We start from the raw sequence: 455262 nt of genomic DNA on the forward strand, positions 1-455262 counted from the left end.
TGGAGCCGACGGTCCGATCCGGTAGTAGGTGAGTGATGGGGTGACGCAGGAAGGTAGTCCAGCCCGGGCGGTGGTTGTCCCGGGGTAAGGGTGTAGCCCGGGGGGTAGGTAAATCCGCCCCTCGTTACATGGGTGAGACCTGATGCCGAGCCGTTGTGGTGAAGTGGATGATCCTATGCTGTCGAGAAAAGCCTCTAGCGAGTTGCATGGCGGCCCGTACCCTAAACCGACTCAGGTGGTCTGGTAGAGAATACCGAGGCGTTCGGGTGAACTGTGGTTAAGGAACTCGGCAAAATGCCCCCGTAACTTCGGGAGAAGGGGGGCCATGTCCGGTGATCGCCCGTGCGGTGTGAGCTGGGTGTGGCCGCAGAGACCAGCGAGAAGCGACTGTTTACTAAAAACACAGGTCCGTGCGAAGCCGTAAGGCGAGGTATACGGACTGACGCCTGCCCGGTGCTGGAACGTTAAGGGGACCGGTTAGCTCACTTTCGGGTGGGCGAGGCTGAGAACTTAAGCGCCAGTAAACGGCGGTGGTAACTATAACCATCCTAAGGTAGCGAAATTCCTTGTCGGGTAAGTTCCGACCTGCACGAATGGCGTAACGACTTCTCGACTGTCTCAACCACAGGCCCGGTGAAATTGCACTACGAGTAAAGATGCTCGTTTCGCGCAGCAGGACGGAAAGACCCCGGGACCTTTACTACAGCTTGATATTGGTGTTCGGTTCGGCTTGTGTAGGATAGGTGGGAGCCGGTGAAGCATGCACGCCAGTGTGTGTGGAGGCGTTGTTGAAATACCACTCTGGTCGTGCTGGATGTCTAACCTGGGTCCGTGATCCGGATCGGGGACAGTGTCTGGTGGGTAGTTTAACTGGGGCGGTTGCCTCCTAAAGGGTAACGGAGGCGCCCAAAGGTTCCCTCAGCCTGGTTGGTCATCAGGTGGTGAGTGTAAGTGCACAAGGGAGCTTGACTGTGAGACTGACGGGTCGAGCAGGTGCGAAAGCAGGGACTAGTGATCCGGCGGTTACGTGTGGAAGTGCCGTCGCTCAACGGATAAAAGGTACCCCGGGGATAACAGGCTGATCTTCCCCAAGAGTCCATATCGACGGGATGGTTTGGCACCTCGATGTCGGCTCGTCGCATCCTGGGGCTGGAGTCGGTCCCAAGGGTTGGGCTGTTCGCCCATTAAAGCGGTACGCGAGCTGGGTTTAGAACGTCGTGAGACAGTTCGGTCCCTATCCGCTGCGCGCGCAGGAGTCTTGAGAAGGGCTGTCCCTAGTACGAGAGGACCGGGACGGACGGACCTCTGGTGTGCCAGTTGTTCTGCCAAGGGCATGGCTGGTTGGCTACGTTCGGGAGGGATAACCGCTGAAGGCATCTAAGCGGGAAGCCTGCTTCGAGATGAGGACTCCCACCCCGTGAAGGGGGTAAGGCTCCCGGGAGACGACCGGGTTGATAGGCCAGATATGGAAGCCCTGTGAGGGGTGGAGTTGACTGGTACTAATAGGCCGAGGACTTGTCCATGGCTGCTTGCGTCCACTGTGCGGTTCCCGGATAACGAACAGTTTCCGGTGGGTTTCGAGTTTCCAAGTGAACAGTGTGCTTGTCGGCTTAGGAACACTCGATTGGTGTTTCGGTGGTCATGGCGAAGGGGAAACGCCCGGTTACATTTCGAACCCGGAAGCTAAGCTCTTCAGCGCCGATGGTACTGCATGGGGGACCGTGTGGGAGAGTAGGACGCCGCCGAACAATTCGTGGAGGGCCCTTGGCCCCAGCGCGCACGCTGGGACCAGGGGCCCTTTTCTTTTGTCTGCCGCAGAGCGCGTTGATTGCTCGATGCGCGCAAGAATGAACGTGTAATACCCCAAGACAGGAGCCACGGCGATGTCCAACTCACCCGAGGAACGGCCCGGTAGGTCCGAGCGATCAGACAGGCCGCAGCGCCAGAGCGGTGGTGACAGGCGCGGTGGTGACAGGCAAGGTGGCGGTCCTCGTCGGGGTGACAGCCGCGACGGCGGACGGGGTGACGGGCGGGGCGGTTTCAACCGTGGTCAGGACCGAGGCCGTCAGGACCGGGATCGTGGTGAGCGGCGAGACTTCCAGCGTGACGACAGGCGTCGTGACGAGCGCCGTGGTGATGAGCGAGGCGGCTTCGGACGCGGTCAGGACCGTGATCGGCAGGGTGCACGGGGACACGACCGTGGGGATCAGCGGGGCTCCAGGCCTGAGGGCGATCGTCGGGGGTTCCGTCGTGATGACGACCGCCGCGGTGACTGGCGGGGGGAGCGTCCCGCGCATGAGCGTTCTTCGTACCGTCGTGATGATCGTCCCTCGTACCGCGGTGGTGAGCGCCGTGATGACCGCGGTGGTGAGCGTTCCTCGTACCGTCGTGATGACCGTGGTGGTGAGCGGCGGGACGATCGCCGTGGTGATGAGCGGGGTGGCTTCGGGCGGGGTCAGGACCGGGACCGTGGTGAGCGGCGGGACTTCCGGCGTGACGACTCGGGTGCCCGGGGTGCGCAGAGTGACCGTCCCCGTGGCCGCTACGGCGATGACTCGGGCGGGCGGCGACCCTACGGCGGACGGGGACGCGACGACCGGCGGGATGAGCGTTCTTCGTACCGTCGTGATGATCGTGGTGGTGAGCGGCGTGATGATCGTCCCTCGTACCGCGGTGGTGAGCGCCGTGATGACCGCGGTGGTGAGCGTTCCTCGTACCGTCGTGATGACCGTGGTGGTGAGCGGCGGGACGATCGCCGTGGTGATGAGCGGGGTGGCTTCGGGCGGGGTCAGGACCGGGACCGTGGTGAGCGGCGGGACTTCCGGCGTGACGACTCGGGTGCCCGGGGTGCGCAGAGTGACCGTCCCCGTGGCCGCTACGGCGATGACTCGGGCGGGCGGCGACCCTACGGCGGACGGGGACGTGACGACCGCGGAGGTTACCGGGAGCGGCGGGACGAGGGACGTGGGGGCTACCGGCGCGACGACCGTCCACGTGACCGCGGTCAGGACCGCGACGCTCCCAGGCGGCTGCCGATTCCCGAGGACGTCACCGGCTACGAGCTGGACAAGGAAGTGCGGCAGGAGCTCATGAGCCTGCCCAAGACGCTCGCCGAGGATGTCGCCAAGAATCTCGTGATGGTGGCGAAGCTCCTGGACGAGGAGCCGGAGAGGGCGTACGGCTACGCGCGGATCGCGCTGCGGCTGGCCTCCCGTGTCGCCGCGGTGCGCGAGGCGGCCGGCTTCGCCGCCTACGGGGTGGGGAAGTATGCCGAGGCGCTGGCCGAGTTCAGGGCGGCCCGGCGGATGACCGGTTCCTCCCACCTGTGGCCCGTGATGGCCGACTGCGAGCGCGGTCTGGGCCGGCCGGAGAAGGCCCTCGCCATGGCGGGTGAGTCCGAGGTGCAGAGGCTCGACAAGGCCGGACAGGTGGAGATGCGGCTGGTGGCAGCGGGTGCGCGGCGTGACATGGGTCAGGCCGAGGCCGCCGTGGTCACGCTCCAGAGCCCCGAGCTGGCGTCGCACTCCGTACAGCCGTGGACGGCACGGCTGCGCTACGCGTACGCCGACGCGCTGCTGGCCGTGGGGCGTGAGGAAGAGGCCCGTGAGTGGTTCGCCAGGGCCATCGAGGCCGACCAGGGCGGGACGACCGATGCGTCGGACCGGCTGGCCGAGCTGGACGGGGTGGAGTTCGTGGACGCGCTCGATCCGGATGCCGACCAGGAGGACGAGCCCCAGGAAGACGAGTCCCGGGAGGGCAAGCCGGAGCGGGACAGCGGGCCGGAGCCGGAGGGCCTCCGGTCGGAAGGGCCGCGGGATGACCGGGACGACGAGGACGGCGTGAGCGAACACTGACCGCGCGGAGGGGCAATGCGCCGAGGGCGGGGCACCGGGACCACAGGGACCGGTGCCCCGCCCTCGTTCGTTATCGGTGTCCGGCGTTCTCGAGGGTGCGCAGCACCAGACCGGTGGCGGGCTTCGGCCCGAAGGAGGTGGACTTGCGGGGCATGGTGACGCCCTGCCGGGCCAGTTCGCGGACCGTGTCCTCGTCGACCGGGCGCATCAGGATCGCGGAGCCCTCCAGGCGCTCCGCCTGCGCCACGGCATCCGCCGCGTCGTGGAGGTAGCCGATCTCACCGGAGTGGTCCGGGATCCGCCAGACGCTGTCCAGCAGGGCCGAGTGCAGCACGGTGGCGTCCAGTCGTCGCCACCGCTCCGGGCGGTCACTGCGGATCGTGCGGGCGAGCAGTGCGGGGTCCGGGTCGTGGAGCAGGTGGAAGGCGCCGCTCCCGGCGAGCAGGAAGGCGTTGCCGGGGGTGTCCGCCAGGACGCGCAGGGCGTGCGGGAGAGGCCCGCCGACGGGGCGGGTGCGGAAGGTGCCGTCCAGCCGTGCGAGGGCCTCGGCGGCCGGCAGCCGGGGGAGAACCCGGTGGATGGCCTGTACCCGCAGCGGATGACGGGCGGTGTCGACCAGCAGCACCAGGCCGCGGTCCCAGAATCCGGCGGATGCGGATCCGGTGCGACCGGCGCACCCGGTGTGCTGCTCGGCCCGGAGGCGCAGGTAGGTGGCCCAGCGGTGGTGGCCGTCAGCGATGAGGGCCTGGTGCCGGGCGAGGTCGCGGTCGATCCCGGCGAGCTCGCCGGGATCGGTGACCGACCACAGCCGGTGCGCGAAGCCGTCCTCGGTGACCGTGGCGAGCAGCGGGGTGCCGGTGACGGCGCGTTCGACGACGGCGGTGGCGCCTCCCCCGGCGCCCTCCTCGGTGTCGCCGCCGTCGCCGCGGTACGACAGCAGCAGCGGCTCCAGGTTGGCGCCGGTGGCGCGCATCAGGGCCGCGCGCTCCTCGACGATCTCCGGCATCACGTCCTCGTGGGGCAGCACGACGCCGTCCTCGGGCGGGGACAGGCGCAGGGCGCCGATCAGGCCGCGCTGGAGGAGGTCTCCCCGGCGCTGCTCGTAGACGTAGACGGCCGGGCGGGGGTCGCGGACCAGGACGCCGTCGGCCGTCCAGCGGCGCAGGGTGTCCGCGGCCTGCCGGTGGCGGACGGCGGGGTCGGCGGCCTCCGGCAGGATCAGCCGGACGATGTTGTGGGGATCGGCGGTCTGGAGGTGGTGCAGTCCGTCGGGACGGACCACGACGTCGTACGGCGGGGAGGTCACGGCGGCCAGGCTGCCGACCCGGTCGGGGGCGTAGCGCAGGCCGCGGAAGGGGGCGAGGCGGAGGCCGCCCGAGGGGTGTTCGGGGCCCGTGGATCGCAGCATTGGTGCATGTTATGCCGCACCGCGGGGTGCGGGATGATCGGGGGAGTACGGCCCGTGAGCACGAGGAGCGAGAAGACGATGACCGGTTCCGACCGTCCGACACGTACCCGGCCCGAGAGCTGCGCGGAGCCGCTTGCCGCGGTGTACGACACGGCGCTGCTCGACCTGGACGGCGTGGTCTACGCGGGCGGTGAGGCGGTCCGGCACGCGGTCGAGGCACTCGCCGCGGCCCGGGAGGCCGGGATGCGGCTGGCGTATGTGACGAACAACGCGGCACGCACCCCCGCGACCGTCGCCGGGCATCTGACCGAACTCGGGGTGCCCGCGGAGCCGGCGGAGGTGGTCACCTCGGCGCAGGCGGTGGCGCGGATGATCGCCGAGGAACTGCCCGCCGGTTCGCGGGTGCTGTGCGTGGGTGGTGAGGGGCTGGTGGTGGCGCTGCGCGAGCGCGGGCTGGAGCCGGTGGAGTCGGCGGACGACGCGCCGGTGGCGGTCGTCCAGGGCTACGGCGGCCCGGGAATGCCGTGGGGGCGGCTGGCGGAGGCGGCGATCGCGGTGGGGCGCGGGCTGCCGTGGTTCGCGTCCAACACCGACCTGACGATCCCCAGCGGGCGGGGCATCGCCCCGGGCAACGGCGCGGCCGTGGAGGCGGTGCGGATCGCGACGCGGTGGATGCGCCCGGCGCCGGAGCCGAGAGTGGCGGGCAAGCCGCTGCCGCCGATGCACCGCGAGACGGTCCTGCGCACGGGCGCGAAGCGGCCGCTGGTGGTCGGGGACCGGCTGGACACCGACATCGAGGGCGCCCACGCGGGCGGGGTGGACTCGCTGCTGGTGCTGACCGGGGTGACGGACGCGGCACAGCTGCTGGCCGCGCCGCCCGCGCACCGGCCGACCTACGTGGCGGCCGATCTGCGGGATCTGCACCGGGCGCAGCCGGCGGTGGCGGAGTCGGGCGACGGTGGCCGGGACGGTTTCGAGTGCGGCGGCTGGACCGCCTCGGTGGAGGACGGCGAGCTGCGGCTGGCGGGCGGGGGCGGTGACTCGGCGGATCCGCTGGACGGGCTGCGGGCGCTGTGCGCCGCCGCCTGGACGGACGCGGGAGAGGGCACCTTCGACCGGCCGGGGGCCGAGAAGGAGCTGGCCGTCCTCGGCCTGCTGTGAACCGGGGACTGCCGCGGACCGGCCCGGCGGGAAGCCGTCGGGCCGGTGGTGGTGCCGGTGCCGGGCCGGCCGCGACGGGGCTCCGCCGCGCGGCCGGCCGCGGATTGGCTCAGACGGTCTTCTCCGCGCCTTCCAGGGCCTCGGCCAGGGCGTCGATGAGGGGCGCGCACCCGGCGTGGGAGAAGCGGGGCTCGCTGGCCCAGGGCACGACCTGGTCGGCCTTGACGGCGGGCAGCCGGGTCCAGGTGGGCTTGCCGGTGAGGGCCTCGGGCTGGAGCGCGGAAGTGCGGTTGTCCAGCAGGATGACGTCGGCCCGGTACTTGTCGGCGTTCTCCCAGCTGAGGTTCTCGAAGAAGCCGCCCTCGGTCTTGCCGGGGGTGATCAGCTCGACACCGAGCTCCTTGAAGTACGTCAGGTCGGCGTAGGCGGCCGGGTCGGAGACGTAGAGCAGGTCCGCGGAGGCGGAGGCGGCCAGGACCTTCAGACCGCGCTTGCCCTTGGCGGCCCGGCGCAGCCGCTCGGAGGCGTCCTCGAAGCTCTTCTTCGCGTCGGTGACCTTCCGCGCCTTCAGGTCGGCGCCCAGGGAGGACGCCAGGGCGGTGTAGCGGCCGAGGACGTCGCTGAGGGAGGTGCGGGCCACCATGATGCCCACGCTGGGGGCGAGGGAGAGGATCTTGTCCTTGCTCTCGTCGGGGACGTACCACAGGGCGTCCTGCTCGTACATGTTCGTGACCAGCAGTTCCGGGCCGAGGGCGGCGTACTTCTCGACGTTGAACTCCCCCCAGACGTTGCCGAGGACGGTCACCTTGTCGACGTCGAGTTCACCGGCCTGCGGGTCGGGCTCGCCGTTCGCCAACCTGGTGGGGCCGAAGACACCGGTGCACTCGACGCCGTAGTCGTGCAGGGCGGCGGCGGTGCCGGTGAAGGCGACGATCTTCTTCGGGGTGCTGTCCGCCTTGACGGTCTCACCCCGGTCGTCCTCGAACGACCAGGAGCCGGAGCCCTGCTTCGAGGCTCCGCCTTCCGAGGAGCCGGACGAGCCGCCCTCGTCGCCGCAGGCGGTGAGGAAGGCGCCCAGGCCGAGGGCACCGCCCGCGGCGAGGAGGCCGCGGCGGGACAGCCGGCGGGACGGACGGGAGGCCGGGACGGCGGGAGACAGGGGGCCGGGGTCGTTCATGGTGATCTCCGTGCTGGCTGGAATTGAGGGTAGGCTAACCTAACGTTCGTGTTGAAAGACAGCGCCCCCCGACAGCGGCGGAACGCGGTCCGCACGGCAGGGCTGCTGGCCGCCTGCGGCGCGCTGCTGCTGGTGACGGCCGCGAGCATCGCGGTCGGGGCCAAACAGATCCCCCCGGAACAGGTCTGGCACGGGCTGTTCCACTACACCGGCAGCGACACCGATGTGGTCGTCCGGGACCTGCGGCTGCCGCGCACCGTCCTCGGCCTGCTCGTCGGCGCCGGGCTCGGGCTGGCGGGCGCCGTGATGCAGGCGCTCACCCGCAATCCGCTCGCGGACCCCGGGCTGCTCGGCGTCAACGCCGGGGCCTCCGCCGCCGTCGTCACCGCCATCGGCTTCCTGGGGATCACCTCGCTCACCGGCTACGTGTGGTTCGCCTTCGCGGGGGCCGCCGCCGTCTCGGCGCTGGTGTACGCGCTCGGCGGCAGCCGCAGCGCCACCCCGGTGCGGCTGGTGCTCGCCGGTACGGCCGTGTCCGCCGCGCTGTACGGCTATGTGCAGGCGATCGAACTGCTGGACACCGCGGCGCTGGACCGGATGCGCTTCTGGACGGTCGGTTCGCTGGCGACCGCCGACGCCTCGGTGGTCCGGCAGGTGCTGCCGTTCATCGGCACCGGGATCCTGCTGGCGCTGCTGCTGGCCCGGCCGCTCAACGCGGTGGCCCTCGGCGACGACACCGCCCGTGCGCTCGGCGCCGACCTCGGCCGCACCCGGGTGGGCGCGATGGTCGCCATCACCCTGCTGTGCGGCGCCGCGACCGCTGCCTGCGGGCCGATCGTGTTCGTCGGGCTGCTGGTGCCGCACCTGGTGCGTGCCCTCACCGGCCCCGATCTGCGCTGGCTGCTGCCGTACGCCACGGTGCTCTCGCCCGTGCTGCTGCTGGGGTCCGACATCCTCGGCCGGGTCGTGGCCCGGCCGTCCGAACTGCAGGTGGGGATCGTGACCGTGCTCGTGGGCGGGCCGGTCTTCCTCCACCTGGTACGCCGCAGAAGGGTGGCCCAGCCGTGACGCCCGTGACGAGTCCCGAGCGGTCGGCGCGCACGGGAGACCCCGGGGGCCCGCAGTGCCCGCCACGCCCAGCGGGGGCCGTGCTGCGCACCCGCGGCGGTCTGTCGGTGCGAATCCTCCCGCGCGCGGTGCTGGTCGGCCTGCTGCTGGCGCTGGCCGCCCTGGCGATGGGCGTGGTGCTCATCGGCACCGGCGACTTCGCGATCCCGCCCGGCGAGGTGCTGCGCGTCCTGGCCGGACGGGGCGGCACCGCCCACACCTTCATCGTCAACGAGCTGCGGCTGCCGCGGGTACTGGTCGCGCTGTGCGTCGGGGTGGGGCTGGGCCTGGCGGGCGCGGTCTTCCAGTCCGTCTCCCGCAACCCGCTGGGCAGTCCGGACATCCTCGGCTTCGGCCAGGGCTCGGCGGCCGGAGCGCTCACCGTCATCGTGCTGTTCGACGGCGGCACCCACGCGGTGGCGGGCGGCGCGATCGCCGGCGGACTGGCCACCGGGGTCGCCGTCTACCTGCTGGCCTGGCGGCGCGGCAGCCACGGCTACCGCCTGGTCCTGGTCGGCATCGGCGCCGCCGCGATGCTCAGCGCCGCCAACGGCTACCTGCTCACCCGGGCCGACATCGTCGACGCCACCCGCGCCACCCTGTGGATCACCGGCTCCCTGGAGGGGCGCGGCTGGGCGCAGGCCTGGCCGCTGCTGGGGGTCTGCGCGGTACTGGTACCGGCCGTGCTCGTCATGGGACGCCCGCTGCGGACGCTGGAGATGGGCGACGACAGCGCGTGCGCGCTCGGGGTGCGGGTGGAGCGGACCCGGCTGCTGGCGGTTCTCACCGCCGTCCTGCTGACCGCCGCCGCCACCGCCGCGGCCGGGCCGATCGCCTTCGTCGCCCTCACCGCGCCCCAGCTCGCCCGCCGCCTGACCCGGGCGCCCGGCCCGAACCTGCTGCCCTCGGCGTGCATGGGCGCCCTGCTGCTGGTCACCGCCGACTGGGCGGCGCAGAACGCCTTCGGCGCCGACCGGCTGCCGGTCGGTGTGCTCACGGCGGTGCTCGGCGGCGGCTACCTGCTGTGGCTGCTGGTCGCCGAGCGCCGGGCGGGCCGGATATGACGCGCCCGGACGGTCGGTGGAGGACCGCCCAGGAGGGACCCGGAGGAGAGAACGTGTTCACGAAGCAGGCCGACCGGACAGCCCACCGGGCACCCGCCCGGCACCCCGCCGGGGCCGCCGGCGGACCACGCGGCGAGGACGCCGGACCGCCCGCGTCCCGGCTGGCCGCCGAGGACGTCATCCTCGCCTACGACCAGCGGGTCATCGCCGAGCGGCTGTCGGTGCGGATCCCCGACCGGTCCTTCACCGTGGTCGTCGGGCCGAACGCCTGCGGCAAGTCCACCCTGCTGCGGGCGCTGGCCCGGATGCTGAAACCGGCCGCCGGGTCGGTGCTGCTGGACGGCCGGAGCATCGGGACGCTGCCCGCCAAGCAGGCGGCCCGCACCCTCGGGCTGCTGCCGCAGTCCTCCATCGCCCCCGACGGCATCACCGTCGCCGAACTGGTGGCCCGCGGCCGCTACCCGCACCAGGGCCTGCTGCGGCAGTGGTCTCAGGAGGACGAGCGGATCGTGGCCGAGTCGATGGCCGCCACCGGTGTCGACACTCTGGCCGGGCGGTACGTGGACGAGCTGTCGGGCGGACAGCGGCAGCGGGTGTGGATCGCCATGGCCATCGCCCAGCAGACCCCGCTGCTGCTGCTGGACGAGCCGACGACGTACCTCGACATCCAGCACCAGATCGACGTCCTCGACCTGTGCGCCCGGCTGCACGAGGAGGAGGGCCGCACTCTGGTGGCCGTCCTGCACGACCTCAACCACGCGGCCCGCTACGCCACCCATCTGATCGCGATGCGCGACGGCGAGGTGGTCGCCGAGGGTCCGCCGGGGGAGATCGTCACGGCCGAACTGGTGGAGCGGGTCTTCGGGCTGCGCTGCCAGGTCATCGACGACCCCGAGACGGGGACGCCGCTGGTGGTGCCCGCGGCGCGGCGCCCGCGCCCGGCCCGGTAGACGGTGAGGCGGGCCGCTGCCGGGATCACCCCGGTATGGCCGAACCGGCCGAACCGGCCGCATCCCTCAGCGCACGGCGACGCTCGCGGAGGCGAGGTAGACCTCCTCGACCGTCCCGTCGGGGAAGAGCGCGCCCAGCCGCTCGCGCTCCCGGGCGAGGAAGGCTCCGGTGCGCTCCGGGCCGAGGACGAGGAAGTCGGAGAAACTGGCCAGGTGGGCCAGGTGCGTCTCCAGCGACACCTGCCGGGACCAGCGCACCCGCCGGGTGGTGAAGCCCGGCCGTCCGGTGGGCAGGGAGCGGGCGACGGCCGCCTCCGCGTCCTTCTCCCCGGCGCCGAAGTAGCGGCGCAGCCGGGCGGTCTGCTCGGCGATCCATGGGACGGATTCGTCGGAGTCGTTGCGCACGACGGCCAGGGCGCCGCCGGGACGCAGGACGCGGAAGGCCTCGGGGAGCGACCGGTCCGGATCGGTCCAGTGCCAGGACTGGGCGTAGGTGACCAGGTCGAGGGAGCCGGCGGCCAGCGGAAGGCGGTTGCCGTCGCCGCGTACGACCGGGACGCCGGGCAGGAAACGGCGGAACTCGGCGGCCATGCCGTCGCCGGGCTCCACGGCGATCACCCGGGCGCCCCGGTCGTGAAGCAGGGCGGTGAGGATCCCGGTGCCGGCGCCGACGTCCGCGGTCCGGGCACCGGCCAGGGGGCGGCCCGTGAGCCGCTCCACGGTGTCGAGCAGGGCGGGTGGGTACGAGGGGCGGTTCGCGGCGTACAGGGCGGCGGCCGCGTCGAAGGACCGGGCGTGCGGGGTGGTCGTCATACGGCCATCGTCGTCCTCCGGCCCGCCGCCCACAGCGCCTTTTCCGGCCCGGCGCTCACAGTCACAGCAGCGAGCGCAGCCGCAGCAGGTCCCGCAGGCCCGCCTCCAGCTTGACCCGGCCCCGGGCCCAGGCCCGGGCGAAGTTCAGCCTGCCCTCCACCAGGGAGACCAGGTCGTCGCTGGTCATGGCCAGCCTGATCTGGGCGCGCCCGGCGGGCGGCCCGGCCGAGGTGGTCACGTCCTCGATGCGGCCGTGGACGAGCCGGCCGGTGAGGGTGGTGTCCAGATCGGTGAGATGGCAGCTGACCGAACGCTCCAGGGCGGTGGCGCCGCGGACGTCGTCGTCGGCCTCCGCCAGGTTCTCCGCCAGCCGGTCCAACGCCGCGCGGCACTGCTCCAGGGTCGCCATTCCCCCGACCGTACCGCAGGGGGAGTCCCCGTCGAGGAGGGCGCCGGGCGCGATAGCGTCGGGGCCATGGAAGAACCGATGTCCGGCACGGAGCCGGAGGCGGGCACGGAACCGGGCGCGGGGCCGGAGCCCGACGGCGGGCCCCGGCCCCTGGGGGTCGGGGTGACCCCCACCGGGCACGCGGCGGTGGACGCCGGGCTGCGCCGCCTGGCGGACGCCGACCGCCTCGCCGTCTCCGACCACCTGGGGGTGTACGAGGACGTGCACCGCGGGCTGCGCGACACGCTGAACGCGCTCGACCAGCGCCCCGGGCCGCCCGCGCCCGGCGCACCGCACACCCCGCCGCACGACCCCGGGAGCTGAACCGCAGGTGGCAGCGTCACGAAACCAGCGCGGCCGGCGCGGCCGGCTCGACGCCGAACTGGTGCGCCGCAAGCTGGCCCGCTCGCGCGAGCAGGCCAGTACGCTCATCGCCGCCGGCCGGGTCACCGTCGGCGGCACCGTCGCGACCAAGCCCGCCACCCAGGTGGAGACCGGCGCGGCCATCGTGGTGGCCGAGGACGCCGGCGACCCGGGCTACGTCTCGCGCGGCGGGCACAAGCTGGCCGGCGCCCTGGCGGCGTTCATGCCGGAGGGGCTGGCGGTGGCCGGACGGCGGGCCCTGGACGCCGGGGCCTCCACCGGCGGCTTCACCGACGTCCTGCTGCGCGCCGGAGCCGCCCGGGTGACCGCCGTGGACGTCGGTTACGGGCAGCTCGCCTGGTCGCTGCGCAACGACGAGCGGGTCGTGGTGCGGGACCGCACCAACGTCCGCGAGCTGACCTTGGAGCTGATCGGCGGCGAGCCGGTGGACCTGGTCGTCGGGGATCTGTCCTTCATCCCGCTCGGCCTGGTGCTGCCCGCCCTGGCGCGCTGCGCCGCCCCGGACGCCGATCTGGTGCTGATGGTCAAGCCGCAGTTCGAGGTCGGCCGGGAGCGGCTGGGCAGCGGGGGAGTGGTCCGTAGCCCGGCCCTGCGCGCCGAGGCGGTCCGTACCGTGGCGGGGCAGGCCGCCGGACTGGGTTTTGGCGTACTCGGAGTGATCGCGAGCCCGCTCCCGGGACCCTCCGGTAACGTCGAGTACTTCCTGTGGCTGCGTGCCGGGGCACCCGAACTGGACCCGGCCGACGTCGACCGAGCCGTGGCGGAGGGCCCCCAGTGACCACGCGGAACGCCGAGCACCCCGAACACCCCGAGCACCCCGAACGCCTCGAATACGCCGAACACGTCCCGGACGCCTCCGGCGACGGACGGACCGTCTTCCTGCTCACCCACACCGGCCGCCCGGCCGCGCTCCGCAGCGCCGAGCTCGTCGTCCAGGGGCTGCTGCGCAACGGCATCGGGGTGCGCGTCCTGGCCGAGGAGGCCGCCGACCTGACCCTGCCGCCGTCGGTGCGCACCGTCGAGGCCGGGGAGTGCGCCGTCGACGGCTGCGAGCTGCTGGTCGTCCTGGGCGGGGACGGGACGCTGCTGCGCGGCGCGGAGTTCGCCCGGGCGTCGGGGGTGCCGCTGCTGGGCGTCAACCTCGGCCGGGTCGGTTTCCTCGCCGAGGCCGAGCGCGACGACCTGGACAAGGTCGTGCGCCGGGTCGTCGACCGCTCCTACGAGGTCGAGGAGCGGATGACCATCGACGTGCTCGTCCGCACCGACGGCCGGATCGTGCACCGCGACTGGGCGCTGAACGAGGCGGCGGTGGAGAAGGCGGCCCGGGAGCGCATGCTGGAGGTCGTCATGGAGATCGACGGCCGCCCGGTCTCCCGGTTCGGCTGCGACGGAGTGGTGTGCGCCACGCCCACCGGTTCCACCGCCTATGCCTTCTCGGCCGGCGGCCCCGTGGTCTGGCCCGAGGTCGAGGCGCTGCTGATGGTGCCCATCAGCGCCCACGCGCTGTTCACCAAGCCCCTGGTCACCACGCCGGAGGCGGTGCTCGCCGTGGAGGTGCAGCCGCAGACCCCGAACGGGGTGCTGTGGTGCGACGGACGGCGCTCCGTGGAGCTTCCGGCGGGCGCCCGGGTGGAGGTACGGCGCGGCGCGGTACCGGTGCGGCTGGCGCGGCTGCACCACGCCTCCTTCGCCGACCGGCTGGTGGCCAAGTTCGCGCTCCCGGTGGCCGGATGGCGCGGGGCGCCGCACTGAGCCGCACCCCCACCCGGGTGCCCGCCGGACCGCCCGGCCGCCCGCCGGGAAGCACACCGGTGTCGACCGCGGGTGGGGATCCGGCCGGAGAACCTCGTATGGTCGTATCCGTGTTGGAGGAAATGCGGATTCGGGCCCTGGGCGTGATCGATGACGCCGTCGTCGAGCTGTCCCCCGGCTTCACCGCGGTGACCGGCGAGACCGGCGCGGGCAAGACCATGGTCGTCACCAGTCTGGGACTGCTGCTCGGCGGCCGCGCCGACGCGGCGCTGGTGCGCGCGGGCGCGCGGGCCGCCGTGGTGGAGGGCCGGATCGCGCTGCCGCCGGACGCCTTCGCCGCGCACCGGGCACAGGAGGCGGGCGCGGAACTGGACGACGGCGAGCTGCTGGTCAGCCGGACGATCTCGGCGGAGGGCCGGTCACGCGCCCACGTCGGCGGCCGTACGGTGCCCGTCGGGCTGCTGGCGGAGCTCGGCGAGGACCTGATAGCGGTGCACGGGCAGAGCGACCAGCAGGGGCTGCTGCGCCCGGCCCGGCAGCGCGGGGCGCTGGACAGGTACGCGGGTGAGGCGGTCTCGGAGCCGCTGGCCGGGTACACCGAGGCGTACCGGCGGCTGCGGGCGGTCTCGGCCGAGCTGGCCGAACTGACCGAGCAGGCCCGGGAGCGCGCCCAGGAGGCCGATCTGCTGCGCTTCGGTCTGGAGGAGATCGCCGCCGCCGGACCGCGGCCCGGTGAGGACGCCGAACTGGCCGCCGAGGCCGAACGGCTGGGCCACGCCGAGGCCCTGGCCTCGGCCGCCGCCACCGCCCACGGGGCGCTGATCGGGGACCCGGCCGACCCCGAGGCGGTGGACGCCACCGCCCTGGTCGCCGGTGCCCAGCGGGCGCTGGAGGCCGTACGGGCGCACGACCCGGCGCTGGCGGTGCTGGCCGACCGGCTGGGTGAGGTGGGCATCCTGCTGGGGGACGTGGCCGGCGAGCTGGCGGGCTACGCCGACGACCTGGACGCCGACCCGCTGCGGCTGGCCGCGGTGGAGGAGCGGCGGTCCGTGCTCGCCCACCTCACCCGCAAGTACGGCGAGGACACCGCCGCCGTACTGGCCTGGGCACAGGAGAGCGCCGCCCGGCTCGCCGAACTCGAGGGCGACGACGACCGGATCGGCGGGCTGACCGCCGAACGCGACGCTCTCCGTGCCGAACTGGCCGCCCTCGCCCAGCGGTTGACGGACGCCCGGCGGGAGGCGGCCAAGCGGTTCGCCGACGCGGTCACCGCGGAGCTGGCCGAACTGGCCATGCCGCACGCCCGTATCACCGTCGAGGTGCGGCAGCAGGAGAGCGCCGACGCGGAGTCGGGCATCGAGGTGGACGGACGGCCCGTCACCTTCGGCCCGCACGGCGCGGACGAGGTCGAGCTGCTGCTCGCCCCGCATCCCGGGGCGCCGCCGCGCCCGATCGCCAAGGGCGCCTCCGGCGGTGAGCTGTCCCGGGTGATGCTCGCCATCGAGGTCGTCTTCGCGGGCGCCGCCCCGGTGCCGACCTACCTCTTCGACGAGGTGGACGCCGGCATCGGCGGGAAGGCGGCGGTGGAGGTGGGCCGGCGGCTGGCCCGGCTGGCGAGGTCCGCGCAGGTCGTGGTGGTCACCCATCTGCCGCAGGTGGCGGCGTTCGCCGACCGGCACCTGCTGGTGGAGAAGACCTCCGACGGCTCGGTGACGCGCAGCGGGGTGAAGACCCTCGAAGGCGAGGAGCGGGTGCGCGAGCTGTCCCGGATGCTCGCCGGGCAGGAGGACTCCAGGCTCGCCCGCGCCCATGCCGAGGAGTTGCTGGAGGCGGCCCGCACCAGCATCTGACCCGGTGCCCGTACCGGCCGTACCGCCCGCGGCGGTACGGCCGGTTTCTTTTGTCATCACCCGATCGGTCTGCGTGCGGCGGAGGGGAAAGCCGGCATCCTGGACGCGGCACACCGCCCGGGTGCCGTACGCCGGGGTGCGCGCCCGCCGGCGGCCGCCGGCGGGCGTCAGCTGGAGTCGCGGACCACCAGCTTGGCGGGAGTGACGACCGGGGCCAGGGGCCCGGCGGGCGGGACGCCGTCCGCGGCCAGTCCCAGCCGCCGCAGCAGCAGACCGGCCATCATCCGCCCCATCCCCTGGACGTCCTGGCGGACGGTGGTCAGTGCCGGATCGGCCCAGGCGGCCTCCAGGTCGTCGTAGCCGACCACCGCGACGTCCTCGGGCACCCGCCGGCCCCGGGCGCGCAGTGTCCGCAGCGCTCCGGAGGCCATCAGGTCGTTGCAGGCGAACACCGCGTCCAGATCGGGGCGGCGGTCCAGCAGTTCGGCCATGGCCCGCTCGCCGCCCTCGGCCGTGAAGTGGCCGTGGGCGACCAGTGCCGGATCGGCCCCGGCCGCCCCGAGGGCGTCGTGGTAGCCGTCGAGCCGGTCCTGGGCGGAGGTCTGGTCCAGCGGACCGGTGATCACGGCGATCCGCCGCCGTCCCCGTTCCAGCAGGTGTGTCACCGCCTGACGGGCGCCGCCGCGATTGTCGGTGTCCACATAGAGCAGGTCCGGGTCGTCCTCGGCGCCGGGCCAGCCCGGCCGTCCGCCGAAGACGGTGGGCAGGCCGGTGGCGCCGGCCATCGACGGCAGGGGATCGTCGCGGTGCAGCGAGAACATCAGCGCGCCGTCCACGTGTCCGCCCGCCAGATAGCGTCCGATGCGGTCGTGGTTGGTGCGTCCCTCCAGCAGGAGCAGGACGAGCTGCAGGTCGCACGCGGACAGCTCCCGGCTGATGCCGCGCAGCTGCTGGGCGAAGAAGGGATCGGAGAACACCCTGGTCTCCGGCTCGGCGATCACCACGGCCACGGCGCCCGTACGGCGGGTGACCAGGCTGCGGGCCGCGCGGTTGGGGACGTAGCCGAGCGCGGCCACCGACGCCTGGACCCGGTCGCGGAGCGCCTTGCGTACCCCCTCGCCCCCGTTGACCACCCGCGACACGGTGGCGCGGGAGACACCGGCGTGGGCGGCGACCGCTTCGAGGGTGGGCCGGGAACCGTGCACGGGGACACTCCTTAACTCTTCTCCGGGAGCCACGACGCTACCGCCAACGGCCGACAGTGTGCAGGACATCCGCTGAGAGCGCTCTCACCCAGGTGTGGCAGGGTGCGGCCCCGCCCGGAGCGGGGCCGCACCCTGCCACACCCTGTAGCGGTCAGACGCAGTCAGCCGCCGTACGCGCCCGAGGCCGTCAGTCGCAGGGCCGTGTCGATCAGGGGCACATGGCTGAACGCCTGCGGGAAGTTGCCCACCTGGCGCTGGAGCCGGGAGTCCCACTCCTCGGCGAGCAGCCCCAGGTCGTTCCGGAGGGAGAGCAGCTTCTCGAACAGCTTGCGCGCCTCCTCGACCCGGCCGATCATCGCCAGGTCGTCGGCCAGCCAGAACGAGCAGGCCAGGAACGCGCCCTCGTCGCCCTCCAGCCCGTCCAGGCCCTCCTGCTCGCCCGCCGTCGGGTAGCGCATCACGAAGCCGTCCGGAGTGGACAGCTCGCGCTGGATGGCCTCGATGGTGCCGATGACCCGCTTGTCGTCCGGGGGCAGGAAGCCCACCTGCGGGATGAGCAGCAGCGCGGCGTCCAGCTCCGTCGATCCGTAGGACTGGGTGAAAGTGTTGCGCTCGGGGTCGTAGCCCTTCTCGCAGACGTCCCGGTGGATCGTGTCGCGCAGCTCGCGCCACCGCTCCAGCGGACCGTGGGCCTCGCCGGACTCGATCAGGCGGATCGTGCGGTCCACCGCGACCCACGCCATGACCTTGGAGTGCACGAAGTGCCGGCGCGGCCCGCGCACCTCCCATATGCCCTCGTCCGGGTCCGTCCAGTGGTCCTCCAGATAGCTGATCAGCTTGATCTGGAGCAGACTGGCGTAGTCGTTGCGGGCCAGCCCGGTCATGTGGGCCAGGTGCAGCGCCTCGATGGTCTCGCCGTAGACGTCGAGCTGGAGCTGGCCGGCCGCGCCGTTGCCGACCCGCACCGGCTGGGAGTTCTCGTAGCCGGGCAGCCAGGACAGCTCCGTCTCGCCCAGTTCGCGCTCGCCCGCGATGCCGTACATGATCTGGAGGTTCTCCGGGTCCCCGGCGACCGCGCGCAGCAGCCACTCCCGCCAGGCCAGCGCCTCCTCGCGGTAGCCGGTGCGCAGCAGCGAGGAGAGGGTGATCGCCGCGTCGCGCAGCCAGGTGAAGCGGTAGTCCCAGTTGCGGACCCCGCCGATGTGCTCGGGCAGCGAGGTGGTGGGGGCGGCGACGATGCCGCCGGTGGGGCCGTAGGTGAGCGCCTTCAGCGTGATCAGGGAGCGGACGACCGCCTCCCGGTACGGGCCGTGGTACGTGCAGTGCGCCACCCAGCCGCGCCAGAACTCCTCGGTCGCGGCCAGCGCCGCCTCCGGGTCCGCGAGGGGCGGGGGACCGTTGTGGGAGGGCTGCCAGCTGATCGTCATGGCGACCCGGTCGCCCGGGGCGACGGTGAAGTCGGCGTAGGTGGTCAGGTTCTCGCCGTAGGTGTCGACCTCGCTGTCCACCCAGACGGAGTCGGGTCCGGCGACGGCGACGGTGCGGCCGTCCACCTTGTGCACCCACGGGACGATCTGGCCGTAGGAGAACCGCATCCGCAGCGCCGAGCGCATCGGCACCCGGCCGCTGACACCTTCCACGACGCGCACCAGCTGCGGGGCGTGGTGCTCACGCGGCGGCATGAAGTCGATCACCCGCACCGTGCCGCGGGGGGTGTCCCACTCCGACTCCAGGACCAGGGAGTCGCCCCGGTAACGGCGCCGGGTGGCGGGCGGCGGCTGCTGGCCGGCGGCATGTGCGGGGCCCAGCCGCCAGAAGCCGTGCTCCTCGGTGCCCAGGAGCCCGGCGAAGACGGCGTGGGAGTCGAACCGGGGCAGGCAGAGCCAGTCCACCGCCCCGTCCCGGCAGACCAGGGCGGCGGTCTGCATGTCCCCGATGAGTGCGTAATCCTCGATGCGCCCGGCCACGAGCATCTCCAGTCGAACAGTGGCTACGCCCCGTGGGACGCGCGGTTTTCCGTCCTGCCGCACGGGGGAGACCTGTGCGGACAGTCTGAGCAGGATACGACGCCGCCGAAGGGCCGCGCCGAGGTCACCTTAGGGCCGACGGACCCTTCCGGGTGACCACTATCGCGTATCGGCGGGGGAGGCGCCGGGGCACGGCCGCACCCTGTACGAACGCCCTGCCCGGACACGGCGTTCGTACACGGTGCCCGTGTCCGGGGTCCCCGGCCGGGGACGCGGCGGTCCGCCGCCCCGCCCCGCGCGCGTCCGCCCACTGTGTCATGTTCCGGTCCGCGGGGCGCCGCATCGGCGTCCCCGGTCCGCCGCTGATACCCTGGTAGCCCGTGGAGCGGAGGGCACAACAACCCCCGAACCGCAGCGACGGCACCCCCCACCGGCCGGGGCGCCGGAGCGCATGTCACCACGCGACCACGGGAGCCCCCTCTTGGCCATGCCGCCCAAATCCATGACGACCAAGCACCTCTTCGTCACGGGGGGTGTCGCCTCCTCGCTCGGCAAGGGGCTCACCGCCTCCAGCCTCGGCGCGCTGCTCAAGGCGCGGGGGCTGCGGGTCACGATGCAGAAGCTGGATCCGTACCTCAACGTCGACCCCGGCACGATGAACCCCTTCCAGCACGGTGAGGTGTTCGTCACCAACGACGGCGCCGAGACGGACCTGGACATCGGCCACTACGAGCGCTTCCTCGACGTCGACCTCGACGGCTCGGCGAACGTCACCACCGGCCAGGTGTACTCCACGGTGATCGCCAAGGAGCGGCGCGGCGAGTACCTGGGCGACACGGTGCAGGTGATCCCGCACATCACCAACGAGATCAAGCACCGCATCCGCCGGATGGCCACCGAGGACGTGGACGTGGTGATCACCGAGGTCGGCGGCACGGTCGGCGACATCGAGTCGCTGCCGTTCCTGGAGGCGGTGCGCCAGGTGCGGCACGAGGTGGGCCGCGACAACGTCTTCGTCGTCCACATCTCGCTGCTGCCCTACATCGGCCCCTCCGGGGAGCTGAAGACCAAGCCCACCCAGCACTCGGTGGCCGCCCTGCGCAACATCGGCATCCAGCCCGACGCGATCGTGCTGCGCGCCGACCGCGACGTGCCCGTCTCCATCAAGCGCAAGGTCTCGCTGATGTGCGACGTGGACGAGGAGGCGGTGGTGGCCTGCAAGGACGCCCCCTCCATCTACGACATCCCCCGGGTGCTGCACGGCGAGGGCCTGGACGCCTACGTGGTGCGCCGGATGGGCCTGCCCTTCCGGGACGTGGACTGGACCCGCTGGGACGACCTGCTGCGCCGCGTCCACCAGCCCGAGCACGAGGTCACCGTCGCGCTGGTCGGCAAGTACATCGACCTGCCCGACGCCTACCTGTCGGTCACCGAGGCGCTGCGCGCGGGCGGCTTCGCCAACAACGCCCGGGTGCGGATCAAGTGGGTCACCTCCGACGACTGCCGGGTCCCCGGCGGGGCGAAGCGACAGCTCGGCGACGTGGACGCGGTCTGCATCCCCGGCGGCTTCGGCGAGCGCGGGGTGGAGGGCAAGGTGGCGGCGATCACCTACGCCCGCGAGAACGGCGTTCCGCTGCTGGGCCTGTGCCTGGGACTGCAGTGCATCGTGATCGAGGCGGCCCGGAACCTGGCGGGCGTCGAGGGCGCCAACTCCACCGAGTTCGACCGGGCCGCGCCCCATCCGGTGATCTCCACGATGGAGGAGCAGCTGGAGATCGTCGCCGGTGAGGGCGACATGGGCGGCACCATGCGGCTGGGCATGTATCCGGCCAGGCTCGCCGAGGGGTCGATCGTGCGCGAGGTGTACGGCGGCGAGCCGTACGTCGAGGAGCGCCACCGCCACCGGTACGAGGTCAACAACCGCTACCGCGCCGAGCTGGAGAAGACCGGGCTGGTCTTCTCCGGCACCTCCCCGGACAACAAGCTGGTGGAGTACGTGGAGTACCCGCGCGAGGTCCACCCCTACCTGGTGGCCACCCAGGCCCATCCCGAGCTGCGTTCCCGGCCCACCCGTCCGCATCCGCTCTTCGCCGGCCTGGTGAAGGCGGCGGTCGAGCGGCGGCAGGGTGCCGGCGCCGGCGCGGACACCACGGCGGGCACCGCCGTGACCGAGGGGGTCTGAGCCGTGGCGGAGAACGACGGGCGCCTGCGGGACACCCCGGTCCAGTGGAAGGTGGTCTCCAGTGAGACGCCCTTCACCGGCAACAAGACCAGTGTGCGCACCGACCGTGTGGTGATGCCGGACGGCTCCGCGGCGACCCGCGACTACCAGGTGCATCCCGGCTCGGTGGCCGTCCTCGCGCTGGACGAGCGGGACCGGGTGCTGGTCCTCAACCAGTACCGGCACCCGGTGCGCCACAAGCTGTGGGAGATCCCCGCCGGGCTGCTCGACGTCCCCGGCGAGAACCCGCTGGCCGCCGCCCGCCGCGAGCTGTACGAGGAGGCGCACGTCAAGGCCGGGGACTGGCGGGTGCTGGTCGACCTGTACTCCTCGCCGGGCGGCACCGACGAGGCGATCCGGATCTTCCTGGCCCGCGGGCTGTCCGAGGCCGACGGCGAGCGCTTCGCCGCCGAGGAGGAGGAGGCCGACATGGAGGTGGCCCGTGTGCCGCTGGCGGACCTGGTCCGCGGTGTGCTGGCCGGTGACCTGCACAACAACTGCCTGGCCTCCGGCGTGCTGGCCCTGAGCGCCGCCCGGGCCGGCGGCCCGGCGGGCCTGGACGCCCTCCGTCCGGCCGAGGCCCCCTGGCCCGCCCGGCCGTTCCGGGCCTGAGGCCGTCCCGCCCCGTCCCGTCCCGTCCCGGTGCCGGGGCGGGGCGGGTGAACTACCCTCGTTCCGTGGTGGATCAGGCGGTGCACACCGGTGGGCCGGTCCCGGCCGCCGGCTCCGGTCCGGAGGGTTTCACCGGACGACGGCGCGAACTGGACCGGCTGCGCGCCGACGCCGGCCGCGGGCCGGACACCCTCTCCGGCCGCCCCGTGCCCCGCGGCCGTGTGCTGCTCGTCGCGGGCCGTCCCGGCTCGGGCCGTACCGCGCTGGCGGAGGAGTTCGTGCGGCGGGTGGCCGCCGACTATCCCGGCGGGGTGCTGCGCGCCCGGCTCACCGGCCCGGACGGCACCCCCGTGCCCACTGAGGACACCGTCCGGGACCTGCTCGGCGCGCTCCGCCGCCCGGTGTCCGCCGGAGCGGGGGAGGAGGAGCTCACCGGAGAGCTGCGCGCCGTACTCGGCGACGGCCGCCGCATCCTGTTGCTGGACGGGGTGAGCGGACCAGGGCAGCTGGCGGGTCTGCTCCCGGACAACCCGGACTGCCTCGTCCTGGCGGTCTCCGGGGGACCGCTGACCGGTGTCCGGGACGTGCGGCCCTGCACGCTCGGCGGGCTCGACACGGGCTCGGCCGTCGCCCTGCTGGCCCGGTGCGCCGGGGACGACCTCCGCTTCACCGTCGATCCGCGGGCCGCCGAGGAACTGGCCGAGGCGTGCGGCGGGCTGCCCGCCGCGCTCGTTCTGGCGGGCGGCTGGCTGGCGGCCCATCCCATGGCGTCCGTCGCCGAGGCGCTCCGGCGGCTGGCGGAACTCCCCGACGAGCCCTTCCCGGGCGCCCTCCCCGGTGGGGAGGACGACGGGGAGGGTGGCACGGGTGTTCCCGGCGGGAGCGGCGGAAGCCCGGCGCGGAACGCGGACGGACCGGCCCCCGCCCGCGTTCCGCGCCCCAGGAGGCGCCGTGCCGTGCCCGCCCACCCGCTGGCCCGTGCCTTCCGGCTGGCGTACGACTCGCTGCCGCCGTCCGCGGCCCGCCTCCTGCGGCTGCTGGCCCTCGCCCCGGCCGGGCTGGTCGACGCCCATGTCGCGGCCGCCCTGGCGGGCTGCCCGCCGCGGACGGCCGGGGCGGCGCTGGAGCACCTCGCCCGGCTCGGTCTGCTGCGTCCCGCCGACGCATTCCGGCAGGCCGCCGTGTTCAGGCAGGCCGCCGTGTTCAGGCAGGCCGCCGTGTTCAGGCAGGCCGCCGTGTTCAGGCAGGCCGCCGTGTTCAGGCAGTACACAGTCCCGGACTGCCTGCACCCTCTGCTGGCCGCCCTGCTGGCGGCGGGGGAGGGTGCCGCCGAGGTACGGCTGGCGCGGGCGAGGCTGCTGGAACGGACGGTGCGGCTGCTGGGGTCCTGTCGGGCCGCCGCCGAACCGCCCGGCTCGCCGGCCCGCGCCAGGGCGGCCGGGCTGCCGCACGCGCTGCGTTTCGACACCCGCGCCGAGGCCGCCGCCTGGCTCGGCTCCCGGCTGCCCGCCCTGCGCGCCGCCGCCCGGCTCGCCGCGGCCGACGGAGAACTGGACACCCTCGCCCGGCGGCCGGCCGTCGCCCTGACCGCGGCGCTGCGGGCGCACCGCGGGGCCGGGGGGTCCGCAGCCGAGCGGTACCGCCTGCAGGAGCTGCTGCTGCCGGTCACCGCACGGCGGGGCCTGCACGGCGAGCACGCCGCCGCCCTGCTGGACCTCGGCGACCTCGACGCGGGGGCCGGCCGCCCCCGGCGGGCAATGGAGCGCTACCGCGCCGCGCTGGACGCCGCCCGTGCTCTCGGCGGGCAGGCCGGCGGCGTGGCCGTACGGGCCATGGAGTCCCTCGGGGACGTCCACGCGGAACTGGGGGACCGGCAGCGGGCGGCGGACTGGTACGGCCGGGCGCTGGCCCTGTGCCAGACCGGCGGCGACCTGGCGGCGGAGGCCCGGCTGTACGCCCGGATCGGGGACGGGTGCCGCCGCGCGGAGCGCTGGGAGGAGGCGCTGCGCGCCTGGCGGGCCGCGGCCGCGGTGTGCCGGAGGCTGGGCGACGAGGAGGGGTGCGCCCGCGCGCTGGCGGAGACGGAGCGGGTGCGGAAGTGCGCGGACGGCGGTGGAGGGTAGCGGTGACTGGTGGCGGGCGGCTGCCCCGCCACGACGGCTCCCCCTGGGAAACGTTGGTGTTCTGCAAAAAAACTGAAACATCCTAAGGGTGGACAGGGGTAAATCCTTCAATAAACTGCCCTGGCTGCGGGCGCTCCGCCGTGGCCGGATGTCCACCCGACGTCCGGGCGCCGCGGAGTGTGTCCCGGTCCATCCCACCACCCCTGATACGAGGACCGTGATCGACATGAAGGTCGGCATCCCCCGTGAAGTCAAGAACAACGAGTTCCGCGTGGCCATCACCCCGGCCGGTGTGCACGAACTCGTACGCGGCGGCCACCGGGTCTACGTGGAGCGGGACGCCGGGGCGGGCTCCGCCATCGGCGACCGGGAGTACGTCGAGGCCGGCGCCACCGTCCTGGACGACGCCGACGAGGTGTGGGCCACCGCCGAACTGGTGCTGAAGGTCAAGGAGCCGGTCGCCGAGGAGTACCACCGGCTGCGCAAGGACCAGATTCTGTTCACCTATCTCCACCTGGCCGCGTCCCGCGAGTGCACCGAGGCGCTGCTGCGGTCCGGCACCACCGCGATCGCCTACGAGACGGTGCGGACCGCCGACGGCGCGCTTCCGCTGCTGGCTCCGATGTCCGAGGTCGCCGGCCGGATCGCCCCCCAGGTCGGTGCGTACCACCTGATGCGGTCGGCCGGCGGGCGCGGCGTGCTGCCCGGTGGTGTGCCGGGTGTCCCGGCGGGCCGCGCCGCCGTCATCGGCGGCGGGGTGGCGGGCTGGAACGCCACCCAGATCGCCGTCGGGATGGGCTTCCAGGTCACCCTGCTCGACAAGGACGTGCGCAAGCTGCGCGAGGCCGACCGGATCTTCGGGAACCGGGTGCGGACGGTCACCTCCAACGCCTACGAGCTGGAGCGGGCCGTGCTGGACGCCGATCTGGTCATCGGCGCCGTACTGATCCCGGGCGCCAGGGCACCGAAGCTGGTCACCAACGAGCTGGTGGCGCGGATGAGGCCGGGAAGCGTCCTCGTCGACATCGCCATCGACCAGGGGGGCTGCTTCGAGGACTCGCGTCCCACCACCCACGCGGAGCCGACCTTCACCGTCCACGGCTCGGTCTTCTACTGCGTCGCCAACATGCCCGGCGCGGTGCCCAGCACCTCCACGTACGCGCTCACCAACGCCACGCTGCCGTATGCGGTGGAGCTGGCCGGCCGTGGCTGGCGCGAGGCGCTGCGCCGCGATCCGGCGCTCGCCGGGGGGCTCACCGTCCACGACGGTGAGATCACCCACGGGCCGGTCGCCGAGGCGCACGGCCTGACGGCGCGCGAGCCGGAGACGCTGCTCGGCTGACGGCCGGAACGGCGGGCCCACCGGTCGTCGGCGGGCCCGCCGACGGGGTGTCAGGTGAAAAGTCGGTAAAGCGTCAACGTCATGCGTCAACAAAGTGATTACCGCATCACCCACCCGGCTTGGAAGCGGCCGGTTCGGGCCACCGCCTCGGTGTGCATGTCGACATCCCTGGTCATCGCATGGTCAACTGGCCGGGATCGTCGCTCTTCTGCCGTTTCGCGCTCCTCCGGGCCCCGCGTGCGCGGTTGTTACGCCCTTGACAGATGGGTACGCGGTTGCCGACACATCGCGCCGTCTACGGCGGATTGTGTTGCTGCGGACCACCGACACGCCATAGAGTCGCCAATCATCGGCATGGTGCCACGCTGACCTGTCTAGAAGTTTCCTGGTCACCAAGGAGGTAGGACGACTTGTGAATGAGTCGACATTTACTCCCGGGGGTGCTCAGCCAGGAACGCCCTCACGGGGCCAGGGCCCCGCGGGACTCGGCGCCGTCGGCTCCGTCGCTGTCCAGACTTTCGCAGCCCACCAGAACCAGGCGAGCATGACAGCCCACCAGAGCACGGACGGTCACCGCGCGAGCGCCATGGCCGCCGACCACTCGGGCGGCGAGTCCGCCGGCCGACTGCCCGACCAGCAGGGCCCCCACCACGGGGAGCTCCCCGAGGGGCACTTCTACGACCCCGACGCGGAGTACGAGCCCGATCCCGAGTACGCCGCCACTCTCGCGCCCGACGCCGCCCGGCAGCGCCGTGAGCGCATCGGTCCGACCGGCCGCCCGCTGCCGTACTTCCCGATTCCCGGCCCGGTCAGCGAACACGGCCCGGCGAAGATCATCGCGATGTGCAACCAGAAGGGCGGGGTCGGCAAGACCACCTCCACGATCAACCTGGGCGCCGCGCTCGCCGAGTACGGCCGCCGGGTGCTGCTCGTGGACTTCGACCCGCAGGGCGCGCTCTCGGTCGGCCTCGGCGTCAACCCGATGGAGCTGGACCTGACCGTCTACAACCTCCTCATGGAGCGCGGCATGTCGCCCGACGAGGTGCTGCTGAAGACGGCGGTGGCGGGCATGGACCTGCTGCCCAGCAACATCGACCTGTCCGCCGCCGAGGTGCAGCTCGTCAGCGAGGTCGCCCGGGAGTCGACACTGCAGCGGGCACTGACGCCGCTCCTGCCCGACTACGACTTCATCGTGATCGACTGCCAGCCGTCCCTCGGTCTGCTGACCGTCAACGCGCTGACCGCCGCGCACAAGGTGATCGTGCCGTTGGAGTGCGAGTTCTTCGCGCTGCGCGGTGTGGCGCTGCTGACCGAGACCATCGAGAAGGTCCAGGAGCGGCTCAACCCCGAGCTCCAGCTCGACGGCATCCTGGCGACGATGTACGACTCGCGCACCGTGCACAGCCGCGAGGTGCTCGCGCGTGTCGTCGAGGCGTTCGACGACAACGTGTACCACACCGTCATCGGGCGCACCGTGCGCTTCCCGGAGACCACGGTCGCCGGGGAGCCGATCACCACCTATGCCTCCAACTCCGTCGGTGCCGCCGCCTACCGCCAGCTCGCCAGGGAGGTGCTCGCCCGGTGCCACGCCGAGTGAGTCTCCCGGCAGCCGACGAACTGTTCCGTTCCACCGGGGGGTCCCCGGTCCAGCCGTCGACCCCCCAGCAGCACTCCGGCGGTGACGTTACCGCCGTCCGGCTCCCCGCTCCCTCGGGGGAGCCGGTCCCGGCCGACGGGCACGCCCCGGCCGCGGACGACGCTCCGGACCGCGGGGCGGAGGCGGCAGGCTCCCCGGGCTCCCCGGGGAACGATGCCGACGGCCACAGCGGCCGCGGCTCCCGGCAGAGTCCGCAGGGCCAGTTGCCCGGCCAGGCGGGTCAGGCGGCACCGGCCCGGAACGGCCAGGCCACCGCGGAGGGGCGCCGGGCGGCGTCCCAGCCGGTCGGCGGCACCCGGGGCCAGTCCAGAAGCCGGGCCGGCGCGGCGGCCCCGGCCCGGCGCGGCCGTGTCACCGCCCGGCGCCCCAGCGGGCGCGAGCGCCACGACGAGAAGATCACGGTCTATGTCTCCGCCGAGGAGCTGATGGACCTCGAGCACGCCCGGCTGGTGCTCCGCGGCGAGCACGGCCTGGCGGTGGACCGCGGCCGGATCGTCCGCGAGGCGGTCGCCGTGGTCCTGGCGGACCTGGAGTCGCGCGGCGACGCGAGCATCCTGGTGCGCCGCCTGCGCGGCAGCTGACCTGCGGGGCGGTAACCTGCCCCGCGATGCCGACCGCCGACGAACCCGCGCCGGACCCCCGGCCGTCCCGCCGCCCGCTGGGCCGGGGGCCGGGGGCGGCACCGGCCGTCCCCGCGACGCCGCCCGGACCGGTGCCGGCCGCGGAGCGGGGCCCGGACGGCGCCCCGGACGGCGCGGACGCGGAGCCCGCCGTCCGGACCGCTGCGGAGCCCGTACCGGAGGAGCAACCCGGGGCGGCCGGAGCCTCCGTGCCGCGACCGGAACCGGCCGCCCCCGACTCCCCGCCCGGACCTGCCGCCGTACCGGGGGACGACCCCGGCCCCGTGCCGCGCTCCGGGGCGGAGGGCGAGCCGGACGACGGCCGCTTCAAGGTCGTCCTGGACAACTTCGAAGGCCCCTTCGATCTTCTCCTCCAGCTGATCGCCAGGCACAAGCTGGACGTCACGGAGGTGGCGCTGTCCCGGGTCACCGACGAGTTCATGGCCCACATCCGCGCCATGGGGCCGGACTGGGACCTCGACCAGGCCACCGAGTTCCTGGTCGTCGCCGCCACCCTCCTCGACCTCAAGGCCGCCCGGCTGCTGCCCTCCGCCGAGGTGGAGGACGAGGCCGACCTCGCCCTGCTGGAGGCGCGCGACCTGCTCTTCGCCCGGCTGCTGCAGTACCGCGCCTACAAGCAGGTCGCCGAGATCCTCGGCGGACGACTGGCCGCGGAGGCCCGCCGCTACCCCCGTACGGTGGGCCTGGAGCCGCACCACGCCGAGCTGCTGCCCGAGGTCGTCATCCGGATCGGCCCCGAGGGCTTCGCCAGGCTGGCCGTCAAGGCGATGCAGCCCCGGCCGGAGCCGCAGGTGTACGTCGACCACATCCACGCCCCGCTGGTCAGCGTGCGCGAACAGGCCGGGATCATGGTGGCCCGGCTCCGGGAGAAGGGGGAGGCGAGCTTCGCGGAACTCGTCGAGGACGCGCCGGACACCCTCACCGTCGTCGCCCGCTTCCTGGCGCTGCTGGAGCTGTACCGTGAGCGCGCGGTCCTCCTCGACCAGCCCGAGGCACTGGGCGGCCTCACCGTGCGCTGGAGCGGCGGAGCGGGCGGGCCGGAGGCGCTGTCGCTGGTCACCGACGAGTTCGACGCCCAGGACGGCACCGGCGGCACCGGCGGCGGTACCGGTGGTGGAGACGGCAAGGGGAAGGACGCCCAGAGGTGAGCACACGACCGGACACGAACGCGGCCACCGGCCCGGGCCCGGAGCCGGGCCCCCGCCTGCCGGCCGGCGCCTCCGCCGTCGCCGAACTGGAGCTCAGACCCGCCCTGGAGGCGGTCCTGATGGTCGTCGACGAGCCCGCCACCGAGGAGCGGCTGGCGAAGATCCTCGGGCGTCCCCGCCGCGCGGTCGCCGTGGCGCTGCGCGAGCTGTCCGAGGAGTACACCCGGCAGGGCCGCGGCTTCGACCTGCGCCCGGTCGCGGGCGGCTGGCGGTTCTACACCCGTCCCGAGTACGCCGACGCGGTCGAGGGCTTCGTCCTGGACGGTCAGCAGGCCCGGCTCACCCAGGCCGCCCTGGAGACCCTGGCGGTGGTCGCGTACCGCCAGCCGGTCAGCCGCTCCCGGGTCTCGGCGGTGCGCGGCGTCAACTGCGACGGCGTCATGCGCACCCTCCTCCAGCGCGGACTGGTCGAGGAGGCGGGCACGGAACCCGAGACAGGTGCGATCCTGTACAGGACGACGAACTACTTCCTGGAGCGGATGGGCCTGCGGAGCCTGGCGGAGCTTCCGGAGCTCGCGCCCTTCCTCCCCGAGGCGGACGCGGTCGAGGCGGAGAGCCAGGAGGGGGTGCCGTCGTTCGACGTGGACGACAGCGGCGATTCCCACGCCGGGACCGGACCTAGAGACAGTTAGACGGAAACCTTGATGCGAAGCAGCGGCAGGAACAGCAACCGGAACTACCGGGGCGCGGGCAACAGCCGCGACGACAGGCAGAAGCGCACGGGGCGGCCCCGTCCCGAGGAGCGCCGTTACGACACGGGCAGCCCGGACCGGTCCGGTGGACCCGGTGGACCCGCCGGGTCCGGAAGCGCCAAGGGGGCGCCCAGGGGCAAGGGCGGCGGCACCGGGGCGGGCGGCGGCAGGACCGCCGGGCGGACGGGCGGCAGGACCGGCGGGCGGTCCGCCCCGGCCCGTCCCCGCGAGTACGAGGCCCAGCTGGAGGAGCGCAACCGTGCCCGGCACACCAAGCCGGCGCTGAAGCTCCCCAAGACCTTCGGCGAGCCGGAGGGCGAGCGGCTGCAGAAGGTCCTGGCCCGGGCCGGCATGGGCTCGCGCCGCGCCTGCGAGGAGCTGATCGACCAGCGCCGGGTGGAGGTCAACGGCAGGGTCGTCACCGAGCAGGGCCTGCGGGTGGACCCGGAGCAGGACGAGATCAAGGTCGACGGCCTGACGATCGCCACCCAGTCGTTCCTGTTCTTCGCGCTCAACAAGCCGGCCGGGGTGGTCTCCTCCATGGAGGACCCGGAGGGCCGCCAGTGCCTGGGCGACTACGTGACCAACCGCGAGACCAGGCTGTTCCACGTGGGCCGGCTGGACACCGAGACCGAGGGGCTGATCCTGCTCACCAACCACGGCGAGCTCGCCCACCGGCTCACCCACCCCCGCTACGGCGTCCGCAAGACCTACCTCGCCGCGATACAGGGTCCGATCCCGCGCGACCTGGGCAAGCGGCTCAAGGAGGGCGTGAAGCTGGAGGACGGCTACGCGCGCGCGGACCACTTCAAGGTGGTGGAGAACACCGGGAAGAACTACCTGGTCGAGGTCTCCCTCCACGAGGGCCGCAAGCACATCGTCCGCCGGATGCTCGCCGAGTCCGGCTTCCCGGTCGACAAGCTGGTCCGCACCCGGTTCGGCCCCATCGCGCTGGGTGACCAGAAGTCCGGCTGGCTGCGGCGGCTGACCAACACCGAGGTCGGCATGCTGATGAACGAGGTCGGCCTCTAGCACGGGGACGGCGGGGGCCGCGGCCGGTGCGCCGCGCCCCCGTCCGCCCGGCACACCGGGCCCCACCCGGGAAACCCCCTGGCCGCCGCTGCCGTCCGGCCGCCAGGATGGGCGGCATGACCGCTCCGAGCACCACCGGCCTGCCCGACCTGCGTCCTGTCCTGGCCGGACAGCGCCGTCCGCTGGTCTTCGCGACCGTCTCCGGCGCGCACCTGTACGGCTTCCCCTCCCGCGACTCGGACATCGACGTGCGCGGGGCCCATCTGCTGCCGGTGGAGGATCTGATCGGGCTGCGGGAGGGCGAGGAGACCTTCTCCCGCATGTGGGACCGCGGTGCTTTCGGGCTGGCCGCGGAAATGGACCTGGTCACCCACGACCTGCGCAAGTTCGCCCGGCTGATGCTCCGCCGCAACGGCTACGTCCTGGAGCAGCTGCTCTCCCCGCTGGTGGTGCACACCACCGCCGCGCACGCCGAGCTGACCGCCCTCGCGCCCCTGGTGCTCACTCGCCACCACGCCCACCACTACCGGGGCTTCGCCGCCACCCAGTGGCGGCTGTACGAACGGACGGGGGAGCTCAAGCCGCTGCTGTACACCTTCCGCGCGCTGCTCACCGGCATCCACCTGATGCGCACCGGTGAGATCTGCGCCCATCTGCCCACCCTGCTCGGCCGGGTGGCCGAGGCACCCGGCTACCTTGCCGAACTGATCGAGGCCAAGGCCGCGGCCGAGCACGCTCCGGTCCCCGCATCGGAGGCACCGGACGCCGACCGCCTGCGCGCCGACACCGAGGCCCTGCACACCGTCCTGGCCGGCGCCCGGGACGCCTCCGCCCTCCCGGACCGGCCGGGTGGCCACGACGCCCTGCACGACCTGGTCGTACGGGTGCGGAAGGCGGCCGGCCGGCCGACGGCTCAGACGTAGGCGCGGCGGACGCGGACCAGGAAGTCCTCCACCCGTGCCCGGTCCGGTTCGGCGGGCAGCGGGGTGCGGGCGGCGGCCGCCTCCGTCTCCTCGTGCAGCCGGGCGATCCAGCCGGTCACCTCGTCCCAGGGCACCTCGCCGCGCCGGACGGCCAGCAGCCGCTCCCGGTGGGCGCCGGCGTCGACGGACAACTCACCGGTGCGCAGCAGGCCGCGGCAGGACAGCAGCAGCCGCACCAGGTGCATCGCCTGCTTCCAGCGCACCTCGCCCCGCTCCCGCCGGTGCGCCTCCAGCCTGCGCCGCTGGTCCCCGGCGTACCCGGCGAAGGTGCGGTACGCGTGCCGGGACAGGAAGGCCCCGCGCAGTGCCAGCAGCTCCCGGCCGACCTCGTCGGCATGCTCGACGAGCGGGGAGTGCAGGCACTCCAGCACGGTGGGGTTGGCCCGCAGCGCCAGTTCGCACAGCCGCTCCAGCTCCCAGGAGAACTGCTCCGGTGCCGGGCCGTCCACCTGGGCCGGGGGCTTGTCGAGCCGCCAGAACAGCGGTGTCGGGGCCACGTACACACCGCGCCGGTCGGTGTCGCTGCCCGGGGTGGCCAGTCCGAAGGCCCGCGAGCCCATCACGCACGAGTAGACGGTGTGGTCGCGCACCAGGGCGCGCGGACCGGGCACGGCGGGGGCCGGGGGTATCGGCGCGGGTGAGGACACGGCCGTGATTGTGGCACGCGCCCCGGTCCGTACGTCTCGCGGGACGGGCGGCGCGCACGGACCGGCGGACGGGCGCCTACGCTGGTCCGGACACGAGGACGGCGGCAGCACGGCAGCGGCGGGCCGCGGAGGCAGGGGAGCGAACAGGTGAGGTCGGCACTCGTCATCGGAACCGGACTCATCGGCACCTCCGTCGCGCTGGCCCTGGCCGGCCGCGGCGTGCGGGTGCACCTGACGGACCGCGACACCGACCGGGTCCGCACCGCGGCTTCGCTGGGCGCCGGGACGGACCGCCCGCCCGAGGGGCCGGTGGACCTCGCCGTGGTGGCCGTGCCGCCCGCGCACATCCCCGCCGCCGTCGCCGAGGTGCAGCGGCGGGGCGCGGCCCGCGGCTGCATCGACGTCGGCAGCGTCAAGGGCGGCCCGCGCCGGGAGGCCGAGGCGCTGGGCTGCGACCTGACCACCTACCTGGGCACACACCCGATGGCCGGCAAGGAGACCACCGGCCCGCTGGCCGCCGGCGCAGACCTCTTCGAGGGACGGCCCTGGGTGCTCACCCCGACCGCCGGGACCGATACCGAGGTGCTCAACCTCGCCCTGGAACTGGTCGCGCTCTGCCGGGCCGTCCCCGTGGTGATGGACGCCGACGCCCACGACCGGGCCGTCGCCCTGGTCTCGCACACCCCGCAGCTGGTGTCCAGCCTGGTGGCGGCCCGGCTGGAGACCGCCGACGAGACGGCGGTGCGGCTGTGCGGACAGGGCATCCGCGACGTGACGCGGATCGCCGCCTCCGACCCGGCCATGTGGATCGACATCCTCTCCGCCAACCCCGGCCCGGTGGCCGACGTCCTCGCCGCCGTGGCCGACGACCTGGCGGAGACGGTACGGGCGCTGCGCGCGCTGCAGTCCGCCGACGACGTCAAGCGCACCGGAGGCGCGGCCGGCATCGAGGACGTGCTGCGCCGCGGCAACAGCGGTCGGGCCCGGGTGCCGGGCAAGCACGGCCAGGCCCCCGCCGCCTACGAGACCGTGGCCGTGCTCATCGGCGACCGCCCCGGCGAGCTGGCCCGGATCTTCGCCGACGCCGGGCGGGCCGGGGTCAACATCGAGGACGTGCGGATCGAGCACGCCACCGGCCAGCAGGCGGGCCATGTCCAGCTCATGGTCGAGCCGGACGCGGCTCCCGTCCTGGCCGCGGCGCTGCGCGAGCGGGGCTGGGCCATCCGGCAGCAGTAGGAGGACCGCGCCCCCGGTAGCCTGGTGCCGGGCGGAATGCCCGGCGGAAGGCCGTACCCGGCGGATCCGCCCGTCTCCCGCGCCCCGGCGGACCTGTGCTCCGCGCAGCCCGAGAAACCCGCGTAGTCCGAGAAATCCGAGAAAGGTGCCCGACACCGTGGCAGCAACATCCCGGCAGGCGGCCTCCGAGTCCCAGGACGCCCCGGTCCCCGTCATCGTCGCCGTCGACGGCCCCTCCGGCACGGGCAAGTCCAGCACCTCCAGGGCCGTCGCGGTGAAGCTCGGCCTGAGCTACCTGGACACCGGCGCCCAGTACCGTGCGATCACCTGGTGGATGCTGAAGCACGGTGTCGACGTCCGGGACGCCTCGGCAGTGGCGGCCGCCGCGGACCGGCCCGAGATCGTCTCCGGCACCGACCCGGTCGACCCGACCATCACCGTGGACGGCGCGGACGCCGCCGGGCCGATCCGTACGCAGGAGGTCACCGACGCGGTCAGCGCGGTCAGCGCGGTGCCCGGTGTCCGCGCCCGGATCACCGAGCTGCAGCGCGCCATCGCCGCCGGTGCCCCGACCGGCATCGTCGTCGAGGGCCGGGACATCGGCACCACCGTCCTGCCCGACGCCGATGTGAAGATCTTCCTCACCGCCTCGCCCGAGGCCCGCGCGGCCCGCCGGGGCGGTGAGCTGAAGGCGGCGGGCGGCGGGCAGGGCGTCGACCTGGACGCCACCCGGGAGGCGCTGCTGAAGCGGGACGCCGCCGACTCCGGCCGCAAGACCTCCCCGCTGCGCAAGGCGGACGACGCCGTCGAGGTGGACACCACCGAGCTGGCCCTGGACCAGGTCGTCGAGTGCGTCGTCACCCTGATCGAAGAGAAGCGGCAGGCCGGATGAGCGGCGCGCGGACCGTACCCGGCCCGGGGAGCGGCACCCGGGCCGGGTACGTGCCCAGCGCGCGCGGCGCCGCGGCGGGGCGGCGCATCGGCATCGCCCTGATACACGGCCTGTGGCGTCCCCGGGTGCTCGGTGCCTGGCGGGTCCCGGCCGCCGGGCCGGTCATCCTCGCCGGCAACCACAGGCACAACGTGGACGGGCCGGTGCTGATGGGCACCGCGCCGCGGCCGGTGCACTTCCTGGTCAAACAGGAGGCGTTCACCGGCCCGCTCGACCCCTTCCTGCGCGGCGTGGGCCAGATAGGGGTGGACCGGACGACGGCCGACCGCGGCGCGATCCTCCGGGGGCTGGGCGTGCTGGACAACGGCGGGGTGCTGGGAATCTTCCCGGAGGGCACCCGGAGCGAGGGCGACTTCGCCGAGCTGCGCTCGGGCCTCGCCTACTTCGCCGTGCGCTCCGGTGCCCCCGTGGTACCCGTGGCGGTGCTGGGCACCGCCGAGGCGCGGGGACGGGCGATACCCGCGCTGCCCCCGCTGCGCGGCCGTGTCGACGTCGTGTTCGGCGAACCCTTCCAGGCGGGCGACGGCAGCGGCAGGCGGACCAGGGCGGCGCTGGACGAGGCGACACTGCGCATCCGGGAGCGGCTGACCGCCCACCTGGCCGTGGCCCGGCGCGACACCGGGCGCGACTAGTGCCGCGTCGGCCGAGGTCTGCCCGGTGACGAGTCCCCGGGGCCGAGGAGCGGGGTCTCCCCGGGCCCCCCGGGGCGGAGGGGAAGCGATCGCAAGGCGGCAGGGAGCCGCATGCGGTCGGCCCTGCCCGGCCAACGCGGTGTGGGGGCACCTTCCGGCGGTAGCCGGGGAGGCGGTGAGCGGGGCGGATCCCGGCCGGCGCGGCACTGGGCGACACTGGACCTTCCGCACCGGTCCCGTCCGGCCCCGGGGACGCCGCGGCCGGGGCGGGCGGCCGCACATCACGACAGCACACGGACACGAGGACAGGACTTCATGAACGAGCAGGACCACATCGGCGACGAGCACGGGCACGGTGAGCTCGGCGCCGCCGAGTACGCGGAGTTCATGGAGCTCGCCGCGCAGGAGGGATTCGAGGCCGAGGAGGTCGAGGGAGTGCTCGGCGCGGCCGGGCACGGTCCGCTGCCCGTGCTGGCCGTCGTCGGCCGTCCGAACGTCGGCAAGTCGACTCTGGTCAACCGCATCATCGGCCGCCGCGAGGCTGTCGTGGAGGACCGCCCGGGCGTCACCCGGGACCGGGTCACCTACGAGGCGGAGTGGGCCGGGCGCCGCTTCAAGGTGGTGGACACCGGCGGCTGGGAGCAGGACGTCCTCGGCATCGACGCCTCCGTGGCGGCCCAGGCCGAGTTCGCGATCGAGGCCGCCGACGCGGTGGTCCTCGTCGTGGACGCCACGGTCGGTGCGACCGACACCGACGAGGCCGTGGTCAAACTGCTGCGCAGGACGGGCAAGCCCGTGGTGCTGTGTGCCAACAAGGTGGACGGCCCCTCCGGGGAGGCCGACTCCGCGATGCTGTGGTCACTCGGCCTCGGCGAGCCCCACCCGGTCTCCGCACTGCACGGCCGGGGCACCGGCGACCTGCTGGACGAGGTGCTGAAGGCGCTGCCCGAGGCCCCGCCGCAGACCTTCGGCGGCACGGTCGGCGGCCCCCGCCGGGTGGCGCTCATCGGCCGGCCCAACGTCGGCAAGTCGTCCCTGCTGAACAAGATCGCGGGAGAGGAGCGGGTGGTCGTCGACGCACTGGCGGGCACCACCCGCGACCCGGTGGACGAGCTGGTCGAACTCGGCGGGAAGACGTGGAAATTCGTCGACACCGCCGGTATCCGGCGCCGGGTCCACCTGGCGGAGGGCGCCGACTACTACGCCTCGCTGCGCACCGCCGCCGCCCTGGAGAAGGCCGAGGTCGCGGTCGTCCTCATCGACGTCAGTGAGCCGATCAGCGTGCAGGACACCCGCATCATCACGATGGCGGTCGACGCCGGGCGCGCGCTGGTCATCGCCTACAACAAGTGGGACACCATGGACGAGGAGCGCCGCTACTACCTGGAGCGCGAGATCGAGACGGACCTGGTCCAGGTGCAGTGGGCGCCGCGGGTCAACGTCTCGGCGCGCACCGGGCGCCACATGGAGAAGCTGGTGCCGGCGATCGAGACCGCCCTGGCCGGCTGGGAGACCCGGGTGCCCACCGGCCGGCTGAACGCCTTCCTCGGCGAACTGGTGGCCGCCCACCCCCACCCCATCCGGGGCGGCAAGCAGCCGAGGATCCTCTTCGGCACCCAGGCGGGCACCCGCCCGCCGCGCTTCGTGCTGTTCGCCTCCGGCTTCCTGGAGGCGGGCTACCGCCGCTTCATCGAGCGGCGGCTGCGCGAGGAGTTCGGTTTCGAGGGCACACCGATCCACCTCTCGGTGCGGGTGCGCGAGAAGCGCGGCCGGAAGAAGAAGTAGCCGGGGAGCGGGCCGGCCCGGCCCGGCGGCGGACGACCGGCCCGGCCCGGCCTGCCCGCGGGAGGCGGGTCACCGGCCGGGTCACCGCTCGTAGCGGCGGCCGTCCCGCGGTGCGGGCGGCAGGGCGGGGAGGCGGCCACCGCCGTGCCGCCCGCCGTCCCAGCGGGCCGTACCGGTGCCGAAACCCGTGAACCGCAGCTCCTCCTCGCCGGTCCGGTCCCCGGGCAGGGCCCGGAACAGCCGCCGGTACTCGGCGCACAGCGAGTCGTAGATCGGGGTGGCCGACCAGTGGCCCGACATGGGCTCGTGCGGGGGGCGCATCCCCGGAATCCGCCCGCGGTCGAGATGCGGGCGGTGGGCGCGGGAGGGTTCGTAAGGCTGCACACCACTGCCAACGACCGCGCGGCCCGGCGGATGCGGGGCCGCGCGGGGGAAACAGCCGGCGGTCAGGAGCCCGTCACCGGCATGGCGGCGGCCACCAGCACGCCCTGTGCCGCCGCCTTCTCCAGCGCCTCGCGCAGCAGGTCCTCGCGCGGCTGCTGGCCGATGGCGCCCACCGGGGCGGCGTAGACGAGGACGGTACGGGTCCGGTGGGCCGCCGTCCGCCACTCGTCGGTGACCGGCAGCGGCTGGTGCGCCTGCCACCAGGAGGTGGGCCGCCCGCCCGCGACACCGGGCTGGAGGATGGCGTGCAGCCGTCCCATGGCGAGCAGGACGGACCAGCCGGTGACCGGGAGCGGCGCCCGGGCGACGTCCTCGACGGGCAGGAAGCCCTGTTCGGCCAGCAGCGGCAGGAAATCGTCCCCGGAACCCCCGGAACCGGGCCGGGCGATCGGCGCGGTGGGCTCGATGACGAGCGCCGGGTGGAGCTGGTCGTCGATGAGCACCTGACCGCAGGTGACACCCAGGACGGCCGGCCGGGGCGCGGACTCGCCGCGGCCCGCCGCGGGGTCGGCCGTCCGGCCGGACGCGGAGTCGGGAGCGGCGGCCTGGGAGGGGATGCCCGGAGCGTCCGGGACACCGGCCTTCCGCCGTCCCCCGGCGAAGGTGCGTACCGCGTCCTGGAGTTGTTCCTCGGAGACGGCGATGACCTGGGAAGGGACGCAGCTCGCGTGGGCGAAGGCGAGTACGGCCGTCTCCTCGCCCACGAAGAGCACGGTGCTGGTGCGTTCCTGCTCGATGTCGCCCGGGGCGCGGCAGGAGGTGCAGTCGTAGGTGTCGGGGGCGCTGTCACCGGCGAGCAGCCGGGCGGCCTCCTCGTCGCCGATCTCGGCGCGGACGTCGTCGCTGACATCGAGCATGGGGGACACGGGCGGACTCCTGGCGGTCGGTTCTGGTTCCCGTGAACAACGGTTGACCGGGGGCGGTGGTCACGTACCGGGGGGAGCGGGAGCGGCCCGGTGGATGCGCGCGGCGAGATGTGCGCCGGTCCGTATGACGCCCCGCCAGGGCCCGGGCGGGGGAGGGGAGTCGGCGGGGTGCACGGTCGCGGCGAGGGAGACCGGCCGGGCACCGGGGGCGATTTCCGGACAAGAGCCGCTCCCCGGTGGCGGCCGGCGGACTCCGGGCCGTTCCGCCGCCCGCGCCGGTCGCCGCGCGACCGGTTCCCGCTGCCGCCGCCCGCCGGGGCCCGGGCGGCGGCAGCGGCCCGGGGCGGTACGCGTCCCGGTGCGGAAAGTCGGGGGACACGCCCGGGCCATCGGCTGCGGAACCGGGTGTTCCGGGGCATTCTGGGGTGGCCGGATCGGCCGCCGAGTTCCCTGGCTCTGCCCACAATGGCCGGGGGACCCGGGGACGGAGCGACCGCTGAGTCAACCTTCGGCGAACACCAGGTGTCTTTCCGGGAGGGACACGACCACCATCAGCAGGGGCGGCCTGCTGCCGCGACTTCCGTGGGACACGGAGACGAATGCATATCTCTTTTCTACTGCACCACGGGTACGGCATCGGCGGAACGATCCGTACCACGTTCAATCTCGCGAGTGCGCTCGCCGAGCAACACGACGTGGAGATCGTCTCGGTGTTCCGGCACCGGGACCGGCCCGTCTTCGACCTCGGGCCCGGGGTGCGTCTGCGACATCTGGTCGACATGCGCAGACACAGCCCCGACTACGTCGGTGCCGACCCCGAGCACGCCCGGCCGAGCCGGCTGTTCCCGGACACCGACGGCAACCACCGCAAGTACAGCGCGCTCACCGACCGCCGGATCACCCGGCATCTGGCCACCACCGGCGCGGACGTGGTCGTCGGCACCCGGCCGGGCCTCAACACGATGATCGCGCTGCGCACCCCCCGGGGTCCGGTGCGGGTCGGCCAGGAGCACCTGACGCTGGCCACCCACTCGCGCGGTCTGCGGGCCACCCTGCGCGGTGCCTATCCGCGGCTGGACGCCCTCACCACCGTCACCGAGGCCGACGCCCGCGACTACCGGCGCATGATGCGACTGCCCGGCGTACGGGTGCAGTCGGTGCCGAACGGGGTGCCGGCTCCGCACGTGAAGCCCGCCGACGGTGTCGGCAAGTGGGTGATCGCCGCCGGGCGGCTGGCCCCGGCCAAGCGTTACGACGTGCTGCTGAGGGCCTTCGCCAAGGTCGTCGCCCAGCGGCCCGACTGGCGGCTGCGGCTCTACGGCGGCGGCCGCGAGGAGGCGAAGCTGCGCGCCCTGGTGGAGAAGCTGGGCCTGTACAACCACGTGTTCCTGATGGGACCGGTCCACCCGATCGAATCCGAGTGGATCAAGGGCTCGGTCGCCGCCGTCACCTCCAGCCTGGAGTCCTTCGGCATGACGATCGTCGAGGCCATGGGCTGCGGGCTGCCGGTCGTGGCCACGGCCTGCCCGCACGGGCCGGGCGAGATCATCACCGACGGGGTGGACGGCCGCCTGGTGCCCACCGGGGACGTGACCGCCATCGCCGGAGCACTGCTGGAACTGATCGGCGACGAGGAACTGCGGCGGCGGATGGCGGGCGCCGCGATCGAGTCCTCCGCACGCTACGACCCGGCGCGGATCGGCGAGATCTACTCCTCGCTCTTCGCCGACCTGGTCGCGCGCGGCGGACGGAGCCGCCGGGGCAGGCTGCGCGTCTCCCTGCACCGCACCCGGGGAGCCCTGCTCGGCGGGGCGTACGCCACCACGTACACCGCCGCCCGTACCTGCCAGGCCGCCCTGAGGAGAGGAGGGACCGCATGACCGCGACCACCCGCAGCCCCGCCGGCACGCCCGGCGCCCCCGGCAGCCCCGGAGTGACGGCGCCGCGAGCCGACTGCACGGCGGACGGCGAGGGCCGCATCGGCTTCGACGTCACCCTGCCCGGTACCGCGGAGGGCTGGGACGCAGCCCTGCTGCTGCGGCTGCGCGAGTCCGACCCGGAGGAGACGGTACGGCTGCCGCTCGTACCGCTTCCCGGCGGCTCCGACGGCTCCGGTGACCCGGCCGGTTCCGCGTGTTCCGGCGCCCCCGGCGCCACGGTGCTGCGTGCCACCCTGTCCGGCACGACGCGGCTGGCCGAGGGGCGCTGGGACGTCTTCCTGGTGCTCGACGGGGGCACGCCGCAGCGGCTGCCGGCCGGCTGCTACGACCTGCGCGCGCTGGTCGACCAGGTCCCGCCCGCCGACCGGACCCGGCTGGAGGTGCGCGTCCCGTACACCACCAAGTACGGCAACATCTCGGTCCGTACCTGGCTGCGCGGACCGCACGCCGAGGTGGGCGAAGTCTGGCCCGCGGACGGCGGCATGACCCTGCACGGACGGCTGTACGGTGCCGAACTCACCTCCGGAGCACGGCTGGAGGCCCGTCCCCGGGGTGCCGTCGGACGGCTCGTCACCGCACCGGTGGACCGGCAGGGCACGGCGGACTTCACGGCGCGGCTGGCCTACGGCGAGCTGCTCCGGGAGCCCGGCGCGGGGGACGAGTGGGAGCTGTGGCTGCGGCCCGGCGCGGACGCCGGGCCGGTGCGCGTCGCCCGGATCCTCGACGACATCATCGACAAGCACGAGGTCATCCGCTATCCGGCCCGGCCCGTACCCGTCCCGGAGTCCGGCGAGGGCGGGGAGACCGCCGGCGGCGGGACGGTACGGGCCCGCCCGTACTACACCGGCACCAACGACCTGTCGGTGCGGCTGGAGCGGACGGCCCCGAAAGCTCCCTGACGGGGCCTCGGGTCCCGGGCGGGAAGACGCCCGTGTGGGGCCGCCGTTCCCGGGCACCAGTACGGACGGAGGTGTGAGGCATGGCTCCTTGGCTGCTCGTACTGCTGCTGGTCCTGCTGCTCTTCGGTGCGGGGTTCGCACTCGACGTGCTGTGGTGGATCGCCGTCGTGGTGCTCGTGGTGTGGCTGCTCGGATTCCTGTTCCGCTCCACGGGAACAGGCGGGGCGAGGTCCCGCTGGTACCGCTGGTAGGGGAGAAACCGCCGGAGACGTCCGCGGGGCGCCCTCCGGGGCGCCTCGCGGACCACTGCTGTCCGCAAGCGGTGGCAGACTCACCGCCATGATGGAGACCTCGGCGCGTCTGCTGCGTCTGCTGTCCCTGCTCCAGGCCCACCGCGAGTGGTCCGGCACCGAGCTGGCCGACCGGCTCGCGGTGACCCCGCGGACCGTGCGCCGCGACATCGGCCGGCTGCGGGAGCTGGGCTACCCCGTGCACTCCACCACCGGCACGGCCGGCGGTTACCGGCTCGGGGCCGGCGCCCAGCTGCCGCCCCTGCTGCTGGACGACGACGAGGCCGTGGCCGTCGCCGTCGGTCTGCGCACGGCCGCGGGCAACGCGGTGGAGGGCATCGAGGAGTCCTCGGTGCGCGCGCTGGCCAAACTGGAGCAGGTGCTCCCGCACCGGCTGCGCCGCCGGGTGGCCGCGCTCACCGCCTTCACCGACCCGCTCGGCGGCCGCCGGGGGCCGACCGTCGACGTGGACACCATCACCGAGCTGGCGCACGCCTGCCGCGACCACCAGGAGGTGCGTTTCGCCTACCGGGGGCACGACGGCGCGGAGTCCCGGCGCGGCGTCGAGCCGTACCGCCTGGTGTGCAGCAGCCACCGCTGGTACCTGGTGGCCTGGGACACCGGCCGTGCCGACTGGCGTACCTTCCGCGCCGACCGCATCACCCTGACGCCTCCGCACGGCCCGCGCTTCACCCCGCGCGAGCCGCCCGCCGAGGACTGGGCGGCGTATGTCTCCCGGGGCATCTCCACCGGGGCGTACGCACACCGGGCCACCGTGCTGCTGTACGCCCCGGCCGACCGGGTGGCCGAGCGGATCCCGCCCACGGTGGGAGTGCTGGAGCCGGCCGGCGCGGACCGTTGTCTGCTGCGCACCGGCGCGCACGGCCTGGAGGAACTGGCCTTCCACATCGTGACGCTGGGCTTCGACTTCGAGGTGCGTGCCCCCGCCGAACTGAACGACCACATCAGCTCGCTCGGGAACCGCCTCGTCCGGGCCGCGGCGGCGGCCCGGGAGGGCGGGGGAACGGGCTGAGGGACGGGTGGGGGACCCGGGGGTACCGGAAGGCACGAGGAGGCGCCGGCCACCCTCCACCGCTTCCTTGCTGTCGTTGCCACTCTTCTCCGCCATGGGCTCCGCCCGGACCCGGACACCCGTGGGACCGGGGCCGGACATGCGGCTGCCGGAGGAGAACTGAGACGTTGTGGAGAATCTCGTGGCCACGGCCGACGTACGGGGACCGACTGGTTTCCCGGTTCTCCCCCCGGGAGAAACGAGAAGCATTTTCCGTTGATTTACCTGTGCCCCAAAGGGCGTTCCCGGGGAGCCGCCGGCAACGGCGGCAGGACTCCGGAGCGTTGTGACACGAGTGTGACGGCGCCACGACCCGGCCGGAACTTCCGGCTGCCGGGGCTTCACCGTACGGTGGCTGCCATGGCACCGGTACCCACACCTCCGCGCACCCCGGACGACGACCCCGAGACCTATGTCGGACTCGACGTCCGGGCCGCCGAACAGCAGGCCCACGACCGCGGCTGGACCACCGTGCGGACTCTTCCGCCGGACGCGGTCATCACCATGGAGTACGTGGCCGGACGGCTGAACTTCACCGTCCGGGACGGCAGCGTCGTCCGCAGCTGGAAGGGCTGAGGCCGGCCGGCACCGGCTCGTCCGGGGGCGAAGGGGACCGCCGCGGCCGGTCCGTCCACCTCCCGTGCCCGGGAGGTGGCCTGAGCCGGTGTCAGTTGCGCGGCCCCGTCGGTGCCGGGTGGGGCACCTGCCGCTCGCCGTGCGGCCGCCGGCCGGCACCCGGCCCGGACGGAGCGCCCGACGGCCGGGCCGGGTGCCGGCCCGGATGGGCGGGGTGGTGCGCACACGATTCCGCGGCATGGCCCGGCCGGCCCGCGGCGAGGGACGAGGAGAGGGCCGGCTCCGGACCGTGCGGCGCGACCGGCCGGTGCCCCGGCGCGCCGGCCGGGGAGCCGGGAGCGCGGTGTCCCGCGGGCCGCAGCCGCCCGGGCAGCGGCACGGAGGTGTCCCGCAGCCGGTACCAGTGGCTCAGCAGATAGGCCTCGACGCGTACGACGAGCGGCTCGAACCAGGGCAGCGCCAGCAGGATGAGCAGCCCCGCGGCCCAGCCGAGGAGTACGTCGCTGACCCAGTGCGTGCCGATGTAGACGGTGGTGGCGCCGACCCCGAGCGCGAAGACGGCGGCGACGACGGACAGCCGGCGCCGCGCCCGCGGCGTGGTGGCCAGGTAGGCCAGGATCCCCCAGGTGACCACGGCGTTCGCGGTGTGGCCGGAGGGAAATATGTCGCCGTTCAGGAACATCTCGTTGGCGCCGACCTGGTTGGCGTAGTGCGGGCCCTCCCGCGCCATGCCGAGCTTCGCCGCGCCCACGGTCACGTTCAGCAGCAGCAGGGAGGTGCCCAGGGCCAGCAGCGGGCGCAGGGTCCGCTGCCGCCAGGAGCGCCAGCCGAGCCAGGCAGCGACCAGCACCGCGGTGGGACCGCGCTGGCCGAGCACCACGAAGTAGTCGAGGAAGGCGTGCAGCTCCGGCCACTGCTTGTAGGGGCGGAAGAGCATGACCTGCCAGTCCAGCCGGACGAGCCGGGAGGTGGTCAGCACCGCCACCACGATGACCGCGTAGAAGCCCAGCGTGACGAGGAAGAGCACCCTGCGGGTGCCGCTCATCTCCGGTGGGGGAGCGGACGGCCGCGCTGGCTCCTGTTCCAGGCGGGCGAAGATCCGGTCGGTACGCACTCCAACAAGATTACAGGCAGTGACGGGTGCCGCAGGGCCGGCCACCTGCTTCGTGATGCCTATGTGATGTGAAGGACCGCTCCCCGGAGATTTCCGTGAGCCGGTATTGCCTGGTCGGAGGCGTCGGACGCACTTTGTCCGCGATGGTTTCGGACTGGTGGCCGGAAAGGGGCCGGGAGGGTGCCGCGTGTCCTTTCCGTGTTCGTTTCCCGGTGGACATGTGGGAGCCACCGGAATTCAACCGGACGCCGCCCGGAAAACCGCCGGGGTGGTCAGGGCGGCCCGGAACCGTGCAGCCAGAAGGCGCCGTAGACCGCCGAGCCGAGGGCCGTCACGGCCAGGGCCGAGGCCGCGACGGCGGGCCGGGACCGCGCCAGGGCGGCCGCGAGCGGCAGGAGCAAGGGGAAGGCGGGGAGCAGCAGTCGCGGTTTCGAGCCGAAGTAGCCCCGGGCGCACAGCGCGAGCACCACCACGGTCCCGGCGTACGCCAGCAGGGGCGGCGGCTGGCGCTGCCGTACGCACTCCACGCCCAGCCGGACCACCAGGCCCAGCCCGGCGAGCAGTGCCATCCCGACGGCCGGCGCGCCGGTGAGCCGGTCCCACACGAACGCGGCGAAGGCCGCACCGCCGTCGAAGCCGTTGCCCCACTGGGCCTGTACGTCCAGATAGCCGGCCGGGCTGCCGGTGCGCGCCCCCACCCAGCCGACGTAGCCCAGCCAGCCGAGCGGGGCGAGGAGCACCCCGGCCGCCGCGGGGGCGGGCAGCCGCCGCTCGCGCCGCAGCAGGTCCGCCGCGGCGATCCACACCGCCGCCACCACCGCCGCGCCCACCGGCCGGGTCAGCCCGGCGAGCGCGGCCAGCGTCCCCGCCCACATCCACCGGCCGGTGAGCAGCGCGTACAGGGCCCAGGCGGCCAGTGCCGTGAACAGCGACTCGCTGTAGGCCATCGACTGGACGATCCCCACCGGCACCGCGGCCCACAGCGCGGCCAGGGTGATGCCCGCGCCCCTGCCGTACAACCGGTCGCCGATCGCGAACAGCGCCGCGGCGGCACACAGCGAGGCCAGGGCGCTGACGGCCACCCCGGCGCCGGCCGCGTCCAGCGGGGTGACGGCCGACAGTCCCCGCTCCAGGGCGGGCAGCAGGGGGAAGAAGGCGAGGTCGGGGTGGAGGTCGCCGTTGGCCGCCCGGGCGGTGTGGCCGTAGCCGTCCTCCGCGATGCGGGCGTACCACAGGGAGTCCCAGCGGGCGGACAGCAGCCGGTACGCGTCACGGTCCGCCGCGGCCGCCCAGCCGGCCAGCACCAGCAGGCCCAGTGCCCGCACCCCGGAGTAGGCCAGCAGCGCGGGTGCCGCGTGCCGCAGCACGGCGCGGACGGACCGCCGGCCGGCCTCCCCGGGACCCGGGGAGGCGGACGGTCCGACGGCGGCGCGGGAGGTGGTCTCCCGGACCGGCGGCGGGGGAGGACGGAGTTCACTGGCGGGCATGGCCCGGGAGCGTACGTGCCCGGCGGAAGCGGCGCGAAGCGCCTCAGGGTGATGTCGAGGTGAGGTGGGCCACGTGATCGCGCGGCGGACTCGCGTACGCTGGCGCATCGACTCGTCCCTCCGCACCGGGCCGGACGCCGCCCGAGCGTCCCGGTGTTCCCCACGGCGCCGGCCGGGTGCGAGCGCGACAGGAGGTGTGTACATGTCCGGGACGACCACGGCCGGAGCCACCGGGGCGGCGGACGTCCCCCGGCAGGGACCCCGGCGGCCGGTCCGGGCGGGCGGCCCGCGGGGCGCGGCCGGCGGCGCGAACCGCTGGACCGTGCTCGTGGTCCTGTGCGCCAGCCTGCTGCTCGTGGCGGTCGACGCCACCGTGCTGCACGTCGCCGTTCCCGCCGTCTCCGGGGCGCTGCGGCCCGGCGCCGTCGAGCTGCTGTGGATCGTCGACGCCTATCCGCTGGTCTGCGCCTCCCTGCTGATCCTCTTCGGCTCCCTCGGGGACCGGGTGGGACGGCGCCGGGTGCTGCTGGCGGGGTACGCCGTCTTCGGCGCCGCCTCGGGACTGGCCGCGTACGCGGACAGTCCCGGGGTGCTGATCGCGGCCCGGGCACTGCTCGGGGTCGGCGGCGCGATGATCATGCCCGCCACCCTGTCGATACTGCGGCAGGTCTTTCCCGACCGCCGTGAGCGGGCGCTGGCCATCGGGGTGTGGAGCGCGGTCGCCGCGGTCGGCGCCGCCGTCGGGCCGCTGATCGGCGGCCTGCTGCTGGAGCACTTCTGGTGGGGCTCGGTCTTCCTGGTCAACATCCCGCTGATGCTGGTGTCCATTCCGGTGGGCCGGTGGCTGCTGCCGGAGTCCACCGGAGACCGCGACGGCCCCTGGGACGTGGTGGGCGCCCTGGTCGCGGCGGCCGGGCTGGGCGCGCTGATCCTCGGCGTCAAGCAGTCCGGCGGCGGAGTGCTCGGCCCGGGGACGGTGGGCCCGGTCCTGCTGGGTGTGGCTCTGCTGGCGCTGTTCGTGCGCCGTCAGCGCCGCCGCCGGCACCCCCTGGTGGACTGCGCCACCCTGGCCCGGCCCGCTTTCGGCATGGCCGTGGCGTGCATCGTGCTGACCGTGCTGGCACTCGTCGGGCTGGCGCTGATCGCCGCCCAGTACCTGCAACTGGTCCTCGGCCTCACTCCCCTGGAGACCGGGCTGCGGCTGCTGCCGCTCAGCCTCGCCGCGATCGCCGCCGGACTGGCCGGCTCCCGGCTGCTGCGCCGGCTGGGACCGCGCACCATGGTCACCTCTGGTTTCCTGGTGACCGCGGCGGCCGTGCTGCTGCTGACCGGGGCCGGCGGCCAGGACCGGCCCGTCCTGCTGCTCGGCGGGTTCGTCCTGCTCGGCCTCGGTCTGGAGACCACGCTGTTCGGCTCCTACGAGTCGATGCTCAGTGAGGCCCCGGCCCGGCACGCGGGCGGTGCCGCGGCGATCGGCGAGACCGCCTATCAGCTCGGCGCCGGCCTGGGCATCGCGGTTCTCGGCACCGTGATGAACGCCGTCTACGCCCCCGGCGTGCGGGGCGCGGCGGGTGTTCCGCAGGAGGCCGCCGCCGGTGCCGCGGGGTCGTTGGGGGAGGCGTACCGGATCGCCGGGCAGCTCGGTGGACCGGCCGGGGAGGCACTGCGGACGGCGGCCCGGGAGTCGTTCGTCCACGGCCTGCACGTCTCGCTGCTGGTCAGTGCCGGACTGCTGGTGCTCGGTGCGCTGGCGGCCCTGCGGCTGCCCCGTACGGCGGAGTCCCCGGTAACCGGTGGGGAACAGGAGCACGGTGGTGAGCGCGCGGCCGGGCGGGGCGAACGGGCACCGGCCGGGAACGCCGGGACTGCCGGAAGCGTCCGGCACGGCGGGGCGCCCGCCGGAGGCCCGCGTGTCCGGCCGGCCGGGACGGCGCGGGCCGGCCGGGCGGACGGCTCCGTACTGGCCGGTGGTGCCCGCCACCGGTGACGCCGTCGGCACGGCCCGTCCGGGACCGGGCCGTGCCCGTCAGCTCTGGTTGAAGAAACCGCCCTCGGTGGTGCGGCGGTGCTCGCCGCTGATCACCTTGTAGTCGGCGGGGGTCAGCAGGAACACGCGGTTGGCCACCCGCTCGATCGAGCCGCGCAGCCCGAACGTCAGGCCCGCGGCGAAGTCGACCACCCGCTTGGCGTCGGCGGACTCCATGCCGGTGAGGTTCACGATGACCGGGACACCTTCCCGGAAGAGCTCGCCGATGCCCCGGGCGTCCCGGAAGCCGTCCGGGGTGATCGTGGCGATCCGGGTGCCCTGGTCCTGGGCGGTCTCCGCGGTCACCCGCACCCGCGGGTCGGTGACCCAGGCCTCACGGACGTCCTCGGAATCGGGTCCCTCGGCGTACTCGTCGTCGTAGTAGCGCATCTCGCTGTCGTCGACGAGGCCCAGCCAGGCACTCGCCCTGCGCACCGATCCCATGGACGCCTCCTCTCACATGCACGGTCCACCGTGTCTGGCAGTGCCTCCGCCGCGGGGTCCGCACCCCTATGGTCGTCCATGATGCTGACAACGCGCCAAGTGGTTACCGGTTCCGCGCGGTTTTCGTGACGGTTCTGGTGCACAAGGGGCGCGAAGCGGACCGCCGGAGTGAAGTTCCGGGCCGCGCAAGGCTGGTGATGCGGCGTGAGACCGGGCGGTCCCGCCGGGCGGGTGGTCACCGAGGGCATACGGGTGAAGTGCCCGGTATCGTGACCGCCACTCATCGGTTCGGGGTAGCGGGGGAAATTTTGTTCGGCATCATCAGGCCCTGCCGGCACGGGCTGGACGAGGGGCAGCAGGCGGCCTGGCTGGCCCATCTGTGCGGGCTCTGCCTGGCGCTGCGCGGCGACCACGGCCAGTTCGCGAGGGCCGCCACCAACTACGACGGGATCGTCGTCTCGGTGCTGACCGAGGCGCAGTCCCCGCGCCGGGACGGGCTGCGGCGCACCGCCGGGCCGTGTCCGCTGCGCGGCATGCGCACCGCGAGGGTGGCCCGGGGCGAGGGAGCCCGGCTGGCGGCGGCGGTGTCCCTGGTGCTGGCCTCGGCCAAGGTGCGCGACCATGTCGCCGACGGGGACGGGGTGCTGGCGCGCCGCCCGGTGGCGGCCGCGGCGCGCAGGGTGGCGGCGGGCTGGGACCGGGCGGGTACGCGCACCGGTGCCGAGCTGGGCTTCGACGCCGGGGCGCTGACCGCGGCCGTGGACCGGCAGCCGCTGGTGGAGGCCGCCACGGGGCCGGGCGGTTCGCTGCTCGCGGTCACCGAGCCCACCGAGACCGCCACCGCCGCGGCCCTCGCCCACACCGCCGTACTGGCCGGGCGGCCCGGCAACGCCGGACCGCTCGCCGAGGCGGGCCGGCTCTTCGGCCGACTGGCGCATCTGCTGGACGCGGTCGAGGACCTGGCCGCCGACCGGAGGACGGGCGCCTGGAACCCGGTCGCCGTCACCGGTACCCCCCTGCCGGAGGTGCGACGGCTGTGCGACGACGCGGTGCACGGCGTACGGCTGGCGCTGCGGGAGGTGGAGTTCGCGGACGCCGAGGGCGCCGCGCTGGTGCACCGGCTGCTCGTCCACGAGCTGCGGCACGCGGTGGACCGGGCCTTCGCCGCCGGGGCCGCCGGCCAGTTCGGTCCGCCCTCGTATCCGCCGTCCGGTTCGGATCGGCGGCGGGGGACGGTGGCGGGCTGCGCGGTGTGGACGGGGCTGTTCTGCACCGGGCAGGTCTGCTGCCGGGAGAACTACCGGGATCCCTGGCGGGGCCGGCGGCGCAAGGGCTGGTGCCGGGGCAGGAGCGACAACTGCGGCGATTGCTGTGACTGCTGTGAGTGCTGTGAGTGCTGCAGTTGCTGCGACTGATGGCGGCTGCGACCGGTTGGCGCGGTTGTTGACCGACGGGTGGTCATGTCCGTTATGTGGGGCGGCTGTTGCGCTCAGCGAGACATTTTGGGGGACGCCCTCTTGCGTGCGCCGAACCGGCGCGTGAATACTCCAGACCAACGCTTGTCAGGGACGCGTCGAACAGCGGGTCCCCGGCCGCGTTGCGCGTGCCCGCCCCCCGGCGGGTTCCCCCCATTTCCTTCACAGGAGGAACAACCAGTGAGGACGAAGCGCACCTCCCCCCACGGTGGTTCGGCCAGACGGGGCCGTACCCGCCTCGTGGCCGCGGCCACCGGTGTCCTGGCCGTCGCCGCCCTGACCGTGCCGGCCTCGGCGAGTGCCGAGCCCGCGCCCTCCCCCGCCACCCAGGTGGCCATGGCGGGCAAGGCGATGAAGACCGCGGACGTCGCGGGAACCGCCTGGTACACCGACAAGGCGACCAACACCCTGGTCGTCACGGTGGACAGCACCGTCAGCCAGGCCGAGATAGCCAAGATCAAGAAGACCGCCGGAGCCGGTGCGGACGCCATCCGGATCGAGCGCACCTCCGGCAAGTTCACCAAGATGATCACGGGTGGCGACGCCATCTACGCCGGCGGCGGACGCTGCTCGCTGGGCTTCAACGTCCGCAGCAGCAGCGGCACGGAGTACTTCCTGACCGCCGGCCACTGCACCGCCTCCGGCGCGAGCTGGAGCAACGGCTCCACCACCCTCGGTACGCGGGCCGGGTCCAGCTTCCCCAACAACGACTACGGCATCGTCCGCTACACCAGTTCGGTCAGCCGCCCCGGCCAGGTCGGCAGCCAGGACATCACCCGTGCCGCCAACCCGTCCGTGGGGCAGACCGTCACCCGCCGCGGCAGCACCACCGGCACCCACAGCGGCCGGGTCACCGGTCTGAACGCCACTGTCAACTACGGCAGCGGTGACATCGTCTACGGCATGATCCAGACCAACGTCTGCGCCGAGCCCGGCGACAGCGGCGGCCCGCTCTACTACGGGACCACCGCCTACGGTCTGACCTCGGGCGGCAGCGGCAACTGCCGCACCGGCGGGACGACCTTCTTCCAGCCGGTCGTCGAGGCGCTGAACGCCTACGGCGTGAGCGTCTACTGATCCTCACCGTTCCTCCGCGCGGGCCCGTCCGGCCCGCGGCAGACGAGCCCCCGCCCGGCGCAGACCGGGCGGGGGCTCCGCCGTGTCCGGAGGTGTCAGGCCTCGCTCATCACACAATGCACCCATACAGGTGCATATTGTGTGCCCTCCCGTCGGACGAGGAAGCATCACTCAACCGGGCATTCCTCCGGGGTCGCACCGGTCCGGGCGATCCCGTCTCCATGGGAGGCACAAGAGTTGAAACCAAGACGGACACTCACACGGCGCATGGCCGTCGCGGGCGCGTGCGCGGCGGCGCTCCTCTGCGGCCCCTCCGTTCCGGTGAGCGCGGACACCGCGGCTGGGACCGCGCACCTCACGCCCGCCGACGCCACCGACCTGGCCGCCGACCTCGCCGGCGCGCTGAAGGACGACATGGCGGGCGCCTACTACGACGCCGGGGAACGGAAACTGGTGGTCAACGTCCTCACCCCGCAGGCCGCGGAGAGGGCCCGGCAGGCCGGGGCCGAACCCCGGACGGTCCGGTACTCCAGCGCCCGGCTCGACGCCGTGCGGGACGGCCTCACGGCCGGGGCCGTGCCCGGTACCGCACGTGCCGTCGACCCCCGGCTCAACCGGGTCGTCGTCACCGCGGACGACACGGTCCGCGGCGACGACCTGAGGACGCTGCGGGAGCGGGTCGGGGCGCAGGGCGGCGCGGCCGTCCTGCGGCAGGTCCCGGACAGGTTCAGCCCCTACCTCATGGGCGGCGACGAGATCCGGCGGGGCGACGGCGTGGGCTGCTCGCTGGGCTACAACGTCACCCGGAACGGTCTGCCGTACTTCCTGACCGCCGGCCACTGCGCCCGGGTCATGGACCGCTGGTACCCGGCCCGGAGCGGCCGGATGGCGGGCATCACGGTGGCGAGCACCTTCCCGGGCGACGACCACGCCCTGGTGCGCTACGTCGCCCGGGTGGACCGCCCGAGCCGGGTCAACCTCTACAACGGCTCCAGCCAGGCCATCAACCGGGCGGCCGACCCCATCGTCGGCCAGCCGGTACGGCGCAGCGGCTTCGCCACCGGGGTCCGGGAGGGCCGGGTCACGGCGCTGGATGTCTCGGTGACCTATCGGCAGGGCACGGTCCACGGCCTGATCCAGACCACCGCCTGCGCGGAGCCCGGCGACAGCGGCGGACCGCTGTTCTGGGGCGACACCGGCCATGGAATGACCTCCGGCGGGCGCGGTGACTGCACCCGGGGCGGTGAGACCTTCCACCAGCCGCTGACCGAGGCGCTGCGGGACAACGGCGCCCGGCTCGGCTGAGGCACGGAGGGGGAGGGACCGGGGGAGAACACGACGCGCGACCGGCCCGGCACCGCCGACGGCGGTGCCGGGCCGGTCGTACGGCCGTTGCGGGTGCGGAAGGGTCAGCGTGCCTCGGCCGCGACCAGTTCCGCGATCTGCACGGCGTTGAGGGCCGCGCCCTTGCGGAGGTTGTCACCGGCGCAGAACAGGGCCAGCCCGTGCTCGGCCGTCTCGTCCGCGCGGATCCGGCCCACGTACGTCGCGTCCCGGCCGGCGGCCTGCTGCGGGGTGGGGATCTCGGAGAGGGCCACCCCCGGGGCGCCGTCCAGCAGCTCCAGCGCGCGCCGCGGGGTGAGGGGACGCTCGAAGCGGGCGTTGATCTGGAGGGAGTGGCCGGTGAAGACCGGCACCCGCACACAGGTGCCCGAGACCTTCAGCGCGGGGATGCCGAGGATCTTGCGGCTCTCGTTGCGGAGCTTCTGCTCCTCGTCGGTCTCGCCCAGGCCGTCGTCCACGACGGACCCCGCCATCGGCAGCACGTTGAAGGCGATGGGGCGCACGTACTTGTCCGGCGCGGGGAAGTCCACCGCCGAGCCGTCGTGGGCGAGCCGGGTGGCGTCGCCCTCGACCGCCTTGCGGACCTGCTCGTCCAGCTCGGCGACACCGGCCAGGCCGCTGCCGGACACCGCCTGGTAGGTGGACACGACCACGCCGGCCAGTCCCGCCTCGGCGTGCAGCGGCTTCAGCACCGGCATCGCGGCCATGGTGGTGCAGTTCGGGTTGGCGATGATGCCCTTGGGGCGCTCGGCGGCGGCCTCCGGGTTCACCTCGGAGACCACCAGCGGGACCTCCGGGTCCAGCCGCCAGGCGGAGGAGTTGTCGATGACGACCGCCCCGGCCGCGGCCACCTTCGGCGCCAGCGCCTTCGAGGTCGAGCCGCCCGCGGAGAACAGCACGATGTCCAGACCCGCGTAGTCGGCCGTGGTGGCGTCCTCGACGGTGACCTCGCCGTCCCGCCAGGGCAGTGTCCGCCCGGCGGAGCGCGCCGAGGCGAACAGCCGCAGCTCGTCCACCGGGAAATCGCGCTCGGCCAGGATCTCCCGCATCACACCGCCGACCTGACCGGTGGCTCCGACGATCCCGATTCTCATGGGGCTCCTTCTGTCGTCCGTGTCCCGCAGCCTCAGCCCTCTACCCTGCCCTGCCGGACGGGCGGGCGCCAAATCTCTTTGGCGTACGTCACACCCGGACGAGCAGGGCGTACGGCCTGCCGGCCGGTTCTCACCGGGGCCCGGCGGCGCCGGACCGTGCCCCGCTCACCGGTGCCGGAGCACAGGCCCCTGAACGGCTCGGGGCCACCGGCCGGGAGCCGCGGCGGCCGTTCCCCGTCGTCGGGGATCCGGCGGGACGGGCAGCCGGGGAGTGTATCCGGACACACCGGCGGCGCGGGGCGTACGGCGACGTCGGCACGGCCCGCGGACGTCCGGCGGGTCCCTACCCCGGGCGTGCCGGGGCCGGCCGGCTCGCCCCGGCGCCCCGGCACGCCGTCACACCGCCGGGCCGGTCCGTACCCGCTCCGGCTCGGAACGGGCACGGACCGGCCCGGCGCTCGCCCGCGCCGCCGCCGTCTCGGGCGGAGTCCCCGGCGCGGGGCGAGCCCCGGCCTCCCCTCCCCGCGGTACGTACGGGGAGGCCGGGGCGCCACCGTCGCCCCGGAGGGGCAGACGGGCGACGGCGGCGCGATCGTGGGTGCCGGACCGCCGGGTCAGGCGCGGTGGCGGGGCCGGGCCGAGCGACGGCGCGCGGTGACCAGCAGCACGGCTCCGCCCAGCATGACGGCCGCGGCGCCGCCGAGGGCGACGGCGGTGGTGCTGTCGTCGCCACCGGTCTCGGCGAGGTGCACCTGCTGCCCGCCGTCCCCACTGTCCCCGCCGTCCCCGGCCGGGGAAGCGGCGGCGCCGTTCGGAACCTTCCCGGACCCCTCGGTCCTCCCGGTCCCGGTCTCGGTCTTCCCGGTCTCCGTCTTATCGGCCCCGGTCTTCCCGGCAGGCTCGGCCGGCCTGCCGGTGCCGTCGGCGGGGAGGGGGGCGGTCTGCCGCTTCTCACCGTGCTCGTCGCCGCCGTGCCCGTCATGGCTCACGGTGGACTTCTCCGCGCTCTCCCGGATCTGCTCGTCGGTCGGCGCGGCCGGTGCGGTACCGGCACCGCCGCCACCGTTGCCGCCGCCGTTGCCGCCACCGAAGACGACGTCGGAGCAGGTGTAGAACGCCTCCGGGCTGTCCGAGCGCTGCCAGACGCTGTAGACCAGATGACGGCCGGACCGCTCGGGCACGGTGCCGGAGAAGACGTAGGAGCCGTTCTCCAGCCGGGGGCCGGTGACCTTCGCGAAGGGCTCCGGCTCCAGGTCCGACCATGCCAGCGGCTTGGCCGGGTCGTAGCCGGCCCTGGTGATGTAGAGCTCGAACGTGCCCTTGTGCGGTGCGGTGGCCCGGTAGCGGAACGTGTGGTCGCCGGCGGTCATGGGGGTGGCGGGCCAGTCGGAGCGGGGCAGGTCCAGGCCCTTGTACTTGTCGCGGCCCGCGCTGCACAGCTCCCCGTCCGGGATGATCCGGCGGTGGTGTCCCGCGGCGTCGGCGATGTTGACCTCGTTCCAGTCGTACAGCGGCTGGGTCCCGCCGGCGGCGACGAGCGCCTTGCACGCCGCGGACCGCGGCGCCTCCGGCCCTTCGGCGTGGCAGGCGGCCACCCGGCTGACCGGGTCGGTCAGGGAGCCGTGGGCGGCGGCGGGCGCGGCGGTCGGCAGGCACAGGGCGAACGGCGCCGTGCCGGCGGCTACGAGGGCGGCGGCCCTGCGGCTAACGGTCATCTGCGGTACTCCTCCAGCCACGGGGGCGGGTGGTACGGGTGGGGGAGCCGGCCCCGTCCCCCCGCGAACGGGGCCCGGCAGCACGCACGTTAGCCGCGTTCGAAGCCCCTTCCAGGGCCTTCCGGCCTGGTCCGGCGATCCTTATGCCGCCGTTAAGGCGCCGTTGAGCGGGGCCACAGAGAACCCCCGCGGAGCGGCCCGCCCGGTTCGGGGGACGGACCTCCCGGGGCCGGGGCGCAGGGGGTGGGTCAGGAGCGGACCAGCAGGGTCAGGCCCGCCGCCGCGGCGCCGAGCGCGACGGCGGCGACGCCGTGGGAGAGCCGGTGCGAGCGCAGGACGGGCAGGGCGCGGTCCACCGCCCAGCGGCCGGGGCCGGCGAGGGCGAGCGCGGCGGCGGCCGCGACGAGGAGGAGCTCGTACTCCACGCCCTGGGGCGAGAAGAAGCCGCCGTCCCACTTGACGGCCACCGCGTTGAGCATGGTGCCCAGCACCGCGGCCCCGGCGAGCGGGGTGAGCAGGCCGAGGACGAGGGCGAGCCCGCCCAGGGTCTCGGTGAGGGCGGCGACCAGGGCCATCGTCCCCGCGGCCGGGTAGCCGACCGAGGCGAAGAACTGCTCGGTGCCCTCCAGCCCTCCGCCGTCGAACCAGCCGAAGAGCTTCTGCGTGCCGTGCACGGCCATGATCAGGCCGAGGGCGAGACGCAGCAGCAGGAGTCCGGCGTCCTGGGCCGGGGTCGGGGTCGCCGGGCCCGGGGCGGTGGCGGGCGCGCCGGTGTACCGGGTGGTGCCGTCGTACATGCCGGTGGGGGCGGTCATACGGGCTCCTCGAAGTTGTGGTTCGAATTCGAATCACTGACTCGGCGAGTGTAGTTTTAGATTCAAATTTGAACAACCGCGTAGAATGGCACCATGAACGAGCCCCGTTGGCTGGACGAGCTGGAGATGGCGGCCTGGAAGGGCTTCCTGCAGGCGTGGCACCGCGTCAACCGGTGCCTGGACCAGCAGCTCAAGCAGGACGCGGGCCTGTCCCACCCGCAGTACGAGATCCTGGTCCACCTCGCGGCGGCCCCCGGAGGCGAACTCCGCATGACCGAGCTGGCCGAACGGCTGATCGCCTCCAAGAGCGGCCTGACCTACCAGGTCGGCCAGCTGGAGAAGCGGGGCCTGGTACGGCGCCGCGCCTGCCCCAGCGACGTCCGCGGCGTCTTCGCGGTGCTCACCGACACCGGGCGCGAGACACTGCGCGAGGCCGCGCCCGGCCATGTGGAGGCGGTGCGCGAGGTACTCGTCGACGTCCTCGACCGCGAGCAGCTCGCCGTGCTCGCCGAGGCGTTCGGCAAGGTCGGCCACCGGCCGCGGCCGAGCTGAACCCGGACCTCCCCGGTTCCGGCCGCCGTGGACCGGCGGAAACCGGCGGGGGATTGGTGCAGAATCGTCGGCGCGCCACGGCACCCCGCCCGGCGCCCCGAGTACCTCCCGCAGCAGGAGATGTGCCGTGCCCCTGAGGATCACCGTGGACCCGGACGCCCCCACCGCCCCGTACGAGCAGCTCCGCGCCCAGATCGCCGAACAGGCCCGCGGCGGTGCGCTGCCGGTCGGCCACCGGCTGCCCACCGTGCGCGCGCTGGCCGGGGAGCTGGGCCTGGCGGCCAACACCGTGGCCAAGGCGTACCGGGCCCTGGAGGCGGACGGGGTGATCGAGACCCGGGGACGCCACGGCACCTTCGTGGCCGCGGCCGGGGACGCCGCCGCCCGCGAGGCCGCCGCGGCCGCCGCGGAGTACGTCCGGCGGGCCCGGCGGCTGGGCCTGGACCGGGCCGCCGCGCTGGCCGCCGTCGAGGCCGCCCTGCGCGCCGGGTACGGTCCGGAGAGCTGACCGCGCCGGACCCCGGACCGGTTCCGCCGCCCCGCGCGGGTCAGCCCGCGGCGAGCCGCTCCCGCGCCGCCATCAGGGCGAAGCCCAGCAGGTTGAGCCCGCGCCATTGCGCCGGGTCGGCCGCGCGTTCGTCGTCGGCGGCCAGACCGATGCCCCAGATCCGGTCCAGCGGACTGGCCTCCACCAGCACCCGGCCTCCCCGGCGCCCCCCGGCCCGGGAGGCGTCCCCGGTGGCGAGCAGGAAGGCGCGCAGGTCCGGGTGCTGCCCGAACTTGTGGACGTTCCCCTCGACCACGATGCCGAAGCGGTGCCCGGCCCAGACCCCCTCGTCGAAGCCGCGCACGGTACGGCCCGCGGCCTTGGCCGCACCGGGCTCCGCCGCGGCGAGCACCCGCTCCTCGGCCGCCCCGTCCCCGAACAGCCGCGCCTTGGCGGCCATCATCCAGTGCTCTGCGGTGGCGTAGGCGACACCCGCCACGGTGAACGGGGCGGGCCACCACTGGCTGAGGCACTCCGGGCCCACCGGAGCGCCCCGCCGGGGGGAGTGCCCCCAGAAGTACAGGTACTTCAGCGGCTCGCCGCGTGCCCGACGCGCCGTCAGCTCCGCCACCCGCCGCTCGGGCGCCGGGTCCGTCACAGGTACAGCCCCTGTTCGGCCGTACCGGGCCCGGACACCGCGGCCGGGACGGTGCCCCGGCGCAGCGCGTACAGCTCGGCCAGCGTCGCGCCGTCCCGGCCGACGCCCTCCTCCCGGCCCAGCCACCGCACCGCCTCGGCACGGGTCAGCGGGCCGGCCTCGATCCGGGCCAGGCAGCGGCCGGGCCGAACCACCGCCGGATGCAGCCGTTCCAGGTCCTCGTTGGTGGTCAGGCCGACCAGGATGTTGCGGCCCTGGCCCAGCAGCCCGTCGGTGAGGTTCAGCAGCCTCGACAGTGCCTGGCCGGTCGCGTGCTTGGCCTCGCCGCGGATCAGCTCGTCGCAGTCCTCCAGGAGAAGCAGCCGCCAGCGCTTGCCGTCCGGACCGTCGTCCTCCTGGCCGACGGCGATGTCCATGAGGTAGCCGACCTCGTTGAACAGCCGCTCCGGGTCGAGTACGCAGTCCACCTGGCACCAGTCCCGCCAGGAACGGGCCAGGGTGCGCAGGGCCGAGGTCTTGCCGGTGCCCGGTGGGCCGTGGAGCAGCAGCAGCCGGCCCGTGATGTCGTCCGGGGAGGTCTTCATCAGGCCGTCCATGGCCTCGGCGACCGGGGCCGGGTAGTTGCCGCGGATCTCCTCCCAGCTCCCGGCCGTGATCCGGCGCGTGGTGCGGTGCGGGCCGCGGCGCGGCGAGTTGTACCAGAAACCCATGGTGACGTCCTCGGGCGCGGGCTCCGGCTCCTCGTCGGCGCCGTCCAGGGCCGCCCGCAGCGTCCGTTCGGCCAGTTCCTCGCTGACGGCCGTCACCGTCACGTCGACGCCCTGGTTCCAGCGGGAGACCAGCACCGTCCAGCCCTCGCCCTCGGCGAGGACCGTCTCCCGTCCGCCGTCGCGCGCCGAGCGCAGCACCAGCGCGTCCGGCGGCAGCAGGGACAGCCCCTTGCCGGCCCGGTTCAGGGAGCGGCCGTGGGCGTGCGGCTGTTCGCCAGTGGTGAAGCGACCCAGGAACAGGGCGTCGATCACGTCGGAGGGGGAGTCGCTGTCGTCGATGCCCAGCCGGACGGGCAGCCGGGAGGAGAGCTGCGCGGACAGCCGGGAGGGGAGGTGGGCGGAGGGGCGGGTGGGCGGACGGACGGGCAGGGTTTCCTCGGTCGGCCGGGCGGGATGGTCGGCACACATGGGCCTCATGATCCGGCACCACCGCGCCGCGCGCACGCGGGTTTTCCGGGACGTCCCCGTTCCGTGCCCCGCCGGCCGGCCCGCCGCTACCGGGCCGCGACGGCCGCCGCGAGGGCCGCCAGCAGCGCCACCAGCACCACCAGGATGGTCACCGGCAGCACCCACGGCCCCCGGTCGCCCCCCGGGGCGGACGGCGCGGACCCGGAACCGGCCGGCGGCCCGGGCGCGTCGGCCGGTGCCCGACGCCGGCCGGCGTCGGGCCCGGCGCCCCCGTCGTCCGCCGGATCCCCGGAGGGCGCGGACCGGGGGGACTCCCCGGTGCGGTCGGCGCGGTCCGCGGACGGCCCCGGGGCGGGGCGCGGAGTGCCCCCGGCCGCGGCCACCCACAGCAGCCGCTCGACGGCGGCGGCCGTCGGGCGCTCTTCGGGATCCGCCCGCAGCAGCCCCTCCAGCACCGCCGCCAGCGGGCCCGCCTCCCGTACCGGCGGCAGGTCGGCGTCGGTGTACGAGGCCAGGGCCCGCAGGGTCTTCGCCGCGGTGTCGCGGCGGAACGGGGAGACGCCCGTCGCGGCCAGGTACAGCAGGACGCCCAGCGACCACATGTCCGAGGCCGGTCCGGGCGCGGCGCCCCGGGCGCACTCGGGCGCGGTGAACTCCGGAGCACCGACCGGCTCCCCGGTCCGGGCGTGCACGGTGTCGGCCTTCACCAGCGAGATGCCGAAGTCGGTGAGCACCACCCGGTTTCCCCCTCGGCCTTCGGCACGGGAGGTGCCCCCATTGCCCAGCAGGATGTTGGCGGGCTTGATGTCGCGGTGCCAGATCCCCGCCTCGTGCGCGTTGCGCAGTGCCGAGGCCGCCTCCGCCCCGATCCGCGCGGCGCGGGCCGGGGACACCGATCCCTCCGCGGCCAGCACGTCCTTCAGGGACAGCCCCCGTACCAGTTCCATCACGATCCACAGGCGGCCGTCCTCGACCACCACGTTGTGCACGGTGGTGGCGTTGCGGTGCGAGATGCGGCCGGCGGTCATGGCCTCCTGTTCCAGGCGGGTGTACAGCCGCCGGACCTCGTCCGGGGCGAGCTCCTCGGCCGCCCGGATCTCCTTGACCGCGACCTGCCTGCCCAGCGCCTCGTCGTGCGCCTGCCACACCACGCCCACCTCGCCGCGGCCCAACTCGGCGGTGAGGCGGTACCGGTCGGCCAGCAGCCGTTCCGTGTCCATCGCGTGTCCCCCGTCCCCTGGCGTGATCGGATGCTGATGTCTCGTACTGTGTTCGTCAATCCCCTTGCGGGGAAGCTGAATCCGATGACCGGAATACCCGTGGGTCACGGTCGGGAGATAGGGTTACCCTGCCCGGGCCGGGAGCCCTCGTATGGGTGGGGAGAGTCATGGAACAGATAACGGTGCGCAGCAGGGCACGAGTCCCTGCGATCCAGTGCGGGAGCGGTGCGACCAGTTCGCGCCTGGACCGGCACCTGAGCGTGCTGGCCGGTCCCGCCGTCCCCCAGGATGACACGGCGGAGGCCACCACGCTCATGCGCGAGCTGACCACGCGCGACACCGCACGCACCCGGTCGGGGAACCGGAGTGCCAGGGTGTCGCTGTTCGCACCGCTGCGGCGGCTGCGGCGCTCCATCTTCGGCGGGCGCGCCTGACCGCGCGCCGATCCTGACTTCCCACCGAGGGCCGGGCGGCGACGCCCGGCCCTGAGTGCTGCCCGTGTACCGCCGTCCCCGGTGGCACGGGTGCCGACCGGCCGGAGCAGAGCCCGGAGCAGAGCTCAGAGCAGGGCGAGCTGTCCCTCCGGGCCCTCCTCGGGGTGGTCCAGGACGGACGCCGGCCGCCGGGCGCCCGGCGGCACCGGGAGCACCCCGGCCGCGCGCAGCTCCGCGGTGCCGATCGCGGGAGCGCCGGCCAGCCGCCGGGCGAGTTCCTCCCGCGGACCGCTCAGCCGGTCGAGGAGGGTGAGCACGGTGATCAGCTCCAGCAGCTCGGAGGTCCACTCCGCCGGCCAGCGGGCGGGCCGCACCGCCTCCAGCGTGCCGGGCCCGGCCGGTGCCGTACGGCGGGCGAACCACTCCCGGAGCACCGGCGCGCCGCCCGCCTCGAACTCCCAGGCGGCCCGTGCCACCGGGGCTATCCGGCCGTCCCCCAGCCACAGGGCCTCCTCGTCCGCGTCGTGGCGCAGCCCGTCCGGGGCCGGCCGGCCGGGCAGGGCGGCCCGTACGTAGGGGCGCCGGCCGCCCGGCAGCCGCGGCCGGGTGCCGTCGCCGCAGCGGGTGCCCCGGGTGTGGATCCACAGCAGCCGGCGGCCCAGCGCGACGCCCTCCTCCCACACCGCGCGGTCCGCGGTGAGCGGTACGGCCGGGCCCGCGGGGCCCGGGCGCAGCGCGGCGGCGGTCCAGGCGAGGACGTCCTCGGCCGTCACCGCGGTGCCCAGCCGGGCGGAGAGCAGAGCGGGCAGCCCGGGGGCGAGGTTGGGCTCCCGGCCGCCGGGGCGCCGGTACAGGGGCCGGACGCGGTCGGGGCGGGCCGCCCGGGTCTCGGGGGGTGCCGGAGCGCTGACGGCGGGCAGCGTGGTGAAGACCGCCTCCAGGACGGGTGCGCGGGGCGCGGGGGCGGTCTCGACCAGGTGGATCTGCCGTTCGTCGGCGACCCGCCACAGCTCCGGCCGGGCGGCGTCGAGGAGCCGCTGGTCCGGTATCAGCCACTGCCGGTCGTGGAGCCCGGCCAGCACCCGCACCGGCTCCGGGCAGGGCCCGTCCTCCCGGTCGAGCCGCCCGGTGGACGCGGCCGCCGCTCCGGCCGGACCGGGCAGCCGGGGCACGGCGGAGCGTGTCGTACGGGCGCGGGTCGGAACGAACAGCCTCTCGCGCTCGGCGCCCCGGGCCCGGAGCAGCGCGGCCCAGCGGGCCCGCAGGGACGCCGGGTCGGAGGCCAGCACCCAGCCCCGGCCCGGCCGGAGCGGCCGGACGGACCAGGGCATCAGCTCGTCGAGCGGGAGCGCCCCGCCGTCCGCCGCCCCGTCACACACCCCGTCGCTCACCCCTGTCGGTCCGCCGCCGTACACCGCTGTCGCCCGTCTCCCGCGTCCCCGCCCGCATGGTACGGGCGGCGGTCAGTCCGCCTCCACGGTGACGGAGAACGAGAAGCGGTCGCCGCGGTAGCGGATGCGGGCCACGTCCACCACCCGGCCGGTGTCGTCGTAGGTGACGCCGGTGTAGTGCAGGATGGGGCTGAGCAGCGGGACGTCGAGCAGCCCGGCCGTCTCGGGGTCGGCGAGCCGGGCCTGGACGGTGTCGGTGATGCGGCTGATCCGTACGCCCACCGTGTCGCGCAGCACCTTCGTCATCGGCCAGCGGACCAGGTCGTCCGGGTCGATGCGGGCGGCGAGTTCGGGACGGACCAGGTTGTCGGCCCAGTTGGTCGGATCGCCGCTGTCCCGGTCGCGGCGCAGCCGCCGGTAGGACACCGCCTCGGAGAGATCCGGGAAGTGCTCGGCCAGGTCCCCGGGGACCGGTGCCGGGCCGTGGCCCAGCAGGGCGGTCTCCTCGCCCGACTGCTGGGCCACGATGGCGTCCACCGAGCCCAGCAGCCGTACCGGCGCCCCGCTGCGGGCGCCGGGCTCGATGAACGTGCCGCGCCGCCGGTGCCGGCTGATCAGCCCCTCGTTCTCCAGCTCCTTGAGCGCCTGGCGCATGGTCAGCACGCTGACGCCGTAGTGCTCGGCGAGCCGCTCCTCGGTCGGCAGGCGCAGCGGCGCGCCGGGGGAGCGGCCGAGTATCGAGGCCCGCAGCGACTGCGAGACCTGGTACCACAGCGGCAGTTTGCGGTTCAGCGCGAGCGAGTCGGGGGCGAAGACGGTCACGGCGGCCTCCGGACGGCCTGACGGGGTGCGGCGGTACGGCTTCTGGGCGGTGCGGTGGTGCACACGGCGGCGCCGTGCCACGACGCGGATCACCGTACGCGGTGCCGGGGCGCCGCGTCAGGCCCTGAAGTGGCGCCCCAGCCCCTGCCACACCTCGTCGTAGCCGTCCTGGAGGTGCTCCGCGTCGCGGGCCTGCGCGGTGAGCACCACCGGCCAGCGGGTCTCGACCATGAAGGCGAGGCCGTCGTCCACCTTCCGCGGTACGAGCTCGGCGGCGCTCGCCTGCTCGAAGGTCTCCCGGTCCGGTCCGTGCGCCGACATCATGTTGTGCAGTGAGCCCCCGCCGGGGACGAAGCCGCCCGGGCCGGTCCGCTTGGCGTCGTAGGCGCCCTCGATCAGGCCCATGTACTCGCTCATCACGTTGCGGTGGAAGTAGGGGGGCCGGAAGGTGTCCTCGCCGACCAGCCAGCGCGGGGCGAACACCACGAAGTCCGCGTTCGCCAGGCCCGGGGTGTCGGACGGCGAGGTGAGGACGGTGAAGACCGACGGGTCGGGGTGGTCGTAGCTGATGCTGCCGATCACGTTGAAGCGGCGCAGGTCGTAGACGTACGGCACATGGCTGCCGTGCCAGGCGACGACGTCCAGGGGCGAGTGGTCCCAGGTGGCCGTCCACAGGTCGCCGCAGAACTTGGTCACCACCTCCACCGGGCCCTCGACGTCCTCGAAGGCCGCGGTGGGGGCGAGGAAGTCCCGGGGGTTGGCCAGGCCGTTGGCGCCGATGGGGCCGAGGTCGGGGAGGGTGAAGGGGCGGCCCATGTTCTCGCAGACGTAGCCGCGCACGAGCGGGTCCAGCGGCTCGACGCGGAAGCGCACCCCGCGCGGGATCAGCGCCACCTGGCCCGGTGCGGCGGCCAGCAGGCCGAACTCGGTGCGCAGCAGCAGTCCGCCGCGCTCGGGCACGATCAGCAGTTCGCCGTCGGCGTCGCCGAACACCCGCTCCATGGGCGCGTCGGCGGCGTAGAGGTGGACGGCGACGCCCTCGCGCCGGGCGGCGTCGCCGTTGCCGCCCAGGGTCCACAGCCCGGCCAGGAAGTCGGTGCCGGGCGCGGGGTCGGGCAGCGGGTCCCAGCGCAGCCGGTTGGGGTCCGGGGCGGTCTCGGCGAAGGGGGCGCCGCGCAGGCTCCCGTTCCCGGTGCGGACCAGGCGCGGATGGGCGGCCGAGGGGCGGATGCGGTACAGCCAGGAGCGGCGGTTGTGGGCGCGGGGCTCGGTGAAGGCGGTACCGCTGAGCTGCTCGGCGTAGAGCCCCAGGGGAGCGCGCTGCGGGGAGTTGCGGCCCACCGGAAGCGCTCCGGGGACGGCCTCCCCGCTGTGCTCGTTCCCGAACCCGGGGGAGTACGCCAGCCCCGCCGCGGTCTTGCGCGCCTGCTCGAAACCGCTCGTCGTGCCGCTCATAGCAACGCTCCCGGTGCCCATGGTTTCCTGTCGAACACCATAGGAATGGGTGGGGGCGGGCGTCAATCGGGAACGCGGGCGCCGCCGTGGAGCGCGTCGGGCGCACGGAGACCGTCGGCGCCGCCCGGTCCGCCGACCGCACCACCGTCGTCGGCATCGGCGGCAAGGAGCCGAGGGCCTCCTTCTCCCCGCCGGGGATCCTCCGCTTCGCACACCCGTCCCGTCCGGCCGTGTCCACGGCGTCTGCGGCCCCGCCCGCGACCTGCCGGCGCTCGCCGGGCACGTCCGCTCCGGGAGGGCTGGGTCCGGGCGCGCTGGTCACCGGCCGGACGCGGCGGGTGGGCGCCGGCGGTCTTCCCGTAGCGACCCGGTGCACCGCCCGCCGCGGGCGGTGCACCGGGTCGCTACACGTGGACGACCCTCGGTGTCTCGAACGCCTCGGCGAGCGGGACCGCCACCTGCGAGCCCCGGTACGCGGCGAGCGCTCTGACACCCCCCTCGCTCCGGGGCAGCGGCCACGGTTCGACCTCCTGGCCGTAGGCGCGCAGCGCGGCCAGTTTGCGCTCCAGGTGCTCCTCGGAGACGGCCTGCCAGCAGTTCGGGGAGAAGGACGGCCGGATGCCGGACGCCTCCCCCCAGTCGGTTGCCGACCTGACCTCGAAGCAGCGGATCTCGCCGACATCGCTGCGCCCGGGCCGGGCCGCCACCCGGACCGCCGAGCTCACCAGCCGGTGGTCCCGGTTGAGGTCGGCCAGGCTGGAGGTGAGGACGGTGTCCGGGTCGAAGGCCCGGATCTCGTCCTCGACGAGCCTGTTGAGCTCCAGCTGGCCGACCCGGTCGAGCCGGTTGTCGCCGTGGCCGTGTACGGCGACTTCGGCGATGCCCAGGATCCGGGCGGCCTCCTTGACCGCCAGTGACCGGTTGGCGGCCCGGTGCGGACTGCGGTGCCGGGAACCGTCGTCGTCGGTCAGTACGCACAGCCGGACGCGGACGCCGGCGTCGCTCAGCCGTGCCAGGGTGGCGCCCGCCCCGAGGGTCTCGTCGTCCCCGTGCGCGACAACCACAAGTAGCCTTCGCAATGCGCTCTCCCGTTCCGCTGGGCGGTGTCCGTGGGGCCTTACAGCCGACTGACCCGAGGGTCTGCCGGCATGACTCCTCTGGTGTCCAGGACCGGGCAGCCACCCGCCGTGATGTCGCGCAGGTCCAGCGTCCGGTGCGGCTGGAGGAGCACGGCGATGTCGCACGAGGCGGCCGCCGCCGCCAGATCCTCCTCCCTGTCGACCGGCTCGCCGTCCACCACCCATTCCCCGATCAGGGGATCGGTGAAGACGACGTGCGCGCCGGCCCGGCGCAGAGCGCGGGCGAGCGGGACCGCGGGGGTCTCCCGCACATCCGACACGTCGGGCTTGTACGTCACGCCGACGAGGAGGACGCGCGCACCGTTGGTGCACCTGCCCACGGTGTTCAGCGTGTGCTGGATCCGGCTGAACACGTGCCCGGGCATCCGCTCGTTGACCTCCACGGCCAGCTCGACGAGCCGGAAGGGACGGCCCAGGCCGCGGGCCGTGTGCGCGAGGTAGACCGGATCGACGGGTATGCAGTGACCGCCGACCCCGGGGCCGGGCAGGAAGCGCTCGAACCCGAACGGCTTGGTGGCCGCCGCCTCGATCGACTCCCACAGGTCGATGTCCAGCTCGTCGCAGAACATCGCCATCTCGTTCACGAGCGCGATGTTGACGCTCCGGTAGGTGTTCTCCAGCAGCTTGGACAGCTCCGCCTCGCGGATCCCGGAGACCGGGACGACCTCGGCGACGAACTTTCCGTAGAACGCCGCCGCCCGGTCCCCGCAGGCCCGGGTGTACCCCGCGACCAGCTTCGGGGTGTTCTGCACCCCGTAGTGCGGATTCCCCGGGTCGATCCGCTCCGGGGAGTAGGCCAGGCCGAAGTCCCTGCCCGCCCTGAGACCGGACCGCTCCAGGATGGGCAGCACCACGCCCTCGGTGGCTCCCGGCCAGATCGTGGACTCCAGGACGACCAGGGTGCCCGCGCGCAGGTGCGCTCCGACGGTCTCCGCGGCGGCGCACACCTGGCCGAGATTGGGCCGGTGGTCGCCGTCCAGCGGGGTGGGTACGCAGATGACGATCGTGTCGCTGGCGGCCAGCACCGCCGGGTCGGTCGTCGCCGTGAACCCCTGTTCCAGCATCACGGCCAGCTCGGCGTCGGACACCGTGTCGACGGGTGACCGCCCGGTGTTGAGCATCTCCACCCGGTGCGCCGCCACGTCGAACCCGACGACGCGGCCGCCGACCGCGGCCGCAGCCCTGGCCAGGGGCATGCCCACATAACCGAGCCCCACTACCGCGTAATCGTATGTCACGAATTCCTCCTAGGGACTAGCCGGCGACGACGGAGCCGACGCGGACCTCCGAGATCACGTCCCGCAGCACGTCGTCCAGCGATCGCCTCGGCCGCCAGCCCGTCAGCTTCCTCACCCGGGTCGTGTCCGGCACGCGGCGCAGCGGTTCTTCCGAATGTTTTCCGTAGGCTTCCTCATGAGGTACGAAGGTGATCTCCGAGTTCGACCCGGTGAGTTCGATGACGCGCCTCCCGAGGCCGAGGACGCTGATCTCCTCGGAGGATCCGAGATTGAACGTCCCGCCGATCGAGCGCTCGTCCTCCAACAGCCGGAGGACTCCTTCCACCGCGTCGTCGACATGCATGAAGCAACGCGTCTGCAGGCCGTTCCCGTAGACGGTGAGGGGACGGTCCTCCACCGCCTGGCGGACGAGCCGGGGAATCACCATCCCGTACGCGGGACTCTGCCCGGGGCCGACGGTGTTGAAGAAGCGCACGACGACCGACTCCAGGCCGTGCTCCCGGTGGTAGGCGTTGACCAGGGACTCGTCGACTGCCTTCGCCTCGCTGTAGGACCACCGCGCCACTTCGGGGCTGCCGAGGATCCGGTCGGAGTCCTCCCGCAGCGGCACGTCCGCGTTCTTGCCGTAGATCTCGCTCGTACTGGCCAGCAGCAGCCTCCTGCCGAACCGGTGGGCGGCCCGGGCCACCGCCTCCGTGCCCAGCACGTTGGTGGCCAACGACCGCAGCGTCCGTTCGACGACCAGCCGGACGCCGACTGCCGCTGCCAGGTGCACCACGGCGTCGCACTGCTCGACCAGCTCGTCCACCAGGCCCCGGTCCAGCACGCTCCCCCGGACGAAGGTGTACCGCTCGCCGTACGCGGCGGCCGGGGCGCCGGGCGGGCTTCCCGTCGACAGGTCGTCGAGCACCAGCAGCGAATGCCCGCCGGCGAGGAGGGCCTCGCCGAGACGGGAGCCGATGAACCCGGCTCCCCCGGTGATCAGGTATCTCATGGTCGCTCCTTGCTCGGGGTTTCCTCGGGGGACTCTCCGGGGCTTCTCGGAGCCGTCAGGCGTGGCGGACGTCCCGGTCCATGAGGACCAGCGCACCGTCCGCCGCGTGCAGACGGTCGTTGCTGTAGTTCAGCGGGGCCGAGCGCAGATCCCGCAGGGTGCGTTCGAGGGCCAGGGGGGAGTCGCGCAGATAGCCGTGGAACATGCCGGTGAGCTCGATCAGTTCGTCCACGGCGGCGGGGCACTTCTCGGAGGCGGTCAGCTTCACCGCGTTCAGGAGGAGCTGCACCGGCGGGGACGTCACGTCGGTCGCCGGGTCCCCCAGCACCCCGGTCGCGTGCCGCAGCACGGCGTGCACCGTGTCCAGGTGCTGGCGGGCCCGGGACAGCCGCCGCAGCAGCAGCTCCGACCCCAGGTCGCGGCGGTCCCGCTCCGCGCGCAGCAACCGCACCACCCGGGCCAGGGCGCCATCGGCGGCACCCAGCCAGCAGGCGGCCCAGCCCACGTGGGCCAGGGGTGCGAAGGTGCGCAGCACGATGTCGCGGAACCCGCCGGGCCCGCCCACCACCTGGTGCGCCGGGACGTCGCCGGCCAGCCGCATCGGGACGCTGTGCGTGGCGCGCATGCCCAGCGGGTTCCAGCCGCCGGTGACGGTGATCTCCAGTTGGTCCCGGTCGGCGTACACCAGCGACACCCGGTTCGGTGAGGTCGCGTCGGGAGCGGCCATCGAGACGAGGAAGCCGTCGGCGTGGGCACCGCCGGTGACGACCGGTGCCATCCGCTCCAGACGCAGCACCGACGCGTCGCTGCCCAGCGGCGAGGCCGAGGTCAGCAGGTGGCCGCCCTTGCCCGGCTCGGTGGTGACCGAGCCCACGTAGAGCTCGCCCCGGGCCACCCGGGGCAGCAGCGCCGCCCGCAGTTCCTCCGACGCGTGCCCGGTCAGCGCCGCGACCTGCTGGCAGTGCATCGCGTAGATCATCCCGACCGACACGCACTCGCGGGACAGTCCGCCCGCGACTGCGAGCATGTCGGACGTCGTGCCGCCCAGACCGCCGTACCGCACCGGGACGAGCAGGCCGAGCAGACCGCTGCGGCGCAGTGCCTCCAGTGCCTCCACCGGGAAGGAGGCGTCCCGGTCGGTCCGTGCCGTGTGTTCGCGGACCACGGGCCGGATCTGCTCCAGCAGTGCCGCCGGGTCGGCGGGCGGGCCTGCCGCCCGCTCGAAGAGCCGGCAGAAGCCGTCCACCGTGCGCAGGGTCTCGGGGGTGAGGCCGGAGGGGTCGGCCTCGACGCCGAGCAGTTCCTCGATCCGCTCCACCAGCTCGACCATGCGGAAGGAGTTGAACGTCGGCAGCCGGTGCAGCTCGCCGTCGCGGGCGAGTACGCCGCTGTCGACCGCCAGCACCTCGGCCGCCGTGCTGATCACCGTCGCGCGGACGTCCCTGATCGTGTCGCCGCTCATGCCGCCTCCCCGGCGTTCCGTGAGGACAGCCCCCGGAAGGCCTCCTCGATCCTGGTGAGGACGGTGCCGACGTGCGGCAGCCGCAGCGGGTCGGCGGCGTCCAGGGCCGCCTCCTGCTGCTTCCGGGTGTCCCCGTACAACATGCTGGTCGCGGCCTTGAAGCGCAGCGCGCCGTGGCTGTCGCCGAGATGGTGGCCGGCCAGCACCGCGACGCCGTACCTGTCCAGCAGGTGGAGCTGGAGGGAGCCGGAGTCGGTGACGCCCCGTGCGGCCAGTTCCCCGCGGACCGGTTCGAAGTCGGGGTAGACGTAGAAGCCGGCGGTCGGCGGCCGGCAGCGGGCCGACGCGCCCACGGCGGCCCGGTGGACCGCGCGCGCCACCGCGCCGTGCAGCCGGGCGCAGGCGGCCAGATGCCGACGGATCTCGGGGGGCTCCCCGAACGCGTACTCCGCGACCTCCTGCATCGGACCCGCCAGGGCGGACCACATGTCGCTGGCCACGGAGAGGACCTCCGCACGGATCCGTTCACCCAGGGAGCCGGCGGGGAACCGGACGGCCCCGATGCGCCAGCCGCCGATCGCCAGGCTCTTCGACAGGCCGGTGGTGACCACGGTGCGCCCGGGCGCCACCTCGGCCGGGCCGAGCAGCGTGGTGGCCGGGTCGTGCACGGTGTCCCGGTAGATCTCGTCGGAGACCACCAGGAGGTCCTCCTCCTCGGCCACCGCGCAGACTTCCCGCACCAGACGCGGAGGAGCCAGGGTGCCGGTCGGGTTGTCCGGCAGGGTCAGCACCACGACGCGCGGATCATGACCGGCCGCCCGGGCCGCGTGCAGGGTCCTGCGCAGGGCGTCCGGCTCGGGCACGCCGCCGCACTCGGCGGGGATCGGCACGCCGAACGCCTTCTTGCCCGCCAGCCGCACCTGTGGGGCGTAGGAGTTCCAGCAGGGACGGGGGACCAGCACGTCGCCGGGGACGGCGAACTGCAGCGCCGTCAGCAGGGGCTTGCTGCCGGGGCCGACGACCACCTGATCGGAATCGGTGGGCATCCGGCGCCGGGCGAAGTAGCCCGCCACGGCCTCCCGCACCGGCGCGGCGCCGGCGACCGGGCCGTAGGCGTTGCGGTGCGCGCCGGCGGTGAGCCGTGCCGTCAGGGGGGCGAAGGCGGGCAGCCGGGCCTCGCCGAACCCGAGGTGGACCAGGGAGTCGCCGGCCGCCCTGCGCCGCTCGACGAGTTCGTTGAGGGCCAGGTTGGGCGACAGCTGACGGGGGGCGGCGGGAACTGCCGCGCCGGGGCCGGTCACCGGTGCTCCTCTCGCCACTGTCCCGCGGACCCGGCGCGGGACGGCGCGGCGCCGGCGGCGCCGTGCACCGCCGCGGCGATGTCGGCCGGGGTGGAGGGGTCCGCGCCGAGTTCCGTCAGCCACGAGGCGGTGGGGGAGTAGGGGGCCCGGAACGGCCTCCCGACGAGCGAGGGGTCGCGTGCCTGGAGCATCCGCAGCCTGAAGAACTTCCCGTCCGGGGCGCTCTCGACACCGTCCACGACCACCTTGCCCGGGGTCGCGGACATCACCGGCCCGCGTACGGTGCGGGCCAGTCCCGGCAGGAGCCGGTAGGCGTCCTGGAAGACCGACACGGCCCGGGCCAGCGGGACCCGGAAGTAACCGTGCGGTCCGGTGTCGCGCTCGACGAACATGTAGTACGGGACCGCTCCCGCCGCCAGTTCGGTGCGCCACAGCTCGTTCCACGTCGCCGCCCGGTCGTTGACGTGGGCGATGAGCGGCGCCTGGCAGTACACCACGGCCCCGGTGGACAGGATCCGTGCCAGGGCCCGGCGGGCCGTGCCGGTGCCGAGCTCGCGGGGGTGGCTGAAGTGGGCCATCACGGCGACCTGGCGTCCGGTGGCCGTCATCCGTTCCATGAACCGGAGCAGGTCGTCGGCGTCGCGGTCGGTGACGAACCGTTGGGGCCAGTAGGCGACGGCCTTGGTCCCGATGCGGATCGTCCGCACGGTCTCCACGTCCAGCAGCGGCTCCAGGTGGGAGCGCAGCCGCTCGGTCGACATCACCATCGGGTCGCCTCCGGTGACCAGGACGTCGGACACCTCCGGATGCCGGTGCAGATAGGCGATCAGCCCCGTCGGTCCGCGAGCGGCGAACCGCAGACCGGGCTCGCCGACGAACTGCGCCCAGCGGAAGCAGTAGGTGCAGTAGGCGTGGCAGGTCTGGCCGTGTCCGGGGAAGTACAGCACCGTCTCGCGGTACTTGTGCTGGAGGCCGGACAGCCGCTCGCCGTCGAGGCTGGGCACGTTGTACTCCCGCTGCCCCGAGGGGTGCGGATTGAGCCGCTCCCGGATCCGCCGCACCGCGGCCCGGGCGTCGGACCGCCGGGTGTCGGTGCCGGTCAGCCGGACCAGGCTCCGCCGGTCCTGTTCCCGCAACATCTCCAGCTGCGGGAAGACCAGCTGGAACATCGGGTCGTCCGGCACGTCCGACCAGTCGATCAGATGGGACAGGACGTATTCGTTGACTCGGAAGGGAAGGACCCGTGAAACGAGGCGTATGGATTCCTGGAGGTCCGGAGGTATTCCATACCGAGCCGCGATCTCGTCCAGTTGATGCGGTCCCCATGCGCGAAAACGTTCTGTTTCCACGGGGCTGCGGACCATTAGGGACATGAGACCTTCCTCCGGTTTCGTGGCAGGTGTTCTCACATTAGGACCTGTCCGCGGTCCCGCGCCACAGCTTGCGCGCACCCGCCCAACGACCGGCTTTATGCCCCCATAAAAATCCGCTATGGCCCCGCTTGCCGCGCCGCTTGACCCCGGATTACCCGGCGGCAATAGCATGAGGGAAAGCCGGGCCCCGTCGCGTTCCCCCGCGATGGATTCCCGGTCCATTCTGTTTCGCCGGCGCCGTTTTCCCGCAGCGCCCGGAGAAGACGTCAGCCGGAGGAGGCGGAGGCGCCAGATGCCGACAACCACCCCGTCCACCATCCCGTCCACGGTGCGGACGGAGCTGCTGGACTGCATTCAGGTCAACCTCGCCGTACTGGCCGACCGGTACCACGGACCGGACAGCCACCTCGTGCTGGGCGCGGTGCTCCGCTTCCGGCCTGGACGGCTCCCGGAGACGGCGCTGCCCACGGTCGAACCGCCCGTGGCGCAGCAGGTCGAGGAGTGCGTCGCCCGGCTCGGTCTGACGGTGCGGGAGGCGGCGACCGACTTGTCCGGCGCCGGGACCGCCGAGCTGGCCGGGGACGGTGGCACGGTGTACGCGGTGGGGGACGCCTACGGGATGCCCTGGCTGCCGTACGCCGGCAAGCGCCACATGGCGCACAGCTTCCTGGTCCGGCGCTCCGGCGACCGGGCCCTGGTCACCGACGCCTACCACAACGAGACGCGCTGGGGGCCGGCCGTTCCGGGCCGGTGGACGGTCGGCTGGGACGAACTGCCTCGCGTGCAGAGCGCGGTGCGCTTCGCCCCGGCGGCCGGCGGCGTGCCGCGGGCCGCCCCCGCCGTCGACGTCGATCCGCCGTCGGCCTACCTGGCCGCCTACGAGCAGTGCCCCGATCCCGGGAGGGCGGTGGAGCAGCTGACCGTGGAGACCTGGCTGCTGGCCCGGTCGCGTGGACTGCACGCCGCGTACCGCGACCGGTCGGGCGGACCGGCCGGGCCGGAGGTGGAGGCGCACGTGCGCCAGTGGAACGAGCTCGCGGTGCAGGCGTTCATCACGCTGCGGCGGCTGCACCGGGGCGGGGCCGGCACCGATGCGCTGCTGACCCGGCTGGCCGCCGCGCTGGCTGCCGACAGCGAGGTCTTCGGCGGGGCGCGGGCCGCCGCGAACCCGTAGGACCCGGAACCCGCGAAGACCGCAGAAGCCGTCTCTGGGAGGGACTCATCCCCGTGGACCCGAAATTCGTCGAACTGGTCGGATCACACCTGCAATTCCTCAACGACCGGCCGCTCACCGCCGATTCACCGCTGCGCGACCTCGGCCTGGACTCCATGAGGTCGATCGACCTGCTGTTCGCCATCGAGGACGTCCTCGGGGTCTCCCTGCCCGACGAGGACCTCAACGACGCCACGTTCGCCACCGCGGGAAGCCTGTGGCGGGCCGTGAGCGCCGCCCGCGCCGCGACCGGTACCGCCCCGGAGACCGCGTGAGCACGGCGGCCGGAAACGGCGTGCGGCCGGCACCTCCGGCGGCGGACCCGGGCCGGGAGGAGTTCGCGGGGGCCCTGGCGGACGTGCTCGGCGCCCTCCCGCGGGACGCGGACGGTCGGCGGGTGTGGGCCGCGCTGGGGTCGGCCGGGCTGCTCCGCGGGGTCTACCGGGCCGGTGATCCGGCGGCGGGAGTGGTACCGGCCCGGCTCGGCGCGCTGCTCGCCGCAGCGGACGCGCACGTCGGCATCGGCTCGACCCTGGCGTCCTGCGTCCAGCTGGCCACCGCCGTACCCCTGCTGGCCGCGGCGCGCGGACCGGGCCCGGCGGGGAGGACGGCCGGGGCCGCTCTCGACGGCGCCCGCACCGTGGCACTCGCCGCGACGGACGAGTCGCCCGGGTGCGACCTCGCCGCGCTGGGCACGCGGGTGAGCCTGGGGGACACCGAGGTGGAGGTCGACGGGGTCAAGCGGTGGATCACCAACGCGACCTGGTGCGAGTACGCCCTGGTGCTCGCCAGGCACCGGCCGGGCCGCCACTTCACCAGCTTCACCTGGGTGCTCGTCCCGGCGGACGCGCCGGGCGTCACCGTCGAGCGGGCCGACACCGACCTGTTCGACGGCTCCGGCACCGGCCACCTCCGGCTGGAGCGGGTCCGGCTGCCGCGCGCCCACCTCGTTGGACGCCCCGGGATGGGCCTGGCCGGCTTCGCCGCGCACATCGCGGTCGAACGGCTGGCGGGCGCGCTGTGGGGAACCGCGCTGTGCGGACGGGTGCTGGCGGACACCAAACGGCGTCTGATGGCCCGGCCGGTGGGCGACGGCTCGCTGTGGCACCTGGAGAGCGTCCGGCAGCGCTTCGCCGCCTGCCTGGTGCAGGTGCGGCAGCTGCACGCGCTCACCGGGGAGCTGGCCGACCGCGTCGCCACGCGGCACGACACCACGGCGGCGGCCCTCCTGAAGAGCAGCGCCGCCGCCACGGTGGAACGGGTGCTCACCGAGTGCGCCCACCTCCAGGGCGCCGAGGGCTTCGCCGTCACGGGGGCGCAGCGGCTGCGGGCGCAGGCGGCGCTGTTCGGCATCGGCGGCGGCACCACGGAGGTCGTGCTGTCGGTGGTGGGTGACGCGGCCGACTCCGTCCTGGCGGAACTGGCGATCTGATTCCCGACAGGGACCACCCCGAAAGGAGTCCCCCATGGCCGCGACACGGCACGGCGGCGTCCCGGAACTGAGCTGCTACACCACCAGCCTCGTCGCCTACCTGGACCGGGAGGCGCCGGGCGCCGCCCGGCGCCTGGCCCACGCGGTACGGCTTGCGGTGCGGACCGACCTGCCCGGCGGCCGCCTCGCCTTCACCCACCACCGGCGGATCGACCGGACCGGGGACGGCCGGGAGCTCGGCTACCGCGGCGCTGCCCGGTGGCGGACGGCGCGTGCGGAGCTGGCCCGCGAGCTGGCCGCCCGAGGAGCCGTCCTGGCCGTCGGAAACACCCGTTTCCTGCCCTGGTCGCCACAGTACGGCCGGGCCGACGTGTCCCACTGGGTGCTGCTGGAGGACCACCGGGAGGACCGCTGGCTGCTGACGGACCACTTCGACGCCCTGCTCCCGCAGGGCCGGCACCGGCCGTACCGCGGCCGGCTGACCGACGCGGAGCTGCGCGCCGCGCTCAACCCGCCGGCCGGGATCCGGCCCGAGGGGGAGCTGCGCGACGCGTACGCGCTCGGTGTGCCCGTCCCGGTGCCGCCCGCCACCCGCTACCGGTGGCTGGTGCGGCAGGACCGCGCCCCCGCGGCGCCGCTGCCGGGCAGCTGGCTGGACGAGCCGTGCGAGGTCCTGGCGTTCCTGGCGGACCGGCTGACGGACACGTCCGCGCTGGCCGCGCACACCGACGACCTGTGGGCCGCCGCCCGGCACCAGCGGCACCGCATCGCCGTCCTGACCGGAGTCGGCCTGCTGCCGGCGGCGGCCGGGCGGGCGGCGTCGGCGAGCTGGGCGGAGCTGCCGCGGGCGTTGCGGTTCGCCGCCATGTCGGCGGAGCGCGGTCGGGCCAGGCCGGAGGTGGTGGACCGGGCACTCCACGAGGTGGGCGAGGCGATGTCCCGGCTGCCCTCGCGCCCCGGTGCGAGGACAGCCGCGACCACGCACGACGGGAGGGGCCCCGGTGAACACTGACGAGCGCGGCGCGGCCCCGCCGCACCCCGCCGGCGAGCGCATGCACGAGTTCCTGCTGGCCGCGGCGGCCCTCGCGCCCGGCAACCCGGCGGTCGTCGAGTACGCCGGGCGCGGCGACGTCCGCACGGTCACCTACCGGCAGCTGGCGGAACGCGCCGACGAGTACGCCGGGGCCTTGGCGGAGGCGGGCGTCGGGGTCGGCGACTGCGTGCTCCTGGAGTCGGACACCTCCTCGTCGGCCATCGCGATGCTGGCGGCCTGCTCCTCGCTGGGCGCCGTCTTCGTGCCCGTCAGCCCCGAGACGCCCGCACCGCGGCTGCGGTGGATCGCGCGGACCACGGAGCCGGTGCTGTTCCTGCGGACGCACGACACGGGGCCGGAGCGGATCCCGCCGGAGGCGTCCGGCACCGGACGGTTCGGCCCGTACGGCGTGGAGCTGGACCGGGCGCCGGCACCGCGCGAGGACCGCGGTTGGCGCCGGGGGGTCGAGACCGATCCCGCCTACGTCATCTTCACCTCCGGCACCACCGGCCGGCCCAAGGGCGTGGTGATGAGCCACCGCGCGGTCGTGTCGTTCTACCGCGGCATGGCGGCGTGCGGCATCGTCGGCGGCTCCGACCGGGTCGCCACGACCTCCCCGCTGCAGTTCGACTTCTCCCTGCTGGACATCGGCCTCGCGCTGGGCAGCGGAGCGGCCGTCGTACCGGTGCCGCGCACCCTGCTGCGCTGGCCCCGGCGCTTCGCGGCCGTGCTGCGGGAGACCGGCGCGACCCAGGTCAACGGCGTGCCCTCGATCTGGCGCCAGACACTCCGGAGGGAGCCGGAGCTGCTGAGCGGCCTGGACCGGGTGCGCGGCGTGCTGTTCTGCGGGGAGGAGTTCCCGTCGCACGAGCTGCGGAGGCTGCAGGAGCTCCTCCCCGGCGCCCGGATGATCAACTGCTACGGGAGCACGGAATCGATGGCGGCCTCGTTCGCAGAGGTCCCCCGCCCGCTGCCGGAGGACCTGGAGAGGCTGTCGATCGGTACGGCGCACGCCGGGGCGGAACTGATGATCGTCGACGGGGACGGACGCCCCGTCGACGAGCCCGGGGTGCCCGGCGAGCTCCTCCTGCGCGGCCCCACCCTGTTCACCGGCTACTGGAACGATCCGCGGGCCACCGAGGCGGCCCTGGTGCCCGACCCCGTGAACCCGCGTACCGGGCAGCGGGTGCTGCGCACCGGAGACCTCGCCCACCGGGACGAGCACGGGCGGTTCTACTTCCGCGGACGCGCCGACTCCCAGGTCCAGATCCGCGGCAACCGGGTGGAGCTCGGTGAGATCGAGCACCGGCTCAGGGACTTCCCCGGTGTGGCCGGCGCCGCCGCGGTCGTGGTGGAGGAGCCGGACACCGACCCCCTACTGGCCGCCTTCGTCCTTCCGGAACCGGGAGAGCGGGGTCCCGACAGCACGGAGGTGATCGCCTTCTGCCGGACGGTGCTGCCGGAGTACATGGTTCCTCAGCGGCTCCGAGTGGTCAGCGAGCTGCCCATCACCGAGAACGGGAAGGTCGACCGCGGAGAACTGGCGGCGCGGTGCCGCGGCGGACGGCCGACGACGGAAAGGTAGACAACGAATGATGCTCGAACGACACATACCGCTGGACGGCCACGAGACCCCCTATCTGTACGGCGTGGACTGCGGCATCGCCCTGGCCGAGGCGCTGGCGGCGAGGACCGGTTCCGCGGACTCCGTCCTCCTGGTCGCCGACCGCAAGGTGGCCGCGCACACGGCACCGCTCGCCCGGCAGCTGTCGCACCATGTCAAGGTCGAGACGTTCGGGATCGACGCGTCCGAGACGAACAAGACGATGTCCCTGGTCCAGGGCATCGCCGAGAGCGCGATCAGCCGGGGCGTCAACCGCAGTTCCCTCGTCATCGGCATGGGCGGGGGAATGGTGGGCAACGTCGCCGGGCTCACCGCGGCGCTGCTGTTCCGCGGGACCGGACTGATCCACCTGCCGACCACACCGGTGGCGGCCTTCGACTCGGTGGTGTCGGTCAAACAGGCCGTCAACCTGCGCGGTGGCAAGAACCTGTGCGGCACCTACTACGCCCCCTCGCTCATCGCCTGCGATCTGCGCTGGCTGTCGACGGTCCCTCACGAGGAACTGTTCACCGGGCTGTCGGAGATGGCCAAGAACGTGCTGGCGGTCCTGCCCGGAGAGGAGGAGACGCTGCGCGGCGCGCTGTCCGCGCTCCCCGGGGAGCGGATCGGTCCGCTGCTCCAGCTCTTCGACATAGGCGTCACCGCCAAGGAGCCCTTTCTGCGCCAGGACCCCAGGGAGCGCCGGGAGGCCCTGATATTCGAGTACGGCCACACCGTCGGCCACGCGCTGGAGTTCATCTCCGGCGGGTCCATGAAGCACGGCGAGGCGGTCGCGTGGGGAATGCTGGTGGCCGCCGAGGTCAGCCACAGCCTGGGGATACTCGGCGGCGAGGATCTGCGCAGCCATTACCGGATCGTCGACTGGCTGCGGCTGCCCGACCCGCGCACCAGGCTCGGCCGCTTCGACCGGGCGGAGCTGCGCGCGAAGCTGGCCACCGACAACAAGCGGGGCTACATACCCTGCGGTCGCGACGAGGTGGCGATGGTGCTCCTGGAGTCGCTCGGTGGCCCGCTGACCGGGGAGAGCGGATATCCGCTGGTTCCCGTCCCGCAGGAGACGGTGATGGCGGCCCTGGAGACCGTGACCGGACACAGCTGGACGGAACGCGGCGGAACGATCGGTGAGAAGGAGGACGCGCGGTGGAAGACGTCGAACTTGTTGTGAGGACCGTGCTCGCGGATGTGCTCGGCAACGGGGTCGATGCCGCCGACATCCACCGGGACAGGGACATGGAGGACTACGGCCTCGACTCGCTCAAGGGGGTTTCCCTGCTGCTCGGCATCGAGGACGCCCTGGGCGTGGAGCTGCGGCCCGAACTGCTGGAGACGCGGCCGTGCACCGTGCGGACGGTCTGCGAGCACCTGCAGTCCCTGCCCAGCCGCGGTACCTGACCCCGCCGGGCCGACCCGGCGGGCGGCTGTGCCCCGCGTATGACACGGGTGTATGCCCCGCGTATGAGAGCTGTATGGCGGCCTGTGAGGTTTGTCCGTGGACGCGGGACGCGGCAGGTGCCCCGCACGTGATGTCGCGTGCCATCCGTGGCACGGGGGAGGTGCACCGTGGACACGCCCCAGCTCGAAGCGTTCCTCGCCGTCGTCGACATCGGAAGCTTCACCAGGGCCGCGGCCAGACTGGGGCTGTCCCAGCCCACGGTGACCAACCGCATCAAGGCGCTGGAGCAGGCGCTGGGCACCGTGCTGCTGAAGCGGCTGCCCGGTGGGGTCACCCCCACACCCGCCGGCGGGGAACTGCTTCCCTACGCCCGCGAGATCGTCTCGCTCACCAACCGGGCCCGCTGCCTGGTCGAGTCGGGAGGGCAACTGCGCGGACGGGTCGACGTGGGCACCCCCGAGAGCCTGGCCAACCACCGGCTGCTGCCCCTGATCGAGTACGTGTACCTGCGCTACCCCGGGATCGAGATCTCGATGCGCTCCCCGGCGGACGGGGACGTGGTCGCCCAGGTGCGCGCCGGCCGGTTCGACTGCGCGTTCTTCGTGGACCGCCTCCGCGGTCCCGAGGACGCGGAGGCCGACGTGGAGATGGGGGTCCTGTGTCCCGAGCCGCTCGTCCTCGTCGCCGGCCGCGACCACCCGCTCGCGGACCGCACCATGGTCACCGACGAGGACCTGCGCGGTGCGACGCTCGTCCGCTCGGACAACGGCGCCGGGTGCCACCTCGGCCTTGAGAGGCTCCTGGCCTCTTCCCGGGGCAGGGAGCCGGAGAGGCTGAGGGTCTTCGAACTGGACTCGGCCGACGCCGCCAGGCGGAGCGTCGCCAACGGCATCGGCGTGGCCCTGGTGCCACGGGTCGCCGTCGAGGCCGAACTCGCCAGCGGTGAGCTGCGCCAGGTCGACTGGTCGCCGCCGTTCGAGACGTTCACCCAGGTCGCCCGGCGCCGGAACACCCTGCCCAACCCGGCGCTCGACGCCTTGGTGGAGGCGGCGGCCCAGGTGGTGGAGGAGCAGCTGGCGGACTGTCTCCCCGCCCTGCCCGGGACCGGCGCGGACGCGTCTGGCACGGTCGGAACCCACTCTTCCCGGCCGTGTCGGCCGACCGCCGGCCACCACGGCTCCCGGCCGTGCGCCGGGGGCCGTACGCCCCCGGCGCACGCAGCCGCCCCGTAGCACGCGCGGTGGGCGGGCCGGTGAAGCACCGGGGGAGCCCCGCGCCACATGTACGGAGTACGTACGGCCCCTGTATCGGGGCGGGAGAGCCTCGGGGGAACACGCGGAGGGGCCGGCCACCGGCTCGTACCGCACATCAGGAGGACCCGACGGGAGGAGGACTCATGGTCATGACACGGCTCCGGACGGCTCGCCTCGCCATCGACGGCGGAGCACCGGTGCGCGATCCGCACACGCCGTGGCCGACCTGGCCGCAGCCGGCCGACGGCGCGGTGGAGGAACTGACAGCCGTACTGCACAGCGGCAGGTGGGCCATCAGCAGCCCCCGTCGCGGAGAGCTGGCCGAGCGCCGGTTCGCGGCGATGTTCGCCGAGTACACCGGCACACGGCACTGCGTACCCACCGACCACGGATCCAGCGCCCTGGTGATCGCGCTGGAGTCGCTCGGCCTTCCCCACGGGGAGCACGTGATCGTGCCCGCCCTTACCTGGACCGCGACCGCCACGGCGGTGTTCCGGGCCGGACTGGTGCCGGTGCTCGCCGACGTCGACCCGTGGACCGGCTGCCTGCATCCGGACACCCTGGACCCCGATGTGGACGCACGCGCGCTCATCGCCGTCCACTGGGCCTGCGTGATGGCCGACGTACCGGCGCTCTCGGCGGCCGTCGCGCCCCGGGGGGTCACCGTCGTCGAGGACGCCGCACAGGCGCACGGCGCGCGGTGGCAGGGCCGGCCCGCGGGCTCCCTGGGGAGGCTGGGCTGCTTCAGCATGCAGCACAGCAAGGTCCTCACCTCGGGGGAGGGCGGCGCCGTGGTCACCGACGACGACACCCTGGCGCCCGTACTGGAGGAACTGCGCGCGGACTCCCGGCGCTACGGCCCGCACCGGCGCGAGAGGGTTCTCGAACTGGTGGAGACGGCCTCGATGATGGGGTCGAACTTCTGCCTGGGGGAGTTCGCCGCAGCCCTGCTGTGCGCCCAGCTCGGCCTGCTGGACCGCCAGCACGCCGTCCGGAACCGCAACTACGAGCGGTTGTCCGGACTGCTGGCCGGGATACCGGGCGTACGGCTCCTGCGCCGCCCGCCGGCCCAGGACCGGCTCTCCATGTACGAGGTGCCGATCGTCTTCGACCCGCTGCCGCCGACCGCGGACAACACCTGGGTGGCCCACGCGCTCAGCGCGGAGCTCGGCACCCGCGTCTACACTCCGCGCACGCCGCTGCCGCGCAGCCCGCTGCTGCGCCCGTGGACCAAACCGGCCATAGCGCCGTTGTCGGAGCGGTTCACCGAGGTCCACCGCGGCCGCACCTACCCCGGGGCCGAGTACCTGGCCGGCCACGCCGTCCTGCTGCACCACAGCGCCTTCCTGGGGGAGGGGCAGGACATGGAGGACATCGCGAACGCCGTGGCCAAGGTCGCGGCGGGACCCCGGCCGTGCGGCGCGCGCACACACCGCACGGCGAACACGGACGGTACGGACCGCGAGGCCTTCGTGGCCCCCGAGGCGGAGACGGACGGACATGACTGACACGACGACGGACACCGCGGACGCCGCGGGCACCCCCCGCGGACAGACCCGCAGGGGCATATCCGTGGTGGTTCCGGTGAAGGGCAGGGTCGAGCTCATGGGCAGGCTGCTGGAGAGTCTCGCCACAGCGGTCTCCCGCTGCACCGAACCGGCCGAGGTCATCGTGGTGGACGACTCGCCGCGGCCCGAGGCGGACCGCCACCGGGAGAACTGCCGCCGCCACGGGGCCAGGTATGTCGAGGGACCGGCGCACGTCGGTACCAAGCGCAACTTCGGCACCCGGCTCGCCCAGTACGACCTCGTGTGCTTCGTCGACTCCGACTGCCGGGCGGACCCCGAACTCCTCGACCGGCACGTCAAGGCGCTGCGCGACGCCCCGCCGCAGGTGGCCGCCATCGCGGGACCGGGCATCCTGGCAGAGGGGGACACCGCGGTGTTCCGCGTCATGCGGCGGTCGTGGCTGCTCAACGGCCACCACGAGGACCCCGTCCGGTACGAACGGCTCACCAGCGGCGCGACCTGCAACCTCGCCGTGCGGCGCGAGGTGTTCGAGAAGGTCGGCGGCTTCCCGGAGGACTCCCCCCACCCGACCGGCGGCGAGGACATCGAGCTGGGCCTCCGGCTGACCGCCGGCGGCTACGTCACCGCCTGCGAGGCCGGGGCCGTGGTGCTGCACGACAGCGTCGGCACCGACGCCCTGGGGGCTGTCTGCAGGCGGCTGCTGAGCTACGGGCTCTCCGAGCAGTGGCTGAGCGTGACCCATCCGGAGCGGCGGCGCTTCATGCTCAACAAGATCAGTGTGGTTGCCGCCGCCTCCCTGGCCGCCCTCGCCGCACGGCGTCGCTCCCGCGGGCGCAGCCTGCTCGCCGTGCCCGCGGTGGCGGGCCTCCTGGTCGCCCGCCAGGTCGGGCCGCTGCTGGGAGAAGACCGGACGCCGCGCGCGCTGGCCGACTCCGTCGCCTGCGCCCTCCTGGAGTGGCTCTTCGACGCCGGAGCGGTGGCCGGGGCCGTCAGGTACCGCAGTCCCGCCCTGCTCTTCGGTGGTTTCGAGTGGCCCGACGACAGCGCCTACCTGCGGAGCGAGGAGAAGTGACACACCACGCAGCGACACACCACGCAGCGACACACCGGACGGCGTACACGCGGCCGGGCCGCGCCGAGGAGCGGCTGCCGCTGGCACCCGGCCAGGAGACGTTGTGGGAGCTGATGAGGGGACTGGCCCCGCACGACCCCGGCGCCGCGCTGATGCCGGTGGTGGACTTCCGCCGGCTGGACGGCGAGGTGGATCCGGCGGTCCTGGAACAGGCTCTGCGGGACGTGACGCTCCGCCACCATGTCCTCCGTACGGTGTTCGAGACCACCGGTGACGAGCCGCTGCTGAGCGTCCGCCCGGACACGGAGCCCTCCTTCGCCCTCGTGGACCTCTCCGGGCTGCCCGCCCGGGAACGGGACCGGCGGCTCGCCGGCCTGGTGCACGGCGAGCAGTTCGCCGCCTTCGACCTGCGCTCCGGCCCGCTGTGGCGGGTGCGCCTGGTGCGCACGGCGCCGCGCGAGCACCTTCTGACGGTCGGCTTCTTCCATGTCGTCTCCGACGGCTGGGCCTGCCGGGTGTTCGTGGAGGACCTGCTGCGCGCCTACCGGGTGCGGCTCGGGCGGGCCACCCCGCAGGAGCCGCTGGACGTCTCGTTCCGGGATGTCGCCTCCTGGCAGCGTGCCGCCCTCCCCGAGGACGGCACGCGCGACGACTACTGGCGGCGGCACCTCCTGCCGCTCCCGCCCGAACCGGTCTTCCCCGCGCTCGGCACCCCGCGCGGTCCGGACCTGACCGCCGAGGTCGCCCATCGGTTCACCTTCGACGACGGGAGTGTCCGGGCGATGCGGACGGTGGCCTGGCGCGCCAGGAGCACGGCGTTCCTGTCCCTGATGGCCGCCTACCACGTGCTGATGTGCCGCCTCACCGGGCAGAGCCGGCTGATCGGCGGCACCACCACGCTGGGCCGTGCCACTCCCGCCTCCCGGCAGGTGATCGGCCAGTTCACCAACAACGTCTACCTGGAACTGCGGGCCGACCCCGGCGACTGCTTCCTGGACGTGATCCGGGCGGTGCACACGACGATGGCGGAGGCCGTCGCCCACAACAGTTCGTTCAACCGCGTCGCGCGTGCGGTGCGCCCGGACTTCGACGCGCACCGGCCGTGGCCGTTCGTCTGGCTGTTCCACTACTGGTTCCAGTCGGCCGCGCCCGCCGCGCCCGTCCTGGAGTACCCGGAGCTGAGCGTCCGGCAGGTGTCGCCCCGGGGGGAGGAAGCCCTGGGGGACGGCCCGCCGCTGCTGGCGCTGGGGGACGTCGCGGAGGAGCTGCTGCCGGTGTGGGCCCAGCGCGGTGTGCCGGGGATCATCCTCGACGACGACCGCCGGGGCGGGGTGATGGTCTACAACCGCGACCTGTACGACGGCGCGCTGGTCGCGGATGTCGTGGCGGAGTACCGGTCGGTGGTCTCGGCGCTCCTCGCCGCCCCGGACCGACCGGTCCGGGAGGTGCTCCCCGCCCGGCGTCCCGTCCTTCCGGCCCCGGCCGGGGAGTGAGGACCGGTGCTCCCGGCCGCCGCGGACCTCAGCCTGACGGTCCGGCCCGGCGGGAACCTGCGGGCCGTGGACCACGCCGGCGGAGTGCACCTGGCCGTGGCCCGCGCCGCCGCGCTCGTCCGGGTGCCCCCCCTCCCGGCCGACCGCCGCGCCGCCGGGCACCTGCCCGCCTGGCGCGCCGAGCGGTACCTGGCCGCCCGCGCCCTGCTGCGGAGCCTGCTGGCGGATGCGGTGGGCGCGGACACGGCGAGGGAGCCGCTGGCCGCCCGCCCGGGCGGGCGGCCGTACCTGCCCGGCAGCCCCGGCACGGCCGTCAGCCTGTCGGGATCCGAGGGGTGGGTCGCCGCGGCGGTGCTCCACGCTCCCGGGGATGCGCGCGCCGTCGTCGGCGTCGACGTCCAGTCGCCCTACCGGCCCAGCGCCGGGCTGGTGCGGCGGTGCTGCCGGGGGGAGGCACCCGGACTGCTGGCGGCACTGCCGGAATCCGTCCGGGCCCGTGAGTTCGCCTGGATCTGGACGGTTCAGGAGGCGTGCGTCAAAGCGGAGGGCACCGGGCTGGCCGGCCGTCCATGGACGGTGCCGGTCGCCCCGGGCGCACGCCACGGACAGTGGCGGGGGCTGTGCTGGCGGTCGTTGCGGGCCGTCTCACCCGTGCCGCTCTCCTACGCCCGTGGCCCTGCCGATCTCGTGTCCGCCGCCGACCGCACGGCGCCTCACCGTTCCACCTCAGACGCGAAGGGAGACCTCCCATGACCCGGGTCCTCGCCCCGGACGGCACGCTGTACACCTGGTTCCGCCGTACCGCACGGCACCTCCCCGGCGCACCGGCCCTGGAGACCGCCGGCCACACGATGACCTACGAGGAGCTGCACCGGCTCGCGGAACGGACGGCCACCGCCCTGGTCCGGGCCGTGGGCGGCTGTCCGGCGTCCGTCGGGCTGCTCGCCTCCCGGAGCCCGGTCGCGTACGCCGGCTATCTGGCCGCCCTGCGGCTGGGGGCGGCGGTCGTGCCGCTCAACCCCGCTTTCCCCGCCGCGCGGAACACCGTCGTCGCGCGGGCCGCGGCGGTGGAGGCGGTGGTGTCGGACGACGCGGGCGCGCCGTACGCGCAGGACGTGGCCGACGCCGCCGGGGCCGCCGCCGTCCGGCCGGCGGACACCGGTCCCGGCGGCCCGCTCGCCGGACTGCCGGCGGATCCCTGGAGCGAGCCCTACCGCGGGCGGCCGGAGGACATCGCCTACATCCTGTTCACCTCGGGCTCGACCGGTGAGCCCAAGGGCGTCCCCATCCGGCACCGCAACCTCGGCGGCTATCTGGCCTCCCGGGCCGAACGCTACCGGGTCGGCCCCGGAAGCCGGCTCTCCCAGACCTTCGACCTGACCTTTGATCCCTCGGTCTTCGACATGTTCACCGCCTGGACCGCGGGGGCCGCACTGGTGGTGCCCCGGCGGGAGGAGATCCTGCGTCCGGCGGAGTTCGTCACCTCCCGCCGTATCACCCACTGGTTCTCCGTCCCCTCGGTGATCTCCCTCGCCCGCCGGCTGCGCGCCCTCCCTCCGGCAGGCATGCCCGGCCTGCGCCACAGCCTGTTCGCCGGGGAACAGCTCACCCTCGACCAGGCAGCCGCCTGGGCACAGGCGGCCCCCGGCAGCACCGTGGAGAACCTGTACGGGCCCACGGAACTGACCGTCACCTGCACCGGATACCGGCTGCCGGCCGTCCCCCGGGACTGGCCGTGCACCTCCAACGGCACCGTGCCGATCGGCCGCCCGCACCCCGGTCTGGAGGCCGTCCTGCTCACTGCGGAGGGGACCGGGGGCACCGAGGGCGAGCTGTGCGTTCGCGGCCCGCAGCGCTTCGACGGCTACCTCGACCCCCGGCACAACAGCGGAGCCTTCGTGCGGCTGGCCGCGGGCCGCGCCACCGCTGTGACGGACGCGCCCGGCCCGGAGTGTCACTACCGCACCGGGGACCGGGTGCGGTACGAGGACGGTGAGCTGACGCACCTCGGACGGCTCGACGACCAGGTGAAGATCCGCGGGCACCGGGTCGAGCCGGGCGAGATCGAGGCGGTGCTCCGCCGGCATCCGCGGGTGAGGGAGGCGGTCGTGCTGGCGGTCCCCGGCCGCGGCGGGACCGGGCTGCACGCGTTCTGCGTGGCCGACGGGGCGGAGGAGCCCGACCTGTCCGACTGGGTGGCCGCCGCGCTGCCGCCCTACATGGTCCCCGAGCGGTTCTCCTCCGTCACCGGCTTCCCGGTGAACGCGAACGGCAAGACGGACCGCCGCCTGCTGGCGCGGATGGCGTCCGGGACCTCCTGACCGGAGGACCGGGCGAGCGGGACACCCGTACCGCCCGCACCCCGCGAGAGAGGGCGCGGGCGGTACGGCGTGCCCGGGCCGCGGCCGGGCACGGTCTCACGGAGTGGAGACGCGGCCGGACAGCGCCACGGCGCCCAGTGCCGCGACCACGAGGGTGACCAGCGCGATCCGCAGGCTCAGCAGGCCCGCGACGGCACCGATGACGGGAGGTGCCAGCAGGAAGCCGGGCCACTGCCCGATGACGGTCACCGAAACGCCCTCCCCGGAGGAGAGGCCGGGCTGCTTGCCGGCGAGTCCGAAGACCGTGGGGGTCATGCAGGCGATGCCGGCACCGACGACGGCGAAGCCGGCCATCGCCGCGGCGGGGTGCGGCCAAGCCACGGTGATGCCCGCGCCGAGCGCGGCGGTCAGCGCGGACAGCCGCAGCAGGCGCCGGTGGCCCAGACGCAGGGCCAGCCGGTCGCCCAGGAGGCGGGCCGTGGCGACGGTGACGGTGAAACCGGTGTAGGTGGCCGCGGCCAGGGCGGCGCCGGCGCCGAGGGAGTCGGCGGCGTAGATGGCGCTCCACTGGCCTGCGGCGCCCTCGATGAAGGAGGAGAGGAAGGCGATGGAACCCAGCAGGACGAGCTGCGGGGTGAACCTGTTGCGCAGCCGCTTGCGCAGGGGGGTCCGGTCGCGGGTGCGGGTGACCTCGTCGGGCAGCGACCTGCCGGCCACCGCCAGCAGGGTGCCCAGGAGCACGCTGGTGGCGGCCAGCTGGAGATTGGGCGGGACGCCGAGGGCGGCGGCCAGCGTGCCCAGCAGACCGCCGCCGAGCAGGCCGAAACTGAAGCAGGCGTGGAAGGTGGACAGCAGCGGCCGGTCGTACCGGCGTTCGACCTCGATGGCCTGGGCGTTCATGGGGGTGGAGAGCAGACTCGCGGCGAAACCCCAGGTCAGCAGGCCGACAACGAGCGCGACGGTGGTCGATGAGCCGGCCAGCAGAGGCGCGTTGAGCAGGATCAGGGCGGCGCCCACCAGGCTGAGCAGGCGGATGCTGACCCGTCCGATGAGGAGGGTCACCACCACGAGGGCCACCAGGTCGCCGGCGGTGGACGCGGTGTTGGCCACGCCCCAGGCGGCGTCACCCAGGCCGACCGTGCGCTTGATCTCGGGGATGCGCGCGGACCAGCCGCCCATGGTCGACCCCATGATGACGAAGACCAGGGAGACGGCCAGCCGGGCCCGCACCGCCCCCCGGGAGGGGGATGACGCGGTGGCGCCGTCCCCCTCCCGCGTGCCGGGCGGGCTCACCAAGACTGCCTCCCGGAGTCGGCACCGGCCCGGTCGGCCGGGCGGCTGCGGCTCACGGGGCGGTTCATGACAGCGCCGTGGTGGGAAGGGCGCTGGTCTCCCGGCCCTCCGGAGACGCGCGCATAGGCGCGGCACAACCTCGGCATCCGGTGGCCTCCCCGGGGGGACGCCTCCGCCAGGGGAACGAGGAAGTGGTGCCGGACCAGCTCCTCCAGAACGCGGTCGGCGACCGGCTCCGACAGGGCGAGCCGGTCACGGAGCGTGCGGAGGGTGACCGTCGGAGGGCCGTCGGCGGCCAGCCGCCGGAAGACCGAGCGCGTCACCGGGTCGAGCGTGCGGTAGCTCTGCGCGATCCGTGGGGAGACGGACAGGTCGCCCAGCGTCAGTTCGTCCAGTCGGCCCGGCTCGTTCTCCAGTCGCCGTGCCATGGCCGCCAGCGGGGAGGTGGGCTGGGCCGCCAGCCTGCCTCCGGCAATCCGCAGCGCCAGGGGCAGCCGCTCGCACGCCTCGGCGATCCTGGCGGCCGCGCCGGGCTCGGCCTCCACCCTGGCCCGGCCGACCAGGGCGGCCAGCAACTGCAAGGACTGGCCGTTGCTCAAGGGGGACAGGCACAGCCGCCGGTCGACATCGAGGTCGACCAGCGGGGGGCGGCTGGTGACCAGAACGGCGCAGCGTCCGGCGCCGGGGATGAGCGGACGTACCTGCGCGGCGTCGGCCACGTCGTCCAGCACGACGAGTATGCGCCGTCCGGCGATCATCGCCCGGTACAGCGCCTCCCGTTGGTAGTCACCGGACGGGATGGCCTGCTGCGGCACGCCCAGGGCGCCGAGCAGTTCCACCATCACCTCGCCGGTCCGGCGCGGTGTGCCGGTCATCGCGCCGAAGGTGGCGAAGAGCTGGGCGTCGGGAAACAGCTGGCGCATCCCGTAGGCCGCGGCCACCGCGGTGGCCGTCTTGCCCACGCCGACCGGGCCGGAGACGGCGACGACGGCCACGCTGGCCTGGTCGTCGACGGAGGCGCTCTGCCGCTCGCCCAGGCGGCGCAGTTCGTCCAGCACGTCCTCGCGTCCGACCAGCGTCGGCAGCCGGGGCGGCAGGTCGCAGGAGGCCCGGACGGGCTGTGCCGGGGGGAGAGGCGTGTCCGGGACGGCGCCGGGGGCGGCGCGGTGCGGCGGAGCCGGAGGCGCGGAGTCCAGGGACCGGCCCTCGAGGACGGCGGAGTGGAGCCGCCTCAGCTCCGCTCCGGGCTCGACGGCGATCTCGTCCACCAGGACCCGGCGGGCCTGCTGGTAGGCCGCCAGCGCCTCGGCGGTCCGCCCGGCACTGCCCAGCGCCGTCATGAGCTGGGCCCAGGTGTGTTCGCACAGGGGGCGCCGGGCGGCCGTCTCGCGGAGCATGGGGATCACCTGCTCGTGCCGTCCGAGGGCCAGCTGGGCATCGATCCAGGCCGAGGTGGCGGACCAGTGCTCCTCCTCCAGGCAGGCCAGCATCGCCGCGACCGACTGGCCGAACTCCAGCCCCTCCGCCGGCCGTCCCCGCCAGATCCGCACGGCGCGGCCGAAGCACTCGGCGGCGCCGTGGTGGTCGCCGTGCCGCATGACGCGGTGCCCGGCTGTGATGAGGGCGCGGAAGTTGAACAGGTCCAGCTCCCCGGCTCCCACGGTCAGCCGGTAGCCACCCGGATGACTGGTCAGCCGGTCCTCGGTGTCGTCGAAGAGCTGGAGCTGGCGCCGTAACTCATAGACATAGGTACGGATGTTCGCCAGTGCCGAGTTGGGCTGTCCGTCGGGCCACACCGCCTGGGTGAGGCTTTCCACGGGAACCACCCGACCGGCATGGAGAAGCAGAGTCGTGAGGAGCGCCCGGCGGCGGCTGCCCCGAATGGGCAGTAACTGGCCGGCCCCCCGTACTTCCAACGAACCTAGCACCCGGAATTCCATGGTTCTCCCTTGAAGAATCACCCATCTGGGGTCGAGGCGGCTGTGAGGGACGGAGACGGCGGGTGGGCCCTGTGGGCCTGTGGCGCGCCGCGTCCGCTGCGGACGGCGGATGGGAGCGGATGAGGGTCACGGAGCGAGTTCTCCGTATATCCGGGCAGAATCCGTTCAAACGGCCTTCTTCCCGCCCGGTGGGCGGGCCGGCGGGAATCCGGGAGTCGGACCCTCGGCGCCGGGCGCGGACGTGTATGGGCCGCGTAGCCCGCGTGTATCTCCCCGGGCCAGGCTTGGTGACCGGACCCGGAAGAACCGGCGGTCCGGGGTCCGCCTCCGGAGGGGCGGACCGATCTGTCCAGATAGGCGGTGGACCGAGGTCCCGCACCCGGAAGGGTTCCAGATGGCTGTCTCCATCAGTTCCTTCACCGAGGCCATGAGCAGGGTGCCCGCTCCGGTGACGGTCGCCACGACCGTCACACCGGACGGCCGCGCGTGGGGGTTCACCGCGAGCTCCTTCTGCTCACTGTCCCTGCGGCCGCCGCTGATCCTGCTCTGTCTGGCGAAGGAGGCGGAGTCACACCTCGCCTTCACCCGGGCCGGCTCCTTCCTGATCAACGTGCTGGCCGCGGAACACGCCCCGGTGGCCCTCCACTTCGCCCGGCGCAGCCACCGCAAAGTGGCCACCAGCGGTTTCGTCCCCTGCGAGAAGGGGCTTCCGGGGCTGCCGGAGGCGACCGCACGGGTCGCCTGCTCCACCCACAGCGTGGTGGCGGGCGGCGATCACAGCATCATCGTCGGCCTGGTCGAGAGCACGTACGTCAGCGACCGGATCCCCCTGTCCTACTGCGACCGGGCATTCGCCCGGCCGACCCCCCTCGGACCCGACGACGCCGGGCCCCGGAAGGAGCACGATGACCCTCACAGTCAAGGGACCGCGGACCTGGCTCGGCGAGACCGACTGCGATCTCGCTGACTTCCGCGCGCACGCCGGGCGGACCACCGTTCCGGCGGACTGCCCCACCGCAGCCGACATCGTGCGGAACGTCCCCCTGTACGACGCCGAGCACCTCTGCCGGCTGGCGGCCGATCCCCGGGGCAGGCGCGCGATCCAGGCGGAACTCGCCCGGGTCCTGCTGGACGGTCCGGGCATCGTGGTGTTCAAACGGGCCTACCCCGACCCCTCGGTCCTGGACCGGGCCGGCGCGGTGTTCGACGCGCTGATCGAGGAGGAGCGGGCGGCGGGTACGGCACGCGGCGACCACTACGCGAAGCCCGGCACCAACGACCGGGTGTGGAACGCGGTGGAGAAGCTGGCCGTACGCGCCCCGGAGGTCTTCACCGAGTACCACGCCGACGAGATGACCGCGCTCGTCTGCGAGGCCTGGCTCGGGCCCGGCTACCAGCTCACCTCCCAGGTCAACGTCGTCAACCCGGGGGCCCTGGCGCAGTGTGTCCACCGCGACTACCACTTCGGCTTCCTGACCGACGAGCACGCCGCGGCCTTCCCCGCCCACATGCACAGGGCGGCGCCCGTCCTGACCCTCCAGGGCGCGGTGGCGCACTGCGACATGCCCGTCGAGACCGGTCCGACGATGTACCTGCCGCACTCCCAGACCTACGAACCCGGTTATCTGGCCTGGCGGCGGCCCGAATTCCGTGCCTACTTCGAGGAGCACCACGTACAACTGCCGCTGGACAAGGGCGACGCCGTCTTCTTCAGCCCGGCTCTCTTCCACGCGGCCGGGCACAACAGCACCGCGGACGTGCGGCGCATGGCGAACCTGCTGCAGATCTCCTCGCCGTTCGGCCGCTCGATGGAGACCGTGGACCGCGAGCGGATGGTGAACGCCGTGTTCCCGGTGCTGCTACGGCGCAGGGCCGAGGGCGCTCCCGAGCGGTGGCTGCGGAACGTGGTGGCCGCCTGCGCCGAGGGGTACTCCTTCCCCACCAACCTGGATCTGGACGCCCCGGTCGGCGGGCTGGCCCCGCCCGCCCCGGCCGAACTGGTCTGGCGGGCCCTGGAGCGCGGGGCCTCTCCCGGGGAACTGCGCCGGGAACTGCGGGCCGCGGCCGAACGGCGGCTCAGCCGGGGGCAGGCGACGGACGCCGGGGGTGCCACGCCCTGAGACGGCCGCCCGGGCTCCGGGGCTCCGGGGACAGCCCTGCGCGCACTGTTCCCCGTCCCGGCCGGGCGGCCCGTCGACGAGTGCGCGCAGGTCCGTCTCGAAGGCGCCCCCGTCGATCCGCTCCCGGCTGGGCGGGGGTACGGGGGAGTGCCACGGGGCACGCCCTCAAGGGCTCGTCCGGTGTCCGCCACTCGGTAACCGGCGATGCCGGTTTGACGGGTGTGAATCTGGCTCTGTCCGGGGAACAGGCCGCCGTACGGCGGGTGGCCGAGGAGTTCGCCGACCGGGGTCTCCGCCTTCCCGGCTGCCCCGGAACCTCCCGGGGCACCGCCTCCGCCGCTAAGCGGCTGCTCAGCAATCGATGTATGGTGTTCGACCGGTCGACTGAGCGCGGGGAGGTGCGGATGACAGGGGACGCGGAGCCCGGGGCCGTGGACGAGTCCCCGGGCGGGGCGGCGGACGGCGGCCCGGACGACTCCTGGGCCGAGGTGGTTCCCGAGGCGGCCCGCCGGCTGCTGCTGGCGGCGGTGGAGGCGTTCGCCGAACGCGGCTTCCACGCCACCACGACCCGGGACATCGCCTCCCGCGCGGGGATGAGCCCGGCCGCGCTCTACATCCACTACCGCACCAAGGAGGAACTGCTCCACCAGATCAGCCGGATCGGCCACGAGCGCTCGGTCCGCGTCCTCACCGAGGCCGACGACAGCGCCACGGGAGCCCCGGAACGGCTCGCGGCGGCGGTGCGCGCCTTCGTGCGCTGGCACGCCGAGCGGCACACCACGGCCCGGGTGGTGCAGTACGAGCTGGGCGCGCTCGCCGGGGACCACTACACGGAGATCGTCGCCCTGCGGCGGCGCAGCGAGGAGATCCTGCGCGGCATCCTGGCCGACGGGGTGGCCACCGGGGAGTTCACGGTCGAGGACATCCGGGGTACGGCAGTGGCGGTGCTCTCGCTCTGTGTCGACGTGGCCCGCTGGTTCCGCACCGGCGGCCCCCGCACCCCCGAGGAGATCGGCGACCTCTACGCCGGCCTCGTGCTGCGTATGGTCGGCTCCCCGGCCGCCCCGGGGGGCGGGCCGGGGGTGGCCGGCCGCGGATAGTCACAAGTAGTAGCGGACGATGCTCTCCGCGGCGCACACCGGCTTTCCGCCGCCCTCGCGCTCGACCGTCACGCCCGCCGTGAGCTGGACGCAGTCCTCGGCCACCGCGGTGACCTCCGTGATCCGGGCGGTGGCGCGCACCCGTGAGCCGACCGGCACGGGGGCGGGGAAGCGGACCTTGTTGAGGCCGTAGTTGACGCCCATGCGCACCCCCTCCACCCGGAGCAGTTGCGGCACCAGCACCGGCAGCAGCGAGAGGGTCAGATAGCCGTGCGCGATGGTGGTGCCGAACGGTCCGGCGGCGGCCTTCTCCGGATCGACATGGATCCACTGGTGGTCGCCCGTCGCGTCCGCGAACAGGTCGATCCGCCGCTGGTCGATCTCCAGCCAGTCGCTGGTGCCCAGCTGCTCGCCGACCGCCGCCCGCAGTTCGCCGACCGACGTGAAAACCCGGGGCTTCGCCATCAGGGCTCGCCTCCCCAACCTCGTGACCGTGGCACCGTTCGCGACCAAGCGCTTGCTCAGCATGCTGGGGAGGGGACGGCACTGTCAACGGAAGGCACCTTCGGCCGGGGTCCGGGGACATCCGTACGGGGCGCGGCATGCGACGGCGGGTCCCCGGTGTCGCGCGGGAACCCGCCGTGCCGCCCCGTGACCGCTCCGTTCCGCCGGACCCCGCGCCCGTCCGCCGTCAGTGGCTGACGGCGATCCTCCCGACCGGGCGCCGCCCGGCCGCCTCGTGTGCGGCCCGCGCCGCCGCACAGCGCGCCTCGCGCGCCTCCGCCTCGCGGACCAGGCGGCGCAGCACCTCCGCCAGTGGCGCGGGCGGAGCGGCCTCGGGGTTCTTGACGGGCAGCAGCTGACGGCCTCCCCAGCTGCGGCGGTGCCAGTCGCCCGCTCCCGGCGGCTGCCGGATGCCGTCGTACTTCTGCCGCCTCCGCCGCAGGGCGAAGGCACGTTCGTATGCCAGCCACACCTCCCTGGCCTCCTCCAGCTCCTCCAGGGCGGCCACCAGCCGTTCCGGATCGGGACGGCGGTCGTCCGGAGAGATGCCCGCGCGGGCGCACAGGTGGTGCCAGGTGGCACGGTGCCCGTACGGCGCGAATCGCTCCAGACACTTGCGCAGTGCCTGACGGCGCTGGGAAGGATCTCTGTCAGGATCACGTACCTGTTCGGCAAGGGCATTGAAACCGGCCAACGCGTACCACCTCCGACGGAGTCACCGAGTCGTCATCGTTGGGACGTACCGGACCCTCTGTGGGATCCGTGTGCCCCGAAATCTTCCGATGCCACATACCGGCTGGTTAGTGTCTGTGGAGATCCGGTGGATCCCGGGCCGGCGTGGGCGGGGCGGGGTCCGGGAGGAGGCGCCATGACGAGTCCGGCGGACCGGCCGCGGGACACCGCCGGCCGGCCGGTCCCGGAGCGGCTGCTGGCCGCCGCCACCCGGCTGTTCGCCGACCGCGGCTACGACCGCACCTCCGTCCAGGAGATCGTCGAGGCGGCGGGCGTGACCAAGGGCGCCCTCTACCACTACTTCGGCTCCAAGGACGAGCTGCTCCACGAGATCTACGGCCGGGTGCTGCGCCTCCGGCAGGAGCGCCTGGATGCCTTCGCGGACGCCGACGCCCCCGTGGAGCGGCGGCTGCGCGACGCCGCCGCGGACGTCGCCCTCACCACCATCGAGAACCTCGACGACGCGGCGGTCTTCTTCTGCTCCATGCATCAGCTCGGGGAGGAGAAGCGGAAGTGGGTGCGGACCGAACGCCGCCGCTACCACGAGCGGTTCCGCGCCCTGGTCGAGGAGGGGCAGCGGGCGGGGGTGTTCAGCACGGCCGTCCCGGCGGACCTGGTGGTGGACCACCACTTCGGCTCCGTCCACCACCTCAGCGCCTGGTACCGGCCCGGTGGCCGCCTCGGTCCCCGGCAGGTCGCCGACCACCTGGCCGATCTGCTGCTGCGGGCCCTGCGGCCCTGAGCGCCCCGGGCCGGCCGGTACGGCGGAGGGAGGGGCCGGGCCCGCCGACGGCGGAACGCCGGTCAGCGGGGCACGGCGGCGACGGCCAGCTCCACGGTCTCCTCGGGTGTGCCGTCGATGGGGACGACGGCACCCTGCTCGTCCAGCTTCAGCGGCTCCAGCGTCTCGATCTGGGACCGCAGCAGGTCGGGCGGCATGAAATGGCCCTTGCGCCCGGTCAGCCGGGCGGAGATCAGCTCCGCGGAACCGTCGAGGTGGAGGAAGAACAGCTCCGGCGCGGCCCTGCGGAGCCGGTCGCGGTAGCTCCGCTTGAGGGCGGAGCAGGTCACCACGCCGCCCTCCCCGTCCTGGCCCTTGAGCCAGGCGGCGATCGAGTCCAGCCAGGGGCGGCGGTCCTCGTCGTCCAGCGGGACGCCCGACGCCATCTTCGCCACGTTCTCCGGCGGATGGAAGTCGTCGGCCTCCGCGTACGGCACTCCCAGCCGCTCGGCCAGGGCCGTGCCCACCGTCGTCTTACCGGAACCGGACACCCCCATCACCACGACAAGCGGATTCGTCACAGCAACACCACCACCCCAGAGATCGGCAACGCCAGCGTACAGGCGACCGCGGTCACCGCCACCGCGGTGCCCAGCGAACCGGGCCGGGCCGTGCGCAGGGCCCGGGAGCGCCGGTGGGCCGCGGCCAGGAACCCCAGCCAGGCCAGTGCCCCGAACGCCGCGGCACACGCCGCGGCCGCCCCACCGCCCTGGACCGCCCGGCGGAGCGCCAGCACCACCACGACCGCGAAGGCCAGCGCGGTGCGCCGCCACGCCAGTCGGGTGCGCTCCGGCTGCGCCGCGGGATCCCGTACGGCCGCCTCGCCCGCGTCCGTGTCCCCGCCCTCCGCCCCGCCCTCCGTCCTGCCGCCCGGCGGGGTCCTCGGACGTCCCCCCTCCCGGCTCACCGCCCGGACCAGCCCAGCACCACGGCGCCCACCACCAGCAGCGCGGCCAGCGCCGTGCCCAGGGCCAGCAGCACGGGGAAGCGCGACATCGGCAGGTCCTCGCCGCGCCGCATCGCCCGCTCGGTGCGCAGCCAGTGGCTGACCGCCCGTACCGCGCACAGCGCGCCGCCCGCCAGCAGCGCGACGGCGATCACCGTGCGCGCCCCCGGCCGCAGGCCGGTCAGGAGCTGGTCCACCACGATCCCGCCCGCGACCAGCGCCAGCGCGGTGCGGATCCAGGCCAGGAAGGTCCGTTCGTTTGCCAGCGAGAAGCGGTAGTCGGGCGTCTGCCCCTCGTCGTGCAGCCGCTCCGGCGCCCACCACAGCCGTACCGTCGTCCGGAACCTGTCGTTCACGGTTCCGACCCTACGCGTGACCGGTGCCCCGCGATTCCGGGGCACCGGCCACGTGAATCTGCCCTTTGGGCTGTCCGCAGGGGGTACCGGCCGTCCGGAGGCCGGGGTTACTCTCCAGTCACCAGCAGGACCGAACCGGGACGGGTGGACGAATGGCGTACGACGCCGATGCGATCGTGATCGGAGCGGGACTGGCAGGTCTCGCGGCCACCGCCGAGCTGGCCGAGGCCGGGCGGAAGGTGATCCTGCTGGACCAGGAGCCCCCGGGCTCGCTCGGCGGCCAGGCGCACTGGTCCTTCGGCGGGCTGTTCCTCGTCGGCTCCCCCGAGCAGCGCCGGCTGCGCATCCGCGACAGCCGCGAACTGGCCTGGCAGGACTGGCTCGGCACGGCCGGCTTCGACCGGGAGGAGGACGCCTGGCCGCGCCGCTGGGCCGAGGCGTACGTCGACTTCGCCGCGGGTGAGAAGCGGTCCTGGCTGCGCGCCCAGGGACTGCGGCTGTTCCCCGTCGTCGGCTGGGCCGAGCGCGGCGGCTACGACGCGACGGGCCACGGCAACTCCGTGCCGCGCTTCCACATCACCTGGGGCACCGGGCCGGGCCTCGTCGAACCCTTCGAACGGCGGGTGCGCGAAGGCGTGGCACGCGGACGCGTGGAGCTGCGCTTCCGGCACCGCGTCACCGCCCTGGCCCGCAGCGCGGGCGCGGTGGACACCGTCACCGGCGAGGTGCTGGCCCCCAGCGACACCGAACGCGGCACGGCCAGCAACCGGGAGGTGACCGGTGCCTTCGAGCTGCGTGCCCAGGCCGTGATCGTCGCCTCCGGCGGCATCGGCGGCAACCACGACCTGGTGCGCGCCAACTGGCCGGAGCGGCTGGGAAGCCCGCCCCGGCGCATGCTCTCCGGTGTGCCCGCGCATGCCGACGGGGCGATGCTGGGCATCGCGGAGAAGGCCGGCGGCCGGATCGTCAACCGCGACCGGATGTGGCACTACACCGAGGGCATCGAGAACTGGAACCCGATCTGGGACAACCACGGCATCCGCATCCTGCCCGGCCCGTCCTCGCTCTGGCTGGACGCGACGGGCAAGCGGCTGCCGGTGCCGCTCTTCCCCGGCTTCGACACCCTGGGCACTCTCGAACACATCATGCGGACCGGGCACGAGTACACCTGGTTCGTCCTGACGCAGAAGATCATCGAGAAGGAGTTCACGCTCTCCGGCTCCGAGCAGAACCCCGACCTCACCGGCCGCAGTGTCCGCGAGGTCCTCGGCCGTGCCCGCTCCGGCGTTTCCGGACCGGTACGGGCCTTCATGGAGCGGGGGGCCGACTTCGTCGTCGAGCGCGAACTGTCCGCCCTGGTGCGGGGCATGAACAAGCTCACCGGTGACGACCTGATCGACGAGAGCGCCCTGCGGCGCGAGATCGCCGCCCGTGACCGCGAGGTCGGCAACCCCTTCACCAAGGACCTCCAGCTCACCGCGGTCCGCGGGGCGCGCTCCTACCTGGGCGACAGGCTGACCCGGGTGGTCCCGCCGCACCGTCTGCTGGACCCGGCGGCGGGTCCGCTGATCGCCGTCCGGCTGAACATCCTCACCCGCAAGACCCTCGGCGGCCTGGAGACCGACCTGTCCTCGCGGGTGCTCACCGCCGACGGCGAGCCGCTCCCCGGGCTCTACGCGGCCGGCGAGGCCGCCGGATTCGGCGGCGGGGGCATGCACGGCTACCGCTCCCTGGAGGGCACCTTCCTGGGCGGCTGCCTGTTCTCGGGCCGCACCGCGGGCCGGGCGGCGGCGCGGGCGGTGGACTGAGCGCGGCGGCCCGGGGCGGGCGTCCGGTCACGGTGCCCGCTCCCTCCCGCCGGCCCGGGGCGGGCCGTCGCGGGGCGCGCCCGCCGGGTACGGGAGGACGCGGCGGGCCGGTGCCCCCCCGGAGGGTCCCTCCCGCCGGGGGGGCACCGGTGTCCGCGCGGTCATCCGGGACGGGTGAACAGGTGCCGTCTGTTGGGGACCCCCACCTTGCCCAGCACACTGCTCACGTAGTTCTTGACGGTCTGCCGGGCCAGTCGCAGTTCCCGCGCTATCTCGTCGTTCGTGTAGCGCTGGACCAGGAGGGACAGTATCTCCTTCTCCCGGTCGGTCATCCTCGCGCCGAGCTCCTCGGGGGCGGCGGCCGAGGCGTCGTCGTCCCCGTAGTCGTCTCCGAGCCACCAGGTACGGCGTCCCTCGGTGCACCTCTCCAGGGCCTCGAGGAGTTTGCCCGGCGGGACGGACTTGTGCACGAAGGAGTCCACGCCGACCGCCACCGAGTCGGCGACCGTCCGCGGGGTGTTGTCCGTGGTGAAGACCACCACGCGCGGGGAGCAGGGAAGGTCCTTCATGGCCCGGCACAGGGCCAGGCCCTGCGGCGGTGTCGGCAGGCACAGTTCCTGCAGGACCACGTCGGGCCGGTACTGCCGGGCCAGTTCCACGGACGAGTCGAAGTCGCTGGCCACGCCCACGACCGACACGGACTCGCTCGTGCTGAGAACCTGCTCCACGGCAAAGGAGAGGATTGGGAAGTTCTCGACGATCAATACTTTCTCTCGCATTTCCCCCGACCCCCTGGCTACCGGGACGGTGCGTGGGGCGCGGTCGTGGAGCGAGTGGTGGAAGTGGTCGTCATGGTCTGTTCCCCCGTTTTCTGAATCATGGTCATTGCTGTTGCCCTGCGTCTGCCCGGGATTTCCCGGTGGATGCGACCGGAGAGCCGCTCGATCGGATTGGACGGGCATATCGGATCGGATGGGCAGTGTTGCCGGGTGTATGACCCGACCCCGGCGGAAGTGCCGGTGATCTCCATAAGGGACGTCTCCCTCATGTCCTGACTTGCGGCGTGTCGGCGCCGGATTGTGGAAAACGATCCCTGGCCGCCGCTTCCCCGATGTCTCCGCGCCGCCGACGGAGGCACTCTATCCCGGGTCAGGGCCGACGGGTGGAATCCGCCTGCATGGCCAGGAATTCTTCACCTCTGCGAAACTTCGCCCGGGCGGCGGAAGAAGACGCCGGTGGGAGGGCCTTCCGCGCCCCGTGTGACGGCGCGCAGACCGCTTCCCGGTAAACGGGGAAGAGCGGGGCCTTTCCCGCGCGGCCGTGTCGTGGAGCGGGACCGCGGCCCGGCCGGGCGGCTGCCCGCGCCGCGGCGTCGCCGTGTACGGCCGGAGGGCGCCTTCGGCCGGGCTCCGCGGTGTCCGCCGCCGTGCGGTGACCCGTATACCGCCGGACCCGTATACCGCCGGACCCGGTACCGCCGGTCCCGGTGCGCCGGGCCCGGGCGGTACCGCCGGTGGGATCCGCCGGTTCCGGTCCGGCCGTAGTGTCGGGGGACCGGCGCCGCCGCGCGGTCCGGACGCCCAGCCCACGGCACCCCGACCCGGACGGAGTTGAGCAGCCGATGGCCGAGAGCCCGACGGTCCAGCGGGTCGGCCGCGTGCTGCTGGTGACCATCGACCGCCCGCACCGGCGCAACGCCGTCGACCAGCCGACCGCCGAGGGCATCGCCGCGGCGATGGAACTGCTGGACGGCGATCCGCGGCTGTGCGCCGGTGTGCTGACCGGGGCGGGTGGCTGGTTCTCCGCGGGGATGGATCTGGCCGAGTTCGCCGCCGGGAGGCCCTGCCGGGTCCCCGGACGCGGCTTCGCCGGTCTGGCCGAGAGCCCGCCGGCCAAGCCCCTGCTGGCCGCGGTCGAGGGCGGGGCCTGGGGCGGTGGGCTGGAACTGCTGCTCTGCTGCGACCTGGTGGTGGCCGCCCGGGACGCGCGCTTCGCGCTGCCCGAGGTCAGACGGGGCCTGCTGCCGGCCGCCGGCGGCCTGCTCAGGCTGTCCTCCCGCGTTCCGCACCAGATCGCCATGGAGATGCTGCTGACCGGCGATCCCCTGGACGCGGCGCGCGCCGAGCGGTACGGACTGGTGAACGCGGTGTGTGAGCCCGGGGAGTCCCGGGCACTCGCCCTGCGGATGGCGCACCGCATCGCCGAGGCGGCGCCACTTGCCGTCCGGGCCGCGAAGCGGATCGGCACTCTGGCGCGCGACTGGCCGGCGGCCGAGGGATTCGAGCGGCAGCGGGCCCTGGTGGACGAGGTGCGCCGCTCCCGGGACGCCATGGAGGGGGCCCGCGCCTTCCTGGAGCGACGTGCCCCCGAGTGGAGCGGTACCTGAGGTACCCCGGACGGGCGGATGCCGGGATGGGCAACGCGACAGCCGGACAGCCGGACAGCCGGACAGTTGGAAGAGGAAGCGGCAGATGGTCGAGATGACGCCGCACACGATGGCGGCCCCCGGAACATCGATCCACTACTGGACGGCCGGGCCGAGGGACGGCCCGCTGGTGATGTGCACGCACGGGCTCTCCATGGATCACCGGATGTTCGACGCGCAGGTGGGGCCCCTCACCGAGGCCGGTTACCGGGTGCTGACCTGGGACGTCCAGGGGCACGGCCGGTCGAAGCCGTTGCCGGGGAAGTTCTCGGTGACGGCGGCCGCCGAGCATCTGCACGCCCTCATGGGGGAACTGGGCCGGGATCGTGCCGTCCTGCTGGGCCACTCGCTGGGCGGCTTCGTCTCCCAGGAGCTGCTGTACCGCCGTCCGGAAGCGGTGCGCGCGCTCGTCGTGGTGGGGAACAACAGCCTCACCATGCCTCTTTCGGCCTCGCGGAGGATTCTCTTCCGGTTATCCCCTCTCCTGTTTCTGCTGACCAGCGACAAATGGCGCAGGAAGGTGGTCAGCGAGGGAACGGCGACGGACCCCGAGAGCCGCCGGTACGCCTATGACGCCACCAGCCGGCTCTGCAAGAAGGAGTTCTTCCGGGTATGGGCCGGGCTGTCCCGGTGCATGCGGCCCGATCCCGACTACCGAATACCGTGTCCGGCGCTTCTCACCCGTGGTGAGAACGACTCGGCCGGCTCCGTCAAAGGAGACTTCCGGGCCTGGGTGGAAAGGGAGCCCAACGGCGAGTCGGCGGTCGTTCCGGACGCGGGTCACAACGCCAACCAGGACAACCCGGAGTTCTTCAACCGCCGACTGCTGGAGTTTCTTTCCTCCTGGGTCGGCGAAGGAGCGGAAAGGCCCTCCTCCGACCGCTTCGGCTGAACGGGGGAGAACCGCCGCGCCGGAATTCACCGGTGAGTTGCCGGAGGATTTGGCGTCATGGCCGGATGGCCGGCCGCCCGGGTGACGCGGGACGGGAAGGCCCGGAACCCGGGCGGCCGGCGGGGTCACTCCGCCACGTAGGTACGGGTGACCCACTCGAATATCCTGAGTGTCCCCGCCTGGTGCTCCAGCGTCTCGTCGGTCGGCCGGAAGTGCTCGTAGGCGTGGCCGACCGGCAGTTTGTAGGTGTCCCGGACGTCGCGCACATACCGGACCCGCTTGTGGTCGCAGTGGTCGGGCCCACCGCGCAGGAAGGCGTTCGGTGCCGAAGCGGACATGCGATCTCCTTTTCGGTGAATCACTGCGGTGCCGTCAGGCGAGCAGCCTGGCGGAGTTGTCGTGCAGCCAGTCCTCGGCCACTCCGGGCGGCAGCCGGAGTGCCCGCACCTCCTCGGCGAGGTGCGGCACGTCCACGGGATGGACCCACGGACCGCCGGTACCGAACAGCACCTTGTGCCGCACCGTCGTGGCGCCGTAGGCCAGCAGCGGCTCGAAGCCCGAACCGGGGCGGGACATCCGCCGCGGCCGGTGAGTGGACAGATCGACATAGACACCCGGCTGCCGCTGCGCGACGGCCATGGTCTCCAGCATCCAGGGCCAGCCCGCGTGACCGGCGACGAGCACCAGGCCCGGGTGGCGTCCCGCTATGCGGTCCAGGTCCCGCCAGGTGCACAGGTCCATGGGCTGGTCCGCGCGGAAGTTGTTCCCGCAGTGCACCCATACCGGCAGCCCGCGCTCGGCCGCGGCGGCGAACACCGGGGCGGCACGGTCGTCGAGGGGCGGGACCCCCTCGTAGAACGGGGCCACGTTGATGCCGGTGAACCCGGCGCGGACGCACCGGTCGATCTCGGCGACCGCCTCGCCGGGGTCGCGCAGGGTGATGCCCGCCCACGGCCGCACCCGCCCGGCGGCCGCGCCCAGCCGCGCGACCATGGCGGCCAGCCGTTCGTTGACGGTCTCGCCGCCGGGCAGCCGGCCCGGCATCCCGTGCACGACCTCGGTGACCACCCCGGCCGCGTCGAGTCCCGCCAGATGGCCGGCCGGGTCGCCGTCCACGGGATGACGGCGGACCAGCACCTCGATGGCCGCGTCGGCACCGTGCTCCGCGAGCACCCCGCGGTACTCACCGGGGTCGGCGCCGAAGCCCCCGGCCATGAGCAGGCCGAAGCGTTCGAGGTAGGCGGGCGCGACACCGGCGAGCCTTCGCAGGAAGAAGCGCCAGCAGTCCCGGTCGAACCAGAGTGAGCAGATGTCGATGACGGGCTGTGCCACGGAGGTTCCTCACGATCGTGCCGGGCGGGCGTCCGGACGGGCCCGCGGTCGTCACCGGCCGGGGTGCCGGCCGATCCGCGTCCGCCCGACGCGGACGCCCGCGGCCTCCCGGTCCCAGGTGTCCCCGGTGACACCCGCCTCCCGCAGGAGGTGCTTGCGGACCTTGTTGCTGGGGGTGTAGGGCAGTCGCTCCACGGTGCGGACATAGCGGGGCACCATGAAGTGGGCCATGCGCGGCCGCAGGAAATCGAGCAGGCCGGCGGGGTCCAGCTCGGCGCCGGGCGCGGGGACGACGGCCACGAGCACGTCCTCCTCTCCGTGCCGGCTGGGGACGCCCACCGCCGCCGCCTCGGCGATGTCCGGGTGCTCCAGCACGGCGTTCTCCACCTCGAAGGAGGAGATGTTCTCGCCGCGGCGGCGGATGGCGTCCTTGGCCCGGTCGACGAAGAAGTAGTCGCCGTCCCCGGTGGCGCGGAAGCAGTCGCCGGTGTGGAACCACCCGTTGCGCCAGGCCCGTGCGGTGGCCTCGGGCATTCCCGCGTACCCGTGGCTGAGCGCCCACGGGCGGGCGGCACGCACCACGAGTTCCCCGGTCTCGCCCGTGGGCACCTCCCGGTCGTGCTCGTCCACCAGCCGGAGCTCCACTCCGGGACGTGCCCGGCCGCAGAAGCCCGGCAGACCGGAGTGCGGGCCGGAGATCAGGGGAGCGCAGATCTCGGTCATGTTGTAGGTGGTGTAGACGGTGTCCACCCGGTAGCGCTTCTGCAGGAGCGCGCCCTCGGGCACGGACGGGACGAGGCAGATCGTGCGCAGCGGGTTGTCCGCCTCGTCCGGTTCCTCGGGCCGTCCGGCCAGGAAACCGGCCATGGCCCCCAGGAGGGTGCAGACGGTCACCCCCATCCGGCGCACCAGGGGGAGGAACGTCCCTGTCTCGAAGCCGTGCACCACCGCGACGGAACCGCCGTGCAGCATCATGCAGTAGGAGGCGATCATGCCCGCGCCGTGGAACAGCGGAAGGTTGACCAGGTAGCGGTCGTCCGGGCCGTGGTAGCCGTGCACATCGGCGCCGGCGGTGGAGTACAGGTGCACGTACGAGCTGAGCACGCCCTTGGACGGCCCCGTGGTGCCCGAGGTGAAGACCATGGACTGGGTGTCCCAGGGCGCGACCGCCACCTCGTCGAGATCACCGGCCCGGGAGCGGACGAGCAGCTCCGCGGTGTGCTGCCGGGGCCCCGCCGGGTCCGGGGAGCCGCCGCCGTCCCCGGCCGGTTCCCCGACGACCACCAGATGCTCCAGCCGCCCGAGGTCGAGGCCGGCCAGCCGGGGCAGCAGCTCGGCGTGGACCACCAGCACCCGGGCCCCGGACAGGCCGACGACGTGTTCCAGCAGCGCGCCCCGGTAGGCCGTGTTCACCGGCGTGTACACGGCGCCGAGCAGGTTGGCCCCGAACCAGCAGCGCAGGATGTCCGGCCCGTTCGGCAGCCAGACCAGCAGCGGGTCGCCGTGCCCCAGGCCCAGCTCGCGCAGCCCCGTGGCGGCGCGCTCGGCGGCCTCCAGCGTGGCGGCGTACGTCCACCGGCCGCCGTCGTCGAAGAGGGCGTAGAGCCGCTCGGGGTGCTGCCGGGCCCGGGCGCGCAGCACGGGACCCAGTACGCACTGCTCGGCGGTGGGCACGGCCGGGTCGGCGGCGTCCAGTAACGTGTGCATCCGTCCTCGCTCCTCGTGGTGTCCCGGTCTCAGCCGGCCGGGCTCGGCGCGTTCCGGTCGGTGGTGCCGTTCTCCCGGGGTTCCGGGGAGTCCGGGGGACCCTCCCACGGCTGCCGCGCCCCGCCGAGCAGCCGCTGCCATACGGTGTCCAGCGCGGCGCGGTCGCTCGTCGGGTAGACGGGGATGACCGGGCCGACGCTGACCCTGGCCGGCAGGGTCACCGCCCAGCGCACCACCTGGGCGAACTCGTCCGCGCTGACGAGCAGTTCCTCGTCCACCCCCACCTGCTCCGGCTCCAGGGCCATCTCGGTGCGCACCCAGCCGGGGCACAGGCACAGGGCGCGTACGCCGGCCGGGCGGTTCTCCAGGTCCAGCAGTTCCGTCAGATAGTGCAGCGCGTGCTTGCTGACCGAGTAGGGCCCGGCGCCGGGCAGGGGCCGCAGCCCGCCGACGGAGCCGATGTTGACCACCCAGCCGTGCCCGCGCTCCCGCATGGCGGGCAGCAGGGCGTTCGCGAGCTGGAACGGCACGGTCAGGTTCATCCGCAGCGCCAGGTCCCAGTGGCGGGGCGCGACCTGGTGCAGCGGGCCGGAGCGCGCCACCGCGGCGTTGTTCACCAGGATGTCCACGTCCCGCCCGGCGGTCTCGCGCACCCGCTCCACCAGACGGGAGGGCGCGTCGGGAACGGAGAGGTCCATGGGCACGGCGTGTCCGGCGACCTGTTCGTCGAGCACCCGCCGCCGGACCTGTGCCAGCAGGTTCTCGCGGCGTCCCACGAGGGCGACATCGGCGCCGGCCCGGGCCAGCTCGACGGCGGTGCTCGCGCCGATGCCCGAGGAGGCCCCGGTGATCAGGGCCAGCCGGCCGGTGAGGGGACGGTCGCCGCCGGTCTTTCCCGGCGCCGAGGCCACCGCTTCCGCCCGGTTGTCCGTCCTGCCGTCCGTCCGGTCGGCCGCCCTGTACTCCGCCATGCTCACTCGTCCGCCTTCCGTCCGTCTCCGCCGGGGTGGTCGTGCAGGGAGACCAGCTCCGGCAGCGGGCGCAGGGTGCCCACGCCGCCGCAGATGCGAAGCTGTGTCCCCGTCAGGTAGTCCGAGACCGGCGCGGCCAGGTAGGACACCAGCGCCGCCACCTCCTCGACGGTGCTGAACCGGCCGCTGGGCACCCGCCGCATCGACGCCTCGACGAAGGCGGGGTCCGCGGCCTCCTTCATCGGAGTGGTGACCCCGGCCGGCAGCACGGTGTTGACCCGGATCCCGTGCCTGGCCGCCGTCATCGCCAGATGTGAGGAGAACCAGGAGACCGCGGCCTTGCCGGCACCGTAGTTCTGCACGTGCGGCACGGGAGTGATCTGCGCCGAGATGGAGCCGATGGGCACGATCACGCCCCGCACACCGCTGCGGGCCCACCCGGCGGTGAGCTCCTCCGCCAGCTCGACGAGGGAGAAGAGGTTGAGCCGGTAGAGCCGCTCCCGTGCGGCCCGGCCGGTGCCGGGGCCGTCCAGCCCCAGCGCGCCGGCGGCGTGGACGAGGCCGTCGACCGGGCCGGCGACCCGCTCGGCCTCGCGGAGCAGTGCCTCCCCGGCGCCGGGCTCGGCCAGATCCGCGGGGACCGCGTGCGCGGACCGCCCGGTGGTGTCCTCAAGCCGTGCGGCGAGCTCCGCCAGCCGGTCGGCCCGGCGGGCGGCCAGCACCGTGTCGGCGCCCAGCCGGGCCAGTTCCCGGGCGCAGGCGGCGCCGATGCCGCTGCTCGCCCCCGTGATCAGGAAGCGGCGGCCGCGCAGCGACCAGGGGTCGGATCCGGCCGGGGGCCCGTGGCGGGATCCGCCGGTGCCGCCGAAGGGCACCACCACCCGCTCCAGGCCGCCGTCCAGCGGGACCGTCTCGCCGACGATGTTGCCGGCGGCACGGGACAGCAGCATGCTCAGCGCCCCGGCCAGGTCCTCCGGCGCCACGGGGCGGCGCACGGCCTGGCAGCGCAGGAGGTCGGCCTCCCGTCCGGCGGGCAGCCGGTGGCCGAGGAACGGCGCGTAGCCGATCCGCACCGTGTTGGCGGCGACGCCCCGGCCGGCCACCCGGGCCGCCAGTTCGTTCCACCAGTGCAGGTCGGCGGCCTGGTCGGCGGCGGTCTCCGGATCGACGCCCAGGGCCGGCCAGCGTCCGGCGTCGGTCACCAGGACCAGGCGCCCGCCGCCCGCGGCGCACATCCGCTCGGCCGCGGCCAGCACCGCCGCCCGGTCCAGCGGCCCGTCCGCCCCGCCGCCGGGCGGGGCACCGAACCACGGGCTGGCGATCCGCACCGCGCAGTGGGCACCCGGCGGTTCCTCCCGTGCCTGCGGACCGGTGCCGCCGGTGCCGCCGGTGACGACCCGCAGGCCCAGGGAGCGCAGCGCCTCGCGGACGCCGCGGTGCCCCGGGGTGTCCCCGGGCGGGACCGCGACGGTGCGGGAGTACGGCTCCGGCGCCCCGGGGGACGCGGCGGACGGGCCGGGAAGGGTGCGGTGGAGTGTGTTCATCGCAGGCGCTCCAGGAGGATCGCGCTGGAGACCATGCCGCTTCCGTAGTTCAGCGAGACGGCGTGGTCGACGGTCGCCTCGCGCGGCTTGCCGTCGGCGACCGGATCGAACTCGCAGGCGGGATCGGGCTCCTCGCACCCGGCGGTGTGGCAGATCACCCCGTGCTCCATCATCAGCGTGACGGCCGCGACGCCCATCGAGCCCAGCGGGGACCCGCTGTGCCCGAAGCACGCCTCCTGCACACTGACCGGCAGCTCGCGCACCCGGTCGCCGAACACGGCGCGCAGCGCGGTGGACTCCATCGAGTGGAAGACCGGTGACCCCTCGGCGCCGCCGCTGACGTAGTCGACCTCCGCCGGGTCGAGGTGACCGGCCAGGCACCGCTCGATGGCGAGCGCCACGCCCACGCCCTCCTGGTCGATGGCCATGGTGCTGCGCACCGGGCTGCGCCGGGTGCTCTGGCTGACCAGTACGGCGCCGGCCCGGTCCAGACGTCCGGTGGCCTCGACGCGCTCCCGGCTCTCCAGGACGATCGTGGCGGCGCCGTCACCGACGTTCAGACCGCCGGTGCGGCGGTCGTAGGGACGCATCATCCGGTGGGTGACCCCCACGCTGTCGGAGAGGTCCAGGCCCTCGACCGCCCTGGCCGCGACCGCGTCGAAGTCGGCGCGGCGGCCGGAGTCGTACTGGTCGGCGCCGGTGACGAGCACCAGATCGGCCTCCCCGGCGGCGATCATCCGCTGGGCGATGCCGAACAGGACGCCGCCGGAGGCGCAGGACGTGGAGACGGTGTAGCTGGGGCCGGTGTTGCGCAGCGCGGAGACCTGGGCGAGCGTGGTGTCGTTGAGCTGCCCGCCGATCATGCTGCGGGCCACCAGACCGCGCGCCTCGGGCGGGGTGGTCGTCTCCAGGTCGGCGGTCAGGGCCCGCTGCTGCACCAGGAAGTTCGCGTCCAGGCAGTGCCGGGCGTTGAGCAGCCCGGCCTCCGCCAGGTCGCCGTCCTCGACGCTCAGCCCGCTGTCCCGGCACGCCTCCGCGACGGAGATCAGGCTGTAGAGCTGGACCGGCGAGTAGTTGGCCAGGTACCTCGGTGACACCCCGGGCAGCCGGGCGGCGGCCTCGGCGAGCAGGTCGGCCTCGATGACGCCGGCGTACCGGTCGCCGCGGTCGATCAGGAGGCTGCCGGTGGAGACGACGTCCCAGAAGTCCTCCCGGGCGGCGCAGAGACCGCCGGTTCCGGGGAGGCAGAATCCCATCCCCGTCACCAGGGTGTCGCGCGGCCTGCCCATGTGCGGCTCCTTCGTGGTCTGTTCCCGCCGGCCCGCGCGGGCACGGTGCGGGTGCGGTTGGGGCGAGTGGGTGCGGGGCGAGTGGGGGCGGAACGGCGGCGGTGTGCGGTCACAGGCGGTACAGCAGCCCGCCGTGGCACCACACGCCGCCGCCGAGCGACACCGACAGGACGAGGTCGCCGCGCTTGACGACGCCCTTCTCCAGGTTCTCGGAGAGGGTGGTGGGGATGGAGGCGCTGGAGGTGTTGCCCCGCTCGGCCAGGTTGTTGAGGATCCTGGCGCGGTCGATGCCGAGGTCCGCCTCGAAGCCCCGGTTGAACGGCTCGGTCGCGGCGTGCGGCACCACCCAGTCGACATCCCCGGCACGGAGCCCGTTGCGCTCCAGCAGCTCCTGCGCCGCGCCGACGACGTACTTGACGGCGACCTCGTTGAGTTCGGGCTGGCTGCGCACCCAGCCGTTGCCGGGGTGCACCGTGGTCATGTGGGACAGCGTGCCGTCGCTGCGCATGATGGAGTCGATCAGCCCGGGCCCGTCACCTCCCTCGTCCCCGTCGCCCCCGTCGCCGGTGCGGCGGAGCACCACGGCGCCGGCGCCGTCCCCGACCACCATCTCGCCCTTGGAACCGGGCCGCACCCGGCGGGAGAAGCGCTCCGAGCACACCACGACCGCCGTGCGGTAGTGGGCGGGACCGGCCAGGTACATCGCCGCGGTGTGCACACCGTGGACGAATCCGGCGCAGCCGGTGCAGATGTCGAAGCCCATGGCGTGCCGGGCGCCGATCCCGGTGGCGACCTGGGCGCCCCACTCCGGGGCGCACCACCGGTCGGTCCAGTTGCTGAGGATCAGCACGTCCACCTCGGAGCCGTCGAGGCCGGCGTCCGCGAGCGCCGCGCCGGCCGCAGCGGTGGCCATGTAGCCGATGTCCTCGTCCTCCGCGGCCCGGTGGTGGGTGCGTACCCCGCCGGAACCGAGCACCTTCCGCTCGGTCTCCGTGGTGTGCCGGGCCTCGACCCCCTCGTTGGACAGCAGTTCCCGGGGGAAGTACCGGCCGAAGCCGGAGAACTGGATGCCGCTGGTCTTCCAGATCTCTCCGTCGAGCATTGCCTGTGCCTCCTGGGGTGAGTGGTTCGGAGCCTATGGACGGGTGCCGCGGGTGTCCGCGGCCCGCGGGTACCGACTGCGGACGCCGGATGTGACCCGGGGTACCGGTACCGGCCCCCGGGGCCGGTCAGCCGGCCGCACCGGCCACGTCCCACTCGGCGAGCACCTCCGCGCCGTGCTCGCCCGGTACGGGCGGCCGGCCCGGTACCGCGGCGGGGGTCCCGGAGAACCGGGGCGCGGGCGCGGGCTGGGGCACGCCGCCGACGGTGGTGAAGGTCCCCCGGGCGGTCAGATGCGGGTCCGCCAGGGCCTCCTGGAAGGACAGCACCGGGGCCACGCACGCGTCGGTCCCCGCGAACACCTCCGTCCACTCCCGCCGGGTCCGGGTGCGGAACGCCTCGGCGAAGACCTTCCGCAGCTGCGGCCAGACCGACGGCTCGCGGTGCGGCGGCACCTGGTCCCGGACGCCCAGCAGGCGCACGAACTCGGCGTAGAACCGGGGTTCCAGGGCGCCGACGCCCATGTGCCCGCCGTCGGCGGTCTCGTAGACGTCGTAGTAGGGCACCCCGGAGTCCAGCAGGTTCACCCCCCGCTCGTCCCGCCACTGCCCGGCGGCGAGCATGCCGTACAGGATGGTGGTGAGGTGGCTGGCGCCGTCGACGATCGCGGCGTCCACGACCTGGCCGGTGCCGTCCTGCCGGGCGCGGAGCAGCGCGCCGAGCACCCCGACGGCCAGGTACATGCCGCCGCCGCCGAAGTCGCCCACCAGGTTCAGCGGGACGCGGGGGGCCTCCCCGGCCCGTCCGACCGCGTGCAGCGCGCCGGTCAGCGCGATGTAGCCGATGTCGTGCCCGGCCGAGTGGGCCAGCGGTCCGTCCTGGCCCCAGCCGGTCATCCGGCCGTAGACCAGGGCCGGGTTGCGGTCGTGGCACTGGCGCGGGCCCACTCCGAGGCGTTCGGCCACACCGGGGCGGAACCCCTCGATCAGCACGTCGGCCCGGGCCGCGAGACCGAGCACCGTACGCCGGCCCGCGGGGTCCTTCAGGTCCGCGACGACGGAGCGCTTGCCCCGGTTCAGCAGGTTGTGGCGGGCCGTTTCCTCGTCGGCGGGGCCGGGGCGGTCGACGACGACCACGTCGGCGCCGAGGTCGGCCAGCAGCATGCCGCAGAACGGGGCCGGGCCGAGGCCGGCCAGTTCCACGACCCGCACACCGGCCAGCGGGCCTGCCGCGGCCGGTGCGCCGGCCGGTGTGCGGCGGCTCTCCTGATGGGTCACGCGTCGCCCTCCTGCTCGTGTCCTGCGGTTCGTGTCCTGCCGCTCGTGTCCTGCCGGTCCCGGGAGGGGGCCGCGCTCACCGGACACGGCCCGGGAAGCCCCCGCCGTCGACGTCGAGCACCGTCCCGGTCAGATAGGTGTTGCGCACCGCGTGGAGGGCGGTCTCGGCGACCTCCGACTCGTCCGCGAACCTGCCCAGCGGCACCTGCGCGCGCAGCCGGTCCATGAACGCCGCGTGTGCCGGTACGGCCGCGCACTTCTCCCGCAGCGCCGCGCCGTCGACCACGCCCGGCGCGATCGCCACGACACGGATGCCGTACTCGCCCAGTTCCAGCGCCCAGCTGCGGGTCAGCGACACCACCCCCGCCTTCGCCGCGGCGTACGCGGACTGCCCCCACGAGCCCCGCCAGGTGCAGCTGACGACCGGCACGATGACGCCGCCGCGCCCGGCGGCGGCCATCGCCGCCGCCGCGGCCCTGCCCACCAGGAAGGTCCCGGTCAGGCACAGGTCGACGACGTCCCGCCAGTCCTGCTCGCCGTGCGTGCGCCAGGTCCGCGAGCCGTCGCGGGGCGGTGAGATCAGTCTCCGGGACAGGTTGCGTCCGGCGGCGTTGACGCAGACGTCGACGCCGCCGCCCTCGGTGAGCGCGGCGAACAGGCCGTCCACGCTCTCCGCCGAGCGCACGTCCACCTGGTGGACCGTCAGTCCGAGTCCCAGCTCGCGCGCGTGGTCGCGCAGTCCGTTCAGCTGCTCCGGGTCGCGCGCGGCCACCGCGGTGTCCAGGCCCTCCGCGGCGAACCGGAGGGCGACGGCGGCCCCGATGCCCCGGCTCCCGCCGACCACGACGGCCCTGCGCGGCTCCCGCTCCGGTCTCCGCTCCGGTGGCCGGGCCCCGGGTGCCGGTGTCGTCATGTGGTGCCTCCCCGCCTCTCGTCGTGCCGTTCCGGCGCGGTCGCCGTCACAGCCGGAACAGCAGCGCGCCGTGGTACCAGCCGGAGCCGATGGCCGGGGCCAGCACCAGATGGCCCGGCCGGAACAGCCCGGCCTCGACGAACTCGGACAGGACGGTGGGAATCGACGCGCTGGCGGTGTTGGCCCGGTCGTGGAAGTTGAACGCGAACCGTTCGTGCGGCACCCCCAGGGACGCCCGCAGCCGCTCGTGCACGAGGTCGGTGCCGGGGTGCGGCACCCACCAGTCGATGTCCCCGGGAGTGAGCCCGTTGCGGTCCAGCAACTCCTCGCAGGCCCGCAGCAGACCGGCGGCGGCGTGCTCGGGCAGATCGGGCTTGCTGGTGATCCACGCCTCCGGCATCCGTACGGTCACCAGCTCACTGCGGCTGCCGTCGCTGGCGAGCACGGAGTCCAGCAGCCCGGTCCCCGTCCGGCCCGAGCGCTCCAGGACGACGGCGCCGGCCGCGTCCCCGCAGACCAGCTCGCCCTTGCTGCCCGGGCGGGCGCGCCTGCTGAACTGCTCGGCCGCGACCACCACGGCGGTACGGATCTCCGGCATGGCCACGAAGTGGCCGGCCGCCAGCTGGACACCGTGCACGAAGCCCGCGCAGGCGGCGGACACGTCGAAGGCCAGACAGGCGCCGGCCCCGATCCGGTCGGCCACCTGGGGCGCGTACTCGGGCATGTACGGCGGGGTCGTCCAGTTGCTCAGGATCAGCAGATCGACGTCGGCGGGCCGGAGCCCGGCGTGTCGCAGCGCCCCGGTGACCGCGGCGGAGGCCATGAAGGGAACGCTCTCCTGCTCGTCGCTGACGTGCCGGGACCGCACCGCCACCCGCCCGAGCACCGCGGCGCTGGCGGCGCTGCCCTGCCTGGTCAGCTCCGCGCCGTCGTTGTGCACCAGGCGGCGCGGGTAGTAGTGGCCGGTGCCGGTGATCGCCAGGCCGTGCCGTGCCCAGCGGGGACCGGCGCTGCGTACGGCGGGGCCGCAGGCGCGGTGGTCGTCCTGGAAGGTGTCGCTCACGGGTGTTCGCCTCCTGAGGGCTGCGGGGCGGGAGCGGCGGTGCCGCGGGTCCGGTGCCGCGGCGACCCGTAGCTGAAGACCATCGCGCCCGTGCTGAACCCGCGCCCGATGGCCATGCTCAGCAACCGGTCGCCGCGGCGGACCGTGCCGTCGTGGACGTACTCGGACAGGCAGCCCGGCACGCTGACGCTGGAGGTGTTGCCCCGGCGGCCGATGTTGAGGAGCGTTCGGTCCTCCGGGAGGCCGAGCAGGCCGGCCACGTCCCGGATCAGGTTGATGTTCCCCTGGTGCGGAATGACCCAGTCGATGTCGTCGAGGCCCAGTCCGGCCCGGGTCAGCGCCTCGTCGGTGACCTTGCGCAGCAGGGGCGGGGCGGTGTCGCCGACGACCTTGCCCTTCATCACCATCTTGTCCTGGTCGTCGATGTCGAAGGCGTCGTAGTACGAGGCGTCCGAGTGCAGGGCCAGGGCCTGGATGCCGTCGGTGCCGTCCTCACTGACCCGCCAGACGCCGGCGGCGGCACCGCCGCCGAAGAGAACGCAGTTGCGGTAGGAGAAGTTGAGGATCGGTCTGGGGTTCTCCGTGCACACCACCAGGGCGGTGCGGGTGGAGGTGGTGGCGAGCAGCCCCTTGGCGACCGCGCTGGCGTTGAGGAAGCCGGCGCACGCCACTCCGGTCACGTCCAGGCAGAACGCGTTGACCGCGTGCAGCCTGCGCTGTACGGGCAGCGCCACGTCCATGTAGCGGTTGCCCGGCGAGGTGGGGTTGACCCGGGGCCGGGCGGTGGCGCTGGTGCCGATGATCACGTCGACGTCCCCGGGCTCCAGCCCGGCGTCCCGGAGCGCCTGCCGTGCCGCCCGCTCGGCCGGGTCGACCGGCCGCTGGTCCTCGGGCACCCAGTGCCGGGTGGCGACGCCCGTGTGCCGGCGTATCCACGCGTCGTCCACGTCCAGGCCCGGCAGGTTCTCGAAGTAGTCGTTCCCGACCGGCTCGCCGGGGAAGTCGTGGCCGACCCCGGCCAGGACCACGGGCGCGCCCGGCACCGCCGGGCCGGACGCGGGCCGCTCGGTGCGCGGCCTCGTCGGTGTCTTCATCGGTACACCCCTTCGGGGTCCAGGGCCCGCAGCCTGTCGAGTTCCCCGGCCGTGACGGCGTCCTCGGTCGGGAGTTCCCGGGCGACGAGCGGTTTCCAGCTGGTGAGGTCCTCGATCACGGACCGCGGTGTGCCGCCGGAGCCGGGCGGCGGGCTCCACGACGTCAGGGTGAACGGCTCGGCGGCGTGCTCCCTGGTGAAGGCGCCGAACTCGGCCACCACACAGCGGACGTTGTGCCCGGGGCTGGTGACGAAGTCCACCGCCGGCACGTAGCGGCGCGGCGAGGCCGGGGCCACGACGATCGTGTCCACGTGCGAGGCGATGTCGTTGGCGCCCCCGGAGCCGACGAGGAACCGCCCGTCACCGCGCCGGCTGGTGTTCAGCGCCCCGGCGGCGTCGATCTGGGCGGTGGACAGCACGCCCAGGGTGCGGCCCGCGCCGCCGCCGGCCAGGCCGCCCAGGACGTCGAGGATCCCGCCGGTCCGCCGGCAGCGGGCGACATGCCGCTGGGAGAACAGGAAGGTGTCGCCGGGCTCGGGGGAGAAGTCGATCATCCCGAGCTCCGCGCAGACCTGGAGGCGCACCCCGCGCTCCGCGAGCAGCCCGGCGGCGAGCCAGGTCGCGACGTGCGCGGTGCCGATGCCCGCCAGGGCGGTCCGGTAGCCCCGGTCCAGCACCCGCCGCGCGATCGCGCGCGCGGCGAGGACGATGTGCCGCTCCCGCGGTGTCGGCGGCCCCGTACGCTCCGGGGCGGCGGCGGGTACGGCCCGGGGCGCGGGGGCCGTCCGCCCGGCCGCCGGATCCGGCCCGGCCGTCGGGGCGGCTCCGTCCAGGCGGAGGCCGGCCAGCCGCCGCGGTCCGAGCCGTGCGAGGTGGTCGTCGTGGCCGGTCACCTCGCCCACCCAGTGCCGGAACCACCGCTCGGTGTCCCGCGGGGTCCGGCAGGCCGCCGCGAGGTCGGCGAGGAAGGCGTAGTCGTCCAGATAGCCGGCCACCCCGGCGGACCGCAGCGGTGCCAGCCCCTGCGGGTGGGCGCCCCAGGGACACACGGCCAGCGCGAGCACGCGGTCGGCCGGTATCGAGCAGTCCGCTCCGGCGGGCGGTTCGTCCACCACCCGCTCCACCGTGGCGAGCACCCCTCTGCGGGCGGCCAGCGCGCCCCACGGCCCCTCACCCAGCGGACCGGCGAGGTACAGGTTTCCCCGCCGGTCGGCGCACTGGGCGTGCAGCAGGGTGACGTCCGGCCGCAGCGGGGGGATCAGCAGTCCGGGCCGGGTGTCCCCGTCCGGCGGGCCGGCCTGCGTCGCGGCAGCCGCCGGGGGAGTCGCCGGGGTCCCCGCCGGGGCCGGTGTCCGGACGGCTCCCGGGGACGCGCCGCGGGGCAGGTCCGAACCGGCCAGTGAGGAGGTGACCGCGGCCGGCAGACCGGTGGCCCCGGCGACGAGCCGCTGGACCAGCGACAGCAGGCTCCACTCCTCCACGGTGAAGGGGCGGCCCTCGGCGAGGTCCCGGTAGAGCCGGTTGGGCGCGGAGTACGGCACGGTGTCGCCGGCGAAGCCGGTGACGGCATGCCGTACGGCGCCGGCCATCGTCAGCGCGTGCACACCGGCGTGCAGCGCGTTGCTGCTCACCGTGAACCGGCCGCGGGCGCCGAACACCCGGGCCACGGCCAGCACCAGGACGTTCGGCCGGGACATGGTCGAGGCGATGTGGAGGTGGTCGCCCGGTCCGAGGAACTTTGCGCACAGCTCGTCGGGTCCGGACGCCCGGTGCACCCCGGTCTCGCACCCGCCGTTCACGGAGCCCCGCCCTTCCCCGGGCCCCCGGCGCGGTCGCACGGGGTCACTCGGCGGCCTCCAGCAGGACCGAGGAGCTCTGGCTGCCGATGGCGAAGGCCAGCGACACGGCCGAGCGCAGCCGGGCGGGGCGGGCGCCTTCCGCCACGTGGTCGTGGGCGCACTCCGGGTCCGGCTCCTCGCTGTTGATCGTGGGAGCCAGGCACTGCCGCCACAGCATCAGGGCGACGGCGGCGCAGTTGAGGAGGCCCGCGCCGCCGAGCAGATGTCCGAAGATCGGTTTGTTCGATCCGATCGGCGGCCAGAGCGACCGCCTCTCGCCGTAGAGGTGGGACAGCGCCCTGCTCTCGCAGACGTCGTTGTAGCGGGTCGCGGTGCCGTGGCCGCAGATGTAGTCGACGGCCCCGGGGCGCCGGCCGGCCGTGTCGAGCAGTTCCGCCATCATCCGGGCGGTGCTGCGCCCGGAGAGGTCCATCCGTGTCGCGTGCGCGGCCTCGTTGATGCTGTGCGCCGCCCGCAGCGCGGCGTATCCGGCCGTGCCGCGGGCCCGCGCGTGGGTCTCGCTCTCCAGGACCACCACGACCGCCCCCTCGCCGAGGGCGAAGCCGTCCCGGTCCTTGTGGTACGGCTTGACCGCGCGCCGCGCGTCCCGCTCCTGGCTCAGCACCGTGCTGCCCGGGGCCGAGTACACCTGGAGCACCGAGGGGACCAGCGGCAGGTCGTAGCCGATGACGTACATCACGTCGGCCGCGCCGCGCTCGATCTGGTCGGCGGCCAGCGCCAGGGCCTGGTGGCCGCCCACGCAGGCGTTGCTCACGGTGGTCACCAGGCCCTGTGCGCCGATCCGGATGGCGCTCAGCGTGGCGGGGGTGCCCGGCAGCGAGGCGAAGATCGCCCGGTCCGGGGTGACGGTCGGCCAGGTGGTGCCCAGGTCGTGGCCCGACGCCGCCTGGTACCACCACTCGGCCGGCCCCCGCGCGCTGGAGGCGATCACTCCCATGCGGTCCGGGGCGACGGCGTCGGCGGTGTCGAGCCCGGCGTCGGACCGGGCGTTCTCGACCGCGGACATCGCCAGGAGGATGTCCCGGCTGTAGCGCTTGGTGAAGTTGTCCGGAAGGTCGGTGAGGTAGTCGCGGTGGTCGAACCCGGTGACCCGCCCGGCGGAGAACACCCCGGTCGTGCCGCCGAGTTCGGCCGGGATGGGGCCGAGCTGCGAGTTCCCCTCCGACAGATGGCGCCAGACCGCCGTCACGGTGTCCGCCCCCGGGAGCAGGAATCCCAGCCCGGTTATCCGGACGGCTTCATACTTGGTGGCGGCGTTTCTCGCGGTGTTTTCCATGCACCCTGCCCCTATTGCTCGGAATTCTGATCCGCTCGGGTGGACGACTTCGCTCTCGCGGCACATTCTTTCTGTTCTCATCCGCATCTTCCGCTCCTCCAAGGAAATCGCCGGAACGCGGTGCGGAACAGGGTTTCCGGGTACTCGGGCCGTCGGCCGGCATGGGACGCCGGGTACCGGTACACCAGATACCCGCTGGTCAGATGGTCAAGGAAGACGCAGCGGCGGAAGTCCGGCCAGGCCGAAACCCCCGTCGGCGCGTACGGCGGTTCCGGTGACATATCCGGCGGCGTCGCTCACCAGATAACTGATCCAGGACGCGACCTCCTCGACCGTGCCGACCCGGCCCAGTGGAATTCTGGACAGCCAGCACCGCTCGAACCCGCTGCTCACGATCGACGACATCGGCGTGCGGATCAGGCCGGGTGCCACATGATTGACGCGAATTCCGTACCGTCCCGCGGTGGCCGCCAGGCAGCGTGTGTAGTGCGCCATGGCCGCCTTGCTCGCCCCGTAGCTCTCCATGTGGCGCACCAGCGCCGCCGACGCGCCGACGGAGCTCACTCCCACGACCGAACCGGGTATGCCCCGTTCGATCCAGTACCGCACGAGTTCCTCGGCGAACGCCGCGTATCCGTGGAGGTTGAGCGCGAGGGAGCGGTCCCGCACGTCCGGCCCCGACTCCGGCCGGTCGAGCGCGAAGAGCCCCGTCGCGTACACCAGGGCGTCGACACGTCCCGCGGCGGCGACCGCGTCCCGCACCGTGCGGGGCACCGACTCCGTCCGTGAGACGTCGAGGGGCAGCACCCGGTGCCGCGGCGCCGCCCCGGCCGGTACCGGCCCGGAGTCCAGTTCGTCCGCCAGCTCCGCCAGTTCCGTGCGGCGGCGCGCCACCAGGACCGTGCTCGCGCCGCGCCGGGCCGCGCTCACCGCCGCCGCCCGGCCGATGCCGCTGGACGCGCCGACGACGAGCACGACCCGGCCGCGCAGGTCGAAACCCCGCGCCGCGGGCTCCCCGGCCGCCGCGGGCTCACCGGCCTTCCCGGCCTTCCCGGCCTTCCGGGGAGGGCCGCCCGGGACGGCCGGCGGGATCATGCCCAGTCCCATCCCGCCGTCGACATGGAGCGTGTCGCCTACGGTGTAGGAGCACTCCGCGGCGATCAGCTGCCGGACCGCCGCGGAGAGGTCCTCGGGCCGGGCGGTGCGCCGGAGCGCGAGATGCCGCAGCACGTCCGCCCGCCGTGCCGGGCCGTCCGGTCCACCCGGGCCGTCCGGGCCGTCCAGGAACGGGGCGACACCGAGGCGGAGCTGGTTGAGCAGGACACCCCTGGGAGCCATGCGGGCCGCGAGATGGCGCCAGAACGCGAGATCACCGGCGCGGTCGGCCGCGTGGCCGGGGTCGGTGGCGGCGTGCACCTCCGGGCCGAAGTCGGTGACCAGCAGCATGCGCCCACCGCCCCGCTCGGCCATGGCCCGGGCCGTCTCCGCCACCGCCCGCCGGTCCAGCGGGCGGCCGCCCCCCTGCCCGCCGTGCCCGAGGACCCGTTCCCCGGTCAGCATCGCGCAGCAGACGCCCGGGGCGTCGGGGCCGCTCCCGCCGGGGCCGGTCACCCGGAGTCCGGCCGAGCGCAGGGCGTCCTCGACGACGTCCGCGCCGGGCGCCTCGCGGTTCAGCAGGAGGGCCGGGCCCTCGTGGGGCGCCGGGGCGCCGGGCCCGGGCGCGGTGCGGGGACCGGCCGCGGTGCCGGCCGGGTGCGCCGTCACATCGCCCCCGCGTCGACGTCGACCGCGCTGCCCGTCACTCCGGAGGAGAGGTCGGACAGCAGGCAGAGGATCTGCTGCGTCACCTCGGGAACACCGAGGAGACGCCCCAGCGCGGTGCTCCGGACCGAACGGCGCACATAGCGGTCCCAGGTCAGGTCGGCGGGGCCGTGATGGCGGCGCAGGCTGGCCATGAAGTCGCGGCCGTACCGGTCCTCGTCGTGGACGGCGGGGGTGTCGGTCAGTCCCGGGCACACGGAGTTGACCCGCACGCCGAACGGGCCGAGTTCCTGGGCCAGCGCCCGCATGAAGCCGTTGATGCCGGACTTCGCGGCGCAGTACGCGGTGTTGGACGCCAGGCCGCGCTTGCCGGCGGTGGAGGACAGCAGCACGATCGAGCCCCGGCGGCGTTCCATCATGCCGGGGACCACGAGTCGGCACAGCCGGAACGTACCGGTCAGATTGACGTCCAGGGTGCGCTGCCAGTCCGCCTCGTCCTGTTCGCACAGGAAGACCTGCCGCGTCGCGTGCACGACACTGTTGACGAGGAAGTCGACCGGGCCCAGCCCGGTCTCGCAGTGGCGTACGGCCGCCGCCAGCGCCGGGCCGTCGGCCAGGTCCGCCGGTGCCACGACCGCCTGTCCGCCGGCCTCCGCGATCGACGCCGCCACCTTCTCCATGGCCGCTCCGTCGCGGCTCAGCAGCCCCACCCGGGCGCCGTACCGGCCGAGTTCGAGGGCGACCGCCGCGCCGATGCCGCTGCTGGCCCCGGCGACCAGGGCGGTACGGCCGGCGAACAGCGCGGGGTCGAAACCGGGGCGCGGGCGGATGTTCCGGTGGTTCTCCGGGGCGGGCGGGGCCGCCGGCTCCCGGGCGGGTGTGGTCTCGTCGTGCACGGGTCTCCTCGTCTGGGGGTGCCGGGCGGCCGGGGAGTGCCCGGGGGCGCCGGACGGCCGGCGGCCGGGTGGCCGTGAGCGCGGGGGCGGCTCACCTTCCGGTGAACCTGGGCGGACGGCGCTCCAGGTAGGCGCGCGGACCCTCCTGGCCGTCGTGGTGTCCGTCCAGGCACTTGGCGTGGTAGGCATCCTGCAGGCGGAGCCCGAACTCCGCGGGCGCCTGCCAGGCACGGTCCCGGAGCTCCTTGAACATGCCGAAGGCCCTGGTGGGGCCGGTGCCGAAGGCGGCGGCGAGGTTCTCCAGCTCGCTCGTGAAGTCCTCCGCCGGCACCACGCGGTCCACCAGGCCGATCCGCTCCGCCTCCGCCGCCCCGACCAGCCGGCCCGTCAGGAAGATCTCGGTCGCCCGCGCGGGGCCCACCACCCGGGGCAGCAGCACGGCGTTGCCGACGTGCCCGAGGCGGCTCAGGCCGCTGCCGATCCTCGCCTCGGCCGAGGCGAGCCGGTAGTCCGCCGCACAGGCGATCTCCGTACCGGCGCCGACCGCCGCGCCGTTGACGCCGGCGATCACCGGCTTGGGGGCCCGCAGGATCTCCTCGCAGACGCGCAGGTAGTAGGAGTCCCGGCTGCCCGGGAAGGAGGCCGCCCGCGCGTGGTTGCCCGCCATCAGCTCCCGGAGGGAATCGATGTCGTCCCCGGCGCAGAACGCCGGGCCGCTGCCGGTCAGGACGATGACGCGGACGGTGTCGTCACGTGCCGCGTCGACGACCGCGCGCAGCAGTTCCGCTCCCAGCTCCTGGTTGATCCCGTTGCGCCGCTCCGGGCGGTTGAGCGTCAGTGTCGCGACGCCCTCGCGCGTCTCGACGGTCAGTGGGCCACTGCGCACCGACGGCTCCGCGGCGGTCTGCGTCACGCCTTCACACCCCTCACGGCTCTCACCCGGGACATCCGGCGGTGTCCGGATATCGGAGCCCAGGCTAGGAGCGGTGCGCCGCGGTCACATGTGCCCCGGAGTACTGGTTTCCGTACCGCCCCCGTACCGGGGGGACCTGCCGTACCGGGGGAGCGGGGTTCCGCACGGGCACGGTGCGAAGGGGAGTCGCGCGGACAGCAGGGGCGGGACCGGCCGCCCGCGGCCGGGGAAAACCGAAACGGCGCCGACCGGGAACCGGCCGACACCGTCGGTGGATACAGCATGTGTGTCCGGAGGGGGACTTGAACCCCCACGCCCGATAAAGGGCACTAGCACCTCAAGCTAGCGCGTCTGCCATTCCGCCACCCGGACAGGATGTGAGCCGTCGGCCGCAGCCGTGGCGACGGGTAAACCATAGCACTGGCCGGGGGCCGGCCGATCACCCCTGCCGCTGTGCCGCGGCCGGTGGAAGCGGGAGGATGGGACGGACCCCGCTACAGGAGGAGGCAGTGTGAGCGGCAGTGTGAACGAGCCGAGCGCGACCGCGACGGAGGCCGTCCGGGGCGGGACCGTCCGCGGCGAGGAGGAGGTCGTCGGTCTGTGCCGCGACCTCATCAGGATCGACACCAGCAACCACGGCGACCACTCCGGGCCCGGGGAGCGGGCCGCGGCCGAGTACGTGGCGGAGAAGCTCGCGGAGGTGGGGCTGGAGCCGAGGATCCTGGAGTCCCACCGGGGGCGCGCCTCGACCGTGGCCCGGATCGAGGGCGAGGACTCCTCGCGGCCCGCCCTCCTGATCCACGGGCACCTCGACGTCGTCCCGGCGAACGCGGACGACTGGACCCACCACCCGTTCTCCGGCGAGATCGCCGACGGCTGCGTGTGGGGCCGCGGGGCCGTCGACATGAAGGACATGGACGCGATGACCCTGGCGGTCGTGCGCGACATGCTCCGCTCCGGCCGCCGGCCGCCGCGCGACATCGTGCTGGCCTTCCTCGCCGACGAGGAGGCGGGCGGCACCTACGGGGCGCGCTTCCTGGTGGACCGGCACCCGGAGCTTTTCGAGGGGGTGACCGAGGCGATCGGCGAGGTCGGCGGCTTCTCCTTCACCGTCGACGAGAACCTGCGGCTGTACCTGGTGGAGACCGCCCAGAAGGGCATGCACTGGATGCGGCTCACCGTCGAGGGCACCGCCGGGCACGGTTCGATGACCAACACGGACAACGCCATCACCGAGCTGTGCGAGGCGGTCGGACGGCTGGGGCGGCACCGTTTCCCGGTACGGATGACCAAGACGGTCCGCTCCTTCCTCGACGAGCTCTCCGACGCCCTGGGCGTCGAGCTGGATCCGGAGGACATGGACGCGACGCTGGCGAGGCTGGGCGGTATCGCCAAGATCATCGGAGCGACCCTGCGGAACACCGCCAATCCGACGATGCTCGGTTCGGGGTACAAGGTCAACGTCGTCCCCGGCCAGGCCACCGCCCATGTCGACGGGCGCTTCCTGCCCGGGTACGAGGAGGAGTTCCTGGCCGACCTCGACAGGATCCTGGGGCCGCGGGTGCGGCGTGAGGACGTGCACGCCGACAAGGCGGTGGAGACGACCTTCGACGGGGCGCTGGTGGACGCCATCCAGTCCGCGCTGCGTGCCGAGGACCCGATCGCGCGGGCCGTGCCCTACATGCTCTCCGGGGGCACCGACGCCAAGTCCTTCGACGACCTGGGCATCCGGTGCTTCGGTTTCGCCCCGCTGAAGCTGCCGCCGGAACTGGACTTCGCCGGCATGTTCCACGGGGTGGACGAGCGGGTGCCGGTGGACGGCCTGCGCTTCGGCGTACGGGTGCTGGACCGCTTCATCGCCCAGTGCTGACCAGTGCTGACCGGCGCTGACCGGCACTGACCGGCACTGACCGGTGCCGGCCTCCGCCGACCGGTGCGGGCGGGGCCGTCCGGGCTCCGCCCGTGCCCCGGTCCGGTTCCGGCCTCCCACGCCCGGTGCCGGTCGTCCTGGCGACCGGCACCGGGCGCGATCCCGTTCGCCACTGTGTACGACCGTCCCCGGGTCGGGTGAAAGCCCTCACGGACCGTAGCCCCTTTCCTCCGGTGTCGTTACAGGGGGTGCGGTCCGCGGCTGGGACCGCGTTGCCAACGAGGAGGAACCAATGATCAAGAAGGTTGCCGCTGTCGCGGCCGCCGCCGGCGGTCTGGCGTTCGCGGGCGCCGGTGCGGCCGTGGCCGACGCCGGTGCCGAGGGTGCCGCCATCGGCTCCGGGGGGATCGGCTCCGGCAATGTCGTCCAGGTGCCCGTCGACGGCCCGGTGAACGCCTGTGGCAACACGGTCAACGTGATCGGGCTGATGAACTCCGCCTTCGGCAACTCCTGCGTCAACCACTGACGTCGCGACCGGGCCCGAACGGGCCCGGCGCACGGCGGCCCCGGAGTGCGCGCCATGCGCCCCGGGGCCGCCGTTTCGGGCGGAGCGGCCGCATGGCACGCACTCCGCCCGCCATCCCACACCACCCACGCACCGTAGAAGGCAAGGGGAAGTACACATGCGACAGGTCACCAGGAAGGGCCTGATCACCATCGCGGCGGCCGGCGGAGTGCTGGCGCTCTCGGGCGGACACGCCCACGCCGACGCCAGTGCCGAGGGTGCCGCCATCGGCTCCTCGGGCGTGCTGTCCGGCAACACCGTCCAGATGCCGGTGCACGGCCCGGCGAACATCTGCGGCAACACCGTGTCCGCGGTCGGCGCGCTCAACTCCGCGTACGGCAACGAGTGCGCCAACCTGGGCCACGGGCAGCGCACCGAGAGCCACCGGTACGACGGGGGCCACCGGCACGCCGAGGGCACCGGGCACACCGGGGACGCGACGGCCCGGGGGGTGGCCAGGGGCTCCGACGGACTGCTGGACATCGGCTCCGGCAATGTCGTCCAGGCTCCCGTGAAGGGCCCGGCGAACATCTGCGGCAACTCCGTCACCGCCGGTGGTGGGCTCAACTCGGCCTTCGGCAACGACTGCGTCAACGAGGGCTCCGTGCCCGAGCCGGTCACCGGGACCCCGGAGGCTCCGGAGAAGCCGGAGGCCCCGGAGGAGCCGCGGGAGCAGGACTGCGAGGAGGAGCCCGAGCCCAAGCCGGAGCACGAGCACAAGAAGGACAAGCCGGCGGACAAGGAGCGGGAGCGGGAGCAGGACGAGAAGCAGGAGCCCGCCGCCGAGGCCCCCGGCCGGGACGACGACTCCCGGGACGTCCAGGTGCCCGTCAAGGGCAGTCTGGCGGAGACCGGCGCACCCGCGCTGGGCATGGTCCTGCCGGCCAGCGCCGGTGCGCTGCTCGGCGGCGCCGTGCTCTACCGGCGTGCCCGCGCGGCGCGGAACTGACCCCGCACCCCGCGCCGCACCCCGCGCACGACGAGGAGCGGGCCCCGCCCCCTGCCGGGGCCGGGGTCCGCTCCCGTGTGAGCCGCGTCACCAGGTGGCGCGCAGCTGGCGGATGACCCGCCGCCGCAGCCGCACCTGACGGCTGCCGTCGGAGTTGAGCCTCAGGCGGTCCAGTTCCCAGTGCCCGTACTCGGCATGGTCGGTCAGCAGACGTGTGGCGGCCTTGCGGGAGACCCCGCGCGGGACGTACACATCACGAAATTCGTATTCCGGCATCACATCTATTGTGCGTGCGGGGCCCGAGTACGGATAGCGTCTGCACTATGTCTGATGCTGCGCAGCCCAGTGCTGCCGAGGTACGAGCCGCCGCCGAAGCGTTGAAGACCGCGCTGGACCGTCACCTCGAAGCCGTCGAACGACGGTCTGCCGAGGGAGTCACGGCCGCCGAGGCCGCCCGGGCCGATGCCGCCGTCCACGCCGCCTTCGACGAACTCGCCGCGGCGGGTGAGGCGTACGACGAGCTGTTGTACGACGTCTACGACGAGGTCACTCCCTTCGAGGTCCCCGGGGGCGACACCATGCCCACCTACACCGGACCGGAGGAGCCCGCCGCCCTCACCGTCCTGATCCGCCGCGACTACACCGTGGTCGAACCGCAGCGACTGATGGCCCAGGCACAGCGTGTCACCGAACTCGACCCCGACTCGGCGGACACCGACACGGAGGCGCTGGAGGGACCCTTCGCCGGAAGCGGGGCGCATGCCGCGCTCGGAGTGCTGTTCGGCGAGTACGAACCGGACGAGATCGCCACCCGGCACAAGGAGTTCGGCCTGGAGGAGGGCGACTCCACGATGTGGGTGATCGCGAGTGAGGAGCCCGCCGAACCGGGGGAGTGGCTGAGCGCGCCCTTCGAGTCCGCCGACGCCGAGCGGGTCGTCTGCCGCTTCGACGTCAGCGCCGTCTTCGACGAGGAGGACTTCTACGGCGGGCGCGCCGATGCCGACCCCGACGACGCCGAGGACGTGGCGGACGCCGGGGAGGAGGCCGGCGACGGGGACGACGAGGCCCTCGAGGAACTGGAGGACCCCGAAGAGTTCGACGCCGAGACCGGCGCCGACGACGCCGGCCTCGGGGACACCACCCGCCGCGGGCGGGCCTAGCCGGCCGCGTCCGGTGCCCGGTCCGCCCCCGGCTGCGCGCGCAGCAGCGTGCGCAGCCGGGTCGTGCGCTCCGGAGCCGGAATCCGGGCCACCGCCTCGGGCAGTGCCCGCTCCACGCCGTGCACCACGGACAGATGCCGCTCACCGCGGCTGAACGCCGTGTAGACCCAGGCCCGGTTCAGCGCCGGGACCGCGTCGCCCGGCAGCACCACCACGGCCGCCGGCCAGCGGGTGCCGACGGCCTGGTGGGCGGTGAGCGCCCAGCCGTGCCGTACGGTGTCCGCCACCCGCTCGCGTGGGACGGCGACCGTACGGCCGTCGCACTCCAGACGCAGCCCTTCGGCGTCTCCGGAGACCACCGTGCCCGGTACGGCGCGGCCCGGGGCGGGGGAGTGGACCACCCGGTCGCCCGGGTCGAAGCCGCCGAACCGTCCGGGGCCGGGGTTGAGCCGCTCCTTGAGGGCGGCGTTGAGCACCCGGGTGCCCGCGGCGCCGCCGTGGCCGGGCGTGATCACCTGAGTCCGCGCGGCGGGCACCCCGAGCGCGCGCGGCACCGAGTCGGCCACCAGTTGCACGGTGCGGTGCACCGCCTCCCCGGCGTCGCGCACCGGGACGATCACCACCTCCCGGCCGGGCGCGGCCACCTCGTTCAGCTCCCCGGCGCCGATGCCCGAGACCAGCTCGCCGACCGGGCCGGGATCCGGGGTCCGGGAGACGACGTGCGGGCAGGCCCGCGCCGCCAGCAGGTCGGCCAGCACCTGACCGGGGCCGGCCGCCCCGAGCAGGTGCGGATCCCCGCTGAGGACCAGCCGCGCCCCGTCCGGCAGGGACTCCACCAGCGCCGCCGCCCGTTCGGCGTCGAGCTGGGGGGCGTCCAGGACGACGAGCAGGTCCAGCGCGTACGCGCCCTCCTCGTCCCGTCCGGGGCCCTCCCGCCCGGTCAGCAGGCCGTCCACGGTCACCGCCGCCGGAGCCGCCGGAGCCGCCGGCGCGTCCGCGTCCGCGTTCTCGGAGCCACTGTTCGCGGTGCCGTCCGCGGTGCCGTCCGCGGTGCCGTCCGCGAGCAGCTCCGCCAGCCGCCGCCGGCCGTCCTCGCCGTGCGCCGCCGCGTACGCCCGCAGCCCCAGGGAGCGGGCCGCGGCGACCAGGGCCGCGGGCTCGGCGCGCGCGGCCTCGCCGCCGGTGTGGGCGACCAGGCCGCTGCGCGCGGCCGTACGGACCAGTTCCGCGGCCGACGGGGTGGGCGCCTGCGCCGCGGCCTCGGCCCAGCGCCGCGCGTCCTTCTCGTCGGGTGGCGTGAACGTGCTGGCCAGCCGGGCCAGGCCGTCGGCCAGGCTCTCCTCCGCGAGGGCGTACCGGTCCAGGCCGAGCAGCAGCCGTACGGGCCGCCCGGTATCCGACCCGTCCGCCTCGTCCTCTCCGTCCGCCCCGTCCTCTCCGGTCTTCCCCTCCGTCCGGCGGGCCGGGCCGCCGGACGGGCCCTCCGGAGCCGCCCCGGCGTCCTCGAAGACCAGCACCGTGCCCGAGTCGACCGCCTCGCCCACCGCGCCGTCCGGATCCGGCACGGTGTACCGGGCCAGCTCCGCGGCGAGGGCGCGCGGGGACAGCACCGTGTGCCCGGCCAGCGCCGCCCGCTCCAGCAGCCACACCACGAGCGCGGCGGTGCGCCGTTCGTCTCCCGGGCCGGCCCGGTCGCCCAGCAGCGCCCGGGCGAAGCCGTCCGCCTGCTCCGGCCGTACGCCGGGGACGGCCAGCAACTGCCACGGATCGGCGCGCAGCACCTCCCCGGCTCCTTCGCCGAGCGCCGCGGCGGCCCGGGGAGCCAGTTCTCCGGGCATCCCGCCGCCGGTGAGCAGTGCGGTCAGTTCCCCGGGGACCACCACCGGAGTGTCCTCGGCCGAAGACGTGCCGGGAGCGGGGGAGGGGCGGGGAGTCGGCGCCGCGCGCCGGGGCGCGGGCTTCGGTTCGGCGAAGAACTCGGCGGCGGACCGCTCTCCGCTCTCCACGGCGCGGACGGCCGCCAGGAGCTCGGCGGCCCGGCCCGCGGCGGTTCCGGCCCCGGCGGCCCCGGTCTCCCGGTCGTCACCGCCGCCGCGCTCGTCGCCGCGGGCGTCCGGGGTGCTTCGGGAGGCGCCGGCGTCCCTGGTGTCGGCGTCCCTGGTGTCGTCCCCGGTGTCACCCGGGATGTCGGCGCTGTCGGCACCGGAGGCGGTCACAGCGTGCTCCAGTCGTGATCGGGATAGCGGTGCACCGGGGCCGACACGTCGTCCAGCGCCCGGCAGATCTCGTCCGGAAGCGTAAGGCCCTCCACTGACAGCGCCTCACCGAGCTGCCGCGCCGTCCGCGCGCCGACGACCGGCGCGGCCACTCCGGGCCGGTCCCGCACCCAGGCCAGTGCCACCTGGAGCGGGGTGACGGCCAGCCCGTCGGCCGCGGTGGCGACCGCGTCCACGATCCGGGCCGCCGACTCGTCGAGGTAGGGCGCGACGAAGGGGGCCAGCCGCTCCGAGGCGCCCCGCGAGTCCGGCGGGGCGCCCCCGCGGTACTTGCCGGTGAGCACCCCCCGCCCCAGCGGCGAGGACGGCAGCAGTCCGACCCCCAGGTCCAGCGCGGCGGGCAGCACCTCCCGCTCCACCCCGCGCTGCAGCAGCGAGTACTCCAGCTGGGTGGCGGCCAGCGGGGCACGCGTGCCGGGCGCGGCGAGCTGCCAGGCGGCGGCCTTGGCCAGTTGCCAGCCGCAGAAGCCCGCCACCCCGGCGTAGCGGGCCCGGCCGCTGCGCACCGCGGTGTCGACGGCCTGGAGGGTCTCCTCCAAGGGGGTGACGGGGTCGTAGGAGTGGATCTGCCACAGGTCCACGTAGTCGGTGCCCAGCCGCTCCAGCGAGGCGTCCAGGGCGGCCAGCAGATGGCCGCGCGAGCAGTCGACCCGGCGGTCGGGGTCCGGCACGCTGCCCGCCTTGGTGGCGATCACCACGTCCCGGCGCGGCACCAGGTCCCCCAGCAGTCGTCCCAGCAGGTGCTCGGCGGCCCCGTCGGCGTACACGTCGGCGGTGTCCACCAGCGTCCCGCCCGCCTCCCAGAAGGCCTTCAGCAGGTCGGCCGCCTCCCGCTCCCCGATGTCCCTCGCCCAGGTGAGCGTGCCGAGGCCGATCCGGGATACGCGGAGGCCGGTGCGGCCCACGTGCCTGTGCTCCATGGGCGTTGAGCGTACTTGCGGGGCCGCGCTAGAGTCGCCGGGGCAAGGACATTACTGACGAGTAAGGGGAGCGCGATGCGGCTCGGGATCAACCTCGGCTACTGGGGCGCCGGGATGGACGCGGACAACCTCGCGGTCGCCCAGGAGGCCGACCGCCTCGGCTACTCCGTCTGCTGGGCCGCGGAGGCCTACGGCTCGGACGCCGCCACCGTGCTGGCCTGGGTCGCCGCCCGGACCGAACGGATCGACGTCGGCTCGGCGATCTTCCAGATCCCCGCCCGCGCCCCCGCCATGACGGCGATGACCGCCGCCACCCTCGACACCCTGAGCGGCGGCCGCTTCCGGCTGGGCCTGGGCGTCTCCGGACCGCAGGTCTCCGAGGGCTGGTACGGGGTGCGGTTCGACAAGCCGCTCGCCCGCACCCGCGAGTACGTGGAGATCGTCCGCAGGGCGACGTCCCGGGAGCGCCTGACCCACTCCGGGGAGCACTGGACGCTGCCGCTGCCGGACGGCCCGGGCAAGCCGCTCAAGCTCACCGTGCACCCCGTCCGCGAGCGCATCCCGGTCTACATCGCCGCCATCGGCCCGAAGAACCTGGAGCAGACCGGTGAGATCGCCGACGGCGCCCTGCTGATCTTCTACTCGCCCGAGCACGCCGAGGAGACCACCCTCGGCGCGCTGCGCGCCGGACGGGAGAAGGCCGGGAAGACGATGGAGGGCTTCGACGTGGTGCCCACCGTGCCGCTGGCCGTCGGCGACGACCCCGAAGCCCTGGCCGACACCTTCCGCCCGTACACCGCGCTGTACGTCGGCGGCATGGGCAGCCGCAAGCAGAACTTCTACAACCGGCTGGCCCGGCGCATGGGCTACGAGAAGGAGGCCGCCGAGATCCAGGACAGGTACCTGGCCGGCGACAGGGACGGCGCCGCGGCGGCCGTGCCCCGGCGGCTCATCGACTCCACCACCCTGCTCGGCCCCGTCGAGCGGATCGCCGACCGGATGCGGGCCTACGCCGAGGCCGGGGTGACCACCCTGACGCTCGCGCCCGCCGGGTTCACGCTGGAGGAGCGCCTCGCCTCGCTGCGCGCCGGGGTGGCGGCGCTGGAGCGGTCCGGGCTCGCCTGACGGCGGACGGCGCGCCCGGACCGGCCCGGCGCCGGAGAGGTCCGCGGCCGCGGTGGGGGCTCGGGGTCATCCCCGCCACGGCCGTCCCGGAGCACAACGGCCCGCGGCCCGGAGGGTTACGCGCGGGGCGGCGGACCCTCCGTTCGGCCCATGCGGCGGCCCCAGCTGTTGCCGCCGCGGCGGCGCGCCGTTTGACTCGGTTCCGGTGGAGACGTCCCGGTGGACACGTCCGTGGAGGTACCGGTCATGCGCTGGACGGCGGGTCTGTTCGACGGCCTGTGCGAGGAGGCCTTCCGGAACGACGCGGCCTTCGCGCTGCTGTGCTCACTGGCCGCCGCCGCCGAGGCCCGCAACGGCCGGGAGAACCGGCGGATCGCCGTGCTCGTCCCCCGCGGGCAGCGCGATCTGGCGCCCGGTCTGGCCCGGCACGGCGAGCAGCAGGGCCGGCACGCCCGGCTGCTCGCCGGACTGCCCGCGACGCGCGGACTGACCCCGGTCGAGGTGCCACCCGAGACGGACCACGCGCGGTCGCTGGACCTGCTGCTGGAGCGGCGGGGCGGTTGCCCGGCGCACGGCCGGCTGCGCCGCGGGGAGCCGCTGAAGGAGCGGGACGTCATCGCCCATCTCGCCCACGGGTATGTCGCCGAGACCCGGGCCGCGACCTGGCTGGCCCGGTTCGCCGGTCACTGCGCGGGCCGTCTCGAGCTCGCCCGCCCGCTGGCGGAGGTCCTGCGGGCCAAGGGGGCGCACCTCGACCACTGCCGGCAGGGCCTGCTGCGCTTCACCCGTGCCGGGCACGGCGCCGCCGTCCGGTGGCTGCTGCGGGAGAACGCGCTGGCGGAGAGCCGCGCGCACCGGGACACCGGCCTCGCCGTGCTGGCCCGGCTGGGAAGGCTGCTGGACTGGAGCACGACGAGGTCGGTGGCGCTGGAGACCTGGACGAAGGGCCGGTACGCGTACGAGCGGCTCGCCGGCGGGCACGGTCCATGGCTCCGCCTCCCGTCGGGCGGCTTCCCCGTCACCGTCGTCCCGTCTCCGCCGCCGTCCCGGCGGCCTGCCGCCGCCGTGCCCGGGACCCCGCCCGCCGTCCCGCCCGCCGACCGGGCGCCTACAGCCAGCCCCGGCGCCTGAACGTCCGGTACAGCCCGGTGCACACGCCGGCGATCAGCACCAGCACCACCGGATAGCCCCACGGCCGGCTCAGTTCGGGGAGGTGGGTGAAGTTCATGCCGTAGACCCCGGTGATCATGGTGGGGGCGGCGGCCATGGCCGCCCAGGCCGAGATCCTGCGCATGTCGTCGTTCTGGCGGACGCTCACCTGCGTCAGGTAGGCCGAGAGGATGTCGGACAGCAACCGGTCCATCGCCTCGGTCTGGTCGTTCACCCGGATCAGGTGGTCGCCGACGTCGCGGAAGAACGGACGCGAGCGGTCGGGGACGAACGGCACCCCGGCCCCCGCCAGCCGCTCCATCGGCTCCACCGCCGGGCCGGCCGCCCGGCGGAACTCCAGCACCTGGCGCTTGAAGGCGTAGATCTCGCGGGCGACGGCGCTCCCGCGTCCGCCGGCCGCGGCGGGCGCGGGGGCGAGGACCCGCTCCTCCAGCTCGTCGAGGTCCGTGCGCAGCAGCGCGGCCACGTCCAGGTACCGGTCCACCACCGCGTCGCTCACCGCGTACAGCACGGCGGCCGGGCCGTGCCGGAGCACCTCCGGCTCCCGCTCCAGCCGCTCGCGCACCTCGCCCAGCGGATCGATGACGCCGTGCCGCACGGTGACGACGAAGGAGTCGCCGACGAACAGCATCAGCTCCCCGGTGCGCACGGTGCCCGCCGCCTCGTCGTACGCCACGGGCCGGAGCACCAGGAACAGCGAGCCGTCGTAGGTCTCCAGCTTCGGGCGCTGCCGCGCCGACAGCGCGTCCTCCACCGCCAGCGGGTGCAGTCCGAACGCCTCGGCGACCGCGGCGAGTTCCTCCTCACCGGGGTCGGCCAGCCCGACCCACACGAAGGCCCCGGCGGTGCTCCGGGCGGCCTCGGCCGCCCCGGGGAGGTCTCCGGAGTCCTCGGTGCGGTGCCCGTCCCGGTAGACGGCGCGGTCCACGATCACATCCGCCATTCTTCCCCGGGTCGTCCCGGGACGACCCCCACCCCGTGGCACCCGGGGCGGCGCCGTCCGGACCCTCGCCTACGCTGGCTGCCATGCCCACGCTGCTCCTCGTCCGGCACGGCCGGTCCACCGCCAACACCTCCGGGGTGCTCGCCGGCCGCACCCCCGGCGTCCTCCTGGACGAGCACGGCGCCGCCCAGGCCGCCGCGCTCCCGGACCGGCTCGCCCCGATCCCGCTGGCCGCCGCCGTCCACAGCCCGCTGGAACGCTGCCGGCAGACCCTGGAACCGCTGGCCCGGGCCAGACCGGAGCTGCCGCTGCACACCGAGGAGCGGATCAGCGAGTGCGACTACGGCGACTGGACCGGCCGCAAGCTCGCCGAGCTGGGCGAGGAACCGCTGATGGCCACCGTCCAGCAGCATCCCTCCGCGGTGGCCTTCCCCGGCGGGGAGACGATGCGCGGCATGCAGGCCAGGGCGGTGGACGCGGTACGGGAGTGGAACGAGCGCATCGAACGGGAACACGGCGCCGACGCCACCTATCTGATGTGCTCGCACGGCGACATCATCAAGGCGCTGGTCGCCGACGCCCTCGGGCTGCACCTCGACCTCTTCCAGCGCCTGCACGCCGAGCCCTGCTCGGTCACCGCCGTCCGCTACACCCCGCGGCGGCCCTTCCTGCTGCGGCTGGGCGAGACCGGGGACCTCTCCTCGCTGGCCCCGCGCGAGGAGGACGCCGCGCAGGGGGCGCCCGGGGCCGGGGGCGACGGACGGGCCGCCGTCGGCGGCGGTGCCTGAGCCGGGAGCCGGTACGGCGCCCGGGGCCCGGCGGCCGGTACGGTGATCAGCGCGCGGTGGTCGGCACGGTGATCGCCGCGCGCAGTAGGGTGCCAGTGACCCAGCAGTCGACCCGTTGGAGCAGGACGTGTCCCGTCAGGTGTTCCTCTACGACCACCCGGAACGCTTCGTGGCCGGTACGGTCGGGCTGCCTGGCCGCCGCACCTTCTACCTCCAGGCGTCCACGGCCGGCCGCACCACCAGCGTCGCCCTGGAGAAGGCGCAGGTCGAGGCGCTCGCCGAACGCATCGACGAACTTCTGGACGAGGTCGTGCGGCGCACCGGCGGCAGCGCCCCGGTGCCGGCCGTCGCACCCGCCGAGGCGACCGACACCGCGCCGCTGGAGGCTCCGGTGGACGAGGAGTTCCGGGTCGGCACGATGGCGCTCGCCTGGGACGGTGAGGACGAGTGCGTGGTGGTGGAGGCGCAGGCCCTGGTCGAGCTGGACGTCGAGTCCGAGGAGGAACTGGCCGACGCCGAGGAGCGGCTGCTGCGGGACGACGAGAACGGCCCGCCGGTCCTGCGGGTGCGGATCAGCGGCGCCACGGCCCGGTCCTTCGCCAAACGTGCCATGGAGGTCGTCAGAGCGGGCCGCCCGCCGTGCCCGCTGTGCAGCCTGCCGCTCGATCCGGAGGGACACGTATGTCCGCGCCAGAACGGATACCGCCGCCAGCCGTGACGCCCGGCCCGGCAGCCGGCGCGTCCTCCGGCCCGCCGCCCGGCGCGCCGGTGACCGAACTGCTGGCCCGCGGTGAGCTGACGGTGCGCGGGCGGCTGGCCGGGGCGTCCAACGCGGTGCTGTACTGCACGGTCGCCCACGCCGGGCACGAGGTGCCCTGCGTCTACAAGCCGGTGCGCGGGGAGCGCCCGCTGTGGGACTTCCCCGACGGCGACCTGGCCCGGCGAGAGGTGGCGGCGTACGAGGTCTCCGAGGCGCTGGGCTGGGGGCTGGTGCCGCCGACCGTGCTGCGCGACGGCCCGTACGGCGAGGGCATGTGCCAGCTGTGGATCGGACCGGCTCCCGACGGCTCCGGCGAGGACGGCGCCTCCGGCGGGCCGGACGACCCCGACGCCGCCGCTGACGACCCCGCCGCCGCTGACGACCCCGACGACCCCGCCGCCGACGACCCCGACGGGCCGGACGGCTCCCTCGCCGGGGGACTGCTCGCGCTGGTACCGGGCGAGGAGGCGGGCGAGGGCTGGAGGCCCATCGGACTGGTCGAGGTGGAGGAGGACCGTACCGCGCTGCTGGTGCACGCCGACGACGCGCGGCTGCGGCGGCTCGCCGTCCTCGACGCGGTGATCAACAACGCCGACCGCAAGGGCGGGCATCTGCTGACCACCCCCGACGGGCGGCTGTACGGCATCGACCACGGGGTCACCTTCCACACCGACGACAAGCTGCGCACCCTGCTGTGGGGCTGGGCGGGCGAACGGCTGCCCGCCGAGGCGGTGGCGGGGCTGCGGCGGCTGTCCGCGGCGCTGGCCGGCGACGGCCCTCTCGCCGCCCGGCTGGCCGCCCTGATCACCCCCGCCGAACTGGACGCCCTGCGCAAGCGGATCGGTGACCTGATCGGCACCGGCCGCCACCCGGTGCCCGGCGGGGACTGGCCCGCCATCCCCTGGCCCCCCGTGTGACCGCCGGGCCGGGCGGACGGCGGGTTCCCGGCCAAGGCGCGGATCCCCACTCGTGGGCACCACCAATCGCCGGTTACGCTCATGACCATGCATGCCTGGCCCGCTTCCGAGGTGCCCGCCCTGCCAGGTCAGGGCCGCGACCTCAGCCTCCACGACACCGCGACCGGGGGACGGGTGACCCTCACCCCCGGGCCCGTCGCCCGACTCTACGTATGCGGCATCACGCCGTACGACGCCACCCACATCGGGCACGCGGCGACCTACAACGCGTTCGACCTCGTACAGCGCGTATGGCTCGACACCAAGCGGCAGGTCCACTACGTACAGAACGTCACCGACATCGACGATCCGCTGCTGGAGCGGGCCGTCGCCAACGGTGACGACTGGACCGCGCTCGCCGAGCGTGAGACGGCCCTCTTCCGCGAGGACATGACCGCCCTGCGGATGCTTCCACCGCGCCACTACATCGGCGCGGTGGAGTCCATACCCCGGATCGTCCCGGTCGTCGAGCGGCTGCGCGAGGCCGGCGCCACCTACGAGCTCGACGGCGACGTCTACTTCTCCGTATCCAGCGACCCCCACTTCGGCGAGGTGTCCCGGCTGGACGCCGAAACGATGCGGCACCTGTCGGCGGAGCGCGGCGGCGATCCCGGCCGTGCGGGCAAGAAGAACCCGCTCGACCCGGTGCTGTGGCTGGCCGCCCGCGACGGCGAGCCCTCCTGGGACGGCGGCTCGCTCGGCCCGGGCCGCCCCGGCTGGCACATCGAGTGCGTCGCCATCGCCCTCGAACACCTGGGCATGGGCTTCGACGTCCAGGGCGGCGGCTCCGACCTGGCCTTCCCCCATCACGAGATGGGTGCCTCGCACGCCCAGGCACTCACCGGACAGCACCCCTTCGCCAGGACGTACGTGCACGCCGGGATGGTCGCCCTCGACGGCGAGAAGATGTCGAAGTCCAGGGGCAACCTGGTCTTCGTCAGCCGGCTGCGCCGGGCCGGGGTCGACCCGGCCGCCATCCGCCTCACCCTGCTGGCCCACCACTACCGTTCGGACTGGGAGTGGACGGACGCCGTCCTCGACGAGGCGGTCGAACGGCTCGACCGCTGGCGCGCGGCGGTCTCCCGCCCCGACGGGCCGCCCGCCGGGGAACTGGTCGCGGAGATCCGCGCGGCCCTCGCCGACGACCTCGACGCGCCCGCCGCGCTGGCCGCCGTCGACCGCTGGGCCGGGCGCCAGGAGACGGACGGCGGCACGGACACCGGCGCGCCCGGGCTGGTGTCCCGGGCCGTGGACGCCCTGCTGGGCGTCGCTCTCTGACCGCTCCCTGACGGCGGTCCCGTCCGCGCCCGGCCGGAGCACCGGCGACCGGCGCGGACGGGACCGGTCAGCCGTCGTCCCGTCCGCCGGAGGTGTCCGGCCCCTCCTGGTCCTCGGGACCGTCCCGTTTCCCGGGGCCGTCCCGGTGCTCCGGAGCGCTTTCGTCCTCCTGGGGTTCCTCCACCGGCTCCCGCGGCTCCTGCGGCCGCGCGGGGCGGCCCGGAACGCCGGAGGTCCCGCGCAGGTACGAACCGCCCTCGGTGGCCGTCGTACCGCCGGAGGCATGGCCGCCGGGCTGGCCGGGCTGGCCGTCGCGCCTGCGCAGATAGCGCTCGAACTCCTTGGCGATGGCCTCGCCCGACGCCTCCGGCAGCTCCGCGGTGTCCCGGGCCTCCTCCAGGGACTGCACGTACTCGGCCACTTCGCTGTCCTCGGCGGCGAGCTGGTCCACGCCCAGCTGCCATGCCCGGGCGTCATCGGGCAGCTCGCCCAGCGGGATCCGCATGTCCAGCAGGTCCTCCAGCCGGTTGAGCAGGGCGAGCGTGGCCTTGGGGTTGGGAGGCTGCGAGACGTAGTGCGGCACCGCCGCCCACAGGCTCACCGCCGGCACCCCCGCGTGGCCGCACGCCTCCTGGAGGACGCCGACGATGCCGGTGGGACCCTCGTAGCGGGACTCCTCCAGATCCATGGTGCGGGCCAGGTCGGCGTCGGAGGTGGTGCCGGTCACCGGGACCGGCCGGGTGTGCGGGGTGTCGCCGAGCAGCGCGCCGAGCACCACGACCATCTCCACCCCGAGTTCGTGGGCGAAGCCCAGCAGTTCGTTGCAGAAGGACCGCCAGCGCATGCTCGGCTCGATGCCGCGCACCAGCACCAGGTCGCGGGCCCGGCCCCGGCCGCCGGTCTCACCGACGCGCACCACCGACAGCCGGGTCGTGGGCCAGGTGATCCTGCGCACGCCGCCCTCCAGCCACACCTGGGGGCGGTTGACCTGGAAGTCGTAGTAGTCCTCGGCGTCCAGCGCCGCGAACACCTCGCCCTTCCACTCCCGCTCCAGATGGGCGACCGCGGCGGAGGCGGCGTCACCGGCGTCGTTCCAGCCTTCGAACGCGGCCACCATGACCGGGTCGACCAGCTCGGGCACCCCCTCGAGCTCGATCACCCAGTGCCTCCTTCCGGCCGACCGGAGCGCCACGCTCCGTACCGGCTGACGTTCCATTACCGTGCGGCCCCAGCCTACGGCGTCACCGTGCCCGGCCCGCAGCCCCCGCAAGCGTTTCCGGCGCGAGTCGGAGCGGAGCGGAGGAGAAGAGTCCGAATACCGCCGCGGGTGTCCGGACGTCCCTCGCGGGGCATCGTCGGTCCCGGAGCGGCCTGTCGTGCGAGTTCTTCCGGCTCCCGGGGGAACGGTCGTCATGCGTGCAGGTCGACGACCGGGGACGGGACGGCCGGAACCGGCGGGCGCGGGAGACGGGAGAGGGCCATGACACGACCGGACGGCACACGGGAACTGGGCGGCAGCGGGGTGCGGGTGCCCCCGCTCGGCCTCGGCTGCGCTCCCCTCGGCAACTTCCACCGCACCGTCGGCGAGGAGCAGGCCCGTGCGGTCGTCGACGCCGCGCTGGCGGAGGGCCTGACCTACCTGGACACCGCGCCGCACTACGGCGTCGGCCTCTCCGAGGAACGCCTCGGCCGCGCGCTGGCCGGCCGGGACCGCGGCTCGTACGTGATCTCCACCAAGGCCGGCCGGCGGCTGCGCCCGCTCGAGCCCGGCGAGGAACCGCCCGACGGCGAGGGCTTCCTGGACACCCCGCCGCGCGCCCGGGTGTGGGACCTGAGCCGGGACGGCATCCGGGCCACCGTCGAGGCCTCCCTGGAGCGGCTGGGCACCGACCGGGTGGAGATCGTGCTGCTGCACGACGTGGAGAACCACGTCCGGGAGGTGTACGAGACCGGTTTCCCGGCCCTGGCCGAGCTGCGCGCGGAGGGAGCGGTGGGCGCGATCGGCTTCGGCATGAACCACAGCGACCACCTGGCCCGCTTCGTCGCCGACCTCGACGTCGACGTGGTGCTGTGCGCCGGCCGCTGGACCCTGCTGGACCACCGGGCGGCCTTCGACCTGCTGCCGGTCTGCGCCCGGCGCGGCACCTCCGTGATCGTGGGCGGGGTCTACAACTCCGGGCTGCTGGCCGACCCGCGCCCCGGCGCCGAGTACGACTACCGTCCGGTGCCGCCGGACGTGCTGGCGCGGGCCCGGCGGATCCAGGTGGTGTGCGAGGAGTTCGGGGTGCCGCTGCGGGCGGCCGCGCTGCGTTTCCCGTTCGGGCACCCGGCGGTGGCCTCGGTGGTCGTCGGCGCGGCCACCGAGGCGGAGGTGCGGGACAACGCCCGGATGTTCGCGCGGCCCGTACCGGACGCTCTGTGGCGCGCGCTGGTCGAGTCCGGGCTGCTGGGGGAGGACCTCCCGCTGCCGGCGGGCTGACCGGCGTCCCGTCCCGGTTCCCGGCGGTCCCGGCCGGTCACGACCGGTCACGACCGGTCGCGCATGCCGCGGGGGCGGCACACGGAAGGAGCGGAGCGGCTCCGCCCGGCGCCGCGGAGCCGCTCCGCCGGGTCCGGGACCGTCCACGTCTCGGAACGCTCCGGGCCCCGGCCGCCCCGCCCGATACCCTGACCGGGTGCGCTTCCGTACGGAAGGCGCATAGCCGACAGCCGTCGCACTCCAGGGAGCCCTTCATGGCAGCCTCGACCACTCCGTCCGACTCCGTGTCCACTCCGGTGTCCGCCTCCGCCCCGCCCGCGGGACCGTCGCGGGACGCCAGGGCCGCCGCACTGCGGGAGGCGCTGGCCTCGCGGGTGGTGGTCGCCGACGGGGCGATGGGGACGATGCTGCAGGCGGCCGATCCGTCGCTGGAGGACTTCCAGCAGCTGGAGGGCTGCAACGAGGTGCTGAACGTCACCCGGCCGGACATCGTGCGCGCGGTGCACGAGGAGTACTTCGCGGTGGGTGTGGACTGTGTGGAGACCAACACCTTCGGCGCGAACTTCTCGGCCCTGAACGAGTACGGGATCGCCGGCCGGATCGGAGAGCTGTCCGAGGCCGGCGCGCGGATCGCGCGGGAGGCGGCGGACTCCTTCACCGCGCGGGACGGCCGGCCGCGGTGGGTGCTGGGGTCGGTGGGGCCGGGCACCAAGCTGCCCACGCTGGGCCACACCGACTACGCCACCCTGCGGGACGGTTTCCGGGCGAACGCCGAGGGGCTGATCGCCGGCGGCGCGGACGCGCTGCTGGTGGAGACCACCCAGGACCTGCTGCAGACCAAGGCGGCGGTCGTCGGCGCGCGCCGGGCGCTCGACGAGGCCGGGCTGGACCTGCCGGTGTGGGTGTCCATGGCCTTCGAGACGACCGGCACGATGCTGCTGGGCTCCGAGATCGGCGCCGCGCTCACCGCGCTGGAGCCGCTCGGCATCGACATGATCGGCCTGAACTGCTCCACCGGCCCCGCCGAGATGAGCGAGCACCTGCGCCATCTGGCCCGGCACTCGCGCATTCCGCTGCTGTGCCTGCCCAACGCCGGACTGCCGGTGCTGACCCGGGACGGCGCCCACTTCCCGCTCACCCCGGCCGAGCTGGCCGACGCCCAGGAGACGTTCGTCACCGACTACGGGCTGTCCCTGGTGGGCGGCTGCTGCGGCACCACCCCCGAGCACCTGCGGCAGGTGGTGGAGCGGGTACGGGGTCTGGCCCCGGCCGAGCGGGAGCCGCGCCCGGAGCCGGGTGCGGCCTCCCTCTACCAGAGTGTGCCGTTCCGGCAGGACACGGCGTATCTGGCGATCGGGGAGCGGACCAACGCCAACGGGTCGAAGAAGTTCCGCCAGGCCATGCTGGAGGGCCGCTGGGACGACTGTGTGGAGGTGGCCCGGGACCAGATCCGCGAGGGCGCGCACATGCTGGACCTGTGCGTGGACTACGTGGGCCGCGACGGGGTGGCCGACATGACGGAGCTGGCCGGGCGGCTGGCCACCGCCTCCACGCTGCCGATCGTGCTGGACTCCACCGAGCCGGCCGTGATCCGCGCCGGGCTGGAGAAGCTCGGCGGCCGGGCGGTGATCAACTCGGTGAACTACGAGGACGGCGACGGCCCCGACTCCCGGTTCGCGCGGATCACCGCGCTGGCGCGGGAGCACGGGGCGGCGCTGATCGCGCTGACCATCGACGAGGAGGGCCAGGCCCGTACCGCCGGGAAGAAGGTGGAGATCGCCGAACGGCTGATCACCGATCTGACCGGCGACTGGGGCATCGCCGAGTCGGACATCATCGTCGACTGCCTGACGTTCACCATCTGCACCGGCACCGAGGAGTCGCGGCGCGACGGGCTGGAGACGATCGAGGCCATCCGCGAGCTGAAGCGGCGGCACCCGGACGTGCAGACCACGCTGGGGCTGTCGAACATCTCCTTCGGGCTGAACCCGGCTGCCCGGATGGTGCTCAACTCCGTCTTCCTGGACGAGTGTGTGAAGGCGGGCCTGGACTCGGCCATCGTGCACGCCGCCAAGATCCTGCCCATCGCCCGGATCCCCGAGGAGCAGGTGCGCGTCGCCCTGGACCTGATCCACGACCGCCGCGGCGAGGGCTACGACCCCCTGCAGCGGTTCCTGGAGCTGTTCGAGGGCGTGGACACCAAGTCGGTACGGGCCTCCCGGGCGGAGGAACTGGCCGCGCTGCCGCTTTCGGAGCGGCTGGAGCGGCGGATCATCGACGGCGAGCGCAACGGTCTGGAGGCCGATCTGGACGAGGCCCTGGCGACCCGTCCGGCACTGCAGATCGTCAACGACACCCTGCTGGCCGGGATGAAGGTCGTCGGGGAGCTGTTCGGCTCCGGCCAGATGCAGCTGCCGTTCGTGCTGCAGTCCGCCGAGGTGATGAAGGCCGCGGTGGCCCACCTCGAGCCCCACATGGAGAAGGTGGAGGGCGCCGAGGGCAAGGGCACCATCGTGCTGGCCACGGTGCGCGGCGATGTGCACGACATCGGCAAGAACCTGGTGGACATCATCCTGTCCAACAACGGCTACACCGTGGTCAACCTCGGTATCAAGCAGTCCCTGTCCGCCATCGTGGAGGCCGCCGAGCAGCACCGGGCGGATGTGATCGGGATGTCCGGGCTCCTGGTCAAGTCCACCGTGATCATGAAGGAGAACCTGGAGGAGCTCAACACCCGGGGCCTGGCCGCCAAGTACCCGGTGATCCTGGGCGGGGCGGCGCTGACCCGGGCCTATGTCGAGCAGGACCTGCACGAGATCTACGCCGGTGAGGTCCGCTACGCCCGGGACGCCTTCGAGGGCCTGCGGCTGATGGACGCGATGATGGGCGTCAAGCGAGGCGTGCCCGGGGCGAAGCTGCCCGAGCTGCGGCAGCGCCGGGTGGCCCGGCGGGACGCGCCGGTGGAGGTCGCCGAGCCGGCCGGCCCGGCCCGCTCGGACGTGGCCACCGACAACCCCGTGCCCGCGCCGCCCTTCTGGGGCACCCGGGTGGTCAAGGGCATTCCGCTCAAGGAGTACGCGTCCTGGCTGGACGAGGGCGCCCTGTTCAAGGGCCAGTGGGGGCTCAAGGCGTCCCGCACCGGTGACGGCCCCTCCTACGAGGAGCTGGCCGAGGCAGAGGGACGCCCCCGGCTGCGCGGCTGGCTGGAGCGGCTGCACACCGACAACCTGCTGGAGGCGGCCGTCGTCCACGGCTACTTCCCCTGCCACTCCGAGGGTGACGACCTGGTCGTCCTCGACGAGTCCGGCCACGAGCGCACCCGCTTCACCTTCCCCCGCCAGCGCCGCGGACGCCGGCTGTGCCTGGCGGACTTCTTCCGTCCGAAGGAGTCCGGCGAGAGGGACGTGGTCGGCCTGCAGGTCGTCACCGTCGGCAGCCGGATCTCCGAGGCCACCGCCGAGCTGTTCGCGAGCGACTCCTACCGCGACTACCTGGAGCTGCACGGCCTGTCCGTCCAGCTCGCCGAGGCACTGGCCGAGTACTGGCACGCGCGGGTGCGCGCCGAGCTCGGCTTCGCCGGGCAGGACCCCGACGCGATCGAGGACATGTTCGCCCTCAAGTACCGGGGGGCCCGCTTCTCGCTGGGCTACGGGGCCTGTCCCGACCTGGAGGACCGCGCCAAGATCGCCGACCTGCTCCAGCCGGAGCGGATCGGGGTGAAACTCTCGGAGGAGTACCAGCTCCACCCCGAGCAGTCCACCGACGCCATCGTCGTCCACCACCCCGAGGCCAAGTACTTCAACGCGCGGTAACCGGCGGCCCGCCGTACACTGATCTGTCCGGTACAGGCCGGTCGCCGCTCCCCAGCCGGAGCGGCGGCCGGCCTTCGCGTCCCTTCAGGAGGTATGCGGATGACTCGTCCCCTCTCCCGCGCCGACGCCCTCGGCGGAGGGGCCCCGGCCCCCGCCGTCTCTTCCGTCACCGCTCCCGCCGCGGTCCCCGCCCCGGCCGCCGGTGCCTTCGCCCCCACCGGTCTCCAGGCGGTCCTGCTCGACATGGACGGCACCCTGGTGGACACCGAGGGCTTCTGGTGGGACACCGAGGTCGAGGTGTTCGCCGAGCTCGGGTACGAGCTGGCCGACGAGCACCGCGAGATCGTGGTGGGCGGGCCGATGAGCCGCAGTGGCGCCCATCTCATCCGGGCCACCGGTGCGGACATCTCCCTCGCGGAGCTGACGGTGCTGCTCAACGCCAGGTTCGTCGAGCGCGTCGAGCGAGGTGTGGCGCTGATGCCCGGGGCCCGGCGGCTGCTCACGGAGCTGGCCGCGCACGAGGTGCCCGCGGCGCTGGTCTCGGCGTCGCACCGCCGGGTGATCGACCGGATGCTGGTCTGGCTGGGGCCGGAGCACTTCGCGCTCACCGTGGCGGGGGACGAGGTGGAGCGGACCAAGCCGCACCCGGATCCGTATCTGCTGGCCGCCGGCCGGCTCGGCGCGGACCCCGCCCGGTGCGTCGTGGTGGAGGACACCCCGACGGGGGTGGCGTCCGCGGAGGCGGCCGGCTGCCCTGTGGTGGCGGTGCCGTCGGTGACCCGGATCGAACCCGCCGGCGGGCGAACGGTCGTGCCGTCCCTGGAGGAGGTCGACCTGTCGGTGCTGCGCTCCCTGGTCCCGTCCGCCGGCCGGGTGTGAGCGAGGTGCCGCACGGCGGGGAGACGGAACTCTGAGGAGTGGAGTGCTCATTTTCTGTAGCGAATATGGCGGTTGAATTCAAGCCATCGGGCAGAGGATGGAGGGCGTGATATTTGTCACGCCCGCACGGCTCGACAGGCGGGGGTGGATCCGTCTTCGGTGGAGTCCCGCCCCTCCCCGGCGCTCCCAAGTGTCCCGGTTGGTGCGTGCTCGCGCCGATCGCTCCCGTCTCCGGTCGACGGCGGGCATGCCGCTGCCGTACGGATATGACAGCCGCACATGGGCGGCCCGGTCGGGCGGCGCGCGCCCCGGCCACTAATGTCTGTACCTCCCGGCCAGAGCGAACCGCAACAACCGGCCGGATGAGGAGACCGTCACCGATGAACCGCAAGATACTGGTGCTACCCGCCGTGGTGGGCCTGCTCGCACCCGCGCTCGTTGCATGTGGTAACGACGGTGCCGGGGGCGGAGAGGGTGCGACGGTGGTCGTCGGCACCACCGACCGCATCGAGGCGACAGAGGACGCGCCCGCCCCGCTGGACCCCGCGGCCGCCTACGACGTCAGCACGTGGAACATCTTCCGCAACACCTTCCAGACCCTGCTGAGGCTGCCCCGTTCGGGTACCGAGCCGGAGGCGGAGGCCGCCAAGGAGTGTGAGTTCACCGACCGGAGGAGCGCGCAGTACCGCTGCACCCTGCGGGAGGGCCTGACCTTCTCCAACGGTCACAGCCTGACAGCCGAGGATGTCGTGTTCTCCGTCAACCGTGTCCTGGAACTCGAGGATCCCTCCGGTCCGTCGTCGCTGCTGAGCAACCTCGACCGGGTGGAGGCGCCCTCCGAGCACGAGGTGGTCTTCCACCTCAAGACACCCGACGCCACCTTCCCCCAGAAGCTCGCCACCCCGGCGGCGGCGATCGTGGACAGCGAGGTCTATCCGGCCGACGGAGCCCGCGAGGGGTACGAGATCACCGGTTCCGGCCCCTACACCGTGGAGTCCTTCGACCCCGGCAAGGGCACGGCGGTCCTGGTCCGCAACGAGAGGTACACCGGCGGCCTGGAGGTGAAGAACGGCAGGGTCGAACTGCGCTTCTTCGAGGACTCCGAGGCCATGGAGAAGGCGCTGCGCGACGGCGACATCGACGTGATGAACCGGAGCATGTCGCCCGAGCAGATCGCGCGGCTGGACACCGAGAAGGACAGCGACATCGACATCGTCGAGATGTCCGGCCAGGAGATCCGCTACCTCGTCTTCAACACCGACGACCCGGTCGCCGGCCGCGAGGCCGTGCGCAAGGCCATCGCCCGTGTCGTGAACCGCGGCGAACTGGTGCGTGACGTGTACCAGCGGACCGCGGAGCCGCTGTACTCCATGGTGCCCATCGGGCTCACCGGTCACAGCAACTCCTTCTTCAACACCTACGGCGAACCGGACGTGAAGGCCGCGCGCGCCCTCCTGGAGGAGGCCGACATCTCCACTCCGGTCAGGGTGCGGTTCACCTACACCAATGATCACTACGGCGAGGTCACGGCCGAGGAGTTCAAGGTGCTGGTCAAGCAGCTCAACGCCTCGGGGCTGTTCGACGCGACCGCCGAGGGCGTGCCGTGGAAGACCTACCGCCCCGCGGCCGCGGAGCAGAAGTACCAGATCTACGGCATGGGCTGGTTCCCCGACTTCCCGGACCCGGACAACTTCATCGCCCCCTTCTTCGCCGAGGACAACTTCCTCGGCGCCACCTACAAGAACGAGGAACTCCTCAAGATCATCCCGCGGACCCGGACGGAGGCCGACCGCGAGGCCGCGATCGAGGACCTCATCCGCGCCCAGGACATCGTCGCCGAGGACGTCCCCGTGCTGCCGCTGTGGCAGGGCAAGCAGTACATTGCCGCCCGGGACGACGTCACCGGAGTCGAGTGGGCGCTCAACTCCTCCGCGGTGCTCCAGCTCTGGGAGCTGGGCCGGGCCACGGAGGGCTGACAGGGAACCGGCGGAGAACCGACTGGGCAAGATCCCCGCACCCCCGGCTCCGGGGGTGCGGGGCCGTACGACACGGGGGCGGCAAGGACAGGAAATCGGGCAAGAAGAGCGAATAAGGACAAAAACGTGAGGAAAAGGGCCGCGAAGGCGCTTTTAGCCGGTATGGGGATGATCGCCGCGTTACTCGCCGGATGCGGGGAGGGGGACGCGGCGGACGCCGGCCGGGGAGAGCGGATCGTGATGGGCATGACCGACGAGGTCCTGGCCACCGATCCCGCGTCCGGTTACGACCCCGGCTCCTGGCTGGTCTTCAACAACGTCTTCCAGTCCCTGCTCAGCTTCCCCAGGGGAGGCACGGAACCGCAGCCCGAAGCCGCCGAGGAGTGCGGGTTCACCGACGAGGCGAGCCGGGTCTTCCGCTGCACCCTCAAGGAGGGGCTGAAGTTCACCAGCGGCAACTCCCTCACCTCCGAGGACGTGAAGTTCTCCTTCGAGCGCACCCTGCGCATCGACGACCCCGACGGCCCGGCCGTCATGCTGACGAGCATCGACACGATCGACACCCCGGACGAGCGGACGGTCGTCTTCCGCCTCGACCGGCCGGACGCCACGTTCCCGCAGAAGATCGCCTCCGGCGCCGGGTCGATCGTCGACCACCGCGAGTACCCGCCCGACAGGCTCCGCACCGACGGCGAGGCGGTGGGCTCGGGCGTCTACGAGCTGGACTCCTACGGCGAGGACGAGGCCGTCTTCTCCGTCAATCCGGACTACACCGGGCCCGCCGAGGTCCGGAACTCCGGAATGACCATGAAACTCTTCCACGGCGACCAGGAAGCGCTGAAGAAGGCCGTGGAGAGCGGTGAGGTGGATCTCGCCTACCGCGGACTGGCCACGGCCGACATCGCCGACCTGGAGGCGTCCGCCGGGAGGGACCGCGGGACCGAGGTCGTCGAGGGCACCAGCGCCGAGGTGCACCACCTGGTCTTCAACACGGAGCACCCGGTCGCCGGCCGGCTCGGGGTCCGCCGGGCCGTCGCGTACCTGCTGGACCGCCCGGCACTGATCCGGGACATCCACCGGCGCACCGCCGAGCCGCTCTACTCGATCATCCCCGCCGGGATCACCGGCCACAACACGGCCTTCTTCGACCTCTACGGCGACCGCCCGCAGCCCGGTAAGGCCGAGAGGGCCCTGCGGGAGGAGGGCATCACCGGCAAGGTCGAGCTGACCCTGTGGGCCACCCCCGTGCGCTACGGGCCCGCCACCGTCGGCGAGTTCGAGGAGATCGCCCGGCAGCTCAACGCCAGCGGCCTGTTCGAGGCCACGGTCCGGAGCGTCGAGCTGGAGCAGTACGAGAAGGACATCGACGCGGGGAAGTACGGCGTGTACGTCAAGGGCTGGGTGCCCGACTACCCGGACCCCGACAACTTCACCGCGCCCTTCTTCGGCGAGGACAACGTGCTGCGCAACGGCTATGACGCCGGCCGGATCACCGGGGAACTGCTGCCGCGCACCGCGGCGATGAGCGACCGCGCCGAGACCGTCGGGGACTTCGGCGAGATTCAGGACATCGTCGCCCGGGACCTGCCGGTCCTGCCGCTGTGGCAGGGCAAGCAGTACGCCGTCGCGCACCAGGACGTCTCCGGTCTGGAATGGACCCTGGACCCCTCCACGGTCTTCCGCTTCTGGGAGATCGGCAAGCGCGGGGACTGAGCCCCGGGCCGCGCCCGGTTCCGCGCCGCAGGGGGCGGGACCGGGCGCGGCCCGGGCCGCTACTGGGCGCCGGGGCGGACCAGCCCGCTCTCGTAGGCGTACACCGCGGCCTGCACCCGGTCGCGCAGGCCCAGCTTGGTCAGCACATGCCCGACATGGGTCTTCACCGTCGTCTCGCTGACGAACAGGTCCGCGGCGATCTCGGCGTTCGACAGCCCGCGCGCCACCAGCTTGAGCACCTCCACCTCGCGCTCGGTGAGCCGGTGGAGGGCGTCCGGTACCTGTTCCTCGCCCGAGGGCAGTTTCCCGGCGTACTTGTCCAGCAGCCGGCGCGTGACGCTGGGGGCGAGCATCGCCTCGCCCGATGCCACCACCCGGATCGCCTGCACCAGCTCGGCCGCCGGGGCGTCCTTGAGCAGGAAGCCGGACGCACCCGCGCGCAGCGCCTCCACCACGTACTCGTCCAGGTCGAACGTGGTCAGGACCAGCACCTTGGCGGGGCCGTCCTTGGCGGGGCCGGTGATCTGGCGGGTGGCCTCCACCCCGTCCATACGCGGCATGCGGATGTCCATGAGCACCACATCCGGCTGGAGCGCCCGGGTCTGGTCCAGGGCCTGCACACCGTCCCCGGCTTCGCCCACCACGACGATGTCGCCCTCGGCCTCCAGGATCATCCGGAAACCGGTGCGCAGCAGCGGCTGGTCGTCCACCAACAGGACGCGGATCGCCACGAGAACTCCTAAACGGGGGGTGGGAGGCATGGGACGGACCCATTCTTGCCTAGTGCCGCGGCGGCCCGTTCTCCGGCGGCTCCGCCCGGACCGTCAGCGGATACGGCGGGGGAGTGCCGCCGAACTCCGGGCACAGCGCCTGGTGGGCGCACCAGCCGCACAGCGGGCCCGGCCGGGGCCGCCAGTCACCGGTCTCGGTCGCCCGCCGGATCGCGTCCCACAGGGCCAGCAGCTTGCGCTCCACCCCCCGCAGATCGCCCTCGTCCGGGTCGTAGCTCAGCACGTCGCCGCTGCCCAGGTAGACCAGCTGCAGCCGGCGCGGGACCGTGCCGCGCAGCCGCCACAGCACCAGGGCGTAGAACTTCATCTGGAACAGCGCGTCCGCCGCGTACTGGGGCCGGGGCGCCTTGCCCGTCTTGTAGTCGACGACGCGCACCTCGCCGGTCGGCGCCACGTCCACCCGGTCGATGATCCCGCGCAGCCGCAGCCCCGACTCCAGCCGGGCCTCCACGAAGAGCTCCCGTTCGGCGGGCTCCAGCCGCGTCGGGTCCTCCAGCGAGAACCACCGCTCCACCAGCTCCTCCGCCGTCGCCAGCCAGCGTGCCAGCTCGGCGCCGTCCGCCGCGTCCCCGGCCGTCTCGCCGGTGAACAGCTCCGCCAGCTCCGGCCGCCGTTCCAGCAGCCGCTCCCACTCCCCGACCACCAGCGACCTCGCCCGCCGTACGCTGCGCTCGCCCGCCGGTGAGTCGAAGAGCCGCTCCAGCACCGCGTGCACCACCGTTCCCCGGGTGGCCGCGGGCGTCGGCTTCTCGGGCAGTTTGTCGATCACCCGGAAGCGGTACAGAAGCGGGCACTGCATGAAGTCGGCGGCCCGCGACGGCGACAGCGAGTCGGGCGGCGCCGTCCGGGAGCGGACCGGCGGAGGAACAGGCGGCGGAGCGGACGGGGAGGCGGCCGGGACGGCCGGGACGGACGCCTTGCCGGAAGCCTGATGGGAGACCATGGGGAAGACCCTACGACCCGGGAACGACACGCCGCCGCTTACCATCGACGACGTACCCCTTCGCACCCCGCACCGCATGACCGCGGGGACACCTGCGGGTGCGAGGGCATTTTCTACGAGGGGAACCCGTGGCGGACACGGACAACGGCGGTCGGCCGCAGCCGGGCTCCGGCGAACCGGCGAAGAGCGGACCGAGCCGTCCGCGGGAGAGCGGCGGCGGCATCCTGATGGGCCGCCCCTTCGGCGTACCCGTCTACGTGGCGCCGAGCTGGTTCGTGGTGGCCGCCCTGATCACCTGGGTCTTCGGCGGCCAGCTCGACCGCGTGCTGCCGGAGCTCGGTGGTGTCCGCTACCTGGTCTCGCTCTTCTTCGCGGTCGCCTTCTACGCCTCCGTGCTCGTCCACGAGCTGGCGCACACCGTCGCGGCACTGCGCTTCAGGCTCCCCGTGCGCCGTATCCAGCTCCAGTTCTTCGGCGGTGTCTCGGAGATCGAGAAGGAGAGCGAGACGCCGGGCCGGGAGTTCGTCCTGGCCTTCGTCGGCCCACTGCTCTCCCTCGTCCTGGCGGGCCTGTTCTACCTGGGGCTGTACGCCGTCGAGCCCGGTACGGTGCCCGCGGTACTGCTCGCCGGGCTGATGATCTCCAACCTCATCGTCGCGGTGTTCAACCTGCTGCCGGGGCTTCCGCTGGACGGCGGCCGGATGCTGCGCGCGGTGATCTGGAAGATCAGCGGCAGGCCCATGACCGGCACCGTCGCCGCGGCCTGGACCGGCCGCGCACTGGCCGTCGCCGTCCTGATCGGGATGCCGCTGCTCAGTTACGCCGGGGGCTTCACCGACGAGCAGCGGGACTTCGGCGGAATGGACTCGATCACCGACGCCCTGCTCGCCGCGATCCTCGCCGCGATCATCTGGACCGGCGCCGGGAACAGCCTGCGGATGGCCCGGCTGCGCGAGCGGCTGCCCGAGCTGAGCGCCCGGGCCCTCACCCGCCGTGCCGTGCCCGTCACCGCCGACACCCCGCTGTCCGAGGGGCTGCGCCGGGCCAACGAGTCCGGGGCCCGTGCCCTGGTGGTGGTGGACGGCCAGGGCGATCCGCTCGCCATCGTCCGTGAGTCGGCCATCGCCGGGGTGCCCGGGCACCGCCGCCCCTGGGTCGCCGTGAGCGCGCTCGCCCAGGACCTCACCGAGGGCATGCGGGTGTCGGCCGAGCTGGCCGGCGAGGAACTGCTGGAGCAACTGCGGACCACCCCCGCCACGGAGTACCTGGTGGTGGAGGAGAGCGGTGAGATCTACGGGGTGCTCTCCGCCGCCGACGTCGAACGGGCCTTCGTGGCCGCCATGGCCAAACCGGCCGGCTGAGCCCGCCGCGGCGGGCCCGGGCCGCGGGCCCGGGCCGCGGGCCCGGGTCCCGGATCCGGGCCGGAGCGAACCGGACGGCCGGGGCGGACAGCACCTCGATTACGGCCCGGAGGGCGGACTCGACTACGCTGGCGTCCATGTCCGAACCGACCGGTGCCGCCCGCCGTCGCGGGCCCTTCCAGGTCGGGGACCAGGTCCAGCTCACCGACCCCAAGGGACGCCACTACACCTTCACGCTCGAGGCGGGGAAGAGCTTCCACACCCACAAGGGAGCCTTCCCCCACGACGAGCTGATCGGCGCGCCCGAGGGCACGGTCGTCCGTACCACGGGGAATGTCGCCTACCTGGCGCTGCGTCCCCTGCTCCCCGACTACGTCCTGTCCATGCCGCGCGGCGCGGCCGTCGTCTACCCCAAGGACGCGGGGCAGATCCTGGCGATGGCCGACATCTTCCCCGGCGCGCGCGTCGTCGAGGCGGGTGTCGGCTCCGGCTCGCTGAGCAGCTTCCTGCTGCGCGCCGTCGGCGACCAGGGGATGCTGCACTCCTACGAGCGCCGCGCCGACTTCGCCGACATCGCCCGGCAGAACGTGGAGCGCTACTTCGGCGGTCCGCACCCCGCCTGGCGGCTGACCGTCGGCGATCTCCAGGACAACCTGTCGGACACCGGCGTCGACCGGGTCATCCTGGACATGCTGGCCCCCTGGGAGTGCCTGGACGCGGTGTCCAAGGCGCTGGTGCCCGGCGGCATCCTGTGCGCCTACGTCGCCACCACCACCCAGCTCGCCCGCACCGTGGAGTCGATCCGCGAGTACGGCACGTTCAACGAGCCGGCGGCCTGGGAGACCATGGTCCGCAACTGGCACGTCGAGGGGCTGGCCGTCCGGCCCGACCACCGCATGGTCGGGCACACCGGCTTCCTGCTGACCACCCGCCGTCTCGCCGACGGCGTCGAGCCCCCGCTGCGCCGCCGCCGCCCCTCCAAGGGCGCCTACGGGGAGGACTACACCGGTCCGGGCGGTGCGGCGGGAGCGGCGTCCGGCACCGGCTCGGGCCGGGGCTGACCGGCCCGCCGGCCCGGCACGAGCGCAACGGCACCGCACCGCCGCCGAGTTCCCCCGGGGAATCCGGCGGCGGTGGCGCGTCCGGGGCCGTTCCGGGGACAGCGGGGCGGGGAGCGGGCCCCGCCCGTTCCGCGCCGGTGTGACGTGTGGCACGATGCTGGGCACCCCGGCCGCCCGCACTCACAGGAGTCGACCCGCGTGCAGCTCCCGGCAGGCTCTGCGCCCTCCCCCTCCGCTTCCTCCCCCGGTCCGGCCCCCGGCGTCCCCGGGGACCCGGCCCCCGCGGACCACCCCGCCTCGTACGTACCGCCGCAGCCCGGTCCCGCGGTGTCCCCGGTGTCCCCGGTGTCCCCGGTGTCCCCGGCGCCGGCCTCCCGCCCGGCGCCGCCCCACACCCGCGCCCGTGCGGCGCACTGGCTCGTCACGGCGGCGGTGCTGGGCGCCGTCCTGGGCGGCTCGGCGCTGCTGGGGCCCGGCGGGGCCACGGCGGTCCAGCAGGCGGGCACGGTGTCCGTCGCCCCCGGTCCGGACGCGGAGACGGCGCGTTACCCGCTGGACTGCGGCCCGGTGGAGCCCGAGGTGACGGCCCGGGCCGCCGTGGACTTCGACGGCGACGGACGCGCCGAGACGGTCGCGGTGGTCCGCTGCGCCGCGGGGATCGGCACCCCGCCCAGCGGGGTGTACGTCCTGGCCCGTCCGGCCCGCGAGGGGGCCGCGCCACGGGTCGCCGAGACGCTGGTGGACCCGGAGGAGGGGATGAGCGTCCAGAGCCTCACCGTCCGGGGGCGCACGGCCTTCGCCAGGCTGCTCGGCTACTCCTCGGACGAGGTGCCCCGGTGCTGCCCCGACCGGGCCCGGGACGTCGAATGGAACTGGCGGGACGGGAAGTTCGTGCTGCGGGCCGCGCCGACGGCACGGAGTGTGTGACGCCTCACGGAGTGTTCCCGGTGCCGGGCGCCTCCGCCGCGTCCGGACCGTGGACCTCGGTCCCGTCCGAGACCCGGCGCACGTGGATGCACTCGCCGGGGCACTCCCGGGCCGAGTCCACCACGTCGTTCAGCAGCGGCAGCGGTACGGGGGCACTCGCCCCCGGCGCGGTCAGCAGCTCCGCCTCCTCGCCCGCGGGGGCGGGCGCCTTGACGTAGGCGAGTCCGTCGATGTCCAGCTCGAAGACGTCCGGCGCGTACTGCGCGCAGATGCCGTCCCCGGTGCACAGCTCCTGGTCGATCCACACTTCCAGGCCGGTGACCTGCTCGTTCTGCGCGCCCATGCTGCTGCCTGCCGTTCCTGTGCTCGTGACCGGACCGTGTGAACCGGGTGAGGGGTTCCCGACGCGATCTCCCACCCGGCCCCGACGCGGTCTTGATGTGATCTTGGCGGAATAGGGGCACCCGTGACGGGGGTTGACCGTTCAGACCATACAACCGGCGGCTTTCCAGTCGTGTTGGGTGGGTATTCACCCGGGGTAAGGGAGTGCGCAAGGGTGAAGATCGGACACACCCCGACCGTCTTTGTGATCTAGGGGTTTCAACCCCCACCTGTGCAGGTAAGGTCAGGAAGCGTCCAGCTCCCCTTGGAGGAGGTGAGGACCGTGGCAGCCCACGACGACGACATCAACCGCGGCATCCGGCCCGAACGGGGTTCCGAAGACCCGGTCGGCCAGGTTGCCCATCTCGAGCAGGAAATCGCCGTCCTGCGCCGCAAGCTCGCCGACTCTCCGCGGCACACTCGGATTCTCGAGGAGCGGATCGTCGAGCTGCAGACGAGCCTGGCCGGCGTGTCCGCGCAGAACGAGCGGCTCGCCAACACCCTCCGTGAGGCCCGCGACCAGATCGTGGCCCTCAAGGAGGAGGTCGACCGGCTGGCCCAGCCGCCGGCCGGCTTCGGGGTCTTTCTGCAGGCGAACGAGGACGGCACGGCCGACATCTTCACCGGCGGGCGCAAGCTCCGGGTGAACGTCAGCCCCAGCATCGACCTCGAGGAGCTCAGCCGTGGCCAGGAGGTCATGCTGAACGAGGCGCTCAACGTGGTCGAGGCCATGGAGTTCGAGCGCGCCGGCGACATCGTCACCCTCAAGGAGGTCCTGGAGGACGGCGAGCGCGCCCTGGTGATAGGGCACACCGACGAGGAGCGGGTGGTCAAGCTCGCCGAGCCGCTGATGGACAGCACGCTGCGCGCCGGTGACGCCCTGCTGCTGGAGCCGCGCTCGGGGTACGTCTACGAGGTGGTGCCCAAGAGCGAGGTCGAGGAACTCGTCCTCGAAGAGGTCCCGGACATCGACTACACCAAGATCGGTGGCCTGGGCGGGCAGATCGAGCTGATCCGCGACGCGGTGGAGCTCCCGTACCTCTACCCGGACCTCTTCAAGGAGCACGAGCTCCGTCCCCCCAAGGGCGTGCTCCTGTACGGCCCGCCCGGCTGCGGCAAGACGCTCATCGCCAAGGCCGTCGCCAACTCCCTCGCCAAGAAGGTCGCCGAGGTGACCGGGCGGCCCCAGGGGAAGAGCTACTTCCTCAACATCAAGGGTCCCGAGCTGCTCAACAAGTACGTCGGCGAGACCGAGCGGCACATCCGGCTGGTCTTCCAGCGGGCCCGCGAGAAGGCGAGCGAGGGCACGCCGGTCATCGTCTTCTTCGACGAGATGGACTCCCTCTTCCGCACCCGCGGCTCCGGTGTCAGCTCGGACGTGGAGAACACCATCGTCCCGCAGCTGCTGTCGGAGATCGACGGTGTGGAGGGCCTGGAGAACGTCATCGTCATCGGCGCCTCCAACCGCGAGGACATGATCGACCCGGCGATCCTGCGTCCCGGCCGTCTCGATGTGAAGATCAAGATCGAGCGTCCGGACGCCGAGGCCGCCAGGGACATCTTCTCGAAGTACCTCACCCCCAGCCTCCCGCTGCACGCCGACGACCTCGCGGAGCACAACGGAGACCCCGAGGCCACCGTCGCCGGGATGATCCAGACGGTCGTCGAGCACATGTACGCGGAGTCCGAGGAGAACCGCTTCCTGGAGGTCACCTACGCCAACGGTGACAAGGAGGTCCTGTACTTCAAGGACTTCAACTCGGGCGCGATGATCCAGAACATCGTCGACCGGGCCAAGAAGATGGCGATCAAGGCCTTCCTCGACCACGACCAGAAGGGTCTGCGGGTCTCCCACCTGCACGCCGCCTGCGTGGACGAGTTCAAGGAGAACGAGGACCTGCCGAACACCACCAACCCCGACGACTGGGCCCGCATCTCCGGCAAGAAGGGCGAGCGGATCGTCTTCATCCGTACGCTCGTCACCGGGAAGCAGGGCGCGGACACCGGGCGCTCCATCGACACGGTGGCCAACACCGGCCAGTACCTGTAAAGACACCGTCCGGCTGCGGACGCCCGGCCCCCGCCGACGTGCCGGGGGGCGGGCCTCCGCAGCCGGACCTTTATCGACGAAACACGGGAAGTCCGCAGTGATGTCCCAACGCAGGCTCTTCCGTCCTAGGCTCGTCCGTACTGCCGCGCCGCGCAGTGCGGAACCAGAGGCCGCACACGGGCCGGATGCGCAGCGGGACTTGAGCGGTGGCCCGATGGCGGGCCACCGCCGGGCAAGGAGGGCCGCATGACCGTACGGCGAGTAATGGGCATCGAGACGGAGTACGGGATCTCCGTCCCCGGCCACCCGAACGCCAATGCCATGCTCACCTCGTCCCAGGTCGTCAACGCCTACGCGGCGGCGATGCACCGGGCGCGCCGCGCCCGCTGGGACTTCGAGGAGGAGAACCCGCTGCGGGACGCCCGCGGATTCGACCTCGCACGCGAGGTCGCCGACGCCAGCCAGCTCACGGACGAGGACATCGGCCTGGCGAACGTGATCCTCACCAACGGCGCACGGCTGTACGTGGACCACGCCCACCCCGAGTACAGCGCTCCCGAGGTCACCAACCCGCGCGACGCCGTCCTGTGGGACAAGGCCGGGGAGCGGATCATGGCCGAGGCCGCCCGGCGCGCCGCCGAGGTGCCCGGCGCCCAGCCGATCCACCTCTACAAGAACAACACCGACAACAAGGGCGCCTCCTACGGGACGCACGAGAACTACCTGATGAAGCGGGAGACCGCGTTCTCGGACATCGTGCGCCATCTGACGCCCTTCTTCGTCTCCCGCCAGGTCGTCACCGGCGCCGGACGGGTCGGGCTCGGCCAGGACGGCTCCGAGCACGGCTTCCAGATCAGCCAGCGGGCGGACTACTTCGAGGTCGAGGTGGGCCTGGAGACCACCCTCAAACGGCCGATCATCAACACCCGCGACGAACCGCACGCCGACGCCGAGAAGTACCGCCGGCTGCATGTGATCGTGGGCGACGCCAACCTCTCGGAGGTCTCCACCTACCTCAAGCTGGGCACCACCTCCCTGGTCCTGGCCATGATCGAGGACGGCTTCGTCGCCGTCGACCTCGCCGTCGACCAGCCCGTCCGCACTCTGCACCAGGTCAGCCACGACCCGTCGCTGCGCCGGCTGGTCACCCTGCGCAACGGCCGGAAGCTCACCGCGGTACAGCTCCAGATGGAGTACTACGAGCTGGCCCGCAAGTACGTGGAGGAGCGCTGGGGCGCGGACGCCGACGAGCAGACCAGGGACGTGCTGGCCCGCTGGGAGGACGTCCTGGGACGGCTGGAGACCGATCCGATGAGCCTGGCGGGCGAGCTGGACTGGGTGGCCAAGCTGGAGCTGATGGAGGGCTACCGGCGCCGGGACGGCCTCGGCTGGGACGCCGCCCGGCTGCATCTGGTGGACCTGCAGTACGCCGACGTCCGCCCCGACAAGGGCCTGTACAACCGGCTGGCGGCCCGCGGCCGGATGAAGCGGCTGCTGGACGAGACCGAGGTCGAGCGGGCCCGCAGCGCCCCTCCGGAGGACACCAGGGCCTACTTCCGCGGCCGCTGTCTGGAACAGTACGCCGACGCCGTGGCCGCCGCCTCCTGGGACTCGGTGATCTTCGACCTGCCGGGCCGCGACTCCCTCCAGCGGGTGCCCACCCTGGAGCCGCTGCGCGGTACCCGCGCCCACGTCGGGAACCTGCTGGACCGCTGCCGTACGGCGGAGGAGCTGGTCCGGGCGCTGTCCGGGGGCTGACCCGGCCGCGGCATCCGGTCCCGGCCGGACTGGCTGAACGTCCCCGGGAGGGGGAACCATGGAGGTGGCTTCCGGACGTTGTGGTGACGAACCCGTCAGTGACAGGAAACAGCAGCAGACACCAGGAGACACAGGCCCATGTCGGACCCGGCTTGTAGGGTCCGATCTTGTACGGTCCAACCGAGCGGGGTGAGGTAGATGGCGACCAAGGACACCGGCGGCGGTCAGCAGAGGGCGACGCGGTCCACGGAGGAGACCGACGAGCAGGCGCAGGACGCGCAGGTCTCGGAGGACCTCAAGGAACGGCAGGAGGCGCTGTCGGACGAAGTGGACTCCGTCCTGGACGAGATCGACGACGTCCTCGAGGAGAACGCCGAGGACTTCGTGCGGTCCTTCGTCCAGAAGGGCGGAGAGTAAGGCTTGTCCCCCCGTCCCGCACCCCCGCCTCGGCGGGGGTGCGGGACGGGTGACATCTGCCGCCATGGGTAAGGTCCGTGCAGTGTTTCTTGATCCGCTCCCATGATCTCGTGGAAGGAAACGTGTGGAAGCCAACACTCGTAGCTCAGGGCGTCTGCCGGCGGCCTTCCTGACGCCGGGCTCGTCCTCTTTCCTGGACTTCCTGTCGGAGCACGCGCCCGAGCAGCTCCCCGGCAACCGTCCGCTGCCGCCGGTGAAGGGCGCCGTCGAGGCGCCGCACGGCACGACGATCGTCGCGGTCACCTTCGCGGGCGGTGTGGTGCTCGCGGGTGACCGGCGGGCGACGATGGGCAACATGATCGCGCAGCGGGACATCGAGAAGGTCTTCCCGGCCGACGAGTACAGCGCGGTCGGCATCGCCGGGACCGCCGGACTCGCCGTGGAGATGGTCAAGCTCTTCCAGTTGGAGCTGGAGCACTTCGAGAAGGTCGAGGGCACCGTCCTGTCGCTGGAGGGCAAGGCCAACCGCCTGTCCACGATGATCCGCGGCAATCTCGGCATGGCGCTGCAGGGCCTGGCGGTGATCCCGCTGTTCGCCGGGTACGACCTCGACGAGGACAGGGGCCGCATCTTCTCCTACGACGTCACCGGCGGACGCTCGGAGGAGCTGGGCTTCGCGGCCGTCGGCTCCGGCTCGGTCTTCGCCCGAGGCTCGCTCAAGAAGCTCCACCGCGGTGACCTCGGCGAGCGCGAGGCGGCCACGGTGGTCGTCCAGGCGCTGTACGACGCCGCCGAGGACGACTCCGCGACCGGCGGCCCCGATCTCGTCCGCCGGATCTACCCCGTCGTCACGGTGATCACGGACGAGGGGTTCCGCAGGCTCACCGAGGAGGAAGTGGCCGAGGTCTCCCGCGCGGTGCACGACGGCCGGCTCCAGTCGCCCAACGGGCCCCAGGCCCCGGTGCTCTAACCAAAAAAGGAAGGGACGGATAGCCGGTGTCGACGCCGTTCTATGTCTCACCCCAGCAGGCCATGGCGGACCGCGCCGAGTACGCCCGCAAGGGCATCGCGCGCGGTCGCAGCGTGGTCGTGTTGCAGTACACCGACGGCATCCTGTTCGTCGCCGAGAACCCCTCACGGGCACTGCACAAGGTCAGTGAGATCTACGACCGGATCGCCTTCGCGGCGGTGGGCAAGTACAACGAGTTCGAGAACCTGCGCATCGGCGGCGTCCGCTACGCCGACCTGCGCGGTTACACCTACGCCCGGACCGATGTCACCGCACGGGGCCTGGCCAACGTCTACGCCCAGACCCTGGGCACCATCTTCTCCAGTGTGGCGGAGAAGCCGTACGAGGTGGAACTGATCGTCGCCGAGGTCGGGGAGGGCCCCGAGGACGACCAGGTCTACCGGCTGCCGCACGACGGCTCGATCGTCGACGAGCACGGCTCGGTGGCGGTCGGCGGCAACGCCGACCAGATCAGCAGCTACCTCGACCAGCGGCACCGGGACGGGATGACCCTCGGCGAGGCGCTGAAGCTGGCGATGGAGTCCCTCAGCCGGGACACCAACGGCGGCGAGCGCACCCTCACCGCGGACCAGCTGGAGGTGGCCGTCCTCGACCGTACCCGGCCCCGGCAGCGCAAGTTCCGGCGTCTCCTGGGCCGGCAGCTCTCCCGGTTGCTGGAGGAGGGCGCGGCTCCCGGGACCGGAGAGGCCGACGGGGAGGCCGATGCCTCCGGCGCCACCCCGGACACCCCGGGATCTCCGGAGGACGACTCCGGAAAGTGAACCGCGGACGCCTCCGCGTCCCGCCCGTGCGGCCCGGCGGCGCTCAGCGCTCCCCGGGCCGCACGGGCGCTTCCGGCGGCGGGCCGGTGGAGCCCCGTACGGTCAGCTCCACCGGCAGGGTGACGGTCCTCCCCGGTCCGCCGGCACCCTCCGGCCCGCCACCTCCTGTCCGGCTGTCCAGGACAGCACCTCCTGTCCGGCTGTCCAGAACAGCACCTCCTGTCCGGCTGTCCAGAACAGCCAGCAGAGCCCGCATCCCGGCCGCGCCCGCCTCCTCGGCCGGCAGCCGCACGGTCGTCAGCTCCGGCTCGACCGCGCGGGCCAGCGTCAGGTCGTCGAAACCGGTGACGGACACGTCCTCCGGCACCCGCAGCCCCAGCCGCCGCGCCGCCTTGCAGGCGCCCGCGGCGAGCAGGTCGTCGTCGCACACCAGCGCGGTCGGGCGGGGACGGGCCGCCAGCGCCGCCATGGCGGCCCGCATGCCCCCGGCCACGCTCAGCTCCGCCGGAAGGACGGCCGGCGCCGGGCAGCCGGCCGCGCGCAGCGCCCCGGCCAGGGTCCTCGCCCGCACCCCGAAGGTCCAGGAGTCCACCGCGGCGGCGATGTGCGCCAGTCCGCGGTGGCCGAGTCCGAGCAGATGCGCCGTGGTCTGCCGCATGCCGTCGGCGATGTCGAGGTTGACGGTCGCCGACGCCCGGGTGTGCTCCGGATCGCTGTCGAGCATGACCAGCGGCAGCCCGCCGCCGGGCCGCAGGGCGGCCAGCGCCCCGGAGGCCATGGAGGAGGCGATCACCCCGTCCAGCGCGTCGCTCGCGGAGCCGAAGGGGTCCCGGGCGGGCCCGGTCCCCTCCGGCGAGGGATAGAGCACGACTCCGAAGCCGTGCTCGGCGGCCACCCGGGCGGCTCCCGAGTGGAGCCGGGCGAAGAACTCGTTGGTGAGCGCCGGGACGACCAGCAGGGCGGTGCGGGTGCGTCCCAGCCGCAGGCTGCGGGCCGCCGGATTGGGCCGGTAGTCCAGTTCCCGCGCGGCCGCGCGTACGGCCTCGGCCTTCCCGGGTGAGACCCGGCCGTGCCACTTGCCGCCCAGCACCAGGGAGACGGCCGCCTGCGAGACCCCGGCGGCACGCGCCACATCCCGGCTCGTCGGCCGGGGACGCTCGGTGGGCACGGGGGGACTCCTGACGGGGACGGACGGAACGGCATGGACCCGGAGGCTGACTCATGATACGTATGGCGGAGTTCGTTATACGTATCACCTCGGGGCTGCCGGGCCACCGGGCGCCGGACCGGGGGAGAGGGGCCGGGCCATGACGACGGGCTACACCGAACTGCTGCGCGCCAGGCATGTGGTGCGACTGCTGGCGGGCACCCTGGCCGGACGGCTGCCGAACGCCACCGCCGCCCTGGCCATCGTGCTGTTCACCCGCGCCGAGGGCGGTTCCTACTCGCTGGCCGGCGCCCTGTCGGCCGGTTACGGCCTGGCCACCGCCGTCGGACAGCCGCTGCTGGGCCGCGCGGTGGACCTGTGGGGCCAGCCGCGGGTGATGCTGCCCGCCGCGCTGCTCTCCGGGCTGGCCATGGCCGTCTTCGCCCTCACCGGTATCGACCCGCTGCCCGTCGCCTGGGCCGCGACGACGGCCGCCGGGCTGTTCACCCCACCCCTGGAGGGCGGGCTGCGGGCCCTGTGGCCGTCGGTGCTGGGGCGGGGCGAGAGGGTGCACGCCGCCTACGCGCTCGACGCGGTCGCCCAGGAGGTGATGTTCACCCTGGGCCCGCTGGCGGTCACCGTACTGGTGGCCCTGGCGGACGAGGCCGCCGCACTGCTGGTGATCAACGTGCTGGGGGTGCTGGGCGCCGTGTCCGTGGTCCTCTCCCCGCCCTCCCGCCGGTGGCGCTCCGCACCGCGCGAGGCGCACTGGCTGGGCGCTCTGCGCTCGCCGGGGCTGCTGGCCCTGCTCGGGGCGTTCTTCTTCGTCGGGACGGCCCTGGGGACGATCGCGGTGGCCGCGGTCGCCTACGCGGACGGTCACGGCGACAACCTGATCGCCACCTACCTGCTCGCGGCGTTCGGCGCGGGCGCCCTGGCCGGCGGTCTGGTCTACGGGAGCCGGACGTGGACCGGGGCGCCGGAGCCGCGGCTGCGGATCCTGGTGGCGGCCCTGGCGGCCGGCTGCCTGCCGCTGGCCCTGGTGCCCGGGCCGGCGGCGATGACCCTCCTGTCGTGGGTCGCCGGAATCTTCCTGGCCCCCGCGCTCGCCTGCGCCTTCGTCGTCGTGGACCGGCACGCCCCGCCGGGCACGGTCACCGAGGCCTTCTCCTGGCTGGTGACCACCTTCGGGGTCGGCGCCGCCGCCGGGACGGCCGCGGCGGGGCCGCTCGTCGAGTGGTCGGGCGCGGCGGCGGGCTTCCGCGCGGCGGGTGCGGGCGGTCTGGCCGCGCTGCTCGTCCTCCTCGCGACACGCCGTGTCCTGGCGGGGGGTCCGCTCCCGGAGGAAAGTGATCAGAATGGTGCACCGGGCCCGGTTTCAAAACCGCGTGCCGGGCGTAATGTTCCCTCGTGACTCCGCTCCCCGTCCGAGGAAGGGGGCCCGTGGCCCAGGGGTTGCGGTCCGGCCCGAACCGATCCCCCGTGGGACTGACGTAAACCACCGCGAACCAGGGAATGAACCTCCCCACCGGCCGAAACCGGTAGTTCCCTCGTGAGGAGTCTGATGGACCGCCGAATCTTCGGACTGGAGAACGAGTACGGCGTCACGTGTACGTTCCGGGGACAGCGGCGCCTGTCTCCCGACGAGGTGGCGCGGTACCTCTTCCGCCGTGTCGTGTCATGGGGCCGCAGCAGCAACGTCTTCCTCCGCAACGGGGCCCGCCTCTACCTGGACGTGGGCTCCCACCCGGAGTACGCCACTCCGGAATGCGACGACGTGACCGAACTGGTCACCCACGACAAGGCCGGTGAGCGCATCCTGGAGGGGCTCCTCGTCGACGCCGAGCGCCGCCTGCACGAGGAGGGGATCGCGGGCGACGTCTACCTGTTCAAGAACAACACCGACTCGGCGGGCAACTCCTACGGCTGTCACGAGAACTACCTGGTGGCCCGGCACGGGGAGTTCTCGCGCCTGGCGGACGTCCTCATCCCCTTCCTCGTCACCCGGCAGCTCATCTGCGGGGCCGGGAAGGTCCTCCAGACCCCGCGCGGCGCGGTCTACTGCGTCAGCCAGCGCGCCGAGCACATCTGGGAGGGCGTCAGCTCCGCGACCACCCGGTCCCGGCCGATCATCAACACCCGCGACGAACCGCACGCGGACGCCGAGCGCTACCGCCGGCTGCACGTCATCGTCGGTGACTCCAACATGTCCGAGACGACCACGCTGCTCAAGGTCGGCGCCACCGACCTGGTGCTGCGCATGATCGAGGCGGGCACGGTCATGCGCGACCTCACCCTGGAGAACCCGATCCGGGCGATCCGGGAGGTCAGCCACGACATCACCGGCCAGCGGAAGGTCCGGCTGGCCAACGGGCGGGAGGCCTCCGCGCTGGAGGTGCAGCAGGAGTACTACGAGAAGGCCGCCGACTTCTGCGAGCGCCGCGGCATCCGCACGGGCGTGGTGGACCAGGTGCTGGAGCTGTGGGGCCGCACCCTGGAGGCGATCCGCACCCAGGAGCTCGACAAGGTCAACACCGAGATCGACTGGGTGATGAAGTACCAGCTCATCGAGCGGTACCGGGCCAAGAACAACATCACCATGTCGCATCCGAGAGTCGCCCAGATAGACCTCGCGTACCACGACATCCACCGCCGCCGCGGGCTGTACTACCTGCTGGAGCGCAAGGGGCAGGCCGCCCGGATCTGCAACGACGTCAAGATCTTCGAGGGCAAGTCCGTGCCGCCGCAGACCACCCGGGCCCGGTTGCGCGGCGACTTCATCCGCCGGGCCCAGGAGCAGCGCCGCGACTTCACCGTGGACTGGGTGCACCTGAAGCTGAACGACCAGGCCCAGCGCACGGTGCTGTGCAAGGACCCGTTCCGCTCGGTGGACGAGCGGGTGGAGAAGCTCATCGCCGGCATGTGAACCGCGCCCGCGGGTTCGCACACGTTTCCGGGAGCCGGGAACGAAATCAGCTCTTCCGCTAGTTGTGGGAGGTGGGCCGGGCGGCCCGTAAAGTGGCCGACACGCCCGGAACGCCCGGACACCTCCTACACACCAAGAGTTGGACTGATGCAGCGAACTCCCGGGGCACGCCCCCCACACACCCGCCCCTTCGGGCCGGTCGGCCGCCGCCTCGCCGCGGCCCTGGCCGTTCCCGTCCTGCTCTTCACCGCGGCGTGCGGCTCCGACGGTTCCGACGACTCCGCGGGCTCCTCCGAAACCGCCACCGAGGTCACCGGCAAGCTCGGTGAGAAGCCGAAGGTCAGCGTTCCCGAGGACGCCGAGGCTCCCGACAAGGCGGCGGTGCGGACCGTCACCGAGGGCAAGGGCGACAAGATGGCCAAGGGCGACTTCGTCCGGATGGACGTCTTCGCCCAGATGACCGCCGACGACCAGGAGCTGATCAACACCTGGAAGACGGAGGAGGGCGCCTCCGCCAAGGAGGGTGCCCACACCCAGCTGGTCATCCAGCTCGGTGAGGAGCAGCAGATGGTCCCCGCCTCGGTGCTGAACGCCCTGGTCGGCGAGCGGACCGGCGGGCGCTTCCTGGTCGAGGGGACCGCCAAGGCGATCATCGGCGAGCGGCTCAACCCGCAGGCCGGGATCGAGGAGACGGCCGGCATGGTCTGGGTGGTCGACCCGGTCTCCGCCGCCAAGACCGACGCCAAGGCCGAGGTCAGCGGCGAGCAGGCGGACACCCGCGAGGGCCTGCCCGAGGTGAAGCCGGTGAAGCAGAAGGCCGCCGCCATCACCATCCCCAAGGGCGAGAAGGCCCCCAAGGAGCTCAAGCAGCAGGTGCTGATCGAGGGCGACGGCCCCGAGGTCAAGGCCGGCGAGGGCCTGATCGCGCAGTACACCGGGGTCAAGTGGGAGGACGGGGAGAAGTTCGACTCCTCCTGGGACCACGGAGGCGCCATCGCCTTCCAGATCGGTACCGGCTCGGTCGTCCAGGGCTGGGACCAGGGACTGGTCGGCAAGAAGGTCGGCGACCGGGTGCTGCTGGTGATCCCGCCGGATCTGGCCTACGGCGACAACCCGCAGTCCGAGCTGGCGAAGAACACCCTGGTGTTCGTGGTGGACATCGTCGGCAAGGTCTGACGGCGTCCGGCGGCGACCGCGGTCCGGTTCTGCCAGACTGACACGGTTGACCGAAGGAAACGTTCGTAGGAGCAATTTCGTGAGCATCGAGAAGCCCGAGATCGACTTCCCGGGCGGCGAGCCCCCGGCGGACCTGGAGATCAAGGACATCTGGGAGGGCGACGGGCCGGTCGCCAAGGCCGGGGACCAGGTCTCCGTGCACTACGTGGGTGTCGCCTTCTCCACCGGCGAGGAGTTCGACGCCAGCTGGAACCGCGGCACCCCGCTGCGCTTCCAGCTCGGGGTGGGCCAGGTCATTTCCGGCTGGGACCAGGGCGTCCAGGGCATGAAGGTCGGCGGTCGCCGGCAGCTGACCATCCCGCCGCACCTGGCGTACGGCGACCGGGGCGCCGGCGGCCGGATCAAGCCGGGCGAGACGCTCATCTTCGTCTGCGACCTGGTCTCCGTCTGAGTCCGCGCCCGCGGGGGCGGTGAGCCCCGGGGAGCGGGTGCGACAGGCACCGGACAGCACTGCCGGGGCCCGTGCCGTACGGCACGGGCCCCGGCTTTGTACCGGGCGTCCCGCGAGCGGTACGGTCGACGCCGGGACAAGTACGAGAGAGGGCGTCGATGGCCATTGCCAAGGCCGAGCGGCTGATGAACCTGGCGCTGTGCCTGCTGGGAGCCCGGCGCCCGCTGACCAAGCGCGAGCTGCGGGCGTCGATCGAGGCGTACCTGGAGGTCGGCGGGGGACCGGGCAGGGCCGGCAGCGAGGACGCCTTCAACCGGATGTTCGAACGCGACAAGGACGACCTGCGCGAGCTCGGCATGGTCATCGAGACGGTGGAGAACCTGGACGGCGAGATCGCCTACCAGGCCCGCCGTGACAGCAACCGCCTCCCGCCCATCACCCTGGACGCCGAGGAGGCCGCCGCCCTCACCCTGGCCGCCAAGGTCTGGCAGCAGGCCCGGCTCGCCGGGGCCGCCAGCGGCGCCCTGCAGAAACTGCGCGCCGCCGGGATGCCGCTGGCCGACGACAGCGGCTCCGGCACCGGTGACACGGGCGACCCGTACGGTGGCCACAGCGCCCTGGAACCACGCATCCCCGTCCACGAAGCGGCCTTCGAGCCCCTGATGGTCGCCTGCCGCGACCGGCGGCCGGTCACCTTCGCCTACCGCAGGTCCAACGCCGCCCGTCCCGAGACCCGGCATGTCGAGCCGTGGACCCTGGAGTGCTGGCGCGGCCACTGGTACCTGGCGGGCTTCGACCGCGACCGGGGTGCCGAACGGGTCTTCCGGCTGTCCCGCATCACCGGCCCGGTCCGCTCCCGCGCCGGCGCCTACACCGCCGAGGTGCCCGACCACGTCACCGTGCGCGAGACCGTCGAGCGCTGGGCCGGGGAGATCGCCACCGCCACCGCCCGCATCCGGCTGCGGCAGGGCGCCGGCTACCCGCTGCGGGCCCGGGCCACCGAGGTGCGGGACGCGGGGGACGGCTGGGACGAACTGGAGATCCCCCACGGCCACGGGCTGGACGCCTGGCTGGTGGAGTTCGGACCGGACGTGGTCGTACTGGAGCCCGCCGAGCTGCGGGCCGACGTGGTGGACCGGCTGCGCGCCGTCGCCAAGGGCTGAGGGGGAGAGGACCGCCGACATGGCAGCCAACGCCATCGACCAGACCCGCAGGATGCTGTCCCTGGTGACCTATCTGCGCGAGCGCCCCGGCGCCCGGGTGGCGGACGTCGCCCGGGCCTTCGGCATCACCACCGACGAGCTGATCTCCGACCTGCACGTCCTGCCGATGTGCGGCACCAGCTTCCGCGGCGGGGACCTGCTCGACATCGACACCGACGGCGAGCGCATCTGGTGGCACAACGCCGAGGCGGTCGGCTCCGGCACCGGTGAGCCGCTGCGGCTCGCCGCCGACGAGGCCACCGCCCTGCTGGTCGCCGCCCGGGCCGTCGCCACCCTGCCGGGCCTGCGGGAGAGCGACCGCGAGGCCCTCCAGCGCGCCACCGCCAAGATCGAGACGGCGGCGGGGGAGAGCGCCGGCGCCAGCTCCCGGCTGTCGGTCACCTTCGAGTCCGAGGGCGGGGTCTTCGCGGACGTGGACCGGGCCGTCTCCGAGCGGCGCCGGCTGTGGATCCGCTACTACTCCCCGGCGCGCGACGAGCTGACCGAGCGCGAGATCGACCCGATCCGGCTGTTCGCCGTCGGCCACACCTACGTCGAGGCCTGGTGCCGGCTGAGCGAGGCGCGCCGTACCTTCCGGCTGGACCGGGTGGCCGAGATCAGGCTGCTCGACGAGCCCTCCGACCCCCCGCCCGTCGAACTGCGCGACCTGTCCGAAGGGCTGGTGCAGCCCGCCGCCGAGGACCCGGAGGTGGTCGTCGAGGTCGGACCGGGCGGGCGCTGGGTCGCCGAGTACTACCCGCACGACAGCGCCGAGGAACTGCCCGAGGGCGGCCTGCGCGTCACCCTGCGCACCCCCGACCCGGCCTCCCTGCGCAGGCTGGCCCTGCGGCTGGGCCGCGACGGCCGGATCGTCTCCCCGCCGGAACTGGCCGACAGCGCCCGGGAGGCGGCACGGGCGGCCCTGGCGGCGTACGGGGACTGAGGCCCGTACGGCCCGGGTGCGGCCCGGCGCCGGGCGGGCCGGGAGTCTCCACTACGCTCGCCCCATGGTCTGGCCGATGTTCTTCCTCACGCTCGCCTTCTGCGGCCTCGCCGTGCTCGGTGTGCTCGCCGTACGGGTGGGGCTGGAGGTACGGCGACTGTCCCGCGCGGTCGGCGACGGCTGCGAGCGGCTGGCCCGCGCGGCCGACGACCTGGAGCGCGCCGCCACCCCGGTGGCGGCGGCCCGGGCCCGGACCGGGCGCCCCTGAGGCCGGACGAGGCCGCTGTGCGGGTCTCCACACACCCGGACGCCGGACGGTACCCTTCGAAGGACATGTCGTGAGCGGCGATCGCGGCCGGCGCCGGGAAGACGCGGAGGCATTGCCCCGCGTTCACCCCCGGGGGTTACGATCGCTGACAGCGCACCAGTACGAGGAGCCCGTCCCATCAGTAGGGCAGGCACGGACACCGCCGCCCCGGCGAGAAGGTAGTGGACATGATCGGGAACCTGAGGCCCATGGAGATCGTACTGATCCTCCTTGTCATCCTGCTGCTGTTCGGCGCCAAGAAGCTTCCGGACATGGCCCGTTCGCTCGGCAAGTCGGCCCGCATCCTCAAGAGCGAGGCCAAGGCCATGAAGAAGGACGGCGAGAACGACGCGGAGACGCAGCCGGCCTCCCAGACCCAGCCGTCCGCTCCCCGGACGATCCAGGCCGCGCCGGGCGACGTCACCAGCGCCCGTCCGGTGAACGAGCCGGACCAGCAGTCCGCCACCAAGAACTGACCCGGGCCCGGTGACCGGCGGCGGTGCCGGAGCCGGTGTCGTCCAGACATCCGAAGACCACTGACACCGAGGACGTGGGTTGCTCAAGTCCGCCCGCAAAAAGGGGAGAGCGCAGCCGGATCCCGAGGGGCGCATGCCGCTCGCGGAGCACCTGCGGGAGCTGCGCAACCGCCTGATGAAGTCGGTGCTGGCCATCCTGGCCGTCACCGTCGTCGGGCTGGTCTACTACAAGCAGATCGCCGACTTCCTCACCGATCCCCTCCGCGACTCCGTCGGCTGCACCCAGGGCTTCGGCGAGGCGTCCGACGAGGGCGAGGCCTGCGCCGAGATCGTTCTCAGCGGCATGATCTCCCCCTTCACCGTCATGCTCAAGGTCGGCCTCACCACCGGTATGGTGCTCGCCTCCCCGGTCTGGCTCTACCAGTTGTGGGCCTTCCTCGCCCCCGGCCTGCACAGCCACGAGAAGAAGTACGCGCGCGGCTTCGTCGCGGCCGGTGTGCCGCTCTTCCTGGGCGGCGCCTACCTGGCGTACCTGATCCTGCCGACGATGGCCAAGACCCTGATCGAGTTCACCCCCCAGGGCGCCGGCAACTTCATCCCGCTCGACGACTTCCTCGACGTCATCACGCGGATGGTGATCGTCTTCGGGCTGGCCTTCGAGCTGCCGCTGGTACTGGTGATGCTGAACTTCGGCGGGATCGTCACCGGCCGCAAGCTGCTCGGCTGGTGGCGGATCATGGTGGTGTCCATTGCGGTCTTCTCCGCCCTCGCCACCCCGACCGGCGACCCGCTGACCATGGGCGCCCTGGCCGCGCCGATCGTGCTGCTGTACTTCGCCGCCGTCGGGGTCTGCCTGTTCAACGACCGCCGTCGCCGTCGCCGGGACCCGTACGCCGGTCTGAGTGACGACGAGGCGTCACCGCTCGACCACACCCCGGAGACGGTCGGCGCGGTGGACCCGGTCGAGGCCCCCGCCGCCCCCGGCGCCCGCACCGACGGAGGCGGCGATTCCGGACCGGTCCGGCGGAACGGCTACGACGACGCCACCTGAGCGACTGTCGTCCGCGCGTGACCGGCGAGATCACCCTGTTCGTCAACCCCGCCGCGGGCCGCGGCCGGGGCGCGGGCGCCGCCCGGCCCGCCGCCCGCGCGCTGCGGGAGGCGGGCTTCGCCGTCCGCACGGTCGTCGGCACCGACGCCGCCGACGCGCTGGACCGGGCCCGAGCGGCGGTCCGCGACGGCACCGGCGCCCTGATCGCCGTCGGCGGGGACGGCATGGCCTCCCTGGCCCTCCAGGCGGTGGCGGGCACGGGCACCCCGCTGGGCGTCGTCGCGGTGGGCACCGGCAACGACATCGCCCGCGCCCTGGACCTGCCGGTCCGTGACCCGGCCGGGGCGGGACGGGTGATCGCCGAGGCGCTCAAGGCGGGGGAGAGCCGGGCCGTCGACCTCGGACGCGTCGGCGGACGCTGGTTCGGCAGCGTGCTGGCCTCGGGCTTCGACTCCCGCGTCAACGACCGGGGCAACCGCATGCGGTGGCCCGCCGGGCGGCTCCGCTACGACCTGGCGGTGCTGGCCGAGCTGGCCGCGCTGCGCACCGTCCCGTACCGCATCACCTTCGGGGACGGGCCCGGGAGCGAGACCCGCGAGCTGGAGGCCGTCCTGGTCGCGGTCGGCAACGGGCCCTCCTACGGCGGCGGCATGCGGATCTGCCCCGGCGCCCGGCTGGACGACGGGCTGCTGGACGTCACCGTGGTGGGCCCGTGCAGCCGCACCACGCTGCTGCGGGTCTTTCCCCGCGTCTACGCGGGAACCCATCTCGACCACCCCGCGGTGACCGTGCGCCGCGTGGCGAAGGTCACCCTGAGGGCCGCCGGGGTGACCGGCTACGCCGACGGGGAGCCGTTGGGGCCCCTGCCGCTGACGGTGCGGGCGGTGCCGGGGGCGGTGCGGGTGCTCATCCCGCCGCTCATCCCGCGATGAAAAGGCCGATCTTCTGTCGGCGGCGGCCGGTAGGCTCGTAGGCACGATGACCGAGGACATGTCCCCTGCCGAGCGTTACGCCGCCGCCCGGAGGCGGTCCGCCGAGCAGGCCACCGCACTGGCCCCCTTCCGCGAGCTGTACGACTTCGAGCTGGACCCGTTCCAGCTGGAGGCATGCCGGGCCCTGGAGGCCGGCAAGGGCGTGCTGGTGGCGGCGCCCACCGGCTCCGGCAAGACGATCGTGGGCGAGTTCGCCGTCCATCTGGCTCTGAGCCGGGGCCGCAAGTGCTTCTACACCACCCCCATCAAGGCGCTGTCCAATCAGAAGTACAACGACCTGGTCAGGCGCTACGGCGCCGACCGGGTCGGCCTGCTGACGGGGGACAACAGCATCAACTCCGACGCCCCGGTGATCGTGATGACCACCGAGGTCCTGCGGAACATGCTCTACGCCGGCTCCCAGGCGCTGGCCGGTCTGGGATACGTGGTGATGGACGAGGTCCACTACCTCTCCGACCGCTTCCGCGGCGCGGTCTGGGAGGAGGTCATCATCCACCTCCCCGACTCGGTGACACTGGTGTCGCTGTCGGCCACCGTCTCCAACGCCGAGGAGTTCGGCGACTGGCTGGACACCGTCCGCGGCGACACCGAGGTGATCGTCTCCGAGCACCGGCCGGTGCCGCTGTGGCAGCACGTGCTGGCCGGGCGGCGGATGTACGACCTGTTCGAGGAGAAGGGCGGCCGCCGCGAGGTCAATCCGGACCTGGTGCGCATGGCCCAGCTGGAGAACAGCCGGCTGCCGGCCTTCCGCGACCGGCGGCGCGGGAAACCGGTGCGTGAGGCCGACCGGGAGCGGGAGCGGCGTCAGCGCAACCGGATCTTCACACCGAGCCGCCCGGAGGTGATCGAGCGGCTGGACGCCGCGGGGCTGCTGCCCGCCATCACCTTCATCTTCAGCCGCGCGGGCTGCGAGGCGGCCGTGCAGCAGTGCCTGGTCGCCGGGCTGCGGCTGAACGACGCGGGGCAGCGGGCGCGGGTGCGGGAGATCGTCGAGGAGCGCACCGCCGCCATCCCCGACGAGGACCTGCACGTGCTGGGCTACTTCGAGTGGCTGGAGGGCCTGGAGCGGGGCATCGCCGCGCATCACGCGGGCATGCTGCCCACCTTCAAGGAGGTCGTCGAGGAGCTGTTCGTCCGCGGTCTGGTCAAGGCCGTCTTCGCCACCGAGACCCTGGCGCTGGGCATCAACATGCCGGCCCGGTCGGTGGTGCTGGAGAAGCTGGTCAAGTGGAACGGCGAGCAGCACGCCGACATCACCCCCGGGGAGTACACCCAGCTCACCGGGCGCGCCGGACGGCGCGGCATCGACGTCGAGGGCCACGCGGTGGTGCTCTGGCAGCGCGGCATGGACCCGGGCGCGCTGGCCGGCCTCGCCGGCGCCCGCACCTACCCGCTGCGCTCCTCCTTCCGCCCCTCGTACAACATGGCGGTCAACTTGGTCTCGCAGTTCGGGCGGCACCGCTCGCGCGAGTTGCTGGAGACCTCCTTCGCGCAGTTCCAGGCCGACCGCGCGGTCGTCGGGATCTCCCGGAAGGTGCAGCGCAACGAGGAGGGCCTGGCGGGCTACCGCGAGGCGATGACCTGCCACCTGGGCGACTTCGAGGAGTACGCGCGGCTGCGGCGGGAGCTGAAGGACCGCGAGACCGAGCTGGCCCGGCAGGGTGCCCTCCAGCGGCGCGCGGCGGCGGCCGACTCGCTGGAGAGGCTCCGGCCGGGCGATGTGATCCAGGTGCCCACCGGCAAGTTCGCCGGGCTGGCGCTCGTGCTGGATCCGGGCGTCCCGGCCGGGCGGAGCACCGGCGGCCACCGCGGCTGGGACCACCAGGAGGGCCCGCGCCCGCTGGTGCTCACCGCCGAGCGGCAGGTGAAGCGGCTGGCCCCGGTCGACTTCCCGGTCCCCGTGGAACCGCTGGAGCGGATGCGGATCCCCCGGTCCTTCAACCCGCGCAGCCCGCAGTCCCGCCGCGATCTGGCCTCCGCGCTGCGGACGAAGGCCGGGAACGCCCGGGGAGCGGACCCGGCACCGGGGCGCGGTCGCCGTCGGCAGCGCTCGGAGGCGGCCGACGACACCGAGCTCGCCCGGCTGCGCAAGGCCATCCGGGCCCACCCCTGCCACGGCTGCGACCAGCGGGAGGACCACGCCCGCTGGGCCGAGCGCTATCTGCGCCTCAAGCGCGACACCCGGCAGCTGGAGCGCCGCATCGAGGGCCGGACGAACACCATCGCCCGCACCTTCGACCGGGTCTACGCCCTCCTGAGCGACCTGGGCTATCTGCGCGGCGACGAGGTGACCGAGGACGGCAGGCGGCTGGCCCGGCTCTACGGCGAGCTGGACCTGCTGGCGAGCGAGTGCCTGCGGGAGGGGGTCTGGGAGGGGCTGTCCCCGGCCGAGCTGGCGGCCTGCGCCTCCGCCCTGGTCTACGAGGCCCGCTCCGCCGACGACGCCCTGCCGCCCACCCTGCCCGGCGGGAAGGCCAGGCACGCGCTCGGCGAGATGGTCCGCATCTGGGGCCGGCTGGACGCCCTGGAGGAGCAGCACCGGATCAACCAGTCCGAGGGCGTCGGCCAGCGCGAACCCGACCTGGGCTTCGCCTGGGCCGCCTACCGCTGGGCGGAGGGCGACGGTCTGGACGCGGTGCTGCGGCAGGCCGAGATGCCCGCCGGTGACTTCGTCCGCTGGTGCAAGCAGCTCGTCGACGTCCTCGGGCAGATCGCCGCGGCGGCCCCGGAGGGCGGCACGGTCGCCCGCGGCGCCCGCCGGGCCGCCGAGAAGCTGCTGCGCGGGGTGGTGGCGTACAGCTCGGTCGGCTGACCTCGCCGGACGGCCACGGCGGGCCGCGGCCCGGGTCAACGCGGTGGCCCGTCGTGGCCTGCCGGGACCACCCCCACCGCTCGGACGAATCGCGCGGCAGAGCCGTGGAGAGCCGCGAAGCGGCAGAGGTCCCGGCTTCGGCGGCCGGCTGCGCGGCACACTCGGTGCCGCGCCGGTCCGCTCCTCCCGGACCGCGGCCCGTCCTGCTGCCGGAATCCCTCCTAAGGCGGGGTGGGTTCTTCCCCGTCGGGGCGCGGGGGTGGGGGTCTCCCCGCTGAAGTGCGGGGGTGGAGTACCCCCGCCGGAGGCAGGGGAAGTGACCGCGTCGTCCGGAAGCCCGTACGCGGTGGCCCCGGCCGGGGCCGCGCCTGCCATGCGGACTCACCCCGCCAGGGCGTCCAGCAGCCGCCGCAGTGAGCCGCCCAGCCCCCACCGTTCGGCCAGCTCCTGGAGCTCCTGGGCGTGCAGCGGCTCGGCCGGGAGCGTCGGGTCGAACCGGGGCAGCGGTACGTCCTCCGCCACCCGTACCACCTTCGGCGCCACGGTCAGGTACTCCCGTGCCGCGTCCAGCTTCCGGCGCTGGGCGGGGGTCAGCCCGGAGGCGGGGTCGCCGACGGCGGCCAGGATGCCGTCCAGGTCCCCGTACGCCTCCAGCAGCCGGGCCGCGGTCTTCTCGCCGACCCCGGGGACGCCCGGCAGGCCGTCGCTGGGGTCGCCGCGGAGCAGCGCCAGGTCCGCGTACGCCGCCCCGCTCGCGACGCCGTACTTCTCGCGCAGGCCCGCCTCGTCGACGACCAGAGGATCGCCCATGCCCTTGACGGGGTAGAGGACCCGCACCCCGCGCGCGTCGTCCACCAGCTGGAACAGGTCGCGGTCACCGGTGACGACGTCCGCCGGCCCGCCGGCCCGGCGCACCAGGGTGCCGATGACGTCGTCGGCCTCGTAGCCGTCCGCGCCGACCCGGGCGATGCCGACCGCGTCCAGCACCGCCTCGATCACCGGGATCTGCGGTGCCAGGGTGTCCGGTGTCTCCTCCGCCGGGGAGGCCCCCGCCGTGTCCGGGCCGCCGGCGGACTCCTCCGCCACCCGGTGCGCCTTGTAGGAGGGCACCAGTGCCACCCGCCACGCGGGCCGCCAGTCGTTGTCCGTACAGGCGACCAACTCGTCCGGGCGGTGGTCGCGCACCAGGCGGGCGATGAAGTCCAGCAGCCCGCGCACCGCGTTGACCGGGGTGCCGTCGGGGGCCTTCACCGATTCCGGGACCCCGAAGTAGGCGCGGTAGTACAGGGATGCGGTGTCGAGCAGCAGACACTTTCGCGGCGTGGTCATGGGAGCCATCATGGCCGACACCACCGACACCACCGACACCACCGACACCACCGACACCGCCGACACGGCCCGCCCGGGGCGAACGCTCACTCCCCGGGGCAGCGGGACCAGGAGAGGTCGTAGAGGGAGCCCACCGGCCAGGACGTCGCGTCGAGGCCGATGAAGCTGGAGGTCGTCTCCGGATCCGAGGTTCCGGCGAGTACGCGCAGCCTCGAGTCGACGACCAGCCGGACCGTGCCGTCCTCGGGGCAGAGGGCCCGGTAAGGCGGGGTCTCCCGGGCGTCACCCTCCCTGACGAACAACAGTTCGTCGTAGGGGCCGCTGAACTCATGGGTGAAGGCGGGCCCGGGCTCCTGCCCCTCGTAGCGGAGGGCCGTCTTCAGCGTGGCGGACGCGCCCTCCTCCAGATACGCGTAGCCGTGGTGCTCGGCGGGCCACTGCACGGCGATGGTCCAGCCGTCGGGGACGCGGAAGTCCAGAGCGACTTGGCAGTTCTTCCGGAAGTCCACCGGGGCCGACCCCAGGCCCACGCGGGCTGTGTGGCTGCTGTAGAAGAGGTTGAAGCCCGAGTTGTCGGGGGCCACCGCGACCGCGACCGTCCCCTGCGGGCAGCCCGAGCCGTTGACCCGGGCGAGGTCGGCCCGCACCCGCTCGGTGGGAGGGCCGTCCGGGGGGTCGGACGCCGCCGCCTGGGGGACGAGGGCTGAGGTCAGCAGGGCCAGGACTGTGGCTCCCGCGGCGAGAACACCGGACATGGGGCCCCTCCGTCGGTATGGCTCCCCGGGTGTCCGCCGCATGAATGGGAGCGCTCCCATGCTAGAAGTGAGACGAAGACCCGGCAAGGCGCCGCACTGCGGCGGTATATGCCGGAACCAGCCGGCCCGCCGTCCACCGGTCGGGGCGGGCGGCGGAGCCCCGGTACGGTGGCGCGATGGGAACCGTCCGCCGGGTCGTCTCGCTCGTCCCCTCGCTGACCGAGGCCGTCGCCGCCACCGCGCCGGAGCTGCTGGCCGGGGCCACCGACTGGTGCGTCCACCCGGCCGGCCTGGACGTGCCACGGGTGCGGGGCACCAAGAACCCCGACGTGGCGCGGATCGCCGCCCTCGCCCCCGATCTCGTCCTGGCCAACGAGGAGGAGAACCGCCCGGCCGACCTCGCCGCCCTGCGGGCGGCCGGACTGGCGGTGCTGGTCACCGAGGTCCGCACGCTCCCACAGGCGTTCACCGAGCTGGACCGGGTGCTGACCGCCGGCTGCGGACTGCCCCGGCCCGCCTGGCTGGACGAGGCCGAGGAGGTCTGGCGGTCCCTCCGGCCGGCCTTCGACACCACCGCCGTCGTGCCCGTCTGGCGGCGGCCGTGGATGGTGCTCGGCCGGGACACCTTCGCCGGTGACGTACTGGCCCGCCTCGGGGTGCGCAACGCGTACGCCGGTCACCCCGAGCGGTACCCCCGGGTGGGGATCGCGGAGCTGAACGAGCCGGGCCGGGCCGGGCTGGCCGTCCTCCCCGACGAGCCGTACCGCTTCACCGCCGCCGACGGCCCCGAGGCGTTCCCCCGGCTGCCCGCCGCGCTCGTCAGCGGACGGCATCTGACCTGGTACGGGCCCACGTTGGCCGAGGCGCCCGCGGTGCTCAGCGCGGCGCTGGCCGCCGCCGTGCCCGCCGCTCCGCCGCGCTGACCAGCGCGCGCATCACCCGCACGTCCGCACCGGTGTCCGCCTCCGGGTGCCACTGCACCCCCAGGGTCCAGCCGGCCGCCCCCGGCAGTTCGACCGCCTCGACGGTGCCGTCCGCGGCGCGGGCGCCGACCACCAGCCCGTCCCCGAGCCGGTCCACGGCCTGGTGGTGGTAGGTGGGCACCGCCATACTCCGGGCGCCCTCCCCGCCGCCGTCCCCGCCGCCGTCCCCCCAGCCCTCCCCGGAGGACTCCCCGCCCAGCACCCGGGCCAGCTCCGTGCCCGGCACCGGGGTGACGGTGTGGGTGCCGAAGACACCGTCCGGTCCTTGGTGGCCCGTCAGATGCTGGACCAGGGTGCCGCCCAGGGCGACGTTGAGCAGCTGCGTCCCGCGGCAGATCCCCAACAGCGGCAGTCCGGCCGCCAGCGCGGCCCCGATCAGGGCGAGCTCCCAGGCGTCCCGTTCCCGCGCGGGCGGCCCGGTCTCCGGGCGCGGCGCGGCCCCGTAGCGGGCGGGCTCCACGTCCGGGCCGCCCGCGATCACCAGGCCGTCCAGCCGCGCCACCGCGTCGGCGGCGGCGCCGGGCGCGGCGTCCGGCGGCAGCAGCGCGGCCAGGCCGCCCGCCCGCTGGACCAGCCGGTGGTACCCGGCGGGCAGCAGCGCGGCGGGCTGGTCCCACACCCCCCACCGCACCGAGGACTCCAGATAGGTGCTGACACCGATGAGCGGGGCGGGCACGCGAACCTCCGGTCGGCCGTCCGTGTCCCGGTACGGCGGGCCGCCGTACCGGGCAGTCCCGATCCTGTTCCGGCGCGGGAGCCGGGGCAAGCCGGGCTGTCGGGGCGGTGCCGCCGGTCCCTCCTCGCGGACGCGTCCCCGCCGGGAGGCGTGAGAAGGGCGCCCAGGGGGCAGAGGTGGGCTTGTCCGGCGGTGCCGCCGAGGCATCCCCGCCCACCCCGACAGGAGACTCCGTTGGCAGACCCCAGATCCCCGCTCACCGCCGAGGAGCTGAGGCGGCGGGTGGCGGCCGGGGACATCGACACCGTCGTCCTGGCCTTCACCGACATGCAGGGCAGACTCCAGGGCAAGCGGTTCGCCGCCCCGTTCTTCCTCGACGAGGTGCTCGAACACGGCACCGAGGGCTGCAACTACCTGCTCGCCGTGGACGCCGACATGAACACCGTCGACGGTTACGCCATGTCCTCCTGGGAGAAGGGCTACGGGGACTTCGCCCTGCACGGCGACCCGGCCACCCTGCGCCTGACCCCCTGGAACCCGGGCACGGCCCTGATCACCGCCGACCTCGCCTGGCACGACGGGACGCCCGTGGCCGCCTCGCCGCGCCAGGTGCTGCGCCGCCAGCTCGACCGGCTGGCCGGGCACGGCCGGCGCGCGTACGCGGGCACCGAGCTGGAGTTCCTCGTCTTCCGCGACACCTACGAGTCGGCCTGGGAGCGCGGCTACCGCGGCCTGACCCCGGCCAACCAGTACAACGTGGACTACTCCGTGCTGGGCACCGGCCGGATCGAGCCGCTGCTGCGCCGCATCCGCAACGAGATGGCCGCCGCCGGGATGGCGGTGGAGTCCGCCAAGGGCGAGTGCAACCTCGGCCAGCACGAGATCGTCTTCCGCTACGCCGACGCGCTGACCACCTGCGACCAGCACTCCGTCTACAAGACCGGCGCCAAGGAGATCGCCGCCCAGGAGGGCGTGGCGCTCACCTTCATGGCCAAGTACGACGAGCGCGAGGGCAATTCCTGCCACATCCACCTCTCGCTGCGCGACGCCGACGGCCGGCCCGTCCTCGCCGACGACGACGCCCCGCACGGCATGTCGGGCCTGATGAGGCACTTCCTGGCCGGGCAGCTCGCCACGCTGCGCGAGTTCACCCTGCTGTACGCACCCAACGTCAACTCCTACAAGCGCTTCCGGCCCGGCTCCTTCGCCCCCACCGCCGTCGCCTGGGGACCGGACAACCGCACCTGCGCCCTGCGGATCGTCGGCCACGGCGCCTCGCTGCGGCTGGAGAACCGCCTCCCCGGCGGCGACGTCAACCCGTACCTGGCCGTCGCGGGCATGATCGCGGCCGGGCTGCACGGCGTCGAGCACGGACTGGAACTCCCCGGGCCGTGCACCGGCAACGCCTACGCCGGCGGCGCCGAGCGGGTCCCGGCCACCCTGCGCGAGGCCGCCGCACTGTGGCGGGACAGCCGGCTCGCCCGGGAGGCCTTCGGCGAGGAGGTGGTCGAGCACTACGCCAACATGGCCCGCGTCGAGCAGGAGGCGTACGACACGGCCGTCACGGACTGGGAGCGCTACCGCTCCTTCGAGCGGATGTGAGAGGAGGACGGCCGTGCCCCGGACGCTTCCCGGAACCGGTGCCGGACACGAACACGAGCACCGGGTGCGCAACCCGGCCACCGGGGAGGTGATCGCGACCGTCCCCGCCACCCCGCCCGCCGGGGTCGGCGCGGCCGTCCGGCGGGCCGCCGCCGCGCAGGAGCGCTGGGCGGCCCTCGCCCCCGGCGACCGGGCCCGGCTGCTGCGCCGCTTCGCCGCCGCCGTCGACGACCACCTGGACGAGCTGGCCGCCCTGGAGGTGCGCGAGGCCGGGCACCCGGTCGGCAACGCGCGCTGGGAGGCGGGCAACGTCCGCGATCTGCTGGAGTACGCGGCCGGGGGAGTGGAGCGGCTGACCGGCCGCCAGATCCCCGTCGCGGGCGGGGTCGACCTCACCTTCGCCGAGCCGCTCGGCGTCGTCGCCGTCATCGCCCCCTGGAACTTCCCCATGCCCGTCGCCGCCTGGGGCACCGCCCCGGCGCTGGCCGCGGGCAACGCCGTCCTCCTCAAACCCGCCGAGACCACCCCGCTCACCGCGCTGCGGCTGGCCGAACTCGCCCTGGCGGCGGGCCTTCCCGAGCACCTGTTCCAGGTACTGCCCGGCGCCGGGCCGGTCACGGGCACCGCGCTGGTGGAGCACCCGGGGGTCGCCAAGGTCGTCTTCACCGGCTCCACGGCCGTCGGGAAGGAGATCATGGCCCGCTGCGCGGCCCGGGTGAAACGCGTGACACTGGAGCTGGGCGGCAAGAGCCCCAACATCGTCTTCGCCGACGCCGACCTCGAACGCGCCGCAGCCGCCGCACCCGCCTCCTTCCTGGACAACTCCGGACAGGACTGCTGCGCCCGCAGCCGCGTCCTGGTCCAGCGGTCCGTGTACGACCGCTTCCTGGAGCTGCTGGAACCGGCCGTCCACGCGTTCACCGCCGGCGACCCGGCCGATCCCGCCACCATGATGGGCCCGCTGATCTCCGCCGCCCACCGCGAGCGGGTCCGCTCCCACGTCCCCGAGGACGCCCCCGCCGCCATCCGCGGGAAGGTGCCCTCCGGACCCGGCTACTGGTATCCGGCGACCGTCCTCACCGACGCCCGGCCGGACGACCCCGTCGCGGTGGAGGAGGTGTTCGGCCCCGTCGCCGTCGTCCTCCCCTTCGACGACGAGGCCGAGGCCGTCCGGCTGGCCAACGCCGGCGACTACGGCCTGTCCGGCTCGGTGTGGACCCGTGACCTCTCCCGCGCCCTGCGCACGGCGCGCGCCGTCGCCGCGGGCAACCTCTCCGTCAACTCCCACAGCAGCGTGCGCTACTGGACCCCCTTCGGCGGCTACAAGCAGTCCGGCCTCGGCCGTGAACTCGGCCCGGACGCGCTGGCCGCCTTCACCGAGACCAAGAACGTCTTCATCGGCACGGAGGAGTGAGCATTGACCGCAGCGGCAGGGGAACCGGCGGACGGGGCGGCCCGCGGTACGGCGGGCGGGACGGCGGGTGCGCCGGTGGGGGAGGCGGTGGGCGCCGAGACGGCCGTGGCCGGCCCGGCGGCCACCGTCTGCCGCCGGCTGGTGGGCCGTACCGCCGTCGTCACCGGGGCGGGCAGCGGCATCGGACTGGCCGGCGCCCGCCGGCTGGCCGCCGAGGGCGCCCAGGTGGTCTGCGCCGACATCGACCCCGAGCGCGGCCGGGCCGCCGCCGAGGAGACCGGCGGGCTGTACGTCGCCGCCGACGTCACCGACCCCGGTCAGGTCGAGGCGCTCTTCGAGACCGCGTACGGGACCTACGGCTCGGTCGACGTCGCCTTCAACAACGCGGGCATCTCCCCGCCCGACGACGACTCCATCCTCACCACCGGCCTGGACGCCTGGCGGCGGGTGCAGGAGACCAACCTCACCTCGGTGTACCTGTGCTGCAGGCACGTCCTGCCGTACATGCGGCGCCAGGGCCGCGGCTCGATCATCAACACAGCCTCCTTCGTCGCCGTCCTGGGTGCCGCCACCTCGCAGATCTCCTACACCGCCTCCAAGGGCGGGGTGCTGGCGATGTCCCGGGAGCTGGGCGTGCAGTTCGCCCGGGAGGGCATCCGGGTCAACGCCCTGTGCCCCGGACCGGTCGACACCCCGCTGCTGCGGGAGCTGTTCGCGAAGGACCCCGAGCGGGCGCGGCGGCGGCTGGTCCACGTCCCCATGGGCCGCTTCGCCCGGCCCGAGGAGATCGCGGCCGCCGTCGCCTTCCTGGCCAGCGACGACTCCTCGTTCGTCAACGCCGCCGAGTTCCTGGTGGACGGCGGGATCTCGGGCGCCTACGTGACCCCGCTGTAGCACGGCCCGTACTGCGGAGCGCGCACAGCCACTACTGTTCACCCGTGAGCATGACGACGCCGCCCGGCTGGCATCCGGACCCCGGGCACACCGGCCCCGGACCGGCACCGGAACGCTGGTGGGACGGCTCCGCCTGGACCGCCCACACCCGCTTCCCGGCCGGCCTCCCTCCGCAGGTCCCCCCGCCACCGGAGCGGCCGTCGCGCGGCCCGCTGGTGGCCGCCGTCATCGCCGCCGCGGTCGTGGTGACCGCGCTCGTCGCCGGGACGCTGCTCCTGCTGGGCGGCTCGGGGGAAGCCGGCGACCGGGCGCGTCCCGGCGGCGGCACCGGCGCCGACAAGAACCCCGGCGGCGATCCGACGGAAGACGGCACTCCGGGCGAGGGCCCGGAGGACTCCGAGGACGTGCCGCCGGACGGCGACGGTCCCGGCACCGCGGTCGACCGGACCAACGGTGTCAGCGTGCCCGTGCCCGAGGGCTGGAGCCAGGCGCGGACCGACACGGGGATCTGGCTGTCGAGCGGCTCCTACCCGTGCCCGGGGGACACGTCCCTGGGCTGTGTCCGCGGCGGGGTCTCCGTACGGCCCGCCGACCCCGGGGCGGGGACCGACCCCGAGGCGGTGGCCGAGGCGGACATCGCCCGCAACGCCGAGGAGTCCTACGACGCCAAGGCGTACGGCGGGGTCGCCGGCCACCAGGTCGTCTCCTCCGGCGAGGTCACCGTCGCCGGACAGCGCGGCCACCGGATCCGCTGGCGGATCGACAACCGGCTCGAACCCGACGCGTACGTGGAGTCGGTCGTCTTCCCCGCACCGGACGGCGGCCGGCTGCTGGTGATGCGGCTGGGCTTCGACGTCCACGCCGACGCCCCCTCCCCCGCCGAGATGGACCGCATCGTGTCGGGTGTCCGGGCCGCCGACGGCCCCGGCATGGAGGTCTGAGCACCGGTCGGCGGCTCGGGGCCCGGTGGCCCGGCGGGCTCGGTGAACCGCGTTTTGCTCATTCCCGTGCGTGTTTTCGGACGGCGGTGAACGCCCCGTCCGCCTCTCGCGTACCGCCGGGGAACGAGGCAGTGCAACGAGGAGGATCCATGCGCCCGAACCGTTCCAGCCGCAGAGTCAGCAGGCGGGGGCTGCCGCCACGCGCGGTGGCCACCGCCGTGGCGGCGCTGCTCGTACTCGCGGCGATCCCCGTGCTGATCTCCCTGCAGTCCGGCAGCAGCCAGGCCGAGGAGGGGCACAACTCCGCCGCGGTCAACTCACAGGACAGCGGGAGCGGAACCGGGAATGTGGGCCCGGTCACCGATGTGGACGAGGACTTCCTCGTCAAGGTCCGGCAGGCCGGACTGTGGGAGATACCGGCCGGCAGGCTCGCCCAGACCAACGCGTCCAGCGAGGCCGTCAAGCGCGCGGGGCTGCATCTGATCGACGGTCACTCCAAGCTCGACCAGCTCGTGCGCGAGGACGCCAAGATCCTCGGGGTCAAGATCCCCAATGAGGCCACCGAGGAGCAGCAGGGGTGGGTCAAGCAGCTGGAGCAGGCCCACGGCGAGGAGTTCGACCGGCTCTTCGCCAACCTGCTGCGCTCCTCGCACGGCAAGATCTTCGCCACCATCGGCGAGGTGCGTGCCGCCACCCAGAACGACCTGATCCGCAGGCACTCCCGGCAGGCCAACCAGACGGTCCTGGACCACTTGGAGGTGCTGGAGGACACCGGGCTGGTGGAGCCCGAGACCTTCGAGGAGGTGGAGGAGGCCGTCACCCCGTCCGAGTGAGACGGGCCCCGGTGAGGTGCCCGGCCCGTCCCCGCGGCAGACGGAGCGGGCCGGGCCCCGGCTCACAGGAAGGTACGGCCCTCACCGCGGTACGTCGGCACCGTCGCCACCACCTTGTCGCCCTCGATCAGGTGGAGCGCGGCGAAGCGCTCGCACAGCTCCCCGGCCTTGGCGTGCCGGAACCACACCCTGTCCCCGAGCAGCAGGTCGTCCGCGGCCGGCCCGAGCAGCGGGGTCTGCACCTCGCCCGGCCCCTCCGCCGGGTCGTAGCGCAGCCCGGCGGGCAGGTACGGCACCGGCAGCCGGTCCCGGCCCGCGGGACCGGAGGCCGGGTAGCCGCCGCCGAGCACCGTCACCACGCCCACCCCGGGACGCCGCACCACCGGCTGCGCGAACAGCGCCGCCGGACGGCCGGAGAACGCGGTGTAGTGGTCGAACAGCCGCGGCAGCAGCAGCCCCGAGCCCGCGGCGACCTCGGTGACCGCCTCCTCGGCGGCGGTGTGCTGCACGCTCCCGGTGCCGCCGCCGTTGACGAACTCCAGGTCCGGCGCGACCGCCCGTACCGCCCGCACCGCGGCCGCCCGCCGCCCGGCCAGCTCGCGCCGCGCGGCGGACTGCATCAGCCGCACCGCCCGCGACCGCAGCGGACGGCCGGGCACCGCGTCGCCCACCCCTGCGATGTGCCCCTCGTAGGCCATCAGCCCCACCAGCCGGAAGCCGGGGCGGCGCACCACCGAACGGGCCAGCGCGGCCAGTTCGGCGGGGGAGCGCAGCGGCGAGCGCCGGGCGCCGAACCGCAGCCGGCCGCCCAGCAGCCGCAGGGAGGTGTCCAGTTCCAGGCAGACCCGGATCTCCTCCCGCCCGCCGTCGCGCGCGGCGTCGATCAGCGCGAGCTGGGCCGGGTCGTCGACCAGCACCGTCACGGCCGCGGCCAGTTCGGGGTCGCCGGCCAGCTCGGCGTATCCGGCCCGGTCCGCCGACGGGTAGGCGAGCAGTACGTCGCGGCACCCGGAGCGGGCCAGCCACAGCGACTCGGCGAGGGTGAAGCTCATGACACCGGCGAACCCGTCCCGTGCCAGCGCCCGCTCCAGCAGGGCCCGGCAGCGCACGGACTTGCTCGCCACCCGGACCGGCTTGCCGCCTGCCCGGCGCACCAGATCGGTGGCGTTGGCGTCGAACGCGGCCAGGTCGACGACCGCGAGCGGCGCGTCCAGATGGACGGTGGCCCGGTCGTAGCGGGCCCGGTCGACGGCGGGATCAGCGGTCAACTCGAACATCCCGGCAGCCTGCCAGAGGCGGCAGGGCCCGGGACAGCCCCGGGCAACCCGCTCCCCGCCCCGGGGCCCCGGGGCGGGGAGCGGGTTGCCCGGACCGCGTCCGTTCCCCGTAGAGTGACGCGAACACCACGCCCGAACTCTGGCCAGAGGTGTGATGTCCGAATACCAACCGGCCTGCCCCGAAAGGGAGTCGACGGGGCGGCACAGAGCGCGAGGGGGTGCCGGTGAGCACTGAGGCCGACCCGGTCCGGACCCCGGAACCGATGAGGTCCCGGCCCGTCGTGCCACCGCGACCCGCCGCCGAGCCGCGCCCGCCGCGGGCCGCGGGCGCCGTGCCGCCCATACCCACCGGGCCGCCGCCGGCCTTCCCGGGCCCGCGGGCCTTCCCGGACGGACCGCCGCCCGCGCACCCGGTCGTCCCGCCGCCCGCGCCGCCGTCCGTCCCGGTGCCGGAGCGCGCCGGGCGGCGGCCGGTCCGCACGGCGGCCGCGGCCCTGTGCCTCGTCCTCGGTTTCGGACTGCTCGGCGGGGCCGCCGCCGGGACCTGGCTCACCGGGGACTCCGGCGGGGGCACCGCGGTCGGCTACGACGAGGCGCGCTCGCTGTGGCGGGAGACCCCCGTCGACACCCTCTTCCCCCCCACCCTGGACGGCTCCGGCGCCGGGCCCGGACAGGCCGACCGGCGCTGGGTCAGGATCGGGGTCGCCCCGGACGGCGGCTGCGCCGGGGCCTTCGACCCGCTGCTGGCCCGGGTGCTCTCCCCGGCCGGCTGCGAGCGGCTGCTGCGCGCCACCTACGTCGACGAGACCGGCAGCGGTGTCACCACCGTCGGGCTGCTGTTCACCGAGGCGGACCGCGCGGAGACGCGCGCCCTGCGGGAGCGGTTCGACCGGGAGGGACTCGCCCGCCGCGGCGACCTGATGCCCCGCCCCCACGCCGTGCCCGGCACCGCCGCCGCCGGCTTCGGCGACGCCCAGCGCGCGAGCTGGACGGTCCGGCCGCTGGCCGACGTGCCGGTCGTGGTCTACGCCGTCTCCGGCTTCGCCGACGGCCGGGCCGTCGAGGACCCGCGGCCCGCCGACGGGACCGGCGGGGCCGACCGGACCAGCGCCCCCGCCGAGTCGGGCCTGGGACACGACGCGCGGGGCATCGCCGACCGGATCGAGCGCGGGGTGCGCCGTGCCGCCGCACCCGGGACCACCGAGGGGGCCGGGAAGGACCGATGAACGCCACGGACACCCCCGCCGTCCCCGCCGCGCCGGCCCCCCGGCCCGTAGGCACCCGCCGCGCCGCCGCGTTCGGCGCCGCGCTGCTGGCGGTGCTCACGGTGCTCACGGGGGTGTGCGCGCTCGGCGTGGCCGCCGCGCCCGCCGCCCGCGCCGACGTCGTACGCGACCGGCAGTGGGGCCTGGACGCGGTGCGCGCCCGGGATGCCTGGCGGACCACCCGGGGGGAGGGCGTCACCGTCGCCGTGCTCGACACCGGGGTGGACGCCGGGCACCCCGATCTGCGGGACCGGGTGCTGCCGGGCCGGGACCTCGTCGGCTTCGGGGCCCGCGAAGGGGACGAGCACTGGGCCCGGCACGGCACCGCGATGGCCGGCATCATCGCCGGACGCGGGCACGGCCCCGGCGACACCGAGGGCGTCCTCGGTGTCGCGCCCGGGGCGCGGATCCTGCCGGTGCGGGTGCTGCTGGAGGACGGCGACCCGGAGCGGAAGAGGGCCCGCGAGGAACGGGGCGAGGCCCTGGCCGAGGGCATCCGCTGGGCCGTCGACCACGGCGCCGACGTCATCAACCTCTCACTCGGCGACGACAGCGCCGCCGCCAACCCCGACCCGGCCGAGGACGCCGCCGTGCGCTACGCCCTCGCGCGGGGCGCGGTCGTGGTCGCCTCCGCGGGCAACGGCGGGGAGGACGGCGACCGGGCCTCCTACCCGGCGGCCTATCCCGGCGTGATCGCGGTGACCGCCGTGGACCGCACCGGGGCCCGGGCCCCCTTCTCCACCCGCCGCTGGTACGCCACCGTGGCCGCCCCCGGCGAGGACGTCGTCATCACCTATCCGGACGGCGAGTACTACGAGGGCTGGGGCACCAGCGCCGCCGCCGCCTTCGTCTCCGGCTGCGCGGCCCTGGTCCGGGCCGCCCATCCGGAGCTCAGTCCGGCGCAGGTCAGGGAGCTGCTCACCGCCACCGCCCGGGACACCCCGCCCGGCGGGCGCAGCGACGCGCTGGGCGCGGGCATCGTCGACCCGGCCGCCGCCATCGAGCGGGGCGCCCGGGTCGAGCCGCGTCCGCAGCTGCCCGCGGCGGCGGCCCACCCGAAGCGGTACTTCGGTCCCGGTCCCGCCCCCGAACGGGAGGAGGACGGCTGGCTGGCGCCCGCCGCCGCGGCGGCGGGCATCGCGCTGGTGGTGTGCGCCGTGCTGCTGTACCGGGGGGCCCGGCCGCCCGGACCGGCCGGGGGGCGGCCGCCCGCCACCGGATGACGGCGGGCTACCCTCGTCGCGTGGCGCTCAAGAACATCCCCGATCCGGGCTTCGCCGACGACGACGGCTCCGCCGATCCCGCCCTCGCCCGGGCGCTGGCGGCCTGGGACCGGGACCGCTCGGCCGAACCGGAGGTGCTGGCCGCGCTCGCCGCGGCCCGGCTGCTGGTGCCGGTGGTCGCCGTGCTCGGCGAGGCGGAGACGGGGGAGGACGGCCTGCGCCGCGAGAAGACCAGCGACATGGCGGTGCCCGTCCTCGACGCCCCCGGCGGTCGGCGGGCCCTGCCCGCCTTCACCTCCACCGGCAGTCTGGCCCGCTGGCGTCCGGACGCCCGCCCGGTGGCCGTGCCCCTGCACCAGGCCCTGCGGGCAGCGGCCCAGGAGGGTGCCGACACGCTCGTGCTGGACCTCGCCGGACCGGTGGCCTACCAGCTCACCGGACCCGCGCTGCACGCCCTGGCCGAGGGGCGCACCGAGGCCGCCGGAGCGCCGCTGGAGGATCCGGCCGTCACCGAGGCGCTGCGGGCGGCGCTGGCCGCCGAGCCGGCCGTCCGCGCCGCCCGGCTGGCCGTGGCCCGGGAGGGGGGCGGTACCGACGGGGTGCTGGCCCTGCGGCTGGATCCCGGCGCCGGGGCCCGCGAGGTCGCCGGGCGGGTGGCGGCCCGTCTCGCGGCGGACGAGGTGCTCCGCGCCCGCCTGGTGCGCGGTCTGGACCTCGCCCTGCTGCCGCCGGACGGCCCGCTGCCGGGCCGGGAGCTGTACGACCGCGCCTGATCCCGCAGTCGCCCGGTGGCGGGCGGCGCCCCCGCCCGGTCCGGGCGGCCGGCCTCCCCGGTACAGCGGCACGGCGCGCACCGCGGGCGCGATGCGCGCCGCCGCGGGTGACTGCGGACACGGCTCGACCGGGCGCCCCGCCCGATGGCGGCGGCCGGGTCGGCTGTGGCTGCTTCCGGGCGTGCCGCCTCCGGTACCGCACGCGGCCGGGCAGTCCGGCCGGGATCAGCCCAGGACCGGCCCGGTGAACTTCTCGCCCGGGCCCTGGCCGGGCTCGTCCGGTACCAGTGAGGCCTCGCGGAAGGCGAGCTGGAGGGACTTCAGCCCGTCGCGCAGCGGCGCGGCGTGGTGGCTGCCGAGGTCGGGGGCGGCGGCGGTGACCAGCCCGGCCAGCGCGTTGATCAGCTTGCGGGCCTCGTCCAGGTCCTTGTGCGTCTCACCGCCCTCCGCCAGACCGAGGTTGACCGCGGCCGAGCTCAGCAGGTGCACCGCGACCGTGGTGATCACCTCGACCGCGGGAACGTCCGCGATGTCCCGGGTCATCGTCTCGAAGTCGACCGGTTCGTCGTTCCCGGCGGGACCGGGGGAGGACGGGGTGCCGCTGGTGTCGCTCATCGTTTTCGCTCCCTGCTGGACGGTGCGGTCCAGCCTAGAGCCCGTTCCCGCGCACACCCGCGCGGCACCGGCCGGGGGGAAACGCCCTCCGGCCCTGGTATGCTGGGACATCGACCGGCCGGACCGTACGCCCCGCCGAGCCCCTCCCCGTGAGCGGGCGGCGAGCGGACGTGTGATCCGGCCCGCAAGTGGAGGCTCCACAGCTCCCACCCGACCGACCTCCGGGCCGGCGGGTCAACGGTCAGGCTGCGCCCCGCGGTGTACCGCGGCGGTGCTCCCGGTCAATGAGGAGCCCCGCCTGCGTCCCGTCCGGGGCGTTTTCGCGTCCTGGTGCCGGTGGTCACCGAAACACACGTCCGTACGCGGCTGTCCGCCAGGCAACCGCGTGGCGCAACCTAGGAGGCCCCATCAGCGCCGAGCCCCGCATCAACGACCGGATTCGCGTCCCCGAGGTGCGACTCGTCGGTCCCAGTGGCGAGCAGGTCGGCATCGTGCCGCTTGCCAAGGCCCTGGAGCTTGCCCAGGAGTACGACCTCGACCTGGTCGAGGTCGCGGCGACCGCCCGTCCGCCGGTGTGCAAGCTCATGGACTACGGGAAGTTCAAGTACGAGTCGGCCATGAAGGCCCGTGAGGCGCGCAAGAACCAGGCGCACACGGTCATCAAGGAGATGAAGCTCCGGCCGAAGATCGACCCGCACGACTACGACACCAAGAAGGGTCATGTCGTCCGGTTCCTCAAGCAGGGGGACAAGGTCAAGATCACGATCATGTTCCGCGGTCGTGAGCAGTCCCGTCCCGAGCTGGGCTTCCGGCTGCTCCAGCGGCTCGCCGACGACGTCCAGGACCTGGGCTACGTGGAGTCCAACCCCAAGCAGGACGGCCGGAACATGATCATGGTTCTCGGTCCGCACAAGAAGAAGACCGAGGCGATGGCCGAGGCCCGTGAGGCACAGGCGGCCCGCAAGGCGGCCGGCCAGCAGGGCGGCCACGGGCACCGGGCTCAGGCCGAGGCCGAAGTTGAGGCCCCCGCGGAGGAGCGCGCCGAGGCATGACCCGGCGGCCCGCCCGCCGCCGGGGACCGGGACCCGCGGGTCCCCGACCGCAACCGAACAGCTGACGCTTCCGCACGCCGGCCCACGGCCGGCCGTGTCCGGGAGCGCCCCGGGCCGACAGGCCCGGGGAGGCACCGACGAGGAGAGAACGGCGACATGCCGAAGAACAAGACGCACAGTGGTGCACGCAAGCGCTTCAAGATCACCGGCTCCGGCAAGGTGATGCGCCAGCGCGCCGGCCGCCGCCACCTTCTCGAGCACAAGCCGTCCACGCTGACGCGCCGTCTCGCCGGCAAGGTCGAGATGGCTCCGGCCGACGCCAAGAAGGTCAAGAAGCTTCTCGGCAAGTGAGCCCGCCGCCCGCCGGAGCACACCGGCCGGGCACGGAACCTCGAAGACCGGAACCTCATCGAATTCCCGGGCCGGTGACGGCGCCGTGACCACCATGGCCACGGCGACCGGCACGCCACACCGGCCCCGCGACAAGGAGTAATCACGTGGCACGCGTCAAGCGGGCGGTCAACGCCCACAAGAAGCGCCGGGCGATCCTGGAGCAGGCCAGCGGCTACCGCGGCCAGCGGTCCCGTCTGTACCGCAAGGCGAAGGAGCAGGTCACCCACTCCCTCGTCTACAACTACAACGACCGCAAGCGCCGCAAGGGCGACTTCCGGCAGCTGTGGATCCAGCGGATCAACGCCGGCGCCCGGGCCAACGGCATGACCTACAACCGCTTCATCCAGGGGCTGAAGGCCGCCGAGGTCGAGGTGGACCGCAAGATCCTGGCCGACCTGGCGGTCAACGACCCGAACGCGTTCGCCGCGCTGGTCGAGGTGGCCCAGAAGGCGCTGCCGAGCGACGTCAACGCCCCCAAGGCGGCCTGACGACGTACCGGCTCCGTCCCGGGGACGCCCCGGGAACCCGGCCCGGGTGTCGTGGACGCCGTCGGACCCGCGGGCCCGCGCCCGCGGGTCCGACGGCGTCCACGGGCCCGACGTCGTCCCCGACACCCGGTGCCCCGGCCCGGAACCGCCCGCCCCGCCGAGAAGCCCCAGAAGCGAGAACGCCGCACCATGGCCGCCGCCCCGGAACTGACCTCTCCGCGCTCCCCGCGTGTCGTCGCCGCCCGGCGGCTGGCCCGCCGCGCCACCCGGGCCAAGGAGCGCCGCTTCCTCGCGGAGGGGCCCCAGGCCGTACGGGAGGCGGCCGTCCACCGCGGCGGCGGTGAGCCCGCCCTCGCCGAACTGTTCACCACCGAGGAGGCCGCCGAGCGGCACGCCGACGTCGTCGCGGCCGCCCGGGCCGCCGGGGCCCGGATCCGCACCACCACCGACGAGGTGATCGCGGAACTCTCCCAGACCGTCACCCCTCAGGGGCTGGTCGGCGTGTGCCGCTTCCTCGACCGGCCCTTCGAGGCGGTGCTGGCCGCCCGCCCGGAACTGGTCGCCGTCCTCGCCAGGGTCCGGGACCCGGGGAACGCCGGGACGGTGCTGCGCTGCGCGGACGCCGCCGGCGCCGACGCGGTGGTGTTCACCGACGCCTCGGTGGACCCGTACAACCCCAAGGCCGTACGGGCCTCCGCCGGCAGTCTCTTCCATCTGCCCGTCGCCGTCGGAGTCCCCGCCGAACAGGCCGTGGCCGGACTGCGGGCGGCCGGGGCGCGGGTGCTGGCGGCCGACGGCGCCGGTGAGCGCGACCTGGACACCGAGCTGGACGCCGGGCGCATGGGCGGCCCCACCGCCTGGGTCTTCGGCAACGAGGCATGGGGGCTGCCGGAGGAGACCCGCGCACTCGCCGACGAGGTGGTGCGCGTGCCCATCCACGGCCGCGCCGAGAGCCTGAACCTCGCGACCGCCGCGGCCGTATGCCTCTACGCGTCCGCCCGCGCGCAGCGTGCTGCGGGAGGGTGCCGCTCGGTCACTCCGAGCTAGTAGGGTGGCGTGCCCGGAAGCCCGGAAGCCCGGAAGAGGGGGTGAGCGGGAGTGGACGTGAGGATCTCCGGCGGGCGGGACAGCGGTGTGTCCGGAGCCGTTCCCGACGGTGCCGGAACGGGCGGTACGGCCTTCGGACCCCGTCCGTCCCGCGAGCCGGAGCCACCGCCCGCCCCGCCCCGCGGCGGCCGGGAGACAGATACCGGTGACTCCCGCTCCGATGCCGGGGCCGCCGCCGGGCCCGGCATCCACCCCGACGACCTCCCCGACGGGCTGGTCGTCGCGGACGCCGCCGGCCGGGTCGTCTGCTTCAACTCCGCCGCCGCCCGCATCACCGGACGGCCCGCGGCCGAGGCCCTGGGCCGTTCCGTCGAACAGGTCCTGCCCCTGGAGGACCTCAGGGGGCGCCGCTGGTGGCGGGTCACCGACCCGTACGGCGGCCTCGCCATCCGCACCGGCCAGCCCGAGCGCAACCTCTTACTGCCCGGCGGCCGGGAGGTGCTGGTCTCCGCGCGGTACGTCCGCCCCCACCGCACCGGCCCGGTCGACCGGCTCGTCATCACCCTGCGCGGCACCGAGGCCCGGCGGCGCAGCGAGCGGAGCAACGCCGAGCTGATCGCCACCGTCGCGCACGAACTGCGCTCGCCGCTCACCTCCGTCAAGGGCTTCACCGCGACCCTGCTCGCCAAGTGGGAGCGGTTCACCGACGATCAGAAGCGGCTGATGCTGGAGACGGTGGACGCCGACGCCGACCGCGTCGCCCGGCTCATCACCGAACTGCTGGACATCTCGCGCATCGACTCCGGCCGGCTGGAGATCCGCCGCCAGCCCGTCGACCTGCCCGCCGCCGTCGACCGCCATCTGCGGGCGTACGTCGCCGCCGGCCAGGACCCGGCCCGGTTCGTCCGCCGGACCGGCCGCCCGCTGCCCGCCCTGTGGGCGGACCCGGACAAGATCGACCAGGTCCTCGGCAACCTGCTGGAAAACGCGGTGCGCCACGGCTCGGGAACCATCACCATAGAGGTGGCACCGGCACGGACGAAGAGCGGCGACGAGGGGACGGCGGTCACGGTGGGCGACGAGGGTCCCGGCATCCCCGAGGAGTCGATGAGCCGCGTCTTCACCCGCTTCTGGCGCGGCAGCAAGCGCGGCGGCACCGGGCTGGGCCTGTACATCGTCAAGGGCATCGTCGAGGCCCACGGCGGGACGATCACGGTCGGCCGCTCCGCCGCGGGCGGCGCCGAGTTCCGGTTCACCCTGCCCGTGGGGGCTCCGGCGTTCCTGGCCTGAGCCGCTCCCGGCGCCGGAAGCCGGGCGGGACCCACGGGCTCCTCCGCGTGTCACCGCGACACCGCACGCCCCGTAGACTCGGCATTCAGCGTCCTTTGGCGGTCCGGGCCCCGGTTCCGCCGCGGTGAGACGCCGAAGCGCCGAAGCGGAGCGAAGCAGCCAGTCCGAAAGCACGGGCCAACCGAAGAGCACGGGAAGAGATGTCCGCACCCAACAAGTCGTACGACCCCGTCGAGGTCGAGGCACTGAAACCGGAAGAGATCGACCGGGCACGGGACGCGGCGCTCGCCGCGATCGCCGCCGCGGGAGATCTGGAGGCGCTGCGCGAGGTGAAGGCCGCCCATGCCGGCGACCGCTCCCCGCTCGCCCTGGCCAACCGCGAGATCGGTGCCCTGCCGCCGCACGCCAAGGCGGACGCCGGCCGCCGGGTGGGCCAGGCCCGCGGAGCGGTGAGCCAGGCCCTCAAGAAGCGCCAGGAGGAGCTGGAGGCCGAGCGCGACGAGCGGGTGCTGGTCGAGGAGGCGGTGGACGTCACACTGCCCTACGACCGCCTGCCCGCCGGTGCCCGCCACCCGCTGACCACGCTGTCGGAGCGCATCGAGGACGTCTTCGTGGCCATGGGCTACGAGGTGGCGGAGGGCCCCGAGGCCGAGGCCGAGTGGTACAACTTCGACGCCCTCAACATCGCCCCCGACCACCCGGCCCGCACCATGCAGGACACCTTCTTCGTCCAGGGGGCCGAGGGGTCCGCGGACGGGGAGGCCGGTGTGGTGCTGCGCACCCACACCTCGCCGGTGCAGATCCGCTCCCTGCTGACGCGCGACCTGCCGGTGTACGTGATCTGCCCCGGCCGGGTCTACCGCACCGACGAGCTGGACGCGACCCACACCCCGGTCTTCTCCCAGGTCGAGCTGCTCGCCGTGGACGAGGGTCTGACCATGGCGGATCTGCGGGGCACCATCGACCACATGGTCCGGGCGCTGTTCGGCGAAGGGCTGGGCACCCGGATGCGGCCGTCGTACTTCCCCTTCACCGAGCCGTCCGCCGAGGTGGACATGGTGTGCTTCGTCTGCCGCGGCGCCTCCGTCGGCGATTCCGGCCGCCCCTGCCGCACCTGCTCCTCCGAGGGCTGGATCGAGCTGGGCGGCTGCGGCATGGTCAACCCGCGGGTGCTGACCGCCTGCGGGGTGGACCCGGAGCGCTACAGCGGCTTCGCCTTCGGGTTCGGCATCGAGCGGATGCTGATGTTCCGCCACAACGTCGAGGACATGCGAGACATGGTCGAAGGTGACGTCCGGTTCACCCGGCCGTTCGGGATGGAGATCTGATGCGGGCCCCGCTTTCGTGGCTGCGGGAGTACGTCGACCTGCCGGCCGGCCAGACCGGCCGCGACGTCGCGGCGAGGCTGATCGCCGCCGGGCTGGAGGTCGAGACCGTCGAGCGGCTCGGCGCCGGCATCACCGGGCCGCTGGTCGTCGGCCAGGTGCTGGCGATCGAGGAGCTGACCGGCTTCAAGAAGCCGATCCGGTACTGCCAGGTGGACGTCGGGGACGCTGGGGGTACCACCCGGGCCGGAGGCTCCGGGGGAGGCACCGGCGAGCCGCAGAACATCGTCTGCGGCGCCACCAACTTCGCCGTCGGCGACAAGGTCGTGGTGATCCTGCCCGGCGGCGTGCTGCCCGGGGACTTCCGGATCAGTGCCCGCAAGACCTACGGCCGGCTGTCCGAGGGCATGATCTGCTCGGCCAGTGAGCTGGGCATGGGCGACGACCACTCGGGCATCATCGTGCTCCCGCCCGAGTACGAGGTGGGCACCGACGCGATCGAACTGCTGGAACTGGTCGACGAGGTGCTCGACATCGCCGTCACCCCCGACCGCGGCTACTGCCTGTCCATGCGCGGCATCGCCCGGGAGACGGCCATCGCCTACGGCCTGCCGCTGCGCGACCCGGCGCTGCTGGACGTCCCGGTGCCCAACGAGCACGGCCACCCGGTGCGGATCGACGACCGGCGCGGCTGCGACCGCTTCACCGCCCGCACCGTCACCGGGGTCCGCCCCGACGCGCGCTCCCCGATCTGGCTCCAGCGGCGGCTGCAGAAGGCCGGGATGCGCCCGATCTCGCTGCCGGTGGACATCACCAACTACGTGATGCTCGAACTCGGCCAGCCGCTGCACGCCTACGACCGCTCCCGCGTCAGCGGGGCGATCGGCGTGCGCCGTGCCCGGCCGGGCGAGAAGCTCACCACCCTCGACGGGACCAAGCGCGAGCTGGACCCGGAGGACCTGGTCATCACCGACGACAGCGGGCCGATCGGCCTGGCCGGGGTGATGGGCGGCGCCGACACCGAGATCGCCGACGGGCTGGACGCGGCGGGCACCACCGAGATCGTCGTCGAGGCCGCGCACTTCGACCCGGTCGCCATCGCCCGCACCGCGCGCCGGCACAAGCTGTCCTCCGAGGCGTCGCGCCGCTTCGAGCGCGGTGTGGATCCGCAGGCCACCTCCGCCGCCGCCCAGCGCACCGTCGACCTGCTGGTGCTGCTGGCCGGGGGCACCGCCGAGGCGGGCGTCACCGAGATCGTCTCGCCCAGCGGCCCGCACACCGTCAAGATGCGCGCCGACCACCCGGACAAGGTGGCGGGCGTGGTCTACGGGCGGGAGACCGTCGTACACCGTCTGCAGGAGGTGGGCTGCGACGTCTACGGCGCCGACGAGCTGACCGTGACGGTGCCCTCGTGGCGGCCGGACCTCACCGATCCCAACGACCTGGCCGAGGAGGTCATGCGGCTGGAGGGCTACGAGTCCCTGCCCGCCACCCTGCCGCGGCTGCCCTCGGGCCGCGGCCTGACCGAGCGACAGCGCCTGCACCGCCGGATCGGCCGCGCGCTGGCCGGGGCGGGCTACGTCGAGACGCCGAACTACCCGTTCCTCGGCGACACCGCCTTCGACCGGCTCGGTCTGGCGCCGGACGACAACCGCCGCCGCACCGTACGGCTGGCCAACCCGCTCTCCGAAGAGGAGCCGGCGCTGCGCACCACGCTGCTGCCGGGGCTGCTCACCGCCCTGCGCCGCAACGAGGGACGGGGCTCGGCGGGCGGTCACGGCGGGCTCGCGCTGTTCGAGACCGGTCTGGTCTTCCTGCCCACCGGCGAGGAGGTCCCCGCCGTACGGCTGCCGGTCGACCGCCGCCCGACGGACGAGGAGATCACCGGGCTGGAGGCCGCGCTGCCGGTGCAGCCGCGCCGTGCCGCGGTCGTCCTGGCCGGGGCCCGCGAGCCGGACGGCTGGTGGGGTGCCGGTCGCCCGTCCACCTGGGCGGACGCCGTGGAGGCGGCCCGTACCGTCGCCGTCCAGGCAGGGGTGGAGCTGACGGTGACGGCCGACCGGCACGCCCCGTGGCACCCGGGCCGCTGCGCCGCGCTGCACGCCGGGACCGACGGCGGCGGGCGCGTCCTCGTCGGCCACGCCGGCGAACTGCACCCGCGCGTCATCAAGGCGATGCACCTGCCCGCCCGCACCTGCGCGATGGAGATCGACCTCGATCTGCTGGAGCGGGCCTCCTCCGGCGCGGTACAGGCGCCCGAGGTGTCCACCTTCCCGGTGGCCACCCAGGACGTCGCGTTGGTGGTGGACGACTCCGTCCCGGCGGCCGAGGTCGAGACGGCCCTGCGGAAGGGCGCGGGCGAGCTGCTGGAGTCGCTGCGGCTGTTCGACGTCTTCACCGGTGAGCAGCTCGGCGAGGGGAAGAAGTCGCTGGCGTACACGCTGCGCTTCCGCGCGCCGGACCGCACGCTGACCGCCGAGGACGCCTCCGCCGCCCGGGAGGCCGCCGTGGCCGCCGCGGCCGAGCGCACGGGCGCGGTGCTGCGCGGCGCGTAGCGCGCACGCGGTGCGCGGCGGTACGACGGCCGTACCGCCGCAGCACGCGGCAGCGGGGTGCCCCGGAATCCCGGGGCACCCCGCTGCCGCGTGCTGCGCCGTCCGTGCCCGGCCGGGGGGCACGGCTCCTCCGTGCCCCCCGGGGAGCCCCGGGGCATGCCGGAGCACGGGCGTCGAGCCCGGCAGCGGCCCGCCCCGGGACGCGGAGGAACCCTCACCGCCGTGCTCTCCGCGGCCGGCGGGAAGGCCGCCGGTCTCCGGGCCCGGCCTGACCGGTCCCTCCGCCGAACGCACGGCCGGGGTGCCGTCGGTGGCGGCCCGGCGCCGTCGCCGGGGGAGACCGGTCACGGGTCCCGCACCGGCCGGGGCGTGGAGCGGGCCCGCGTTCCGCCGTGGCGGCCCCGGCCCTCAGCCGTAGGCGTAGAACCCGGCGCCCGTCTTGCGGCCCAGCCGGCCGGCGTCGACCATCCGCTGGAGCAGCGGCGGGGCGGCGTACAGTGGCTCCTTGTACTCCTCGTACATCGAGTACGCGACCGAGGCGACGGTGTCCAGACCGATCAGGTCGGCCAGCTTGAGCGGGCCCATGGGATGGGCGCAGCCCAGCTCCATGCCGTTGTCGATGTCCTCGCGGCCGGCGATGCCCGTCTCGTACATCCGGATCGCGGAGAGCAGATACGGGATCAGCAGCGCGTTGACCACGAAGCCGGAACGGTCCTGGGCGCGGATGGCGTGCTTGCCGAGCACCTCGCCCACCAGGGCCTCGGTCCGGGCGAGGGTGTCGTCGGAGGTGGTCAGCGCGGGGATCAGCTCCACCAGTTTCTGCACCGGTGCCGGATTGAAGAAGTGGATGCCGATCACCCGGTCCGGGCGGGCGGTGGCCACGGCCAGCTTCACCAGGGGGATGGAGGAGGTGTTGGAGGCCAGGATCGCGTCCGGGCGGGTCACCACCTGGTCGAGGATCTGAAAGATCTCGATCTTGACCTGCTCGTTCTCCACGACCGCCTCGATCACCAGATCGCGGTCGGCGAACTCGCCCAGATCGGTGGTGAAGGCCAGCCGCTCCAGGGTGGCGTCACGCTCCGCCTCGTCGAGCTTGCCGCGTCCGGCGGCCCGGTCCAGGGAGTTCACCAGCCGGGTACGGCCTATCTCCAGGGCGTCGCCGGTGGTCTCGGCGACCAGGACCTGCAGCCCGGCCCGTGCGCAGACCTCGGCGATCCCCGCGCCCATCTGGCCGCAGCCCACCACTCCGACGCGTTCGATGTCGGTCACCTCGTGCCTTTCGCCGATCTACGGGTCCGTGACGCCGCCCGTACGGTTCCGGCCGCGGCGCCTCGCGGCACGACGTTACCGGTCTCCGGCGGGCAGCGGGCCGGGCGGGGTCCGTGCGGTCCCGCCCGGCACGGGCAGCCGTCTCGCCGGGGCGGCGGGTGCTCCTGGTGGAGCCGCCCCCGTCCACCCCGGACGGGCGCCTCCTCTCCGGGCAAGTTCCCCCGAACGGGCGGCGCGTACGGTGAACCAGCGAGTAAGAGCGCTTCCAGGCGTCCGCGGCGGGGATGCTGGTGGCCGAACGGTGTTCGTGCAGGAGTCCCGCCCGCAGGCCGTGGCCCGGGGAAGAGAGCGCCTGCCCGCCTGGTGCGGGCCGGTTGCCCGTCCCCCGCCCGGGCCCCGTGATCGGGTGGGGCACGTCGGCAGGAGGCGACATGGGGCGGTTCTCCCGGAGGACCTTCGGGGTGGCGGCGGCCGGTGTCCTCGCGGGCGCGCTGCCCGCGGGAGACGGGGCCGCGTCGGCCCGGGAGGCGGCAGCCGCGTCGGCCCGGGAGGCGGCGGACGCGCACGACGGCCGCGCGCCGCGGCCCGAGTTGCGCGGGATGTGGGTGGCGACCGTCGCCAACCTCGACTGGCCCGCCCGCCCGGGACTGCCCGCCGCCGAGCAGCGCGCCCAACTGCTGGCCCATCTCGACGAGGCGGTCGAGCGCCGTCTCAACACGGTGATCCTCCAGGTGCGGCCCACGGCGGACGCGCTGTGGCCCTCGCCCCACGAGCCGTGGTCGGAGTACCTCACCGGCGTCCAGGGCCGGGACCCGGGCTGGGATCCGCTGGGCACCGCCGTGCGCGAGGCGCACCGGCGCGGGCTGGAACTGCACGCCTGGTTCAACCCGTACCGGGTGGCCAACCACACCGACCCGGGCCGGCTGGCCGCGGGCCATCCCGCCCGGCGGCACCCGGAATGGGTGGTTCCCCACGGCGGGAAGCTCTACTACAACCCGGGGCTGCCCCAGGTCCGGAGCTTCGTGCAGACCGCGATGTTCCACGCGGTCGAGCGCTACGACGTCGACGGCATGCACTTCGACGACTACTTCTACCCGTACCCGGCGGCGGGCGGTTCCTTCGACGACGACGCCGCGTACGAGCGGTACGGCGGCGGCTTCCCGGACCGGGCCGCCTGGCGGCGGCACAACATCGACCTGCTGGTCCGTGAGACCGGAGAACGGCTGAGGCGGACCAGGCCGGGGGTGCGTTTCGGGGTCAGTCCCTTCGCCGTGTGGCGCAACAAGGACACCGACCCGGCCGGCTCCGACACCCGCGCGGGCGTGCAGACGTACGACGACCTGCACGCCGACACCCGCGGGTGGGTGCGGAAGGGCTGGATCGACTACATCGCGCCGCAGGTCTACTGGAACATCGGCTTCGCCGCCGCCGACTACGCCAGGCTGGTGCCCTGGTGGGCCGGCGTGGTGCGGGGCACCGGGGTGGACCTGTTCGTCGGGGAGGCGCTGTACAAGGTGGCCGACCCGGCCCAGGGAGCGGCCTGGCACGACCCGGCCGAGCTCTCCCGCCATGTGGCGCTGTGCCGGAGACATCCGGAGGTGGGCGGCAACATCTACTTCTCGGCCGAGCACGTCGCCGCGGACCCGAACGGGGCGATGACCCGGGTGGTGGAGGACCACTACCACCACCGGGTCGAACCGCCCCACTGAGGACCGGGCCCGGCACTCTCGCCCGGCCTTCTCACCCGGTCCGGGGCCGGTCGTGGTGTCGTACCACGGAGTCGGGTCCCGGCGACATCACCGTCTCGTGGCCGTCCTCGAAACGCACCCGGTACGGCGGCTCGCCGTCCGCCCCGAGCACCTCGACGATCTCCGCGATCCTGTCGTGCTGCCCCACGGTCCTGCCGTGCACCAGCAGCAGGTCTCCCTCGTTCGCCCGCATCAGGGAACACTCCCATCCGTTGTCGGTGTCACCGGCGTGGCCGGTTTCATCGCTTATGTCCGTATGTCCGATTCTAGGGCCGACCGGGCGGCCCGGCGTCCGGCGGACGGCCGCCCGTACTCCGCCGCCGGGGCGGACGCGGCCACGGCACCCGGGCGGTGGAGCCGCGGGCCCGAAAACCGGTCGCCCTCCGCCGCCGCGGGTGCCAGGCTCCCGCCATGCCCACCCCGTACGAGATCTCCACCGACCCCACCCGCCTCGATGCCGCCCGCGTCCACCACTGGCTGTCCACCGACGCCTACTGGGCGCTCGGCCGCAGTCGTGAGACACAGGACCGGGCCATCGCCGGATCGCTCAACTTCGGGGCGTACGACCCGGGCACCGGCGAACAGGCGGGCTACGCGCGGGTGATCACCGACCGCGCCACCTTCGCCTGGCTCTGCGACGTCTACGTGACCCCCGCCGCCCGCGGCCGGGGCCTGGGCAGGGCGCTGGTCGAGGCCGTGTGCGACCACCTGGAGCCGTACGGGCTGCGCCGGACGCTGCTGGCCACCCACGACGCGCACGGACTGTACGAAAGGGCCGGTTTCCGCCCGCTGGAGCGCCCCGGGCACTGGATGGCCCGCGAGACGCGGTGAGCTCGCGGCGGCTCCGCGGTGCACCACGGCGGATGCACGGTGAACGCACCCGGACGGCCGAAAAAGGCCGCGGGCCGGGTATCGGACAACCGCCTCCGGCGGACCTACGATCCAGTGATGCACCTCCGGATCACGCTGGTCGCCGCCGCCCGCAGTTCCTCCCTGCTGGACGAGCGGTTCGACGAGGACCGGCCCCTGGCCGCCGCCGGCTGGCAGGAGGCCGAGCGGGCCATCCCGGCATACGCGCATCTGGCGGGCGCGGAACTGCGCTACTGCTCGCCCACCATGCGGTGCCGGGAGACCGGGGACGCCCTCGGACTGCGCCCCATCGCCCAGCCCGCGCTGCGCGACTGCGACATGGGCCGCTGGCGCGGCCGCACCTTCCAGGAGGTCGCCGCGAGCGAGCCGCGGGCCGTGGACGCCTGGCTCGCCGACCCCCATGCCGGCCCGCACGGCGGCGAGTCGCTGTTCTCCTTCATCCTGCGGATCGGCGACTGGCTGGACACCCGGCCGGCCGACGGCGGCGAGCAGGGCGGTGCCCTGATCGCCGCCGTGGTGGAGCCGACGGTGCTGCGCGCGGCCGTGGTCTATGCCCTGAAGGCGCCGCCGCACACCTACTGGCGCGTCGACGCCCATCCGCTGTCGTCGGTCACCCTGACCGGACGGGCGGGCGACTGGATGCTGAGCATGGACCACTGAGCACGGGTCGCTGAGCACGGGCCGCCGGGCGCGGATGCCCGGCGCGGGCCGCCACGCCCCACCGGGGTCAGAGCTCGCGCTCGGCGTAGGCCGCCATCGCGTCCCGGACGAAGGCCGCCGTGCCCTCGCCATGCCGGTCGTAGTGTGCGGCGAAGCGCGGATCGTCGGTGTACATCCGGCCCAGGCCGGTGAACGCCTCGGCGGTCGGACGCCCGCCCTGCCAGCCGGCGGACACCCATGCGCAGTGCCGCCGGGTGATCTCCAGCACCTCGTCGCTGTCCGGCGCGAGGCCGTCGCGGTGGGCCCGGGCGAAGTCGCGGGCGATGTCGAGCTGCTGTCGCTGGAACCCCTCCCGCTCCTCCCGGGACCGCGAGCGCCACCAGCGGTCACCCCGCTCGTAGGCCTCGCGCCCCCAGCGCTCGGTCACCTCGTCCTTGTGGCGGGTGTGGTCGAACCCGCCGAGCACCTCGTCAGGCATCAGAGGCTCTCCTCCTTCCAGTTTGGCCAGGGTCCTGCGCACCGAATCGATCTGCCGCCCCAGCCGCTCCCGCTCCTGTTCGAGCAGCCTCAGATGGGTCCGCAGCGCGGCGGTCTCGTCCCGCTGCCCGTCGAGGGCGTCGGAGACGGCGGCCAGCCCCAGACCGAGCTCGCGCAGCAGCAGGATCCGCTGGAGCCGCAGCAGGGCGTGCTCGTCGTAGTAGCGGCGTCCGCCGTGTCCGACGCGGCTGGGGCGCAGCAGGCCGATGGCGTCGTAGTGACGCAGCGTGCGGCTGGTGGTCCCGGCCGCACGGGCGATCTCCTGGATGGACCACTCCACCGTCATCGTCTGGGGCCTTTCGATCCGCCGGTGGAAACGACGCTAGAGGTTTCCGCAGCGTCAACTTCAACCCGCCGTGAAACGGCCTCCCGTGGCTTCCCGCCGTTCTCGCCCTCCGCTTCCCCGGAGTGCTGCGCGGGAGGTTGCTCCGGCGGGAGCACGCGCGGGCAGGCCGGGCCCGGGAACGTAGGATGGGGCGCCCGCCGGGGGCAGCGGGACCTCTCCCGCCGAAGGTGCCCTCCGCGCACACCGGATGGTGCCGGTCGACCGATGGAGGGACTGCCATGACCGCCGAGGCCACGGACAGTCCGGCTTCCCTCTACGGGGTCGTCTCACTCGTTCTCGGAGCCGTCGCCCTGGTCGCCGCGGTGTTCGTGGGCTACGCCGGTGTTGCGATCCCGCTGCTGTGCGGCAGCCTCGCCGTCACTTTCGCGACCCTCGGCCTGGTCAAGCGGTCCAACCGCGGCCAGTGCGTCATCGGCCTGGTCACCGGCGGTCTCGCCGTGCTCTGGCTGGTCCTCTTCCTGGCCGCCTTCGGCGGCTGACGCCCTGCCGCCCCGGGCCGTTCGCGCCCGTGGGGCGACGGAACGCGAGCGCCTCCCGGCCCGCCGCACGGCGCTGCCCGGCAAGGTGCCCCGCAGTCGAGAACAGGACGGTACCCGCGGCCGCCGGGACGCTTCCGTGCGCCACCGCTCACCGCTCACCGCTCACCGGTGCCGGGGCGCCGCCGCCCGGCACCGGCGGCAGCCGTCCGCGGCGGCGGGCACCGTGTCCCACCGGCTCACCGCGGAACCAGGGGCCGCCGGCCCGGCACGGCGCCATGGATCGGGCCAGGCGAGCTGTTGCATAAATCTTCCCTCATTTGTATAGTCATGCCATCGATGAGGAGGGAACGATGGCGGTGCGAGCGGCGGTGGCGGGGGCGAGCGGCTATGCGGGGGGTGAACTCCTGCGCCTGCTGGCCGGACATCCCGAGGTCGAGATCGGTGCGCTGACGGGCAACTCCAACGCGGGACGCCGGCTGGGCGAGCTCCAGCCGCATCTGGCGCCGCTGGCCGACCGGGTGCTGGAACCCACCACGGCCGAGGTGCTGGGCGGCCACGACGTGGTGTTCCTGGCGCTGCCGCACGGCCAGTCCGCGGCGGTCGCCGAGCAGCTCGGCGACGAGGTGCTGGTCGTCGACTGCGGTGCCGACTTCCGGCTGCGGGACGCGGGGGACTGGGAGCGCTTCTACGGCAGCCCGCACGCAGGCACCTGGCCGTACGGCCTTCCCGAGCTGCCGGGGGCCCGCGAGGCGCTGACGGGGTCCCGGCGCGTCGCGGTCCCCGGCTGTTATCCGACGACCGTGTCGCTGGCGCTGTTCCCGGCCTTCGCGGCCGGCCTGGTCGAGCCGGACGTGGTGGTGGTCGCGGCCACCGGCACCTCCGGGGCGGGCAAGGCGCTCAAGCCCCACCTGCTGGGCAGCGAGGTGATGGGCTCGATGAGCCCGTACGGCGTCGGGGGCGGCCACCGGCACACCCCGGAGATGGTCCAGAACCTCTCGGCCGTCGCGGGCGAGCGGGTGACCGTCTCCTTCACCCCCACCCTCGCCCCGATGTCGCGCGGCATCCTCGCCACCTGCACCGCGAAGGCGAAGCCGGGGCTGGACGCCGGCCGGCTGCGCGAGGCGTACGCCAAGGCGCTGGCCGCGGAGCCGTTCGTGCGCCTGCTGCCGGAGGGGCAGTGGCCCTCCACGGCGGCGGTGTACGGCTCCAACACGGTGCTGCTCCAGGTCGCCCACGACGAGGCGGCCGGCCGCCTCATCGCCATCGGCGCCCTGGACAACCTCACCAAGGGCACCGCGGGCGGCGCGGTGCAGAGCATGAACATCGCCCTCGGCATCCCCGAGGAGACCGGACTGCCGGTGACCGGGGTCGCCCCGTGAACGGGCTCCGCACGACGGACGGCGGCGGGACGGACGGGACAGGCGGGACAGGCGGGGACGGGATGAACGGAGAGACGCAGTGAGCGTGACCGCGGCGAAGGGATTCACGGCGGCGGGCATCGCCGCCGGAATCAAGGAGAACGGCAACCCCGACCTTGCCCTGGTCGTCAACAACGGGCCGCGCCTGGCCGCCGCCGGCGTGTTCACCGCCAACCGGGTGAAGGCCGCACCGGTCCTGTGGTCCGAGCAGGTCCTCAAGGGGGGCCTGGTCTCGGCGGTCGTCCTCAACTCCGGCGGCGCCAACGCCTGCACCGGCCCGCTCGGCTTCCAGGACACCCACACCACCGCCGAGAAGGCCGCCGAGGTGCTCGGCCACAACGCCGGCGAGGTGGCCGTGGCCTCCACCGGCCTGATCGGCATCCGGCTGCCGATGGACAGGCTGCTGCCGGGCGTCGAACGGGCCGCCGGTGAACTCTCCGAACACGGCGGGGAGAAGGCCGCCCTCGCCATCAAGACCACCGACACCGTGCACAAGACCGCCGTCGCCGGGGGCGAGGGCTGGACCGTGGGCGGTATGGCCAAGGGCGCGGGAATGCTCGCCCCCTCGCTGGCCACCATGCTGGTGGTCCTGACCACCGACGCCGACGTCGACTCCCCGGGCCTGGACGCGGCGCTGCGCGAGGCCACCCGCACCACCTTCGACCGGATCGACTCCGACGGCTGCCTGTCCACCAACGACACCGTGCTGCTGCTCGCCTCCGGGGCCTCCGGGATCACTCCCGGCGAGGCGGAGTTCACCGAGGCGGTACGGGCCGTCTGCGCCGATCTGGCCCGGCAGCTCATCGGCGACGCCGAGGGCGCCTCCAAGGACATCCGCATCGAGGTCGTGAACGCGGCCAGCGAGGACGACGCCGTGGAGGTCGGCCGCTCCATCGCCCGCAACAACCTCCTCAAGTGCGCCGTCCACGGCGAGGACCCCAACTGGGGGCGGGTGCTCTCCGCCATCGGCACCACCTCCGCCGTCTTCGAGCCCGACCGGCTGAACGTCGCCATCAACGGCGTGTGGGTGTGCAAGGGCGGCTCCGTCGGCGAGGACCGCGAACTGGTCGACATGCGCTACCGCGAGGTGGTCATCACCGCCGACCTGGCCGCGGGCGACGCCTCCGCCGTCGTCTGGACCAACGACCTCACCGCCGACTACGTCCACGAGAACAGCGCCTACTCGTCATGAGCACACGCAGGCACAAGGTTCTGCCCAAGGCCGAGATCCTCATCGAGGCACTGCCCTGGCTGACCCGCCACCACGGGAAGACCGTGGTCATCAAGTTCGGCGGCAACGCCATGGTCGACGAGGACCTGAAGGCGGCCTTCGCCCAGGACGTGGTCTTCCTGCGGCACGCCGGTCTCAAGCCCGTCGTCGTCCACGGCGGCGGGCCGCAGATCAGCGCCCACCTCGACAGGCTGGGCCTGGTCAGCGAGTTCAAGGCCGGACTGCGGGTCACCACCGACGAGGCCATGGACGTGGTCCGGATGGTGCTGGCCGGCCAGGTGCAGCGCGAGCTGGTCGGCCTGCTCAACCGGCACGGGCCGCTGGCCGTCGGCATGACCGGCGAGGACGCGCACACCATGACCGCCACCAAGCGCTACGCGCACATCGACGGCGAGCGGGTGGACATCGGCCGGGTCGGCGAGATCACCGAGGTCGACGCGGGTGCCGTCCAGGCGCTGCTGGACGACGGCCGCATCCCGGTGATCTCCTCCATCGCCCGCAGCGCCGACGACGGACACGTCTACAACATCAACGCCGACACCGCCGCCGCCGCCCTGGCCGCCGCGCTGGGCGCGGAGACGCTGATGGTCCTCACCGACGTCGAGGGTCTCTACGAGGACTGGCCCCACAGCGACGACGTGATCAGCCGGCTCACCGCGAGGGAGCTGGAGAGGCTGCTGCCGGATCTGGCCAGCGGCATGGTCCCCAAGATGGAGGGCTGCCTGTACGCCGTGCGCAACGGCGTGCGGACCGCCCGCGTCATCGACGGACGCGTCCAGCACTCCATCCTGCTGGAGATCTTCACCGACGAGGGCATCGGGACCATGGTCGTGCCCGACGAGGACCGGGACGGCGGCCAGGACGGCGACGAGGGGAAGGACAGGGCATGACCGCCCACGACAGCGACAGCACCGCGGAGTCCGGCAACTCCGGCAACGCAGCGCTCACCCGGCGCTGGCAGCGGACGCTGATGGACAACTACGGCACCCCGCGCATCCCGATCACCCACGGCGAGGGCGCCCGGCTGTGGGACGCCGACGGCAGGGAGTACCTGGACTTCGTCGGCGGCATCGCCGTCAACTCGCTCGGCACCGGGCACCCGGCGGTCGTCCGCGCCGTCTCCGACCAGATCGCCCTGCTGGGCCACGTCTCCAACCTCTTCGTCGCCGAACCGCCGGTCGCCCTGGCCGAACGGCTGCTGCGGCTCTTCGGCCGGCCCGGGCGCGTCTACTTCTCCAACTCCGGCGCGGAGGCCGTGGAGGCCGCCTTCAAGATCGGCCGCCGGACCGGCCGTACGCACCTGGTCGCCACCCACGGCGGTTTCCACGGCCGCACCATGGGGGCGCTGGCGCTGACCGGGCAGCCCGGCAAGCGGGACCCCTTCCTGCCGCTGCCCGGCGAGGTCACCCATGTCCCCTACGGCGACGCCGACGCGCTGCGGGCGGCCGTCACCGGGGAGACCGCCCTGGTGATCCTGGAGCCGGTCCAGGGCGAGAGCGGTGTGATCGTGCCGCCCGAGGGCTATCTGGCCGCGGCCCGGGAGATCACCGCCGCCACCGGCACCCTGCTGGTGCTCGACGAGGTCCAGACGGGCATCGGGCGCACCGGCCACTGGTTCGCCTGCCAGGCCGAGGGCGTCGAGCCCGATGTGGTCACCCTCGCCAAGGGGCTGGGCGCCGGGCTGCCCATCGGTGCCACGGTCGCCTTCGGGGAGGCCGCCGAGCTGCTGACGCCCGGCCAGCACGGCTCCACCTTCGGCGGCAACCCGGTGGCCTGCGCGGCGGCGCTGGCGGTACTGGACACCATCGAGTCCGAAGGGCTCCTCGACCATGTCAAGCGGGTCGGGAACCGGCTGCGCGACGCGGTGTGGGCGCTCGGCCACCCGCTGGTGGACCAAGTCCGCGGCGCCGGGCTGCTGCTGGGTATCGTACTGACCGAGCCCGTCGCGCCCCGGGTGCAGCAGGCCGCCCAGGACGCTGGCCTCCTGGTGAACGCGTGCGCCCCGGACGTCATCCGGCTCGCCCCGCCGCTGATCATCAGTGAGGACGAGGCGGACACCCTGGTCCGCGCACTTCCCGCCGTTCTCGACACCGTCGACGGGACCCGACGAGCCGGAGACTGAACGAAACCATGAGCGAGGCGCAGGCAGGAAACAACGGTGGCCCGGCCGTACCCCACACGCGTACCGCCCGGCACCGCCGGATCGTGGAGATCCTGGGCCGCGAACCGGTCCGTTCCCAGAGCCAGCTCGCCAAACTCCTGGCCGACGACGGGCTGAGCGTCACCCAGGCGACGCTCAGCCGGGACCTCGACGAGCTGGGCGCGGTGAAGATCCGCAACACCGGCGGCGAGTTGATCTACGCCGTCCCCGGCGAGGGCGGCGACCGCACGCCCCGGGCACCGCTGGGGGAGTCCGCCAGCGAGGCGCGGATGGCGCGGCTGGCCGGCGAACTCCTCATCTCCGCCGAGGCCTCGGCCAATCTGGTGGTGCTGCGCACCCCGCCCGGCGCCGCCCAGTTCCTGGCCTCGGCCATCGACCAGGCGGAGGTCCACGACATCATCGGCACCATCGCGGGCGACGACACCCTGCTGCTGATCAGCCGTCACCCCACGGGCGGCCAGGCGCTGGCCGACCACCTGCTGCGGCTGGCCCAGAACTCCCCGGCACCGCGGCACCCGCACCGCTGAGACGGTGATGCGGGCGGACAACCGCCCGCGCGGCGCTAGCCTGACCGGCATGGCGACGATCAGGCAGATATCGCTGGGCGTGAGCGACGACCGGCGGGCGGGCGAGTTCTGGCGGCGGGCACTGGGATACGTACGGCGGCCGCCGCGTTACGCGGGGGACGACTGGATCGTCCTGGAGCCTCCGCCGGGAGTGCCCGGCGCCGCGCTCGCCATGGACGTGAGCGAGAGTCCCGCGAGGGAGTTCCCCCGGGTCCACCTCGACCTCGACGCGGGGGACCGCGAACTGGACGAGGAGGTCGGGCGTCTGGTCGCCCTGGGGGCCCGGCGCGTCGACTGGCGGCACTATCCGGAGGAGCCGGAGCCCGGGACCCGGCCGTATGTCGTCCTGGAGGACACCGAGGGCAACCGGTTCTGCGTCGAGGGGCGGCGGGCCGGGGACGGCTAGGAGCCGGCTCCGCCCCACCCCCGCCCGGTCCGCCACTCCTCGCCCAGCAGCGCCCAGACCTGCAGGTCTTGGCGTCGGCCGCCCATGGCGAACACGCTGCGCAGGGTGCCCTCGTACGTCATGCCCAGCCGCTTCGCCACCGCGATGCTGGGGCCGTTGGCGGGGGAGACCAGCCACTCCACCCGTGCGATGCCGCGGTCGCCGACGGCCCAGTCGATCATGCGGTGGGCGGCGGTGGTGACCAGCCCGCGCCCCTGGGCCTCGGGCGCCAGCCAGGCGCCCAGCTCGCAGGAGCCCTCCCGGACGTCGAAGAGCCGGAACATCATGCCGCCGACGAGCGCGCCGCCGAGCCGGATGCCGTACAGCCGGCCCCGGTCGGCGGCCTGCTCGTCCGCGTAGCGCTGGAGGAAGGCCCGGGCGGAGGCGGTGTCGGTGACGGAGTGCGCCCACGGCAGCCAGGGCGTCAGATGGTCGCGCACCCGGTCGGTGTACGCGGCCAGCTCGGCCGCCTGCCACGGCTCCAGGGGGCACAGTGCGGCGCCGTCGCCGAGCGGGGTGCTGAGCATGGGGCCTCCTCCGGGGGTCTTCCGGGCGCACCGGAACCGGGGAGGCGGGCGGCGGCGCCGCGGGGAGCGGACGGGCCGCCACCGTAACCGGCCCCGCCGCCCCCGACCACCGGATTCCTCCGGGTACCGGACCGTGTGTCAGCCGGGCCGCTTGTGGAAGAGGGTGGTGGGCCGCAGTACGCCCTCGGTGTCGGCGGCGTAGTCGGGGATGGTGCCCGCCTCGGTCCAGCCGGCCGAGCGGTAGAGGCGCTCGGCCGGGCTGCCGGTCTGGGTGTCCAGGACCAGCAGGGTGATGCCCGAGGCGGCCGCCGCCCGCTCGGCCGCCGCCAGCAGCCGTCGCCCCAGCCCCCGGCCGCGCGCCCGCCGGTGCACGACCAGCTTGGCGAGCTCGGCGCGGTGGCGGCCGTTGGGCATGCCGCCCGTCCGCAGCTGCACGGTGCCGGTGATCCGCCCGTCGCCGTCCCGGGCGGCCCACACCGCCGTCCGCCCGTCGGCCACCTCGGGGGCCAGGCTCTCCCACCAGGCCGCGATGCCCGCCCGGTCGGCGGGGGCGAGGAAGCCGATCGAGGAGCCGCCGGCGACGGCGTCGCACACCAGCTCGGTGAGCCCGTCGCGGGCGGCGGGGAACTCGGCGGCCGACAGCCGGGTGATCACCGGTGTGGAGCTGTTCGCATGTTCGGTTCGCACCGCCTGATGAAACCGCCCCGTCCGGCCCGCCGCAAGACCGTTTCGCCTGCCGGTCACACGGGATCGGCGGCGGGGGTCGGCGGCAGGGGCAGCGGAAGGCCGGGAAGGCCGTCGATGCTGGTGGCGATGTGCTCCTTGGAGCGGAAGTACGCGTCGAGGCTCTCGTCGTCCTCCCGGGCGAACCGTGAGCCGTGCAGCGGGCGCTCCTCCTCGTACGTCATCAGGGGGACGGCGAATCCGCAGGTGTCGCGGATCAGCTCGGCGGTGACCACGATGATCGCGCGCAGCCCGTGCCGGGTGTGGTCGATGCCGGGGAAGTGGGCGACCAGCTCCTTCCAGCGCGGATCGTCGCGGAAGACGGGCTCGCCGCGGCCGTGGACGCGCACGATGTTCGGCGGGCCGGAGAAGGCGCACCACATCAGGGTGATCCGGCCGTTCTCCCGCAGATGGGCGACGGTCTCGGCGTTGGAGCCGGCGAAGTCCAGGTAGGCGACGGTGCGTTCGTCGAGAACGGCGAAGGAGCCCCTCAGTCCCTTGGGGGAGAGGTTCACGGTGCCGTCGGCGGACAGCGGCGCGGTGGCGGTGAAGAAGACAGGCTGCTCCTCGATGAACTTCCGCAGCCGGCCGTCGATGTGTTCGTAGGTCTTTCCCATGACCGGCATGATTCCCCAGCCGCCGTGCGCGCGACAGGGGTTCCGGTGCGGGCTGAAGCCGTGGCGGACGACAGGACGCACCGCGTGGACGTACGGCTGGGCCGGGTCCACGAGGAGGCCGGCCCCGGCGACGGCCGGCGGGTGCTGGTGACGGCCGCCCGCCGCCGCGCCGGACGGCTCCGTGCCGTGCCGACCCGTGCTGTGCGTTGACGAATCATGCGGCGAGGCGCATAATTATGCGAGTCGCCGCATGGGTCGTGCGCATGGACGGTGAGGAGCCCCCGTGGCGGAGCACGCCGTACTCGCCCGTTCCGGTGGCCCGGACACCTCCGTCCGCATCGGCCGGACCGCCGGGGCCCCTGGCACGGGCGGCGGGACCACCGGCCCGGAGCCGGAACGGTGACCTCGCGGTCCGCCCGGCCGCGCACGCGGCACATCCACCACCCGCACGAGGAGTCCCGATGACCAACGGCCCGCAGACCCCCACCCCCGCCGCGGGCGGCGACGTACGGCTGTGGGGCGGCAGGTTCGCCGACGGACCGGCCGAGGCGCTGGAGAGGCTCTCCGCCTCCGTCCACTTCGACTGGCGGCTGGCCCCCTACGACATCGCCGGGTCGCGGGCGCACGCGAAGGTGCTGCACGCCGCCGGGCTGCTCACCGCCGGGGAACTGGAGGAGATGCTCGCCGGGCTCGACCGGCTGGCGGCCGACGTCGCCGACGGCTCCTTCACCGGCACCGTCGCCGACGAGGACGTGCACACCGCCCTGGAGCGCGGGCTGCTGGAGCGCCTCGGCCCGGAGCTGGGCGGCAAGCTGCGCGCCGGACGCTCCCGCAACGACCAGGTGGCCACGCTGTTCCGGATGTACCTGCGCGACCACGCCCGGATCATCGGCGGTCTGCTCGCCGACCTGAACGAGGCGCTGGTCGCCCTGGCCGAGGCCCACCCGGACGTGGCTATGCCCGGCCGCACCCACCTCCAGCACGCCCAGCCGGTCCTCTTCGCCCACCATGTCCTCGCCCACGTCCAGGCCCTGTCCCGGGACGCCGAGCGGCTTCGGCAGTGGGACGCCCGTACCGCCGTCTCACCCTACGGCTCCGGTGCGCTGGCCGGCTCCTCGCTCGGCCTGGACCCGCGGGCCGTCGCCGCCGACCTGGGCTTCGAGCACGGCTCGGCGGCCAACTCCATCGACGGCACCGCCTCGCGCGACTTCGTCGCCGAGTTCGCCTTCATCACCGCGATGATCGGGGTCGACCTGTCCCGGATCGCCGAGGAGATCATCATCTGGAACACGAAGGAGTTCTCCTTTGTGACCCTCCATGACGCCTTCTCCACCGGCTCCTCGATCATGCCGCAGAAGAAGAACCCGGACATCGCCGAGCTGGCGCGCGGCAAGTCCGGGCGGCTCATCGGCAACCTCACCGGTCTGCTGGCCACCCTCAAGGCGCTGCCGCTGGCGTACAACCGCGACCTGCAGGAGGACAAGGAGCCCGTCTTCGACTCCTGCGACCAGCTGGAGGTGCTGCTTCCGGCGTTCACCGGGATGATGGCCACCCTCACCGTCAACCGGGAACGGATGGCCGAACTGGCCCCGGCCGGCTTCTCGCTGGCCACCGACATCGCCGAGTGGCTGGTCAAGCGGGGCGTGCCGTTCCGCGAGGCGCACGAGGTCGCGGGGGAGTGCGTCAAGGTCTGCGAGGCGGCCGGGATCGAACTGGACCAGCTCACCGACGAGCAGTTCGCGAAGATCTCCCCGCATCTGACACCCGAGGTCCGCACCGTGCTGAGCGTCCCCGGGGCGCTGGCCGCCCGCGACGGGCGCGGCGGCACCGCGCCGTCGGCCGTCGCCGTCCAGCTCGCCGAGGTGAGGGATGACCTGGCCCGGCAGCGGGCCTGGGCGGACGCGGCCCCGGGCGGCGGGGCGCGGGCGACCGGGGGCCGGTGAGGAACACCCCGCCGCCGGCCGGTGGCCGGGCCGACCGGACGTGCCCGCGCCGTCCGCTCCGGACCTGACACGGCGGCGCGGCGAACCGCGGGACGGCCACCTCCGGCCCGGGGGCGACCGCCCGCGTTCCCGGGCCGCCCGTCCGTCCGGTACAGGGTGTGAGTGACACGTTACGGGCGCCGGCCGGCGGGGCAGACGGCGGATGACACGCCGTGGACGACTGTCGGCGGTGTCAGACCGGCCGGGTACGGCCGGAAAACGACAAGGAGAAACCGGACATGAGAGAAGAGCTGTGCCTGTACGACTTACAGGTGCTGGAGAGCGCCGACGAGCCGGGCGACCGGGCCCCGGCGGCGGGCGACAGCAGCCACAGCATCCTGTGCGAACCCCACTCCGCCCTGTCCCTGATCATCTGCGGCTGACGGCCGGCCACCGGACCTGAGGAGAAGCGGAGATGGCCGAACGACCCGAACCGATCCTGTACGACCTGCAGACACTGGAGTGCTCCGGACCGGTGGACTCGTGGGGCCGGGCGGCGGACACGGCCGCCCAGAGCATGACGAGTCTGATCATGTGCGACCACTGCTCCGGGCTGTCCGTCCTGCTGTGCGACCCGAGCTGTCCCTGAGCCTCCGTCGTACGTATGGTCCGCCCGCGTCCGTCACGGACCGCGGCGGACGCGGGGCCGGGAGCCCGGCCCCGCGTCCGCCCCCCGTCTCACTCCCGCAGCTCCGCCGGCCGGGCCAGGTCGTCGCGTACCGCCTCCCGCTCGTCGGCGGTGAGGCCGTCGGCCGAAGCCCTCTTCAGCAGGGCCGCCTCCCGCTCCGGGGCACCGAGCCGCCGCGCGAGATCGCCGCGCAGCACCAGCAGCCGCAGCAACTGCACGGGAGTGGGCCGCTGTGCGGGGACGGTCCCCCGGCCCGCCGCTCCTTCCGCAGCCCCGGCCCCGTCCGCCGCCAGCGCCCGGTCGAGGATCCGCGCGGCGGTCTCGGGGTCCTGCCGGGAGTCGGCGAGCAGCGTCGCCGACTGCAGGACGCGGGCGAACCTCTCCCGGGGCGCGGGCGGGTGGCGGAGGTCGCCGCCGGTCCGCTGTCCGATACGCAGGCAGTTGCCGCCGGGGTCGGACACCAGGAACTGCCGTGTCCCACAGGGCATGTCCTTCACCGGGCCGATCCGGGGCAGCCCGCGGGACGGGACCTTCCCGTAGGACTCCTTCAGCCCGGCGCGGAAGGCGGCGTACAGGGCGTCCACGTCGTCGGTGGCGATGTGGCAGGTGCTGTACGACCGGGCGGGGTCGTACCGCTTCATGCCGAAGAAGTGCAGTTCGATGCCGCCGCGTGCGACGACGGCGTACGGATTGGGGCTCCGCTGCTCGAAGGTGGTCTCGAAGCCGAGCGCGGCATAGAAGCCGAGCACCGGCGGGAGGGTGCGGCACGGCAGGATCGGTGTCGTGGTCTCGGTCATGCCACCACACTAGTAAAAGTTGATTAGTTGGGGAAAGGAGAACCGGCGGAAGCGGTGCCCCGCCCCCGCCGGTTCTCCGCGCGGTTCAGGCCGCCTTGGCCTTGGTGGCGTAGACGTCCACGTACTCCTGGCCGGACAGCCGCATCACATGGCTCATCACCTCGTCGGTCACGGCCCGCAGCACATAGCGGTCGCGGTCCATGCCCTCGTAGCGCGAGAAGTCCAGCGGCTCACCGAAGCGGACGGTGATCCGGCGGCCCGGACCGACCCGGGGCAGCCCGCTGCCGCCCGGCTGGACGCGGTCGGTGCCGATCATCGCGAACGGGACCACCGGCGCGCCGGTCATCAGCGCCAGCCGGGCGATGCCGGTGCGGCCGCGGTACAGCCGGCCGTCGGGGGAACGGGTGCCCTCCGGGTAGATGCCGAAGATCCTGCCCTCCTCCAGCACCCGGCGGCCGGTCATCAGCGCGGCCACGCCGCCGCGCCCGCCGTCGCGGTCCACGGGGATCATGCCGGCCCCGGTGAAGAACCAGGCCATCAGCCGGCCCTTGAGGCTGGTGCCGGTCACGTACTCGTCCTTGCCGATGAAGAAGACCTGCCGGTCGACGACGAGCGGGAGGATCATCGAGTCGATGAAGGTGAGATGGTTTCCGGCCAGGATCACCGGACCGCTCCCCGGAATGCGCCCGGCCCCGTGGACCCGCGGCCGGAACAGCACGCGCAGCAGCGGGCCCAGCAGCGCCTTGATGAGCAGGAAACGGGACAACATGCCCTCCGGTCGTGATGGTCGGTACGCGCACCCGCGCAGGTGGTGACGATACTCGCGTTCCCCGGCGGAGCGCGCGCCGGGCTTCTCCACGGATCCCCGGGAACGGGGTGTTTCCCCAGCCGTTCGTGCCGCGTTCCGCCCGCGGTCTCCTGGCCGAAAAGGACGCACGCCTACCATGCGCGGGTTCCGTCGCCCGCCGGGCACGGAACGGATACGTGCGGGTGGTCGGGTGCGGGGACCGCGGGCGGCCGCCACAGACGGGTGAGAGGAAGAATGCCCATGGGACAGGTGCAGCGGCCGGGCCGCAGAACCGTACTGGGAGCGGCGGCGCTGGGCGCGGGGACGGCGGCGCTGGGCGGTACCGCCGTTGCGGCGGAGCGGGACGGTGACCGGGGGCGCGGACGCGGGGGCCGGCTGCCGGTGCCCGCCGTCATCGCCCACCGGGGCGCCTGCGGTTACCGGCCCGAGCACACCATGGGGGCGTACGAACTCGCCCTCGCCATGGGCGCGGACGTCATCGAACAGGACGTGGTCCCCACCCGGGACGGCCATCTGGTGTGCCGTCACGAGAACGACATCACCGACACCACGGACGTGGCCGGCCACCCGGAGTTCGCCGGCCGCAGGACGACGAAGACGGTGGACGGCACCCGGCTCACCGGCTGGTTCACCGAGGACTTCACCCTCGCCGAGCTGAAGACCCTCCGCGCCGTCGAGCGCATCCCCGGCACCCGCCCTCACAACACCCTCTACGACGGCCGCTGGACGGTGCCCTCCCTGGCGGAGGTGCTGGCCTGGGCGGAACGCGCGGGCCGCGAGCGCGGCCGGCCGGTGTGGCTGCACATCGAGACCAAGCACCCGAGTTACTTCCGGAAGCTGGGTCTGGGCCTGGAGGAGCCGCTGGCGCGGCTGCTGCGACGGTACGGGCGGCACCGCGCCGGCTCCCCGACGTTCCTGCAGTCCTTCGAGCCGGGCAGCATGCGGCGGATGAGCGAACTGGTGGACACCCCGCGCGTGGTGCTGCTGTCGTCGGCCTCCTCCCGGCCATGGGACTTCACCGAGTCCGGCGACCCGCGCACCGTGGCCGACCTGGTCACGCCCGCCGGACTGCGGTGGATCTCCCGCTTCGCCCAGGGCATCGGCCCCACCCTCGACCTGGTGATCCCCCGGGACGGCGAGGGCCGGCTGGGCGAGCCCACCTCCCTGGTGCGCGACGCCCACGCCCGGGGCCTGGTGCTCCACCCGTACACCCTGCGCAACGAGAACCGCTTCCTGCCGGCCGGCTTCCGCCGCGGTACCGACCCCGACGCCTACGGGGACGCCTTCGGCGCCCTGCGGACGTACTTCGCCACCGGTATCGACGGCATCTTCACCGACCACCCGGACACGGCGCTGCTGGCCGCCGTGGACTTCCGCCGGGACTGACCCGGCCGACCGGGACACGGCAGGGCCCGGACAGGTGGCGCGCCGGCCGCCGGTGCGCCCCCCTTCAGGGTGATCATCGGCGGCCGGCGCAACCGGCCGGCCATGGGCGGCGGTCCGGACAGCCGTGATCCCGCACGACTCACGGCCCGGTCCGCCCGACGGCCCGCACCGCCTCCCGCGGTCCTTCCCGCCGCCCCTCGCGGTGTCCTTCCCGCCGCCCCTCGCGGTGTCCTTCCCGCCGCCCCTCCCGGCGGATCTCCACCCCCTGCTGGCGGCCGAGTGCGCCGCGGAGGCGGCGGGCCCGGGAATCGAACCGGCCGATCTGGAACAGGCCGTGTGGCTGCGCTGGCTGGAACACGGCCGGACGGCCGGGGTGCCGCCCCACCCGGCCCGCTGGCTGCGGGCGGCGGTACGGGCCGAGGTCCGTGCCGCGCGCCGCAGGGCCCGGCGCGAGGTGGCCTACGACCCGGTGGCGGGCGGCTCCGCGAACGGTACGGCGGACGGCGTCGCGCACGGCACCGGAGCCGACGGGCCGGAGGACCGGGCCCTGCGCGCGGAGCGGCTGCGGTCCCTGCGCACGGCGATCGGGCGGCTGCCCGGACGGTGCCCCGAACTGCTCACCGCGCTGCTGTCGCACCGGAACCCCACCTACCGGGAAGTGGCCCGTGAGTTGGGAATCTCACAGGGCAGTCTCGGACCGATTCGTTCCCGTTGCGTCGGTTGCCTGCGCACAATGCTCACGACGGAGGTTGCGCTCCCCGAAGACCGGGGAAGGGTGCGGTAAACCACCGGCGTCATCAGGGTAGACAGTTCGGGTGCGCGACCCTCGTTCCACACGTGCGCCCGGACACGACCATCCAGAGGGAGACGTGCGCACATGGGAATGAGCGTGGCCATCTCTGCGGCGAGAGAGAACGACGCCGAGCAGATCCTCAAACTGCAGTACCTGTGCTACCAGTCCGAGGCGGCGCTGTACGGCGACTACGCCATCGAGCCGCTCACCCAGTCCCTCGACGACCTGCGCGCCGAACTGGCCCGCGGCCGCGTACTCGTGGCCCGGCTCGGCGAGGAGGTCGTCGGCTCGGTACGCGGCCGGGTGGAGGACGACGGCACCGCCGTGATCGGCAAACTGATCGTGCACCCCCGCATGCAGGGGCACGGCCTCGGCAGGCGGCTGCTGGCGGCGCTCGAGGAGCGCCTGACGGAGGAGAGCTCCGCCAGGCGCTACCGGCTGTTCACCGGCCACCGCAGCGACAACAACCTCCGCCTCTACCGGGGGCTGGGCTACATCCCGGTCTCCACCGAGCGGGTCTCCTCCCGGCTGAGTCTGATCACCATGGAGAAGGCGGCCGTCTCCCAGGACTACGCGGCCAGCGCCTGACCCCGAACGTACGGAGCGGGCCCCGCGGGCGGGCGGACGGTGGCGCCGTCCACCCGCCCGCGGGCTTTCCCCGGTACCGCCCCGTTGGGTCTGAGCAGCCCCGGACCGGTACCCGCGGCCGCTCAGAGAGTGGTCGTGGTGCCGTCGAAGCGGCTCAGCGAGAAGGAGGCGTCCTCCCGGGTGGAGCGCTTCACCTCCCGCAGCACCCCCATGGCGATCTCCTCGCCCAGCCGCACCGACGCGGAGTAGTCCGAACGCCAGTGGACACCGCCCATGCTGCGGCCGATGGCGATGTTGGCGGCGAGCTTGTTGAGCTCCCCTCCCACGGTGAGCCGGCCGGCGTCGTCCCCGGCGTACGGATCCAGCCGGAGGCCGTCGGCGGAGGGCACGACCGGGGCGGCGAGGACGTGCGACTCGTCGAACCACGCCTTGAGTACCGTGGTGCACGCCCCGGCGACGGTGGCGTGCCCGGCGCCGTAGGCGGGATGGACCGGACTGCCCTCGGGGAAGGCCTGTGGCAGCAGATGGCTGCCGGTGGCGTCGTGGACCCGCTTGACCGCGGCCGAGCCGAGCACCTCCTCGTCGACGGGGTACTCCCGCCTGCCGCTGAGGTGCAGATGCAGCCGCCCGCCGAACTCCTCCGGCCGCTGCCGCCGGTGCACGTACCACTTCTGGTACCAGACCGCCTTGAGCGCCCGGGTGGCCACCTCGGTGACCAGCGACAGCACATGCGGACCGCCGTAGGTGCCGAAGCCCTCCTGGTTGCCGGAGAAGGCGTACGGGTTGCCCGCGTCCACCGGCGCCTCCGAACCCAGCAGGATCAGACAGGCGTCGAGGTACGCCTGGTACAGCGCGTCGAAGTGCACGTAGTGCGCCAGTTCGCGCGGAGTGCGGATGTAGCGCCGGTCCTCGAAGTCGCGTTCGTCGGCAGCGGGCAGGTGACCGTTCTGCACGGCCAGCCAGGAGTCGAAGTCGGTGAGGTGGTCCTTCGGGCACCTGAGGGTGTCCAGCCGCTGCGGCACCCGCAGCGTGCCGTAGGGGATGTCGCGCAGCAGGAACTGGGAGAGGTACGGCCCGGTGAGATCGCCCCGGGTGTCACCGCGGAAGAGGGTGTCCCAGGTCACCGTGCCGCCCCGGACGGGGCCGCGGAAGTCCGACAGCCGGCTCAGTTCGGCGGCGGCCTCCTCCGCCAGGTCGCTGCGGCCGAAGTCGGCGAACGGCACGTCCCGCAGGAGTGCCATCCAGTACAGCTCGACCGCCTCGGCGGAGTGCCACGCGCTGTCGACGCGCGGCGCGGGCGGCACCGTCAGCGCCTGCGGGTCGGGCCCCTGGAGGTCGAAGCCGAGCCCGGACTGCGGGTTGACCAGCTTGCGGTCGCCGCCCAGCGGAACGCGTTCGAAGTCCTCGGGGCGCCCGGTGTGCAGCGCCCTGAGCAGCAGCCGGTAGGCGGCCGGGTCGACCTCGCCGTTCCCGTCGTGCGGAAGACCCTTGGAGAAGTTGGCGATGTACGGGTGGTCGGACTCCTCCCCGTTGTTGAGCTGCTGCGGTACGGGCCGTGCGAACTCGGCCTCGGCCGTCCGCACCCGCAGATCGCGGGCGTGGAAACGACGCTCACTCATGTGTCCCCCCGTGGGTGTGAAGTGAGTGGTGCGCTCTACAGGGGAAAACGCGGAGAGTGCTCCGGAAGGTTGCCTTCCGTTCTGGAATGACCGAAACGGTGCGGTTTCCCGCGGCGGCCGTCCGGGCGCGCGGCTACGCCGGCCGGCGCGAGCGCCGCAGCCACACCAGGCCGACGACCGGCAGGATCAGGGGAAGCAGCAGGTAGCCCAGGCCGTACTGGGACCAGACCGTCTGGTCCGGGAAGGCCGCCGGGTCGAGCACGGTCCAGGTCCCCACCGTCAGCACTCCGGCCAGTTCCGCGCCGCAGCAGACCACCGCCACCCGGCGGGCGCCCTCGCCGCCGCGCGCCAGGGCGACGGTGATGACCACGTACACCACCGCGGCCGCCGCCGAGAGCAGATAGGCGAGCGGCGCCTCCTGGAAGCGGGTCGAGAGCTGGTAGACCGAGCGGGAGGTGGCGCCGACGGCGAAGACCCCGTACAGCGTGAGCAGCAGCCGGCCCGGGCCGCGGCCCAGGCCCGCCGGGACGTTCCGCGCGGCGGGCGCCGGGGACCCGGGGCCGGGGGCGGCCGGGGGCCGCTCAGCCATTGCCGCCTCCCCACACGTCGTACAGCCGCACCTGGAGCACCGCCATCACCACCGCGCCCGCGGCCACCGTCGCCGATCCCCAGCGGGTGCGCTCGGCCAGCGACAGGAAGCCGACCGCGGGCAGACAGGCCACGACACCCAGCAGATAGCCGACGAAGACCGCCGTGCCGCCCGCCGGCTCCGCGCCGTCCGCCAGCCGTACGACCCCGACGACGAGCTGGACAAGGGCGAGCAGGGTCACCAGGGCCATGCCGGCGAAGTGCCAGTCCTTGGTCGGCTGGTCCCGGTAGGCCGCGAAGCCGCACCAGGCGGCCAGGGCGAGCGCGGCCACGGCGACCGCGACCGTCAGCGGGATGAGCATGTCGGCACTGTATTACGGGCGGAATCCGGCCGGGACGGCCCCCCGGCGCGGGTCCTCCGCACGGCCCCGTACCCTGGCCGCCGTGAGGATCTCCGCCGACGCCCTGCTCTTCGACAACGACGGCACCCTGCTGTCCTCCCTGGACGCCACGGTCCGCTGCTGGAACCGCTGGGCGGGGGAGTACGGGGTGTCCGCCGCGGACTTCGACCGCGTCGGGCTCCACGGCCGCCCCGCCGCGGAGATCATCGCCGACCTGCTGCCCGCCGCCCGGGTGCCCGGGGCGCTGCGCCGCATCGAGGAGCTGGAGCTCCGGGACGCGCTGGGCCCGGACGGCGGCGGGGTGGCGCCGCTGCCCGGCGCCGTGGAGCTGACCGGCGCGCTGCCCGCCGGACGCTGGGCCGTCGTCACCTCCGCCACCCGCCCGCTCGCCGACGCCCGGCTGGCGCGGGCGGGCATCGACGCGCCGCTGGTCGTCACCGCCGACGACATCACCAGGGGCAAGCCCGACCCCGAGCCCTATCTGCTGGCCGCCGCGAAACTGGGGGTGGACCCGGCCCGCTGCGTGGTCTTCGAGGACGCCCCGGCCGGACTGGCGGCCGGGCGCGCGGCGGGCATGCGGACGGTGGCGCTGACCACGACCCACCGGCGCGCCGAACTCGTCGCGGACCTCGTGGTGGGCGATCTGTCGGAGGTGTCCGTACGGGTCGCGGACGGCGGGCTGGAGCTCACCGCGGGGCGGTGAACGGCCCTGTCCGGCAGCCGTCCGCGGACCGTACGGACCGCCCGGCGGTGTACGGCGCCCGGCCCGGGTCCGGCGCTGCGCGCCACCGGGACGATGCTGCATGCTGTGCACTCGACCCCTTCAGTCTGGAGCGGCGCATGACATCCATCTTCCCGGAGATCTCGATCACGACGGAGCGGCTCGTGCTGCGTCCCCTGGACGAGACGGACGTCCCCGAGTTCACGGAGATGATGAACGACGAACTGGTCACCGCCTGGACCTCCGTCCCCGTCCCCTACACCGAGGACGACGCCCGGGACTGGATCACCCGGCAGGCGCCCGGGGAGCGGTCCGCGGGGCGCGGCATCGTCTTCGCGGTGACCGAGTTCCTCACCCAGCGGCTGGTCGGCACCGTCCACCTGCGCGGGGTGGACTGGCGGGTGCGGTCCGCCGAGGCGGCGTACGTGATCGCCCCCTGGGCGCGCGGCGAGGGATACGCGGCCGAGTCGGTGCTGGCCGCGACCCAGTGGCTGTTCCTGGACCGGAAGTTCGAGCGGCTGGAAATCCGTACCGCCGCCGACAACACCGCCTCCCAGCAGGTGGCCCAGAAGATCGGCTGCGTCAGCGAGGGAGTGCTGCGCAACGCCTGGATAGCCCGGACCCGCACAGAGGACGGGAGCTGGACCGACATACGCACCGATCTGATCGTGTGGAGCCTGCTCCCGGAGGACCTGGACGGGCCGCCCGGGGAGATGGCCGGGGCCGGCTACGCCTCCCACCCGGAGTGGCGCTGACCGTGCGGCGCCGACCGCCCGCCGCCCGACCGCCCGCCGCCCGACCGCCCGCCGCCCGACCGCCCGCCGCCCGACCGCCCGCCGCCCGGCGGCGCCGTCCCCGACGGAACGGCCCGCACCGGCCGGGGTAGTCTCACCGCGGCGGTTCCGAAGCCCGTCCGCACCACCCCGCGCGGCTCCGCGCACCGCCGCCGCCCCGCGTACCACCGCGTACACCGCGGCGCGCCCCGTCCCCGTACCGCGACACGCCCAGGAGAAAGCCGCCGATGGCCGACCGTGTCACCGTGATCGGGTGGGACGGCTCGCCGCTGAGCGAGGCCGCCCGGGCCGCTCTCGGCGCGGCGACCCTCGTCGCGGGTGCCGCCCATCATCTGACCCTGCCCGAGGTGCCGGCCGGGGCCGAGCGCATCCGGCTGGGCGGCGTGGCGCCGGCCGCCCGGCGCATCGCCGGGCACCGCGGCACCGCGGTGGTCCTCGCCGACGGGGACCCCGGCTTCTTCGGCGTCGTCCGCGCCCTGCGCGCGCCCGAGCACGGTCTGGAGGTGGAGGTCGTCCCCGCGGTCTCCTCCGTCGCCGCCGCCTTCGCACGCGCCGGAATGCCCTGGGACGACGCGCGGATCGTCGTCGCCCACGGCCGTACGCTGCGCCGCGCCGTCAACGTCTGCCGGGCGCACCCCAAGGTCGCCGTCCTCACCTCACCCGGTGCCGGGCCCGCCGAACTGGCCCTGCTGCTGGAGGGGGTGCACCGCACCTTCGTCATCTGCGAGGAACTGGGCACCGACCGCGAGCGGGTCACCGTCCTGACCTCGGACAAGGTCGCCGACCACGTCTGGCGTGATCCCAACGTGGTGATCGTGGTGGGCGGCACACCCGGCGCCGAGCCGGCCCCCGAGCGGGACGGCGGCTGGCTGGCCGGGCACGGGGCCGGCCGGCCGCATCCCGTGCGCGGCTGGGCCCGGCCGGCCGCCGAGTACGCCGGGGCCGGCCCCCCGGGCGCCCGGGAGCCGGTCTCCGACGGCGGGACCCCGGCCCAGTTGCGGGCCCTCCAACTGGCCCGGCTCGGCCCCCGGCCCGGTGATCTGCTGTGGGACGTCGGGGTGGGCGACGGGGCACTCGCCGTGGACGCCGCCCGCTTCGGCTCGGCCGTCCTCGCCGTCGAGCGCGACCCGGCCGCCTGCGCCCGGCTGTCCGCCACCGCGCGGCGCCTCGGGGTACAGGTCCAGGTCGTGTCCGGCGTCGCGCCCCTGGCCCTGGAGGGCCTTCCCGAACCCGACCTGGTGCGAGTCGGAGGTGGGGGAGCGCGTACGGTCGCCGCGTGCGCCGACCGCAGACCCGGGCGGATCGTCACGCACGCCGCCACCCGGGACGAGGCCGAGGCCCTCGGCCGGGCGCTGGCGGACGGCGGTTACGCGGTGGAGTGCGTGCTGCTCCAGGCCGTGGAACTGGACACCCGGGAGTGGACCGAACGGGACCGCTCGGTCGTCTTCCTGCTGTCCGGAAGCCGGGTGTGAATCCGCCGGGACGGCTCGCGTCCGGCCGGATCCGAGCCCTCCTTCCCGTCCACCCCCGGCACCCCGGGTGTCCGGTGCCGGGTAGGCTGATGGATCGTTGTGCCGCCAGCCGGGATTGATGCTTCGTCCGTCAATGTCCGGATGGTTCAGGCGGGATACGCATCACACCGGGCCCGGTCCGCCGTCGTCGTCGGCCGGGCGCGCCACCCGCTGGGGTTGGAAGGAGCACTACCGATGGGCGAGGGGTACGCATGACTGACACCGGCCAGGTCCCCGGCGAGGGGCAGCCGGAGAGCGCGGGCGGGCAGCTGGAGCAGCCGGTCGCGCCGGCGCCCGGCACGTACACCTTCGAGAATCCCGCCGGCGGCGCTCCGGCGGGCGACGAGGACGACCTGCTGCTGCCCAGCACCCAGGGGGCGTGGGGCGAGACGGCCGCCATGCCGTCCGCCCCCGGGTCCGGGCCGTACGAACCGGCCGGCCCGGCGGCGCCCGTACCGCCCGCGCGCCACGAGCACGGGGGCCCGGCGTCCGCCACCCCGACCCCGCCGCGTCCGCTGCATCTGGGACCGCCCGTGCCGGAGCAGTCCGGTATGGTCCGCTCGCTCGCCGACCGCGGCCCGACCCCGCCGCCCGCTCCGTCCGGCTTCCCGGAGGCCGGGCCGGTGCGGCAGCCGGGGCCGCACACGACGGGGCCCGAGCACTTCGAGGTGGCCCACGAGGGGCCCGCGGCGACCGGCGACCGGGCGGTGCCGGAGACGGCGGAACCGCACGGCCCGCAGTCCGGCGTACTCCCGCAGGAGCCCGCGCCGGCGGACGCCTGGGCTCCCCCTGCCCCCGCCCCGGCCCCGGAGCAGCAGGGCCCGGCCACCGGGGAGTTCGCCGGGCCGGTCGCCGGCCCGCCGCTGCCCGGCCCCGACCTCGCCGCGATTCCGGCCCCGGACGGCTCTGCGGCCACCTGGCCGCAGAGCCCGGCGCCGGAGCAGGCACCGGTCGGACCGGAGGTGTCCACGGAAGCCGCGGGCCCCGCGCCCGAGACCGCCGAGCCTGTCGTGCCCGCCGAACCGGCCGAGGCCACCGCGCCCGGGCCGCACCACGCCCCCGAACAGCCGGTCGCGGCCCCGGAGCAGCAGCTCCAGGACTTCGCGGAGCCCCATGATCCCGTGGCGTCCCAGGACACCGCGGCACCCGCGGGTCCGGCGGACGTACCGGGCGCGGAGGACGCCGGGGAACCGGCCGGGCCGCCGGAAGCCCCGCAGGCGGAGGTCCCGGACGGGGAGCCGACCGGGACGCCCGCCCCGGAACCCGCCGGGTCGCCGGTCACCGGGCCGGTCCCGGCCCCCGAACCGCAGCTCGCCATGACGTCCGTGCCCGGCGCCGGACCCCAGGTGATGGAGGCCGTACCGGCCGCCTCTTCCGGGGAGAGCGCTTCCGGAACCGCCGTGGAGACTCCCGCGACGGGCCCGGAGAGCGCGCCGCCCCCCACCCAGGGCGCTTCGGTGGCCGCGGACGGGGAGAGCCGGGAGGCGGCGGAGAACGCGGAAGAGGCCACGGGGGAGGCCCTGGGAGAGGCCGCGGCGGAGGACACGGCGCCCGCCGCGGATCCCGTGCCGGAGCCCGCGGCGCAGGAGTCCGCCGTACCGGAGGAGCCCGCTCCGCAGGTCCCGGAGAGGCGGGAGGACGCCGTCGGAGAGGACGCCGACCGCGGCCCCGCACCCGGCTACGGCGAGGCCGAACGGGAGGCGCTGCACCGGGTGATGCGCGAGCGGCGCGACGTGCGCAACGGCTTCCGCCCGGACCCGATCCCGGACGAGGTGCTGCTGCGGGTCCTGGAGGCGGCCCACACCGCCCCCAGCGTCGGCCACTCCCAGCCGTGGGACTTCGTCATCATCCGCTCCGAGGAGACCCGCCGGACGATGCACGAACTGGCCATGCGCCAGCGGGACGCGTACGCCATGTCGCTGCCCAAGGGCCGTGCCAAGCAGTTCCGGGAGATGAAGGTCGAGGCGATACTCGACACCCCGGTCAACATCGTCGTCACCGCCGACCCCACCCGCGGCGGCCGCCACACGCTCGGCCGCCACACTCAGCCGCAGATGGCGCCGTACTCCTCGGCGCTGGCGGTCGAGAACCTCTGGCTCGCCGCCCGTGCCGAGGGCCTGGGAGTGGGCTGGGTCAGCTTCTTCGACGAGCGCGAGATGGTGCGGGTGCTCGGCCTGCCCGAGCACCTGGAGGTGGTCGCCTACCTGTGCGTCGGGTACGTGGACGCCTTCCCGGACGAGCCCGAGCTGGTGCAGGCGGGCTGGTCCAAGCGCCGTCCGCTGTCCTGGGTCGTCCACGAGGAGTCCTACGGCCGCCGGGTGCTCCCCGGCGCCGAGCAGCCGCACGACCTGCTGACCGAGACCCTGCAGGGCATCCGTCCGCTGGACGCCAAGGCGCTCGGCGAGGCGTGGGAGCGCCAGAAGCGGATGACCAAGCCGTCCGGCGCGCTGGGCATGCTGGAGATCATCTCCGCCCAGCTCAGCGGGCTGGCCCGGCGGTGTCCTCCGCCGGTGCCCGAACCGGCGGCCGTCGCCGTCTTCGCCGGGGACCACGGGGTGCACGCCCAGGGCGTCACCGCCTGGCCGCAGGAGGTCACGGCGCAGATGGTCGCCAACTTCCTGGCCGGCGGCGCGGTCTGCAACGCCTTCGCGAGCCAGGTCGGTGCCGAGATCTGTGTGGTCGACGTGGGCGTGGCGGGCGAGCTGCCGAACATGCCGGGGCTGCTGCCGCGCAAGGTGCGGCCCGGCACGGCGGACTTCACGACCGGTCCCGCGCTCACCCGCGAGGAGGTGATGCGCGCACTGGAGGTGGGCATCGAGACCGCCCGCGACCTGGTCGCGGCGGGCAACAAGGCGCTCCTCACCGGTGAGATGGGCATCGCCAACACCACCGTCTCCGCCGCGCTGGTCGCCGTCTTCACCGGCGCAGACCCGGCCGAGGTCACCGGCCGGGGCACCGGTGTCAGCGACGAGATGCACGCCCACAAGATCGACGTCGTACGCCGCGCCCTGGAACTGCACCGGCCCGACGCGGCCGACCCCCTCGGCGTCCTCGCCGCCGTCGGTGGGCTGGAGCACGCCGCGCTCGCCGGCCTGATCCTCGGCGGCGCCTCGCTGCGTACCCCGGTCATCCTGGACGGGGTGAGCGCGGGGGCGGCGGCCCTGGCCGCCCGGGCCATCGCCCCCGAGGCACTGGCCGCCTGCATCGCCGGCCACCGCAGCGCGGAGCCCGGCCATGTCGCCGCGCTGGCCAAGCTGGGTCTGCGTCCACTGATCGACCTCGATCTGAGGCTCGGCGAGGGCACGGGCGCGCTGCTGGCCCTGCCGGTGGTGCAGAGCGCGGCCCGCGCCATGCACGAGGTCGCCACCTTCGACTCGGCGGGCGTCACGGAGAAGAACTGACCCGCGCCGGTGCGCCCCGGACCTCGTCCGCGGGCGCACCGGCGTGCTTACGTGCCCGCTGCGCCGGTGACCCGCGGCACAGCGGGCACGGGCGGAGCGTCGTAGGCTGCCCGTGGCCCGCCGTCCGTTCCGCCGCCCTCCGGCCGCCGTACGGACGGAGCCGTCCTCGCCGCTCCACCGCCGCAGCGGCCGAAGGCCCCCTCCGGTCCGCGGGCCGGACGAGGGGAAGACCTCCAAGGAGCCGCACAGCCATGTCCGACCGTCCCCCGCACCCCGCCTATCCCGTGGGACTGCGCCTGACCGGGCGCCGTGTGGTCGTCCTGGGCGGCGGCACCGTCGCCCAGCGGCGGCTGCCCGCGCTGCTGGCCGCGGGCGCCGACGTCCTGCTGATCGCCCCCTCGGCGACCCCCTCCGTGGAGGCCATGGCCGAGGCGGGCGAGCTGCGCTGGGAGCGCCGGGCCTACCGGCCGGGCGATCTGGACGGCGCCTGGTACGCGGTCGTCGCCACCGACGACACCGAGGCCAACGCCGCCGCCTCCGCCGAGGCCGAACGGCTGCGGGTGTGGTGTGTGCGCAGCGACGACGCGGAGGCCGCCACCGCCTGGACCCCGGCCACCGGCCGCAGCGAGGGGGTCACCGTCGCGGTGCTCACCGGGCGGGATCCGCGCCGCTCGGCCGCCGTGCGCGACGCCGTGGTGGAGGGCCTGCGCGACGGCACCCTGACCGCTCCGCGGCACCGTGCCCGCCGCAGCGGCGTCGCCCTGGTCGGCGGCGGCCCCGGCGACCCGGACCTGATCACCGTGCGCGGCCGCCGGCTGCTTGCCGAGGCGGACGTGGTGATCGCCGACCGGCTCGGCCCGCGCGACCTGCTGGACGAACTGCCGCCGCATGTCGAGGTGATCGACGCGGCCAAGATCCCCTACGGCCGGGCGATGGCCCAGGAGGCCATCAACGAGGCCCTTGTGGCGCACGCGAGGGCGGGGAGGTTCGTCGTACGGCTCAAGGGCGGTGACCCCTTCGTCTTCGGCCGGGGCATGGAGGAGGCGCAGGCGCTGGCCGAGGCCGGCGTCCCGGTCACCGTGGTGCCCGGGATCTCCAGTGCCGTCAGCGTGCCCGGGGCCGCCGGGATCCCGGTCACCCACCGCGGGGTGGCCCACGAGTTCACGGTGGTCAGCGGTCATGTCGCTCCCGACGATCCGCGCTCGCTGGTGGACTGGGCGGCCCTGGCGAAGCTGCGCGGCACGCTGGTGCTGCTGATGGCGGTGGAGCGGATCGGTGCCATCGCCCGCACCCTCACCGAGCACGGCCGGGACCCGGGGACACCCGTCGCGGTGGTGCAGGAGGGCACGATGGCCGGCCAGCGCCGGGTGGACGCCACCCTGGCGACCGTGGCGGAGGCGGTCGGGGCGGAGGACGTACGGCCGCCGGCGGTGATCGTGGTGGGCGAGGTGGTCGGTGTGGGGCCGGCCGCCCGCGGTCCGCGGTGACGGAGGACGACGGGCCATGACGGGGGAGGAGAGCGCGGCCGCGGCGGCCGGGACGAGCGGACCGGTCACCGTGGAGGATCCCGGTGATCCGCGGCTGGCCGACTACACGGACCTGACCGACGTACAGCTGCGGCGCAGGCGCGAGCCGGCCGAGGGCCTGTTCATCGCCGAGGGCGAGAAGGTCATCCGGCGCGCCCTCGCGGCCGGGTACCGGATGCGGTCGATGCTGCTGACGCCCCGTTGGGCCGAGGCGATGCGCGACGTGACCGAACGGGTCCCGGCGCCGGTCTACACCGTCAGCCCCGAGCTCGCCGAGGAGGTGACGGGCTACCACGTCCACCGCGGTGCGCTGGCCTCGATGCACCGCCGGCCGCTGCCCTCGCCGGCCGGCCTGCTGACGGAGGAGCGCGGCACCGTGGCCGTCCTGGAGGGTCTCGTCGATCACACGAACGTCGGGGCCGTGTACCGGTCGGCCGCGGCTCTCGGGGTCGGTGCTGTCCTCCTCTCCCCGGACTGCGCGGACCCTCTCTACCGCCGCTCGGTCAAGGTGTCCATGGGGGCGGTCTTCTCCGTCCCGCACGCGCGCGTCGAGGACTGGCCCGGCGGGCTGCGGACCGTCCGGGAGGCCGGCTACCCGCTGCTGGCCCTCACCCCCGATCCGGGCGCCGTGCCGCTGGGCGAGGTGCCCCGCGAGACGCTGCGGCGGTGCGCGGTCATGCTCGGTTCCGAGGGGCAGGGGCTGTCCGCCGGGGCCCTGCGCGCCGCCGACCTGCGGGTACGGATTCCGATGGCGCACGGGATCGACTCGCTGAACATCGCGGCAGCGGCGGCGGTCGGCTTCTACGCCCTGGCCGAGGCACGGAAGGACACCGCGTGCTGAAATGTAGTAGACAGTGACTATCTGTGATAAATTAGGTCGGACCGGTACTCGGACGGCGGGATCGGACAGCGGAGAGTCGGCCGCCGCGACCCGCACACGTCGACAACCAAAGGCCTGTACTGGGGGTGCAGGCCTCGACTTTGCCCATCCAGAGGATGGCCGGGCCGAGGTTTCCGGGCTCCGCTCCGTCCGTCCTCCCGAAGGGAAGGAAGGCGACCGGTGGACACCCAGCACATCTCGCACCCCCGGACGGTCAGGGCCCTGTGGGTCCTGGTGGCCGTCCTGTTCTCCGCCCTCGTCGCCCTGGTGGCGGGCATCCTCGCCGGTGCGACGGGCAGATCCTTTCCGGAGGCGGTGCTCCACGCGGGCGCCGCCTTCGCCGCCACCCTCCCGCTGTGCCTGACCGTCCTCGCCGCGCTCGGCGAGCTGTGACCTGACCGCCGCCCGCTGACGGCGGTCAGCGGCGCGGTACGGCGCCGGGCCCCGTCGGGGCGGTGCTGTGCGCGGTGGGCGGGACGCCGGGAGCGGCGGCACCCGGGTTGTCCGGAGCCTCCGGGACGCCCGGGGCCCGGTCCAGGCCCCGGGCCGGGCCCTGGCAGCCCTGCGCCGCCGCGATGCCCAGGGCGACCAGCAGCGTCACCGTCACGAACACGATCAGACGCTGCCGCAGCAGCCGCGGGTCCGGCGCCGGGCGCCGTGTCCCCGTCCGGCCGCCGCCGGCGCGGGCCGGGCCGCGGGGGGCGGGCCGGGCCGGAGCCCGTCCCCCGCCCTTCCGTCCGGCACCGTCCGCCGGGCGGGCGGCACCGCGGGGAGGCGTGCGCGGAGCGGAGGAGCGGGAGGCGTCCCGGCCCTCCTGTCCCCGCGTCCCCCGGTTTCCCGGCGGGGGGTCGTCCTCGCGCGCGGCGCGCGGCCCCGGGTGCCGCTCCGTCCGCCGGGCCGCCGCGGGCCGGGCCGGCCGTACGGCCGCCCCCGTGGCCGCCCCCTCCGGCAGTCCGCGCGCCTCCCGGGCGGCGATCTCCCGCAGCCGCAGGGACAGTTGCAGCGTGCTCGGCCGGTCCTCCGGGTTCTTCGCCAGACAGGCCCGTACCAGTGGCGCCAGCGCCGCGTGCACCCCGTGCAGCTGCGGTTCCTCGTGCACCACCCGGTACAGCATCACCTCCGAACTGCCCTGCCCGAACGGGGAGTCCGCGGTCGCCGCGTACGCCAGCGTGGCGCCCAGCGCGAAGACGTCCGTCGCCGGGGTCACGGCCGCGCCCCGCACCTGCTCCGGGGCCAGGAATCCGGGCGAGCCCACCGCGGTGCCGACACGGGTCAGCGTGCTGGCTCCCGTGGCCCAGGCGATGCCGAAGTCGATGATGCGCGGGCCCTTGGGGGACAGCAGGATGTTCGACGGCTTCAGGTCCCGGTGCACCACCCCGGCCTCGTGCACCGCCAGCAGCCCCTCGGCCAGCGCCGCGCCGGTGGAGGCGACCTGCGCGACGCCCAGCGGACCCTCCGCGTTCACCTTGTCGTGCAGCGAGGGACCGGGCACGTACTGGGTCGCGAACCACGGCCGGTCCGCCTCCAGATCGGCCGCCACCAGCCGGGCGGTGCACCCGCCCCGGATCCGCCGTGCGGCCGACACCTCACGCGCGAAGCGCGAGCGGAACTCCGGGTCCTCCGCGAGATCCGGCCGGATCACCTTCAGGGCCACCCGCTGCCCGCGCCGGTCGGAGCCGAGGTACACCACGCCCATGCCGCCCGCGCCCAGCCGCCGGTGGAGCCTGAACGAGCCGACGACTCGCGGGTCCTCTCTCCGGAGCCGCATCAGCGCCATTCCTTCCCTGCCTCCGGCCGGCGGGCCCGCCCCGTATCCCGGCGGGCCCGCCCCGCCCTGCCCGGTCCTGTGACGTGCCACAGCTTACGGACTGCACCCCCGGGGCGCCGACAGGCCGGTGCCCGCGGCCGGGACTGCTGTCAGTGCCGGGTGGGACACTGAGAAGGTGGGCGAGCGAGGGCCCATCGGGGTACCACAGGGAAAGAAGTCCTGTTCAGAGGCGCCGGAGGCGTCGAGCGGACCTCCGGGAAGGGGGAGCTCGGTATGAAGGGCGACTGGGTGGAGATAGTGGTGGACGCCGGGGACACCACCCGTACCTACGAGATGGCGGCCACGCGTGCGGGCAGGCGGGTCGAGACACAGGTGCGCAGGGGAGTGGTGGAGGTGAGCGAGGTGACACGCAACGGCTCGGCCGTACGCACCGCGCGCTTCATGGCCAACCGGGTGCTGGCCCTGGTGGAGCACCCGATACCGCGGGAGGACAGCGCCGCGGAGACACCGCGCTGACCGGCGGCGGGCCGTGCCCCCTCCGGGAAGTCCCGGGGACGGGAGGAGCGGATGTCCACCCTGGGGAGTACCGGGAGCCCGGCGGAGTCATCCTGCGGGAGGCCCCGGATCGGTACGCGGGCATGACGCCCCGATACGGGCCCCGCGCCTAGTGTTGAGGGCAAGCGGCGGGCGACAGCACTCGTCCCCCGAGGTCGGAAGCCCGCCGCCCCAGACCACGACAGGAGCGGACCATGACGCACACGGCAGGAGGCCCGCCGGTCCGGGCGCGGGGGCGCCTGGCGGGGATCGCGGAAGTCTCGGGTATTCCCGCCTTCGGCGCCCGGCCCGGCACCCGGCGCCACCCGCTGGTGGCCGTCGCCATGGTCCTTCCGCTGGCCGCCCTGCTCGCCGTCGTCTTCGGCGGTGTGGAGGCGGTCGTCGTACAGGCGTCGTCCGTGGCCGGGCTCCTGGGGCTCTGAACACGGGCCCCGGGTCTCGGGAGAGCGGCCCGAACCGGGGAATCCGGCCACTCAACCCCGTGGGGACGGGGGTACGGCGGACGGCGTGAAGCCCGGGCAGTCCCAGACTGCCCGGGCTCCGCGTTGCCCGGGCCCGGTCCGGACGGCGGGTCCGGGCCGTACGATCCGCTGGGCGGCCCGTCTTCGCGTGCGGGCCCGGCGGACCGTACGGCCCCGGAAGGACCTCATGAGCACATCCACGGGTGCGTCGCTCACCGCGCAGCTCGGGCAACTCGCGCAACTCGCACACCGGGCGGCGGGCGGCGCTGATCCGGGTGACGGTGATCCGGTGGTGCTCGCCGGCCGGGACGACGCCACCGTCGTCCGAAGCGGCGCCGTCGTGGCCAAGGCCCACGATTCCGGCGGCGACCCGGCTCCGCTCGCGGCCCGGCTGCGGGTGGCGGCCCACCCCCTGCTGCGCGGTGTCCTGCTCGCGCCCCTGCCGCTGCCGCGGCCCGTCCCGCCGCCACGCGCCGGCACGGGCCGCGGCAGCGGCAGGGAGCCGGGTGGCCCGCTGCTGGGCACACTGCCCGGCGGCCGCCGGATCAGCCTGTGGCCCTACGGCACCCCCGTCGATCCCGGCGCGCCCGGGGCGGCGCCCTGGGAGGCGGCCGGTGCGCTGCTGGCCCGGCTGCACTCCGTGCCCCTGGCCGGGTTGCCCGGCCCGCTTCCGCCGATGCGCGGTCCCGCCCGGGTGGTCCGTGCCCTGGAACTCCTGCGCCGCGAGGTTCCCCGCACGGCCGCGGCCCGGACCGTGGCCGCGGCCGGGGAGACGCTGCCCGCCTGGGCGCTGGGCGCGGCCCCGCCGCCGCGCGACGACGCCCTGTGCCACGGGGACCTGCACCTGGGGCAGCTCGTGCGGTATCCGGCGCCCGGCGGTCCCTGGCACCTGATCGACGTCGACGACCTGGGTCCGGGCGACCCGGCCTGGGATCTGGCCCGGCCCGCCGCCTGGTTCGCCGCCGGGCTGCTCCCGCCCGCGGACTTCGGCCGCTTCCTGACCGCCTACCGGACCGCGGGCGGTCCCGCCGTCCCCGGCGACGGGCCGGACCCCTGGCCGTGGCTGGACATCCCGGCGCGGGCGCTGACCGTCCAGACCGCCGCCCGTTCCCTGGCCCGGGCCGCCGCCGAGGAACGCGCCCCGGACGAGACCGACCGGGCGCTGGTCGAGGCCTGTTCCCGCATTGTCCGGTCACCGGCCGGCCCGGGCCCCTACGCTGGTCGCGGCCGGACGGCGCCCGGGTACGGCGGCTGACCGGCATCGGATCCGACCGGAACGTGTCCGGGGTGCATCCGCGGCACCCCGCCGGAGCGTCTGAGCGGACGTACGGCCGACCGGCCGCACGGAACGAGTACGGAACGAGCGAGGAGAAGCGGCAGATGCAGTGTCCCAAGTGCCGAGCGCCCATGCAGACCTACACCCGCAACGGGGTCCAGATCGAGCAGTGCGGCGGCTGCCGGGGGATCTTCCTGGACTACGGTGAACTGGAGGCGCTCACCCGCCTCGAGGCGCAGTGGTCGCAGCCCGCCCCGCCGCCCCCGCCCCCGGCGGCCCAGCAGCCCTACCCGGCCGCTCAGCAGCCCTACCCGGCCGCGCCCGCCTGGGGCGCCCCGCACCACGGCCACCACGGTCATCACGGCCGGCACAAGAGCTTCGGCCGGATGCTGTTCTCCTCCTGACGCGTTCCGAGCCGTGTGCCGGCCCGCGCCGGCACACGGCGAAGGGCCGGAGCGCAGTGCTCCGGCCCTTCGGCCCGTGGACGATACTGGGATTGAACCAGTGACCTCTTCCGTGTCAGGGAAGCGCTCTCCCGCTGAGCTAATCGTCCGCGATGCGGTGTGCCGCGTGCGCGATACTGGGATTGAACCAGTGACCTCTTCCGTGTCAGGGAAGCGCTCTCCCGCTGAGCTAATCGCGCGTCACGAGACCCGGTACGGGCCTCTCAGTGGACGATACTGGGATTGAACCAGTGACCTCTTCCGTGTCAGGGAAGCGCTCTCCCGCTGAGCTAATCGTCCGAGGTGGAGACGGGATTTGAACCCGTGTAGACGGCTTTGCAGGCCGTTGCCTCGCCTCTCGGCCACTCCACCAGCACGGGGGCCGCAGGGCCCCCGTCGAGCGGACGACGAGACTCGAACTCGCGACATCCACCTTGGCAAGGTGGTGCTCTACCAACTGAGCTACGTCCGCAGTGCCTCCCCCGGACCGTGCCCGGGAGGTGCGGTCACCATACGCTCACGCGCCCGGTGACGTCATGAACTTTAGCGGATTCCCCGGCCAGCTCAAATTCCGTTTCCCCGGTGCGCCCGCCCCGCGACCCCCGGGCGCCCTTCCGGGAGCCCGCCGGGGCCGCCCGGGCAGCCCTTAGACTCGCCGCGTGCGTGATCCGGTCCCTCTCGCCCGCTTCGGCGGCTCCTCCGGCGGTGTGATCGCCTCCGACCTGCGGGACGTCACCGACGACCCGGCCGCCCTGGACTCCACGGGCTGGTGGGCGGTGGTCGCCGGTTTCGAGGGCGGCTCGCTGTGCGCCCGCTTCGGCGACGTGCGGCCCGCCCCCGCGCCCCGCCCCCGGCCCGGGGCCTGGCGGGGGCCGGCGGCCGGGACGTGGACCTCCTCACTGGACCGGGCCGCCTACACCGCCGGGGTGCGCCGTGTGCGCGAGCACATAGCGGCGGGCGAGGTCTACCAGGCCAATCTCTGCCGGGTGCTCAGCGCGCCGCTGCCGGACCCGGCCGCCGCCGACCCCGACGCGCTGACCGCGCTCCTGGCGCGCGGCAACCCCGCCCCCCACGCGGGCACCGTCCGCCTCCCCGCCCACGGAGTCGAGATCGCCACCGCCTCGCCCGAGCTGTACCTGCGCCGCCGGGGCCGCACCGTGGAGTCCCGCCCGATCAAGGGCACCGGCCGCACCGCGGCGGACCTGCTGGAGAAGGACCGCGCCGAGAACGTGATGATCGTCGACCTGGTCCGCAACGACCTTGGCCGGGTCTGCGCCACCGGCTCGGTCACCGTCCCCGAACTGTGCGCCGTCGAGCCCCATCCCGGACTGGTCCACCTCGTCTCCACCGTCCGCGGCGAGCTGGCGCCCGGCGCGGGCTGGGCCGAGCTGCTGGCCCACACCTTCCCGCCCGGCTCGGTCACCGGTGCCCCCAAGTCCAGCGCGCTGCGCGTCATCCGCGCCCTGGAGACCACCCCCCGCGGCCCGTACTGCGGCGGCATCGGGTGGGTGGACGCCGACCGCGGCACCGGCGAGCTGGCCGTGGGCATCCGCACCTTCTGGATCGACCGCGCGGCACCGGGCGGCCCGGTGCTGCGCTTCGGCACGGGCGCCGGGATCACCTGGGGGTCGGACCCGGAGCGGGAGTGGGCGGAGACCGAACTCAAGGCGGCCCGGCTGCTGGCGGTAGCGTCGGGAGCACACGGGCCCGGGGCCCCGGTCACCGGCGCGGCCGGCACGGCGGGCGGCACGGGCAGGAGCTGAGGAGAACGAGCACCATGACGCTGATCTGGGTGGACGGGAAGCTGTGTGACGCCGACGAGGCACGGGTGTCCGTGTTCGACCACGGGCTGACCGTCGGCGACGGCGTCTTCGAGACGGTCAAGACCGTCCAGGGGCGGCCCTTCGCCCTCACCCGCCATCTGGACCGGCTGGCCCGCTCCGCGCGGGGCCTGGGCCTGCCCGAACCCGACCCGGACGAGGTACGCCGGGCCTGCGCCGCCGTCGTCGAGGCCAACCCCGTGCCCCTGGGACGGCTGCGGATCACCTACACCGGCGGTGTGTCCCCGCTCGGCTCCGACCGCGGCACGGCGGGTCCCACCCTGGTCGCCGCCCTCGGCGAGGCGGTCCGGCGCCCCGACAGCACCGCGGTGATCACCGTGCCGTGGACCCGCAACGAGCGCGGTGCGCTGACCGGTCTGAAGACCACCTCCTACGCGGAGAACGTCGTCGCGCTCGCCCGCGCACACGACGGGGGTGCCTCCGAGGCACTGTTCGGCAACACGGCCGGACGGCTCTGCGAGGGCACCGGCTCCAACGTCTTCGTCGTCCTCGACGGCGAGGTGCACACCCCGCCGCTGTCCTCCGGCTGCCTCGCGGGGGTCACCCGCGCCCTGGTGACCGAGTGGACCGGCGCGGAGGAGACCGACCTGCCGCTGGACGTCCTGATCCGGGCCGAGGAGATCTTCCTCACCTCCACCCTGCGGGACGTCCAGGCGGTCCACCGGGTGGACGGCCGTGTCCTGCCCGGCGCGCCCGGTCCGGTCACCACCAAGGCGATGCGGGTCTTCGCCGAGCGCTCGGCGGCCGACATCGATCCCTGACGCGGCCCCTGACGGACGGCGCCCCGGGAAGGAACGTCCGGTGACAGCGGTGCCGCGCGGGGTAGGAAGCAGACGATGACCACCACCCTGCGCCCCACCGGGCCCGAGCGGCGCACCGCGGACGGTGCCCGCCGCCGCCCGTACGACATCTGCGTCAACGGCCGCCCCGTCGGCGGTGTGCTGCTGGGCACGGACGAGCGCTTCGGTCCGGTCACCGGCCGCCTGGAGAACCTCACCGTGCACGAGTCCGACCGCCGCCGGGGCCGGGCCACCGTCGCCGCCCTCGCCGCGGAGGAGGTACTGCGCGGCTGGGGCTGCCGCCGGGTGGAGGCGAGCGTCCCGGCGGCGGCCGGGCCCGCACTGGGACTCGCCGCCGCCCTGGGCTACACCGAGCGCAGCCGGACCATGGTCAAGAACCTCTCGCCGCCGACCGCCGCCGGGCCCGCCGGTGTGCCTTCCGGACCGCCCGCCGGTGGCGTGCTGCGCCCGATGACCGCGGCGGAGTACCCGGCGTGGCTGGAGGCGTGCCGGACCGAGTACGTCCGGTTGTGGATCGGGGAGGGGATACCGCCCGAGCTGGCCGAGCGGGGTGTCGGACGGCGGTACGCCGCGCCGCTGCCCGACGGGCCGGAGACGGCCGGGGTCGCCCTGCGCGTCCTGGTCCACGGCGGAGCGGACGTCGGCACCCTGTGGCTGGGGCCGTCCTCCGTCCCGGAGTGCGAGGGCTGGGTCTACCGGGTCGAGGTGGCTCCGGAGCACCGCGGCCGGGGCCACGGCCGGACCCTAATGCTCGGCGCCGAGCGAGAGTGCGCGGCGGCCGGACGGCGCACCCTCGGCCTGAACGTCTTCACGGACAACGTCCCGGCCCTGCGGCTGTACGAGTCGCTCGGCTACCGGCCGACCGCCCACCATCTGCGCAAGCCGCTGTTGTGACGGCCCGCGGCGGCCTGTGGGGCCCGGTGCCGTCCCGAGGGGCGGCCGTCACCGGGGACCGGGGCGGGCCGCGGCCGGTCAGACCCCGTCCCGGGCCAGCAGCCGGTCGGCGATCTCCGTGATCCGCTCGCGCAGCCCCGTCTGGTCCTTCCCGCCGTCCAGCAGCTCGCCGCCGATCACATAGGTGGGGGTGCCGGTGACCCCGATCGCCCGGCCCTCGGCCTGGTCGGCGTCGACGATCAGCAGATGCCGCCCGTCGATCAGCGCGGTGTCCACCTCCTCGGCGTCCAGACCCAGCTCCCGGGCCACCTCGAGCAGCAGTTCCTCGCCGCGGGTGCCCAGCCGGTCCGCCCGGGCCAGGACCGCCGCGACGTACTCCTCGCCGCGGCCCTGCGCGTACGCCTCCTCGGCGGCCTGTGCGGCGGCGTAGGCGTGGCGGTGCCGCTCCAGGGGGAAGTGGCGCAGCCGCACCTCCAGGGCGTCGCCGTAGCGCTCGCGCAGCGTGCGTACGTCGGCCAGGGCACGGTGGCAGTCGGGGCGCTGCAGCTCGCACCAGAAGTCGAGGACGACCGGGCGGTCCGGCTGGGAGGGGCTGGTGTCATGCATGGGGACAGTCTTCCAGCCTCCGGCACGGCGGCCCGGCACCGGGAGGAGGGGCCGGGAAGGAGCGCGGGTGGCACGGGCATCGGTCCGCAGGAGGAGGGATCCCGGAGTTCTCCCCGGAACCCCGGCGGGGGCATGGCCCGTACGGGGGCGAACGGGGCACCATGGAGACATGCTGACCACGACCGTCTGTGCGGCGCTCTCCGCGGCGGGCCTGGCCGTCGCCTTCCTGACGGCCTGGCGCCGGCGCTTCGTCGCCGCCACCCGTATCGCCGCCCTCGCCCTGGTGCCCGTCGGACTGGCGATGTCCGGCCTGGTGGAACTGTTCGGCGAGGTCGGGGGAGCGGTGGCGTCCTGGGCTTCCGGCCTGGTACTGGAACCCACGGTCTGGGCGGGATTCGGGGTGCTCGCCCTCGCGGTGGTGCTCTACGTGGTGGCCCGGTTCGCGGGTGGACGGTCGCGGAGCCGCGCGGCGGCGGACCGGCCCGCGGACCGGCCCGCGGACCGGCCCGTGGGGGGATCCGGTCCCTCCCGCCCGGCGGTCGGCGGCGGGCGCGGGAAGGGAGACGCGGCGGCCCCGGACGACGACTTCTCGGACATCGAGGCGATCCTGAAGAAACACGGTATCTGAATCCGGTGAACTCCGATGATCCAAAGGTGTGTTGAACCGAGTGGCGGCTCGTCGTGCGTCATCATCTCGGCGAGATGCAAAGCACCACCGAGGATCGCCTCCCCCACTCCCAGTCAGAGCGTCGGCCCGACTCCCGGACCGGCGGACCGCCCGGCGGCCGCCCGGAGCCCCGGGGCTGCCTGTTCGCCCTCTCCCAGCCCCCGCTGATGCTCTTCCTGGCCGTCGTCGGCACACTGGTCTTCCTGGCCGCGGCGCACGACCTGTTCCTGCTCTGAGTTCCCGCCGGCGGTGCCGTGTGCCGCCCGCGGCGCCCGGCGCGGTCCGCGCGGCGGTGTCAGCTCCTCGCCGCCTCGGCGGCGGACTCGGCGGATTCGCGCTGTCGTGCCCGGTAGGCGGCCACATGCAGCCGGTTGCCGCAGGTGCGGCTGTCGCAGTAGCGACGCGAGCGGTTGCGGGACAGGTCGATGAAGGCGCGGCGGCAGTCCGGCGCCGCGCAGCGGCGCAGCCGCTCGAGCTCCCCGGCGACCAGCAGGAAGGCCAGGGCCATGCCCCCGTCGGCGGCGATGTGGTCGGCCACGGAGGCGCCGGGCGCGAAGTAGTGGATGTGCCAGTCGTAGCCGTCGTGGTCGGTGAGCTGGGGGGTGGTGCCGGCCGCGGCGACCAGCGCGTTGACCAGTTCGGCCGCGCCGCGCGCGTCGGGTGCGGCGAAAACCCCCCCGAGCCGCTCGCGCACCTCCCGTACGGCGGTCAGATCCGCCTCGCCCAGTTCCGCGACGCCGCTGACGGCGTTGCGCTCGACGAAGGAGCACAGGGCGTCGACGTCGGTGAGGGTGTCGGGGGAGTGCTCGTCGGGAGCGGTGTTCAGCAGGTCGACGACACAGTCGAGCGCACACCGGGTGTCGTGGTTGATCAGCACGGTCGTCGCTCCCTGGCCGGATGTCTTCCGTCGGCGGCCCCGTGGGCCTCGCTGCCGGGAGACTTTAGTCGCTGCCGTGCCGTGGCGGCGCCGCCGCCATGGTGATCCGTGGCGGCGGCGCCTTCGCCGGTGGGAGGTGGGCCGGTCCCCGAGCCGTCGCCCCGAGTCGGACGGCAGGGGGATCCGGCGTCTGTCAGCTCTCCGCGAGGATGTGCGAGAGCTCGGTGTCGAGGTCGAAGTGCCGGTGTTCGGTGCCGGGGGGCACCGCGGCGTCGGTTCGCTTGAGGAAGGACTCCAGGGCCCGCGCGGGGGCCTCCAGCAGTGCCTCGCCCTCCGGGGAGCTGAGAGCGATGCAGACGACGCCCTGACCGTGGCTGCGGGACGGCCACACACGGACGTCGCCCGTACCTGTCGGGCGGTGCAGACCCTCCGCGAGGAGATCGCGGGCGAACACCCACTCGACTGTCTCCTCGGCGCCGGTGTGGAAGGTGGCGTGGACGGCATAGGGGTCGGCCGTGTCATACCGCAGGCCCGCGGGCACGGGCAGGGAGGACTCGCTCGATACAACGAGGCGCAGGTGCAGCTCGCAGCTGACCGTGGTGTTCATAAGCGCCAGGGCCTTTCGCTCAGTGTGCGCTCGGGGATTCGCACGTCGGCCAAATCGACATGCCACCTACGGGACGGTTGTAAACCCCTCTGCCCTTTTTGTTTTCCTTGGCATCATTCGGATGGAGGAATGGTGTTTTGGGATGGCCGCCATCCCGGCGAATCCCGGTGAGGGCTCGGGTAGTCTGGGGCGGGTGGAAACCGAGAGTAAGGAACGGGCCCTCGGTTCACGGGCTCCGCGGTTCGTCAGATCCTCCCGGGCGCTCCATCTGAGCTGGCAGGTAGTGATCTTCCTGGCCGGGCTCGCCGTGGTGGTCGCCGGAGCGCTGATGCTCGTCCTCCCCGGCCCGGGCTGGTTCGTGATCTTCGCGGGGCTGGCGATCTGGGCGACCGAGTTCGTCTGGGCGCAGGTCGTCCTGCGCTGGACGCGGCGCAAGGTGTCCGAGGCGGCCAGGCGCGCGCTGGACCCGAAGGTGCGGCGGCGCAACATGCTCCTCACGGGGACCGGCGTCGCCGTCGCGGCGGTCCTGGTGGGCGTCTACCTGTACCGGTACGGGCTGGCGATGCCGTGGGAGGTCTCCTACTGAGGGCCGACCGGGGCGGGGCGGCGGTTCCCCGGCGCCCGAGGGCTCCGGGGGCACGAGCAGCCGCTGACATACGGTAATGTTGGCGGCGCCACGAGGGCGATTAGCTCAGCGGGAGAGCGCTTCGTTCACACCGAAGAGGTCACTGGTTCGATCCCAGTATCGCCCACCGACGACCGGGTCCCCGGAAGGCCGCAGAGCCTTCCGGGGACCCGGCCGCGTGGTGTCGCCGCCGCTTTGCCGCTCCCGGCGGGAAAACGGCGGCCCGCCGGGCGTCGTCTTCTCCTGGAACGTGAGCGCGGTGAATTCCATACGGAAGCCAACTCCCGTGCCGCGAAAGGCATTCCGCCGGGCGCCCGCCGGAACTCCCCGTGTTCCGCGCGCATACGGGCGGCCGGAGGCGGAGGTCCGCGGGTGGCTGCCGGGACTGCCGGCCCTTCCCCGGCGACGCGCGCCGGAGGGTGCCCACCGCGCCGCCGGCCGGCGGCGCGGTGGGCCGGGGCGGAAGCGGTTTGGATGAACGCCCGGCCGCCCTGTATGGTTCTCGTCGTGCCGAGGCACCACGAGGGCGATTAGCTCAGCGGGAGAGCGCTTCGTTCACACCGAAGAGGTCACTGGTTCGATCCCAGTATCGCCCACAGCACCGGGGAGCCGGTCCCTCATGGAGGGGCCGGCTCCCCGTTCTCGTGGTTCTCGCGGTTCTCGCGTCCGCGCCGCCCTTGTCCGGGGGGTTGCGTGCCGGGGCAGGGACGGGCACTCTCGGGGCCGCCATCCGGCACGCCGGTCCCGTCTCCGGACGGGACCGGTTCCACCCGCCGTCCCCGGCCGTTCCGGGGGCCGCAATCGTTTCGCGGGCGGGGCGCCCGGCTCGGTACGATTCACGGAGCGCAGCGATCGCTGACGCGCACCGAGACAGCAGGCAGTCAGGAGAGACCGGTGACGGACGTCCGTGTGATCATCCAACGCGATTCCGAGCGGGAAGAGCGCGTGGTGACCACGGGCACCACGGCCGCCGCACTCTTCGAGGGCGACCGCTCCGTCGTCGCCGCCCGCGTCGCCGGGCAGCTGAAGGACCTGGCGTACGAGGTCGCCGACGGCGACGAGGTCGAGCCGGTGGAGATGTCCAGCCCCGACGGGCTGGACATCCTGCGGCACTCCACCGCGCACGTCATGGCCCAGGCCGTGCAGGACCTCTTCCCCGAGGCCAAACTCGGCATCGGCCCGCCCGTCAAGGACGGCTTCTACTACGACTTCGACGTCCCCGAGCCGTTCACCCCGGAGGACCTCAAGCGCATCGAGAAGCGGATGCAGGAGATCGTCAAACGCGGCCAGCGCTTCTCCCGCCGGGTGACCGGCGACGAGGAGGCCCGCGAGGAGCTGGCCGCGGAGCCGTACAAGCTGGAGCTGATCGGGCTCAAGGGCAACGCCGCCGAGGCCGCCGAGGGAGCGTCGGCCGAGGTCGGTACGGGCGAGCTGACCATCTACGACAACCTCGACGCCAAGACGGGCGAGCTGTGCTGGAAGGACCTGTGCCGCGGCCCGCACCTGCCGACCACCCGCACCATCCCGGCGTTCAGACTGATGCGCTCGGCCGCCGCCTACTGGCGGGGCAGTGAGAAGAACCCGCAGCTCCAGCGGATCTACGGCACCGCCTGGCCGTCGAAGGACGAGCTGAAGGCGTATCTGGAGTTCCTGGCGGAGGCCGAGAAGCGCGACCACCGCAAGCTCGGCGCCGAGCTGGACCTGTTCTCCATCCCGGAGGAGATCGGCTCGGGCCTCGCGGTCTTCCACCCCAGGGGCGGCATCATCCGCCGCACCATGGAGGACTACTCCCGCAGGCGCCACGAGGAGGCGGGCTACGAGTTCGTCTACACCCCGCACGCCACCAAGGGGAAGCTCTTCGAGAAGTCGGGCCACCTGGACTGGTACGCCGACGGCATGTACCCGCCCATGAAGCTCGACGAGGGCGTGGACTACTACCTCAAGCCCATGAACTGCCCCATGCACAACCTGATCTTCGACGCGCGGGGGCGTTCGTACCGCGAGCTGCCCCTGCGGCTGTTCGAGTTCGGCACCGTGTACCGCTACGAGAAGTCGGGTGTCGTGCACGGTCTGACCCGGGCGCGGGGCTTCACCCAGGACGACGCGCACATCTACTGCACCAGGGAGCAGATGGCGGACGAGCTCGACTCGCTGCTGACCTTCGTGCTCGACCTGCTGCGCGACTACGGCCTGGCGGACTTCTACCTGGAGCTGTCCACCAAGGACCCGGAGAAGTTCGTCGGGACGGACGAGAACTGGGAGGAGGCCACCGAGATCCTGCGCCGGGCCGCCGGAAAGCAGGGGCTGGAACTGGTCATGGACCCGGGTGGCGCCGCCTTCTACGGGCCGAAGATCTCGGTGCAGGCGCGGGACGCCATCGGCCGGACCTGGCAGATGTCCACCATCCAGGTCGACTTCAACCTTCCCGAGCTCTTCGACCTGGAGTACACCGCCCCCGACGGCTCCCGGCAGCGGCCGGTGATGATCCACCGGGCGCTGTTCGGCAGTATCGAGCGGTTCTTCGCCGTGCTGCTGGAGCACTACGCGGGTGCCTTCCCGGCCTGGCTGGCTCCGGTCCAGGCGGTCGGCATCCCGATCGGTGACGCGCACGTCCCGTATCTGGAGGAGTTCGCCGTGCGGGCGAAGGCCGCCGGGCTGCGGGTGGAGGTGGACTCCTCCGCGGACCGGATGCAGAAGAAGATCAGGAACGCGCAGAAGAACAAGGTGCCGTTCATGGTCATCGCCGGGGACGAGGACATGGCGGCCGGGGCGGTCAGCTTCCGTTACCGGGACGGCTCGCAGAAGAACGGCGTTCCGCGTGACGAGGCGATCGCCGAGATCGCCGACGCGGTGGAGCGCCGGATCCAGGTGTGACCCGGTCCCCGCGGCAGCGGGGACTCCCGCGGGGACGGCCTCCGGTGGAGCCGTCCCCGCGGGGCGTACGGCCACCGGTGGGCGCTTTATGCTGGCCAGCATGAGCAGCGAGCCGGAGCAGCAGATCGGAGTGGGGTCGCCGGACGCCTTTCAGCGCCTGTGGACGCCCCACCGGATGGCCTACATCCAGGGGGAGAACAAGCCGAGCGGCCCGGGGGCCGGCGACGGCTGCCCGTTCTGCTCCATCCCGGCCAAGTCCGACGAGGACGGGCTGGTGCTCGCCCGAGGCGAGTACGTCTACGCGGTGCTCAACCTCTATCCGTACACCGGTGGCCATCTGATGGTGGTCCCCTTCCGGCACGTCGCCGACTACACCGACCTCACGGACGAGGAGACGGCGGAACTGGCCGAGCACACCAAGCGGGCGATGCGGGCGCTGCGCGCGGCCTCCGGGGCGCAGGGGTTCAACATCGGGATGAACCAGGGTGCGGTGGCGGGCGCCGGGATCGCCGCCCATCTGCACCAGCACATCGTGCCGCGCTGGGGAGGGGACACCAACTTCATGCCGGTGGTGGGGCACACCAGGGTGCTGCCCCAGCTCCTGGCCGACACCCGCCGGATGCTCGCCGAGGCCTGGCCCGCCGGCTGAGACCCGGCGGCGGCTCCGCGACGGCGAACCCGGCCGCCCCGTCCCGGCAGGGGGCGGGGCGGTTCGCGTCGTCCGGCGCGCACCGGGGAACGGGGCCGTCAGGGGCCGGGTCAGAGGTTGTAGAGGTCCGGCTGCCCCGGTTCGGCGGCCTGCACCTGACCGCTGAGCGCCAGCGAGCGGGCACCGAACTTCTCGGTGTCCACGCCGTTCTCCTGCAGCACCTTCAGGACCGCCGCGTGCACCGCCCGCAGCACCGGTGTGGCCGTCCGCAGGGCGTCGTCGGCCATGAAGCGGTGCCGCCACGGCTTGTCGGCCCACACGTGCCGCAGCCCGAAGGGCTCGGGCAGGGACAGCTTGCCGCCCAGGAAGTCCAGCACCGGCGGGAACCAGGTCAGCGGGGCGCGGGCCGCCAGCCGCACCACCTCCTTGGCCTCGATCAGGGGGAGCTCGATGTCCTTGGTCTCCCAGAACCGGACCGACTTGGAGACCGTCTTCTTCCTCGGTGAGGGCTTGCCGAAGAAGGCCGGGTGCACCGGGCCCAGCGCGTGGCCGGTGACCTCGATGCGCAGGGTGTGGTGGAGGAGGGTCACGTTGACCAGCATGGTCAGCACCAGCTGGCCGTCCCACAGGATGAACTGGACACCGAGGTAGTGGCGGTTGCCGCTGCCGAACTGCTGCTCGTTGCAGATCCGCTGGACCTCGAAGTCCTTGAAGCTGTACGCCTCGACCTCCTGGCCGTCCGGACGGGACACTTCGCCGGCGCCCTCCCCGATCGGTGCGACGACCCAGTGCCGGACGACGGGGGCGGGGAAGCCCCCGGTGTGCACCGGGGTGCGCTCCAGCAGGCGCAGCCGGTCGTGGATCGCGCGGGCCACGTCCCAGCTGCGGAAGGGGTTGATCTCGCTGCCGGGCTCGGCGGGCACCAGCTCCTCGGCGAGCTGCCAGCTTCCCCAGCGGGTACCCATGCCGAGGATGCCCTTGGGGCCGGCGTAGAAGACGAGATTGCTGCGCTGCTCGGCCGCCAGCTTGGCCAGGTTCAGCCGGATCGTCTCGGCACCCGCGTCCCCGGGGGCGTGCGGCACGGCCTCGGGGATCTTGGCGCCTATGCCGCCGCCGCTGAGCAGCCCCGCCCAGCGGGACCGCAGATCCTTGGCGTAGCGCTCGCAGATCCGTTTGGCCAGCAGCCAGCCGACGACCGGGGCGACCAGCATGACGCGCAGGTAGATCCCCCAGAACCCGGTGAACGGCAGCATGACGACGAAGATCACCGCGAGCACGCCCAGCGCGGCGATCGCGACGGCGCCCAGCAGCCCGGAGCTCTTGTCCTGGGCACCCGCCAGGGTCCGGCGCAGCTGGAACCCGCCGAGCCACAGCAGGACGCCGGGCAGGAAGAGCAGCCCGAAGACCACCATCACGGCGGTGAGCCGGATGTCCCGCTCCCGGCGGATGCGGTTGGCCGCCAGGCAGTGCTCGACCACGGTCTGCGGCTCGCAGCCGAAGGACTGGATCAGCGGTTTGCGGCCGGCGCCGAGCATCCGCGTCTGGACGGCCCGGGCGAAGGCCTCGCCCAGGTTCGGCTCGAAGAGCGAGAACCGGGGTGCCGAGACCTTGGCGTTCTCGTTCGCCGCGGTCAGGTCCGTCACCGGGCCGTCGCGGTAGGCGGCCGAGGCGAGCGCCTGGGTGGGCGCGGTCTGCCCGCCGCTCCCGGTCAGCGGGATCTGCGCACCGGGACTGAAGTCGTACGCGCCCGCGCCGTCATCGAAGCCCGCCAATGGTGCCCCCACTCCGCTCTGCCGTCCGGCGACAGGACCGTCTCCACCGTTCCCAACCCGGGCCCGCCGTACACCTGTTGCGCACCGACGCGCCCGGGTGCGTGCCGTTGCGCGTGCGGTTGCGCGTTCCGTTTCAGCGTAGCCTCAATCCGTCGTCACACCACGCCGCTTTCGGCCTGCTCGCGGATCCTGGCGGCCAGTTGCCGCGGCACCGGCTCGTGGCGCGCGTAGGAGCGGGCGAACCGGCCCGTGCCGTGGGTGAGGGACCGCAGGTCCACCGCGTAGCGGTCGAGCCCGGTCTCCGGGACCTCCGCGCGGACCAGGGTGGTGCCGCCGGGGATCTGCTCGGTGCCGACGACCCTGCCGCGCCGGCCCGACAGATCGCTCATCACCGTGCCCACGTACTCGTCGGGCACCGACACCCGCACCTCGGCGACCGGCTCCAGCAGATGGATCCGCGCTCCGGAGGCCGCCTCGCGCAGGGCCAGGGCGCCGGCCGTCTGGAAGGCGGCGTCGGAGGAGTCCACCGAGTGCGCCTTGCCGTCGGTGAGCGTGACCCGGAAGTCCACCAGCGGGTGCCCGGCGGCCACCCCGCGCGCGGCCTGGGCCCGTACGCCCTTCTCCACCGAAGGGATGAACTGGCGCGGTACGGCACCGCCCACCACCCGGTCGACGAACTCGATGCCGGAGCCGGCCGGCAGCGGCTCCACGGTGATCTCGCAGACGGCGTACTGGCCGTGGCCGCCGGACTGCTTGACGTGCCGGCCGCGCCCGGCGGCCGGCTCGGCGAAGGTCTCGCGCAGGGCCACCTTGTGGGGCACGGCGTCCACCCGCACCCCGCAGCGGGTGCGCAGCCGCTCCAGTGCCACGTCCCGGTGCGCCTCGCCCATGCACCACAGCACCACCTGGCGGGTGTCGGGGTTCTGCTCCAGGCGCAGGGTGGGATCCTCGGCGGTCAGCCGGGCCAGCCCCTGGGAGAGCCGGTCCTCGTCGGCCCGGCCGTGCGCCTCGACGGCGACCGGCAGCAGCGGGTCGGGCATCACCCAGGGCTCCATCAGCAGCGGGTCGTCCTTGTCCGACAGGGTGTCGCCGGTCTCGGCCCGGGAGAGTTTGGCGACACAGGCCAGATCGCCCGCGACGGCCCTGGGCAGCTGCCGCTGCTGCCTGCCGAAGGGGGCGGACAGGGCGCCGACGCGCTCGTCCTCGTCGTGGTCCTCATGACCGCGGTCGGCCATGCCGTGGCCGGACACGTGCACGGTGGCGTCCGGGCGCAGGGTGCCGGAGAAGACCCTCACCAGCGACATCCGGCCGACGTAGGGGTCGGAGGAGGTCTTGACGACCTCGGCCGCCAGCGGGCCGTCCGGGTCGCAGGACAGGGGGGCGCGGGGCCGTCCGTCGGGGGTGGTGACCAGCGGGATCTCCCGCTCCTCGGGGGTGGGGAAACCGCCGGTGATCAGTTCCAGCAGTTCCACGGTGCCCAGGCCCTGCCGGGCGCCTCCCGCCGCGGGGGCGGCGGCCAGGACGGGGTGGAAGGAGCCGCGGGCGACGGCCTTCTCCAGGTCCGCGACCAGCGTCTGCACGTCGATCTCCGCGCCGCCGAGGTAGCGGTCCATGAGGGTCTCGTCCTCGCTCTCGGCGATGATGCCCTCGATGAGCCGGTTGCGGGCCTCCTCGATCAGGGGCAGGTGGCCGGGGTCAGGGGCGCGTTCGGCGCGCTCGCCGGAGGAGTAGTCGAAGATCCGCCGGGACAGCAGCCCGATCAGCCCGGCGACCGGGGCGTGCCCGTCGCGGCCCGGCTCCCCGTGCAGGGGCAGGTACAGGGGGAGCACGGCGTCGGGGTCGTCGGCCCCGAAGACCTGCCGGCAGACCTCGGTCATCTCGCCGAAGTCCGCGCGCGACGCCTCCAGATGGGTGATGACCAGGGCGCGCGGCATGCCGACCGCCGCGCACTCCTCCCACAGCAACCGGGTGGAGCCGTTCACCCCGTCCGCGGCGGAGACGACGAAGAGGGCCGCGTCCGCCGCCCGCAGACCGGCCCTCAGCTCTCCGACGAAGTCGGCGTAACCCGGGGTGTCCAGTAGGTTGATCTTGGTGCCGCGCCACTGCACGGGCACCAGCGAGAGCTGCACCGAGCGCTGCTGCCGGTGCTCGATCCCGTCGTGGTCGGAGAGGCTGTCGCCGTCCTCGACCCGGCCCGCGCGGCCCACCGCGCCCGAGGTCAGGGCCAGGGCCTCCACCAGCGTCGTCTTCCCCGAGCCGCGGTGGCCGACCAGTACCACGTTCCGGATGGAACCGGGCCGGTCGGCCACCGGTGCCCTGCCGGCGGCCCCGGGGTGTGTGCTCGTCCTGTCGCCCATGGCTTCCGCCTCCCGGTCGGCCCCGCGGGGCCGGATGCTCGGATCGGATGGGTCGCGCACCTCGCACGGGATGTGCTGCTTCCGAGCGTCCCACCGGGGCCGGACTCCGTCCATACGTGGCGCATGCCGATACTCGGCGCACACGGAGCGGGAGGTTCCGTAACGGTCGTATCCGGACATGATCGGCTCCGGGTGCCCGGCCCGTGGCGGGCCGGCGGGGGCTGACTACGATGGGCCCGCCGGCGGCTCCCTGGCCACCGGCCCGCATCAACCCCCGGGAAGGCCATGCTGAACAAGTACGCGCGTGCTTTCTTCACGCGTGTCCTCACGCCGTTCGCCGCTCTGCTCCTCAGGCTGGGCGTCAGCCCGGACACGGTGACCCTCATCGGCACCGGCGGGGTCATGGCGGGAGCCCTGGTCTTCTTCCCGCGCGGCGAGTTCTTCTGGGGCGCCGTCGTCATCACGCTGTTCGTCTTCTCCGACCTGGTCGACGGCACGATGGCGCGGCAGTCGGGGCGCTCCAGCCGCTGGGGCGCCTTCCTCGACTCCACCCTGGACCGGGTCGCGGACGCGGCGGTCTTCGGCGGGATCGCGCTGTGGTACGCGGGCCGGGGCGAGGACCCGGTGCTGTGCGCGGTGGCGGTCTTCTGCCTGGCGAGCGGCCAGGTGGTGTCGTACACCAAGGCGCGCGGCGAGAGCATCGGTCTGCCGGTGAACGTCAACGGCCTGGTCGAGCGGGCCGAGCGGCTGGTGATCAGCCTGGTGTGCGCCGGGCTCGCCGGGTTCGAGGCGACCTTCGGCGTCCCGCACATCGGGATCCTGCTCCCCGTCGCCCTGTGGGTGGTCGCCGCGGGCAGCCTGGTGACGATCCTGCAGCGGATGGTGACCGTGCGCCGGGAGGCCACCGAGGCGGACGCCGCGGAGCGGGCGGGCGGGGAACGGACGGCGCCGGCGGACGGTCCGGCGGCGGGCGGGGCGTCCGGGAGCGGCACACCCGCGTCCGGCCGGAGCGGACACAGGAGCGAGAACGCGTGAAGGACCGGTTGACCGACGGCCTGTACCGGCTCGGCTGGAGCGCGGTCAGGCGGCTCCCCGAGCCCGCCGCCGCGGCCCTGGGCCGTACCGTCGCCGACGCCGCGTGGCGCCGCCGGGGCCGGGGGGTGCGGCGGCTGGAGGCCAACTACGCCCGGGTCGTGCCCGGCGCGGGGCCGCAGCGGCTGGCCGAGCTGTCCCGCGCCGGGATGCGCTCCTACCTGCGCTACTGGATGGAGTCCTTCCGGCTGCCGGTGTGGAGCGAGCGGCGCATCCGGGAGAGCGTCCACGTCGAGGACCTGGACCGGCTCACCGGCACACTCGACTCCGGCCGCGGCGTGGTACTGGCCCTGCCGCACATGGGCAACTGGGACCTGGCCGGCGCCTATCTCACCGCCGGCCTGGGCATCCCCTTCACCACCGTCGTCGAGCGGCTGGAACCGGAGTCCCTGTTCGACCGCTTCGTCGCCTACCGCGAGAGCCTGGGCATGGAGGTGCTGCCGCACACCGGCGGTGCCGCCTTCGGCACCCTGGCCCGCCGGCTGCGTGCCGGCGGGCTGGTGGCCCTGGTGGCCGACCGCGACCTGTCCGCCTCCGGGATCGAGGTGGAGTTCTTCGGCGAGCCGGCCCGGATGCCCGCCGGACCCGCCATGCTGGCCCTGCAGACCGGCGCGGCGCTGCTGCCGGCCCATCTGTGGTTCGGCGAACCGCCCGTGATGAAGGGCCGTGTCCTGCCGCCCGTCGAGGTGCCGGCCGAGGGCACCCGGCGGGAGAAGGCCGCCGCCATGACCCAGGCGATGGCCGACGGCTTCGCCGCCGGTATCGCCGAGCACCCCGAGGACTGGCACATGCTGCAGCGGCTGTGGTCGGCGGACCTGGAGCCGCGGTCCTCGGCGGCCGCCGGAGCGGTCGCCGAGACAGGCCCGGAAACGGAGAAGCGTTGAGAATCGGCATCGTCTGCCCGTACTCCTGGGACGTTCCCGGCGGCGTCCAGTTCCACATCCGGGACCTGGCGCAGCACCTGATCGACCTCGGGCACGAGGTGTCCGTCCTCGCCCCGGCCGACGACGAGACCCCCCTGCCGCCGTACGTCGTCTCCGCGGGGCGGGCCGTGCCCGTCCCGTACAACGGCTCGGTGGCCCGGCTGAACTTCGGTTTCCTGTCCGCCGCGCGCGTCCGCCGCTGGGTGCACGAGGGCGACTTCGACGTCCTGCACATCCACGAGCCCGCCACCCCCTCGCTGGCCCTGCTCGCCTGCTGGGCGGCGCAGGGGCCGATCGTGGCCACCTTCCACACCTCCAACCCGCGCTCCCGGGCGATGATCGCCGCGTACCCGATCCTCCAGCCCGCGCTGGAGAAGATCAGCGCGCGGATCGCGGTCAGCGAGTACGCCCGCCGCACCCTGGTGGAGCATCTGGGCGGGGACGCGGTCGTCATCCCCAACGGAGTGGACGTCGGCTTCTTCGCCGGCGCCGGGCCCAGGGCCGAGTGGCAGGGCCGGGACGGGGCGGACACGATCGGCTTCATAGGCCGCATCGACGAACCCCGCAAGGGCCTGCCCGTCCTGATGCGGGCCCTGCCGCGGATCCTCGCCGAACGCCCCGGCACCCGGCTGCTGGTGGCCGGGCGCGGCGACGAGAAGGAGGCCGTCGACTCCCTGCCGCGCGAGCTCCGCCGACAGGTGGAGTTCCTGGGCATGGTCGGCGACGAGGACAAGGCACGGCTGCTGCGCAGCGTCGACCTGTACGTCGCGCCCAACACCGGCGGCGAGTCCTTCGGCATCATCCTCGTCGAGGCGATGTCCGCCGGGGCCCCGGTGCTGGCCAGCGACCTCGACGCCTTCGTCCAGGTGCTGGACGGGGGAGAGGCCGGCGAGCTGTACGCCAACGAGGACGCGGACGCGCTGGCCGCCGCCGCGGTGCGGCTGCTGGCCGATCCGGCCCGCCGGACCGCGCTGCGCGAACGGGGCAGCCGCCATGTCCGCCGTTTCGACTGGCCCACCGTCGGCGCCGACATCCTCGCCGTCTACGAGACCGTCGCCGACGGAGCGGCCTCGGTGGCGCCGGACGAGCGGATCGGGCTGCGGGCCCGGCTGGGTCTGGTCAGGGACTGAGCCACTCATGAGTGACGGGGGACCGAAACCGTGACCACCACGATCATCTGGATCGCGGCGGCGCTGCTGCTCGTCGCCTGCTACCTGAGCTGGACCGCCGGGCGGCTGGACCGGCTGCACGCCCGGATCGACGCGGCCCGGGCCGCGCTGGACGCGCAGTTGCTGCGGCGTGCCTCGGTGGCCCAGGAACTGGCCACCGCCGGAGTGCTCGACCCGGCCGCGTCGATCCTGCTGTACCAGGCCGCCCATGACGCCCGGCAGGCCGAGGAGGAGCAGCGGGAGGTCGCCGAGAGCGAGCTCAGTCAGGCGCTGCGGGCGGTGTTCGCCGAGAGCGCCCAGCTGGAGGCGGTCCGGGCGGCACCGGGCGGCGAGCAGGCCGTCGAGGAGCTGACCGCCGGGGTGCGCCGGGTGCCGATGGCGCGCCGCTTCCACAACGACGCGGTACGGGCCGCCCGCGCACTGCGCCGCCACCGCAAGGTGCGCTGGTTCCGGCTGGCCGGACACGCTCCCTTCCCCCTGGCGTTCGAGATGGACGACGAGCCACCTGCCGTGCTGGCGGACCGGACGGGCTCCGGCCGTGAAGGCCACTGACTTCTGATTGGCCCTTGCGGTCCGGGCCAGTGGCCCGTTTCATCGGTTCTGTAGTACGGATCACCGAGAACTGGACCGGGTGACGGCCCCGGAGGGGAATCGAACGGACCTACGATGGGTTCACCGTACGGCCGGGCGTCCGGTCCCGCTTCCGCCCATTCCCGCCCGTTCCGTCCCGCGGTCCGGTGCCGCCCGCCGCGGGCACGTCCCCGGCCGCCGTCCCAACGTCGTCGAGTGAGGTCACATCTTGTCCAGCTTGCCCAGCACCGCTTCCAGCACGTCCGAAACCGCCCCCGCGACCGGCACCGCACGCGTCAAGCGCGGTATGGCCGAGCAGCTCAAGGGCGGCGTGATCATGGATGTCGTCACACCGGAGCAGGCGAAGATCGCCGAGGACGCCGGTGCCGTCGCGGTCATGGCCCTGGAGCGGGTGCCCGCCGACATCCGCAAGGACGGCGGGGTCGCCCGCATGTCCGACCCCGACATGATCGAGGGCATCATCGGGGCCGTCTCCATCCCCGTGATGGCCAAGTCCCGTATCGGGCACTTCGTCGAGGCCCAGGTGCTCCAGGCGCTCGGCGTGGACTACATCGACGAGTCCGAGGTCCTCACCCCGGCCGACGAGGTCAACCACAGTGACAAGTGGGCCTTCACCACGCCCTTCGTCTGCGGTGCCACCAACCTGGGCGAGGCCCTGCGCCGGATCGCCGAGGGCGCGGCCATGATCCGCTCCAAGGGCGAGGCCGGCACCGGCAACGTCGTCGAGGCCGTCCGCCACCTGCGCCAGATCAAGAACGAGATCGGCCGGCTGCGCGCGCTGGACAACAACGAGCTGTACGCCGCGGCCAAGGAGCTGCGCGCCCCGTACGAGCTGGTCAGTGAGGTCGCCGAGCTCGGCAGGCTGCCGGTCGTGCTGTTCTCCGCGGGCGGTGTGGCCACCCCGGCCGACGCCGCGCTGATGCGTCAGCTCGGTGCCGAGGGGGTCTTCGTCGGCTCGGGCATCTTCAAGTCCGGCGATCCGGCCCGGCGCGCCGCCGCCATCGTGAAGGCCACCACCTTCTACGACGACCCCAAGGTCGTCGCGGACGTGTCCCGGGGACTGGGCGAGGCCATGGTCGGCATCAACTGCGACACCCTCACCGAGGCCGAGCGCTTCGCCGGCCGGGGCTGGTGAGCGCGTCCCGCGCGATTCCGGCACGGCCCGGCGCACCGGGCGGCCCGCGCACCGCGGGCCGCCCGGTCCACCCGCGAGCATCCAGGGAGGCACACCCGTGACCGCAGGCACCACCGCGGACACCGTCACCGGCGTCACCGGTGATGTCACCGTCGGAGTCCTCGCCCTCCAGGGCGACGTACGGGAGCATCTGACCGCGCTCACCGCGGCCGGGGTCACGGCGCGGTCCGTCCGCCGCGCCGAGGAGCTGGCCGCGGTCGACGGACTGGTGATCCCCGGCGGGGAGTCCACCACGATCTCCAAGCTGGCCGCGGCCTTCGGGCTGCTGGAGCCGCTGCGCGAGCGGGTCCGCGCGGGACTGCCCGTCTACGGGTCCTGCGCGGGCATGATCATGCTCGCGGACAAGATCCTCGACCCCCGCTCCGGGCAGGAGACCGTCGGCGGCATCGACATGATCGTGCGCCGCAACGCCTTCGGCCGGCAGAACGAGTCCTTCGAGGCGGCCGTCGAGGTCGCGGGTGTGCCGGGCGGGCCGGTCGAGGGCGTCTTCATCCGCGCGCCCTGGGTGGAGTCCACCGGAGCGGAGGTGGCGGAGCTGGCGCATGTCGACGGCCACGCCGTCGCGGTGCGCCAGGGCCGGCTGCTGGCCACCGCCTTCCACCCCGAACTCACCGGGGACCACCGGGTGCACCGGCTCTTCGCGGACATGGTGCGCGCGGCGGCACGGTGATCCGGCGGTAGGATCGGCGCGTTGATTCCTCCGTCGGCGACATGAAGGAGCGAGGCTGTGTCCGGCCACTCCAAGTGGGCAACCACCAAGCACAAGAAGGCCGTGATCGATGCCAAGCGCGGCAAGCTCTTCGCCAAGCTGATCAAGAACATCGAGGTCGCGGCCCGGCTCGGCGGCGCCGATCCCGACGGCAACCCCACCCTGTACGACGCCATCCAGAAGGCGAAGAAGAGCTCGGTCCCCAACACCAACATCGATCGTGCGGTCAAGCGCGGCGCGGGCCTGGAGGCCGGCGGCGCCGAGTACCAGACGATCATGTACGAGGGGTACGGCCCCAACGGGGTGGCGGTCCTGATCGAGTGCCTCACCGACAACCGCAACCGCGCCGCCTCCGACGTGCGTGTCGCCATGACCCGCAACGGCGGCTCCATGGCCGATCCCGGCTCGGTGTCGTACCTGTTCAACCGCAAGGGCGTGGTCATCGTCCCCAAGGGGGAGCTGTCCGAGGACGACGTGCTGGCTGCCGTGCTGGACGCGGGCGCCGAGGAGGTCAACGACCTCGGTGAGAGCTTCGAGGTCGTCAGCGAGCCCGGCGATCTGGTCGCGGTGCGCACCGCCCTGCAGGAGGCGGGCATCGACTACGACTCGGCGGACGCCAACTTCGTGCCCACCATGCAGGTGGAGCTGGACGAGGAGGGCGCGCGCAGGATCTTCAAGCTCATCGACGCCCTGGAGGACAGCGACGACGTGCAGAACGTCTTCGCCAACTTCGACGTGTCCGACGAGGTCATGGCGAAGGTCGACGCCTGACCCGGGCCCGGCCCGGACCCGCTCCCAGCCGGGTCCCCGTCCGTTTCCCCGCCCGTCCTGCCGGCCGCCTCCGCCGGTGCTGTCGGTGGCGGCCGGTAGCCTGCGGGAACAGCTGACCGAACGACCAGGTGGACGAGAGGGGGCCGCGGTGCGTGTGCTCGGCGTGGATCCGGGGCTGACCCGCTGCGGCATCGGCGTGGTGGAGGGGGTCCCGGGCCGTCCGCTGCGGATGGCCGGGGTCGGGGTCGTCCGCACCTCCGCCGACGCCGAGACCGCGGAGCGGCTGGTGGTCGTCGAGCGCGGCATCGAGGAGTGGCTGGAGGAGCACCGGCCCGACGCCGTCGCCGTGGAGCGGGTCTTCAGCCAGCACAACGTCCGCACCGTGATGGGCACCGCGCAGGCCAGCGCGGTCGCCATGCTCTGCGCGGCCCGGCGCGGACTGCCCGTCGCCCTGCACACCCCCAGCGAGGTCAAGGCCGCCGTCACCGGCAGCGGCCGGGCGGGCAAGGAGCAGGTCGGCGCGATGGTGACCAGACTGCTGCGGCTGGACGCCCCGCCGAAACCGGCCGACGCCGCCGACGCCCTGGCCCTGGCCATCTGCCACATCTGGCGCGCCCCCGCGCAGCACCGGCTCCAGCAGGCGCGCCTGCGGGCCCGTGCCGCCGCACCGGCCGTACGCACCCCGAGGGGCACCCGATGATCGCCTTCGTCTCCGGACCGGTCGCCGTCCTCACCCCGGACACCGCGGTGATCGAGGTGGGCGGGATCGGTATGGCCGTCCACTGCACCCCCGGCACCCTGGCCGGACTGCGGACCGGCCGGCCCGCCCGGCTGGCCACCTCGCTGGTCGTCCGGGAGGACTCGCTCACGCTGTACGGCTTCGCCGACGACGACGAACGGCAGGTCTTCGAACTGCTCCAGACCGCCAGCGGAGTGGGACCGAGGCTGGCCCAGGCGATGCTCGCCGTGCACAGCCCCGACGCGCTGCGGCTGGCGGTCTCCACCGGTGACGAGAAGGCGCTCACCGCCGTGCCCGGCATCGGGAAGAAGGGGGCGCAGAAGCTGCTGCTGGAGCTGCGGGACCGGCTCGGCGAACCGGTGGGCACCGGTACCGCGGCGGCCTCCCGCGGCGCGGGCGCCGCCGCTCCGCCCGGCTGGCGCGAGCAGTTGCACGCCGCCCTGGTCGGGCTCGGCTACGCGCCCCGTGAGGCGGAGGACGCGGTCGCCGCCGTGGCCCCGCAGGCCGAGGCGGCGCTCGCCGGGGGAGACAGCCCGCAGGTGCCCCGGCTGCTGCGGGCCGCCCTGCAGACCCTGAACCGCGCACGCTGAGCCGCCCGCGGCCGCCCGGCGGACCGGCAGACGAGAAGACCGGCAGACGAGAAGACCGACGAGAGACCGACGATGACGCCGCACTCCCCGCCCTCCGCCCCTCTTCCCGGCCGTCTGCCGGACCAGGCGCCACACCTGGCGCCGCCCGCCCCCCACGGCCCGGTGGCCGGCACGGGGAGGCGGTCCGTATGACCCCGGACGAGTACGGCAGGCACGACGAGCGCGACGAGCACGACGAGCAGGCCTACGGGCCGTCCGGTGCCGCCGACGGCGCCGAGCGCCTGGTGGGCGCCGCCGCGGACTCCGAGGACACCGCCGTCGAGGCGGCTCTGCGCCCCAAGGACCTGGCGGAGTTCATCGGTCAGCCCAAGGTGCGCGAGCAACTGGACCTGGTGCTGCGCGCCGCCCGGGCCCGCGGCGGCACCGCCGACCACGTACTGCTCTCCGGCGCCCCCGGGCTCGGCAAGACCACCCTTTCCATGATCATCGCCGCGGAGATGGGCGCGCCCATCCGGATCACCTCCGGACCGGCCATCCAGCACGCCGGGGACCTGGCCGCGATCCTGTCCTCCCTCACCGAGGGCGAGGTGCTCTTCCTCGACGAGATCCACCGGATGTCCCGGCCCGCCGAGGAGATGCTCTACATGGCGATGGAGGACTTCCGGGTCGACGTCATCGTCGGCAAGGGGCCCGGGGCCACCGCCATCCCCCTGGAACTGCCGCCCTTCACCCTGGTGGGCGCCACCACCCGGGCCGGGCTGTTGCCGCCGCCGCTGCGCGACCGCTTCGGCTTCACCGCCCACATGGAGTTCTACGAGCCGGCCGAGCTGGAACGGGTGGTCCACCGCTCCGCCCTGCTGCTGGACGTGGAGGTGGATGCCGAGGGCGCCGCCGAGATCGCCGGGCGTTCCCGCGGCACCCCCCGTATCGCCAACCGGCTGCTGCGCCGGGTGCGGGACTTCGCCCAGGTCAAGGCGGACGGTGTGATCACCAGGGAGATCGCCGCGCGGGCGCTGGCGGTCTACGAGGTGGACGGCAGAGGGCTGGACCGGCTGGACCGGGCGGTACTCGACGCCCTGCTCAGACTGTTCGGCGGCGGGCCGGTGGGACTGTCCACCCTGGCCGTCGCGGTGGGGGAGGAGCGCGAGACCGTCGAGGAGGTCGCCGAACCGTTCCTCGTCCGCGAGGGACTGCTGGCCCGTACCCCCCGCGGCCGGGTCGCCACCCCCGCCGCCTGGGCCCACCTGGGCCTCACTCCGCCCCAGCAGTCACCGCCGCCGGCACCGGGCGGACCGGGGCAGCGGGGACTGTTCGGCGGGTGAGGGCACAGCGGGTCGTCCGGAGCGGAACCCCGGTGCCATGCTTGACGTTGTTCCCCAGGCGCGGGCTCGCTTAGACTCCGCCGATGCCTTCCGTCCCGGACGGCATGACCACCCCCGAAGACCAGGCCGCCGAGCAGGCGGTCGTGTGAAGGAAACCTTCCGCCGTGGACATCATCACTCTCCTCCCCTTCGTCGTACTCATCGGGGCCATGTTCCTGATGACGCGGTCGGCCAAGAAGAAGCAGCAGCAGGCCGCGCAGATGCGAGACCAGATGCAGCCGGGTACCGGTGTGCGGACCATCGGCGGCATGTACGCGTTGGTGAAGGAGGTCCACGCCGACACGGTTCTCCTGGAGGTCGCGCCGGGAGTGCCCGCCGTCTACGCCAAGAACGCCATCGGCGCCGTTCTGGAGGCCGACGAGTACGACCGCATCGTCAACGGTGACCCGGAGCCGGACGACGACGCCCCGGCGGTCCCGGACGACGCCTCCTCGCTGACCGCCGGCGACGCGGGCGGGCCGAGCCTGAGCAAGACGGACGGCACCCCCGCCGGCGACCCCGTCGTCGCCCCCGCCGACGACGCGGAGCCCGAGGGCGCGGAGGCCAAGGACGCCAAGCGGGACGGAGACGCCGACTCCAGGTAGCCGCTCCGCCGCCGGTCCCACCGGGCCCGGCGGCGCCGCATGTCCTCACGACCACTTCGCACGCCGCACGGCGACCAACGGGCGCGGGCGGCTGGACAGGGAGATCAGAGAAGGTGGCAGCACCGAAGAAAGGCCGCAGAGCCCCGGGCTCCCAGGGGCGGCCGTGGCGCGCCCTGATGGTCCTTCTGGTGAGCACGGTGGCGCTCACCGGAGGGATGTTCCTCTCCGGGCACACCACGCCCCGCCTGGGCATCGACCTCGCCGGCGGCACCAGCATCACGCTCACCGCGAAGAGCGAGCCCGGCAAGGAAAACGCGATCAACGAGACCAACATGAACACCGCCGTCTCCATCATGGAGCGGCGGGTCAACGGTCTGGGTGTCGCCGAGGCAGAGGTACGGACCCAGGGTGACGAGAACATCGTCATCAACATCCCGCGGGGCACCGACGAGAAGCAGGCCCGTGACCAGGTCGGCACCACGGCCCAGCTCGCGTTCCGCCCGGTGCTCTCCCTCGCCCCCGCGGCCCCGCCCCAGGCCGAGCCCACGGCCGAGCCCACGGCGAGTCCGTCGGGCAGCCCGTCGAGCGGTGCCGGGGCGGACGAGGAGGCGCGGGACGGCGAGAAGGACGAGAAGACCGACGAGCCCTCCGCCACCTCCTCGTCCAGTCCTCCCGACCAGGGCCGTGCCGTCACCGACGACCTGAAGGCCGACGCCTCCGAGACCCCTGAGGCGTCCGCACCCGCGGACGACCCCGCGGCCTCCCCCGGGACCACCGAGCCGGCCGAGGGCACCGAGGACCCGGCGGCGCCGGACGCCGGCGTCCCCGCCGACCTGCAGAAGAAGCTCGACGCGCTGGACTGCTCCACCCAGGAGAAGCAGGCCGAGGCCGGCCGGGAGGCCGGCCTGGCGAAGGACTCCGAGTCGGTCGTGGCCTGTGACGAGAGCGGCCAGTTCAAGTACGCGCTCGGCCCGGTGGCCGTCCCCGGCACCGATGTCACGGACGCCGCGTCCGTCTTCGACGACCAGCGGGGCCAGGGCTGGATCGTCACCATGGAGTTCGACAAGGACGGCGCCGAGAAGTTCGCCGACATCACCGAGCAGCTCTCCACCCAGACCGAGCCGCGCAACCAGTTCGCGATCGTGCTCGACGGCGAGGTCGTCTCCGCGCCCCGGGTCTCCGAGCGCCTCGGCGGCGGCAGCGCCGAGATCTCCGGCAGCTTCAACCAGCAGTCCTCCGAGGAACTGGCCAACATCCTCTCCTACGGCGCCCTGCCGCTGAGCTTCGAGGAGAGCAACGTCACCACGATCTCGCCCACGCTCGGCTCCGAGCAGCTCAAGGCGGGTCTGATCGCCGGCGCCATCGGCCTGGCGCTGGTCATCGTCTACCTGATCTTCTACTACCGGGTGCTGGGACTGGTCGCGATCACCAGCCTGGTGGCCGCGGCCATCCTGACCTACGCGGTCATGACCCTGCTGGGCCCGGCCATCGGCTTCGCGCTGAGCCTGCCGGCCATCTGCGGCGCCATCGTGGCCATCGGCATCACCGCGGACTCCTTCATCGTCTACTTCGAGAGGATCCGGGACGAGATCAGGGAGGGCCGCAGCATCCGGGCCGCCTTCCAGCGGGCCTGGCCGAGCGCCCGGCGGACCATCCTGGTCTCCGACCTCGTCTCGATCATCGCCGCGACCGTGCTGTTCATCGTCTCGGTCGGCTCGGTGCAGGGCTTCGCCTTCGTGCTCGGCCTGACCACCGCCCTGGACCTGGCCATCGTCTTCCTGCTGACCAAGCCGCTGATGACGATCATGGCCGGCCGGAAGTTCTTCGTCAGCGGCCACCCGTGGTCCGGGCTCGACCCGAAACGGCTCGGCGTCACACCGCCGCTGCGCCGGGGCCGCCGTACGGCCGCCGCCCCCGCCGAACCGAAGGAGGCCTGAGATGTCGCGATTCGGCGAACTCGGAGGCAAGCTGTACCGCGGAGAGGCCAGCTACGACTTCGTCGGCCGGCGGAAGCTCTGGTACGGCGTCACCCTCCTGCTGGTGGTGATCTCGCTGACCGGCCTCGGCATCCGCGGGCTCTTCATGGGCATCGAGTTCCAGGGCGGCGCCGTCTTCACCACCCCGCCCTCCGTCGAGATGTCCACGGAGGAGGCGCGGGAGACCGCCCTGGAGGCGTCCGGGAACGAGGCCCGCGTCCAGGAACTGGGCAACGGGGCGCTGCGCATCCAGGTGACGGGACTGGACACCGAGCAGTCCGAGGAGACCCGGGCGGCCCTGGCCGACGAGCTCGGCCTGGAGACCCAGAAGCTGGACACCGAGCTGGTCGGGCCGAGCTGGGGCGACCAGATGAGCAGCAAGGCCATCCAGGGCCTGGCCGTCTTCATCGTGCTGGTGAGCGTCTATCTGGCCGTCGCCTTCGAGTGGCGGATGGCGGTGGGCGCCATGGTCGCCCTGATGCACGACCTGATCGTCACCATCGGCGTCTACGCCATCGTCGGCTTCGAGGTGACCCCGGGCACGGTGGTCGGCATCCTGACCATCCTCAGCTACTCGCTGTACGACACGGTGGTGGTCTTCGACAAGGTCAAGGAGAAGACCCAGGGTGTGCTCAAGCAGAACCGCCACACCTACGGCGAGCTGGCCAACCTCGGCATCAACGCCACGGTGGTCCGCTCCGTCAACACCTCGGTGGTGGCGCTGCTCCCGGTGGCGGCCCTGCTGTTCATCGGTACCGGCCTGCTCGGCGGCGGCATGCTCAAGGACATCTCGCTGTCGCTGTTCATCGGTCTGACCGCCGGTACGTTCTCCTCGATCTTCATCGCCACCCCGGTCGTGGCGGACCTCAAGCTCCGGGAGCCGGAGATCAGGGCGCACGACCGGCGGGTGCTGGCCAAGCGTGCCAAGGGCGGCGCGGACGGCACGGACGGCGAGAGCGCCGAGGAGACCGGCGGCGCGGGGGAGACCGTACCGGACGCCCGTTCCGGCGGGGACGGCGCCGACGGTGTCCCGGCTCCCGCGGCCTCGGCGGCCGGTGCCCCGGCCCCGGCCGTGGGCGGTCCCGCCCCCCAGCGCCCCCGTCCGCCGGCCTCCCGCGGCGGTGGCCGGGGCCGGGGCCGTTCCTCCGGACGGCGGCGGTGAGGCCGGTGGCCACCACCGCCCCCGGCGCCGGGGAACTGCGCGAGCTGCTGGCGGGCCGGATCCGCGATGTGCCCGACTACCCCGAGCCGGGTGTCCTGTTCAAGGACATCACCCCGCTGCTGGCGGACCCGGAGGCGTTCGGCGCCCTCACCGGGGTCCTGGCCGGTCTGTGCCGGGAGCGCGGGGCCACCAAGGTGGTGGGGCTGGAGGCACGCGGCTTCATCCTGGCCGCCCCGGCGGCGGTACGGGCCGGCCTCGGTTTCATCCCCGTCCGCAAGGCGGGCAAGCTGCCCGGCGCCACCCTGTCGCAGGCGTACGAGCTGGAGTACGGGAGCGCGGAGATCGAGATCCACGCCGAGGACCTCGTGCCCGACGACCGGGTGCTGGTGATCGACGACGTGCTGGCCACCGGCGGCACCGCCGAGGCCTCGCTGCGCCTCATCCGCCGCACGGGGGCGCGGGTCGCCGGGGTGGCCGTGCTGATGGAGCTGAGCTTCCTGCCCGGCCGGGCCCGGCTGGAGGCCGCGTTGGAGGGTGCCCCGCTGGACGTGGTGCTCACCGTCTGAGCCGCCGCCCGCGCGGCGGCCGTACGGCGCACAACCGCTGCGCCCGGCTCCGGGAGGGGGCCGTCCGGGGAACACCCGGACGGCCCCCTCTCCGGTTCTCGCGGTTCCCCGGGTGTGCCCGGTCCCCGCCCCCGGCGGGCGTCCGGTCCGCCCGCGGACCGGGGTCGATACCATGGCAGTCCGGCCACCCGTTCCCGGCCGGAACCTCTCTCCTCGTCCCGTCACCCTGTCACCGGACGAGGAGGGACCCACCGAGGAGTTGCCCCTTGCCAGACGAGGCCCAGCCGCTCACCGCAGCGCAGCAGCAGGACGCCAGGCCGGCGAAGCCCTCCGGGGCGAACGGCGCGGCCGCCGGGCCGGGCGGTGCCGCCGCGCCTCCGCAGGCCCCCGCCGCGGCGCCGGGCCGCACGGGCGCGTCCGCGCAGCCGGGCGGGAAGCGCGGGAGCCGTGGTGACCGCGACGACGGCGGGCAGCGCAGGGACGGCGGAGACCGCGGGAACACACCCCCGAAGGACGCCGGGCGGGAGAAGAATCCGGCCACCCGCGCCGTCTCCGGCGTCTCCGGCCGTTCGGGCTCCTCCAACCGGGTCCGCGCCCGGCTGGCCCGGCTCGGCGTCCAGCGCTCCAGCCCCTACAACCCGGTCCTGGAGCCGCTGCTGCGGATCGTCCGGGGCAACGACCCCAAGGCCGACACCGCCACCCTGCGCCGGATCGAGCAGGCCTACCAGGTCGCCGAGCGCTGGCACCGCGGGCAGAAGCGCAAGAGCGGCGACCCGTACATCACCCATCCGCTGGCGGTCACCACCATCCTCGCCGAGCTGGGCATGGACCCGGCCACCCTGATGGCGGGACTGCTGCACGACACGGTCGAGGACACCGAGTACGGCCTGGAGTCGCTGCGCGCCGACTTCGGCGACCAGGTGGCCCTGCTCGTGGACGGCGTTACCAAGCTCGACAAGGTCAGGTTCGGCGAGGCCGCCCAGGCGGAGACGGTCCGCAAGATGGTCGTCGCGATGGCCAGGGACCCGCGGGTACTGGTCATCAAGCTCGCGGACCGTCTGCACAACATGCGCACCATGCGCTACCTCAAGCGGGAGAAGCAGGAGCAGAAGGCCCGCGAGACCCTGGAGATCTACGCGCCGCTCGCCCACCGCCTGGGCATGAACACCATCAAGTGGGAGCTGGAGGACCTCGCCTTCGCGATCCTCTACCCCAAGATGTACGACGAGATCGTGCGGCTGGTGGCCGAGCGCGCGCCCAAGCGGGACGAGTACCTGGCCACCGTCATCGACGAGGTGCAGGCCGACCTGCGCGGCGCCCGCATCAAGGCGACCGTCACCGGCCGCCCCAAGCACTACTACAGCGTCTACCAGAAGATGATCGTGCGGGGCCGCGACTTCGCCGAGATCTACGACCTGGTGGGCATCCGCGTCCTGGTCGACACCGTCCGCGACTGCTACGCGGCGCTGGGGACCGTCCACGCCCGGTGGAACCCGGTGCCCGGGCGGTTCAAGGACTACATCGCGATGCCCAAGTTCAACATGTACCAGTCGCTGCACACGACGGTCATCGGCCCGGGCGGCAAGCCGGTCGAGCTGCAGATCCGCACCTACGACATGCACCGCCGCGCCGAGTACGGCATCGCCGCGCACTGGAAGTACAAGCAGGAGGCGGTGGCCGGGGCCTCCAAGGTCCGCACCGACGCGCCCGCGAGGAAGGGCGACGCCGTCAACGACATGGCGTGGCTGCGGCAGCTGCTGGACTGGCAGAAGGAGACCGAGGACCCCGGCGAGTTCCTGGAGTCGCTGCGCTTCGACCTCTCCCGCAACGAGGTCTTCGTCTTCACCCCCAAGGGCGATGTGATCGCCCTCCCGGCGGGCGCCACCCCGGTGGACTTCGCCTACGCCGTCCACACCGAGGTCGGCCACCGCACCATCGGCGCGCGGGTCAACGGGCGGCTCGTCCCGCTGGAGTCCACGCTCGACAACGGCGACCTGGTGGAGGTCTTCACCTCCAAGTCGCCCGGTGCCGGCCCGTCCCGCGACTGGCTGGGCTTCGTCAAGTCGCCCCGGGCCCGCAACAAGATCCGTGCCTGGTTCTCCAAGGAGCGCCGCGAGGAGGCCATCGAGCAGGGCAAGGAAGCCATCGTGCGGGCCATGCGCAAGCAGAACCTGCCGATCCAGCGCATCCTCACCGGCGACTCCCTGGTCACCCTGGCGCACGAGATGCGCTACCCCGACATCTCGGCGCTGTACGCCGCGATCGGCGAGAACCACGTCTCCGCGCAGAGCGTCGTCCAGAAGCTCATCTCGGCCATCGGCGGGGAGGAGGCGGCCAACGAGGACATCGCCGAGACCGCGCCGCCGCTGCGCAGGCGCGCCAAGCGCCGTTCCAGCGCCGATCCGGGCGTGGTCGTCAAGGGCGTGGACGACGTGTGGGTCAAGCTGGCCCGGTGCTGCACGCCCGTGCCCGGTGACCCGATCATCGGTTTCGTCACCCGCGGCAACGGGGTGTCCGTCCACCGCGCCGACTGCGTCAACGTCGACTCGCTCTCCCGCGAGCCGGAGCGCATCCTCGACGTGGAGTGGGCGCCCACCCAGTCCTCGGTCTTCCTGGTCGCCATCCAGGTCGAGGCGCTGGACCGCTCCCGGCTGCTGTCGGACGTCACCCGGGTGCTGTCCGACCAGCACGTCAACATCCTCTCGGCGGCCGTCCAGACCTCCCGGGACCGGGTGGCGACCTCCCGCTTCACCTTCGAGATGGGCGATCCCAAGCACCTGGGCCATGTGCTGAAGGCGGTACGCGGGGTGGAGGGCGTCTACGACGTGTACCGCGTCACCTCGGCCCGCAGGTCCTAGTTCCGCTGCCCGGTCGCCCGAGCGCCCGGGCAGCGAGAGCGGGATCACGCAGCGTCCGGCGGGCCGGGGCACCGTCGCGAGCCGGTCCGTGCGGCACGCGCAGGCGCCGCACGAGCTGTGGGCGGTCCGGGCGCACGCCGCAGGGGGACGGGGGCAGCGCCCGCCGTGCTCCACGCCGCCCGGTGAGGGGTCCTGAGGTCCCGTCGTGGCCCGGGGGCTTCGTGCGGCGCGGTCGCCCGCGAGGACGGACGCCGGGCGGTTCTCAGGGTTCTGGGGCCACCGGCCAGTTGCGCAGGGCGGCGTCGGCCATCTCCTGGAGTTCGTCGCGGCCGACACCGCTCGCGGCCTGCACGGCGATGCCGAACGCCAGGGTGGTGACGTAGCGGGCCAGCAGCCCCGGGTCGGTCCCGGGGGGCAGGTCGCCGTCGTCGACGGCTCGCCGGAACCGCTCCCGGACGCGGGAGCAGCCGTTGTTGCGCCAGGCGGCGAGAAGGTCACGGACGCCGCGGCCGGAGTCGCCGGTGGCCAGGGCGCCCTGGACGCCCAGACACCCGTGGGGACGGGCCGGGCGGGTGGTGGTGCGGACGGTGCCGGCCAGGATCGCGCCGGCGACACCGAGGGCGGTCGGCTCCTCCAGAGCCCGGGCCAGGTAGGCGCTCGGGCCCTCGGTGTAGCGCTCCAGGGCCTTGCGGAACAGCTCCTCCTTGTTGCCGAAGGCCGCGTACATGCTGGTGGTGGAGATGCCCATCGCGTCGGTCAGGGCGGCCAGGCTGGCCCCTTCGTAGCCGTGCTCCCAGAAGACCAGCATGGCGCGCTCGAGAGCTTCGTCGGCGTCGAATCCCCGCGGCCGGCCGATGGGGCCGCTCTGTCCGGTCTTCATAACCGCAGTCTACCGCTTCTGCATCGATCGCTGCGGAAGTGCTAGCGTTCGACTTCTGCATCAATCGATGCAGAAGTCGGAGGAGGGTTCTCGCATGGGACTGCTTGAAGGTAAGACCGCGCTGGTCACCGGTGGCGGCAGTGGAATCGGTCTGGCCAGTGCCGTACGGCTGGCGGCCGAGGGCGCACACGTGTTCGTCACCGGCCGGCGCGGGACCGAACTCGACGCGGCCGTCGAAGCGATTGGTCCGGCGGCCACCGCGGTGGCCGCCGACATCTCGGAACCGGCAGACCTGGACCGGCTCTACGAGACCGTCCGCGGCCGGGGACGAGGCCTGGACGTCCTGTTCGCCAACGCCTCCGTCGCCGCGTTCGCGACGCTCGAACAGATCACCGAGGAGCACTTCGACACCCTCTTCGGCATCAACGTCCGGGGCACGCTGCTCACCGTCCAGAAGGCGCTGCCCCTGCTCAACGACGGCGCCTCGGTGATCCTGAACGGCTCCACCAACGCGGACGTCGGCGATGAGGCGTTCGGCGTGTACGCGGCGTCCAAGGCCGCCACCCGGTCGTTCGCCCGGACCTGGGCCAACGAACTCAAGGGACGCGGCATCCGGGTCAACACCGTCGCGCCCGGCCCGACCGACACCCCCGGCCTGTCGGGGCTCGCCCCCGATCCGGAGCAGGCCGCCGGCTTCAGGCGGCAACTGGCCGCGCGGGTGCCGCTGGGCCGGCTCGGGCGCCCGGAGGAGATCGCCGCCGCCGTGGCCTTCCTCGCCTCCGGGCAGAGCAGCTTCATCACCGGTTCGAACCTGTACGCCGACGGCGGCCTGAACCAGATCTGAGTTCCACGGCCGCGCGTCCGGCGAGGACGGCGGTACCCGGCCGGCGGCCGGAGAGGGCTGGGGGCCCCGGCACCCCGCGGGGTGCCGGGGCCCCCAGCCCTCTCCGGCCGGAACCGACGGCGGCTCAGCCGTCGAGTTCCCGCAGTCCCTTGAGCGCCTGGTCCAGCAGCGCCTGGCGGCCCTGGAGCTCCCTCTCCAGCTTCTCCGCCCTGGCGGTGTTGCCCGCCTCACGCGCCTTCCCGATCTGCGCGCGGAGCTTGTCCACCGCGTCCTGCAGCTGGCCGGTCAGCCCCTCGGCCCGCGCCCGGACCTCGGGATTGCTGCGGCGCCACTCGGCCTCCTCGGCCTCCTGGATCGCCCGCTCCACCGCCTGCATCCGGCCCTCGATCCGCGCCCGGGCGTCCCGCGGCACATGGCCGACGGAGTCCCAGCGCTCGTTGATCGCGCGGAAGGCCGCACGGGCCGCCTTCAGGTCGGTGACCGGGAGCAGCTTCTCCGCCTCGGCGGCCAGTTCCTCCTTGCGGGTCAGGTTCTCCCGCTGCTCGGCGTCCCGCTCGGCGAAGACCTCGCTGCGAGCGGCGAAGAACACGTCCTGGGCGGCACGGAAGCGCTGCCACAGGTCCTCCTCGTGCTCGCGCTGGGCACGTCCCGCGGCCTTCCACTCCTGCATCAGGTCGCGGTACCGCGCGGCGGTCGGCCCCCAGTCGGTGGAGCCCGACAGCTCCTGGGCCTCGGTGACCAGCTTCTCCTTGCGCCGCCGGGCCTCCTCACGCTGTGCGTCCAGCGCCGCGAAGTGCGCCTTGCGCCGCTTGGAGAAGGCCGACCGGGCGTGCGAGAAGCGGTGCCACAGCTCGTCGTCGGACTTGCGGTCGAGCCTGGGCAGGCCCTTCCAGGTGTCCACCAGGGCGCGCAGCCGTTCCCCGGCCGCCCGCCACTGGTCGCTGACGGCCAGTTCCTCGGCCTCGGCCACCAGGGCCTCCTTGGCCTTCCGGGCCTCCTCGGACTGCCTGGCCCGGGCGTTCCGGCGCTCCTCCCGGCGGGTCTCGATCAGCTCGTCGAGCTGGTCCAGCCGTTTGCCCAGGGCCGCCAGGTCGCCCACCGCGTGCGCCTCGTCGACCTGCTGCCGCAGATGCTCGACGGCTGCCGTCGCGTCCTTGGCCGACAGGTCGGTGGTCCGTACCCGGCGCTCAAGGAGGTCGATCTCCACGACGAGGCCCTCGTACTTGCGCTCGAAGTAGGCGAGGGCCTCCTCGGGGGAGCCCGCCTGCCACGATCCGACGACCCTCTCACCGTCGGCGGTGCGCACGTACACGGTCCCCGTCTCGTCGACGCGGCCCCACGGGTCGCTGCTCACAGCGCCTCCTCCACATGATGCCGACGGAAGCCGCACGCCTCCGGGCATCGTCCACAGTTGTCATCCGGCCGACAGTCGGGTTTGACCGGCCGGACCGGGTTTGACCGGTCGGACCAGGGGTTTCGCCGGGCCGTCGGCGCAGGAACCCTACCCAACGCCCAACATAGGCGACCGGTGCCCGCCCTGTCCGCATTCCGCGCGGCCCAAATCGCGGTTCGGGAGCGGGGCCCGCCGGGCCCCGCACCGGTCGCCGCACCGGTCGCCTCAGGCGTCACTTCTTCCGCACCTCCGCCTTGTCGATCACCACGGTGGCGTTCGGCGGGGTGTTCCCGGTCTGCGGGTCGGGGGTCGAGCCCGCCTTCGCGATCTTCTGCAGGACGTCCATGCCCTCGGTGATCTTTCCGAAGGGCGTGTAGTCCGGGGGCAGCTTGCTGTCCTTGTAGACCAGGAAGAACTGGCTGCCGCCGCTGTCGCGGTTCTCGCCGGTCTGGGCGTTGTACCGGTTGGCCATGGCGACCGTGCCGGCCGGGTAGACGTCGCCCTTGAGCTCGGGTGCCTTGAGGTTCTCGTCCGGGATCGTGTACCCGGGGCCGCCCTGGCCGGTGCCGGTCGGGTCGCCGCACTGCAGGACGTGGATGCCCTCGGTCACCAGGCGGTGGCAGGGGGAGTGGTCGAGGAAGCCCTGGTCGGCCAGGAACTTGAAGGAGTTCACCGTGTGCGGGGCCTCGGCGGTGTGCAGGTCGACGCCGATGTCGCCGCAGGTCGTCTCCAGCGTCATCGTGTAGTCCGCCGAGGTGTCGATCGACATCTTCGGCTCCTTGTCCCACTGCTTCTTGCTCGGTTCGCCCTTCCGGGGCTTCTCGCAGGGGTCCGGCGCCTTGCTGGGGGTGGCGGAGGGCTCCGAGGCGGCGTCGTCCTTCTTCTTGTCGTCCGCCGCCAGTCCGCCGGCGGCCGCGTAGGCGCCCCCGGCCGCCAGTACCAGGACCAGGCCGCCCGCGACGGCCGCGGTGCGGATGCGCGCCTTGCGCCGTGCCTCGGCCCGCCGCTTCTGCTGCCGCAGGTACTTCTCGCGGGCGAGCTGCTTGCGCCGCTGCTCACTGCTGACCACGGGTCGTCTCCTTCGAGTGCATCGGGGGGCGTGCGTACGCACATGTGTGCCACAGCTTGTGGCCGTACGGTATACGGGATACGGGTTCGCGGGCCCGGCCTTGGCGCCGGTAGGCTCTGAGTCTCCGTTGCCACCAGCGACAACGGCCGCCGTTCCCGTAGCTCCCCTGACGGACGACTGAAGGACGATCGTGCTCATTGCCGGGTTCCCCGCCGGGGCCTGGGGGACCAACTGTTATCTGGTCGCCCCCGCCGCCGGCGAGGAGTGCGTGATCATCGACCCCGGCCACCAGGCCGCCGAGGGCGTCGCCGAGGCCGTGGCCAGGCACCGGCTCAAGCCGGTCGCCGTCGTCCTCACCCACGGCCACCTCGACCACGTGGCCTCCGTGGTCCCGGTGTGCGGCGCGCACGAGGTGCCCGCCTGGATCCACCCCGAGGACCGGGAGATGATGAGCGAGCCCGAGAAGTGGCTGGGCCGCGCCATCGGGCAGCCGCTGCTGGGCGGGCCCGACGGGATCTGCGTGGGGGAGCCCGACGACGTGCGGGAGCTGGCCGACGGTGCCGCGCTGTCCCTGGCGGGACTGGAACTGACCGTCGCGCACGCGCCGGGCCATACCAGGGGGTCGGTGACCTTCCGGCTGCCCGAGCGGACCGACGTACCGCCGGTGCTGTTCTCGGGCGACCTGCTGTTCGCCGGCTCCGTGGGACGCACCGACCTGCCCGGCGGCGACCACGCCGAGCTGCTGAGGTCGCTGGCACGGGTGTGCCTGCCCCTGGACGACTCGACCGTGGTCCTGTCCGGCCACGGTCCCCAGACCACCATCGGACGCGAGCGCGCCGCCAACCCCTTCCTCCGGGAGGTGGCCGACGGCGGCCCGTTCCGGACGGGCGGCGGCACCGCCGCCCCGCGACGAGGAATGTGACGACACGGACGTGAGCACCTTCTCCGCCCCGAAGGGCACCTACGACCTGCTCCCCCCGCGGTCCGCCGACTACCTGGCGGTGCGGGAGGCGATCGCCGCGCCGCTGCGGCGGGCCGGCTACGGCTACATCGAGACCCCCGGCTTCGAGCACGTCGAGCTGTTCGCCCGCGGTGTCGGCGAGTCCACCGACATCGTGACCAAGGAGATGTACACCCTCACCACCCGGGGCGGCAGCCGGCTGGCGCTGCGCCCGGAGGGCACCGCGCCGGTCGTCCGCGCGGTCCTGGAGCACAACCTGCACCGCGGCGCCCTGCCGGTGAAGGTCTGGTACTCCGGTTCGCAGTACCGCTACGAGCGGCCCCAGGCGGGCCGCTTCCGGCACTTCTCGCAGGTCGGCGCCGAGGCGCTGGGCACCGAGGACCCGGCCCTGGACGCCGAGCTGATCATCCTGGCCGTGGACGCGTACCGCTCGCTGGGCCTGCGGGACTTCCGGCTGCTGCTGAACTCCCTGGGCGACCGCGAGTGCCGCCCGGCCTACCGCGAGCGGCTCCAGGAGTTCCTGCGCGGACTCGACCTGGACGAGGACACCCGGGCCCGCGTCGAGATCAACCCGCTGCGGGTGCTGGACGACAAGCGCGAGGAGGTGCGCAAGCAGCTCACCGGCGCCCCGATGATGCGCGACCACCTGTGCGAGGCGTGCCGGGAGTACCACGGGCGGGTGCGCGAGCTGCTGACGGCGGCCGGCGTCGCCTTCGAGGACGACGAGAAGCTGGTGCGCGGGCTGGACTACTACACCCGCACCACCTTCGAGTTCGTCCACGACGGACTGGGCGCGCAGTCCGCCGTCGGCGGCGGCGGCCGGTACGACGGCCTGTCGGAGATGCTCGGCGGACCGCCGCTGCCCTCGGTGGGCTGGGCGCTGGGCGTGGACCGCACGGTGCTGGCCCTGCGGGCCGAGGGCGTGGTGCTGCCCGAGCCCTCGGCCACGGAGGTGTTCGCCGTGCCGCTGGGCGAGCAGGCGCGGAACGTGCTGTTCGGCGTCGTCACCGAGCTGCGCCGGCAGGGCGTCGCGGCGGACTTCGCCTACGGCGGCCGGGGCCTGAAGAACGCCATGAAGTCGGCCAACCGCTCCGGTGCCGGCTACGCCCTGGTGGCCGGGGAGCGCGATCTGGCCGAGGGCACCGTCCAGCTCAAGGACCTCGGCAGCGGGGAGCAGGTCCCGGTGCCGCTGGAGAGTGTGGTGGAAGAGCTGCGACGGAAGCTCGCCTGACTCGTTGTGCGTTGTGCAGAATGAAGGTCCCCCACCTCACACGACAGGATGACCCCGCCATGACGACGACCACGGCACCACGAGCACAGGATCCGGCCCGCGACGACGGGGACGGGCCGGCCAGGAGCGCCGCCGTGGGCGCGGGCCGGATCTACGCGTGGCTGCTGGTGATCACCGGTGCCGCGGGGCTGCTGGCGTCGTGGGTCATCACGCTCGACAAGTACCGGATGCTGGAGGCCGAGCTCGCCGGCGAGACGTTCGACACGGCCTGCAACCTGAACCCGGTCGTCTCCTGCGCCGACGTGATGGAGAGCGCGCAGGCCGAGGTTTTCGGTTTCCCGAACCCGATGCTCGGCATGGCCGCCTACGCGATCGTCATCGGTGTCGGCATGAGCCTGCTGGCCGGGGCGCGCTTCCCCCGCTGGTACTGGCTGACCATGAACGCCGGCATGCTCTTCGGCGTCGGTTTCTGCACCTGGCTGATGTACCAGTCGCTGTACGAGATCGGCGCGCTGTGCCTGTGGTGCAACCTGGCCTGGGTCGCCACGCTGCTGATGTTCTGGTACACGACGTTCCACAACATCCGCCACGGTTTCCTGCCCGCCCCCGCCTGGCTGCGAGGCGGGGTGGCGGAGTTCCACTGGGTGGTTCCGCTGGCCCACATCGGGGTCATCGGCATGCTGATCCTGACCCGTTGGTGGGACTTCTGGACGAGCTGACCGTACCGACCGCGCCGGCGGGTCGGCCGCCCCCTCCCCGGGGAGGCGGGCGGCCCGCCGGCCGTTTCCGGCGCGCTGTCGGCGCGGTGGCCTAAGGTTGCGTGACGTGGAAGCCGATCTGTTCACCGCCGCCGCGGAGGAGCGCCAGGAGAAGGACCCGACCGCCACGCCGCTGGCGGTCCGGATGCGCCCGCGCACCCTGGACGAGGTCGTCGGGCAGCGGCACCTGCTGCGTCCCGGCTCCCCGCTGCGCCGCCTGGTCGGCGAGGGCGGCAAGGGACCGGCCGGGCCGTCCTCGGTGATCCTGTGGGGGCCGCCGGGCACCGGCAAGACGACTCTGGCGCATGTCGTCAGCCGGGCCGCCGAGAAGCGCTTCACGGAGCTGTCGGCGATCACCGCCGGGGTCAAGGAGGTCCGGGCCGTCATCGACGCGGCCCGCCGCGCCGCGGGCGGCTACGGCAAGGACACCGTGCTGTTCCTGGACGAGATCCACCGTTTCAGCAAGGCCCAGCAGGACTCCCTGCTGCCCGCCGTGGAGAACCGCTGGGTCACCCTCGTCGCGGCGACCACGGAGAACCCGTACTTCTCGGTGATCTCCCCGCTGCTGTCCCGCTCGCTGCTGCTGACCCTGGAGCCGCTGACCGAGGAGGACCTGCGCGGCCTGCTGCGCCGCGCGCTCGCCGACGAGCGCGGGCTGGGCGGCGCGGTGGCCCTGCCCGAGGACGCCGAGGCGCATCTGCTGCGGATCGCCGGGGGTGACGCGCGCCGGGCGCTCACCGCGCTGGAGGCGGGCGCGGGCGCGGCGCTGGACAAGGGCGAGCGGGAGATCACCCTGACGACGCTGGAGGAGACCGTCGACCGGGCGGCGGTGAAGTACGACCGCGACGGCGACCAGCACTACGACGTGGCCAGTGCGCTCATCAAGTCGATCCGCGGCTCGGACGTGGACGCGGCGCTGCACTACCTGGCCCGGATGATCGAGGCGGGGGAGGATCCGAGGTTCATCGCCCGGCGGCTGATGATCTCCGCCAGCGAGGACATCGGCCTGGCCGACCCCACCGCCCTGCCCACGGCGGTGGCCGCCGCGCAGGCGGTGGCGATGATCGGCTTCCCCGAGGCGCGGATCACCCTCTCCCAGGCGACCATAGCCCTGGCCCTCGCGCCGAAGTCCAACGCCGCCTACCTGGCGGTCGACGCGGCGCTGGCCGACGTACGGGCGGGGCTGGCCGGGCCGGTGCCCCCGCATCTGCGCGACACCCACTACGGGGGCGCGAAGAAGATGGGCCACGGCGAGGGCTACCGGTACCCGCACGACATGCCGGGCGGCATCGCCGCGCAGCAGTACGCCCCGGACGCCGTCCACGGCAGGCGCTACTACGAGCCCACGCGGTACGGCGCGGAGGCCCGGTACGCCGAGGTGGCGGAGCGGGTACGGGCCAGGCTGCACGGGAATCCGCGCGGGGAGTCACACGGGGAGTCACGCGGGGAGGGGGCACCGCCGCCGGAGCGGCAGGAGGGCTGAGCGGCAGGCCCGCCGCTCAGCCCCCGGCCGCTCCGCCGCCCGGCGGGATTCCCGGCGGCCCCCGCGCTCGGGATCAGCCCGCGGCGGCCGCGTCGAACAGTGCGTGCACGGCCCGGCGCAGCCCCGCCATGTCCCGCACCGGCCTGGGGAAGTCGAAGCGCGCGTCGAGCACCTTCCCGTTCCCCGCGGCGCAGAACCGCACCCGCAGGCCGAACCGGTCCAGCGCCAGCGGCACCACCCGCTCCCAGGGGCCGCGGGCCCGCCCGCGCCCGTCCAGCAGGGCGCACAGGGAACGCATCCGGTCGTCGTGGGCGGCGGCGAGGTGCTGGAGGAGTTCGGTCTCGCGGGTGGCGACCGGGTCGGGCACCGCCGCCGCGAACTCCTCGGGCTCGACGTGTCCCCCGCCCCACAGGTCGTCGAGCCGCCCCTCACCGACCTCCAGCCGCAGCGGTGTCCACGCGGTGCCCGGGAACGGGCCCGCCGGGTGCCGCTCGGCCAGCAGTCCGGCGCAGCGGACCCGTTCGGTGCCGGTGACCGGGGTGAGCCAGCCCGCGATCCGGGCCCGGCCGCGGATGCGGTGGGGGACCGCGACGGGGGCCACGTCGGTGATCTCCATCACGGCGGCGAGGTCGCCGTCCCGGGCGTGGGCGGTGGCCCGGGCGGCCGGGGAATCGGCCGGGACCAGCAGCAACACGTCCCCGTCGGGGGTGACGGCACGGGCCTCGGGAGCGCCCTGCCCCAGCCCGGGACCGCAGTCGGGCAGCTCCGCCCCGGGAATGACGAGGACGGCCGAGGCGTTCGACTCGACGAGAGTGCGCATCCGCTCGGCGGCTTCCGGCCGCCGTGCCTCCGTTTCCGCCCCGGGACGCGGCTGACCCCTTCCCGTGCGCTGTCCCGTGCGCTGTCCCACGCGCTGTTCCGCCCGCTGTGCGCTGCTTCCGGCACCGGCCGTACGGTCGTCCGTGCCGCCAGTACCGCCCGCCGGTCCGGCGCCGGGCAGGGGGACCCCAGGTCGAAACATGCGTTCTCCTCCACTAAGGTAAGCCTCACCTAAGTTACAGGAGGTCCGTTCAACGTGAACCAGTCGCGTCCCAAGGTCAAGAAGTCGCGTGCGCTCGGCATAGCGCTGACCCCGAAGGCCGTGAAGTACTTCGAGCAGCGTCCCTACCCGCCCGGCGAGCACGGCCGGGGTCGCAAGCAGAACAGCGACTACAAGGTCCGGCTGCTGGAGAAGCAGCGGCTGCGTGCCCAGTACGACATCAGCGAGCGCCAGATGGCGCGCGCCTACGAGCGCGCCCGGAAGGTCGAGGGCAAGACCGGCGAGGCGCTCATCGTCGAGCTGGAGCGCAGGCTGGACGCCCTCGTCCTGCGGTCGGGCATCGCCCGCACCATCTACCAGGCCCGCCAGATGGTCGTGCACGGCCACATCGAGGTCAACGGCCGCAAGGTCGACAAGCCCTCCTTCCGGGTCCGCCCGGAGGACGTGGTGGCGGTCCGCGAGCGCAGCCGCGACAAGCACCCCTTCCAGGTGGCCCGGGAGGGCGGCTACGCGACCGACGGCGAGACCCCGCGCTACCTGCAGGTCAACCTCAAGGCGCTGGCGTTCCGCCTCGACCGGGACCCGAACCGCAAGGAGATCCCGGTGATCTGCGACGAGCAGCTCGTCGTGGAGTACTACGCCCGCTGAGCCGCCGGGGAGCCCCGGACCTCCCGGCCCCTCTGCCGCCCGCCGCGGCAGGGGGGCCGCCGCGTGTCCGGACGCCCGGGCCCCGCGTACCGGCTCCACGGGTGCGCCGGCGGGGGAAACCGGTACGGTCCGGGGCTCGTGGCGCGATAAGGTCGGTAACCGCCGCCGCACCCGTGAGACCGCCTGTCCGGGCCTCTCGCGGGCCACACGGCGCGGCGGCCGACCCCATACGACCCGAGGGAAGCGGTGCAGCGTGTCCGGTGGAGAGGTGGCCGGCCTCCTGGTGGCGGTCTTCTGGGCGATCCTGGTGTCGTTCCTCGCCGTGGTGCTGGTGAGGCTCGCGCAGACGCTCAGGGCGGCGACCAGACTGGTGACGGACGTGACGGAGCGGGCGGTCCCCCTCCTCACCGAGGCGTCCGACACCGTCCGCTCGGCGCAGAGCCAGCTCAGCCGGGTGGACGCCATCGCCGCCGACGTCCAGGAGGTCACGGCCAACGCCTCGGCGCTGTCCTCGACGGTGTCCACCGCCTTCGGCGGCCCGCTGGTGAAGGTCGCCGCCTTCGGATACGGCGTGCGCCGCGCCCTCGCCCGCAAGGACGGCACACCGCGGCCGGGGCGCACCGTCGTCGGCCGCTCCGTCCCGGCCGCGCGCCGCACAGGCCGTGCCGGACGCACCGGACGTGCCGGAAAGGACTGACGACCACCGTGTTCCGCCGCGTCTTCTGGTTCGGAGCCGGCGCCGCCGCCGGCGTCTGGGCCACCACCAAGGTCAACCGCAAGCTGCGCGCCCTCACCCCCGAGAGCCTCGCCGCCCGGGCCGCCGGCCAGGCCGTGGCGGCCGGGCACCGGATGAGGGAGTTCGCGCTCGACGTCCGCGCCGGAATGGCGCAGCGGGAGGGCGAGCTGAACGACGCGCTGGGGCTGACGGCGGCGGACGGGACCGCCGCCCCGGTCCCCGCCGCCCCCGACCGCCCCGGGCTCCCCGGTAAGGGCCCCCGCCGCGAGCTCGGCACCACCCACCCGTACGACCGGAATGAGGACCACTGATGGAGTCGGCTGAAATCCGCCGCCGCTGGCTGCGCTTCTTCGAGGAGCGGGGGCACACCGTCGTGCCGTCGGCGTCACTGATCGCGGACGACCCGACGTTGCTGCTGGTCCCCGCGGGCATGGTGCCCTTCAAGCCGTACTTCCTGGGTGAGGCCACCCCGCCGTACAAGCGCGCCACCAGCGTGCAGAAGTGCGTGCGCACCCCGGACATCGAGGAGGTCGGCAAGACCACCCGGCACGGCACCTTCTTCCAGATGTGCGGCAACTTCTCCTTCGGCGACTACTTCAAGGAGGGCGCCGCCCGGTACGCCTGGGAGCTGCTCACCACGCCGCAGGACGGGGGCGGTTACGGGCTGGACCCGGAGAAGCTGTGGATCACCGTCTACGAGGAGGACGACGAGGCCGAGCGCATCTGGCGCGAGGTCGTCGGCGTCCCCGCGGAGCGGATCCAGCGGCTGGGCAAGAAGGACAACTACTGGGACATGGGCGTGCCCGGTCCCTGCGGGCCCTGCTCCGAGATCAACTACGACCGCGGTCCCGAGTTCGGCGCCGAGGGCGGCCCGGCCGTCAACGACGAACGCTACATGGAGATCTGGAACCTGGTCTTCATGCAGTACGAGCGCGGGCCGGGCGAGGGCAAGGACTACCCGATCCTCGGGGACCTCCCGCAGCAGAACATCGACACCGGGCTCGGCCTGGAGCGGCTCGCCATGATCCTGCAGGGCGTGCGGAACATGTACGAGATCGACACCTCCATGGCGGTCATCGACAGGGCCACCGGGCTCACCGGCGTCCGCTACGGCGAGGCCGGGGACTCCGACGTCTCGCTGCGCGTGGTCACCGACCACATGCGCACCTCCGTCATGCTCATCGGCGACGGCGTCACCCCCGGCAACGAGGGCCGCGGCTACGTGCTGCGCCGCATCATGCGCCGTGCCATCCGCAACATGCGCCTCCTGGGCGCCACCGGTCCCGTCGTCAAGGACCTGGTCGACGTCGTGATCGACATGATGGGGCAGCAGTACCCCGAGCTGATCACCGACCGGCGGCGCATCGAGACCGTCGCACTCGCCGAGGAGGCCGCCTTCCTCAAGACCCTCAAGGCCGGCACCAACATCCTCGACACCGCCGTCACCGAGACCAAGTCCGCCGGCGGGTCCGTCCTGCCCGGTGAGAAGGCCTTCCTGCTCCACGACACCTGGGGCTTCCCCATCGACCTCACCCTGGAGATGGCCGCCGAACAGGGCCTGTCCGTGGACGAGGAGGGCTTCCGCCGCCTGATGCGGGAGCAGCGGGAGCGCGCCAAGGCCGACGCCCGTGCCAAGAAGACCGGCCACGCCGACCTGAGCTCCTACCGCGAGGTCGCCGATGCCGCCGGCACCACCGTCTTCACCGGCTACACCGACACCGAGGGCGAGGCCGCCGTCGTCGGCCTGCTGGTGAACGGCCTGCCCTCGCCGGCCGCCACCGAGGGCGACGATGTCGAGGTCGTCCTCGACCGCACCCCGTTCTACGCCGAGGGCGGCGGGCAGCAGCCCGACACCGGCCGCATCCGGCTGGACTCCGGCGCCGTCGTCGAGGTCCGCGACGTCCAGCAGCCGGTGCCCGGCGTCACCGTGCACAAGGGCACCGTCCAGGTGGGCGAGGTGACCGTCGGGGCCTCCGCCCACGCCGTCATCGACGTGACCCGTCGCCGGGCCATCGCCCGCGCCCACAGCGCCACCCACCTCACCCACCAGGCGCTGCGCGACGCGCTGGGCCCGACGGCCGCCCAGGCGGGCTCCGAGAACGCCCCGGGCCGCTTCCGCTTCGACTTCGGCTCGCCGACCGCCGTGCCCGGTGCCGTCCTCACCGACGTCGAGCAGAAGATCAACGAGGTCCTCGCCCGGGAGCTCGACGTCATGGCCGAGGTGATGAGCATGGAGGAGGCGAAGAAGCAGGGCGCCATCGCCGAGTTCGGCGAGAAGTACGGCGACCGGGTGCGGGTGGTGACCATCGGCGACTTCTCCAAGGAGCTGTGCGGCGGCACCCACGTCCACAACACCGCCCAGCTCGGTCTGGTGAAGCTGCTGGGCGAGTCCTCCATCGGCTCCGGCGTGCGCCGGGTGGAGGCCCTGGTCGGGGTGGACGCCTACAACTTCCTCGCCCGCGAGCACACGGTGGTCTCCCAGCTCACCGAACTGGTCAAGGGCCGGCCCGAGGAACTCCCGGAGAAGGTCTCCGGCATGCTCGCCCGGCTGAGGGACGCCGAGAAGGAGATCGAGCGCTTCCGCGCCGAGAAGGTCCTGGCCGCCGCCGCCGGGCTGGCCTCCGCCGCCCGGGACGTGAACGGGACCGCCTTCGTCGGCGGCCGGGTGCCCGACGGCACGGGCGCCGACGACCTGCGCAGGCTCGTCCTGGACGTGCGCGGCCGGATCCAGGGCGGGCGTCCGGCCGTGGTGGCCCTCTTCAGTGTGGTCAACGGCCGTCCGCTGACCGTCATCGCCACCAACGACGCCGCCCGCGACCGCGGTCTGAAGGCCGGCGACCTGGTGCGCGCCGCCGCCAAGGCCCTCGGCGGCGGAGGCGGCGGCAAGCCGGACGTCGCCCAGGGCGGCGGACAGCGCCCGGAGGCGGTCGAGGACGCCGTCGCCGCCGTCGAGCGCCTGGTGGCGGCCTCCTGATGCGACGCGGCAGGCGGCTCGCCGTCGATGTCGGCGAGGCCCGGATCGGGGTCGCCTCCTGCGACCCCGACGGGCTGCTGGCCACTCCCGTGGAGACCGTGCCGGGACGCGACGCCCCGGCCGCCCGCCGGCGGCTGGCCGAACTCGTCGCCGAGTACGAGCCCCTGGAGGTGGTGGTCGGGCTCCCGCGTTCCCTCAACGGGCGCGAGGGCCCGGCCGCGGCCCGGATCCGTACCTTCGCCCGGGAGTTCGCCGGGCAGGTCGCCCCGGTGGCCGTGCGCCTGGTGGACGAGCGGATGAGCACGGTCGCCGCGGCCCGGGACATGCGGGCGTCGGGCGTGTCGGCGAAGAAGGGGCGGGGCCGCATCGACCAGGCGGCCGCCGTCGTCATCCTCCAGAACGCCCTGGAGACCGAGCGGGCCCTGGGGGAGCCGCCGGGCGAGTGCGTCGAGGTGGACGGCCCATAGCGGTACGGTAACGTTCCGCTTCGGACGGCGCTGTTCGAACACCGAGCCGTACGGTGGAAGGTCCCTTCGGGCGAGGCGTCCGTGTACACCGCAACCGTCTGCCGTCTTACGGCTCTAGGGGACCGATGACTGAGTATGGCCGGGGTTCCGGCTCCGAACCGTGGGATCCCGACGACCCCCTCTACGGGGACCGGGGATGGAAGGGGACCCAGCCGGGAGACTGGGACACCCACGGCGAGCAGCAGTACGGCGATCCCTATGGTCAGCAGCAGGGGCATCAGCAGCAGTACGGCGATCCCTATGGTCAGCAGCAGGGGCATCAGCAGCAGTACGGCGATCCGTACGGTCAGCAGCAGGGGCATCAGCAGCAGTACGGCGATCCGTACGGTCAGCAGCAGGGGCATCAGCAGCAGTACGGCGATCCCTATGGTCAGCAGCAGGGGCATCAGCAGCAGTACGGCGATCCGTACGGTCAGCAGCAGGGGCATCAGCAGCAGTACGGCGATCCGTACGGTCAGCAGCAGTACGGCGACTCCCACGATGACGGGCAGTACGCCGACCGGCCCGATCCCCGGCAGCCTCGGCAGCCCCAGCACGGGGAGTACGGCGAACAGGGGCAGGAACCCCCGCGGAGCCGGGGCCGGGAGCGGCCCGCCCCCGCCCCTGACCTCGACGAGGAGACCGGCTGGGACCCCGGCCCGGACCAGGGCGAGCACGCCTTCTTCACGGACGACGACAGCGATGACGACGACCACGACGCCGACGGCCGGTCCGCCCGCGAACGCCGGGGGAAGGGCGGCACCAAGCGCCGGAACGGCTGCGCCTGCCTGGTCGTCGCCACCGTCCTGATAGGCGGGATCGGCGGCGGCGGCTACTTCGCGTACGACTTCTACCAGAGCCGTTTCGCCCCCGCGCCGGACTTCTCCGGCTCCGGCAGCGGCGAGGTCCAGGTGGAGATCCCCGAGGGCAGCAGCCTGGCCGAGATGGGGGCAATACTGGAGAAGGCGGGCGTGGTCAAGAGCCGGGCCGCGTTCATCGAGGAGTCCAACGCCAACGCCAAGTCCAAGACCATCCAGGCCGGTGTCTACACCCTCCGCAAGGAGATGTCGGCCGAGGCGGCCATGGCGATGATGCTCGACCCGGCCACCCAGAACACCCTGATCATCGCCGAGGGCAAGCGGGCCTCGGACATCTACCGGCTGATCGACGAGAAACTCGGTCTGGAGGAGGGCGCCACGGCCGAGGCCGCCGAGAACACCGACCTCGGCCTGCCCGAGTGGGCCAAGGGCAACCCCGAGGGCTTCCTCTTCCCGGCCAGATACACCCTGGGCGAGCAGACCAAGCCCGGCGACCTGCTCAAGAAGATGGTCGACCGGGCCGAGAAGGAGTTCGCACAGATCGACCTGGAGGCCCAGGCCGCGCAGCTGGACAAGACTCCGTACGAGATCCTCACCATCGCCTCGCTGATCCAGGCGGAGGCCCAGGAGGACGAGGAGTTCGGCAAGGTCTCGCGGGTGATCTACAACCGGCTGGACAAGGACATGCTGCTCCAGTTCGACTCGACCATCAACTACGCCAAGGGCGAGTCGAAGCTCGACATAACGGTGGGGGAGACCAGGCTCGACCACCCCTACAACACCTACCGCAACAAGGGGCTGCCGCCCGGCCCCATCGACAACCCCGGCCACCAGGCGCTCGAGGCGGCACTCGGCCCGGTCGAGGGGAACTGGCTGTTCTTCGTCACCGTCAAGCCCGGGGACACCCGCTTCACCGACAGCCAGGCCGAGCACGAGAAGAACGTCCAGGACTTCAACGCCGAGCGCGACAAGGACTGAGAACCGAGGACAGCGGACAGCGGACAGCGGACTGAGGAACCGAAGGAGGAGGAGGGACGATGACGGACGGCAGGCGGGCCGCGGTTCTCGGTTCCCCCATAGGGCACTCCCTCTCCCCGGAGCTGCACCGGGCGGCCTACCGGGAGCTGGGACTGACCGGCTGGTCGTACGACCGGTTCGAGGTGGACGAGGCGGGCATCGGCCCCTTCCTGGAGAAACTGGCCGCGAGCGGGGAGGACTGGGCCGGGCTGTCGCTGACCATGCCGCTCAAGCGGGCCGTCATCCCGCTGCTGGACACCGTCGGCGACACCGCCGCGTCGGTCGAGGCCGTCAACACCCTGGTCCTCACCGCCGACGGCCGCCGGCACGGCGACAACACCGACATCCCCGGCATCGTCGCGGCGCTGCGCGAGCGCGGTGTCGAGCGCGTCCCGCACGCCGCGGTGCTGGGTGCCGGCGCCACCGCCTCCTCGGCGCTGGCCGCCCTCGCCCGGATCTGCTCCGGTGAGGTCACCGTGTACGTCCGCAGCCGGGAGCGGGCCGAGGAGATGCGCGGCTGGGGCGAGCGGCTCGGGGTCCCCGTGACGGCCGCCGCCTGGGCGGACGCGGCACGGGCGCTGGCCGCGCCCCTGGTGGTCGCCACCACCCCGGCCGGCGCCGCCGACGCGCTGGCCGGCGCGGTGCCCGAGCGGCCCGGCACCCTCTTCGACGTCCTGTACGACCCCTGGCCGACCCCGCTGGCCGCCGCCTGGGCGGCCCGCGGCGGGGCGGTCGTCGGCGGTCTGGACCTCCTGGTCCACCAGGCCGTGCTCCAGGTCGAGATGATGACCGGCCGCGCCCCCGCACCGCTGGCCGCGATGCGCGCCGCGGGCGAGGCGGCCCTGGCGGCCCGCGGCACCTGACCGGCGGGTGCGTCCGTGCCCGGTCCGGCGCCCCGACCTGACACAACCGTTCCGTCTGCTGGACGGTCGGCCGGTCCCGCCGCGCGGACATGGGAGGATCGGCAGCGAGGACGTAGGGCCCGGACTGAGGAGCACCGTTGAGCAGGTTGCGCTGGCTGACCGCGGGGGAGTCGCACGGTCCCGCACTGGTGGCGACGCTGGAGGGACTGCCCTACGGCGTGCCGATCACCACCGACATGGTGGCGGACGCGCTCGCGCGGCGGCGGCTGGGGTACGGGCGCGGCGCCCGGATGAAGTTCGAGCGTGACGAGGTCACCTTCATCGGCGGGGTGCGGCACGGCCTGACCCTCGGCTCCCCGGTCGCCGTCATGATCGGGAACACCGAGTGGCCCAAGTGGGAGAAGGTCATGGCGGCCGACCCGGTGGACGAGGCCGAGCTCGCCGAGCTGGCCCGCAACGCGCCGCTGACCCGGCCGAGGCCCGGCCACGCCGATCTGGCCGGGATGCAGAAGTACGGCGTGAGTGACGCCCGGCCCATCCTGGAGCGGGCCTCCGCGCGGGAGACGGCGGCCCGGGTCGCGCTGGGCACGGTGGCGCGCTCCTACCTGCGGGAGACGGCCGGCATCGAGATCGTCAGCCATGTCGTCGAGCTGGGCGGGGCCAAGGCTCCGGCCGGCACGCTGCCGGAGCCGGCGGACGTGGCACGGCTGGACGCCGACCCGGTCCGCTGCCTGGACCCGGAGGCGAGCGAGGCGATGGTCGCCGTGATCGACCAGGCCCACAAGGACGGCGACACCCTCGGCGGTGTCGTCGAGGTCGTCGCCCACGGGGTCCCGGTCGGACTGGGCTCCCACGTCCACTGGGACCGCCGCCTGGACGCCCGGCTGGCCGCCGCCCTGATGGGCATCCAGGCCATCAAGGGCGTGGAACTCGGCGACGGCTTCGAGCTGGCCCGGGTGCCCGGCTCGCAGGCGCACGACGAGATCCTTCCCGGTGAGGACGGGATCCGCCGTGCCTCGGGCCGCTCCGGCGGCACCGAGGGCGGGCTGTCCACCGGCGAGCTGCTGCGGGTGCGGGCCGCGATGAAGCCCATCGCCACCGTGCCGCGCGCACTGGCCACCGTGGACGTCACCACCGGTGAGGCCACCCGCGCCCACCACCAGCGCTCGGACGTGTGCGCGGTCCCGGCGGCCGGCATCGTCGCCGAGGCGATGGTCGCGCTCGTCCTGGCCGACGCGGTCGCCGAGAAGTTCGGCGGTGACAGCGTCGCCGAGACCCGCCGCAACGTGACCGGCTACCTGGACAACCTGGAGATCCGGTGACCGCTCCGGCCGTCGTACTGGTGGGCCCGCCCGGTGCGGGCAAGACCACCGTGGGCACCGTCCTGGCCCGGCGGCTCGGCGTCGCCCTGCGGGACACCGACGCCGACATCGAGGCCGCCGCGGGCAGGCCGATCCCCGACATCTTCGTCCAGGACGGCGAGGAGCACTTCCGGGAACTGGAGCGGCGGGCCGTGCGCGCCGCCGTCACCGGGCACGACGGGGTGGTCTCGCTCGGCGGCGGGGCGGTGCTGGACGCGGGCACCCGCGCTCTGCTGGCCGGTCTGCCCGTGGTCTTCCTGGACGTGGCGCTCGCGGACGCGGTCCGGCGGGTCGGCCTGGACGCCCCGCGCCCGCTGCTGGCGGTCAACCCCCGGCAGCAGTGGCGCACCCTGATGGAGCAGCGCCGCCCGCTGTACACCGAGGTGGCCCGCGCGACCGTCACCACCGCCGGCCGCGACCCCGAGGAGGTCGCGCAGGCGGTGCTGGACGCACTCGGACGGAAGGAAACATGACTACCGCATCCCCCACCCGGCCCCCCGTCCGCATCACCGTCGGCGGCATCGCGGGCACGGTGCCGTACGACGTCCTCGTCGGACGGCAGCTCCTGGGCGAGCTCCCGGACCTGGTGGGCACCGCCGCCCGGCGGGTCGCCGTGATCCACCCCGAGGCGCTGACCGAGACCGGCGAGGCGATCCGGGAGGACCTGGCCGGGCAGGGCTTCGAGGCCATCGCCATCCAGGTGCCCAACGCCGAGGAGGCCAAGACCGCCGAGGTAGCCGCCTACTGCTGGAAGGCGCTGGGCACCTCCGGCTTCACCCGCACCGACGTCGTCGTCGGCGTCGGCGGGGGAGCCACCACCGACCTGGCGGGCTTCGTGGCCGCCAGCTGGCTGCGCGGAGTGCGCTGGGTCGCGGTGCCCACCACCGTGCTGGGCATGGTGGACGCCGCGGTCGGCGGCAAGACCGGCATCAACACCGCCGAGGGCAAGAACCTCGTCGGCGCCTTCCACCCGCCGGCGGGCGTGCTGTGCGACCTGGCGGCGCTGGAGTCCCTGCCCGTGCACGACTACGTCAGCGGGCTCGCCGAGGTCATCAAGGCGGGCTTCATCGCCGACCCGGCCATCCTCGGTCTGATCGAGGCCGACCCCGGGGCGGCCCGCACCCCGGCCGGCCCGCACACCGCCGAGCTGATCGAGCGCTCCATCCGGGTGAAGGCCGAGGTCGTCTCCGCGGACCTGAAGGAGTCGGGCCTGCGGGAGATCCTCAACTACGGCCACACCCTCGCCCACGCCATCGAGAAGAACGAGCGCTACGAGTGGCGGCACGGCGCCGCAGTCGCCGTCGGCATGGTCTTCGCCGCCGAACTCGGCCGGATCGCCGGCCGGCTGGACGACGCCACCGCCGACCGTCACCGCGCGGTCCTCACCTCCGTCGGGCTGCCCGTCACCTACCGCGGCGACCAGTGGCCGAGGCTGCTGGAGACGATGCGGGTGGACAAGAAGACCCGCGGCGACCGGCTGCGCTTCATCGTCCTGGACGGTCTGGCCAAGCCCACGGTCCTGGAGGGACCGGACCCGGCGATGCTGCTCGCGGCGCACGCGGAGATCGCCGCCTGAGCGTTTCCGCGGGCGGGTGTCCCGGGCGGCCGGGCACTCCACCGTCTCCCCGGCCGTTCACACTGGGCCGGCCGGGGAGGGTACGGTTCGGTACCGGCAGACACACCGGAGACACGGTGGCACCCGGCCAGGGCCCGACCGGGCCCGCGCGGGACACCCGCACGGAAACGGAGTTGGGACCGGATGCAGCAGTACGGGACGCAGCGGCCCGTCCCGCCCCCGGGCTCTCCCCAGGGGCGCCCCCAGGGCCACCCCCCGCACCCCCCGCACCCCCCGCACCCCCAGGCGCAGCCGCGGTCCGCCGTCCCGCCGGGCTGGGGTGCCCCCCACCAGGTCCCGCCCGGGCAGGCCCCACCGCGGCAGGTACCGGCCGCACCCGCCTCCCCGCCGGCCCCGGCTCCGCCTCCGGCACCGTCCCAGGCCCCGGCACCGCCCCAGGCTCCGGAGCCCACCGGGCACGTCCAGCTGCCGCCGGGCGGGCCGGTGCAGGTATCGGGCGTTCCCGACCCGTCCGCCGGACCGGTCACGGTGGAGGCCGCGCACACCGCCGCCGTCGCCGTCCTGCTCATCGGCCCGGCGGGCGCGGGCAAGACCACCGTCGCCCGGTACTGGGCCGACCACCGGCGGGTGCCCACCGCGCACATCAGCCTGGACGACGTCCGCGAGTGGGTCCGCTCCGGTTTCGCCAATCCGCAGTCCGGCTGGAACGAGCACTCCGAGGCGCAGTACCGGCTGGCCCGCCGCACCTGCGGCTTCGCCGCCCGGAACTTCCTGGCCAACGGCATCTCCTGCATCCTGGACGACGCCGTCTTCCCCGACCGGCCGGTCGTCGGCCTCGGCGGCTGGAAGCGGCATGTCGGCCCCGGCCTGATCCCGGTCGTGCTGCTGCCCGGCCTGGAGGTGGTCCTGGAGCGCAACGCCGAGCGCGCGGGCACCCGCAGGCTGTCCGACGAGGAGGTGGCCCACATCCACGGGCGGATGGCCGGCTGGTACGGCTCCGGACTGCCGATCATCGACAACTCGCGCCAGGACGTGGCGACCACCGCCAGGCTGCTGGACGAGGCGGTGGCCCGCAGCCTCACCAGCCCGCCCAGCTGGTGATCCCGCCGTGCCGCACCGCCGGGAACCGGCGGTGCGGCACGGCGGGGAGCTGCGGCACGGCGGGGAAACGGCGGGGAAACGGCGGGGAAGGGGACGCGACCACCGCCCGACCGGGCGCCCGGCGGACGTGTCGGCACGGCCGGCGCCCGCCGCCCTGCGTAGGCTCGAAGCCATGTCCGAGGTGCACCTGGCCCGCCGTGCGCGACTGCGCGAGCGGTGCGCGGCGGCGGGCAGTGAGGCCGTCCTGGTCTCGCGGCCCGCCAACGTCCGCTATCTGACCGGCCGTGCCGTCCCTGGCGCGGTACTGCTGCTCGGCGCGGACGGCCGCGACACGCTGCTGAGCCCGCCGGGAGCCGTCCCCGGCGCGGAACCACCGGGTGCCACCGGCGGTCTGCACTGTCTGGCCCTGTCCGGACACGTCTGGGGGCGCGCCGCCGACCCGGCCGCCGCGGCCGCCGAGCTGGCCGCCGAGGCGGGAGCGGGGGTGCTGGCGGTGGAGGAGCACGATCTGACCGTGGCCCGGCACCGGGCCCTGGCCGCGGCCGCGCCGCGGCTGCGCCTGGCCGACCTGGACCGCGCGGTGGAGCAGCAGCGCCTGGTCAAGGACGCCGAGGAGCTGGCGGCGCTGCGGATCGCCGCCGAGATCACCGATCACGCCCTCGGCGAACTGCTGGAGTCGATCCTGGTCGGCCGCACCGAGCGTCACCTGGCGCTGGAACTGGAGCGGCGGCTGACGGACCACGGCGCCGAGGGCCCGGCCTTTCCCACCTGTGTCGCCACGGGCGGCAACTCCGGACTGGCCGGCCACCGCCCCACCGACCGGCGGGTGGCGGAGGGCGACTTCCTGACCGTGTGCCTGGGCGCCGTCTACCGGGGCTACCGCTGCCGGATCGGCCGCACCTTCGTGGTCGGCCCCGCCCCGGCCGACTGGCAGGTGGAGCTGTACGAGCTGGTCTTCGCGGCCCAGCGCGCCGGGCGGGAGGCGCTGGTCCCCGGCGCGGAGTACCGCCGGGTGGACCGGGCGGCCCGCCATCGGCTGGCGGCGGCCGGGTACGGTGAGACGCTGGAGCCGTACACCGGCCGCGGGGTGGGGCTGGAAATCGGCGAGGACCCGCAGTTGTCGCCCGCGGCCATGGGTAAACTGGACGCTTGTGTGCCGGTCACCGTCGAACCGGGGGTCCACCTCCCGGGACGGGGCGGCGTCCGGATCGATGACACGCTCGTCGTCCGCCCCCAGGCGGACGGCGGACCCGAGCTACTCACCATCACGACCAAGGAGCTGCTCGCCCTCTGATCGGGCACACGATTGGACGGCCGCCGCTCCGCGGTCTTCCGCAGCAGCAGTCTCAGGAGATTCCGCGACCGTGGCCACCACGAACGACCTCAAGAACGGCATGGTGCTCAAGCTCGACGGGGGCCAGCTCTGGTCCGTAGTCGAGTTCCAGCACGTCAAGCCAGGCAAGGGCGGCGCCTTCGTGCGCACCAAGCTCAAGAACGTCCTGTCGGGCAAGGTGGTGGACAAGACCTTCAACGCCGGCACCAAGGTCGACACGGCCACCGTCGACCGGCGCGGTATGCAGTTCTCGTACAAGGACGGTGCCGACTTCGTCTTCATGGACACCCAGACCTTCGACCAGCTCCAGGTCAACCCGGAGGTCGTGGGCGACGCCGCCAACTACCTGCTGGAGGGCCAGGACTGCACGGTGGCCATCTACGAGGACAACCCGCTGTACATCGAGCTCCCGGCGGCCGTCGAGCTGACCGTCGAGTACACCGAGCCGGGTGTCCAGGGCGACCGCTCCACCGGCGGCACCAAGCCCGCCAAGCTGGAGACCGGCTACGAGATCGGAGTGCCGCTCTTCATCACCACCGGGGAGAAGATCAAGGTCGACACCCGCTCCGGCGAGTACCTCGGCCGGGTGAACAGCTAACCGTGGCTGCCCGTACCAAGGCCCGCAAACGCGCCTTCCAGATCCTGTTCGAGGCCGATCAGCGCGACAGCGCCGTGACAGCCGTGCTGGCGGACTGGCTCCGGCACGCGCGGACCGACAACCGCCAGCCGCCGGTCGGCGAGTACACGATGCAACTGGTCGAGGGGTACGCGGAGCGCGCGGGCCGGATCGACGAGCTGCTCGAGAGCCACTCCGTCGGCTGGTCCCTCGACCGGATGCCCGCCGTGGACCGCAATCTCCTGCGGCTCGGCGCCTACGAACTGATCTGGGAGGACGAGGTGCCCGACGCGGTGGTGATCGACGAGGCGGTACAGCTCGCCAGGGAGTTCTCCACGGACGACTCCCCCTCCTTCGTCAACGGACTGCTGGGCCGGCTGAAGGAACTCAAGCCGACGCTGCGCTGAGACGCACCCGAGCGCACGGCGACGCCGCAGGCGTACGGACGCGGGGTCCGGGACATCCCATGTCCCGGACCCCGCGTCCGTGTTTCCGCGCCGGCCCGCCGTACGCCGTCCGTCCCCGGCCCTCCCCGGGAGGAGGGGAGCCCAGCGCGGACCGGAAGCACGGCCGCCACCGCTCGGGCCGGCCGGCGGGCGGCCGGTCCGAGCGGTGGCGATACGTTTCTGCGGTGGTTTCGGCGCGGCGGCCCCTGGACCGCCGCGCCCGGGTCTCAGGCCTCCTCGTGCTGGACCGCGCGGCGCGCGTCGGCGTCCAGCACACCCCAGCTGATGAGCTGCTCGGTCAGCACGGACGGCGACTGGTCGTAGATGACGGCCAGGGTGCGCAGGTCGTCCTGGCGGATCGACAGCACCTTGCCGTTGTAGTCACCGCGCTGGCTCTGGATGGTGGCGGCGTACCGCTGCAGCGGTCCGGCCTTCTCGGACGGGACGTGGGCCAGCCGCTCCAGGTCCAGGACGAGCTTCGGCGGCGGCTCGGCTGCGCCGCCCGGCGTGCTGCCCGGCAGCAGTTCCTGCACCGGGACGCCGTAGAAGTCCGCCAGCTCGGCGAGGCGCTGCACGGTCACGGCACGGTCACCGCGTTCGTACGAGCCGACCACGACCGCCTTCCAGCGGCCCTGGGACTTCTCCTCCACGCCGTGGAGGGAGAGGCCCTGCTGGGTGCGGATGGCGCGGAGCTTGGCTCCGAGCTGTTTGGCGTATTCGCTGGACATATGGCTCCCCGGGGGACGTCTTCGTAACTCACTGTGATGTTACGCAGCGTAATGTCCGCCGTCAAGCCGAACCGGCCATACCGGGGGGCCGGTCGGGTGCGGAAGCCACCCTGCAGTGCTCACCGGGTGCTCGCCGGGTGCCCGCCGGGGGTGCTCCGGCCGGACCCTGATACCGTTGACGGCGCACCATCCGGCGTCCTTTAAGACCCGTCCCGTGAGGCGGGGAAGGAGGTCCTCTTTCCATGGACGTTCCCACGAACGACCCTGCGAACGTTCCCGCGAACGGCGACAGTGGTGATGACGGCGGCGGCACGTCCGGCGCCGCGGACACCCCCGTCGTCCCCGGCGCGGAGGCCCCGGCGCGCTCCGTACTGGAGGCACCGGACATCGCCCGGGTCCTGACCCGCATCGCCCACGAGATCGTCGAACGCGCCAAGGGCGCCGACGACGTGGTGCTCCTCGGCATCCCCACCCGCGGCACGCATCTGGCCCGGCGGCTGGGCGCCAAGCTGACGGAGATCACCGGCAGACCGCTGCCGGCCGGCTCCCTCGACATCACCATGTACCGCGACGACCTGCGCATGCGCCCGGCCCGCGCCCTGGCCCACACGGAGATCCCCGGTGAGGGCATCGACGGGCGGCTCGTCGTCCTCGTCGACGACGTGCTCTTCTCCGGGCGCACCATCCGGGCCGCGCTCGACGCGCTGAACGACATCGGCCGCCCGCGCGCCGTGCAGCTCGCCGTCCTCGTCGACCGCGGCCACCGCGAGCTGCCGATCCGCGCCGACTACGTCGGCAAGAACCTCCCCACGTCGCTGCGGGAGACGGTCCGGGTCCGGCTCACCGAGGAGGACGGCCGCGACGGCGTGCTCCTCGGCGTCCGGGAGACCGCCCCGTCCGGCGAGCGGTAGCGCCGCCGGCCGTCCGGCACCCCGCCCCGGCCGGGTCACCTCCCGCCCGGACCCGCCCGTCCCCGCCCCGGCGGGATCCGCCCGGGCCGCCCCGCGCCGTACCGTGCCCGCGCACGGCCGCGGCCCGCCCCGCCCCTCAGCCACGGAAGGCAACAGATGCAGCGCCATCTCATCTCGGCCGCCGACCTCACCCGCGACGACGCCGTTCTGATCCTGGACACCGCCGAGGAGCTGGCCCGGGTCGCCGACCGGCCGATCAAGAAACTGCCGACCCTGCGCGGCCGTACCGTCGTCAACCTCTTCTTCGAGGACTCCACCCGCACCCGGATCTCGTTCGAGGCCGCCGCCAAGCGGCTCTCCGCCGATGTCATCAACTTCTCCGCCAAGGGCTCGTCGGTCTCCAAGGGCGAGTCCCTCAAGGACACCGCGGCGACCCTGGAGGCGATGGGCGCCGACGCCGTCGTCATCCGCCACCACGACTCCGGGGCCCCGCACCGGCTGGCCACCTCCGGCTGGATCGGCGGCTCGGTGGTCAACGCCGGGGACGGCACCCACGAGCACCCCACCCAGGCGCTGCTGGACGCCTTCACGCTGCGCCGCCGCCTGGTCGGGGGACCCGGTGGGGGAGCGGGAGGGGACCTGGCCGGCCGCCGGGTCACCGTCGTCGGCGACATCCTGCACAGCCGCGTCGCCCGCTCCAACGTGCACCTGCTCACCACGCTCGGCGCCGAGGTGACCCTGGTCGCCCCGCCGACCCTGGTGCCGATCGGGGTGGAGAGCTGGCCGTGCGAGGTCTCCTACGACCTGGACGTCGTCCTGCCCAAGTCCGACGCCGTGATGATGCTGCGGGTCCAGCGGGAGCGGATGAGCGCCGCCTTCTTCCCCACCGAGCGCGAGTACTCCCGCCGCTACGGCCTGGACGGCCGGCGCATGGCGCGGATGCCCGAGCACGCGGTCGTGATGCACCCCGGCCCGATGAACCGGGGCATGGAGATCACCGCCGAGGTCGCCGACTCCGGCCGATGCACCGCGGTGGAGCAGGTCGGCAACGGCGTCAGTATCCGGATGGCCGTGCTGTACCTGCTGCTGAGCGGTGCCGGACCCGCCGGAGTCCCGGCCCCCGCCCCCGCCCCCGCCACCACCCGTTCCCCCGAGGAGAGCAAGTGACCGACAGCACCTATCTGATCCGCGGCGCGCGGATCCTCGGCGGCGAGGCCGCGGACGTACGGATCGCGGACGGGACCGTCACCGAGGTGGGCGCCTCACTGGCCGCCGGCGGGGCCACCGTGGTCGAGGCCGGCGGGCGGATCCTGCTGCCGGGCCTGGTGGACCTGCACACCCATCTGCGCGAGCCCGGCCGGGAGGACTCCGAGACCGTCCTGACCGGCACCCGGGCCGCCGCGGCCGGCGGCTACACCGCCGTGCACGCCATGGCCAACACCTTCCCCGTCGCCGACACCGCCGGCGTGGTCGAGCAGGTCTGGCGGCTGGGGCGGGAGTCCGGCTACTGCGACGTGCAGCCCGTCGGCGCCGTCACCGTCGGCCTGGAGGGCAAGCAGCTCGCCGAACTGGGCGCGATGCACGACTCGGCCGCCTCGGTGCGGGTCTTCTCCGACGACGGCAAGTGCGTGGACGACGCGGTGATCATGCGCCGGGCGCTGGAGTACGTCAAGGCGTTCGACGGCGTCATCGCCCAGCACGCCCAGGAGCCCCGGCTCACCGAGGGCGCGCAGATGAACGAGGGTGTCGTCTCCGCCGAGCTGGGCCTGGGCGGCTGGCCCGCCGTCGCCGAGGAGTCGGTCATCGCCCGCGACGTGCTGCTGGCCGCGCACGTCGGCTCGCGGGTGCACATCTGCCACCTGTCCACCGCCGGGTCGGTGGAGATCGTGCGCTGGGCCAAGTCCAAGGGCTGGCACGTCACCGCCGAGGTCACCCCGCACCATCTGCTGCTCACCGACGAGCTGGTGCGCTCCTACGACCCGGTCTACAAGGTGAACCCGCCGCTGCGCACCGAGGCGGACGTCGTCGCCCTGCGCGAGGCGCTGGCGGACGGCACGATCGACTGCGTCGCCACCGACCACGCACCGCACCCGCACGAGGACAAGGACTGCGAGTGGGGCGCAGCCGCCATGGGCATGGTCGGCCTGGAGACCGCCCTGTCGGTCGTCCAGCACACCATGGTGGAGACCGGGCTGCTGGACTGGGCGGGCGTCGCCGACCGGATGTCCTTCCGGCCCGCGGCCATCGGCCGGCTGGCCGGCCACGGGCGGCCCGTCTCGGCTGGTGAGCCCGCCAACCTCGTCCTGGTCGATCCGTCCTACCGTGGAACGGTGGATTCCGCGCACTTCGCCTCCCGCAGCCGCAACACCCCCTACCAGGGCCGCGAGCTGCCGGGCAGGGTCACCCACACCTTCCTGCGGGGCAGGGCGACGGTCATGGACGGAGAACTCGTATGAACCCCTCACCGGCGGCCCTCGCCGCCCGGTACACCGCCGCCCCCGAGTCGCAGCAGGTGACCGAACTGGCCTCCCGCATCGCCTGGGTGGTCGGGCTCGCGCTGGTCGTCGCCCTGCTGTACTGGCTGATGCGGGAGGGCTGGAAGTGGCGGGCGGTGCTCCAGTCCGACCTGCCCGAGCTGCCGCAGGCCCCCGCCGGGCGGGGCGAGCCGAAGCTGGTCATGACCGGCCGCTACCACGGCTCCACCACCGCCGGGCAGTGGCTCGACCGGATCGTCGCCCACGGCCTGGGCACCCGCAGCCGGGTCGAGCTCACCCTCACCGAACAGGGCGTCGACGTGGTGCGGCCCGGGGCGGCGAGCTTCTTCGTCCCCGCCGGACAGCTGCGCGGCGCCCGGCTCGACAAGGGCATCGCGGGCAAGGTCCTCACCGAGGACGGCCTGCTGGTGATCACCTGGGAGCACGGCGGGAAGCTGCTCGACTCCGGCTTCCGCTCCGACCGCTCCGCGGAGCACACCGCCTGGCGGGACGCGCTGCGGGCGATGTCCGCCCCGTCCGTCCCGTCCACCCCGTCCGTCCCGGAGCCCGCCGACACCGCGGACGACCCCCGCGGCACCACCGACGCTGCCGCCACCACGCACCACGGGGCCGCACCCTCCCGGGGGACGCAGCGCCCCTCAGCGGCTCCGCCGCGGAACGGAAACCCCGAGAAAGGCGCACGATGACGACCTCCACCCGGAAAGCCGCCAGGGTGCCCGCCGTACTCGTCCTGGAGGACGGCCGCACCTTCCGCGGCCGTGCCTACGGAGCCGTGGGCGAGACCCTCGGCGAGGCCGTGTTCTCCACCGGCATGACCGGCTACCAGGAGACCCTGACCGACCCGTCCTACCACCGCCAGGTGGTCGTCATGACCGCCCCGCACATCGGCAACACCGGCGTCAACGACGAGGACCCCGAGTCGGGCCGCATCTGGGTGGCCGGCTATGTCGTGCGCGACCCCGCCCGCGTCCCCTCCAACTGGCGCTCGGTGCGCACCCTGGACGAGGAGCTGGCCGCCCAGGGCGTCGTCGGCATCAGCGGTGTCGACACCCGGGCGCTCACCCGCCATCTGCGCGAGCGCGGCGCGATGCGGGTCGGCATCTTCTCCGGCGACGCCGTCGCGGACGAGGCCGCCATGCTGGCGAAGGTGACGGCCGCGCCGGAGATGACCGGCGCCGACCTGGCCGCCGAGGTCGCCACCGCCGAGGCGTACACCGTCCCGGCGGTCGGTGCCAAGCGGCTGACTGTGGCCGCGGTGGACCTGGGCATCAAGGGCATGACCCCGCGCCGGATGGCCGAGCGCGGCATCGAGGTCCACGTCCTGCCCGCCACCGCCACGATCGAGGACGTCTACGCGGTCGACCCGGACGGGGTGTTCTTCTCCAACGGCCCAGGCGACCCGGCCACCGCCGACCACCCCGTCTCCGTCATGCGGGGTGTGCTGGAGCGCTCCACGCCGCTGTTCGGGATCTGCTTCGGCAACCAGGTCCTCGGCCGGGCGCTCGGCTTCGGCACCTACAAGCTCAAGTACGGGCACCGCGGCATCAACCAGCCCGTGCAGGACCGCACCACCGGGAAGGTCGAGGTCACCGCGCACAACCACGGCTTCGCCGTGGACGCGCCCCTGGACGCCCCCAGCGACACCCCCTACGGCCGCGCCGAGGTCTCCCACGTCTGCCTCAACGACGGCGTCGTCGAGGGGCTGCGGCTGCTGGACCGCCCCGCGTTCAGCGTCCAGTACCACCCCGAGGCCGCCGCCGGCCCGCACGACGCCGCCTACCTGTTCGACCGGTTCGTCTCCCTGATGGAGGGCCAGCGTGCCTAAGCGCACCGATATCCAGTCCGTCCTGGTCATCGGCTCCGGCCCGATCGTCATCGGGCAGGCCGCCGAGTTCGACTACTCCGGCACCCAGGCGTGCCGCGTCCTCAAGGCCGAGGGCATGCGGGTGATCCTGGTCAACTCCAACCCCGCCACGATCATGACCGACCCGGAGATCGCCGACGCCACCTACGTCGAGCCGATCACCCCGGAGTACGTCGAGAAGATCGTCGCCAAGGAGCGCCCCGACGCGCTGCTGCCCACCCTGGGCGGCCAGACGGCGCTGAACACCGCGATCTCGCTGCACGAGTCGGGCGTCCTGGAGAAGTACGGCGTGGAGCTGATCGGCGCCAACGTCGCGGCGATCCGCAAGGGCGAGGACCGCGAGCAGTTCAAGGAGGTCGTGGCGGCGGTCCGGGAGAAGATCGGGCACGGCGAGTCCGCCCGCTCGGTCATCTGCCACTCCATGGACGAGGTGCTGGCCGGGGTCGAGACGCTCGGCGGCTACCCCGTGGTCGTCCGTCCCTCCTTCACCATGGGCGGGGCGGGCTCCGGCTTCGCCCACGACGAGGACGAGCTGCGCCGCATCGCCGGGCAGGGCCTGACGCTCTCCCCGACCACCGAGGTGCTCCTGGAGGAGTCCATCCTGGGCTGGAAGGAGTACGAGCTGGAGCTGATGCGCGACCGCAACGACAACGTGGTGGTCGTCTGCTCCATCGAGAACCTCGACCCGATGGGCGTGCACACCGGCGACTCCATCACCGTCGCCCCGGCGATGACGCTGACCGACCGCGAGTACCAGGTGCTGCGCGACATCGGCATCGCGGTCATCCGCGAGGTCGGCGTGGACACCGGCGGCTGCAACATCCAGTTCGCCGTCGACCCGGCCGACGGCCGGGTCGTCGTGATCGAGATGAACCCCCGGGTCTCCCGCTCCTCGGCGCTGGCCTCCAAGGCCACCGGCTTCCCGATCGCCAAGATCGCCGCCAGGCTGGCCGTGGGCTACACCCTCGACGAGATCCCCAACGACATCACCGAGCAGACCCCGGCCTCCTTCGAGCCCACCCTGGACTATGTGGTGGTCAAGGTCCCGCGCTTCGCGTTCGAGAAGTTCCCGGCCGCCGACGCCACCCTGACCACCACCATGAAGTCGGTGGGTGAGGCCATGGCCATCGGCCGCAACTTCCCCGAGGCGCTGAACAAGGCGCTGCGCTCGCTGGAGAAGTCCGGCAGCCAGTTCGACTTCGCCACGCCGGTGGGGGACCTCGGCGGCAAGGACGAGCTGCTGGCCGCGGCCCGCCGTCCCACCGACGGGCGGATCAACACCGTGATGGCCGCCATCCGCGCCGGGGCGAGCCCCGAGGAGGTCTTCGCGGCCACCGGGATCGACCCCTGGTTCACCGACCAGCTCTTCCTGATCAGGGAGATCGCCGACGAGCTGGCCGCCGCCGGCCGGCTCGACGTCGAGCTGCTGGCCGAGGCCAAGCGGCACGGCTTCTCCGACGCCCAGATCGCCGCGCTGCGCGGGCTGCGCGAGGACGTCGTGCGCGAGGTCCGCCACACCCTGGGGGTGCGCCCGGTCTACAAGACGGTCGACACCTGCGCCGCCGAGTTCGCCGCGCGGACCCCGTACTTCTACTCCTCCTACGACGAGGAGAGCGAGGTCGCGCCCCGCGATAAGCCCGCCGTGATCATCCTCGGCTCGGGCCCCAACCGCATCGGGCAGGGCATCGAGTTCGACTACTCCTGCGTCCACGCCTCCTTCGCGCTGCGCGACGCGGGCTACGAGACCGTGATGGTCAACTGCAACCCCGAGACGGTCTCCACCGACTACGACACCTCCGACCGGCTGTACTTCGAGCCGCTCACCCTGGAGGACGTCCTGGAGGTCGTCCGCGCCGAGCAGCAGGCCGGCCCCGTGGCGGGTGTGATCGTCCAGCTCGGCGGCCAGACGCCGCTGGGCCTGGCCCAGGCGCTCAAGGACAACGGCGTGCCCGTGGTGGGCACCTCCCCGGAGGCCATCCACCTCGCCGAGGACCGCGGCGCCTTCGGCCGGGTGCTCGCCGAGGCCGGTCTGCCCGCGCCCAAGTACGGCACCGCCTTCTCCTTCGACCAGGCCAAACAGATCGCCGCCGGGATCGGCTACCCGGTCATGGTCCGCCCCTCCTACGTGCTGGGCGGCCGCGGCATGGAGATCGTCTACGACGAGCCCTCGCTCGCGGAGTACCTCAAGCGGCACGCCGGGCTGATCTCCGAGCACCCGGTGCTGATCGACCGGTTCCTCGACGACGCGATAGAGATCGACGTCGACGCGCTCTACGACGGCACCGAGCTGTACCTGGGCGGTGTGATGGAGCACATCGAGGAGGCGGGCATCCACTCCGGCGACTCCGCCTGCGCGCTGCCCCCCATCACCCTGGGCGGCTTCGACATCAAGCGGCTGCGCGCCTCCACCGAGGCCATCGCGCGCGGCGTGGGGGTGCGCGGGCTGATCAACATCCAGTTCGCGCTGTCCGGGGACATCCTCTACGTGCTGGAGGCCAACCCGCGCGCCTCCCGCACCGTCCCCTTCACCTCCAAGGCCACCGCCGTACCCCTGGCCAAGGCCGCCGCCCGGATCTCGCTGGGCGCCACCGTCGCCGAGCTGCGGGCGGAGGGCATGCTGCCGGCCACCGGGGACGGCGGCACCCTGCCGCTGGACGCGCCGATCTCGGTGAAGGAGGCCGTCCTGCCCTGGACCCGCTTCCGGGACGTCCACGGCCGCGGCGTGGACACCGTGCTCGGCCCGGAGATGCGCTCCACCGGCGAGGTCATGGGCATCGACACCGTCTTCGGCACCGCCTACGCCAAGTCGCAGGCCGGGGCGTACGGCGCGCTGCCCACCAAGGGCCGGGCCTTCGTCTCGGTCGCCAACCGAGACAAGCGCTCGATGGTCTTCCCGGCCCGTGAACTGGTCGCCATGGGCTTCGAGCTGCTGGCCACCTCCGGCACCGCCGAGGTGCTGCGCCGCAACGGCATCAGCGCCACCGTGGTGCGCAAGCAGAGCGAGGGGGAGGGGCCGAACGGCGAGAAGACCATCGTCCAGCTCATCCACGACGGCGAGGTCGACCTCATCGTCAACACCCCCTACGGCACCGGCAGCCGCCTGGACGGCTACGAGATCCGCACCGCCGCGGTCGCCCGGGGCGTCCCCTGCCTGACCACCGTCCAGGCCCTGGCCGCCGCGGTGCAGGGCATCGAGGCCCTCACCCGCGGGGACGTGGGAGTCCGCTCCCTCCAGGAGCACGCGGAGCGTCTGATCGCCGCCCGCGAGGGCTGAGGCGGCCGAGGGGGACACCGGCTCCGGTGTCCCCCTCGGCCGCGAGAGCTCCCGTACCCCCGTACCTCCGTCCCGGTGTCCCAGCGCCCCGACACGCCGCGGCCACGCGGCCCCGCAGCCGAGGAAGACCCCATGTACGCCCTGCTGTTCGCCCTGCTCCTCAAGCGCCTGGACCCCGAGCGGGCGCACCGGCTGGCGTTCGCGCTGATCCGGCTGACGGCCCGCGTCCCCGGTCTGCGCGGCCTCGTCGCGGCCGTCCTCGCCCCCACCCGGGCGCAACGGAACGCCCTGGCCACCGAGGCCTTCGGCCTGCGTATGCGCGGCCCCTTCGGGCTGGCCGCCGGCTTCGACAAGAACGCCGTCGGCATCGACGGACTGACCATGCTCGGCTTCGACCACGTCGAGATCGGCACCGTCACCGGGCACGCCCAGCCCGGCAACCCGGCGCCCCGGCTGTTCCGGCTGGTCGGCGACCGCGCACTGATCAACCGCATGGGCTTCAACAACGACGGCTCCGCCGCCGTGGCCGCCCGCCTCGCCGGGCGCCGCGCCGTCTTCCCCACCACCGTCGGCGTCAACATCGGCAAGACCAAGCTCACTCCCGAGAGAGAGGCCGCGGACGACTACGCGCTCTCCGCCTCCCGGCTGGCCCCCCACGCCGACTACCTCGTCGTCAACGTCTCCTCGCCCAACACCCCCGGTCTGCGGAACCTCCAGGCCACCGGGCAGCTCCGCCCGCTGCTGACGGCCGTGCGCGCCGCCGCCGACGCCGCGGTGCCCGGCCGCCGGGTGCCGCTGCTGGTCAAGATCGCCCCCGACCTGGCCGACGAGGACGTCGACGCGGTGGCCGACCTCGCCGTCGAACTGGGCCTGGACGGCATCATCGCCACCAACACCACCATCGCCCGGGACGGTCTGGGCCTGACCGCCGAACGTGCCGAGATCGAGGCCGTCGGTGCCGGAGGACTGTCCGGTGCCCCCCTGAAGGACCGCTCCCTGGCGGTGCTGCGCCGGCTGTACGCGCGCGTCGGCGACCGCGTCACCCTCGTCGGGGTCGGCGGGGTGCGCACCGCCGACGACGTGTGGGAGCGGATCCTGGCCGGCGCCACCCTCGTCCAGGGCTACAGCGCCTTCGTCTACGAGGGCCCGGCGTGGTGCCGCCGCGTCCACCGCGGGCTGGCCGCGCGCCTGGCCGCGAGCCCGTACGCCACCCTCGCCGAGGCCGTCGGCGCCGACACCCGGAAGGTGACCCCCTGATGACCGGCACGACACCCGACACGTCCGGCACGACACCCGGCACGGCGGACGCGGAGCCCCCCGAGCCCTTCGGGGCCCGCCTGCGCCGCGCCCTGGACGACCGCGGCCCGCTGTGCGTCGGCATCGACCCGCACGCCGCGCTGCTGTCCGCCTGGGGGCTGGACGACGACGTGGCGGGCCTGGAGCGCTTCACGCGCACGGTCGTGGACGCCCTCGCCGGACAGGTGGCCGTCCTCAAGCCGCAGTCCGCCTTCTTCGAGCGCTTCGGCTCCCGGGGGATCGCCGTGCTGGAGCGGGCGATCGCCGACGCCCGCTCGGCCGGGGCGCTGGTGCTCACCGACGCCAAGCGCGGCGACATCGGCTCCACCATGGCCGCCTACGCCGCCGCCTACCTGGACCCGGGCAGCCCGCTGTTCTCCGACGCGGTGACCCTCAGCCCCTATCTCGGCTTCGGCTCGCTGCGGCCCGCCCTGGACGCGGCCCGGTCGGCCGGTTCGGGGGTCTTCGTGCTGGCGCTCACCTCCAACCCGGAGGGCGCCGAGGTGCAGCGGGCCACGGCCGCGGGCGGCGCCTCGGTCGCCCGGACGGTGCTCGGCCACATCGCCCGGGAGAACGCCGGGGCCGCCCCGCTCGGCTCGGTCGGGGCGGTGGTGGGCGCCACCCTGGGGGAGGCCGGCGTCGACCTGGCGGTGAACGGCCCGCTGCTGGCTCCCGGACTCGGGGCGCAGGGAGCCACCGCCGAGGACCTTCCCCGGGTCTTCGGCGCCGCCGTGCGCGATGTCGTCCCGAGCATCAGCCGGGGCGTCCTGGGGCGGGGCCCCTCCCCGGCGGCGCTGCGCGAGGCGGCCGCCCGGGAGACCGGCCGCCTCCGGGCGGTCCTGGGCTGAACGTGAACGGCGGCCCATGTACGGCCTCCGCGGGGGGTCTTCGGACCGGCGGGGCGTTCCGGAGGTGCTCCGAAGGTGCTCCGCCGGAGCCTTCCCGGAACGCTTCCGGGGCCTTCGCCGGGGGCCGGAAACCGCGCAACCGGCCGTCGCACAGGGGCTTTTGCCCGTAAATGCACCAGTCGACTTGAGTCTGACCAGGACTTTTCGCTTGTTCTCGCTGACTCTGGCGCCCGGGGCCGCTAGTCTCCGACGAGAGCACCGCGCATTCCGAGGTCTCCCCAGGTCCGGAGGGCCGAGTCCGGGTCTCCCCGGGCCGGGGGCCGGGGACGTGTTGCTCGTTGCCCCGCGGAAGCGGGGCTACTAGGTTCCTCACCGATCATCCGTATCCGACAGTTTCGACATCCGAGGTGACGTAGGCGTGGCTCTTCCGCCCCTTACCCCTGAACAGCGCGCAGCCGCGCTCAAGAAGGCCGCCTCGGCTCGCCGGGAGCGCGCCGAGGTCAAGAACCGACTGAAGCACTCCGGCCTCTCGCTCCACGAGGTCATCAAGCAGGGCCAGGAGAACGACGTCATCGGCAAGATGCCGGTCTCCGCCCTGCTGGAATCCCTGCCCGGCGTCGGCAAGGTCCGGGCCCGCCAGATCATGGAGCGGATCGGCATCTCCGAGAGCCGCCGGGTGCGTGGCCTGGGTTCCAACCAGATCGCCTCCCTCGAGCGCGAGTTCGGCGGCGGTTCCGCCTGACGTTTCCGGGTCACGCCGGGAACCGGGATAATCGCCGTATGAGTGAACGTCCGCGACTGACCGTGCTCTCCGGCCCCTCCGGGGTCGGCAAGAGCACGGTCGTCGCTCATCTGCGCAAGGTCCACCCCGAGGTCTGGCTCTCGGTCTCCGCCACCACCCGCAGGCCGCGTCCCGGCGAGCGGCACGGCGTCCAGTACTTCTTCGTGGACGACGAGGAGTTCGACAAGCTGGTCGCCAACGGCGAGCTGCTGGAGTGGGCGGAGTTCGCGGGCAACCGCTACGGGACGCCCCGGCAGGCCGTACTGGAGCGGCTGGCGGCGGGCGACCCGGTGCTCCTGGAGATCGATCTCCAGGGCGCGCGGCAGGTGCGCGAGTCGATGCCCGGCGCCCGGCTGGTCTTCCTCGCCCCGCCGAGCTGGGACGAGCTGGTCCGCCGGCTCACCGGCCGGGGCACCGAGTCCCCCGAGGTCGTCGAGCGGCGGCTGGCGGCGGCCAGGATCGAACTGGCGGCCGAGCCGGAGTTCGACGTCACCCTGGTCAACACCTCCGTCGAGGACGTCAGCCGCGAGCTGCTAGCCTTGATGCAGGTTGTGTGATCCCTGCCGAGACGCCCCGGCGTCCTCGCCGGACAGCCGGGACGGGGGCACGGGTCACCGTTCGCCCCGGTGTCACCGGCCCCGGATCACCACCCGTACTGTCCACCGCCTGTCCACCGCTGCGGAAGGTAGAGAGTGTCCTCTCCCATTTCCACGCCCGAGGGCATCATCAATCCGCCGATCGATGAGCTGCTCGAAGCCACCGACTCGAAGTACAGCCTGGTGATCTACGCCGCCAAGCGCGCGCGCCAGATCAACGCCTACTACTCGCAGCTCGGCGAGGGCCTGCTGGAGTACGTCGGCCCCCTGGTGGACACCCACGTCCACGAGAAGCCCCTGTCGATCGCGCTCCGCGAGATCAACGCGGGCCTGCTGACCGCCGAGGCGACCGACGCCCCGGCGCAGTAGCCGTCCGGCCGCCGTGGTCGGCGGCCGCACCGGCGCGCACCACCGCGCCACGGGCCCGGCAGCCTCGCTGCCGGGCCCGCGGCGTGCCGCGGAAGGGGGCCGGTGGCCGGGACGCGGGCGGCGGGGACGCCGGGAGGGGAACGCCGCGGGAAGACCCGGCGGGAAGAACGCCGTGAGAGCTCCGGGAGAGGCGCGAGGATGCACACACCCGACAAGCCCAGGGTGGTCCTGGGGGTCAGCGGCGGCATCGCCGCCTACAAGGCGTGCGAGCTGCTGCGGCGGCTGACCGAGTCCGGCCACGACGTACGGGTGGTGCCGACCGCGTCGGCGCTGAACTTCGTCGGCGAGGCCACCTGGGCGGCGCTGTCCGGGAACCCGGTGGCGACCGGGGTCTGGGAGGACGTCCACGAGGTCCCGCACGTCCGCATCGGGCAGAGCGCCGACCTGGTCGTCGTGGCGCCCGCGACCGCCGACACCCTGGCCCGGGCGGCCCACGGGCTCGCCGACGACCTGCTGACCAACACCCTGCTCACCGCCCGCTGCCCGGTGGTCTTCGCGCCAGCCATGCACACCGAGATGTGGGAGCACCCCGCCACCGCCGAGAACGTGGCCACCCTGCGCCGCCGCGGCGCGGTCGTCGTCGAGCCCGCCGTCGGACGGCTGACCGGGGCGGACACCGGCAAGGGACGGCTGCCCGAGCCCGGCGAGATCCTCGAGGTCTGTCTGCGGGTGCTGGCCCGGGGCGCCGGGGGCGGGCGGGACCTGGCCGGACGCCATGTGGTGGTCAGCGCGGGCGGCACCCGCGAGCCGCTGGACCCGGTGCGCTTCCTGGGCAACCGCTCCTCGGGCCGGCAGGGGTACGCCCTGGCGCGCACCGCGGTGGCGCGCGGTGCCCGGGTCACCCTGGTCGCGGCCAACACCGCGCTGCCCGATCCCGCGGGTGCGGACGTGGTGCCGGTGGGGACGGCCGTACAGCTGCGGGAGGCGGTGCTGAAGGCCGCCGGGGACGCGGACGCGGTGGTGATGGCCGCGGCCGTGGCCGACTTCCGGCCCGCCCGCTATGTCCAGGGGAAGATCAAGAAGCGGGACGGGCAGGGCCCGGAGCCGGTCGCGCTGGTCCGCAACCCCGACGTCCTCGCCGAGCTCTCCGCGGCCCGGCCCCGCCCCGGGCAGGTGGTCGTCGGCTTCGCCGCCGAGACCGACGACGTCCTGGCCAACGGCCGCGCCAAACTCGCCCGCAAGGGGTGCGACCTGCTGGTCGTCAACGAGGTGGGCGAGGACCGGACGTTCGGCTCGGCGGAGAACGAGGCCGTCCTGCTGGGCGCCGACGGCCGTGAGACACCCGTGCCGCACGGCCCCAAGGAGGCCCTGGCCGACACGGTGTGGGACGAAGTCGTCCGCATGCTGAACGCCGGGGGGCCTCCGAGCAGCCGTTGAAACCGCTCTGACCTGCCCGTACGGTCTTCTCCGGCGGCTTCCGGGGCTCCTTCCGGAGCGTGCGGCACGGCACGGACGTGTCGGAGTGCGAGACAACCTGGCCGAACCGTGAGGACCTGCGGATAAACTGACGGCGGACCGCGCCCGGGTGCCGGTCCGCCCGAACACAGTCAGCAGCCGCTGCAACCCCAGGGAGCGATGTGTCCCGCCGCCTGTTCACCTCGGAGTCCGTGACCGAGGGCCACCCCGACAAGATCGCCGACCAGATCAGCGACACCATCCTCGACGCCCTCCTGACGCAGGACCCCACCTCCCGGGTCGCCGTGGAGACGCTGATCACCACCGGCCTGGTGCACGTGGCCGGAGAGGTGACCACCGCGGCGTACGCGGACATCCCCACCCTGGTGCGGGAGAAGATCCTCGCCATCGGCTACGACTCCTCCAAGAAGGGCTTCGACGGCGCCTCCTGCGGGGTCTCGGTGTCCATCGGCGCGCAGTCCCCGGACATCGCACAGGGCGTGGACGAGGCGTACGAGCAGCGCGTCGGGGGTGCGGCCCCGAAGGGAGAGGCCGACGAGCTCGACCGGCAGGGCGCCGGCGACCAGGGCCTGATGTTCGGCTACGCCTGCGACGAGACGCCCGAGCTGATGCCGCTGCCGATCCATCTGGCGCACCGGCTCTCGAAGCGCCTGACCGAGGTCCGCAAGAACGGCACCATTCCCTACCTGCGCCCGGACGGCAAGACGCAGGTGACCGTCGAGTACCACGGCGACAAGGCCGTCCGGCTGGACACCGTGGTGGTCTCCTCCCAGCACGCCTCCGACATCGACCTGGACTCGCTGCTGGCCCCCGACATCCGCGAGTTCGTCGTCGAGCACGTCCTGGCCCAGCTGGTGGAGGACGGGATCAAGCTGGACACCGACGGCTACCGGCTGCTGGTCAACCCCACCGGCCGGTTCGAGATCGGCGGGCCGATGGGTGACGCGGGTCTGACCGGCCGGAAGATCATCATCGACACCTACGGCGGGATGGCCCGCCACGGCGGCGGCGCGTTCTCCGGCAAGGACCCCTCCAAGGTGGACCGCTCGGCCGCCTACGCGATGCGCTGGGTGGCCAAGAACGTGGTGGCCGCCGGGCTGGCCGCCCGCTGCGAGGTGCAGGTGGCGTACGCGATCGGCAAGGCCGAGCCGGTGGGCCTGTTCGTGGAGACCTTCGGCACCCACACCGTCGAGGTGGAGAAGATCGAGCAGGCCATCGGCGAGGTCTTCGACCTGCGCCCGGCCGCCCTCATCCGCGATCTGGACCTGCTGCGCCCGATCTACGCGGCCACGGCCGCCTACGGTCACTTCGGCCGCGAGCTGCCCGACTTCACCTGGGAGCGCACCGACCGCACCGACGCGCTCCGCAAGGCCGCCGGGCTGTAGTCCCGGCCGGCCCTCCGGCGCCACCGGCACGCTCCGGCTCCCGCCCCGGGTTGTCGTCCGGCCGCGCGAACCGGGCCGTGTCGGTGGCTTCTGGTAGGACTGGAGGCTGTGAGCAGCGAGAACGGTCGGCCGGAGGGCACCCCGGGGCAGGAGCCGCCGGGGGGTGAGCAGCTTGCGCTGATCCGGGAGACCGTCCGCCGGGCCAGGCCGCCCCGGGCCCGGCCGCGCACCTGGCGCGGCGCCGAGCTCGCCCCGCGCGACCCGGTCGCCCGGGTCCTGGTCGACAAGGGGCTGCTCCACCTCGACCGCCTCTTCGACTACGCGGTCCCCGCCGCCATGGACGCCGAGGCCCGGCCCGGGGTGCGGGTGCGGGTCCGTTTCGGGGCGGGGGAGCGCGGCGGGCGCCGCGAGGGCGGCGGCCTGGTCAACGGCTTCATCGTCGAGCGCCGCGCGGAGTCCGACTTCCCCGGCACCCTGGCCCCCGTCGCCCAGGTCCTCTCCCCGGAGCCGGTCCTCACCCCCGGTCTGCTGGCCCTGTGCCGGGCCGTCGCCGACCGCTACGCCGGGGCGCTGGCCGACGTCGTCCAGCTGGCCGTGCCCCCCCGTATGGCCCGCGCCGAGCGGACGGCCGGGCGGGACGGGCCGGACGGCACGGCGGCGGCCGGCGTTCCGCACCCCCCGCCCCCCGCCCCGGGCACCTGGGCCCGCTACCCGGCCGGGCCCGGCTATCTGCGGGCCCTGGCCGCCGGTGAGTCCCCCCGCGCGGTGTGGACGGCGCTGCCCGGCCCGCACTGGCCCGAGGAGCTGGCCCGGGCGCTGGCCGCCACGCTGGCCGCCGGCCGCGGCGCGCTCGCCGTACTGCCCGACGGGCGGGCCGCCGCCCGGGTGGACGCGGCCCTGACCGCCCTCGTCGGCGCGGGACGTCACGTACTGCTCACCGCCGACGCCGGGCCCGAGGCCCGTTACCGCCGCTGGCTCTCCGTCAGCCGCGGCACGGTGCGCGGTGTGGTCGGCACCCGTGCCGCGATGTTCGCGCCCGTGCGAGACCTCGGACTCGCCGCGATCTGGGAGGACGGGGACACCGGCCACCGCGACCCCCACGAGCCGATGCCGCACGCCCGCGAGGTGCTGCTGCTGCGCGCCGCCCGGGAGGGATGCGGCTTCCTGCTGGGCGCGCACGGCTGCACCGTGGAGGCCGCGCAGCTCGTCGAGACCGGCTGGGCCCGCCCGCTGGCCGCCGACCGGGACGCGGTGCGCGCGGCGGCGCCGCTGGTGCGCACCGTCGGCGACGGGGACGAGGCGCGCGATCCCGCCGCGCGCGCCGCCCGGCTGCCCTCCCTCGCCTGGGAGACCGTCCGCGACGCCCTCGGGCGCGGCCCGGTGCTCGTCCAGGTGCCGCGCCGCGGCTACGTCCCGAAGCTGGCGTGCGCGCACTGCCGGGAGCCCGCCCGCTGCGTCCACTGCGCGGGCCCGCTGGCGGCCACCGGGGAGCGGACCCCGCCCGGCTGCGGCTGGTGCGGACGCGCCGTACCGGAGTGGACGTGCCCGGAGTGCGGCGGCACCCGGCTGCGCGGCCAGGTCTTCGGGGCCCGGCGCACCGCCGAGGAGCTGGGGCGGGCCTTCCCGGCCGTCCCCGTGCGCACCTCCGGCCGCGACCACGTTCTGGCGTCGGTGCCCGACCGGCCCGCCCTGGTGGTCAGCACCCCGGGGGCGGAACCGGTGGCCGAGGGCCCGGGATACGCGGCGGCGCTGCTGCTGGACGGCTGGGCGCTGCTGGGCCGCCCCGACCTGCGGGCCGGGGAGGAGGCGCTGCGCCGCTGGCTGGGCGCCGCGGCGCTGGTGCGTCCCCGGTCCGGGGGCGGCACGGTGGTCGTCATGGCCGAGCCGGCCCTGCGCCCCGTCCAGGCGCTGGTCCGCTGGGATCCGGCCGGGCACGCCCGCCGCGAACTGGCCGAGCGGGCCGAACTGGGCTTCCCGCCGGTGTCCCGGATGGCCGCCGTGACCGGGCCGCCCGAGGCCGTCGCCGAACTGCTGGAGTCGGCCGGGCTGCCGGCCGGCGCCGAGGTGCTGGGACCGGTGCCGCTGCCGGTGGCCCCGCCCGGGCAGCCCCGGCGCCCGGGCGCGCCCCCGCCGGGGGAGCGGTGGGACCGGGCGCTGGTCAGGGTGCCGCCGGGCAGCGGCGCCGAGCTCGCGGCCGCGCTCCGAACCGCACGGGCGGCCCGGCTGGCCCGCCGTACGGGCCCGCCCGTGCGGGTCCGTATCGACCCGGAGGACATCGGCTGACCGCGGTGATGCCCGTGGTGACGCCCGCGTCCCGGGCCGTCCGGTGCCGGCGGGGCCCGGAGCGCCGGGCAGCGCAGGGCTGGGCAGCGCAGGGCAGGGAACAGAAAAAGAGTGCCAAGCGCCCGGCCGGGGAGTGGGACCGGCCGGGCATCCGGCTGCGGGGAAACGGCTGAGAAGGGGTCAGCCGTTGCGGGGGCCGGGCAGGGCGTTCGGCCGCGGCTCCGCCGGCCGGTCGGACCGGCCCGGCAGAGCCGCGGATCCGGTGGCCACCGGACGGGCGGGCGGCGCGGCGCCGCCCTCGCCGCCGGCGCTCCGCCGGACCGCCGGGTCCTCACCCGCGCCGCCCGCCGCGTCGCCGCCCGTGCCCTCCGCGCCGCCGCCCGTACCGCCCATGCCGTGCTGCTGTGCCGCCGTGGTCCGCCGCGCGCCGTAACGGCGGTGGACGGCCTGCTTGGTGACACCGAGGGCCGAGCCCACCGCGTCCCAGGAGAACCCCAGCGAACGGTCGAACTCCACCGCCGACGTCACCAGTGACTCCACACTGTCGCGCAGCTCCTGGGCGATCCGTACGGTGGGCGCCGGGGCCCGGCCGTAGACGACGAAGCCCGCGGACGGACCCGCGCGCCGCGGCCGGTAGACGTTGCCGAGCTGGGACGTGAGGGTGCGCAGTGCGTCCACCTGCCGGCGGACCCGCTCGATGTCCCGCACCAGCAGGTGCAGACTGGCCCGTGTCCGGGCGTCGGGGGTGGCGTGGTCGGCCATCGGAAGCCTCTCGAACCGCGTGGGAGGGACCGGCCGCGTCCGCGGCCCGTTTCGGTCAAGGTGCATTGACCAACGCCGCTCGGCCACCGGGGTCACGCTGCGGGGCTCGCGAACAGCCGTGGGAGCGGTCCACCGCCGGGCGCACGCCCCCGGAGCGCCCCCGGAGGGCCGGGTGCTGACGGACCGTAGACTGGTGCGCCGTTCCGCGTACCGTCCGTGCCCCTTCCGGGCCCGGGCCGGTCCCGCCGTCCGCGAGAGGTGTTCCCCCGCCCATGAGGCTCGTCTTCGCCGGTACCCCCGAGGTCGCCGTACCCGCCCTCGACGCCCTGATCGCCTCGGAGCGGCACGAGGTCGCGGCCGTCGTCACCCGGCCCGACGCGCCGGCCGGCCGCGGCCGCCGCACGGTGGCCAGCCCGGTCGCCGAGCGGGCCGAGGAGGCGGGCATCGAGGTTCTCAAGCCCGCCCGCCCCCGGGACGAGGACTTCCTCGCCCGGCTGCGCGGGATCGCCCCGGACTGCTGCCCGGTCGTCGCCTACGGGGCGCTGCTGCCCCGGGCCGCCCTGGACATCCCGCCCCGGGGCTGGGTCAACCTGCACTTCTCGCTGCTGCCCGCCTGGCGCGGCGCGGCCCCCGTCCAGCACGCGATCATGGCCGGGGACGAGGTCACCGGTGCCGCCACCTTCCTGATCGAGGAGGGCCTGGACTCCGGTCCGGTCTACGGGGTGGTCACCGAGGAGATCCGGCCCACCGACACCAGCGGCGACCTGCTGACCCGGCTGGCCTTCGCCGGTGCCGGGCTGCTGGCCGCCACCATGGACGGGATCGAGGACGGCACCCTGCGGGCCGCTCCCCAGCCCGCCGAGGGCGTCAGCCTCGCCCCCAAGATCACCGTCGAGGACGCCCGCGTCGACTGGTCCGCCCCCGCGCTGCGCGTGGACCGGGTGGTGCGCGGCTGTTCGCCCGCCCCCGGGGCCTGGACGGTCTTCCGCGGCGAGCGCCTCAAACTGCGGCAGGTCGCCCTCGCCCCCGACCGCACCGGACTGGACCCCGGTGAACTGTCGGCCGGGAAGAACGCCGTGTACGCCGGGACCGGCTCGCACGCCGTGGAGCTGCTGTGGGTCCAGCCGCAGGGGAAGAAGCCGATGGCGGCGGCCGACTGGGCGCGCGGGGTCCGTATCGCGCCGGGCGAGCGGCTGGGCGGGTGACCGGGGAGCGGCCGGGCGGGGCGGGCCGGGGACGTAGGCTGGTATGCCGCGCCCGCCCCGCGGTCCCCGCGCGTCCTCCCCGATCCCCAGCCGGAGCACCCCACCCGTGAGCAGTCGGCCCCGCCGTCCCGCCAGGCCCCACCACCGCCCGAACCGCGGCTCGGACTCCCGTCCGGACCGCGGCCCGAACCGCCGCCCCAAGCGGGACCCCGTCCGCCTCCTCGCCTTCGAGGCGCTGCGGGCCGTCGACGAGCGCGGCGCGTACGCCAACCTCGTCCTGCCCCCGCTGCTGCGCCAGGCCCGTGAAAGGGACGGTCTGGACGGCCGGGACACGGCGCTCGCCACCGAACTGGTCTACGGCACACTGCGCCGGCAGGGCACCTACGACGCGGTCGTCGCGGCCTGCGTGGACCGGCCGCTGCGCGAGGTGGACCCGCCCGTGCTGGACGTCCTCTCGCTCGGTGCCCACCAGCTGCTGGGCACCCGCATCCCCTCCCACGCGGCGGTGAGCGCCACCGTGGAGTTGGCCCGGGCGGTGCTGGGGGAGGGGCGGGCGAAGTTCGTCAACGCCGTGCTGCGCCGGATCGCCGCCGACGACCTGGGCGGCTGGCTGCGGAAGGTGGCCCCGCCCTACGACGAGGACCCGGAGGAGCATCTGGCGATCGTCCACGCCCACCCCCGCTGGATCGTCTCCGCCCTGTGGGACGCGCTCGGCGGCGGACGCGAGGACATCGAGGCACTCCTGGCCGCCGACAACGCCCGCCCCGAGGTCGTCCTGGCGGCCCGCCCCGGCCGGGCCGCCCCCGCGGAACTGTTGACCGGCGACGCGGCACCGGGCCGCTGGTCGCCGTACGCCGTCCGGCTCGCCGAGGGCGGCGACCCGGGCGGGATCGACGCCGTGCGCGAGGGGCGGGCCGGGGTGCAGGACGAGGGCAGCCAGCTCGTCGCCCTCGCGCTGGCGAACGCCCCGCTGGCCGGAGCCGACCGCCGCTGGCTGGACGGCTGCGCCGGACCGGGCGGCAAGGCCGCCCTGCTGGGCGCGCTGGCCGCCGAACGCGGCGCGGCCCTGCTCGCCGCCGAACGGCAGCCGCACCGCGCCCGGCTGGTCGCCCGTGCCCTGGCCGGCAACCCCGGCCCGTACCAGGTGGTCACCGCCGACAGCACCCGATCGGCCTGGCGGCCCGGCAGCTTCGACCGCGTCCTGGTCGACGTGCCCTGCACCGGCCTCGGCGCGCTGCGCCGCCGCCCCGAGGCCCGCTGGCGCCGCCGCCCGGACGACCTGGACTCCCTCGTACCGCTCCAGCGGGCACTGCTCACCGAGGCGCTGCGGGCCGCCCGCCCCGGCGGCGTCGTCGGCTACGCCACCTGCTCGCCGCACCCGGCCGAGACCCGGGCCGTCGTGCGGGACGTACTGGCCCGGGAGGGCGCCGAGCCGGTCGACGCCCGCCCGCTGCTGCCGGACATGCCCGGCCTGGGTGAGGGCCCCGACGTCCAGCTGTGGCCGCACCTGCACGGCACCGACGCGATGTACCTCGCCCTGCTGCGCCGCGTCTGAACCGGGGTGGGCAGGGGTGGGGCGCGGGCCGCGGCCGCCCGGCAGGTGGCCGGCGCGATCCCCGCCCGGTGGCGGCCCCGCGCCGGTTACCCCCGCCGTCCCGTCTCCGGGGCTGCGGCACACCGGACCAGTTCGGCGGTGGTGGGAGCCTCCAGGGTGTCCACGATCCGTCCCTCGGCCAGCACCAGCGCCCGGTCCGCCCAGGCGGCGGAGACCGGATCGTGGGTGGCCAGCACCAGTGTCTGGCCGAGGCCGCCGACCAGATCGGCCAGCAGCTCGAGCAGCTCGTGGGCGGTGCCCGGATCCAGTGAGCCGGCCGGTTCGTCGGCGAGCAGTACCGCCGGCCGGGCCACCAGTGCCCTGGCGACGGCGACCCGCTGCCGCTGCCCGGCGGGCAGTTCGTCCGTGCGGCGGGTCAGCAGCCCGGCGGTCCCGGTCCGCTCGAGCACCGCCCGCAGCCACACCCGGTCCGGTGCCTGGCCGGACAGCCGCAGCGGCAGCGTGATGTTGTCCGCGGCACTCAGCTCCGGGAACAGGCCGTAGGACGGGGAGACCAAGCCGATCCGGCGGCGGCGCAGCTCGGTGCGGCGGGTCTCGTTCAGCGAGCCGATCTCGGTGCCCTCGACGAGGACCCTCCCGCCGGTCGGGGAGTCCAGCCCGGCGGCGCAGTGCAGCAGGGTGGTCTTGCCCGCCCCGGACGGGCCCAGCAGGGCGGTGAACGTCCCCGGCGCCACACTGAGGGACACCTCCCGCAGCACCCGGACGCCACCGGGATGCACCTTGTCGACCCGCTCCAGCGCCAGGGCGGGCATCCGCCGGGCGGTCCGCGTGCCCTTCGCCCCGCCAAGGACCCGGCTCATCGGCGGTGGCGCAGCCGGTGGTGGACGATCAGCGCGGCGGCGCACCCCAGGGCGGCCGCCCCGAACCCGGCACCGACGAGCGGGTCGAGACCGGCGGAGGAGGCCACGGAGCCGCCGGCCGCGCTGACCAGCAGCAGAGACCACAGCACCGGGCGTACGGGCCCGCCACCGGGTCCCGCCGGACCGGCCCCGGGCCCCGCCGGACCGGCGGGCTCGGTGAAGCGGTACGGATCCGGCACGTGCGCTCCCTGCTCGGTCGGTCCTCGCCCGATGGGCCGTCGGCGTCCACCGACGCTACGGACCACCGCGAACGGCCGCGATCCAGCCAGCGGCCCGGTCCGGGTACAGCAGGCTGTACCCCGCCCGCTTCCTGCCCGGCCCCGCCGGGCAGGAAGCGGGCGGGGACGGCGGCCCGCGCGGTGCTCTATCCTCGCTGGCCATGGCGCCGGCCCCGCGGGGGCCGGCCGGAGGAGGTGCGGATGCCGGACGTCGACTCCGTGCCGGCTGCTTCGGAACCGGCACGCTCCCGGGACGCGTTCTCCCGCGCCCGCGCCGCCCTCGACGCGCTCGAACACCTCAGCGGCGGGCTGGGTACCGCCGTCCTGGCCGTGGTGGCGCTGTTCTGGCTGGCCGTCACCCTGCTGCTGTGCCCGGTCGGCGTGGGACTGCTCATGGTGCCCCTGGCGCTGCGCGCCGTACGGGCCGTGGCCGAACGGGAGCGTGCCCGGCTCTCCCGGTGGGGGCCCCGGGTCGTCGGTCCGCCCCCGGGGCCGCTCCGGTTGCGTGCCGCCGCCGCGGACCCGGCCACCCGGCGGGAGCTGGGCTGGCTGGTCACCCACGCGACAACCGGGCTCCTCCTCGGACTGCTGGGCCTGACGATGCCCCTGCGGGCGGTGCAGGACAGCACCTTCCCGCTGTGGTGGGGGCTGCTGCCGGCGGAGGAGGCCGAGTCCTCGGCCCTGGGGCTGTGGACGGTGCACGATCATGGTGACGCCCTGGGGGTGGCCGCGCTGGGCCTGGGCTGGCTGGCGGTCTCGGTGCTGCTGATGCCGGGCATGGCGCGTCTGCAGGCATGGCCCGGACGGCGGCTGCTGGCCCCCGGCCCCGGCACCGACCTCGCGCTGCGCGTCGCCGAGCTCACCGCCACCCGCGCCGCCGCACTGGACGCGCACGCCGCCGAGCTGCGCCGTATCGAGCGCTCACTGCACGACGGCACCCAGAACCGGCTCGTCGCGGTCAACGTCCTGCTGGGGGCCGCCCGCCGCGCGCTGGCCCGTGACCCGGCCGGCGCCGACGCCGTGCTGGAGCGCGCGCAGGAGGCGGCCGAGCAGGCGCTCGCCGAGCTCCGCGGGGTGGTCCGCGGCATCCTGCCGCCGGTGCTGGCCGACCGGAGCCTGGCCGACGCCCTCACCTCGCTGGCCGCGACCTGCCCGGTGCCCTGCCGGGTGGACACCGACCTCCCCGGCCGGTGCGCCGCCTCCGTCGAGGCGACGGCCTACTTCGTGGTGGCCGAGGCGCTCACCAACGCCGCCCGGCACAGCGGCGCCCGGCACGCCGCCGTCACCGCCCGCCGCGACGGGGACCGCCTCCACCTGCGGATCACCGACGACGGCAAGGGCGGAGCCGACGAGGGCGGCGGATCCGGCCTCACCGGCATGCGCCGGCGGACCGAGGCGCACGACGGGACCCTCATCCTGACCAGCCCGCCCGGCGGGCCGACCACCCTGGAAGTGAGCCTGCCATGCGGATCGTGATAGCCGAGGACGACTCCCTGCTGCGGGAGGGCCTCGCGCTGCTGCTGCGCGCCGAGGCCCTCGACGTGGTGGCCACCGCCGGCAACCCCGGCGACTTCCTGGCCGCCGTCGACGCCCACCGGCCCGAGGTCGCCATCGTCGACGTCCGGATGCCGCCGACCCACACCGACGAGGGGATCGTCGCGGCGGTGGAGGCCCGGCGCCGCCACCCCGGGCTGGCCGTGCTGGTGCTGTCCGCGTACGTGGAGCGGGCCTTCGCCACCGAACTGCTCGCCCAGGGCGGCGCCCGCCTGGGCTACCTGCTCAAGGAGCGGGTCGGACGGGTGGAGGAGTTCCTGGACGCGCTGCACCGGGTGGCGGACGGCGGCACCGCCGTCGACCCCGAGGTCGTCGCGCAGCTCCTGGTGCGGGGCCGTTCCGACACCCGGCTGGACCGGCTCAGCCCCCGGGAGCGCGATGTGCTGGCCCTGATGGCCGAGGGGCTGGGGAACGCGGCCATCGCCGAGCGGCTCGTCGTCACCCAGGGAGCCGTGCACAAGCACATCCGCAGCATCTTCGCCAAGCTGGACCTGACGCCCACCGACCGCACGGACCGGCGCGTCGCCGCCGTTCTGCACTATCTGGAGGAGGCCCAGGGCAGGGGCTGACCGCCGCGGGGTAGTGCCTGCTGTACCGCGCGGACTCCAGCGGCCGGGATCGACTCCCCGGCCCGCCGGGAGCATTCTGGCCCGGCCAGTGCCGACCGCCGTCCCACCCGGAGTCCCCGACGTGCCGCAGCTCCGCGCCCTGCCCGCGCCGTCCGCCGCCCGGTGGCGGGCGCTCCTCGCCGCCGTCCTCGCCGCGCTCGCCCTCCTCGCGGCCGCGGCCGCGACCGGCGGCGACACCGCCGCCCCGAGTCCGCGGCCGACGGTCCTGTCCGGCCACGGCACCGGCCCGGCCGCCGGCTGAGCCGGTACCGGGCAGCGGCCGGGCCGGTGCCGCCCGCCATACTGGGGCCATGGTTCAGATCAACCCCAGCATCCTGTCCGCCGACTTCGCGCGTCTGGCCGAGGAGGCGCGGCGTGTCACAGGGCCCGAGGGCGCCGACTGGCTCCATGTGGACGTGATGGACAACCACTTCGTCCCCAACCTCACCCTCGGCGTCCCGGTCGTCGAGTCGCTGAGCCGGGCGACCGACACTCCGCTGGACTGCCATCTGATGATCGAGTCCCCCGACCGCTGGGCTCCGCAGTACGTCGAGGCGGGAGCCGGATCCGTCACCTTCCACGTGGAGGCCGCCGCCGCCCCGGTCCGGCTGGCCCGTGAGATCCGCGCCAAGGGCGCCCGCGCCGGCATGGCCCTCAAACCCGCCACCCCGATCGAGCCGTACGAGGACCTGCTGCCGGAACTGGACATGCTGCTGGTGATGACCGTCGAGCCGGGCTTCGGCGGGCAGGCGTTCCTCGACATCATGCTGCCCAAGATCCGCCGTACCCGGCAGCTGATCGACAAGCACGGACTGCGGCTGTGGCTCCAGGTGGACGGCGGCGTCTCGGCCGAGACCGTCGAGCGGTGCGCCGAGGCGGGCGCGGACGTCTTCGTGGCGGGCTCGGCGGTCTACGGCGCGGACGACCCGGCCGCGGCCGTACGGTCGCTGCGCGCGATGGCGAGCGAGGCGGCGGGGGCGTCCGGCGGCTCGTGCGCCCACTGAGAGCCGGGCGGCCGAGCGGCGCGCCGGGGCATGGGTGCACCGTGCACGGAGTGGATCGGCGCCGGTACGGATCTGCAAGGATGAACCCGCAGGCCGAGTGCGGCACAACAGGAACGAGGTGAGTGCGGTGTCGACCGGGCGGTCAGCCGCGAGAATGGGTCCCGCCGAGCTGATGCAGGCGGCGGCCATGGCGCGCCGCTTCTACCTGGAGGGCAAGTCCAAGATCCAGATCGCCGACGAGTTCGGGGTGAGCCGCTTCAAGGTGGCCCGGGTGCTGGAGACCGCGCTGGAGCGGGACCTGGTCCGCATCGAGATCCGCGTCCCCGCCGAGCTGGACGCCGACCGGTCCGACGCGCTGCGCGCCCGCTACGGACTGCGGCACGCCGTCGTCGTCGAGTCGCCCTCGGACGCCGCCGAGGACGCCGCCGACCCGGAGAACCTGGGCGAGGTCGCCGCCGACCTGCTCGGCGAGCTGGTCACCGAGGGCGACGTCCTTGGCCTGGCCTGGGGGCGTTCCACCATCCACACGGCCACGGCGCTGCACCGCCTTCCGCCGTGCACCGTCGTCCAGCTCACCGGCGTCTACGACGCGGGCACCGCGGAGCGCGGCTCGGTGGAGGCCGTCCGCCGCGCCGCCGCGGTCTCCGGCGGCGAGGCCCACCCCATCTACGCGCCGATGCTCCTGCCGGACGCGGCCACCGCCGCGGCGCTGCGCGGCCAGACCAGCATCGCGGCGGCGTTCGAGTACTTCGACAAGGTGACTGTGGCCGCGGTGTCCATCGGTTCCTGGGAGCCGGGCGTCTCCACCGTCCACGACATGATCAGCGAGGAGGAGCGCGCCCACTACGCCTCGCTGGGGGTCGCCGCCGAGATGTCCGCCCACCTCTTCGACGCCGAGGGCCGCCGCATCGGCCGCGACCTGGGGGAGCGCTGCATCACCGTCGAGGCCGACCGGCTGCGCCGCATCCCCGAGGTCATCGCCATCGCGGGCGGCCGCCGCAAGGCGGAGGCGATCTGCGCGGTGCTCCGCTCCGGGCTGGTGACCAGCCTGGTCACCGACACCGCCGCCGCCGACCGGCTGCTGCGGGAGACCGAACCGGGCCCCTGGCCCGCGCTGGAGCGGGTGGACCCGGACGAGGGCGCCGCAGCCTGAGGGAGCGCGTCCCCTCCCGGAGGCGTCCCCCCCCCGGGCCGCGCGGGGAACTTCTCCCACCAGGTCCTCCGTGGCGCCGTGTGACAATGAGGCACGTGCGATTCCTCAACGACCAGCGGCCCCCGTACGACCTCACCTACGACGACGTCTTCATGGTGCCGGGCCGCTCCGCGGTCGGCTCCCGGCACGCGGTGGACCTGTCGACCCCGGACGGCAGCGGCACCACCGTGCCGCTCGTCGTGGCCAACATGACCGCGGTCGCGGGGCGCCGGATGGCCGAGACGGTCGCCCGCCGCGGCGGGCTGGCGGTCATCCCGCAGGACATCCCCCTCGACGTGGTCACCGAGGTGGTCTCCTGGGTCAAGCGGCGCCACCTGGTCCTGGACACCCCCATTGTGCTGGCGCCCACCGCCACCACCGGCGAGGCGCTGGCCCTGCTGCACAAGCGGGCGCACGGCGCGGGCGTCGTCACCGAGGACGGGCGGCCGGTCGGCGTCGTCACCGAGTCCGACCTGACCGGAGTGGACCGCTTCACCCAGCTGCACCAGGTCATGACCCGGGAGATGCTGCTGCTGGACGCCGGCATCGACCCGCGCGAGGCGTTCACCCGCCTGGACACCGCGCACCGCCGGGTCGCGCCCGCCGTGGACGCCGACGGGCGCCTGGTGGGCATCCTCACCCGCAAGGGCGCCCTGCGCGCCACCCTCTACACCCCCGCGACCGACGACCGGGGCGGACTGCGGATCGCCGCCGCCCTCGGCATCAACGGCGACGTCGCCGGCCGGGCCGAGGGGCTGCTGGCCGCCGGGGTGGACACCCTGGTGGTGGACACCGCGCACGGCCACCAGGAGTCGGCGCTCGCCGCGGTACGGGCGGTGCGCGCCCTGGAGCCGCGCGTCCCCGTCGTCGCGGGCAACGTCGTCTCCGCCGAGGGCACCCGCGACCTGATCGAGGCCGGGGCCGACATCGTCAAGGTCGGGGTCGGGCCGGGCGCCATGTGCACCACCCGGATGATGACCGGGGTGGGCCGCCCGCAGTTCTCCGCCGTCCTGGAGTGCGCCGAGCAGGCGCGTGAGCACGGCCGGCACGTCTGGGCCGACGGCGGGGTGCGGCATCCGCGGGACGTGGCCATGGCGCTGGCCGCGGGCGCCTCCAACGTCATGATCGGCTCCTGGTTCGCCGGGACGTACGAGTCCCCCGGGGACCTCCAGCAGAGCGCCGACGGACGGCTGTACAAGGAGAGCTTCGGCATGGCCTCCGCCCGCGCCGTGCGCAACCGCACCGCCGAGGAGTCCCCGTACGACCGGGCCCGCAAGGCACTGTTCGAGGAGGGCATCTCCACCTCCCGGATGTTCCTGGACCCGGCCCGGCCGGGCGTGGAGGACCTGATCGACACGATCGTCGCCGGAGTCCGCTCGGCCTGCACCTATGCCGGCGCGGCCGATCTGGCGGAGTTCGCCGGGAAGGCCGTCGTCGGCGTGCAGAGCGCCGCCGGGTACGCCGAGGGCAAGCCGCTGCCCGCCGGCTGGTAGGGCCCGGCCCGCGCCGGGGCGTACGGGTCCGGCCGCGGCCCGCCCTCTTCCGGGGACGGGCCGCCGCTGCTGGGATGGGACGCGTGAACGAGTGGACACGCGAGGGACACGGCGGCACCGGAACCGGGGCGATCACCCCCGACGGCTGTGCGGTGGAGGTCTACACCCGCCTCCCCGCCGGCGACGAACCCGAGGTCGTCGCCTCGGCCGTCCCCGCCGGGGCGAGCCTGCTGGAACTGGGCTGCGGCGCGGGCCGGTTGACCCACCCGCTGCTGGAACGCGGTTTCGCGGTGACGGCCGTCGACGAGTCGCCGGAGATGCTGGAGCACGTGCGCGGTGCCCGCACCGTCCGCTCGTCCATCGAGACGCTGGATCTCGGCGAGCGTTTCGACGTCGTCCTCCTGGCGTCCTTCCTGGTGCACGCGGGCGACGTCCGGGTGCGCGACGCGCTGCTGCGCGCCTGCCGGCGGCATGTCGCGGACGGGGGCTGCGTCCTGGTCCAGCGCGAGGGTGAGGACTGGCACGAGAGGGTGCCGCGGGAGCGGAGGGCCGGGGACGCCCTGATCCGGGTCGTCTCCGCCGGACCCGACGCGGACCCCGGGGTGTCGTCCATCCGCTGCGAGTACACCTTCCCGGACGGCACCTGGACCCAGACGTTCCGCTCGCGGCGGCTGAGCGGCGAGGAGTTCGGGCGGGCACTGGCCGGCGCGGGCCTCATCGCGGACGCCTACCTCACCGAGGACCGGACCTGGGTGCGGGCGCTGCCGGTGCGGTGACGCGCGAGCGGGGCACCCGGACGGTCGCGGCGTCCGCGGGTGTCCGGTGTGCAAAGCTCTGGGTGAAATGCGAGACATGCGACCGACCCCGCGAGGAGCCGTCCGCGATGGACCAGGGCACCGCGTCCCCCGCACCCGAGCCGCGTCCCCCGGCGGCCCGCTCCCGGCTGACCCGCCGCAAGCCCGTCGAGCTGTTCGCCGCCGACGGCGGCCGGGGAGAGGGCGGCGCGCTGCGGCGCTCGCTGGGGGTGTGGCAGCTGACGGCGATCAGCATCGGCGCGACGCTGGGCACCGGCATCTTCGTCGTCCTGGGCGAGGCCGTTCCCGAGGCGGGCCCGGCCGTGGTCCTCTCCTTCGCCCTGGCCGGGGTGACCGCCCTGTTCTCCGCCCTGTCCTACGCCGAACTGGCCGGCACCATCCCGGTCTCCGGCTCCGCCTACAGCTACACCTACGCGACCATGGGCGAACTGCTCGGCTGGGTCATCGGCTGGTGCCTGGTCCTGGAGTACGGGGTGTCGGTGGCCGCCGTCGCCGTGGGCTGGGGCGAGTACCTCAACGAACTGCTCGACGGCACCGTCGGCGCCACCCTCCCCGACGCGCTGGCCGCCCCGCCGGGTGAGGGCGGCCTCTTCAACCTCCCCGCCCTGCTGCTCGTCCTGCTGGCCACGGCCTTCCTGCTCGGCGGCGTCCGGGAGAGCGCCACCGCCAACGCCGTGATGGTGGTGGTGAAAATCGCCGCGCTGCTGATGTTCTGCGCCGTCGCCGCCACCGGGGTGCGCGCCGGGAACTACACCCCGTTCATGCCGCTGGGCCTGGCCGGGGTCAACGCGGCGGCCGCGACGCTGTTCTTCTCCTACATCGGCTTCGACGCCGCCTCCACGGCCGGCGAGGAGGCGAGGAACGCCCGGCGCGATCTGCCGCGCGCCATCATCCTGTCGCTGGCCGTCGTCACCGTGCTGTACTGCCTGGTCGCCGCCGTCGCGGTGGGTGCCCTCGACTGGCGGGGGTTCACCGGCTCCGAGGCGGCTCTCGCCGGGATCCTCCAGCGCGTCACCGGCCAGGCATTCTGGTCGGTTCTGCTGTCCCTGGGGGCCGTCGTCGCCATCGCCAGTGTCGTCCTGGCCGTCCTGTACGGCCAGACCCGCATCCTGTTCGCGATGGCCCGGGACGGGCTGATTCCGAGGGTCTTCTCCCGGGTGCACCCGCGTACCGGCGTCCCGCGCGCCAACACCCTGATCGTGGCCGTCTTCTGCGGTCTGCTGGCCGCGGTGATCCCGCTGGGCCGGCTCGCCGACGCCACCAGCATCGGCACGCTCTTCGCCTTCGCACTGGTCAACATCGCCGTCATCGTGCTGCGCCGCACCCGCCCGGACCTGCCCCGCGGCTTCCGGGTGCCGCTCTCCCCGCTGCTGCCCGCGCTCGGCCTCGCCTTCTGCGTCTGGACGATGGCCGGTCTGGACGCGGTCACCTGGACGGTCTTCGGCCTCTGGCTGGCCGCGGGCCTGGGGGTCTACCTCGGCTACGGCATCCGCCACTCCCGCCTCAACACCCTCGGCTGAGGGCGCGGGGTGCCGCGGACCGGTGCGGCCGGCCCGCGGCACCCCGCACCGTCCTCAGGTGCACTCGTCGGACTTGGCGACCTCTTCGGCGTAGGCGGCGATGAGCTTCTGCACCGCCGCCTCGTCGGGCGAGCCCGGTTCGTCGACCCGTACTGCCACGAAGAGGTCACCGTCGGTTTTCCGCGGTCGCGGACAAGCGACCTTCCCGACGGCCCCGGTGTCCGAGTAAATGTACTGGCCGTCTTCCGTCTCCTTGTCCCCGGGATCAATGTTGGGAACCACGGAGGCGAACTTGGCCAGCGAGGTCCCTTCCCTCCACCACTCGATGTTGAACGTGAGTACCTGCTCGTCGTCGACGTGGACGAGGCAGCGCTCCATCCCTTCCGTCCTGTCGGAGTGGGTCGTGGAGATTTCTTCCCCGGGCGGTAGGAGGGGTTCCAGAAAACCGGAGGAAACGGCTGTGCCGCACATGGCGGAGGGGATCTCGTAGTTCCTCTCCTGCGCCGAACAGGCGGCTGCGCCGAGGCTGATGATCAGTACTCCGAGCACTGGGGGCAGGAGCCGGGCTCCTGGTGACATGTTCTCTCCTGGAAATTTCGGTCCGGCCGACGCGATATTGGGACAGGAACGGAGTACCTGGGCCAGAGCAGAGTGCTAGGAGTTGGGAACCTCTGTTTCGAGTTCGTCCGCCATCCTGGAGACATTGACCGAGGCGTTGGTGAAACCGTCCTCGTTCCCGTACAGCACCCAGTCGGCCACCTGGTTCGCGTAGGGGGCGTTGTGCGCCTTGGCGGCCTCCATAGCGGCTACTTGACCGTGCTCGAGACTGTTCTGCCTGGCGAGCTCCCACCGTTCGCCCACCTTCTCCCCGGCGTCCTTGAGATTGTTCGGCTCGACCGCGCCGAAGATCTGCTCCAGGACGACGCTGCTGACCGTGCCGGCGGCTCCACCGGCCACGGCTCCGCCCACGGGTGTGGCGATGAAGCTCGTCCCCACACCGATTCCGGTGCCGACGACTCCGGAGATCGTGTTCTTCAGCTGGCCCATCGACTTCTGGTAGTCATCGTCCTTCTGGTGGGCCTCTCCCAGAACCGCTTCCTGGCGGCCGACGGCCAGGCTCCCGCTGATCTCGCCGGACCGGCGCGCGATCTCCTCGACCGTGCTCTGGGGGTTCTGCGGGTAACGCCTGTCCTCCGGGAGGTCGGGGTTCAGGTGATAGTCGAAGAGATTGGTCATGTAGGCCTTCTGGCCCATCTCGACCTTCGCGTACCCCTCCGGGTTCTGGCCCACGCTGACGAGGAAGCGTGTGACGTCGTTGTGGTCCAGATCGGCGGCGGCTCCGGCGACCGGGAACAGCAGGTTGGTGTTTCCGTGCTTGTCGTCGGCCGTGGCCCGGTTGATGTCGGGCAGGTACTCGGCCGCGATCTGGCCCAGGCTGTCGGACAGGTAGCCGCGTTCGGTCAGGCGCTCGGGGTCGTCGGAGACGGAGTTGACGACGGCCTCCATCAGCCTCGCCTGCTCCGGGGTGTGCGGTGGGAGGTCCGCGGTGGGCTGCTCACCGGCCGGGTGGCCGGTCGTCGCGGCCTCCAGCGCCCAGCCGAGGGCGTTCTGCCCGGGGAAGGTCTTCTTCAGGTCGGAGTCGTACTCCTGGGGCCACTTCCGCTCCTCGAAGAGGTACTGGAAGTTGGTCAGGCCGCGGTCGAAGTCGTGGTCCTCGTCCTTGGTGACGAAGGTGCCGTTGAGGAAGTCGGTGGCGGCCTCCGGGCTCCTGCCGAGCGCCATCATGTAACCGGTCATCGGGTCCGAACCCGTGTCGGTCCCCGTCCGGTTGAGGTAGCCGTCCCCGGGGAAGTGGCGCCAGCCCAGGGACGCGTCCCGGCCGTTGCCGCTGCGCTCCTTCTCGACGCGCACGAGCTCGTTGCCGTAGTCCTTGAGGAACTTGTCGTCGAAGTCCCCCCAGCGCATGAGGTTGCTCATGATCTGGACGCCCATGGCCCGGGGATTGTCCTTGGGCACGAACTCGCCGCCCAGACCCACCATGTCCCGCTCCCAGCGCTGCATGGCCGCGCTGTCGGACTGGGTGGCGTTGGCCAGGGTGAGACCGAGGTTCTCCTGCAGGCCGGCGAACTTGTCGCCCCGGGCGTGGGGGAGTTCCGAGTACGCGTACGGGTCGTTGATGCCCGCCCAGAACTCCAGGGTCTTCTGCGGACCGAGCGCCGTGGCGAACCGCTCGGCGAACAGGTCGTCGTCCTTGTACTTCTCCAGGGAGCCGTAGAGCTCGTCGAACTCCTTGGGGGAGAGGTTCTTGGGGTCCTTGGCGAGCGCGGCGGCCCGTTCGGCGGCCTTCATCGCCTCGGCGGCGGAGTCGCGGTCGGCGTAGGAGGCGCCGGAGAAGCCGTAGGGGGTCTGGTCGGCCAGGGCGCGCAGGGCCTTGGCGGCGCTGCTGTCGCTCTCGGTGGCCTTGGAGAGGATGGACTGGACCTCGTCGCGGAGGTTCTCGGCGTCCTGGGGTGTGTGGTCGGGTACCTCGGTGCCCTTGGCGGCGCGGTCGGGGTGGATGTTCATGGTGACGGTGAAGCCGCCGTCACCGGTGTCCCGTACCGTCAGGTTCTTGTCCAGGCCGCGCTCGATGGCGTTGTTGAGCTGTCGGCGGTACTCGACCAGTTCGTCGCGGGTGTCCTTGAGGATGTTGCGGATGGAGGAGGCCTGGGTGTGGGCGTCGCCGAACTCGCCGACGGTCTTGGCGATGAACTCCCGGGTCACCGTGGCGTTCTGTCCGGACCAGTCGGCCTTCTTGGCCTTGCCGTTCAGGTCGGACTCGGCGTCCTCCTGGAGGGTCTTGAGCTTGGTGACCATCTGAGACCAGTCGCCGATGGCGGTGTCCAGCGAGGAGAAGTTCGCGAAGCGCAGGGCGTCGAGGTCCATCAGCGCTGCGTCCTCTCGTCGAAGCCCTCGGTGAGTTGGGTGAGGCTGTTGAACACCCCGCTGATGTGCTGTTCGTCGTTGGCGTGGGCCTTGTCGCTGTACTCCAGGTGGTTGGAGATGTGGGCGCAGGCGTCGGCCAGGGTGCGCAGCTGGTCCTTCCAGCGGGTGGTGACGTGGTCCAGCGCGCCGCCGATCTCGAAGTCCTTCTTCAGCGCCGCCGCGGCGGCGTAGCCGCTGGCCCGGGCGTGGTCGCCGTCCTTGACCAGCCGCCCGTGCAGGGTGAACGCCGCGTCGCCGATCGCCGCCAGGTCCTTCTGCTCCACCGTCAGGTCGCCGTGCGTGGCGCTGCCGCCACCCCCGCCTCCGCCACCGTCGTGCTGGTTCAGCCGCGTGCCCACGGCCTGCCGCTCCCCGGCGGCCGCCACCAACTGCTTCCATTCGTCGTCGAACGACACGCGCTCTCCCCCGTGCTCCGAGCTTGCTCTTCCTGCGAGGGCACACGGTATAGAAACGGCGACCGCCCGTGCCAGAGCCGTCCCGGGAAGGACCGTGCCGCCCGGCGGTGCCGCGGCCCGGGGCGGTGCGGGATGTCCGGTTCGCGGACCGTTTTCCGGGAGGGATGCCCGGAAAGCCGGGGAACGGGCTCCGCCGTCGGCCCGGTGGCCGGAATCCGTGATGATCGGGTGAGCGTCCGGTGAAGTACCCCGGACGCGGTGTGCTGTACTTCGCCGGGGGGACGCGCCGCGCGGTTCGCGGCGCCCCACGGACCGCCCGCGCACAGAAGTGGCCCATTCGCAGTGCGACTGAACCAGCTCGACGAACGCATCGTCCGCGCTCTCGCCGAGGACGCCCGCCGCTCCTACGCCGACATCGGCGCCGAGGTGGGACTGTCCGCGCCGGCGGTCAAACGGCGGGTGGACCGGCTGCGCGAGCAGGGGGCGATCACCGGGTTCACCGTGCGGGTGGACCCGGCGGTGCTCGGCTGGGAGACCGAGGGCTTCATCGAGATGTACTGCCGCCACAAGACCTCCCCGGAGGACATCCGCCGCGGGCTGTCGCGCTACCCGGAGGTGGTCTCCGCCTCCACCGTGACCGGGGACGCGGACGCCGTCGTACAGGTCTTCGCCGCCGACATGCGGCACTTCGAGCGGGTGCTGGAGCGGATCGCGGGCGAGCCGTTCGTGGAGCGCACCAGATCGGTGCTCGTCCTCTCCCCGCTGGTGCGCCGCTACGGGGCGGGCCCGCCCGCCTGACGGGCCGGAGGGGTTCGCGCAACGAATCGGCGCTCCCGGCGGGAAAGACGCAACGAATCGGCACCCGGTGTGCAACGAGTGCGCCTTGTGAGGCCCCGGGGACGGCCGTACCGTCGAGTCGTCCCAGGTCAACACGTTCGTACCGGTGCTTCGGCGCGCCGGCGCACAGGTACGGACGAACGAGTCGAAGAGGTGCCATGACGCCGCTGCGCACCGCGCTGCTCCAGGGTCCCGGCGGTGTCCCCGGTTCCACCGCCCTGGCCCTGACGGCCCTCGACCGCGCCGCCGGCCGGGCCGCCGACGCGGGGGCCCGGCTGCTGGTCGCCGCCGAGCTGTACCTGACCGGCTACGTGATCGGCGGCCGGGTCGCGGAACTGGCCGAGCCCGCCGACGGGCCCGGCGCCGAGGCGGTGGCCCGGATCGCCGTCCGGCACGGTCTGGCCGTCGCCTACGGCTACCCCGAGCGCGACGGCCGCGGCCTGTACAACTCAGCCCAGTTGATCGGCCCCGACGGCGCGCGGCTGGCCAACTACCGCAAGACCCATCTGTACGGGGGCTTCGAGCACGCCTGGTTCACGCCGGGCGGGACGCCGGTCGTCCAGGCCGAGTTCGACGGCCTCCGGATCGGACTGCTGATCTGCTACGACGTGGAGTTCCCCGAGACCGTCCGGGCCCACGCGCTGGCCGGGACGGAGCTGCTGCTGGTGCCCACCGCGCTGATGCGGCCCCACGAGACCGTCGCCCACGCGGTCGTCCCGGTCCGCGCCTTCGAGAGCCAGCTCCACATCGCCTACGCCAACCGCTGCGGTACCGAGGGCGAGGGCGGTGAGGCGCTCACCTTCACGGGGCTGAGCTGTCTGGCGGCCCCCGACGGCACGGTCCGTGCCCGTGCCGGAGCGGGGGAGGACCTGATCACCGCCGAGGTGGACCCGGGACTGCTGCGGGCGTCACGCGCGGCCAACCCGTATCTGCGCGACCGCCGCCCCGAGCTGTACACCTCTCTGACCTGAGACCCGCCGGGCCCCGTCCGGGGACACCACCCCCTCGTGACCCCTCGTGACCCCCTCGTACCGCACCGGCCCGGGCCGATCCCCGGGCTGCCCGTACCACCGCAGGAGACGCCACCCATGACCTCCACCGTGCCCACCGCCGTCCACGACGAGCGGCACGCCGAGGCCCGGAACGAGCCGCCCGTCACCATGTTCGGCCCGGACTTCCCGTTCGCCTACGACGACCACCTCGCCCACCCGGCCGGGCTCGGCCAGGTGCCCGCCACCGAGCACGGCACCGAGGTCGCGGTGATCGGCGGTGGCCTGTCGGGCATCGTCACCGCGTACGAGCTGATGAAGACGGGCCTGCGGCCGGTGGTGTACGAGGCCGACCGGATCGGCGGCCGGCTGCGCACCGTCGGCTTCGACGGCTGCGATCCGGAGCTGACCGCCGAACTGGGCGCGATGCGCTTCCCGCCGTCCTCCACCGCCTTCTGGCACTACGCCGACCTGGTGGGCCTGGAGACCAGGCCGTTCCCCAATCCGCTGTCCCCCCACACCCCCTCCACGGTGATCGACCTCAAGGGCGAGACCCACTACGCCCGCACCCCGGCGGACCTGCCGGAGGTCTACCGCCGGGTGATGGAGGCGTGGCACACCTGCCTGGAGGAGGGCGCCGACTTCTCGGCGATGCAGAAGGCCGTCCGCACCCGCGACGTACCGCGCATCCGGGAGATCTGGTCACGCCTGGTGGAACGGCTGGACAACCAGACCTTCTACGGCTTCCTGTGCGACTGTCCGGCGTTCGCCTCCTTCCGCCACCGGGAGATCTTCGGCCAGGTCGGCTTCGGCACCGGCGGCTGGGACACCGACTTCCCCAACTCCGTCCTGGAGATCCTGCGGGTGGTCTACACCGGTGCCGACGACGACCACCGCGGCATCGTCGGCGGCAGCCAGCAGCTCCCGCTGCGGCTGTGGGAGCACGAGCCCGACAAGCCGGTGCACTGGCCGCCGGGCACCTCGCTGAGCTCCCTGCACGGCGGCGAACCGCGCCCGGCCGTCACCCGGCTGCACCGCACGGCGGGCAACCGGATCACCGTCACCGACGCGTCCGGCGACATCCGCACCTACCGGGCGGCGGTCTTCACCGCCCAGTCCTGGATGCTTCTGTCGAAGATCGACTGCTCCGACGACCTGCTGCCCATCGACCACTGGACGGCCGTCGAGCGCACCCACTACATGGAGTCCTCCAAGCTGTTCGTGCCGGTGGACCGGCCGTTCTGGCGGGAGCGGGACGAGCGCACCGGCCGGGACACGATGAGCATGACGCTCACCGACCGCATGACGCGCGGCACCTACCTGCTGGACGACGGGCCGGAGAGGCCGGCCGCGATCTGCCTCTCCTACACCTGGTGCGACGACTCCCTGAAGTGGCTGCCGCTCAGTCCCCGGGAACGGCTGGAGGTCATGCTCAAGTCGCTGGGGGAGATCTATCCGCATGTCGACATCCGCCGGCACATCACCGGCAACCCGGTCACCGTCTCCTGGGAGGACGAGCCGTACTTCATGGGCGCCTTCAAGGCGAACCTGCCGGGCCACTACCGCTACCAGCGGCGGCTGTTCACCCACTTCGTGCAGGACCGGCTCCCGGCGGACCGGCGGGGCCTGTTCCTGGCGGGCGACGACATCTCCTGGACGGCCGGCTGGGCCGAGGGAGCGGTGCAGACGGCGCTCAACGCGGTGTGGGGCGTGCTGCGCCACCTAGGCGGCGCCACCGATCCGGCCAACCCCGGGCCGGGCGACGTCTACGACGAGATCGCCCCGGTCGAGCTGCCGGAGGACTGAGCACCGGGGGACTGAGCGCCGGAGGACTGCGGCGGCACCACCGGGTCCGGTCCGGCCGCGGCCGCCACGCCGACCGTGCTCTCCCGGACGAGCAGCCGGTGGCCCGCCACCACCGCGGGCGCACCGGAGTCGCCGGAGCCGCCGGGAGCGCCGTCGATCCGGGCGGCCAGCAGCGCCACGGCCGACCGGGCCAGCGCCGCCTTGTCGGGGGAGACGGTGGTCAGCGTCGGAGTGCTGTAGCGGCCGTCCTCGATGTCGCCGAAGCCCGCCAGCGCCAGGTCCCGGGGCACCCGCAGCCCGGCGGACAGCGCGGCGCGCAGCGCGCCGAGCGCCAGCAGGTCGTCGAAGCACACCACCGCCTGCGGAGGTTCGTCCAGTTCCAGCAGCCGGCGCAGCACCGCGGCGCCCTCGGCGCGGCGGTACGTCCCGGTCGGCGGCACCAGGCGCGCGTCCTGGGGCAGCCCGGCGTCCCGCAGCGCCTGCCGGTGGCCGGCCAGCCGCCGCCGGGCGGCGCCGGGGCCACGGGGGCCCCGGGCGCCGATGACGCCGACCCGGGTGCGTCCCAGGGAGAGCAGGTGCCCGGTCGCCTCGTAGGCCGCCCGCCGGTCGTCGACGGCCACCTGGGGGACGGTGCCGCCCGGGACGCGCTCGCCGAGCAGCACCAGCGGGGTGGCGTCGGTGCGGTCGGCCAGTTCCCGCCGGCCGACGGTGACGGGGCAGAGGAGGAGCCCGTCGGCGAGCTGTGCCCCGGCGCCGCGGAGCACCTGGCGTTCGCGGTCGGCCCGGCCGCCGGTCTGGTCGATCAGCACGGTCCAGCCGTGCTCGGCGGCGGCCTCGGTGACGAGCCGGGCCAACTCGGCGAAGTACGGGTCGTCCAGGCCGGGCAGGACCAGGGCGACCACCCCGGTGCGGCCGCGGCGCAGACTGCGGGCGGACAGGTTCGGGCGGTAGCCCAGCTCGGCCAGGGCCCGCCGGACCTTCTCCCGGGTGTGCGGGGAGACCGGGGCGGAGCCGTTGACCACGTTGGAGACGGTCTTGACCGACACCCCGGCCCGTGCGGCGACGTCCCTGAGGCTGACGCCCATGCGCTTCCCTTCCCCACCGGCACCCGCCGGGTGCCCCCTTCGCCGAGCGGTACGGCCACCCTGGCACACCGGCGCGGGCGGTACACGGGCGGCGCGGAGACGGTGTACGGGCCCGCGAAGCGGCCGCGCGGGCCCGTACGGGCAGCGGTGCTCAGCCCGTACGGGGCGCCGGGCGGCTCTCCAGCGGGGTGAGCAGGAAGCGGCCCACCAGGCCCAGCCCGGTGTCCAGCCGGCGGGCGAACTCCCCGGCGGGCCCGGCCGGTCCGGCTGGTCCGGCGGACGGTTCGGGCAGGCGCCGCAGGGACCACAGCAGCCGTACCGCCGACCAGGCCGCCTCCCGGGCTCCCTCCACGCGCCAGCCGCAGACCAGATGGGTGAGCGGGTCGGTGACGTCCAGTGGTCCGGCGCCGGGGGCCGGTTCCTCGCACACCCGCTCCGCCAGACCGGCGAGCACGTCCCCGATCCGCTCGAAGGCGCCCCGCAGCGCCTCCGGCGCGCAGCCGCGGGCCTCGGCGGCGTCCACCACGGCCAGCGGCAGGTCGTGCCCGAGGCACGCGTTCAGCCCGGCCAGCGCGAACTGCACCGGGCGCACCCCGGGGTGGTGGCGGGTCAGGAGCAGCGGGCGCCAGCAGGCGGGGACGGGCTCACCGGCGGCGGCGCGGTCGAGGGCGGCCAGATAACGCCGGGCCAGGTCCGCCACCAGGTCGGCGGCCGGATCCGCCGCGGTCCGCGGACGGGGGAGCGGGTCGCCGGCCGGCCGCCGCCGCAGTGCCAGCGCCGCCGCCAGGCAGATCCCGCCGAAGACCGCGACCCCGTCGTGCGGCGGGAGCCCCGCCTCCAGCGCGTGCAGCCGCGCGATCGCCGTGTCGTGCCGTGCCGTCGTCATGTGCGTACGGTCGCAGGCCCGCGCGGGCGGGGGAAGGCATGCCGGGAACTCCGCCCTGATCGGGTGTCCCCCGGACGGGCCGCCGGGGGCGACGCTTGACCGTGGCCGGGACGGTACCGTACCGTCCATACATGGGGCCGGTACGGTACCGTCCCGACGAGAGGAGACCGGTGGACACGACAGACCACGACGCCCGGCGGCGGCGCGCCCATGAACTGGTGGACCGGTTGCAGGACCGCCTGCTCGCACACGACATGACCGGGTTCGCCGGGCTGTGGGCGCCCGACGGCACGGCGGACTTCCCCTTCGCCCCGCCCGGCTGGCCCCGGCCGCGCGGCCGGGAGGAGATCCGCGCCTACGTGGCCGGCTACAACGAGCTCGTCCTCCCGCGCGAGATCGTCCACCAGACCCGCCACGAGACCGGCGACCCCGACACGCTCGTCCTGGAGTGGGGGGTGGCCGGGACGGTGACGGCCACCGGCGCCCCGTACCGCCTCGACTACGTGGTGGTGATCACCTGCGGCGCGGAGGGCGTGGTGTCCTACCGCGACTACTGGAGCCCGTCGGCCGTGGAGCGGGCGCTGGGCGGGCCGATGGAGCCGGCCGCCTTCGGCGGAGCGGCGCAGGGGAGCCCCGCGTGAGCGTCGCACGGCGCGGGGACGGCGGTGGGAGGATCCTGGTGACCGGGGCCTCCGGCAACACCGGCGCCCCGCTCACCGCCCTCCTGGCGGACCGGGGAGCGCCGGTGCGCACGGCCACCCGGCGCACGGTCCCGCCCGGTGGCGGTGAGCACGTCCGCTTCGACTGGGCGGACCCGGCCACCCACGCCCCGGCGCTGGCGGGCGCCGACCGCGTCTACCTGGTGGCACCGGTGGCGACGGCCGACCCCGCGGCCCTGGTGGAGCCGTTCCTGGCGGCGGCGGTCCGCGCGGGGGTACGCCATGTAGTGCTGCTGAGCTCCTCGGCGATCGCGGCCGGCGACCCGGGACTGGGTGAGGTGGAGGCGCTGGTGCGCTCGGCCGTGCCGCGGTGGGCGGTGCTCAAGCCGTCCTGGTTCATGCAGAACCTCACCGGTGCCCACCCCCTCGCCGAGGGCGTCCGCGCCACCGGCGAACTCGTCACCGCCACCGGTGACGGGCGGCTGGCCCTCGTCGACGCCCGGGACATCGCCGCGGTGGCGGCGGCCCTGCTGCTCGGCGGCGGAGACGGCGGGGACTGCGGGGACGGCGGGGACGGCGCCGGGCGGGAGAGCGCCGAGTACCTCGTCACCGGGCCCGAGCCGCTGAGTTACGCGGATGCCGCGGCCCTGCTGACGGAGGTGACCGGCACCCCCGTCCGGCACGTCGGCGTCACGGCCGGGGAACTGGCCGCCCGGCTGACCGCGGCCGGGTTTCCCCCCGATTTCGCCGAGGTCCTGGCCGGCCTGGACACCCTCGTCCGGGACGGGAGGCAGGACTTCACCGCCGACACCGTCGAACGGCTCACCGGGCGCCCGCCCCGCTCCCTGCGCGCGTTCCTCACCGAGCACCGGGACCGCCTGGTGGTACCGGTGCGGCAGGCGAGCGCCGCCGCACCGCCCCGCGGTTAGGGTGGGGCGCCATGCACAGCGGAACACGCAGGAAGCCCAGCGGGGCGGCCGTCCTGAGACCCGAACTCACCGAGGCGATCGTGGAGATCGCCCTCGGTGAACTCGCGGAGAAGGGCTACGGGCGGATGTCCATGGAAGCTGTCGCCCGGCGCGCGGGAGTCGGCAAGAGCGCCCTGTACCGCCGCTGGCCGTCCAAGCAGGCGCTGGCCGTCGACGCGGTGGCCCGGATCAGCGTCCCGCTCGCCGAGACCCCCGACACCGGCTCCCTGCGCGGGGACGTACGGGCGATGCTGGAGGCGCTGCTGTCCTGGCTGGACGACCCCCGGTTGGGCGGGATCCTCACCGACCTGATGGCCGAGGCCCGGCGGAACGGGGCGCTGGCCCGGGCGCTGGCGGAGCGGGTCGGCGAACCCCGGCGGGCCCGGGGCGAGGCCCTGCTGGACCGGGCCGCCGCCCGGGGCGAGGTGCCCGCCGGCCTCGACCGGGAGATCGTCCTCGACCTGATCCCCGGGGCGCTCTTCTGGCATCTGGGGGCACGCCGGCAGCCCGTCACGGCGGACTATCTGGACCGGCTGGCGGACACGCTCGTCACCGCACTGACCGCCGGGCGGGCCGGCGCCTGACCGGGCGGCGGGGCACACCGCCCCGCCGCCCGGCCCGCCGCCGTGCCGGGCACCGCCAGGAGTTGTCGTCACGGGCCTGGTGTCCACCCAGTCCCTGGAACAGGGGGCGCTGCCGCAGCTGCGCGCCGCGACCGATCCGGACGTGCGGGGCGGGCGGTTCTTCGGCCCCGCCCGGCTGTGGGAGACGCGGGGGCCGGTCGGGGGCCCGTCTCAGCAAGGAGGCGGCCGGAATGGCCCGCCGCGGGTCGCGGTGATCACGACAGGGGCTCTGTCGCGGTGAATCCGGCATCGACCGCGGCGGCGCCGAGGCACGGTGAGGGGACAGAAAGAGCGGGTGCTCAGGCGGTGAGAAACCCTGGACTGCCGGGGCGATCAACTGGCGGACTTCTCCCGCGGTGGTCTCTGACGCAGTGGGTCCGCTGCTGGAGGGGTACCGAAGGTGCGCTTGTAGTCGCGGCTGAACTGTGACGGACTTGCGTAGCCGACAGCCATCGCGATTCGTGAGATGCTCTCGCTCTCGCCTGCGAGAAGTCGGCGGGCTTCGTGCAGGCGGAGTCGCTTGTGGTATTCCGCCGGTGTGGTCCCGGTGGCGGCCTTGAAGTGCCGGTGGAACGAGGTGACGCTCATTTCTGCAAGGTTCGCCAGGGTTCCGATGCCGACCGGCGTATCGATATGGTGACGCATCCATTCGGTCGAGCGTCTGATCCGCTGCAGCACTCCGTCGACATTGATGAGTTGAAGCAGTGAGTTCCCGTGTGGACTCGTCAGCACGCGATACGTGATCTCACGCTTCAGGCCGCCCGCGAGGATTTTCGCGTCCATGGGTGAATCGAGCAGTTGCAACAGCCTGAGCATCGGGTCGAGGACTGCCTCAGGCAGCGGACGCACCGAGACCGCCTGTGTCTCTGTCCCGGGCAGCAGTCGCGTGTTCGTCGCGAGATCGACGAGCATGGCGAGGTCCAGTGGCAGTTCGACCGCCAGGTACGGCTTCGTCTCGTCCGCCTCGGTCACGTGAGTCAGTGCCGGCAGGTCCATGTACGCAATGACCAGGTCACCGTTGCCGTAGTCGATGACCCGGTCATCGAGGATGACGTGCTTCCTGCCCTGGAACACCAGATACAGCATCGGCTCGAACACGATGGGAACCGGGGTGCCCGGGGAGCGGCTGAGGTACAACCGGATGCCGTCGGCCGACGATCGGGGTTCGGACTCGATGGCGTGTCGCGCGATCAACGCCCTGATGCTCTCCAGCGTTCCTGCCATACGTCCTCCAGCGTAGTGGGCGCGGGAGCAGCGTAGTCGACGTGCGAACACAGTCGTATCGGCCGACGGAGAAGGGTGCCGTCGGCAAGTGGCAGGATCTGGCACGGGACGGGGAACCACAGACATTCTTCCAGTATTCCTACGCACATAGGCTGTGGTCATCAGGTGTCAGCGGTCGGCATACGCGAGTCGAATCCTGATGCAAGGTGATTTCACTCGCACTCGGTGATTCCCTCGGTGTCTGCCGGCCCTCGTCAGTCCTTCTGTAGCCATCTCTGGAGATTTGCATGTCTGGGAACAACAAGACGGTCGGCGACGGCGCTCTTGATGCACAGGTCGACGCCGCACTCGACGCATTTGCGCGCGGCCTTGCTTTTTCGGCGCGATCGCCACTGCTGGGGACGCCCGCGGACGCTGGCCTCCAGTTCGACGATGTCACTTTCCCCTCGGCCGACGGCGTGCCTCTCGAAGGCTGGTTCATCCCGTGCCCCGGCTCCGGCAAATTGATCATCTGCTCGCACCCGTTCGGCTTCTCCCGCTACGGCTTCCCGGCACACCTCGAACCATGGAAGTCCGCTTGGGGGGAAGGGCTGGGGAACGATTTCGAAGTCAACTTCATGCCGGACTACAAGATCCTGCATGACAACGGCTACAACGTGCTGACGTACGATTTCCGCAACTGTGGACTGAGCGCGGCAGCAAACGGAGGACTGGCGTCGAACGCCCGGTTCGAATCCCGTGACGTGCTTGGATCGCTGGCCTACGTGCGCTCACGCCCCGAGCTGGCGCGCATGACGCTCGGTCTGTTCAGCCGCTGCATGGGCGCCCACGCTACTTTCGTGGCGATGGAACTCGACCCCGCCGCCTTCGCGGACGTGCGCGCCTTGGTCGCGCCCCTGCTTCTCTCGCCGACGGTCATCCTCGAGCAGCAGCTCGAGCGTGCCGGACTCGCAGGATACGCCGCTGAAGTCGATCGCCGGTTCCGGCGGATCACGAGTGCCCTGCTGGCAGAAGGCAGCCCGGTCAAGTCGGCTCCCGCGGTCACGGTGCCGACTCTGACTTACGGTGTCCACGACGATCCGCTGGTTCGTCCCTCGGACCTCGAAAGCATCTTCGAGGCGATCGGCGCAAAGGAAAAGGACATGTTCTGGATCCACGACACTACTGCCCGGTGGGACGGCTATCTGTGGTTCCAGCGCCGTCCGGAGCGAATCCTGGAGTGGTTCGAGAACCACATGCGCTGACAACTCCCCGGACCGGTGGAGGCGTACCTGGCAGGTGATGTCACTTCTCGGTTCCGGCACGGATCTGGGGGAGCGGTCATACGCGCCGCGGCCTCTCCTCACGGCCGAACACGGGACGACGCTTCGACGCACAGTGGAAATCAGCAGCTCCACCAGCGTGTCGGTGATCTCCCGTTCGTGCAGCAGCACCGCCGGCAACGTCACCTGCAGCGGTACCGTCCACGTCCGCAGGTGGGAAGGCGACTGCACCGCGGCCCACGCCCGCCGGGCGGCCAGGATGTCCGGGCCGCGGACGACGTCCGCACCGCCATCGACCGTGGGGGAGGAGCGCGCCACCGCCGCGGCGAAGTCCCCAGGAGCGGCGGCACCTGATGCCGATGGCCACGGTGAGTACCACGGGACCTACCGGCGCACCCTCGACGTCGGCCACCCCGTCCTCACCGTTCTCGACACCGACCCGGGCACCGTCGCCGAGCAGTTGCACGCCAACCTGGGCCACGCCCACGAGTACCGTCAGGGCCGGGCCGGACAGACGCTCGGTCTGGCCGCCGACGCCTGACACAGCACGAGAAGCGGCGCCCGAAGCCACCTCAGGTGGCTTCGGGCGCCGCTTCGCCTGTACGGCCCGTGCTCACGCGAGGAGGCTCGCGGTCGACTCAAGCGGCCTGGTGGGGGGCGGCGGCGGTGAGGTCCCGCTCGCGCAGCGGGGTGAGGTCGACGTCGGGTCCCGGGCCGTACGCCTCGGGCCGCATGCCGAATTCGTGGGTGCCGTACTCGCCGAACCGATTGACGTGCTCGGCCGGGTACGGCGAGGTGTGCGTCAGGTCTTCCGGGTCAAGGCCCGTCACCCTCTCGTCCCTGCTGATGTGGGCGTGACACTTGACGACAACTCCTAGGGCTTCGCGGCACCCTTCCCGTCCCCGCCGTCCCCGTCGCCGTCGTCCGCGCCGGTGACGGCCTCGCCGTAGGAGGAGGTGCCCTCGTCCAGCAGCGGCTCCTGCTCGCGCAGGTGCGCCGGGGCCAGCGCCCGCAGCGCGTGGTAGCCGGTGAGGACCACGAGGGTGCCCAGCGCGATGCCGTTCAGCTCGAAGCTGTCGGTGATCTCCAGTGTGACCCCGCCGACGCCGATGATGACGCCCGCCGCGACCGGCACCAGGTTCAGCGGATTGCGCAGGTCCACGTTGCCCGCCAGCCAGATCTGCGCACCCAGCAGGCCGATCATGCCGTAGAGGATCACGGTGATCCCGCCGAGCACGCCCCCGGGGATCGCGGCGATCACCGCGCCGAACTTCGGGCACAGCCCGAACAGCACCGCGAAGCAGGCGGCGGCCCAGTAGGCGGCGGTGGAGTAGACGCGGGTCGCGGCCATCACGCCGATGTTCTCGGAGTACGTGGTGGTGGCCGGGCCGCCGACCGCGGTGGACAGCACGGTGGCCGCGCCGTCGGCGCCGATCGCGGTGCCCAGTTCGTCGTCCAGCGGGTCGCCGGTCATCTCGCCGACGGCCTTCACATGGCCGGCGTTCTCGGCGATCAGCGCGATCACCACCGGCAGCGCCACCAGGATCGCCGACCACTGGAACGCGGGAGCGTGCAGGGAGGGCAGCCCGACCCAGTCCGCCTCGCCCACCGCCGACAGGTCCAGCCGCCAGTGGTCGACCGCCTCGCCGCCGCCCACCGGGGAGTGGATCCTCCCGAAGAGGCGGTCCAGCAGCCAGGAGACGGCGTAGCCGAAGACCAGTCCCAGGAAGATCGCGACCCGGGACCAGAAGCCGCGCAGCGCCACCACGGCCAGCCCGGTGAAGAGCATGGTCAGCAGTGCCGTCCACTGGTCCTGCGGCCAGTACGTGGAGGCGGTCACCGGGGCCAGGTTGAAGCCGATCAGCATCACCACCGCGCCGGTGACCACCGGCGGCATCACGGCGTGGATGACCCGGGCCCCGAACCGCCGTACCACGAAGCCGGCCGCCGCCAGGACCACGCCGACGACCAGCAGCGCCCCGGTGATCGTCGCGCTGTCGCCGCCCGACGCCCGGATGGCCGCCGCGACCCCGACGAAGGAGAGGCTGGAGCCCAGGTAGCTGGGCACCCGGCCGCGCGTCATCAGCAGGAATACCATGGTGGCGACGCCGGACATCATGATCGCCAGATTCGGGTCCAGGCCCATGAGCACCGGCGCCACGAAGGTGGCACCGAACATGGCCACCACGTGCTGGGCGCCCAGCCCGGCCGTCCGCGGCCACGACAGCCGCTCGTCGGGCCGTACGACGGCGCCGGGCGCGGGCGTGCGCCCGTCGCCGTGCAGGGTCCAGCGCAGACCGAGGCCCATGGCCGGTGCTCCGTTTCATGCGGGGAAGCGCTCGGATGTGCGAGCGGAATCGATCGGTCCACATGTTAGAGGAGGCGTCCGGGAGCCCCGGGGGCGCTCAGCTCTCCGGCGGCCCGGCCGGTCCGACCGCGGCCAGCAGCTCCCGGCCCCCGGCCGCCGCGCCCGCGGTCTCCTCCCCGGGGCAGCCGGCCACTCGCAGCACCGCGTCGGCGCTGGCGGCCGCGTGCGCTGCCACGTCCAGGCCGGGATCGTCCCGGCGGACCAGGATCGCGCTCTCGACCAGACCGAAGACCAGTCTCGTGTGCACCGGACCGGGGCGGCCGGCCTCGGCCAGTGCCGTCCGGTAGGCGTCCCGCAGCTCCCGGCGCAGCGCGCGGAACGGGGCGAACGGCTCCCCGGCCGTCTCCGGCAGCAGGTACAGCGTGCCGAGGTTGTGCCGGACACCGCACAGCAGCGCGGTGTCCGCGTGGGCCAGCGCCCACAGCCGGGCCCACGGGCCGGTCCCGTCCCCGCCGTCGGCGGCGTACCGCCGCAGCGCGTGCGCCGTTCGCAGGGAGGGCCGCACGGTGGACTCCAGCAGGACGGCGAGCAGGTCCTCCTTGCCGCCGAACCAGTGGTACAGCGATGCCTGCCGCAACCCGGCCCGCTCGGCTATCGCCCGGGTGCTGGTCGCGGTGTAGCCCCGGGTGGTGAACAGCTCCGCGGCCGCCTCCAGCAACTCCTGGCGAGGACTCAGACCGGTACGGGAGGGGCCGGACGCGCGGGGGCGTCCAACGGGGCGGGTGGCGGCAACCATGGGCCGAGGCCGGCGAGTTCGACCGGCAGGACGTCCCCGACACCGGCCCGGCCGCCCCCGCCGACCGGATCGAGGTGCCGCCGGGCGCGGCGGCCGTCGAGGCACCCTTCACCGCCGCCGTGTGGCGGCTGGACGTCAAGGCGGGGGACCGGGTGCGGGCCGGGGACCCGCTGCTGGCCGTGGAGGCGATGAAGATGGAGACGGTCCTTGCCGCACCCCGGGACGGCGAGGTGCTCGCCGTGGCCGCCGCGGTCGGCGACCAGGTGCAGCCCGGCACCCCGCTGGTGGTGATCGTGTGACGGCCACCGGAAACGCTCCCCGGACCCGGAACGGGCCGGACCCGGTGGCGCGGGTCCGCCGCGCCTACACCCGCATCGCCGAGGTGGACCGCCCCGAGGTGTGGATCGACCTGCGCCCGGCCGCCGAGGTGGAGGCGGAGGCCGCCGCGGTCGCCGACCGGCTCGCGGCGGAGGAGGAGCTGCCGCTGGCGGGGAAACTGCTGGCGGTCAAGGGCAACATCGACGTGGCCGGGCTGCCCACCACCGCCGGCTGCCCCGCCTACGCGTACCTCCCCGGCCAGGACGCCGTGGCGGTGGCCCGGCTGCGCGCCGCCGGGGCCGTCGTGCTGGGCACCACCAACCTGGACCAGTTCGCCACCGGCCTGGTGGGGACCCGCAGCCCCTACGGCGCGGTGCGCGCCGCGCCGCTGCCCGACAGGATCTCCGGCGGTTCCAGCTCCGGGTCCGCGGTGGCCGTCGCGCTCGGCATCGCCGACCTGGCACTGGGTACCGACACGGCCGGATCGGGGCGGGTGCCCGCGGCGTTCAACGGCATCGTCGGCATCAAGCCGACCCGGGGGCTGGTACCGGTGCGCGGTGCCGTACCCGCGTGCCGCTCCCTGGACTGTGTGACGGTCTTCGCCCGCACCCTGGACGAGGCGGTGCTCGCCGCCCGGACCATGGCCGGCCCGGACGAGGCGGACCCGCTGTCCCGCACGCCTCCGCCCGGTCCGCCCGGCCCCGCCACGGACCGGCCACTCCGGATCGGTTTGCCGCCCGTGGGACTGCTGGGGCCGCTGGCCCCCGGCTGGGCGGCGGCGTTCACCGCCACCGCCGAGCACCTGCGCCGGGCGGGCGCCGACCTGGTGGAGACGGACCCCGAACCGTTCCTGGCCGCCGCCCGGCTGCTGTACGAGGGCGCCTTCGTCGCCGAGCGCTACGCGGCCGTGGGGGACTTCGTCGCCGCCCGCCCGGAGGAGGTCGACCCGGTGGTGGCCGCCATCGTCCTGGCCGCCCGCGACCTGCCCGCCCACCGGCTCTTCCGGGACGCCGAGGTCCTGGACGCCGCCCGGGCGGCGGTCCGCCGCCTGTTCGCCGGGGTGGACGCCGTACTGCTGCCCACCACCACCCGCCATCCGGCCTTCGCGGAGGTGGCGGCCGACCCCGCCGGCGTCAACAGCGACCTGGGCAGGTTCACCAACGGTGCCAACCTGCTGGACCTGTGCGCGCTGGCGGTACCGTCCCCGGTTCCGATGCCCGGCGGACCGGCCGGCGGGCCGCCGCTGGGGGTGATGCTGTACGCCCCGGCCTTCCACGACGACCTGCTCGCCGAGGCGGCCCGGCTGCTCGCCCCGTCCCGCGGCCGGGCACCTGCCCCGGGCGGGCACCTCCGGCTGGCCGTCGTCGGCGCCCATCTGTCCGGCCAGCCGCTGAACCACCACCTCACCGAGGCCGGCGGGCGGTTGCTGCGCACCACCGCCACGGCACCGCGCTACCGGGTTTATTCGCTGTGCACCGGGTTTCAGCCCGGTGGTGAAGCGAGTCTTTGGTCCGCTCTGATCTCAGCTGTGTGCATGGATCTGCGTTGTTCGCCTCGGCCCGGGTCGGAGCGGGCGGTTGTGCTGTTCGATGTACTGCTTCACGGTGCTGAGCGGCGCACCGCCGACCGACCCGGCGGCGTGCGAGCCGGACCACAGGCGCTGTGCCCGCCAGTAGTGGCGGACGAGGTCGGGGGACTCTCCCCTCTGGTCTTTCGGCCGGGTGGTGCCCCCAGGCGGAGGCTGCGCGAGGACACGCTTTTGAGGGAGTTCACCAGCCTGGATACGGCGACTTTCGGCGGGCGGTTCACGAGCAGGTGGACGTGGTGGGCCTCGCCGGTGAACTCGGCCGGCTCGGCCTCGAAGTCCCCGCGTGCGGCGCGCATGGTCTTCTCGCAGCGTGTCAGGTGCCGGTTGGCGACGACACAGTGCCGGTACTTTGTCACGACAACCACGTGGGCGTGCAGGCGGAAGACGCAGTGACGGCCTGAACGGATGTTCTCGTCGACGCTCATGGGCCACCTGCGTAGCGTGATCGGTGTGCAGCTTCGGTACCGTTTTCGCCTGTATCCGGGCGCCGGTCAGCGCGCCGCGTTGGCGAGGGCGTTCGGGTGCGTGCGGGTGGTCTACAACGATGCGCTGCGGGCTCGGGAGACCGCCCGCGGCCAGGGGGTGCCGTTCCCGAAGACCGGGGAGTTGTCCAAGCGGCTGATCACTGAGGCGAAGAAGACCCCGGAGCGGGCCTGGCTGGGCGAGGTGTCGGCGGTGGTCCTCCAGCAGTCCCTGAGGGACTTGGACACCGCGTACCGGAACTTTTTCGACGGCCTCAAGGGCAAGCGCCCGCGGATGGGTGCACCGAGGTACAAGTCCCGCAAGGACACCCGGCAAGCCATCCGGTTCACCGTGAACGCCCGCTGGTCGATCACCCCGGGGCACAAGCTGCGTCTGCCGAAGATCGGCGACGTCACGGTGAAGTGGTCCCGCGCTCTGCCGTCGCTGCCGTCCACGGTGACCGTGGTCAAGGACAGCGCGGGCCGGTACTTCGCGAGCTTCGTCGTGGAGACCGGGCCCGGGGAAGTCCTGCCCAAGGTGCCGCCCGAGCTGGGCATCGATCTCGGGCTCGGGCACTTCGCGGTCCTCTCCGACGGCACGAAGATCGACAGCCCGCGCTTCCTGCGCCGGGCCGAGAAGCGCCTGAAGAAGGCGCAGCGCGCCCTCTCCCGCAAGGAGAAGGGATCCCGCAGCCGGGACAAGGCCCGGGTCCGCGTCGCACGGGCGCACGCCCGTGTCGCGGACGCGCGCCGCGAGTTCCACCACCGGCTCTCCACCAAGCTGATCCGCGAGAACCAAGCGGTGGCCGTGGAGGACCTGGCGGTAAAGGGACTTGCGCGTACACGCCTGGCCGAGTCCGTGCACGACGCCGGATGGTCGGCGTTCGTGAGCATGCTGGAGTACAAGGCCGCCCGGTACGGGCGCACCTTCATCCGGATCGGCCGTTTCGAGCCCACCTCTCAGGTGTGCTCGCAGTGCGGCGTCCAGGACGGCCCCAAACCCCTGCATGTCCGGGTGTGGACCTGCCCGGCGTGCGGGGCCGTCCTGGACCGGGACATCAACGCGGCGGTCAACGTCGCCAAGGCGGCCGGACTGGCCGTGTCAGCCTGTCGAGCGCAGGTAAGACCAGGACTCCTCCCGGCACCGCGCGGCGAAGCAGGAACCCACTCGACACCGCAGCCACAGACGGCGCGATAGGCGGGAATCGCCGTCCTTCAGGACGGCGAGGATGTCAACGCATGCACCTGCTGGCGACCGATCCGCCCAAGCCGGGGCTGCGCCGGGTGGCGACCGGCGGCGCGGCGGTGGAGGCGGAGGTGTGGGAGCTGCCCGCGGGGGCTCTCGGCCGCCTGGTCGCCGCGTTGCCGCCGCCGATGGCGGTCGGACCGGTGGAACTGGGCGACGGCGAGCGGGTGCCGGGCTTCCTGTGCGAACCCCTCGCCCTGGCCGGTGCGCCGGACATCACCGCCCACGGCGGCTGGCGCGGCTGTCTGACGGCCGGCGCGGATCCGGGCACCCCCGGGGACGGGCTCTAGGGACCGGGGGCGGACGGCTGCCCGGCCGCGTCCGGCGCCGGACGCGGCGGACCGGCCCGTTCCGTCCGCAGCACTCCCGCCCCCGGCACCAGCCCGCACAGCAGCACGGTGATCAGGGCGAAGGAGACCGGCAGGGAGGTGAACTCGGCGATCCAGCCGACCGCCGCCGGGGCCGCCAGTCCCGAGGCGTACGCCAGGGTCGCCACTCCCGCGATGGCCTGTCCCGGCGCGCCGGACGCGGTGCGGCCCGCCGCCGCGAAGCACAGCGGCACCACCACCGCGATCCCGGTGCCGATCAGCGCGAAGCCCGCCACCGCCGCCGCCGGTTCGTGCGCGGCGACCACCAGGAGCCCGCCGGAGGCGGCCAGCACCCCGCTGATGCGTACGGTGCGCACCGGTCCGAGCCGGCTCACGACGGCGTCCCCGGCCAGCCGGGCGACGGCCATGGTGCAGGCGAAAGCCGTGTACGCGCCGGCCGCCAGGCCCGGCGAGGCGTCCGTGACGTCCCGCAGGTAGATCCCGGCCCAGTCCATCGAGGCGCCCTCGGCGAAGACCGCGAAGAAGCCGATCAGTCCCACGGCCAGCACCCCGCGGCCGGGCAGCGCGAAGTGCGGCGGTGCCTGGAGGCCCGGCTCGGCCCGCACGTCCGGTGTCCGGCCGGCCGCGACCGCGCCGATCACCGCCAGCACCGGGACGGTCAGGGTGAGATGGATCCGGGCGTCCACCGCGAAGTGCGCGGCGAGCGCTCCCACCCCGCCGCCGACCAGCGTGCCGACGCTCCACATCCCGTGCAGCCCGGACATCACCGACCGGCCCATGCGCTCCTCGACCTGCACCGCCTGGGCGTTCATCGCCACGTCCGAGATGCCCAGCCCCGCCCCGTACAGCAGGAGCGCGCCGCACAGCCAGACCGGCCCGGGCGCCGCGGCGGGCAGGGCGAGCCCGGCGCAGCACAGGACGATCAGCAGCCGCAGCGCGCCGCGCGGTCCGTGCCGGTGGGCCAGCCGCGCGGCCAGGGGCATCGAGGCGGCGGCTCCGACCGTGGCGAAGACCAGGGCCACGCCGAGTGGGCCGGTGCCCAGTTCCAGCTGGTCCCGTATCCAGGGGATGCGGGTGGCGAAGCCGCCGGCGACCGCGCCGTGGACGGTGAAGACCACGGCCACGGCGCGCCGTGCGCGCGCCGCCTCCGTCCGGGGCTCCTTCCGGGAGTCCGTCCGGCCCCCGGCCCGGTCCCGCCCGTCTGTGCCGTCGTGTCCGCGCACACCCATCCCCTTGTCTCCGGGTCTCCCCGGGCCCGTTCCGTCCGGTGGTTCGGTGGTTCGGTGGTGCCGTACCGCCCGGTGCGGTCCTGCCCGGGCCGCACCGCGGCGCCGGCGGCGCCGTCCTCAGTCCTTCCGCAGCCCGGCCCGCACCTCCGGGCCGCTGCGGGCGACGACTCCGCCGCGGCCCGGGGCGCCCAGCACCCCGGCGGCCAGGACGAGAACGACCGTACCCGCGGTGACCAGGCCGAACGCCGCGCGCAGCGAGGCGAGTTCGGCGACGGTGCCGATGAGGGTCGGGGCGATCAGCCCGGTGGTGTAGGTGATGGTGGCGACCCCGGCGATGGCCTGGCCGGGCGCCGGGCCGCTGTGCCCGGCCGCGGCGAAGCACAGCGGTACCACCACGGCGATCCCGATGCCCAGCAGCGCGAAGCCGGCGACGCCCGCCACCGGGCCGGGGGCGGCGACCACCAGGAGTCCGCCGGCGGTGGCCAGTACCCCGCTGGTCCGTACGGTGCGGACCGGTCCGAGGCGGCGTACGACGGCGTCCCCGGCCAGCCGGGCGGCGGCCATGGTGCAGGCGAAGGCGGTGAAGCTGGCGGCGGCGACCGTGGCCGAGGCCCCGGTGACCTCCCTGAGGTAGATGCCGGACCAGTCCATCGAGGCGCCCTCGGCGACCACCGCGCACATGCCCACCACCCCGACGAGCAGTGCCGAGCGCGGCGGCAGCGCGAAGCGCGGCGGAGCCTCCTCGTCCGGCGCCGGGCGCACGTCCAGCAGTCCGCGGCAGGCCGCCGGCGCGGCGGCGGCCAGGACGGCTGCGGCCAGGGCCAGATGGATCCGGGCGTCCAGACCGAGGTGGACCGCGCCCACCCCCACCGCCGAGCCGAGCAGGGCGCCGACGCTCCACATCCCGTGCAGCCCGGACATGATCGAGCGCCCGTAGCGCCGCTCCACCTCCACGCCCTGGGCGTTCATCGCCACGTCGGCCATCCCGGCGGTGGCGCCGAAGACGAACAGCGCGGCGCACAGCGCCACCGGATGAGGGGCCAGGGCGGGCAGGGCGAGCGCGGCGCACCACAGGACGAGCAGGACACGGGTGGCGGCCCGGGTGCCCAGCCGGTGCACGACGCGCCCGGCCAGCGGCATGGCGAGTGAGGCGCCGATGGCGGGAAAGGCCAGGGCGAGCCCCAACTGCCCCGCGCTGAGATCGAGTTGCTCCCGTATCCAGGGGATGCGGGTGGCGAAGCCGCCGGCGACCGCGCCGTGCAGGGTGAACACCGCGGCGGTCGAACGCCGGGCGCGGCGTGTCGAGGAGATCGGCATGCCCGTAAACTATCAGGCAGCCTGCCTGATAGATACAGAGTATCTGCGAGGATTCCGCCATGACTTCCGCGCGCACCGCATCGCCCCGTACGGCCCGGGCCATCAACGACCGGATCGCGCTGGAGCTGCTGGTGGCGCACGGCCCCCTGACGGCCGCCCGGCTCAAGGAGCTGACCGGCCTGTCCCGGCCCAGCGTCGCCGACCTGCTGCAGCGGCTGGCCGACGACGGACTGGTCCGGGTCGTCGGGGAGGCGGGCGAGACCCGCCGGGGCCCCAACGCGCGGCTGTACGGTCTGGTCGCCGACCGCGCCCATGTCGCGGCCGTCGACGTCCGCACCGGCACCGTCTCCTTCGCCCTGGCCGACCTCGCCGGGAACACCGTCCGCCAGACCGTCCTGGCCCTGGAGGGCGGTGAGGGCGGCCAGGGCGGTGAGGGTGGTGAGGCCGGCCGGGACGGTGGTGAGGGCGGGGACGGCGCGGACCCGGTGGCCCGGACGGTGGCCGCGCTGCGGCAGGCGCTGCGCGACAGCGGCGCCGCCGCGCCGCACACGATCGCCGTCGGCGCCCCCGGCATGATCGACCCGGCCACCGGCGCCCTCGGCCGCAGCACCGCCCTGCCCGCCTGGCACGCCCGCGTCCCGGCCGCCCTCCGGGACGGGCTGGGCGTACCGGTGCTGCTGGAGAACGAGGTGAACCTGGCGGGCATCGCCGAGCACCGGCTCGGCGCGGCACGTGGCCGCGACACCTTCGTCCTTCTCTGGCTGGGGCACAGCGTGGGCGCCGCCGTCGTCCTGGACGGCGCGCTGCGCCGCGGCGCGTCCGGCGGCACGGGCGAGATCGGCTTCCTGCCGGTGCCCGGCGCCGACTGGCCGCCGTCGGCCACCGTCTGCGACGGGGGCTTCCACTCCCTGGCCGGCAGTGCGGCGGTGTGCGAACTGGCCCGCGCGCACGGCCTCGACACCCCGCCGTACGACCCCACGGACGGCGCCCGCGCCGCGGAGACGGTGGTACGGGCCGCGACGACGGGTGCGGCGGGCAGCGGCGGGGAGGCGTTCCTGGATGCCCTGGCCGAACGGATCGCGGTGGGCGCCGCCGCGGTCACCTCCGTGCTCGACCCCGGCTGCGTGGTACTCGGCGGCGAGGTGGGCCGGGCCGGGGGGGAGGCGCTCGCGGCCCGGGTGGCCGACCGGCTGGCCGCAGTGTCCCCGCTGGCCACCGAGGTGCTGTGCGGCACGGTCGAGGGCAGCCCGGTGCTCGGCGGAGGCCTGGTCACGGCCCTGGACGCGGCGCGCGCCGATCTGTTCGAGCCCGCCCGCCGGGCCTGACCGCCGGCCCGGCCGCGGCGGGTGGCCGGGCGGGCACTGTGAGCCGGCGCATACGTCCCCGCCCGCGCCGCCCGTACGGGGCATGGCACACTGGTGCCGTACCAACGTCAAGCGCACTCCGGGGTCGGTGAAAGTCCGAACCGGCGGTTACAGTCCGCGACCCGGCCGCTGCCAGCGGCCGGTTGACCAGGTGAAACTCCTGGACCGACGGTTAAAGTCCGGATGGGAGGCAGTGCGCGGCGGGCCGTGGAGCGGCCGGTACGCCGCCGTCGGCGGAAGCTCCGCGCACACCCTTGAGGGCGCGCGGGACACCCCGGCACCGGCGTTCCGCCCACCCGCGGAGCCGTCCGGTCATTCCGTACCGCCCCGGAGTCCGTGCCCGAAGAGGCAGGAGGACCCGGTGGCCACCGCAGCCGCAGCGCCCATCGCGCGAGAGCGCGAACGCGATGCCGCGCGCCGTGCCGTCGCCCCCGCGCCCCATGCCCTCGGCGCCACCGGCCCCGCCACCGGCGCCACCGGCCCCGACGCCGGCGCCACCGTCCCCGCCACCGCCACCGGCGCCGACGCCGGCGCCGAGGGTCTGCCCGGTCCCGCCACCGTGCGGTCGGCCGGGGCCGCCGAGACGCCGTCCACGCCGCGCGCCGCCGACGGCCGCGGTCCGGACGCGGGCACCCCGCCCACCGGGCCGCACGCCCGCGGTGTGCGGCCGGCGGGCGGACCCGCCCCCGGCGGGGCCCTCGTCGCCGCCGGTGCCGCGGACCGGGCCACCGCCCGTCTCGCCCCCGTCCCGCCCGGCACCGGGCCCGCCGTGCCGGGCGCCGCCGGAATCACCACCACCGCCGGCGCGTTGCGCCTGACGGTCACCGGCACCGAGCGCATCGGGCCCGGTCCACGCGCCGACGCCGTACCCGCCGGGCCCCCGCCCGTATCCGCACCCGCCGTCCCCGAGGAGTCCTGAGTGTTCACCGGAATCGTCGAAGAACTGGGCGAGGTCGTAGCCGTCGAGGAACTGGCCGACGCGGCCCGCTTCCGGCTGCGCGGCCCGGTCGTCACCGAAGGCGCGAAGCACGGTGACTCGATCGCCGTCAACGGCGTCTGCCTGACCGTCGTGGACACCTCCGGCGGCGAGTTCACCGCCGACGTCATGGCCGAGACGCTGGAGCGTTCCGGCCTCGGCGCGCTCACCGCCGGCGACCGGGTCAACCTGGAGCGCCCCATGGCGCTCGGCGGCAGGCTGGGCGGCCACCTCGTCCAGGGACATGTGGACGGCACCGGCACCATCACCGGGCGCGTCCCCGGCGACAACTGGGAGATCGTCAGGATCTCCCTCCCGGAACGGCTGACGCGGTACGTGGTCGAGAAGGGGTCGATCACGGTGGACGGCGTCAGCCTGACCGTCGTCGAGGCGGGGGAGGAGGACTTCACCGTCAGCCTCATCCCCACCACCCTGGCCATGACCACCCTGGGCGTGAAGAAGCCCGGTGACCCGGTCAACCTGGAGGTCGACGTCCTGGCCAAGTACGTCGAGCGGCTCCTCGCCCGCGGTGCCGTCCCCGCCCCCGCCCCCGCCGCCGGGCCCGACCTGCCCGCCGGAGCCGTGCGGTGAGTGCCGTGGACTGGCTCGACGGCACCCTCAACGGCACCGCCTTCACGGCCTTCGGGCAGCAGGTGCCGTGGTCCGACATGGTCGGCAACCTCATGGGGCTGCTCGCCCTGGCGCTCGGCTGGCGCCGGTCCATCTGGACCTGGCCCGCCCAACTGCTGGCCGGGCTCATCCTCGTGGCCGCCTACGCCTCCGCCCAGCTCTCCGGCGGTGTCGGCAAGCAACTGCTGGTCATCGGCGTCGCGGTGTGGGGCTGGTACCAGTGGCGCCGGTCCGGCGGCGCCCCGGACAGCACGGCCGGGAACACCGGCACGGACACCGGCACCGGCACGGAAAACGACGGCCGGATCGCCGTGCGCTTCGCCACCTGGCGCGAGCGCCTGTGGCTGCTGGGCGGCACGGCCGCCGGCACCGCCGCCGTCGGCTCACTGTTCGTCCTCGTCCCCGAGCTGTCCTGGAACCCCTGGCCCGACGCGTACATCTTCACCGGCACCCTGGCCGCGATGGTCGCCCAGGCCCGTGGACTGGTGGAGTTCTGGTTCGCCTGGCTGCTGGTGGACCTGGTCGGCGTCCCGCTCGCCTTCAGCAGCGGTCTGGCCTTCTCCGGCCTGGTCTACGTCATCTACTTCGTCCTCGTCCTGTGGGGGCTGCGCGACTGGTGGCTGCGCTCCCGCACCGGAAAGGCGAGCGACCCCGCTCTGGAAGGAGCCACGGCATGACCACCCTGCACACCTGGCACCCGCACCCCGCCCCCCTCGGCACCGGGGCGGTGGGGAGCGAGGAAGCGGAACTCCTCCTGGACCCCGTCGAGCGGGCCGTCGCCGACATCGCCGCCGGCCGTCCCGTGGTGGTGGTCGACGACGCCGACCGCGAGAACGAGGGCGATCTGATCGCCGCCGCCGAGCTGATCACCCCCGAGATCGTGGCCTTCATGATGAGCGAGTGCCGCGGCCTGATCTGCGTCCCGCTGGAGGCCGGCGAGCCGGACCGGCTGGAGCTGCCGCAGATGGTCCGGCGCAACACCGAGTCGATGGGCACCGCCTTCACCGTCTCCGTGGACGCCTCCGGCGCGCACGGCGTGACCACCGGCATCTCCGCCGCCGACCGGGCCACCACCATCCGGCTGCTCGCCGACCCCGCCGCCACCGCGGACGACTTCGTGCGCCCCGGCCATGTCTTCCCGCTGCGCGCCCGTCCCGGCGGGGTGCTGGAGCGCCCCGGCCACACCGAGGCCGGGGTGGACCTCGCCCGGCTCGCCGGACTGCGCCCCGCCGCCGCCATCGTGGAGATCGCCGCCGAGGACGGCACCATGCTGCGCCTGCCGGAGCTGGTGCCCTTCGCCCGCAAGCACGGCCTGTCGATCATCTCCATCGAGGACCTGGCCGCCTACCGCCGCTCGGCGGAGCCCACCGTCCGCCGTGAGGCCGTCACCGCCCTGCCCACCGCCCACGGCGACTTCCGCGCCCACGGCTACCGTTCCACCGCCGACGGGGTGGAGCACGTCGCGCTGGTCGCCGGGGACGTCGACGGCGCTGAGGACGTCCTGGTCCGGGTGCACTCCGAGTGCCTGACCGGGGACGTCTTCGGCTCCCGGCGCTGCGACTGCGGTCCGCAGCTTCAGGACTCCCTGCGCCGGGTGGCAGCCGAGGGCCGCGGTGTGGTCGTCTACCTGCGCGGCCACGAGGGGCGCGGTATCGGCCTGCTGTCCAAGCTGCGGGCCTACCAGCTGCAGGAGGCGGGCCACGACACCCTCGACGCGAACCTGGAGCTGGGCCTGCCCGCCGACGCCCGCGACTACGCCGCCGCCGCCCAGATGCTGGCCGATCTCGGAGTACGCTCCCTGCGGCTGATGACCAACAACCCCGACAAGACCGCCGCCCTCACCCGCCACGGGCTGCGCGTCACCGGCCGCGAGCCGATGCCCGTACAGGCCGGCGAGCACAATCTGCGCTACCTGCGCACCAAGCGGGACCGGATGGGACACGACCTGCCCTGGCTGGACGACGGGCGGGTCCCCGTCTGCGGCAGCCAGTGACCCGCCCGCCCCCGCAACCCCGCAACCCACATCCACATCCCGTATCCGTATATCCGTGACGCACCGCACGAGGAGCAATGTGAGCGGCAAGGGCGCACCCGAACTGACCGTCAGGAACTGCAAGGACCTGCGCGTGGCCGTGATCGCCGCGCAGTGGCACGAACGGGTGATGGACGGCCTGCTCGACGGCGCCCGGCGAGCGCTGGGCGAGGTGGGCATCGACGAACCCACCGTGCTGCGCGTCCCGGGCAGCTTCGAGCTGCCCGTCGCAGCCAAGGTGCTGGCCGCGCGCGGCTACGACGCGGTCGTCGCCCTCGGCGTCGTCGTCCGCGGCGGCACCCCGCACTTCGACTACGTCTGCCAGGGCGTCACCACCGGCCTCACCCAGGTGTCCGTCGAGACCGGGGTGCCCGTCGGTTTCGGCGTGCTGACCTGCGACACCGAGGAGCAGGCACTGGACCGCGCGGGGCTGCCCGGCTCGGCCGAGGACAAGGGGCACGAGGCGGCCACCGCCGCCGTGGCGACGGCCGCGGTCCTGCGCACCGTGGCCGAGCCCTGGCGCCGGGCGGGGGCGTCCGGCGGCTAGGGTAGGAACACCATGGCGAACAAGACATTCGAGGAGCTGTTCGGCGAGCTCCAGCACAAGGCCGCCACCGGCGACCCCGCCACCTCCCGCACCGCCGAACTGGTGGCCGCCGGTGTCCACACCATCGGCAAGAAGGTCGTCGAGGAGGCCGCCGAGGTGTGGATGGCCGCCGAGCACGAGGGCGCCGACCGCACCGCGGAGGAGATCTCCCAACTGCTCTACCACCTCCAGGTGATGATGGTCGCGCGGGGGATCGGCCTGGACGACGTATACGCTCACCTCTAACGGGGGCGCGCCCGGCGCCCCCAGCCCACCGGCCGGCAGCCCCGGCCCCACGAGAACGCGAAGGAAGACCGACCCATGCTGCGCATCGCCGTCCCCAACAAGGGTTCACTGTCCGAGCCTGCGTCGGCGATGCTCCATGAGGCGGGTTACAAACAGCGCAAGGACCGCCGCGAACTGGTCCTGGTGGACGGCGACAACGAGGTCGAGTTCTTCTTCCTGCGCCCCCGCGACATCGCCGTCTACGTGGGCTCCGGAAAGCTCGACATCGGCATCACCGGCCGCGACCTGCTGCTGGACTCCGGCGCCGCCGCCGAGGAGATCCTCCGCCTCGGCTTCGCCGCCTCCACCTTCCGCTACGCCACCCGCCCCGGCACCGCGCGGGAGGTCGGCGAGTTCGGCGGCATGACCATCGCCACCTCCTTCCCCGGCCTGGTCGCCAAGCACCTGGCCGACAACGGGGTGGACGCCTCCGTCGTCCGTCTCGACGGCGCCGTCGAGACCGCCATCCAGCTCGGCGTCGCCGAGATCATCGCCGATGTCGTGGAGACCGGCACCACCCTGCGCAACGCCGGGCTGGAGATCATCGGCGAGCCGATCCTGGAGTCCGAGGCCGTCGTCGTCCGGCGCACCGGCGCACCCGCCGACGATCCCAAGGTGCGGCAGTTCCTCCGCCGCATGCAGGGCGTCCTGGTGGCCCGGCGCTACGTGATGATGGACTACGACATCCGCGCCGAGAAGGTCGAGCAGGCCGTGGCCCTCACCCCCGGCCTGGAGTCGCCCACCATCTCGCCGCTGCACCACGAGGGCTGGGTCGCGGTGCGCTCCATGGTCCCCGCCAGGGACGCCCAGCGGATCATGGACGATCTGTACGACCTGGGCGCCCGGGCGATCCTGACCACCGGCATCCACGCCTGCCGGCTCTGAGCCCGGTACATCCCGCACCCACGGAGAGCCGCCCCGTGCCCGCACCCGCTCCCGAACCCGGCACCGACCCCGTACCCGGGCTGCCGGTGGTCTTCCGGCCCACCCGCACCCGGATCGTCCTGCTGACGGTCGGCGTCGCGATCCTGGCCACCCTGACCACGATCGCGTTCCTGCTGGAGACGGCCGGGGCCGCGGAGCGGGCGAGCTTCGTCCTCACCGGTCTGCTGTTCTTCGCCGTCCTCCTCCTGCTCGCCCGCCCGAAGGTGGTCGCGGACACCGGCGGGGTCACGGTCGTCAACCTCACCACCGTCCGTCACCTGGAATGGGCGGAGATCATCCGGGTGAACCTCCGGCCCGGCGATCCCTGGGTCCTCCTCGACCTCTCCGACGGCACGACCCTGCCCGCCATGGGCATCCAGCCCGGTGTCGCCAGGGGGCAGGCCGTCCGGGACGCGAAGGCGCTGCGCGCGCTGGCCGAGCGCCACGGCACGGGCCGGGCGGACGGCTGAGGCCGTCCGGGGCCGTCCGGGGCCGTCCGGGGCCGTCCGTCCCGATCGACGCTCTCGTCGGCCGTCAGCCGAACGGCGGAGGCTCGTGCCGGGGCCCGGCCGGCCCCCGGCCGGACAGCACCTCGCCGTACGCCTGCATGAGGTCCGGCAGCCGCAGCGTCGCCAGCTCCTCCCGGGAGGGCGGGCCCGGGCAGGCGGCCAGCCGCAGGTCGCGGTAGGCGCAGGACTTCTCGTACAGCGTGCGCAGGAAGCGGCCGTTGCCCAGTTCGTCGATCCAGCCCTGGTCCACCACATGACCGCTGATGCTGCGCAGCTCCTCCAGTGCCTCCTCGTCCCACCGGTCGCCGTTCTCGGCCGCCAGCACCTCGCCGATGGCGGTCAGCTCCAGCGGACGGTAGCTGGGGAAGTCCACCCGGGTGGTGAAGCGGGAGCCGAGGCCGGGGTTGACGGCCAGCAGCCGGTCCATGCCCTCCGGATAGCCCGCCAGGATCACCACCAGCCGGTCCCGGTTGTCCTCGGCGCGCTTGAGCAGCACCTGGAGCGCCTCGTCGCCGTAGGCGTCGCCCTTGCCGTAGCCGGTGTTGGACAGGCTGTACGCCTCGTCCACGAACAGCACCCCGCCCAGCGCCGAGTCGATCAGCTCGTTCGCCTTCACCGCCGTCTGGCCCAGGAACTCGCCCACCAGATCGGCCCGCTGGGCCTCCACCAGGTGGTCGCCGCCCAGCAGGCCCAGCGCGTAGAACACCCTCCCGAGGATCCGGGCGACGGTCGTCTTCCCCGTCCCCGAGGGGCCGGAGAAGACGAAGTGCCGCTTGGGCGGCTGGACCGGGAGCCCCTGCTCGGTGCGGAGCCGCGCCATGTGCAGCTGCGCGGACAGCGCCCGCACCTGCCGCTTGACCGGCTCCAGGCCGACCATGCGCTCCAGCTCCTCCATCGCGCGGGCCAGCAGTTCCTGATCGGCCGGCCCACTGGGGAAGCGTCCGGGCGCCCGCCGGCCGGCGGAGCCCGCCGACCGCTCCCTTTCGCCGCCGGCCGTCACCGGCACCGGCGGCACCGGTGCGGAACCCGCCGCGCCGGGCCGCGGGCCGTCGCCGGCCGGGGCGGCGCCCTCCGCGCCGTCGGTGAGCACTCCGGTGCCGGCCGGCGGGCCCGTGAGGTCCGGGCCGCCGTCCGCGACCGCCACGGTGGTGACCGGCCCCGGCGCGTCACCCAGCCCGTCGCCGAGCCCGTCGCTCTCGGCGATGGCGGTCAGCCGGGCGGAGGTGTCCATGAACGCCGGGTCCACCCGGTACACCGCCCGGTACAGCGGCAGTGCCGCCGCGCTGCGCCCGGTGCCCTCCCGGGCCCGGGCCAGCCAGTAGCGCAGTTCCTTGCGCTGCGGCTGCTCGCTGCGGCAGCGCATCAGCGCGGCGGCCAGCAGCGGCTCGGCCTGGCCGTACATCTCCAGCCGCACCCGGGCCATCCCCGCGAACAGACTCGCCTCGATGCCCAGCAGCGGGTCGTCCACCAGCGGATCGGTGTGCCGCACCAGCAGCTCCCAGTCCTTGGCGAGGTAGGCGCGGCAGGCGTGCAGGAAGCGCACCTGGGGATCGGTCTCCACCGGCGGGCACTCGGCCAGGGCCCGGTCCAGCTCGGCGACGTGGCGGCCGTCCAGCCAGTGCGAGGCGTGCGCCAGCAGCAGGTCGCGCCCGCTCTCCAGCACCGGCTGCACCCACCAGCCCAGCCAGTACCAGGAGTTCAGCGGCTGCCCGTGGCGGGCCCGCTGCTCGCCGAAGCGGTCGCGGTGCTCGTACATGCGCAGCAGGGCGGTGGCGGTGTCCACGCGCAGGGCGTGCAGGCCCAGCCAGGCGTCGGCCATGCCCGGGTCGAGCCGTACGGCGGTACGGAACTCCTCCTCGGCGTGGACGTAGCCGCCCATGGTGTACGCGTCGACGCCGCGCAGCCAGGCCAGGTCGGCAGGGGCATACGGACCACCCCGGGTGTCCTGCGTGCCGTAGTCCATCACGTCCCCCACGAAACATCCCCCGGTGGTCTGTGCCGGGCGGTCGGATCACCCGGCGGCGGTGGTGCTCAACTGGTCGGCTGCGGACGGAAGTTGCCACGGGCAACCGGGGAAGTCCCCGGAAAGCCGCGGCATTTGGCATGGTACCCGGGGCGCGGGGCCGGCCGTAGACGGCGTATGAGCAGGCCAGCGGGGGAGAGTGGACGAGGGAAGGCGTCCTGCGTGCCGAAGAGGTCACTGCGGGTGACCGGGCGCCGGGGGTGCGCGGGCAGAACGAAGCCCCCGATCACGGGGGAACAACCGGGGGCTTCGTGTAGTGAACGACCCTTCCAGGCCGTTCAGGGAGAACGTAGAACCTGGGCGGGGCGCCGGTCAAGCCGGTGGGGCGGAACACGCCCGTGAGCATGGCGGCGGTGCGTACGGCTGACGGTCCGTCACGGTGCGTACCGGTGCGGAGGCGTTCACGTCCGTCCCCGCGGCCCCGGCAGCAGTTCGAATCCGCCGGGCCGCTGCTGCACCAGGTGATCGGCGTACGGACGGGAGGGATCGGCGGCGAAGTGCCGCAGCTCCGCGCGCTCCCAGCCGTCCCAGAACCCCGCCAGCGCGGGCCCGTCCCGGCGCCGTCCACGTGCCCAGGACTCCCCGGGCGGCAGCTCCATCCACAGCAGGCGGACCAGCTGGGGGCGCAGGGCGCGGCGCCCCGCGCCCACCCCTTCCACCAGCACCACGGGCGCGGGCGGCAGGACGCGCTCCCCGGTGAACACCCGGCGCTCCCAGTCGTACACCCGGTGGCGGGCCGGCTCCCCGCGCGAGAACGGCGCGAGAACCTGCTCCAGGACCCGCCCGGTCCACTCGAAGAGGGCGCCGTGACTGGCCAGGTCGTCCAGATGGAGCACCGGCGCCCCGCCCAGCTCCCCGGCCAGCCGCCCGGCGAACGTGCTCTTGCCGGACCCGGCGTGCCCGTCCACCGCGACCAGCCGCACCGGGCCGCACGACGGCGGCAGCGCGCGCAGCCGCCGGGCCAGGGCGGCGGGAGTGCCCAGGGCACCGGAGCCGGGTCTCACCCCGACAGCGTACGGCCGCCCGCCCACCCCGGCGGCCGGGGCCGGCGGCGGCCTGCTCCGTTCGGACCGTGCCGCTGGCCCGGGCCCCGCGGCGGCGGCAGGATTGTGGACGCGCGCCGACCACGCGCACACACCGACCGCCGAAGGACCGGGGGCCCGCCGCCATGACCGCCAGCAGACCCGCCACCCGCCGCACCGTGCTCGCCGCCGCCCTCGCCGCGGCGGCGACCGCGGCCCCCCTGAGCGCCCCGACCGCCGCCTCGTCCGCCGCCGTGCCGTCCGGAGCCCGCTCCGCCCGTCCGTCCGGCGGCTCCACCGTGGACTACCGCGCCTGGACCTCCCTGTCCGACTGGCGCACCGGCACCGGGGAGGGCACCCGGCCGGTGGCCGGCCCGCGCCCCGGCCTCACGCTCGCCGCCCCCGTGGGAACCACCGACCACACCGACCCCCACACCGGCCGCACCGCCCCCTGGGAATACGCCGTGTGGACCTCCCCCGCGCACACCCTGCCGGTGCCCGCGGGCGAGCTGGTCGCCTCCTGGAACGCGCACACCCCCGCCGGCACCTGGATCCGGATCGAACTGCGCGGCACCTACACCGACGGCACCCACACCCCCTGGTACACCATGGGCGTCTGGGCCTTTGGTGACGCCGACATCCGCCGCGCCTCCGTGGACGGCCAGAGCGACGGCGTCTCCACCGTCCGGACCGACACCCTCACGGTCGACGACACCTCCGCCGGCCCGCGGCTGGCCGCCTACCGGCTGCGCGTCACCCTCCTCCGCACCCCGGGTGCCGACATCGCACCCACCGTCTGGCGCCTGGGCGCCATGGGCTCCGACGTCCCCGGCCGCTTCGAGGTTCCGCCCTCCGTGCCGGGTGTGGCCACGGGCGTCGAACTGGACGTCCCCCGCTACTCGCAGAACGTCCACATCGGCCGCTACCCCGAGTACGACAACGGCGGCGAGGCCTGGTGCAGCCCCACCTCCACCCAGATGATCGTCGAGTACTGGGGGCGCGGGCCCACCGCCGAGGACCTGGCCTGGGTGCGGCCCGGCTACTCCGACCCCCAGGTCTGCCACGCCGCCCGCCACACCTACGACCACCAGTACGCCGGCTGCGGCAACTGGCCGTTCAACACCGCCTACGCTGCCACCTACCGCGGCATGCAGGGCCTCGTCACCCGGCTGGACTCCCTCACCGACGCCGAACGCCTGATCCGCGCGGGCATCCCGCTGATCACCTCCCAGTCCTTCCTGGCCGCCGAGCTCGACGGCGCGGGCTACGGGACGGCGGGCCACCTGATGACCGTCATCGGCTTCACGGCGGACGGCGACGTCATCGCCAACGACCCGGCGGCCGACAGCAACGCGGCCGTCCGCCGCGTCTACAAGCGGAGGCAGTTCGAGAACATCTGGTTGCGCACCAGGCGCTACAACGAGAAAGGCCAGGTCAGAAGCGGCACGGGAGGCATCTGCTACGTGGTCTTCCCCGTGAAGCCGGCACCGAGTCAGCACCGCGTCCTGCGATCGCTGAGCATCCGCTGACCTTCTGAGACACCCACCACCACCGCCCCCGGGGACCTGAGGGCCGGTGCCCGCCGCCGTCCCGGACCGGTCACGGGCCGCCGCCGGTGTGCCGCTCGACACATGGCGGAACCTCCCGCGGCCGCGGAGACTCCTACCGCCCGGGGCGGTAGGAACGGGCGCCGCCCGTGCCCGCCCCGGCCCGTGCCGAGCGGGTCACCGGTCCGACGGGGATGTCGAAGTGCTGATCTACGTGCTGGCTGCTGTAGCGCTGCTTCTTTTCGTCATCGGTGTGGCGACCGATCTGCGGCGGTTCAGCAACGCCGTCTTCCTGGGACTCTCCCTGGCCCTGCCGGGAGTGGGCCTCGTCGCCGAGTTCGTCGAGGCGTCCCCCGAGCCGTACTTCACTCCCGTCGCGCTGTCCTTCCTGGCGCTGCTGACCCTCGCCGTCCTCCTGCTGCTCTGCTATCTGCTGGCCAACGGCGTGCAGATGCTCCGCAGAGAAGGCATGCGCCCGGGGAACGTGCTCCCGCTGCTGGCCGGCCTCTGCGTCCTCGCCGTCGTCGGACTGCTGCTCCTGGTGATCACCGGGCAGTCGGAGATCCTGGCGGTCGTCTTCGGCCTCACGGCCCTGGTGACCGTCTACTTCGTGTTCCTGTTCACCTGCTTCGTGGTGTACGGGTCCCTCTACGGACGGCTGAGGGTTCGGGGCGACCTGGACTACGTGGTCGTGCTCGGGTCCGGGCTGGTCGAGGGGAACCGGGTGCCGCCGCTGCTGGCCGGCCGGCTGGACAGGGCGCGCGCCGTGTACGAGGCGCAGGCGGCCCGCGGGAACGCGCCGGTGCTGATCACCTCCGGCGGCCAGGGCCCGGACGAGGACCTCCCCGAGGCGCACGCGATGGCCGCCTACCTGACCGACCGGGGCCTGCCCGCCGAGCACGTCCTGCGGGAGGACGCCTCCCGTACCACCGAGGAGAACCTCCGCAACAGCAGGGCCATCATGGAGGGGGCCAGGGCCGACTACCGCTGCGCGGTGGTGACCAGCAACTTCCACGTCTTCCGCGCCGCGATCCTCGCCCGGGCCACGGGCGTACGGGGGCAGGTGCTCGGCTCGCCCACGGCCAGGTACTTCTGGCTCAGCGCCACGCTCAGGGAGTTCGCCGCGGTCATCCTCTCGGACAAGGCGGTCAACGCCGCCGCCTGTCTGCTGCTCGCCCAGCAGTTCCTGGTGGCGCTCTGACGGAAGGTGCCCGCCCACGGGAGGGGGCGCCCTCCGCCCCCTCCGGACCGTGCGTCCGTTCACCTTCTCGGAAAACCGTGCCAAGCGGCACAACCGCAGACGCAGCCGTGGGCGGTACGCCCGCCCGGGGCAAAACCAGCACGGCCGGGCGTGGCGGCGGTCTCCCGCGGTGCGTCGACCACTTCGGGCCGCGCCGGGAGACCTTCCCGACAGGGAGGTCGATGCCCTCACCCGCCACCGCCGATTGGCGGCCTCCGGCCCGGGGCGGCGCCGGGGGCACCCGGGCGGGACGGAGCGGACGGGGTGGAGGAGCTGGTTCTCCCGCCGTCCGCTGTATGCCGAAGCGCGCGGTCGCACGCCCGGAGGGTGCCGCGGTGCACCGCGCGGGCGATGCGGGCTCCCCACCGGGAACGGGGGCCCGCGAACGGTTCGGCCGCCCGGCCGGGAAGCGGGTGCGGGGCGGCGACGCACACGGCGTCGGTGGGGGTGCCGGAGGCGTCGATTCCGGCGTCCCGCAGGGCCTGCACCTTGGCCTCGGTCGCGGTGGCGACGGCGTTGACCAGCGCGGCGTCGGAGAGCGGGACGGGGACGGACACCACGATGTTGATCGTCCCGGCGGGTGGTGCCCCGGTGTGTGCGGGGGCCGGGTCGGCGGCCCAGCCGCGCACCCCGATTCCGGCGGTCACCAGTGCCTCCACCCCCTCGTCCGAGGCCCGGCAGCGGTCGCGGACCGGGGCGGCCGTCATCAGTCCGACCCCGGGCCCCGACACTCCGGCACGGGCGGCCAGCCCGGCCAGGTGTGCCGCGGGGTCCAGCCGCCGGTAGCCGGGCGGCACCTGCGCGTTGAGCACCCAGCCGCGTTCGCCGAGGCCGCCGCCCAGCAGGGCGCTGGAGATCATGCGGCGGCCTCCTCCGGGGACCCACAGCAACAGGGGCCAGTCGCCGCCGGTTTCGGTGCGCGACAGCAGCGGGAGGTCGCCCAGATCGGACAGGCCGGAGAGGGTGAGCGGCATTGCCGCACTCTAGCCACGTCCTGGAAGGAGCCCGCCGCCGCCCCGTCCTTCGGGTGCCGGGGCCGGCCGGGGGAGCACACCCGGTGCCGGGCCGGCGAAGGCTCGCCCCGCTCACCGCCCCGGGAAGCGCTCCGTCCGGTCACTGCCGGGCGGCGCTCCCGTGCCGTGTCGGCCGAGAACCCGGGCAGGACCGACCGCGGGTGGCCTCCGGTCGGGGGTGCCCCCGGCGCCAGGATGCCTCACCGCCGGGCGGGGCTTCGCCGACGCGGCATTCGGCGCTCGGCGCTCGGCACTCGGCGCCCGTGCCCCGGACCTGCGCGGCGGGCGGGAGGGGCGGGAGGTGGCCGGCTGTCCGGTGCCCCGGTGTGGCCCGAACGGCGCGGCCCCGCCCCGGAGACCGGGACGGGGCCGCGCGGGTCATGGCTCACGCGGTAGGAGGCGGCCGGGCGCTGCGGGGACGGGCGGGTGCGCCCGTCCCACCGCTGCCTCACGGCTGCCGCAGCGCCTCGGCGGTGTGCAGGGCGACGAAGAAGTGCCCCAGGACGTTGGGGTGCGCGGACAGGTCGCCGACCGGCATCAGGGGCTCGTACCACCGCTTGTCCTGCGGCCGGCACATGTCGTGCCCCTCCGACACCTTGTAGGCGTCGACGTAGACGGCCCCGGCTTCGCGGGCCTCCTCGGCGAGCATGGTGTTCAGCTTCCTGGTGGTGGCGTCCAGGTAGGTCACGTCGCCCTTGGCCAGGGGCACGGTGGAGGGGTCGCAGATGTCGCCCTCGGCGGGGAACAGCGCGGGGTAGCCGACCAGGGCGACGCGCGCGCCGGGGCTGCGCCGGTCGATGTCGGTGAGCATCGAGTCGATGCGGTCCCGCAGCGTGGCGATGCCCGTCTCCAGCTGGTCGGCGCCGCCGCTGGTGAGCTGGTCGCGGCAGGGGCTGCCCGCGCGGTCGCCCAGCCCGGCGATGACGCACTGCTGCAGGACGCGGGTGAAGCCGAGGTCGTTGCCGCCGATGGTGACGCTGACCAGGTCGGTCTCCTCGGTCAGGGCGTCGAGCTGCGGGGCGGCCGCGGTGCTCTGCGTGTTCCACAGGTCCCGGGTGGTGGCGCCGCTGCAGCTGACGTCCTTGAACTCGACGTCCAGGCCGACGGCGTGCTCGAGGGCGGCGGCGGTGATGCCGGGGTAGTTGGACCGGGAGCGTCCGCAGGCCTCGTCCGCCTCGGGGGTGATGCCCGGGCCGGAGGCGTAGGAGTCGCCCAGGGCGACGTACTGGACGGGGGAGCCGGCGGCGATGGCCGGAAGTGTCCCGGCGGAGAGCAGGGACGCCGAGGCGGCGAGCACCGCGGCCGTGGCCGCGGTGCGTCTGGTCGCCGTCGTGCGGCGCTTGGAACGGGTCATGTCGTCTCCGTCGCAGAGTGGTCGGTCGCGCGGGGCGCGGCGCGCCCGGCCGGGAAGATCACCTCCGACGTCCGCGCGTTCCACGATCCCCGCACCGAAGTGCCGTGGGACACGGCTCAGTTGGCGGGCAGGCCGGACACGGCGGGTGGCCGGGACGTGCCGGGTGAACCGGCACGTCCCGGCCACCCGGGCCGGTCCGGGCGCCGGGGCGCGGCTCCCGGCTCTCCCCGGCCGGGCGGAAACCGCTGTTCCGGACGGGTTTTCAAGAACCGGGAGAATTCCTCGGTTTGGATCTCCCGAGCATGGCAATGCGGTTCTGTGAAGACGACAGAAGGGAACCGAAAATGGGCATCATCGCGTGGATTCTGATAGGTCTTCTCGCCGGGCTGATCGCCAAGGCGATCATGCCGGGCAAGGACCCCGGCGGTCTCCTCGTCACCACGCTGCTCGGTATCGTCGGTGGTCTTCTCGGCGGTTTCCTCGGAAAGGTGGTTTTCGGCGTCGACTCGATCGACGGATTCTTCGAACTGTCCACCTGGATCGCCGCCATCATCGGCTCGGTCATCGTTCTCGCCGTCTACCGTGCGGTGACCGGACGCAGCCGCGCCCACGCCTGACCCGGACTCCGGGCACGCGGTGCTGCCCGGCAGGCGGGCCTGACCCCGCGGCAGCCAACCGACCGGCGGCGTTACCGTCACCGGCGTCTGCGGAACGCCGCCGCCGGTCCGTTCCGCGCACGGTACAGGTCCCACCGCCCCCGGTGGTCCGCTCCACTGAGCGGACCACCGGGGGCCGCGTGTGTCACGGTGCGGAAAACCGCCCGGTGCTCTCCGCCGGGGCGGGCGTCCCGGTTCGCGGGCAGCGGGCGGAGAAAACGGACAGCGGGTGGAAGGAGAGAGGAGGGGGGGATGGAATTCTGCTTACCGGTGCCGGGGATTTCGGCGCCCAAGGCGGGGAATTACCGGCCCGGTGAAGGGCGGTGAGTTCCCTGCTGTTCCAGTGGGGTCCGGCAGTTCGCGGAACCGGGCCCCCGACCGGTGGAACCCGCTCCCGGGCCGGTGTGTCACAGAGGCGGCATTGACGGTCGCCCGCCGTCGCCGCACAGCCTCCGAGGCGCTCATGCGTACGAAAACCGCCCGCACCGTCCGCAGGTCCGTCCCAGCCACGGCACGGCGACCCGCTGCCCGGCGGCCAGGTGGGTGACTCCCGCGCCGAGCCGCTCGACGATCCCGACGCCCTCGTGTCCGGGGACGAACGGGGGTTCGGGCTTGACGGGCCAGTCGCCGTTCGCGGCGTGGATGTCGGTGTGGCACAGCCCGGAGGCCTCCACACGGACGCTGACCTGTCCGGGACCGGAGTCGGGGCGTTCCTCGATCACCAGGGGTTCGCCGAGGGCCCGGACGACTGCTGCCTTCATGCCTGTTCACTCCTCGCGGGGTTCCCGGGACTTCCGGGATTGCGCGCCGTCCGCCGCCGGACGGTAAGGATGGTGCTCGGTTCGGTACGGCTGTCGTACGACCGCGGTCACGGGACCGCCACAGGTGGTGGGCCGGGGCCGGGACGGTCGCCCTGGTCCGGCCCCAGCACGTCTTCCGCCTGTCAGCGGAGCCAGCCGTGGCGCTTGACCAGCGGCAGTGCCTCCCAGGTGCGGCCGGCGCCGTAGGCGGCCAGGGCGACAGTGGCGTCGGTGGTGGTGCCGGTCTCCTGGCCGGCCGCGGCACGGGCACCGGCCGCCGGGGCGGCGGCCCTCGTCCGGCGCCACGAGGGCAGGTGGAGTCCGGGACGGTGGTGAGAGTGACCCTGCACGGCCATGACGTGCTCCCTTCCAGAAGCTTCGGACCGGCTGTCCGTCGCATGACCACCATCCCGCCCGCGGCGGGTCCGGCGCCGGTGCCGAAGGGCCGCCAGGGGCGGGGCCGGTCGGCCCTGTTCCCCGGGACCGGTGGGTCCCGGGGAACTCCCCCGTGCCGTTCCGCCGTGCGACCGTACACGCGGCGGGGCCGGTCTTTACGCGGGCCGGGTCCTCCGCACCGGTCTAGAGCGAGTTGGCGAGCCGCTTGAACGCCGCCTGGGTCCCCGAACCGGCGATCCCGTCGATGGCGCCGGTGTAGCCGTAGTGGGCCTTCATCCAGCGCTGCAGCGCCTTCACCGTGTTGGGCCCGACGATCCCGTCGATGGCGTCGTTGTAGCTCCAGCTCTGCTTGAGGTAGCGCTGCATCGCCTTCCAGCTGTTGGTGCCGAGCTGCCCGTCGATGGCGCCGGTGTAGCCGTAGCTGCTCTTCAGCACCCGCTGGATCTTCCTGGCCTGTGTGGTGTTCAGGCCGAGGTTGACCACCGCGAGCGGTGCGATGGCCTGAGAGCCCACCGCAGGCTGCGCGGCCGCCGCAGGGGCCGCAGTGGCGGCGCCCGCTGCCGCCAGGCTCCCGACGGTGATTCCGGCGGCAGCGGTGATGCCGACAAACGTCCTCGTCAAGGTTCGCATTCGTTTCCCTTTCAGTGGGCGAAGCCGACCGCACCGGCCGGCTCGGGAACGAGACTGCGGGGCGGGGACAAGGGGCCGCAACGGCGGCCGGAGAAGTGACGTAACCATGGGACGTCCCATGCGGTGACCTGCTGGGACTTGATGCGACAAGTCGGTGCGGCGGGACGGGAAGGGGCGGGCGGCGGCCGGTCGTGCACGAGCGAGGACCGCGGTTGCTGGTGCACAATGCAACGGGGGAACGGGACTTGGACCAAGAGCCGCGAACGCGTCTGGGGGAACATGCCGCGTTGGAGAGAGCTGCCCGCCGAACTGGATTCGAGCGTCCGCCGGTTGGTGGTGCGCCTGCGTGGGCTGAAGGACCACAGCGGTTTGAGTACACGGCAGTTGACCGCGAAGACGGGGTACAGCGCGAAGTCCTGGGAGCGGTATCTGAGCGGCAGATCGCTGCCGCCCCGGGAAGCCGTCGAGGCGATGGCCCGGGTCTGCGGTGAGGACCCGGTACGGCTGCTCGCGCTGCACGAGGTCGCCGCCGAGGCGTGGAGAGCCGGACGCACGGGCGTGTCCGCGACGGGGGCGGCCGAGGAGGCCGGGGCGGAGGCCCCGTCTGCCGGGACCGGGACCGGGGCCGGGGCCGACGGGGAACGGCCGCACGGGCCGCCCCCGTCGCGCATCGCGCTGGTGGCGGCGGGGGTGGTGGTCCTGGTGCTGGCCGTCTCGTCGGCGGTCCTGCTGTTCGTACGGTCCACGGGCGGCGACGGCAGGGCGGGAGCGGATCGCTCCGCCACCGCGGCGGTACCGGGACCGGCGTCGAGCCCGGCGGCCGGGTACACCTGCCGGGTGGAGCGCGTCGACGGCCGCTGGTATGCGGGCAACAGCCGTACCCGGGACGCCATCGTGGCGTACGGACACGCCGGGCCGGAGGTGGCGGAGGTGCAGTGCCTGCTGCGCCGGGCCGGCATCGAGCCGGGGGACATCGACGGGATCTACGGTCCGCTGACGCAGCGCGCCGTCGAACGTGCGCAGAAGCGGGACGGTCTGGTCGTGGACGGCATCGTCGGGCCGCACACCTGGAAGGCCCTGCGGGGGTGGTCCCGGGGATGACGCGTGCCTCGCGGCCGCCGCTGCCGCCGGAACGTGCCCGGCTGGTCGCCGTACTGCGGGAGTTGAAGGAGCGTACCGGTCTGAGTCTGGCGGGCCTGGCGGAGCGGACCACGTACAGCAAGTCCTCCTGGGACCGCTGTCTCAACGGCAGGGTGCTGCCGCCGCGGCAGGCGGTACGGGACCTGTGCCGTCTCGCCGGGGAACCGGAGGGGCGGTGTCTGGCCCTGTGGGAGATCGCGGAGGCGGAGTGGAGCGGGCGTGCGGCGGGGGCGGCGCCCGCGTCCGCGGATGCGGGCACACCGGGGCAGCCGCCGTCCCCGGCACCGTCCCCGGCGCCGTCCCCGGACCGGCAGGAGACCACGCCTGCCGGTGACCGGCACGGTCACCGGGGTGCGGTGGTTCGCCGGGGTGCGGTGGCAGTGGTGGTGCTCGCGTCGGTGTGCGCCGTGGCTCTCGGGGGCGTGGTGGCCCTGTTCCTGTCGCCGGGCCGGGACGGCGGATCGCGGTTCCCGCCCCCGCCCGCTTCCGGGCCCTACTGCCGGGGAGCCGGCTGCGAGGGCAGGGACCCGATAAGCATGGTCTGTGCCGCCGGGCCGGACACCCTCGCCTCGTACCGTACCGCCACCGGAGCCCGGATGGAGGTGCGCTACAGCCGGGAGTGCGGGACCGGTTGGGCCCGGGCGTGGGGTACGGGTGTCGGCGACCGGATCGAGGTGTCCGCGGACGGCCGTACCCACAGTGCCGAGGTCGTGGACGAGCTCGACGCGGAGGCGTATGTCTACACCGCCATGGCCGCGATCCGTCCCGGAAGCGTCGTCCGGGCCTGCTTCCGGCCCGCGGCGGGCGGGGAGACGGAGTGTTTCGACGGTGCTGCGGTCCGGGGCACGGGCGGCGGGGAGAGGGCCCGCGCCTCGTACCGCGCCGCGCCGTGGCGCGGCGGCCTGGTGCCGTCGCGCCACGACGCGGTGTTCCGGTGAGTCGGGGACGACCCGGTCAGCTCATGTTGATGTTGGAGTTGCCGCTGCTCTGGTAGCCCTCGGTCGCCATGATCATGTAGTAGTTGAAGCTGCCCATCCGCAGCCCGGCCCGGCTCCACGCGTCGAAGTGGTTGCCGGTGGTGATGGTGCCGCCGGTCTTCTTCTGCTGCCGGACGCTCCAGTACTGGTCGAAGGTCCTGCCGTCGCCCTCGATGGAGGGGGCGTTGTACCGGGTCGTCTTGTAGATGTCGTACGTGCCGCCGTCGCTGCTGACCGTGCCCCGGTGCTCGCCCGTGGGCCGGTAGGTGCCCCAGTTGTCGACGATGTAGTACTCGACGAGCGGGTTCGCCGTCCACCCGTACAGGCACAGGTACGCGTTGCCGGACGGGTTGAAGCTGCCGGAGTAGTGCACTGTCCGGCGGCTTCCGTTGCTCCAGCCCTTGCCGATGACGAAGTTGCCGGTGTTGCGCCACGAGGTGCTGTAGTTGCCGCCGTTCCCCAGGGTCGCGGAGACCGTTCCGGGGGCGTCGGTCCAGAACGAGAAGAAGTACCCGCTGTGGTGGCCGGTCTGGTTCGAGGTGATGGTCTGGGCGTGGGCGGTGCCGGCGGTCGGCAGTATCAGGCCGGAGGTGGCCACCGCCAGGGCGCCGGCGCGGCCGATGAAGCCCCTGCGGCTGAGGCCGCCGGGGGTGGGGACGCCGTTGTCGGGGGTGGGAGCGCCGTTCATGTGCATGCTTCCTCCATGCGAAGACTGGCCGGGGGCCAGGCAGCGTGATACGACCCGGTGGGGATGCCGGCGGCCGGGAGGCGGCCACCGTGTGCCGGCGCCGTATCAGCGACGGTGGGGGGATGTCGGTCGTCGTGCGCTCGACGGCCGGAGAGCCGGGACACTGTGGGGTGTTCCGGACCGACAGGAGGGCTGTCGATGCCGATAGTGTTGGTCCGGCCCGTTGAGTTGTCAACAGTTCCCGGAAGCATTACGGGAACTGTGCTGTCATCAGGGATTTACACAGGAAGACGTTGCTGCTGGTCAGCGGTCATCTTCGACTGATCACTTCGGAATCCGTTTGCTGGAAGCAGCAGTTCCGGGACCGATGGCCGGGTCAACGTTGTCGAAACTTTCGGAGATGTTCCGATCATGACGGCGGGGCGGGGCGGGGCGGGGTCGGCCGGTGGCGGGCGGCCCCCGGGGCCGTCGGGGGCCGCCCCGTGTCTCCTCCGGGCGCGGACCGGACCGGGGTTCAGCCGCTCCGGGGCGGCACGGGGGGATTCCGCCGGGCCGCCAGCGCGGCCTCGAGGTCGGCCTCGACACGGGCCAGATCGGCCGGACCGTAGTAACTGCCGACGCGCACCAGTTCCCGGTAGACGTCCACCGCCCGGGAACCGCGCTCACGGACCTGGCCCTCGGAACGGAGACCGCCGTCGCACACGGCTTCGAGCCGTACGCAGCGGATCCAGGCGTCGGCCGCCCGGGCGATGGCGTCCTCCACCTCCTCCCCGGTCGGCCGGCGGGGTGTTCCGTCCGGGCGGACGGCGGGGCGGTCCGTGGCGCCGTCCGGTGCCCGCCCGGCCGCGAGCGCCTCGGCGACCCTCCCCGGCCGTGCCCGGGCCGGGTCGTGGCGGTCGAAGAGCCGCCATGCGCGCCGGGCCGTCTCCAGGGCGGCGTGCACACGGCCCAGCGCCTCGAGTGCCTCGGCACGGGCGTAGTACAGCGCGGCCAGCCGCTGTTCGTCCCGCGGGTCGCCGTCCGCCGCCGCGACGGCCCGGTCGATCCGGGCCTCGGCGCGTTCGCTGAGCCTGAGGGCCTTGTGCCACCGCCCGGACTCGATCTCGACCATGCTGCGCAGGAACAGCCGGTCCGCGGACCGGCGGTACGCGCGGCCCGCCGACTTCCTCCACACCGTCAGGCCTCCTCCGGTCCCTCGGCCCGGCGGACGTGGTGCCCGGCCGGGTAGGTGCCGAATCTACTGCGTGCGGGAGGGCGGGGTGCCGGTTCCGGCCTCCGGAGGCCCCGGCGGGCGGTACCCGCCGGACCGGGTGTCCGGGGCGGGAGACGCCATCCGGCCGGCGATTCCGGAGTAACCGGTAGGCTTTTCCCGGTGAATTCTCCGGCCGCGGGTTACGGCGGTCCGTCGCGTCCGCCACCGTTTCCGGGGCATTGCTCGAATCGCCATTTGTTATGGCCGCGTCAAAGGCGTATTGCGTGGCGATCTCGCGGTCGGCCGAATGCTCCCCGGTGGGAGCGGGCCGGTGGATGCCGGAGGGGGGAAATGAGACGGTATGGGAGTGTATGACCGGCTGTTCGGCGCCTGGTGAACCGGATAAGCGGAAGGGGTTGTAGCGAAACCAGCGTTGGTGTATACACGTCAAGTGTATGAGGGGGCCAGGGTCAAGGACTGGGACCGCCTTCGACGAGTTGTGGCCTCGCACGTCTTCCGACTGTCTCCGACGTAATCGGTAGGCGAACGGCTTCATGTCTACGCCATGGCTATTCCTGTCGATTGCGCGTGTTCTCCTGGAGGACCCCGAATGCATTTCCACCGTTACCGGTCCCGGCTGTGGGCAGCCACGACCGCGGCAGCCGCCGCGTGCCTGGCGGTGACCACGCTCACCGCACCCGCCGCCAACGCCGAACCGGCGGACAACCCCGCGTGGGGCAAGGAGTTACCGCCGACCGACGCACCCACCAGCCGGGCCTACGACCTGATCGTCGAGAACAGCGACAAGGGGTACGCGCCGCGCGGCGGCGAGTGCTCCAAGGAGGTCCACGCCCGGTACTGGGCGTACGGGCCCGACGGCAAGGTCTACCCGACCTGGCACCCGCCGAAGGACCCCAGCGGGTGCACCTTCGGCCACGAGCACGGTGACGATCCCCGCCAGTCCGAGCTGTTCTCCGCGGTCGACTGGCCGACCTTCGGCTACACCGCCGAGGTGCAGCGGGACTCCAGTCCCGAGTACAGCCACCGCCACGAGGACCACGTCGGGCACAAGGTCATGGTCGTCAACAACGACCCGGTGAGGGAGGGCGACGACGGCACCAGCGTCTTCCCGCCGACGAACGGCAGGATCCTGGCGACCTGCGACGTGCTGCTGAAGTTCCACCAGGGCACCCACTCCGCGGACGCGTTCACCAACAACGTCCACGAGCTGATCTACAACAACCGGTGCACCGGCAGCAACAACGGGCAGACCACCGAGGCCAGGTACACCGCGCTGATCCCGCTCGGGCGTCCGGGCGGCTTCGGCGGGACCGACTGCCCCGGCCCGTTCCTCGGCGCGGGGTTCAAGCAGGTCGGCACCGCGGAGCCGGCGGACTCGCCCTCGGACACGAAGTCGCTCGGCCGGCTGATCACCGACGCGAGCTGTGTGCAGGCGATCAGGGAGGGCAAGACCCACTTCGAGCCCCTGACGGGTACGTATGTGCCGTTCGGTGACACCGACCTGCACGAGTTCTGGTTCGCCGACGTGACGGTGAGCACCTCGCAGCTGAACTTCAACATCGCTCCGCTGTTCTACGTGCTCAACCCCAGCCGGTACTTCGACTCCGGCAAGCCGGGCAACATCGGCCGCCAGGTCGATCTCTGCTACGACGTGAACGTCCAGGGTCAGTACTGTGACCAGGTGCGCCGGCAGGGCGGTCAGCGGATCGCGTGGGACGACGTGCGTTCGCCGTTCAACGGCGGTCTGCGCCAGTTCCGCCCGGGCAACTTCACGGTGCGCAACAGCGGCCCGACCACCGTCTACACCGACGTGTACGGCCGTAACGCCTCGACCCAGCCGTTCGAGGGCTCCATCAAGCAGTACTTCTCCGGCAACTCCTCGAACCCGCTCTACGTCCGGGGCACCACGAAGGACTGGGCCGCCAACCCGTCCGACCGGATCCACGCGCCGAACTGATTCCTCCTTCCGGCAGGGGGCCCGCAGCGGAGGTGTCCGCTGCGGGCCCTCGCCCTGTCCCGCGGCGTCCGGCCGCGAGCCGCCGACGGCCCCGCGCCGGTCCCCGCCGGGCCCGGTACGGGGCCTCTCGCCGCGCCCCGGCCGGTGCCGCGGGGCCAGGGCCGGCGCCGGTCCGGGAGGGGGTGACCCGGCGGCGTGCGGCGGAGCGGCGGCCGCCCGAAGGTCCCGCGGGTGTCACGGGAATGACCGGTCTCAGTCCTTCAGTATCGGAAAAGTTCCGGTAAACATTGAGGGAGTGTTGGTCGGGTCCGCTGTCGCCCGGTGCTGGACCGAGCGTTTCCCGGCTTGTCAATGTGTGTCCTGAGCTGGGAGTCGCGGAAGGGAAGGGGCGATCCGACAGATCGCTTCCGTCTCCGAAAAGTTCCGGGGGAACGTATCGGGCAAGCGACAGTTCCGGTCAACGGGCGGCTCCTTCGGCCGGGGCTGTGAACGAGTCCGCTCACATACCGGCTGAGCTGCCCCGACGGTCCGTGAGGGAGGGGCGTGCCACTCCGCGCGCCTCCCGGCCTTCCGGCTGTGACCTGGTGATTCACATAAGTGACGATCGGCCGGAAGTGAATGGCGGTGGTGGTGGGGCCACATTTACCGTCGTGTTAACCACCAGGCCAGCACTGGTTCACCGCACGTGCACGAAATGAACGCGGCGGGCTCCCCCCACAACCGCTGGAAGGACTACCACATGGCGCAACTCGCCTTATTCCTGAGCGACATCGCGGCAGTCAGCCTCCTGGTGTTCGGTTTGTACTTCCCACGCCACCGCAGGAAAGACCTGGTGGTGGCCTACCTCGGGGTGAACGTCGGGGTGCTCGCGGTGGCCAGCGCGCTGAGTTCGGGGAAGACCGGTGCCGGAATCGGACTTGGCATGGCCCTGTTCGGCGTGCTGTCGATCATCCGGCTGCGTTCGACCGAACTGGACCAGCACGAGGTCGCCTACTACTTCTCCGCTCTGGCACTGGGCCTGCTCGGCGGTATGCAGACCACCGAGGTGTGGCGCTCGGCCGTGCTGATGGGGCTGATCGTGGCGGTGCTCTTCGTGGGCGACCACCCGCGGATGATGCGCAACCACCGCCGCCAGGTGATGGTGCTGGACACCGCGCTGCCCGACCACACCGCGCTGGTGGCGTACCTGGAGCAGACCCTGGGAGCCCGGGTCCACTCGGCCGTCGTGCAGCGGGTCGACCTGGTCAACGACACCACCTTGGTGGACGTGCGCTACCGCTGCGCCCCCGGGCCGCACGCCAAGAACGCCAACACCGCCGCGCACGCCGAGCCGGCCGCCCCCGGCGGCACCACCCCGGTGGCGGTGAGGCCGTGAGCGCCGGGAACCTGGGCGCCGCGCTGGAGGAACTCCGGCCGATCGGGCTGGAGGAACTCATCGCGTGCGCGTCGCTGCAGACCCGGGTGGACCGCAAGTACGTACTGCCGGCCGACGTGGCGGAGGAGCTGCTGGGCCGGCTGCCGTCCGGCACCCGGGTCCTGGACATCGACGGCGACCGCAGCTTCGCCTACCGGTCGCTGTACTTCGACACCCCCGAACTGACCAGCTACCTGCTGACCGCCCACCGGCGCCGCCGCCGGTTCAAGATACGCACCCGCCTCTACGAGCAGTCCGGTGACTGCTGGCTGGAGGTGAAGGTCCGCGGCAACCGCGGCAGCACCGTCAAGCAGCGCCTGCCCTACGAACCGCGGGACTGGAACACGCTGGGACCGGGGCGCGACTTCGTCGACGAGATCCTGGCGGAGAACCGCATCGCCGGAAGCCCGCTGTTCGACTACGTCCCCACGCTGACCACCCGGTACCACCGCACGACCCTCCACCTTCCGGACACCAACAGCCGGGTCACCATCGACACCGGACTGACCTGGGTGGACGGCGACCGGGAGATGTGCCTGCCGGACACGGTGATCGTGGAGACCAAGACCGGTTCCACGGCCTCGCACGTCGACCGGCTGCTGTGGCGCAGCCGGTACCGGCCCAGCCGTATCTCCAAGTACGCGACCGGCCTCGCCGCGCTGCGTCCGCACCTGCCCGACGGGCCCTGGCGGCGCACCCTGCGCCGGCACTTCCCGCCGGACCTCCCGCGGACCGCGCCGGACGCCGGGCCCCGGAGGGCCGAGGTGCCGGTCACCGGTTCCCCGGACGTGGCGCCCGTGTGCCCGCCACTCCAGGAGCGGCTCGACGCGGTGATGTCCCGCTAGCGGCCCGCCCGCAGAACAGACCGCACGCGACTCTCGTTCGACGTGCCGGCAACAGCAGTTCCGTGGCAGTCCGACCGCGTCTGCCTTCATCGTGTTACGGATCGAGGTGCAACTCCAGTGCACAGAAAAAGGATGAGCGTGGTGGGCTTACTCACCGCGCTGACCGTCGGAGTGACGGGCAGCGCGGCGGTGTACGGTGCCCCCGCGCCGTCGTCGGCCAAGACCGGAACCGCCGGGCAGACGACGACCGGGACGAGTGACGGGGAGGCCGGGGCCAAGGCCGCGAAGGACGCCGCGGCCATCCGGCAGCAGCAGGACGAACTGGCCGGGGACATCGACTTCTCGGTGCCCAGCGGCACCTTCCAGGGCCAGGTGTCGGTCACCCTGAGTACCTCCGTGGCGAACGCGCAGATCCGGTACACCACCGACGGGACGCTGCCGACGGCCTCCTCCGCGCTGTATTCCGGGGCGCTGAACCTGACCGCCACCACCCAGCTGCGCGCCCAGGCGTTCGTGAACGGCGCCGCCAGCGGCGAGCCGGGCACGGCCATCTACCTCGCCCGCGCCGCCAACGCCACCACCGCCCACGACCTGCCGGTGCTGGTGCTGGACGACTACGGCGCCGGGAAGCCCGGCCGGGACTGGGTGGACACGGCGGCCATGCTGATGGAACCGCAGGGCGGTACCACCTCGCTCGGCGCGACGCCCACACTGGCCACCCGGGCCGCCTTCCATCTGCGCGGGCAGTCCTCGTCGAACTTCGAGAAGGCCCCGTACCGGCTGGAGCTGCGGGACAACCAGGACGACGACGCCGACTACCCGATGCTGGGCATGCCGGCCGAGTCCGACTGGGTGCTGCGCGGACCGTTCCCGGACAAGTCCCTGGTCCGTGACGCCTTCGCCTACACCCTGGGCCAGGAGCTGGGGCTGAAGGCCCCGCGCCACCGGTTCGTCGAGGTGTACACCAACCTGGACGGCGGCACGCTGGGATCCGAGGACTATCAGGGCGTCTACCTGCTCGACGAGACCATCAAGAACCAGAAGGACCGGCTGGACCTGAAGCAGCTCGACGAGGAGGACACCAGCCTCCCGGAGATCAGCGGCGGCTACATCTTCAAGTTCGACGCCTTCGCGGCCGAGGAACCCAAGCTGGTGTGCACCGGCGCGGCCGCCACCTGCTGGAACGACCTGGAGGTCGTGGACCCGGAGCCGCTCAACTCCCAGCAGCAGCAGTGGCTGACCCAGTACGTCCAGAAGTTCCACGACTCGCTGCGCAGCGCCAACCCCTCCGACCCGCAGACCGGCTACCCGGCGTACATCGACGTCGACTCCTTCGTCAACCAGATCATCCTCAACGAGCTGGCCCGCCAGGGAGACGGCTACATCCGCAGCCAGTACTTCCACAAGGACCGGGACGGGAAGATCTTCACCGGCCCGCTGTGGGACTACGACATCGGCTTCGGAGCCGTCCCCGGGGCCGACGCGATCGAGGGCTGGCAGTTCCGGCCGTTCTCGTTCCCCGGCATGCCGCCCACCACCGACTGGTTCCTGCGGCTGATGGAACAGCCGGAGTTCCAGCAGCGGGTCAGGACGCGGTGGCAGGAACTGCGCCAGGGCGTGCTCTCCGACGCGCAGCTGCGGGCGCGGGTCAGCCGGCTGGCCTCGCCGCTGACCAACGCAGCGCAGCGGAACTTCACCAAGTGGCCCAACCTCAACAGCCGCATGGTCGGCGGGTTCCAGACCAAGACCTCCCAGACCTGGCAGCAGCAGCTGACGATCCTGCAGGACTGGCTGGTGCAGCGGGCCGCCTGGATCGACTCCTCCGGGTGGGACCCCAGCATCAACCCCAACCCGGGATGGCCGCCGCAGCCCGGCAAGGAGGAACTGCTCAAGGTCATGCCGGACCTCAAGGGGCGCGAACTGTCCTGAGCCGGGGCCGGCGGCCCGTCCGCCGCGCACCGGCCGTACGCCGGGCCGGCCCGTCCCACCGGGCCGGCCCGGCGCCGGTCTTTCCGGCCCGGCGCTCCCGCCGGCTCCTTCCTTTTTCCAGCCGCTCCTTCCTCCGTCCTCCTCACCGATTGGGGTACCGCCGTGGTGCGCAGGAGAAGAACGAACGCGGTGGGCTTGCTCACCGCACTGGTCATCGTCATGACGGGCAGTGCGGCGGCGCACGGCGCCCCCGTGCCGCCGGGCCCGGCCGCGACCGCCGAACGGACCGGGCAGAGCACCGTGCGGGACACCGGGAAGGAGGAGAGCGGAAACCAGCTGACCGGGGACATCGACTTCTCGGTGCCCAGCGGCACCTTCCAGGACGAGCTGACGGTGGCACTGGGCACCTCCGTGTCCGGCGCCGAGATCCGGTACACCACCGACGGGACGCTGCCCACGGCCTCCTCGCCCCTGTACTCCGGGGCGCTGGACCTGACCGCCACCACCCAGTTGCGCGCCCAGGCCTTCGTGAACGGCGCGGCCGGCGGCGAGCCGGGCACGGCGCTGTACGTCGCCCGCTCGTTCGATGCCGCGCACGATCTGCCGCTGCTGGTCATGGACGCGTACGGCGCGGGCAAGCCCGGCCGCGAGTACGCGGACGCCGCCGCACTGCTGATGGAACCGGAGTCCGGCACCGCCTCGCTCTCCACCGCCCCCGCGCTGGCCACCCGGGCCGGATTCCATCTGCGCGGGCAGTCCTCGGCCATGTTCGAGAAGGCCCCGTACCGGCTGGAGTGGTGGGACAACCACGACGAGGACGCCGACCACCCCGTGCTGGGCATGCCGGCCGACTCCGACTGGGTGCTGCGCGGACCGTTCGCGGACAAGTCCCTGATCCGCACCGCGCTCATGTACGAGCTGGGCCGGAAGACGGGCATGCGGGTACCGCGCCACCGGTTCGTCGAGGTGTACCTGAACTCGGACGGCGGCCCGCTGGAGGCCGCCGACTACCAGGGCGTCTACATGATCACCGAGACCATCAAGAACCAGAAGGACCGGCTGGACCTGAAGGAGCTCGGCGAGGAGGACATCAGCGAACCGGCCGTCACAGGCGGTTACATCTTCAAGTTCGAGTGGTTCGCCGCCGAGGAGCCGACCCTGACGTGCACCGGGGAGGCCGCCACCTGCTGGCGCGACCTGGAGGTCGCCGAACCCTCACAGCTCCGGCCCGAGCAGGAGGAGTGGCTGACCGGGTACGTCCAGAAGTTCCACGACTCGCTGCGCGGCGCGTCCCCGTCAGATCCGCAGACCGGCTATCCGGCTTACATCGACGTCGACTCGTTCGTCGACCAGGTCATCCTCAACGAGCTGAGCCGCGAGATGGACGCCTACATCCGCAGCCAGTACTTCCACAAGGACCGGGAGGGGAAGATCTTCGCCGGGCCGCTGTGGGACTACAACCTCACCTTCGGCACCGGCGGGTACTTCGGGAACCAACTGGTCGAGGGCTGGCAGTTTGAGCAGACCCGGCAGTCGCCCGCCAACGACTGGTTCATCCGGCTGATGGACGACCCGTCGTTCGTCCAGCGGGTCGACGAGCGCTGGCGGGAGCTGCGCGCGGGCGCCCTGTCCGACGGCTCCCTGACGGCCCTGGTCGACGGGCTGGCCGCGCCGCTGACCGACGCCGCCGGGCGCAACTTCACCAGGTGGCCCAACCTCGGCAGCCGCATGGTCGGCCCGTTCGTCACCCCGACCGCCGACACCTGGCAGGGGCAGGTGGACCAGCTGCGCGACTGGATGCTGCGGCGCGCCGCCTGGCTGGACTCCTCCGGCTGGCGGCCCGACGCGGGCTGAGGACCGGAGACCCGGACCCCGGCCGGCCGTCCCCGGACAACGGGGACGGCCGGCCGGGCATCCGCCCGGATCAGCGGTGATCCGCCCGGGTCAGCGCGGTGCGTCCGCGGCGGCCCCGACCACCTCCCGCACCTGGGCGGTGATGTCGAGCCGGTTGCGGACGAACACCTCGTCGGTGATCTCCCCGGTGTCCGGGAAGGTGTTGCCCGGGCCGAACTCCAGGACGGGGGTGTGCAGATGGCCGCCCGGCAGGGCCGGGTCCAGCGCGTCGCGCAGCAGGGTGGCCCGGTAGGCGATCTCGTTGGAGAGGTAGTCGCCGCCCGAGCCCTCCCGGGCGGTCGAACCCGGGGTGGGTCCGTCGGGCCGCGGTACGGGGGTGGTGGCGCCCGCCGGGATCTCCCTCACGAACGTGTTGTCGAACACCGGGAACGGGCCGGTGCCGGCCTCGATGATCCGCCGGTACGGGAGCGTGGTCACCGTCCACTGCGGCTGCGGGTCGACGGTGGGCACGTCGCCGGGTACGGGGACGGTGCCGGTGTCCGACTCCCGGACGTTGTCCAGTGCGCCGCCGCGCCAGGCCCCGTTGAAGCGCTCCAGGTCGAACTGGCCGGGCCGGCCCTGGCTGACGGTGAGGAACAGGTCCGCCTGCCGCGGGCCGGGCGTGAAGTGCGGCAGCAGCGTCCGCTCCACCGTTCCCTCGGCGAAGTCCGCCCAGCGCACCGGGAAGACGGCGGTCTCCACGCGGACCGGGCCCGAGGGGGTGGTGAGCACGGTGCCGTCCAGGGCGAGCGCGGCGGCTCCCGACGGGTTGCTCCGGCGGATGTCGCCGTCGAGCTGGAAGGGGTCGAAGCCGGTGACCACGGCGCGCCGCACACCGTCGTCCGCGGGGAAGTCCAGGGAGTCCTGGCCCCGGGAGGCGCGCTCGAGCCGGGCGAGGAGGTCCGCTCGTCCGGCCGCGTCCAGCGGGAACGCCGGCTGCCACTGGCGGACCGCCCTGGTCATGCCGAGCCGGGCCCAGTACAGCGGCCGGTCGTCGTCCGGGCTCAGCTCCGCCGCCTGGTCACCGCGTCCCTGTGCCCGGTCCACGGCGCGCCGCCACAGTTCCCGTCCGGCGCGGCCGGCCAGCTCCCGGGCCTCCTCCGCGGTGGCCGTGTCCGCCAGGGCGCGGGCGAACTCCGGCGCCACGTCGTCGAATCCGGCGCGCCGCAGGATCTCGCCCGGTACCGGGCCCGCCGACAGCCGCGCCTCCTCGACGGTGGGTTCGGCGGCGGCGCCGGAGGCGGCCGGAGCGGCTGAGGCGGTGGGAAAGGTGAGGGCGCAGGCGAGCAGGACGGTGCTCAGGGCGTACAGGCGGGTGCGCGTACGTGGTCCGGTACGTGGTTCGGTGGGGGGTCTCACGGGGTCCTTCCGTTCGGTCGGTGCCCGGCCGGTCGCCGAGGCGACTGTACGAGCATGCTGACCGGTCACCGGGACGGTTCCAAGAGGCACCCGGGCACCCGGGCGGGAAGGCGGTACGGACCGCTCAGCGACCCGCCGGGCCACCGGGCGCGGATCCGGTGCCGGACACCCGGCGCCCGACGCGGCGGCGGACCCCGGTGCGCCGGGCCGGGGCGGGGGAGACGGCGGCACGGGTACGCACGGGTACCGAGTACCGGGGCCGTCGGCCGGGGCCGGCCGCTTTCGGCGGAACCCCAGGTCCCGGGAGTACGGTGGGAGACAGGAGCCGGACGCGCGCCGACGCCGAGGAGGTGCCGTCGATGCCCGAAGCAGCTCCCGAAACGATGCCCGGCACGTCGTCCGGGCGCCCCGCCCCCCGGGCCGGGAGTGCGCCCGGTCCCGGCCCGCACCCCCGTCGAAGACCTCCCGCGGCGCCGGTCCCCGGGGCCACGGATCAGGTCCGGCCCTGTCCGGCCCGCTTCCGGTCCCGGCGCCCCGCGCACCCGGCGCCGCACCGGCACTCCGCACACCCACGGCAGGATCACGACAGGGAGCAGACGATGCCCCGGCACACCCAGGACTGGGAGGTCGGCCTCCACCTCTTCGAGGACGGAACGACGACGAAGGCGCACGCGGTACTGGACATCGGGAACACGGCGGTCACCGGACAGGGCACCGCGCGGCGCAACCCGCACGACAGGGACATACCGGAGATCGGTGACGAGCTCGCGGCGGGACGGGCGATGAACGACCTGGCCCACAAGCTGCTGAGCATCGCGCGGACCGACATCGAGGGCATCTCCCGCCCCGGCCCCTGACCCGACCGGACCGGACCCGGCCCACACCGTCCGGGCCCCGGACGTACCGCACCGGCCCGCGAGCGGCGGCCGGGTGCGCGGAGCCGGGGCGGCGGTTCGGACCCGCCGCCCCGGCTCCCGGTGTCCACGCCCCTCCCGGGTGCACGACCCGTGAACGATGTCGGGGAGGACCCCCCGCTTCTCGCGGGTCCTGATTGCGCGGTGCGCGGTTTCTCCCCGCTTCTCCGCGTCTCTCGTACCGGTCCTCCCCGGTGACTCCAGCAAACCCGAACGCGTCCGTCCGGCACAGGGTCGACGGTCCCGGCCGACGGGACCGAACGGCCCGGGCCGTCCCGGGCCGGGGACGGGTGCCGGGCCGGAACGCAGACCGGGGCATTCCGGCCGGGGCGCCCCGTCGCGGCGCCGTCACCGCCCGCGATCATGCCCCTCAGCAGGGAATTCCGTCCTTCGCGGGGCAGCGGAGCCGTGCGGCGAACGGCTACCGTGGGAGCGTCGACGAGCCGACCGAGGGACAGGTGGCATGGGGAGCGAGAGAGACGCGGGGCGGCTGCCCCGGCTCCAGCTGGACGAGCTGCTGGACGAGCTGCAGGCCCGGGTCGACGCCGTGCGCGGTACCCGGGACCGGGTGCACAGCCTGCTCGAGGCCGTGATGTCGGTCGGCAGGGAACTCGACCTGCCCAGCGCCCTCCAGCGCATCGTGGAGGCCGCCGTGGTGCTGGTGGACGCCGAGTACGGCGCCCTGGGCGTGATCGGCGGGGACGGCAGGCTCTCCCAGTTCATCCCGGTGGGCCTGGAGGAGGAGCAGATCAGGGCCATCGGCCCGCTGCCGACGGGCCACGGCCTGCTGGGCGAGCTGATCCGCCACCCGGAGCCGCTGCGGGTGCCCGACCTGGCGGAGCATCCGGGCTCCTCCGGCTTCCCGCCGCACCACCCGCCGATGCGCACCTTCCTCGGCGTGCCGATCCGGGTGCGCGAGGAGGTCTTCGGGAACCTCTACCTGACCGAGAAGCGGGGCGGCCGGGAGTTCGACGCCGAGGACGAGGCGGTGCTGTCCACCCTGGCCGTGGCGGCGGGGGTGGCCATCGAGAACGCCCGCCTGTACGAGGAGTCCCGCAACCGGCAGCGCTGGCTGGAGGCGAACGCGGAGATCACCGCGGAGCTGCTCTCCGGGGAGGGCGAGCGGCCGGTCCTGGAGCTGATCGTCGACCGGGCGCGCCGTATCCTCGCCGCCGATCTGGGGGTGCTGGCCCTGCCCCTGGACGGCACCGACAACCTTCAGGTGGCGCTGGCGCTGGGAGAGCGCAGCGACGCGTTCCGCGGGCTGGTGCTGCCCCGTGAGGGGTCGTTCATGGGAGCGGCCGTGACCGCCGGCGAGTCGCTCACCAGCGCCGACATCGCCACCGACCCCCGGATCACGGCGGGTACGGAGCGCTGGAAGGGCATGGGGCCGGCGGTGGCGGTTCCCATGGGTGCCGAGGGAGCGCACGGCGCGCTGCTGCTGGTGCGCCGGGAGGGGCAGGCCGCGTTCTCCGGGACGGAGACGGCACCGCTGCTGTCGTTCGCCGCGCAGGCCGCGGTCGCGATGGAGCTGGCGGAGCGGCGGCAGGCCGCCGAGCAGGTCGCGCTGCTGGAGGACCGGGACCGCATCGCCCGCGATCTGCACGACCTGGCCATCCAGCGGCTCTTCGCCACGGGGATGACACTGCAGAGCGCGGTGCGTTTCGTCCAGCACGAGGAGGCGAGCGAGCGGCTGCTGCGGGCCGTGGACGACCTGGACGAGACGATCAAGATCATCAGATCGACGATCTTCGGGCTGCGCAGCCACGGCACCGGTCCGGCCGGGCACGGACTGCGGGTACGGGTGGCGAAGGTGGTGGAGGACGCGGTGCGGAACCTGGGCTTCACCCCGGCGCTGCGCATGGAAGGGCTGCTGGACACCGACGTGCCGCCGCCCGTCGCGGACCACCTGGTCGCGGTACTGGCGGAGGCGCTGTCCAACGTGGCGCGGCACGCGCGGGCCACGGCGGCCGAGGTCTCCCTCACGGTCGGGTCCGGCACCCTGACCGCGGTCGTGGGCGACAACGGGGTGGGCATCCCCGAGGGAGGCCGCCGCAGCGGTCTGCGGAACCTCGCGGAGCGGGCCGCGAAGCTCGGCGGCGAGCTGCTGGTCGAGGCACCCGAGGGCCGGGGCAGCCGGCTGACCTGGCGGGTGCCGCTGGGCCGGGGCTGACCCTCCCGCCCCGCCGGGTCAGGGACCGGTCTCCAGTACCTCCCGGGCCGAACGGCGCGGGGTGGCGGGCCCCTCGGGGCCGTAGCCGAGGCGGATGAGCAACTGGACGTGACGGGGACGGCCGGCGCCCTCGCCCAGCGCGGCGCGCAGGTCGGGCCACTCCAGGGCCTGGTGCAGCAGAGTGGTCCGCACCGAGCGCGCGGTGGCGGCCAGCAGGACGTGCTCCAGCGCCTGGCCCGCGCGCAGCCAGTCCGCCCGCCGGTCGTGGGCGGTGGCGAGGACGGCGACGGTGGGGCGCGGCTCGAAGCGGACCGGCGGCCCGCAGGCCGCGCCCACTCCGGAGAAGTCCCGCAGGGGCAGCCGTCCGCCGGCGTCCCGCCGGCCGACCACGGAGCCGGGCAGCCCGTCGGAGGCGCCCTCGCGCAGCCAGGCACGGCCCTCCGCGCGCCGCTCGGCGGTCTCGGCGTTGCGGCGTTCGGCCTGGCCGGTCAGCCTCAGCAGGCGGGTGGTCTCCGCAACCGTGGGGAACCACAGCGAGGCGCCCTCCACCCGGGCGGCCTCGACCAGTTCCGCGGTCGTCCCGGGCGGCAGCGGATGCCCGGAGAACGGGAAGTGGCTGCTGTGCCGCCGCCACAGGGCGTCGTACAGCCCGGGGCGGTGGCGGCGGCTCACGCACACCCCGCGGGCGAGGAGGACGGTGGCCAGCAGATCGGGTTCGGCGGGGGAGGGCAGCGTCCGTACGACGGGTTCCCAGCCGGTGTGGGCCGCGGCCACCCGCAGGTTGAACAGGGCGGCACCGACCGAGATGTGCAGGGCCCGGCCCACCGGGTCGGCGTGCCGCAGGGCACGCCCGGCGACCGCCCGCACCTGGAGGGTGGCGGTGTCGGGGTCCAGCCGGTAGTGCCAGGGCTGGGTGTTGTGGATGGACGGTGCGGCCACGGCGGCGGAGACGAGCTTCTCCAGGGCCGTCGCGTCCAGTGTGGTGGGCGGCATGGGCTTTCCTCCCGGTCCGGCTGCCACCAGCCTGCCGCCCGGGTCCCGTGCCGGGGAGTGCCGATGGTCCCGGCGGCCGTGCCGACCGGGCCATGCCCCGTCCTGCGCGCGGTCCGCCCGCCGGGAATGCCGCCCGCGCGGAGGAGCTTCCGGGGTCTTGGAGCACTGTTCTCGCCGTTGATCGGCGCTCCGGCCGATGGCAGGCTGAGCGCATGGGAGCGATCAAGGGGGCCAGGGAACGGGCCCGGAGCGAGATCACGGCGAGCATCAAGGACGAGGCGCGGCGTCAGCTCGCCGACACCGGGGCGGCCCAGCTGTCGGTGCGAGCGGTGGCGCGCGCGCTCGGCATGGTGTCATCCGCCGTCTACCGCTACTTCCCCAGCCGCGACGAACTCCTGACCGCGCTCATCGTCGACGCCTACGACGCGCTGGGCCTGCAGGCCGAGACCGCCCTGGGGGCCGCCGCCCCGGACGCGGCCCCGGTCGACCGGTGGATCGCGGTGTGCGGGGCGGCCCGGGCCTGGGCGCTGGCGCACCCGCACGAGTACGCGCTGATCTACGGTTCGCCCGTGCCCGGTTACGCGGCCCCGCGGGACACCGTCGCCCCCGCCTCGCGCCTGGCCCGGACCCTGCTCCGGATCGCCTCGGACGCCCACGCCGCGGGCGAGCTGGCACCGCCGCCGGCCGGTGAGCCGCCGTCCGCAGTGCGGTGCGACGGCGGCCGGCTCGCGGCCGAACTGGCCCCGGGGCTGCCGGCCGCCAACGCCGCCTCCCTGGTGGCCGCCTGGGCGCAGCTGTTCGGCCTCATCGGGTTCGAGGTCTTCGGGCAGCTGGACAACGTCATCGGGGACCGGGCCCGGCGGGACTTCTTCGTCCACGCCTGCGCGGGTCTCGCCCGCGGGGTGGGCCTCACGGTGCGGCATGCCCGCGGTCCCGGGGTGAACGAGCCGTCCTGACCCGTACCCCGGGCCCCGGCGGCCGTCTCCCGCTCGGGCGGCCGGAGGGCGAAGCCCGCGTGCGCGACCGCCCCGGTGCCGCCGTCCGTCCTGCCGCACGAGCGCCGCGCGGCACCCGGAGGAGACCGCGCCGCGGGTGAGGGGCCATCGTCCGGCGGACCTCCGCGGCCGGGTGCCTCCACCGCACCGCGAGTGTCCTTGCCGTATGGGCGAGAGCACTGCTCTTGACGGTGACCGCGGAAGTGGAGATCATTGATCTTGTTGTAGATCAGTGCTCTCTCGCTGGGTGGTCGCCCGTGCCCGGGGCCGCTCCGAGCTCCGGAAGGACCGACATGACCGACACGACCGACGCCCACCCGCCGGCCGGCACCGCCGGCACCACCCCTGGCGTGGTCACCGGCCGGCCACTGGCCTGGCTGCGTGCCGAGGCACTGGCCACCGGCCTCGCCGGCCTCGCCGTCTTCGCCGCCACCGGGCAGCCCTGGTGGCTGGTCCCGGCACTGCTCCTGGTGCCCGACCTGTTCATGCTCGGCTATCTCGCGGGCCCGAGGGCGGGTGCCTGGGTCTACAACCTCGCGCACTCGGCGCCGCTGCCGCTGGCCCTGCTCGCCGCCGGCCTCGGGTGGGACGTCACCGCGCTGACCGTGGCCGGCGCCATCGGCCTGGCCCACATCGGACTCGACCGGGTGATCAAGGCGGGCCTCAAGTACGACCACGGCTTCGCCATCACCCACCTGGGTGTGTGGGAGAGGCGCTGAGGGCCCGGCGGTCCGGCCGTACTGCCCGGCCCGGCCGGACCGGGCAGCACGGCCGCGGTGTCCCTCAGCCCCCCGGGCCCTCCGGGGAGTCCTCGGCGAGTTCGGCCGCGACCGAGTGGGCCCAGCGGCGGATCCGCTCGCGGTCGCGGAAGTCCCCGCCCTTGCCCTGCTTGACGATCTGCCGGGCGACGAACCCCCTGGCGCCCTCGGTGAGACTGCCGCCGAAGGTGGCGTGGCCGCGGGCGCCGACGCGTGCCGCGATGCGGGCCGGGCCGGGGGCGGGCGGGATGTCGCGCTCGCCGGCGGAGGCGTCCAGCGGACCGCTGCTGAACAGCCACACCGGCCGGCGGGCCAGGGCCTGCCGGTGGTGCCGGGCGAGACGGACGGCGTCGTGCCGCCAGCGCCCGGCGTACAGGCCGGAGCCCAGCAGGACGGCGTCGTAGCCGCCGGGGTCGCCCACCTCGGCGGCGGGCAGCACGTCGGTGTCCAGGCCCTTCTCGCGCAGAGCGGCGCCGACCCATTCGGCGATCTCCGCGGTGGAGCCGTTCTTGGTGCCGTAGGCGACGAGCACGCGCTGTGCGGTCATCTCCGATCGCCTTCTTCCTGTCGGTTTTTCCATCGATTTGTCGATCTGTCGGTTCGGCACCCCGCGGTCCTGTGGTCCGTGGCTCCGCCGACCGTGACGGTGCGGGTGCCCGCCTCGCAACGGCCGGCGGAACGGCCGGCGGCTCACCGGCCGTGCAGCCACCACAGATCGCCGATGCCGTGCAGCAGGGCCGGCTCCTCGGGCCGCAGCCGGGTGTCGTCCAGCCGGGCGGTGAGCCGGTCGACGACGGCGACCACCCCCTCGACCCGGCCGGCCATCCGCAGGGCTATGGGGATGTCGGTACTGCGCTCGACCCGTCCGGTCAGGGTGACCACACCGTCGGTGACGGTGACGGTGACGGTGTCCGGCGGAATCCACAGGGCCCGCACCAGCACGTCGTCGATCACCTCGGCACGGATCTCGGCGTCCGGGCGGAGGAAGACGCCCAGCAGGTCACGGCGGGTGACGATGCCGACCAGCCGGTCCTCCTCGTCCAGCACCGGAAGCCGCTGGACCCGGTGCTCGACCATGGTGCGGGCCGCGCGCGGCACGGAGTCCAGGGCTTGGACGGTGACGGCCGGCGCGGTCATCAGCTCACCCGCGGTGCGGGCCTCGGCCGCGTCGGCCCGGTGGCGGGCGGTGCGGCTCAGCGGGCGCCGGCCGGCGCCCGGGTCCTGGTGGGCCTGGTGGTTCAGCAGATCGCTCTCGGAGACGACACCGAGGACCTTGTCGTCGTCGTCGACGACCGGGAGGCCGCTGATGCCGTGCCGGGCGAGCAGCTCGGTGATCCGCTTGAACGGTGTGCCGGGGGTGGCGGTGACCACGTCGGCGGTCATCACGGCTCCGACGACTCGGTGCTTCATGGTTCTCTCCGTTCCTCTTGCCGTCGGAGCGCTCAGCGCAGCCGGCGCAGATGGGGGTCGTGGGCGCGCCGCGGCAGCAGCCGGACGCGGGCGTCGACGGCGGTGACGCCGTCCGGCCGGGCCAGCAGGGGGTTGATCTCGGCCTCGGCGAGCTCGGGCAGGTCGCAGGCCATCGTGGAGAGCCGCAGCAGGGTCTGCTCCAGCCCGTCCAGATCGGCCGGAGGGCCGCCGCGGTGGCCGAACAGCAGCGGCGCGCAGCGTGGTGCGGTGAGCAGGTCGCGGACGTCCCGGTCGGTGAGCGGGGCGAGCCGGGCGGCATGGTCGGCCAGCACGTCGGTGGCGGTGCCGCCCAGACCGAACAGCACCAGCGGACCGAAGACCTCGTCCTGGACGACACCGGCGACCAGCTCGGTGCCGCGCCGGGCCATGGGCTGGACGACCGCGCCGGTCATCACGTCGCCCAGCCGGGCGGTCAGCTCCCGCCAGGCGGCCCGCACCCGGTGCTCGCCGGCCAGATCGAGGACGACCGCGCCCTGGTCGGACTTGTGGACCAGGCCGGGCCAGTGCGCCTTGAGCGCGACCCGGCCGTCCGGTCCCTCTGACCCGTCCGGTCCCTCCGGTCCGCCCGCGGCGGACAGCGCGGCCGCGGCGGCGACGGCCGCGTCCTCGTTCCCGGCCCAGATCTGGGGCAGCCGGAGGACGCCGTACAGGTCCAGCAGCCGCGCGCAGTGGCGCGGGTCGAGCCAGCCGCCGCCGGGGTGCTCGGCGAGGAAGCCGGCGACCAGGGCGCGGGCGGCGTCCCGGGCGGCGGCGTGGGCGGTGCCGGTCAGACCGTCGATCTCGGGGACGGTGCCGGACGGGCGGCCGAGCCAGCGGGTGCGCTCGACGGCGCGGGCCAGGGCGCGGGCGGCGTCCTGGGGGTCGGCGTAGACCGGCAGCGCGCTGCCGTCGGGGTGCCCGGTGGGCAGCAGCCGGACGCGTTCGCCCTGGTCGGGCAGGACGGCGGCGAAGGTCTTGGCGGGGTGGTCGCCGGCGGTGCGCAGCAGGGCGCGGACCGGGTCGTCGCCGGTGGCCCGGACGGTGGCGGTGGGCACCAGCACCACCAGGACGGCGTCGATGTCACTCCGGCGGGCCAGCCGGTCCAGGCAGGCGGCCAGCTCGGTGCCGCCGACGGCGGCCGTGGTGTCCACCGGGTTGCCGGCGGCCGCCCCGGCCGGCAGGGCGACGCCCAGTTCGGCGGCGAGGGCGGCGGGCAGTTCGGGGACGGTCAGGCCGGCCTCGACGCAGGCATCGGCGGCCAGCACCCCGGCGCCGCCGGCGTTGGATACCACCGCGACGCGGGAGCCGGTCGGCAGTGGCTGGGAGTGCAGCAGGGCGGCGGCGTCCAGCAGTTCGCCGATGGAGCGGGTGGCGATGACGCCGGCCTGGGTGAACAGGGCCCGGCGGGTCATGGTGGGAGTGGCCGCGGCGGCGGTGTGGGAGGCGGCGGCGCGTCGGCCGGCCGCCGAGCGGCCCGCGTCGACGGTCAGCACCGGCATGTGCCGGGCGACGCGGCGGGCGGTGCGGGAAAAAGCGCGGGGGTTGCCGAAGGACTCCAGGTGCAGCAGGGCCAGGTCGGTGCGGCCGTCGCCCTCCCACCACTGGAGCAGGTCGTTGCCGCTGACGTCGTACTTGTCGCCGAGGGAGACGAAGCTGGACACGCCGATGCCCAGCCGGGCGAGCCCGCCGAGCAGGGCGATGCCGACGCCGCCGGACTGCACCGCGACCCCGGCGCTGCCGGGCAGCGGGCGGTGGGCGGCGAAGGTGGCGTCCAGCCGGATGCCGTCCTCGGTGTTGGCGATGCCCAGGCAGTTGGGGCCGACCAGGCGCATGCCGTAGTGGCGGCAGGTGGCCAGCAGGGCGGCCCCCTGCTCGGCGTCCAGCCCGGAGGTGAGCACCACCAGGGCGCGGACGCCGCTCTTGCCGCACTGCCGGGCCGTCTCGGGCACGGCGTGCGCGGGGACGGTCAGGACGGCCAGTTCGGGGGCCTTGGGCAGGACGGCCACCGACGGGTAGCAGGGGGTGCGCTCGACGACCGAGGCGTGCGGGTTGACGGCCAGCAGCCGGCCGGTGAAACCGGCGCGGTGCAGATTGCGCAGGACGGCCCGGCCCACCGAGCCCTCGGCGCGGCCGGCGCCGACCACGGCGATCGAGCGGGGGCGCAGCAGCGGGCGGAGGCTGGCGGCGTCGGCGGTGCGGCCGCGTTCGTCGACCGACGCCAGGTAGTGCTCGTCGGGGTCGAGCAGGATCTCGCAGCGCACCTCGCCGCCGTCGAGGCGGCGGGTGGTGCGCAGCCCGAGGTCGGCGAAGACCCGCAGTACGGCGTGGTTGCCGGCCAGGGCCCCGGCGGTGAAGGCGGTGACGCCCTCGGCGCGTGCGGCGTGCACCAGGTGCTCCAGCAGCAGGGTGCCCACGCCGTGGTGGCGGAAGTCGTCGGCGACGGCCAGGGCGACCTCCGCGGTGGTGACGGGCGCCCCGCCGGCGACGGGCGTGGCGGATCCGCCGTTCTCACCGTTCTCACCGGCCTCGCCGGCCCTGCCGCCCTCGTACTCGGCGACGCCGACCACCCGGCCGTCGTACAGGGCCAGCAGCGCCAGGCAGCCCGGGCGCGCCGGGCCGCAGACCCGCCGGGCGGCCTGCCGCCCCGGTCCGGGGCCGGAGGCGGGGAACCGCCACCGGAGGCTCTCGGGCGACATGCGGGCGTACAGCCCCTCGACTCCGAGGCGGTCCTCGGGCCGCGCGGGGCGTATCTCCACGGTCCTGCCGTCGGCCAGCAGCGCGTGGGCCTGCCGTACGTGTTCCGCGGTGTCCGTCATGGCGGATCCCCTTCCGTGTGCGGTTCCGACTCCAGAGTCGGACGGCGCGGGCTCCGCCGCAGGGGCCGTGCGGGGCCCGCCGCGAGGGCCGTTCGGCCCCGGTGCGGTACCGGCGGGACCGGCCGGCGGCCCGGGACGGGCCGCGTGGCCCGGGCCGCGGGACGGAGGGTCCCGCCGGTCGGGACCTGTGTCCCCTCTCGCCGGCGGGTACCCGGGGGCGAGCCTGGAGACAGGGCGGACCGCCGCCCGTCCGAGAACGACGTAGGGAGGAAGCCATGGAGCGCACCGTCATCGTGGGCCTGGACGGCTCGAGCGAGAGTCTGGCCGCCGCGGACTGGGCGGCCCGCGAGGCGCTGCGGCGCGGGGTGCCGCTGCGGCTGGTCCAGGTGAGGGAGGCCGACTCCCACCCGCTGCTGCTGTCCAACGTGGACCCGGAGGCCCGCAAGCGCTGGGAGGAGCAGCCGGGCCGGGTGGCGGCGGAGCTGGCCGGCCGGCACCCCACCCTGGAGATCGGCACCGAGCGGCTCGACGGCCGCCCGGCCGACGTCCTGCGCAAGGCCGCCGACGGCGCCGGGCTGCTGGTGCTGGGCTCCAAGGGCAGAGGAGCGCTGGCCGGCTTCCTGGTCGGCTCCGTCGCCCTGTCCGCCGCGGCCCATGTGACCTGCCCGGTGGTGCTGGTGCGGGCCGGGACGACCGAGGAGGCCGCCCACCGCGACGAGCCGGAGGCCCTGGCGGCCGGCGGCGAGGCACCGTACCGCGACGTGGTGCTGGGCCTGGACCTGAGCAAGCCCTGCGACGGGCTGCTGGACTTCGCCTTCGACGCCGCCGCCCGGCGCGGCGCGCCGCTGCGGGTCGTCCACGGCTGGAACCTGCCGGCCGCCTACGGCGTCAACCCCGCCGGCTTCGGCCCCGGCTTCCTGGACGGTCTGGCCGAGGAGAAGCTCCGGGCCCTGACCGACGCGCTGCGGCCCTGGCAGGGCAAGTACCCGGACGTGGAGGTCCGGACGCAGGCCGTGGTCGGCAGGATCGCCCAGCAGCTCCTGGAGGCCGCCGAGGACGCCTGTCTGGTGGTCGTCGGCCGCCGCGACCGGCGCTCCCCGCTGGGCTTCCACATCGGTCCGGTCGCCCACGCGGTGATGCACCACGCCACCGTGCCCGTCGCCGTCGTCCCGCACGAGTGAGCCGCCGCGCCACCACCGCACCCGGCGTGTCCGCCGCCCCGGCGGCGGACACGCACCCCGGGGCCCCGCGGACTCCCGTCCCCGTCCCCCGGCCCGATCCGTCCGGCAACCGGCAGACGCCTCGCGCCCGGGCCCCGTCCCGGGCGGGCGCCGGGCCGTAAGGAGACCACCATGGTCCGCTACGTTCACGACTTCACCGAGGGTGGCCGGGAGCAGGCCGACCTCCTCGGCGGCAAGGGCGCCAACCTCGCCGAGATGACCCGCATCGGCCTCCCGGTGCCGCCCGGCTTCACCGTCATCACCGAGGCCTGCCGGGCCTACCTGGCCACCGGCACCGAGCCCGGGGGCCTGCGGCGGGAGCTGGCCGAGCACCTGGCGGCGCTGGAGGAGGCGACCGGGCGCCGGCTGGGCGACCCGGACGACCCGCTGCTGGTGTCGGTACGCTCCGGGGCCCGCTACTCCATGCCGGGGATGATGGAGACCATCCTCGACATCGGCCTGAACGACCGGTCCGTGGCCGGGCTGGCCAAGACCTCCGGACACGAGGAGTTCGCCTGGGACTCCTACCGGCGGCTCGTCCAGATGTTCGGCACCACCGTCATGGGGATCGACGGCGCGCTGTTCGCCGACGCGCTGGCCCGCCGCCCCGACCCGGCGGAGCGGCCGCGGCTGGTGGCGGAGTTCCTGGCGATCGTGCGGGAGCGGACCGGGGAGGAGTTCCCCCAGGACCCGGCCGAGCAGCTGCGGCGCGCGGTGCGCGCCGTCTTCGAGTCCTGGAACGGGGAGCGGGCCCGCCTCTACCGGCGCCGCGAGCACATCCCCGACGACCTGGGCACGGCCGTCAACGTACAGGTGATGGTCTTCGGCAACCTCGGCCCGGACTCCGGCACCGGGGTGGCCTTCACCCGCGACCCGGCCACCGGGCGGCAGGGGATCTACGGGGACTACCTGCCCGACGCGCAGGGCGAGGACGTGGTCTCCGGGGTGCGCAACGCCGTGCCGCTGCAGGAACTCCAGGAGCACCACCCGGAGTGCCACACGCAGCTGTGCGGCCACATGGCGACCCTGGAGCGGCACTACCGGGACCTCTGCGACATCGAGTTCACCGTGGAGCGCGGCAAACTGTGGATGCTGCAGACCCGGGTGGGCAAGCGCACCGCCGAGGCGGCCTTCCGTATCGCCGTGCAGTTGGTGGACGAGGGGCTGATCGACTGGCCGGAGGCGCTGGACCGGGTCACCGGCGACCAGCTCGCCCGGCTGATGTTCCCCCGCTTCGACACCGCCTCGGCCGGTGCCCCGCTGGCCACGGGCGTACCGGCCTCGCCCGGCGCCGCCGTCGGCACGGTGGTCTTCGACTCCGCCGAGGCGGTGCGCCGCGCCGCCGCCGGGGAGCAGGTGGTGCTGGTGCGCCCCGAGACCACCCCCGACGACCTGCCCGGCATGGTCGCCGCCCAGGCGGTGCTGACCAGCCGCGGCGGCAAGACCAGCCACGCGGCCGTGGTGGCCCGGGGCATGGGGCGGGTGTGCGTGTGCGGCGCCGAGAGCCTCGGCATCGACGTCGCGGCCCGCCGCTTCACCGTCACCGGCCCCGACGGGACGGTCACCGAGGTCGCCGAGGGCACCGAGGTGTCCGTCGACGGCTCGGCCGGCACCGTCCACCTGGGGGCGCTGCCGCTGGTGGGATCACCGGTGATGCGGTACTTCGAGACCGGGGAACGGGAGTCCGGGCTGGTGGACGCGGTGGCACGGCTGATGGAACACGCCGACGCCGCCCGGCGCATGGCGGTGCGGGCCAACGCCGACACCCCCGAGGACGCCGCCCGGGCCCGCCGCTTCGGCGCCCAGGGCATCGGACTGTGCCGCACCGAGCACATGTTCCTCGGCGAGCGGCGCCGGCTGGTGGAGGCGATGATCCTGGCCCGCACCGACAGCGAGCGGGAGAGGGCGCTGGCGGCGCTGCTGCCGCCGCAGCGGGAGGACTTCACCGCCCTGCTGGCGGCCATGGACGGGCTGCCGGTCACCATCCGGCTGCTGGACCCGCCGCTGCACGAGTTCCTGCCCGACCACACCGGACTGGCCGTCCGGGTGGCCTCCGCCGAGGCGGCCGGGGGCGAGCCCGACCCGCACGACGTGCGACTGCTGCGGACCGTGGAGCGCATGCACGAGCACAACCCGATGCTGGGGCTGCGCGGGGTCCGGCTGGGCCTGCTGGTGCCGGGGCTGATCGCGCTCCAGGTGCGGGCCGTGGCCGAGGCGGTGGCCGGGCGGCTGGCCGACGGCGGCGACCCGCGGGTGGAGATCATGGTGCCGCTGGTGGACACCGCCGCCGAGCTGCGGCTGGTGCGACAGGAGGTGGAGGCCGTCCTGGCCGAGGTGTCCGAGCAGGTGGGCCGGGCGCTGACCTGCCCGATCGGCACCATGATCGAGCTGCCGAGGGCAGCGCTGACCGCGGACCGGATCGCGGACCGGGCCGACTTCTTCTCACTGGGCACCAACGACCTGACCCAGACCACCTGGGGGATGTCCCGGGACGACGTGGAGGCGTCGTTCTTCTCCGCCTACCTGGAGCGGGGCATCTTCGAGGTCTCGCCGTTCGAGACCATCGACCGGCAGGGAGTGGGCCGCCTGGTGCGGATCGCGGTCGCCGAGGGCCGGGCCGCCCGGCCGGGGCTGAAGATCGGTGTCTGCGGCGAGCACGGCGGTGACCCGGACTCCGTGCACTTCTTCCACGAGGCGGAGCTGGACTACGTGTCCTGCTCCCCGTTCCGGGTGCCGGTCGCCCGGCTGGAGGCGGCCCGCGCCGCCCTGGACCCCGACCGCGACCGGGCGGCGACGGGCAAGTGACGCGGTGAGCGGAACCGGGCCGCGGCCGTCCCCCCTCGACTGGGGGACGGCCGCTCCCCGGCCCGGGCGAAAACCTTGTTCTCCCCTCAGTCTGGTGGACGACGGAACACTCGCCGTGTCCCGTCGTTCCGGACAGGCCGGGAGGCAGCGGACGATGAAAGCCGACCCTGAACCGGACCCGGACACCGACCCCTGCGGCGGGGCCGGACGGCCCTGGCGGGAACGGCGCAGACCCCCCGCGCCCCTCCCGCGTCCCCGGGCGGGGACCCGGCCTCAGCCCCGGTCGGGCGGGGGCACCAGGGTGTTGGTGTTGGCGCGCCCGGCCAGGTGGTCCTCGACGTTGCGGGCGGTGGTCCGGACGATCTCCTCCACCGCGTCATGGGTGAAGTACGCCTGGTGCGAGCTGACCAGGACGTTGCGGAAGGTCATCAGCCGCGCCAGCGTGTCGTCGGTGATCACGTCCAGGGAGCGGTCGAAGAAGAACACCCCGGCCTCCTCCTCGTAGACGTCCAGCCCCACCCCGTCGAGCCGGCCCGCCCGCAGGGTGTCCACCAGGGCCTGGGCGTCGATCAGGCCGCCGCGGCTGGTGTTGATCAGGATGGCGTCGTCCTTCATCCGGGCCAGGGCGGCACGGTCCACCAGGTGGTACGTGTCGGGCAGCAGCGGCACGTGCAGGCTCACCAGGTCGGCCTCGGCGAACAGCCGCTCGCGCTCGACGTACTCCATGCCCAGTTCCAGGCACTCGGGGTTCTCGGCGATGTCCCAGCCCAGCAGCCGCATGCCGAACCCCGCGGCGATGCGGGCGAAGGCCGCCCCGATCTTCCCGGTGCCCACCACCCCGGCGGTACGGCCGTGGAAGTCGCGGCCCAGCAGGCCGTTGAGCCGGAAGTCGAAGTCGCGGGTGCGGGCCACCGACCGGGCCACCCGGCGGTTGACCGCCAGGGCCAGCGTCCAGGCGAACTCGGCCACCGAGTAGGGGGAGTAGGACGACACCCGGGAGACGGCCAGCCCCAGTTTCCGGGCCGCGTCCAGGTCGATGTTGTTGTAACCGGTGGCGCGCTGGGTGACCAGTTTCGTGCCGCCGTCCGCCAGGGTGGTCAGGACCTCCTCGTCCAGCACGTCGTTGACGCTGCTGCACACCACCGTGCAGCCGGCGGCCGTGGCGGCGGTGTCCCGGTTGAGGACCAGATCCAGGCAGCGCAGCCGGTGCTGCCCTTTGAAAGCCCGCTCCAGCAGCGGAAGTTCGTCGGTCACGACACCGTAGGCGACGATGTCCACCGCCTTCTCCGCCGCGCCGCCCGCCGCACCGTCCGCCGTGCTGTCCACCGTTTCCTCCACCGTCGCCTCTTCTTCCGGGAACCGTCACCGACTCCGTGGCCGCCCGCTCGCGACCGCCACCAGCCTCTCCGGGGAGCGGCCGTCCGGCCCAGGGCCGGACGGTACACGTCCGCGGCCCCTTCGGACCGCGTCCGGCCCGAAGGGCGCGCGCCGGACGTCTACCCCCTTCCGGGGCCTCCGTATCCGGCCCGGTGGGCGGACGCCGGCCGGAGGGCGCCGGCGCGGGAGCGCCCCGGAAGACCCGCCGCCACCGGGCCCGTCACCAGCCCCCGGTCCCGGCGGTCCCGGCGGTCCCGGCCGCCGTCCCGCGTCCCGCCGTCCCCCGCCCGAACGGGAAGGGCCATGTCCCGGCCCGGTCCCGCGGGCCGGAGCCGGGCTCCAGCGAGCCGTTCAGCACGTAGGGGGAGAGCCCTCCGGGGCACTGGGTGACGATGTGGTCGCCGTGCCGGTTGATGCCGGCCCCTGCGCCGCCGGAGTCACGCAGCCAGCCGGTCGACCAGCGGAAGGCGTCCAGGAGGGCGTCGGTGACGGTGTCGTAGCCGGACGGGGAGCCGCCGGTGAGCCCGCACACCGCGTACCAGTCCTGGTTGCCCGCCGCGGTGCCGTTGGCGGCGGTCCGCACCCAGGGCCCCCGTCCCTCGAAGACCCGGCCGTGGACGCACACCAGGCACGTGTAGGCGATGTCGGCCCACCCGTTGCCGTCCATGTGCTGTCGCTGGATGGCGCGCACCTGACCCGCGCAGTCGGCGTGGTCCCGCCGGGCGGTCGGAGAGGGCCCCACATGGTGCACGGTGACCCCGCCCCGGCCCGGGGTGATGTCGGTGGACGGCCCCTGGGAGGGCAGGGCGCCCCACTCCGCGCGGGGGACGAAGACGGCCGTCACGGCGTCACCCTCCCGGGGCCGCACTGCACACCGGCGTCCGGGGGCTCGGCGCACCCGGTCCCGGGGGCCGACGGCGCGGACCGGCGCTGTGGCGGGGCGACGGCGGACGCGGCTCCGGGGAGGACGGGAAGGGCAGCGGCACCGGCGGCGACCGCCGCCGCCCGGCCGGCCAGGCCGAGGAGGCCGCGGCGTGTTGATCTGGTGGGCATCGTGTCTCTCCTGACACCGGGAAGGACGGGACGGCGGGCCGGAGGGGAACGCGCGGGGAGGCACCGACCCCGCCGGCCGCGGTGCGCAGGCGTACCCGCGCGGGGCATGCGACAGGCTCCGCCGTGCCGGTGAACCGGAGTCCGGCCGCGGCACGGGCCGCCTCCGCCGCGACGGGGAAACCGTCCGGGGCCCGGGGCCCTTCACCGGTCGGCGCAACCGACACGTCGACACATAAGGTATGTCCATGCCAACATTACGCGGGCGTACCGCACCCGCCGTGCTCCAGCAGGGGCAGTGGGCCACCCGGACCGGCTGCAGGCAGGTCCTGGCCATTGCACACACCGTGCCTTACGCGCAACGGCTGCGGGAGGTCGTCGAGCTCCTGGAGCCCGACCTGCGGATCCAGGTGGTCTTCACCGTCGCCCCGCACGCCTTCGGTGCCGGGGTGGCCCGCCACCTGCGGGAGACGGGCTTCGAAGTGGTCCCGTGGAAGCAGGCCGCCGGCGCCGGTTTCGACCTGGCCCTGGCGGCCGGCTCGCAGGGGATCGACCAGGTGCGGGCGCCCGTGCTCCGCATGCCGCACGGGGCCGTCACATCAAGCTTCTGCGCGCGGAGCCCGGCGGGGAGGACGGCAAGGCCGAGAAGGACGGCCCGCCACGCGTTCCGGGCATGCTGAGCCGCCGACACCTGACGCGGAACGGCAAAGTGGTGCCCGCCGCGATCGTGCTCGCCCACGAACGGGACCGCCGGGCGCTGGCGCGCTCCTGCCCCGAGGCGCTGCCGGTGGCCGAGGTCGTCGGCGACCCCGGCCACGACCGGATCACCGCGAGCCTGCCGCACCGCGCGGAGTACCGTCGCGCTCTCGGGCTCACCGGGGACCGGCGGCTGGTGGTGTTCGCGTCCACCTGGGGGCCGTCCTCCTCCTTCGGCCGATTCGAGGCGCTGCTGCCCCGGCTGCTCGGGGAACTGCCGGGGGACAGGTACCGCACGGCACTGCTGGTCCATCCCAACGTCTGGGCCGGACACGGCGGTCGGCAGCTGCGGGCCTGGCTGACCGCCTGCCGCGCCCGTGGGCTGGTGCTCCTGCCGCCGGAGGCCGACTGGTACCCGCTGCTGGTCGCGGCGGACTTCGTCGTCGGCGACCACGGCTCGGTCACCGCCTACGCGGCCCTGACGGGCGCCCCCGTCCTGCTGGACCGCCACCCCGGCGAGCGGATCTGCCCGGAGTCCCCGGCGGCGCGCCTCGCCCGGGCCGCCCCCGCCCTGTCGCCGCCGCACCCGCTGGAGGAGCAGCTGCGGTACGCGGCCGAGGAGTACCGGCCGGAGGAGTACGCCCGGGTCGCAGAACTGCTGACCTCCGAGCCGGGCTGCTTCGCCCGCCGTATGCGCAAGGTGCTGTACCGGCTGCTGGACCTGCCCGAACCGGCGTACCCGCCCGTCACCGACCCCGCTCCCCTGCCGCCGCCGCTGGACCACTGGGCGGCGCCGGCCCCGGGGAGGCCGGGAGCGCTTCCCGGAGCCGGACGGGCCGGACGCTGAAGCCGTCACAGGAAGGCGGCTGCGCGCCGGCTGGTGGGCGCCCTCACCCGCCCGCCGTGCGGACGCGGCGGTGGACGCGGGCCTCCCAAGGGGTGAGGGTGACGGCGGGGAAGGTCAGGGGGGCGCCGCCCGGGTGGTTGGTGAGCAGGAGCTCGGTGCCCGCCCAGCCGTCCGGGGCGGGGCAGCGGGCGGGTTCCGAACTGAGATTGGCGAGCACGAGGAGCTCGGTGACCTCGCCCGGGGCGGGCTCGTGGCGGCGGAGGAAGGCCCAGATCCGCTCGTCATCCGGTAGCAGCAGGGTGAAGTCGCCGAAGGCGACGGCCGGTTCGGTGTGCCGCAGTCCGATCAGCCGGCGGTGGTGGTGGAAGACGGAGGCCGGGTCGGCGCGCTGGGCCGCGGCGTTGATCTCGGTGTGGTCGGGGTTGACGGGCAGCCAGGGCGTGCCGGTGGTGAAGCCGGCGTGGGCGGTGGCGTCCCACTGCACGGGGGTGCGGGCGTTGTCGCGGCCCATCACGCGCAGCGCGTCCAGCACCTCCGCCGGGTCGGCGCCGTGGGCGGTCTCCTCCGCGTGGTGGCGGAGCGACTCCAGGTCGCGGAAGTCGTGGATCGAGGCGAACGGGGCGTTGGTCATGCCCAGTTCGTCGCCCTGGTAGACGTACGGGGTGCCGCGGTGCAGGTGCAGCACGGTGGCCAGGGCGGTGGCCGAGCGCGTCCGGTGGCGTGGGCTGTCGTCGCCGAAGCGGGAGACGGCGCGCGGCTGGTCGTGGTTGCCCCAGTACAGGCTGTTCCAGCCCACCTCGCCCAGCCCTTCCTGCCAGCGGGCCATCGTCGCCTTCAGCTCCGGCAGCCGCAGCGGGCGCGGGTCGAACTTGCCGCCGGGACCGTGGTCGAGCCCGACGTGCTCGAAGGTGAACACCATGTCGACCTCGGCCCGCGCCGGGTCGGTGAACAGCCGTGCCTGCTCGACGGTCACTCCCGGCATCTCACCGACCGTCAGCAGCGTTCCGGGGTGGGGCGCGAACACCTCGCGGTGCATCTCGGCCAGGTACTCGTGGATGCGCGGACCGCAGACGTAGTACGGGGAGCCGTCGCCCCACCGGCCGCCCCCGGGCACCTCGCCGTCGGGCAGGGCCGGGTCCTTGGAGACCAGGTTGATGACGTCCATCCGGAAGCCGTCGACGCCGCGCTCCAGCCACCAGCGCATCATGGCGTACACCGCCTGCCGGACCCGGGGGTTCTCCCAGTTCAGATCGGGCTGCTTCCGGGAGAAGAGGTGCAGGTAGTACTCGCCGCTCGCCGGGTCGTACTCCCAGGCCGGACCGGAGAAGAACGAGCCCCAGTTGTTCGGTTCGGCGCCCGGGGTGCCGGGGACGGTGCCCGGCCGGGCCGGGCGCCACCAGTACCAGTCGCGCGCCGGACCGCCGGGACCGCCGTCCCGGGAGGAGACGAACCACGGGTGTTCGTCGCTGGTGTGGTTGACGACCAGGTCCATGATCAGCCGCATGCCGCGCGCGTGCACCGCGGCCAGCAGTTCGTCGAAGTCCTCCAGGGTGCCGAAGAGCGGATCGATGCCGCGGTAGTCGCTGATGTCGTATCCGTTGTCGTCGTGCGGGGACGGGTACACCGGGGAGAGCCACAGCACGTCGACGCCCAACTCGACGAGATGGTCCAGTCGTCGGGTGATGCCGCGCAGGTCGCCGACGCCGTCGCCGTCGGAGTCGGCGAAGCTGCGCGGATAGATCTGGTAGACGACGGCGGTCTTCCACCACGGCTCATCGGCGTTGACGGTCACGGTCGAACCTCGCATCCCCGGCGGTGCGTCCCATCCGGGGAGGACGCCTACCCGGACGGTACGGGTGTGACGCGCACGGGTCTCACGGGCACCGGTAGGTGAAGTCCGCGTCCGCCGCGCGGCTGCCGGGGGAGAGGATCTCCAGCCGGGCGGAGGCCCGCCGGACGCCCTCGCCGCGGAAGGTCCACAGCAGATGCAGCCGCGCCTCCCGCTGCCCCCGGGCGACCTTCTCCTCCAGGACACCGGAGGAGGCGCCGCCGTCGCGCAGCCAGCGGTAGCGGATCGTCCCGGACCACCCGTTGGTGGTCACCACGCCCACCACGTCGGCGGTGCCGTCACACCCGGGGCCGGCGGGGTCGGCGCGCACCGCCATCTGGTGGACCGTCAGCTCCGGGCCCAGCCACTGCCAGGCCGGGTACGCCAGGACGGCCGCCAGGAGGGCGGCGGCCGGGGCCCACCGGCGCGGCCGGCGGCGGATCGTACCGGCGGCCGGACGGCCGTGCGGCCGGGTGCCGGCGGCGGTCGCCGGGGCCGGGACGGTTCCGGAGCGGGGCACTCCCGGCCCGATGCGCAGCACCCCGCCCGCCGGGCCGCCGCCCGCCGGGTCCGCGAGGTGGGCGGTGGGGGTGTCATGGCGGGGCGGGCCGGGCTCCGGGGTCGGAGTCCGGACCCAGTGGGTGCCCAGGAGAGTCGCGCTGTAGGTGTCGTCATCGGGGGAGGGCGCGGGGGCCGGCGGGTCGTCCCCGGCACGGCGCGCGCGGGGCGGCCGGCGGGGCCGTTCCCCGTCGTCCGCGCAGTGCCGGTGCTCTCCGCCGTTCAACGCAGGTCACACTGCCGGGTGAGGATCTGCTGGAAGGAGCCTCCGCCGGTGGCGGCCGGATCGGTCGAGGCGCTCACGCCCCAGTAGCAGCCGCGGCCGCCGAAGGTGTGGCCGACGGTGAGGCTGTAGGCGGTGTCGCCGCTCAGCCGGTAGGTGCGAGTGCCGTCCCGGGCGCCCGGTGTGCCCCTGGTGTCGCCGAGGTGCCAGCCGACGGTCAGGGTCACCGGGCCGGTCCCGCTGGTGGCCACCCGCACGGTCGCGGTGGCGGTGGTGGCGCCGGTCTGGGTCAGGCCGGCGGCCGTCACCGTGCGGACCTCCGTCGCGGCGGAGGGCTCGCCGGAGTCCGGGACCCCGTCGTCCCCGTCGCTCCCGTCGTCCCCCTCATCCTCGTCCGTGCCGTCCGTGCCGTCCGTGGTGGTACCGGTCGTGGTGGCGCCGGTCTCCGTCCCACCGTGGGCGGTGCCGTCCGTGGCGGTGCCGGCGGTCCCCCCGTCCGTCGCGCCGTCGTCCGTGCCGCCCTCCGGGGTGGGGTGGGCGGACGGCGCGGACGATGCGGACGACGCCGATGACGCGGACGGCGCTGCGGACGGTGAGCCCGTCCCGCCCGTCGTCGCCGTCCGGCCGGACGGTTCCCCGGCTCCGCCGGGCTCCGCGCCGGCCGTGGTCACGGCGCGGACGGTGTCCGCGCCGTTCCCGCCTCCGGAGGCGACCGCCGCCACGGCCAGCACCCCGGCCACGGCCAGTACACCCGCGCCGATCAGCCGGCCGTGCCGCCCCGGCAGACCGGCGGCCCGGCCGCCCCCGCCTCCGCCCAGGACGGTGACGGCCGCGTCGGCGACCCCGGCCGCGCCCCCCTGTGCCAGGGGGAACAGCAGCGGCAGCAGGGCGGCCAGCGCGGCCAGCGCGCGACGGCCGCGCTCCTCCCAGTCCGCCCCGTACGCCGTGGCCGCCGCCGACTCCAGTTCGGCGGCGAAGGCCGCCGCGTCGTGCGGCCGCTGCCCGGATTCCTTGGCCAGCCCGCGCCGGACCAGGTCGCGCACCGGTCCGGGCACCCGTTCGGCGGGCACGGGCGCGCTGATGTGCCGTACGGCCAGCTCGGCGATGCTCTCGCCCGGGTAGGGGGGCTCACCGGTCAGGCACTCGTAGAAGGTCGCGGTCGCCGCGTAGACGTCGGTGGCCGGTGAGGCGGGCCCGCCGTTCCACTGCTCCGGCGCCATGTAGAGCGGGGTGCCCGAGGACCCGCCGGGGGCGCCGTCCCGGGTGGCGATGCCGAAGTCCACCAGCTTGGACGAACCGTCCGCCGCGACCAGGACGTTCGCCGGCTTGTAGTCGCGGTGCACCACACCGGCCCGGTGGGCGGCGGCCAGACCCAGCAGCGAGCCCTTGAGGAGGGCCAGGGCCGCCTCCGGGCCGGTGGGCCCCGCTCGGCGCAGCAGCGCGCGCAGCGCGACGCCGTCCACCAGTTCCATCACGATCGCTGCGCCGGGCCGCGCGCCGTCCCGTGACTCGACGTACTCGTACAGGCCCGTGACATACGGCGAGCGCAGGTCGCCCAGCAGCCGGGCCTCGGCGCGGAAGGCGCGCAGGAAGTCCCCGTCGTCCAGCAGCGTCTCGCCGAGGTACTTCACGGCCACCTGTGTGCCGGTGGCCTCGTGCACGGCCAGTACGACGCGTCCGCTCGCGCCGGAGCCCAGCTCGCGCAGCTCCCCGTACCCCGGCACCGTCCATCCGGTCATCGACCCCACCCCCCGGGAACCGGCCGGGCGCCCCCACGCCCCGCCGTCACCGTCTCAGACACCCGGGTCGGGGTGCGCGGTTCCCGCCCGCCGGCCGCATGCGGAGCGCGGGAACGGGTACGGCGTCCTGCTGCACCCCTGTGGACCACAGGGGGAGCGCACAGGCAGCACAGTGAGGAGACCGCGATGACCATGCCCGAGGAGAGCCGTCCCAAGACCGAGAAGACCGACCAGGTCGTCTTCGACGAACAGGGCGAGGACTCGGCCCGCCGGGCGGAGGCGGCCAACAAGGGCCGGGGGAACGTCGGACGGGAGCTGGAGGACGCCATGTCCGAGGCCGGTGTGGACCGCGAGGACCTCACCGGGGAGCAGGAGGAGGGCGGCCGCCGGTAGACCGGCCGCGCCGTGCGGCACCCGCGCCGGGGCGCGGCCGGTGGACGGCCGCGCCCCGGGCGGGTGCCGGCGGTTCGGCGCAGTCAGTCGCCCTTGTTGAAGACCGCCCTGCTCACGTCGTCCGGACCGTCGAAGCGGTCCTTCTTCAGCGCGGAGAGCTCCTCGACCACCTCGTCCTTCGCGCCCTTCTTCTTCGCGTGCTCGACCAGGGCGCCGCGGTCGGCGGGGTAGTCCATGCCGCCCAGTGCCTTCTGCAGTTCGATCGGGTTGTTCAGCTTGCCCATCGAGTGCCTCCCGTCTTGTTCGGGTGGCCGGGGTACCCGGTGGCACGGGCGGCATGCACGTACGGCCCCCGGCCCGCCCTTTCGGGGCGGGCCGGGGGCCGGGAAGCGCGGTGCCGGATTCCGTCAGGCGGCGCGGCGGGGGCGGCCGCGTCCGCGTCCGGTCCGGCCCGCGGCGGGGGCCGGGGCGGCCGTACGCCGGGCGCGGGCCGGGCGGCGGGCTCCCGGCCGGCCGCCGGCGCCGCGCGGGGGCTCCCCGGCGGCCGGCGGGTTGAGGACGACCGGAACCCCGGACGGAGCCCTCGCACCGGTGATGCGCGCCAGTTCCGGGTCGCTGGAGCGCACCACGGTGACGTGCGGCGTCACCCCCGCCCCGGCCATCAGGCGTTCGACGTCACGGCGCTGGTCGGGGGTGACCAGGGTGACGACGCTGCCGGACTCCCCGGCCCGGGCGGTGCGGCCGCCGCGGTGCAGGTAGTCCTTGGGGTCGGCGGGCGGATCCACGTTGACGACCAGGTCGAGGTTGTCGACATGGATGCCGCGGGCTGCCACGTCGGTGGCCACCAGGACCGTGGCGTGCCCGGACCGGAACTGCTCCAGGGTGCGGTTGCGCTGGTTCTGGGACTTCCCGCCGTGCAGCGCGGCGGCCCGTACGCCGTCGGCCAGCAGCCGCCGGGTCAGCCGGTCGGCGGAGCGCTTGGTGTGCACGAACATGATCACGCGGCCCTCGCGGGCGGCGATACGGGCGGTGGCCGCCTGCTTGTCGTCGACGCTCACCCGCAGCAGGTGGTGCTCCATCGTGGTGACGGCGCCCGCCGGGGGGTCCACCGAGTGGACCACCGGATCGGTCAGGAAGCGCCGCACGAGCCGGTCCACGTCCCGGTCCAGGGTGGCGGAGAACAGCATCCGCTGGCCGTCCGGGCGCACCTGGTCCAGCAGTGCGGTGACCTGCGGCAGGAAGCCCATGTCGGCCATCCGGTCGGCCTCGTCCAGCACGGTGGTGCGGACCTCGTCCAGCCGGCAGTGGCCGCGCTCGACCAGGTCCGCGAGACGCCCGGGGGTCGCGACGACCACCTCGGCGCCGCTCTTGAGGGCGGCCGCCTGGCGGCCGATCGACAGCCCGCCCACCACGGTGGCCGGCCGCAGCCGGACGGCACGGGCGTACGGGGCGAGGGCGTCGGTGACCTGCTGGGCCAGTTCCCGGGTGGGCACGAGCACCAGGGCCAGAGGGCGGCCCGGTCTGGCGCGCTGCCCGGCGGTGCGGGCGAGCAGGGCCAACCCGAAGGCGAGGGTCTTGCCCGAGCCGGTCTGGCCGCGGCCCAGGACGTCGCGGCCGGCCAGTGAGTCGGGCAGGGCGGCCGCCTGGATCGGGAACGGCACGGTGACGCCCTCGTGCCCGAGGGTCTCCAGCAGCGGGGCGGGCATCGCCAGCTCGGCGAACGAGGCGGCCGGGGGCAGCCCCGGGGTGCCGGTCACCGTGGCGGGCGCCGCACGGGGCGGGGAGCCCTCATGTCCGCGGACACGGGGGCGGGCCGGGGCCGCGGCGCGGGACGGCCGGCGGCGGGCGGAACGGGCGGTGGGATTCGCGGGCATGCGGAAGGGACCTTCCTCGGGGTGGCACGTACCGAGGAAGACCCCGCGGGCACAGCCGCGGGGGAATCGAGGGGACGAGCCGGGGGAGCGGAACCCGCCGGGACGTGGAGCCGGGGGGCGGGAATCCGTGGAACATGCCGGGGCCCGCACCCTGAGGTGCGGGCCCCGGTACGTGTGACGCCACGGGGGGCGGGCGCCGGATGACGCTCCGCTGGATGGGCGCTCGGGGGCTCAGGCGGGGAGGATGTTCTCCGCCTGCGGGCCCTTCTGGCCCTGGGTGACGTCGAAGCTCACCTTCTGGCCCTCGTGGAGCTCACGGAAGCCCTGGGTGGCGATGTTCGAGTAGTGGGCGAAGACGTCGGCGCCGCCGCCGTCCTGCTGGATGAAGCCGAAACCCTTTTCGGCGTTGAACCACTTCACGGTACCGGTGGCCATGTCGTTCTCCTCCATGTCGGGGCAGGAACGGAGGACCGCGCTGCGCGGAACTCCGAGTCGCCGCAATGAGACCCCGCCGGAAGAGCCGGAAAAACAAAACGCGCCCGAAGGTTACGAACCGTCAGGCGCGCACAACGTTCATGGGTACCAGAACTGCAACTGAGGTCAGGCTAACACAGCCACCGGAGCCGGCGGCGGGGAGGGGAGGGCCAAGGAGGGGAGGGCCGCCCGGGCGGCCCTCCCCTCCCCGGCCGTCACCGCGCCGTCACCAGGCGCAGACCGTGGTCGACGAGCTTCTCCAGCCGGTCCAGATGTGCCGGAGTGGGGTCCATCAGCGGTGCGCGGACTCCGCCCACGGGCAGCCCGCGCATCCGCACCCCCGCCTTGACCAGGGACACGGCGTAGCCGGGCACCTCGTTGCGCAGGGTGACCAGCGGGACGAAGAACTCGTCGAGCAGCAGCCGCGCCCGGGCGTCGTCCCCGCCGGTGAACGCCCGGTGGAAGTCCAGGGCGACCTCCGGGGCGAAGGCGAAGGCGGCCGAGGAGTACAGGGGGACTCCCACGGCCCGGTAGGCGTGCATGGTCATCTCGGCGGTGGGCAGCCCGTTGAAGAAGAGGAAGTCCTCGCCCGCCTCGCGCCGCACCGCGCGCACGATGCGGTGCATCAGTTCCATGTCGCCCAGACCGTCCTTGATCCCGATGACACCGGGCAGCCGGGTGAGCTCGGCGGCGCTGTGCGGGGTGAGGACGGCGTTGGCCCGCTGGTAGACGATGACCGGCAGGGCGGAGGCGGCGGCGACCTCCTCGACGTACCGCAGGAGTCCCTGCGGGGGGCTGGACACCAGGTAGGGCGGCAGCAGCAGCAGTCCGTCGGCGCCGACCCGCTCGGCGCACCGCGCCTGGGACCGGGCGATCGGCAGCGGGCCGCCCGCGGCGGCGTAGACCGGGACCCGTCCGGCGGTGGCCGCCACGGCCACCCGGGTGCAGACCTCGATCTCCTCCAGGGAGAGCGCGGGGAACTCGCCGGTGCCGCAGGCGACGAACACCGCGCCCGCCCCGGCCTTCACCCCGTCGTCGACGTGCCGGGCCAGGAGGTCCTCGTCGACCTCCCCGGCGGGGGTGAAGGGTGTGACGGGGAAGAACAGCAGGCCGTCGAGTTGCCGCTCGCCCCCCTCCCGGGCCGGCCGCCCGGCGGTGCCCGTACGGGTGTCCCCGTGAGGGGCGGTGAGTGTGTCGGGTGCGTCCATGGGTGTGGTCATCTCCTTGCTCAACCCTTCGTCGCGCCCGCGGTGATGCCGCGGATGAGAGAGCCCTGCAGGCACAGGTAGACGATCAGACTGGGCAGGAGGGCGATGAATGCTCCGGCCAGCAGGACCCCCGACCCCACCTCGACGTCGGTGCGCAGGACGGCGAGCGCGACGGTCAGGGTGTAGTCACTGGGATCGTTGGCCGCGATCAGGGGCAGCAGGTACTGGTCCCAGATCATCAGGAAGCCGAAGATGCCGATCACGCCGAGGGCCGGGCGGCACAGCGGCAGGACGATCTGCCACAGCAGCCGGAGCTCCCCGAGCCCGTCCAGGCGGGCGGCCTCCTCGATCTCGGCGGGTATCTCCTTCATGAACTCGGTCATCACCAGTACCGAGAAGCCCCAGATGCCGACGGGCATGATGACGCCGAGCACGGTGCCCTTCAGGCTGATGTCCAGCACCGGAAGGTCACCGATGACCAGGGACAGCGGGACGGCGATGATCTCCTCGGGAAGCATCATGGTGAGCAGGAACAGCATCAGCACCAGCGCCCGGCCGCGGAACCGGTGCCGGGCCAGCGAGTAGGCGGCCAGCACCGAGACGGTCATCTGGAGCAGCAGCCCGCCGCCCGCGATGACCAGGGAGTTGGCGAAGTAGCTCCACACGCCGCGGTCCCCGGCGACGGTGAAGTTGTTCAGGGTGATGTCACCGGGGAACAGGGACAGCGCGGTGGTGCGGGTGTCGTCGTCGAAGGCGCCGGAGATGATCACCAGGAAGGGCGAGGCGAAGACGAACAGCGCCAGTGCGCACAGCACCACGCGCAGTACCAGCGATGGGCCCAGCCCGGGCGACCAGCCCAGGGCGGTGTCGAAGCGCCGGCTGTCCGTGGTGGTGCGGCGGACGGCCGGGCGGGCGGTCCCGCCGCCGGCTCCGCCGGTGGTCTTGTCGAGGGTGGCGGTCATCGTTCGGCCCTCCGGCGGAAGTACTGGACGGCCACCGTCAGCAGCAGGGTCACGGCCAGCAGCAGCATCGAGGCCGCGGAGGCGACGCCGATGTCGTTGCGGGTGAAGCCCAGGGAGAACACCCGGGTCATCCACACCTCGGTGGAGCCGGCCGGACCGCCCCCGGTGAGGACGTAGACCTCGGTGAAGATCCGCAGACTGCGGATGGCGGCCAGGGTGAGCACGATGGTGATGGCCGGGCGCAGTGCCGGGAGGGTGATGTGGCGCAGCCGCTGCCACAGCGAGACACCGTCGACGGCGGCCGCCTCGTACAGCGTGCGGTCCACTCCGGACAGGCCGGCGAGGATGATCACCATGTTGTAGGGGGCGCCGATCCAGACGCCGACGGTCATCACCGACCACAGCGCGCTGTCGGGACTGGAGAGGAACGGCAGCGGACCCAGGCCGAGGAAGCCCAGCACCGAGTTGGCGAAGCCGTCGGGGGTGGGGGTGTACAGCAGCCGCCAGACCTCGCCGACCACGGCGATCGCGGTGACCACCGGCAGGAAGACGGCGGTGCGCACCAGCCACAGTGAGCGGGACTGGCCCTCCAGCAGCAGGGCGAGCAGGAAGCCGACCACCAGCGCGCCGAAGGCCTGCCCGCCGCCGAGCAGCAGGGTGTGGCCCATGGCCTCGCGCCAGCGGTCGTCCTGGAGCACCGTGGTGTAGTTCTCCAGCCCCACCCACTCGTTGCCGAGAAACGGCTGGACCTCGTACAGGCTCAGCCGGATGCCCTCGAACATCGGGATGAACTTGAAGACGAGCGCCAGCAGCAGTCCCGGCGCGAGGAAGAGCCAGGGGATCAGCGACCGGCGGGACGGACGGCTCAGACGGAGGCCCCGCCCCCGGCCCTTCCCCGGGGGAGCGGGGCTGAGCCGGGGCGGGGGTTCGAGGACGGGTGCGGTCACGGCAGCAGGTCCTGCGACTCGAGTTCCTTGTCCACGGTCTCGGCGAGCTGCTTCAGCCCGGTCTCCACGTCGCCGCCGCAGTCGGCGAACAGCTTGTTGAGGCCCTCGGCGACGGACTGCCTGATCGGGGTGAAGTCGATGGCCGCGGGGAAGGAGTGCGAGGAGTTCTCGTACATCTCCTGCACGACCTTCCAGCGCTCGTCGCCCAGGACCTCGGCGGCGTCGAGGGTGGTGTTGACCGGCAGCCGCACCACGGCCTGGGTCTCCGTCTTCATGCCGAGCTGCTGCGCCTCGGGGCTGATGAGGAACTCGGCGAGCTTCTGCTGCGCCTCGGTCTTCTTCGAGCCGGCGCCGAAGTAGATGTTCTCGCCCTCGGCCAGGGTGGCGACGCCGCCCGGCCCGGCAGGCGGGGCGATGACCTCGTACTTGTCCTTCCCCGGGCGCTTGTCGTAGGGGATGAAGTAGTAGGCGCCGGTGTGGTAGATGCCGGCGGTGCCCTCCTGGAAGTGCGGGGCGTTCATGGTGTTGGCGGTCAGCGCGCCGGGCTGGACGCGCTTCTCGCAGAACTGCTCCTTGATCCAGGTGACGGCCTTGACCGAGCCGGGCGAGTCGACGACGGCCCGGTACTTGCCGTCACCGGCCTCCTCGACGTAGCCGCCGCCGCCCTGCCAGACGTAGGACGAGGCCCACCAGGAGAGGTAGCCGCGCTCGGTGCTGCCGGGCACCACCATGCCGTAGGTGTCGTCCTTGCCGTTGCCGTCGGGGTCCTCGGTGGTGAATGCCTCGGCCAGCTTCGCCAGGTCCTCCCAGGTCTCGGGCACCGGGTGGCCGACCTTCTCGCGCCAGTCCTTGCGGACGAGCGTCACCTGCGCCTGGCGGGAGAAGGGGACGCCGTAGTAGTCGCCGTCCAGGCCGACGGTGGTCTTCCAGGTGTCCTCGGAGATGTCCTCCTGCCCGGCGACGGACTCGCGGTCGACGGGCAGCAGCAGGCCCTGGGACTGGTAGGTGCCCATCGAACCGCTGTCGTTGATCATCACGTCCGGCAGGTTCTTGGAGGAGGCACGCGACTGGAGCTGCTTGTCGAACTCGACGACGGGCTGGTAGTTGACCTTGATGCCGGTCTTCTCGGTGAAGGCGGCGAAGATCTTCTTGTAGGTGGCGGCGGGGTCCGGGGCGCTGCGCGTCCAGACCTCCAGCGGGGCGTCGGAGTCAGCGGAGGAGTCCTCCCCGCCGCAGCCGCTCGCCGTGGTGATCAGAGCACCGGAGACCAGCAGGGCCAGCGCACCGCGCGCCCGGCGGGACCGGGGTCCTCTGGAGAAACGCTCCATGGTCTTCTCCGTCCATGTACATGAACCTGCTTCAGTGGGTTAAACGTTGGCCGTGACCCTAGGAGTGGCCCCCGGGGCCGTCAAGGCTTCGGGAGAAACGCGTTCCTCCGGCTTCCGCCGGGATCCGCGCCGGCGAGGCCGTGTTCACGGATGTGACAGGCGGCGACGGCCCCCGGTGGGCCGGGCCCGCACCGCAGCGGTGCGGGCCCGGCCCACCGGGGGCCGTCGGTCGGGACGCCCTCGCGGACAGGACGACGGGCCGCCCGGCTCGGCCGGGCGGCCCGTCATATGCAAACGTGTTCGGGACGGATCCGGAAGACTGTTTTCCGGCGGTGTCCGATGATGCCGGGCGGGGTCAGGCGGTGCGCAGCCGCAGCCCGTACACCGACAGGATCTCGTTGACCGGCTGGAACCAGCTCTCCCCGCCGCCGGTGCAGTCGCCCCAGGCGCCGGAGGTCACGCCCTGGGCCTGGTCGCCGCTGATGTACGAGCCGCCCGAGTCGCCGGGCTCGGCGCAGACGCTGGTCTTGGTGAGCTGGTGCAGGACGGCTCCGCCCTGGTACTGGACCGTCTGGTTCTTCGCCAGGATCTGCCCGCAGTGCCACTGGGTGGTGGAACCGGAGCGGCAGACCGAGGCGCCGACCGGGGCCTCGTTCGAGCCGCGGACCAGCACGTCGGGCGTCCGGCCCCAGCCCAGTACGACCGGCTCGGTCCACCAGCCGTGGCCGATCCGGACGAAGGCGTAGTCGTTGCCGGGGTAGGACGACCCCTCGAAGCGGCCCATCTCGGAGCCGTCCCAGCCCCGGACGGTCTGCCCGGTGCCCCCGCAGTGTCCGGCGGTGACGAAGCCGCCCTCCACCGAGAAGCCGATGGAGCAGCGGCTGTTGCCGGCGTAGTACGGGTCCCCGCCGACGGTGCCCGCGGCGACGGGGGCGGGCATCTCCTCGGCCGTCTCCCGCACCGCGACGGGGACGGTCTCCCGAGCGGCGGCGAGGAAGGCGCGCAGTCCGGCGCCGCGTTCGGCGCCCTCGGCGAGTTCGACCACCAGGCCGTTGGTACGCGGGTCGACGTACCAGCTCACCACCCCGTCCGGGGTGCCCGCGCGCTCGGCCCGGGAGTCGAGCCGGGCCTTGGCGGCGTCCAGCTCCGCCGCGCTGTGCTCCACGACGCGGGCCGAGGCGCCCGCGGACTTCACCGCGGCGGCCTTGTCCGCGCTGGTCACGCCGACGACCAGCGTGCCGTTGCCGGGGTCGAACCAGGAACCGCCGAAGGACGCGCCCGCGGCCCGTTCGGCCCGCGGCGCGATCTTCGCGGCCCTGGCCTCCTGTCGGAGCCGCCGCTCGGCCTGGCGCCCGTCCAGACCCAGATCGCGCTCCATGGCCTTCACCAGGCCCGGTGCGGGAGCGGGTGTGCCACCGGCCGGAGCGGGGGCGGCTGCGGCGGGGGAGAGGGCGCTTCCGGCGGCCGTCAGGGTGCCCAGCAGGAGCAGCGCGGACAGGCCGGCGCGCAGGGCGGGACGTCTTGGAGGGCGTCGCATGGGGGGTTCTCCTCGCTGTCGTCCGACCCGGTGGGGCCGGAGTGGGGTGGGACAGTGGAGACGTGAGAGCGCTCTCAGGTCTGATCCAATGGAAGGGTAGGGCGCTCCCTTTCGTCATGTCCATACCAATGACGCAGGCCGTTCCCACCGCTGCCCGGCCCCCGGTGGGGAGGTCCGGAAACGGCGGGAACGGCCTGCGGGAAGCCGCCCGGCGGGTGCGCGGCCTCAGCCGTCGGCGCGCACCTCGGAGCGGTCCTGGCCCCAGCGGGTGTGGAAGGCCCCCTCCCGGTCGGTGCGCCGGTAGGTGTGGGCGCCGAAGTAGTCCCGCTGGCCCTGGGTGAGGGCGGCCGGCAGCCGCTCGGCGCGCAGCGCGTCGTACGAGGCCAGCGCCGCGGACAGGCCCGGCACGGGGACGCCGTACCGGACGGCGGTGGCCACCGCCGTCCGCCAGGCCGGCTGCGCCTCGCCGACCTCCTCGGCGAACTCCTCGTCGGCCAGCAGGGTGGGCAGCGCGGGGTCGGCCGCGCAGGCGGCGCGGACCCGGTCCAGGAACGCGGCCCGGATGATGCACCCGCCGCGCCAGATGGCGGCCACGTCCGCCAGGTCGACGCCCCAGCCGTACTCCGCGCTCGCCGCCTGCATCATGTTCCAGCCCTGGGCGTAGGAGATGACCTTCGAGGCGTACAGGGCCTGCTCGACCTGGTCGGCGAAGCGCGCGGCGTCCCGCTCGTCGAGGACCTGGCAGCGCGGGCCCGGCAGCTCGGCGCAGGCCTCGCGCAGTCCGGCGTGGCCGGACAGGGAGCGGGCGAAGACCGCCTCGGCGATGCCGGAGACCGGCACGCCCAGGTCCAGGGCGGTCTGCACGGTCCAGCGGCCGGTGCCCTTCTGCTCGGCCCGGTCGGCGACGACGTCGACGAAGGGCAGCCCGGTGGCGGCATCGGTGTGGGCCAGGACCTCGGCGGTGATCTCGATGAGGTAGGAGTCCAGCCGGCCGGTGTTCCAGGTGCGGAAGACCTCCGCGATCCGGGCCGGCTCGTACCCGGCGACCGTGCGCAGCAGGTCGTACGCCTCGGCGATGAGCTGCATGTCGGCGTACTCGATGCCGTTGTGCACCATCTTCACGAAGTGCCCGGCCCCGTCGGGACCGATGTGCGCGGTGCAGGGCGTGCCGTCGGCGGCCTTCGCGGCGACGCTCTCCAGCAGCGGGCGCAGCGCCTCCCAGGACTCGGCCGGGCCGCCCGGCATGATGCTCGGGCCGTTCAGCGCCCCCTCCTCCCCGCCGGAGATGCCCGCCCCCACGAAGTGGATGCCGCGCTCTCGCAGGGACCGCTCGCGGCGGCGGGTGTCGGCGAAGTGGGCGTTGCCGCCGTCGACGATGATGTCGCCCTCCGCCAGCAGCGGGGCGAACTCCTCGATCACGGCGTCGGTCGGTTCGCCCGCCTTGACCATCACCACCAGGCGCCGCGGGCGCTCCAGGGCGGCCACGAACTCCTCGGCCGTCGTGGCGGGCACGAAGTCGCCCTCGCCGCCGAACTCCGCCACCAGCTCACGGGTCCGGGCGGCGGTGCGGTTGTGCACGGCGACGGTGTAGCCGCGGCGGGCGAAGTTGCGGGCCAGATTGCGGCCCATGACCGCCAGTCCGGTGACGCCGATCTGTGCGGGACTGCTCATGTCTGTCACTCCTGTCCTTCACACCCGGAGGTGCGGTGCTGTCGGTATGCCGAGGTATACGGCCGCGGACCCCGATGGTCTCGCCCGTGCCCCGCGGCGCGGCGGATCGCACGGCCGGCGGGTCCGCCGCGCCCGGCCGGGTGTGACCCGCGGCCGCCCGGGGAAAACGGTGGGGGCGGCCGGCGGAGGGAGCGGAAGTGTTCGACGGTTTCACCCTGGAGCACGTCGACCTGGGGAGGACGGGGCCGGAGACGGCGGAGCGCACGGTCCTGCGGGTGCGGCACGGCGGCTCGGGGCCGCCCGTCCTGCTGCTCCACGGCCACCCGCGCACCCACGCCACCTGGCACCGCCTGGCGCCCCTGCTCGCGGCGGACCACACCGTGGTCTGCCCCGACCTTCGCGGCTACGGGCAGTCCTCCAAGCCGCCCACCACCGCCGACCACGCGCCCTACTCCAAACGCGCCATGGCCCGCGACTGCCTGGCGCTGATGCGGCACCTCGGCCACGAGCGCTTCGCCGTCTTCGGCCACGACCGCGGCTCCTGTGTCGCCTACCGGCTCGCCCTGGACGCACCGGACGCCGTGACCCGGCTCGCGGTGGGGGACTGCATTCCCATCAGCGAGCACCTGGCCCGCTGCGACGAGCGCTTCGCCCGCGCCTGGTACCACTGGTTCTTCTTCGCCGTCCCCGACAAGCCCGAACGCGCGATCCTCGCCGATCCCGCCGCCTGGTACGGCGGCTCGAAGGAGAAGATGGGCGCCGCGGCGTGGGAGGACTACCAGCGGGCCATCCATGATCCGGCGACCGTACGCGCCATGCTGGAGGACTACCGGGCCGGGCCGACCGTGGACCGGGAGCTGGAGGAGGCCGACCGGGCCGCCGGGCGCCGGATCACCTGTCCGGTGCTGGTGCTGTGGTCCGAACGGGACGATCTGGGCGACCTCTACCCCGACATCCCCGGCATCTGGCGCGGCTGGGCGGACGACGTCACCGCCGGCACGATCGACAGCGGACACCACATGGCCGAGGAGGCCCCCGAGCAGCTCGCCGGGGCGCTGCGAACCTTTCTCGCGGCCGAAAGGGCGCAGACGCCGGGGGCGTCGCGGCCCGCGCCCGTCCGGCACCCGCGGGGCGCCCACGGAGCGTGACCGGTCCGCGGACGGGCGCCGGACGCCCGCACCCGCCCGCGGTGACGGCACGCCGCCGATCGGGCATACTCCAGAACACCGCAGCCGCTGGTCAGCCGCTCCGCGACCCGGAGAGGCGGCCGGCGGCCGACCGACCACATCACGGTGGTGCCGCCCCACCCCAGGCGTCCGCCGCCGCAGCGCCCCACAAGGCGCCCTACAGGGAGGAGAGCGCCGTGACGTCCGAATACGGCCCCCGGCCGGTGGACCGCAGGCTGCCCACCGAGGAGGCCCGCGACCTGATCACCCTGGTGCGGGAGATCGCCGAGCGCGAGATCCGGCCGAAGGCCGCCGAGGAGGAGGAAGCCGGCCGCTTCCCCCGCGAGGTCTTCACCCTCCTGTCGGAGTCCGGGCTGCTCTCGCTGCCCTACGACGAGGAGTTCGGCGGCGGCGGCCAGCCGTACGAGGTCTACCTGCAGGTCCTGGAGGAACTGGCCGCGTCCCGGCTCACCGTGGGGCTGGGCGCCAGCGTCCACACCCTCGCCTGTCACGCCCTGGCCCACCACGGCTCCAAGGAGCAGTGCGCGGAGCACCTCCCGGACATGTTCGGCGGCGGGCTGCTGGGCGCGTACTGCCTGTCCGAGCCGTCCTCCGGCTCCGACGCCGCCGCGCTGCGCACCCGTGCCGTACGGGACGGGGCGGACTGGGTGATCGAGGGCACCAAGGCGTGGATCACCCATGGCGGGGTCGCCGACTTCTACACCGTCCTGGCCCGCACCGGCGGTGAGGGGCCCCGCGGCATCACCGCGTTCCTGGTCCCCGGCGACGCCGAGGGGCTGAGCGCCGCCGCCCCCGAGCGCAAGATGGGCATGAACGGCTCGCCCACCGCCCAGGTCCACTTCGACGGGGTCCGGGTCCCCGACGGCCGCCGCGTCGGCGAGGAGGGCCAGGGGCTGGCCATCGCCCTGGACGCGCTGAACTCCGGCCGGCTGGGCATCGCCGCCTGCGCGGTCGGCGTGGCCCAGGCCGCGCTGGACGAGGCATTGGCGTACACCGCCGGACGCGAGCAGTTCGGCCGCCCGGTCGCCGACTTCCAGGGCGTGCGGTTCATGCTCGCCGAGATGTACAGCCAGATCGAGGCCGGCCGCGCCCTGTACCTGGCGGCGGCCCGGCTGCGCGACGCCGGGGAGCCCTTCGCCCCGCAGGCGGCGGCGGCCAAGCTGTTCTGCACGGACGCCGCCATGCGGATCACCACCGACGCGGTGCAGTTGCTGGGCGGCTACGGCTACACCCGCGACTACCCGGTCGAGCGGCTGATGCGGGAGGCCAAGGTCCTGCAGATCGTCGAGGGCACCAACCAGATCCAGCGCATGGTGATCGCCCGCCATCTGGCGGGACCCGGGGGCCGCTGAACACCGGGGCCCCAACGCGGCGGATCCGGTGACCTCCCATCCGTACGGGAGGTCACCGGATCCGCCGCGTTGGGCACCGGGCCGGGACACCCGCCCGCACCGGCCGCGCCGGAGGGGAGGCGGCGCGCCCTTGTGCGGTTCTGAGCCCCGGTTCCCGCGCCGGCTTCCGGCCCGGTGGCCGCGGGAGGCGTCAGTTCGCCGCCTTCGCCTTCTTGCCGTCCTTGGTGACGGCGTGCCAGACGCCGCCCTTGCCGTGGCCGTTGACGTCGCCGGGCTCGGTGTCACCGGTGAACCAGTACAGCAGCCAGCAGTCGATGGCGATCTGCTCGGTGCCGTCGGGGCGCTCGAAGGTGGTGATCAGCTTCGGGTCGACGCCCTCGATGAGCTCCTTGTCCACGGGCTTGGCGGGCTTCCAGGTGTCCAGGCAGTCGCCCAGGCAGCCGGTCTTCATCGGCCAGGCGGAGTCCTTGTCGAACCGGTACAGGGTCCGGCCCTGGGCGTCCACCAGGATCTCGCCGAGTTCGGAGTTGTCGGCGACCGCCAGCTCCGCGTCACCGGCGTTGTCGGCGTCGTCGGAGCTCCCGCCCCCGGCCGGTACGGTCGAGTCCTCCGCGTCCGAGCCCTCGTCGGCGGCGGACTCCTGCCCGGCCTTCTTGCCGTCGGCGGCCAGGGCGAACCAGGTGCCGTTCACCCCGTGGCCGGTGGTGTCCCCGGGCTTGGCGTCCTTCGCGTAGCGGTACACCGGCCAGCCGCCCAGGGTGAGCTGGTTGCTCCCGTCGGGGCGCTTGACCGAGCCCAGCTCCTCGGAGTCGATGCCGGCGGTGGCCGCGGCGTCGTCGGCAGGCACGGGCGGCCACGCCGTGGCGCAGGGGCCCTCACAGTTGGACGTGGGCGGCTCGGCGGAGTCCTCGTCGAACCGGTAGAGGACCCAGCCCTTGCTGTCGGTGACGAGTTCGCCCAGCTTGGTGTCCTCGCGCAGGGCCAGTGTCCCGGCCGGGCCGCTGCGGTCGGTGCCCTGGCCCGCCTGCTCGGTGCCGTCACCGTAGCCGCCGGTGTACCCCTGCCCGGCGGGCGAGGTGTCGCCCGCGGGCTGGACGGTGCCGTCCTGGGAGGAGGCCTGACCGTTGCCGCAGCCCGACGCCGCCAGCAACGCCGCGACCACCAGACCTGTCGCCGCGTACCGCCGATTCCTCATGACCACTCCTTCGCATCGGTCCGGCGGTCTTCCGCCGTCGTCGCCGGGGGGTACGGGAGGGCGGCCGGCCCTGCTCAGGACCGCGGGAAACCCGCGAAAAGTTGTCGCGTCATGACAACCGGTGAGACGAACGGCGAGGTGTGCGGCGGGAGTTGGGCGGCGAACGCCGGGCGGTGGGACGCGGGGGGAGTGGGAACGCGGAACGGGGCCGAACGCCCGGCGTCCGGCCCCGTTCGGCCCCGTCCGCGGCGCGCGGTCTGCGACGGGGCCTCCGGCTCAGTTCTGGATGCGCAGTGCCAGGGCGGGGCAGCGGCGCACCGCCCGCAGCGCCTGCTGCCGCACCTCCCCGGGCACGGAGTACGTGGCCTTCGACGGGTAGCCGTCCGGGCCGAGCCGGACCACGTCGGGCACGATGTCGGCGCACAGCCCGTGCCCCTGGCACAGCGTCCAGTCCACGAGCAGCTTCTCCTTCTTCTCCGCCGGCTCCCGCTTCCGCTGCGCGGCCGCGCCGGAGCCCGGGGGCAGGGCCAGGACCGGGAGGCTGTCGGTCTCCGGCATCAGCGGCAGCACACCGGCCACCGGTCGGCCGCAACCCCGGCCCAGGGCATGGTCGTTGAACTCCTCGGGGAAGGATTCCAGCGCCGACTTCACGAACCGGCTGGTGCCGTCGGGATGGCTGCACGCCCCGCGTTTGGTGACGGTCTCGATGCGGAAGCGCACGGCGTCCAGCGCGGCCATGCCGCCACCGGCGGCGACCTCGTCGACGGCGTCGGCGAGCGAGGGCAGACCCAGGAAGCAGGGCCCGCACTGGCCCGCGGTCTCCCCGGCCATCCAGCGCGCCACCCGGGCCGTCTCGCCGACCGGGCAGGTGTTCTCGGGGATCGGCAGCACCGCGCCCGCGCCGAGCACCGCGTCGAACGCGGCCAGCGACTCCCGGGAGATCGTCGCGGCCCAGGCGGCCTCCGGTCCGACGAAGGTGCCGTGGTAGCCGCCGATGAGCACGCCCTGGCCGATCTCCAGGCCGCACAGCTGGAGGACGTACGGCAGGGGCACCCCGGTCGGCGTCTCCACGACCACGCTCCCGGCCACCGTCAGCAGCATGGTGCCGGGTTCGGCGGGCAGTCCGGCCGAGCGGTACTCCAGCGCGCCCAGCCGGGCGGCGACGGCGAGCTGGGCGAAGGTCTCGGTGTTGGAGAACAGGGTGGGCAGGCCGCCCAGACCGCTGTCACTGGAGCGGACCTTGCGTCCCGAGGGCAGGGTGGTGCCCGTGCCGATTCCGTTGATCATGGAACTGCTCTCCCCGGTGACGAACCGCTCGGGGAGCATCGCGACCCGCACCCTGGGGCCGGTGGGGCCGCGTTCGTCCACCGCGGCCTGAACCGACCGCTGCACGTCGCCGCGGGTGACACCGATCCACACGCCCTCCGAGTCCAGGGCGGTGGCGGCCAGTACGGCGCCGTCGATGACCAGGTGTGGGGCCTGCAGGAGCAGGGCGGTGTCCTTCAGGCAACTGGGCTCGCCCTCGCTGCCGTTGACCACGACGACCGAGCGGCCGCCCCGGCGCCGGGCGGAGTCGACGACGGCCCGCATCTTGCGGGCGAAGGGGAAACCCGCCCCGCCACGACCGCGCAGATCGATGTTCTCGGCGAGATCGACGACCTCCTGGGCGCGCAGCCGCGGCAGCGAACCGTGCTGGGTCAGGTGCGCCACCCGGTCCAGCCGCGCCACCTCGTGCAGCCCCGCCAGCAGCCGGGGAGGTCCGACCGAGGCGAGTGAGGCCACCGGCCCGCTCACCCGTTCCTCCCGCTGTCCTTCCCGCGGCTGCCCGCGGCCGTCTCGGTCCGCCGCGCGACCACCAGCCGCAGCGCCAGGGCGACGGCGGCGCCGGCCAGGGCCAGCAGGTATCCCGCCTCGGCCCAGGCGGCGGCCGCCCGTCCGGCGCGCAGACCGTGCACCAGCGCGGCGCACCAGGCCAGATAGGCGCACATGTGCAGGGCGCGCCACCAGCGGGAACGGCCCCGTGCGGCGAAGGCGCTGCGCACCGCTCCGGTGACCGCGGCGACCAGGAACAGATAACCGGCCAGGGTGCCGAGCCCGATCAGCAGGGGGCGACCGGCGTCGGTGAACGGCACCAGGGCCGCCACGGCGCTCGTCCGCCCCTCGGCGATCTTCACCCAGATGTGCAGGACCAGGAACCCCAGTCCGCCGACGGCCGTTCCCCGGTGCACGGCCTGGGCGAACAGCCGGTGACCGGAACCCAGCAGCATCCGGTCGGTGGCGGCCAGGCCCCACAGCACCGTGGCGGTGAGCGACACCAGTGCCAGCACCCCGGCGCCGAAGTCGAGGAACTCCCACATGCGTTCGAAGGCGCCCGCGTTGGCCGCGACCAGCAGGGCCAGCAGGGCGGCCAGTACCAGGCTGCGCCGCATGTTCGACCGGAGGTCCCCGGCGCGCCGGCCGCGGAGGAACTCTCCCCGCGACGCGCGTGACAGGTCCGGGGGGCGCTGGACCCGCTGGGCCCTGCGGGAACGGGGGGGACGCTGCACCACGGTGATCGGGGACGGGGGTGGCGGGGACAAACGGAACCTCCCGAGCGGGCGGTGACCGGACGCGCGGCATCGTGCGCGGTCCTTCTCCGGTCGTGAACCGCAAAGTACCACCGACTCGTCGACCGGTGACGCCCGGTGACGTCCGGTACCGAGGCCGGTACTTTGCGCGACCAAAGGAGTCATGGTCGGGCGGCAGAAGCATCCACGAGCTTCGCGGGATCTTCATAGTATTTATCGTGCTGTGACAAAATCCAGCGGGTGCGGCGCCGCTGCCCCGGTGGCTGAACATGATGCCCACCCGGATCCGTACTGTCCCCCAGACGGTCCGGAAAAACCGCGTCCCCCACCCGGGAGGGCGCTGGAGGACCCTCAGTACCCCTGCCACAACGGGGAGATGGCAGGGGGTATCCCTCCGTCGGCCCGTTCCGCCCCGTGCGGGACGGGCCCCACCCCGGCAGGAACGAGGTAGAGATGTGTGAACTTCTGAACCGCATCTGGTCGCGTCCCCGCGGCGAGTGGGCCCACGTCCTGAGGAAGGAACTTCCCTCGCTCGCCGAGCGGGTGGCCGAGGAGCTCCGGCACGACCCCCGCCTCGCCGGAGTGTTTGCGGATATCAAGCGCGAATGTGTGCGGGAGGCGGTGGAACAGGCACTGCTGGCCGTGCTCGGCTACCGGGCGGAAGCGGAGCCCGCCCCGGACACCGGGGTCACCGGGAACGGGACCGAGGCGCCCCGCGAGGCCACCGGACGGGAGACCGGCGAGACCGGCGAGGCGAGACGCGGTGCGGGAGACCGGGCCGTCCGACGCGAAGCGCTCGCCGCCCCGGTGCCGATCGACCGGGCCCGCCGCCATCTGTTCGCCGCGCTCACCAGCGACGCGCGTGAACCCGAGAGCTCCCTGACGGAGTTGGCGCGCTCCGCCCGCTGGCCGCTGCCCGAGACCGTCCGGGTCGTCGTCCTCGCGGCGCCGGCCGAGGCGCTCCAGGTGGCGGCGGTGCTGGGCGACGCCCTGATCAGCATCGCCGACGGCGAGCCCTGCCTGATCGTCCCGGACAGCGGCGCCACCACCCGTACCGCCCTGGACAACGCCCTGCGGGGCCGCCGCGCGGCGGTCGGTCACCCCGTACCGCCCGGTGAGACCCTCTCCTCGCTGCGCTGGGCGCGGCGCCTGCTGGCGCTCACCCCGCCGCGCGCCGCCGGCGCCGAGGCTCCCGTGACCTTCGTCGACGACCACCTGTCGATGCTCATGCTGCTGCAGGACGAGTCCCTCACCCGTGCGCTGTCGGCCCGCTGGCTCCAGCCGCTGGACGGTCTGACGCCGCGGCAGAGCGAACGGCTGGAGATGACCCTGCTGGCCTGGCTGGAAGGGGGAGGTGCTCCGGAGGCGGCCAAGACGCTCCAGGTGCACCCGCAGACGGTGCGGTACCGGCTGCGTCAGATAGAGAAGCTGTTCGGATCGGCCCTGCGGGACCCGCGTACCCGGTTCGAACTCGAGATGACCCTGCACAGCAGGCGCCTGATGGCGCAGGTGCGGCGCAGGTACGCGCGTGCGGGACGCACGGGACGCGCCGTGGCGGGCATCCGCCCGCTGGCGGGCGCACGGCAGGCGCGCGTCAACGGCCTGTGACCACAGGGCCGTCCGACCGTTCGCACGCCCCCCGCGAACGGCTCGCGTGACGCTGCCGTCCGTCGCCGCCGTCATGCGCGGCTCCCGCACCCCGGCGGCCCCGGGCCTCACCGGCCCGGGGCCGCCGTCCGCGTACCGGCTCCGGTGCGGCCGGCCCGCGGGACACGCCCGTACGCCTCCTCGCCGGCGGCTCCCGCCGTGCCTCCCGCCGTGCCTCCCGCCGTGCCTCCCGCCGTTCCCCGTCCCCTCCCGCCGTCCGGGCCGTGTTCCCGTGGCACACCGCGCGGTTCACCGTACGGCTCCGGCGCGCTCCGGGCGCCCCAGGCCGACGACCTGGGAGGGCGTGGCCGGCCGTCCGGGCGGCCCGTCGCCGTCGAGCGACTCGAAGTCCACCAGCCCGGTGTCCTCCAGCACCGTGATGTGGTCCAGCACGATGTCGTTGGCGCGGGTGGCCAGGTTCCGCACCATCGAGTTGCGGGACTCCGCACGCACCTGCGCCACCAGGGAGAAGACCTTCCCGTGGGCGCGGCGCAGCAGGTTCGCGAAGAGCCGGTCGTACTCGTCGCCCTGGGCGGCGTCCATCTGGGCCAGCCACCCCCGCTGCTCCTCGCTGGGCTGGTTGGACAGCTCGATGCCGAGCATGCGTCCCGCGTCGATGGCCATCTGGTCCAGCTCGGTGTGGCCCTCCACCAGGTGCTCGCCCGCCACCCGGACCTCCTCCCGCGAACTGCGCTCCTGGGCCTGGCGGCCCGCGGGCAGTTCCCACAGCCCGGCGAGCCGCACCTTGCGGACGAAGTCGCGGTCCATGGCGGTGAGCGGCCCGTAGGGCGTGCTCACCGTGCCGCGGCCGTCGTCCTCCCAGCCCTGGGCCGCCGCCGCGGCGTTCACGGCCTGCCCGGCGCCGAACAGGTGCACGGGAAGCAGCAGTGCCGTGAGCGTGGCCGCGAGGGCGCCGATCACCAGCACCGTGCCGATCGTCCGTCCGGACGTGACGGACCGGCCGATGACGGACCGCATGAAGCCTCCTGGTACTCGGTCGTACGTTCCCTCCTGGGGTGGCACCGGACGCTAACGCGCCGGTGCGGGAGGGCGCCGAGGCTTCGTCATCAACCGACAAAGAAAGGTCCGCCGGCCGGGACCGCTGCTAGCTTGCGGGCGGGGCGCCGGACGGGCGCGCCGCCCCGGCCTCCGCCGAGACGTACGGGGTGTCAGTGGCGGGCGTGCCGCCCGCGCGGAACGCGCATCGGGCGGGTGCCCGGGCCGCCCGCGTGGGAGAACGGCTGGGTCCGCCAGTCCAGTCCCTCGGGCAGTGTCAGCAGCATGGCGGCGTCCCGCTCCCGGGTCTCGTCCGCGGAGCCGTCGGGCCCGGCGTCCGTGACGGAGCGCCCGGAACCCTGGCAGACGGTCAGGCCGAAGGGGTTCCACGGAGTCGGGCACAGCGCGTGCTCGGGGAGCGTCTCCTCGTCGGCGAGCAGCGCGATCGGCTGTGCGCAGTCCGGGCAGACCACCCGGAAGATCTCGTATGACTCGTACGCCTCGGTGCTCTCCTCGTGGGGCTCGTCATGGGACCCGGTGTCCGGATGACCGGCGTGGCGTGGCTTCACAGTGCGCATGCAATCCCCCTTGGACGGGCCGGAAGGACGCCCGTGTCCCCGGGCATCCCGGCCACAGCAAGGTTTTCCCACCGGCTCCGCGCGTAATCACACCGCCCCCCGGGACCGGAGGCGGCGGGTGTGGCGTTTGTCACACGCCCGCGCCGTGCGGCGGCCGGCCGCACGCCCGCTGTGCCGCGGTGCGCCCGGCACAGTAGGTTGCCTGCTGTGGAGGAGCTGGATCGTCGCATCGTGGAGTTGCTCGTCAGGGACGGGCGGATGAGCTACACCGACCTGGGGAAGGCCACCGGCCTGTCCACCTCGGCGGTGCACCAGCGCGTCCGCAGGCTGGAGCAGCGCGGTGTCGTCCGCGGCTACACGGCCATCGTGGACCCGGAGGCCGTCGGGCTGCCGATGACCGCCTTCATCTCGGTCAAGCCGTTCGACCCCAGCGCCCCGGACGACATCGCCGACCGGCTCGCCGAGGTCCCCGAGATCGAGGCGTGCCACAGTGTCGCGGGCGACGAGAACTACATCCTCAAGGTCCGGGTCGCCGCGCCCGGCGAACTGGAGCACCTGCTGGCCCGCATCCGCTCCCTGGCCGGTGTCTCGACCCGCACCACCGTCGTGCTGTCCACCCCGTACGAGGCCCGGCCGCCGCGCATCTGAGGGAATCCGGCCGCCGGGCCACCCCCGGCGGCCGGACACCCCGCGGACGGGGGAGACTGGCGGTCATGAGCGACAGCACGACCCCTTCCGAGCGATCCGGGCGGCCCGGCGGACCCGGGCGGCCGGTCCGGTCCGGCCGGCCCCGCACCGTCCTGCTGCGCGGCGGCGAGGTCCACAGCCCCGCCGACCCCTTCGCCACGGCCATGGTCGTCGAGGGCGACAGCATCGCCTGGGTCGGCTCGGAGGGCGCCGCGGACTCCTTCGCCGACGGCGTCGACGAGGTGGTCCACCTGGACGGCGCGCTCGTCACCCCCGCCTTCACCGACGCCCACGTCCACACCACCGCGACCGGACTGGCACTCACCGGCCTGGACCTGTCCGGCGCCCGCTCCCCGGCCGAGGCCCTGGCCCGGATCCGGGAGTACGCCGGGGCCCGCCCCGGGGAGCGGGTCCTGCTCGGCCACGGCTGGGACAGCACCGACTGGCCCGGGGGACGGCCGCCCACCCGCGCCGAGCTGGACGAGGCCACCGGCGGCAGGCCGCTCTACCTCACCCGTGTCGACGTCCACTCCGCCCTGGTCACCACCGCCCTGCTCGACCTCCTCCCGGCGGCCACCGACGTCACCGCCCTGCCCGGCCGGCACGGGGACGCCCCGCTGACCGGCGCCGCCCACCACGCGGTACGGGCCCTCGCCCACGCCTCGGTCACCCCCGCCCAGCGCGCCGAGGCCCAGCGCGCCGCGCTGCGCCACGCCGCCGCGCACGGCATCGGCACCCTCCACGAGTGCGCGGGCCCCGACATCTCCGGCGCGGACGACCTGACCGGTCTGCTGGCCCTGGCCGCCGAGGAACCGGGCCCCCGGGTGGTCGGCTACTGGGCCGAGCTCGTCACCTCGGCCGCCGACGCCGGGCGGGTGCGGGAGTTGGGCGCCGTCGGCGCGGCCGGCGACCTGTTCGCCGACGGCTCCCTGGGCTCCCACACCGCCCACCTGCACGCCCCCTACGCCGACGCGGACCACCGCGGCACCGGACTGCTGGACGCCGGCGCCGTCGCCGCCCACGTCGCCGCCTGTACCGAGGCCGGGCTCCAGGCCGGGTTCCACGCCATCGGCGACGCCGCCCTGAGCACCGTCACCGAAGGGGTGCGGGCCGCCGCCGGGCGGGTCGGCACCGGCCGGGTGCGCGCCGCGCGGCACCGGATCGAACACGCCGAGATGCTCACGCCGGACACCGTCGCCGCCTTCGCCGAGTTCGCCCTCACCGCCTCCGTCCAGCCCGCCTTCGACGCGGCCTGGGGCGGCGAGGACGGCATGTACGCCCGGCGGCTGGGACGCGAGCGCGCCCGCACCCTCAATCCGTACGCGGCGCTGCTGCGCGCCGGCGTACCGCTCGCGTTCGGCTCCGACAGCCCCGTCACCCCGCTCGACCCCTGGGGGGCCCTGCGGGCCGCGGCCTTCCACCGCACCCCCGGGCACCGGATCTCGGTCCGCGCCGCCTTCACCGCCCACACCCGCGGGGGCTGGCGGGCGATCGGCCGGGACGACGCCGGTGTCCTGGTCCCCGGCGCACCGGCCGACTACGCCCTGTGGCGCACCGGCGACCTGGTGGTGCAGGTTCCGGACGACCGGATCGCCGCCTGGTCCACCGATCCGCGCTCGGGCACCCCGGGCCTGCCCGACCTCACCCCCGGCCGTGAACTGCCCGTCTGCCTGCGGACGGTGGTGGCCGGACGGACGGTTTACGAGCATCCGAACGAGTGACGGCGGGTGCGTCCATCCCGCCGAACGGCACGGCCCCGGGTTGCCGCCCGGCTGTCTCCACCCCCTTACTGACCTGCTGTTTTCTCGGAACGTCGCAGGTCATGGATGTGTTGACAGGTCGCGGCGGTCGGCCGGTAGGTTCTGCCGGGTCCACCACGGGACGTCCGACCGGGGATCCTCCGCACGCAGTAGTCGATCGGGCTGGGTCATGGGCGGTGCGTCACACCGGCGTACGGCCGGCAGCCAGGTCCAGTGCCCGCGGCACGGGGACGGAAGAGGTCCGGCCGGTCGGCGGGTGCGACCCGGGCGGGGCCCGGCGCCCAGTAGACAACGGCTCTCGGTCGATCCGCAGCCAGCGGGTGCCAGGTCGGCCCGAAGGGCACCGGGCCCCGGTCCCGCGGAGGGTCCCGTTCCGGTGGCCGTGCCCCGGAGACGTCCCGGAGGCACAGCGCTCCGGCAGCCGTGCTCCGCCGGCCGTGCTCCGGTCCGGTCCGTCACCCCGCGTCCGCGGAAGCCGTCCGGCGTTGTACGGTCGGGCTCGTCACCGCACGATCTGCCAGAAAGGCCGCGAGCGTGCCATCGGGCCCCGATACCACCGCCGAAGCCGAGACGCCGGATCCGGCCGCCCGGCGGCCGGGTGCGCCACCGCGCCCGGACTCCTCCGGCGCCGCCCCCTCCGGCCCGGACGGCTCCGGAGTCCCCGCGGCCCCCGCGGCCGGCCTCCGGTCGGCGGCGGGCGGCCGGGACCGCCCCCGTCTCCCGGCCCGGTCGGCCCGGCTGATACGCCGCGAGGCGGGCCGCTCGGCGCTCGCCGCGGTCACCGGTGCCGCCCTGGCCGCGGCCTTCCCGCCGTACGGCCTGTGGCCGCTGGCGATCGCCGCCGTGACCGCGCTTTCCCTCCTCACCCGGGGCCGTACCATCCGCCAGGGGGCCTGGCTCGGCTTCGCGGCGGGCCTGCCGTTCTTCTTCGTGCTGCTCAAGTGGCTCCACATGATCGGCTGGGACGCGGTGCTCGGCCTGGCGCTGATCGAGGCGCTGTTCTTCGTGCCGCTGGGCGCCGGACTGGCCCTCACCGGGCGGCTGCCGCTGTGGCCGCTGTGGGGCGCCTGCCTGTGGGTCGCCGAGGAGTGGGCGCGCGACCGGATCCCCTTCGGGGGCTTTCCGTGGGGGCGGCTGGCCTTCGCCGTCACCGACTCGCCGCTGCTCCCGCTGGCGGCCCTGGGCGGTGCGCCCCTGGTCACCTTCGCCGCGGCGCTGACCGGCACCCTGCTCGCCGCGGCGGCCTCGCACCTGCCCGCCGTACGGCGGGCACCGCGCGCGGACCGGGGCGGGGAGCACGACGGCCGGGACGAGAAGCACGGCGGGCGGGCGCGTACCGCCCGCCCGGGGGCCGCCGCGGCCGGCGCCCTGCTCGCCGCGGCGGCGACCACCGCGGCCGGATACGCCGTGCCCGTCCCCACCGACGCCGCCGACACCGTCCGCATCGCCGTCGTCCAGGGCAATGTGCAGCGGCCCGGCATGGACTTCGCCGGCCGCCGCATGATGATCCTCAACAACCACGTCGGGGCCACCCTGGAACTGGCCGAGGACGTGGCGGCCGGCCGGGAGGCGCGGCCCGACCTGGTGATCTGGCCGGAGAACGCCTCCGACCTGGACCCCTACCGCTCCCCGGAGGCGTACGACGCCATCGACCGGGCGGCGAGGGCCGTCGGCGTCCCCATACTCGTCGGCGCCCTCGTCGACCACGCGGAGCACGAGGGGTACGTCGAGAACCAGGGCATCGTCTGGGACCCGGCCACCGGCCCCGGCGCCTCGTACACCAAGCAGCACCCGGTGCCCTTCGGGGAGTACGTGCCCTACCGCGACCAGCTCAGCAAGGTCATCACCCGGCTCCAGCGGGTTCCGCGGGACTTCTGGCCCGGTGAGCGCAGCGGTGTGCTGGACGTCGGCCCCGCCCGGCTCGGCGACGTCATCTGCTTCGAGGTCGCCTACGACGGGATCGTGCGCGACACCGTGCTGGACGGTGCCCGCGCCCTGGTGGTGCAGACCAACAACGCCACCTACGGGCGCACCGGCCAGCCCGAGCAGCAGCTGGTGATGTCCCGGGTGCGGGCCGTCGAGCACGGGCGGGCCGTCGTCACCGCCGCGACCAGCGGCATCAGCGCGGTCGTGGCTCCCGACGGGAGGATCGAGCAGCGCACCGAGGAGTTCACCCGGGACGTGCTCACCGCCGAGTTGCCCCTTCGGGACGAGATCACGGCGGCCGACCGGATCGGCTCCGCACCGGAGTGGGCGCTCGCTATCGTGGGCGTCCTGTCCTGTGCCGCGGCGTGTCTCCTCGGCCGGCGGGGGCGGGCAGCGGGGAAGGTCGGGACAGAGGGGAAGAGGCAGCAGAAGTGAACGACGCCCGAGAGCGCCGGAGGGATCCGCTCGGCAGGGTCCTGGTGATCATCCCGACCTACAACGAGGTCGACAACATCCGGCCGGTCGTCACCAGGGTGCGCGCGGCCGTTCCCGAGGCCGACGTCCTCGTCGCCGACGACAACAGCCCCGACGGGACCGGGAAGGCCGCCGACGAGCTGGCCGCCGACGACGAGCGGGTCAGGGTGCTCCACCGGCAGGGCAAGGAAGGGCTCGGCGCCGCCTATCTGGCCGGTTTCCACTGGGGCATCGAGCACGGTTACGACGTCCTGGTCGAGATGGACGCCGACGGCTCCCACCAGCCCGAGGAGCTGCCCCGGCTGCTCACTGCGCTCAAGGGCGCCGACCTGGTGCTCGGCTCGCGCTGGGTGCCGGGCGGGCGCGTGGTCAACTGGCCCCGGTACCGGGAGTTCCTCTCCCGCGGCGGCAGCACCTACTCCCGGTTCCTGCTGGGCGTGCCGCTGCGCGACGTGACCGGCGGCTTCCGGGCCTTCCGCAAGGAGACCCTGCTGGGGCTGGGCATGGACGACGTGGCCTCCCAGGGATACTGCTTCCAGGTCGACCTCGCCCACCGCGCCCACCGGGCCGGCTACCAGGTGGTCGAGGTGCCCATCACCTTCGTCGAGCGGGAGCGCGGCGACAGCAAGATGAACCGCGACATCGTCGCCGAGGCGCTGTGGCGGGTCACGGCCTGGGGAGTGCGGTCCCGGGTGAACCAGGTTCTCGGCCGCAGGCACACTGGATGACATGACGACCGGCGCACCGTACCCGTACGAGCCCCCACCGCAGCGGCCCCGCACCGGGCCGACGGCCGACGGCACCCCGCCGCCCCGGCGCCGCCGGAGCCTGGTGCCGCTGGGCCTGGTGGCCTTCGCGGCCCTGGAGATCTGGCTGCTGACCCTGCTCGCCGACGCCACGAGCGGGCTGGTGGTGCTCGCCGTCCTCGTCGCGGGGGCCGTGCTGGGCGCCGCGGCCGTCAAGCGCGCGGGGCGCCGGGCCTGGCAGGGCCTGGTCGAGACCGTCGAGAGCCTCCAGCCGGACGCCGGGGCGCGCCCTCGCCGGGCGCCCGCCGACCGGCCGCGCGGCGGCAACGGACTGGCCATGCTCGGTGGGCTGCTGCTGATGCTGCCCGGCCCGCTCTCCGACGCGGCGGGGCTGCTGTGCCTCTTCCCGCCGACGGCCGGACTGCTGCGCCGGACGCTGGAGGGCCGGCTGGAGCGCCGCCTGGGCCGTACCGCGCCCCCCGGTGCCGGACCCGGCCCGCTCGGCGACACCCTCCGGCAGGCCCGCGACGCCGAGCGGCAGTTCCGCATCCACCGGCCCGACGGCAAGATCGTCCAGGGCGAGGTCGTCCGCGAGGACGACGGTGGCCGGGGAGACGGCGACGGCGGCCGGAACGGCGACGGGCGGGCCGGCACCCGCTAGCGGCCACCGCCCGGGGACCCCCGGCCGGACACGGACGAGGGCCCGGCCACCCTTCCGGTGGCCGGGCCCTCGTATCCGCTCTCCCGCGCCGTCGTGCGGCGCCCGCCGTCAGGCGGACTTCCGCTTGCTGTCCCGCGGGTGCACGGCGATGTTCATGGTGCCGGAGCGCAGGACGGCCAGCCGCTCGGCCAGCACCTCCTCCAGCTCCTCGCGGGTACGCCGCTCCATGAGCATGTCCCAGTGCGTACGCGCGGGCTTGCTCTTCTTCTCCTCGGGCCCCTCGCCGTTCACCAGGAGCGCCTGGGCGCCGCAGACCTTGCACTCCCACTCCGGCGGAACCTCGGCCTCGACCGAGAACGGCATCTCGAACCGATGACCGTTCTGGCATGCGTACTCCACGGCCTGGCGCGGAGCCAGGTCGATACCGCGGTCGGTCTCGTAGCTGGTCACCACGAGTCGCGTGCCGCGAAGAGCTCGCTCACTCATGAATCGTGCCTCCCGGGCTTGTCGCCCACAGGACAGGTGTCGCTGTCGTCGTCATCCGGTCAACGTCCGGTCGGCGGTGAAGATTCCCGATCCGGGACATGCGTCGTCCGTCGTGCCGCTGCCTCGTCGAATATGCGGTACCCGCCGCTGCCTGCTTTGTCACATCCGCCAAGGGGCGCAATGTGACGTTCTCTTGTCCTCTTCGTGCAGTAACGGCCCATCCGGCGAGCCGAACGCGTACACTACCCGTCCTTCGCCCGATGGCTAAATCCGATCCGGTGCCGTGGCGCTCACCGCCGCCATCGCCTTCCCCACCGGTACCCGCCACAGCAGAACGAAACCCAGCAGGAAGAAGATCACCAGCGAGACGATCGCGTCCCGGTAGCTCCCGGTGAGCTGGTAGGTCAGCCCGAACACCAGCGGCCCCAGCCAGCTCGTCCCGCGGTCGCTCACCTCGTACAGGGAGAAGTACTCCGCCTCCTTGCCGGGCGGCACCAACTGCGCGAACAGGGACCGCGACAGCGCCTGGGTGCCGCCCAGTACCAGTCCGATCGCCGCGGCCAGCACGAAGAACCACACCGGAGCCCCGGCGGGAAGCACATATCCGGCCGCCACGGTCGCCGTCCAGGCCACCAGCGAGCCCAGGATCGTGCGCTTGGCGCCGTGCCGCGCGGCCAGCCGTCCCAGCAGCAGCGCCCCGGCGATCGCCAGGACCTGCACCAGCAGGATCGCGCCGATCAGCGAGGTCTGGTCCATGCCCAGTTCCTTCGAGCCGTACACCGAGGCCTGGGTGATCACCGTCTGCACACCGTCGTTGTAGAGCAGATAGGCCAGCAGGAAGAGCAGGGTCAGCGGATACCGCCGCAGATCGCGCAGGGTGGCCGCCAACTGCCGTCCGCCGCCCCGGAAGGACCACGCCGCGCCGGCCGTCCCGCCCGCCGCGCCGTGCGCCGTGCCCGGCCGCTCGCGCAGCCGCCGCAGCGGGACGATCGCGAAGACAGCCCACCACAGCCCGGCGGAGGCCAGGCAGATCCGCACCGCCGTGCCCTCGCTCACCCCCAGCGACTCGTGGCCCAGGAACAGCGCCAGATCGGCCACCAGGACCAGCGCCCCCGCCGCGTAGCCGAAGGCCCAGCCCCGGGAGGAGACCGCGTCCCGCTCCTCGGGGGAGGCGATCTGCGGCAGGAAGGAGTGGTAGACCACCACGGCCGTGGCGTAGGAGACGTTCGCCACCACCAGCAGCGCCCCGCCCAGCAGATAGCGGTCGCCGTCCAGGAAGAACATCCCCGTGGTGGCCGCCGCCCCCAGGTAGGCGAACACGCCCATGATCGGCTTCTTGCGGCCCGACCGGTCCGCGATCGCCCCGGCCAGCGGCATCACCAGCACCGACAGCAGTACCGACAGGGAGACGGCGTAGGCGAAGTACGACCCGGCCCGCACCGGTATGCCCAGCGGGTGGACATAGCCTCCGGGGCCCGCGGCGGCCTCGGCGACCTCGGTCAGATAGGGGCCGAGGAAGACGGTGAGCACGCTGGTGGAGAAGACCGAGATCGCCCAGTCGTAGAAGTACCAGCCACGCTGCTCGCGGCGGCGTTCGGCGGCGTCCGCGAGAGGGCCGGCGCCCCCGTCGTCCCCGGTTCCCGCCACGGTCTCGGTGCCCACCCGCGCCCCCTCGGTGTTCCTCGCACGGCCGGAGGGAGGGGAGGGGCCCGGGCCCGAGGGCACCGGCACGGCCGCCGACTGCCCTCAGACCCAGGCCCCCCGCTCGGCCAGCACCGTGCGCAGTGTCTCGATGTGATCGGTCATGATGCCATCCACCCCCAGCTCCAGCAGCGCCCGCATCCGGTCCGGGTCGTTGACCGTCCACACGTGTACCTGCATGCCTCTGGCGTGGGCATGGCGCACGAACGCCCGGTCCACCACCCGTATCCCGCCGTGCCGCACCGGGACCTGGGCACACAGCGCGCCGCGGCGCACCGCGCCGGGCAGGCGGTACGAGCGCAGCCGCAGGCCGAGCACCCCGCGGGTGCCCAGCGAGGTGGCCAGCCGCGGTCCGGCCAGTGCTCGGGCCCGGGCCACCCGCGGCTCGGAGAAGGCGCCCACGCACACCCGGTCCCAGGCGTCCGCGCCGTCCAGCACCTCCAGCAGCGGGGCCAGCGCGGTGTCCGTCTTGACGTCGATGTTCCAGCGGGCGCGGGGGAAGGCGCGCAGCAGGTCGACGAAGAGCGGCACCGGCTCGCTGCCGCCCACCCGGGCCCGGCGCACCTGAGCCCACGGCAGCGCGGCGATCGGGCCGCTGCCGTCCGTCACCCGGTCCAGGGTGGCGTCGTGGAAGGCGACCAGGTGACCGTCCGCGGTGCGGTGCACATCGGTCTCCAGATAGCGGTAGCCCAGTTCCACCGCCCGGGCGAAGGCGGCATGGGTGTTCTCCGGGCCCGCCGCTCCCTCGGCGGCCCCGCCCCGGTGGGCGAAGGCCAGCGGGGCGGGGTGGTCGAAGAAGGGGTGGGCGGGGCGCGGACGGGGCGGGACGGAAGAGGTCACCGGGTTTCTCCGAGGATGCCCCGGCCTTCGGGCCGGGGTGGGGGTACCTCCCGCTGGCGGGGGAGAATCGGGCTCCTGCGGGGCAGGGCAGGGAAAGCCGAGTCGCCGTCAGGGCGATTCAGCGTCTGCCGCCTCGGCGGCGCGCTCGACCTCCAGCCGGTAGACGATCTCGGAGTTGAGGGATCTGCGGGCGGACCTGGCCTGAGCGGCCAGCCACTCGTGGAGGTCGGCGGGCAGGCGGAGCGTGATGCGCTTCTCTTCGTCCATGGCGTCAGAGTAGTGGTCTTCCAACGGGAAGACAGTGGTAGGTTGACACTATGGGCGCGGCAGGAGGCCGGGCACGCCCGGTACACCTACCGGCTGCGCGTGTCGTCGACCGCCCGTGCGGGCCTGATGGCCGAGTGGGCGCGCTGCCGGTGGATCTGGAACGAGTGCGTGGCCATGTCCCGCAAGGTCCACGCCGCGAACCGGAACGCCGCCGACAAGGTGACGTGCGGCCCGGCGCAGCTCGACAGGATGCTGACCGGGGCCCGCAACGCCATGGGCTGGCTGCGTGAGGGCGCCTCGGTGCCGCAGCAGCAGACCGTCCGGGACTTCGCCACCTCCCGCGCCAAAGCGCTGAAGGACATCAAGGCCGGACTGCCGATGCGGCAGCGCGCCGGGATGCCCCGGATCAAGCGCAGGCGGGACGCGCTGCTCAGCCTGAACTACACGCGGCGCGGATTCCGTCTGAAGGACGGCCGCCTGCACGTCGCGGGCGGGATCGTCCTGACCGTCGTGTGGCCCCGTGAGCTGCCCTCGGCCCCCTCCAGCGTGCGCGTGTACCAGGACAGCCTGGGGCACTGGTACGCCTCCTTCGTCGTCATCACCGAGACCCGGCCGCTGCCCGGCACGGGGCGAGTGCTGGGTGTGGACTGGGGCGTGCGTGAGACCGCCACCACCACGTCCGACACCTATGACCTGCCGCACGCCCAGCACGGGAAGAACGCCGCCCAGCGTCTCGCCCGCTACCAGCGGATGACGGCCCGCCGTAAGCCCGCACGCGGGCAGGCCGCGTCCCAGGGCTACCGGCAGGCACGGGCACAGGCGGCGAAGCTGCACAAGAAGGTCGCCCGCCAGCGGCAGGACACCGCCCGCAAGTGGGCCAAGTCCGTGGTGACCGACCACGACGCCATCGCCGTCGAGGACTTCCGGCCGAAGTTCCTCGCCAGGACCACCATGGCCCGCAAAGCCGCTGACGCGGCGATCGGAGCCACGAAGACGGCTCTGATCGAGATGGGCCGCAAGCACGGACGCGATGTGCGTCTGGTGCACCCCGCGCACACCACCATGGACTGCGCGTCGTGCGGAGCGAGAACCAGGCACGCACTTCCTCTGTCGGAACGTACCTACACCTGCACCGCGTGCACAGCCGTCTCCCCCCGGGACAAGAACTCCGCGCGTGTGATGCTGGTCCGGGCCGGTCTCACCCCGGCTGGTGCCGAAGGCACAAGACCTCCGGGAGCGCTGCTCCCGGAGGCAGCCTGAGCCAGGAATCCCCTCCCCTTCAGGGAGGGGAGGATGTCAAGGACGCAGTATCGCCTGCCCGTCACGGCACTCCCCGGGGCGGTCCGGGGCGCCGGTGCCCGTGCCGGCCTCGGCCGCCGGTCCGGTGCCGGGTGGCCCGGAGGACTCGGAGGACTCGGAGGACTCGGGGGACTCGGGGGACTCCGGGAGCGGGACCTCGGGCACGGGGACGGCAAAGAGACGCAGGAAGAGCTGCGCCAGCGGTCCGATGGCCAGGGCGTAGACCACCGTGCCCGCGCCCGCCGTGCCGCCCAGCAGGAAACCGGTGACCAGCATCACCACCTCGATGCCCGTCCGCACCAGCCGGACCGACCGCCCGGTGACCCGGTGCAGCCCGGTCATCAGGCCGTCGCGCGGTCCCGGCCCGAAGCGCGCCGCGATGTACAGGCCGGTCGCCACCCCGTTCAGGACGACCGCGACGGCCAGCAGCGGCACCCGCACCGCCATGGCGCGCGGCTCCGGCAGCAGGGCGAGGGCGCCGTCCATGGCGAGCCCGACCACGAACACGTTGGCGACGGTGCCCGGCCCCGGCCGCTCCCGCAGCGGTATCCACAGCAGCAGCACCGCCGCGCCCGTGATGATCACCACGGTGCCGATCGACAGCCCGGTGTGCTCCGCCACGCCCTGGTGGAAGACGTCCCACGGACCGAGACCGAGTCCGGCCCGCACCATCAGGGCCAGGCTCACGCCGTAGAGCACCAGCCCGAAGGAGAGCTGGAGCACACGGCGGACCAGACGGCCGGAGGAGCCTCCGGATGAACCTCTCAAGACGGACAACGATCCTTCCTTTCTGGCGCGGTGGACCGGTACGTGCCACCCTGTGGCCCGTGAGTGGCCCGCGGCCACGGCCAATCAGAAGAAGGTGGACCTGACAAATGGCTCAGTGGACTTCGGTGGTGGGGGCACAGCAGCTCGCCCGCCTCCTGGCCTCCCAGCGCACCGCCGGGCACGCCGCCGCCCTCGCGTCCGGGCCCGCACCCGGTCCGGGCGGCCGCCGGCTGCCCGCCTACCGGGCGCTGGCCGACGGCGTGCGCCTGCTGGTGCTGGAGGGCCGCGTCCCCGTCGCCGCCCGGCTGCCCGCCGAACGCGAGCTGGCCGCCGCGCTCGCCGTCAGCCGCACCACCGTGGCCGCCGCCTACGAGGCGCTGCGCGCCGACGGGTTCCTCGCCTCCCGGCGCGGAGCGGGCAGCTGGACGGCGCTGCCGGCCGGCAACCCCCTGCCGTCGGGAGGACTGGAGCCCCTGCCGCCCGAGGCCGCCGGAACGGTGATCGACCTGGGCTGGGCGGCCCTGCCGGCCCCCGAGCCCTGGGTCACCCGGGCCTTCCGGGGCGCGCTGGCCGAGCTGCCCCCCTATGCCCACACCCACGGTGACTACCCGGCGGGACTGCCCGTGCTGCGCCGGGCCGTGGCCGACCGCTACACCGCCCGCGGTGTGGCGACCATGCCCGAGCAGATCATGATCACCACCGGGGCGATGGGCGCGGTGGCCGCCCTGCGCGGCCTGTTCGCCCCGCGCGGCGAACGCGTCGCCGTCGAGCACCCCTCGTACGCCAACGTCCTGCAACTGCTGCGTGAGGCGGGCGCCCGGCTGGTGCCGGTGGCGATGGGCGAGGGGCTGTCCGGCTGGGACCTGCCCGCCTGGCGGCGGGTGCTGCGCGACGCCGCGCCCCGGATGGCCTACGTCATCGCCGACTACCACAACCCCACCGGCGCCCAGGCGGACGAGGAGCAGCGCCGGGAGCTGGTCGCCGCCGCCCGTGCCGCGGGCACCGTGCTGGTGGCGGACGAGACCATGTCCGGTCTCGACCTCGACCCGCTGCCCGGCGGCCGGGCGCCCCGCCCGGTCGCGGCCTTCGATCCCGGCGGCTCGGCCGTCGTCACCGTCGGCTCGGCCAGCAAGTCCATCTGGGCCGGACTGCGCATCGGCTGGGTCCGCGCGGCCCCCGAGACCATTCGCAGCCTGGTCGCCGCCCGCGCGTACGGCGATCTGGGCAGCCCCGTGCTGGAGCAGCTCGCCGTGGCCTGGATGCTGGCGGACGGCGGCCCGGAGGCGGGCCCGGCCGGCGGTCCGGGCAGCGGTCCGGACGGCGCTGCGGATGTCGGGGGGGACGGCTGGGGGAACGGCTGGGACCGGGCCCTGGCCGTCCGCCGCGAGCGGGCCCGGGAGAACCGGGACTCGCTGGTCGCGGCAGTGCGGCGGGAGCTGCCCGACTGGGAGTTCACCGTTCCGCACGGCGGCCTCACCCTGTGGGTGCGTACCGGCGGGCTGTCCGGCTCGCGGATCGCCGAGGCGGGGGAACGGGTGGGCGTACGGGTGCCCTCCGGGCCGCGCTTCGGGGTGGACGGTGCCTTCGAGGGATACGTGCGGCTGCCGTTCACCGTCTCCGGGCCGGTCGCCGACGAGGCCGCGGTGCGGCTGGCCGCCGCCGCGCGGCTGGTCGCCGCCGGCCGGAGCGCCGGGGCCGACGCCCCGCGGACCTTCGTGGCCTGAGGCCCGGGCGGGGGCCGCCCGGTGGCGCCCCGGCCGGCGGGCAGCCGCCCGCCGGCCCCTCGCATCCGCCGGTCCCGGCCGGGGGCCGTCCGCTCGTCGTACGGATCCGGGGCGGCGAACGGGGTGGACTCCGGCCGGCGCGGCACCCGGCAGCGGCACCTAGAAGCTGAACCCGCCGATGAGGCCGGCGAGGGTCTCGCCGCCCGCCCGGATACCGGGGGCGATCGTCGACCCCGAGAGGTAGAACCCGAACAGCGCGCACACCACGGCGTGGGAGACCTTGAGGTTGTCCTTGCGGAAGAACAGGAAGACGATCACTCCGAGCAGCAGGACACCGGAGATCGACAGCACCATGGGGACTCCTGTGTGACGAGGGGGTTGTCACCGCGTGTGCCTCAAGCTTCACAGAGTGTCCAGTAAGCGGAAAGCGGCGAAAGGGTGATTCATCGTATATTCGTCGATTTTCCGGAGGAGCCGGGCATCTCGCCCTGCGCGGTGTCGGCCGACGGGCACCGTCCGCGAATCGGTAGGTTCGAGCCGACAGGCCGAGACGCCGGACCGCCGCGAGGAGTCGCCCATGCCCCGCCAGCCCGCGCTGCTGTATGTCACCGATCTCGCCTACGAGGCCAGGGGCCGCCGCTACGGCGACGAGGACGTCGGTCTCACCGCCCGGCTCCGCGCGGACTTCCACATCGCGCTGTGCCATCCGCGCGACGCGGTGGCCCTGATGGACGGCTTCGACGCGGTCGTGGTGCGCAACAGCGGCCCCGTCCTGCACCACCGGGAGGCCTGGGACGCCTTCCGCGCCCGCGCCCTGGAGCGCGGCACCCGGGTCTTCAACGAGCTGACCGGCCGGGCCGACATGGCGGGCAAGCGGTACCTGGCCGAACTGAGCGCGGCGGGCGAGGCGGTCATCCCGACCGTCGACCGCCGCGATGACCTCGACCGTCTCCCGCCGGCCGCCGAGTACGTCGTCAAGCCGGAGTTCGGCGCGGACTCCATCGGGATGCGGGTCGTCCCCGCGGGCCGGCTGGCGGAACTCGCCCTCGACCTGGACGGCGGTCTGCTGGTCCAGCCGAGGATCGACTTCCGCCACGAGGTCTCCTTCTACTTCGTCGACCGGGACTTCCAGTACGCCCTGTACGCCCCCGACCCCGGCCGGCGCTGGGAGCTGGAGCCGTACCACCCCACGGCGGCCGATCTCGCCTTCGCCCGGCGCTTCGTGGCGTGGAACGCCATCGGGCACGGCATCCAGCGGGTGGACGCCTGCCGCACCGCCGGCGGGGAACTGCTGCTGGTGGAGCTGGAGGACCTCAACCCGTATCTGTCGCTGGACCGGGTGGACGCCGGTACGCGCGAGGCCTTCGCCGCCGCGCTGACCGCGTCGTTGCGCGCGCTTGTGGCCTGAGCCGCCGCCCGGCCGTGTGCGGCCGGGCGGCGGCCGAGGTGTCCCGGCGCCTCAGGGCAGCGGCGGCCAGGCGTTGGCCAGCAGCATGCGGAAGTAGGCCGGGAACCACTCGCCGGCGGCCGGCGCGCCGGGCACGGCGCCGGAGGGCGTGGAGCTGCCGCGCGGCGGTCCCCCGTACGCGGGGTCGCACATCGGCTGGTGCGGCCGGACCTCGACGGGGCTCGGCTCGCCCGCGCCGTCGGAGATCCCCGGGTTCTTGATCCAGGCGTAGGCGTCGATGCCGGGCTCGGGATCGGCGGCCGGGCGCTCGCCCAGACCGGCGCCGTCCTGGTTGCACCAGTTGCCCGGGGAGATCCGGCGGTCGAGGCGGCTGCCGTCGACGTAGTCGTCGACGCTGCCGTTCTCCGGACCGGGACCGGCGGGCCGGCCGGGACCGCCCCAGCCGTTGCGGGAGGTGTCGACCACCACGCCCAGGTCCCGGTCGAAGCCCAGGCGGATCAGCTCGTCGCGGAAGGCGAGTGCGTAGGGCACCTCGTCGACGTGGGGGTTCCAGTCGACCCAGTGACTCTGGCGGACGTGAACCCCGTGGACCGTGTCGTCGGCGTCGAAGTGCTCCTCGTGCGGCACCGAGTAGTTCGCCACGTTGGTGGTGACGCCGCGCACCAGGTCCACGGCGTCCGCGCGCGCCGCGGTCTCGTACAGCAGCCGGGCGGCCGCGTCGCGGTTCTCCTCCCAGCCCAGCAGTCCGTGATGACTGATGTCCAGGTAGGGGTGGACGTTCGGCAGGGCGCCCAGCTCGGCCAGGGCGTGGCCCACCCCCTGGACGTAGGCGCCGTTCTCCATGACCGCCTCGCAGGCGAAGGTGGCGTTCCAGGCGCTGCCGGTGTTGGTGACCAGCCGGGGCAGCGAGTTGGGTTCGACGACGGCGGCGATCCGCAGGTCCGCGTAGTCGGGGTCGGCGAGGACGTCGGCGATGGGATCGACGAACTCCCTCTTGTAGCGGTCGAGTTCGGCGGGGCCCAGCTCGCCGCTGGGATTCTCCCGCTCGCAGTCGCGGCCGGGCAGGTCGTACAGGACGAGCTGGACGAGGTCGGCGTTCTGCGCGAGGGCGGCGTCGAGGTGGTCGCGCAGGCCCATGGCGTCGCCCCGGCCCCCGACATCGGCGATCTCGTCGAGCCAGACCGCGGTGGGCTGACCGGCGACGGCCGCGCCGCCCGGTTCGGCGGCGGCACGGGCGGACCACTCGGGGTCCACATAGCCCCGGGCGCCGGCGTACGGATTGCCGGCTTTCCCGGTGGGTGCGGCGGCACCGGCCGGTGCCGCCGCACCCAGGGCCAGGACGGAGGTCAGGACGGCGGCCAGGGCGGCGGTCAGCGAGCGGGACGTGACACGGGTCGTACGCCGCCGGGGAAGCGGGGGTGACGGAGGCTGTGGCATGCTCGCGGCTCCTCACATGGATGACCGGGCGGGGAAAGGCTCTGGGAGCGCTCCCGTGAAAGTAGTCGTGAACCAGCCCGGAGTGAAGCGGCGCAGCCGCCCGCCGGGGCGGTGTTCTTCGGAGGACGGACATGACGGACACGTGGCGCGGTGACGTGCGGCCGCCCGGGATCGACGCCGCCGAGCGGGAGACCCTGCTGGCCTTTCTCGGCTACCTGCGGGAGGCCGTAGCCGCCAAGGCGACCGGAGTGCCCGGGGAGGCGGCCCGTGCTCCGGGCGTGCCCTCCGGCACCAGCCTCCTGGGCCTGGTGAAGCATCTGACGGCGGTCGAGCACAACTGGTTCGGCTGGGCGTTCGCGGGTGAGGGGGACGAACCGCTGGACGACGGCGCACCGCCCGCACCCGGCGAGACGGCGGACGGACTGCTGGCCGCCTACCGGGCGGCGGCCGACCGCTCGAACCGGATCGTCGCGGCCTGTGACCGGCTGGACCGCCCGGGGGCCCGGTCGCTGCGCGAGACTCCGGCGCCGACGCTGCGCTGGATCCTGGTGCACATGATCGAGGAGACCGCCCGGCACGCGGGTCACGCCGACATCCTGCGCGAGCGGATCGACGGCTCGACAGGGCGGTAGCGGGCAGCCGGAGAAACGCGGAAAGGGAAAACGGGGAATTCGGGATAGTTCACCGACGGCACTTGATGACCGTTCCCGTCGTTCGCTATATTCGCCAGTTCATGCTTTTTCTGGATTTGTGCACAACTGGCGCACAAATCTAATTCTAGTGAATGGGGATCCGCTGTGTCAAGGCGGGAAATCGAGGTGGAACAGCGTCGTCTCAGCCTTCTGTACCGTCGGCTGGACGAACTCCGGGCCCAGGAGGAGGAACGGTTCGCGCAGGCGCTCGCCCAGGTCGGCAGGGGTCAACAGGCCCTGCTGGAGCGGGAGTCCGCCGCCGCGCGCGCCCAGGAGCGGATCGGCCGCCTGAACGCCGCGGAGCACGGCCTGTGCTTCGGGCGCCTCGACATGTGCGACGGTGTGCGCCGCTACATCGGACGCATCGGAATCCTCGGCGGGGCGGACGGGAAAACGGCCGACGCCGACCTGGAACCGCTGCTGGTCGACTGGCGGGCACCCGCCGCACGGCCTTTCTACACCGCCACCGGATTCACTCCGGAGGGTGTGCGGCGGCGCAGGCACATCCGTACCGGCGGCCGGCGGGTGACCGGACTCCAGGACGAGCTGCTCGGCCCGGACGCGGCCGGCGAGGCCGGGGCGCCGGGACCGGCGGGGCTGACGGGTGAGGCCGCGCTGCTGGCCGCCCTGGACGCCGACCGGACCGGCCGGATGGGCGACATCGTGCGGACCATCCAGGCCGAGCAGGACCGGGTCATCCGCGCCCCGCACGCCGGTGTGCTGGTCGTGCAGGGCGGTCCCGGCACCGGGAAGACCGCCGTGGCCCTGCACCGGGCCGCCTATCTTCTCTACACCCACCGGGAGCGGCTGGCCAGGAGCGTGGTGCTGGTGGTCGGCCCCAGTCCGGTCTTCCTGCGGTACGTCGGCGAGGTGCTGCCCTCCCTGGGCGAGACCAGCGTCCTGCCGGCGACCGTCGGCGAGCTGTACCCCGGGATCACCGCGGACGGCGCCGAACCGCCCGGGGCCGCCGAGGTCAAGGGCCGGGCGGTCATGGCGGAGGTGGTGGCCGCCGCCGTGCGCGACCGGCAGCGGATCCCGGAGGACGGGCTGGAGGCCGACTGGGGCGGCCGGAGCGTCCGGCTCGGCCCCGGGGACCTGGCGGCAGCCCGGGACCGGGCCCGTGCCACGGGGCTGCCGCACAACCGGGCCCGCCCGGTGTTCGTCCGGCTCGTCCTGGACGCCCTCGCCCGGCGGGCCGCCGAGCTGGTCGAGCAGGACGTGCTCGACGGGGTGCCCGCCGAGGCGATGAGGCTGCTGGAGGAGCTGGAGGCCCGGGAGAACCCCTCCGGCGAGCCGCTCGCCGAGGCGTCCGACGGATTGCTCGGCGTGGACGGCGCCGAGGACATCCGCCGGGAGCTGCGGGCCGACCCCGGGGTGCGCGCGGCGGTCGACGCGCTGTGGCCGTACCTCACCCCGCCGCGGCTGCTGGCCGAGCTGTACGCCTCGCCCGGGCGGCTGGCGTCCGCCGCCCCCGGCCTCACCCCCGCCGAGCGCGCGCTGCTGCTGCGCGCGCCCGGAAGCCGGTGGACCCCGTCGGACGTCCCCCTGCTGGACGAGGCGGCCGAACTGCTGGGGGAGGACGACCGGGCGTCCCGCGCCGCGGCCGAGGCCGAGCGCCGCACGCGTACCGCCCTCGCCCAGGAGGCGCTGGACATCGCCCACGGTTCCCGCTCCACCGACCTGGAGGAGGGCGAGGAGGCGGAAATCCTCACCGTCCACGACCTGCTGGACGCCGAGCGGCTGGCCGAGCGCCAGGACGAGGCGGACGGCCGCACCCCCGCCGAGCGCGCGGCGGCCGACCGCACCTGGGCCTTCGGGCACATCGTGGTGGACGAGGCGCAGGAGCTGTCCGCGATGGACTGGCGGCTGCTGGCGCGGCGCTGCCCGAGCCGGTCGATGACCCTGGTCGGGGACATCGACCAGACCGGCGCCGCGGCCGGGGCCGCCTCCTGGGAGGAGGCGCTCGCCCCGTGGCTGGGGAACCGGTGGCGGCTGGAGCGGCTGGAGGTCAACTACCGGACCCCCGCCGAGATCGCGGAGATCGCCGCCGAGGTGTCCGCCGCACACGGCGCGGTGTTCGAGGCGCCGCGCCCGGTGCGGTCCACCGGGACCCGGCCGTGGCGGCTGCGTGTGCCGCCCGGCGAGCTGTCCGCCGCGCTGGCCGCCCTGGTGGCGGAGGAGGCGGCCGCGGTGGGGGAGGGGCGGCTGGGGGTGATCGTGCCCACCGCGCGGCTGGCCCGGCTGGGGCGGGCGGTCGCGTCGGCCGTCCCGGGGGCGGAGACCGGCCCGGACGTACGGCTGGAGAGCACGGTGGCGGTGCTCGACGTCCCCGCGGCGAAGGGGCTGGAGTTCGACTCGGTCCTGGTCGTCGAGCCGGAACGGATCCTGGCCGACTCGCCGCGCGGCCCGGGCGACCTCTACGTCGCCCTCACCCGCGCCACCCGGCGGCTGGGCGTGGTGCACACCGGTGAGCTGCCGCCCCCGCTCGCCCGGCTGCGCCCCCGGGAGTGACGGCGGTCCGGGGCCCGCTCAGGTGTCCGTCCGCGCGGCGCCCCGGCCGCGTACCTCCAGCCCGTCCAGCAGCCGCCGGGTCGCCTCGGCGACCGCGTCGACGGCCTCCTCGAACGCGGCGCGGTTGTGGGCGGCGGGAGCGCGGAACCCCGAGACCTTGCGGACGTACTGCAGGGCCGCGGCCCGGACGTCCTCGTCGGTCACCTCGGGGGTCATGGGCGGTCGGAGTGTCCTGATGCTTCGGCACATGCCCCCAGTCTGTCGCGGTTCCGCCGGGCGCGGAACGGAAATCCGTGGTGCGCCGCGGGCCGCGGCCGTACGCTGCCGGTATGGCCCGACGACATTGACCCACCTCCCGCTCCCGGCGCGATCCCGCGCGCAGATCACTGGCACGCAGGCTGTACGCGCACGCCTTCCTGGACGAGTTCGTCCTGCTGTACCCGCTCTACGCGGTGCTGTTCGCCGACACCGGGCTGTCCGGCGCGGAGATCTCCTCGCTGTTCGTCATCTGGTCGGTGACCTCGTTCGCCCTCGAGGTGCCCTCGGGCGTGTGGGCGGACGTCTTCTCCCGCCGGTGGCTGGTGGCGCTGTCCTCCCTGCCGACCGCCGCGGGCTTCGCCCTGTGGACGGCGCTGCCCTGCTACCCGTCGTTCGCCGCGGGCTTCGTGCTCTGGGGCACCGGTACCGCGCTGGCCTCGGGCGCCCTGGAGGCGCTCGTCCACGAGGAGCTGACGCGCCGCGGCGCGGCCGGTGACTACGCCCGGCTGATGGGCCGCGCGCAGGCGCTGCGCACCACGGCGGTGGCGCTGGCGACCGCGCTGGCCGCGCCCGTGCTGGCGGTGGGCGGCTACGGGGCGCTGGGAGCCGCGAGCGTGGCCGGGTGCCTGCTGGCCGCCGGTGCCGGATGGGCGCTTCCGGAGTCCCGCGGCCCCCGGCAGGAGCACGGCGCGGACTCCGGGAAAGCCGGGCACGGCGGGGAGGGCGGGGAGGAGGACGGTGAACAGGAGGGCGGCGGGGCGTTCCGCGCCGTGCTGCGCGCCGGACTGGCCGAGGTGCGGCGGGAGCCCGCCGTACGGCGCCGGCTGCTCCTGGCGGCGGTGCTGACGGGCACCACGGCGCTGGACGAGTACGTGCCGCTGCTCGCCGCCGCCACCGGCGTGGACGGGACCGCCGTGCCCCTGCTGGTGCTGCTGGTCGAGGCCGGTACCGCGGTGGGCGGCTGGTGCGCCGGGTACGGTGCCCGGCGCCTCGCACCCGTGCTGGCCGCCGGTGCGCTCTGCCTGGCCGCCGGGGCGGCCGGCGGCCACCCGGCGGGGATGGCGGCCGTCGCCGCCGGTTTCGGTGTCTTCCAGTGGGCCATGGTCACGGCCGACGCCCGGCTCCAGGAGCGCGTCCGGGACCGGGCCAGGGCCACGGTCACCTCGATCGCCGGCTTCGGTTCGGAGGTGGTGGCGGTGCTGGTCTTCGCCGGTTACGCCCTGGGCTCGGCGCGGCTGGCGCCGGGGCCGCTGCTGGCGCTGGCCGCCGTACCGTATCTGGCCGTCGCCCTGGCCCCGGCGGCGGCTCCGCTCCTGGCGGCGCGGCGCCGGGAGCGGCGCGGGGGCCGGAGCCGCGGCGGGGGAGGAGCGGACCGCCGCGCGCGGTGACGGGCGCGTGTCCGCCCGGGACCGGGGGTACCCGGGTGCACGGAAGTCACCGTCCCCCCGGCATCCCCCCGTCTCGACAGGAGTGGCCGTGCAAGCGCTGACCGTGGTCCCGGAGCAGAAGAACTCGCTGCGTCTCGACACCCTCCCCGACCCCGTGCCGGGGGAGGGGGAACTGCTGGTGGACGGTCTGGCCGTCGGGATCTGCGGCACCGACCGGGAGATCGTGGAGGGCCTGTACGGGACCCCGCGGGAGGGGCGGGAGAGGCTGGTCATCGGCCACGAGTCGCTGGGCCGGGTGCGCCAGGCGCCGCCCGCGAGCGGCCTCGTACCGGGCGACCTGGTGGTCGGGGTCGTCCGCCGGCCCGACCCGGTGCCGTGCGGGGCCTGTGCCCACGGCTGGTTCGACATGTGCCGCAACGGGCGCTTCACCGAGCGGGGCATCAAGGGCCTGGACGGCTACGCCGCGACCTCCTGGACGGTCGAGGCCGACTACGCCGTGCGTCTGGACCCGTCTCTGGAACATGTCGGGGTGCTGCTGGAGCCCGCCACCGTGGTGGCCAAGGCCTGGGACCAGATCGAGCGGATCGGCGCCCGCTCCTGGTTCGCCCCGCACTCCGTACTGGTCACAGGGGCCGGGCCGATCGGTCTGCTCGCCGCGCTGCTCGGCCGGCAGCGCGGGCTGGAGGTCCATGTCCTGGACCGGGCCGAGTCGGGCGTCAAGCCCGAACTGGTGCGGCGGCTGGGCGCCGAGTACCACCACGCGGACGTGGAGGAGGTGATGACGCGGGTGCGTCCGGACCTGGTGATCGAGGCCACCGGTGCCGCGTCGGTCGTCTTCGGCGCCATGGCGGGCATGGGCCCCTACGGGGTGCTGTGCCTGACCGGGCTCTCGCCGGCCGGGCGCACCCTGGAGGTGGACGCCGGGTACATCAACCGCGATCTGGTGCTGGACAACTCCGTGGTGGTGGGGACGGTCAACGCCAACCTGCGCCACTACGCCGCCGCGGCCGCCGCTCTGGCCGAGGCGGACCGCGGCTGGCTGGACGCGCTGATCACCCGCCGGGTGCCGCTGGAGTCCTGGGAGGAGGCCTTCGAGCGGCACCCTGACGACGTCAAGACGGTCGTCGAGCTGAGGCCCGCGGGCTGACAGCGGCGGACCGCCCCGCGCCGGAGCGGCGCTGGGCCGGGCCCTGCTCCGAGGAGAGGTTCTGCGCGGTGTCGACCAGCGGGATGTGGGAGAGGGCCTGGGGGAAGTTGCCGATCAGCCGGCGGTGGCCGGTGTCGTACTCCTCCGAGAGCAGCCCCAGGTCGTTGCGTACCGCCAGCAGCCGTTCGAACAGTTCCCTGCCCTCCTGGCGGCGGCCCTGCAGGATGTAGTTGTCGGCCAGCCAGAAGGTGCAGGGCAGAAAGGCGCCCTCGCCCGTGGGCAGGCCGTCCACGGCGGCGGTCCGCGGTCCCATCGTGTAGCGCTGGACGAAGCCGTCCGCCAGCAGTTCCCGCTCGACGGCGGCCACGGTGCCCTTCATCCGCGGGTCGTCCGCGGGCAGGAAGCCCACGGACGGGATGAGCAGCAGCGACGCGTCCAGCGTCGTGGAGCCGTAGTACTGGGTGAAGGTCTCGCGCTCGGTGTCGTAGCCGTACGCGCACACGTCCCGGTGGATCTCGTGCCGCAGCCGCCGCCACCGGTCGGCCGGACCGTCGAGGCCGAACTCCTCCACCGCCTTCACCGCCCGGTCGGCGGCGACCCACGCCATGACCTTGGAGTGGGTGAAGTCGCGGCGGGGGCCGCGCATCTCCCAGATGCCGTTGTCGGGATCGCGCCAGTGGGACTCCAGGAAGTCCATCAGCACCTGCTGCACCCGCCAGGCGTCCTGGTCCGGCGGTATGCCCCGGACCCTGGCCTGGTGCAGGGCGTCCATGAGCTCGCCGTGGACGTCGAGCTGGAGCTGGCCGGAGGCGGCGTTGCCGATGCGCACCGGACGGGAGTGCTCGTAGCCGGGCAGCCAGTCCAGCTCGGCCTCGGTCAGCAGGCGCTCCCCCTCGATGCCGTAGAGGATGTTCATGCGGCGGGGGGCCCCGGCCAGCGCGCGCAGCAGCCACTCGCGCCAGGCGACCGCCTCCTGCTCGTATCCGGCGTCCAGCAGCGTCAGCAGGGTGAAGGTGGCGTCGCGCAGCCAGCAGTAGCGGTAGTCCCAGTTGCGCACACCGCCCAGTCGCTCGGGCAGCGAGGTGGTGGGGGCGGCGACGATGCCGCCGCTGGGGGAGTAGCTCAGGGCCTTGAGGGTCACCAGTGACCGCACCACCGCGTCGCGGTACTCGCCGGTGTGGGTGCATTGGTCGGCCCACGTCTGCCACCACCGCTCGGTGTCCTCCGCGGTGCCGACCGCCTCCGCCGTGCCGAAGGGGCCGGGCTCTTCGTCCCGCGGCCCCCTCCAGGCCATCCGGAAGCCCACCCGGTCGCCCGCGCGGACGGAGAAGTCGGCGGTGCAGTCGCCGTCCCGGACGGTGAGGTCCGCGTCGGAGTCGATGACGAGCACGTCCGGCCCGGCGTAGGCGCGCACTCTGCGACCCTCGGGGCGCAGCCAGGGCGGGGTGAGCCCGTAGTCGAAGCGCGGCCGCAGCCGGGAGTGGAACCGGACCCGTCCCTGAAGTCCCTCGACGATGCGTATCACCGTGGGCTGCCCATTGCCGCCGGGCCCGTCGGTGGGGGTGTGGACGGGCATGCAGTCGATCACGCGGGCCCTGCCCTCGGGGCCCGCGTACTCGGTCTCCAGCACCAGGCTGTCGCCCCGGTAGCGGCGCGCCAGTGGCCGGGCCCGGTCGCCGGGGGCGAGCAGCCACTGGCCGTGCTCGGGACGGCCCAGCAGCGCCGCGAAGCAGGCGTCGGAGTCGAACCGGGGTATGCACAGCCAGTCGATCGAACCGTCGTAGCCGACCAGCGCCGCGGTGTGCGTGTCGCCGAGCAGGGCGTAGTCCTCGAGCCGCAGCGGCACGGACGTCTCCTTCCGGGCCCGGTGGCCCCTCGGGTGAATGGCTCACGGAAACGACCGGTACGGGTCCGGCCCGTACCGGTCACCGCCGGAAAGTACCCCCCGAGCCCGGTGCTACACGGTGGACGGCCCGGACGTTCCGCGGGGTGGAGGAGGTGTCTCACTTCCGCGTCTTCTGTCACTGTTTAGACGGTAGAACGAGTTATTTGAAATATGTCCGCTTTGCTGGTTTTTGCGAAGTGTCCGGGGTTACCCGCGCCACGTACCGCGAGAGGAACCGCCAGCGAGGAGATCTCCATGATCACCAAGGAGCAGATACCCCAGGTGCTGGACCACCAGGTGTACGACGCCGAGGGGAAGAAGATCGGGGAGACCGGGCACGTCTTCCTCGACGACGCCACGGGTGAGCCGGAGTGGGCCAGCGTCCGCACCGGGATGTTCGGCACCAGTGAGACCTTCGTGCCGATCCACGACGCCGCCATGGTGGAGGACCACCTGGAGGTTCCGTACACCAAGGACCAGGTCAAGGGCGCTCCCCATGTGGACGTGGACCAGGGCGGCCACCTGTCCGAGCAGGAGGAGCGGCGGCTGTACCAGTACTACGGCGTGGACTGGGGCACCCAGGGGCAGGAGACCGGCCGGGGAACGGGACGCGCCGGGACGACCGGGACGACCGGGACGACCGGGACGACCGGGAGGACCGGCAGGGCCAAGACGGCCGGCGGACGGGGCGACGACGCGATGACGCGCTCCGAGGAGGAGATGCGCGTCGGCGTCGAGCGCCAGGAGGCCGGACGGGCGCGGCTGCGCAAGTACGTGGTCACCGAGGACGTGCAGAAGACGGTCCCCGTGCGGCGCGAGGAGGTCCGCGTCGAGCGCGAGCCCATCACCGAGGAGAACGCCGACCGGGCCATGAACGGCCCGGAGATCACCGAGGCCGAGCACGAGGTGACCCTGCACGAGGAGCGTCCGGTGGTCGAGACCGAGGTCCGCCCGGTCGAGAGGGTGCGGCTGTCCACCGAGGAGCACACCGAGGAGGAGACCGTCGGGGGGCAGGTGCGCAAGGAGCGCATCGAGGAGGCGACCGAGGGCGAGGAGGGCAAGCGCCGCCGCCACCGTTGAGCCGTCGGCTCGCAGGTCCGTCCGGAGGGTCCGCTCACCGGGCGGACCTCGCCGTGGGCCCGGCCGGACACGCCCGGCGGGACAGAAGGCATGTTATGCGAATGCTGCGCGAAAGGAAGGGTACTTCGGTCGTTGTGAGGTGTTAGTCATATACAGCGCAAAACTACCGAAGCAGACGCAGCGACAGGAGGCACCGGTGAGTGAATCTCCGAACCTGAGCAACGGCCCCGCCCAGCAGACGGGGCAGGCCGCGAAGCAGGAGACCCGGGCCACGGCCGACCGGGCGAAGGACGCGGCCGGCACCGTGGCCGGCAGCGCCAGGGAGCAGGCCGGGCATGTGACGGGCGAGGCGCGCCACCAGGTCGTCGGCATGGCCGGCCATCTGAAGGAGCGCGCGACGCGGGAAGCCGACTCGCAGACCAGGAGGACGGCCGACACCATACGTCAGTGGGCCGACGACCTGTCCGGCATGGCGGAGAACACCCGGTCCGACTCCCCGGTGCGGAACCTGGTCTCCCAGGCCGCCGACGGCAGCCGCCGGGCCGCGGACATGCTGGAGGAGCGGGGCGCGGGCGGCCTGGTCGAGGGGCTGGAGTCGTTCGCCCGCCGCCGCCCGGGCGCCTTCCTGGCCGGCGCGGCGGTGGCCGGGTTCGCGGTCGGCCGGCTGGCGAAGGCGGGCAAGAACGTCCAGCACGGTTCGGACGGCGCCGGCCGGGAGCACACGGCAGGCCGGAACGAGTACGCCCCCGAGGGGTACACGCCGGCTCCGGGCGCACCGGTCACCGCGGGCGGCGACGGCGACGTCCGGCCGATGCCGGGCTACGGCGAGCCCGGTTACGGGTCCGCCGGCGCCTACGGCACCGGCACCTACGGTGCGGACGCACCCCGTCGGCCGGAGGTGGGCTGAGATGGCGCACGTCACCCAGCGGACGGACCGGACGGACGAGGACCGCTCGATCGGTGAGCTGCTGTCCGCCGTCACCTCCGACGCACAGAAACTGTTCCGGCAGGAGATAGAGCTGGCCAAGGCCGAGATCCGCGAGGAGGCCACCAAGGCCGGCAAGGCCGCCGGCATGTTCGGCGGAGCCGGGTTCGCCGGATACATGACGGCCCTGTTCGCCTCGCTGGCGATCGTCTTCGCCCTGGCCAACGTCATGGACTGGGGCTGGGCGGCCCTCATCGTCACCGCCCTGTGGGCGGTGGCCGCCATCGCGCTGTACGTGATGGGCCGTTCCCGGATGCGGGAGGTCTCCAAGCCCGAACGCACGGTCGAAACTCTCAAGGAGGATGCCAAGTGGGCACGTCACCCGACGAGCTGAGGGCTCAGATCGACACGACCCGGCAGGAGCTGACCGAGGACGTGAGCCGGCTCGCCGACCATGCCAACCCGCGTAACGCGGTGCGCCGCCGCGGGGAGCGGGCGCGCAACAGGATGACCGTAGTTCGGGAGCGAGTGATGGGTAGCACCTCCGAGACCGCGCAGCACACCACGGACAGCGCGCGGCAGACCGCGGAACGGGCGCGTGAGGGCGCCGGGCAGGCCGGCGAGGCCGTGAAGTCCGCACCCCAGCACGCCGCCCGCAAGACCCAGGGCAACCCGCTGGCCGCCGGTGTCGTGGCCTTCGGCGCCGGGCTGCTGGCCGCCTCGATGGCGCGCAGCTCGCGGACCGAGGAGCAGGCCGCCGAGCGGCTGGCCGAGAAGGCCGGGCCGGTCAGGGAAGCGGCGATGGAGTCGGTGGAGCACCTGAAGCAGGACGCCACCCAGTCCGCGCAGCAGGCGGCCCAGCAGGTCAAGGAGACCGCCACGGACGCGGCCCGCACCACCGCGGAGGAGGCCCGCGGGCAGGCCGGCGAGGTCAAGGGCCAGGCACGTCAGTCCGGGCAGAGCGTCGCTGGGGAGGCCCGCGGGCAGCGTCCCGGCACGACGGGCCGCTAGCCGGGACGACCGGCACGACGACAACCGTTGCGACCGCGGACGCCCCCCTCCGGGCGTCCGCGCGGCGGCGCGGGGAGATCCGACCGCCGACGCCGACCGTCGGCCGCCCCCTGACGGGGCGGCCGCCCCAGCTCCGGCGAGGTACACGATGTCCGAACACGAAAACCGGCAGTACGAGCCGGAGGAGTCCGGCCGAGAAGCGCAGAAGCCGGCCGACCTGCCGAAGAAGTCCTGGAAGGGCGTGCTGAAACGCACGGGCGCCGAGTTCAAGGGCGACAACCTCACGGACTGGGCGGCCGCCCTCACCTACTACGCGGTGCTGTCCATCTTCCCCGCGCTGCTGGCCCTGGTGTCGATCCTGGGGGTGATCGGCAGGTCCGCCATCCAGCCCCTGATCGACAACATCAGCACCCTGGCCCCCGGCGCCGCGCGCGACATCCTGCTGGACATGCTCAGGCAGCTCCAGAACAACCAGGGTGCCGCCGGGATCGCGCTGATCGTCGGTATCGCCCTGGCGGTGTGGTCGGCGTCCGGCTACGTGGCCGCCTTCATGCGGGCCTCCAACGCCGTCTACGACATCGAGGAGGGCCGCCCGATCTGGATGACACTGCCGCTGCGGGTGGGCATCACGCTGGCCCTGCTGATCCTGCTGGCGGTGAGTTCGGTCGCGGTGGTCTTCACCGGTGGTCTGGCGCAGCGGGCCGGTGACATCATCGGTCTGGGCGACACGTTCCTGACGGTGTGGAGCATCGCCAAGTGGCCGGTGCTGGTCCTCCTGGTGGCCTTCATGATCGCGCTGCTGTACTGGGCCGCGCCCAACGTCAAGCGCCGCTTCCGCTGGATCAGCCCCGGGAGTCTGCTCGCCGTACTGCTGTGGATGGTGGCGTCGGCCGGCTTCGCCTTCTACGTCGCCAACTTCGGCAACTACAACAAGACCTACGGCAGCCTGGCCGGTGTGATCATCTTCCTGATCTGGCTGTGGATCACGAACATCGTGATCCTGCTGGGGCAGGAGTTCAACGCCGAGATCGAGCGCGGACGGGCGATCCAGGGGGGCCGTTCGCCGGACGAGGAGCCCTATGTCGAGCCTCGCGACACCCGCAAGTTCTCCGAGGACAACCCCGAGGGGCGGGTGTAGCGGGTGTCGCCCCGGGGCCCGGGAGGGAACCGTACGGCGGAATCAGCGCGATATGCGGGGGTACGCACCAGGCAACCCCGGATTCGGGGCCGAACCGAGCAGAGGAGGTTCGCTGTGAAGGGTGAACGCGACAAGGACGAGTCCGCCGGGCCGCGACCGCACCTGCGCACCGGCAGCGACCAGCCGATCGACCCGGAGGACCTGGTCAGGCTGTCCGGCCGCGAGCCCACCCCGGAGCGGGTGGAACGGGCCAGGAAGGAACTGGAGGAGCGGGGCGCCGCCGCCGTCGAGAGGTACCTTCCCTAGTCCGGGCCCGTCCTCCGACCTGCGGGGAGCGGCACCGCCCGTCCACCATGTCCTGGTGGGCGGGCGGTGCCGCTCCCCGCACGCCGTACTCCCGCAGCCGAAGGCGGGGAGTTCCCGGGGGATCGCGCGGTAGATTGTGCCGGTGGGCGTCACCCGGCCCCACGACGTCCGGGCGGCGCATGCGTCTGCGGTCTCCCCCGGCGCATGGCATCTCCCCAGGAGCATGTACTCGTGACCACCGTCGCGCTCGGTCCCGGCTGGCTGGACCCGGACCACCTCATCCAGACCTTCGGCCTGATCGGCATCCTCTGCATCGTCTTCGCCGAGTCGGGGCTGTTCTTCGGCTTCTTCCTCCCCGGCGACTCGCTGCTGTTCACCGCGGGGCTGCTGGTCGCCACCGACCAGTACCTGCACCAACCGCTGTGGCTGGTCTGCGTGCTGGTGGTGGTGGCCGCCGTCCTCGGCGACCAGGTCGGCTACATGTTCGGCCGGAAGGTCGGGCCCGCGCTCTTCCGGCGCCCGGACTCCCGGCTGTTCAAGCAGGAGAACGTGGAGAAGGCACACGAGTTCTTCGAGAAGCACGGGCCCAAGTCGCTGGTGCTGGCCCGCTTCGTGCCGATCGTACGGACCTTCACGCCCATCGTCGCCGGTGTCAGCGGGATGCGTTACCGCTCCTTCCTCACCTTCAACATCATCGGCGGCGTGCTGTGGGGCGCGGGGGTGACGCTGCTCGGGGCGGCGCTCGGGCAGGTGCGGTTCGTCCACGAGAACATCGAGCTCATCCTGGTCGGCATCGTGCTGCTCTCGGTGCTGCCGATCGTCTTCGAGTACCTGCGCGCCCGGGGCCGGTCCCGGGCCGGCGTGCTCCCCGCCGTGGAGGTTCCCGGCGCCGGGCGGGCGCCGGATCCGGTGGTGGGCGCGGTCGGTGCGCCGGCTCCGGGGCAGCCGCGGGCCCGGGGCCGGCACGCCCGGCGCTGACGCCGGGCCGCCGCCGGGCCCGGTCGGCTCCGGAGCCCGCGGACCGCCTCCGCCCCCGTCATCCATCACACTCCGTGACGGATGGCGGGGGCGGAGCGCTGTCGGACCGTGCGCCGGGCCGGGTGTCGCGCGGGCGGTACGGGCGCTCCCGAGTGTTTCGTCCATCGCTCTGATGTGCGGACGGTAATTCCGATATGCTTGTGTTTGCCCAGGGTGCCAACCGGACATCGTGTGTCCGCTATGAAAACCTCACCCGGATGGGGGTGTGAGCCGTCCTAGTGGGGGTACGCGCCGTGCTGCACATGACAGGTCAAACGAGGAGGGCATATGCGTAGCCTGAGCCCAGAGGTTCAGCTGACGAGCAGTGACGTCTTGCCGGGCCAGGAGCAGGAGACGACCTCCCCTGATCTGCCGAGAATCGAGGATGCGGGGAAGGTCGCGCCGCGTGACGCGCGACAGCTGTCGAAGCTGTTCTTCGAGCGGCTGAGAGAGCTGGAGGAGGGCACGCACGAGTACCAGTACGCGCGCAACACCCTCATCGAACTCAACCTGACGCTGGTGAACTACGTCGCCTCCCGTTTCCGTCACCGTGCCGAGCCGATGGACGACATCGTGCAGGTCGGCACCATCGGGCTGATCAAGGCGATCGACCGTTTCGACCTGTCCCGCGAGGTGGAGTTCACCTCGTTCGCCGTGCCCTACATCGTCGGTGAGATCAAGCGTTTCTTCCGGGACACCAGCTGGGCCGTGCGCGTCCCGCGCCGGCTGCAGGAGCTGCGCATCGAGCTCGCCCGGGCCAACGAGGAGCTGGGCCGCCGGCTGGGCCGCTCCGCCACCACCGACGAACTGGCCGAGTTCATGGGCGTGACGGTGGAGGAGGTCATCGAGGGACAGGTGGCCAGCAACGGCTATGTCGCGGGCTCCCTGGACCTTCCGGTGGGCGACGAGGGCAAGGACACCCCGCTGGCCGACCAGCTCGGGGACGTCGACCCCGCCCTGGAGAAGGTCGAGAACCTCCAGGCGCTCAAGCCGCTGATGGAGCAGCTGGACGAGCGGGACCGGCGCATCCTGCAGATGCGGTTCGGCGGGGACATGACCCAGTCGGAGATCGGAGCCGAGCTCGGCATCTCGCAGATGCACGTGTCCCGTCTGCTGAGCAGGGCGCTGGCACGGCTGCGGGAAGGCATGCTGACCCAGAAGTAGCAGTCGGCGGGGGGCGGCCGTCCGGGCCGCCGCCCAGCCGTCCGCGCGGCGACGCGGAGTCACGGCCTGCGAGGCCGCGGCTCCGCGTCGCCGCGCCGTTCGTTCACCCGGTCCGTTCCGCCGCCGCGGGTGTGACGGACCGTCAGGAACACGTTAGACGCTCCGCCCTCCGGGAACGTGTCGCATACGCCCGCGATCGCGGGCGTATGCGACACGGGTGAGCGAAGGGAAGAAGACCATGGGACACGGTGGGGACATCATCCAGGAGCTGACCACGGACCACCGGGAGGTCGAGGAGCTCTTCGGCAGGATCGAGGCTCTGCCCATGGGGGACGAGCGGCGCAAGGAGTACGCGGACGAGGCCGTCATCGAGCTGGTCCGGCACTCCGTCGCCGAGGAGCAGTACCTGTACCCCGCGGTGCGGGACTTCCTGCCGGACGGCGACGAGATCGCCGACAAGGAGCTCGAGGACCACGCCGGGGCGGAGCGGACCATGAAGGAACTGGAGGGCCGCGACGCGGACGATCCCGAGTTCGACCGGCTCATCGGCGAGCTGATGCAGGAGATCCGCGAGCACATCCGGGACGAGGAGGACAACCTCTTCCCGCGGCTGCGCCAGGCGGCGACCGGGGAGCAGCTCGACAAGCTCGGCGACAAGGCCCGGATGGCCAAGAAGGCGGCTCCCACCCGCCCGCACCCCTCGGCCCCGGACACCCCTCCGGCCAACAAGATCCTCGGGCCGGGCGTGGGCATGGTCGACCGGGTCCGGGACGCACTCACCGGCCGCACCAAGAAGTACTGAGCACACCCGCCGCGCCCGGCGGTGCACGGGCCGGGCGGCGGGTTGGTGTACGGGGGCGGGCCCCGGCGACTGCCGGGGCCCGCCCCCGTACACCAACCCGCCGCCGGTCGCGCGCTCAGCCGAGTTCGCCGCCACCGGCCGCGGCGGCGGCCGGGTCCCGCTCGAAGACCAGCCGTCCGTCCGCCACCTCGACCCGGAGCCGGGTGTGCGGGGCCAGTTCGCCGCCGAGCAGCATCCGGGAGAGCTGGTTGTCCACCTCGCGCTGGATGGTGCGGCGCAGCGGCCGGGCCCCGTACTCGGGCTGGTAGCCGTGCCGGGCCAGCCAGTCGACGGCCTGCGGCGTGAAGTCGATCTCCACGTCCTGGGCGTGGACCCGGCGCCGGGTCTCGTCCAGCAGCATGTCGGTGATCCGCCGCAGCTGCTCGTCGGAGAGCTGCCGGAAGACGACGATTTCGTCGATCCGGTTGAGGAACTCCGGCCGGAAGTGCTCCCGCAGCGGGCGCAGCACCCGTTCGCGGCGGGCCGCCTCGTCGGCCTCGCCGCCCGCGGCGCCGCCGGAGGTGAAGCCCAGCGCGCCGCCGCGCCCGGTGACCGCCTCCGAACCGAGGTTGCTGGTCATCACGACGACCGTGTTGGTGAAGTCCACCGTGCGGCCCTGGGAGTCCGTCAGCCGCCCGTCGTCGAGGACCTGGAGCAGGATGTTGAACACGTCCGGGTGGGCCTTCTCCACCTCGTCCAGGAGCAGCAGCGAGTACGGGTGGCGGCGCACCGCCTCGGTCAGCTGGCCGGCCTCCTCGTGGCCGACGTAGCCGGGGGGAGCGCCGACCAGCCGGCTGACGGTGTGCCGCTCCTGGTACTCGCTCATGTCCAGCCGGACCATCCGGTCGTCGGTGCCGAACAGCGCCTCCGCCAGCGCGCGGGCCAGCTCGGTCTTGCCGACGCCGGTGGGGCCCAGGAAGAGGAAGCTGCCGATCGGGCGGTCGGGGCTGGAGAGCCCGGCGCGGGAGCGCAGCACGGCGTCGGCGACGGCGGAGACCGCCTCGTCCTGGCCGATCACCCGGCGGTGCAGGTGCTCCTCCAGGCCCAGCAGCCTGTCCCGCTCCTCCTGGGTGAGGCTGCTGACGGGGATGCCGGTCCGCCGGGAGACGATGTCGGCGATGTCCTCGACGCCGACCTCGGCGATGCGGTCGCCCACCGGCGGTTTCCCGTCCCCCTCCGTCAGCTGGCGCTCCACCTCGGACAGCCGGTCGCGCAGCTCCCTGGCCCGTTCGTAGTCCTCGTCGGCCACGGCCTGGTCCTTGTCCCGGCGCAGCTGCTCGGCCTCCCGCTCCAGCGCGCGCAGCCCGGTGCCGCGGGTGGAGGAGCGCAGCCGTACCCGGGCGCCCGCCTGGTCCATCAGGTCGATCGCCTTGTCCGGCAGGAAGCGGTCGGTCAGATAGCGGTCGGACATCTCGACGGCGGCCAGCAGCGCCTCGTCGCTGTAGCGGACCTGGTGGTGCGCCTCGTACCGGTCGCACAGGCCCCGCAGGATCTCCACGGCGTCGGCGGTGGTGGGCTCGGGGACCAGGACGGGCTGGAAGCGGCGGGCCAGCGCGGCGTCCTTCTCGATGTGGCGGCGGTGCTCCTCCAGCGTGGTGGCGCCGATGACGTGCAGCTCACCGCGGGCCAGGGCCGGTTTGAGCATGTTGCTCGCGTCCATCGAGCCGCTCTCGCCGCCGCCTCCGGCCCCCACCACCGTGTGCAGCTCGTCGATGAAGACGAGCAGTTCGTCGGAGTTCTCGCGGATCTCGTCGATGACGCCGGTGAGCCGTTCCTCGAAGTCGCCCCGGTAGCGGGTGCCGGCGACGATGCCGCCTAGGTCGAGCTGGACGACGCGGCGGCCCAGCAGGTTGTCCGGCACGTCGCCGTCGGCGACGCGCTGCGCCAGGCCCTCCACGATGGCGGTCTTGCCGACTCCCGCCTCACCGATCAGCACGGGGTTGTTCTTGCCCCGCCGGGCCAGGATCTCGACGGTCTGCTCGATCTGCTCGTCCCGGCCGATCACCGGGTCTATGCGGCCCTCGCGGGCCAGCTCGGTCAGGTCACGGCCGTACCTGTCGAGGTTGGGGGTGCCCGTGCCGCCCCGGGCGGTGTGCGGGCCGGGCGCGGGCGGGTGCTCGCCCGGGGGCGGGCCGCCGCTCTGGTAGTTCTCCGGGAGTCCGGAGCGCGCGTCGAAGTGGGCGGCGTTGAGTATCTGGCCCGCGGCGGAGTCCCGGTTGGCGGCCAGCGCCACCAGCATGTGCTCGGGCCCGATGTAGGAGGCGCCCGCGGACCGGGCGACCTGGTGGGCGTCCATCAGGGCCCGCTTCACGGCGGGACTGACGGCGATGGAGTTGCGCGGCGGTCCGTCGCCGGCCCGCCGGTCGATCTCGGCGAGGATCGTGTCGGGGTCGCCGCCGGCGCGGGAGACCATGGCGCGGGTCGGTTCGGTGGTGAGCGCCGCGCGCAGCAGGTGCTCGGTGTTCAGGTCGGTGCTGCCGTGCTTGGCCGCGTAGGAGGCCGCGGCGGTGACGAGCTGCCGGGCGGGCTCGCTCATCAGCCGGACGAAGTCGAAGTACCGGGGGCCGGGCTGCCGCCCACCGGAGGACGGGGCACCCAGGAAGCGTGCGAGGAAGTCTCCGAGCGGATCCCGGCCGTAGTCCTCGGGACCCATGTACCCGCTGGTCATCGATGTCCTCCCGCCGACCCGGAACGGGCCGCTGTCTCGGGTGTGTGCTGTGTGTGGTGCCTGTGCCGCGGTCCGGGGTTCCCGCTCCGCACGTGGTGACACGTCACCGGGGCGCCTGTTTGTGCGTGTATTTGTGCCTGTATTTGTGCCTGTATGGGGTCTGGGCGGTCCGCCGCGTGCCGGCCCGCGGGGGAGCCGCCGGGGGAGGGGTCGTGCGGGACGCGCGTCACCGGAGCGGACCGGCAGGTGTGAGGCGGTCCCGAGGGGTTATCCGGAGCGTGTAACCACTCGGCGGAGTCGTGTCCGGACCCGGGGCGGCCCGTGCCGCCCCCGCGGTGCGGTCGGAGACCGCCGGGTGTCCCGTCGGTCCGCGGTTGGAAGGGCACGGTGCTCGATGTCGATGCTGCCAGGTCTGCGTATGCCGGTCCCGCCCCTGCTCGGGCTGGTCCCCGACGGGCTGACGACGGGGGCGCGGGAGGCGGTGGGCACCGCGGGACGGCTGGCCGGGCAGCTCGCGGGCGGTCTCACCGGGCTGCCCCGGCGGGAGGCGTGGTCCCGGCCGGGCCGCTGCTACATCACCGTCCACGGGGTGCACAACCCCGGCGGGGCGCTCCTGGCCCGGCGCGTGGAACGCGCTCTGGAGGGACACCCCCGGGTGCACTGGGCACGGGTGAACGCCCCCTCGGGACGGGTGGTGGTGGGTCTGGGGACACCACCGCCGCCCGAACGCGAACTGGTCGCGCTGGTGGAGCGGGCCGAGCGGCAGGTTCCCTGCGAGGAGGCCGAGGGGGAGTGGTGCCAGGAGCCGCACCACCCCTGTGAGGGGCCGCGGACCAGGCAGTCGGTCTCCGCCCTGGCGGCCGACGCGGTGGGTCTGGGGCTGTCCACCCTCAACCGGCTGGCGCCCTGGACGCCGCTGCCGCCGGAGGTGGCGGCGCTCACCTCCGCCGTCACCCGCCACCCGCGGCTGCGCGAGGCGATCACCAGGGGGCTGCACGGGCCGGAGCAGGCCGAGTCGCTGCTGCCGGTGGTCAGCGCGCTGGCGCAGGGTCTGGCCACCCGCGGCGGCGGGCTCGCGCTCGACGTCGTGCAGCGGCTCGCCCAGTGGCGGGAGGCGGACGCGCACCGCGCGGCCTGGGAGGAGGCCGAGCCGAGGCTGGTACGCGGCCCGGAGGACGTGGCGGCCGACCCCGTCGAGGCGGAGGAGCGGGCCGGCCGCGCCCCCCGGGACAGCGCCGACCGCTACACCGAGCGGTCGATGTCGCTGGGAGCGCTGGCCGGGGCCGCGGCGGCGCCCTTCGCCGGACCGCGCCGCGGACTGGCGGTGGCGCTCGCCGCCGTGCCCAAGGCGCCGGACGCGGGCCGGGAGGGCTTCGCCACCACGCTCGGCCGCGCCCTGGCGCTCAAGGGCACCACGGTCATGGACCGGGGGGTGCTGCGGCGGCTGGGGCAGCTGGACACCGTCCTGCTGGACGAGGAGGCCCTCAGCGGCAGCCGCCACGAGCTGACCGACCTGGTGCCGCTGGAGGGCGCCGACCCCGAGGAGACGGCCCGGCGGCTCTTCGCCCTCTTCGTGCCCGAGCGGACCGACACCGTGCACCGCGACGGGGACGGCTGGGTGCTGGGCCCGCTGGAGGAACTGGAACTGAGCGGCCGCAGGGGCGCGCAGGCCGCGCGGCGGCTGCGGAAGCAGGGCAGTGAGCGCGTACTGGGCCTGGCCCGGGAGCGGCGGTTGCTGGCCGTGGCCGGGCTGGCCCGGCAGAAGGCACCGGGCGCGGACGCGGTGGCCGCCGCCGCCCGCCGTGCCGGGGCACGGGTGGTGCTCGCCAGCGACCGGCCGGAACCGCTGTTCGGCTTCGCCGACACCGTCGTTCCCGGCGGGGACCGGCTGGCGCGTTCCGTGCGCGGACTGCAGGCGGAGGGCGCGGCGGTGCTGCTGCTGTCGGGCGACCGCCGGGCGCTGGCCGCCGCCGACTGCGGGATCGGGGTGCACCCGGAGGGCGATCCGGCACCCTGGGGCGCGCACCTGCTGGTGGGTACGGACCTGGAGGCGGCCGGCCTGGTCGTGGACGCGGTGGGGGTGGCCGCCCAGGTGGACCGGGACAGCAGGATCCTGGCCGCGGGCGGCAGCGGGGTCGGCGCGGTCGCCGCCCTCCAGGCGTTCCCGTGGCAGGCCACCGCCCGGGGCGCGGCGGCCGGCACCACCGCCGGGACCGCGGCGTTCGCCCTGGGCACCTGGCGCGCCCGTCAGCTGCTGTCCCGGCCCGTCACCCCGCCGGTGGAGACCACGCCCTGGCACCTGATGCCCGCCGAGCGGGTCCTGGAGCGGCTGGGCGGCACGGAGGAGGGGCTGAGCCGGCCGGAGGCCGAGGAGCGCGCCGCCCGGGTCACCACCTCCGAGGAGCCGACGCGGATCAGCCTGCCGGCGGCGTTCGTGGAGGAACTGGCCAATCCCCTCACCCCGGTGCTCGCGGCGGGTGCCGCCCTGTCGGCGGCCGTGGGCTCGCGCACCGACGCCGCCCTGGTGGCCGGGATCACCGGCCTGTCCGCCCTGGTGGGCGGTGTCCAGCGGGTACGGACCGACCGGGCGCTGGCGGAGCTGTTCGCCCGCTCCGCGATCGGCGCCCGGGTGCGGCGGGGCGGTACCGAGCGCCTGGTCGCCGCCGGTGACCTGGTGCCGGGGGACGTGGTCGTCCTGCGCTCCCAGGAGGTGGTTCCCGCGGACTGCCGACTGCTGCGGGCCGACGGTCTGGAGGTCGACGAGTCCTCCCTGACGGGCGAGTCGCTGCCGGTGGCCAAGGACCCGGCACCGGTGGTCGCCACCCAGATCGCCGACCGCCGCTCCATGCTCTACGAGGGCACCACCGTCTCGGCGGGCACCGCGGTGGCCGTGGTGGTGGCCACCGGATCGGCCACCGAGGTCGGCCGCAGCCTGGCCACCGCCCGCCAGAAGGCACCCGCCACCGGGGTGGAGTCCCGGCTGCACGAGCTGACGAAGACCAGCCTGCCGCTGGCGCTCGGCTCGGCCGCCGCGGTCGCCGGGGCAGGACTGCTGCACGGCCGTCCGCTGGCCGACACCCTCGCCTCCGCGGTCAACCTGGCCGTCGCCTCGGTGCCCGAGGGGCTGCCGTTCCTGGTCAGCGCCGCCCAGCTGGCCGCCGCCCGGCGGCTGGCCGACCACGGCGCCCTGGTGCGCAACCCCCGCACCATCGAGGCGCTCGGCCGCGCGGACGTGCTGTGCTTCGACAAGACCGGCACCCTCACCGAGGGGCAACTGCGGCTCGCCACCGTCAGCGACGGTGTGCGCGACCTGCCGGTGGACCGGCTCGACGGGCGCGCCAAGGACATCCTGGCCGCTGCCCTGCGGGCCACCCCGCCCGCCCGTACCTCCGAGCCCCTGGAGCACCAGACCGACCAGGCCGTGGTGACCGGGGCCCGGCGCGCGAAGGTGGGCGTACGCCAGGGCGCCTCGCAGTGGCGGCGCACCACCGCCCTGCCGTTCGAGTCCTCCCGCGCCTACCACGCCACCGTGGGCCGTGCCTCCCGCGGGGCGCTGCTCAGTGTCAAGGGCGCGCCCGAGAACGTCCTGGAGCGCTGCTCCCGGTGGCGCGGCGGACCGCAGGAGGGCGGCGGGAAGAGCGGGAAGAGCTCCGGCCGGGGAGGGGAGGGCGAGCTGGACGCCGCGGCCCGGAAGCGGCTGACCGCCATGGCCGAGGAACTCGCCGGAGCCGGGCGCCGGGTGCTGGCGGTCGCCGAGCGGCGGCTGGGCGAGGACACCGGGAAAGCCGGGAGCGACGGGAAAACCGGGAACGCCCAGAACGCCGAGGACGCGGATCTCACCGACGAGACCGTCACCGGCCTGACCTTCCTCGGCTTCGTCACCCTCGCCGACCCGGTGCGCTCCAGCGCCGCCCCGGCCACCGCGCGGCTGCGCGCGGCCGGTGTGCAGACCGTCATGCTCACCGGCGACCACCCCGCCACCGCCGACGCCATCGCGGCGACCGTCAGCGAGGACCCCGACCAGAAGGTGTGCACGGGCGCCGAGATCGACGAGCTGGACGACGACGCGCTGGACGAGCTGCTGCCCACCCTGGACGTCATCGCCCGGTGCAGCCCGCACCACAAGGTCCGCATCGTCCAGGCGTACCAGCGCATCGGCCGGGTGGTGGCGATGACCGGCGACGGCGCCAACGACGCCCCCGCGATCCGGCTGGCGGACGTGGGCATCGCCCTGGGGCGGCGCGGTACCCCCGCCGCGACCGCCGCGGCCGACCTGGTGGTCAGCGACGACCGGCTGGAGACGATCATCGCCGCGCTGCTGGAGGGCCGCGCGATGTGGGGTTCGGTCCGCGACGCGCTGGCCATCCTCGTCGGCGGCAACCTCGGCGAGGTCGCCTTCAGCGTGCTGGCCGCCGCCCTGACCGGCAGCTCGCCCCTGAACGCCCGGCAGATCATGCTCGTCAACCTGCTCACCGACCTCGCCCCGGCACTGGCCATCGCGGTGCGCGAACCGGCGGTGGAGGACAGCGAGCGGCTGCTGAGCGAGGGGCCCGACCGGTCGCTGGGCTCGGGGCTGACCCAGGAGGTGCTGCTGCGCGGCGCCACCACCACGCTGGGGGCGGGGCTGGCCTGGGGTGCCGCCCGGCTCACCGGCAGGGGCCGCCGGGCGAGCACGGTGGCCCTGGCCTCGGTGGTCGGCACCCAGCTCGCCCAGACACTGCTGACCGGCGGACTGGACCGCAACGTGCTGTTCGCCGGGCTCGGTTCGGCCGCCGCCCTGATGGGCGTCATCCAGACGCCCGGGGTCAGCCAGTTCTTCGGCTGCACTCCGCTGGGCCCGGTGGCCTGGGGCATCACGCTGAGCTCGATCACCACGGCAACCCTGCTGGGAGCCGCGGCCACCCCGCTGGTGCGCCGGCTGGCGGCGGAGTCGGCGGAGGGTACGGACCCGGACGCCGCCGCGGAGCGGCCGGACGAGCCGGCGCCGGAGGACCCGGAGACGGAGAAGGCGCGGGAACCGGAGAAGGCGTCGGCCGCGGCGGGGGAGTGACCCCGCCGGAGCAGTTCTACGGGGATCGAGGGGCTCTGTCCGCCGCCGCCGTGTCACGGCGGCGGCGGACAGCCGTGCGGGAGCACGGCGGTGCGGGGGCGCGACACGACGCCGCGGCCCGCGGACGCCGGTGCGTCCGCGGGCCGCGGCGGGATACCCGAACGGAACGGAGGGGGCGGGGGAGGAGCCCCGCGCCCGGGAACCCGGTCGTACGGGACCGGGTCAGACCCGGCCGCGCCAGGCACCCGTCTCGGTGCCCCGCTCCTCGATGAACTCCTTGAAGCGCGCCAGGTCGCCCTTGACGCGGTGCCGGACAACTCCGAGCTTGTCGCCCACGGTGTCCGCCGCGCCCTCGGGCTCGTGCTCCATCTGGAGCATCACCTTGGTGTGGGTGTCGTCCAGGCGGTGGAAGGTGACCACACCGGCCTGCTTCGCCTCGCCCTCGACCGTCGTCCAGGCCACCCGCTCGTCAGGGATCTGCTCGGTGATACGGGCATCGAACTCCCGCTCGGCTCCGGCGACCTTCGTCACCCAGTGGGTCAGCGTGTCGGTCTTCTGCTCGACGCGCTCGACGCCCTCCATGAACTCCGGGAAGGTCTCGAACTGCGTCCACTGGTCGTACGCGGTGCGTACCGGAACGCGAACCTCGATCGACTCCTCGACGGTGGACATCCGCATCCCTTCTCTCGACTGCGATGACCGCTGTGCGCGGTCCTTTCGTCACCTCCCGCGTACCCGGCGGCAGGGCGGCCACTCGGGCGAAAGGGCGAAAGGGGGCCGGACCGGCGAACCGGACCGGCCCCCTTTCCGCCGGGGTCACCGGGGCGGCCGGGTCACGGCAGGGGGGTGCCCCCGGTGGCGTTGACGACCTCGGCGGTGATGTAACTCGCCTCCTGGGAGGCGAGGAAGACGTAGGCGGGGGCCATCTCGGCGGGCTGCGCGGGCCGGCCCAGCGGAACGTTCCCGCCGAACTCCGAGGTGTCGGGCAGTGTCGAGGGGATCAGCGGGGTCCACACCGGCCCGGGGGCCACGGCGTTGACGCGGATGCCCCGCTCGGCGAGGTTCTGGGCGAGGCCGTGGGTGAAGGTGACGATGGCGCCCTTGGTGGTGGCGTAGTCGAGCAGGTGCGGGCTGGCCTTGTAGGCCTGCACCGAGGTGGTGTTGATGATGCTGCCGCCCGCCGGGATGTGCGGCAGGGACAGCTTGCACAGCCAGAACATCCCGTAGAGGTTGGTGCGCAGCGTCCGGTCGAACTGCTCGGTGCTGATGCCCTCGATGCCCTCGGACTGAGCCATCTGGAAGGCCGCGTTGTTCACCAGGACGTCGATGCGGCCGAACTCCGCCACCGCCCGGTCCACCAGCCGGCGGCACTCGGACTCCTCGCGGATGTCGCAGAGCAGGGGCACCGCCTTGCGTCCGGCCTCCTCGACCAGCCGGGCCGTCTCGCGGGCGTCCTGCTCCTCCTCGGCGAGATAGGTGAACAGTACGTCGGCGCCCTCCCGGGCGAACGCGAGGGCCACGGCGCGGCCGATACCGGAGTCGCCGCCGGTGATGACCGTCCTGCGGTCCGTCAGCCGGCCGTTCCCCCGGTAGGACGACTCGCCGTGGTCGGGCTCGGGGTCCATCCGGTCGGTCAGACCGGGGTGCGGCTGGTCCTGCTGGGGGAACTCCGGCCGCGGGTGGAGCCGGGTGGGGTCCTGCTGCTCCTGGTCGCTCATCTCTGTCCTTCTTCTCCCTGTTCCTGTCTGTCTCCGTCGTTGTGTCTGTCGCTGTCTCCGTCGCCGCCCCGCCGTGCTCCGGCCGTCCGCAGACGAGAACCCGCCCGGAGCCCTCCGGGCTCCGGGCGGGGGCCGTCCGGGCGGGAGCCGGTGCCGTCGCCGGTGTCAGGTGCGGTGGGTGACATCCTCGACGCCCAGGCCGAGTGCCCGGGCGATGTCCTGCACGTTCCGGAACTCCTGCCCCTCCGGCAGCCGCCCGGCCAGGCTCACCAGACGGTCGGGCGCGTTGTTCTCGCGCAGGGTGTCCAGGACGGCGCCGCGGTCGGCCGGGTAGAGCTCCTTGCCCAGGTGCCGGGCCATCTCGCTGCGCACCTCGACGTCGTTCTGGTCCATCCCCGGCGGGGTGCCGCCGGTGAGCGTGGTGTTGGGGGCCCGGTCCACATCGGGCTGGTCCTCACCGGAGGGCTGGAGCTCGTGCTCCTCCTCCATACGGGTCGACCGGCCCGCGCGCAGTTCGCCCTCCATCTCCTGCTTGAGCTCGTCGTCCCGGACGGGACCCGTCTTGTTCTTTCCGTGCGTGGCCATGTCGTCCTCCCAAGGGTCCAGACAGTGCGGGCGGGCGCGCGCCCACGTCCGGCCGTCTTCCCTGGTGTGCCGCTATTACACCGTTTGGCAAGGGTTTGCGATCTAGGGGATGGTCACCCCATGTCGCCCTTCCGCTCCGGTGAGACGTCGGCGATGTCCCGGCGCCCGACGTTCTCGGCCTGGTCGATGGCGGCGACGTCCGGGTGGTGCAGGTCGAACGCGGGGGATTCGGAGCGGATCTTCGGGAGGGTGACGAAGTTGTGCCGCGGCGGCGGGCAGGAGGTGGCCCACTCCAGCGAGCGGCCGTAGCCCCAGGGGTCGTCCACCTCGACCTTCGGCGCGTACTTGGCCGTCTTCCAGACGTTGTACCAGAAGGGCAGCATCGACAGGCCGAGCAGGAAGGACCCGATGGTGGAGACGGTGTTCAGGGCGGTGAAGCCGTCGGCCGCCAGGTAGTCGGCGTACCGGCGCGGCATGCCCTCGGCACCCAGCCAGTGCTGGACCAGGAAGGTGGTGTGGAAGCCGGCGAACAGCGTCCAGAAGGTGATCTTGCCGAGCCGCTCGTCGAGCATCTTCCCGGTGAACTTCGGCCACCAGAAGTGGAAGCCGGCGAACATCGCGAAGACCACCGTGCCGAAGACCACGTAGTGGAAGTGCGCCACCACGAAGTAGCTGTCGGAGACGTGGAAGTCCAGCGGCGGGGAGGCCAGGATGACACCGGTCAGACCGCCGAACAGGAAGGTGATCAGGAAGCCGATCGTCCAGAGCATCGGCGTCTCGAAGGACAGCGAGCCCTTCCACATCGTGCCGAGCCAGTTGAAGAACTTCACTCCGGTGGGCACCGCGATCAGGAACGTCATGAAGGCGAAGAACGGCAGCAGCACACCGCCGGTGACGTACATGTGGTGCGCCCACACGGTGATCGACAGGCCCGCGATGGCGATCGTCGCGCCGATCAGGCCGATGTAGCCGAAGATCGGCTTGCGGCTGAAGACCGGGATGACCTCCGAGGCGATGCCGAAGAACGGCAGCGCGATGATGTACACCTCGGGGTGCCCGAAGAACCAGAACAGGTGCTGCCACAACAGCGCGCCGCCGTTGGACGGGTCGAAGATGTGGGAGCCGAACGTCCGGTCCGACTGCAGCGCGAACAGCGCGGCGGCCAGCACCGGGAAGGCGAGCAGCACCAGCACACCGGTCAGCAGCACGTTCCAGGTGAAGATCGGCATCCGGAACATCGTCATACCGGGCGCGCGCATGCAGATGATCGTGGTGATGAAGTTGACCGCGCCGAGGATCGTGCCGAAGCCGGACAGCGCCAGCCCCATGATCCACATGTCGGAGCCGACCCCGGGGCTGTGGACGGCGTTGCTCAGCGGGGTGTAGGCGAACCAGCCGAAGCTGGCGGCGCCGCCCGGGGTGAGGAAGCCGGCCACCGCGATGAGGGAGCCGAAGGAGTAGAACCAGTAGGCGAGCATGTTCAGCCGCGGGAACGCCACATCGGGCGCGCCGATCTGCAGCGGCATGATCCAGTTCGCGAAACCGGCGAACAGCGGGGTGGCGAACA

The 455262-nt window shown here is 73.9% G+C and carries 410 protein-coding genes, 9 tRNA genes, 2 rRNA genes, 4 pseudogenes and 1 riboswitch; of the genes and pseudogenes, 269 read left to right on the plus strand and 156 right to left on the minus strand.

All coding sequences use genetic code 11. From position 1 onward, the window contains the following. From CUT44_RS24330 to CUT44_RS33635, 4 genes are all read left to right on the plus strand, one after another. Window positions 1–1523: ribosomal RNA gene (locus tag CUT44_RS24330) — 23S ribosomal RNA — on the plus strand; the annotation flags it as partial. A gap of 108 nt (window positions 1524–1631) precedes the next feature. Further along, a 5S ribosomal RNA gene (rrf, locus tag CUT44_RS24335) occupies window positions 1632–1748 on the plus strand. 217 nt (window positions 1749–1965) lie between these two features. After that, window positions 1966–3093 (plus strand): hypothetical protein, encoded by a 1128-nt coding sequence (locus tag CUT44_RS34600; protein ID WP_199185826.1) that lies wholly within the window; start codon window positions 1966–1968, stop codon window positions 3091–3093. Then, the gene (locus CUT44_RS33635; RefSeq protein WP_233221665.1) at window positions 3075–3854 is read left to right on the plus strand and encodes a tetratricopeptide repeat protein; all 780 of its coding nucleotides are present in this window, start codon (window positions 3075–3077) and stop codon (window positions 3852–3854) included. Before CUT44_RS34600 ends, CUT44_RS33635 begins: the two co-directional genes overlap by 19 nt. A gap of 70 nt (window positions 3855–3924) precedes the next feature. On the opposite strand, the gene CUT44_RS24345 is transcribed toward CUT44_RS33635, so the two are convergent. Beyond that, window positions 3925–5259, minus strand: a complete 1335-nt coding sequence (locus CUT44_RS24345; protein ID WP_408646800.1) for a DUF1015 family protein — start codon at window positions 5257–5259, stop codon at window positions 3925–3927. A gap of 81 nt (window positions 5260–5340) precedes the next feature. Here CUT44_RS24345 and CUT44_RS24350 point away from each other — a divergent pair, with 81 nt between their 5' ends. Beyond that, window positions 5341–6423: an HAD hydrolase-like protein gene (locus CUT44_RS24350; RefSeq protein WP_100204094.1), complete on the plus strand. Its 1083-nt coding sequence runs from the start codon at window positions 5341–5343 to the stop codon at window positions 6421–6423. 109 nt (window positions 6424–6532) lie between these two features. Here the strand turns inward: CUT44_RS24350 and CUT44_RS24355 are convergent, their stop codons facing one another. Then, complete coding sequence (locus tag CUT44_RS24355) at window positions 6533–7600, minus strand: ABC transporter substrate-binding protein (RefSeq protein WP_100204095.1); 1068 nt, start codon at window positions 7598–7600, stop codon at window positions 6533–6535. A 48-nt stretch (window positions 7601–7648) separates the two neighbouring features. Here CUT44_RS24355 and CUT44_RS24360 point away from each other — a divergent pair, with 48 nt between their 5' ends. The 3 genes from CUT44_RS24360 to CUT44_RS24370 all read left to right on the plus strand — a co-directional run bounded on the left by CUT44_RS24360 (window position 7649) and on the right by CUT44_RS24370 (window position 10721). Then, a complete protein-coding gene (locus CUT44_RS24360) occupies window positions 7649–8668 on the plus strand; it encodes a FecCD family ABC transporter permease (RefSeq protein WP_100204096.1) in 1020 nt (339 codons plus the stop codon). Window positions 8669–8748: 80 nt separating this feature from the next. After that, on the plus strand, window positions 8749–9771 hold the full coding sequence (locus CUT44_RS24365) for a FecCD family ABC transporter permease (protein ID WP_233221628.1): 1023 nt from the start codon (window positions 8749–8751) through the stop codon (window positions 9769–9771). A 161-nt stretch (window positions 9772–9932) separates the two neighbouring features. Continuing rightward, the gene (locus CUT44_RS24370; protein ID WP_233221666.1) at window positions 9933–10721 is read left to right on the plus strand and encodes an ABC transporter ATP-binding protein; all 789 of its coding nucleotides are present in this window, start codon (window positions 9933–9935) and stop codon (window positions 10719–10721) included. A gap of 66 nt (window positions 10722–10787) precedes the next feature. On the opposite strand, the gene CUT44_RS24375 is transcribed toward CUT44_RS24370, so the two are convergent. Together CUT44_RS24375 and CUT44_RS24380 are read right to left on the minus strand one after the other, a co-directional pair. Further along, window positions 10788–11534 (minus strand): class I SAM-dependent methyltransferase, encoded by a 747-nt coding sequence (locus CUT44_RS24375; RefSeq protein ID WP_100204425.1) that lies wholly within the window; start codon window positions 11532–11534, stop codon window positions 10788–10790. Window positions 11535–11595: 61 nt separating this feature from the next. Then, window positions 11596–11943 carry an SCP2 sterol-binding domain-containing protein gene (locus CUT44_RS24380; RefSeq protein ID WP_100204098.1) on the minus strand — a complete coding sequence of 116 codons (348 nt, stop codon included), beginning with the start codon at window positions 11941–11943 and terminating at the stop codon, window positions 11596–11598. Between the two features lie 66 nt (window positions 11944–12009). On the opposite strand from CUT44_RS24380, the gene CUT44_RS24385 reads away from it, so the two are divergent. The 4 genes from CUT44_RS24385 to recN all read left to right on the plus strand — a co-directional run bounded on the left by CUT44_RS24385 (window position 12010) and on the right by recN (window position 15968). Beyond that, complete coding sequence (locus tag CUT44_RS24385) at window positions 12010–12306, plus strand: hypothetical protein (protein WP_100204099.1); 297 nt, start codon at window positions 12010–12012, stop codon at window positions 12304–12306. A 7-nt stretch (window positions 12307–12313) separates the two neighbouring features. Beyond that, window positions 12314–13144 (plus strand): TlyA family RNA methyltransferase, encoded by an 831-nt coding sequence (locus CUT44_RS24390; RefSeq protein WP_100204100.1) that lies wholly within the window; start codon window positions 12314–12316, stop codon window positions 13142–13144. A gap of 101 nt (window positions 13145–13245) precedes the next feature. After that, window positions 13246–14118 (plus strand): NAD kinase, encoded by an 873-nt coding sequence (locus CUT44_RS24395; RefSeq protein WP_233221667.1) that lies wholly within the window; start codon window positions 13246–13248, stop codon window positions 14116–14118. A gap of 98 nt (window positions 14119–14216) precedes the next feature. Beyond that, window positions 14217–15968 (plus strand): DNA repair protein RecN, encoded by a 1752-nt coding sequence (gene recN / locus CUT44_RS24400; RefSeq protein ID WP_100204102.1) that lies wholly within the window; start codon window positions 14217–14219, stop codon window positions 15966–15968. 167 nt (window positions 15969–16135) lie between these two features. Here the strand turns inward: recN and CUT44_RS24405 are convergent, their stop codons facing one another. Both CUT44_RS24405 and CUT44_RS24410 read right to left on the minus strand, forming a co-directional pair. Then, window positions 16136–17173 carry a LacI family DNA-binding transcriptional regulator gene (locus tag CUT44_RS24405; protein WP_233221629.1) on the minus strand — a complete coding sequence of 346 codons (1038 nt, stop codon included), beginning with the start codon at window positions 17171–17173 and terminating at the stop codon, window positions 16136–16138. A 161-nt stretch (window positions 17174–17334) separates the two neighbouring features. Beyond that, window positions 17335–19140, minus strand: coding sequence for a glycoside hydrolase family 15 protein (locus CUT44_RS24410; RefSeq protein ID WP_100204426.1), 1806 nt, complete (start codon window positions 19138–19140; stop codon window positions 17335–17337). A 487-nt stretch (window positions 19141–19627) separates the two neighbouring features. On the opposite strand from CUT44_RS24410, the gene CUT44_RS24415 reads away from it, so the two are divergent. The 10 genes from CUT44_RS24415 to CUT44_RS24460 all read left to right on the plus strand — a co-directional run bounded on the left by CUT44_RS24415 (window position 19628) and on the right by CUT44_RS24460 (window position 31591). Further along, window positions 19628–21322, plus strand: a complete 1695-nt coding sequence (locus CUT44_RS24415; protein WP_100204104.1) for a CTP synthase — start codon at window positions 19628–19630, stop codon at window positions 21320–21322. Window positions 21323–21325: 3 nt separating this feature from the next. Then, a complete protein-coding gene (locus CUT44_RS24420) occupies window positions 21326–21973 on the plus strand; it encodes an NUDIX domain-containing protein (protein ID WP_100204105.1) in 648 nt (215 codons plus the stop codon). Between the two features lie 65 nt (window positions 21974–22038). Beyond that, window positions 22039–24096, plus strand: coding sequence for a tetratricopeptide repeat protein (locus CUT44_RS24425; protein WP_100204106.1), 2058 nt, complete (start codon window positions 22039–22041; stop codon window positions 24094–24096). A gap of 226 nt (window positions 24097–24322) precedes the next feature. After that, window positions 24323–25438 carry an alanine dehydrogenase gene (ald, locus tag CUT44_RS24430; protein WP_100204107.1) on the plus strand — a complete coding sequence of 372 codons (1116 nt, stop codon included), beginning with the start codon at window positions 24323–24325 and terminating at the stop codon, window positions 25436–25438. Window positions 25439–25982: 544 nt separating this feature from the next. Next, entirely contained in the window at window positions 25983–27035 is a 1053-nt protein-coding gene (locus tag CUT44_RS24435; RefSeq protein ID WP_233221630.1) for a ParA family protein, read from the plus strand. Then, complete coding sequence (locus tag CUT44_RS24440; protein ID WP_100204109.1) at window positions 27032–27676, plus strand: hypothetical protein; 645 nt, start codon at window positions 27032–27034, stop codon at window positions 27674–27676. The genes CUT44_RS24435 and CUT44_RS24440 overlap by 4 nt, the downstream gene beginning before the upstream one ends. Window positions 27677–27702: 26 nt before the next feature. Then, on the plus strand, window positions 27703–28884 hold the full coding sequence (locus tag CUT44_RS24445; RefSeq protein ID WP_100204110.1) for a segregation and condensation protein A: 1182 nt from the start codon (window positions 27703–27705) through the stop codon (window positions 28882–28884). Window positions 28885–28940: 56 nt separating this feature from the next. Then, window positions 28941–29576, plus strand: a complete 636-nt coding sequence (gene scpB / locus CUT44_RS24450; RefSeq protein WP_100204427.1) for an SMC-Scp complex subunit ScpB — start codon at window positions 28941–28943, stop codon at window positions 29574–29576. A 12-nt stretch (window positions 29577–29588) separates the two neighbouring features. Continuing rightward, window positions 29589–30668 carry a pseudouridine synthase gene (locus tag CUT44_RS24455; RefSeq protein ID WP_100204111.1) on the plus strand — a complete coding sequence of 360 codons (1080 nt, stop codon included), beginning with the start codon at window positions 29589–29591 and terminating at the stop codon, window positions 30666–30668. A 116-nt stretch (window positions 30669–30784) separates the two neighbouring features. Beyond that, entirely contained in the window at window positions 30785–31591 is an 807-nt protein-coding gene (locus CUT44_RS24460) for a nucleotidyltransferase domain-containing protein (protein ID WP_199185827.1), read from the plus strand. Here CUT44_RS24460 and CUT44_RS24465 read toward each other — a convergent pair. Continuing rightward, complete coding sequence (locus CUT44_RS24465; RefSeq protein WP_332888287.1) at window positions 31582–32298, minus strand: nucleotidyltransferase domain-containing protein; 717 nt, start codon at window positions 32296–32298, stop codon at window positions 31582–31584. The two genes, CUT44_RS24460 and CUT44_RS24465, sit on opposite strands and share 10 nt — an antisense overlap. Before the next feature lie 147 nt (window positions 32299–32445). On the opposite strand from CUT44_RS24465, the gene CUT44_RS24470 reads away from it, so the two are divergent. The 4 genes from CUT44_RS24470 to der all read left to right on the plus strand — a co-directional run bounded on the left by CUT44_RS24470 (window position 32446) and on the right by der (window position 36903). Next, a complete protein-coding gene (locus tag CUT44_RS24470; protein ID WP_100204113.1) occupies window positions 32446–33534 on the plus strand; it encodes a prephenate dehydrogenase in 1089 nt (362 codons plus the stop codon). Between the two features lie 157 nt (window positions 33535–33691). Next, window positions 33692–34426, plus strand: a complete 735-nt coding sequence (gene cmk / locus CUT44_RS24475) for a (d)CMP kinase (RefSeq protein WP_100204429.1) — start codon at window positions 33692–33694, stop codon at window positions 34424–34426. Next, complete coding sequence (locus tag CUT44_RS24480) at window positions 34423–35118, plus strand: lysophospholipid acyltransferase family protein (protein WP_100204114.1); 696 nt, start codon at window positions 34423–34425, stop codon at window positions 35116–35118. Before cmk ends, CUT44_RS24480 begins: the two co-directional genes overlap by 4 nt. Window positions 35119–35433: 315 nt before the next feature. After that, window positions 35434–36903 (plus strand): ribosome biogenesis GTPase Der, encoded by a 1470-nt coding sequence (gene der, locus CUT44_RS24485; protein WP_100204115.1) that lies wholly within the window; start codon window positions 35434–35436, stop codon window positions 36901–36903. Window positions 36904–36984: 81 nt separating this feature from the next. On the opposite strand, the gene CUT44_RS24490 is transcribed toward der, so the two are convergent. Both CUT44_RS24490 and CUT44_RS24495 read right to left on the minus strand, forming a co-directional pair. Continuing rightward, on the minus strand, window positions 36985–37224 hold the full coding sequence (locus CUT44_RS24490; RefSeq protein WP_199185828.1) for a hypothetical protein: 240 nt from the start codon (window positions 37222–37224) through the stop codon (window positions 36985–36987). A 125-nt stretch (window positions 37225–37349) separates the two neighbouring features. Continuing rightward, entirely contained in the window at window positions 37350–38213 is an 864-nt protein-coding gene (locus CUT44_RS24495) for a hypothetical protein (RefSeq protein WP_100204116.1), read from the minus strand. 599 nt (window positions 38214–38812) lie between these two features. Here CUT44_RS24495 and CUT44_RS24500 point away from each other — a divergent pair. The 5 genes from CUT44_RS24500 (at window position 38813) to CUT44_RS24520 (ending at window position 42990) form a co-directional block, all read left to right on the plus strand. Then, on the plus strand, window positions 38813–40093 hold the full coding sequence (locus CUT44_RS24500; protein ID WP_100204117.1) for a glycosyltransferase family 4 protein: 1281 nt from the start codon (window positions 38813–38815) through the stop codon (window positions 40091–40093). Beyond that, a complete protein-coding gene (locus tag CUT44_RS24505; protein WP_233221631.1) occupies window positions 40090–41052 on the plus strand; it encodes a hypothetical protein in 963 nt (320 codons plus the stop codon). Before CUT44_RS24500 ends, CUT44_RS24505 begins: the two co-directional genes overlap by 4 nt. Window positions 41053–41132: 80 nt before the next feature. Further along, window positions 41133–41303 carry a hydrophobic protein gene (locus CUT44_RS24510; RefSeq protein ID WP_100204118.1) on the plus strand — a complete coding sequence of 57 codons (171 nt, stop codon included), beginning with the start codon at window positions 41133–41135 and terminating at the stop codon, window positions 41301–41303. A gap of 88 nt (window positions 41304–41391) precedes the next feature. After that, complete coding sequence (locus tag CUT44_RS24515) at window positions 41392–42375, plus strand: helix-turn-helix transcriptional regulator (protein ID WP_100204119.1); 984 nt, start codon at window positions 41392–41394, stop codon at window positions 42373–42375. Between the two features lie 399 nt (window positions 42376–42774). Then, window positions 42775–42990, plus strand: a complete 216-nt coding sequence (locus CUT44_RS24520; protein ID WP_100204120.1) for a proteinase inhibitor I78 — start codon at window positions 42775–42777, stop codon at window positions 42988–42990. Window positions 42991–43081: 91 nt separating this feature from the next. Here CUT44_RS24520 and CUT44_RS24525 read toward each other — a convergent pair whose 3' ends face one another. Together CUT44_RS24525 and CUT44_RS24530 are read right to left on the minus strand one after the other, a co-directional pair. Then, complete coding sequence (locus tag CUT44_RS24525; protein ID WP_233221632.1) at window positions 43082–44104, minus strand: phosphatase PAP2 family protein; 1023 nt, start codon at window positions 44102–44104, stop codon at window positions 43082–43084. Window positions 44105–44376: 272 nt separating this feature from the next. Next, window positions 44377–45591 carry a mannosyltransferase family protein gene (locus CUT44_RS24530; protein ID WP_107488066.1) on the minus strand — a complete coding sequence of 405 codons (1215 nt, stop codon included), beginning with the start codon at window positions 45589–45591 and terminating at the stop codon, window positions 44377–44379. A 202-nt stretch (window positions 45592–45793) separates the two neighbouring features. On the opposite strand from CUT44_RS24530, the gene CUT44_RS24535 reads away from it, so the two are divergent. Next, window positions 45794–47578, plus strand: coding sequence for an MFS transporter (locus CUT44_RS24535; protein WP_100204122.1), 1785 nt, complete (start codon window positions 45794–45796; stop codon window positions 47576–47578). Between the two features lie 39 nt (window positions 47579–47617). Here the strand turns inward: CUT44_RS24535 and CUT44_RS24540 are convergent, their stop codons facing one another. Continuing rightward, entirely contained in the window at window positions 47618–48061 is a 444-nt protein-coding gene (locus CUT44_RS24540) for a cell division protein SepF (protein WP_100204123.1), read from the minus strand. A gap of 308 nt (window positions 48062–48369) precedes the next feature. On the opposite strand from CUT44_RS24540, the gene CUT44_RS24545 reads away from it, so the two are divergent. From CUT44_RS24545 to CUT44_RS24555, 3 genes are all read left to right on the plus strand, one after another. Continuing rightward, window positions 48370–49476, plus strand: coding sequence for a DUF5685 family protein (locus CUT44_RS24545; protein WP_100204124.1), 1107 nt, complete (start codon window positions 48370–48372; stop codon window positions 49474–49476). Between the two features lie 240 nt (window positions 49477–49716). Continuing rightward, complete coding sequence (locus CUT44_RS24550; RefSeq protein WP_100204125.1) at window positions 49717–50613, plus strand: S1 family peptidase; 897 nt, start codon at window positions 49717–49719, stop codon at window positions 50611–50613. 267 nt (window positions 50614–50880) lie between these two features. Continuing rightward, complete coding sequence (locus tag CUT44_RS24555; RefSeq protein WP_100204126.1) at window positions 50881–51918, plus strand: S1 family peptidase; 1038 nt, start codon at window positions 50881–50883, stop codon at window positions 51916–51918. 104 nt (window positions 51919–52022) lie between these two features. Here the strand turns inward: CUT44_RS24555 and CUT44_RS24560 are convergent, their stop codons facing one another. The 3 genes from CUT44_RS24560 to CUT44_RS24570 form a co-directional block, all read right to left on the minus strand. Then, window positions 52023–53051: an aspartate-semialdehyde dehydrogenase gene (locus tag CUT44_RS24560; RefSeq protein ID WP_100204127.1), complete on the minus strand. Its 1029-nt coding sequence runs from the start codon at window positions 53049–53051 to the stop codon at window positions 52023–52025. A gap of 614 nt (window positions 53052–53665) precedes the next feature. Then, window positions 53666–54766, minus strand: a complete 1101-nt coding sequence (locus CUT44_RS24565) for a lytic polysaccharide monooxygenase auxiliary activity family 9 protein (protein ID WP_100204128.1) — start codon at window positions 54764–54766, stop codon at window positions 53666–53668. 248 nt (window positions 54767–55014) lie between these two features. Further along, window positions 55015–55581, minus strand: a complete 567-nt coding sequence (locus tag CUT44_RS24570; protein ID WP_408646792.1) for a DoxX family protein — start codon at window positions 55579–55581, stop codon at window positions 55015–55017. A 93-nt stretch (window positions 55582–55674) separates the two neighbouring features. Between CUT44_RS24570 and CUT44_RS24575 the strand changes: the two genes are divergently transcribed. Next, window positions 55675–56133, plus strand: a complete 459-nt coding sequence (locus CUT44_RS24575) for a MarR family winged helix-turn-helix transcriptional regulator (RefSeq protein WP_100204129.1) — start codon at window positions 55675–55677, stop codon at window positions 56131–56133. A gap of 127 nt (window positions 56134–56260) precedes the next feature. Further along, entirely contained in the window at window positions 56261–56641 is a 381-nt protein-coding gene (locus CUT44_RS24580; protein WP_100204130.1) for a GntR family transcriptional regulator, read from the plus strand. A 40-nt stretch (window positions 56642–56681) separates the two neighbouring features. Here CUT44_RS24580 and CUT44_RS24585 read toward each other — a convergent pair whose 3' ends face one another. The 3 genes from CUT44_RS24585 to CUT44_RS24595 all read right to left on the minus strand — a co-directional run bounded on the left by CUT44_RS24585 (window position 56682) and on the right by CUT44_RS24595 (window position 59676). Further along, window positions 56682–57278 (minus strand): NADAR family protein, encoded by a 597-nt coding sequence (locus CUT44_RS24585; RefSeq protein WP_233221633.1) that lies wholly within the window; start codon window positions 57276–57278, stop codon window positions 56682–56684. Beyond that, on the minus strand, window positions 57275–58369 hold the full coding sequence (locus tag CUT44_RS24590) for a DUF5925 domain-containing protein (RefSeq protein ID WP_100204435.1): 1095 nt from the start codon (window positions 58367–58369) through the stop codon (window positions 57275–57277). The genes CUT44_RS24585 and CUT44_RS24590 overlap by 4 nt, the downstream gene beginning before the upstream one ends. Window positions 58370–58542: 173 nt before the next feature. Continuing rightward, on the minus strand, window positions 58543–59676 hold the full coding sequence (locus CUT44_RS24595) for a serine/threonine-protein kinase (RefSeq protein ID WP_100204131.1): 1134 nt from the start codon (window positions 59674–59676) through the stop codon (window positions 58543–58545). Between the two features lie 167 nt (window positions 59677–59843). On the opposite strand from CUT44_RS24595, the gene CUT44_RS24600 reads away from it, so the two are divergent. After that, a complete protein-coding gene (locus CUT44_RS24600) occupies window positions 59844–60110 on the plus strand; it encodes a hypothetical protein (RefSeq protein ID WP_100204132.1) in 267 nt (88 codons plus the stop codon). Window positions 60111–60235: 125 nt separating this feature from the next. Here CUT44_RS24600 and CUT44_RS24605 read toward each other — a convergent pair whose 3' ends face one another. From CUT44_RS24605 to CUT44_RS24645, 9 genes are all read right to left on the minus strand, one after another. Further along, entirely contained in the window at window positions 60236–61441 is a 1206-nt protein-coding gene (locus tag CUT44_RS24605) for a type ISP restriction/modification enzyme (RefSeq protein ID WP_158239673.1), read from the minus strand. Between the two features lie 132 nt (window positions 61442–61573). Continuing rightward, window positions 61574–62323: a GntR family transcriptional regulator gene (locus CUT44_RS24610; RefSeq protein WP_100204436.1), complete on the minus strand. Its 750-nt coding sequence runs from the start codon at window positions 62321–62323 to the stop codon at window positions 61574–61576. 117 nt (window positions 62324–62440) lie between these two features. Continuing rightward, window positions 62441–63778, minus strand: a complete 1338-nt coding sequence (gene hmgA, locus CUT44_RS24615) for a homogentisate 1,2-dioxygenase (protein WP_100204134.1) — start codon at window positions 63776–63778, stop codon at window positions 62441–62443. Between the two features lie 404 nt (window positions 63779–64182). Then, complete coding sequence (locus tag CUT44_RS24620) at window positions 64183–64842, minus strand: PIG-L deacetylase family protein (protein ID WP_233221634.1); 660 nt, start codon at window positions 64840–64842, stop codon at window positions 64183–64185. Window positions 64843–64895: 53 nt separating this feature from the next. Continuing rightward, window positions 64896–66155, minus strand: coding sequence for a nucleotide sugar dehydrogenase (locus CUT44_RS24625; RefSeq protein ID WP_100204136.1), 1260 nt, complete (start codon window positions 66153–66155; stop codon window positions 64896–64898). Between the two features lie 16 nt (window positions 66156–66171). Then, window positions 66172–67149, minus strand: a complete 978-nt coding sequence (locus CUT44_RS24630; RefSeq protein ID WP_100204137.1) for an NAD-dependent epimerase/dehydratase family protein — start codon at window positions 67147–67149, stop codon at window positions 66172–66174. 55 nt (window positions 67150–67204) lie between these two features. Beyond that, window positions 67205–68611: an acyl-CoA dehydrogenase family protein gene (locus CUT44_RS24635; protein WP_233221635.1), complete on the minus strand. Its 1407-nt coding sequence runs from the start codon at window positions 68609–68611 to the stop codon at window positions 67205–67207. Continuing rightward, entirely contained in the window at window positions 68608–69912 is a 1305-nt protein-coding gene (locus tag CUT44_RS24640; protein ID WP_233221636.1) for a pyridoxal phosphate-dependent aminotransferase, read from the minus strand. Before CUT44_RS24640 ends, CUT44_RS24635 begins: the two co-directional genes overlap by 4 nt. Then, entirely contained in the window at window positions 69909–71285 is a 1377-nt protein-coding gene (locus CUT44_RS24645; protein WP_100204138.1) for a KamA family radical SAM protein, read from the minus strand. Before CUT44_RS24645 ends, CUT44_RS24640 begins: the two co-directional genes overlap by 4 nt. Window positions 71286–71577: 292 nt before the next feature. On the opposite strand from CUT44_RS24645, the gene CUT44_RS24650 reads away from it, so the two are divergent. From CUT44_RS24650 to CUT44_RS24710, 13 genes are all read left to right on the plus strand, one after another. Beyond that, window positions 71578–72459: a hypothetical protein gene (locus CUT44_RS24650; RefSeq protein WP_100204139.1), complete on the plus strand. Its 882-nt coding sequence runs from the start codon at window positions 71578–71580 to the stop codon at window positions 72457–72459. Between the two features lie 53 nt (window positions 72460–72512). Beyond that, on the plus strand, window positions 72513–72773 hold the full coding sequence (locus CUT44_RS24655; protein ID WP_100204140.1) for an acyl carrier protein: 261 nt from the start codon (window positions 72513–72515) through the stop codon (window positions 72771–72773). Continuing rightward, window positions 72770–73930, plus strand: a complete 1161-nt coding sequence (locus CUT44_RS24660; RefSeq protein WP_233221637.1) for an acyl-CoA dehydrogenase family protein — start codon at window positions 72770–72772, stop codon at window positions 73928–73930. Before CUT44_RS24655 ends, CUT44_RS24660 begins: the two co-directional genes overlap by 4 nt. Before the next feature lie 34 nt (window positions 73931–73964). Then, window positions 73965–74942, plus strand: a complete 978-nt coding sequence (locus tag CUT44_RS24665) for a hypothetical protein (protein ID WP_199185830.1) — start codon at window positions 73965–73967, stop codon at window positions 74940–74942. Continuing rightward, window positions 74932–76548, plus strand: a complete 1617-nt coding sequence (locus tag CUT44_RS24670; protein WP_233221638.1) for an amino acid adenylation domain-containing protein — start codon at window positions 74932–74934, stop codon at window positions 76546–76548. Before CUT44_RS24665 ends, CUT44_RS24670 begins: the two co-directional genes overlap by 11 nt. A gap of 7 nt (window positions 76549–76555) precedes the next feature. After that, on the plus strand, window positions 76556–77752 hold the full coding sequence (locus tag CUT44_RS24675) for a 3-dehydroquinate synthase family protein (RefSeq protein ID WP_100204141.1): 1197 nt from the start codon (window positions 76556–76558) through the stop codon (window positions 77750–77752). Continuing rightward, the gene (locus CUT44_RS24680) at window positions 77728–77979 is read left to right on the plus strand and encodes an acyl carrier protein (protein WP_100204142.1); all 252 of its coding nucleotides are present in this window, start codon (window positions 77728–77730) and stop codon (window positions 77977–77979) included. The genes CUT44_RS24675 and CUT44_RS24680 overlap by 25 nt, the downstream gene beginning before the upstream one ends. A gap of 168 nt (window positions 77980–78147) precedes the next feature. After that, on the plus strand, window positions 78148–79212 hold the full coding sequence (locus CUT44_RS24685; protein ID WP_100204143.1) for a LysR family transcriptional regulator: 1065 nt from the start codon (window positions 78148–78150) through the stop codon (window positions 79210–79212). A gap of 170 nt (window positions 79213–79382) precedes the next feature. Further along, window positions 79383–80741 carry a DegT/DnrJ/EryC1/StrS family aminotransferase gene (locus CUT44_RS24690; RefSeq protein ID WP_233221639.1) on the plus strand — a complete coding sequence of 453 codons (1359 nt, stop codon included), beginning with the start codon at window positions 79383–79385 and terminating at the stop codon, window positions 80739–80741. After that, the gene (locus CUT44_RS24695) at window positions 80734–81834 is read left to right on the plus strand and encodes a glycosyltransferase family 2 protein (RefSeq protein WP_100204145.1); all 1101 of its coding nucleotides are present in this window, start codon (window positions 80734–80736) and stop codon (window positions 81832–81834) included. Before CUT44_RS24690 ends, CUT44_RS24695 begins: the two co-directional genes overlap by 8 nt. Continuing rightward, window positions 81831–83327: a condensation domain-containing protein gene (locus CUT44_RS24700; protein ID WP_146252302.1), complete on the plus strand. Its 1497-nt coding sequence runs from the start codon at window positions 81831–81833 to the stop codon at window positions 83325–83327. The genes CUT44_RS24695 and CUT44_RS24700 overlap by 4 nt, the downstream gene beginning before the upstream one ends. 6 nt (window positions 83328–83333) lie before the next feature. Then, window positions 83334–84080, plus strand: coding sequence for a 4'-phosphopantetheinyl transferase family protein (locus CUT44_RS24705; protein ID WP_233221640.1), 747 nt, complete (start codon window positions 83334–83336; stop codon window positions 84078–84080). Next, window positions 84077–85648 (plus strand): amino acid adenylation domain-containing protein, encoded by a 1572-nt coding sequence (locus CUT44_RS24710; protein WP_100204147.1) that lies wholly within the window; start codon window positions 84077–84079, stop codon window positions 85646–85648. The genes CUT44_RS24705 and CUT44_RS24710 overlap by 4 nt, the downstream gene beginning before the upstream one ends. A gap of 96 nt (window positions 85649–85744) precedes the next feature. Here the strand turns inward: CUT44_RS24710 and CUT44_RS24715 are convergent, their stop codons facing one another. Both CUT44_RS24715 and CUT44_RS24720 read right to left on the minus strand, forming a co-directional pair. Further along, on the minus strand, window positions 85745–86941 hold the full coding sequence (locus tag CUT44_RS24715) for an MFS transporter (protein ID WP_233221669.1): 1197 nt from the start codon (window positions 86939–86941) through the stop codon (window positions 85745–85747). Beyond that, entirely contained in the window at window positions 86938–88881 is a 1944-nt protein-coding gene (locus CUT44_RS24720) for an AfsR/SARP family transcriptional regulator (protein WP_100204148.1), read from the minus strand. Before CUT44_RS24720 ends, CUT44_RS24715 begins: the two co-directional genes overlap by 4 nt. A 394-nt stretch (window positions 88882–89275) precedes the next feature. On the opposite strand from CUT44_RS24720, the gene CUT44_RS24725 reads away from it, so the two are divergent. From CUT44_RS24725 to CUT44_RS24735, 3 genes are all read left to right on the plus strand, one after another. After that, on the plus strand, window positions 89276–89848 hold the full coding sequence (locus CUT44_RS24725; RefSeq protein ID WP_100204149.1) for a flavin reductase family protein: 573 nt from the start codon (window positions 89276–89278) through the stop codon (window positions 89846–89848). Further along, window positions 89787–91001, plus strand: coding sequence for a phytanoyl-CoA dioxygenase family protein (locus CUT44_RS24730; RefSeq protein ID WP_100204150.1), 1215 nt, complete (start codon window positions 89787–89789; stop codon window positions 90999–91001). The genes CUT44_RS24725 and CUT44_RS24730 overlap by 62 nt, the downstream gene beginning before the upstream one ends. 404 nt (window positions 91002–91405) lie before the next feature. Further along, window positions 91406–92101: a TetR/AcrR family transcriptional regulator gene (locus CUT44_RS24735; protein WP_100204151.1), complete on the plus strand. Its 696-nt coding sequence runs from the start codon at window positions 91406–91408 to the stop codon at window positions 92099–92101. Here the strand turns inward: CUT44_RS24735 and CUT44_RS24740 are convergent, their stop codons facing one another. Then, window positions 92102–92566: a MaoC family dehydratase gene (locus CUT44_RS24740; protein WP_100204152.1), complete on the minus strand. Its 465-nt coding sequence runs from the start codon at window positions 92564–92566 to the stop codon at window positions 92102–92104. Between the two features lie 226 nt (window positions 92567–92792). Beyond that, window positions 92793–93299: a hypothetical protein gene (locus tag CUT44_RS24745; RefSeq protein WP_233221642.1), complete on the minus strand. Its 507-nt coding sequence runs from the start codon at window positions 93297–93299 to the stop codon at window positions 92793–92795. Between the two features lie 174 nt (window positions 93300–93473). Here CUT44_RS24745 and CUT44_RS24750 point away from each other — a divergent pair, with 174 nt between their 5' ends. Then, a complete protein-coding gene (locus CUT44_RS24750) occupies window positions 93474–94079 on the plus strand; it encodes a TetR/AcrR family transcriptional regulator (protein ID WP_100204153.1) in 606 nt (201 codons plus the stop codon). A gap of 62 nt (window positions 94080–94141) precedes the next feature. Here CUT44_RS24750 and CUT44_RS24755 read toward each other — a convergent pair whose 3' ends face one another. Genes CUT44_RS24755 through CUT44_RS24765 form a run of 3 tightly spaced genes read right to left on the minus strand, consistent with a single transcriptional unit; the run spans window position 94142 to window position 95420 of the window. After that, window positions 94142–94615 (minus strand): gluconokinase, encoded by a 474-nt coding sequence (locus CUT44_RS24755; protein WP_100204443.1) that lies wholly within the window; start codon window positions 94613–94615, stop codon window positions 94142–94144. A gap of 20 nt (window positions 94616–94635) precedes the next feature. After that, the gene (locus CUT44_RS34605) at window positions 94636–95025 is read right to left on the minus strand and encodes a DUF202 domain-containing protein (protein ID WP_100204154.1); all 390 of its coding nucleotides are present in this window, start codon (window positions 95023–95025) and stop codon (window positions 94636–94638) included. Continuing rightward, window positions 95022–95420, minus strand: a complete 399-nt coding sequence (locus CUT44_RS24765) for a YidH family protein (protein ID WP_100204155.1) — start codon at window positions 95418–95420, stop codon at window positions 95022–95024. The genes CUT44_RS34605 and CUT44_RS24765 overlap by 4 nt, the downstream gene beginning before the upstream one ends. 152 nt (window positions 95421–95572) lie before the next feature. On the opposite strand from CUT44_RS24765, the gene CUT44_RS24770 reads away from it, so the two are divergent. Further along, a complete protein-coding gene (locus tag CUT44_RS24770) occupies window positions 95573–97228 on the plus strand; it encodes an FAD-binding dehydrogenase (RefSeq protein ID WP_100204156.1) in 1656 nt (551 codons plus the stop codon). A gap of 161 nt (window positions 97229–97389) precedes the next feature. On the opposite strand, the gene CUT44_RS24780 is transcribed toward CUT44_RS24770, so the two are convergent. Beyond that, window positions 97390–98007 carry a response regulator gene (locus CUT44_RS24780; protein WP_158239663.1) on the minus strand — a complete coding sequence of 206 codons (618 nt, stop codon included), beginning with the start codon at window positions 98005–98007 and terminating at the stop codon, window positions 97390–97392. A gap of 842 nt (window positions 98008–98849) precedes the next feature. Between CUT44_RS24780 and CUT44_RS24785 the strand changes: the two genes are divergently transcribed. Further along, window positions 98850–99614 (plus strand): crotonase/enoyl-CoA hydratase family protein, encoded by a 765-nt coding sequence (locus CUT44_RS24785; protein ID WP_100204158.1) that lies wholly within the window; start codon window positions 98850–98852, stop codon window positions 99612–99614. Between the two features lie 85 nt (window positions 99615–99699). Continuing rightward, complete coding sequence (locus CUT44_RS24790; protein ID WP_100204159.1) at window positions 99700–100545, plus strand: alpha/beta fold hydrolase; 846 nt, start codon at window positions 99700–99702, stop codon at window positions 100543–100545. A 125-nt stretch (window positions 100546–100670) separates the two neighbouring features. On the opposite strand, the gene CUT44_RS24795 is transcribed toward CUT44_RS24790, so the two are convergent. From CUT44_RS24795 to CUT44_RS24875, 17 genes are all read right to left on the minus strand, one after another. After that, complete coding sequence (locus tag CUT44_RS24795) at window positions 100671–100883, minus strand: DUF5988 family protein (protein ID WP_100204160.1); 213 nt, start codon at window positions 100881–100883, stop codon at window positions 100671–100673. Between the two features lie 34 nt (window positions 100884–100917). Then, complete coding sequence (locus CUT44_RS24800; protein ID WP_100204161.1) at window positions 100918–101877, minus strand: amidohydrolase family protein; 960 nt, start codon at window positions 101875–101877, stop codon at window positions 100918–100920. 51 nt (window positions 101878–101928) lie between these two features. Beyond that, window positions 101929–103584: an AMP-binding protein gene (locus CUT44_RS24805; protein WP_100204162.1), complete on the minus strand. Its 1656-nt coding sequence runs from the start codon at window positions 103582–103584 to the stop codon at window positions 101929–101931. Between the two features lie 29 nt (window positions 103585–103613). Then, window positions 103614–104555: an SDR family NAD(P)-dependent oxidoreductase gene (locus CUT44_RS24810; RefSeq protein ID WP_100204163.1), complete on the minus strand. Its 942-nt coding sequence runs from the start codon at window positions 104553–104555 to the stop codon at window positions 103614–103616. A 2-nt stretch (window positions 104556–104557) separates the two neighbouring features. Next, window positions 104558–106099 (minus strand): SDR family NAD(P)-dependent oxidoreductase, encoded by a 1542-nt coding sequence (locus tag CUT44_RS24815; protein WP_100204164.1) that lies wholly within the window; start codon window positions 106097–106099, stop codon window positions 104558–104560. After that, complete coding sequence (locus CUT44_RS24820) at window positions 106096–107388, minus strand: beta-ketoacyl synthase N-terminal-like domain-containing protein (RefSeq protein ID WP_100204165.1); 1293 nt, start codon at window positions 107386–107388, stop codon at window positions 106096–106098. The genes CUT44_RS24815 and CUT44_RS24820 overlap by 4 nt, the downstream gene beginning before the upstream one ends. A 109-nt stretch (window positions 107389–107497) precedes the next feature. Beyond that, window positions 107498–108490 carry a 3-oxoacyl-[acyl-carrier-protein] synthase III C-terminal domain-containing protein gene (locus CUT44_RS24825; protein ID WP_100204166.1) on the minus strand — a complete coding sequence of 331 codons (993 nt, stop codon included), beginning with the start codon at window positions 108488–108490 and terminating at the stop codon, window positions 107498–107500. A gap of 127 nt (window positions 108491–108617) precedes the next feature. After that, window positions 108618–109766, minus strand: a complete 1149-nt coding sequence (locus tag CUT44_RS24830; protein WP_100204167.1) for a CaiB/BaiF CoA transferase family protein — start codon at window positions 109764–109766, stop codon at window positions 108618–108620. 76 nt (window positions 109767–109842) lie between these two features. After that, window positions 109843–110679, minus strand: a complete 837-nt coding sequence (locus tag CUT44_RS24835) for an SDR family NAD(P)-dependent oxidoreductase (protein ID WP_100204168.1) — start codon at window positions 110677–110679, stop codon at window positions 109843–109845. 46 nt (window positions 110680–110725) lie between these two features. Continuing rightward, complete coding sequence (locus tag CUT44_RS24840) at window positions 110726–111742, minus strand: ketoacyl-ACP synthase III (RefSeq protein ID WP_100204169.1); 1017 nt, start codon at window positions 111740–111742, stop codon at window positions 110726–110728. Beyond that, window positions 111739–112836 carry a 3-oxoacyl-ACP synthase III family protein gene (locus CUT44_RS24845; RefSeq protein WP_100204170.1) on the minus strand — a complete coding sequence of 366 codons (1098 nt, stop codon included), beginning with the start codon at window positions 112834–112836 and terminating at the stop codon, window positions 111739–111741. Before CUT44_RS24845 ends, CUT44_RS24840 begins: the two co-directional genes overlap by 4 nt. Next, on the minus strand, window positions 112833–114635 hold the full coding sequence (locus tag CUT44_RS24850) for a CoA-transferase (RefSeq protein WP_233221643.1): 1803 nt from the start codon (window positions 114633–114635) through the stop codon (window positions 112833–112835). Before CUT44_RS24850 ends, CUT44_RS24845 begins: the two co-directional genes overlap by 4 nt. Before the next feature lie 43 nt (window positions 114636–114678). Beyond that, entirely contained in the window at window positions 114679–115971 is a 1293-nt protein-coding gene (locus CUT44_RS24855; protein ID WP_100204171.1) for a beta-ketoacyl-[acyl-carrier-protein] synthase family protein, read from the minus strand. A gap of 207 nt (window positions 115972–116178) precedes the next feature. Continuing rightward, window positions 116179–117735 (minus strand): SDR family oxidoreductase, encoded by a 1557-nt coding sequence (locus CUT44_RS24860; RefSeq protein ID WP_100204172.1) that lies wholly within the window; start codon window positions 117733–117735, stop codon window positions 116179–116181. Beyond that, window positions 117732–118628: an SDR family NAD(P)-dependent oxidoreductase gene (locus tag CUT44_RS24865; protein ID WP_233221644.1), complete on the minus strand. Its 897-nt coding sequence runs from the start codon at window positions 118626–118628 to the stop codon at window positions 117732–117734. Before CUT44_RS24865 ends, CUT44_RS24860 begins: the two co-directional genes overlap by 4 nt. Window positions 118629–118719: 91 nt before the next feature. Next, window positions 118720–119541 carry an enoyl-CoA hydratase/isomerase family protein gene (locus tag CUT44_RS24870; RefSeq protein WP_158239664.1) on the minus strand — a complete coding sequence of 274 codons (822 nt, stop codon included), beginning with the start codon at window positions 119539–119541 and terminating at the stop codon, window positions 118720–118722. A gap of 287 nt (window positions 119542–119828) precedes the next feature. After that, window positions 119829–119913 (minus strand) — tRNA-Leu (locus tag CUT44_RS24875). A gap of 151 nt (window positions 119914–120064) precedes the next feature. Between CUT44_RS24875 and CUT44_RS24880 the strand changes: the two genes are divergently transcribed. From CUT44_RS24880 to CUT44_RS24890, 3 genes are all read left to right on the plus strand, one after another. Further along, entirely contained in the window at window positions 120065–121411 is a 1347-nt protein-coding gene (locus CUT44_RS24880) for a M20/M25/M40 family metallo-hydrolase (RefSeq protein WP_100204445.1), read from the plus strand. Window positions 121412–121703: 292 nt separating this feature from the next. Continuing rightward, entirely contained in the window at window positions 121704–121937 is a 234-nt protein-coding gene (locus tag CUT44_RS24885) for a chaplin (RefSeq protein ID WP_100204175.1), read from the plus strand. 157 nt (window positions 121938–122094) lie between these two features. Further along, window positions 122095–122925: a chaplin gene (locus tag CUT44_RS24890; RefSeq protein ID WP_100204176.1), complete on the plus strand. Its 831-nt coding sequence runs from the start codon at window positions 122095–122097 to the stop codon at window positions 122923–122925. Between the two features lie 87 nt (window positions 122926–123012). On the opposite strand, the gene CUT44_RS24895 is transcribed toward CUT44_RS24890, so the two are convergent. Beyond that, window positions 123013–123201 (minus strand): DUF5703 family protein, encoded by a 189-nt coding sequence (locus CUT44_RS24895; protein WP_100204177.1) that lies wholly within the window; start codon window positions 123199–123201, stop codon window positions 123013–123015. A gap of 47 nt (window positions 123202–123248) precedes the next feature. Between CUT44_RS24895 and CUT44_RS24900 the strand changes: the two genes are divergently transcribed. After that, the gene (locus CUT44_RS24900) at window positions 123249–124085 is read left to right on the plus strand and encodes a hypothetical protein (RefSeq protein WP_100204178.1); all 837 of its coding nucleotides are present in this window, start codon (window positions 123249–123251) and stop codon (window positions 124083–124085) included. Here the strand turns inward: CUT44_RS24900 and CUT44_RS24905 are convergent. Together CUT44_RS24905 and CUT44_RS24910 are read right to left on the minus strand one after the other, a co-directional pair. After that, a complete protein-coding gene (locus CUT44_RS24905) occupies window positions 124082–126301 on the minus strand; it encodes a helix-hairpin-helix domain-containing protein (RefSeq protein ID WP_233221645.1) in 2220 nt (739 codons plus the stop codon). The two genes, CUT44_RS24900 and CUT44_RS24905, sit on opposite strands and share 4 nt — an antisense overlap. Then, complete coding sequence (locus tag CUT44_RS24910; protein ID WP_100204180.1) at window positions 126298–127281, minus strand: aldo/keto reductase; 984 nt, start codon at window positions 127279–127281, stop codon at window positions 126298–126300. Before CUT44_RS24910 ends, CUT44_RS24905 begins: the two co-directional genes overlap by 4 nt. 75 nt (window positions 127282–127356) lie before the next feature. On the opposite strand from CUT44_RS24910, the gene CUT44_RS24915 reads away from it, so the two are divergent. Together CUT44_RS24915 and CUT44_RS24920 are read left to right on the plus strand one after the other, a co-directional pair. After that, a complete protein-coding gene (locus CUT44_RS24915) occupies window positions 127357–128406 on the plus strand; it encodes an LLM class F420-dependent oxidoreductase (RefSeq protein WP_100204181.1) in 1050 nt (349 codons plus the stop codon). Between the two features lie 219 nt (window positions 128407–128625). Continuing rightward, window positions 128626–129537: a hypothetical protein gene (locus tag CUT44_RS24920; protein WP_100204182.1), complete on the plus strand. Its 912-nt coding sequence runs from the start codon at window positions 128626–128628 to the stop codon at window positions 129535–129537. Here the strand turns inward: CUT44_RS24920 and CUT44_RS24925 are convergent. Next, the gene (locus CUT44_RS24925; RefSeq protein WP_100204183.1) at window positions 129515–130519 is read right to left on the minus strand and encodes a magnesium and cobalt transport protein CorA; all 1005 of its coding nucleotides are present in this window, start codon (window positions 130517–130519) and stop codon (window positions 129515–129517) included. The two genes, CUT44_RS24920 and CUT44_RS24925, sit on opposite strands and share 23 nt — an antisense overlap. 83 nt (window positions 130520–130602) lie before the next feature. On the opposite strand from CUT44_RS24925, the gene CUT44_RS24930 reads away from it, so the two are divergent. The 4 genes from CUT44_RS24930 to mshC all read left to right on the plus strand — a co-directional run bounded on the left by CUT44_RS24930 (window position 130603) and on the right by mshC (window position 134301). Beyond that, window positions 130603–131307, plus strand: a complete 705-nt coding sequence (locus tag CUT44_RS24930) for a histidine phosphatase family protein (RefSeq protein WP_100204184.1) — start codon at window positions 130603–130605, stop codon at window positions 131305–131307. Window positions 131308–131434: 127 nt separating this feature from the next. Beyond that, a complete protein-coding gene (locus tag CUT44_RS24935; RefSeq protein WP_100204446.1) occupies window positions 131435–132025 on the plus strand; it encodes a DUF3090 domain-containing protein in 591 nt (196 codons plus the stop codon). Beyond that, window positions 131989–132984, plus strand: coding sequence for an SCO1664 family protein (locus CUT44_RS24940; RefSeq protein WP_100204185.1), 996 nt, complete (start codon window positions 131989–131991; stop codon window positions 132982–132984). The genes CUT44_RS24935 and CUT44_RS24940 overlap by 37 nt, the downstream gene beginning before the upstream one ends. An 87-nt stretch (window positions 132985–133071) precedes the next feature. Further along, window positions 133072–134301: a cysteine--1-D-myo-inosityl 2-amino-2-deoxy-alpha-D-glucopyranoside ligase gene (gene mshC / locus CUT44_RS24945; protein WP_100204447.1), complete on the plus strand. Its 1230-nt coding sequence runs from the start codon at window positions 133072–133074 to the stop codon at window positions 134299–134301. 67 nt (window positions 134302–134368) lie between these two features. Here mshC and CUT44_RS24950 read toward each other — a convergent pair whose 3' ends face one another. After that, window positions 134369–135460, minus strand: a complete 1092-nt coding sequence (locus CUT44_RS24950) for a PAC2 family protein (RefSeq protein WP_100204186.1) — start codon at window positions 135458–135460, stop codon at window positions 134369–134371. 321 nt (window positions 135461–135781) lie between these two features. On the opposite strand from CUT44_RS24950, the gene CUT44_RS24955 reads away from it, so the two are divergent. The 5 genes from CUT44_RS24955 to CUT44_RS24975 all read left to right on the plus strand — a co-directional run bounded on the left by CUT44_RS24955 (window position 135782) and on the right by CUT44_RS24975 (window position 145160). Then, on the plus strand, window positions 135782–136780 hold the full coding sequence (locus tag CUT44_RS24955) for an aldo/keto reductase (RefSeq protein WP_199185832.1): 999 nt from the start codon (window positions 135782–135784) through the stop codon (window positions 136778–136780). A gap of 254 nt (window positions 136781–137034) precedes the next feature. Further along, on the plus strand, window positions 137035–140592 hold the full coding sequence (gene metH / locus CUT44_RS24960) for a methionine synthase (protein WP_100204187.1): 3558 nt from the start codon (window positions 137035–137037) through the stop codon (window positions 140590–140592). A 99-nt stretch (window positions 140593–140691) separates the two neighbouring features. Then, window positions 140692–141471 carry an HAD family hydrolase gene (locus CUT44_RS24965; protein ID WP_100204188.1) on the plus strand — a complete coding sequence of 260 codons (780 nt, stop codon included), beginning with the start codon at window positions 140692–140694 and terminating at the stop codon, window positions 141469–141471. Window positions 141472–141851: 380 nt separating this feature from the next. Then, window positions 141852–143447 (plus strand): ABC transporter substrate-binding protein, encoded by a 1596-nt coding sequence (locus CUT44_RS24970; protein ID WP_100204189.1) that lies wholly within the window; start codon window positions 141852–141854, stop codon window positions 143445–143447. A gap of 162 nt (window positions 143448–143609) precedes the next feature. Next, window positions 143610–145160, plus strand: a complete 1551-nt coding sequence (locus CUT44_RS24975) for an ABC transporter substrate-binding protein (protein WP_100204190.1) — start codon at window positions 143610–143612, stop codon at window positions 145158–145160. A 59-nt stretch (window positions 145161–145219) separates the two neighbouring features. On the opposite strand, the gene CUT44_RS24980 is transcribed toward CUT44_RS24975, so the two are convergent. Both CUT44_RS24980 and CUT44_RS24985 read right to left on the minus strand, forming a co-directional pair. Continuing rightward, window positions 145220–145891 (minus strand): response regulator, encoded by a 672-nt coding sequence (locus tag CUT44_RS24980; protein WP_100204191.1) that lies wholly within the window; start codon window positions 145889–145891, stop codon window positions 145220–145222. A gap of 49 nt (window positions 145892–145940) precedes the next feature. Further along, window positions 145941–146894, minus strand: coding sequence for a RecB family exonuclease (locus CUT44_RS24985; RefSeq protein WP_100204192.1), 954 nt, complete (start codon window positions 146892–146894; stop codon window positions 145941–145943). 128 nt (window positions 146895–147022) lie between these two features. On the opposite strand from CUT44_RS24985, the gene CUT44_RS24990 reads away from it, so the two are divergent. The 3 genes from CUT44_RS24990 (at window position 147023) to CUT44_RS25000 (ending at window position 150243) form a co-directional block, all read left to right on the plus strand. Further along, window positions 147023–148255, plus strand: coding sequence for a site-2 protease family protein (locus CUT44_RS24990; RefSeq protein WP_233221646.1), 1233 nt, complete (start codon window positions 147023–147025; stop codon window positions 148253–148255). A gap of 137 nt (window positions 148256–148392) precedes the next feature. Next, complete coding sequence (locus tag CUT44_RS24995) at window positions 148393–149316, plus strand: tRNA (adenine-N1)-methyltransferase (protein WP_100204193.1); 924 nt, start codon at window positions 148393–148395, stop codon at window positions 149314–149316. Between the two features lie 354 nt (window positions 149317–149670). After that, entirely contained in the window at window positions 149671–150243 is a 573-nt protein-coding gene (locus CUT44_RS25000) for a hypothetical protein (RefSeq protein ID WP_100204450.1), read from the plus strand. 4 nt (window positions 150244–150247) lie between these two features. Here the strand turns inward: CUT44_RS25000 and CUT44_RS25005 are convergent, their stop codons facing one another. Next, window positions 150248–150586 (minus strand): ferredoxin, encoded by a 339-nt coding sequence (locus tag CUT44_RS25005; protein WP_100204194.1) that lies wholly within the window; start codon window positions 150584–150586, stop codon window positions 150248–150250. 321 nt (window positions 150587–150907) lie between these two features. On the opposite strand from CUT44_RS25005, the gene arc reads away from it, so the two are divergent. From arc to prcA, 5 genes are all read left to right on the plus strand, one after another. Then, on the plus strand, window positions 150908–152674 hold the full coding sequence (gene arc, locus CUT44_RS25010; RefSeq protein ID WP_100204451.1) for a proteasome ATPase: 1767 nt from the start codon (window positions 150908–150910) through the stop codon (window positions 152672–152674). A 246-nt stretch (window positions 152675–152920) separates the two neighbouring features. Beyond that, window positions 152921–154432 (plus strand): depupylase/deamidase Dop, encoded by a 1512-nt coding sequence (gene dop / locus CUT44_RS25015; RefSeq protein ID WP_100204195.1) that lies wholly within the window; start codon window positions 152921–152923, stop codon window positions 154430–154432. 198 nt (window positions 154433–154630) lie between these two features. Further along, the gene (locus CUT44_RS25020) at window positions 154631–154849 is read left to right on the plus strand and encodes a ubiquitin-like protein Pup (protein ID WP_100204196.1); all 219 of its coding nucleotides are present in this window, start codon (window positions 154631–154633) and stop codon (window positions 154847–154849) included. A gap of 124 nt (window positions 154850–154973) precedes the next feature. Then, a complete protein-coding gene (gene prcB / locus CUT44_RS25025) occupies window positions 154974–155819 on the plus strand; it encodes a proteasome subunit beta (RefSeq protein WP_100204197.1) in 846 nt (281 codons plus the stop codon). A 26-nt stretch (window positions 155820–155845) separates the two neighbouring features. After that, window positions 155846–156640: a proteasome subunit alpha gene (prcA, locus tag CUT44_RS25030; protein WP_100204198.1), complete on the plus strand. Its 795-nt coding sequence runs from the start codon at window positions 155846–155848 to the stop codon at window positions 156638–156640. Between the two features lie 43 nt (window positions 156641–156683). Here prcA and CUT44_RS25035 read toward each other — a convergent pair whose 3' ends face one another. After that, window positions 156684–157808 carry a LacI family DNA-binding transcriptional regulator gene (locus CUT44_RS25035; RefSeq protein WP_233221647.1) on the minus strand — a complete coding sequence of 375 codons (1125 nt, stop codon included), beginning with the start codon at window positions 157806–157808 and terminating at the stop codon, window positions 156684–156686. Between the two features lie 139 nt (window positions 157809–157947). On the opposite strand from CUT44_RS25035, the gene CUT44_RS25040 reads away from it, so the two are divergent. The 11 genes from CUT44_RS25040 to CUT44_RS25090 all read left to right on the plus strand — a co-directional run bounded on the left by CUT44_RS25040 (window position 157948) and on the right by CUT44_RS25090 (window position 170123). Next, on the plus strand, window positions 157948–159201 hold the full coding sequence (locus CUT44_RS25040; protein ID WP_100204199.1) for an MFS transporter: 1254 nt from the start codon (window positions 157948–157950) through the stop codon (window positions 159199–159201). Between the two features lie 150 nt (window positions 159202–159351). Further along, window positions 159352–160713, plus strand: coding sequence for a Pup--protein ligase (pafA, locus tag CUT44_RS25045; protein WP_100204200.1), 1362 nt, complete (start codon window positions 159352–159354; stop codon window positions 160711–160713). Between the two features lie 147 nt (window positions 160714–160860). Next, window positions 160861–161889: an FKBP-type peptidyl-prolyl cis-trans isomerase gene (locus CUT44_RS25050; RefSeq protein WP_100204201.1), complete on the plus strand. Its 1029-nt coding sequence runs from the start codon at window positions 160861–160863 to the stop codon at window positions 161887–161889. A gap of 79 nt (window positions 161890–161968) precedes the next feature. After that, window positions 161969–162340, plus strand: a complete 372-nt coding sequence (locus tag CUT44_RS25055; protein ID WP_100204202.1) for an FKBP-type peptidyl-prolyl cis-trans isomerase — start codon at window positions 161969–161971, stop codon at window positions 162338–162340. Window positions 162341–162498: 158 nt separating this feature from the next. Continuing rightward, window positions 162499–163503 carry a helix-turn-helix transcriptional regulator gene (locus tag CUT44_RS25060; protein WP_100204203.1) on the plus strand — a complete coding sequence of 335 codons (1005 nt, stop codon included), beginning with the start codon at window positions 162499–162501 and terminating at the stop codon, window positions 163501–163503. A 19-nt stretch (window positions 163504–163522) separates the two neighbouring features. Further along, window positions 163523–164485 carry a helix-turn-helix transcriptional regulator gene (locus CUT44_RS25065; RefSeq protein ID WP_100204204.1) on the plus strand — a complete coding sequence of 321 codons (963 nt, stop codon included), beginning with the start codon at window positions 163523–163525 and terminating at the stop codon, window positions 164483–164485. A gap of 64 nt (window positions 164486–164549) precedes the next feature. Continuing rightward, complete coding sequence (locus CUT44_RS25070) at window positions 164550–164753, plus strand: hypothetical protein (RefSeq protein WP_100204205.1); 204 nt, start codon at window positions 164550–164552, stop codon at window positions 164751–164753. Between the two features lie 227 nt (window positions 164754–164980). Next, window positions 164981–165268 carry a Sec-independent protein translocase subunit TatA gene (tatA, locus tag CUT44_RS25075; protein WP_100204206.1) on the plus strand — a complete coding sequence of 96 codons (288 nt, stop codon included), beginning with the start codon at window positions 164981–164983 and terminating at the stop codon, window positions 165266–165268. Between the two features lie 133 nt (window positions 165269–165401). After that, a complete protein-coding gene (gene tatC, locus CUT44_RS25080; protein ID WP_233221648.1) occupies window positions 165402–166319 on the plus strand; it encodes a twin-arginine translocase subunit TatC in 918 nt (305 codons plus the stop codon). A gap of 17 nt (window positions 166320–166336) precedes the next feature. Further along, complete coding sequence (locus CUT44_RS25085; RefSeq protein WP_100204208.1) at window positions 166337–167251, plus strand: diacylglycerol kinase; 915 nt, start codon at window positions 166337–166339, stop codon at window positions 167249–167251. Window positions 167252–167297: 46 nt separating this feature from the next. Then, entirely contained in the window at window positions 167298–170123 is a 2826-nt protein-coding gene (locus CUT44_RS25090; RefSeq protein ID WP_100204209.1) for a DEAD/DEAH box helicase, read from the plus strand. Window positions 170124–170504: 381 nt separating this feature from the next. On the opposite strand, the gene CUT44_RS25095 is transcribed toward CUT44_RS25090, so the two are convergent. Beyond that, window positions 170505–171452: a 5'-3' exonuclease gene (locus tag CUT44_RS25095; RefSeq protein ID WP_233221649.1), complete on the minus strand. Its 948-nt coding sequence runs from the start codon at window positions 171450–171452 to the stop codon at window positions 170505–170507. An 86-nt stretch (window positions 171453–171538) separates the two neighbouring features. Next, window positions 171539–172207, minus strand: coding sequence for a DUF4360 domain-containing protein (locus CUT44_RS25100; protein WP_158239665.1), 669 nt, complete (start codon window positions 172205–172207; stop codon window positions 171539–171541). A 176-nt stretch (window positions 172208–172383) separates the two neighbouring features. Between CUT44_RS25100 and CUT44_RS25105 the strand changes: the two genes are divergently transcribed. Next, on the plus strand, window positions 172384–173130 hold the full coding sequence (locus CUT44_RS25105; protein ID WP_100204211.1) for a helical backbone metal receptor: 747 nt from the start codon (window positions 172384–172386) through the stop codon (window positions 173128–173130). Here CUT44_RS25105 and CUT44_RS25110 read toward each other — a convergent pair. Beyond that, on the minus strand, window positions 173084–173866 hold the full coding sequence (locus CUT44_RS25110) for a gamma-glutamyl-gamma-aminobutyrate hydrolase family protein (RefSeq protein ID WP_233221650.1): 783 nt from the start codon (window positions 173864–173866) through the stop codon (window positions 173084–173086). The two genes, CUT44_RS25105 and CUT44_RS25110, sit on opposite strands and share 47 nt — an antisense overlap. Window positions 173867–174100: 234 nt before the next feature. On the opposite strand from CUT44_RS25110, the gene CUT44_RS25115 reads away from it, so the two are divergent. From CUT44_RS25115 to CUT44_RS25135, 5 genes are all read left to right on the plus strand, one after another. Continuing rightward, window positions 174101–175468, plus strand: coding sequence for a glutamine synthetase family protein (locus CUT44_RS25115; protein WP_100204213.1), 1368 nt, complete (start codon window positions 174101–174103; stop codon window positions 175466–175468). A gap of 13 nt (window positions 175469–175481) precedes the next feature. Beyond that, window positions 175482–176882 carry an aldehyde dehydrogenase family protein gene (locus tag CUT44_RS25120; RefSeq protein WP_100204214.1) on the plus strand — a complete coding sequence of 467 codons (1401 nt, stop codon included), beginning with the start codon at window positions 175482–175484 and terminating at the stop codon, window positions 176880–176882. A gap of 87 nt (window positions 176883–176969) precedes the next feature. After that, window positions 176970–177776, plus strand: a complete 807-nt coding sequence (locus CUT44_RS25125; protein WP_199185849.1) for a 3-oxoacyl-ACP reductase — start codon at window positions 176970–176972, stop codon at window positions 177774–177776. A gap of 50 nt (window positions 177777–177826) precedes the next feature. Beyond that, window positions 177827–178717 carry a DUF2510 domain-containing protein gene (locus CUT44_RS25130; RefSeq protein ID WP_100204215.1) on the plus strand — a complete coding sequence of 297 codons (891 nt, stop codon included), beginning with the start codon at window positions 177827–177829 and terminating at the stop codon, window positions 178715–178717. 149 nt (window positions 178718–178866) lie between these two features. Then, on the plus strand, window positions 178867–179550 hold the full coding sequence (locus CUT44_RS25135; RefSeq protein ID WP_100204216.1) for a DUF4142 domain-containing protein: 684 nt from the start codon (window positions 178867–178869) through the stop codon (window positions 179548–179550). A gap of 62 nt (window positions 179551–179612) precedes the next feature. Here the strand turns inward: CUT44_RS25135 and CUT44_RS25140 are convergent, their stop codons facing one another. Continuing rightward, window positions 179613–180827, minus strand: a complete 1215-nt coding sequence (locus CUT44_RS25140) for an amino acid deaminase/aldolase (protein WP_408646793.1) — start codon at window positions 180825–180827, stop codon at window positions 179613–179615. 281 nt (window positions 180828–181108) lie between these two features. Between CUT44_RS25140 and CUT44_RS25145 the strand changes: the two genes are divergently transcribed. Genes CUT44_RS25145 through CUT44_RS25155 form a run of 3 tightly spaced genes read left to right on the plus strand, consistent with a single transcriptional unit; the run spans window position 181109 to window position 184088 of the window. Next, entirely contained in the window at window positions 181109–182053 is a 945-nt protein-coding gene (locus CUT44_RS25145) for a hypothetical protein (protein WP_146252304.1), read from the plus strand. Beyond that, entirely contained in the window at window positions 182050–183315 is a 1266-nt protein-coding gene (gene mycP / locus CUT44_RS25150; protein ID WP_100204218.1) for a type VII secretion-associated serine protease mycosin, read from the plus strand. The genes CUT44_RS25145 and mycP overlap by 4 nt, the downstream gene beginning before the upstream one ends. A gap of 20 nt (window positions 183316–183335) precedes the next feature. Then, window positions 183336–184088: an SseB family protein gene (locus CUT44_RS25155; protein WP_199185834.1), complete on the plus strand. Its 753-nt coding sequence runs from the start codon at window positions 183336–183338 to the stop codon at window positions 184086–184088. 225 nt (window positions 184089–184313) lie between these two features. Here CUT44_RS25155 and CUT44_RS25160 read toward each other — a convergent pair whose 3' ends face one another. Next, window positions 184314–184703: a DUF1844 domain-containing protein gene (locus tag CUT44_RS25160; protein WP_100204219.1), complete on the minus strand. Its 390-nt coding sequence runs from the start codon at window positions 184701–184703 to the stop codon at window positions 184314–184316. Between the two features lie 407 nt (window positions 184704–185110). On the opposite strand from CUT44_RS25160, the gene infC reads away from it, so the two are divergent. From infC to pheT, 7 genes are all read left to right on the plus strand, one after another. Then, window positions 185111–185755 carry a translation initiation factor IF-3 gene (infC, locus tag CUT44_RS25165; protein ID WP_100204457.1) on the plus strand — a complete coding sequence of 215 codons (645 nt, stop codon included), beginning with the start codon at window positions 185111–185113 and terminating at the stop codon, window positions 185753–185755. Between the two features lie 156 nt (window positions 185756–185911). Continuing rightward, window positions 185912–186106, plus strand: coding sequence for a 50S ribosomal protein L35 (gene rpmI, locus CUT44_RS25170; RefSeq protein WP_031507617.1), 195 nt, complete (start codon window positions 185912–185914; stop codon window positions 186104–186106). A 146-nt stretch (window positions 186107–186252) separates the two neighbouring features. Beyond that, on the plus strand, window positions 186253–186636 hold the full coding sequence (gene rplT / locus CUT44_RS25175) for a 50S ribosomal protein L20 (protein WP_093662401.1): 384 nt from the start codon (window positions 186253–186255) through the stop codon (window positions 186634–186636). 189 nt (window positions 186637–186825) lie between these two features. Then, the gene (locus CUT44_RS25180) at window positions 186826–187683 is read left to right on the plus strand and encodes a TrmH family RNA methyltransferase (RefSeq protein WP_100204220.1); all 858 of its coding nucleotides are present in this window, start codon (window positions 186826–186828) and stop codon (window positions 187681–187683) included. Between the two features lie 246 nt (window positions 187684–187929). Continuing rightward, the gene (locus CUT44_RS25185) at window positions 187930–188973 is read left to right on the plus strand and encodes a sensor histidine kinase (RefSeq protein WP_233221673.1); all 1044 of its coding nucleotides are present in this window, start codon (window positions 187930–187932) and stop codon (window positions 188971–188973) included. A gap of 200 nt (window positions 188974–189173) precedes the next feature. After that, window positions 189174–190301 (plus strand): phenylalanine--tRNA ligase subunit alpha, encoded by a 1128-nt coding sequence (gene pheS / locus CUT44_RS25190; RefSeq protein ID WP_100204221.1) that lies wholly within the window; start codon window positions 189174–189176, stop codon window positions 190299–190301. Next, window positions 190301–192853, plus strand: a complete 2553-nt coding sequence (gene pheT, locus CUT44_RS25195; RefSeq protein WP_100204222.1) for a phenylalanine--tRNA ligase subunit beta — start codon at window positions 190301–190303, stop codon at window positions 192851–192853. The genes pheS and pheT overlap by 1 nt, the downstream gene beginning before the upstream one ends. 408 nt (window positions 192854–193261) lie before the next feature. On the opposite strand, the gene CUT44_RS25200 is transcribed toward pheT, so the two are convergent. Beyond that, the gene (locus CUT44_RS25200; RefSeq protein ID WP_100204223.1) at window positions 193262–194122 is read right to left on the minus strand and encodes a 3-hydroxybutyryl-CoA dehydrogenase; all 861 of its coding nucleotides are present in this window, start codon (window positions 194120–194122) and stop codon (window positions 193262–193264) included. Window positions 194123–194553: 431 nt separating this feature from the next. Here CUT44_RS25200 and CUT44_RS25205 point away from each other — a divergent pair, with 431 nt between their 5' ends. Next, a complete protein-coding gene (locus tag CUT44_RS25205) occupies window positions 194554–195831 on the plus strand; it encodes a glycoside hydrolase family 10 protein (protein ID WP_100204224.1) in 1278 nt (425 codons plus the stop codon). A gap of 31 nt (window positions 195832–195862) precedes the next feature. On the opposite strand, the gene CUT44_RS25210 is transcribed toward CUT44_RS25205, so the two are convergent. Next, the gene (locus CUT44_RS25210; RefSeq protein ID WP_100204225.1) at window positions 195863–196063 is read right to left on the minus strand and encodes a DUF1918 domain-containing protein; all 201 of its coding nucleotides are present in this window, start codon (window positions 196061–196063) and stop codon (window positions 195863–195865) included. A 218-nt stretch (window positions 196064–196281) separates the two neighbouring features. On the opposite strand from CUT44_RS25210, the gene CUT44_RS25215 reads away from it, so the two are divergent. Both CUT44_RS25215 and CUT44_RS25220 read left to right on the plus strand, forming a co-directional pair. Continuing rightward, window positions 196282–196701 carry a GNAT family N-acetyltransferase gene (locus tag CUT44_RS25215; protein WP_100204226.1) on the plus strand — a complete coding sequence of 140 codons (420 nt, stop codon included), beginning with the start codon at window positions 196282–196284 and terminating at the stop codon, window positions 196699–196701. A 117-nt stretch (window positions 196702–196818) separates the two neighbouring features. After that, window positions 196819–197400 (plus strand): histidine phosphatase family protein, encoded by a 582-nt coding sequence (locus tag CUT44_RS25220; protein WP_100204459.1) that lies wholly within the window; start codon window positions 196819–196821, stop codon window positions 197398–197400. 67 nt (window positions 197401–197467) lie between these two features. Here the strand turns inward: CUT44_RS25220 and CUT44_RS25225 are convergent, their stop codons facing one another. Then, window positions 197468–198217: a MerR family transcriptional regulator gene (locus CUT44_RS25225; protein ID WP_100204460.1), complete on the minus strand. Its 750-nt coding sequence runs from the start codon at window positions 198215–198217 to the stop codon at window positions 197468–197470. Window positions 198218–198501: 284 nt separating this feature from the next. On the opposite strand from CUT44_RS25225, the gene CUT44_RS25230 reads away from it, so the two are divergent. The 7 genes from CUT44_RS25230 (at window position 198502) to CUT44_RS25260 (ending at window position 204544) form a co-directional block, all read left to right on the plus strand. Beyond that, entirely contained in the window at window positions 198502–198762 is a 261-nt protein-coding gene (locus tag CUT44_RS25230; RefSeq protein ID WP_100204227.1) for a hypothetical protein, read from the plus strand. A gap of 350 nt (window positions 198763–199112) precedes the next feature. After that, entirely contained in the window at window positions 199113–200141 is a 1029-nt protein-coding gene (argC, locus tag CUT44_RS25235) for an N-acetyl-gamma-glutamyl-phosphate reductase (RefSeq protein WP_100204228.1), read from the plus strand. 79 nt (window positions 200142–200220) lie between these two features. Further along, the gene (argJ, locus tag CUT44_RS25240; RefSeq protein WP_100204229.1) at window positions 200221–201372 is read left to right on the plus strand and encodes a bifunctional glutamate N-acetyltransferase/amino-acid acetyltransferase ArgJ; all 1152 of its coding nucleotides are present in this window, start codon (window positions 200221–200223) and stop codon (window positions 201370–201372) included. Beyond that, the gene (argB, locus tag CUT44_RS25245) at window positions 201369–202301 is read left to right on the plus strand and encodes an acetylglutamate kinase (protein ID WP_100204230.1); all 933 of its coding nucleotides are present in this window, start codon (window positions 201369–201371) and stop codon (window positions 202299–202301) included. The genes argJ and argB overlap by 4 nt, the downstream gene beginning before the upstream one ends. Next, window positions 202298–203533 carry an acetylornithine transaminase gene (locus tag CUT44_RS25250; protein ID WP_100204231.1) on the plus strand — a complete coding sequence of 412 codons (1236 nt, stop codon included), beginning with the start codon at window positions 202298–202300 and terminating at the stop codon, window positions 203531–203533. Before argB ends, CUT44_RS25250 begins: the two co-directional genes overlap by 4 nt. An 8-nt stretch (window positions 203534–203541) precedes the next feature. Continuing rightward, window positions 203542–204099, plus strand: a complete 558-nt coding sequence (locus CUT44_RS25255) for an arginine repressor (RefSeq protein ID WP_100204232.1) — start codon at window positions 203542–203544, stop codon at window positions 204097–204099. Window positions 204100–204148: 49 nt separating this feature from the next. Continuing rightward, complete coding sequence (locus CUT44_RS25260) at window positions 204149–204544, plus strand: VOC family protein (protein ID WP_100204233.1); 396 nt, start codon at window positions 204149–204151, stop codon at window positions 204542–204544. Here CUT44_RS25260 and CUT44_RS25265 read toward each other — a convergent pair. The 3 genes from CUT44_RS25265 to CUT44_RS25275 all read right to left on the minus strand — a co-directional run bounded on the left by CUT44_RS25265 (window position 204541) and on the right by CUT44_RS25275 (window position 206450). After that, on the minus strand, window positions 204541–205110 hold the full coding sequence (locus tag CUT44_RS25265; RefSeq protein ID WP_100204234.1) for a GNAT family N-acetyltransferase: 570 nt from the start codon (window positions 205108–205110) through the stop codon (window positions 204541–204543). The two genes, CUT44_RS25260 and CUT44_RS25265, sit on opposite strands and share 4 nt — an antisense overlap. A 138-nt stretch (window positions 205111–205248) precedes the next feature. Continuing rightward, window positions 205249–205797 carry a GNAT family N-acetyltransferase gene (locus CUT44_RS25270; RefSeq protein WP_408646794.1) on the minus strand — a complete coding sequence of 183 codons (549 nt, stop codon included), beginning with the start codon at window positions 205795–205797 and terminating at the stop codon, window positions 205249–205251. 53 nt (window positions 205798–205850) lie between these two features. Beyond that, on the minus strand, window positions 205851–206450 hold the full coding sequence (locus CUT44_RS25275) for a pyridoxamine 5'-phosphate oxidase family protein (RefSeq protein ID WP_100204461.1): 600 nt from the start codon (window positions 206448–206450) through the stop codon (window positions 205851–205853). A gap of 45 nt (window positions 206451–206495) precedes the next feature. Between CUT44_RS25275 and CUT44_RS33215 the strand changes: the two genes are divergently transcribed. The 4 genes from CUT44_RS33215 (at window position 206496) to CUT44_RS33220 (ending at window position 209021) form a co-directional block, all read left to right on the plus strand. Then, window positions 206496–206660, plus strand: coding sequence for a hypothetical protein (locus CUT44_RS33215; RefSeq protein WP_158239666.1), 165 nt, complete (start codon window positions 206496–206498; stop codon window positions 206658–206660). A 251-nt stretch (window positions 206661–206911) separates the two neighbouring features. After that, window positions 206912–208393 carry an argininosuccinate lyase gene (gene argH / locus CUT44_RS25280; protein ID WP_100204236.1) on the plus strand — a complete coding sequence of 494 codons (1482 nt, stop codon included), beginning with the start codon at window positions 206912–206914 and terminating at the stop codon, window positions 208391–208393. A 278-nt stretch (window positions 208394–208671) separates the two neighbouring features. Next, complete coding sequence (locus CUT44_RS32550; protein ID WP_102248713.1) at window positions 208672–208815, plus strand: SapB/AmfS family lanthipeptide; 144 nt, start codon at window positions 208672–208674, stop codon at window positions 208813–208815. Window positions 208816–208847: 32 nt separating this feature from the next. After that, entirely contained in the window at window positions 208848–209021 is a 174-nt protein-coding gene (locus tag CUT44_RS33220; RefSeq protein WP_158239667.1) for a SapB/AmfS family lanthipeptide, read from the plus strand. 89 nt (window positions 209022–209110) lie between these two features. Here the strand turns inward: CUT44_RS33220 and CUT44_RS25285 are convergent, their stop codons facing one another. Then, window positions 209111–209857 carry a bleomycin resistance protein gene (locus tag CUT44_RS25285; protein ID WP_100204237.1) on the minus strand — a complete coding sequence of 249 codons (747 nt, stop codon included), beginning with the start codon at window positions 209855–209857 and terminating at the stop codon, window positions 209111–209113. Window positions 209858–209942: 85 nt separating this feature from the next. Continuing rightward, window positions 209943–210623, minus strand: coding sequence for a lysophospholipid acyltransferase family protein (locus CUT44_RS25290; RefSeq protein WP_100204238.1), 681 nt, complete (start codon window positions 210621–210623; stop codon window positions 209943–209945). Between the two features lie 282 nt (window positions 210624–210905). Between CUT44_RS25290 and CUT44_RS25295 the strand changes: the two genes are divergently transcribed. From CUT44_RS25295 to CUT44_RS25305, 3 genes are all read left to right on the plus strand, one after another. Continuing rightward, complete coding sequence (locus tag CUT44_RS25295) at window positions 210906–212051, plus strand: glycerophosphodiester phosphodiesterase (RefSeq protein ID WP_408646795.1); 1146 nt, start codon at window positions 210906–210908, stop codon at window positions 212049–212051. A 226-nt stretch (window positions 212052–212277) separates the two neighbouring features. Then, window positions 212278–212835, plus strand: a complete 558-nt coding sequence (locus tag CUT44_RS25300) for a sigma-70 family RNA polymerase sigma factor (protein WP_100204240.1) — start codon at window positions 212278–212280, stop codon at window positions 212833–212835. A 93-nt stretch (window positions 212836–212928) separates the two neighbouring features. Next, window positions 212929–213432, plus strand: coding sequence for a GNAT family N-acetyltransferase (locus CUT44_RS25305; RefSeq protein WP_100204241.1), 504 nt, complete (start codon window positions 212929–212931; stop codon window positions 213430–213432). A gap of 122 nt (window positions 213433–213554) precedes the next feature. Here CUT44_RS25305 and CUT44_RS25310 read toward each other — a convergent pair whose 3' ends face one another. From CUT44_RS25310 to CUT44_RS25320, 3 genes are all read right to left on the minus strand, one after another. Continuing rightward, entirely contained in the window at window positions 213555–215051 is a 1497-nt protein-coding gene (locus tag CUT44_RS25310; protein WP_233221651.1) for a vanadium-dependent haloperoxidase, read from the minus strand. A gap of 133 nt (window positions 215052–215184) precedes the next feature. After that, window positions 215185–215640 carry a hypothetical protein gene (locus CUT44_RS25315; protein ID WP_233221652.1) on the minus strand — a complete coding sequence of 152 codons (456 nt, stop codon included), beginning with the start codon at window positions 215638–215640 and terminating at the stop codon, window positions 215185–215187. Continuing rightward, entirely contained in the window at window positions 215633–216001 is a 369-nt protein-coding gene (locus CUT44_RS25320) for a hypothetical protein (protein WP_100204243.1), read from the minus strand. The genes CUT44_RS25315 and CUT44_RS25320 overlap by 8 nt, the downstream gene beginning before the upstream one ends. 82 nt (window positions 216002–216083) lie before the next feature. On the opposite strand from CUT44_RS25320, the gene CUT44_RS25325 reads away from it, so the two are divergent. The 7 genes from CUT44_RS25325 (at window position 216084) to CUT44_RS25360 (ending at window position 225266) form a co-directional block, all read left to right on the plus strand. Further along, complete coding sequence (locus CUT44_RS25325; protein WP_100204463.1) at window positions 216084–216743, plus strand: HAD-IA family hydrolase; 660 nt, start codon at window positions 216084–216086, stop codon at window positions 216741–216743. Between the two features lie 137 nt (window positions 216744–216880). Beyond that, on the plus strand, window positions 216881–217516 hold the full coding sequence (locus tag CUT44_RS25330) for a GNAT family N-acetyltransferase (RefSeq protein WP_100204244.1): 636 nt from the start codon (window positions 216881–216883) through the stop codon (window positions 217514–217516). 266 nt (window positions 217517–217782) lie between these two features. Next, window positions 217783–219027, plus strand: coding sequence for a precorrin-6y C5,15-methyltransferase (decarboxylating) subunit CbiE (gene cbiE, locus CUT44_RS25340; protein WP_100204245.1), 1245 nt, complete (start codon window positions 217783–217785; stop codon window positions 219025–219027). A gap of 251 nt (window positions 219028–219278) precedes the next feature. Continuing rightward, entirely contained in the window at window positions 219279–222467 is a 3189-nt protein-coding gene (gene cobT / locus CUT44_RS25345) for a nicotinate-nucleotide--dimethylbenzimidazole phosphoribosyltransferase (protein WP_100204246.1), read from the plus strand. A 251-nt stretch (window positions 222468–222718) separates the two neighbouring features. Next, window positions 222719–223954, plus strand: a complete 1236-nt coding sequence (gene cobA / locus CUT44_RS25350; RefSeq protein WP_100204247.1) for a uroporphyrinogen-III C-methyltransferase — start codon at window positions 222719–222721, stop codon at window positions 223952–223954. Between the two features lie 16 nt (window positions 223955–223970). Continuing rightward, window positions 223971–224834: a TrmH family RNA methyltransferase gene (locus CUT44_RS25355; protein ID WP_100204464.1), complete on the plus strand. Its 864-nt coding sequence runs from the start codon at window positions 223971–223973 to the stop codon at window positions 224832–224834. A gap of 219 nt (window positions 224835–225053) precedes the next feature. Beyond that, window positions 225054–225266: a hypothetical protein gene (locus tag CUT44_RS25360; RefSeq protein ID WP_233221653.1), complete on the plus strand. Its 213-nt coding sequence runs from the start codon at window positions 225054–225056 to the stop codon at window positions 225264–225266. 25 nt (window positions 225267–225291) lie between these two features. On the opposite strand, the gene CUT44_RS25365 is transcribed toward CUT44_RS25360, so the two are convergent. Next, on the minus strand, window positions 225292–226650 hold the full coding sequence (locus CUT44_RS25365) for a serine/threonine-protein kinase (RefSeq protein ID WP_100204248.1): 1359 nt from the start codon (window positions 226648–226650) through the stop codon (window positions 225292–225294). 264 nt (window positions 226651–226914) lie between these two features. Between CUT44_RS25365 and CUT44_RS25370 the strand changes: the two genes are divergently transcribed. The 4 genes from CUT44_RS25370 (at window position 226915) to CUT44_RS25385 (ending at window position 229337) form a co-directional block, all read left to right on the plus strand. Beyond that, entirely contained in the window at window positions 226915–227157 is a 243-nt protein-coding gene (locus CUT44_RS25370; protein ID WP_100204249.1) for a hypothetical protein, read from the plus strand. 233 nt (window positions 227158–227390) lie between these two features. After that, entirely contained in the window at window positions 227391–227618 is a 228-nt protein-coding gene (locus tag CUT44_RS25375; protein WP_100204250.1) for a hypothetical protein, read from the plus strand. 226 nt (window positions 227619–227844) lie between these two features. After that, window positions 227845–228912, plus strand: a complete 1068-nt coding sequence (locus CUT44_RS25380; RefSeq protein WP_100204251.1) for a phosphotransferase family protein — start codon at window positions 227845–227847, stop codon at window positions 228910–228912. Between the two features lie 125 nt (window positions 228913–229037). After that, a complete protein-coding gene (locus CUT44_RS25385) occupies window positions 229038–229337 on the plus strand; it encodes a TFIIB-type zinc ribbon-containing protein (RefSeq protein ID WP_100204252.1) in 300 nt (99 codons plus the stop codon). A gap of 77 nt (window positions 229338–229414) precedes the next feature. On the opposite strand, the gene CUT44_RS25390 is transcribed toward CUT44_RS25385, so the two are convergent. The 5 genes from CUT44_RS25390 to CUT44_RS25410 all read right to left on the minus strand — a co-directional run bounded on the left by CUT44_RS25390 (window position 229415) and on the right by CUT44_RS25410 (window position 229848). Continuing rightward, a tRNA-Val gene (locus CUT44_RS25390) sits at window positions 229415–229486 on the minus strand. 18 nt (window positions 229487–229504) lie between these two features. After that, window positions 229505–229576 (minus strand) — tRNA-Val (locus CUT44_RS25395). 28 nt (window positions 229577–229604) lie between these two features. Then, window positions 229605–229676 (minus strand) — tRNA-Val (locus CUT44_RS25400). Window position 229677: 1 nt separating this feature from the next. Continuing rightward, window positions 229678–229748: transfer RNA gene (locus CUT44_RS25405), tRNA-Cys, on the minus strand. 27 nt (window positions 229749–229775) lie between these two features. After that, window positions 229776–229848: transfer RNA gene (locus CUT44_RS25410), tRNA-Gly, on the minus strand. A 187-nt stretch (window positions 229849–230035) separates the two neighbouring features. Here CUT44_RS25410 and CUT44_RS25415 point away from each other — a divergent pair. From CUT44_RS25415 to CUT44_RS25425, 3 genes are all read left to right on the plus strand, one after another. Further along, window positions 230036–231139: a chorismate-binding protein gene (locus CUT44_RS25415; protein WP_100204253.1), complete on the plus strand. Its 1104-nt coding sequence runs from the start codon at window positions 230036–230038 to the stop codon at window positions 231137–231139. A gap of 14 nt (window positions 231140–231153) precedes the next feature. Next, entirely contained in the window at window positions 231154–231978 is an 825-nt protein-coding gene (locus CUT44_RS25420; protein ID WP_100204254.1) for an aminotransferase class IV, read from the plus strand. Window positions 231979–232053: 75 nt separating this feature from the next. Continuing rightward, window positions 232054–232911, plus strand: coding sequence for a GNAT family N-acetyltransferase (locus CUT44_RS25425; RefSeq protein ID WP_100204255.1), 858 nt, complete (start codon window positions 232054–232056; stop codon window positions 232909–232911). A gap of 78 nt (window positions 232912–232989) precedes the next feature. Here the strand turns inward: CUT44_RS25425 and CUT44_RS25430 are convergent, their stop codons facing one another. Beyond that, the gene (locus CUT44_RS25430) at window positions 232990–233517 is read right to left on the minus strand and encodes a DsbA family protein (protein ID WP_100204256.1); all 528 of its coding nucleotides are present in this window, start codon (window positions 233515–233517) and stop codon (window positions 232990–232992) included. Between the two features lie 169 nt (window positions 233518–233686). Here CUT44_RS25430 and CUT44_RS25435 point away from each other — a divergent pair, with 169 nt between their 5' ends. Both CUT44_RS25435 and CUT44_RS25440 read left to right on the plus strand, forming a co-directional pair. After that, the gene (locus CUT44_RS25435; protein ID WP_100204257.1) at window positions 233687–234145 is read left to right on the plus strand and encodes a hypothetical protein; all 459 of its coding nucleotides are present in this window, start codon (window positions 233687–233689) and stop codon (window positions 234143–234145) included. A 74-nt stretch (window positions 234146–234219) separates the two neighbouring features. Continuing rightward, complete coding sequence (locus CUT44_RS25440) at window positions 234220–234420, plus strand: hypothetical protein (protein WP_146252305.1); 201 nt, start codon at window positions 234220–234222, stop codon at window positions 234418–234420. A gap of 59 nt (window positions 234421–234479) precedes the next feature. On the opposite strand, the gene CUT44_RS25445 is transcribed toward CUT44_RS25440, so the two are convergent. Both CUT44_RS25445 and CUT44_RS25450 read right to left on the minus strand, forming a co-directional pair. Then, a complete protein-coding gene (locus tag CUT44_RS25445) occupies window positions 234480–235061 on the minus strand; it encodes a CGNR zinc finger domain-containing protein (RefSeq protein WP_100204259.1) in 582 nt (193 codons plus the stop codon). A gap of 193 nt (window positions 235062–235254) precedes the next feature. Further along, complete coding sequence (locus tag CUT44_RS25450) at window positions 235255–235668, minus strand: SsgA family sporulation/cell division regulator (RefSeq protein WP_003959770.1); 414 nt, start codon at window positions 235666–235668, stop codon at window positions 235255–235257. Between the two features lie 142 nt (window positions 235669–235810). Between CUT44_RS25450 and CUT44_RS25455 the strand changes: the two genes are divergently transcribed. From CUT44_RS25455 to CUT44_RS25475, 5 genes are all read left to right on the plus strand, one after another. Then, entirely contained in the window at window positions 235811–236254 is a 444-nt protein-coding gene (locus CUT44_RS25455; RefSeq protein ID WP_100204261.1) for a TIGR02611 family protein, read from the plus strand. 94 nt (window positions 236255–236348) lie between these two features. Beyond that, window positions 236349–236420: transfer RNA gene (locus CUT44_RS25460), tRNA-Val, on the plus strand. Window positions 236421–236817: 397 nt separating this feature from the next. Beyond that, window positions 236818–236889, plus strand: a tRNA-Val gene (locus tag CUT44_RS25465). A gap of 298 nt (window positions 236890–237187) precedes the next feature. Continuing rightward, window positions 237188–239167: a threonine--tRNA ligase gene (thrS, locus tag CUT44_RS25470; protein WP_100204262.1), complete on the plus strand. Its 1980-nt coding sequence runs from the start codon at window positions 237188–237190 to the stop codon at window positions 239165–239167. A gap of 88 nt (window positions 239168–239255) precedes the next feature. Then, window positions 239256–239816, plus strand: a complete 561-nt coding sequence (locus tag CUT44_RS25475) for an HIT family protein (RefSeq protein WP_100204263.1) — start codon at window positions 239256–239258, stop codon at window positions 239814–239816. Between the two features lie 110 nt (window positions 239817–239926). Here CUT44_RS25475 and CUT44_RS25480 read toward each other — a convergent pair whose 3' ends face one another. Together CUT44_RS25480 and CUT44_RS25485 are read right to left on the minus strand one after the other, a co-directional pair. Further along, on the minus strand, window positions 239927–241588 hold the full coding sequence (locus CUT44_RS25480; RefSeq protein ID WP_100204264.1) for a hypothetical protein: 1662 nt from the start codon (window positions 241586–241588) through the stop codon (window positions 239927–239929). A 155-nt stretch (window positions 241589–241743) separates the two neighbouring features. Beyond that, on the minus strand, window positions 241744–243945 hold the full coding sequence (locus tag CUT44_RS25485; protein ID WP_100204265.1) for an elongation factor G-like protein EF-G2: 2202 nt from the start codon (window positions 243943–243945) through the stop codon (window positions 241744–241746). Window positions 243946–244230: 285 nt separating this feature from the next. Between CUT44_RS25485 and pgsA the strand changes: the two genes are divergently transcribed. The 15 genes from pgsA to CUT44_RS25560 all read left to right on the plus strand — a co-directional run bounded on the left by pgsA (window position 244231) and on the right by CUT44_RS25560 (window position 260252). Continuing rightward, window positions 244231–244980 (plus strand): phosphatidylinositol phosphate synthase, encoded by a 750-nt coding sequence (gene pgsA / locus CUT44_RS34265; protein ID WP_100204266.1) that lies wholly within the window; start codon window positions 244231–244233, stop codon window positions 244978–244980. Continuing rightward, window positions 244977–245921, plus strand: a complete 945-nt coding sequence (locus tag CUT44_RS34270) for a phosphatidylinositol mannoside acyltransferase (RefSeq protein WP_100204267.1) — start codon at window positions 244977–244979, stop codon at window positions 245919–245921. Before pgsA ends, CUT44_RS34270 begins: the two co-directional genes overlap by 4 nt. Beyond that, a complete protein-coding gene (locus CUT44_RS25500; protein ID WP_100204268.1) occupies window positions 245918–247090 on the plus strand; it encodes a glycosyltransferase family 4 protein in 1173 nt (390 codons plus the stop codon). The genes CUT44_RS34270 and CUT44_RS25500 overlap by 4 nt, the downstream gene beginning before the upstream one ends. Before the next feature lie 30 nt (window positions 247091–247120). After that, on the plus strand, window positions 247121–247681 hold the full coding sequence (locus CUT44_RS25505) for a LemA family protein (RefSeq protein ID WP_100204269.1): 561 nt from the start codon (window positions 247121–247123) through the stop codon (window positions 247679–247681). Between the two features lie 247 nt (window positions 247682–247928). Further along, the gene (gene pdxS / locus CUT44_RS25510) at window positions 247929–248855 is read left to right on the plus strand and encodes a pyridoxal 5'-phosphate synthase lyase subunit PdxS (RefSeq protein ID WP_199185836.1); all 927 of its coding nucleotides are present in this window, start codon (window positions 247929–247931) and stop codon (window positions 248853–248855) included. A gap of 97 nt (window positions 248856–248952) precedes the next feature. Next, a complete protein-coding gene (pdxT, locus tag CUT44_RS25515) occupies window positions 248953–249585 on the plus strand; it encodes a pyridoxal 5'-phosphate synthase glutaminase subunit PdxT (protein ID WP_100204271.1) in 633 nt (210 codons plus the stop codon). A gap of 57 nt (window positions 249586–249642) precedes the next feature. Then, window positions 249643–250395 carry a YebC/PmpR family DNA-binding transcriptional regulator gene (locus CUT44_RS25520; protein WP_100204272.1) on the plus strand — a complete coding sequence of 251 codons (753 nt, stop codon included), beginning with the start codon at window positions 249643–249645 and terminating at the stop codon, window positions 250393–250395. Window positions 250396–250543: 148 nt separating this feature from the next. Beyond that, window positions 250544–251095 carry a crossover junction endodeoxyribonuclease RuvC gene (ruvC, locus tag CUT44_RS25525; protein ID WP_100204273.1) on the plus strand — a complete coding sequence of 184 codons (552 nt, stop codon included), beginning with the start codon at window positions 250544–250546 and terminating at the stop codon, window positions 251093–251095. Next, window positions 251092–251724, plus strand: coding sequence for a Holliday junction branch migration protein RuvA (gene ruvA, locus CUT44_RS25530; protein ID WP_100204274.1), 633 nt, complete (start codon window positions 251092–251094; stop codon window positions 251722–251724). The genes ruvC and ruvA overlap by 4 nt, the downstream gene beginning before the upstream one ends. A gap of 188 nt (window positions 251725–251912) precedes the next feature. Beyond that, window positions 251913–253046, plus strand: coding sequence for a Holliday junction branch migration DNA helicase RuvB (gene ruvB / locus CUT44_RS25535; RefSeq protein ID WP_233221654.1), 1134 nt, complete (start codon window positions 251913–251915; stop codon window positions 253044–253046). A 164-nt stretch (window positions 253047–253210) separates the two neighbouring features. Continuing rightward, window positions 253211–253690 carry a preprotein translocase subunit YajC gene (yajC, locus tag CUT44_RS25540; RefSeq protein ID WP_100204275.1) on the plus strand — a complete coding sequence of 160 codons (480 nt, stop codon included), beginning with the start codon at window positions 253211–253213 and terminating at the stop codon, window positions 253688–253690. A gap of 113 nt (window positions 253691–253803) precedes the next feature. Then, window positions 253804–255627, plus strand: a complete 1824-nt coding sequence (secD, locus tag CUT44_RS25545; protein ID WP_100204276.1) for a protein translocase subunit SecD — start codon at window positions 253804–253806, stop codon at window positions 255625–255627. A gap of 1 nt (window position 255628) precedes the next feature. After that, window positions 255629–256828 (plus strand): protein translocase subunit SecF, encoded by a 1200-nt coding sequence (gene secF, locus CUT44_RS25550; protein WP_100204277.1) that lies wholly within the window; start codon window positions 255629–255631, stop codon window positions 256826–256828. Between the two features lie 5 nt (window positions 256829–256833). Continuing rightward, window positions 256834–257394: an adenine phosphoribosyltransferase gene (locus CUT44_RS25555; RefSeq protein ID WP_100204467.1), complete on the plus strand. Its 561-nt coding sequence runs from the start codon at window positions 256834–256836 to the stop codon at window positions 257392–257394. A 266-nt stretch (window positions 257395–257660) separates the two neighbouring features. Then, window positions 257661–260252 carry a RelA/SpoT family protein gene (locus CUT44_RS25560; protein ID WP_100204278.1) on the plus strand — a complete coding sequence of 864 codons (2592 nt, stop codon included), beginning with the start codon at window positions 257661–257663 and terminating at the stop codon, window positions 260250–260252. Between the two features lie 262 nt (window positions 260253–260514). Here the strand turns inward: CUT44_RS25560 and CUT44_RS25565 are convergent, their stop codons facing one another. Then, window positions 260515–261132, minus strand: coding sequence for a TetR/AcrR family transcriptional regulator (locus tag CUT44_RS25565; protein WP_100204279.1), 618 nt, complete (start codon window positions 261130–261132; stop codon window positions 260515–260517). 94 nt (window positions 261133–261226) lie between these two features. Here CUT44_RS25565 and CUT44_RS25570 point away from each other — a divergent pair, with 94 nt between their 5' ends. Beyond that, complete coding sequence (locus CUT44_RS25570; RefSeq protein ID WP_100204280.1) at window positions 261227–261976, plus strand: SDR family NAD(P)-dependent oxidoreductase; 750 nt, start codon at window positions 261227–261229, stop codon at window positions 261974–261976. Between the two features lie 124 nt (window positions 261977–262100). Here the strand turns inward: CUT44_RS25570 and CUT44_RS25575 are convergent, their stop codons facing one another. Next, window positions 262101–263330 (minus strand): DUF349 domain-containing protein, encoded by a 1230-nt coding sequence (locus tag CUT44_RS25575; protein ID WP_100204281.1) that lies wholly within the window; start codon window positions 263328–263330, stop codon window positions 262101–262103. 271 nt (window positions 263331–263601) lie between these two features. Next, a complete protein-coding gene (locus CUT44_RS25580) occupies window positions 263602–264438 on the minus strand; it encodes a peptidylprolyl isomerase (RefSeq protein WP_100204282.1) in 837 nt (278 codons plus the stop codon). A 190-nt stretch (window positions 264439–264628) separates the two neighbouring features. Here CUT44_RS25580 and CUT44_RS25585 point away from each other — a divergent pair, with 190 nt between their 5' ends. The 4 genes from CUT44_RS25585 (at window position 264629) to CUT44_RS25600 (ending at window position 268871) form a co-directional block, all read left to right on the plus strand. Further along, a complete protein-coding gene (locus CUT44_RS25585; protein WP_100204283.1) occupies window positions 264629–265360 on the plus strand; it encodes an MBL fold metallo-hydrolase in 732 nt (243 codons plus the stop codon). 10 nt (window positions 265361–265370) lie between these two features. Then, a complete protein-coding gene (hisS, locus tag CUT44_RS25590) occupies window positions 265371–266630 on the plus strand; it encodes a histidine--tRNA ligase (protein WP_100204284.1) in 1260 nt (419 codons plus the stop codon). A gap of 59 nt (window positions 266631–266689) precedes the next feature. Next, entirely contained in the window at window positions 266690–267349 is a 660-nt protein-coding gene (locus tag CUT44_RS25595; protein WP_100204285.1) for a vitamin K epoxide reductase family protein, read from the plus strand. Between the two features lie 106 nt (window positions 267350–267455). Further along, window positions 267456–268871, plus strand: coding sequence for a replication-associated recombination protein A (locus CUT44_RS25600; RefSeq protein WP_100204286.1), 1416 nt, complete (start codon window positions 267456–267458; stop codon window positions 268869–268871). Window positions 268872–268944: 73 nt separating this feature from the next. Here the strand turns inward: CUT44_RS25600 and CUT44_RS25605 are convergent, their stop codons facing one another. Continuing rightward, entirely contained in the window at window positions 268945–269691 is a 747-nt protein-coding gene (locus CUT44_RS25605; protein WP_233221655.1) for a DUF2470 domain-containing protein, read from the minus strand. A gap of 255 nt (window positions 269692–269946) precedes the next feature. Between CUT44_RS25605 and rpsD the strand changes: the two genes are divergently transcribed. From rpsD to nusB, 14 genes are all read left to right on the plus strand, one after another. Further along, complete coding sequence (rpsD, locus tag CUT44_RS25610) at window positions 269947–270558, plus strand: 30S ribosomal protein S4 (protein WP_100204287.1); 612 nt, start codon at window positions 269947–269949, stop codon at window positions 270556–270558. Window positions 270559–270811: 253 nt separating this feature from the next. Further along, window positions 270812–271255 (plus strand): DUF948 domain-containing protein, encoded by a 444-nt coding sequence (locus CUT44_RS25615; protein WP_100204288.1) that lies wholly within the window; start codon window positions 270812–270814, stop codon window positions 271253–271255. 8 nt (window positions 271256–271263) lie between these two features. After that, window positions 271264–271605 (plus strand): DUF6167 family protein, encoded by a 342-nt coding sequence (locus CUT44_RS25620; RefSeq protein WP_100204289.1) that lies wholly within the window; start codon window positions 271264–271266, stop codon window positions 271603–271605. Continuing rightward, complete coding sequence (gene alaS, locus CUT44_RS25625; RefSeq protein ID WP_100204290.1) at window positions 271605–274268, plus strand: alanine--tRNA ligase; 2664 nt, start codon at window positions 271605–271607, stop codon at window positions 274266–274268. Before CUT44_RS25620 ends, alaS begins: the two co-directional genes overlap by 1 nt. Next, a complete protein-coding gene (gene ruvX / locus CUT44_RS25630; RefSeq protein WP_100204291.1) occupies window positions 274268–274735 on the plus strand; it encodes a Holliday junction resolvase RuvX in 468 nt (155 codons plus the stop codon). Before alaS ends, ruvX begins: the two co-directional genes overlap by 1 nt. 125 nt (window positions 274736–274860) lie before the next feature. After that, window positions 274861–276570: an endolytic transglycosylase MltG gene (mltG, locus tag CUT44_RS25635; protein WP_100204292.1), complete on the plus strand. Its 1710-nt coding sequence runs from the start codon at window positions 274861–274863 to the stop codon at window positions 276568–276570. A gap of 59 nt (window positions 276571–276629) precedes the next feature. Continuing rightward, window positions 276630–277472: a shikimate dehydrogenase gene (locus tag CUT44_RS25640; protein ID WP_100204293.1), complete on the plus strand. Its 843-nt coding sequence runs from the start codon at window positions 276630–276632 to the stop codon at window positions 277470–277472. Between the two features lie 137 nt (window positions 277473–277609). After that, window positions 277610–278794 (plus strand): chorismate synthase, encoded by a 1185-nt coding sequence (aroC, locus tag CUT44_RS25645; protein WP_100204294.1) that lies wholly within the window; start codon window positions 277610–277612, stop codon window positions 278792–278794. Beyond that, window positions 278791–279306, plus strand: a complete 516-nt coding sequence (locus CUT44_RS25650) for a shikimate kinase (RefSeq protein ID WP_100204295.1) — start codon at window positions 278791–278793, stop codon at window positions 279304–279306. The genes aroC and CUT44_RS25650 overlap by 4 nt, the downstream gene beginning before the upstream one ends. Further along, window positions 279303–280409: a 3-dehydroquinate synthase gene (aroB, locus tag CUT44_RS25655; RefSeq protein ID WP_100204296.1), complete on the plus strand. Its 1107-nt coding sequence runs from the start codon at window positions 279303–279305 to the stop codon at window positions 280407–280409. Before CUT44_RS25650 ends, aroB begins: the two co-directional genes overlap by 4 nt. A 183-nt stretch (window positions 280410–280592) precedes the next feature. Beyond that, window positions 280593–281510, plus strand: coding sequence for an AAA family ATPase (locus tag CUT44_RS25660; protein WP_100204297.1), 918 nt, complete (start codon window positions 280593–280595; stop codon window positions 281508–281510). 172 nt (window positions 281511–281682) lie between these two features. After that, window positions 281683–282804: a M24 family metallopeptidase gene (locus CUT44_RS25665; protein ID WP_100204469.1), complete on the plus strand. Its 1122-nt coding sequence runs from the start codon at window positions 281683–281685 to the stop codon at window positions 282802–282804. Window positions 282805–282874: 70 nt separating this feature from the next. Continuing rightward, a complete protein-coding gene (gene efp, locus CUT44_RS25670) occupies window positions 282875–283441 on the plus strand; it encodes an elongation factor P (RefSeq protein ID WP_100204298.1) in 567 nt (188 codons plus the stop codon). 2 nt (window positions 283442–283443) lie between these two features. Continuing rightward, window positions 283444–283866, plus strand: coding sequence for a transcription antitermination factor NusB (nusB, locus tag CUT44_RS25675; RefSeq protein WP_100204299.1), 423 nt, complete (start codon window positions 283444–283446; stop codon window positions 283864–283866). 266 nt (window positions 283867–284132) lie between these two features. Here the strand turns inward: nusB and bldD are convergent, their stop codons facing one another. Further along, window positions 284133–284633 carry a transcriptional regulator BldD gene (bldD, locus tag CUT44_RS25680; RefSeq protein WP_093662576.1) on the minus strand — a complete coding sequence of 167 codons (501 nt, stop codon included), beginning with the start codon at window positions 284631–284633 and terminating at the stop codon, window positions 284133–284135. A 242-nt stretch (window positions 284634–284875) separates the two neighbouring features. On the opposite strand from bldD, the gene pyrR reads away from it, so the two are divergent. The 10 genes and pseudogenes from pyrR to gmk form a co-directional block, all read left to right on the plus strand. Further along, a complete protein-coding gene (pyrR, locus tag CUT44_RS25685) occupies window positions 284876–285544 on the plus strand; it encodes a bifunctional pyr operon transcriptional regulator/uracil phosphoribosyltransferase PyrR (protein ID WP_100204300.1) in 669 nt (222 codons plus the stop codon). A gap of 156 nt (window positions 285545–285700) precedes the next feature. Continuing rightward, window positions 285701–286711, plus strand: coding sequence for an aspartate carbamoyltransferase catalytic subunit (locus CUT44_RS25690; RefSeq protein ID WP_100204301.1), 1011 nt, complete (start codon window positions 285701–285703; stop codon window positions 286709–286711). Continuing rightward, complete coding sequence (locus CUT44_RS25695) at window positions 286708–288000, plus strand: dihydroorotase (RefSeq protein WP_100204302.1); 1293 nt, start codon at window positions 286708–286710, stop codon at window positions 287998–288000. The genes CUT44_RS25690 and CUT44_RS25695 overlap by 4 nt, the downstream gene beginning before the upstream one ends. Further along, window positions 287997–288725 carry a PH-like domain-containing protein gene (locus tag CUT44_RS25700; protein WP_408646796.1) on the plus strand — a complete coding sequence of 243 codons (729 nt, stop codon included), beginning with the start codon at window positions 287997–287999 and terminating at the stop codon, window positions 288723–288725. The genes CUT44_RS25695 and CUT44_RS25700 overlap by 4 nt, the downstream gene beginning before the upstream one ends. After that, window positions 288722–289864, plus strand: a complete 1143-nt coding sequence (carA, locus tag CUT44_RS25705) for a glutamine-hydrolyzing carbamoyl-phosphate synthase small subunit (RefSeq protein WP_100204303.1) — start codon at window positions 288722–288724, stop codon at window positions 289862–289864. Before CUT44_RS25700 ends, carA begins: the two co-directional genes overlap by 4 nt. Then, window positions 289857–293177 carry a carbamoyl-phosphate synthase large subunit gene (carB, locus tag CUT44_RS25710; protein ID WP_100204304.1) on the plus strand — a complete coding sequence of 1107 codons (3321 nt, stop codon included), beginning with the start codon at window positions 289857–289859 and terminating at the stop codon, window positions 293175–293177. The genes carA and carB overlap by 8 nt, the downstream gene beginning before the upstream one ends. 132 nt (window positions 293178–293309) lie before the next feature. Beyond that, the gene (locus CUT44_RS25715) at window positions 293310–294434 is read left to right on the plus strand and encodes a quinone-dependent dihydroorotate dehydrogenase (RefSeq protein ID WP_100204305.1); all 1125 of its coding nucleotides are present in this window, start codon (window positions 293310–293312) and stop codon (window positions 294432–294434) included. Beyond that, the gene (pyrF, locus tag CUT44_RS25720) at window positions 294434–295321 is read left to right on the plus strand and encodes an orotidine-5'-phosphate decarboxylase (protein ID WP_100204306.1); all 888 of its coding nucleotides are present in this window, start codon (window positions 294434–294436) and stop codon (window positions 295319–295321) included. The genes CUT44_RS25715 and pyrF overlap by 1 nt, the downstream gene beginning before the upstream one ends. A 418-nt stretch (window positions 295322–295739) precedes the next feature. After that, window positions 295740–296063, plus strand: coding sequence for an integration host factor (locus CUT44_RS25725; protein ID WP_100204307.1), 324 nt, complete (start codon window positions 295740–295742; stop codon window positions 296061–296063). Between the two features lie 38 nt (window positions 296064–296101). Beyond that, a pseudogene (gene gmk / locus CUT44_RS34940) lies at window positions 296102–296587 on the plus strand (guanylate kinase); the annotation flags it as partial. On the opposite strand, the gene CUT44_RS33225 reads toward gmk, so the two are convergent. Further along, window positions 296547–296611 (minus strand) — tRNA-OTHER (locus CUT44_RS33225). The pseudogene gmk and the gene CUT44_RS33225 sit on opposite strands and share 41 nt — an antisense overlap. Before the next feature lie 183 nt (window positions 296612–296794). On the opposite strand from CUT44_RS33225, the gene rpoZ reads away from it, so the two are divergent. From rpoZ to CUT44_RS25750, 4 genes are all read left to right on the plus strand, one after another. After that, the gene (rpoZ, locus tag CUT44_RS25735) at window positions 296795–297067 is read left to right on the plus strand and encodes a DNA-directed RNA polymerase subunit omega (protein ID WP_100204309.1); all 273 of its coding nucleotides are present in this window, start codon (window positions 296795–296797) and stop codon (window positions 297065–297067) included. A gap of 198 nt (window positions 297068–297265) precedes the next feature. Beyond that, the gene (coaBC, locus tag CUT44_RS25740) at window positions 297266–298504 is read left to right on the plus strand and encodes a bifunctional phosphopantothenoylcysteine decarboxylase/phosphopantothenate--cysteine ligase CoaBC (protein ID WP_100204310.1); all 1239 of its coding nucleotides are present in this window, start codon (window positions 297266–297268) and stop codon (window positions 298502–298504) included. Window positions 298505–298704: 200 nt separating this feature from the next. Further along, a complete protein-coding gene (gene metK, locus CUT44_RS25745; protein ID WP_100204311.1) occupies window positions 298705–299928 on the plus strand; it encodes a methionine adenosyltransferase in 1224 nt (407 codons plus the stop codon). 108 nt (window positions 299929–300036) lie between these two features. Then, a complete protein-coding gene (locus CUT44_RS25750; RefSeq protein WP_100204312.1) occupies window positions 300037–302211 on the plus strand; it encodes a primosomal protein N' in 2175 nt (724 codons plus the stop codon). 180 nt (window positions 302212–302391) lie between these two features. Here the strand turns inward: CUT44_RS25750 and CUT44_RS25755 are convergent, their stop codons facing one another. Next, window positions 302392–302973: a hypothetical protein gene (locus tag CUT44_RS25755; protein ID WP_100204313.1), complete on the minus strand. Its 582-nt coding sequence runs from the start codon at window positions 302971–302973 to the stop codon at window positions 302392–302394. A 272-nt stretch (window positions 302974–303245) separates the two neighbouring features. On the opposite strand from CUT44_RS25755, the gene fmt reads away from it, so the two are divergent. Continuing rightward, entirely contained in the window at window positions 303246–304178 is a 933-nt protein-coding gene (fmt, locus tag CUT44_RS25760) for a methionyl-tRNA formyltransferase (protein WP_100204314.1), read from the plus strand. A gap of 106 nt (window positions 304179–304284) precedes the next feature. Beyond that, entirely contained in the window at window positions 304285–305733 is a 1449-nt protein-coding gene (locus CUT44_RS25765) for an RsmB/NOP family class I SAM-dependent RNA methyltransferase (protein ID WP_233221656.1), read from the plus strand. 86 nt (window positions 305734–305819) lie between these two features. Here CUT44_RS25765 and CUT44_RS25770 read toward each other — a convergent pair whose 3' ends face one another. Further along, window positions 305820–306593, minus strand: coding sequence for an ABC transporter ATP-binding protein (locus CUT44_RS25770; RefSeq protein ID WP_100204316.1), 774 nt, complete (start codon window positions 306591–306593; stop codon window positions 305820–305822). Then, on the minus strand, window positions 306590–306832 hold the full coding sequence (locus CUT44_RS25775) for a hypothetical protein (RefSeq protein WP_100204317.1): 243 nt from the start codon (window positions 306830–306832) through the stop codon (window positions 306590–306592). Before CUT44_RS25775 ends, CUT44_RS25770 begins: the two co-directional genes overlap by 4 nt. Window positions 306833–307072: 240 nt before the next feature. On the opposite strand from CUT44_RS25775, the gene CUT44_RS25780 reads away from it, so the two are divergent. From CUT44_RS25780 to CUT44_RS25815, 8 genes are all read left to right on the plus strand, one after another. After that, on the plus strand, window positions 307073–308347 hold the full coding sequence (locus CUT44_RS25780) for a sensor histidine kinase (RefSeq protein WP_100204318.1): 1275 nt from the start codon (window positions 307073–307075) through the stop codon (window positions 308345–308347). Then, the gene (locus CUT44_RS25785; RefSeq protein WP_100204319.1) at window positions 308335–308994 is read left to right on the plus strand and encodes a response regulator; all 660 of its coding nucleotides are present in this window, start codon (window positions 308335–308337) and stop codon (window positions 308992–308994) included. Before CUT44_RS25780 ends, CUT44_RS25785 begins: the two co-directional genes overlap by 13 nt. Before the next feature lie 121 nt (window positions 308995–309115). After that, entirely contained in the window at window positions 309116–309295 is a 180-nt protein-coding gene (locus CUT44_RS25790) for a hypothetical protein (protein WP_100204320.1), read from the plus strand. A gap of 49 nt (window positions 309296–309344) precedes the next feature. Continuing rightward, entirely contained in the window at window positions 309345–310037 is a 693-nt protein-coding gene (rpe, locus tag CUT44_RS25795; protein WP_100204321.1) for a ribulose-phosphate 3-epimerase, read from the plus strand. Window positions 310038–310191: 154 nt separating this feature from the next. Next, a complete protein-coding gene (locus CUT44_RS25800; RefSeq protein ID WP_199185837.1) occupies window positions 310192–311190 on the plus strand; it encodes a sugar-binding transcriptional regulator in 999 nt (332 codons plus the stop codon). A gap of 86 nt (window positions 311191–311276) precedes the next feature. Beyond that, window positions 311277–312722 (plus strand): GuaB1 family IMP dehydrogenase-related protein, encoded by a 1446-nt coding sequence (locus CUT44_RS25805; RefSeq protein WP_100204322.1) that lies wholly within the window; start codon window positions 311277–311279, stop codon window positions 312720–312722. A gap of 83 nt (window positions 312723–312805) precedes the next feature. Continuing rightward, window positions 312806–313498: a class I SAM-dependent methyltransferase gene (locus tag CUT44_RS25810; protein ID WP_233221657.1), complete on the plus strand. Its 693-nt coding sequence runs from the start codon at window positions 312806–312808 to the stop codon at window positions 313496–313498. Window positions 313499–313605: 107 nt separating this feature from the next. Then, the gene (locus tag CUT44_RS25815; RefSeq protein WP_100204324.1) at window positions 313606–315057 is read left to right on the plus strand and encodes an amino acid permease; all 1452 of its coding nucleotides are present in this window, start codon (window positions 313606–313608) and stop codon (window positions 315055–315057) included. Between the two features lie 54 nt (window positions 315058–315111). Here CUT44_RS25815 and CUT44_RS25820 read toward each other — a convergent pair whose 3' ends face one another. The 3 genes from CUT44_RS25820 to CUT44_RS25830 all read right to left on the minus strand — a co-directional run bounded on the left by CUT44_RS25820 (window position 315112) and on the right by CUT44_RS25830 (window position 318437). Continuing rightward, window positions 315112–315636 carry a hypothetical protein gene (locus tag CUT44_RS25820; RefSeq protein ID WP_146252306.1) on the minus strand — a complete coding sequence of 175 codons (525 nt, stop codon included), beginning with the start codon at window positions 315634–315636 and terminating at the stop codon, window positions 315112–315114. A gap of 75 nt (window positions 315637–315711) precedes the next feature. Then, window positions 315712–317982 carry a DUF6571 family protein gene (locus CUT44_RS25825; RefSeq protein ID WP_100204326.1) on the minus strand — a complete coding sequence of 757 codons (2271 nt, stop codon included), beginning with the start codon at window positions 317980–317982 and terminating at the stop codon, window positions 315712–315714. Next, the gene (locus CUT44_RS25830; protein ID WP_100204327.1) at window positions 317982–318437 is read right to left on the minus strand and encodes a hypothetical protein; all 456 of its coding nucleotides are present in this window, start codon (window positions 318435–318437) and stop codon (window positions 317982–317984) included. Before CUT44_RS25830 ends, CUT44_RS25825 begins: the two co-directional genes overlap by 1 nt. Before the next feature lie 342 nt (window positions 318438–318779). On the opposite strand from CUT44_RS25830, the gene CUT44_RS25835 reads away from it, so the two are divergent. The 3 genes from CUT44_RS25835 (at window position 318780) to CUT44_RS25845 (ending at window position 322069) form a co-directional block, all read left to right on the plus strand. After that, window positions 318780–319235 (plus strand): Lrp/AsnC family transcriptional regulator, encoded by a 456-nt coding sequence (locus tag CUT44_RS25835; RefSeq protein ID WP_100204328.1) that lies wholly within the window; start codon window positions 318780–318782, stop codon window positions 319233–319235. Between the two features lie 197 nt (window positions 319236–319432). Beyond that, on the plus strand, window positions 319433–320245 hold the full coding sequence (locus tag CUT44_RS25840) for a carbon-nitrogen hydrolase family protein (protein WP_100204329.1): 813 nt from the start codon (window positions 319433–319435) through the stop codon (window positions 320243–320245). Between the two features lie 117 nt (window positions 320246–320362). After that, complete coding sequence (locus CUT44_RS25845; protein ID WP_100204330.1) at window positions 320363–322069, plus strand: flavin monoamine oxidase family protein; 1707 nt, start codon at window positions 320363–320365, stop codon at window positions 322067–322069. Here the strand turns inward: CUT44_RS25845 and CUT44_RS25850 are convergent. Further along, window positions 322030–323154 carry a LacI family DNA-binding transcriptional regulator gene (locus tag CUT44_RS25850; RefSeq protein WP_100204331.1) on the minus strand — a complete coding sequence of 375 codons (1125 nt, stop codon included), beginning with the start codon at window positions 323152–323154 and terminating at the stop codon, window positions 322030–322032. The two genes, CUT44_RS25845 and CUT44_RS25850, sit on opposite strands and share 40 nt — an antisense overlap. A 151-nt stretch (window positions 323155–323305) precedes the next feature. Next, entirely contained in the window at window positions 323306–324040 is a 735-nt protein-coding gene (locus tag CUT44_RS25855; RefSeq protein WP_100204332.1) for a DUF5995 family protein, read from the minus strand. A 170-nt stretch (window positions 324041–324210) separates the two neighbouring features. Between CUT44_RS25855 and CUT44_RS25860 the strand changes: the two genes are divergently transcribed. From CUT44_RS25860 to CUT44_RS25870, 3 genes are read left to right on the plus strand one after another with little or no spacing between them, the layout of a single operon-like run. After that, window positions 324211–324681: a nuclear transport factor 2 family protein gene (locus CUT44_RS25860; RefSeq protein ID WP_233221658.1), complete on the plus strand. Its 471-nt coding sequence runs from the start codon at window positions 324211–324213 to the stop codon at window positions 324679–324681. Then, on the plus strand, window positions 324678–325628 hold the full coding sequence (locus tag CUT44_RS25865) for an NAD(P)H-binding protein (protein ID WP_100204334.1): 951 nt from the start codon (window positions 324678–324680) through the stop codon (window positions 325626–325628). The genes CUT44_RS25860 and CUT44_RS25865 overlap by 4 nt, the downstream gene beginning before the upstream one ends. A gap of 11 nt (window positions 325629–325639) precedes the next feature. Further along, window positions 325640–326251 (plus strand): TetR/AcrR family transcriptional regulator, encoded by a 612-nt coding sequence (locus CUT44_RS25870; protein ID WP_100204335.1) that lies wholly within the window; start codon window positions 325640–325642, stop codon window positions 326249–326251. A 372-nt stretch (window positions 326252–326623) separates the two neighbouring features. Here the strand turns inward: CUT44_RS25870 and CUT44_RS25880 are convergent, their stop codons facing one another. Beyond that, window positions 326624–327514: an AraC family transcriptional regulator gene (locus tag CUT44_RS25880; RefSeq protein ID WP_158239668.1), complete on the minus strand. Its 891-nt coding sequence runs from the start codon at window positions 327512–327514 to the stop codon at window positions 326624–326626. A 287-nt stretch (window positions 327515–327801) separates the two neighbouring features. On the opposite strand from CUT44_RS25880, the gene CUT44_RS32865 reads away from it, so the two are divergent. Beyond that, window positions 327802–328758, plus strand: coding sequence for an alpha/beta hydrolase (locus CUT44_RS32865; RefSeq protein WP_146252307.1), 957 nt, complete (start codon window positions 327802–327804; stop codon window positions 328756–328758). 133 nt (window positions 328759–328891) lie between these two features. Then, a complete protein-coding gene (locus CUT44_RS32600) occupies window positions 328892–329317 on the plus strand; it encodes a hypothetical protein (protein ID WP_107488068.1) in 426 nt (141 codons plus the stop codon). Between the two features lie 97 nt (window positions 329318–329414). Here CUT44_RS32600 and CUT44_RS25895 read toward each other — a convergent pair whose 3' ends face one another. The 3 genes from CUT44_RS25895 to CUT44_RS25905 all read right to left on the minus strand — a co-directional run bounded on the left by CUT44_RS25895 (window position 329415) and on the right by CUT44_RS25905 (window position 331880). After that, window positions 329415–329606 (minus strand): hypothetical protein, encoded by a 192-nt coding sequence (locus CUT44_RS25895; protein WP_100204339.1) that lies wholly within the window; start codon window positions 329604–329606, stop codon window positions 329415–329417. A gap of 44 nt (window positions 329607–329650) precedes the next feature. Next, window positions 329651–331084: a uracil-xanthine permease family protein gene (locus CUT44_RS25900; RefSeq protein WP_100204340.1), complete on the minus strand. Its 1434-nt coding sequence runs from the start codon at window positions 331082–331084 to the stop codon at window positions 329651–329653. Between the two features lie 97 nt (window positions 331085–331181). Then, window positions 331182–331880 (minus strand): TetR/AcrR family transcriptional regulator, encoded by a 699-nt coding sequence (locus CUT44_RS25905; RefSeq protein ID WP_100204341.1) that lies wholly within the window; start codon window positions 331878–331880, stop codon window positions 331182–331184. A gap of 74 nt (window positions 331881–331954) precedes the next feature. Here CUT44_RS25905 and CUT44_RS25910 point away from each other — a divergent pair, with 74 nt between their 5' ends. Together CUT44_RS25910 and atzF are read left to right on the plus strand one after the other, a co-directional pair. After that, a complete protein-coding gene (locus CUT44_RS25910) occupies window positions 331955–332179 on the plus strand; it encodes an acetyl-CoA carboxylase biotin carboxyl carrier protein subunit (RefSeq protein WP_199185838.1) in 225 nt (74 codons plus the stop codon). Further along, window positions 332176–333789 (plus strand): annotated as a pseudogene (atzF, locus tag CUT44_RS25915) (allophanate hydrolase); the annotation flags it as partial. The gene CUT44_RS25910 and the pseudogene atzF, both read left to right, overlap by 4 nt. Here the strand turns inward: atzF and tnpA are convergent. Next, window positions 333721–334211: pseudogene (gene tnpA, locus CUT44_RS25920) on the minus strand (IS200/IS605 family transposase). The pseudogenes atzF and tnpA sit on opposite strands and share 69 nt — an antisense overlap. A gap of 25 nt (window positions 334212–334236) precedes the next feature. On the opposite strand from tnpA, the gene CUT44_RS25925 reads away from it, so the two are divergent. Both CUT44_RS25925 and CUT44_RS25930 read left to right on the plus strand, forming a co-directional pair. Further along, window positions 334237–335445, plus strand: coding sequence for an RNA-guided endonuclease InsQ/TnpB family protein (locus CUT44_RS25925; protein WP_100204471.1), 1209 nt, complete (start codon window positions 334237–334239; stop codon window positions 335443–335445). A 41-nt stretch (window positions 335446–335486) separates the two neighbouring features. Further along, window positions 335487–335783 (plus strand): allophanate hydrolase-related protein, encoded by a 297-nt coding sequence (locus CUT44_RS25930; protein WP_199185839.1) that lies wholly within the window; start codon window positions 335487–335489, stop codon window positions 335781–335783. Here CUT44_RS25930 and CUT44_RS25935 read toward each other — a convergent pair. Further along, window positions 335780–337051 (minus strand): MFS transporter, encoded by a 1272-nt coding sequence (locus CUT44_RS25935; protein WP_100204343.1) that lies wholly within the window; start codon window positions 337049–337051, stop codon window positions 335780–335782. The genes CUT44_RS25930 and CUT44_RS25935 overlap by 4 nt on opposite strands. A 117-nt stretch (window positions 337052–337168) precedes the next feature. Then, on the minus strand, window positions 337169–338368 hold the full coding sequence (locus CUT44_RS25940) for an MFS transporter (protein ID WP_100204344.1): 1200 nt from the start codon (window positions 338366–338368) through the stop codon (window positions 337169–337171). 59 nt (window positions 338369–338427) lie between these two features. Between CUT44_RS25940 and CUT44_RS25945 the strand changes: the two genes are divergently transcribed. The 9 genes from CUT44_RS25945 to CUT44_RS25985 all read left to right on the plus strand — a co-directional run bounded on the left by CUT44_RS25945 (window position 338428) and on the right by CUT44_RS25985 (window position 345635). Further along, window positions 338428–339693 carry an ROK family transcriptional regulator gene (locus CUT44_RS25945; RefSeq protein WP_100204345.1) on the plus strand — a complete coding sequence of 422 codons (1266 nt, stop codon included), beginning with the start codon at window positions 338428–338430 and terminating at the stop codon, window positions 339691–339693. Window positions 339694–339802: 109 nt separating this feature from the next. Continuing rightward, window positions 339803–339933: riboswitch (FMN riboswitch) on the plus strand. A 160-nt stretch (window positions 339934–340093) separates the two neighbouring features. Beyond that, window positions 340094–340651, plus strand: a complete 558-nt coding sequence (locus CUT44_RS33645; protein WP_100204346.1) for a hypothetical protein — start codon at window positions 340094–340096, stop codon at window positions 340649–340651. Next, window positions 340652–341299 (plus strand): riboflavin synthase, encoded by a 648-nt coding sequence (locus CUT44_RS25955; RefSeq protein WP_100204347.1) that lies wholly within the window; start codon window positions 340652–340654, stop codon window positions 341297–341299. Next, entirely contained in the window at window positions 341296–342015 is a 720-nt protein-coding gene (locus CUT44_RS25960) for a nicotinamide mononucleotide transporter family protein (protein WP_100204348.1), read from the plus strand. The genes CUT44_RS25955 and CUT44_RS25960 overlap by 4 nt, the downstream gene beginning before the upstream one ends. Further along, a complete protein-coding gene (locus CUT44_RS25965; protein ID WP_100204349.1) occupies window positions 342012–343331 on the plus strand; it encodes a bifunctional 3,4-dihydroxy-2-butanone-4-phosphate synthase/GTP cyclohydrolase II in 1320 nt (439 codons plus the stop codon). Before CUT44_RS25960 ends, CUT44_RS25965 begins: the two co-directional genes overlap by 4 nt. A gap of 79 nt (window positions 343332–343410) precedes the next feature. Then, window positions 343411–343917, plus strand: a complete 507-nt coding sequence (gene ribH, locus CUT44_RS25970) for a 6,7-dimethyl-8-ribityllumazine synthase (RefSeq protein ID WP_100204350.1) — start codon at window positions 343411–343413, stop codon at window positions 343915–343917. A gap of 12 nt (window positions 343918–343929) precedes the next feature. Next, the gene (locus tag CUT44_RS25975) at window positions 343930–344202 is read left to right on the plus strand and encodes a phosphoribosyl-ATP diphosphatase (RefSeq protein ID WP_100204351.1); all 273 of its coding nucleotides are present in this window, start codon (window positions 343930–343932) and stop codon (window positions 344200–344202) included. 75 nt (window positions 344203–344277) lie between these two features. Further along, entirely contained in the window at window positions 344278–345126 is an 849-nt protein-coding gene (gene hisG / locus CUT44_RS25980) for an ATP phosphoribosyltransferase (RefSeq protein ID WP_100204352.1), read from the plus strand. Between the two features lie 35 nt (window positions 345127–345161). Continuing rightward, on the plus strand, window positions 345162–345635 hold the full coding sequence (locus CUT44_RS25985) for a PH domain-containing protein (RefSeq protein ID WP_100204353.1): 474 nt from the start codon (window positions 345162–345164) through the stop codon (window positions 345633–345635). A 64-nt stretch (window positions 345636–345699) separates the two neighbouring features. On the opposite strand, the gene CUT44_RS25990 is transcribed toward CUT44_RS25985, so the two are convergent. Together CUT44_RS25990 and CUT44_RS25995 are read right to left on the minus strand one after the other, a co-directional pair. After that, window positions 345700–347649, minus strand: a complete 1950-nt coding sequence (locus tag CUT44_RS25990; RefSeq protein WP_100204354.1) for an AAA family ATPase — start codon at window positions 347647–347649, stop codon at window positions 345700–345702. Window positions 347650–348098: 449 nt separating this feature from the next. Beyond that, complete coding sequence (locus CUT44_RS25995) at window positions 348099–348701, minus strand: uridine kinase family protein (protein ID WP_233221659.1); 603 nt, start codon at window positions 348699–348701, stop codon at window positions 348099–348101. 164 nt (window positions 348702–348865) lie between these two features. Here CUT44_RS25995 and CUT44_RS26000 point away from each other — a divergent pair, with 164 nt between their 5' ends. Beyond that, the gene (locus CUT44_RS26000) at window positions 348866–350248 is read left to right on the plus strand and encodes a peptidase C39 family protein (RefSeq protein ID WP_100204355.1); all 1383 of its coding nucleotides are present in this window, start codon (window positions 348866–348868) and stop codon (window positions 350246–350248) included. Between the two features lie 220 nt (window positions 350249–350468). After that, window positions 350469–351467 carry a YdcF family protein gene (locus CUT44_RS26005; RefSeq protein WP_100204356.1) on the plus strand — a complete coding sequence of 333 codons (999 nt, stop codon included), beginning with the start codon at window positions 350469–350471 and terminating at the stop codon, window positions 351465–351467. Window positions 351468–351694: 227 nt separating this feature from the next. Here the strand turns inward: CUT44_RS26005 and CUT44_RS26010 are convergent, their stop codons facing one another. After that, the gene (locus CUT44_RS26010; RefSeq protein ID WP_100204357.1) at window positions 351695–352480 is read right to left on the minus strand and encodes an adenosylcobinamide amidohydrolase; all 786 of its coding nucleotides are present in this window, start codon (window positions 352478–352480) and stop codon (window positions 351695–351697) included. Between the two features lie 487 nt (window positions 352481–352967). Then, complete coding sequence (locus tag CUT44_RS26015; RefSeq protein ID WP_100204358.1) at window positions 352968–353873, minus strand: SGNH/GDSL hydrolase family protein; 906 nt, start codon at window positions 353871–353873, stop codon at window positions 352968–352970. Between the two features lie 344 nt (window positions 353874–354217). Between CUT44_RS26015 and CUT44_RS26020 the strand changes: the two genes are divergently transcribed. After that, window positions 354218–354490, plus strand: a complete 273-nt coding sequence (locus CUT44_RS26020) for a GlsB/YeaQ/YmgE family stress response membrane protein (RefSeq protein ID WP_100204359.1) — start codon at window positions 354218–354220, stop codon at window positions 354488–354490. Between the two features lie 521 nt (window positions 354491–355011). Here the strand turns inward: CUT44_RS26020 and CUT44_RS26025 are convergent. The 3 genes and pseudogenes from CUT44_RS26025 to CUT44_RS26035 all read right to left on the minus strand — a co-directional run. Further along, a pseudogene (locus CUT44_RS26025) lies at window positions 355012–355290 on the minus strand (alcohol dehydrogenase catalytic domain-containing protein); the annotation flags it as partial. 182 nt (window positions 355291–355472) lie between these two features. Beyond that, window positions 355473–355685 carry a hypothetical protein gene (locus tag CUT44_RS26030; RefSeq protein ID WP_100204360.1) on the minus strand — a complete coding sequence of 71 codons (213 nt, stop codon included), beginning with the start codon at window positions 355683–355685 and terminating at the stop codon, window positions 355473–355475. A 223-nt stretch (window positions 355686–355908) separates the two neighbouring features. Then, a complete protein-coding gene (locus CUT44_RS26035) occupies window positions 355909–356355 on the minus strand; it encodes a peptidoglycan-binding domain-containing protein (protein WP_100204361.1) in 447 nt (148 codons plus the stop codon). A 279-nt stretch (window positions 356356–356634) separates the two neighbouring features. On the opposite strand from CUT44_RS26035, the gene CUT44_RS26040 reads away from it, so the two are divergent. Together CUT44_RS26040 and CUT44_RS26045 are read left to right on the plus strand one after the other, a co-directional pair. Then, window positions 356635–357456 carry a peptidoglycan-binding protein gene (locus CUT44_RS26040; protein ID WP_100204362.1) on the plus strand — a complete coding sequence of 274 codons (822 nt, stop codon included), beginning with the start codon at window positions 356635–356637 and terminating at the stop codon, window positions 357454–357456. Then, the gene (locus CUT44_RS26045) at window positions 357453–358433 is read left to right on the plus strand and encodes a helix-turn-helix domain-containing protein (RefSeq protein WP_100204473.1); all 981 of its coding nucleotides are present in this window, start codon (window positions 357453–357455) and stop codon (window positions 358431–358433) included. The genes CUT44_RS26040 and CUT44_RS26045 overlap by 4 nt, the downstream gene beginning before the upstream one ends. Window positions 358434–358449: 16 nt before the next feature. Here CUT44_RS26045 and CUT44_RS26050 read toward each other — a convergent pair whose 3' ends face one another. Continuing rightward, window positions 358450–359160 (minus strand): glycoside hydrolase family 11 protein, encoded by a 711-nt coding sequence (locus tag CUT44_RS26050; RefSeq protein ID WP_100204363.1) that lies wholly within the window; start codon window positions 359158–359160, stop codon window positions 358450–358452. A 514-nt stretch (window positions 359161–359674) separates the two neighbouring features. Continuing rightward, on the minus strand, window positions 359675–360334 hold the full coding sequence (locus tag CUT44_RS26055) for a hypothetical protein (RefSeq protein ID WP_100204364.1): 660 nt from the start codon (window positions 360332–360334) through the stop codon (window positions 359675–359677). A gap of 628 nt (window positions 360335–360962) precedes the next feature. Between CUT44_RS26055 and CUT44_RS26060 the strand changes: the two genes are divergently transcribed. The 5 genes from CUT44_RS26060 (at window position 360963) to CUT44_RS26080 (ending at window position 368372) form a co-directional block, all read left to right on the plus strand. Next, window positions 360963–362330, plus strand: coding sequence for a hypothetical protein (locus tag CUT44_RS26060; protein WP_100204365.1), 1368 nt, complete (start codon window positions 360963–360965; stop codon window positions 362328–362330). A 694-nt stretch (window positions 362331–363024) separates the two neighbouring features. Further along, entirely contained in the window at window positions 363025–363705 is a 681-nt protein-coding gene (locus CUT44_RS26065) for a DUF4956 domain-containing protein (RefSeq protein WP_233221677.1), read from the plus strand. After that, complete coding sequence (locus CUT44_RS26070; RefSeq protein WP_199185840.1) at window positions 363702–364589, plus strand: polyphosphate polymerase domain-containing protein; 888 nt, start codon at window positions 363702–363704, stop codon at window positions 364587–364589. The genes CUT44_RS26065 and CUT44_RS26070 overlap by 4 nt, the downstream gene beginning before the upstream one ends. A 138-nt stretch (window positions 364590–364727) precedes the next feature. Then, complete coding sequence (locus tag CUT44_RS26075) at window positions 364728–366518, plus strand: CotH kinase family protein (protein ID WP_199185841.1); 1791 nt, start codon at window positions 364728–364730, stop codon at window positions 366516–366518. Between the two features lie 189 nt (window positions 366519–366707). Then, the gene (locus CUT44_RS26080) at window positions 366708–368372 is read left to right on the plus strand and encodes a CotH kinase family protein (protein ID WP_199185842.1); all 1665 of its coding nucleotides are present in this window, start codon (window positions 366708–366710) and stop codon (window positions 368370–368372) included. Between the two features lie 90 nt (window positions 368373–368462). Here CUT44_RS26080 and CUT44_RS26085 read toward each other — a convergent pair whose 3' ends face one another. Continuing rightward, window positions 368463–369770 carry a pyroglutamyl peptidase gene (locus CUT44_RS26085; RefSeq protein WP_408646797.1) on the minus strand — a complete coding sequence of 436 codons (1308 nt, stop codon included), beginning with the start codon at window positions 369768–369770 and terminating at the stop codon, window positions 368463–368465. Between the two features lie 599 nt (window positions 369771–370369). Here CUT44_RS26085 and CUT44_RS26090 point away from each other — a divergent pair. Together CUT44_RS26090 and CUT44_RS26095 are read left to right on the plus strand one after the other, a co-directional pair. Continuing rightward, window positions 370370–370627, plus strand: coding sequence for a DUF1876 domain-containing protein (locus tag CUT44_RS26090; protein ID WP_100204366.1), 258 nt, complete (start codon window positions 370370–370372; stop codon window positions 370625–370627). Between the two features lie 520 nt (window positions 370628–371147). Further along, window positions 371148–372857, plus strand: a complete 1710-nt coding sequence (locus CUT44_RS26095) for a sensor histidine kinase (RefSeq protein WP_158239671.1) — start codon at window positions 371148–371150, stop codon at window positions 372855–372857. A gap of 18 nt (window positions 372858–372875) precedes the next feature. On the opposite strand, the gene CUT44_RS26100 is transcribed toward CUT44_RS26095, so the two are convergent. Next, window positions 372876–373850 carry an Acg family FMN-binding oxidoreductase gene (locus tag CUT44_RS26100; RefSeq protein WP_100204367.1) on the minus strand — a complete coding sequence of 325 codons (975 nt, stop codon included), beginning with the start codon at window positions 373848–373850 and terminating at the stop codon, window positions 372876–372878. 212 nt (window positions 373851–374062) lie between these two features. On the opposite strand from CUT44_RS26100, the gene CUT44_RS26105 reads away from it, so the two are divergent. Together CUT44_RS26105 and CUT44_RS26110 are read left to right on the plus strand one after the other, a co-directional pair. Next, window positions 374063–374806, plus strand: a complete 744-nt coding sequence (locus tag CUT44_RS26105) for a TetR/AcrR family transcriptional regulator (RefSeq protein ID WP_100204368.1) — start codon at window positions 374063–374065, stop codon at window positions 374804–374806. A 332-nt stretch (window positions 374807–375138) separates the two neighbouring features. After that, the gene (locus CUT44_RS26110) at window positions 375139–375564 is read left to right on the plus strand and encodes a DUF4260 domain-containing protein (RefSeq protein WP_100204369.1); all 426 of its coding nucleotides are present in this window, start codon (window positions 375139–375141) and stop codon (window positions 375562–375564) included. A gap of 64 nt (window positions 375565–375628) precedes the next feature. Here CUT44_RS26110 and CUT44_RS26115 read toward each other — a convergent pair whose 3' ends face one another. The 3 genes from CUT44_RS26115 to CUT44_RS26125 all read right to left on the minus strand — a co-directional run bounded on the left by CUT44_RS26115 (window position 375629) and on the right by CUT44_RS26125 (window position 379868). Further along, complete coding sequence (locus tag CUT44_RS26115) at window positions 375629–376150, minus strand: flavodoxin domain-containing protein (protein ID WP_100204370.1); 522 nt, start codon at window positions 376148–376150, stop codon at window positions 375629–375631. A 143-nt stretch (window positions 376151–376293) separates the two neighbouring features. Further along, a complete protein-coding gene (locus tag CUT44_RS26120) occupies window positions 376294–377013 on the minus strand; it encodes a CBS domain-containing protein (protein WP_100204371.1) in 720 nt (239 codons plus the stop codon). A 32-nt stretch (window positions 377014–377045) separates the two neighbouring features. Beyond that, window positions 377046–379868 (minus strand): bifunctional acetate--CoA ligase family protein/GNAT family N-acetyltransferase, encoded by a 2823-nt coding sequence (locus tag CUT44_RS26125; protein WP_100204372.1) that lies wholly within the window; start codon window positions 379866–379868, stop codon window positions 377046–377048. A 275-nt stretch (window positions 379869–380143) separates the two neighbouring features. On the opposite strand from CUT44_RS26125, the gene CUT44_RS26130 reads away from it, so the two are divergent. Further along, the gene (locus tag CUT44_RS26130) at window positions 380144–381049 is read left to right on the plus strand and encodes a universal stress protein (RefSeq protein WP_100204373.1); all 906 of its coding nucleotides are present in this window, start codon (window positions 380144–380146) and stop codon (window positions 381047–381049) included. A 171-nt stretch (window positions 381050–381220) separates the two neighbouring features. Beyond that, a complete protein-coding gene (gene ppdK, locus CUT44_RS26135) occupies window positions 381221–383893 on the plus strand; it encodes a pyruvate, phosphate dikinase (RefSeq protein ID WP_100204374.1) in 2673 nt (890 codons plus the stop codon). Window positions 383894–384166: 273 nt separating this feature from the next. On the opposite strand, the gene CUT44_RS26140 is transcribed toward ppdK, so the two are convergent. Together CUT44_RS26140 and CUT44_RS33240 are read right to left on the minus strand one after the other, a co-directional pair. Continuing rightward, window positions 384167–385171: a 2-hydroxyacid dehydrogenase gene (locus CUT44_RS26140; protein ID WP_100204480.1), complete on the minus strand. Its 1005-nt coding sequence runs from the start codon at window positions 385169–385171 to the stop codon at window positions 384167–384169. Between the two features lie 319 nt (window positions 385172–385490). Continuing rightward, window positions 385491–386114 carry a peptidoglycan recognition protein family protein gene (locus CUT44_RS33240; RefSeq protein ID WP_158239672.1) on the minus strand — a complete coding sequence of 208 codons (624 nt, stop codon included), beginning with the start codon at window positions 386112–386114 and terminating at the stop codon, window positions 385491–385493. A 454-nt stretch (window positions 386115–386568) separates the two neighbouring features. Between CUT44_RS33240 and CUT44_RS34745 the strand changes: the two genes are divergently transcribed. Both CUT44_RS34745 and CUT44_RS26150 read left to right on the plus strand, forming a co-directional pair. Further along, window positions 386569–387000: a hypothetical protein gene (locus CUT44_RS34745; RefSeq protein WP_332888288.1), complete on the plus strand. Its 432-nt coding sequence runs from the start codon at window positions 386569–386571 to the stop codon at window positions 386998–387000. Then, window positions 386994–387863: a hypothetical protein gene (locus tag CUT44_RS26150; protein WP_332888289.1), complete on the plus strand. Its 870-nt coding sequence runs from the start codon at window positions 386994–386996 to the stop codon at window positions 387861–387863. Before CUT44_RS34745 ends, CUT44_RS26150 begins: the two co-directional genes overlap by 7 nt. A 43-nt stretch (window positions 387864–387906) precedes the next feature. On the opposite strand, the gene CUT44_RS26155 is transcribed toward CUT44_RS26150, so the two are convergent. From CUT44_RS26155 to CUT44_RS26165, 3 genes are all read right to left on the minus strand, one after another. Next, complete coding sequence (locus tag CUT44_RS26155; protein ID WP_233221660.1) at window positions 387907–389655, minus strand: glycoside hydrolase family 13 protein; 1749 nt, start codon at window positions 389653–389655, stop codon at window positions 387907–387909. An 82-nt stretch (window positions 389656–389737) separates the two neighbouring features. Next, window positions 389738–390475: a hypothetical protein gene (locus CUT44_RS26160; protein WP_199185843.1), complete on the minus strand. Its 738-nt coding sequence runs from the start codon at window positions 390473–390475 to the stop codon at window positions 389738–389740. After that, window positions 390472–392211, minus strand: coding sequence for a serine/threonine-protein kinase (locus tag CUT44_RS26165; protein WP_100204377.1), 1740 nt, complete (start codon window positions 392209–392211; stop codon window positions 390472–390474). Before CUT44_RS26165 ends, CUT44_RS26160 begins: the two co-directional genes overlap by 4 nt. A 186-nt stretch (window positions 392212–392397) precedes the next feature. Between CUT44_RS26165 and CUT44_RS26170 the strand changes: the two genes are divergently transcribed. Beyond that, on the plus strand, window positions 392398–392604 hold the full coding sequence (locus CUT44_RS26170; protein WP_100204378.1) for a hypothetical protein: 207 nt from the start codon (window positions 392398–392400) through the stop codon (window positions 392602–392604). Window positions 392605–392687: 83 nt separating this feature from the next. Here the strand turns inward: CUT44_RS26170 and CUT44_RS26175 are convergent, their stop codons facing one another. The 9 genes from CUT44_RS26175 to gndA form a co-directional block, all read right to left on the minus strand. Then, entirely contained in the window at window positions 392688–392888 is a 201-nt protein-coding gene (locus tag CUT44_RS26175; RefSeq protein WP_100204379.1) for a DUF2795 domain-containing protein, read from the minus strand. 123 nt (window positions 392889–393011) lie between these two features. Then, entirely contained in the window at window positions 393012–394478 is a 1467-nt protein-coding gene (locus tag CUT44_RS26180; protein ID WP_100204380.1) for a DEAD/DEAH box helicase, read from the minus strand. Window positions 394479–394709: 231 nt separating this feature from the next. Then, complete coding sequence (locus CUT44_RS26185; protein ID WP_100204381.1) at window positions 394710–394913, minus strand: cold-shock protein; 204 nt, start codon at window positions 394911–394913, stop codon at window positions 394710–394712. A 254-nt stretch (window positions 394914–395167) separates the two neighbouring features. Then, the gene (locus CUT44_RS26190; RefSeq protein ID WP_100204382.1) at window positions 395168–396160 is read right to left on the minus strand and encodes a 5-dehydro-4-deoxyglucarate dehydratase; all 993 of its coding nucleotides are present in this window, start codon (window positions 396158–396160) and stop codon (window positions 395168–395170) included. A 20-nt stretch (window positions 396161–396180) separates the two neighbouring features. Next, complete coding sequence (locus tag CUT44_RS26195) at window positions 396181–397122, minus strand: carbohydrate ABC transporter permease (RefSeq protein ID WP_100204383.1); 942 nt, start codon at window positions 397120–397122, stop codon at window positions 396181–396183. Then, entirely contained in the window at window positions 397119–398069 is a 951-nt protein-coding gene (locus tag CUT44_RS26200; RefSeq protein WP_408646798.1) for a carbohydrate ABC transporter permease, read from the minus strand. Before CUT44_RS26200 ends, CUT44_RS26195 begins: the two co-directional genes overlap by 4 nt. Next, window positions 398066–399397: an ABC transporter substrate-binding protein gene (locus CUT44_RS26205; RefSeq protein ID WP_100204384.1), complete on the minus strand. Its 1332-nt coding sequence runs from the start codon at window positions 399395–399397 to the stop codon at window positions 398066–398068. Before CUT44_RS26205 ends, CUT44_RS26200 begins: the two co-directional genes overlap by 4 nt. Before the next feature lie 355 nt (window positions 399398–399752). Next, window positions 399753–400934, minus strand: coding sequence for a S1 family peptidase (locus tag CUT44_RS26210; protein WP_100204385.1), 1182 nt, complete (start codon window positions 400932–400934; stop codon window positions 399753–399755). Window positions 400935–401159: 225 nt separating this feature from the next. Continuing rightward, entirely contained in the window at window positions 401160–402605 is a 1446-nt protein-coding gene (gndA, locus tag CUT44_RS26215) for an NADP-dependent phosphogluconate dehydrogenase (RefSeq protein WP_100204386.1), read from the minus strand. A gap of 197 nt (window positions 402606–402802) precedes the next feature. Between gndA and CUT44_RS26220 the strand changes: the two genes are divergently transcribed. Beyond that, window positions 402803–403753: an alpha/beta fold hydrolase gene (locus tag CUT44_RS26220; protein ID WP_100204387.1), complete on the plus strand. Its 951-nt coding sequence runs from the start codon at window positions 402803–402805 to the stop codon at window positions 403751–403753. 215 nt (window positions 403754–403968) lie between these two features. Beyond that, the gene (locus tag CUT44_RS26225; protein ID WP_100204388.1) at window positions 403969–405144 is read left to right on the plus strand and encodes an acyl-CoA dehydrogenase family protein; all 1176 of its coding nucleotides are present in this window, start codon (window positions 403969–403971) and stop codon (window positions 405142–405144) included. A gap of 190 nt (window positions 405145–405334) precedes the next feature. Here CUT44_RS26225 and CUT44_RS26230 read toward each other — a convergent pair whose 3' ends face one another. The 3 genes from CUT44_RS26230 to CUT44_RS34280 form a co-directional block, all read right to left on the minus strand. Beyond that, on the minus strand, window positions 405335–406339 hold the full coding sequence (locus CUT44_RS26230; protein ID WP_100204389.1) for an SCO0930 family lipoprotein: 1005 nt from the start codon (window positions 406337–406339) through the stop codon (window positions 405335–405337). Between the two features lie 276 nt (window positions 406340–406615). Next, window positions 406616–408133 carry an NADH-quinone oxidoreductase subunit NuoF family protein gene (locus CUT44_RS34275; RefSeq protein ID WP_233221661.1) on the minus strand — a complete coding sequence of 506 codons (1518 nt, stop codon included), beginning with the start codon at window positions 408131–408133 and terminating at the stop codon, window positions 406616–406618. Beyond that, window positions 408130–408768 (minus strand): hypothetical protein, encoded by a 639-nt coding sequence (locus CUT44_RS34280; protein WP_233221662.1) that lies wholly within the window; start codon window positions 408766–408768, stop codon window positions 408130–408132. The genes CUT44_RS34275 and CUT44_RS34280 overlap by 4 nt, the downstream gene beginning before the upstream one ends. Before the next feature lie 591 nt (window positions 408769–409359). On the opposite strand from CUT44_RS34280, the gene CUT44_RS26240 reads away from it, so the two are divergent. Then, complete coding sequence (locus tag CUT44_RS26240; protein WP_100204390.1) at window positions 409360–410514, plus strand: PucR family transcriptional regulator; 1155 nt, start codon at window positions 409360–409362, stop codon at window positions 410512–410514. 288 nt (window positions 410515–410802) lie between these two features. Here the strand turns inward: CUT44_RS26240 and CUT44_RS26245 are convergent, their stop codons facing one another. Both CUT44_RS26245 and CUT44_RS26250 read right to left on the minus strand, forming a co-directional pair. Beyond that, window positions 410803–411531: a DUF4142 domain-containing protein gene (locus CUT44_RS26245; protein WP_100204391.1), complete on the minus strand. Its 729-nt coding sequence runs from the start codon at window positions 411529–411531 to the stop codon at window positions 410803–410805. A 191-nt stretch (window positions 411532–411722) separates the two neighbouring features. Then, window positions 411723–412127 (minus strand): hypothetical protein, encoded by a 405-nt coding sequence (locus tag CUT44_RS26250; RefSeq protein ID WP_100204392.1) that lies wholly within the window; start codon window positions 412125–412127, stop codon window positions 411723–411725. Window positions 412128–412334: 207 nt separating this feature from the next. Here CUT44_RS26250 and CUT44_RS26255 point away from each other — a divergent pair, with 207 nt between their 5' ends. The 5 genes from CUT44_RS26255 to fxsA all read left to right on the plus strand — a co-directional run bounded on the left by CUT44_RS26255 (window position 412335) and on the right by fxsA (window position 418381). Continuing rightward, a complete protein-coding gene (locus CUT44_RS26255; protein ID WP_100204393.1) occupies window positions 412335–412775 on the plus strand; it encodes an Lrp/AsnC family transcriptional regulator in 441 nt (146 codons plus the stop codon). A gap of 65 nt (window positions 412776–412840) precedes the next feature. Then, window positions 412841–414535, plus strand: a complete 1695-nt coding sequence (locus CUT44_RS26260; RefSeq protein WP_100204394.1) for an amidohydrolase — start codon at window positions 412841–412843, stop codon at window positions 414533–414535. 573 nt (window positions 414536–415108) lie between these two features. Next, on the plus strand, window positions 415109–416935 hold the full coding sequence (gene lnt / locus CUT44_RS26265; protein ID WP_100204395.1) for an apolipoprotein N-acyltransferase: 1827 nt from the start codon (window positions 415109–415111) through the stop codon (window positions 416933–416935). Continuing rightward, complete coding sequence (locus CUT44_RS26270; protein WP_100204396.1) at window positions 416932–417702, plus strand: polyprenol monophosphomannose synthase; 771 nt, start codon at window positions 416932–416934, stop codon at window positions 417700–417702. The genes lnt and CUT44_RS26270 overlap by 4 nt, the downstream gene beginning before the upstream one ends. Window position 417703: 1 nt before the next feature. Beyond that, window positions 417704–418381 carry an FxsA family membrane protein gene (fxsA, locus tag CUT44_RS26275; RefSeq protein WP_100204397.1) on the plus strand — a complete coding sequence of 226 codons (678 nt, stop codon included), beginning with the start codon at window positions 417704–417706 and terminating at the stop codon, window positions 418379–418381. 108 nt (window positions 418382–418489) lie between these two features. On the opposite strand, the gene CUT44_RS26280 is transcribed toward fxsA, so the two are convergent. The 4 genes from CUT44_RS26280 to CUT44_RS26295 form a co-directional block, all read right to left on the minus strand. After that, complete coding sequence (locus tag CUT44_RS26280; protein ID WP_100204398.1) at window positions 418490–418867, minus strand: RNA polymerase-binding protein RbpA; 378 nt, start codon at window positions 418865–418867, stop codon at window positions 418490–418492. A gap of 264 nt (window positions 418868–419131) precedes the next feature. Beyond that, entirely contained in the window at window positions 419132–420529 is a 1398-nt protein-coding gene (locus CUT44_RS26285; protein ID WP_408646799.1) for an MFS transporter, read from the minus strand. 84 nt (window positions 420530–420613) lie between these two features. Beyond that, window positions 420614–421408, minus strand: coding sequence for a glycerophosphodiester phosphodiesterase (locus CUT44_RS26290; protein ID WP_100204399.1), 795 nt, complete (start codon window positions 421406–421408; stop codon window positions 420614–420616). A gap of 108 nt (window positions 421409–421516) precedes the next feature. Next, entirely contained in the window at window positions 421517–421675 is a 159-nt protein-coding gene (locus tag CUT44_RS26295; RefSeq protein WP_100204400.1) for an Arc family DNA-binding protein, read from the minus strand. A 126-nt stretch (window positions 421676–421801) separates the two neighbouring features. Between CUT44_RS26295 and CUT44_RS26300 the strand changes: the two genes are divergently transcribed. Then, a complete protein-coding gene (locus tag CUT44_RS26300) occupies window positions 421802–422935 on the plus strand; it encodes an RNA-guided endonuclease InsQ/TnpB family protein (RefSeq protein WP_100204484.1) in 1134 nt (377 codons plus the stop codon). 36 nt (window positions 422936–422971) lie between these two features. On the opposite strand, the gene yczE is transcribed toward CUT44_RS26300, so the two are convergent. Then, window positions 422972–423742: a membrane protein YczE gene (gene yczE, locus CUT44_RS26305; RefSeq protein ID WP_100204485.1), complete on the minus strand. Its 771-nt coding sequence runs from the start codon at window positions 423740–423742 to the stop codon at window positions 422972–422974. Window positions 423743–423849: 107 nt separating this feature from the next. On the opposite strand from yczE, the gene CUT44_RS26310 reads away from it, so the two are divergent. Continuing rightward, on the plus strand, window positions 423850–425466 hold the full coding sequence (locus CUT44_RS26310; RefSeq protein ID WP_100204401.1) for an aminotransferase-like domain-containing protein: 1617 nt from the start codon (window positions 423850–423852) through the stop codon (window positions 425464–425466). A 159-nt stretch (window positions 425467–425625) separates the two neighbouring features. Here CUT44_RS26310 and CUT44_RS26315 read toward each other — a convergent pair whose 3' ends face one another. Further along, a complete protein-coding gene (locus CUT44_RS26315; protein WP_100204402.1) occupies window positions 425626–425820 on the minus strand; it encodes a hypothetical protein in 195 nt (64 codons plus the stop codon). Window positions 425821–426043: 223 nt separating this feature from the next. Here CUT44_RS26315 and CUT44_RS26320 point away from each other — a divergent pair, with 223 nt between their 5' ends. Continuing rightward, complete coding sequence (locus CUT44_RS26320) at window positions 426044–426874, plus strand: ATP-grasp domain-containing protein (RefSeq protein WP_100204403.1); 831 nt, start codon at window positions 426044–426046, stop codon at window positions 426872–426874. Window positions 426875–426925: 51 nt separating this feature from the next. Here the strand turns inward: CUT44_RS26320 and CUT44_RS26325 are convergent, their stop codons facing one another. Next, window positions 426926–428311 carry a glycoside hydrolase family 6 protein gene (locus CUT44_RS26325; RefSeq protein ID WP_100204404.1) on the minus strand — a complete coding sequence of 462 codons (1386 nt, stop codon included), beginning with the start codon at window positions 428309–428311 and terminating at the stop codon, window positions 426926–426928. Between the two features lie 131 nt (window positions 428312–428442). Between CUT44_RS26325 and CUT44_RS26330 the strand changes: the two genes are divergently transcribed. Next, window positions 428443–428943 (plus strand): DinB family protein, encoded by a 501-nt coding sequence (locus CUT44_RS26330; RefSeq protein WP_100204405.1) that lies wholly within the window; start codon window positions 428443–428445, stop codon window positions 428941–428943. Between the two features lie 186 nt (window positions 428944–429129). Continuing rightward, window positions 429130–431514, plus strand: coding sequence for an AAA family ATPase (locus tag CUT44_RS26335; RefSeq protein WP_233221663.1), 2385 nt, complete (start codon window positions 429130–429132; stop codon window positions 431512–431514). An 18-nt stretch (window positions 431515–431532) separates the two neighbouring features. Here CUT44_RS26335 and CUT44_RS26340 read toward each other — a convergent pair whose 3' ends face one another. Next, on the minus strand, window positions 431533–431763 hold the full coding sequence (locus CUT44_RS26340) for a DUF2277 domain-containing protein (protein ID WP_100204407.1): 231 nt from the start codon (window positions 431761–431763) through the stop codon (window positions 431533–431535). 203 nt (window positions 431764–431966) lie between these two features. Between CUT44_RS26340 and CUT44_RS26345 the strand changes: the two genes are divergently transcribed. Beyond that, window positions 431967–433160 (plus strand): MFS transporter, encoded by a 1194-nt coding sequence (locus tag CUT44_RS26345; RefSeq protein WP_233221664.1) that lies wholly within the window; start codon window positions 431967–431969, stop codon window positions 433158–433160. 88 nt (window positions 433161–433248) lie between these two features. Beyond that, window positions 433249–434307, plus strand: coding sequence for a glucose 1-dehydrogenase (locus CUT44_RS26350; RefSeq protein ID WP_100204409.1), 1059 nt, complete (start codon window positions 433249–433251; stop codon window positions 434305–434307). On the opposite strand, the gene CUT44_RS26355 is transcribed toward CUT44_RS26350, so the two are convergent. After that, window positions 434273–436153, minus strand: coding sequence for a glycoside hydrolase family 15 protein (locus CUT44_RS26355; RefSeq protein WP_100204410.1), 1881 nt, complete (start codon window positions 436151–436153; stop codon window positions 434273–434275). The two genes, CUT44_RS26350 and CUT44_RS26355, sit on opposite strands and share 35 nt — an antisense overlap. 294 nt (window positions 436154–436447) lie before the next feature. Between CUT44_RS26355 and CUT44_RS26360 the strand changes: the two genes are divergently transcribed. The 9 genes from CUT44_RS26360 (at window position 436448) to CUT44_RS26400 (ending at window position 443635) form a co-directional block, all read left to right on the plus strand. Next, window positions 436448–437272: a DUF2382 domain-containing protein gene (locus CUT44_RS26360; protein ID WP_100204411.1), complete on the plus strand. Its 825-nt coding sequence runs from the start codon at window positions 436448–436450 to the stop codon at window positions 437270–437272. Window positions 437273–437468: 196 nt separating this feature from the next. Beyond that, window positions 437469–438179, plus strand: a complete 711-nt coding sequence (locus CUT44_RS26365) for a hypothetical protein (RefSeq protein ID WP_100204412.1) — start codon at window positions 437469–437471, stop codon at window positions 438177–438179. Window position 438180: 1 nt separating this feature from the next. After that, a complete protein-coding gene (locus tag CUT44_RS26370) occupies window positions 438181–438591 on the plus strand; it encodes a phage holin family protein (protein ID WP_100204413.1) in 411 nt (136 codons plus the stop codon). Continuing rightward, window positions 438567–439208: a DUF3618 domain-containing protein gene (locus tag CUT44_RS26375; RefSeq protein WP_100204414.1), complete on the plus strand. Its 642-nt coding sequence runs from the start codon at window positions 438567–438569 to the stop codon at window positions 439206–439208. Before CUT44_RS26370 ends, CUT44_RS26375 begins: the two co-directional genes overlap by 25 nt. Window positions 439209–439356: 148 nt before the next feature. Further along, window positions 439357–440346: a YihY/virulence factor BrkB family protein gene (locus CUT44_RS26380; protein WP_100204415.1), complete on the plus strand. Its 990-nt coding sequence runs from the start codon at window positions 439357–439359 to the stop codon at window positions 440344–440346. 114 nt (window positions 440347–440460) lie between these two features. Continuing rightward, the gene (locus CUT44_RS26385) at window positions 440461–440652 is read left to right on the plus strand and encodes a hypothetical protein (RefSeq protein ID WP_100204416.1); all 192 of its coding nucleotides are present in this window, start codon (window positions 440461–440463) and stop codon (window positions 440650–440652) included. 231 nt (window positions 440653–440883) lie between these two features. Further along, window positions 440884–441630 carry a DedA family protein gene (locus tag CUT44_RS26390; RefSeq protein WP_100204417.1) on the plus strand — a complete coding sequence of 249 codons (747 nt, stop codon included), beginning with the start codon at window positions 440884–440886 and terminating at the stop codon, window positions 441628–441630. Between the two features lie 327 nt (window positions 441631–441957). Continuing rightward, a complete protein-coding gene (locus CUT44_RS26395) occupies window positions 441958–442833 on the plus strand; it encodes an RNA polymerase sigma factor SigF (RefSeq protein ID WP_100204418.1) in 876 nt (291 codons plus the stop codon). 238 nt (window positions 442834–443071) lie between these two features. Beyond that, on the plus strand, window positions 443072–443635 hold the full coding sequence (locus tag CUT44_RS26400; RefSeq protein WP_100204419.1) for a hemerythrin domain-containing protein: 564 nt from the start codon (window positions 443072–443074) through the stop codon (window positions 443633–443635). Window positions 443636–443750: 115 nt separating this feature from the next. Here the strand turns inward: CUT44_RS26400 and CUT44_RS26405 are convergent, their stop codons facing one another. Beyond that, window positions 443751–446342 (minus strand): ATP-dependent Clp protease ATP-binding subunit, encoded by a 2592-nt coding sequence (locus CUT44_RS26405; RefSeq protein WP_199185845.1) that lies wholly within the window; start codon window positions 446340–446342, stop codon window positions 443751–443753. A 394-nt stretch (window positions 446343–446736) separates the two neighbouring features. Here CUT44_RS26405 and CUT44_RS34610 point away from each other — a divergent pair, with 394 nt between their 5' ends. Then, complete coding sequence (locus CUT44_RS34610; RefSeq protein WP_269846225.1) at window positions 446737–451392, plus strand: cation-translocating P-type ATPase; 4656 nt, start codon at window positions 446737–446739, stop codon at window positions 451390–451392. Between the two features lie 222 nt (window positions 451393–451614). Here the strand turns inward: CUT44_RS34610 and CUT44_RS26415 are convergent, their stop codons facing one another. From CUT44_RS26415 to ctaD, 4 genes are all read right to left on the minus strand, one after another. After that, window positions 451615–452064 carry an SRPBCC family protein gene (locus tag CUT44_RS26415; protein ID WP_100204487.1) on the minus strand — a complete coding sequence of 150 codons (450 nt, stop codon included), beginning with the start codon at window positions 452062–452064 and terminating at the stop codon, window positions 451615–451617. A 161-nt stretch (window positions 452065–452225) separates the two neighbouring features. Beyond that, entirely contained in the window at window positions 452226–453110 is an 885-nt protein-coding gene (locus tag CUT44_RS26420; protein WP_100204421.1) for an SDR family oxidoreductase, read from the minus strand. Window positions 453111–453275: 165 nt separating this feature from the next. Next, window positions 453276–453695, minus strand: coding sequence for a DUF2795 domain-containing protein (locus tag CUT44_RS26425; RefSeq protein ID WP_100204422.1), 420 nt, complete (start codon window positions 453693–453695; stop codon window positions 453276–453278). A 113-nt stretch (window positions 453696–453808) separates the two neighbouring features. Further along, window positions 453809–455262: aa3-type cytochrome oxidase subunit I (gene ctaD, locus CUT44_RS26430; RefSeq protein WP_100204423.1), on the minus strand; the 1454-nt coding region annotated here is incomplete at its 5' end.

The organism is Streptomyces carminius (assembly GCF_002794255.1).
GTDB lineage: Bacteria > Actinomycetota > Actinomycetes > Streptomycetales > Streptomycetaceae > Streptomyces > Streptomyces carminius.

Coding starts and splice junctions, on each gene's coding strand:
- CUT44_RS25320 (WP_100204243.1), bottom strand. CDS start 216,001: ATGCTCATCCCGCTGACGGTCGCGGTCGCCGTGGCCGCGCTCGCCCTG.
- CUT44_RS24985 (WP_100204192.1), bottom strand. CDS start 146,894: ATGGTCTCCCATCAGGCTTCCGGCAAGGCGTCCGTCCCGGCCGTCCCG.
- CUT44_RS26095 (WP_158239671.1), top strand. CDS start 371,148: ATGGGGAGCGAGAGAGACGCGGGGCGGCTGCCCCGGCTCCAGCTGGAC.
- CUT44_RS26400 (WP_100204419.1), top strand. CDS start 443,072: ATGGGACACGGTGGGGACATCATCCAGGAGCTGACCACGGACCACCGG.
- CUT44_RS25855 (WP_100204332.1), bottom strand. CDS start 324,040: ATGACGACGGCACGGCACGACACGGCGATCGCGCGGCTGCACGCGCTG.
- gndA (WP_100204386.1), bottom strand. CDS start 402,605: ATGAGCAGTCCCGCACAGATCGGCGTCACCGGACTGGCGGTCATGGGC.
- CUT44_RS25230 (WP_100204227.1), top strand. CDS start 198,502: ATGACCGCCGAGGCCACGGACAGTCCGGCTTCCCTCTACGGGGTCGTC.
- CUT44_RS24780 (WP_158239663.1), bottom strand. CDS start 98,007: ATGCGAGAGAAAGTATTGATCGTCGAGAACTTCCCAATCCTCTCCTTT.
- CUT44_RS26260 (WP_100204394.1), top strand. CDS start 412,841: ATGAGCGACAGCACGACCCCTTCCGAGCGATCCGGGCGGCCCGGCGGA.
- CUT44_RS25375 (WP_100204250.1), top strand. CDS start 227,391: ATGACGCACACGGCAGGAGGCCCGCCGGTCCGGGCGCGGGGGCGCCTG.
- CUT44_RS25275 (WP_100204461.1), bottom strand. CDS start 206,450: ATGGGAAAGACCTACGAACACATCGACGGCCGGCTGCGGAAGTTCATC.
- ruvB (WP_233221654.1), top strand. CDS start 251,913: ATGACCCCGGACGAGTACGGCAGGCACGACGAGCGCGACGAGCACGAC.
- CUT44_RS25440 (WP_146252305.1), top strand. CDS start 234,220: ATGCAAAGCACCACCGAGGATCGCCTCCCCCACTCCCAGTCAGAGCGT.
- CUT44_RS26040 (WP_100204362.1), top strand. CDS start 356,635: ATGCCGCGTTGGAGAGAGCTGCCCGCCGAACTGGATTCGAGCGTCCGC.
- CUT44_RS25385 (WP_100204252.1), top strand. CDS start 229,038: ATGCAGTGTCCCAAGTGCCGAGCGCCCATGCAGACCTACACCCGCAAC.
- argH (WP_100204236.1), top strand. CDS start 206,912: ATGACCAACGGCCCGCAGACCCCCACCCCCGCCGCGGGCGGCGACGTA.
- CUT44_RS25355 (WP_100204464.1), top strand. CDS start 223,971: ATGACGGGGGAGGAGAGCGCGGCCGCGGCGGCCGGGACGAGCGGACCG.
- CUT44_RS25105 (WP_100204211.1), top strand. CDS start 172,384: ATGGGAACCGTCCGCCGGGTCGTCTCGCTCGTCCCCTCGCTGACCGAG.
- CUT44_RS24385 (WP_100204099.1), top strand. CDS start 12,010: ATGGAAGAACCGATGTCCGGCACGGAGCCGGAGGCGGGCACGGAACCG.
- CUT44_RS26280 (WP_100204398.1), bottom strand. CDS start 418,867: ATGAGTGAGCGAGCTCTTCGCGGCACGCGACTCGTGGTGACCAGCTAC.
- CUT44_RS24970 (WP_100204189.1), top strand. CDS start 141,852: ATGAACCGCAAGATACTGGTGCTACCCGCCGTGGTGGGCCTGCTCGCA.
- CUT44_RS26165 (WP_100204377.1), bottom strand. CDS start 392,211: ATGACCGGATGGACGGTGCCGGGGTACGGGGAGCTGCGCGAGCTGGGC.
- CUT44_RS24890 (WP_100204176.1), top strand. CDS start 122,095: ATGCGACAGGTCACCAGGAAGGGCCTGATCACCATCGCGGCGGCCGGC.
- rpe (WP_100204321.1), top strand. CDS start 309,345: ATGGTTCAGATCAACCCCAGCATCCTGTCCGCCGACTTCGCGCGTCTG.
- CUT44_RS24720 (WP_100204148.1), bottom strand. CDS start 88,881: ATGGAATTCCGGGTGCTAGGTTCGTTGGAAGTACGGGGGGCCGGCCAG.
- mltG (WP_100204292.1), top strand. CDS start 274,861: ATGACTGAGTATGGCCGGGGTTCCGGCTCCGAACCGTGGGATCCCGAC.
- CUT44_RS34610 (WP_269846225.1), top strand. CDS start 446,737: ATGTCGATGCTGCCAGGTCTGCGTATGCCGGTCCCGCCCCTGCTCGGG.
- CUT44_RS24490 (WP_199185828.1), bottom strand. CDS start 37,224: ATGCGCCCCCCGCACGAGCCCATGTCGGGCCACTGGTCGGCCACCCCG.
- CUT44_RS26110 (WP_100204369.1), top strand. CDS start 375,139: ATGACCGACACGACCGACGCCCACCCGCCGGCCGGCACCGCCGGCACC.
- CUT44_RS24445 (WP_100204110.1), top strand. CDS start 27,703: ATGCCGACCGCCGACGAACCCGCGCCGGACCCCCGGCCGTCCCGCCGC.
- CUT44_RS25800 (WP_199185837.1), top strand. CDS start 310,192: ATGGGTCCCGCCGAGCTGATGCAGGCGGCGGCCATGGCGCGCCGCTTC.
- CUT44_RS25250 (WP_100204231.1), top strand. CDS start 202,298: ATGACCGCCCACGACAGCGACAGCACCGCGGAGTCCGGCAACTCCGGC.
- CUT44_RS24645 (WP_100204138.1), bottom strand. CDS start 71,285: ATGTCCCTAATGGTCCGCAGCCCCGTGGAAACAGAACGTTTTCGCGCA.
- CUT44_RS26020 (WP_100204359.1), top strand. CDS start 354,218: ATGGGCATCATCGCGTGGATTCTGATAGGTCTTCTCGCCGGGCTGATC.
- CUT44_RS24635 (WP_233221635.1), bottom strand. CDS start 68,611: ATGAGCGGCGACACGATCAGGGACGTCCGCGCGACGGTGATCAGCACG.
- CUT44_RS26230 (WP_100204389.1), bottom strand. CDS start 406,339: ATGAGGAATCGGCGGTACGCGGCGACAGGTCTGGTGGTCGCGGCGTTG.
- CUT44_RS24510 (WP_100204118.1), top strand. CDS start 41,133: ATGGCTCCTTGGCTGCTCGTACTGCTGCTGGTCCTGCTGCTCTTCGGT.
- CUT44_RS25565 (WP_100204279.1), bottom strand. CDS start 261,132: ATGAAGACCGGACAGAGCGGCCCCATCGGCCGGCCGCGGGGATTCGAC.
- CUT44_RS26050 (WP_100204363.1), bottom strand. CDS start 359,160: ATGAACGGCGCTCCCACCCCCGACAACGGCGTCCCCACCCCCGGCGGC.
- CUT44_RS24910 (WP_100204180.1), bottom strand. CDS start 127,281: ATGGAGCACAGGCACGTGGGCCGCACCGGCCTCCGCGTATCCCGGATC.
- CUT44_RS26425 (WP_100204422.1), bottom strand. CDS start 453,695: ATGGCCACGCACGGAAAGAACAAGACGGGTCCCGTCCGGGACGACGAG.
- CUT44_RS24455 (WP_100204111.1), top strand. CDS start 29,589: ATGCGAAGCAGCGGCAGGAACAGCAACCGGAACTACCGGGGCGCGGGC.
- CUT44_RS24855 (WP_100204171.1), bottom strand. CDS start 115,971: ATGGAAAACACCGCGAGAAACGCCGCCACCAAGTATGAAGCCGTCCGG.
- CUT44_RS26120 (WP_100204371.1), bottom strand. CDS start 377,013: ATGAAGCACCGAGTCGTCGGAGCCGTGATGACCGCCGACGTGGTCACC.
- CUT44_RS24575 (WP_100204129.1), top strand. CDS start 55,675: ATGAACGAGCCCCGTTGGCTGGACGAGCTGGAGATGGCGGCCTGGAAG.
- CUT44_RS34280 (WP_233221662.1), bottom strand. CDS start 408,768: ATGCGGCGCAGCCTGGTACTGGCCGCCCTGCTGGCCCTGCTGGTCGCG.
- CUT44_RS24835 (WP_100204168.1), bottom strand. CDS start 110,679: ATGACGACACCGGCACCCGGGGCCCGGCCACCGGAGCGGAGACCGGAG.
- CUT44_RS25785 (WP_100204319.1), top strand. CDS start 308,335: ATGCGGATCGTGATAGCCGAGGACGACTCCCTGCTGCGGGAGGGCCTC.
- CUT44_RS24735 (WP_100204151.1), top strand. CDS start 91,406: ATGACAGGGGACGCGGAGCCCGGGGCCGTGGACGAGTCCCCGGGCGGG.
- CUT44_RS25770 (WP_100204316.1), bottom strand. CDS start 306,593: ATGAGCCGGGTCCTTGGCGGGGCGAAGGGCACGCGGACCGCCCGGCGG.
- CUT44_RS24955 (WP_199185832.1), top strand. CDS start 135,782: ATGACACGACCGGACGGCACACGGGAACTGGGCGGCAGCGGGGTGCGG.
- CUT44_RS24770 (WP_100204156.1), top strand. CDS start 95,573: ATGGCGTACGACGCCGATGCGATCGTGATCGGAGCGGGACTGGCAGGT.
- alaS (WP_100204290.1), top strand. CDS start 271,605: ATGGAGTCGGCTGAAATCCGCCGCCGCTGGCTGCGCTTCTTCGAGGAG.
- CUT44_RS25715 (WP_100204305.1), top strand. CDS start 293,310: ATGTACGCCCTGCTGTTCGCCCTGCTCCTCAAGCGCCTGGACCCCGAG.
- CUT44_RS26115 (WP_100204370.1), bottom strand. CDS start 376,150: ATGACCGCACAGCGCGTGCTCGTCGCCTACGGCACCAAGAACGGCTCC.
- hmgA (WP_100204134.1), bottom strand. CDS start 63,778: ATGAGCGGCACGACGAGCGGTTTCGAGCAGGCGCGCAAGACCGCGGCG.
- CUT44_RS24605 (WP_158239673.1), bottom strand. CDS start 61,441: ATGCCCTGGTCCGTCCGGCCGCTCCGGCCGGGCCGGGGCTGGGTGCTG.
- fmt (WP_100204314.1), top strand. CDS start 303,246: ATGAGGCTCGTCTTCGCCGGTACCCCCGAGGTCGCCGTACCCGCCCTC.
- CUT44_RS24380 (WP_100204098.1), bottom strand. CDS start 11,943: ATGGCGACCCTGGAGCAGTGCCGCGCGGCGTTGGACCGGCTGGCGGAG.
- CUT44_RS25455 (WP_100204261.1), top strand. CDS start 235,811: ATGGCCGCCATCCCGGCGAATCCCGGTGAGGGCTCGGGTAGTCTGGGG.
- CUT44_RS26090 (WP_100204366.1), top strand. CDS start 370,370: ATGCCCCGGCACACCCAGGACTGGGAGGTCGGCCTCCACCTCTTCGAG.
- CUT44_RS24555 (WP_100204126.1), top strand. CDS start 50,881: ATGGCCGTCGCGGGCGCGTGCGCGGCGGCGCTCCTCTGCGGCCCCTCC.
- CUT44_RS25305 (WP_100204241.1), top strand. CDS start 212,929: ATGGGAATGAGCGTGGCCATCTCTGCGGCGAGAGAGAACGACGCCGAG.
- CUT44_RS25330 (WP_100204244.1), top strand. CDS start 216,881: ATGACATCCATCTTCCCGGAGATCTCGATCACGACGGAGCGGCTCGTG.
- CUT44_RS25485 (WP_100204265.1), bottom strand. CDS start 243,945: ATGGGCGACAGGACGAGCACACACCCCGGGGCCGCCGGCAGGGCACCG.
- CUT44_RS25135 (WP_100204216.1), top strand. CDS start 178,867: ATGCGCCCGAACCGTTCCAGCCGCAGAGTCAGCAGGCGGGGGCTGCCG.
- CUT44_RS25315 (WP_233221652.1), bottom strand. CDS start 215,640: ATGGCTGAGCGGCCCCCGGCCGCCCCCGGCCCCGGGTCCCCGGCGCCC.
- CUT44_RS24825 (WP_100204166.1), bottom strand. CDS start 108,490: ATGCTCGACGGAGAGATCTGGAAGACCAGCGGCATCCAGTTCTCCGGC.
- CUT44_RS25930 (WP_199185839.1), top strand. CDS start 335,487: ATGCACCTGCTGGCGACCGATCCGCCCAAGCCGGGGCTGCGCCGGGTG.
- CUT44_RS25780 (WP_100204318.1), top strand. CDS start 307,073: ATGCCGGACGTCGACTCCGTGCCGGCTGCTTCGGAACCGGCACGCTCC.
- CUT44_RS24930 (WP_100204184.1), top strand. CDS start 130,603: ATGCCCACGCTGCTCCTCGTCCGGCACGGCCGGTCCACCGCCAACACC.
- CUT44_RS25660 (WP_100204297.1), top strand. CDS start 280,593: ATGCAGCAGTACGGGACGCAGCGGCCCGTCCCGCCCCCGGGCTCTCCC.
- CUT44_RS25095 (WP_233221649.1), bottom strand. CDS start 171,452: ATGACCACGCCGCGAAAGTGTCTGCTGCTCGACACCGCATCCCTGTAC.
- CUT44_RS24820 (WP_100204165.1), bottom strand. CDS start 107,388: ATGGGCAGGCCGCGCGACACCCTGGTGACGGGGATGGGATTCTGCCTC.
- CUT44_RS24915 (WP_100204181.1), top strand. CDS start 127,357: ATGCGGCTCGGGATCAACCTCGGCTACTGGGGCGCCGGGATGGACGCG.
- CUT44_RS25070 (WP_100204205.1), top strand. CDS start 164,550: ATGGTCTGGCCGATGTTCTTCCTCACGCTCGCCTTCTGCGGCCTCGCC.
- CUT44_RS26065 (WP_233221677.1), top strand. CDS start 363,025: ATGAACGCGGCGGGCTCCCCCCACAACCGCTGGAAGGACTACCACATG.
- CUT44_RS26320 (WP_100204403.1), top strand. CDS start 426,044: ATGCCCCGCCAGCCCGCGCTGCTGTATGTCACCGATCTCGCCTACGAG.
- CUT44_RS24975 (WP_100204190.1), top strand. CDS start 143,610: ATGGGGATGATCGCCGCGTTACTCGCCGGATGCGGGGAGGGGGACGCG.
- CUT44_RS25945 (WP_100204345.1), top strand. CDS start 338,428: ATGACTTCCGCGCGCACCGCATCGCCCCGTACGGCCCGGGCCATCAAC.
- CUT44_RS24695 (WP_100204145.1), top strand. CDS start 80,734: ATGACTGACACGACGACGGACACCGCGGACGCCGCGGGCACCCCCCGC.
- CUT44_RS26325 (WP_100204404.1), bottom strand. CDS start 428,311: ATGCCACAGCCTCCGTCACCCCCGCTTCCCCGGCGGCGTACGACCCGT.
- CUT44_RS25100 (WP_158239665.1), bottom strand. CDS start 172,207: ATGTCCGGTGTTCTCGCCGCGGGAGCCACAGTCCTGGCCCTGCTGACC.
- CUT44_RS26295 (WP_100204400.1), bottom strand. CDS start 421,675: ATGGACGAAGAGAAGCGCATCACGCTCCGCCTGCCCGCCGACCTCCAC.
- CUT44_RS25420 (WP_100204254.1), top strand. CDS start 231,154: ATGACGCTGATCTGGGTGGACGGGAAGCTGTGTGACGCCGACGAGGCA.
- CUT44_RS24540 (WP_100204123.1), bottom strand. CDS start 48,061: ATGGGATCGGTGCGCAGGGCGAGTGCCTGGCTGGGCCTCGTCGACGAC.
- CUT44_RS24925 (WP_100204183.1), bottom strand. CDS start 130,519: ATGGCGGATGTGATCGTGGACCGCGCCGTCTACCGGGACGGGCACCGC.
- ruvX (WP_100204291.1), top strand. CDS start 274,268: ATGCGACGCGGCAGGCGGCTCGCCGTCGATGTCGGCGAGGCCCGGATC.
- CUT44_RS24375 (WP_100204425.1), bottom strand. CDS start 11,534: ATGACGACCACCCCGCACGCCCGGTCCTTCGACGCGGCCGCCGCCCTG.
- CUT44_RS25310 (WP_233221651.1), bottom strand. CDS start 215,051: ATGAGTGAGCGTCGTTTCCACGCCCGCGATCTGCGGGTGCGGACGGCC.
- CUT44_RS32550 (WP_102248713.1), top strand. CDS start 208,672: ATGAGAGAAGAGCTGTGCCTGTACGACTTACAGGTGCTGGAGAGCGCC.
- CUT44_RS26000 (WP_100204355.1), top strand. CDS start 348,866: ATGACCGCCAGCAGACCCGCCACCCGCCGCACCGTGCTCGCCGCCGCC.
- mycP (WP_100204218.1), top strand. CDS start 182,050: ATGAACGCCACGGACACCCCCGCCGTCCCCGCCGCGCCGGCCCCCCGG.
- CUT44_RS26060 (WP_100204365.1), top strand. CDS start 360,963: ATGCATTTCCACCGTTACCGGTCCCGGCTGTGGGCAGCCACGACCGCG.
- CUT44_RS24505 (WP_233221631.1), top strand. CDS start 40,090: ATGACCGCGACCACCCGCAGCCCCGCCGGCACGCCCGGCGCCCCCGGC.
- CUT44_RS24570 (WP_408646792.1), bottom strand. CDS start 55,581: ATGACCGCCCCCACCGGCATGTACGACGGCACCACCCGGTACACCGGC.
- CUT44_RS24790 (WP_100204159.1), top strand. CDS start 99,700: ATGGTCGAGATGACGCCGCACACGATGGCGGCCCCCGGAACATCGATC.
- CUT44_RS26130 (WP_100204373.1), top strand. CDS start 380,144: ATGGAGCGCACCGTCATCGTGGGCCTGGACGGCTCGAGCGAGAGTCTG.
- CUT44_RS25365 (WP_100204248.1), bottom strand. CDS start 226,650: ATGGCGCTGATGCGGCTCCGGAGAGAGGACCCGCGAGTCGTCGGCTCG.
- CUT44_RS26415 (WP_100204487.1), bottom strand. CDS start 452,064: ATGTCCACCGTCGAGGAGTCGATCGAGGTTCGCGTTCCGGTACGCACC.
- CUT44_RS25595 (WP_100204285.1), top strand. CDS start 266,690: ATGACGACGACCACGGCACCACGAGCACAGGATCCGGCCCGCGACGAC.
- argC (WP_100204228.1), top strand. CDS start 199,113: ATGGCGGTGCGAGCGGCGGTGGCGGGGGCGAGCGGCTATGCGGGGGGT.
- CUT44_RS25845 (WP_100204330.1), top strand. CDS start 320,363: ATGACCTCCACCGTGCCCACCGCCGTCCACGACGAGCGGCACGCCGAG.
- CUT44_RS24630 (WP_100204137.1), bottom strand. CDS start 67,149: ATGAGATACCTGATCACCGGGGGAGCCGGGTTCATCGGCTCCCGTCTC.
- cbiE (WP_100204245.1), top strand. CDS start 217,783: ATGGCCGACCGTGTCACCGTGATCGGGTGGGACGGCTCGCCGCTGAGC.
- CUT44_RS24965 (WP_100204188.1), top strand. CDS start 140,692: ATGACTCGTCCCCTCTCCCGCGCCGACGCCCTCGGCGGAGGGGCCCCG.
- CUT44_RS25905 (WP_100204341.1), bottom strand. CDS start 331,880: ATGGTTGCCGCCACCCGCCCCGTTGGACGCCCCCGCGCGTCCGGCCCC.
- CUT44_RS25260 (WP_100204233.1), top strand. CDS start 204,149: ATGGCGACGATCAGGCAGATATCGCTGGGCGTGAGCGACGACCGGCGG.
- CUT44_RS25050 (WP_100204201.1), top strand. CDS start 160,861: ATGCAGCGAACTCCCGGGGCACGCCCCCCACACACCCGCCCCTTCGGG.
- CUT44_RS25900 (WP_100204340.1), bottom strand. CDS start 331,084: ATGGGCCTCGGTCTGCGCTGGACCCTGCACGGCGACGGGCGCACGCCC.
- CUT44_RS24650 (WP_100204139.1), top strand. CDS start 71,578: ATGCCGACAACCACCCCGTCCACCATCCCGTCCACGGTGCGGACGGAG.
- CUT44_RS24815 (WP_100204164.1), bottom strand. CDS start 106,099: ATGAACACACTCCACCGCACCCTTCCCGGCCCGTCCGCCGCGTCCCCC.
- CUT44_RS34745 (WP_332888288.1), top strand. CDS start 386,569: ATGCCAACATTACGCGGGCGTACCGCACCCGCCGTGCTCCAGCAGGGG.
- CUT44_RS24560 (WP_100204127.1), bottom strand. CDS start 53,051: ATGAGAATCGGGATCGTCGGAGCCACCGGTCAGGTCGGCGGTGTGATG.
- pgsA (WP_100204266.1), top strand. CDS start 244,231: ATGCTGAACAAGTACGCGCGTGCTTTCTTCACGCGTGTCCTCACGCCG.
- pheT (WP_100204222.1), top strand. CDS start 190,301: ATGCGGGCCCCGCTTTCGTGGCTGCGGGAGTACGTCGACCTGCCGGCC.
- CUT44_RS25210 (WP_100204225.1), bottom strand. CDS start 196,063: ATGCGGGCGAACGAGGGAGACCTGCTGCTGGTGCACGGCAGGACCGTG.
- CUT44_RS25870 (WP_100204335.1), top strand. CDS start 325,640: ATGCACAGCGGAACACGCAGGAAGCCCAGCGGGGCGGCCGTCCTGAGA.
- CUT44_RS26125 (WP_100204372.1), bottom strand. CDS start 379,868: ATGACGGACACCGCGGAACACGTACGGCAGGCCCACGCGCTGCTGGCC.
- CUT44_RS24600 (WP_100204132.1), top strand. CDS start 59,844: ATGGAACAGATAACGGTGCGCAGCAGGGCACGAGTCCCTGCGATCCAG.
- CUT44_RS26340 (WP_100204407.1), bottom strand. CDS start 431,763: ATGTGCCGAAGCATCAGGACACTCCGACCGCCCATGACCCCCGAGGTG.
- metH (WP_100204187.1), top strand. CDS start 137,035: ATGGCAGCCTCGACCACTCCGTCCGACTCCGTGTCCACTCCGGTGTCC.
- der (WP_100204115.1), top strand. CDS start 35,434: ATGAACGAGCAGGACCACATCGGCGACGAGCACGGGCACGGTGAGCTC.
- CUT44_RS26245 (WP_100204391.1), bottom strand. CDS start 411,531: ATGCGGTCCGTCATCGGCCGGTCCGTCACGTCCGGACGGACGATCGGC.
- CUT44_RS26015 (WP_100204358.1), bottom strand. CDS start 353,873: ATGACCCGTTCCAAGCGCCGCACGACGGCGACCAGACGCACCGCGGCC.
- pyrR (WP_100204300.1), top strand. CDS start 284,876: ATGGACGTTCCCACGAACGACCCTGCGAACGTTCCCGCGAACGGCGAC.
- CUT44_RS26360 (WP_100204411.1), top strand. CDS start 436,448: ATGATCACCAAGGAGCAGATACCCCAGGTGCTGGACCACCAGGTGTAC.
- CUT44_RS25020 (WP_100204196.1), top strand. CDS start 154,631: ATGGCGACCAAGGACACCGGCGGCGGTCAGCAGAGGGCGACGCGGTCC.
- CUT44_RS26185 (WP_100204381.1), bottom strand. CDS start 394,913: ATGGCCACCGGTACCGTGAAGTGGTTCAACGCCGAAAAGGGTTTCGGC.
- CUT44_RS25475 (WP_100204263.1), top strand. CDS start 239,256: ATGCTGGCCAGCATGAGCAGCGAGCCGGAGCAGCAGATCGGAGTGGGG.
- CUT44_RS25005 (WP_100204194.1), bottom strand. CDS start 150,586: ATGGGCGCGCAGAACGAGCAGGTCACCGGCCTGGAAGTGTGGATCGAC.
- CUT44_RS24565 (WP_100204128.1), bottom strand. CDS start 54,766: ATGACCGTTAGCCGCAGGGCCGCCGCCCTCGTAGCCGCCGGCACGGCG.
- ruvA (WP_100204274.1), top strand. CDS start 251,092: ATGATCGCCTTCGTCTCCGGACCGGTCGCCGTCCTCACCCCGGACACC.
- CUT44_RS24710 (WP_100204147.1), top strand. CDS start 84,077: ATGACCCGGGTCCTCGCCCCGGACGGCACGCTGTACACCTGGTTCCGC.
- cobT (WP_100204246.1), top strand. CDS start 219,279: ATGACTGACACCGGCCAGGTCCCCGGCGAGGGGCAGCCGGAGAGCGCG.
- CUT44_RS24520 (WP_100204120.1), top strand. CDS start 42,775: ATGGCACCGGTACCCACACCTCCGCGCACCCCGGACGACGACCCCGAG.
- CUT44_RS25285 (WP_100204237.1), bottom strand. CDS start 209,857: ATGACCGAGACCACGACACCGATCCTGCCGTGCCGCACCCTCCCGCCG.
- CUT44_RS24895 (WP_100204177.1), bottom strand. CDS start 123,201: ATGCCGGAATACGAATTTCGTGATGTGTACGTCCCGCGCGGGGTCTCC.
- CUT44_RS25160 (WP_100204219.1), bottom strand. CDS start 184,703: ATGAGCGACACCAGCGGCACCCCGTCCTCCCCCGGTCCCGCCGGGAAC.
- CUT44_RS24350 (WP_100204094.1), top strand. CDS start 5,341: ATGACCGGTTCCGACCGTCCGACACGTACCCGGCCCGAGAGCTGCGCG.
- CUT44_RS24785 (WP_100204158.1), top strand. CDS start 98,850: ATGGCCGAGAGCCCGACGGTCCAGCGGGTCGGCCGCGTGCTGCTGGTG.
- aroB (WP_100204296.1), top strand. CDS start 279,303: ATGACTACCGCATCCCCCACCCGGCCCCCCGTCCGCATCACCGTCGGC.
- CUT44_RS25605 (WP_233221655.1), bottom strand. CDS start 269,691: ATGCGCACTCTCGTCGAGTCGAACGCCTCGGCCGTCCTCGTCATTCCC.
- coaBC (WP_100204310.1), top strand. CDS start 297,266: ATGCACACACCCGACAAGCCCAGGGTGGTCCTGGGGGTCAGCGGCGGC.
- CUT44_RS26250 (WP_100204392.1), bottom strand. CDS start 412,127: ATGCGCACTGTGAAGCCACGCCACGCCGGTCATCCGGACACCGGGTCC.
- CUT44_RS24725 (WP_100204149.1), top strand. CDS start 89,276: ATGGCTGTCTCCATCAGTTCCTTCACCGAGGCCATGAGCAGGGTGCCC.
- CUT44_RS26030 (WP_100204360.1), bottom strand. CDS start 355,685: ATGGCCGTGCAGGGTCACTCTCACCACCGTCCCGGACTCCACCTGCCC.
- CUT44_RS26300 (WP_100204484.1), top strand. CDS start 421,802: ATGGCCGAGTGGGCGCGCTGCCGGTGGATCTGGAACGAGTGCGTGGCC.
- CUT44_RS25060 (WP_100204203.1), top strand. CDS start 162,499: ATGGCCATTGCCAAGGCCGAGCGGCTGATGAACCTGGCGCTGTGCCTG.
- CUT44_RS25425 (WP_100204255.1), top strand. CDS start 232,054: ATGACCACCACCCTGCGCCCCACCGGGCCCGAGCGGCGCACCGCGGAC.
- secF (WP_100204277.1), top strand. CDS start 255,629: ATGTCGCGATTCGGCGAACTCGGAGGCAAGCTGTACCGCGGAGAGGCC.
- CUT44_RS24665 (WP_199185830.1), top strand. CDS start 73,965: ATGGCCGCGACACGGCACGGCGGCGTCCCGGAACTGAGCTGCTACACC.
- CUT44_RS24480 (WP_100204114.1), top strand. CDS start 34,423: ATGAGCGGCGCGCGGACCGTACCCGGCCCGGGGAGCGGCACCCGGGCC.
- CUT44_RS26380 (WP_100204415.1), top strand. CDS start 439,357: ATGTCCGAACACGAAAACCGGCAGTACGAGCCGGAGGAGTCCGGCCGA.
- fxsA (WP_100204397.1), top strand. CDS start 417,704: ATGACGACCGGCGCACCGTACCCGTACGAGCCCCCACCGCAGCGGCCC.
- CUT44_RS25935 (WP_100204343.1), bottom strand. CDS start 337,051: ATGGGTGTGCGCGGACACGACGGCACAGACGGGCGGGACCGGGCCGGG.
- CUT44_RS26405 (WP_199185845.1), bottom strand. CDS start 446,342: ATGACCAGCGGGTACATGGGTCCCGAGGACTACGGCCGGGATCCGCTC.
- CUT44_RS32865 (WP_146252307.1), top strand. CDS start 327,802: ATGTCTGGGAACAACAAGACGGTCGGCGACGGCGCTCTTGATGCACAG.
- CUT44_RS25640 (WP_100204293.1), top strand. CDS start 276,630: ATGACGGACGGCAGGCGGGCCGCGGTTCTCGGTTCCCCCATAGGGCAC.
- CUT44_RS24845 (WP_100204170.1), bottom strand. CDS start 112,836: ATGAAGACACCGACGAGGCCGCGCACCGAGCGGCCCGCGTCCGGCCCG.
- CUT44_RS26045 (WP_100204473.1), top strand. CDS start 357,453: ATGACGCGTGCCTCGCGGCCGCCGCTGCCGCCGGAACGTGCCCGGCTG.
- CUT44_RS25820 (WP_146252306.1), bottom strand. CDS start 315,636: ATGTCACCAGGAGCCCGGCTCCTGCCCCCAGTGCTCGGAGTACTGATC.
- CUT44_RS25220 (WP_100204459.1), top strand. CDS start 196,819: ATGCACCTCCGGATCACGCTGGTCGCCGCCGCCCGCAGTTCCTCCCTG.
- tatC (WP_233221648.1), top strand. CDS start 165,402: ATGCCGCTCGCGGAGCACCTGCGGGAGCTGCGCAACCGCCTGATGAAG.
- CUT44_RS26205 (WP_100204384.1), bottom strand. CDS start 399,397: ATGGAGCGTTTCTCCAGAGGACCCCGGTCCCGCCGGGCGCGCGGTGCG.
- CUT44_RS24460 (WP_199185827.1), top strand. CDS start 30,785: ATGACCGCTCCGAGCACCACCGGCCTGCCCGACCTGCGTCCTGTCCTG.
- pheS (WP_100204221.1), top strand. CDS start 189,174: ATGTCCGCACCCAACAAGTCGTACGACCCCGTCGAGGTCGAGGCACTG.
- CUT44_RS25090 (WP_100204209.1), top strand. CDS start 167,298: ATGACCGAGGACATGTCCCCTGCCGAGCGTTACGCCGCCGCCCGGAGG.
- CUT44_RS24515 (WP_100204119.1), top strand. CDS start 41,392: ATGATGGAGACCTCGGCGCGTCTGCTGCGTCTGCTGTCCCTGCTCCAG.
- CUT44_RS24690 (WP_233221639.1), top strand. CDS start 79,383: ATGACACGGCTCCGGACGGCTCGCCTCGCCATCGACGGCGGAGCACCG.
- CUT44_RS25815 (WP_100204324.1), top strand. CDS start 313,606: ATGGACCAGGGCACCGCGTCCCCCGCACCCGAGCCGCGTCCCCCGGCG.
- CUT44_RS26240 (WP_100204390.1), top strand. CDS start 409,360: ATGTGTGAACTTCTGAACCGCATCTGGTCGCGTCCCCGCGGCGAGTGG.
- argB (WP_100204230.1), top strand. CDS start 201,369: ATGAGCACACGCAGGCACAAGGTTCTGCCCAAGGCCGAGATCCTCATC.
- CUT44_RS25700 (WP_408646796.1), top strand. CDS start 287,997: ATGAACCCCTCACCGGCGGCCCTCGCCGCCCGGTACACCGCCGCCCCC.
- ald (WP_100204107.1), top strand. CDS start 24,323: ATGAAGGTCGGCATCCCCCGTGAAGTCAAGAACAACGAGTTCCGCGTG.
- CUT44_RS25965 (WP_100204349.1), top strand. CDS start 342,012: ATGACCACCCTGCACACCTGGCACCCGCACCCCGCCCCCCTCGGCACC.
- CUT44_RS24730 (WP_100204150.1), top strand. CDS start 89,787: ATGACCCTCACAGTCAAGGGACCGCGGACCTGGCTCGGCGAGACCGAC.
- CUT44_RS26195 (WP_100204383.1), bottom strand. CDS start 397,122: ATGACCGCCACCCTCGACAAGACCACCGGCGGAGCCGGCGGCGGGACC.
- CUT44_RS33220 (WP_158239667.1), top strand. CDS start 208,848: ATGGCCGAACGACCCGAACCGATCCTGTACGACCTGCAGACACTGGAG.
- CUT44_RS24940 (WP_100204185.1), top strand. CDS start 131,989: ATGTCCGCGCCAGAACGGATACCGCCGCCAGCCGTGACGCCCGGCCCG.
- CUT44_RS25805 (WP_100204322.1), top strand. CDS start 311,277: ATGAGGCACGTGCGATTCCTCAACGACCAGCGGCCCCCGTACGACCTC.
- mshC (WP_100204447.1), top strand. CDS start 133,072: ATGCATGCCTGGCCCGCTTCCGAGGTGCCCGCCCTGCCAGGTCAGGGC.
- CUT44_RS25840 (WP_100204329.1), top strand. CDS start 319,433: ATGACGCCGCTGCGCACCGCGCTGCTCCAGGGTCCCGGCGGTGTCCCC.
- ppdK (WP_100204374.1), top strand. CDS start 381,221: ATGGTCCGCTACGTTCACGACTTCACCGAGGGTGGCCGGGAGCAGGCC.
- CUT44_RS24435 (WP_233221630.1), top strand. CDS start 25,983: ATGACAGCCCACCAGAGCACGGACGGTCACCGCGCGAGCGCCATGGCC.
- CUT44_RS26310 (WP_100204401.1), top strand. CDS start 423,850: ATGGCTCAGTGGACTTCGGTGGTGGGGGCACAGCAGCTCGCCCGCCTC.
- CUT44_RS24530 (WP_107488066.1), bottom strand. CDS start 45,591: ATGCCCGCCAGTGAACTCCGTCCTCCCCCGCCGCCGGTCCGGGAGACC.
- CUT44_RS24355 (WP_100204095.1), bottom strand. CDS start 7,600: ATGAACGACCCCGGCCCCCTGTCTCCCGCCGTCCCGGCCTCCCGTCCG.
- recN (WP_100204102.1), top strand. CDS start 14,217: ATGGTCGTATCCGTGTTGGAGGAAATGCGGATTCGGGCCCTGGGCGTG.
- cobA (WP_100204247.1), top strand. CDS start 222,719: ATGTCCGACCGTCCCCCGCACCCCGCCTATCCCGTGGGACTGCGCCTG.
- CUT44_RS26370 (WP_100204413.1), top strand. CDS start 438,181: ATGGCGCACGTCACCCAGCGGACGGACCGGACGGACGAGGACCGCTCG.
- pafA (WP_100204200.1), top strand. CDS start 159,352: ATGGACCGCCGAATCTTCGGACTGGAGAACGAGTACGGCGTCACGTGT.
- CUT44_RS25665 (WP_100204469.1), top strand. CDS start 281,683: ATGTCCGAGGTGCACCTGGCCCGCCGTGCGCGACTGCGCGAGCGGTGC.
- CUT44_RS24810 (WP_100204163.1), bottom strand. CDS start 104,555: ATGGCGGAGTACAGGGCGGCCGACCGGACGGACGGCAGGACGGACAAC.
- CUT44_RS26330 (WP_100204405.1), top strand. CDS start 428,443: ATGACGGACACGTGGCGCGGTGACGTGCGGCCGCCCGGGATCGACGCC.
- rpmI (WP_031507617.1), top strand. CDS start 185,912: ATGCCGAAGAACAAGACGCACAGTGGTGCACGCAAGCGCTTCAAGATC.
- CUT44_RS26420 (WP_100204421.1), bottom strand. CDS start 453,110: ATGAGCGACCAGGAGCAGCAGGACCCCACCCGGCTCCACCCGCGGCCG.
- CUT44_RS25880 (WP_158239668.1), bottom strand. CDS start 327,514: ATGGCAGGAACGCTGGAGAGCATCAGGGCGTTGATCGCGCGACACGCC.
- CUT44_RS26100 (WP_100204367.1), bottom strand. CDS start 373,850: ATGCCGCCCACCACACTGGACGCGACGGCCCTGGAGAAGCTCGTCTCC.
- CUT44_RS26190 (WP_100204382.1), bottom strand. CDS start 396,160: ATGGACGCACCCGACACACTCACCGCCCCTCACGGGGACACCCGTACG.
- CUT44_RS24755 (WP_100204443.1), bottom strand. CDS start 94,615: ATGGGGGTGTCCGGTTCCGGTAAGACGACGGTGGGCACGGCCCTGGCC.
- CUT44_RS25450 (WP_003959770.1), bottom strand. CDS start 235,668: ATGAACACCACGGTCAGCTGCGAGCTGCACCTGCGCCTCGTTGTATCG.
- CUT44_RS25205 (WP_100204224.1), top strand. CDS start 194,554: ATGGGGCGGTTCTCCCGGAGGACCTTCGGGGTGGCGGCGGCCGGTGTC.
- CUT44_RS25370 (WP_100204249.1), top strand. CDS start 226,915: ATGAAGGGCGACTGGGTGGAGATAGTGGTGGACGCCGGGGACACCACC.
- CUT44_RS26035 (WP_100204361.1), bottom strand. CDS start 356,355: ATGCGAACCTTGACGAGGACGTTTGTCGGCATCACCGCTGCCGCCGGA.
- CUT44_RS24740 (WP_100204152.1), bottom strand. CDS start 92,566: ATGGCGAAGCCCCGGGTTTTCACGTCGGTCGGCGAACTGCGGGCGGCG.
- CUT44_RS24675 (WP_100204141.1), top strand. CDS start 76,556: ATGATGCTCGAACGACACATACCGCTGGACGGCCACGAGACCCCCTAT.
- CUT44_RS25180 (WP_100204220.1), top strand. CDS start 186,826: ATGGCCGCCGCCCCGGAACTGACCTCTCCGCGCTCCCCGCGTGTCGTC.
- CUT44_RS24500 (WP_100204117.1), top strand. CDS start 38,813: ATGCATATCTCTTTTCTACTGCACCACGGGTACGGCATCGGCGGAACG.
- CUT44_RS25435 (WP_100204257.1), top strand. CDS start 233,687: ATGCTGACCACGACCGTCTGTGCGGCGCTCTCCGCGGCGGGCCTGGCC.
- dop (WP_100204195.1), top strand. CDS start 152,921: ATGACCGTACGGCGAGTAATGGGCATCGAGACGGAGTACGGGATCTCC.
- CUT44_RS25065 (WP_100204204.1), top strand. CDS start 163,523: ATGGCAGCCAACGCCATCGACCAGACCCGCAGGATGCTGTCCCTGGTG.
- CUT44_RS25140 (WP_408646793.1), bottom strand. CDS start 180,827: ATGTTCGAGTTGACCGCTGATCCCGCCGTCGACCGGGCCCGCTACGAC.
- pyrF (WP_100204306.1), top strand. CDS start 294,434: ATGACCGGCACGACACCCGACACGTCCGGCACGACACCCGGCACGGCG.
- CUT44_RS25570 (WP_100204280.1), top strand. CDS start 261,227: ATGGGACTGCTTGAAGGTAAGACCGCGCTGGTCACCGGTGGCGGCAGT.
- CUT44_RS25690 (WP_100204301.1), top strand. CDS start 285,701: ATGCAGCGCCATCTCATCTCGGCCGCCGACCTCACCCGCGACGACGCC.
- CUT44_RS24995 (WP_100204193.1), top strand. CDS start 148,393: ATGTCCGAACCGACCGGTGCCGCCCGCCGTCGCGGGCCCTTCCAGGTC.
- bldD (WP_093662576.1), bottom strand. CDS start 284,633: ATGTCCAGCGAATACGCCAAACAGCTCGGAGCCAAGCTCCGCGCCATC.
- CUT44_RS26180 (WP_100204380.1), bottom strand. CDS start 394,478: ATGCCCGCGAATCCCACCGCCCGTTCCGCCCGCCGCCGGCCGTCCCGC.
- CUT44_RS25755 (WP_100204313.1), bottom strand. CDS start 302,973: ATGGCCGACCACGCCACCCCCGACGCCCGGACACGGGCCAGTCTGCAC.
- CUT44_RS25430 (WP_100204256.1), bottom strand. CDS start 233,517: ATGCATGACACCAGCCCCTCCCAGCCGGACCGCCCGGTCGTCCTCGAC.
- CUT44_RS25975 (WP_100204351.1), top strand. CDS start 343,930: ATGGCGAACAAGACATTCGAGGAGCTGTTCGGCGAGCTCCAGCACAAG.
- CUT44_RS26395 (WP_100204418.1), top strand. CDS start 441,958: ATGCGTAGCCTGAGCCCAGAGGTTCAGCTGACGAGCAGTGACGTCTTG.
- CUT44_RS24805 (WP_100204162.1), bottom strand. CDS start 103,584: ATGCACACGTTACTGGACGCCGCCGACCCGGCCGTGCCCACCGCCGAG.
- carA (WP_100204303.1), top strand. CDS start 288,722: ATGACGACCTCCACCCGGAAAGCCGCCAGGGTGCCCGCCGTACTCGTC.
- CUT44_RS26315 (WP_100204402.1), bottom strand. CDS start 425,820: ATGGTGCTGTCGATCTCCGGTGTCCTGCTGCTCGGAGTGATCGTCTTC.
- CUT44_RS24885 (WP_100204175.1), top strand. CDS start 121,704: ATGATCAAGAAGGTTGCCGCTGTCGCGGCCGCCGCCGGCGGTCTGGCG.
- CUT44_RS26210 (WP_100204385.1), bottom strand. CDS start 400,934: ATGCGACGCCCTCCAAGACGTCCCGCCCTGCGCGCCGGCCTGTCCGCG.
- CUT44_RS25215 (WP_100204226.1), top strand. CDS start 196,282: ATGCCCACCCCGTACGAGATCTCCACCGACCCCACCCGCCTCGATGCC.
- CUT44_RS25380 (WP_100204251.1), top strand. CDS start 227,845: ATGAGCACATCCACGGGTGCGTCGCTCACCGCGCAGCTCGGGCAACTC.
- CUT44_RS25040 (WP_100204199.1), top strand. CDS start 157,948: ATGACGACGGGCTACACCGAACTGCTGCGCGCCAGGCATGTGGTGCGA.
- hisG (WP_100204352.1), top strand. CDS start 344,278: ATGCTGCGCATCGCCGTCCCCAACAAGGGTTCACTGTCCGAGCCTGCG.
- CUT44_RS24900 (WP_100204178.1), top strand. CDS start 123,249: ATGTCTGATGCTGCGCAGCCCAGTGCTGCCGAGGTACGAGCCGCCGCC.
- CUT44_RS26150 (WP_332888289.1), top strand. CDS start 386,994: ATGCTGAGCCGCCGACACCTGACGCGGAACGGCAAAGTGGTGCCCGCC.
- CUT44_RS25295 (WP_408646795.1), top strand. CDS start 210,906: ATGGGACAGGTGCAGCGGCCGGGCCGCAGAACCGTACTGGGAGCGGCG.
- CUT44_RS25130 (WP_100204215.1), top strand. CDS start 177,827: ATGACGACGCCGCCCGGCTGGCATCCGGACCCCGGGCACACCGGCCCC.
- CUT44_RS24595 (WP_100204131.1), bottom strand. CDS start 59,676: ATGGACACGGAACGGCTGCTGGCCGACCGGTACCGCCTCACCGCCGAG.
- CUT44_RS24795 (WP_100204160.1), bottom strand. CDS start 100,883: ATGTCCGCTTCGGCACCGAACGCCTTCCTGCGCGGTGGGCCCGACCAC.
- CUT44_RS25825 (WP_100204326.1), bottom strand. CDS start 317,982: ATGGACCTCGACGCCCTGCGCTTCGCGAACTTCTCCTCGCTGGACACC.
- CUT44_RS25265 (WP_100204234.1), bottom strand. CDS start 205,110: ATGCTCAGCACCCCGCTCGGCGACGGCGCCGCACTGTGCCCCCTGGAG.
- tatA (WP_100204206.1), top strand. CDS start 164,981: ATGATCGGGAACCTGAGGCCCATGGAGATCGTACTGATCCTCCTTGTC.
- CUT44_RS26175 (WP_100204379.1), bottom strand. CDS start 392,888: ATGGGCAAGCTGAACAACCCGATCGAACTGCAGAAGGCACTGGGCGGC.
- CUT44_RS26105 (WP_100204368.1), top strand. CDS start 374,063: ATGGGAGCGATCAAGGGGGCCAGGGAACGGGCCCGGAGCGAGATCACG.
- CUT44_RS24750 (WP_100204153.1), top strand. CDS start 93,474: ATGACGAGTCCGGCGGACCGGCCGCGGGACACCGCCGGCCGGCCGGTC.
- CUT44_RS25850 (WP_100204331.1), bottom strand. CDS start 323,154: ATGGGCGTCAGCCTCAGGGACGTCGCCGCACGGGCCGGGGTGTCGGTC.
- CUT44_RS24535 (WP_100204122.1), top strand. CDS start 45,794: ATGTCCGGGACGACCACGGCCGGAGCCACCGGGGCGGCGGACGTCCCC.
- CUT44_RS24415 (WP_100204104.1), top strand. CDS start 19,628: ATGCCGCCCAAATCCATGACGACCAAGCACCTCTTCGTCACGGGGGGT.
- CUT44_RS26170 (WP_100204378.1), top strand. CDS start 392,398: ATGACCATGCCCGAGGAGAGCCGTCCCAAGACCGAGAAGACCGACCAG.
- CUT44_RS25255 (WP_100204232.1), top strand. CDS start 203,542: ATGAGCGAGGCGCAGGCAGGAAACAACGGTGGCCCGGCCGTACCCCAC.
- CUT44_RS26010 (WP_100204357.1), bottom strand. CDS start 352,480: ATGCCGCTCACCCTCTCCGGCCTGTCCGATCTGGGCGACCTCCCGCTG.
- CUT44_RS25940 (WP_100204344.1), bottom strand. CDS start 338,368: ATGCCGATCTCCTCGACACGCCGCGCCCGGCGTTCGACCGCCGCGGTG.